The following is a 453,203-nucleotide window of genomic DNA, read 5'->3' on the forward strand; positions in this document are numbered from 1 at the left end:
CAGCAGTTCGATGAGGCTGTTGCCGCCGAGGCGGTTGGCGCCGTGCAGCCCGCTCGACGCCTCACCGATGGCGTACAGACCGCGGACGTCGGTGCTGTGGTCCTGCGGACGGACCCAGACCCCGCCCATCGAGTAGTGCGCGGTGGGCGCGACCTCGATCGGCTCCCGGGTGATGTCCAGCATCTGCAGGTCCAGCAGGGTCTGGTACACCCGGGGCAGCCGTTGCATGATCGTCTGCCGGGGCAGGTGCGAGACGTCGAGCCACACGCCGCCCTTCTGCGTGCCGCGGCCCTCCTTGATCTCCGTGTAGGAGGCCAGGGCGACCCGGTCGCGGGTGGACAGCTCCATCCGCTCGGGGTCGTAGCGGCTCATGTACCGCTCCCCGAGCGCGTTGCGCAGGATGCCGCCCTCGCCCCGCGCGGCCTCGCTGACCAGGGTGCCGGCCGCGTTCTCCGGCTCGATGATCCCGGACGGGTGGAACTGCACCAGCTCCGGGTCGCGCAGCCGGGCACCGGCCTCCACGGCGAGCCGGAACGAGTCACCGGTGTTCTCGTCCCGCCGCGACGACGTGCGCCGCCAGATGCGGGTGTGGCCGCCCGCCGCGAGGATCACGGCGTCGGCATGGATGAGGTACCGCGTGCCGTCCAGGAGACCGAAACCGTAGGCTCCGAACACGGCACCCTCGTGGGTCAGGATCCGGGTGATGTACACACCGTCGAGCACGGGGATGTTCAGCTGGTCCGCGCGCCTGATCAGCGTGCGCTGGATCTCCAGACCCGTGTAGTCCCCGGCGAAGGCGGTCTGCCGGAAGGTGTGCGCGCCGAAGAAGCGCTGCGAGATGCGGCCGTCCTCCTCCCGGGCGAACGCCATGCCGTACCGCTCCAGGTCGTCGATGCCCCGGGCGGCGCCCCGCGTGACGATTTCGGCGGTGCGGGGGTCGCCGAGCAGATAGCTCTCCTTCAGCGTGTCCGCCGCGTGCTGCTGCCAGCTGTCCCCGGGGTCCATCGTGGCCAGAGCCGCGTTGATCCCGCCCGCGGCGAGCGAGGTGTGCGCGTCCTGCCTGGGACGCTTGCCGACGGCCAGGACATCGACGCCGGCCTCGGCCAGCTCGATGGACGCCCGCAGGCCGGCGCCGCCGGTGCCGATCACCAGCACCATGGTGGAAAGACCTTGTTCGGTGGCAGCCACGATTGCTCCGATCGTCGGGGTGTTCACCGACTACGACCGGATGACCGCGTTGCCTGTGACACCCGGCGCCACGGACCTCACGTCCCAGCATGCGCCCGCACCGGCACGGCGGCGACCCGGCACCGGGGGCGCGGACGCCGCCGCGACCGCGCGTCAGCCGCCCAGCGACGCCACGAACGGCGACAGCTTGTCCGGGTTCATCACCCACATGATCCGGTGGATGCCGTCCGCCGACACATCGACGGAGAGCAGCGCCACCGCCTTGCCGTCGACCGAGACCAGAACGGCCGGCTGCCTGTTGGCCTCCACCCACCGCGTCCGGGCCGACGGCCAGAGCCGCGGCGCGAAGGCGGCCACGTACCTGGAGACGTGCGTACGTCCGACGACCGGAATCCGCGACACGCCCCGGATGCCCCCGCCGTCGGCGTAGCTGACGACGTCGGCGGCGAGGACGTTCTCCAGCACCGCCAGATCGCCCGTCTGCGCGGCGGCGAGGAACACCTCCAGCAGACGCCGGTGGTCGGCGGGACTGACCCGTTCCCTGCGCTCGGCGGCGAGACGCTTGCGCGCACGGCTCACCAGCTGCCGCGTGTTGGCCTCACTCGTCTCCAGGATCTCCGCGACCTGGCGGTAGGGGTAGTCGAAGGCCTCCCGCAGCACATAGGCCGCCCGTTCCACCGGGTTGAGTTTCTCCAGGAGCAGCAGCACCGCCATCTCCAGCGCCTCGGACCGCTCCGCGCCCAGCTGCGGATCCTGCGTGGTGTCCACCGGCTCGGGGAGCCACGGGCCGACGTACGCCTCCCGCCGCACCCGCGCGGACTGCGCGACGTTGATGGCGAGGCGGGCCGTGATCGTGGTCAGGAAGGCGGCCGGTTCGCGGATGTCGTCGCGGTCGGCGTTCTGCCACCGCAGCCACGCCTCCTGGAGGACGTCCTCGGCCTCCGCGGAACTGCCGAGCACCCGGTAGGCGATGCCGAAGAGCTGCGGGCGCGCCGCGAGGAACTCCTCCGTGGCCCGGTCGAGGGAACCGGTGTCGTCCCCAGCCTGCATGGTCGTCCCTTCCGGCTCCGGGCCAACCATGCTACGTGGCCTGCCATCCGGGTGCGTCCGGGCCCGGCCACCGGGGTGCTGTCACGGACGGGGTGGAACCGTCCCGTCCCCGGCGCGGGGACTCGGCCGCCGCGGATCCGCCGTCTGACCGCACGTCACCCGGCGTTGTGCTTCCATGCTGCGGGGCGGCCGGCACCCGGCCGCCCCGCTCTCCCGCTCGGAACCGGTCCCACCCCTACGCGACTGGAGAAGGCATGACGCCCAGATTCCGACGCCCCGTCCGCACCGGCCGTCTCGCCGCCGTGCTCGCCGCCGTGCTGTTCGTCACGGCGGCCCCGGCGACGGCCGCCGGCCACACCCCCGGCTCCCGTGCCCCGGCCGTCCCCCTGCGGGTGGTGACGTACAACATCCATGCCGGGGCGGGCCAGGACCAGGTCTTCGACCTCGACCGCACCGCCGCCGCGCTGCGCGGTCTGCACGCCGATGTGATCGGGCTCCAGGAGGTCGACGTGCACTGGGGCGCCCGGAGCGCTTTCGTCGACGAGGCCCGGGCGCTGGCCCGGACATTGCGCATGCGGGTGTTCTTCGCACCCGTCTACGACCTGGAACCGGCCGGCCAGGGCGGTGAGCGGCGGCAGTTCGGCGTCGCCGTGCTCAGCCGCCATCCGGTGCTCCACGCCGAGAACCACGAGATCACCCGGCTCTCCACGCAGACCCCCGACCCGGTGCCGGCCCCGGGGCCCGGTTTCGCCGAGGTGGTCGTCGGTGTCCGGGGTGCGCGGGTGCACGTCTACTCCACGCACCTGGACTACCGGGCCGACCCGTCGGTCCGTGCGGCCCAGGTGGCGGACATGCTCGCCGTGCTGGCCGCCGACCGGGGCCCCAGGGTCCTGGTCGGGGACTTCAACGCCGAGGCCACGGCACCGGAACTGGCGCCGCTGTGGCGGACCCTGCGGGACGCCGCCCCCGACGGCGGCGCCACCTACCCGGCGGATGTCCCGGTCAAGCGCATCGACCTGGTGACCGTCTCACCCGACATCACCGTGGCCGGCGCCCGCACGGTGGCGACGCAGGCCTCGGACCACCGGCCCGTCGTCGCGGACCTGAAGGTGCACCGGCGCGGACACTGACGGCGGGCACACCCCTCACCGCGTCAGCCGGCCCCGTTCACCCTCATCTCTCCCAGCTCCGACCAGTCGTCCTGCGGCAGCGACATATTCACGATCCGAGGGGTCTCGGCGAGGTGGGGCGGCAGCGTCCGCTGTGCGGTCCGGAAGTGTGCGGACCGCACATGGGCGGCCCCCGCCTCGTCGTCGCGGAAGGCCTCGACCAGGACGTACTCGGTCGGGTCATCCAGGCTGCGGGACCAGTCGAACCACAGGCAGCCCGGCTCCTCGCGGGTCGCCGCGGTGAAGTCCGCGACGATCCGCGGCCACAGGTCGGCGTCCTCCGGGCGGACCCGGAACTTGGCGGTGATGAAGATCATCCGACTCCTCCCTCACCCGGACCCGGCGGCGCCGCACCGCCCTGGAGCCGTTCCAGGTCGGAGGGCCGGACCTGGATGGCCACCATGGCGATCAGCGCGGCCAGCGCGGCGAAGATCGCCGCCATGATGAACGCGGCCGACACACCGGAGGTGAGGACCTCGTCGCCCCAGGGCGCCGGCAGCTCCCCGGTGCGCTGGAAGCGCAGACGTTCGGCGGTGGTCGCCTGCTGAAGGAAGCGCGGTACCTGCTTCTCCGCCTCGTTGCTGCTGACCGTGCCGTACATCGTGACCAGGATGGACAGGCCGAGCGAGCCGCCGACCTGCTGGGTGGCGTTGAGCAGGCCCGACGCGGCGCCGGTCTCCCGGACACGGACGTTGGACAGCGCCATCAGCGTCAGCGACACGAACTCCATGCCCATGCCGAGGCTGAAGACCAGCATCGGGCCCAGGACGCTGCCCGCGTAGGTGGAGTGGACGTCGGTCAGGGTCAGCCAGGCAAGCCCCGCGGCCGCGAGCACACCGCCCACCACCATGAAGGGTTTCGGCCCGTACACGGGCAGGAACCGGGAGGCCAGCCCCGCGCCGATCGCGATGACCGCGCTGACCGGCAGGAAGGCGAGCCCGGCCTGGAGCGGGCTGAAGTCCAGCACGTTCTGCACGAAGAGCGTCAGGAAGAAGAACATGCCGAACATCGCCGCCGCCAGGCACAGCATGATGCCGTAGGTGCCCGCGCGGTTGCGGTCGGCGAACATGTGCAGCGGAGTGATCGGCTGACGGGACCTTCTCTCGATCATGACGAAGCCGGTGAGGACGACGACGGCCGCGGCGAACGAGGCCAGGGTGAGGGGGTCGCGCCAGCCGTCCTGCGCGGCCCGGATGAACCCGTAGACCAGCAGCACCATGCCCACCGTGGAGGTGAGGGCGCCGACGAGGTCGAAGCGGCCGGGATGGCGTTCCGACTCCTTGATCCAGCGGGGTGTCGCCAGGGCGATCAGCAGCCCGATCGGGACGTTGACGAAGAGCACCCACCGCCAGTTCAGCCACTCGACGAGGATGCCCCCGGCGAGCAGACCGATGGCGCCGCCGCCCGCCGACACGGCGGCGAAGACTCCGAAGGCCCGGTTGCGTGCCGGTCCTTCACGGAAGGTGGTGCTGATCAGCGCCAGCGACGTGGGGGAGGCGATCGCACCGCCCATGCCCTGGAGGGCGCGGGCGGCCAGGAGTTGGCCCCCGTTCTGGGCGAGCCCGCCGAGCAGGGAGGCCAGCACGAAGAGCAGCACACCGAAGATGAAGACGCGCCGCCTGCCGAGGATGTCACCGGCCCGGCCGCCGAGCAGCAGCAGCCCGCCGAAGGTGAGGGTGTAGGCGTTGACCACCCAGGACAGGTTGGTGGTCGAGAAGTCCAGCGAACGCTGGATGTGCGGCAGCGCGATGTTCACGATGGTGATGTCCAGCACCACCATCAGCTGACACGACGCGATGACCAGCAGCGCCATCGCGTTCCCGCCGCCGGCGGCACGTTCGGTGTGCTGCCGGGCGGAGGCAGATCGCGGACCGCCGCTCATACCGGGTCGCCCTTTCGGGAATCCACCGTTCGACCGTACGTGCGCATCCGGACGCCCACCAATCGATCACGGTGGGCGCCGCCGGCCGGTCGGCCACCCCGACTCCGTGGGCCCGGGCCGGGCCGGCAGGGTCGGATCCCGTTCCATCCGTATTCCTCCCGGCGCGCGGGGAGCCGGTGCGTGCCGCGCGCCGGGAGGGACCGTCAGGAGTCCGACCGGTGTCCGGGCTTGCGGCGCTCGACGTACAGCCGGGGGTCCGCCGGCCCGGTCCACTCCAGGCGTACGACACCGGGTACCGCGGCGTCGCCGACGCGCGCCGGGTCCTTCCAGTGGCCGGCGGCCGGGTTGCGGAGGAACGTCGCCCACAGGTGGCCGGCGTGGTCCCGGAAGAAGTTGTTGTGTCCGGCGCCGACACCCGCCGTCCACCGCTCGGAGTACGGTCCTTCGAAGCGGTCGGCGACCGCGACGATCACGTCGTACTGGTACTGCACCCGTCCCGTCCCGGGCGGGTCGTAGGCGTTGCGCACGGTGCCGTAGGCATCGACCGACGTGCGGTCCCACGCGGCGTGGAGCAGGTAGTACTTGCTCTTGTGCTTGAAGACGTAGGCGCCTTCCAGATACGGCTCGGGCGAATAGGGGGTCTGCCGGAACCTCGGCAGGTTCGTCGTGGTGACGATGTCCTCCATGTCGTCCCGGAACTTGGCGTACAGGTCGTTGTGCAGGACGAGCCAGGCGTCGTCCCCCTCGCTGTAGAGGCCGCCGTCGATGTGGTGGTAGGCGCCGGGCTCGATGAAGGCGGGCCCGCCGATGAAGGAGTCGCCGAACGGCTTGTCGAGATTGCCCTCGGCCAGCCGGTACGGGCCCTCGACACCGCCCTCGCTCACCAGCATGAACGACCCGACCTTGCGGGAGTGGTCGCCCATGCACGCCACGATGTACCACTTGCCCTTGAAGTGGTGCAGCTCCGGGGCCCACACGTTGCCGCGCTTGCCGAACCGTTCGTCGACGAGTACTTCGACCTCGTCGACCCCGCCGATGTGGAACTGCCGCGCTCCATCGCGGAGACCTTCCACGACAAGCCCCCGGTGCAGCGCAACTACAGCGCCCACTGGACCTTCGACACCATGCCGATCGAGACGACCCGCAAGCTCATCGCCGTCTACTGGGGCTATGTGGCGCTGATCGACCGGCAGATCGGCCGGGTCATGGCGGCGATGGAACGGCTGGGCCTGGTGGACGACACCGCCGTCTTCTTCACCTGCGACCACGGCGAGTTCACCGGATCCCACCGGCTGCACGACAAGGGCCCGGCGATGTACGAGGACATCTACCGCACACCCGGCCTGCTCCGTGTCCCGGGCGCCCCCGCCGGCGTGGTGCGCTCCGAGTTCGTCAGCCTGCTCGACTGCACCGCCACCATCCTGGAACTGGCCGGCCTCGACCACAAGCCCGCGGTGGACTCGCGCAGCCTGCTGCCCCTAGTGAACGGCGAACCCGTGGACTGGGAGGACGACATCGTCTGCGAGTTCCACGGCCACCACTTCCCCTACCCGCAGCGCATGCTGCGCGAGGACCGGTACAAGCTCGTCGTCAACCCCGACTCGGTCAACGAGCTCTACGACCTGGTGACCGACCCGGACGAACTGCAGAACGTCTACGCCCACCCCGAACTGGCCCCGGTCCGCCGACGGATGATGCGCCGCCTGTACGACGTGCTGCGCGAGCGCGGCGACAACTTCCACCACTGGATGACATCGATGTACGAGGTGGGAGAGGTGGCCCACGACCCCACCCTGAGCGGTCTCGACGAGTCGACCTACCGGACCACCCATGACTGACGGCCACCGCCCCTGCTGCACCCCGGCGGACACACCCGTCACCACCGCCGCACACCCGGCGGTGACCGCGGTCCCCGCCGGTGCGCGCTCCACGCGGGGACAGCTCCGGCTGCCCGGCGGCGAGTTCGCCATGGGGGACGCCTTCGGCGAGGGATACTCCGCGGACGGCGAGACACCCGTGCACACGGTCCGTCTCCGGCCCTTCCACATCGACGAGACCGCCGTCACCAACGCGCGGTTCGCCGCCTTCGTCAAGGCCACCGGCTACGTCACCGACGCCGAGCGCTACGGCTCCTCGGCCGTCTTCCACCTGGTGGTCGCCGCCCCCTCCGCCGACATCCTCGGGCACGCCGCCGGCACCCCCTGGTGGATCAACGTCCGGGGCGCCCACTGGCGCCGCCCCGAAGGCGCACGTTCCGACATCACCGGACGGCAGAACCACCCGGTCGTCCACGTCTCGTGGAACGACGCGACCGCCTACGCGCGGTGGGCGGGCAAGCGCCTGCCCACCGAGGCCGAGTGGGAGTACGCGGCCCGCGGAGGACTGGCCGGCCGCCGCTACGCCTGGGGGGACGACCTCACCCCCGACGGCAGATGGCGCTGCAACATCTGGCAGGGACGCTTCCCGGACACCAACACCGCCGAGGACGGTCATCTGACCACCGCCCCGGTCAAGTCCTTCCGTCCCAACGGCTTCGGCCTGTGGAACACCGCCGGCAACGTGTGGGAGTGGTGCGCCGACTGGTTCTCGCCCACCTACTACGCCGAGTCCCCACCGCGGGACCCGCGCGGCCCGGGGAGCGGAACGGCACGGGTGATGCGCGGCGGCTCGTACCTCTGCCACGACTCCTACTGCAACCGCTACCGCGTCGCGGCCCGTTCGGCCAACACCCCGGAGTCCTCGTCGGCCAACCTCGGCTTCCGCTGCGCCAACGACGCCGGGGAACGGTAGTGCCTGCACTACCCGCACCGGGCACCTGGCTGCATGGGCGGGGGCCGCCGCGCCTTCTAGCGTCGTGGGAGTACCGCACCGAGTCACTCCCGGAAGGCGCAGCACCATGTCAGTGACCCAGGCCGACGCCGCCGTCGTCCTCGACCATCTCCACAAGACGTACGGCGGTGAACAGCCGGTCGTGGCGCTGGACGACGTCAGCGTCGCGTTCATGCGGGGCACGGCGACCGCGGTGATGGGCCCGTCCGGATCCGGCAAGAGCACCCTGCTGCACTGCGCGGCGGGACTGGACCGGCCGGACTCCGGACGGATGCGGATCGGAGCCACCGACCTGTCGTCGATGTCCGAGAAGAAGCTGACCGAACTGCGCCGCAGCCGGGTCGGTTTCGTCTTCCAGGCGTTCAACCTGGTGGGCGCGCTGGACGTGGAGCAGAACATTCTGCTGCCCTCGCGGCTCGCGGGCCACCGGCCGGACCCCGCGTGGGTCGCCGAGGTGATCGCCAGGGTCGGCCTGACCGAGCGGCTGCGGCACCGGCCCGCACAGCTCTCCGGCGGCCAGCAGCAACGGGTGGCGATCGCCCGGGCGCTCGTCACCCGCCCCGAGGTCATCTTCTGCGACGAACCGACCGGCGCGCTGGACACCCGGACCGCCGCCGAGGTCCTCGCCCTGCTGCGCTCCGCGGTCGACGAGACCGGCCAGACCGTCGTCATGGTCACCCACGACCCGGTCGCCGCCTCCTACGCCGACCGCGTCCTGGTCCTCGCCGACGGGCGGATCGTACGGGACATGGCACAGCCCGGCGCCGAGCGGATCGCCGAACACCTCGCGCAACTCGGCCGGCGCCGGCCCGCCGTGAGCCGGGAGGGCTGAACCATGCTCCGACTCGCCGCGCAGATGCTGCGCTTCCGCAAGGGAAGCTTCGTCGCCACGTTCGTCGCGCTCGCCGCGGGCGTCGCCATCCTGACGACCTGCGCCCTGCTGGCGGAGTCCGGCTGGCGGTACAAGGGCGAACCGCAGCACTACCGTGCCGCGCTCGCCGTCGTCGCCGAGCGGGACCTGAGGGTGGCCGGACCGACCGTCCTGGGCGAAACCGAGTACACCACCGTGGCCCTGCCCGAGCGCGGCAGTGTCCCCGAGGCGCTTGCCGGTGAACTGGCCTCGGTGCCCGGCGTGGCGCGCGCCGTGGGTGACCGTTCGATCGCCGTCACCGCGGCCGCCGCCCCGGACGTGCCGGCCACGGGACACGGCTGGTCGTCCGCCGCGCTCGCCCCGTACCGGCTGGCCGGCGGCCGGGCGCCGCGCTCCGAAGGGGAGATCGCCCTCGACGCCCGGCTCGCCCGCCGCGGCGGACTCGCGCCCGGCGACACCACCGACATCGTCACCGGCGGGGTCCGGCGCTCCTACCGGGTGAGCGGCGTCGTCGCGACGGACGGTCCGCCGGGACAGCGGGCGGCGCTGTTCTTCACCGACGCGCGGGCCGCCGCCCTCGACCCGCACCCGGGCCGCTTCGACGCCGTCGGCGTCCTCGCCGAACCGGACGCCGACCGCACCGTCGTGCTGGCCGAGGTGCGCCGGATCGCGGAGGACGCCGGCGCGAAGGCCTACACCGGCGACGAGCGCGGACTGGCCGGACAGCCCGATGCCGCCGCCGCACGTGCCCTCACGCTCCAGGCCGGGGGAGCGTTCGGCGGATACGCCGCGATGATCATGATCTTCGTCGTGGCCGGAACGGTCGGCCTGTCGGTACGGCACCGGCGTCGTGACCTCGCCCTGCTGCGCGCCGTCGCCGCCACCCCGGGCCAGGTGCGGCTGATGCTCGTCGCCGAGGTGGGCCTGCTCGGACTGTGCGCCGCCGTGGCGGGTGTCCCGGCCGGACTGGCCGCCGCGGGATACATCCGGGACGAACTCGTGGACCGGGGCTTCGTACCGGGCGGGTTCACCGTCCAGGGCGGACCGCTCTCCGCGGCCGCCGCGACCGTGGCCGTCGCCGTCGTCGCCCTGCTCTCCGCCTGGATCGCGGCGCTGCGCATCACGCGGATCCGGCCGACCGAGGCGCTCGGGGAAGCGGCCGTCGAGCGGCCGCCGGGCAGCAGGGCACGCGTGGTGAGCGGCCTGGCGTGCCTCGCCGCCGGGGTGTCCCTGACCGGTCTCACCGGCGCCACCGACGGCCAGACCGCGCTGGGTGCCGCGACGGGCATGCTCTACGCGTTCGTGCTGGGCGTCGCGCTGCTGGCGCCCTGGATCAACCAGGCGGCCGCCCGGCTGCTGGGGCCCGTGCTGCGGACCGTGTGGGGCAACAGCGGTCATCTCGCCGCGGCGAACCTGCGGGCCAACGCGCGCGGCACGGTCGCCGTGCTCACCGCGCTCGTGCTCTCCGTCGGCCTCGGCGGCACCGTCTGGTTCCTCCAGGACAACCTCGAGCGGCAGACCGTGGTCCAGAGCCGCGACGGAATCCTCGCCCAGCACGCGCTGACCGGCGGCGCCGGCCTGCCTGCCTCCGCCACGGCCGAGGCCCGCCGGATCCCCGGGGTGCTCGCCGCCACCGGGGTGCGCCGCACCTCCGTCGTCGTGCCCAACCGGCTCGAGGCGCAGACGGTGGTCGCGCAGGGCATCGATCCGAAGGGCGTGGAACAGACGCTGGACCTGGACGTCACCTCCGGCAGCCTGGACCGGCTGGCCGAGGGCACCATGGCCGTGTCCACCGCGCAGGCGGACGCCTCGGGCTGGCGGCTCGGCGACGAGGCCGACCTGTGGCTCGGCGACGGCACGCCCGTCACCCTGCGCGTCGTCGCCCTCTACGAACGCGGCTGGGGTTTCGGCGACGTCACCCTGCACACGCGCACCCTCATGGGGCACACCGTCACCGGACTCGACGACCAGGTGCTCATCCGCACCGCACCGGACGCCGACGTCGGCACCGCCCTCGCCGGGCTGGCCCGCGCGTATCCGGCCGCCGCGGTGGTGGACACCGACCGGCTCACCGGTGAGCTCGCCGAGGACCTGGCCGTCAGCGGATGGCTGAACCGGATGCTCATCGCCGTCCTGGTCGGATACGCCGTCCTGGCCGCCGCCAACACCCTCGTCATGGCCGCCCTGGCGCGGACCCGGGAGCTGTCCCTGCTGCGCCTGGTCGGTGTCACCCGCGGTCAGGTGAAGCGGATGGTGCACGCAGAACAGGCGGGGCTGCTCGGGGTGGCACTCGTCATCGGCGCGGCGATCGCGGCCGTCACGCTCACCACGATCGTCAACGCCGTGACCGGCACGCGCGTCCCCTACGTACCGGCCACGGGCTCGGCCGCCATCCTCGGCGGGACCATCGTGCTGGCGCTCGTCGCCACGGTGCTTCCCATCGGCCGCGTCCTGCGCACCCCGCCGGTCGAGGGGATCGGCATCCGCGAGTGACGCCCGGCCGCGGTCACGGGCCGCACGGACGCCCCGTTCCGGGCGACCGTGCGGCCCTTTCGTGCGCGGCTCAGGCGGCCAGCCGCTCGGCGAGGGTCTTGGCCCTGACGCTGGCGTCCTGGTGGGCGCGCTCGCGGGAGCTCTCGAACAGCGGGACCAGATCGGCCATCGCCGGCACCTGGGGGGCCATGGTCAGCTCCGGGACGATGAAGCCGAGGTCCAGGCCGAGCATGTCGACGAGCACCGCGCGCAGGTAGTTCTGCACGTACTCGTAGCCCTCGCGCGGCGTGCCCGGCGCGTAGGAGCCGCCGCGGCTGGCGACCACGGTGACCGGGGTGCCCTTGGCCGAGGGGGTGTCGCCCGCGGTACGGCCCATGACGATCACGTTGTCCAGCCACGCCTTGAGCGTGGAGGGGATCGTGAAGTTGTACATCGGGGCGCCGATCAGCAGCGCGTCCGCCCGCTCGAGCTCCTCGACGAGCTTCAGCCGCTCGGCGAAGGCCGCGGCCTGCTCGGGGGTGTGCGCGGCCGGGTCCGCGACGGCCGCCAGGTGGGCGTCGGCCGTGAGGTGGGGCACCGGGGCGGTGGCCAGGTCGCGGTAGATCACGGTGCCCTCGGGGTGCTGCTCCTCCCAGGTCTTGCGGAAGGCCTCCGTCACGGCGCGGGACGACGAGGCGGACGCCGGGAACACGGAGGAGTCGATGTGGAGAAGGGTGGCCATCAGGGGGTTCTCCCATGGGTGCAGGAGCGGAGGCGTGTCCGCCGCCGCTGACGTTTCGTACTCGACTATGGATAACACAGGTGCTTACTTTTTTTCATCTGCTTGCGGCGTGGATGTACCCTGGAGCCATGGCGGTCGAGCAGGTACACGAGACAGAGGCATGCAAGCGGGTGAACGGCGGGATCACCCGCGTCTTCCAACTGCTCGGCAAGCGCTGGACGGGGCCGATCGTGGCCGTCCTGGTGGAACAGCCGGCGTACTTCGCCGACCTGCGCCGGGCCATCCCCGGCATCAGCGAACGCATGCTCTCCGACCGCCTGACGGAACTCGGCGCCGCGGGACTGGTCATCCGTGAGGTCGACGAGGGCCCGCCGCTGCGGGTCGCCTACCGGCTGACGGAGTCGGGGGCGGCGCTGGAACCGGCGCTCAAGGAACTCGGCCGGTGGGCCGATACCCACCTGCCCGGGGGCGACCCCTGCAAGGAAGAGGTCCGCTGAGCCGGAGCTCGCCATCCACTACGGGCCCACGAGGTCCGTCCGCCTGGAATCCGGGTCTCGTTTCCTGCCCGCCTGGGCCCGAACGGGTCGGCCGAGGCGCTCGCACCCAGCTCTGAACGGACCGGCCCAGCCGGCCATGCCCCCACACGCACGGACCGGGCAAGGCGGGCGCGCCCCGCGCGGCACAGGTCGGGTGAGACACCTCAGGCGTCCAACTCGTCAAGCCCCCGGCTGCTCTGGCCGTGTTCGCGCAATACGCGAGCGTAGTGGCGATGCTGGCGGGGGCAGCTGGACAGCCCCAACGACCGAGCGAAGCTTCGGCAGGTCGCCGGACTCTGAGGTTTCCGCGTTCAGGCGACCTGTGCGACGGCGGGGCCTGATGTGGGGAAGGCCACGGCCTCGTCGAAGTGGTGGCCGTGCTGGAGGCAGTGGTAGAGCTGGCCGATCATGCGATTGAAGAGGTTGCGCTGGGCGGCGGCGTGCCGGTCTCCGTGGTTGTCGCGGCGGCGTCGGTAGTGGGCCTTCAGGCCGCGGGCGTCTGCGAAGCGGGCTTTGTCGTCTCCGATCTCGGCGAGCACTCGGGCGCCGAGCTGGGCTCCGAGGCCGGGGAAGCTGAGGATGATCTCAGCGTCCGGGTGCTGAGGGAAAGCCTCTTCGACCGCCTCGGTGAGGTCGTCGGCGGCGGTGCAGGCGGCCTCCAACTGGACCAGCAGGGCGAGCATTTGCTTGCCCAGCGCGTCCTCGACCAGTGGCGGCTGGTGGGCGTAGTCGTCGCGGAGGACGTCGCGGAGGACGTCGCGGAGCCGCTCGGCCTCTGCCGTGATGCCGCGCTTCCGGCCGGCCCGCTTGAGCGCGGCCTCCAACTGCGTGCGGGGCGCCGGACAGGGCAGCTGATGCCGGCGTGCCCCCGGGCGGTGCGGCGAGCGGGGGCGGGGCGGCCCGGGGGAGTCGGACCCGTACGCCCGCCCCCGGCCGGCCAGGCGTTACGTGTCGAGTGAGCGGCTGGTGACCCCGGCCAGGTGGCGGGTGAAGACCTCGCGGGCGTCGGGCGTGAGCGTGCGCAGCGCCACCAGCGCGGTGACGGCGACATCGCACAGCTCGGACCGGACGTCGTCCCACGTGTGGGTCGTACCCTTGCGCGGATTCTGGCCCGTCGCACCGATCACGGCCTCGGCGACCTCCCCCACCTCCTCGGACAGTTTCAGGATGCGCAGCAGCAGGCCGTCCGGACCGCCGACGGGACGGTTCGCGTCCAGCCAGCCGTACAGGCCGTCGATGGACTCCCACAGATCGGCGGCCGGCCCCTGGGGCGGCGGTGGGGAAGACAGGTGAGCACTCATGCGCGAGAGCCTGGCACGGCCCACCGACAGGTCCGGGGCCCGACCGCGCCCCGGCACCCCCTAGTCGAACAACGCCTCCTGCTCACCCTCCTTGGCCTTCCGCAGCCGGCGGCTGCGCGCCCCCAGCGTCACCGCCGTCGCCGCCGCAGTCGCCGCGAACGCCGCCGGAAGCATCCAACTCCGGTTGGCCGTATGGCCGAGGACGTGGTCCAGGGAGAGCCGGCCGGGCCCCGTGACGGCGAGCCCGGCGGCGGTCAGGCCCAGGGTCGCGGCGTACTCGAAGCCGCCCTCCTGGTTGAAGAAGCCGTTGGGCGCGTGCACGGCGGACGCGCCCGCCATCGCGCCGGCCGCGGCGGCACCCGCGGCCGGGGTGGCGAGGCCCAGTGCCAGCAGGATGCCGCCGCCGGTCTCGGCGAGGCCCGCCATCATGGCGTTCCTCCTGCCGGGCACGTACCCGACGGACTCCATGAACTGGCCGGTGCCCTCGACGCCGCCACCGCCGAACCAGCCGAACAGCTTCTGCGCGCCGTGCGCGGCGAGCACCCCGCCCGTCCCCAGCCGGAGCAGCAGCAGACCCCAGTCGCTTCGGTCGTCACAGGTCACGTCGTCTCCCCGGGAGCAGTGGCTTGGCCCGACCACGGTCGCACCGCCGCCGCGGGCCGGGCCCGCTGCCGGTCGCCGTTCGGGTGACGCCGGTGGCGGGACCCGGCGGCCGGTACGAGGCTGACGCCATGACCATTCAGATCACCCGCCTCAGCGACCCCGCCGTACGTGCCTTCGTCACGGCCGTCAACAACCACGACCGCGACGCCTTCATGGCCCTTCTCGCGCCCGGCGCCACCATGGCGGACGACGGTTCCGAGCGCGACCTCGCCGAGTGGACCGACCGGGAGATCTTCTCCTCCCACGGTCACATGGAGGTCGACAACGAGTCCGACGGCGGCCGCCGGCTCATCGCCCGCTACAGCAACGACACCTGGGGCGAGATGCGCACGCGCTGGAGCTTCACGGTCGACGACGACGGCCGTATCTCCCGCTTCGAGACCGGTCAGGCCTGACCCGCAACACCTCTGTCGCGCCCGGGAGTCGGCGGGGCGCGACGGCATGAAACGTGTCGGCGGTGAGAGTTGGGTGAGGGGATGGTCACAGACCTCGCCCAGCCGCTCGTTGAGGGATTCAAACACCGCCGTCAGCTCGGCTTTTGCCTCGCGGTTGGCCCGGACTTGGGCGGACGTTGTGGAGATCCGCTGTCACCGCGCGCCCGCCCCCGCGGCGTCCCATTGATCTGACCGCGACAACTGGTCACTCTTCTCGTCAGCCTCCGCGTGACACCGCGCCGGAGGCAGATCCCCCCACACCTGACGAGGAGATCCCTCTTCATGACGCAGCAGATGCGTACCGTCGCACAGAAGGTCACCGCCGCCTGCGCGGTGACGGCCGCCACCGCAACAGCCCTGCTCGGAGCGTCGTCCGCGCAGGCCGCCGAGCCCGCCCAGGGCACCGTCCTCGGCCTCGGCGCCGAAGGAACAGTGGCGGGCAGCTACATCGTCGTGCTCGACGAGCAGACGACGTCGGCCGGCAAGAAGGTCCTGGCCGAGGAGTACGGCGGCGAGCTCAGCCGGTCCTACGGCGCCGCCCTCGACGGCTTCGCCGCGGACGGCCTGAGCGAGTCCGAGGCCAAGCGCCTCGCCGCGGACCCGGCCGTCGGCGCCGTCGTGGCCAACCGCCGGTTCCACACCACGGCCACCCAGGACAACCCGCCCTCCTGGGGCCTGGACCGGGTCGACCAGGAGGACACCGCAGGCGACAGCAAGTACACCTACCCCGACCAGGCCGGTGAGGGCGTCACCGCCTACGTCATCGACACCGGCGTACGGATCACCCACCAGGACTTCGAGGGCCGGGCGAGCCACGGCTACGACGCCGTCGACAACGACGACACCGCCGACGACGGCAACGGCCACGGCACGCACGTCGCCGCGACCGTCGCCGGTGCCGCGCACGGTGTGGCCAAGAAGGCGGACATCGTGGCCGTGAGAGTCCTGGACGACAACGGCTCCGGGACGACCGAGCAGGTCATCGCCGGGATCGACTGGGTCACCGAGAACCACGAGGGACCCTCGGTGGCCAACATGAGCCTGGGCGGCGCCGCCGACCCGGCGCTCGACGCGGCGGTCCAGAAGGCCATCGCCTCCGGGGTCACCTTCGCCGTCGCGGCGGGCAACGAGTCCGCCGACGCCGGGCAGGGCTCGCCCGCCCGCGTGCCGGAGGCCCTCACCGTCGCCTCCAGCACCAAGGACGACGCCCAGTCCGACTTCTCCAACTTCGGCACCGCCGTGGACCTCTACGCACCCGGCTCCGAGATCACCTCGGCCTGGAACGACAGCGACGAGGGCATCAAGACGATATCCGGCACCTCGATGGCCTCCCCGCACGTCGCCGGAGCGGCCGCCGTGTACCTGGCCGGACATCCGGACGCCGACCCGGCGGCCGTGGCGTCGGCGCTGACCGACGGCGCCACCGCCGGCACGATCACCAACCCCGGCACCGGCACCCCGAACAAGCTGCTCAAGATCACCGAGTAGTGCGCAGCCCGGGCGCGGGCCGCTGACATGGGGGAGGGCCGCAGAGGGGAAACGTTCCTCTGTGGCCCTCACATGCCGCCCCCGCCCGGTGTGAGTGGCCCGGCTCACATGGCGTACCGGATCTGCCACCGACACGATGGTCTTCGTCAACGGCAGGCTGAAGGGATCGAGAATGTTCCGCAAGGTGCTGGTCGCCAATCGCGGTGAGATCGCGATTCGGGCGTTCCGCGCGGGCTACGAACTGGGCGCCCGAACCGTCGCCGTCTTCCCCCACGAGGACCGCAACTCGCTGCACCGCCTCAAGGCGGACGAGGCGTACGAGATCGGCGAACCGGGGCACCCGGTCCGGGCCTATCTCTCCGTGGAGGAGATCGTGCGCGCCGCGCGACGGGCGGGCGCCGACGCCGTCTACCCGGGCTACGGCTTCCTGTCCGAGAACCCGGAGCTGGCCAAGGCCTGCGAAGAGGCGGGCATCACCTTCGTCGGACCGAGCGCCCGGATCCTGGAACTGACCGGGAACAAGGCGCGTGCCGTGGCCGCCGCCCGCGAGGCCGGTGTGCCGGTCCTGGGCTCCTCCACACCCTCGACCGACGTGGACGAACTGGTCCGCGCCGCCGACGGCATCGGGTTCCCCGTGTTCGTCAAGGCGGTCGCGGGCGGCGGCGGACGCGGCATGCGCCGCGTCGAGGACCCCGCCCAGCTGCGGGAGGCCATCGAGGCGGCGTCCAGGGAGGCGGCATCCGCGTTCGGCGACCCCACGGTGTTCCTGGAGAAGGCCGTCGTCGAACCCCGTCACATCGAGGTGCAGATCCTCGCCGACGGCCAGGGCAACGTCATTCACCTGTTCGAACGGGACTGCTCGGTGCAGCGCCGCCACCAGAAGGTGATCGAACTCGCGCCCGCCCCCGGCCTCGACCCCGCCCTGCGCGACCGCATCTGCGCCGACGCCGTGCGCTTCGCCCGGCAGATCGGCTACCGCAACGCCGGCACCGTGGAGTTCCTCCTCGACCGGGACGGCAACCACGTCTTCATCGAGATGAACCCGCGCATCCAGGTCGAGCACACGGTGACCGAGGAGGTCACCGACGTCGACCTCGTCCAGGCCCAGCTGCGCATCGCCGCCGGCGAGACACTCGCCGACCTCGGTCTGGCCCAGGAGACCATCACCCTGCGCGGCGCCGCGTTGCAGTGCCGCATCACCACCGAGGACCCGGCCAACGGCTTCCGCCCCGACACGGGGCGGATCAGCGCCTACCGCTCACCCGGCGGCTCGGGCATCCGCCTGGACGGCGGCACCACCCACGCCGGTACGGAGATCAGCGCCCACTTCGACTCCATGCTCGTCAAACTCACCTGCCGGGGGCGGGACTTCGCCACCGCGGTGGGCCGGGCGCGGCGCGCCGTGGCCGAGTTCCGCATCCGCGGGGTCGCCACCAACATCCCCTTCCTGCAGGCGGTGCTCGACGACCCGGACTTCCAGGCCGGACGGATCACCACGTCGTTCATCGAGCAGCGGCCGCAGCTGCTCACCGCACGCCACTCCGCCGACCGCGGCACCAAGCTGCTCACCTACCTCGCCGACGTCACGGTGAACAAGCCGCACGGCGAACGGCCCCAGCTGGTCGACCCGCTCACCAAGCTGACATCGCCGCCCTCCGGCGAGCCGCCGGCCGGCTCCCGGCAGCGGCTCACCGAGCTCGGCCCCGACGGCTTCGCCCGCCACCTGCGTGCCACGCCGACGCTCGGCGTCACCGACACCACGTTCCGCGACGCCCACCAGTCGCTGCTCGCCACCCGGGTGCGCACCAAGGACATGCTCGCCGTCGCCCCGGTGGTGGCCCGCACCCTGCCCGAGCTGCTCTCGCTGGAGTGCTGGGGCGGCGCCACCTACGACGTCGCCCTGCGCTTCCTCGCCGAGGACCCCTGGGAGCGCCTGGCCGCCCTGCGCGAGGCCGTACCGAACATCTGCCTGCAGATGCTGCTGCGCGGCCGCAACACCGTCGGCTACACCCCGTACCCCACCGAGGTGACCGACGCCTTCGTCCAGGAGGCCGCGGCGACCGGCATCGACGTCTTCCGCATCTTCGACGCCCTGAACGACGTCTCCCAGATGCGGCCCGCCATCGACGCCGTACGCGAGACCGGCACGGCCGTCGCCGAGGTGGCCCTGTGCTACACCGCCGACCTGTCCGACCCGTCCGAGCGGCTCTACACCCTGGACTACTACCTGCGTCTGGCCGAGCAGATCGTCGAGGCGGGCGCCCACGTGCTGGCCGTCAAGGACATGGCCGGCCTGCTGCGGGCCCCGGCGGCCGCGACCCTCGTATCGGCCCTGCGCCGGGAGTTCGACCTGCCGGTGCATCTGCACACGCACGACACCGCCGGGGGGCAGCTCGCCACCTACCTCGCCGCGATCCAGGCGGGCGTGGACGCGGTCGACGGCGCCGTGGCCTCCATGGCGGGCACCACCTCGCAGCCGTCGCTGTCGGCACTCGTCGCGGCCACCGACCACTCCGAGCGGCCCACCGGCCTCGACCTCCAGGCCGTCGGCGACCTGGAGCCCTACTGGGAGAGCGTCCGCAGGGTCTACGCCCCCTTCGAGGCCGGGCTGGCCTCGCCGACGGGCCGGGTCTACCACCACGAGATCCCCGGCGGCCAGCTCTCCAACCTGCGTACCCAGGCCGTCGCGCTCGGTCTCGGCGACCGCTTCGAGGACATCGAGGCGATGTACGCCGCCGCGGACCGGATGCTGGGCCGTCTGGTGAAGGTCACCCCCTCGTCGAAGGTGGTGGGCGACCTCGCTCTGCACCTGGTCGGCGCGGGTGTCTCCCCGAAGGACTTCGAGGAGGAGCCGGACCGCTTCGACATCCCCGACTCGGTCATCGGCTTCCTGCGCGGAGAGCTCGGCACTCCGCCCGGCGGCTGGCCGGAACCCTTCCGCAGCAAGGCCCTGCGGGGACGCGCCGAGCCCAAGCCGGTCCAGGAACTGACCGCCGACGACCGGGACAGCCTGGCGAAGGACCGCAGGGCGACCCTCAACCGCCTGCTCTTCCCCGCCCCCACGCGGGAGTTCGAGGCGCACCGTCAGTCCTTCGGCGACACCAGCGTCCTGGACAGCAAGGACTTCTTCTACGGGCTGCGCCCCGGCCAGGAGTACAAGGTCGACCTCGAGCCCGGGGTGCGGCTGCTCATCGCACTCCAGGCGGTGGGTGAAGCGGACGAGCGGGGCATGCGCACGGTGATGTCCACGCTGAACGGCCAGCTGCGGCCGATCCAGGTCCGGGACCGGGCGGCGGCCTCCGACGTCCCGGTCACCGAGAAGGCCGACCGCGCCAACCCCGGCCATGTCGCGGCACCCTTCGCCGGCGTGGTGACCCTCTCGGTCGCCGAGGGCGACGAGGTGGAGGCCGGCGCCACGGTGGCCACGATCGAGGCGATGAAGATGGAGGCCGCCATCACGGCCCCGAAGTCCGGCACCGTCTCCCGCCTGGCCATCAACCGGATCCAGCAGGTGGAAGGCGGCGACCTCCTGGTCGAACTCACCTGACCCCGAACAGCAAGCACCCCCGCGCCCGAAGGGGACGCGGGGGTGCTGCGCGAGCAACGCCCCCTCACGCGCCCCGAAGGGACGCGGGGCGGTATCGATGTGCGGCTCCGGCCCGTGGGCGCGAGCAACCACCCACCCGCACGTCCGGGGGCCGAGGGGCAGCGCCCCTTGAGCACGGGGCGGGAAGGGGCGGAGGGGCGAGAAGACCCTCGGCCGCAGCACCCCCCACCCGAACAAGCCTGCGCAGCCGACCTGTGGGACCGTAGATTGTGCGTTGGCCCATACAGCCCTAAACGACTACGGACGGTACTCATGACCGACCCTTCCGCGGCGCCCGGATCAGCGCAGGAAAAGATCGACACCTCGGTCCCGCACTCGGCCCGCATCTGGAACTACTGGCTGGGAGGGAAGGACAACTACCCCGTCGACGAAGAGGCCGGCGACGCCTACACCGCCGTCTTCCCCGGCATCGTCACCATCGCCCGCAGCAGCCGCGCCTTCCTCAAGCGCAACATCACCTACCTCGCCGGCGAGCAGGGCATACGCCAGTTCCTGGACATCGGCACCGGCCTGCCCACGGCCGACAACACCCACCAGGTCGCCCAGCGGATCGCCCCCGACTCCCGGATCGTCTACGTCGACAACGACCCGATGGTCCTGGCCCACGCCCGGGCGCTGCTCTACTCCACCCCGGAGGGAGCCACGGCGTACGTCGACGCCGACATCCTCGAACCGGACCGCATCCTGGAGGCCGCGAGCCGGACGCTGGACCTCACGCGACCCACCGCTCTCATCCTGAGCAACATCCTGGGGCACATCGCCGACTACGACCAGGCCCGCTCCATCGTCACCCGGCTGATGGCCGCACTGCCCCCGGGCAGCTACCTCTCCGTCAACGACGGCTCACGCGGCATCGACCCCGTCTTCGAGCAGGCGCAGGACGCCTACAACGAGAGCGGCGCCGTCCCGTACAACCTGCGGACGGTCGAGCAGATCACGGCCTACTTCGAGGGCCTGGAGCTCGTGGAGCCGGGCGTCGTCACCGTCCCGCTGTGGCGTCCCGACCCCGCCACGGCCACGCCCGAGCCCGTCGGCGAACACGGCGGCCTCGCCCGCAAGCCCTGAGCGTCCTGAGCGCCCTGAGGTAATCCGACACGGCACCGCGTCCACCGCGGTGCCGTGCACGCATGCGTTACAACGTTGGAACCTACCCACCTGGAGGACTTTGAACTCATCGATGACAAAGTATGGACGAGTTCAGCAGAAGTCTCCTAGCGTGTCGGCCGCAACCGGTTGCCAGTTCGCCTTTCCACACCGGAGTTATCCGGCCCTCCGGTCGACTCAGCAGGAGGAAGCATGGACGCACGGCTGTACCGGCGCGCCCGAAGATGCCTGTCCGGACTCGTCGTCGGCACGTTCGTCGCAGGTGGGCTGTGGGCGTCCCCCATGGCATCGGCCCGTCCGGGCGCCGCGGCGCAGGCCGATGTGCCGCCCCAGGAGCCCGGTGTCACCCTGCGCGTCTACGACGTCCAGGTCCCGCTCGAGGAGATCTGCACCCTCAAAACCGGACAGACCCCCAACGTCGACAAGTTGATGCCGGTCGTCGACTGGGAGACGACCGAGGACTTCGGCGGTTTCAGCGACAACTTCGTCACCCAGGTCACGGGCAACATCCATGTCCCGGCCGACGGTTCGTACACCTTCCGGCTGACCAGCGACGACGGCTCGCGGCTGCTGATCGACGACCAACTGGTCATCGACCACGACGGGTTGCACGGCGCCGAGCCCAAGGACGGCGCCGTGCAGCTCACCGAGGGCATGCACGCACTGCGCATCGACCACTTCGAGCGCGGCGGTGACCAGGTGCTCAACCTCGCCTGGCAGCCGCCGGGTGCCGCCGGCTTCGAGACCGTCCCGAACGCGGCACTGAGCACCGACGCCGGAGTGGTCCGGGTGACCGCCCCGGGCCGCAAGGAGTGCGAGGGCATCAGGGACTCGCCCGGCGACGGCCTCCCGCTCAACTCCGTACGCCCCGACCACACCCTGACCGACCTGCGTCCCGAGGGCTTCGAACCGCAGGTCACCGGCATGGACTGGCTGCCCGACGGCCGTCTGGTGGTGAGCACCTGGGGCGGCAGCGACAACACCGCCGGTGAGGTCTACGTCATGGACGAGGTCACCGGCACCACCGGCCCGGACCAGGTGAAGGCCACGAAGATCGCCGAGGGCCTCAAGGAGCCGATGGGCCTCAAGGTCGTCGACGGCACCATCTTCGTCTCCCAGAAGCACGAGCTGACGGAACTGGGCGACAGCGACGGCGACGGCGTGATGGACCGGCACAAGACCATCGCCACCTGGCCCTACGGGGGCAACTTCCACGAGTTCGCCTTCGGGCTGCTCTACCGCAAGGGCCACTTCTATCTGAACCTGTCGGTCGCCATCGACTACGGCGGCGCCACCACCGATCCGCAGCCCGCACCGGGCCGGGGCGTGACCATCAAGGTCAACAGGGAGACCGGCAAGGTCAGTTACCTGGCCGGTGGCCTGCGCACCCCGAACGGCATCGCCTGGGGACCCGGCGGCGACCTCTTCGTCACCGACAACCAGGGCGGCTGGCTCCCCTCGTCCAAGCTCGTCCACATCAAGCAGGACCGCTTCTTCAACCACTACACCAACCCCGCGGGCCCCTTCGACTCCGAGCCGGTGACCCAGCCGGTGCTCTGGCTCCCGCAGAACGAGATCGCCAACTCGCCCAGCACCCCGCTGATGCTGACCAAGGGCCGGTTCAAGGGGCAGATGCTGTTCGGCGACGTCACCTACGGCGGTCTCCAGCGGGCCTATCTGGAGAAGGTCAAGGGCCAGTACCAGGGCGCGGTGTTCCGCTTCACGCAGGGACTCGAAGCGGGCGTCAACCGGATCACCATGGGCCCCGACGGGGCGATCTACGCGGGCGGTCTGGGAGCGGACGGAAACTGGGGCCAGGAGGGCAAACTCCGGTACGGCCTGCAGAAGCTGACGCCGAACGGCGGCAACACCTTCGACATCCAGGCCATGCGGGTGAAGAAGGGCGGCTTCGAGCTGGAGTACACCCAGCCGCTCTCCGAGGAAACCGCTGACAACCTTGTCAGCCGGTACGAGGCCGAGCAGTGGCGCTACACCCCGACGCGTGACTACGGCGGCCCCAAGATCGCCGAGGAGACGCTGAAGGTGACCTCGGCGAAGCTGTCGAAGGACCGCAAGAAGGTGACCCTCGCCATCGAGGGGCTCGAGCCGGGGCGCGTCGTGCACCTGCGCTCCCCGCGTCCGTTCAGCTCGGCGTCGGGCGAGACCCTGTGGAGCACCGAGGCCTGGTACACGCTCAACGCCGTGCCGGGCAAGCAGCCCGCACCGGGCCCGCTGTACGAGGCGGAGGAGGCGGCCCTCACGGGGACCGCCGGGATCAACACCGACCACAGGGGCTACTCCGGCAGCGGCTTCGTCGACCGCTACGGCACGCAGGGCGCCACCACCACCTTCGACGTCCATGCGGACCGGCGCGGCACGTACGACCTGGGGCTGCGCTACTCCAACGGCCCGAACCCCTTCCAGGGCACCAAGTCCCTCTCCCTGTACGTCAACGGCCGGAAGGTGAGACAGACCGAGCTCCGCAGCACCGGTGACTGGGACACCTGGTCGACGCAGACGGAGACCGTGCGCCTGCGGGCCGGGCGCAACACCGTCGCCTACCGGTACGACGAGGGCGACACCGGCCATGTCAACCTCGACCTGCTCAGCGTGGGCCGGCACGGCACGACGGTCAGCCTGTTCGACGGCGACGGGCTCGACAGATGGCAGCACACCGACGGACGCCCGGTCGAATGGCCGGTGGACGGCGGGGCCATGGAGGTCTGCTGCGGCGACATCCGCACCAAGGACAGCTTCGACGACTTCAAGCTGCACGTGGAGTACTGGCTGCCGAAGCTGCCCCCGGACGTGACCGGCCAGGACCGCGCGAACAGCGGCGTCTACCTGCAGGACCGCTACGAGCTGCAGATCCTGGACTCCTACGGTGACACCACACTCGACACCGACGAGGCGGGAGCGATCTATCTGAAGAAGGCTCCCGACGTGAACGCCGCCGAGGCGCCGGAGACATGGCAGTCGTACGACATCGTCTTCCGCGCGGCCCGCTACGACGCCGAGGGCAACAAGACGGCCGACGCGCGGGTCACCGTGGTGTGGAACGGAAAGAAGGTCCACGACGACGTCGCGATCGACACCCCGACGGGCGGCGGAGCACCCGAGGGCCCCGCGGCAGGGGCGATCCGGCTCCAGGATCACGGGAACGCGGTGCGTTACCGCAACATCCGTATCACGCCGCTGAGTTAGCGGGCGGCGACTGGATCCGGCGCCTTTCCGTCCGCCGCGGGCGGAAGGGCGCCGGTCTCCTGCTCCCCGGCCGTGTGCGCGCCCCGGAGGCCGATCATGCCGAAGGCCGTCAGGGCGGCGGCGACGACGGCCGCCGCACCGCACACCAGATACGCGGTGCTGAAGCCGTTGCCCAGGGCCTCCAGGGCGACGCCGTGCGCGGCGGATCCCGGGGCCCCGGGCGCCAGGCTGTTCACGGCGATGGGACCGCCGGCGGCGGCGACCTCGCGGGCTGCCGCCGCCTGGCCGCCGTTCAGGCCGGCGCCGGACAGCTTCGCCGTGAACGCCGAGCCGGCGTTGCTGAGGGCGACCGCGCTGACGACGACGGGGCCCAGGGCGAAGCCGAGGTCGCGCAGCATGTTGGTGGTGGCGCTGGCCATGCCGGCCAGATGCCCGGGCACGCTGTTCAGGGCCACCGCCGTCACGGAACTGACCGTCAGCGCGAAGCCGACGCCGATCAGCAGGGAGGGCGCGACGAAGGCTCCGAGGCCGGTGTCGGTGACGTCCATCCGGGCGAACAGCAGGCAGCCGACGGCCATCAGGACGAACCCGGAGGTCAGCAGCCAGGTCGCCGCGACGCGGTGCAGCAGGCGCGAGACCACCGGGATGAGCAGGAAGGCGGGACCCTGGAGCAGCAGGAAGGGAACCGCGACCCGGATGGGGTCCTGGTGCTGCACCGGTCCCAGCCACATGCTCGTGGCGAAGCAGGCGCCGAGGAAGGCGAGCATGCCGATGACCGCGACCACGGACGACACGGTGAAGGCCCGGTTGCGGAACAGCTTCAGATCGAAGATCGGGGAGTCGGCGCCCAGTTCCACCAGGACGAACGCGGCGAGGAAACACGCCCCGAGGGCGAAGGCGAGCATCACGGGCAGCGTGGTCCAGCCCGATTCGGGGCCCTCGACGGCGCCGTAGAGGACCAGGATGAGGCCGATGGCGAAGGTGATCTGACCGGGCATGTCGAGCCTGCGGCCCTCGGGGGCCCTGGACTCCGTGGCGCCGAGCAGGGTGAGCACCATGCTGGCCAGGGCGAGTCCGACGAGCACCCAGAAGGAACCGCGCCACGACCCGACCTTGGCGAACATCCCGCCGAGCAGCGGGGAGACGGCGGCGCCGGCGGACAGGAAGCCGCTCCACAGCGCCACCGCGTGGGCCCGCTCCCGCATGCCGCGGGTGACGGCGCTGACCGCGGTGAGCGAGCCGGGGAACATGGCGCCGGCACCCAGGCCGTTGAGTGCGGCGCCGACCCACAGCACCTGGACGGTGGGTGCCAGCGCGGCCACGGTGCTGCCGGCGGCGACCAGGGCGGTGCCGGCCACGACCAGCCTGCGCCGTCCGAACAGGTCGCCGAGGACTCCGAAGGTGAACTCGAAGCAGACCACGGCGATCATGAACGCGGCCGTGATCCACGTCAGTTGGGAGCCATGGGTCTGGAGGTCCTGCTGAAGAAGACCGTTCAGCGAGGCCGGCAGCGCGTTGGCGACCTGGGCCACGAAGACCGCACCGCAGGCCGCGGCCAGTGTTCCCGCGTAGCCCGGTGTCCGGGAGGCCCCCGCGGTCGGGCCCTGGGACGTCGTGGCCCCGTTGTTGAGCGTCATTGCTGTGTTCTCCCTGGCTGGGAAAGCGGGCGGCCCGAAAACGGGCGCCCGGAGAGCGTCGAGGCGCTCGGCTCTGCGGACGCGGTGGGGGAGAGGACACGTCGCGAGTCCGGCGTGGTGCCGTGGAGGATGACACTTCGCTTTACGTCGCGTCAATGAAATCTGCACAAGTTAAGGTCAGTGACCAATATGTAGGACCAAAGCCGGGCGGCGACGGCGAGCGGGACGGCCGGGCGGTGCCGGCCGGCGCTGCGCGCCCGGAACCAGGGTCAGTGCTGTTCCCCCAGGTCCGTCTCCAGTGCGCGGGCCGCCGCCTCCAGCGTGGCCACCAGGGTCTGGAGGCGGTGCGGGTCGTATCGCACGCCGGGCATGGACACCGACAGGCCGGCCAGGGCGGTGCCGTCCGCGTCGCGGACCGGCACACCGACGGCCACGAGACCGCGCTCGGACCGCTCCTGGTTGACGGCGAACCCGTTGCGCCGCAGACGCGCCAGTTCGGTCCGCAGCCGGTCCAGGTCGGGGCGCTCGCCGGGACGGTCCCGGTAGCGCTCGGCGGCGTACACCTCGCCCAGCTCCTCGTCGGAGAGCGCGGCGAGCAGCAGCAGTCCCGCCGTCGTGCGGTGGGCCGGGAACACCATGCCCTCGCGGGAGCCGACCCGCAGGGCCTGCCGGCACTCGACACTGGCGATGAACCGGGCCGTGTCGCCGGTGCGCACGATCAGGTTCGTGGTCTCGTCGAGCAGGTCGGCGACCCGGCGCAGATGCGGCAGGGCCGCCGCGCGCAGCCGTGACACCAGCGACTGGGAGTGCGCGGCGAGCTCCAGCACCGGTCCCGCCCGGTAGACGCGGTCCTCGCCCTGCACCGCGAAGTCGCGGTAGACGAGCATCGCCAGCAGCCGGTGCGCCGTCGACCGGGCCACCCCCAGCCGCTCCGCCATCCCGGACACGGTCGCGCCGCCCTCCATCTGGAGGATGGTCGCCGCCCGCAGCGCGTGGTCCACGCTGGCGATGGGGTAGGGCGGTGGTGTCTTGAGGGGTTTGTCCACGGTGGCGGCCTCCGGATTCTGCTCTGAAGAATCTACATGTTCTCCAGGCGGACACGCTGCACGCTGAGCCCTGTGACTGACTCCTCCATCGCCCACGACACCGCAACGGGTTCCCCGGTCCGGCTCCAGGCCGTCGCCACGGAGGGGCAACCCGAGGTCACCCCGGCGCTCGAAGAGCTGTACCGGGGCTTCGAGCGGGAACTCCTCGTCCCGCTGTGGACCGAGATCGGCGACCTGATGCCGGCCCACCCGCGCTCGCGCGCCGTGCCGCACCTGTGGCGCTGGCAGAAGCTGCGGGAGCTGGCGGCACAGGCCGGCGACCTGGTTCCGGTCGGCCGCGGCGGGGAGCGCCGCGCCATCGCGCTGGCCAACCCCTCCCTCGGCGGCCGGCCCTTCGCCTCACCGACCCTGTGGGCGGCCATCCAGTACCTGATGCCGGGTGAGGACGCCCCCGAGCACCGCCACACTCAGCACGCCTTCCGCTTCGTCGTCGAGGGCTCGGGCGTGTGGACGGTCGTCGGCGGCGACCCGGTGCCGATGAACCGCGGGGACTTCCTCCCGCAGGCGGGCTGGAACTGGCACGCCCATCACAACGCCACCGCCGAGCCCATGGCCTGGATCGACGGACTGGACATCCCCTTCCAGTACGCCACCGAGGCGCAGTTCTTCGAGTTCGGCCGCGACGAGCTCAGCGACGCCGAGCGGATCACCCCCGGGCGGTCGCGCTCCGAGCGCCTGTGGGGCCATCCGGGCCTGCGCCCGCTCTCGGCCGCGCCCGCCGCGCCCGGCAGCCCGCTGCTGTCGTACAAGTGGGAGTACACCGACGCGGCCCTGCGCGACCAGCTGCAACTGGAGAAGGAGGGCTTCGGCGGCACCGTCGAGCCCGGCCACGCCGCGGTGCGCTACTCCAACCCGCACGACGGCTCCGACGTGCTGCCCACGATCCGCGCGGAGTTCCACCGCGTCGCCCGCGGCGCCGAGACCGCCCCGGTGCGCGAGACCGGCTCGTCCGTCTACCAGGTGTTCGACGGCTCCGGCGTGGTGAGCGTCGGCGACCGGTCCTGGACGGTGACCCGCGGCGACCTGTTCGTCATCCCGTCCTGGGAGCCGTTCTGCGCGAAGTCCGAGGCCGGTGACTCCGACTCCGACTCCGGCGCCCTCGACCTCTTCCGCTTCTCCGACGCGCCCGTCTTCGAGGCGCTCAAGCTCGACCGCACCCAGAAGGACGCCTGACCATGAAGCTCGCCACCCTCCGCACCACCGACGGCACCCGGGCGGTGCGCCTCGACCGCGACACCCTCGTCGACCTCGGATACGCCGACCTGGGCGAACTGTTCGCCCAGGACGACTGGCGGAACCAGGCGTCCGCCGCGTCCGGCACCACGTACCCGGTCGACGGGGCCGACTTCGCGCCGGTCGTGCCCCGCCCCTCCAAGGTGGTGTGCGTCGGCCACAACTACACCAACCACATCAAGGAGATGGGCCGGGACCTCCCGAACCACCCCACCCTCTTCCCGAAGTTCGCCGAGACCCTCCTTGGCGCGAACGACGACATCGTCATGCCGGACGAGACCGACGCCCTCGACTGGGAGGTCGAGCTCGCCGTCGTCGTCGGCCGGCGGGTGCGCCGCGCCGACGAGCGGCAGGCCGCCGACGCCATCGCCGGCTTCACCGTCATGAACGACGTCTCCCTGCGCGACTGGCAGTTCCGCACCGTCGAGTGGACCCAGGGCAAGATCTGGGAGGCCACCACCCCGGTCGGCCCCTACGTCGTCACCCCCGACGAGGTCGGCGGCGTGCGCCCCGCGCTCCAGGTCACCACCACCGTCGACGGCGAGGTCATGCAGCAGGACGACACCGGCACCCTGCTCTTCGACCCGGTCTTCCTGGTCCAGTACATCTCGACCGTCATCACCCTCAACCCGGGCGACATCATCGCCACCGGCACCCCCGCCGGTGTGGGCAACGCCCGCGACCCGAAGGTGTTCCTGCTCCCCGGCCGGACCGTGGTCACCGAGATCACCGGGCTGGGCGCCTGCGTCAACAAGGTGGTCGCGGAATGACCACGCCCGCCCGCACCCTCGCCGACGCCCGCGCCTGGGCCCGCACCGGCACCGAGCTGCTGCTCGACGCCGTCGCGGGCCTCGACGAGGACGCCTTCTCCGCCCCCGGCGTGCTGCCGGACTGGACCCGCAGGCACCTCGTGGCGCACGTCGCCGCCAACGCCGACGCCCTCGGCAACCTGGTGCACTGGGCGGCCACCGGCGAGGAGACCCCCATGTACGCCTCCGCCGAGGAGCGGGCCGCCGGCATCGCCAAGGGCGTCACCCTGACGGCGGACGAGCTGCGCTCCTGGCTGACGGACTCGGCGCAGAAGCTCGCCGCCGGCCTGGACGGGCTCACCGAGGAGCAGTGGCAGCGGCCGGTCGTCACCGCTCAGGGCCGCACCGTCCCCGCCACCGAACTCCCCTGGATGCGGGCCCGCGAGGTGTGCGTCCACGCCGTCGACCTCGGCACCGGCGTCGTCACCTTCGCCGACCTCCCCAAGGGCTTCCTCACCGCGCTGGTCGCCGAGATCCGCGCCAAGCGCGGCTTGGACGAGCTCCCCGGCGGCCCGCTGCCCGAGGTCGCCGCCTGGCTGGCCGGCCGCCCCCACACGCTCGCCGACGCCCCCGTGCTCGGCCCCTGGCTGTAGAGATGGTGAGTCCCATGTCCCACCCTGACGTGATCGTCGTCGGCGGCGGCCTCGGCGGCCTCGGTGCCGCCTTCTCGCTGACCCGGCAGGGCCAGACCGTCCGCCTGCTGGAGAGCGCCCCCGCCTTCGGCGAGGTCGGCGCCGGTATCCAGCTCGCCCCCAACTGCACCCGGATCCTCGACGACTACGGCCTGCTCGGCGAGGCCAAGACCCTCGGCGTCGTCCCGGACGCCATGGTCATGCGCGACGCCGTCGACGGCTCCGAACTGACCCGGCTCGACCTGCGCCACCTGGAACAGCGCTACGGCTACCCGTACCTGGTCATCCACCGCAGCGACCTGCACGGCCTGCTGTTGCGCGCCTGCCGGCGCGCCGGTGTCGAGCTGATCAACGACGCCCACGTCACCTCGTACGAGAACACCGACAACGGCGCCCGCGTCACTCTCGCCTCCGGGGAGACCCACGAGGCCGGGGTCGTCATCGCCGCCGACGGCCTGCACTCCGTCGCCCGCAAGCTGCTCGTCGACGACCGGCCGGTGTCCTCGGCGTACGTCGCCTACCGCGGCACCGTGCCCGCCGAGCAGCCGCGTGTGCAGGCGGCCGACCTCGGCGAGGTCGTCGTGTACATCGGCCCCCGCTGCCACTTCGTCCACTACGGCCTGCGCGGCGGCGAGATGCTCAACCAGGTCGCCGTGTTCGAGTCCCCCAAGGCGCTGGCCGGCCGGGACGACTGGGGCACCCCCGACGAGCTGGACGCCGCCTTCGCCGGCACCTGCGACTTCGTCCGCGACGGCCTGCCCTTCATGTGGCGGGAGAAGTGGTGGCGGATGTTCGACCGCGACCCGATCATGAAGTGGGTCCACGGCCGGATCGCGCTGCTCGGTGACGCCGCGCACCCGCCGCTCCAGTACATCGCCCAGGGCGCGATCATGGCCCTCGAGGACGGCTGGGTGCTGGGCGAGCACGTCGCCCGCAGCCGCTCCGAGGACGGCACGGTCGACTGGAGCACCGCGCTCGCCGCCTACGAGGCCGTCCGCCCGGAGCACTGCCGCCGCGTGCTGACCACCTCCCGTGCATGGGGTGAGCTGTGGCACCTCGACGGTGCCGCCCGCGAGCGGCGCAACACCCTGCTGCGCGCCCGCGACACCTACGACTACTCGTTCACCGACTGGCTGTACGGCCCGACCGCGCTGACACCCGACGAGGAGCCGGAGATGTTCACGCCGATCCCGCTGGACCCGGCGCCCGCCGGAGACGCGGTGGGTGAGGCGGCATGAGCGCCGCCTACCTCTACGCCGCGGTCCGCACCCCGTTCGGCCGGTTCGACGGAGCCCTCGCCGGGGTGCGCCCCGACGACCTCGCCGCCACCGCGCTCACCGGCCTCCTGGCCAGGACGCCCGCCCTCGACCGCGCGGCCATCGGCGACGTGGTGTGGGGGAACGCCAACGGCGCGGGCGAGGACAACCGCAACGTCGGACGCATGGCGGCGCTGCTCGCCGGGCTGCCGGTCGGCGTGCCCGCCACCACCGTCAACCGGCTGTGCGGCTCCGGCCTCGACGCGGCCGTCATCGCCTCGCGCACCCTTCAGACCGGCGACGCGGACATCGTCGTCGCCGGCGGTGTGGAGTCCATGACCCGTGCGCCGTGGGTGCTTCCCAAGCCGGACCGGGCCTTCCCCGCCCGCGATGTCACGGCCGTCTCCACCACGCTCGGCTGGCGGCTGGTCAACCCCGCCATGCCGAAGGAGTGGACCGTCTCCCTGGGGGAGAGCAACGAACTCCTCCGGGAGAAGTTCTCGATCTCCCGGGAACGCCAGGACGCCTTCGCCGTGCGCTCCCACCGGCTCGCGGCCGCGGCGTGGGACGAGGGCTTCTACGACGACCTGGTCCTGCCCACCGAAAACCTCACGCGTGACGAGGGCATCCGCCCCGGCACCGACCCCGGGAAGCTGGCGGCCCTGAAGCCGGCGTTCCGCCCCGACGGGACGATCACCGCGGGCAACGCCTCCCCCCTGAGCGACGGCGCGTCGGCCGTCCTGCTGGGCACCGGGGCGGCCGCCGACCGGATCGGTACGGCGCCCCTCGGCCGCGTCGCGGGACGCGGGGTGCACGCGGTCGAACCGCAGATGTTCGGATTCGCCCCCGTGGAGGCGGCCGACAAGGCGCTGCGCCGGGCGGGCATCGGCTGGGAGGACATCGGCGCGGTCGAGCTGAACGAGGCGTTCGCCGTCCAGTCCCTCGCCTGCGTGGACGCCTGGGGCATCGACCCGGAGATCGTCAACACCCGCGGCGGCGCGATCGCCCTCGGGCACCCGCTGGGCGCCTCGGGCGGCCGGCTGCTGGGCACCCTGGCGAAGGTGCTGCGCGAGCGGCGGCAGCGCTGGGGCGTGGCGGCCATCTGCATCGGCGTGGGGCAGGCCCTAGCCGTGGTCCTGGAGAACGTGACCGACGAGGTGAGCCCGGGATGACCACGGCCATCGCCGCCACGGCCGACGAGGCCGTCGCGGGCATCGAGGACGGATCGACGGTCCTGGTGGGCGGATTCGGGCTGGCGGGCATGCCGTTCGACCTGATCGACGCGCTCATCCGGCAGGGCGCCACCGACCTCACGGTGGTGTCCAACAACGCGGGCAACGGGGACGTGGGCCTGGCCGCGCTGCTCAAGGCCGGCCGGGTGCGCAAGGTGATCTGCTCCTTTCCCCGGCAGAGCGACTCCTATGTCTTCGACGACCTGTACCGGGCCGGACGCGTCGAGCTGGAGGTCGTCCCGCAGGGCACCCTCGCCGAGCGGATGCGGGCCGCCGGAGCGGGCATCGGCGCCTTCTACAGCCCCGTGGGAGCCGGCACCCCCCTGGCCGAAGGAAAGGAGACGCGGGAGATCGACGGCCGCATCCACGTCCTGGAGTACCCCGTCAGAGGCGACGTGGCCCTGATCTCCGCACACCACGCGGACACCCTGGGCAACCTCGTCTACCGCAAGACCGCCCGGAACTTCGGCCCGGTCATGGCCACCGCGGCGACCACGGTCGTCGCCCAGGTCACCGAGATCGTGGAGCCGGGGCGGATCGACCCGGAGGCCGTGGTCACGCCGGGCATCTACGTCGACCGACTGGTACGGGCCGAGGCCCGCCGGCTGACCGTGCAAGGAGCGCGATGACGACCACCACCGTGCCGGAGCGGACGGACCGGGGCCCGCTCACCACCGACGAACTCGCCGCCCGCATCGCCCGCGACATCCCCGCCGGCTCCTATGTGAACCTCGGCATCGGCCAGCCGACCCGGATCGCCGAACACCTGTCGCCGGACGCCGGGATCGTGCTGCACACCGAGAACGGCATGCTCGGCATGGGCCCGGCGGCGACCGGCGACGACATCGACACCGACCTCACCAACGCCGGCAAGGTCCCGGTCACCGAGCTTCCCGGAGCGGCGTACTTCCACCACGCCGACTCCTTCGCCATGATGCGCGGCGGTCACCTGGACGTGTGCGTCCTCGGGGCGTTCCAGGTCTCCTTCCGCGGCGACCTGGCCAACTGGCACACCGGCGACCCCGACGCCATTCCCGCCGTGGGCGGCGCGATGGACCTGGCCGTCGGAGCACGCCGGGTCCTGGTGATGATGAGGCTGTTCACCCGCGACGGTGCCGCCAAACTCGTCCCCGCCTGCACGTACCCGCTCACCGCGCCCGGCTGCGTCGACCGCGTCTACACCGATTACGGAATCTTCGAACCCGGTCCGCAGGGCCTGCGGGTGCACGAGACGTACGGCATCACCGTGGCCGAGCTGCGGCGACGCCTCGGGGCCGGCCTGCTCTGCTGAGCCTTTACAGCCCGGCAGTGCGCCGAGCGCCCTGTACGGTCGGTGCGCGGCGGCGCGTTAGGATCCCCGGCATGGCGAACCTCCGGCAGAAGCAGAAGCAGATGACGCGCCGGCTGTTGCTGGAGTCGGGCCTGGAGCTGTTCACCACCAAGGGATACGCCGCCACCAAGGTGGACGACATCGCCTCCGCCGCGGGCACTACCCGGGTGACCTTCTACGCCTACTTCCCCTCGCGCAGCGACCTGATGAAGGCGCTCATCGACGAGCGGCTCAACGAGGTGCTGCAACGGGTGCGTTCCCCGGAGCACGGCTCCACGGCCCGGGACCTGGTCGCCACGGTGGCCGACGGGACGCGCGAGGCGGTCCTCGCATGGCTGCGCGAGACCGCCGCCAGCTGGCCGCAGGTGCGGCCCATCATCCGTGTGGGCCGGGACGCCGCCGCGGTCGATCCCGAGCTGCGCGACCTGGTGGACCGCTGGATGGAGGAGGCCATCAGCGACATCGAGGACGGCCTGGCCCGGGCCGGCCGCCTCGCACCCCACCAGCGCCGCTTCCGGGGCGTGCTGGCGATGGCGGAGCTGGACTACGTCGCCCAGCACTGGGGCGACACCGACTGGAAACTCGACCGGGAGCAGATGCTCGACGAGCTGAGCGCCAGCTGGGTGCGGCTGCTGAACTGACCAGCCGCACGGCTGTCACAGACCGGCCGCGACGTCGAGCAGCAGCCCCCGCAGCCATGTCACGAACGGCTGGTCGGCCAGGCGCGGGTTCCACACCATGTCGATCCCCAGCCCCGGCAACGGGAAAGGGAACTCCTCGATCCGCAGGTCGGACAGCTCCCGCATGGCGGTGGCGACCTGGTGCCGCAGCAGGGCGACGCCGCCGGCCCGCGCGACGAGGAACGGCACCAGCAGATAGTCCGAGCTGAGCAGCCCCACCCGGTACGGGACGTCCCGCTCCTGCAGCACCGAGTAGGGGAAGACCCGCCCCCGCGTGTCCACCACGATGTGCGGCAGGGTGGTGATCAGGGCGAGCGCGTCGGCCTCCGGCGGGCTGTCCGGGGCGGCGGCCACCACCAGCCGGTCGTCGTAGAGCCGTTCGCGCGGATGCGGCGCGTGATGTCGCTCCGACAGCAGCACCACGTCGACGCCCTGCTCCACGAAGGTCGCCTCGGTCGGCACGGTGAAGGTCCGCACGCGCAGGGTGGCGTACGGGGCGCGCTCGGACAGCAGCCGGGTGAGCCGGGGACCGACGACGAACGCCGTGCTGGTGGTCATGGCGACGGTGATCACCCGGCGGTCGGTCACCGGGTCGAAGTGCGGGAGGTTCACCACGCGCGCGGTCTGCCGGAGGGCGGCCCGCAGCGGTTCGAGGAGTTCCACGGCGCGTGGGGTGAGGGTGATGCCGCTGCCCTGCCGGACGACGAGCTCGTCACCCAGCATACGGCGCATCCGGGTCAGGGCGTGGCTCATGGCCGGCTGCGAGAGGCCGACGCGCTCGGCCGCGCGGGTCACCGAACGCTCTTCCAGCAGCGCGAGGAGGGGCACCAGCAGATTGAGGTTGACCGATGCCAGCCGGTCCAGACCCGAACCGGTGGTGCCCCGTTCCTCGCTCATGCGCCGAACCCTACGCGGCCGCCTTCGTCATCCGGCGCAGCCGGGGGATGGGGATACGGTAGTCGAGTGCCACGGCCGCCGCGGTGCCGTCCTCACGTGACCAGCGCATCAGCGCGGGTCCACCGCCCGGCTCCCCGTCGGCGAACTCGGGGCCGCCCTCCACCGGCAGATCGCCGACCGCCTTCAGGCTCAGCCCGAACTGCTCGGTCCAGAAGTACGACTGGAACTCCAGCGGCGGCGCCTCCGCGCCGCGGAGCAGCGCCCGGGCCGCGCTCTTCGCCTGCTCGACCGCGCTGCTCCACAACGGCACCCGGCGCACCCCGCGCGCCGTGGGGAACGCCGCGAGATCACCGACGGCCGCCACGTCGGGGCGGACCAGCCCGCGCGCGTCCACCCGGACGGGACCGCCGGCCGGCAGCCCGGACCCCGCGAGCCACTCCGTGTTGGGCACGTCCCCCGCGGCGGTGAGAACCACCTCCGCCTCCAGGACACCGCCCTCCGCGAGGACCACCCGCGGTGTGCCCTCGTCGCCCTCCAGCCGGGCCCCGACCGTCTCCACGATCGTCAGCCCGCGCTCCCGCGCGGCCCGCACGAACACCTCGGCGAGGTACGGGCCGAGCTGGAGGATCAGCGGCGGTCCCTGGGTGACCAGCGTGACCACGCAGCCGGAGGCCAGGCAGCCGGACGCGATCTCCATGCCGAGCGGTCCGCCGCCCACCACGACCACGGACGGCTTGTCCGCCAGCCGGGCCCGCAGCGCCAGCGCGTCGTCCAGCCCGCGCAGCGTCAGCTCCCCGGGCAGCGACGACAGCCGCCGCGCCCGGGAGCCCGTGGCCAGGACGACACGGTCGTACGGCAGGCCGGTACCGTCGTCGAGCGTGACGAGGCGCCGCTCGGGATCGAGGGCGGTTGCCCGCACCCCCAGCAGCTCGGTCGCGCCGTGCCCCGGCGGCGGCAGCTCGTGCGAGGACGGGTCGTCGGCGTCGAGCAGCAGCGCCTTGGACAGCGCGGGCCTGCTGTACGCGGGGTGCGGTTCGTCGCCGACGACGGTCAGCTCGCCGTCGAAGCCGGCCTCGCGGAGGGTGTGCGCCGCGGTGAGCCCGGCGATGCCGTTGCCGACGACGACCACGCGCCGCGGGGCCGCAGTGCTCATACGATCCTCAGCGCGGCGACCGGGCAGACCCGGGCGGCGGCGTTCGCGGCGGGGGCGTCGGAGTCGTCGATCTCCTCGCGGTGCAGGACGAGTTCGCCCTCGTCGTCGAGGTGCATCAGCTGCGGCGCGGCCTCCTCGCAGAGCCCGTGGCCCTCGCAGCGGGGGCGGTCGAGAACGATCCTCATGCGGGGATCACCTCCAGGACGGGGAGCTCCTCGATGCTCCGGGTGGTGTTTCCGGGGACGCGGACCTCGGGTCCGGTGACGAGGCGTCCGACCCGCCGGGCGAGCGCGTCGATCACGGCGTGGGCCTCCAGGCGGGCGAGTCCCTGTCCCGCGCAGCCGTGCGGGCCGTAGCCGAACGACAGATGGTCGACCGGGTTGCGTTCGACGAGGAACGCGTCCGGGTTCCCGTAGTGGCGCGGGTCGCGGTTGCCGGCACCGAACAGGACCGCGACCTGGGCGCCCGCCGGGACTCGGACTCCCTCGATCGTGACGTCCTTCGTGACCCGCCGGCCCCAGGCGTGGACGGGCGCCCAGTAGCGCAGCACCTCGTTGAAGGCGGCGGGGACCAGCGACGGGTCCTGGCGGACCAGGGCGAGCTGGTCCGGGTGGCGGGCGAACAGGGCGACGACGTTGCCGATCGCCGCGATGGTCGTATCGACGCCGGCCCCCAGGTACTGGTGGATGATGTGCCCGGCCGTGTCCGGCGGAATCGCGCCGCGTGCCTCCGCGTCGAAGATGCCCCGGCCCACGGACCCCTCCGCGAGGTCCTCGGCCGTGACCTGGGAGCACCAGGCGTAGAGCTCGCCGGCGACCGGGAAGTTCTCCGCGGTGCGCTGGTTGAGCGGGCCGAGGACCTCCATGGCGGCCCGGCCCCAGCGCAGCATGTTGGCGCGCACCTCGCCGGTGAAGCCGATCAGGTCGGCGACCACCTCCAGCGGGAAGGCGCGGGCGAGCGCGTCGATCGCCTCGAAGGAACCCTGCTCGACGAGTTCGGCGACCAGGGCGTCGGCCTTGTCCGCGATCCGCCCCTTGAGGCCGCGCAGGGCCCGGGGGGAGAGGTTCTCGGTCAGCGCGGCGCGCAGCCGGGTGTGCACGGGCGGGTCGGACGCGAGTGAGGTCCCGGTCAGCGCCTCGTTGGCGGCCGGATTGAACGCGATCGACGCCGAGGAGAACGACTCCCAGTCGGCGAGGGCGTCGCGGATGACCTCGTACCGGGTCAGCGCGTACACGTCGTTGCGCGGGAGGTGCACGACGGGGCCCAGGTCCCGCAGACCGGCGAAGAAGGGATACGGGTCGAGAACGACGTCGTCGGCGAAGAGATCGACGTCCGAGGTGGGTGGGGTGCTCATGCCCCTCAGTGAAATCTCCGCCCCGACATCCAACAAGTGAATGATTCTCATGACCTTTCATGCACGCCGTGCATGTCGCGGCCCACGAGGCGGCCGTGCAGGGGTCCGGACGCTCTGGCGCAACCCGTAGCCCATTGTTTTTTCGTGGCGTTCATTTCATTGACGTCATGTAAAGCGAATTGCTACCGTGACGGCAGCCACAGGGTGCGAGGACGCACCCCCGACATGTGAGGCATGCGCATGAGCGTCGAGAGCACCACCGTGAACACCGTCCTGGGCCCGGTGCCGGCCGACGAGCTGGGCGTCGTCTCGGTCCACGAGGCGCTGCTGTCGGTGGTGCCGGGCGCCGGGCACGCGTACGACATCACCATCGACCGCGCCGAGATCTTCGAGATCCTCGCCGCGAAGCTCACGGACTTCCGCGCCCACGGGGGCGGCACGATCGTCGACAGCACCGGCATGTTCCACGGCCGAGACGTCCGGCTGTACGAGACCCTCGCCCGCACCACGGGCGTCCACATCGTCGCCTCGACCGGTCAGGGACCGGAGGAACTGCTCGGCGGCTACTTCCTCACCCCGCAGACCAACCCGCCGACGCCGTGGCCGGCCGAGAAGTTCGCCGACCTCTTCACCAGGGAGGTCACCGAGGGCATGGTCGTCCCGCGCGTGGAGCGCCGCCGACCGGCCGGGCTGGTCACCACCGCGGTGAGCCGCGACGGCATGACCGCCACCGACGAGAGCCTGCTGCGGGGCGCCGCCCGCGCCGCGCTCGCCACCGGCACCGCCGTCTCCTTCCGCTACGGCGACGACGCCGTGGGCGAACTCGCCGTCGTCCGCGACGAGCAGCTGCCCGCCGACCGGATCGCCGTCGGGGGCCTGGACCGCACGGACGCCGTCGACGCCGGTGCCCCCGAGAAGATCGCCGCCCGCGGCTCCTACGTCGTTCTCGACCACGTCGGCACCGAGGACGACGAACACCTCACCGACACCGAGCGTGCCGCCCTGGTCGCCGACCTGGTGCGCGCCGGGCACACCGACCGGATCCTGCTCTCCGTCGGCGCTACCGGCGCAGCCAAGGGACACCCCGCCAACGACCTGCCGTACAGCCATGTGCTGACCGCCTTCGTGCCGCTGCTCGCGGCCCAGGGCGTCGGCTGGGCGGACATCGACCGCATCCTCCAGGCCAACCCGCGCGGTCTGCTCGCTGTGCGCTGAGCACGCCCGGACCCCACGGACATCAAGAACTTCCCGAAGGTGAGTGTGTTGTGTCGCGAGTGAACACCGTGCTGGGTCCCGTCCCGGCCGAGGAACTGGGCCTCGTCGCGGTCCACGAGCACATCGGGTACGGCATGCCCGGCTCCGAACTGGACACCAGGTGGTGGAAGACCCCCGAGCAGCGCTACGAGGAGACCGTTCCCAAGCTGCGCCGGTTCCACGAACTGGGCGGCGGCACCTTCGTCGACGCCACCGGCATCTGCAACGGCCGTGACGTCGATTACTACAAGTCCCTGTCCGCGAAGACCGGCGTGCACATCGTCGCCTGCACCGGCTTCGTCGGCGGCGACACCGCCCTGCCGCACTTCGCCTGCGCCGACGTCGACTACCTGACCCGGCAGTTCGTGCACGAGATCACCGTCGGCATCGGCGACACCGGGAGCCTCGCCGGCATCATCAAGGTCGGTGTCAGCCGGGGCGGCCGGATGACCGACCTGGACAAGCGGATCTACCGCGCCGCCGCCCGCGCCGCGCTCAGCACGGGCGTACCGATCCTCACCCACCTCGCGATCGACGCCGAGAACGCCGTCGCCATCTTCGAGGACGAGGGACTGCCCCTGCACCGCGTGCTGTTCGGGCACGTCGACGACGGCGTCAACGCCGAGAAGACCCGCGACGTCTGGCTCGCCGAGAAGGGCGGCCGGATCGGCTTCGACACCTTCGGCTACGAGACCGAACTGCCCGACCCGCCGTTCTGGGCCCGCTCCCGCAAGGAGCGACTGGACCACTTCCTCCGCTTCATCGACGGCGGCCGCCGGCTGGGGCAGGTCCTCGCCTCCGCCGACGCCAACTGCTCCCCGCTCGGGTGGCCCGGCGTCAAGGGCCACACCGTCAACTACATCTTCGAGGACCTCATCCCGGACCTCCGCGCCGCCGGTCTCGACGAGACCGCGATCAAGACGATCTTCGTCGACAACCCCGCCGACTTCCTGACCCTCCAGAAGTAGAGAGACCCAACGATGCAGCTCTCGGACCTCAAGAACCTCAAGATCGCCGTCGTCGGGGCCGGTTACGGCGGCGCCGCCGCGGCCAAGGCCCTCAGCCTCCTCGGCGCCCGCGTCGACGTCTATGAGCAGGCGAGCGGGATCCGCGAGGTCGGCGCCGGCATCGGCCTGCGCCCCTCCACGATGAACCGCTTCCGCGAGTGGGGCGTCTTCGACCAGATCGCCCGGGTCACCTCGCCCAGTGACTACTTCGAGATCCTCACCGCCACCGGCGACCCCCTCATGAAGGACGCGTGGCCCGCCGACGGCGAGCAGACGCAGACCCATCTCATCCACCGCGGCGACTTCATCGACGCCCTCATGGGCGTCCTCCCCGAGGGCATGGTGCACCTCGGCCACAAGCTGGAGAGAGTGCAGGACCGGGGCGACTCGGCCGCCCTCACCTTCGCGAACGGCACCACCGTCGAGGCCGACCTGGTCGTGGGCGCCGACGGCATCAAGTCCGTCGTCCGGCAGCAGCTGTTCAGCCGGAAGCCCCCGGTCTTCGCCGGCGAGCACGCCTACCGCACGGTGATCTCCGCCGACGACGCCCACGGGATGGTCGTCGACGACAACCTGCGCATGTACATCGGCCGCGGCACCAAGGTCTACCTGCTGCCGCTGCGCCACCGCGGCCAGGTCTCCTTCGACATCACCGCCCTGAACCCGGACGGCACCTGGGCGCCGCAGGTCACCAAGGAGGACCTGCTCCGCACGGTCGAGGGCTTCGACGAGCGCCTGGTGAACATCACCCGCGACCTCGACATGGACGCCGTCAACATCCGCGCCGTGTACGACATCGACCCCGTCGACACCTGGCACTCCGACGCCGTCGTCCTCGTCGGCGACGCCGCCCACTCGATGCTCCACCACCAGGGGCAGGGCGCCAACTCGGCCATCGAGGACGGCGGCGCCCTCGCCGACGCGCTCCGCGAGGCCGGCTCGGTGAAGGAGGCGCTGGCGCTGTACCAGGCCACCCGCAAGCCGGTGACCGACGAACTCCAGCGCATCTCCCGCCAGGGCTGGTCCGAGGACGAGATCAACGAGGTGTTCCCGGGCCAGAAGCCCGCCACCGCCGGACAGGAGTGACCCCGTGACGCTGCACCCCGAGATCGCGAAGTTCCTGGCGGCCCTCCCCGCCCCGCCCGAGGGGCCGCTCAACCCCGTCGCCCTGCGCGCCGCCGACGAGGCCCGCCTCCCGCCCGTCGAGGACCGCCTCCCGCTGCACTCCGTCGAGGACGTGACGGCCCGTACCGCCGACGGCGAGGTCCCCGTACGGATCTACACGCCCGCCGAGGCCGACACGTACGGCCTGCTGGTCTACTTCCACGGCGGGGCGTTCTTCCTCGGCAGCCTGGAGACGCACGACCACGTCGCGCGCTCGCTGGCCAAGGAGACCGGGCTCAAGGTCGTCTCCGTCGGCTACCGACTGGCGCCCGAAGCGGCCTTCCCGGCCGGCCTCGACGACTGCTACGCGGTCGTCCGCTGGGCCGCCGGCGAGACGTGCGGCCTGGACTGGGACGGCGCCACCCTCGCCGTCGCCGGCGACAGCTCCGGCGGCACCTTCGCCGCCGCCGTCGCCGCCAGGGCCCACGACGACGGCTTCGACCGGATCACCCACCAGATCCTCTACTACCCGTCCCTGGACCTGGACTTCGACGTCGACCGCTACCCCTCCTTGCGGGAGAACGCGACCGGCTACGGCCTGGAGACTGCCGGACTGAAGCCCTTCAACGCCTTCTACCTCGACAGCGGCGCCGACCCCGCCGACCCGCTGGTGTCGCCGGTCAAGCGGACCGACCTGAGCGGCCTGCCGCCCGCGCTCGTCGTCACCGCCGAGCACGACCCGATGCGTGACGAGGGCGAGCTGTACGGGAAGCGGCTGCGCGAGGCCGGCGTGCCCGCCACGGTCACCCGCTACGAGGGCGCCAACCACGGCTTCGTCCAGCACTTCTCCTGGATTCCCGAGTTCCACGGGGTCTTCGAGGAGACGCGCGACTTCCTGCACCGCGGCTGACCCGAGGCCGGAAAGAGGAACGGAACACCATGACGCACGACGCGGTCGCCGTCCACCCGCTGGTCTCGCCCTGGGGACGGTTCGGCCTGTACAGCTTCTACATCGACGCGCCGGAACCGGCGATCGTCGACACGGGCATCGCGTCCTCGCCCGCGGAGGGCATGGCGCCCGCCCTCGAGACGATCGGGCGCCGCATCGAGGACGTCCGCTGGATCCTGCTGACGCACGGTCACATCGACCACGTCGGCGGGGCCCACGCCCTGTGGGAGCTCACCGGCCGGCGCGCGCAGGTGGTGATCCACGAGGCCGACGCCCCCATGCTGCGCTCCCGGCGGGCGCACGTCGAGGAGTACCTCGCCGGCCGCGGCCGGTACCTGGACGACCCCGAGGGCGAGGCCAGGGTGACGGCGGCCGCGGACGCCGTCATCTCCGGCGAGATGGAACCCACCCTGCTCGTCAGGGGCGGGGAGACCCTCTCCCTCGGCGGGGACGTCACCGTGTCGGTGCACGCGATCCCGGGCCACACCCCTGGATCGGTCGCCTACGTCGTCGACGGACAGCGCGCGGTGTTCACCGGCGACGCCGTCCAGGTGCACGGCGCCGCCAACGGCTTCCCCGGCTACACCGACCCGGCCGCCTACCGCGCGAGCCTCGTCCGCCTGCGGGACGGGATCCGCCCCCGCCACCTCTACCTCGGGCACCCCTACCGTCGCGCCGACGGCACCCCGTACGGAGTGGAACTCGACGAGGCGCAGGCCCGGGAGGCCATCACTCAGAGCCTGGAGATCGAGCAGCGTGTCGCCGGCGCCGCCTGCCGCTGCCTGGAGGCCGGACTCACGCAGACGGACTCGCCGTACTCCCCGTTCGCGCCCGTCGCCGAGGAACTCGGCTACACCGGCGACCCCACGCTCGAGCCGTCGCCGTTCTTCACCTCCCTCGACGGCTACCGCAGGCACCACGAACAGCACGTGTGACAGGAGCACCCCCATGACCGACCTTCGTACGATCCGCGCGGGCGAGCGGTCCATCGCCGTCCGCAAGGATCTCCGGGTGCCGATGCGCGACGGCGTCACCCTCGCGGCCGACGCCTACAGCGGCCCCGACCACGACACCCCGCGCCCCGCCCTCGTCGCGCTCAGCCCGTACGGCAAGGAACTCCAGGCCCTCGCCCTGACCACGCCGCCGCAGCGCCGGCCCAGCCCCATGTGGGACGGCTGCATCGAGGCCGGCGACATCGCCCGGGTGGTCGACGAGGGCTACGTCCACGTCATCGGCGACCTGCGCGGCTCCGGCCACTCCGAGGGCGAGCACATCGGCAACTACAACGCCGGGGGAGTGCCCCTCGGCCGGGACGCGTACGACTTCATCGAGTGGGTGGCCGCGCAGCCGTGGTGCGACGGCAACGTCGGCATGATCGGCATCTCCTACTTTGGCACCATGCAGGTGCTGGCGGCGGCCGAGCGCCCGCCGTCCCTCAAGGCGATCTTCGTCAGCGGGGGCCACTACGACTTCTACGAGACGACCTACCACGGCGGCGTCATGTGGTTCATGCCGCGCGCGGCCCGCGAGGGGCGGGGCGGTGACTCGGGCTGGGCGTTCACCGACGGGGTCAAGTCCCGGATGCTGGAGACGTATGCGCCCGAGGAGATCAGGAAGCGGGTCGAGGAGCGGCTGAAGGACCCGGACGTCGCCGCCTGGCCCAACCTCGTCCATGTCCTGAACTACCCCAAGAACCATGAGGCCTGGTTCGACATCGTGATGAACGAGGTCGACGGCGAGTGGTACGAGGAACGCAACCCGGTCACCCTCGCTCCGAACATCGACATCCCGGTCTGGCTCCAGATCGACCAGGGCCGCGGCTGGACCATGGACGGCACCATCGAGGTGTTCAACCGACTCAAGGGCCCCAAGAAGCTGGACATCGGCCCGTATCCGCCCATGCAGTCGCGCCCCTTCGTCGAGGAGCACGACAAGATGTTCCGCTGGTACGAGTACTGGATCAAGGGCATCGACAACGGGGTCATGGACGAGCCCGCGGTCACCGTGCACGTCGAGGGCTCCCGCCAGTACGTCACCGGCGCCCAGTGGCCGCCGAAGCCGGTCGAGCACCGCCCGCTCTACCTGCGCCCACGCCACAAGCTGTCCTTCGAGCCCGAGCCGATGGCCGCCGAGCACGCCGCTCCCGACGGCTTCTACCAGGCGCCGCTCACGGTCACCGACAAGGTGGAGATCCTCAGCTGGAGCACCGAGCCGTTCACCGAGCCCACCGAGATGATCGGCCAGGGCGCGGCGCACCTCTTCGCGGAGATCGACCAGCCCGACACCAACTTCATCCTGCGCCTGTGGGACGAGGCGCCGGGCGGCGGGCGGCAGCTCGTCGCCACGGCGTACCTCAAGGCCTCGCACCGCGAGCTCGACGAGGAGCGCACCACGGAGGGCGACCCCCGCCACCCGCACACCCGGTCCGTACCCGTCGAGCCGGGAGCCATCGAGGAATACGTCCTGCGCGTCTACCCGTTCGCGGCGACCTGCCTGCCGGGCCACAGGCTGGTCGTGGAGCTCTCCAACGACGAACCCCTGACCGACGCCCACAACGCGCTGCTGCCGCCCGACGCCTTCCACCTGCCGGTGGGCCGCCCCGTCACCCACAAGATCTACCGTGACGCCGCCCACCCGTCCCGGATCGTGCTGCCCTTCACCGCACGCGAGGCGGCGGACGCACGGTAACCCCGCATCCGACGACCCGGACGGCGAAGCCGGAGGGCGAGTGTCAGTGGCCGGTGGCACGCTGAGCCCAAAGGGAATCTGCGAAAGGACATCGCGGTGATCACCACTGACTTCGCCCCCGGCTCCCCCTGCATGCTCGACCTCGGCTCTCCGGACGTCCCGGCCGCGGCCGCCTTCTACGGCGCGGTCATCGGGTGGGACTTCGAGCCGATGGGAGACGCGGAGGGCATGCAAGGGGGGATGTTCCGCAAGGACGGCAAAATGGTCGCCGGGCTCGGCAAGCTCACGGAGGAGGGCGCCCGGTCCGCCTGGATGATCTACTACACCGTCGACGACGCCGACGCCACGACCCAGGCGGTGGAGGGCGGCGGCGGCACCGTGCGGGTGCCCCCCATGGACGTCGAGAAGTGGGGCCGGATGGCCCAGTACAGCGACCCGCTGGGCGGTCAGTTCGCCGTCTGGCAGCCGGGCGAGAGCACAGGGGTCGAACTCGTGGACGAGCCGGGTTCCCTCTCCTGGACCGAGCTCTACACCAGCGACGCGGCGGGCGCCAAGGAGTTCTACGGCGACGTCCTCGGCTGGCGGTTCAGCGACATGGAGATGCCGGGCGGGGAGGGCACCTACACCCTGATCACCCCCGCCGGGCTGCCCGAGGAGCGCATGCACGGCGGCCTCCTGCAGGTCAGCAAGGAGGACCTCGCCCTGGCGGGCGGCCGCCCGTACTGGCACCCGGTTTTCCACGTCACCGACTGCGACGCCGCGGTCGCCGAGGTCACCGAGAACGGCGGACGCGTGCAGATGGGACCGGAGGACGCCGAAGGCGTCGGCCGCCTCGCCGTCTGCCTCGATCCCTTCGGCGCGGACTTCGTGGTGCTCACCCCGGCCGAGGGCTGAACGCCGGACGCCAGGCCGGCCCTCACCTTGCCGATCGCTGTGCGTACACCTCGGTCTCGATCTTCATCCGGGGGTCGGTGAGACCGCACACGAGCATGGTGGCGGCCGGCCGCACGTCCCCGGAACAGCGGCGCAGCACCGGCCAGCAGGGCTCGAAGTCGGCCCGGCCGGGCAGCATGTAGCGCACCCGCACCACATCGGCGAACGTGCACCCCGCTTCCTTCAGCGAGGCCTCGATGTTCCGCAGGCACTGCTCGGCCTGCTCCACCACGTCCTCGGGGATGGTCATGTCGGTGTAGTCGAACCCGGTCGTCCCGGACACGTGCACCGCGTCACCGTGGACCACCGCTCGGGCGTAACCGATCCGTTCCTCGAACGTCGAGCCACTGAGAATCGCACGTCGCTCCGTCATACGCCGCGCGCTGGAGCGCCCGGCACCGGCGCGTCCAACCGGGCGACGGTGCCGGACCCGGCGATCCCTAGCCGGGCGGGTGGAGTTCCCGCAGGGCGTTGCGGACCTCCTCGTCGGAGACCGGAGGGAAGCCGGCGTACCACTCGCTCACGGAGTGCACGTGCTCCGGCTGGTGCAGGGCCACGACGTCATCGGCCTCGTCCAGCAGCTCCGCCACCGTCCGCGCGGGGCACACCGGGAGCGCCAGGGTGACCCGCAGCGGGCCGCCGCGGCGCACGTGCCGCAGGGCCGCGCGGGCCGTGACCCCCGTGACCAGCCCGTCGTCCACGACGACGACGCTGTGACCGTGGACGTCCGGGGCGGGGCGCCCCTCGCGGTACACCCGCTCGCGCGCGTGCAGTTCGACGCGCGCCCGGGCCACCTCGGGCCCGAGCTTGTCCTCCGACAGGTCCAGGGCACGCAGCGCCGTACGGTCGAACACCGGCGGGTCGTCGGCCACGATCGCCCCGATGCCCACCTCGGGGGAACCGGGCAGACGGACCCTGCCGACGACGAGGACGTCCAGCGGGACGCCCAGCGCCCGGGCGATCTCCACGCCGACCGGTACGCCCCCGCGGGACAGCGCCAGCATGGTCACATTGGCGAGATCACCGCTGCTCGCCCACTCCAGCATCCTGAGGGCCAGCTCCTGCCCGGCCTGCTCACGGCTTCGGAATCGCACGGCTCGCTCCCTTCCTCGGCCTCCCGGCCCGGGTATCCGCCGCCGTCCCCGCCACTCACCTCGCGCCGCTCAGCGGTCCTGGGACAGGCGCAGCAGGTCGGCGAAGGTGCCGCCGGCGTGGACCAGGTCGTCGTAGGTTCCCCGCTCGGTGATGCGGCCACGCTCCATGACGACGATGTGATCGGCGATCCTGGTGTTCTCCAGGCGGTGTGTGACGACGATGGTGATGCGGTCGCCGGAGATCGCCTTGATCTTCTCGAAGATGCCGTGCTCACCACGCGGGTCCATCTGGGAGGTGGGCTCGTCCAGGATCAGCAGCGGCGGGCGCCGGTACAGGGCCCGGGAACAGGCCAGCCGCTGCCACTGGCCGCCCGAGAGTTCGGCTCCGCCGAAGATCTCGCGGGCCAGGAGGGTGTCGAGGCCGTCGGGCAGGTCCTCGACGGCCTCGCGCATCCCGACCGCGTCGACGGCCTCCCAGACCGCGCGGTCGTCGAGGCTCCTGGGCTGGCCCAGCGTGACGTTCTCCCGGGCCCGCAGCGGCCACTGGGCGAAGATCTGCGGCACGAGGCCGGTGTGGTTCCACACCGTGGCCGGGTCGGTGTGCGCGAGGTCGGTGCCATTCCAGGTCACGCGGCCCTTGTCCGCCAGGTAGATGCCGGTGATCAGGCGGGTCAGCGTGCTCTTGCCGGACCCGTTCACGCCGACCACGGCGAGGATCTCGCCCCGCCGCAGGGTGAGCGAGACCCCGTCGACGGCGGGCCGGTCCTTGCCGGGGTACTGGTAGGTGGCCTCCTCCAGCCGGATCTCCTCCACCGGGGCGTGGACCGCCTCCGGGCCCCGCTTCGGCGCCCGCCGGGCGGCGTCGTCGAAGAACGCCTGCATGTCACCCAGGTACAGGCTGGTGTGGAACACCGCGGCGCCGTTGACGACGACCTGGGACAGCGCCGCCAGTGTCGTCTGCACCGCGACGACGGCGGTGGCGGCGACGGCGGGTGCGATCCGGCCGGAGACGGCGAGCCAGGCGAGCATCCCCCAGGTGGCCGCCAGGAACGCGCCGCCCGCGAGGGACGACAGCAGCGCGATGCGCAGGGTGCGGGGAGCCGCAGCCAGGGACCGCCGGTCGACCCGTTCCGACAGGGCGCGGTACCAGTACAGGATGTAGTCCGTCATCCCGTTGGCGCGGACCTCGTCGCCGTACTTCGGAGTCGTCGCCCACCAGCGCGTCATCCCGCGGACGTTGCGGTCCGCGACGTTCGCGTAGTGGATCTCGTAGTCCACGCGCGCGGTGAGCACCGCTCCCACGCCGGCCGGGGCCACGGCCAGCAGGAGCAGCGGCAGCATCAGCGGGTTGAGCACGGAGAGGACACCGCCCGCCATGATCATCCGGATCAGGGCGGACATGAAGCGCTGTGCGTCCATCACCATGACGTGGGTGCGGGTCACCCCCATTTCCGCCGCCTCCTGACGGTCGGAGAAGCCGTCCACGGCGTAGGCGGCGGCCTCGACCCGGCAGACCGACTCGACCAGCGCCGAGTCGGTCTCCGTCGTCAGGCGCGGTGTGACGCGCCGCTCCGCGTACTCGGCCAGGGCCACCGACGCGCGGCCGAGGGCGCTCGCCACCGCCACGACGGCGAGCGCGGGCAGCGCCTCGCGCAGGCGGTCGGCGACCGTTCCCGTGCCGAGAACGGGACCCATGGCCCGGGCGGTGGCCGCCAGCAGCACGGCGGTCGACACACCGGAGACCACCTGGCAGACGAGCAGCAGGAGCACCGCTCCACGGTCGATGCGCCATGCCATGGCCGTGATCCGGCGCAGCACGGAGGGGAGCTGGGAACACAGGGCCCCGAAGCCGACCTGGCCGAGCGGGTTCACCGAGTAGTGCCCGGTATACGTCATCTCGGCGGGAGGCGGAGGCGGAGGCGGAGGCGGAGGCGGGACGGCGCGGTCGGTCGAGCTGGTCAACGGCACTTCTCCCTGCGGTGTGACGGGTGGCGAGGACGGCAGCAGGCTCAACGAGACCGGCAGCGATATCGAACACAGGTGTTTCGGACGAAGCGGATACCGCATGAGGGCGCGGTGGCCGGGGGCGGGCGACGCGGCGGTCCTTGGCCGCAACGGGGCCCGGCCGGAGTCCAGGGTGGCCGAAACGCCGTCGCCGATGCCCGAGTGACGGACGGGATCCGGCGCAGGACCGGACGAGCGACGTCCGCCGTCACCTTGCGGACAGAGGCTGACCGCAAGCCTTCATACGGTCGTCCCATGACACAGACACAGAAGATCCTCGTCACCGGCGCCACCGGAACCGTCGGCCGTCAGGTCGTCGCCGAACTGCTCGCCCGCGGCCACGCGGTCCGCGCCCTCACCCGGGACCCGGCGAAGGCCGGGCTCCCGGCGGAGGTGGAGGTGGTGCGGGGCGATCTGACCGAGCCCGACAGCCTGATACCGGCGCTCGAGGGGATCACCGGTCTCCACCTGATCACCTTCGGAGGGCCCTACTTCGCCCCGCTGGAGACGGGGCCGCGGATCCTGGAGGCGGCCCGCGCGGCCGGTGTACGGCGGGTCACCGTGCTGCACGGAGGAGGCCCGTCCCTGCTGGAGGACGCGGTGCGCGCCGACGACGGCGTGGACTGGACGGTGCTCATGCCCGTGGAGTTCATGGCCAACGCCCTGGAGTGGGCCGAGGGCGTCGTCGCGTCGGACGAGGTGCGCGAACCGTTCGTGTCCCGGCTCAGCGCCATGGTCCACGAGGGCGACATCGGCGCCGTCGCCGCGGTGGCGCGAGGAGGGGCACGGCGGTCAGGAGTACGTGATCACCGGTCCCGAGGTGCTGACCGTCGGTGACAAGGTGGCGGCGATCGCCGGCGCCCGGGGGCGGGCCGTCTCCCTGGTCGAGCTGACCGAGGAGGAGGCCGTGGCGCAGTGGCGGGCGGCCGGCCACTCGGAGGAGGTGATCGGCTTCCTGCTCGAGGCGTACGGCAACACGCCGGAGATCGGACGCACGGTCACCGGCACCGTGGAGAAGATCACCGGCCGACCGGCCCGCAGCTTCACGCAGTGGGCCGCGGAACACGCGGACGCGTTCAGGGCGGCGGGAGCCGCGGGCACGGCCTGACCGTCGCACGGTGCCCGGGCCGGGCACGGAGGGGGCCGCCCCATCGTCGGCGGCCGCCCGTCGCCCGGCCCGGGGCCGGGTATGACCTCCGAGGTAATCGCCACGCGGCCTCCTCGTCCGGCAGCATCAGGCGCACCGACGGGGCCCCGTCAGCGGAGGGCCCGGCCGCAGCCGTGAGGAGAGCGCCATGCCCGTCCAGTCCACCGTCGTGCAGTCCGACGCCGAGGCCACCCGGGCCGTCGTGGAGGAGTTCCTCGCCGCCCGGGCGGCCGGGGACACCGGACGCCTGGTCGAGCTCTTCGCCGACGAGGTCGACTGGCTGCTCGCCGACAATCCGGGCGTTCCCTGGATCCGCCCGCGCTCCACCGCCGCCGAATGCGCCGCCCAGTTCACGGAGTTGATGGAGCACACCGTGCCCGGGGACGCGCGTGTCCGCCTCGACGCCTTCCTCGTCGACGGCCGGGACGCGGTGCTGACGGGCCATCTGTCGGGGACGGTACGGGCGACCGGACGGTCCTTCGACGGGCCGTTCGCCCTGCGCCTGACGGTGGAGGGCGGCCGGATCGTCCGGCACCACCTCTACGAGAACAGCCGCTCCATCGCCGAGGCCTGCGCCGCACGCTGACGGGCGGCGGGGCGCCGGCCGGCGAAGGGCTGGGCCGAGGAGTCCGGCGACCACGGCGGCGTACTCGTCCGGGGTGGCGAGACGGACGCGGAGCCGCTCAGAACCGGCGCCCCCGGCGCGGCCTCCCCGGGGGGCCTCCTTGGAGACGCCGGAGGGCGAGCGCGCTACGGCCGCCCACACGGCGTCCCGGCCTCGCTGTTCTGAGGGGGGCATCGACCGAGCCCGGCGCGGTGGCGCCGGGCTCGGTCGTGTTCACGGCAGCGGCAGCGAGCCCATCGACGGGCGGCAGCGGTCTGGTGCCGTCAGTGGTTAAGAGTAGTCGGCATTTGCCTAAAGCTTGTAGGCAAATGCATACTCGTATCAGCCGGCCGCTCGGCCGGCGCTCACGGCACCCGGGACCCGCCGTTCATCCACCCGCCCCCGCAGACGGACCGAAACCATGCCCTCCTCCACCCCGTCCACCTGGACCACCACGCCCATCACCGCCGCCCTCGTGCGCGGCGCGCTCGATCTGGAGACCACCGCGCAAGGGGTGCTGCCGCACCGCCTGCCCGCGTGGGCCCGCGCCCGGAACACCGACGCGCAGCTCGCCATGGCCGAGTCCCAGCCCTCCGGCGTACGCCTGGTCTTCCGGACCCGCGCGACCGCCGTCGAGCTGGACACGGTGCCGACGAAACGGATCTACGTCGGCGCCCCGCCCCGCCCGGACGGCCAGTACGAACTGCTCGTCGACGGACGCCCGGCCGGCCGGGCCACCGCGTCCGGCGGCAACACCGTGACCATCGACATGAGCAAGGGGACGGCCGATCACGCCCCCGGTCCCGCCGACACCCTGCGCTTCACCGGACTGCCCGAGCACGACAAGACCGTCGAGATCTGGCTGCCGCACAACGAGACGGCCGTACTCGTCGCCCTGCGCACCGACGCGCCACTGGAGCTCGCCCCCGCCTCCGGCCGCAGGACCTGGCTGCACCACGGCAGCTCCATCAGCCACGGCTCCGACGCCGCGAGCCCCACCGCCACCTGGCCGGCGCTCGCCGCGGCACGCGGCGGCGTGGAGCTGGTCAACCTGGGACTGAGCGGCAGCGCCCTGCTCGACCCCTTCGTCGCGCGCACCATGCGCGACACGCCAGCCGACCTGATCAGCGTCAAGATCGGCATCAACGTCGTCAACGCCGACCTGATGCGGCTGCGCGCCTTCGCCCCCGCCGTCCACGGCTTCCTCGACACCCTCCGCGACGGCCACCCCACCGCACCGCTGCTGGTCGTCTCGCCGATCCTGTGCCCCATCCACGAGGACACACCCGGTCCCACCGCCTTCGACTTCAGTCGCCTCGGCGAGGGGAAGCTCTCGTTCACCGCGGCGGGCGACCCCGCGGAACGCGACGCGGGCAAGCTGACGCTCTCCGTCATCCGGGACGAGCTGGCGCGCATCGTGGCGCAACGCGCGGCGGACGACCCGAACCTGTACCACCTCGATGGGCGGGAGCTCTACGGCGAGGCGGACCACGCCGAACTGCCGCTGCCCGACCGGCTCCACCCCGACGCCGCCACCCATCGCCGCATGGGCGAACGGTTCGCCGCCCACACCTTCGCGGCCGGACACGGCCCGTTCGCGGAGAGCGGGAGCCGATCCGGCTGATCCGACGCCGCTGAGCCGACCCGGCCGAGCTGCCCGCGAGACGTCGGCCGGCCGGCCGGTACCGGTCGCTCCAGCGGCCGTTGAACCGGACCCGGCGGGACGGCGGCGAGGCGGGCGCGGACGTCGACGGGGCATGCCGTACGACGAAGCCGCTCCCGGAGGACCACACCCGGACGGTGGCACCGCTCGTCCGGAATACACCCTCGTGTCGGCGGCGCGCAGGGCGACCGGTCCGCCCGGGCAGCCCGCGGACGCCGAGGCCACCGACCGGCCGGCACCCGGGCGAGGAGCCCGGTGACGCCGGCCGGACGGCGGGCGATCGCCGTCCGTTCGCACGCCCGGCATCCGCTTCCGTCACCTCCCGCCGGCATTTACATCGATGTAGAGCCCATCGCAGGATCGCGACTGGTTCCAGACATGTCAATGAGCGGCCGGCCGCCGGGCCGCTCACCTGCGAGAACCCATCACTCCCCGCCGACAGGCAAGCTGATGGTGTGTCAGCTCTGTGCGAGGCCTGGACAGGCGTCGGGAGGCATGTTGTCATTCCGCTGCACGCCGGATTTCCAACGTTGGAATAAATTCCGGACGAGCCGATGGCCGCGCCTGCTGCGTCCAGGCCCCATGCCCTCTGCGCGAGGAAAGGTTCGATGACAAGACAACACCCCCACCCCAGATCGAAATGGTGGGCCGTGCTGACCGTGACGGCCCTGGCCCTGTCCACGGGTGCCCTGGCCCCCGCCGCGACGGCCGCGATGCCGACGGCCGGGGCGTCCGCCCTCGCCGCCGACGCCGACGTCCAGGTGCACGGCCTGAAGGGCGAGTACTTCCGGATGTCGGCACCGGGTGCCCGGGACTTCGCCGAACTCGGCGGCACCCTGCTGGAACCGCAGATCAACTTCGGCGGACTGACCGGTACCTTCGAGGATCTGACGGGACAGACCGAGCACACCACCGCCCGCTGGACCGGGCAGATCGAGGCTCCCGAGGACGGCGACTACACCTTCTACGCCGTCGGTGACAACGGCTTCCGGCTGTTCGTCGACGACGAGCCGGTCATCGACCACTGGGAGCCGGACTGGGACCGGGAGCAGACCAGTGAACCGGTCACGCTGAAGGCGGGGGAGAAGCACGACTTCCGTCTGGAGATGTTCCAGGACTTCGGCGGATCGAACATGTTCCTGCGCTGGTCCACCCCGACGATGCCCAAGCAGCTCGTCCCGACCACCGCCTTCACCCCGCCCGCCGGGTTCGAGGTCTTCCCGGTGGAGTTGACCGTCGGTGAGGACGGACGCAGGCTGCGCGCCCGCTTCGAGGGCCGGGTGAGCGACCTCTCGCAGGTGGCGGAGCACCTCAAGATCGAGGCCGACACGACCGCCATGCCGATCAAGTCGGTGGCGCCCGACCGCCGGGACCGCAACTCCCTCGTCGTCACCCTCTCGGCGGCGATCCAGAAGAACCAGCAGGTCCGGGTCACCTACGACGGTGAGGGCGGCCTGAAGACCGGCGACGAGACCGTGCCCCGGATCGTCCGCTACGCGGTGAACGACTCCACGCACCGGATCACCACTCCGTGGGGCGACAAGCTCGACAAGAAGAACCCGCTGCCGGAGTACCCCCGCCCGCAGCAGGTGCGCAAGGAGTGGAAGAACCTCAACGGGCCCTGGGAGTTCAGCGGGGCCGAGGCCGGCGAGCAGCCGAAGTTCGGCAAGAAGCTGGACGAGAAGATCATCGTTCCGTTCCCGGTGGAGTCGCAGCTCTCCGGACTCGAGCGGCACGAGGACCACATGTTCTACCGCAGGCTCATCGACGTGCCGAAGAACTGGAAGGTCGGCAAGAGCGGCAAGAGCAACCGGCTCAAGCTCAACTTCGGCGCGGTGGACTACCAGTCCACCGTCTGGGTCAACGGCAAGAAGGTCGCCGAACACACCGGCGGCTACAACGCCTTCAGCGCCGACATCACCGACGCGCTCACGCCCCGGGGCAAGCAGGAGATCGTCGTCGCGGTCACCGACACCGGCGGCGACAACCAGCCCAGGGGCAAGCAGTCCACGAACCCCGGCGGCATCTTCTACACCCAGTCGTCCGGCATCTGGCAGACCGTCTGGATGGAACCCGTCGCTCCGACGGCCATCGACAACGTGGTCACCACGCCCGACATCGGCCGCAGCACCCTGGCGGTCACCGTCGAGTCCGAGAACGCCTCGAAGGGGGCCCGGGTCGAGGCCGTCGCGCGTGACAAGCGCGGACGGGTCGTCGGCAAGGTCAGCGGACCGGCCAACAAGAAGCTCGACCTGCGGGTGGCCCGGCAGCACCTGTGGACCCCGGACGACCCCTACCTGTACGACCTCGACATCAAGCTGAAGGACGGCCGGTCCACCGACCGGATCGACAGCTACTTCGGCATGCGCGAGGTGGGCATCGAGGAGGTCGGCGGATACCGGAAGCTGGTGCTCAACGGCAAGCCCATCTTCTCCCTCGCCACCCTCGACCAGGGCTTCTGGCCCGACGGCCTCCACACGCCGCCCAGTGACAAGGCGCTGGCGTTCGACCTCGAGGCCCACAAGCAGCTCGGCTTCAACGCCGTGCGCAAGCACATCAAGGTGGAGTCCCCGCGGTGGTTCTACCACGCGGACCGGCTCGGCCTGCTGGTCTGGCAGGACTTCGTCTCCGGCACCCTCACCAACGACACCGGGCGCAAGGCCTTCGTGGACCAGGGCCGGGAAATGATGCGCCAGCACCACAACTCGCCCTCCGTGATCGGCTGGATCGTCTTCAACGAGGGCTGGGGCGAGTGGGACCGCGAGGAGAGCGGCCGTATCGCCGAGGCGGTCAAGGACGCCGACCCGTCCCGGGTCGTCAACGCCCACAGCGGTGTCAACTGCTGCGACTCCAAGGGTGACTCCGGCAAGGGCGACATCATCGACCACCACGACTACAACAACGAGGACCCGCCCTTCCCCGACCACCGGGCGGCCATGGACGGCGAGCACGGCGGCTTCACCCTGCGCACCCCGGGGCACATGTGGCCCGGCCCGCCCACCGTCATCTACAGCGGCGTCGACACCAAGGAGGCCCTGACCCGCAGGTACGTCGAGAACACCGAGAGGTTCTACCTCGACCAGGCCGGCGCCGAGCTCTCCGGATCGGTGTACACGCAGATCTCCGACCTGGAGAACGAACTCAACGGCCTCTACACCTACGACCGCCGGGAGCTCAAGGTCGACCCGGGCCCGGTGCGTGAGATCAACCGCAAGGTCATCGCGGCCGGAGCCGCCGCGGGCGACCGCGAGCAGCCGAAGGGCGGCGGGTCCTGGGCCCTCGACGAGGGCACCGGCACCACCGCGAAGGACGAGGGGCCCCAGAACAAGCCGCTCACCCTGAGCGAGGGGACCACCTGGACCGACGGCGTCAGCGGCAGCGCACTGCGGTTCGACGGTCAGGGCCGGTACGCCCAGACCGAGGGTCCCGTGCTCGACACCACCGGCAGCTACACGGTGTCGGCGTGGGTGACCCTGGACTCGCTGCCGGGCAACTACGCAACGGCCGTCAGCCAGGACGCGAAGCGGCAGACCAGCCCCTTCTACCTGCAGTACGGGCATGGCGCGTTCGCCTTCAGCACACCGGACGGCCGGCGGGCCCTCAAGGAGACGACGCCCGAGACCGGCCGCTGGTACCACCTGGTCGGTGTGCGTGACGACACCACAGGCGACATCACGCTCTACGTCGACGGCGAGCGGGCGGCCACCGTCGAGGGCGGACCGAACTACGTCGCCTCCGGCCCCTTCACCGTGGGCCGCGCCCAGTGGAACGGCCAGAACGTCGACTTCTGGGACGGGGCGGTGGACGAGGTCCACGCCTACGACAGGGCGCTGACCGCACAGGAGGTGAGCGCGCTGTACACGGCTGAGAAGCCGTAACCACCACGACAGCGAAGGGTGCGGACGCCGTCGGCGTCCGCACCCTCCGTCGTGCCACGGGTCACGTCACGTGGCTCACCGCCAGGTTGTCGCACGTGGCCGCCGTGTCGAAGACCCGCACCCCGTTCGCACCGCTCGAGCAGGTGGTGTCGGCGGCCGGGGAGCGGCGGCCGCCACCGCTCGGTCATGCGGTCCCGCGGACGGCTTCGCCGCGCTCACGGGGCCCAGGGAGCCGCCACGGCCCAGGTGGTGTCCTCCCTGAAGAGGGCACGGGCGTCCCAGGTGCGGGTCCCGCCCGGAATCGCCAGCCACAGCTCGGCGTTGTAGTGGCGCAGATACTGTTCGGGGAAGTTGTAGGCGGACAGCCGCACCCCGCCGTCGGCGCCCCGGACCGGGCAGAACGTGGAGTCCGCGCGGAACAGGGCGCCGCTGCCGCCCTCCTTGTACACACGGGAGTCGCGGTGCCGCAGATACTCGCCGGGGTAGTTGCGCGACTCGAAGGAGTAGCAGGAGCTCTCGGCCAGGCCGGGGACGACCCGCCATGTCGCGTCGTTCTTCAGCAGCGCGCTGCTGCCGGCGGTGACGACCTCCGTGAACACCGCGCCGTTCTGGTGCCGGACATAGCGGTCGGTGAGGCCGGGGGTGGTCACCCGGAACGAGACGAACTGCCCGGTGGGCAGCGTCACCGGGGCGGACGGCGAGCGGGAGGCGTCGATCAGCGCCCGGTTGGCGGCCCTGACCCGGGCCTCGTCGACCTTGACGACCTGGCGGTCGTAGGTGAGCAGACCATTGGCCTCGTTCTCGACATCGGTGATCTCGGTGTAGACCGATGCGGACAGCCCCTTGGGCATCCGCACCTCACGGATGCCGTCCAGCAGCCCGGTCAGCCGGTCGTCGAGATGCGCCCTGTCCGGCTGGTCCTCGTAGCTGAAACCGCCGCCCGGATACCACTCGTGACCGGCCACCTTGTAGCCGAGCCCGCCGAACTCGCCGAGCACGGCCGCGCGCGTGGCACTGGGCACCGTGGTGCCGGGACCGACGTACACATGGTGGTCGACCACATCACCGTTGCCGCCGTCCACGGCCCCGCAGCAGTTGACACCGCTCATGTTGTCCACCAGACGGGACGAGTCGTAGGCCTTGACCTCGGCGGCGATGCGCGCCTGGTCGTACTGGCCCCACCCCTCGTTCTGGTTGACCCACATCACCAGCGACGGCGCGCTGCGGTGCTGGTCGATGATCCGGTCGTACTCCGCCTCCCACTGGACGCGCGCGGCGGCGTCGGGGGTGCGCTCCATGGACGGCATGTCCTGCCAGACCAGCAGCCCGAGCCGGTCGGCCCAGTAGAACCAGCGCTGCGGCTCGACCTTGATGTGCTTGCGCACCATGTTGAAGCCGAGGTCCTTGTGCTTCTGCAGGTCGAACCGGAGAGCGGCGTCGGTCGGAGCGGTGTAGACGCCGTCCGGCCAGTACCCCTGGTCCAGGGTGCCCGTCTGGAACACGAACTCCCCGTTGAGCACCGGGCGCAGCACGCCGTCCACCCGTGCGAGCCCGATCGAGCGCATGCCGGTGTAGCTGCCGACGGAGTCGACCGTCGTGCCGCCGGAGAGCAGCTCCGCGCGAACGTCGTAGAGGAAGGGATCGTCCGGCGACCAGCGGCGCGCGTTCGGTACCGGGACGGTGAACTCGGCGCCGACCGGTCCGGTGGCCGTGCCGGCCGTGCTGCCCCCGCCGGACACGGTCACGCGGACCCGGTGACCGCTGACGCCCGAGCCCCGCACGGTGACCTTCAGCCGGTTGGCGGTCAGGTCGGGCACCATGTCGAGTCGGGTGATGTGCGCGGCGGCCGTGGGCTCCAGCCACACCGTCTGCCAGATGCCCGACGCGGCCGTGTAGAAGATGCCACCACCGGGGTGTGGCCTCACGTCGTTGATCCGCTGTTTGCCGACCGCCTGACTGCCCGTCTGGGTGGGGTCCCACACCGAGACGACGAGCGTGTTGGCACCGCCGGTCAGCAGGTCGGTGATGTCGTACGAGAAGGAGTCGAAACCGCCGCTGTGGGGGGCACCCGCCTGCCGGTCGTTGACCCAGACGGTCGTACGCCAGTCACTGGCGCCGAAGTGGAGCTGGACGCGGCGCCCGTCCCAGCCCGCCGGGACGGTGAAGGTGCGCTTGTACCAGAGCTTGTCGTTCTGGGTGATCCTGCGCTGGACGCCGGAGAGCGCCGACTCGGCGACGAACGGGACGCGGATCTGTTCGGGGAACGACCCGGGCCGGCCGGCGTCCGCCGAGGTGACGGCGAAGTCCCAGATGCCGTTGAGATTGGCCCAGTCGGGGCGGGTGAGCTGCGGACGGGGGTACTCCGGCAGCGGGTTGTCGACGGAGACCTGGTCGGTCCACGGCGTGGTCATGGGCGCGGGCTTCGGGGTCCATGCCCGGGGCGCCGCGGCCGCCGTGCCGGAACCGGTGAGGGCCGTGCCGGCGAGCAGGGCCAGCACGGCCGACAGTGCGGTGAGCCACCACCGCCGTCTGCACCGGGGGAGAAGCGGACGTGGGGCCTGTACTCGACGCATCGTCACTCCTTGGGAAGTGGGGGTGGGAGACGTGCGCGTGCGAGAAACGGCCGGTCCGCGTCGCGCGTCACCGGCCGCCTGGAACCGGACGCGGCACCGGGAGCCCTGAGCGGCCCGGTGCCGCGTCCGGAGTTCTACATCAGTTGCCGGCGGCGGCCCAGCCAGGTCTGGGCGACCACCACGACGGCCAGGAACGCGCCGCTGACGACCTGCTGGTAGGAGGAGTCGAGGGAGCCGATCTGGTTGATGACGTTCTGGATCACCTTCAGCAGCAGCACACCGACCAGGGCCCCGCTGGCGTAGCCGAGTCCGCCGGTCAGCAGGGTGCCTCCGATGACGACGGCGGCGATGGCCTCCAGCTCCATGCCGTTGCCGAGGATGGTGACGCCCGAGGCGAGCCATGCCGCGTTGAGCGCGCCGGCCAGCCCGGCCAGCACTCCGCTCAGGGTGTAGACGAGGATCTTGGTACGGGCCACCGGGGCGCCCATCAGCGCCGCCGCGTCCTCGTTGCCGCCGACCGCGTACACATGCTGGCCGAACCGGGTGCGGCGCAGGACCACCGCACCGGCGACGAACAGCGCCAGGGTGATCCACACGGGGTTGCCGAGACCGAGCGTGGTGCCCTGTCCCAGTTCCGCGAGGAAGGAACCCTTGCCGATCAGATAGGTGTTGGCACCCTCGTCGGTGAGGGCCAGCATCAGACCGCGTGCCCCCAGCATGGCCGCCAGGGTGACGATGAACGGGGCCAGCCGCGAGCGGGCCACGAGCAGGCCGTTGACGACACCGATCGCCCCGCACACCACCAGCGGCAGCAGCAGCGCCACCAGCGTTCCGTGCCGTGACCCCCAGGCCGCCAGGACCCCGCCCAGCGCGAACAGCGACCCGACCGACAGGTCGATGCCCCCGGTGATGATCACGAAGGTCATGCCCAGCGCGACGATGGCCAGGAAGGCCGAACTCGTCGCCATGTTGCTGATGTTGTCCCCGGTGGCGAAGGAGTCGAAGCTGAACGACGCCACGAGGGAGACGACCACCAGCACGGCCAGCGCACCGTGCTGCTGGACCAGCGCGCTCACCCGCTCGGAGCGGGCGGAACCCACGGGCTCGCCGGCCGGCGCCGTGCCCTTGTCGCTCGTCGTGGTCACCGGGGCGTCCGTCTTCGTGGCGGTCATCGCTTCCCCCGTCCCCGTGCCGCGTAGACCGCGCACACGATCACTATGGCCTGCGCGATCTGGGTCCAGGAGGGCGGCAGATCGTGCTTGATGAGGGTGGCGGTGAGCAACTGGATGAGGACGGCTCCCGCCACGGTGCCGGCGATGTTCACCCGGCCCCCGGTGAGCGGCGTACCGCCGACCACGACGGCGGTGATGGCGGACAGCTCCATCAGGTTCCCCAGCGAGGTGGGGTCGCTGGCCTGGAGCCGGGCCGTGGCGAGGACACCCGCCACGGCGGCGAGCAGCGCGCAGACGATGTACACCACGATCAGCACGCGGCGCACGGGAAGCCCGGCGAGCTGCGCCGCGGGACGGCTGTCACCGATGGCCAGGAGCTGCCGTCCGAAGGTGGTGCGGCGGACGACGAAGGCCACCAGGGCCGCCAGCGCGGCGGCGATCAGGATCAGATACGGAATGCCCAGCACGTCGCCGGAGCCCAGGGAGGCAAGGGCCGGGTTGCGCAGGTCCTCCAGCTGCGGCAGCAGCACCAGCGCGAGACCCCGGCCGCCGACCATGAGCGCCAGTGTCGCCACGATCGGCTGAACACCGATGAAGGCGACCAGGGCTCCGTTGGCGAAGCCGACAGCGGCGGCGAACACCGCGACCACCAGCAGCGCGGGCACCAGGCCGTAGCCGAGGTAGAGGGCCGTGACCGAGGCCGCCAGGGCCATCACCGCGCCGACCGAGAGGTCGACACCCTCGGTGCCGATCACCAGGGCCATGCCGAGCGCGACGATGATGACGGGGGCGACCTGCACGGCCTGGGTGCGGAAGTTCTCCGCGGACAGGAAGTGCGGGGTGATGACGATGTTGACGACGAGCAGCGCCGCCACGCCGGCGTAGACGCCGTACGTCTGAAGCCACTGCAGGATGCGGGCCCGGTCCAGCGGGACGGTCTTGAGGGCGGCTTCAGCCATCGGTGGCCGCCTCCTCGAGCGCGTCCCGGTCCGGGGCGTGCCCGGCGATGGTCCGCATGAGCTTGTCCTCGGTGACCTCGTCGCCGGTCAGTTCGCCGACGACGGCACCGTCCTTCAGTACGACCACGCGGTCGGACCCTTCGATCAGTTCCTCCAGGTCGGAGGAGATGAGCAGGACGCCCAGGCCGTCCGCGGCCAGTTCGTCCACGAGTTTCTGCACCTCGGCCTTGGCGCCGACGTCGATGCCCCGGGTGGGCTCGTCCAGGAGCAGCACCTTCGGGTTCATCGCCAGCCAGCGGGCGAGCAGCACCTTCTGCTGGTTGCCGCCGGACAGTTCGCCGACCTTCTGCTGCGGCGAGGACGCCTTGATGCGCAGACGCTCGATGAAGGTGTCGACGATGCTGTCGACGCGCGCCTCCGAGACCAGCCCGAACCGCGAGAGGCGGGGCAGGACGGCCAGCGAGATGTTCTCGCGGACCGACAGCCCGGGCACGATGCCCTCGCTCTTGCGGTCCTCCGGCAGCAGGCTGATGCCCGCCCTGATGGCCGCGGGTGTGGAGCCGCGGCGCAGCGGCGCCCCGGCCACCATGACGCTGCCCGACGCCGTCGGCAGCGCGCCGGAGATGGCCTTCGCCGTCTCGGTGCGGCCGGAACCGAGCAGCCCGCCCAGGCCCACGACCTCGCCGGGCCGGATGCTCACGGAGACGCCGTGCAACTGGTGGGGGACCGTCAGCTCGCGGGCTTCCAGGACGGGTTGGCCGTCCGTGGTGTGGTGGTCGCCGCTGAACTTCGTCAGGCCCTCCTTGCGGACCTCTCCCAGCTCCCGGCCGAGCATCGTGGACACCAGGGAGAGCCGGTCGAGTTCGGCGAGGCGGCCATGGTGGACGCGGCGGCCGTCGCGCAGCACGGTGACCGTGTCGCACACCGCGTACAGCTCGTCGAGGCGGTGGCTGACGTAGATGACGGCGATGCCCTCGTCGCGCAGCCGGCGGATGACCGAGAACAGGGTCTCGACCTCCCGCGGTTCGAGCGAGGAGGTCGGCTCGTCCATGATGACGATCCGCGCCTCGCTCGCCACGGCACGGGCCAGGGCGACCATCTGCTGCGCCCCGACGCCGAGACTGCGCAGCGGCCGGCGCACGTCCACCTGGACGCCGTAGGCGCGCAGCGCCTCCTCGGCCTCCCGGTTCATGCGGCCGAAGTCCAGCAGCCCGAGGCGGTTGCGCGGCTCGCGGCCCAGGAAGAGGTTGCGGGCCACGCTCAGCAGCGGGATGAGGTTGACCTCTTGGTAAATGGTCGAGATCCCGGCCCGCTGGGCGTCCAGAGGGGTGGCGAAGGAGACGTCGCGCCCCTGGAAAACGATGTCACCGGCATCGGGCCGGTGGACCCCGGTGAGGAGCTTGATGAGGGTCGACTTGCCGGCGCCGTTCTCGCCGATCAGGGCGTGGACCTCGCCGGCGTGCAGGGTCAGGTCCACGTCGTCCAGGGCCCGGACGCCCGGGAAGGTCTTGCTCAGTCCGCGGACGGCGAGGACTTCGGCGGGGGGAGCCACCTGTGCCTCCAGGAATTGAGTGGTGACGGTCGGACAGGGGGCCCGGGGAAGCCGGGCCCCCGCGGCGGACTAGTAGGCCTTGCCGAGGTCCTGCTCGGCGTTGTCGCCGTCGTAGGCGCTGTCCTGGATGATGATGTCCTGGTGGACTTCCTTGCCCTGGGTGAACTCGTCCAGCGTCTGGAACGCCAGCGGGCCGAACCTCGGGTTGGACTCGATGACGCCGCTGATCCAGCCGTCGACGACACCCTGGACGGCGTTGCGCGTACCGTCCACCGTGACGATCTTGACGTCGCCCGCCTTCTTGCCCGCGCCCTTCAGCGCGGCCACCGCGCCCAGGCCCATCTCGTCGTTCTCGGCGTAGATGCCCTTGATGCCGGGGTTGGACTGGATGAGCTGCTCGGTGACCTGCTGGCCCTTCTCGCGGGTGAAGTCACCGGTCTGCTCGAAGACCACCTTCAGGTCGGGGGCCTTCTCGGCCACGCGCTCCTTGAAGCCCTTGGTGCGCTCGGTGGTGACGTTGTTGCCGGCCGAGCCGAGCAGGATCGCGACCTCGCCCTTGCCGCCGGTGGCCTCGATCATCTGGTCGGCGGCGCGCCGGCCCTGCTCGACGAAGTCGGAGGCGATGAAGGACACGTAGTCCTTGCAGGGCGTGGCGTTGATCTTGCGGTCGATGGTGACGATCGGGACCTTCTTGGCGGCGGCCGCCTGGAGCACCGGGTCCCAGCCGTCGGAGTTGAGGGGGGCGATCACCAGCAGATCGGCGCCCTTGGCGAGCAGGTCCTGGACATCGCTGATCTGCTTGGAGAACTGCGACTGGGCGTTGGCCGTCAGCAGCTTGACGCCTCTCTTCTCCGCCTCGTCCTTGATGGACTGCGTCTCGGCGATACGGAAGGGGTTGGCCTCCTTCTCGGACTGGGAGAAGCCGACCGTGGCGTCCTTCAGATCGATCTTCTTTCCGCCGTAGGTGTCGACGGTGCAGGTCTCGCTGCCCGGCTTCGGCGTGACGACCTGCTGCTCGGCCCCGGCGGCCGCCGGGGACTTCTTGCTGTCCGCCGCGTCGTCCTCCGACTTGGCGCATGAGGTGGCGGTCAGGGCCACGGCGGCGGCCAAGGCCACGACCACGGGACGGGCGAGAAGGAGAGGACGGTGAGTGGTGCGCTGCATGGTGACCCCGATCCGGGTGACGCTGAAAAGGGAACTGGGGAGCCGAAGGACGCGCGGAAGCGGAGCTGCTCCCCCTGTGCACGGCGGCGTCCGGTGTGCCGCAAAGGAGGTTTTACATCGTTGGAAGGATGCTGTAAACCCCTTGCGCACAAGGTGGGAGGGGGAGGGGGCGGGAACCGCGCGGCGTGCGGTGGGGCGGTGGTGGGGCCGGGCGGCGTGGGAAGCGCTTGCAGGGGGGTGTGAAGCCCGGCCGGCTTCTCACCTGTGTGTGCACACGGTGCTTGGTGTTTGCGGCCGCCGCGGGCGTACGGGTCGGCGCCGGCCGGGGGTGGGTTGTGTGTCCTGCGTTGGTGCGGGCCGGGGGGTGTTCTCGCAGCCCCGCGCCGGCGGGGTGCCTCCCTCACTCTCGGCTCCTCCCCCACTCTCGGCTTCGCTCGAGCGGGAGGTACCCCCATGAGCGGGGGGACCCCCATCGCCCTGGGGGTACCTCCCAGGCCCTTAAGGCACTGGGGGAGGCACGACTGCCCGCGGTCGGGCGCTGCGGGCGCGCCCTGGGGGATGCCTCCCGCGCCCTTGAGCGCTGAGGGAGGCGCGACTGCCCGCGGTCGGCGCTTGCGGGCGCCAGCCGGGCCTGCCTGTGGCGTCCCAGGGGTGCCTCTCAGGTCCTTGAGGCGCTGGGGGAGGCGCGGCTGCCTGCGCAGGGCGGACGGTGGGGCGCACGGGGTGAGCGCGGCCGTGTGCCCCACCGCCGTGGGGAACGGGTCAGGTGGTTCCCCGGTCGGTGCCCGCCGGCCGGCCCAGCGTGCTCTCGCGCTGCACGAGTTGGTAGTCCGCCCAGATGCGACGCGGCTCCGGCGCCCGGTCGTTGAGCCGGGCGAGCACCGATTCCACCGCCAGCCGCCCGATGGCGGCCTTGTCCGGCGACACCGACGTCAGCGTCACCGCCCCGAAGCGGCCCTCGATCACGTCGTCGAAGCCGACCACGGCGATGTCCTCCGGCACCCGCAGCCCCCGCTCGTGCAGCACCCTCATCGCCCCGATCGCCATCGGGTCGTTGTAGGCGAACACCGCGTCGGGCCGCCGTCCGCTGTCCAGGATGTGGTTCATGGCCCGCGCCCCGTCGGCGTGCCCCCAGCCGTCGGTGGCCGCGACCAGGCGCTCGTCCGCGGGCAGCCCCGCCGCCGTCAGCTCCTCGCGCCAGCCGCGCACCCGGAGCTGGGCCGGCTCGCTGCGCCCGCGCCGTGCCCCGATGAACGCCACTTCCCGTCGCCCCAGGTCGATCAAGTGCCGCACGGCGGCACGGGCGGCCGCGACGTTGTCGATGGCGATGTGGTCGTACGGCAGGTCGTAGTCCCGCTCGCCGAGCAGGACCAGCGGCACGTCGTGCGCGCGGTCGCGCAGGTCCTCCGTCTCCAGCTCGATGGGGCTGAGGATGAGTCCGTCGATGACCCGGGCCCGGAACCCCTGGCTGACCAGGAGCTCCTGCTCGCGCGAACCGCCCGTGTGGTCGAGCAGCACGATGTAGTCGTGCCCGGACGCCGCGTCGATGACGGAGGCGGCCAGTTCGGCGAAGTACGGGTTCCCGAGTTCCGGCAGCGCCAGGGCGATGATGCCCGTACGCCCCTTCCTCAGGTGTCTGGCGGCGAGGTTGGGCTGGTAGCCGAGCGCGTCGATGGACCGCTGGACACGCTCGCGCATGGCCGGGGTGACGTGCTGGTAGTTGTTCACCACGTTGGAGACGGTCTTGATGCTGACCCCCGCGTGCGCGGCGACGTCCTTGAGGCTGACCCGCACGGCAATCCCTTCGTGAGCGGCCCGACTCGGGTGGCCGGTGCGGAACGTTGCCGTCACCAGGAGTCGTGCGCCGAGCCGCTGGGCTCAAATTTTTTTACAACGTTATACATGTCGTTCCGTGGCACTGACAAGGCTGCGGAAGCATGGTCCCGGGAGCCTGTCGTCGTCCACCGTCACCACCCTCGCCCCGAGGTCCCGCCGCGGCCGGGAGCGGCTCGCGCACCGTCACCCTCACGAGCGTCCCCGCACCATCGGCCGCGCGCACCGCGCCGGGGGCCGGCGAGAGCACCGACGGCCTCGCGCACCCCTGCGTCCCCGGTTCCGGGCCTGCCCATGCTCCCCTTCTCGCCCCCGTTGCCCGTTGCCCCGGATCGTAACGGCACCTCCGGGTGGTCCCGTCGCGCAGGGTCCGTCCCGTTCCGTCGAAAATCTCGCCACCGCCATGTACATCGATGTAACCGTGTGGTCGCATGATCCGTACCCGGCGCACCTGCACGGATGAGGAGCAGTATGAGCACGCCCCCGCCCCTGGACGTCCCGCGTCCGGAGTACCCCCGTCCCCAGTTCGTCCGCGAAGCCTGGCTGAACCTCAACGGCCGCTGGCAGTTCGAGACCGACCGCGGCGACAGCGGACTGGAGCGCGGACTGCGCGAGCGCGACCTGGCGGACGAGATCGTCGTGCCCTTCTGCCCCGAGTCCACGCTGTCGGGGATCGGGGACACGGACTTCATGGAAGCCGTCTGGTACCGGCGCACGGTGACGCTCCCGGACGCGTGGGCCGGCTCCGACGTCCTGCTCCACTTCGGAGCCGTGGACCACGACGCCACCGTCTGGGTCAACGGCACCGAAGTCGCCCGCCACCGGGGCGGCTTCACCCCCTTCACCGCTGAGCTGCGCGGGGTGGCCGCCCCCGGTGAGGAAGCGGTGATCGTGGTCCGTGCCCGAGACTCCCGGCACGGCCCGCAGGCGCGCGGAAAGCAGGCCACCTGGTACGCCAACAGCCACTGCCACTACACCCGGACCACCGGCATCTGGCAGACGGTGTGGCTCGAGCCGGTGCCCGCCGCGGTCCGCCTCAAGCGTCCGCGCATCACTCCCGACCTCGGCTCGCACTCCTTTCACATCGACCTGCCGGTCACCGGCAATCCGCCGGGACACCGGGTGCGGGCGGTGCTCTCGGACGAGCGCGGCGAGGTGGTCACCGCCTCCGCCCGCGCCGACCTCGACCTGTGTCCCAAACTGGTGCTGACCGTGCCGGACGACCGGGTGCGCACCTGGTCACCGGCCGACCCGCACCTCTACGACGTGCGGTTCCAGCTCCTCGACGCGGCGGGCGGGGTCGTCGACGAGGCGACGTCCTACGCGGGCCTGCGCTCGGTCGCCGTCCACGGCAAGCGGGTGCTGATCAACGGGGAGCCGGTGTTCCAGCGGCTGGTGCTGGACCAGGGGTACTACCCGGACGGTCTGATGACCGCCCCCACCGACGGCGACCTCGTGCGCGACATCGAACTCGGGCAGCGGGCCGGCTTCAACGGCGCCCGGCTGCACCAGAAGGTGTTCGAGGAGCGCTACCTCCACCACGCCGACCGGCTCGGCTACCTTGTCTGGGGCGAGTTCGGCGACTGGGGCTGCGAGACCGGTGTCCGCGACGACAACCAGCGTCCCGACGCGAGCTACGTCGCCCAGTGGCTCGAAGCGCTGGAACGCGACCACTCGCACCCGTCGATCATCGGCTGGTGCCCGCTGAACGAGACGTACCAGAACCTGCACGACCGGATCACCACACTGGACGACGTCACCCGGGCGATGTTCCTGGCCACCAAGCAGGCGGACCCGAGCCGCCCCGTGATCGACGCCTCCGGCTACGCCCACCGCGTCCCGGAGACCGACGTGTACGACGCACACTGCTACGAGCAGGACCCGCGGGCGTTCGCCGGGACCATGGCCGGGCTCGCCGAGGACCGTCCCCACGTCAACACCGGCCCCGACGGCCGTACCTGGTCGGTGCCCTACCGCGGACAGCCCTACTTCTGCAGCGAGTTCGGCGGCATCTGGTGGGACGCGGCGGCCGCCGCCACCGCGGCCGGCGACGAGACCGGGACGTCCTGGGGCTACGGCGAACGGCCGCGCACCGCCGAGGAGTTCCTGACCCGGTTCACCGGACTGGTCGACGTCCTGCTCGACGACCCGGACATGTTCGGCTACTGCTACACCCAGCTCACCGATGTCTTCCAGGAACGCAACGGGATCTACGACTTCGACCGCGGCGAGAAGTTCGACACCGCCGCACTGCGCCGCGTGCAACAGCGCACGGCCGCCGGCGAATCCGCCGGCTGACGGCTTCCCGCCCGGCGCCGGCCGACGACCTTCCGACCCCCGGCCCCGGCGGACGATCGGACCCGCCCCCGGGTCCTCGAGCCTTGCCGTGGTCGACCAGCCCGGCACACAGGCCGCCTCCGCCGGGCCGAAGCCGGCGCCGCACCGCACCTTTCGACGGGCCTGCCGCGGACGCGTCGCCGGCCTGGGCCGCCGTACTCTTCGGCGGCGGCCTCGTTCGCAACGTGCCGCGCCTCCCCCGACGAGTTCGTCGGGGGAGGCGCGGTCGGCGCCGCTGAACTGGTCCCGCGCACGCACCCTGCGCGGGACCCCGGCCCGCACGCGGAACGGACGTCGCCGTCACCCCTGTGCCGCCCCGTCCGGCAGGGACCCGCCCTGCCGTGCACCGGCCGGGCGGGTCGGCGCCGTACGCGCATCGGATCGGGGCGTGTGGCGGCCTCAGCCGCCGACGGCCGCCTTGTCGGTGCCGGACTCCTCGGCGAGGCGTTCCATTGCGCTGATCGTCTTCAGCGGCTTCTCCTTGAGGAAGACCACCGTGATCAGCGCCAGCAGCGCGCAGGGCGTGGCGACGAGGAACAGATCGGCGGTCGCGAATCCCCGTAGGCGTGCTCGACGATGCCCTGTACAGGTTCGGGCAGGGTGCTCATGTCCGGGACGGACCCCCCGCGTCCGGGCCCGCGGGGATGTCCGCCGCGTCCACGCCCCGGGTGGTTTCGGTGGCGACCCGCCCGGCGAGGATCGCGCCGAGGACGGCCCCGGCGGGACCCGCGCCGGTGGCGCGACGGAGGGCGGCGAGCCCGGGTCAGGCGTGAGCGTCGGGTTATGGCCGGTGATCGCCGCGGATGGCGGGTGAGCGTGCTCGGCGGTGCGGTGTTCGCCGTGTGCATGACCGGCACCACGCTGCCAACTCCGCTCTACCCTCTCCATCAGGAGAAGTTCCACTTCTCGGAGCTGACGGTCACCGTCGTGTACGCCGTCTACGCCTTCGCGGTCATCGGCGTGCTGCTCCTCGCGGGCAACGCCTCGGACGCGGTGGGCAGGCGCCCTGTCCTGCTGTGGGGTCTGGGCTGCGCGGCGGCGAGCGCCGTCTGCTTCCTCCGTGCCGCCGGTCCGGGCTGGCTGTACGCCGGCCGGCTGCTGTCGGGGCTCTCGGCAGGCCTGTTCACCGGGGCCGCCACGGCGTACGTCATGGAGTCCGCACCGCCCGGCGGCACCGCCCGGGCCACGTTCATCGCCACGGCCGTCAACATGGGCGGGCTCGGCTGCGGTCCGCTGCTCGCCGGGGTGCTCGCCCAGTACGCGGCCGGGCCGCTGTATCTGCCGTTCGCCGTGCACCTGGCCCTGGTCGTCTGCTCGATCGCCGTACTGCTGCGGCTTCCGGAGACGGTGGCGCCGCTGCGGCCGCTGAGCACCGTGCGGCCGCAGCGGCCCGGGGTGCCCCCGCAGGTGCGGCAGGTCTTCGGGCCCGCGGCGACGCATCGTTTCGTTGGCTTCGCCCTGTTCGGGGTGTTCACCTCCGTCAGTCCGGCGTTCCTCGCGCAGTCCCTGGACGTGACCGACCACGCGGTGAGCGGGGTCGTCGTGGCGCTGGCCTTCTTCTCCTCGACCGGCGGACAGCTGGCCGCCGGTCCGGTCGGTACGGTCCGGTCGCTGCCGCTGGGCTGCGCCGGACTCCTCGCCGGACAGGCGCTGCTCGCCGGCGCGCTGCACTGGGACCTGCTGGCTCTGGTGGTCCTGAGCGCGGTCGTCGGGGGGTTCGGTCAGGGTCTCGCGTTCCGCGCGGCGCTGTCCGCGGTGGGCGAGGCGTCCCCGGCGGACCACCGCGCGGCGGTGATCTCCTCGCTGTTCGTGGTGGCGTACGCGGGTATCTCGGTGCCGGTCATCGGTGTCGGCCTGCTGACGGAACCGATGGGACTGGAAGGCGCCGGCCCGGTGTTCATCGCCTGCATGGGCGCGCTGGTGGTGGCTGCGGCGGGCCATCTCCTGCGGTGGCCGGTGACGGTGAGCCCATGACGGACCGAGATCCCCGTGGACGGACTCCGTCGTCGCGTGCTCTCCCGCCCTGCGCCCTATCATGGTCCGTGAATGTTGAAAAGCCAACTTTTCGCACGGGAGGGCGGGCGCCATGAGCAACACAGAGACACGACCGGCCGAGGTGAGGTGCGGCGGCAGAGCGGAGGCGGCGCGCCCGGCCGATGTGGAGGTCCTCACCCCGCGCGACGTGCCGCTCGGCGGCCCGCGCGCGATGCGGGTACGGCGCACCCTGCCGCAGCGGGCCCGGACGCTCATCGGCGCCTGGTGCTTCGCCGACCACTACGGTCCCGACGACGTCGCCCGGACCGGTGGCATGGACGTCGCCCCCCACCCGCACACCGGACTGCAGACGGTGAGCTGGCTGTTCAGCGGAGAGATCGAGCACCGCGACAGCCTGGGCACCCACGCCCGGGTACGGCCCGGTGAACTGAACCTCATGACCGGCGGCCACGGCATCAGCCACTCGGAGGTGTCGATGCCGGACACCACGATCCTGCACGGGGTGCAGCTGTGGGTCGCCCTGCCCCGGGAGCACCGTGACGCCGACTCGGCCTTCCAGCACTACGTACCGGACCCGGTGCCGCTGGACGGAGGTCAGGCCCGCGTTTTCCTCGGTTCCCTCGCGGGTGACACGTCCCCCGTGCGGACCTTCACCCCGCTGCTCGGAGCCGAACTGTCCGTGGCCCCGGGTGCCCGGATGTCCCTCCCGCTCGACCCCGCCCACGAGCACGGAGTCCTCGTCGACGCGGGCGACGTCCTCGTCGAGGACACCGCCGTACAGCCGTGCGGCCTGGCCTGCACCGCCCCCGGCCGCACCACGCTCGCCCTGACCAACCGCGGCGCCGGGACGGCACGCCTGGTGCTGCTGGGCGGACCGCCGTTCGGGGAGGAGATCGTCATGTGGTGGAACTTCATCGGCCGGTCGCACGACGACATCGTCCAGGCCCGCGAGGACTGGATGGCGGGTACCCGATTCGGCGAGGTACAGGGGTACGACGGAACTCCACTGCCCGCTCCGGAGCTGCCGAACGTACCCTTGAAACCGCGGGGAAGGATGCGATGACCCGCGGAGATGTGGGTACTGGGCTGCCTGCTCGGTGCAGCCCGCCGCAGTCACGTCCGGGGAAGTGATGTGCGGGTTCTCACCTGATCCGGGCGTGTGACCTGGCGTCGGAGTGAGGGCCTACGAGGTGTTCCGCGCCGGCGGCAAGGAGCTCTTCGAAGCGGCGATGATGCCAGGTTCAGCCGGCAGTTCTCCGCGGAGACGGAAGCGCGCTTTGGAAGCGCGGGCAAGGTGGTCCGCGCGGAGGGCGCACGGCTCTGGTTCCCCGATCCCGTCGAGACGGAGATGCTGCTGCGCGTGACCGTGATGGGCGAGCACCGCAACCGCCTCGACATCGACCGCGCCACGGAGAGCATCCGCTGGGTGCACCGGGACCGGGACCGGGACCGGGAGCCCGGACCCGATGTGGGTCTGCCACGCGCCACGCGCGGTACTCGGCCCGCAGGGCGCCCGGGAACACCTTCCGATGCGGGACTTCGCCGCGCGGCGGCGCCCCGACCGGCTGCCCGCCCGGTTGTTCGAGGCGGCACCCGGATCGCCGTGCTGATCACCGAGCACGATCGGCGGGCGGACCGGTTGCGGGCCGGAGAGGCGCTCCAGCACCTGTGGCTGCCGACCACGGCGCACAGACTGCGCGTCTCGCTGCCGCACCAAGGACTGCAGTGGCCGGACCCGCGCCGTGCCCTCGGCCCGACGCAGGGCCGGACGCGGCACGTACAGATGCTCATGCACGTGGGATACGGCCCCGAGAGCCCAGCGAGCCCCAGGCGCGCGCCGGGACGCGTGAGGCTGTGACCCCGGGCCGTTCTTCCGGCACGAGCGGGACCCATGGCCCTCACCACCGACCGCTCACCCGGCTCAGGGTTGAGGGACCGCAGTGCCGCCGCAGCAGGCGAAGGAGGGGCGGGCCCATGAACTCCAACGACGGTTACCGCGAACTGCCGCGGCAGGAGTGCCTGCGGCTGATGGCCGAGGTGCCCCTCGGCCGTATCGTCTACACACGCCGAGCCCTGCCCGCCGTGCTGCCGGTCACCTTCGGCCTCGACGCCGACGGCGCCGTTCTGCTGCGCACCGCTGCCGGCTCGGACCTGGTTCGCGCGATGGACGGTGCGATCGTCGCCTTCGAGGTGGACGACGTCGACACCGTCCGGCAGTCCGGCTGGAGCGTGGTGGTCACGGGAGCGGCCACGGTGGTGACCGACCCCGTCGAACACCAGCGCCTGTCCCGCACCGGCCCGGTCTCCTGGGTGCCCGCACCGCAGGAGGTCTTCATCCGCATCGAACCCGAACTGATCACCGGCCGCGAACTCGTGGGTTGCCGCACTCTGTGCGGAGTGGACTCGACCGTCTGAGCCGCCCTGTCGCCTCCCGGGGCATGACGCGGTGCTGTCGGGCCGTCCTCCGAGACAGCGACACCGCACCCTCGAGGGGCCCTTCGCCCTGATCCCCGGACCGTCCGGCCGTCTCCCCTGTATGCGAAGAAGGGTGGTACCTGTTCGCATCTGTCGTCAGCGCAACGCGCCACAGCCGGCATCAGCACGCCGCACGCCTGGTCGGCCCACCCCGGCGGCCCCTCCTCCCATCCCTCCCGCACATGGGACGGTGGGGGTGGGGGATCGAAGCGGCGACCGTGACGAGAGGAAAGCGGCGGACATCATGACCGAACGACCCCTGGTCGTGGGCGTCGACGGCTCCGACCCCAGCCTCCTGGCGGTGGACTGGGCCGTGGACGAGGCGGTCCAGCACGGGCTGTCGCTGCGACTGGTGCACGCCTCCCTCTGGGAGCGCTACGAGGGTGCCCACCCGTCGGCAGCCCTGCTGCGCCCTTCGGCCCAGGTGAGGGCGTCGTACACCGTCGCCGCCGCCGCTCAGCGTGCCCGCCGGCGCCGCCCGGAGGCCGCCGTGTCCACCGCGGTCCTCCCGGACGACGCGGCAGGCGCCCTGCTGCGTGAAGCCGCCCACGCGTCGCTCCTGGTGACCGGATCGCGTGGTCGCGGTGCGCTGAAGGGACTGCTTCTCGGCTCGGTCGGTCTCGCCGTGGCGGCGCGGGCGCCCTGTCCGGTGGTCGTGGTCCGGGGCGACCCGGCCGCCCTGGCCGGCAGCCACGAGCGGATCCTGCTCGGCGCGGGGGACCCCTCCGCCGGCGACGGGGCGGTGCGTTTCGCATTCCGTGAGGCCGAGGCCCGTGGATGCGTCCTGGACGTCGTACGGGCCTGGCGCTGCCCGGCGTACGACACCGGCGACCACCCGGCACGGGCCGGAAAGGGCCGATGCCACCACGAGGACGAGGCCTCCGCGCTGCTCGAGGCCCTGCTGGCCGCTGCCGTCGCCGCTCACCCGAGCGTGCGGGTGCGTCGTGCGACCGTCGAGGGCTCCGCCCCGAAGGTCCTGGTGCTCCGGTCGGCCGCCGCCGACCTCGTGGTCGTCGGCGCCCGCCGCGGCAGGGGCCCTGCCGGTCTCGGTCTCCAGCTCGGACGGACGAGCCACACCCTGCTGCACCACGCCACCTGCCCGGTGGCGGTCGTGCCGTGGCGGGACGGGGCCTGATGGCCCCCTGTGAGGACCTGGCGGCCCCTTCCGGGCCGCAGCCCGCCACGCGACGCTGGTAGCAGGGGAAGGGCCATCCTGGAGGTGCGTGTCATGCTGCGTTCACCTGTCGTCGCCGGCGTCGACGGTTCCGTCGAGAGCCTCGCAGCCGCGGAGTGGGCGGCTCGCGAAGCCGTACGCGGCGGACGGTCGCTGCGGCTGCTGCACGCGCGGAACTGGCGCCCGGGTCAGGGCGAGGCGGAGAACGCCGACGCGGCCGGACGGCACCTGGCGCAGCGCGTCCTGCGGGAGGCGGAGGAACGGGTCCGCGCCGTCTGTCCCGATGTCCGGGTCCATGGCGAACAGGTCGAGGGTCCGGCCACGGCCGCCCTGGTGAAAGCGGCGGGAGACGCCGAACTGTTGGCGCTCGGCTCGCGTGGCCTGAACCGCGTCACCGGACTCCTCGCGGGTTCCGTCGCGCTCGGCGTCGTGGCGAAGACGACGCGTCCTGTCGTCCTGGTTCGCGCCGGCACCCCACCGGAGGAGGCGTCGCCCGCCGCGGCACGCCGGGACGTCGTCCTCGGCGTCGACGTCACCCAACCGTGCGACGAAGTGATCGAGTACGCCTTCGAGACGGCCCGCACGCATCACACCCGGCTCAGGGCACTGTACGCCTGGCGCGCACCGGACCCGTTCACCCTGGGTCCCGGAGAGGTCGGCCTCGTGGGCGACCCGCAGCGGGCGGAGGAGTGGCTGGGCTTTCTCACCGCGGTACTCCAGGTGTGGCGGGACAAGTACCCCGACGTGGAGGTGGTGCAGACGGTGGTGGAGGGCAAGGCCGCGGGCGCGTTGGTGAAGGCGGCGTCCGGAGCGGAGCTGGTTGTCGTCGGCCACCGGCTCGCCGGCCGCCCTCGGGTGCCGCGCACCGGCCCGGTCGCCCACGCCGTGATCCACCGCGTCACCTGCCCCGTGGTGGTCGTACCCCACGACTGACACCGCTGCCGAACCCGCCGGAGGTGATCCTCCGCCTCGGCCACACCCTTGCCCTGCCACTCACTCGACGGCCTCCTGCGCTGCCCGCGACGCGGCTTGGCGTGCAGGGGAGGGCGGGATGGCACGCAGGGTGCCCCCTCCGGTCCCTGGGGCGCGGAGGCGGGGTACCCGAGTCCTGTCACCGGAACAGGCAGCCCGAGAGGCGGCCGCAGAGCCTTCGCCCTGCTGCTCGCCGTTGTCCGTACGGAGAGGCGTGACCATGACGAAGCCGGCGACGACCGCCGACGCACAGCCGGGGGAGGGAGCACAGCCGCCCCCGTTGGGCGCGGAGGCCTGCGGATTGCCGACGGAACACGTCGTGCGACTTCTCCGCGTCGACCCGGGCGCCGGACTGACCGCGGCCGAGGCCACCGAGCGGGCCGCCGTCCACGGGCCCAACCGCATGGCGGAAGCGGCCCGGCGGCCGGAGTGGCTGAAGTTCCTCGACCAGTTCCGCAACTGGCTCATCGGCATACTGCTGATGGCGGCCGTGGTGGCGGCAGCCATCGGTGAGGTCGAGGACGCCTTGGTGATCACCGTCGTCCTGCAGATCAACGCCGTGCTCGGCTACCTCCAGGAGCGGCGCGCCGAGCGCAGTCTGGAGGCACTGCGGCGGATGCTGGTGCCGACGGCGCGCGTGCGGCGCGACGGCACGGAACAGGTCGTCGGCGCGGATGCGCTGGTACCGGGGGACGTGGTGCTGCTGGAGGCCGGTGACCGTGTACCGGCCGACGGGCGGCTGACGGTCGCGGAGTCGGTGGAGGTCGCCGAGGCGGCGCTGACCGGTGAGTCGCAGCCCGTCGCCAAGGGCACGGCCCCGGTGTGCGACGGCCACCCGGAAAGGGTCCCGCTGGCCGAGCGCACCAGCATGCTCTTCATGAACACCGCCCTGACCCGGGGCCGCGCCGAGATGATCGTCACCGCCACTGGTATGCGGACCGAACTCGGTGCCATCGCCCACGCGTTGCGCACCGGCGCAGAGCCGCCGAGCCCTCTGCAGGTCCAGCTGGACAGCCTCGGCCGCCGACTCGCGCTGCTCAGCGGCATCGCGGTCGTGGCGTACGCGCTCACCGGGCTGCTCCGCGGCGAAGGGCTCTCCGACCTCGCGCTGCGGGCCGTCGCCCTGGCGGTCGCCGCGATCCCCGAAGGGCTGCCCGCCGTACTCGCCCTCACTCTCGCGCTGGGCGTTCACCGCATGGCCCGGCGCGGGGCTGTCGTCAAACGTCTGGCGGCAGTGGAGTCGCTGGGCTCGGCCACGGTCGTGTGCAGCGACAAGACCGGCACCCTGACCCTGAACCAGATGACCGCACGGGCAGTGTGGGCAGGCGGACGGCTGTACGACGTCACCGGTGAGGGCTACGCCACCGGTGGCACTCTGCGCACCGAGGGCGCCGGCGGCGACGCCGACCTGCGGCGGGCGCTGCTTCCCTTCGCGGTCTGCAACGACGCGCACCTGACCGGCGACGGCGACGACGGGACCGGGGAAAACGGATTCGTCGGCGACCCCACCGAGGCCGCGCTCGTCGTCCTCGCCGCCAAGGGCGGGCTGGACGCCGACCGGTTGCGCACCGAACTGCCCCGCACCGGTGAGCTGCCCTTCGACGCGGCGACCAAGTACATGGCCACCTTCCACGCCGAACCGGACGGCCGTACTCGTGTTCTCGTCAAGGGCGCGGTGGATGTCCTGCTGGATCTGTGCTGCGCCGTCCTGACCGAGGACGGCGAACGGCGCCTGGACGACGAGCCGCGCCGGACGGAGGTCCTCGCGGTGACCGAGCGGATGAGCCGGGCCGGGCTACGGGTGCTGGGTGCCGCCGAAGCGCTGGTGGACGAGCCCCCGTCCGCGAACACGTTGTCCGGTCTGACGCTCCTGTCGGTCGCCGGGCTCGCCGACCCGCCCCGCCCCCAGGCGGGCGAGGCGATGGCGCTGTGCCGCACAGCCGGAGTCGGCGTGAAGATGATCACCGGCGACCATGCGGGGACGGCGGCGGCCATCGCCCGCGAACTCGGCATCGCGGGCGACGTCGTGACCGGTGCCGCGCTGGACGGGATGCCGGAGGAGGAGCTCGCGGAGCGGATCGACGGCATCGGGGTCTTCGCGCGTGTGGCACCCGAGCACAAGGTCGCCATCGTGCGGGCCCTGTCGAGCCGGGGGCACATCGTCGCGATGACCGGGGACGGGGTCAACGACGCCGCCGCGCTCAGGGCCGCCCACATCGGCGTGGCGATGGGGGTCACCGGCACGGACGTGGCCAAGGAAGCCGCCGACATGGTCCTGACCGACGACGACTTCTCCACCATCGTCCGGGCCGTCCGCGAAGGGCGGGCGATCTACGGGAACATCGTCAAGTTCGTCCGCTTCCAGCTGGCCACCAACATCGGCGCCATCCTGACCCTGCTCGGCTCGGCCCTCGCCGGACTGCCCGCACCGCTCACCGCCGCGCAATTGCTGTGGGTCAACATCATCATGGACGGACCGCCCGCCATGGCCCTTGCCGTGGATCCGGCCCGCGACGACGTCATGCGCCACCCGCCGCGCGATCCCGGCGAACGCATCCTCGACGCGAGGCGGCTGTTCGCCATTGGCCGGGCCGGAGCGGTCATGGCCCTCGGGACCGTGGTTCTCCTGGCCGTAGCCCGTTCCCACGTCGACGCGCGGACGGCCGCGACCATGGCATTCACCACGTTCGTTCTGTTCCAGCTCTTCAACGCCCTGAACGCCCGCGCGGACGACGGGCCGCTGCTCAGCCGCTACCAACTGCGCAACCGCACGCTGTGGCTGTGCCTGGTGGGTGTCCTGGCGGTCCAGGTGGCCGCCGTCCATGTGCCCTGGGCACAGAACGTCTTCGGTACCGTGCCGTTGGACGTGGCGCAATGGGCCTTGTGCCTGGGTACGGCCTCAACCGTGCTGCTCGCCGAACTGCTCTGGCGGGTCGCCGTCGGCGGGCCGCGCAGGTGGGAGATGAGCAGGCCGGGGGCGACTGGCACCTGATCCGGACGGTCGTGCTGATCGCTCTGGCCGCGACTGCCGCCCGTCGGCCGTTACCGCCCACTCCTCCGCCCCGGTACCGCACGCCCTGGCCGGGCGGAGGCTCGGTCGTCCACAGCCGTGGCATGAACCAGGCCGGCCTTCCGCCATCGGTGGGTCGCACGCCCCAACCGTCCGCCAGGATGGGACGAGGCCGAGCCCGCGGCCGGACCCCTCGTCCTCCTCGGCCCGTCGTGGTTCCGGGAGGCGCGGCCTGCCGTCAGCCACCTCGACGGTCGGTTCGGCGGACGTGCGGCACACATGGAGTACGACCGTGCCGTGCTCCCGTTGTTGAGGGGCCGGGACGCCTCACCAGCCGAGAGCGCCGGTCGGCCGAGCCGCCTCGACGGCCGAGCCGGGGTCGCACCAGTGCGGTCGTTTCCCCACAATGGGCCGTGGGGCGAGTCGTCACCGCAGGGAGACGCCCTGCTGTCATCGGGGCCGTCAACTGGAAGGGACAGGCGACATCATGCAGCACCGCACGGTCGCAGAGCTCATGAGCCGGAGCGTGGTTCGGGCACGGCGTGACCTGCCCTTCAAGGAGATCGTGGAGCTGCTGAGAGACAACGACGTCACTGCCGTGCCGGTGGTGGACGAGCTGGACCGGCCCGTGGGCGTGGTGTCCGAGGCAGACCTGCTGCGCAAATCGTCCGCTCAGCCCGACCCGTCCGGACGAACGCCGATTCCGCACCTGGAGGCCTGGGAGCGGGCCAAGGCCGAGGGCACCCGTGCCGAGGAGCTGATGTCGGCCCCCGCCGTGTGTGCGCGTCCCGAGTGGACCGTGGTCGAGGCAGCCCGCCTCATGGCCGTGCAGAACGTCAAGCGACTGCCCGTGGTCGACGAGACCGACCGGCTCCAGGGCATCGTCAGCCGCAGTGACCTCCTGCGCATCTTTCTGCGCCGCGACGACGCCATCCGGGACGAGATCACGGGAGATGTCCTGCGGCGGACGCTGGGTCCCGCAGCCGAACAGGTCACGGTCGAGGTGCACGAAGGACGGGTGACTCTCGGCGGGACCGTGGAGGTCACGATGTTGATCCCCGTCATCGAGCGGATGTGCCGGAGTGTGGACGGTGTTGTCTCGGTCTCCGAGCACATCGCCCACCCGCACGGATGATCCCGGCGCGTCCGCACGCCGCCCAGACGGGTCACTGCCCTCGGACGCGTACTTCCCCAGGGAGCGCCTGGCGTCAGTCCGTCAGCGCACGATCGGCGCGGGAGGCTCCCCTCGCCACGACCAACGAGCCGTCGGCTCGGGGGAGACGGTGCCCCGCCGTACGTCACGGATGTGAGCGGGATGCCCGTGGCGGGTGGACGTCGCAGGTCCACGAGGGCGTTCGCCCGTGGTTGAGAACGCGCGGTCTCTGTGGTGCACGTTTCCCCGTGCCATTCCGGCTCGGAGGACCCTGACTCAGGAGGCGGACACCGTCGCCGTGGCTTCGAAGGTTCGACTCGCGAGCCACGCCGCCGAGTGGACCGCCCGGGTGGCCGAGTCGCGCGGTGCGCGGCTGTTGGCCGGTGCACCTTCCGGGGCCGGCCCCGGAACCCATGGACGCCGCTCCTGGGCGGCGACACACAGGCACTGGCGCGAGCTTCGCCCCCGCGAGGCGGCTGCCGGACTCGGATCGCGGCACCCGGGACGGGCTGTGGCCTTGGAACAGATCTCCCAAAGCTCCTCCGCACCGTGACGGCGACGCCTGACCGCGGTAAGCCGATCGAAGGAGGGGACCTGCCATGGGGCTCCGTGCTCCGGGGACACGGGTCGGCTCGGCCGCGCGCGGGACGGGCGTGAGCGGACCTCGGCCCGGATTGTGGTGTCGGATCACTGCCGCCACGATGAAGACATGGCTGTCACGCGTTCCACCGGCCGCTTCGACGCTTTCCGAGCCCTTTCGGAGCGGCGCGGGAAGGCCGGTGAGCGGCTGGTCGAGCGACTGACCCAGGCCAGGGAGGACACGGCGGACGGCCCCGGGAGCTGGGCTCCGGCCGTCGCCGCCGGTCTGGACCTGCCCCCAGCCGCCGCACTCGGGCCCGCTTCCTACTACGCGGACCTCGTCGCCCCCCGCGGCCGGCGCCATGTGCGGATCTGTTCGGCGGCGGCATGCTTCGCCGCGCAGGCGGGACAGCACATCACCCGGGTGGAGCAGGAGCTGGGCGCGGCGGTGGGCACCGTCTCACCGGGCGGGGAAACCTCGCTGCAGGCCGTGCGGTGCCTGGGGTACTGCTACGCGGGCCCTGCCGCGCTCGACGGCATCACGCCCTGTACGGGACCCACGCTCGCCGAACAACTGACAGGGCGCGAGCCACCATCCGCCCCGCAAATCCCGGTGGCCGACGACACCGGCGACCCCGTGCTGCTGGCAGGCGTGGTCGCCGGTGAACCTGCGTGGAAGGTGTGGCCGCGGACCGTGACGGCCGGCGATGCCGACAGGGTCCGGCGGGAGGTGGCCGCCTCCGGGCTGCGCGGACGTGGGGGAGCGGGCTTCCGGGTGGCGGCCAAGTGGGAGGCGGCCGGCCGGGCGCCCGGCACCGTCGTGGTGGCCAACGGCGACGAGGGGGACCCCGGGTCGTACGCCGACCGGCTGCTGATGGAGGGCGACCCGCGGCGGGTGCTGGAGGGCCTGGCGTTGGCCTGTTTCGCCTGCGGCGCCCGCCGGGCGGTGGTGCTGGTCCGCTCGGAGTATCCGCAGGCGCTGGCACGCATGCGGGAAGCGGCCCGGGAAGCCTACGTCGAGGGGCACCTCGGATCCTCCGTGCACGGCACGGACACCACCCTCGACGTCGAGGTGGTGGAGGGCGCCGGATCGTACGTGGCCGGTGAGGAGACGGCGCTGATCGCCGGTCTGGAAGGGGACCGGGGCTGCGCCCGGCCGCGCCCGCCGTACCCGACCACGCGTGGGCTGTGGGATGCGCCGACGGTGGTGAACAACGTCGAGACACTCGCGGCCGTCCCCTGGATCGTGGCCCGGGGCGGCGATGCCTACGCCCGGCGCGGAACACCGGAGGAGACCGGCACGAAACTGGTCTGCCTCTCGGAGCGGTTCGCCCGGCCGGGAGTGCACGAGGTCGCCGTGGGCACCTCGCTGCGGCGCATCGTCACCGAACTGGGCGGTGGCCTGAAGGACGGCAGTGAGCTGACCGCCCTCCAGGTGGGCGGCCCCTTGGGGGGTTTCCTCGCCCCCGGCGCACTCGACGTGCCGCTCACCACGGCCGGCCTGGCGGCAGCCGGTGCCGCGCTGGGCCATGCCGGACTGGTCGCCTTCGACCAGCACGTCGCGCCGCGTGACGTACTCCGGCATGTGTGGGAGTTCGCGGCGGCGGAGAGCTGCGGTGCCTGCTCCCCCTGCCGGGTGGGCTCACGCCGTGGTCTGGAACTGGCGGACGCCCGCACCGGACCCGGCGACGAGTGGAAGCGGCTCGCGCATCTCCTGACCGAGGCGAGCCTGTGCGCGTTCGGACGACGCATCCCGCCCGCCGTGCACAGCCTCGCCCGCGTCTACGGCGACCGACTCGTGGGATGGGAGCCATGAACGAGGTCGAGATCCGCGTCGACGGCACGGACGTTATCGTGCCCGAGGGGTCCTCCCTGCTCGCGGCGGTGCGGGCGGCCGGGACCGATCTTCCCTCGCTGTGCTCCGACGACCGGGTCAGCCCGGCCGGGGCGTGCCGTACCTGCCTCGTGAGCGCCGACGGACGGACCGTGGCGGCCTGTGTGACCCCGGTCGGCCCCGGCCTCCGCGTCGAGACCGGCACCGACGAGCTCCGGCGGCTGCGCCGGGAGGCGGTGGAGGTCATCGCCTCGGCCCTGCCACCCCGGGCCCTCGCCGATGACAACCCCAGTGAACTGGCCGAGATCTGCCGGTCGTCGGGCATCGCCCCCGACACGGCGCAGGGTGCCGGAGGCCGGGGCGGCGACGACTCCCACCCTTACGTCCATCTGGACCGGGACCTGTGCATCGCCTGCGGTCGGTGCGTCCGCATGTGCGCCGAGGTGCAGGGCACGTTCGCCCTGACCCTGGCCGGCCGGGGCGCCGACACCGTGGTCGCGCCCGGCACCGGCGGGCCGTGGGCCGAGTCCGACTGCGTGGCGTGTGGCGGCTGCGTCGACACCTGTCCCACCGGTGCGCTCGCCGAACCCGGCCCGGCACGCGGGCTCACCTCCGCCAACCGGCCGCCCGCGACCCGCACCACCTGCGGATACTGCGGTGTCGGCTGCACCCTGGACGTCGTCACGAAGGACGGCGAGGTCACGGCGGTACTGCCGGCCCGCGACGGCCCGGTCAACCAGGGCCACGCCTGCGTCAAAGGCCGCTTCGCCCATGGGTACCTGACCTCCCCCGAACGGCTCACCCGCCCGCTTCTGAGGCGGGCCGGCCGCCTGGAGCCCGTCGGCTGGGACGAGGCGCTCGCCCATGTCGCCCGCGGGCTGCGCGCGGCCCTCGCGGAAGGCGGCCCGGACGCCGTGGCGGCGATCTCCTCCGCCCGTGCCACCAACGAGGAGAACTACCTCGTCCAGAAGTTCATGCGGACCGTCATCGGCACCAACAACGTCGACAACTGCTCCCGCCTGTGCCACTCCCCGTCCGCGGCCGGCCTGACCGCCTCCTTCGGCCTGTCCGGCGGCACCGACAGCTTCGACGACGTCGAACGGTCCGACTGCCTGCTGGTAGTGGGGGCCAACCCCGTCGAGGCCCATCCGGTGGTCGGAGCGCGGCTGCTGCGGAGTGTGCTGCGCGGGGCCCGGCTGGTGGTCGCAGATCCGCGCGCCGTGGGTCTCGCCGCGCACGCCGACGTGCACCTGCGACCCCGCCCCGGTACCAACGTGGCGCTGTTCCACGGGCTCGCTCACGTCCTGCTCGCCGAAGGCCTCACTGACGAGGCGTTCCTGCGTGAGCGGGCCACCGGACGGGACCGGCTCACCGAGTTGCTGGCCGACTACCCGCCGGACCGGGTCGCGGACATCACCGGGGTGCCCGCCACCGACCTGATCGCCGCCGCCCGGCTGTACGGCGAGGCCGCGCGTCCCGCGATCGTCTACGGACTGGGGGTCACCGAGCACCTGCACGGCACCGACGGGGTGCGGTCCCTGGCCAACCTGGCGATCCTGCGCGGCGCCGTCGGTACCGACCGCGGGCACGGCCTCAACCCGCTGCGTGGTCAGAACAACGTCCAGGGCGCCTCCGACATGGGTGCGCTGCCCGACCTGCTGCCCGGCTACGGCAGGGTGCTCGACCCGGCGGCGCGGGCCCGTGCCGAGGCGGTGTGGGGCGTCTCCGTGCCCCGGCGGACCGGTCTGCGCATTCCGGACATGTTCGCCGCCGCGCGGGCGGGGGAGCTGCGGGCGCTGTGGATCATCGGCGAGGACGTGTGCGCCACCGACCCGGACGCGAACCAGGTGGCCGCGGCCCTGGAGGCGTGCCCGCTCGTGGTGTGCAGCGAACTCTTCCTGTCCGAGACCGCCCGCCGCGCCGACGTGGTGCTTCCCGTCGCCTCCTGGCCGGAGAAGGACGGCACCTTCGTCAATTTCGACCGCCGGTTCCAGCGGGTCCGCCCCGCCGTGTCCCCGCCGGGAGAGGCACGCAGCGACTTCGACGTCGTACACGCCGTCGCGTCGGCCATGGGCGCCGATCTCGGCTGTCCCACCCCGGCCGCCGCGCTGGTCGAGTGCGGCCGTCTCGCCCCCGTCTTCGCCGGAGTGTCCCACGACCGGCTGGACCGGGAAGGCGCCGTCCCCTGGCCCTGCCGGGAACCCGGCCGCCCCGGCGAGGCGAAGCTCTACCGGGAACGGTTCGCCACCGCCGACGGCCGCGCCCACCTGGCCGCGCCGCCCTACCTGCCGCCGGGGGAACACCCCGACGACGACTACCCGCTCGTCCTGGTCACCGGACGGCGCTGGGCGCACTACAACTCCGGCAGCATGACCCGACGCGGCGCGAACCTCACTCTCGACCCCGTCGACTTTCTCGACCTCCACCCCGGCGACGCCCACCGGTACTCCGTGCGCGACGGCGAGCCGATCACCGTGGAGAGCCGGCACGGCAGGGCCCGGCTCATCGCCCGTGTCGGCGACCGGACCGCGCCCGGCCAGGTCTTCTGTGCCTTTCACTTCCCGGCCAGCGGGGTCAACCGCCTCACCTCCGGCCATGCGGACACCGCCACGTCCTGCCCCGAGTACAAGGTCACGGCGGTCCGCCTGGTCGCCTCGTGACGCGGAAGGACGCCGGCCGTGCCGGGACTCCCGGGCGGACACCGGTGGACGGCAATCGCGGACCGACGCTCCCCGCCGCCACGGACGCCTCCTCGATCCAGACCCTGCCGACCGACGGAGTGTTCGCGGCGCTCGGCACCTCGCCCCGAGGGCTCACCTCCGAGGAGGCGGCCGCACGGCGGGCACGCCTGGGGCCCAACGCACTGCCGTCCGCACAGCGCGCACGGCCGTGGCGGCAACTGGCCGGCCAGTTCACCGACCTGTTCGCCGTCGTCCTGCTCGTCGCCTCCGCCATCACGTTCCTGGCCTACGGGCTTGAGGACCCGAGGAACACCGGCACGCTGCAACTCGCCGTGGCCATCCTGTGCGTGGTGGTGCTGAACGCCGCCATCGGCTTCGCCCAGGAGTACTCCGCCGAGCGGACGGCCGAGTCGCTGCAGGCGATGGTCAGACACACCTGCCGCGTGCTGCGCGACGGGGAGGGACGCGACGTGCCCTCGGAGGAGGTGGTGCCCGGCGATGTGGTCGTCCTGGAGGCCGGGGACGCGGTGCCCGCGGACTGCAGGCTGGTGGAGGCGCACGAGGTCTCCGTGAACAACGCGGCGCTGACCGGTGAGAGCGACGCCGTCGGCCGGACGGCCCACCCCGTGGCCGGCGGGCCGGCCCTCCAGGCCCGCAACTGCGCGTTCATGGGCACCGACGTGGTGGCCGGCTCCGCGAAGGCGGTGGTGTTCGCCACCGCCACGGCCACCGAGTTCGGCAAGATCTTCCGGCTCACGGCCGCCGCACCCCGGCAGAGAACGCCGCTCCAGCGTCAGGTGGCCCTGATGGCCCGCAGGGTCGCGGGGACGGCCCTGGCGATCGGCGCGCTGCTGTTCCTGGTGCGGCTGCCGACCGGTCAGCCGTTCGTCGAGACGTTCGTCTTCGCCCTGGGCGTCATGGTCGCGCTCGTACCCGAGGGCCTGCCCGCGACCCTGTCCGTGTCCCTGGCGGTCGGCGTACGGCGCATGGCCCGGCGGCACGCCTTGGTCAAGCGACTGCTGGCGGTGGAGGCACTGGGGTCCACCACGACGGTGTGCACGGACAAGACCGGAACCCTCACCCGGGCGGAGATGACCGTCGCACGGGTGTGGGCGGGCGGGACGGAACACGCCGTGAACGGCGTGGGCTACGCGCCCGACGGCGAGGTCGCCCACCCGGAACCGGTACGCGGACTGCTGACGGCGGCGGCCCTGTGCTGCAACGCCCGGCTCGTTCCGCCCATGGACGACAGCGGATGGCGCGTGCTGGGCGACACCACCGAGGGGGCACTGCTCGTGGTCGCGGCGAAGGCGGGGATCGACCTGGCCGCCGAGGAGGCCGCGGCACCTCGCGTCGCGGAATACCCCTTCGACTCCGGCCGCAAGCTCATGAGCACCGTGCACCGGGACACCGACGGCTACCGCGTGTACGCCAAGGGCGCACCACAGGAGCTCCTCGACCGTTGCGTCGCCGTCGACTGGGAGGGGGAGCGGCGTGAGTTGACCGGCATGCTGCGGACCGGGATCGTCGCCGCCAACGACGCCATGGCCTCCCGGGGGCTGCGCGTGCTGGCGGTGGCCCGGCGGCCGGTGCCGGGCCCGCATCCGGGGCAGGAGACGGCCGAGTCGGAGCTGACACTGCTGGGGCTCGTCGGAATGCTCGATCCGCCGCGGCCCGAGGTCAGCGACGCGGTGACCGCCTGCCGGCGGGCCGGCATCAGGATCGTGATGGTCACCGGGGACCACCCACTGACCGCCGAGGCCGTCGCCCGGAGGGTCGGCATCGTCACGGGGCCCGCGCCCACCGTCGTCACCGGAGCCGGCTTGGAGGCCATGGACGACGACGGCCTTGACGTGCTCCTCGAGCGACCGGGGGAGCTGCTGCTGTGCCGGGTCAGCCCCGAGGACAAGATGCGGGTCGTGGGCGCCCTGCACCGGCGGGGCGAGGTGGTCGCCGTCACGGGCGACGGCGCCAACGACGCCCCGGCCCTCAAGCACGCCGACATCGGCGTGGCGATGGGCGTCTCCGGTACCGATGTCGCCCGGGAGGCGGCCGTCATGGTGCTGCTCGACGACTCCTTCGCCTCCATCGCCACCGCCGTTCGGCTCGGCCGTTCGGTCTATCAGAACATCCGAAAGTCCCTCGTCTATGTCTTCAGCAGCAACATCGGCGAGCTCGTCCCGATCGTGGCCGCCACGTTTGCCGGGTTCCCGTTGGTGCCCATCAGTGCCGTGCAGATCCTCGCCATCGACCTCGGTACGGACGTGCTGCCCGCCCTCGCGCTCGGCGCCGAGTCTCCGGAACCCGACGTCATGGACCGCCCGCCCCGTTCCCGGCGCGAGCGCCTGTTCTCCAGCGCGGTCATGGGACGCGTCCTCTTCCTCGGCGGCATCCAGGCCGTCGGAGTGACCGGCGTGTTCTTCTGGCACATCCATTCCTCCGGCGTCCCATGGGCAGACCTCACCTCGGGCGACACCGCCTACCGGGAGGCGGTCACGCTGGTGCACGCGGGCATCGTGCTCAGCCAGTTCTTCGTCGCCCTCGCGGTGCGCACCGACCGGCAGAGCCTGCTGCGCATCGGTCCGCTGTCCAATCCCTGGTTGCTGGCCGCCGGCTGCTTCGGCATCGCCGTCATGGCGGGCATCAGCTATCTGCCCCCGCTCCAGGAGCTGTTCAACACGGCCCCGCTGTACGTCGGCGACTGGGCTCTCCTCGCCGGTCTCGGCGTGCTGGTCCTGCTCGCGGAGGAACTCAGGAAGGCGTGGCTGCGCCGTCGGCACGCGGGCCCGAGAGGAGAGACACGATGAGAGTGATCGTCGTCGGCTGCGGACGTGCCGGTTCCGCACTCGCCGCCCGACTCGCCGCAGAAGGCCACGACCTACGGGTCGTGGACCGCGCGCCCAGGGCCCGCAGGTCGCTCCCCGCGGGTTTTACCGGCCGCTTCCACGAGGGCAACGGCTACAGCCGTACGGTCCTCGATGCCGCCGGTACCGGAGACGCCGACGCGTTCGTCGCCGTCACCTCGTGCGACAACAGCAACATCGTCAGCGCGAGAACGGCCAAGGAGACGTACCGGGTACCGATCGTCCTCGCCCACGTCTCCGCCTCCAGCAGCGCCGACCTCTGCCGTGACCTCGGCATTCCCACCGTCGCCAGTGTCCGGTGGACCGTGCACGAGATCCACCGGATGCTGCTGCACCGCCACCTCACCCCCGACGTCAGCTTCGGCAACGGTGAGACACTGCTGATCCGCTCGCACCTGCCCGGCCATCTGGCCGGGCGGCTCCTGACGGAACTCGACGTCGACGGCGAGATCCGCGTCGTCGAGGTGACCCGGGCGGGCCGCTCGCGCATCCCCGCGCACCACACCCCCGCCGAGCCCGGAGACCTGGTCACCTTCGCTGTCGCCGCCACTTCGCTCGGCCGGCTGCGCGGCTTTCTGGACAAGGAGCTGGGGACGTGAAGGCTCTCGTCGCCGGCGCCGGACGCCTGGGTACGCAGATCGCCCGCGTCCTCGCCGCCGCCCGCAACGACGTCACCCTCGTCGACGTCGACGACGACCTCGTCGCCGGACTCGAAGGCCGGCTGCCGGTACGCCTCCTGGCCGGAGACGCCTGCGACCCCGCCTTCCTCGAGCATGCCGGAGCCCACACCGCCGACCTCGTCCTCGCCACCACCGGCACCGACGAGAACAACCTCGTCATCAGCCTCCTCGCCAAGCGGCGGTTTGCCGTGCCGCGCGTCGTGGCCCGTGTCAACGACGCGGAGAACACCTGGCTCTTCGACCGTGCCTGGGGAGTGGACACCCCGGTGCCCGTGGCCACGCCCCTGGTTTCCCTGATCGAGGAGGCGACCGGCGCCACCGACACCGTCGCTCTGCTGCGCCTGAGCAAGGCCGGTGTCGACGTGATCGAGACGGCCATCACCCCGCAGTCCCGGGCCGCGGGGCGCACACTCGCCGAGATCGCCCTCCCGGCGGGCACGGTCGTCGCGACCGTCGTCCGGGAGGGACGGCCCACCATCCCCGCGCCCGATATGCGGTTGCGGCCGGGCGACGAAGTACTCATCGTCTCCCACGCCGCCACCGAGCAGGAGATCCACGCGGCCTTCCAGTAGCCGGGGCCCGCGGTCACGGACCGATGCCGACGACGTCGGGCAACGGGCCCGAGGTGAAGGGCGTGCTGCTGCGGGTCGGAGTGCGGCAGGACGCGGTCCGGGGACGCGCGCATCTCGAAGGAGGGCTGCCGCGGAGGCAGCGGAATCGCCTTGGCCGGACGTCGTGCAGGGACGGGGCGGAGGCCGCGTCGTGCACGGGACTCGTCGCACGTTCCTCCGACAGCGCTCGCTGGTTCACAGGAGGGCCCCCGCTCACTCTCCGGCCGCGGTGATGCGCCGTCCGGTGAGCTGTGCGGGACGGATCAGCACCCACATCTCGCGCTCGCCTCCGGCCCACGGCGTGGTGTGGGCGTGTTCGGTCAGACGCCGTACGTCGTCGGGTTCGGTGACCGCCTGTGCGGGGCCCACGGCGAGCACGCTCCACCCCCGGCTCATGGCCTCGTCCAGGTGGTCGACCTCGAAGGCGACGTTCGACCCCACGGCGGCCGCGGGCACGGAACCGGGAGCGGTCCGGAAGGCGATCGCGTCGTCGACGACCTCGTAGTTGACCGGCACCACCGCGGGGCCTTCGGCCGTGGCGACCGCGATGCGTCCCACACCGTGGGTGGAGAGCAGAGTCCGGCACTCCTCCGGTTCGAGGTCCCGGAGTCGGGGGTGCAGCAGGGCCGTGCCCTGGCCGGGCGGCAGGTCGGCACCACCACCGCGCAGTGCCTGCACGCTGGTGTTCAGTGCTGCGGCCAGTCGGATGAGGGTGGCGAGGCTGGGATCGCCGGGGTGCTCCTCGAGGTAGGCGAGATAGTCCGGCGCCATCCGGGCGCGGCGGGCCGTCTCCTCCCGGGTCAGGCCCTGCCGTTCGCGTTCGGTGGCGACGCGCCGGCCGATGTCGCCGGGGTTGGGCGACTTGTCGGGCGAGGGCGCGCCGGCCTCGGTCTCGGACTCGTGTCCGAGATGCTTGATGTGGGCGTCGGGGCCGGGAAAGACGAGCGTTACGTCGAGCGTGTCCGACCAGCGCACGTCGTAGGGGGGTGTGCCGTCCTCGTGGTGCAGCCCGACGATCTCGCCGTCGCGCCTGGTACCCCCCGTCGCCGGGCTCTCGATGATGATCTGATCGCCCAGGTGAGCTCGCATGATCGTTGCCCTTTCGTCACGTACCGGGTGCGACTTTTCCGCTGAGTCACTTCTCGAAAGACGTCGGGTGGCGGAGGCGGGTACCGGCGCGGTCGCTGCCCAGCGCGCCGGCCGGCCCCGCCTCCCCCTCAGCCGGTGATTTCGATGCGGTGCGGCTTGGCTTTCTCGGCCTTGGGGACGCGCACGGTGAGGACTCCGTTGGCCAACTCCGCGGTGATGTTCTCGGTGTCGGCGTTCGGAGGCAGATTCGTGCGGTAGTCGAACTCCCCGACGTGCCGGGCCTGCCTGCGGAGCACGCCCGTGCGTTCCTTCTCCTTGATCTCACCGTGGATGTCGAGCTCGCCGTCTGCGACCTCCACCGTGATCCGGTCCTTGTCGACGCCGGGTACCTCGAGCTCCATCAGGTAGGCGTCCTCGGTGTCCTCGACATCGGCCAGCGGTGCCCACATCCCCGCCTCGGCCTGGGGGAATCCGCTACCGGGGAAGGGGAAGGCGGAGTGCATGAGCTGTTCCATCCGGGTGCGCAGTTCATCCAGCTCCCGGAACGGGTCCCATCCGGGGACCGAACCCCTGTTGCGGTGTACGGGAAGCGTCATCAGTTGTTCCTCCTGTTCTCCTGTGCGCGGAGCACCTGGTCGCGCGGACGCATCCGCGGCTCAGCGGACCGGGTGTCCGGCGGGCCTCGGATCCGGCGGGTTCGCGGGCCGAGGCGCGGAGGGTGGTCACATCGGCCACCCGACGGGCGGACGGGGATCCGACTGTGCCGTGCCCGCCCCTTGGACATCGCGTTCGGCGATGTCCAGCAGTTGGCGGCCCAGATCATGTACGGCCCTGCCCGCAGCCAGCTCGTCGCCGATCTCCGGGACATCCGCGTCGGCCGGGTTCCGGCGTGCGGTGCCGTGTCCGGTGAGCACCGTGGTCCCGGTGTCGATCACCGCTCGGGCCTTCGTGATGCCCTCCTCCTCGAAGAGGTAGAGGCGAGTCTTCCATTCCAGGGTGTGCGACATTGCTGTCCTCCTCAGCTCGGGACGGACCTAGGACCCCGCACCGGAGCGGCCGGACGCCGCCCGCCGCGCGGCTGACGCCCACGTCCGCTCGGTGATACGCCGCCGGACCCGCTCGGTGAGCGTGCCGAGTTCCCCGGAGGCCGTCGCACGAGGGGGGACGGGGGTACGGATCCTCCGGGCGGACGGCGGCAGTGCGGCCACGTCGGCGGTGAACCTTTCCCGGCACTCGCGAAGCGTCGGCCCGCTGCTGGTGCGTTGCCCGTTCCGCATGACCGTTTCCAGCAGCGGTACGCAGTCGCTCGGTGGCCGCTCGTCGGCGAGACCGATCACGTCGGCACCACCGGTCCGACGAAACACCTGCTTCCGCCCGGGTGCCGTCACCTTCGCCGACGAGAGTTTCATGACCGGTCGCCCTTCGTACTCCACCATTTTGTACGCGGAGTCCAGGTACGGCGCGTCGGCCGAGACGCCGACCCGCGTGCCGACCGCGTAGACGTCGACCGGTGCTCCGGAGCGGACTAGGTCGTCCACGGCGTACTCGTCGAGCCCTCCGCTGGCGGTGATCCGCACGTCGGTCAGGCCCGCTTCGTCGAGCAGGTACCGGGTGCGCACCGCAAGGGCTCCCAGATCACCGCTGTCCAGGCGTACGGCACAGCCCGGTCCGCGGTTCAGGTCCTTGAGCACACGTGCCGCGACGCGGACGCCCTCCTCGGTGTCATAGGTGTCCACCAGGAAGGTCACGGGGCCTGGGTGGGTCCGGGCGAACGCGCGGAACGCCTCCTCCTCGTCTTCGAACGCCTCCACGTACGAATGGGCCATCGTGCCGACGGCGGGCAGGCCCAGGGACGTGGCCGCGGCCACGTTGCTGGTCCCCGCAAAACCGGTCATCGCACCGAGCCGGGCGGCCTGGAACCCGGCCTGTACGCCGTGGGTCCGTCGCAGGGAGAAGTCCACGACCGGGTGTCCGGCCGCCGCGAGCACACAGCGCGCGGCCTTCGAGGCGATCATCGTCTGATGACTCACCTGGTTGAGCACGTACGTCTCGACCAGCTGCGCCTGCGGAAGCGGAGCGGTCACCTCCAGCAGGGGCTCACCCGCGAGGACGATCCGTCCCTCCGGCACCGCCCGCACGCTGCCGGTGAATCGCAGTCCGAGCAGAGGCTCCAGATCCCGTGGCGGTCGGTGGAGAGCGGCGGCGAAGGCGCTGACGTCCTCCGGGCCCACATGCAGCCCGGACAGGTAGTCCAGGGCCGATTCCAGCCCCGCCGCAACCAGGAAACCCCGCTCCGCCGGCAGATCGCGGACGAAAAGGCTGAATGTCGCCGGACCGGTCATACCCTCCCGCAGATAGGACATGGCCATCGTCACTTCGTACAGATCGGTGGTCATCGCCTCGGACATCGGGCCACCTCCTCCATCGCGCTCCGCCTGCCAGGTGTCACCGGCGGAACCGGCTGGCCCACTCGGGCTCCACCAGACCCCACTCGGCGTCCCACTGCGCGTACCTCCTGCGGTTCAGCGCGATGCGCACGCCCGCCCGCGCGAGGAAGACACCGGCCGTCACACCGATGACCGTGAAGCCTCCGGCAAGCCAGCCGTTCGCCAGGGCCTGGCGCGTCGTGAGCGGCGGGCCGGTGACGGCTGCGTCCCGGTCCACCCAGATGCGCACCGTGGCCCCTTCGGACAGGCCCGGCTTCAGGCGGGCGCTCGACGTCCGCACCGCGCCGCTGTCGTCGGTCCAGCGGACCTCTGCCTCTTCCTTGGTCGCCCGGCCGACGTTCTCGGTGATCGACATGACCTGTGCGCTGACCTGCTGCCGCTCCGCCGACTGGGTCTGCGCCGTTCGCATCGACGACTCGTAGGCCGTCCTGCCGACAAGGAGCCCTGCCACCGGAAGTCCGACGACCAGGACGACCAACAGCACGCGACGCAGCCAGAACTCGACCCGGTCCGACGTGCGGATGAGGGGGTTGTGGTTCTTGGGCGTCCCGTGCCCGCGTGGCTCCAGCGGACCGGACGCGTACGGTGAACTTCGGGTACTCATGGTCGGGCCTCCAGCACAGTGCGCTGGTCGCTTCCCTTACCACCGTCGAACGGTGGCGGGCTCCGGTCACTGGGCCGAAGGTCCCTGGTGGACGTTCCTTCAGGCCTTGGCGACAGCCCTCGGCGCGGCCTCGGGCCGCGCGCTGCTCACTTCCGTGGCACGACCATGACCGGACACGGTGCGTGATGCAGTAGCGCATGGTTGATCACTCCGAGCTGCAGTCCGGGACGGCCTCGCCGTTGCCCGGCACCGACGATCAGCAGATCCGCTTCCGCCGCTGCTTCCAGCAGTGCCCGCCGCGCCGGCCCCTCAACCACCCGCCGCGACACCGTGGCGTCCGGGCACCGCTTCTCGGGGCCGCGCAGGGCGTCGTCGAGCACCTGCGCGGGCGGGCGATGGTGGGCCTCAAGGGCGTACCACGACCCGGGCGGAGGTTCGGGGGGCGCGCCGAGCGGTGAGCTCCAGGCGTGGACCGCGATGAGCTCGCACCGCCGCACATGAGCCTCACGCAGGGCGTACTCCACGGCCGTGTCGCTTTCCGCTCCGTCCTCCACACCCACCACGATTCTCCCGAACCGGCCGTTTTGGTACTCCTGCGTGCCACGCACGACGACGACCGGGCAGTCCACCCGCGCCGCCACGGCGAGTCCGACCGAGCCCAGGAGGAGTCCGGGCAGCTCCCCGCGCCCCCTGGCCCCGACCACCAGCACGAAGGCCCCGCGCCCTTCGCCGACCAGGGCCGACACCGCGTCGTCGCGCGGTACATCGCTCGACAGCCGCAGGCCGGGGGCGACCTCTGCGGCCCGCTCCGAGGCCGCGGTGAGCGGACCGGACGCGTCCTGACCCGGGGCCGCCGCGTGCACCAGGTGAAGCGGCATCGTGTGCAGGGCCGCCTCGCGGGCGGCCCAGCCGACCGCTTTCAGGTTCGGCTCGGACCCGTCGACCCCCACCACCACGGGCATCGTTGCAGCCATCTCCGGTCCTTTGTTCGACCTCTGTTCGACCTCACCCTTCGAGTCCGGCCGAGATCCGGCCCGCGTGCACGACCCGGGGGAATGCGGTAACTCTCGAAGTGAGTGGTGGCAGGCACCGTGTGGTGTACCGCGCTTCCGAGAGGCCTACCCGGTCACCACCGTTCCAGCTTCTTACGAGATGGAGGCAGGTGCCATGGAGCCAGTGATCACTGGTGCTCTCGACGGCTCACCCGAGAGTCTTTCCGCCGCTCGGTGGGCCGCGGACGAGGCCGAGCGCCGCAACGTCACGCTGCGCCTGCTGCACGCGTGGCCCATGCTGGCGCCGGAACCGGCCAGGACTCCCTCCGAGACGGACCAGAACTACTGGGCGAAGCGGCTGGTGCACAACGCGCAGTCGGAACTGCACAGGCTCCATCCGGGTCTCGCCATCGTCGGGAGTCTGGTGCCGGACGAGGCGCAGGAAGCACTGCTGCACGCGGCGTCGGAGTCCTCCATGACCGTGCTCGGCTCGCGCGGGCTGGAGCTCGTCGAGAGCTACTTCCTCGGCGGCATCAGCATGTCGGTCGCGGCACATGCCGAGCGGCCGGTCGTCCTGGTCCGTGCCGGGACCCGTACGGAAGCTCCGGGGACCGAGCCGGGGGAGACGGCCGAGGTCGTGGTCGCGCTGAAACTGCACGGCCCCTGCGACGACCTGCTCGCGTTCGCCTTCGTCACGTCAGCGGCACGGAACGTGCCGCTGCGGGCCGTACACGGACAGAGCCTGCCCGTCCACGCCTACGTGCCCTGGGGCGTGGACCACGAGGTCGCCGACGACATCAGGCAGGCCGCGCGGAAGAAACTGGACCGGGCCCTCCACTCCTGGCAGGAAAAGTACCCGCGGGTGGACGTGGCCGACGACATCGGACTGCAGAGTCCCGCCCGCGCGGTCCTGCGGTTCGCCACGAACGCCGGGCTGCTGGTCGTCGGCCGGCGCAGGCACCACCGCGTTCCGGCACCCCGACGGGGACCCGTCGCCCAGGCCGCCGTCCATCACGCATGCTGTCCCGTCGCGGTTGTCTCCCATGACTGAGCCGGACGACCGGAGGCGAGCGACGGCAGCCGCGCACCGGACCGACGCGTCCGTGCTCCGTTCGGGCATCGGATCCGGCGGCGGTGTCACGTTTCCCCGCGCGGAGTTGCACGAGACGCACACCGCGATCGTGCTTCTCTTCGGCGATCATGCCTACAAGATCAAGAAGCCGGTCGATCTGGAGTTCCTGGACTACACGGCGGTGGCGGATCGCAGGGCCGCCTGCGAACAGGAGGTCGCCCTCAACCGCCGCTTCGCCGCGGACGTCTACCTGGGCCTGGGAGAGATCCGCCTGCCGCACACGGACGAGGCCGAGCCGCTCGTCGTGATGCGCCGCATGCCGGCGGACCGCCGCCTGTCCCGGCTGGTACGGGATGGGGCCGCCGTGGACGACGTCCTGCGATCCGTGGCGCGTCAGCTCGCCGCACGCCACGCGGACGCTCCCCGGGGCCCGGACGTGGACGCGCAGGGAAGCCGCGACGCGCTGTCGTCGAGGTGGGAGGCGAGCTTCGCTCAGGTCCGTGCCCTGGCCGACGAGATCCCCCTGCCCGACGGCGTCGACGAGGTGGAGCGGCTGGTGCGCCGGTACCTCGCCGGCCGTGAGCGACTGTTCGACACGCGGATCCGGGAGGGACGCATCGTCGACGGTCACGGCGACCTGCTGGCCGAGGATGTCTTCTGCCTCGACGACGGCCCCCGCATCCTGGACTGTCTGGAGTTCGACGACCGCCTTCGACACGTCGACGGCCTGGACGACGCCGCCTTCCTCGCCATGGACCTGGAGCAGCTCGGCGCCCCGGAATCCGCCGTGTACTTCCTCACCCGGTACTGCGAGTACTCCGGGGACCCCGCGCCCCCCTCGCTGTGGCACCACTACGTGGCCTACCGGGCGTTCGTCCGCGCCAAGGTCTCCCTGATCCAGTCACGCCAGGGCGCGCCCGGTGCCGGGGCGGCGGCCCGTCGGCTCGTCACGGCGGCCCTGCGGCACCTGCGCGCCTCAGCCGTCGGTCTGACCCTGGTGGGCGGCCTGCCGGGCAGCGGGAAGTCCACGCTCGCCGGAGCCCTGGCCGACCGCCTCGGAGTGACCCTGCTCAGCAGCGACCGCCTCCGCAAGGAACTGGCCGGCATCCCCGCGGAGCAGTCCGCCGCGGCCGGCTACGGCGAGGGTCTGTACACGCAGGAGTGGACTGCCAGGACGTACGCCGAACTGCTCGACCGTGCGGCCGCCCTCCTGTCCTCGGGGGAGTCCGTCGTCCTGGACGCCACCTGGTCCCACGAGGGGCAGCGCGAAGCGGCCCTGCGCACGGCCGAACGCACCGGTGCGGATCTGGTGGCCCTGCACTGCCAGGTCCCCGGCGACGTGGCGGAGGCCCGTCTCGGCTCCCGCACCGCGGGAGCGTCGGTATCCGATGCGGACAGCGCCGTGGCCGCCGCCATGGCGGCCGAGGAGCCGCCGTGGCCCGAGGCCGTGGCGGTCGACACCGGCGGCCCTCTGGAAGCGGCGGTCGTCCAGGCGTTGGCGGCCGTGCACCCGTGGCGCACGGCCCCGGCGCCGGTCTTCCGCCGCCCTTACATGCTGCCGGACTGACACGACGGGGAGCAGTGCGGGCACCCCCGTGTTGCCCGGGAGCCTCTGGAGGGTGACGGTGGTGAGGAGACGGCGAGCGAGGGAGCGGCCATGCGCGGACTCGTCTATCACGGCCCCGGGCGGACCTCGTGGGACACGGTTTCCGATCCCGTGATCGAGGCGGACACCGACGCGATCGTACGCGTCGACGCGACCACCGTCTGCGGGAGCGATCTGCACATCCGGCGGGGCGACCTCCTCGAGGTGAAGCCGGGAACGGTCCTCGGTCACGAGGCCGTGGGCGAGGTGGTGGAGGTCGGCCGGGGGGTGCGCACCAGGCGCCCCGGACACCAGGTGATCGTCTCCTCCGTGTCGGCCTGCGGGAACTGCCCTCCCTGCCACGACGCGATGTACGGACAGTGCCGGGGCGGTGGCGGATGGATCCTGGGCCGGGAGATCAACGGGACGCAGGCCGAGTTCGTCCGTGTCCCGTTCGCCGACTCCTCCACACACCGCCGGCCCCCCTACCTCCCGCTCGACGAGGCGGTCCTGCTCGCCGAACTCCTCCCGACCGCCTATGAGGTCGGGGTGCGCAACGGACACGTGAGCCCGGGTGACACCGTCGTCGTGGTGGGTGCGGGTCCGGTGGGCCTCGCCGCGGTGGTTCTCGCCCGCCTGTACTCACCCCGGCGGGTCGTCGCGGTGGACCTGTCGCCGTCCCGGCTGGCATCCGCCACCCGTATGGGGGCCCATGCCGCCGAACTGCCCGGGACCATGGTCTCCGACCTGTCCGAGGGGCCCGGCGCCGACGTCGTCATCGAGGCCGCGGGCGATCCGGACAGCTTCGTCCTCGCGACCCGCGTGGTGCGGGCCGGCGGGCACATCGCCAACATCGGCATGCACGGCAAACCTGCCACCCTCCATCTCGAGGCGCTGTGGCGCAAGAACGTCACGATCAGCACGGGCCAGGTCGACACATCCTCCACGCCGTGGCTGCTCGACCTCCTGGCCTACGGACGGCTCACGGTCTTCCCGCTCGTCACCCACCGGTTCCCCCTCCAGCGCATGGAGGACGCCTACGAGGTCTTCGCGCACGGACCGGACACCGGTGCCCTCAAGGTCGTGCTCCACCGCGAGCTGCCGGAACCGTCGCGGTAGCCGGTCAACGTCCGCGGCCGGCGACGGGGTCACCTCTCACGGCCCATGGGAGCACTGCGTCGGTCGCACTCGAGGTCGTGGCGCGGGCGACGCGTCCGGTCGTCGTCGGGCCGACACGGCTGGTGAGACGCAGCAGGTGTTCGGCAACGCAGAGGGATGCGGTCCACGGTGCCGACGCCGCGAAACCGTGCGGTGAGTCAGCGAGTTCTCCGTCGAGGCGGCCCGCGTGAGCGGACCGGCCGGGTCACCCATGCCGGGCATCAGCGGGCGGTGCGCCCGTGGCTGTCGTACGCCACTGCTGCCCCCCTGCGCCGATCCCGTGCCGACGCCCGTGGTCGTCGATGTCCGGAACGAGGGCGGACCGTATCGCCGGATTCCGTCGGACCGGTCGATGTGGCGGTGAACGTCACCCCCGAGCCGCTTCGGCGGGTGGTCACCGGCGGGCGCGCCGGTGGGCCATGAGCAGGCCGAGGGCCACGCCCACGAGGAGCGTGACCGTGAGCACGCTCCACAGCGGGAGCGTGACGGTCGGGACCCAGAGTCTGATGGTGACCGACTCCGTGTTGGCGGCTATGAACCAGATGGCCAGGCCGGCGAGCAGCACAAAGCCGATGGTGCGCAGCCTGACATCACGTCCCTTGACCGTCACGGTAGCCGGACCGTACGCGTGTGCGGTGTTCCGCCCCATGCGCCCCATTGTCCGGCCGCCCGTCCGCATCGGCGACTCGAGAACCGTGTCCTGGGGCACGCCCTGCGATCGCCCACCGAAGCCGCACGTCGGCGGCCGGGATTCACTCCCGGCCGTCCCGGACGACCGCGACCGGACATCGCGCATGGCGCAGGACGGCCTGACTCACCGACCCCAGGAGCAGACCCGTGAACCCGCCCCGGCCCCGCGCACCGACCACGAGAAGCCCTGCGTCCTCACTCGCCCGGATGAGCGTGTGGCGTACCCGCCCGACGACGGGGCGGTGCTGCACCCTGACGTCCCGGTGCTTCTGCTCGTCCCCGGCCAGCGCCGCCTCGATCACGTGCTCCGCATGGTCCCGCAGGTGGCCCCTGTCGTACGTCACGAAAGGGGGGTCCGCCGGTCCGTCGTAGGCGTCCGGGCTGCCGGGCCCGCACACGTGCACCGCGGCGAGACCCACGCCGCGAAGACGCGCCTCGGCGAAGGCGAAGCGGACGGCCGGTGCCGACGAGGGCGCGTCGTCGACCGCCAGCAGCACCGGACCGCCCGGGGCCCGCCGTCCCCGCGCGACCAGCACCGGGCAGCGGCCGTGGGCCGCGAGATGCCCGGCGGTCGAGCCGAGCAGCAGGCCGGCGACGGCGCCTCGGCCGTGGCTGCCGACCACGGCCAGCGCGGCCGTGCGTGATGCGATCACGAGGACGGTCGTCGGCTCGCCCAGCACGACGTCCCGGTCGATCTCGACTCCGGGAACCGAGTCGCGGGCCCGCCGCTCGGCCTCCGCGACGGTGCCGTCGACCAGTTCGCGTATCCCTGTCCCGGCCGGGTTCCACGGCGGGCCGGGGTGCGGAACATGCGCGGACCGGCGTCCGAAGGCGTGCACCAGCCGCAGCCCCGTGTCCCGGAGCGCGGCCTCACGGGCAGCGGTCTCCACCGCTTCCAGACTCGACGGGGACCCGTCCACCCCCACCACCACCGGCTGATCCATGGCAACACTTCCTCGGGGACCCTGCTACCGCTCCTGCTCGTGCGGCACGATGAGGACCGGGCAGCGCGCATGGTGAAGGCAACCCTGACTCACGGACCCGAGCAGCATGCCGCGAAAGCCGCCGAGCCCCCGCGTACCCACCACAAGGCCGAGTGCGTGGGCGGAAGCCGTCGTCAGCTCCTGCACCGGGTGCCCCTTGACGACCTCATGGTGCACGTCCACCCCGGGATGAGCGGCACCGCGCCCGGCCACCGCCTGTGACAGCAGCCGACGGCACTCCTGCACCGCCGCGTCCTCGTCCAGCACCCCGAGCAACGGAGGGTGCCAGACGTACAGCGCGCGCAGGGAGGCACCCCGCAGTGAAGCCTCCTCGAACGCGAGGTCGACGGCGGCGGCCGAGTGCGGGCTGCCGTCGACGCCGACGACGAAGTACGGCGGCCGCTGGGCGGTGTGCTCCGCCTCCTGCACCACGACCACCGGACAGGCCGCGTGGGCGGTCAGCGGCAGCGCGACAGCGGCGGAGCCGAACAGCTCCTGTGCGGTGGCGAGATGCCAGGAACCGACCACGACCTGCGCGGCGTCGCGCGAGTGCTCGGCCAGGACCCATGCCGGGTGCCCCTCGGCCAGCACGGCCGAGGTGTCCACCCCGGGACGGCGCGACTCGACGAAAGAGACCACGCGCCGGAGCACGTCGTCGCCCTCCGTGTGCAGGTCGTCGCGCCACTTCTCCCACGAAGGAGGGCTGCCTTCCAGACGGAAGCCGGGAACCGGCAGGCCCTGGGTGTACACGAGCGTCAGGGGGAGACGGCGCCGGTCCGCCTCGTCGGCGGCCCAAGCGAGAGCCGCCAGTCTGTCCGGATCGGGATCGACGCCTACCACGATCGGCTTGCGTCCGTCGACCGGCATGGTGAACACCTCCAGCGGATCGGTATCGGTACCGCTCACCTTTGTCCGCGAGTGCTTCAGCCAGAGTGGGCCGTGGACGGGATTTCAAACGAGGGCCAACGGTCTCTGCCCGCCTGCGGAGGAAAGGGACCTTTGCCGCGTGGCAGGGCCTGACGGACCTGGGCAGCCAGGGCATCGCGGCGTCTACTCGAAGTGTCCGGTCTTCACACGGTGGAACAGGCCGACAAGGAGCCGAGATGAAAGTGGAAACGCGCTGCGGTCGCACCATCGGCGTCACCCGTTTCGCCCCGTCGGGACTCCCGGCATCCATGGGGCGCGTCGTCGTCGACACCTCCTGTGCACCGTACGACGAAGGCGAGATGTGGGCGTCCCTGACGGCCGAGGAAGCACGAAGCCTGGCCGGGCTGCTGCTGTACCAGGCGGCTGCCGTGGAGCGGGAGCCCGTGGGCCCGCCAGGAGCGGCCGAGGTGACGCCGATCTCGGGAGACGCCTTCGAGATACGGGTCCGCGGCCACGTCCTGACGGTCGACCAGCCGTTGACCGACGGGGGAAAGGACACCCCCCCACGCCGGTGGAGCTCTTCGTGGCAGCGGTCGCCTCCTGCGCGGCGCACTACGCGGGGCGCTTTCTCGACCGCCACGGTCTGACACGCGAGGGCCTGTCGGTGCGAGCGGAGTACCGCATGGCGGACGACCGGCCCGCCCGGGTCGCGGGTCTCGCCCTGACGGTGCAGGCGCCCTCCTTGCCACCCCGGCGGCTGGCCGCGCTGCGCGCGATGGTCTCCCACTGCACGGTCACCAACACCCTGGCGCAGGCACCGGACGTCGAGCTGGAGGTCCGGTGTTCCTCCGGCGAGGCGGTGGCTGAGACTTCGCAGAAGGTCCAGGCCTGACGTCTGCCCTGTGAGATACGGGACGGGCCGACCTCAGGGACCGGGGCGGAGTTCCCCGGCTGTGCCTGCCGCCCAGCTTTCGACGGCCTCCCAGTCCCGGAAGTCGCCGAAGCGTCCGCCCACCAGGCGGAAGAACACGCGGCCGGAGCGAGGGAGCTGGTCGCGTCCGACGACTCCGGAGAACAGTCCGTGACCGCGGAACCGCAGATCCGGCTGCAGGCCGTTCTCGACAGCCTGCAGCTCCTTGGGAGCCAGACCGCGCCACGGACCGCGCGCAATGCGGCCGGCATCCCCACGCTGAAGATCCACACGGGCCGGGAGCCCAGCACATCCAGGTTGTCCCGTACGAACTCACTGGCCGGAGGAAGCCAGCTCTGCCCGTGCACGGCGCTGCCGAGGACGAACATGCGGTACGCGTCGGCGTCCTCGACTTCCTCCAAGGGCCTGGCCTCGGCCGTCAGGCCCGCACGGCTCAGTACGGCGGCCATCCGCTCGGCGATCGTCCGGATGGAGCCGTGGGCGGTCGCGTAACCGACGAGGACGTCCATGACGAGCACCTCCTTGTGGCGTGTCCGCCGCCGAGTGACGGCTTGCTGTGGGGAGACCCACCGGCCGACCGCAGCGACGGGCGGACGAGGGCGGCCGTCACGGCGACTCCGGTGGTTCCCGTGGTTCTCGGCCACGGCGGCCGAGCCGGAAGGGCGGGTCCACGTCGGTGAGCCAAGCCGCGCGGGCGGCTCCTGCGGCCCCCGGTGGGCGCTCGTCCCGGTTCCGCCGTCGAACCCGGTGAGGCACGGGCGCCGAGCGACCGGACACCGGAGAAGGGTTCCACCGATGCCGTGGTTCCCAGTATCGGTGCGGCCGCGGCGGCATGGGCTGAGCGGTGCAGCGAGCCGTGGCGGCCGCTCCGCGGGACGCCCGCCACCGCCTGCCGCGTCTCCCCCGGCATGGCGGCGGCCACCGCCCCGTACGAAGCTGTAGGTGACGGCATGCAGCGAAGGGACCCGGACCCGGCACGAGAGGCGGTGCAGGCGGTGACCATTCCCCTGGTGGTCGGGATCGACGGGTCCGAGGCGAGCCTCGAAGCGGTGGATTGGGCGGCGCGGGAGGCGACACTGCACGCGGTGGATCTGCATCTGCTGTATGCGGCAGGGCGGGGCCAGGAGACGGCCGATGTCCTCGGCGCCGCCACGGGACGTGTCGGGGAGACCGCTCCCACCGTCCCGCTGTCCACCGAAGTGCGGCACGGGGATGCCGCCTCCGCCCTGATCGACCGGGGGCGCAACGCCTGCGCACTGGTGGTGGGTTCACGAGGGCTGGGTGGTCTGTCCGGGATGCTCCTGGGATCGGTCGGTCTGGCCGTGGCGGCACGGGCGGACTGTCCGGTGGTCGTGGTGCGCGGAACGGCCGAACACCGGGGCGCCCGGTTCCGGAGCATCGTCGTCGGGGTCGAGGAGGGGGAGGCCAGCGGCACCGCACTCCGATTCGCGCTCCGCGAGGCCCGTGTGCGGCATTGCCGGCTGGTGGCAGTGCACGCCTGGAGCGCATCGGCCGGTGCTCGTACGGAGCCCCGGACGCCTGCGTGGTACGCCCTGGAAGCCCGCCGACGTCCGCCGGCACAGGTGCTCGACGATGCCCTGCGCGACTCTGCCGCGCCGTACGACGACGCATCCGTCACCCGGCGCGTGGTCGAGGGACCGGCACGCCAGGCGCTGCTGGAGGCGGCGTCGGCGGCGGACCTCCTGGTCGTCGGCGCGCGTCGGCGCAAGGGACACATGGGGCTGCAGTTGGGGCTGACCAGTCACGCGATGCTGCACCACGCGCCCTGTCCGGTGGCGGTCGTCCCCCAGATATGAGCCGGCACTCGCCCATGGACCGGGAGGGACGGCGGGAGCCGGGTCGTGCGGCGGTCGCGGCGGGCCGCAGGCAGTGCGACGGTTGTTGCAGTGGAGTCTCGTGAGCGGCAGAAGAGGAAGGCGGGTGGTGGCCGTGGAACTACCGCTGGTGGTGGGGGTGGACGGCTCGGATTCCAGCCTCGCGGCGCTGGACTGGGCGGTGGACGAGGCGGCGCGGCACGGGGCGCCCTTGCGGCTGGTCCATGCCTCACTGTGGGAACGGTACGAAGGCCGAGTCCCGTCGTTCTCCCGGGAACGTCCCCCCGGCGAGGTCCTCGCCCAGCACATCATCGCCTCCGGAGCGGAGCGCGCCCGCTTGCGCCGTCCCGAGGTCAAGGTGTCGAGCGATGTGCTCCCCGAGGACCCGGTGTCGGCACTGCTGTCGGCCGGGCACGACGCCTGGTCGGTCGTGGTGGGTTCCCGGGGGCGGGGCGAACTGACCGGGCTGACGCTGGGGTCGGTAGGGCTCGCAGTGGCCTCCCGGGCGGCCTGCCCGGTCGTGGTGGTCCGCGGTGGGGAGCGGAACCGGCACGGAGCCTTCGGACGTGTGGTGGTCGGAGTCGGTGATCTGCCCCACTGTCTGGGGGCCGTGCGGTTCGCCCTCCGCGAGGCCGGCGTACGTGGCGCGACCCTCCACGCCGTGCGGGCCTGGCGCCGCCCGGCATCCGGGGACGCGGCCGCCCGGACCGCCGACGACGGGACGTCCGCGCATCAGGAACGCGCGTCGGCCACCCTCGACGAGGCGTTGATCCAGGCGGTGCAGGAGCAGCCGGACGTCGACGTGATCCGCACACCGGTCGAAGGCCCTCCCCGTCAGGTCCTCCTGGAGGCGTCGGCCGACGCCGACCTGATCGTCGTAGGGGCCCTGCGGCGGCACGGCCATCCCGGTCTCCAGCTCGGCAGGGTCGCCCACACCTTGCTGCATCACGCCCCCTGCCCGGTCGCCGTCGTTCCGCAACGAATCTGACCCGCGGGCTCTCGCACGATTCGGTGGGGACAAGGACAGGGGCGGCCGATGCCGGAGTGGACCTGGGAGTACGAAGGGTACGATCCCGCCGCCGAGCGTCTGCGGGAGGCGCTCTGCACGCTCGGCAACGGCTGCTTCGCCACCCGCGGCGCGTTCCCCGAGTGCAGGGCCGGTCTGGTGCACTGCCCGGGTACCTACCGGGCCGGATGCTACAACCGCCTCGAGTCGACCGTGGCCGGACGCCACGTCGTCAACGAGGACATGGTCAACCTCCCGAACTGGCTGCCGCTCCGATTCCGCGTACGGCCGCAGGGCGGGACCTGGGGCCCGTGGCTCACCCCGGACTCCACCCCCCTGCTCGACCACCGCCAGGTCCTGGACCTGCGCCGGGCCCTGCTCACCCGTACGTCGCGCTACCGGGACGGGACCGCGCGAGTGCTCCGGGTCGAACAGATCCGCCTGGTGCACATGGAGAACCCGCATCTGGCGGTGCTGCGGACGGTCCTCACCGCCGAGAACTGGTCGGGGGACGTCGAGGTCGAATCCGCCCTGGACGGCGAAGTGATGAACGCCAACGTCCACCGCTACCGGAGCCTCGACCGGCACCACCTGACACACGTACGCACCGGTGCACAGGAGCCCGGGACGGCCTGGCTGTGCTGCCGGACCAGCACGTCCGGCATCGGGATCGCCATGGCAGCCCGGACCGTCGTCGTCGGGCCGCCCCCCTCTGCTTCGCAGTTGCTCCCCAACCGACGCCGCGCGGTCCACCGCCTGGTGATCCCGCTCGCTCCGGGCCGGCCCGTCGAAGTGGAGAAGACCGTGGCGCTGCACACCTCCCGCGACGCCGCGATCGGCGACCCTCTTGGCGCGGCAGTCGACCGTGTGACCGCGGCCCCGGACTACGCCGACCTGCTGGACTCGCACACCGCCGCCTGGCGGCGGATATGGCGGCGTGCGGACATCCGCATCCCGGGCCAGGCGGGCCGCATCCTGCGGCTGCACCTTTTCCACGTACTGCAGACACTGTCCCCGCACACGGCGGACCTCGACGTGGGTGTGCCGGCCCGGGGGCTCCACGGCGAGGCGTACCGGGGGCATGTGTTCTGGGACGAGCTCTTCGTCCTCCACTGTCTGAACCTGCACTTCCCCGAGGTGTCCCGGGCTCTGCTGAACTACCGTCACCGACGCCTGGACCGGGCCTGCCGGTCCGCCGCCGCCATCGGACGGGCCGGGGCGATGTACCCGTGGCAGAGCGGCAGCGACGGCCGTGAGGAGACCCAGGCGCTGCATCTCAACCCCCGCTCGGGCCGCTGGCTTCCGGACAACTCCCGGCTCCAGCACCATGTCGGCTCGGCGGTCGCCTACAACGTGTGGCAGTACTACGAGGCCACCGGCGACACCGAGTTCCTGTACACCAAGGGTGCGGAGATGCTGGTGCAGATCGCCCGGTTCTGGACGGACAGCGCGGTCTTCGATCCCGCGACGGGCCGTTACCGCATCCGGGGGGTCGTCGGCCCCGACGAATACCACGACGGCTATCCGGACGCCGACCGGCCGGGCCTGAACGACAACACCTACACCAACGTCACCGCCGCCTGGGTCGTCGCCCGCGCCCTGGAACTCCTGCGCCGTCTTCCCGCCTGGCGCCGACAGGAACTGTTCGAGCGCGTCCGGCTGGACGAAGACGAACTACCGGAGTGGGAGGAGGTCTCCCGGCGGCTGTACGTGCCGTACCACCAGGGTGTCATCAGCCAGTTCGAAGGGTACGACGACCTGGCCGAGCTGGACTGGGACGCCTACCGGGCGCGCTACGACAGCATCCGGCGGCTGGACCGGATCTTGGAGGCCGAAGGCGACACGGTCAACCGCTACAAGGCGTCCAAGCAGGCGGATGTCCTCATGCTCGGCTACCTCTTTCCGCCGACAGAGCTGCAGAGCCTCTTCCGCCGCCTCGGACACCACCTGGACGAGGAGATCTGGAGCAGAACCGTCGACTACTACCTGCGCCGCACCAGCCACGGCTCCACCCTCAGTGAACTGGTGCACGGCTGGGTTCTTGCCCGGGTGAGGCGGGCCGAGGCGTGGCAGTACTTCCACGAGGCCCTGGAGGCGGACGTCGCCGACGTCCAGGGCGGTACGACGGGGGAGGGCATCCATCTGGGGGCCATGGCCGGCACGCTCGATCTGGTCCAACGGGGCCTGACGGGACTGACGCCCCGCCCAGACGGCCTGTCGCTGGATCCGGTGCCGCTGCCGGCCCTGTCGGAGTACGGGTTCGCCCTGAGCTACCGCGGCCACTGGGGCATCGGCCTGCGCCTGCACAGCGGGCGCTTGGAACTCGCGGTACCGGATTCGGAGGAGTCGCCGGTCCGCGTGGTCCTGGCCGACCGGGCCGTCACCGTCGCTCCCGGAGAGACCTGCATGCTCCAGCTGCCGACGGACTGACCGCCCGCCATGATGAGAACGTCGACGTGGACCCCACGCCGACCGACCCGGCGCCCGAAGACAGCCGAACGCCCTCGTGTCGCGGGGGCCGTGAGAGGAGGCGGACCGTCGTGGCGAAGAACGTGCTGGTCGCCTACGGGACGACGAACGGATCGACGGCGGAGATCGCCGAGGCGGTCGCCGGAGTCCTGCGCGAGGAAGGGCTTGCCGCCGAGGCGCGGGCTGCCGGGTCCGTCGCGAGTGCCGCGTCCTACGACGCGGTCGTGGTCGGCGGCGGACTGTACGCCGGCCGCTGGCACCGGGACGCCCGCCGTTTCGTCCGCCGCCACGGCAAGGAGCTGGCCGGACGTCCGCTGTGGCTCTTCAGCAGCGGGCCGCTCGACGCCTCCGCGGCGGAGCGGGACATACCCCCCGTGCCCTGGGTGCAGAAGGCCGTGGTCCGCCTCGACGCGCGGGACCACGTCACCTTCGGTGGCTGCCTGCGCGAGGGCGCGAAGGGCTGGGGCGCCCGGATGATCCTGCGCGGCGGAAAGGGCGGGGACTTCCGCGACTTCGGCCGGATCGAGGCATGGGCCGCGGGAATCGGCCGCGAGCTGAAGAGCGGCTGACGGCGCGGTCAGGGAGCAAGGGAGAAGTAGCTCTCCTCCTCCTGCGTGAAGTGCAGCCGCAGCACGGTGTGCAGACCGTAGAGACTGGCACGCAGGTCCTCGATCTGCTCGGGCTCCAGCGCGCCCTGTGCGTCGGCGAGCGCCAGGTGGGCGGCCACCCGCCCGGAGAGCCGCTCGATCTCGGCGTGGGCGCGGCTCATGGTCGCCGTCGCCTCCGGCCCGCCGAGCACCGGTTCGAGAGCCGGATAGAGCTGATGTTCCTCAGCGGCCTCGTGCGGCAGCAGCCGCTCGGTGAGCAGCCGGTCCACCTCGCGCACCGACTCCAGGGCCTGCCCGTCCCCGCCGGGACCCGAGAGCCGGGCCGCGGCGTCACGCACGGCCTGCAGCACGTCCTGCAGATCCTCGTGCTCGGCCGCGAAGCGGCGGATCAGGGCCTCGGCGGCGGGTTCGAGGGCCGGCCGGGCGCCCTGGTCCACGCGCAGGGCGCGCAGTGCGTTGAGGATGACCGCCACGTCGATGCCCTCCTGCAGCAGCGCGCCGACGGCCGGGGGCAGCAGCCCCACGGCGGCCGCGCCCATGGCCACCAGCGACAGGACCATGCCGCCCAGGGCGCTCTGCACGGCGATACGGCGCGACCGTACGGCGATCGACGTGGCGTCCGCCAGCCGGTCCACGCGGTCGGTGGTCAGGACGATGTCCGCGGCCTCGGAGGAAGCGGTGGAACCCCGCGCGCCCATCGCCACGCCGACGTCCGCGGCGGCGAGCGCGGGCGCGTCGTTCACCCCGTCGCCGACCATGACGGTGACGGCGCGCCCGCGTTCCGCGCGGACCGCGGCCACCTTGTCGGCCGGGGTCAGTTCGGCCCGCACGCCGTCGAGGCCCAGGACGGCGCCGATCTCGCGGGCGGGTTCGGGCCGGTCGCCGGTGAGCATCACGATCCGGTCGATGCCGGCCGTGCGCAGCCGCCGCAGGGCGCGTGGCGCGTCGTGGCGCAGAGGATCCCGCAGCATGACGGCTCCCGCGGGAACACCGTCGACGGTGAGCCAGGCGACGGCGGCACCGTCCAGCACCGCCCGGTTCTCCGCGGCCCGCGCCCATTCCGGGACCACCGCCGTGGGCTCCAGACGGCCCACGGCCGTCCTGCGGCCGTCGACCACGCCGTACGCGCCCCGGCCGGCCTCCTCCGACACATCCGTCGCCATCGACGGCTCCAGCCCACGCGCACGGGCCGCGTCGACGATGGCGTGGGCCAGGACGTGCGGCGAGTACTGGTCCACCGTGGCCGCCAGCCGCAGCACCTCGGCGGGTTTCCAGCCGGGGGCCGCGGTCACGTCGACCACGCGCGGACGGCCGCCGGTGAGCGTGCCGGTCTTGTCGAGCAGCAGCGTGCGGGCCCGCCCCAGGCGCTCCAGCGCGCCGCCGTCCCGGACCACGACACCCAGCCGGGAGGCCCGGGACAGACCGGAGACGATCGCCACGGGAGCGGCGAGCAGCAGCGGGCAGGGGGTGGCGACCACCAGCACCGCCACGGCCCGCACCGCGGAACCGCTCAGCAGCCAGGCCAGCCCGGCGACCGCCACCGAGAGGGGCAGGAACCAGGCCGCGTAGCGGTCGGCCAGGCGGACGACGGGGGCCGCTTCCGCGCCCGCCTGCCGGGCGAGGCGCACGACCCCGGCGTAGGTGCTGTCCTGCTCGGTCGCCGTGGCCCGCAGGTCGAAGGCTCCGCCTGCATTCACGACTCCGCTGCGCACCGTCTGCCCGGGCTTGCGTTCCACGGGTGCCGACTCGCCCGTGAGCACCGACTCGTCCAGGACGGCTGCCGGGCCCGCCACCTGACCGTCGACGGGGACGACCTCGCCCGCGCCGACGACGAGAAGATCCCCCACGGCGACCTCGGAGACGGGAACGGGGCGGACCTCATTGCCGGTGCGCCGACGGGCGGTGCGGGGCGTGTGCGCCAGCAGCGCACGCAGGTCGTGGGAGGCGCGCCGCTGTGCGGCGGCCTCCAGTGCGCGCCCGGTGGCCAGCATCAGACCGATCAGGGCACCGGCGAGATACTCCCCGACGGCCAGGGTGCCGCCGAGGGCCAGGACCGCGATGAGGTCCACCCCCGCGTGGCCGCGCCGCAGCGCGGCCACCACCCAGCCGATCGCGGGCGCGACAGCGAAGGCCGTGCCCAGCGCCCAGCACACGTCGGCGGCATCGCTGTGGCCCAGCAGCCGGAGGACACCCCCCGCGATGAGCGACGAGGCCGTGACTGCCAGGAGGACGAGTTCCAGCCAGGACGTCCCCTCCGGCGCCGTGGCGGGCCCCGGCACCGGCTTCTGTGAGCCGGCCCGGCGGGTGTCGTCGGCGGGATGGGCGTGGATCATGGCATTCCTCACTGGTCAGCGGTTCCCGACGAGGCAGCTGGGGACGGTCACTCGACCGGTTGCATCTCCTCACCTCGTGTCCAGGGTCCGACGGTCGACGGGGCGTATCCAGGGACGTAGGGGGCCCCGCTTCCTCGTTCGGCCCCGCCCTCGCCGAGGCGGGTGGACGGACGGCGCGGAGCGCGACGAGGAGGGGCCGCCACCCGGTCGGGGCCGCCGGCGTCAGTGACGGGCGGCTGTTCCCCGCACCACGGCGACCGGACAGTGGGCGTGATGCAGCAGCGCCTGGCTGACCGATCCCAGCAGCAGCCCGGCGAAGCCGCCGCGCCCCCGTGCCCCGACCACCACCAGCCGGGCGGTCCGGCTCGCCTCGATCAGTGCCTCGCGGGTGGGACCGCGCACCGTCTCGTGCTCGACGGTGACATCCGGGTGCCGTTCCCGGTGCCCGGCCAGTGCCTCCGACAACAGACGTTCCTCCTCCTGGCCGAGCGCTTCGGCCGGGTTCGCGTACGGCTCGGTCGGATTTTGCGGGGCGGGCAGCGGTGCGTTCCACGTGGTCCAGGCGTGCAGCGCGATCAGGGTGGTCCCGTGCAACTCGGCCTCTTGGAAGGCGAATTCCACCGCCTTGTCGCCGGCAGGGGAACCATCGACGCCCACCACGACCGGACCCTCCACGCGGGCCCCTTCGCGCACGACGAGCACGGGGCAGCGTGCGTGCGCCGCGAGATGCACCGCCGTCGAACCCACCATGAGCCCGACGAACCCGCCCATCCCTCGGGATCCGACGACCACCAGATCGGCGGCACGCGACTGCGCCTCCAGCACCGTCAACGGCTCTCCCGTCACCACCGCGTGCGACACCGCCACCTCCGGCGCCGCGGCCCGGGCACGCTCCACCGCCTCCGCCACCAGACGATCGACCATGTTCTGCATCCCGCCCTCCGGCGGCCCCAGAGGCGACGGGCCCAGGGGAACATGCATGGTGGGCCAGAGGAAGGCGTGCACCACCCTCAGGGCGGCCGTCCGCAGCCGGGCCTCCCGCGCGGCCGCCTCCACCGCGGCGAGACTCGACGCCGACCCGTCCACGCCGACGATCACCAAACCACCCACTGTGCCTCCCGTGTCCAAAGCGTTCTCGCTCCCTCCAGACTCACCCCGGCGACCGCCTGGTGCCATGGGGCGTACGACCCGCCCCACAGGGCCATGCGGGTACACGCATGGCCCTGTGGGCGCCATCCGGTGTCCGCGTCCGGTGTGCGAGAAGAGGCGGGTGGCCGTCGGAGCGTGAGCCGGTGCGGCAGACGGACTCCAAGGTCCTGCTGCTCCGGGCACAGCGGGACGCGGAGACGCCGGATCGGGCCGAGGCCCCGGCACTACGGGGTCATGTCTCCGTGCCGACCCGGGTGCGCAGGTTGTGGAACTGGCGGGTCTGCATGATGAAGTGTGCGGGTTCGCCGAGCGTCACGTCGAAAGGCCGAGTGAGCCACCGGGGGTGGCCCCGACCGCGCGTGCGGACCACCAGACGCGTCTCACCGAAGGGCGCGGGTCGCAGGTGGAAGCCCCAGATCCCGTCCAGCCGCCCCCGTGGCAGAGGATCGGTCCGCGGGTCGAATGACCGCCCTCCGGAGAGGTCCAGGCCCGAGCGAAGCACCAGAGTCCGGTTCGGCTCCAGCAGCGCCACGGTGAACCAGTACTTTGCGTCCCGGGATGCCTTGAGCCGTTGGCCCTCGTCCAGCTTCTGCCACTCGGGCGCGATGCGGTCCGCGCTGGGGTGTCCGTAGTGGTCCAGCCAGTCCCAGCTGTACCAGCCTCCGCGGTCGTACCCCATCTGCGCCAGCCAGGGCCAGACCTGCTCCGGCGGTGCCGGAAGGTCGGTGGCCATCGTCGAGGTGCCATCGGGGTCGGGCACCAGTTCGTCGCCGGGGTACGCGCGAGCGGTTTCGTCCTGCGTCGCACCCCAGGTGAGCAGCCTCGGCCGGCACCGGAGCGTGTAGAACGCCAGCGTTGCGGAAGCTGTCACCAAGGGGAGCAGGCCGGCTCCCGTTCGCCGGTGTGGTTGCTTCTCGGACATCCTGTCCTCCCTGGTCGCCTGCCTTGCCCGGGTTGACCGGGCCCGTGGCCGAGGGGGAGATGCACCCCCTCGCCTCATTCCGGCATAGCCGCTGAGCGGCCTCCGCGCGAGGGCTGGTCGGTCCTCCGTGAGGTCCGACGGGCCTGGTGTTCGGTTCGCCCGCTGTGACGGGTGCGGGCGAGGCGATGTCTCCTTCGTGGCGCGTTCCTTGCGATCGTGGTCGCGTCCCCCTCGGCCTGGGAAGAGGAGCAGAAGCTGCCGAAGCCATGGGTGGGCAGGACCGGCACCTCGTCGTCCAGCTCGTCGGCCAGGCGGTGCGCGGAGGCGTGCTGGGCGCGGGCGAGCTCCTCCGTCAGCCGGGGCTCCACCAGGTCCGGGCGGCCCACCGTGCCGATCAGCAGCGACCCTCCGGTGAACGCCGCCACCCCGCGTCCGTCCCGCTCCAGGACGTAGGTGGTGTGGTGCGGGGTGTGGCCGGGGGTGGCGACCGCGCGCAGGGCGAGGCGCTCGTCCACCTCGACGGTGTCGCCGTCGGCGACCGGGGTGCGGGCGAAGGACACGTCGGCCGCGGCCGGCACCAGGTAGGAGGCGCCGGTGACGCGGGCCAGTTCCAGGCCGCCGCTGACGTAGTCGTTGTGCACGTGGGTCTCGGCGACGTACGCGATGCGCACCCCGCGCTTCACCGCGGCGGCGATCACCTGGTCGATGTCGCGCGGCGGGTCGACGACGACCGCGCCGCGGGGGCCGCCCGCCAGATAGCTGCGGTTGCCCAGACCCTCGAACTCCAGGGTGTCGACGAAGAACACCGGCTACGGCTCCTCCACAAGAGACTGTGTACCTCGGGGGTCTCCGGTCCGTTCACCCTGGCAGGAATACCGAGGGGGTATTTCACGGCCTGCCCGGGTGGCCTGTCCGGCATCGCGTCCCCCACGACGGGTACCCGGCGGGGTATCAAGGGAACCAGGTATTCCGCACCGAAGGAGCAGCGCACCGTGTCCTACGACCGCACCGTCCGCCTGGCCACCACCGACTTCGGCGCCGCCGTCGCCGCCGTCCGTCGGGCCCTGGCCGACCAGGGATTCGGCGTCGTCACCGAGATCGACGTGACGGCCACCCTGAAGACCAAGCTCGACCACGACATGGAGGACTACCTGATCCTGGGCGCCTGCAACCCGCCCCTCGCACACCGGGCCCTGGAGACCGAGCGCTCCATCGGCCTCCTCCTGCCGTGCAACGTCGTCGTGCGCCGCGACGGGGATCATACGCTCGTCCAGGCCCTCGACCCGGGCACCATGGTCACCCTGACCGGCCTCGACGCCCTCCGGCCCGTCGCCGAGGAGGCCACCGCCCGCCTGGACGCCGCCCTCGCCGCGCTGTCCGCCCCCTGACCCATCCGGGCCGGAGGGTCAGGAGAGGGAGAGGAAGAGCTTCTCCATCTTCTGGGTGTCGAGGCTGTCGGCGCCGCCCTCCTGGCTCAGGCACTCCTTGAGGCCACTGGCGACGATGGCGAAGCCGGCCCGGTCCAGTGCGCGGTTGACCGCGGCGAGCTGCGTGACGACCTCCTCGCAGTCACGTCCTTCCTCCAGCATGCGCACGACGCCGGTGAGCTGGCCCTGTGCGCGCTTGAGCCGATTGGCGGCCGACCGCACCTGGTCGGCGGGGAGCTGGGTCATGGGTTCTTCCTTTCACGGGACCGGTCCGGGACCGGCCGCGGTCACTGACCGGGGCTCTGGGCGGCGAGAGAGGCGCGGACCTCGGCCATGTCGAGCCCGCGGACGGCGGTGGTCAACTGGTCCAGCGCCTGCGGCGGCAGGGCGCCGGGCTGGGAGAAGACCAGGATGCCTTCACGGAAGGCCATCAGTGTGGGGATCGAGGTGATGTCCGCCGCTGCGGCGAGGGCCTGCTCGGCCTCGGTGTCGACCTTGCCGAAGACGATGTCGGGGTGGGCCTCGGAGGCCTTCTCGTAGACGGGGGCGAACATCCGGCACGGTCCGCACCAGGCGGCCCAGAAGTCGACGAGGACGATGTCGTTGCCGGTGACCGTGCTCTCGAAGTCGGTGGCGGTGAGTGCGACGGTGCTCATGATGTGATTCCTTCCGTTTCATCGGACTGGCGGCGTTTGATACCCCCTGGGGTAAAGAACACCGGACCGGGGCGGGGCATTCCGGGGGCGCTCAAGGCCGGGTCAGGTGAAGTCGTCGGGGGTTGATCGGTTCTCGGATCGGATCGCGTTGGGGGTGCTGACGCGGGCGTTTCCGCCGGAGCTGGTCGACGAGGTGGTTGCCGAGTGCGGCAGGGTCGAGCAGTGGACGCGGCTGTTGCCGGCACGGGTGGTGGTCTACTTCGTCCTGGCGATGTGTCTGTTTTTCGGGCAGGGCCATGAAGAGGTGGCTCGGCTTCTGGTCCAGGGGCTGGAGCGCGAAGGCCGGTGGGTGAAGGCCTGGCGGGTGCCCACGACGGCGGCGATCGGCCGGGCCCGTCTGCGGCCTGGTCCGGAGCCGTTGCGGGCCCTGTTCACGCGGGTGTGCCGGCCGGTGGCAGTCGCGCGGACGCAGGGGGCCTGGTATCGGCGGTGGCGGCTGGTCGCGGTGGACGGCACGGTTTTCGACGTTCCGGACACCACGGCGAATGCCCAGTTCTTCGGGCGTCCCGGTACCAGTCGCGGGCAGGGTCGCCGTGCGTATCCGCAGGTGAGGGTGGCGGCCCTGGCCGAGTGCGGCACTCATGCCGTGTTCGCGGCCGAGGTCGGACCGCTCAAGGTCCACGAGAGCGTCCTGGCCCAGCGGCTGTTTCCCGTGCTGACGAAGGGCATGCTGGTGCTCGCCGACCGGGGCTTTTGCGGTCTCGACCTGTGGCGTGCTGCGAAGGCGGGCGGCGCGGACCTACTGTGGAGGGTCCGCAGCGTCGTGGTGCTGCCGGTCCTCGAAGCCCTCCCCGACGGGTCCTACCTGTCGGAGATCGTTGCCAAGCGGGACCGTTATCGGCGCGCGGACCCCGAGCGGGTGCGGGTGATCGAGTGCACCCTCGGCCCACGCGGTGGTGACGGCACCGTCTACCGGCTGATCACCACCCTCCTCGACCCCGCCCAGGCACCGGCCGAGGAGCTTGCCGTCCTCCTATGCCCAGCGGTGGGAGATCGAGAACACCCTGGACGAGATCAAGAACCACCAGGGCGTCCCGGGGATGGTGCTGCGTTCCCGGTACCCACGCGGCGTCGAACAGGAGATCTTCGCATTCCTGCTGGTCCAGCATGCGCTGCGCGACCTGATGCACCAGGCCGCTCTCAAGGCCGGGCACGATCCCGACCGGATCTCCTTCACCCGCACCCTTCGCGTCGTCCGCCGCCGCGTGACCGGGCAGGCGGCGCTTTCCCCCCTCGCGACTGGCCCGGTCCACCGCCCAGAGCCTGCGTGAGATCACCGAACGGCTGCTGCCCGCACGGCGGTTACGCTCGAACCCCCGCGTGATCAAACGCAAAATGTCCAACTGGGCCCTCAAACGAGCCGAGCACCACGGCCCACCACGGCCAGACACCCCGACGGTCCGGCTGGTCGAGCCAACCAGAGCCACTTCAACCAGCCGGAAAACAACCTAAATCACCGGTATTGCCCCTAGGCCCGGTGGACGGCGCGTCGCAGGGGACAGCGGGCGACGAAGCCGTAGCAGACGCCCGCACCGGCGCCGAGCGAGGCGACGGCCACCACAATCGGGACTGCTATGTGGGCGGGGGTCTGCTGGACCAGGACGAAGGTGCCCATGGCCAGCACGAACCAGGCGAAGAGCCGGGAGAGGACGTGGGCCGGGACGCGCCCGGCCAGCCGGGCTCCGGCCAGACTTCCGACGACCGCGAACCCGGTGACGGCCAGGGTGAGGGTCCAGTCGATCTGGACGCTCGACAGGTAGCCGGCGAAGCCCGCGGCGGACTTCATCGCGATGACCAGCAGTGAGGTGCCGATGGCCACGGGCATCGGCAGGCCGCCCAGCAGGGCAAGGGCGGGGACGACGAGGAAGCCGCCGCCCGCGCCGACCAGACCGGTGGCCAGGCCGACGGCCGCGCCGTCCAGCAGGACCCGCCCCACCGGAAGCTGCTTGTGAGCCCGGTCGGGGTCGACGTTCTTACGGCCCCGGAGCATGGCGGCGGCGGTGACGATCATCATGACCGCGAAGGCGATCAGCAGCACGACGTCGGGAATGTGGCCGCCGATGAGCCCGCCGGTGTAGGCGCCGGCCATGCCGGCCGCTCCGAACAGGACGCCCGTGCGCCAGCGGACCCGTCCGCCGCGGGCATGGTTGATCAGGCCCACGGCGGAGGTGACGCCGACGACGAACAGGGAGGTGGCGATGGCCTCCTTGGCGTCCATGCCCGCGACGTAGACCAGCAGCGGCACGGTCAGGATCGACCCGCCTCCCCCGAGCAGCCCGAGGGAGACACCGACCAGCAGCGCGAGACCCAGGACGAGCGTCAGCGTCATGACGGTCACCTACCGTCGGCGAGTTGGGCGACGGCCTTGCGCGGGTCGAAGGACCGGGTGCGGTTCCACGGCATCTTCGACAGCATCACGCCCATGGCGCAGGTGTTGCTGATGGCTGCGAAGGCCAGCCCGCCGCCGACGAACGCGGACAGCGCCTGCAGACCGGGGACGAGGAAGCTGCCCAGGGCGCCGACCAGCACCAGGGAGCCGGCGACCAGGCGGACCTGGCGCTCCATGTCCCAGCGCTCCTGACCGTAGTTGGTCGGGGCGCCGGACTTCTCCCAGGCCGTCATACCGCCCGACAGGACCGCCAGACCGGGGAGCCCGGCCTCGGCGAGGGCGCGTTCGGCCTGGCCGGCGCGCTGGCCGGAGCGGCAGACCAGCACCACGTCGGTGTCCAGGTGCTGCGTCAGCTCCTCACGGTGTTCGCGCAGGGTGTCGAGCGGGACGTTGTAGGAACCGGGGATGTGCGCTCCCTCGTACTCGGCGGGGGTGCGGACGTCGAGCAGCCGGGGAGGGCTGGCCGAGTCGAGCCGGGTGCGCAGTTCGTCGATGGTCAGGCTGCGGGGACTGGTGGGGGTGGTCACGCGTTGATCTCCTGTCGGTTGTCGTGAGTGTCGGGGGTGTCGGAGACGAGGGGGCACAGCCCCAGGTCGAGGGCGTTGTCGAAGCTGTCGTCGACGGCGACGACGTCACGGCCGCGGGCGTGGAGCAGCGCGGCGACGACTCCGGCGCGGTAGCCGCCCGCGCAGTGCACCCAGACGCGGCCCGCGGGGATCTCCTCGAGGCGGCCCGGCACCTCGTGGATGGGGATGTGCACCGAGCCCGGGATGTGCGCCTCGGCGCGTTCCTGGTCGCGGCGCACGTCCAGCACGACGAGGTCGTCACCGCCGAGGGCGGACTTCAGGTCGGCGAAGCCGGCGCGCTCGTAGGAGGCCAGGGGCTCACCGCCGGCCCAGTCCCCGGGCCCGCCGATGGCCATGCCGGCCGGGCGGTCGATACCGATGCGCACCAGTTCGCGCTGGGCCTCGGCCACGTCCTCGGCGGTCTCGCCGAGCAGGGTGAGCGGGGTCCCCCACGGGATCAGCCAGCCCAGGTAGGTGACGAACTGGCCGTCCAGGCCGAAGTTGAGGCTGCCGGCGAGGTGCCCGGCGGCGAAGGCGGTGCGGTCGCGCAGGTCCACTACCCACTCTCCGGCCTCGATCCGGCGCCGCAGCTCGGCCGGGTCCGCCACGGACGGCGCGGACAGGTCCGGCCTGCCGGGCCCGCCGGAGTTGGCCGCGCCCATGTGGGCGTAGTAGGCCGGGTAGGCGTCCAGACCGGCCAGGAGCTGCTGGACGTAGGCCTCCTCGTCGGCGGTGAGCGCGGTGTTGGTGTGCTTCTCCTCGCCGATGGTGCTGGACAGACCGGAGGCCTGGGTCGCGGAGCAGAAGGAGCCGAACCCGTGGGTGGGGTAGACGGCCGTCTCGTCCGGCAGTTCCTCGGCCAGCCGGTGGGCGGAGCGCCACTGGGCCCGCACCAGGGTGTCGGTGTGGTCCGGGCCGAGCAGGTCGGGCCGCCCGGTGGTGCCGTACAGCAGGGAGCCGCCGGTGAACACCGCGACCTGCTCGCCGCCCGCCTCCAGCGCGTAGGACAGGTGGGTGTGGGTGTGGCCGGGCGTGTGGATCGCCCGCACCCGCATGGTGTCGCCGACCTCGATCACCTGGTCGTCGCGGACGGGGGTCCGCTCGTAGGAGACCTCGTCGTCGGCGTTGACCAGGTACTGCCCGCCCACCTCGCGGGCGAGGGCCAGTCCGCCGGTGACGTAGTCGTTGTGGATGTGCGTCTCGAACACGTGGGTGATCCGCACTCCGGCGGCGTCGGCCAGCGCGGTGACGCGGTCGTAGTCGCGCTGGGGGTCGACCACCAGCGCCACCGAACCGTCGTGGGCGAGGTAGGTGCGGTCCCCCAGGCCGGGGGTCTCGACGGGCAGAACGGTGATCATCGCGTCTCCTCGGAGGTGGCGGGGGCGGTGAGGGTGCCGGGCTCGTCGCCGGTGGCGACAATGCGGCCGGCGTCGATCCACGCGGCGGTGCCGCCGCTGACGCTGTGGGCGTCGTAGCCCAGGTCGCGGAGCAGGGAGGTGGCTTGCGCGCTGCGGCCGCCGCTCTGGCAGATCACGTGGACCGGACGGTCCTTGGGCAGCTCGCTGAGGATCAGGGGGAGGTTGGGAAGCGGGGCCGAGCGGGCGCCGGGGACGTGTCCGGCCCGGTACTCGCCGCTGTTACGGACGTCGACGACGAGGGCGCCTGCCGCCTGCGCCTCGGCGAACCGCTGCTGGTCGATCTCGGGAACCATGCGGCGAACTCCTGTTCACTTGCCTTCAGAAATACCCGGGGGGGTATGCCTGAGTCCAACCGTAACAGGGTCGGGTTTATGCCCCGGGGGGTATCTGAATGTGATGCGCCTCGCGTACTCCTTCACCAGCCGCACCCGGCTCCTGGGCCGCACGGCACTGTTCTACGCCGGACTCTGCCTCACTCTGGTGCCGCTGGGAGTGGCCGGCTCCTTCGCCGGGCGGCTCTTCTACGGACACCGGGACACCCTGGTCACGGCAGGCGGCTGGCTGGTCATCGCGCTCGGTGTCGCCCAGGTGCTGGGCCGGGGATTCGGCTCGCGCCGCCTGCAGCAGACAGCCGGCAGGCGCCGCTCGGGATCCGCGGCCTCCGTGCTGGCGCTGAGCTCGGTCTACGGCCTGGCGGTCTTCTGCGCGGGGCCGATCCTCGGCGCCGTCCTGACCGTCGCGGCCATGGGCGGCAACCCCTGGCGGGGCGGCGCGCTGCTGGCCGTCTACGCCCTGGGCATGGCGGTACCGATGTTCGTCCTCGCCGCCCTGTGGGACCGTTACGACCTCGGACGCCGGCAGTGGCTGCGCGGCAGGGTGATCCACCTCGGGAAGGTACCGCTGCACACCACCTCACTGGCCGGCGGCACGATGTTCATCCTGCTCGGTGTCCTCTTCCTGGCGTTCGACGGCACCTCCGCCCTGCCGTCCCTGATGGGAGTGGACGCGGAGTTCGCTTGGGAGGAACGGCTGTCCCGGTGGGCGGGCGCGATCCCCGACCGCACCCTGCTGCTCGGCCTGGCCGCGGTCGCGGCCGCCGCCCTCGCCGTCCTGCTGCGCACCCGACCCGGGCGGGAGGAGGAGCGGCACCCGCCGGCGGAGCACGTCCGCGTGGACGGCACCGCGAAGGTACGCCGCTGACCTCACGCGTGTCCTGGGGAGGACCCGCCCCCAATCCCTCCCCAGGACCCGCCCCCGCCGACAGCCACGAAGCCGAAGCCCAGCCCAGTGCTGCGGCGTCTTCGAGGGACCGACGGACCTCGACGCTGCGCCGACGCCACGGACGCGTCTGTGCACGACCTACCCGAACAGGCGCCCCGTTGTATGCGGATGACGCGGAGGGCGGCGACCCGCCTCACCACTGCCCGCGCCGGAGCTGCCGAGCGTCCACTCGGAGCCGCGCGGAACGGGACCGCAACCCGCGACCGCGGGAATCGAGCCGAGCCGTCGTACCACCGTCGCAGGGTCCATCGGCCCCACACCGGGGACCTGCGGTCGCTGCACCGTGACGTGGCCCCGCCGTCATCCTGGTATCAGACATCCGATTCAGGAGGTGGACGTCATGTCCCGCACCGTCACTGTGGGCCTCGACGGTTCGATCGAGAGCCGTGCTGCCGCCGAGTGGGCGGCCGAAGAGGCGGAACTGCGCGGTTCGCAGTTGCGGCTGGTACACGTCTGGGAGCCCGTCCCCGAGCCCGTGGCGGAATCAGTGCATCTGGCACCCGCGAAGCAGAAGCACTGGAGCGAGCGGATCCCCCGTGAGGCGGCTGCGAAGATCCGACCCCGCCACCCCGGCCTGGATGTGATCCTGGAGCCCGTCCCCGGACGCCCGTGGGAGGTGCTGCCGGAGGTGGCGAAGGACACCGAGTTGCTGGTCCTCGGCTCGCGTGGACTGAGCGGGTTCAGAGGGTTCCTCGTCGGGTCCGTGGGCATGCCGGTGATCGCCCACATCAGGACACCCGTCGTCCTCGTGCGCGCCGCACGGGCGGCAGGCGAGAACGAGAAGGAGTCCTCCGGCACACCGCCGGCCGCCGGCCCGTATCCGCCCGTCGTGCTCGGACTCGACACCGCCCACCCCCACGACACGGTGATCGCGTTCGCGTTCGAGGAGGCGGCCCGCCGCGGCACCGCGCTGAAGGCGGTCCACGGCTGGAGTCTGCCGGCGTACTACGCCTACGCCCTGCCGGCCGACCCAGAGCTGGGTAGCGAACTGGAGGAACAGGAGGCCGCCGCCCTGGCGAAGGTCCTGCGCCCCTGGCGGGAGAAGTACCCGCACGTCGAGGTCATCGAGGAATCCCGCTCCGGCAGTGCCGCCAACCGTGTCATCGACGCCGCCCGTGAGGCATCGCTGGTCGTCGTCGGCCGCCGGATCCGGCGCAGCCCGTTCGGCGCCCGCATCGGGCCCGTCACGCACGCGGTGATGCACCACGCCGCTGCCCCTGTCGCCGTCGTCGCGCACGATTGAACGCACCCGACCCAGGGAGGCAACCATGGACGCCAAGGCCGGACGAAAGGACGGTGAGCCCCTCGTCGTGGGCGTGGACGGCTCCGAGCCGAGCCTGCGCGCCGTCGACTGGGCAGCCGACCAGGCGGTGCTGCGCGGAGTCCCGCTGCGGCTGGTGTACGCCTGTCTGTGGGACCGGTACGAGGGCGAAGCCGTCGCTCCGGGCGTCGGCCGGCCGACGGCGCTTCCGTCGCCCCGGGACGTCGTCGACGCCGCCGCCGGGCGCGCCCGTACCCGGCATCCCGACCTCTGGGTGACCACCGACGTCGTGCCCGAGGAGCCGGAGTACGCCCTGGTGCGCGAGGGCCGCGAGGCATCCGTGCTCGTCGTCGGCAGCCGTGGCCGCAGCGGCGTCGCCGAGCTGCTGCTCGGCTCCGTCAGTCTGGCCGTCGCCGCTCATGCCGACTGTCCGGTGGTCGTGCTGCGCGGCAGCCACGACAACCAGGCGACGCCGCCTGTGCACGGGCGGATCGTGGTGGGAGTCGGCGAGGACCCGAAGGCGTCGGCGGCCGTGCGCTTCGCCGCCGACGAGGCGCGGCGACGTCGGGTGATCCTGGAGGCCGTGCGCGCCTGGCGGTGCCCCGTGCACGAAACCGTCGACCATCCCCTGCTCGCGGGACGGCCCGAGCGTGTGTATGAGGAGCGGGCGGCCGAGATACTGGAGACCGCGCTGCATGACGTCCCCGAGGACATCGAGGTCCGCCGGCGCACCGTCGAAGGCCACGCCCGTCGCGTGCTCCTGGACGCCTCGCACCAGGCGGATCTGCTGGTCGTCGGGGCCCGGCGCAGGGAGGGACACCTCGGCCTCCAGCTCGGCCGGGTCGCTCACGGACTGCTGCACCACTCGGCCTGCCCGGTCGTCGTCGTCCCGCAGCACACCGATGGCGAGGCCTGACCGCAGGGCCCGGTACGAGCCTGGGCCGACAGGGCCCCCTCCCAGCCCCGGAACGACCCTCGGGCCACGGCCCGGTCGGATGCCCGAAGTGACCCACGCGGGAGCAGCCCCCGCGGAGCGAGGTCGCAGCGATCGGTTGCCCGTGGAGACGTCCCCGGCGAACCTGCGGCTACGGTTCTTCGCCGTCGGCCGGCGCTCCGTGCGGCCGGCGACCGACCGCGTCTGCGCTCCCGCCCGGCCCTGGTACCGGGCGCCGGTGGCCGAGGCCAAGGGCCAGGTGATCGGTCTCGCCGAGTACGACGCGGCGGAGACTGCCGTCGCCGTCGCCGACAGACTGCGTGCGGCGACTGCCCGGAGGAGGGTGCGAAGGGAGGGCCGCTCGGATGATCCTCCGCGACGGAAAGGGCGGTGACGTCCGCGACGTCCCCGCGATCGAGACGTGGGCGGCTCGGGTCGCCGACGAGTTGACGCCGGCCCGGCGCGGGCCCGACCGTCCGCCGTGGTCCTGATGCGTCCGGCACCGGAACCTCTGGCGGGTGTGACGCACTTCCCTTTCGTCCTGAACAACTCCCGCCGTGCGATGGGCCATCAGGTCGCGCAATGGTGCCGGCGAGGCACGCCCGCGGACGCCGAACCGCCCTGGCACGAGGGGACGTTCGTCCCCCCTGTCTGGGTCTTGCAGCCTCTCTGACGGGCGTTGCCGGCGCGAGACATTGAAGGGGCAACGAGAGTCCCTCAGATACAGCGGCACCCCTGGGAAGGGATGAGCATCATGGCAGTTCACGATCACCCGCACCGGCGTCCGGGACTCCGTTTCCCGTCCGTCCACCGGACCGGGACGGCTCCCGAGTCCGCCGACTCGGCGACCGCTGCGACTACCGCGACCAGCGCGCACGTGTTCGCCGGCCTCCGTCTCCTCACCGGGTTCGTCTTTCTCTGGGCGTTCCTGGACAAGACGTTCGGCTTCGGCTACGCGACCCCGTCGGGAAAGGGCTGGATCGACGGCGGATCGCCGACCATGGGCTTTCTCAGCGGTGTCGCCGTCGGACCGATGGAGTCCACGTTCCACGACTGGGCCGGTGCCGCATGGGCCGACTGGCTGTTCATGCTCGGCCTGTTCGGCGTCGGCCTCGCCCTGCTCGCGGGTATCGGCCTGCGGCTCGCCGCGGTTGCCGGCACGCTGATGATGGCGCTCATGTGGATCGCGGAATGGCCGCCGGCCAAGCACCTGTCGGACGGGTCGCCGAGCATGTCGACGAACCCGTTCGCCGACTACCACCTGATCTACGCCGTCGTCCTCATCGCCCTTGCCACCGCCGGCGCCGGCGCCACCTGGGGACTCGGCCGGATGTGGGCGCGGCTGCCCTTCGTCAGCCGGAACCGCTGGCTCCTCTGACGGGCCGCAGGACATCGCACCGGGGCACCTCCGCTCAAGGGCGGGGGTGCCCCCTCGACCGTGCCGCACCAACGCGCCGACCCGGCCCGACTCCCGGCAACCCGGGACCGATGGCGGACCCGGCGTACGCCGACAGGACTCCGTCCCGGCACCGCGAGCACGACGCGCTGGACATCCCCCCCTTCCCCTGCGCGACAACCCCACCCCGGCCCCCGACCTGGCCGAGCGGTGCGCGCATTTCGGGGAGCACGGCCTGCGGGCGCTGTGAGGTCACCGGCCACCTGCGGGGCCCGGAGCCGGGCCCCGCAGGGCGTGCGGGTTCCCGGCGGACGGGGCACGATGGTACGAGGGGCGCGACACCCGCTTGCCGAGGGGTGCGACTGCGACACCGCGCAGGACCCGGCCGCACGACAGAAGGGGTGTAGGACGCCGTGGTGAACCCGGACGACGATCCAGCCCGGTCACAGCGGCCGATGGAGCGCTTGCTCAACGCCGTCCTCGCGGTCAGCCGCGAACTGGAACTGCCCGTCGTGCTGCGGCGCATCGTCAGTACGGCCATGGAACTGGTCGACGCCCGCTACGGTGCTCTGGGCGTGCTGAACGACGACGGATCCGCGCTCGAGGAGTTCATTCCCCTCGGTCTGAGCGAGCAGGAGTACCAGGATCTGGCGGGCTCCGAGTTCCCGCACGGCCGGGGTCTGCTCGGCCACCTCATCCACCATCCCGAGCCCCTGCGCGTGCGGGACCTGACCCGCCACCCCGACTCGGTCGGTTTCCCGCCGGGCCACCCTCCGATGCGCGGACTGCTGGGGGTCGCCATCAGTGTGCGCGGGCGGATCTACGGCAACCTCTACCTGTGCGACCGGCGCGACGGCGAACCGTTCGACGGCCACGACGAGGCCGTGGTGACCGCGCTCGCCGGTGCGGCCGGCATCGCGATAGAGAACGCCCGCCTCTTCGAGCAGACGCGTTCCTCCGCCGAGCACTTCCAGCGGCTGCTGCTGCCCACCCTGCCCGAGTTGGCGCCGTTCGGCGCCGCCGCCGTCTACCGGCCGGCCACCGCGCCCGGCCACCATCTCGGGGGCGACTGGTACGACGCCCTGCTGCTGCCGGACGAGAGCTGCGCGGCCATCATCGGCGACGTGGTCGGACACGATCTGACCGCGGCGGCGGCCATGGCGCAGATCCGCAACATGCTGCGCGCCCTTCTGTACGACCGTCGCACACCGCCCAGCTTGGTCCTGCACCGGCTCGACCACACCTTGAACGCCATCACGGAGGCGCAGGTCACCACCGCCTGTCTGGCCCGCATCGAGCGGGACGGGGACGGCTGGCATCTGCTCTGGTCGACCGCAGGCCATCTGCCGCCCCTCGTCGTGACGGCGGACGGGCACGCGGATTACCTGGAGGCCGAACCCGGTGTACCTCTCGGCGTGGACGAGGCACGGCCCCGTCCCGACCACACGCATCGGCTGGCGGCCGACGACACGGTCCTGATGTTCACCGACGGCCTGGTCGAGCATCCCCGGCGGCCCCTGGACGCATGCCTGGCGGAGCTCGCCGACCTGGCCCGCGCGCACAGCACCCTGCCACTCGACGCCCTGTGCCGCCTGCTGTCCGACCGGCACCCCAGTGACGGGCACGACGACCTCGCCGTTCTCGCCGTGCGCCCGCCGTCCCGGTGAGGTGCCCCGGCGCGTCCGGCCGGGGCACGACACGGCCGTCCGGACCTACCGTTCGACGGGTCCGAAGTAGGCGTTCCGCATGATCTCCTGCATGTCGTCCAGCGTCGGCATCCGCGGATGCGGGTGCGCCCTGGTCCTCGTAGGCGTTGAGGGCCTGCCGGGGCAGGGCGTCGAGGAAGGAGCACTGGTCGACGCCGAGGGCCCGGAACGAGGGCCTCGATGCCCACGGCGTCGCCCAGACGCTCCACGGCCGGGCCGGTCTGCCCGGTGGCGGGTCAGGTCGGTCTCGGAGACCCCGCACGACCTTGTCGTCGTGATCCACCACCGGTACACCGCTGACGCGGTTCCGGGTCCAGCAGCCCGGCCAGCTCGTCGAACGAGGTGCCCGGGCGGGCCGCGGCCACCTCGCTGGTCGTCATCTCGCCTACGGAGCGGGTCATCTCGCCTGCCTCCTCCTGCTGCCGTGTCCACCGCCCCGCGATGCGGCGCGAGGCTGCGCCCTTCCCTCTCACCTGGTGTCGCTGACCTCCGTCCCGGAGAGTGCTGCCCGCCCCGCCTCGAGGCGGGCGACCGGGACGCGGAAGGGAGAGCAGGAGACGTAGTCGAGCCCGGCGGCGTGGAAGAAGCGCACCGACTCAGGATCGCCGCCGTGTTCGCCACAGACGCCGATCTTGAGGCCGGGCCGGGCGGCGCGGCCCTCGGAGACCGCGATCTCCACCAGGCGCCCCACGCCCTCGCGGTCGATCGTCTCGAACGGGGACACCTTGAAGATGCCCTTGTCGAGGTAGGCGGAGAAGAACGCCGCCTCGACATCGTCGCGGGAGAAACCCCACGTGGTCTGGGTCAGGTCGTTGGTGCCGAAGGAGAAGAACTGCGCCTCCTGCGCGATACGGCCGGCAGTGAGCGCGGCCCTGGGCAGCTCGATCATCGTTCCGATCGGGCAGTCGACGGGCACCCCGGACTCGGTGGAGACGTCGGCCAGTACCTGCTCGGCCTCCTGGCGCACCAGGCGCAGCTCCTCGACGGTGTCGATCAGGGGCACCATGATCTCCGCCCGCGGGTCTCCGCCGGCCCGCCTGCGCTCCACAACCGCTTCGGCGATCGCCCGCACCTGCATGGCCACCAGCCCCGGCGCCACCAGGCCGAGGCGTACACCGCGCAGGCCCAGCATCGGGTTCTCCTCGTGCATGCGGTTGACGGCGTCGAGCAGTTCGGCGTCGTGCTCGCTGGGCGGGCTGCCGTGTGCCTCGGCGGCGGCCAGACGCACGGCGAGTTCGGTGCGGTCGGGCAGGAACTCGTGCAGCGGCGGGTCGAGGAGACGGATGGTGACCGGCAGGCCGTCCATCGGCTCCAGAATCCCTGCGAAATCCTGCCGTTGCAGCGGCAGCAGTGCGTCCAGGGCACGTTCCCGCTCCGCGTCGGTGCGGGCGAGGATCATCGCCTCGACCAGCTGCCGCCGGTCGCCGAGGAACATGTGCTCCGTACGGCACAGGCCGATGCCCTCTGCCCCGAACCGGCGGGCCCGGGCGGCATCCTCGGGAGTGTCGGCGTTCGCCCTGACTCCCAGCCGGCGCACCCGGTCGGCGTGCTCCATGGCCCGGGCCACGGCGTCCACCAGCGCGTCCCCGTGTTCGCCGGTCTCGAAGTACCGCATGACGGCCGAGTCGATCAGCGGTGCCGCGCCGGGATACACGGCTCCTTCCGTGCCGTCCACGGAGATGACCGTGCCTTCTTCCACGGCGGTGCCGCCCGCCGTGAAGCGTCGTCGCCGCAGGTCGACGGTGATCAGCCCGGCGCCGCACACGCACACCTTGCCCATGCCGCGGGCCACCACGGCCGCATGACTGGTCTTGCCGCCGCGGCTGGTGAGCACGGCCTTGGCGGCGACCATGCCGGGAAGGTCGTCCGGGTTGGTTTCCTCGCGCACGAGGACCACCTCCTCTCCGGCAGCGGCCCGCCGGGCCGCCTCGGCCGAGTCGAACACCGCGGCGCCCACGGCGGCTCCGGGGGAGGCGGGGATGCCGCGCGCGAGCGGGTCACCGACGGCGGAGGTGTCGAACCGGGGGAACATCAGCCGGGCCAGCCCGTCCCCGCCGACTCGGGCCAGCCCTTCGTCGGCGGTGATGAGCCCCTCGTCGGCCAACTCGGCGGCGATGGTGAAGGCGGCCTCGGCGGTGCGCTTGCCGACCCGGGTCTGCAGCATCCACAGGCGGCCGCGCTCGATGGTGAACTCGATGTCGCACAGGTCGCGGTAGTGGGCTTCCAACGTCGCCATGTGGTCACTCAGTTGACCGAAGGCCTCGGGGTTCAGCCGGCCGAGCTCGTCCAGCGGCAGTGTGTTGCGGATGCCGGCGACGACGTCCTCGCCCTGCGCGTTGGCCAGGTAGTCGCCGTACACACCGGTCCGGCCGGTGGCCGGGTCGCGGGTGAAGGCGACGCCGCTGCCGGAGTCGGGGCCGAGATTGCCGAACACCATGGTCTGCACGTTGACCGCGGTGCCGAGGTCGTCCGGGATGTGCTCACGCCGGCGGTACAGCCGTGCCCGCTCGGCGTTCCACGACTGGAAGACGGCCAGCACCGCGCGCTGCAGCTGCTCGGCCGGTGACTGCGGAAAGGCCTCGCCGGTCTGCTGGCGGATCAGCGCCTTGAAGGTCTCGACCAGCCCGGCCAGATCGGCTGCGTCCAGACCCAGGTCGTCGGCCGCGCCGCGGGCCTGTTTGAGGCTTGCCATGGCCTCCTCGAACAGGGTGCCGTCGACGCCCATGACGGTGCTTCCGAACATCTGTAGCAGTCGACGGTAGGAGTCCCAGGCGAAGCGCTCGTTGCCGGAGGACTTCGCCAGGCCCCGCACCGAGTCGTCGTTGAGGCCGATGTCGAGGATCGTCTCCATCATGCCGGGCATGGAGAAGCGGGCGCCGGAGCGGACCGAGAGCAGCAGCGGGTCGTCCGGCTGCCCCAGGCGCCGCCCCGCGGCCTCCTCCAGCCAGGCCAGATGATCGGAGATCTCGCGAGCCAGGCCGGCCGGCTCGCCTCCGGTGGTGAGGAAGGCCCGGCATGCCTCGGTGGTGACGGTGAAGCCTGGTGGCACCGGCAGGCCCAGGCGGGTCATCTCGGCCAGGTTGGCGCCCTTGCCGCCGAGCAGGCCGGCCATGTCCCGGCCGCCCTCGGTGAACGCGTACACGTAACGGACCATGGCCGTGCTTCCTTCCGCTGCGTTGTCGGTCACATCTCGAAGACGGTGTGGGCCTTAATCTGCCCGTTCAGGACCTCGGCGACGGACTCGTTGACGGTGTGCAGGGGCCCTGTCTCGTAGATCACCCCGGTACGCCCGGCGGCGTGCAGCTGGAACACCTCGCGCGGATCCTGGCGGGTGCCCACGATCGAACCGATGATGCAGGTGCCGTTCAGCACGGTGCGGCCGATCGGCACCTGGATCGTGCCGTCGGCCGGCAGAGCGACCACGGCCAGCTTGCCGCCGCGCCGCAGGGCGTCGTGGACTGCGGCGAACGCCTGTGGGTGCGCGGCCGGCGCCACCGCCGCGTGGGCGCCGCCGTGTCGCTTGAGTACCTCGGCGGGGCCCGCCTCGCGCGCGTCGATGGCGCCCAGTTCGCGGGCGAGTGCGAGCTTGTCGTCGGTGACGTCGATCGCGGCGACGGTGGCTCCGGCGATCTTTGCATACTGCACGGCCGGATGACCGAGACCGGTCACTCCGTCCCCGAGCGACTCGACGCTGCCGACGCCCTCGTGACCGGGCACGAACGGTGGGCTGGGCTTGACCGGCCAGTCACCGTGCGCGGCGTGGATATCGGTGTGGCACAGGCCGGACGCCTTCAGTCGGACACGGACCTGGCCGGGGCCGGGCTCGGGGTCCGGACGGTCCTCGAGCACCAGCGGCTCGCCGAAGGACCGGACGGCTGCTGCTTGCATCGGATGCTCCTCACCCTCCGTGCGCCGTCTGTACTGGGCATCACCAGCGTCGGCCGCCGGGCGGCGCGGCGGCAGGTGCTGTACGTCCTGCGAGGTAAGGCCCATCGGCCCAACCACCGGGGCGTGTGGAGCACGACGTCGGGAGAGCGGACCCGGCGGCCCTGGCCCTTCGGCCCGGAATGACAGAAGATCTGCGGTGGACAGGCAGCGAATGAGGACAGCGCGGACGAGGAGCATCACATGGTGGACGGCGAGCAGCACGGGACCGGCGGCCCGATCCGGGTCTTCCTGCTGGACGACCACGAGGTGGTCCGGCGCGGGGTGCGCGACCTGCTGAACGACGAGCCGGACATCACAGTGGTCGGCGAGGGCGCCACCGCCGAACAGGCTCTGGTCCGCGTCCCCGCCCTGCGCCCGCAGGTGGCCGTGCTCGATGTACGGCTCCCCGACGGAGACGGTGTGAGCGTATGCCGGGAACTGCGCTCGGGCATGCCCGACCTGGCCTGTCTCATGCTGACCTCGTTCGACGACGAGGAGGCCCTGCTGGACTCCATCATGGCCGGGGCCTCCGGGTACGTGCTGAAACAGATCCGGGGCTCGGACCTGGTGTCCGCCGTGCGTACGGTGGCCCGCGGACAGTCGCTGCTCGACCCGAGCGCCACGGCCCGCGTGATGGCCCGCCTGCGGCAGGGACAGCAGCCGGAACCCGAGCCGGAGGCCTTCCCGGGGCTGACCGGACGGGAACAGGAGATCCTGACCCTGATCGGTGAGGGACTCACCAACCGCCAGATCGGCCAGCGGCTCTACCTCGCCGAGAAGACGGTGAAGAACCACATCTCCCGGCTGCTGGCCAAGCTCGGTGTGGAACGCCGCATCCAGGCAGCCGTGATCGCCACGGAGGCGAAGGACAGGCTGAAGCACGAAGGCCACTGAAACGGTGCGGGGCGAGGCTGCACCAACCGGCTCATGGACCTCACCGAGTACGCGACGGCCCGGCTCTCGTAGCGGCACCGGCACAACACACCGTGGAGGTCCATGACACGGGGAGCGCGTTCTCCCGACGAGGGCGCTCGCAGCGGAGAAGGACGGCCGGTCCGGCGGCGACCGCCACCGGTCCTGGCGGGCCGAGGGCCCTGCCCGCTTCTTGCGGGCCCTCATTGCACGGTGCGCGGTCTCGCTCCACTTCCCCGTGCCCTATACGACCCTCGGTCCATTTCCATGACACCGCTTCCCGCCCGTTCGGGTACAGGGCCGCAGGTCCCTGCCCGAGGGGACGGTCGGCCCCTCGGGCAACGTGAAGGGCCGAACGGCGGCGGACAGGGACCGGCGGCGCTTCCTGGGGCGTCCCCCGGGGGATACGAGAGTGGAACCACGTTCGGACAAGGGGTCTGTGTCCCCCCTCGCCACTGTCGGCCCGGACGGCTCCGGCGAAACCCTCGCCGCCGCCGGCTGGGCCGCCCGGGAAGCCGTAGTGCGTACCGCACACGGCCGCTCTGCGTCTCGTGCCCTCCGGCTACGTGCCGTTCGCCGGGAGGCCGTCGCGCTGCCCGGCGACGACCGCTCGGCACACATGCTGCACGAGGAGCGGGCCCGGCTCGCCCACCGTCATCCGGGACGCCGGTCACCGCCGACCGGCTGGACGGCTACGCCGTGACAGCGCTCCTGGCCGCGGCGGAGGAGTCCGAGCTGCTGGTACGCGGCTCCAGGGGGCTCGGCCGCGCGGCCTGCGTGGCGTCGGCCGTCGTGGCCAGGAGCGGGCGGCCCGTTGTCCTGGTGGATGAGGCGAGTCGACACGCGCCGACACCGCCCCGCGAACGGGTCCGTGAGCCACGGTGCCCTGACGTCGTGCTCGGCCTGGGCCCGCACGAGCCCCACGGCTCCGTCGTCGGCTTCGCCCTGGACCCCGCCTCCCGGCGCACCCGCCGTCCTCCGCGTGATTGTGACGGGCACACCTCACCGGAGCACCTGTCAGGCACCCTTCGTCCCTGGCGTGAGAAGTTACCCGACGTCGAAGTCTTCGACGCGTGTGTCATCGGCCGGCCGGGCACTCATCTGCGGGACGCCAGTCGTCAGGCCTCACTGTCCGTCGTCGGCCGCCGCCTCCGCGGCGCCGCACCCGGGCCGCACATCGGCCCGGGTGACCCGGACGGTGCTCCGTCAGGCCCTCGCACCTGTCTCCGTCGTCCCCCACGCAGGAATGGCGTAGAGGGGCTGACCGGATGGAAACGCCGGTCCGGCAAAGGCCTCATGGCGTCGCGCGGAGGCCCTCAGACCCAAGCGCGCGGCGCGCCGGTGACCGAACCTGGAAGTGTCCGCTCGACGGTACGCGAAGCACGGGAGGACACCATGTACGGCTCCCCGAAAACAGTGCACGACGTCATGACCCGCACCGTCGCGGCCCTGGCGGGCGGGGCGGCGTTCAAGGACATCGCCAGGACCATGCGGCAGTGGGATGTCAGTGCCCTTCCCGTACTCGACGGTGAGGGAAGGGTGATCGGTGTGGTCTCCGAGGCCGACCTGCTGCACAAGGAGGAGGTCCGCGACAGCGACCTGCCGCCGGCCGCGCAGCTGCACCGTCCCGGACCGGACAAGGCCGCCGCGGTGACCGCGACGGAGCTGATGACCGCACCGGCCGTCACCGTCCACGCCGGCGACCCGCTCGCCCGTGCCGCGCGCATCATGGCCCGGCACCGCGTCAAGCGTCTGCCCGTGGTCGACGGCGCCGGAGTGCTGAAAGGCATCGTCAGCCGCTCCGACCTGCTCAAGGTGTTCCTGCGGGACGATGACGACATGGCCGAGGAGATCCGGCGCGATGTGATCGGCTGCCGGTTCCCGGTCTCCTTGGAGTCCGTCCGGGTCGACGTGCGCGACGGGGTGGCCACCCTGACCGGCCATGTCCCGGACACCTCCCTCGTCCCGCTCGCGGTGCGACTGGTCCGGTCCGTGGAAGGAGTCGTGGACGTGCACTGTGAGGTGTCGGGACCGCACCGCCGCCCGGCCCTCGACCCGGATTTCCTGGACGATCTGCGGAGGCAGTGACCCCTGTCCCAGTCAGGACACGAGTCGGAACTCAACGTCGACGACGCCCTCGACCGCGCGCACCGCACGGGCGGCGACGGGAACCAGCGAGGTGTCCGTGATGCGGCCGGTGACGGTGACCACTCCCTCGGCAACCTCCACCCGTACGACGTTTCGCCGGGCGGGGAAGAGGGGCTCCACGACGTGTCGGCGGACCTCGTCGGCGAGTTCCTCGTCCCTTCGCAGGAAGACCTTCAACAGGTCGACCCGGCTGACGACACCCACGAGCAGCCCTTTGTCGTCGACGACGGGAAGCCGCTTCACCCTGCGCTGGGCCATGATGCGGGCGGCCTGCGCGACGGTGGCCTCGGCGTGGACGGTGACGACCGGGGTGCTCATCAGCTCTCCGGCGGTGAGCGCCCCCGCCTTGGCCAGGTCGGGCAGGCGGCTCAGCTGGGTGAACCGGTCGGGGTCGCTGTCGCGGAACTCCTCCTTGGGGAGCAGATCCGCCTCGGAGACCAGGCCGACGACACGGCCCTCGCCCTCCAGCACGGGCAGGGCGCTCACCTTCCACTGCTGGAGGAGCTCGACGATCTGCTTGAACGGGGCGTCACGGCCGACGGCCACGACGGTGTGTGTCATCACATCGCTCACGGTGTGCGGGCTGCCGTTGCCGGGCCTGCCCTCGGTCGACTCGGTCATCAGGTGCTCCCACTGCCGTAGGGGGCGTACAGGTCCAGCAGCCGGACGCGGGTCTCGTGGAGCCGGTGGGCGACCACGCGGCCGATCCACACGGCGATCGCCCGGCCGAACTCGGCATCCTCGTCGCACAGCGCCCGCACCGCTTCGGCGTCGAACTCCCACGCCCGTACCGGGGTCGTGGTCACGGCGCCCAGGTGCCATACGTAGGGCGGGAAGTGCCAGGACCAGCCGACCAGTTCGCCGTGGCCCAGTGTTTCGATCACGGCGGGGCGCCGCCCGGGGACGTGCAGGTCGAGGGCGACGGTACCGGTCCGGATGATCCAGAAGCGGTCGGCTCGGTGTCCCTCCACGAACAGGCGGACGCTCACGTCGAAGGAGACCTCGCGGGCGTACCGCATCAGTCGTTCACGATGTCCGGCGGGGAGGGAAGCGGCCAGAGTTGTCGTGGAGGTCATCGCTGTCTCCTCTCTCCTCCCGCCGCGCCGCGTCTCACGGCGCCACGGGCTCATCTACAGCGTGGGCCCGCCCGCGGCGGGACACCACGGGCCGGCCGAACCTTTCCAAGGGCCTGTCGGCCCCACGACAGGTGACCCCGTTCGTCCCCGGCCCGGTGTGCGGCGGTGCGTCCAGCTCCGCCGTCAGCCGGGCCGGGTCGCCCATCGAGGTCACGGGAGGCCGGCGGCATGGCCGGTGTGGAGAAGTGTGTACTCATGGTGACCGGTCCCTTCCAAATCCGGTGACGGTCACGAGCCGTGGTGCGTGGTCATCGTTCTCCTGCTCCCAGCGTCTGTGAAGCGGCTGGAGGGCGCATATGCCGAGCGGTGCACAGAACCGGAACGCGTGGCCCCGGCATGCACGAGCGGCAGAGGGAGGTCGCCCAGCAGGCCGGCCCTTGTGACCCGTGGACCGGCGTGCGGCGAGCGCGGTGGTCCCGGCCCGCTACGGAGGGCTCGCTGCAGAAAGCTCGGTCCCGTAGCGGGGACGGGTGTCCTTCAGTGGGGCCGTTGGGGCATTCCGAGTCACATGGCCGGCATGGGGATGAAGGTGCCGTGGTCGGCGAGAGGCGTTCATGGCCGGCCGGGTGGGTACGGCGCCGCGTCGAGCAGGGAGAGCCGGCCGGTCAGACCGGCGGGGTCGGCGGCCCCGCAGCTGAAGCCGACGTGCCCGTCGGGGCGGACGGCCACCAGACCACGTCCGGGGCTGTTCAACAGCCGCAGAACCCGGCGCTTGACCGATGGCCACGAGCTGGGGACTTTCCGCAGCTCGTGGACTTCCATGCCGCTGCCCGGGCGCGTCTGCGGCGGGGCGCGGTGGTTCTGCCCTAACCGTCGCGGTCAGCGATCCATGCGGACGGACGAGCCCGTACCCGCGCCGGCTGCGTTGTCCGTCCGCTGGAGCGCTGAGCCGTCGCCCTACGACAATCTGTGGGACCCGGTCCCCGGTCCCGGGAACCACCGCACGTCATGCTGCCGCGTCAGTCCGCTCGCGTATCCTGCCCGCCACTGTTCACCGACCGGGAGGATCACGAGAGTTGACCGGCATGTCCGCGTTCCCGCTGCCCTTTCAAGCTGCCCGTTCCACACCGTTCGCGACACCCCGGACGCTGCGGGAACTGGAGATGATGCGGTGCAGCGCGCACATCCGGGCGAAGCCCGGATGGTCCGAGAAGATGAACGATGCCGAGATCGTCGCCAGGTGGACGCGGGAAGCGCGTGCCCAGGGACTCACCGAGGCGCAGGTCCGCCATGTGCTCGCCGAACTGGGGCACTACGCCGCGCTGCGGGACGCACGGACCGGCGCCGAGGTGTCCGCCGTCGACGGGGTGTGGCAGTCGGACACGCTGATCGACGACGCGCTCCGGGACCGGCTGCGTGCGGCGGTCCGGGTCCTCGAAGAGGTTCCCGAGGAGGAACGGGACTGGCACCCCGGATCCGACGGCCAGGTGCTGGACCTGGTGCACCCGTCGCTGTTCTGCCTGGTGCGGGACGTGAGCGGCGCGCCCGAGCGGGCTTGGCGGAACCCGGCCGACCACTACGCGAAGTACGAGTTCTCCGAGCGGTTCCAGTGGCTGCCCACGGACGTGGACGTCAGCGCCGACGGGGGTGTCACCTTCCGTTCGTACGTCAACAACGTGCACCCCGAGAGACATCGGGACCTGGCCGGCGTCCTGCCGGAGGTGTTCGCGCGCTTCCGCCCGCTGCTGGAGAACGTGCTCACCGATCTGCGCCATCCGCGGCCGCCGCGCATCGAGGCCGATCCCTACGGATGGTACGACTCGGAGCCCGAGTACCCGGACGAGGACTCCTACAGCGACGACGAGGCCTACCAGGAGGCCCTGCACGCCTGGGAAGAGGCCCAGGACGACTGGTGGGAGAACCGCCGCCCCGTGGTCCCGGACGCCCCGGAGTTCACCCCTCCCGAGCCGCCCGGTCCCTCCGCCCGGGTCGACCTGCGCGGCCGCGGCCTCCAGGTCATCGTCAAGCTCGCCACCATCCGGCTCACCCCGGACAAGCCCGAATACAGCGGCGGTTCCTGGCATGTCGAGGGGATGCTGAACGAGCGGATCGTCTCGACCGGCATCCACTACTGGGACAGCGAGAACATCACCGGGAGCCGGCTCGGTTTCCGCGTGGCGCTCGACGATCCGGAGTACGAGCAGAACGACGACAACGGGCTCCGCGAGGTCTACGGGTTGGAGAACGAGGACGCGCTGAACCAGTACCTGGGTGCGGCGGCGACCCCGGCCGGCCGCTGCCTGGCGTTCCCCAACATCCTGCAGCACCGCGTCGACTCGTTCCGCCTCCAGGACCCCACCCGTCCGGGACACCGCAAGAAACTCGTGTTCTTCCTGGTCGACCCGTCGGAGAACATCGTCTCGACCTCGGACGTGCCTCCGCAGCAGCCCTGGGCCGAGACCTCCACCATGACGCTGGAGCAGGCCAAGGCCTATCGCGAAGAGCTCATGCGAGAACGCAAGTTCTTCGTCGACGAACACAACGAGCAGCTCTACGAACGGGAATTCTCCCTCTGCGAGCACTGACTCTCCGCAGCACCGGCACCGGGCGGGCCGCCGGCCCGTCCGGTGCGCCGGCGGAACGGAGCGAGCGTGGCGCGAACGAGGTCGGCGGCGCCCCAGTCCGGGTCGAACTGGGCGATCACCGCCAGATGCTGGCGCAGCTGGAGGATCGGCATCCGCTCCCGCCAGTCGCGGTCGAGCCCGGTCAGCTCGGCGTACAGGTCGAACAGCCGGTGCGCCTCGGGCGGCGGTGCCGTGGTCCACAGGTGGGCCAGGTCGACCTCGGCCCACGTGTACGACACGACCGGGTCGATCAGCGCGGGCCGCCCGTCGGCGGTGGCCATGACGTTGGACGCCCACAGGTCGCCGTGCGTCAGGCATGCGGGCCGGACCGGCAGCAGCTCGGGCAGCCGGTCGCACAGCCGCTCCAGCGCCGCCCGGTCCGCGGGCTCCAGCGCCTCCTGGACGCGGGGCTCGTCCAGCCACCGCAGCAGCCGGTGCCGGGCGAAGAACTCGAACCCGTCGTCGTTCCAGGTGTTGATCTGGGGAAGGCGCCCCAGCCAGTTGTCCTGGTGCCATCCGAAGCGCGGGTGACGGGTGCTGGTGTGCAGGTGCGCGAGCACGTGCGCGCACTGCTCCCAGAAGGCCTCGGTGCGCGGCCGGGGCTCCAGCAGGGACAGCACGAGCAGGTCGCGCCCCGCGAGGACGACGTCGGGCGTGGCGACGCCACCCGCTTCGCGCAGCACGGTGAGCCCTTCGGCCTCCGTGGCGAAGGCGCTGTCCGGCGCCGGCTCGCCGAATGCCTTGGCGAACACCGACGTGCCGTTGCCTCTGCGGGCCACCCCCGCGGTCGCGGCGAGCCCTCCGGAGGCCGGCTCCACCGCGACGACGTCACGCAGGCCGGCCGCGTGCAGGCGGGAGAGCAGGAAGGACGTCGGTTCTGTCATGCGTGTGCTCCTCCGTGCGGGGACGGCTCGGGCGCAGGGCTCATGCGCCGGTGTCCGGCCGCGTCGAGCCGGTGGCCGGGTCGGCCAGGACCTTGCGGCTGATCCGTTCGGCGATGGCGGTGACCAGGGTGCGGGGCCGCCGGGGCGTCAGATGGGCGAGAAGGGCGTTGTCGAGGCCGGGGGCGAGGTAGCCGCGGTCGCGCTCCAGCGCGCGCAGCGTGGCGCGTACGACGCGCTCCGGAGTGGTCATGGCGCCGGTGACGGCCGCCCGGCGGGTGCCGATGGTGTCGAAGAAGGCGGTCTCGACCGGGCCCGGGCACACCGTGAGCACGCGGATGCCGCGCCGGCGGTACTCCTGGCGCAGGGCGAGGCCGAAGTTCAGCACGAAGGCCTTGCTCGCCCCGTACACGGCGAAGTACGGCGCGGGTGCGAAGGCCGCGTTGGAGGCGACGTTGACGACGGAACCCCGGCCGCGCTCCAGCATGCCGGGCAGCAGCGCGTGGGTGAGGTCCACGAGCGCGACGACATTGACCATCACCTGGTCGTGGTCCCGGGCCGCGGAGATCTCCTCGAAGCGGCCGCAGGTACCGAAACCCGCGTTGTTGACCAGTAAGCCGACGGTCAGGCCGAGGTCGTTGAGCCGTTCGGCGACGCGACGGGCCGCGTCCGGCTCGGCCAGGTCCTGCACGAGCACATGGGCGTTGATCCTGTGCTCGGCGGTCAGGCGTTCGGCGAGGGCGGCGAGCCGGGCCTCGGAACGCGCCAGAAGGACCACATCGTGTCCGCGGGCCGCCAGCTGCGCGGCGAACTCCGCGCCGAGGCCGGACGACGCGCCGGTGATCAGGGCAGTGCTGTGCACGGTTTCTCCGTCGGTCGGGAAGCACCTGGGAGTTGAACCGTATCCGGCACGCCGTCCGCCGGGCGCGGGCCGTCAGAGCAGACCGCTCCAGTACGTCCAGAAGCGGGTCAGGACCAGCAGCGCGATCACCCCGTACCAGGCGGTGAGCAGCATCCAGTGGGTGTCCTCGACCACCGTCAGCACACCGCGGGGCACGGGGAGGAACCCCCGCCCCGCGCAGTACAGGCTCACGTACCAGAACAGCGCGATGGTGACGGCCCAGACGAGCGCGCAGTACGGGCAGAGCGTGTTCAGCTCGTAGAGCGACTGGCCGATCAGCCAGTGCACGAACACCACGCCCGCCAGCGCCCCGGCGTTCAGCGCGAGCCACAGCCGCCGGGGCAGGCGCGCCCCGCCCAGCACGGCGACGCCCAGCGTCGCCACCGCGGCGAAACCCGCCAGTCCGAGCAGCATGTTGGGGAAGCCGAACAGGCTGCCCTGAGCGCTCGACATCACGTCGCCGCAGCTGACGACGGGGCTGATGTCGCAGGACGGCCGGTAGTCGGGGTCGCTGAGCAGCCGCCGGTCGTCCACGGCGAGCCGGAAGGAGGCGTACCAGCCCACCGTCCCGGTCAGGAGCAGCAGCCATCCGGTGCGCCGGTCCGCACCCCGCGCGGCCACCGGTGCGTGGCTCACGAGGCCCGCCGGGCCGCGGAGGCCGCCCCGGCGCGCCCCGCCGTCGGGGCGGTGCGCCGCCGGTAGACCAGGTACGGCCGGACCAGATAACCGATCGGCGCGCTCCACACGTGCACCAGCCGGGTGAACGGCCAGGCCGCGAAGAGCAGGCAGGCGCTGAGGGCGTGCAGCTGGAACAGCAGCGGCGCCTCCGCGACGGCCTCGGGCCGGGGCTGCAGGACGAACAGGCCGCGGAACCACACGGAGACGGTGGAGCGGTAGTCGTAGCCGGCGCCGAAGACGTTGTGGGCGGCGGTCGCGGTGATGCCGAGGACGACTGTGGCCGACAGCAGCGGGAAGAGCAGCTTGTCGCTGCGGTCGGTACGGAGCCGGATCCGGCGGGTCAGCAGACGGCGGGCGCACAGCATGCCGAGGCCCGCCACCATGGCGACGCCCGCCACCGACCCCGCCCAGACCGCGGTGGTGTGGTACGTGTGCTCACCGATCCCCACCGCCTCGGTCCACGAACTCGGCACGGCGAGCCCCACCACATGCCCGGCGATCACCATGAACGCGCCGAGGTGGAACAGCGGGCTGCCCCAGCGCAGCCAGCGGTGTTCGAGGAGCTGGCTGGTGCGGGAGGTCCAGCCGAACTGGTCCTGCCGGTACCGCCACACATGGCCGACGGCGAACACCGCGAGGCAGACGTACGGAACGGCGACCCACAGCAGCAGGTCGGCTGTCGAGGCGTTCATGCGCGGCCTTCCTCGGGGGACGGAATGCGGGTGGTCGGTGCCGGCGGGGGAGGGGTGAAGGTGCCGGGCGGGGCGAACGCGCCCTCACCGTAGGGATCGAGGCCCACGTCCTCGGTGGGCGGCCCCTGAGCGGCGAGTTCGGCCACCGCCCGCAGGTCGGCCTCGGTGGCCGGCGGCAGCAGGCTGAGCAGCGCGGCCAGGACGTGGCGGTAGGGCGAGCCGGAGTCGTCCAGCGCGCGGTGGATCAGTTCCAGGCCGCGCCGGTGCTGCCGCAGGGGGGCCTCCCCCTTGCCGGGGCCCGCCAGCGCGGCGAACTCCAGCACGACCGGGAGATGGTCGGGCAGTTCGCCGCCGTCGGTGTCCCAGCCGGCCGCACGGTACCGCTGCGCCAGAGTGAGCAGGGCCATGCCCCGGCGACGGGTGTCGCCGTGCAGGTAGTAGGTGAGGTAGAGGCTGCTGCGGCGGCGCAGATCGAAGGTCTCGACGTAGTGCCGCTCCAGCGCGTCCGCCTCCTGGCCGGCGAACCAGTCGGTGAAGGCCGCCAGCTGCCCGGCGGCGGGCGAGTGCGGCAGCGCCGCGACACCGGCCGTCAACACCTCCCTGGCGGCGACGAGTTCGTGGTCTGGGTACTGCAGCAGGAGTGAGCACAGCCGCAGCAGCAGGGCCCGCTGCTCGCTCTCCTCGGGAGTCGGCGGTGCGGCACGGCGGCGGGTGGAGGGACGGAGCAGGGTCTTCAACGGGGTCACGGCCGGCCTCCTGCGGGGGTCTCGGGGGAGCGGCGGCGCAGGGTGGGGATGCCGAGCATCACGCGGCGGCCGTCGGAGGGCGCCGGGTCGCCGGAGGACTCGACGGGGCAGCGGTTCTCCATGGCGGTCAGCGCCGCCGCGTCCTCCTTGTGCGCGGCGGGCACGACGTACCGGTCCTCGTACTTGGCGACGGCCAGCAGCCGGTGCAGGTCCTCCGCCTCCCGCGCGGTGAGCCCGACCGCCTTGACGACGGCCTCGTCGCCCTCCTCGCCGAGGGTGATGCCGCGCATGTACGAGCGCAGCGCCGTCAGCTTCATCAGGACCCCGCCGACGACGTCGGTGTCCCCGGCGGTGAACAGCTCCGCCAGATACTCCAGGGGAATGCGCAGCCGGGTGACGGCGGCGAACACGTGGTCCGGGTCGTCCTGGTTGCCGCCGGCCGCGTCGACGGCGTCGAGGACGGGGGAGAGCGGCGGCACGTACCAGACCATCGGCAGCGTGCGGTACTCGGGATGCAGCGGCAGCGCCACCTTGTACTTCGCCACCAGCGCGTACACCGGGGAGCGGCGGGCCGCGTCCAGCCAGTCCTCGGGAATGCCCGACTCCCGCGCGGCCGCGACGACGTCGGGATCGAAGGGGTCGAGGAAGACGCCGCGCTGGGCGTCCAGCAGGTCCTGCTCGTCGGGCGTGGCCGCGGCCTCACCGACCCGGTCGGCGTCGTAGAGCAGCAGACCGAGGTAGCGCAGCCGGCCGACGCAGGTCTCGGAGCAGACGGTGGGCTGACCGGCCTCGATGCGCGGGAAGCAGAAGGTGCACTTCTCGGCCTTGCCGGTGGCGTGGTTGACGTACACCTTCTTGTACGGGCACGCCGTCACGCACATCCGCCAGCCGCGGCACTTGTCCTGGTCGACCAGGACGATGCCGTCCTCGACGCGCTTGTACATGGCGCCGGACGGACAGGCCGACACACAGGCCGGGTTGAGGCAGTGCTCGCACAGGCGGGGCAGGTGGAAGAGGAAGGTCTGCTCGAACTCGAACTTCACCTTCTCCGCCCAGGCGCCGCTGAGGTTGGGGTCGCCGCCCGCGTTCTCGGGGGCCCCGCCGAGGCCGTCCTCCCAGTTGGCGCCCCACGTGATGTCGGCGGGTTTGCCGGTGAGCACCGAACGGGGCCGTGCGACGGGCATGTCGGGCCCGGCGGGGGCGCTGACGAGGTTGTCGTAGTCGTAGGTGACCGGCTCGTAGTAGTCCTCGAGGGACGGCAGGTCCGGGTTGGAGAACAGCGACAGCAGCCGCCTGACCCGGCCTCCGGAGCGCAGGACCAGACGCCCGCGCCGGTCGAGCATCCAGCCGCCCTTCCACTGCTCCTGGTCCTCGTAGCGGCGGGGGTAGCCGACGCCGGGTTTCGTCTCGACGTTGTTGAACCAGGCGTACTCGACTCCGGTGCGGTTGGTCCACGTCTGCTTGCAGGTGACCGAGCAGGTGTGGCAGCCGATGCACTTGTCGAGGTTCATCACCATGGCGATCTGGGCCATGACGCGTCCGACAGTGGCTTCTCCACGGGGCATGTCAGTACTCCACTTGCCGGCTGCGGCGCCGGATGACGGTGACTTCGTCACGCTGGTTGCCGGTCGGGCCGTAGTAGTTGAAGCCGTAGGTGAACTGCGCGTAGCCGCCCGCGAGGTGGGTGGGCTTGAGCAGCAGGCGGGTCAGCGAGTTGTGCATGCCGCCGCGCTTGCCGCCGACCTCGGTCTTCGGCACGTTCACCGTGCGGTCCTGGGCGTGGTACATGTACACGGTCCCCTCGGGCATCCGGTGGGTGACCACGGCCCGGCAGGCGACGACGCCGTTGCGGTTGTACGCCTCGATCCACTCGTTGTCCTCGACGCCGATCTTCTCGGCGTCCTCCCGTGACATCCAGATGACCGGGCCGCCGCGGGACAGGTCGAGCATGTACTTGTTGTCCTGGTAGTTGGAGTGGATGGACCACTTCGAGTGCGGGGTCAGATAGCGGACCGTGACCTCGGCGCGGTCCTGTTCGTGCAGCCGCTCGTCGCCGTAGTGGCGCGGCGCGTTCAACGGCGGCCGGTAGACGGGCAGCTGCTCGCCCAGCTCGGTGGTCCAGTCGTGCTGGACGAAGAAGTGCTGCCGCCCGGTGAGGGTGTGCCACGGTTTGAGGTGCTCGGTGTTGATGACGAACGGCGAGTAGCGGCGCCCGCCCGTCTCCGAACCCGACCACTCGTAGGAGGTCATCACCGAACGGGGCTGGGTGCGGGTGTCGGCGAAGGTGATCCGCTCGGCCTCGCGTTCGGCGGCGAGCTCCACCAGACCCGTGCTGCCGGTCTGCCGCTCGAGTTCGCGGAATCCCTCGGTGGCCAGGCGGCCGTTGGTGGTGCCGGACAGGGCGAGGATCGCCTCGCACATGTCGGACGCGGTGGCCAGCGACGGCCGGCCGGCGCCGGCGCCGTCGCGGACCGTTCCGCAGCGGCGCCGCAGGTCCTCGATCTCCCGGTCGGGACGGACGGTGACGCCCTTGGTGGTGGTGCCGAGGGTGTCCAGCAGCGGTCCCACGGCCCGCATCTTCTGCGCCACGGCCGCGTAGTCGCGCTCGATCGCCACGAGTTTCGGCATGGTCCTGCCGGGGACCGGCTCGCACTCGCCGGTCTTCCAGTCCCGGACCACCCCGCCGGGCTGGGCGAGTTCGTCGGGGGTGTCGTGCAGCAGGGGAACCGGCAGGACGTCGGTACGCGTCCCCAGGTGCTCGGCGGCCAGCTCGCTGAACCGGTCGGCGATGGCGAGGAAGGTGTCGTAGTCGGTGCGGGCCTGCCAGGGCGGGGCGATGGCCGGGGTGAAGGCGTGCACGAAGGGGTGCATGTCCGTGCTGGACAGGTCGTCCTTCTCGTACCAGGTCGCGGCCGGCAGGACCACGTCGGAGAGCAGACCGGTGGAGGTCATCCGGAAGTCCATGGAGACCAGCAGGTCGAGCTTGCCCTCGGGCGCCTCCTCCCGCCAGACCACCTCCCGCGGACGTCCCTCGGGCGGCGTCTCACCGGAGCGGACGGCCGCGTCCGCGCCCAGCAGGTGCCGCAGGAAGTACTCGTTGCCCTTGCCGGAGGAACCCAGCAGGTTCGCCCGCCACACCGTCAGCACCCGCGGGAAGTTCTCCGGCGCGTCGGGGTCCTCGGCGGCGAACCGCAGCCGGCCCGCCTTCAGTTCGTCCACGATGTGATCGGCCACCGGGCGGCCCCGCGCCGCGGCCTCGTCCGCCAGATCGAGGGGGTTGCGGTCGAAGCCGGGGTGCCCGGGCGTCCAGCCCAGCCGCACGGCCTGCGCCAGACAGTCGGCGAACGTCCTGCCCTTGAGCGCGCCCTTGCCCAGCGGGGAGGCCAGCTCGTCCGCCCCGAAGGCCTCGTAGCGCCACTGGTCGGAGTTGAGATACCAGTAGGAGGTGCCGGCCATGTGCCGGGTGGGCCGCTGCCAGTCGAACGCGAAGGCGAGATGCTGGAAGCCGGTGAGGGGGCGTACCTTTTCCTGGCCCACGTAGTGCGCCCAGCCGCCGCCGTTGACGCCCTGGCAGCCGGTCATGGTGGTCAGCGCCAGGAACGCCCGGTAGATGGTGTCGGAGTGGAACCAGTGGTTGGTGCCGGCCCCCAGCGCGATCATGGAACGGCCCTTGGTGCGCTCCGCGTTGCGGGCGAACTCCCGCGCGATCCGGGCCGCCTGCTCCGCGGGGACCGAGGTGACCGTCTCCTGCCAGGCCGGGGTGCACGGCTCTTCGGCGTCGTCGTACGAGGACGGCCACCGGCCGGGCAGTCCCGGCCGGCCGACGCCGTACTGCGCCAGCATCAGGTCGAACACCGTGGTGACCCGGCGCCCGCCGACGCGGAGCACCGGCACCCCCCGCACCATCGTCGTACCGCCCTCGGTGGGGCCCTCGTCGAAGCGGGGCAGCAGGACCTCGGCCGTCTCCCCGGCCCGTGCCAGAAGGCTCAGTTCGGGTGTCACACCGGCGGTGTCGAGGTTCCAGCGGCCCTGCTCCCGCGCCCAGCGGAAGCCGAGCGAGCCGTTCGGCACGACCGGCTCGCCCGTGGCCGAGTCCAGCAGGACCGTCTTGGAATCGGCGTGCTCCTCCTCGTGCCCGAGGTCCGCCGCGGTCAGGAAGCCGTCCGGGACCAGACCGCCCTCCGCGTGCTCGCGCAGCGTGATCAGGAACGGGGCGTCGGTGAACTTCCGTAGATAGTCCCGGAAGTAGGGCACCTCCCGGTCCACCAGGAACTCGCGCAGGATGACATGCCCCATCGCCATGGCCAGCGCGCCGTCGGTCCCCGGGTGCGGGGACAGCCACTCGTCGGCGTGCTTGACGTTGTCGGCGTAGTCCGGGCTGACCGCGACGACCTTGGTGCCGTTGTAGCGGGTCTCGGTCAGGAAGTGCGCGTCGGGCGTGCGGGTCACGGGGATGTTGGAGCCCCACATGATCAGATAGCCCGCGTTCCACCAGTCCGCGGCCTCCGGCACGTCCGTCTGGTCGCCGAAGACCTGCGGCGAGGCGACCGGCAGGTCGGCGTACCAGTCGTAGAACGACAGCAGCGTGCCGCCGATCAGCGACAGGAAGCGGGAGCCGGCCGCGAACGAGGCCATCGACATCGCCGGGATCGGCGAGAAGCCCACCACACGGTCCGGACCGTAGCGCTTGACGGTGTGCACATGGGCGGCCGCGATCAGCTCGGCGACCTCGTCCCAGTCGGCGCGCACCAGGCCGCCCTTGCCCCGCGCCCGCTTGTAGGCGCGGGCCCGGGCCGGGTCACCGGTGATCTCCGCCCAGGCCGCCACGGGGTCGCCCAGCCGCCCCCGCGCCTCGCGCCACAGCTTCAGCAGCTCGCCCCGCACATAGGGGTGGCGGACCCGGCTCGGTGAGTACGTGTACCAGGAGAACGACGCACCGCGCGGGCAGCCGCGCGGCTCGTACTCGGGGCAGTCGGTGCCGATCGACGGATAGTCGGTGGCCTGGTGCTCCCAGGTGATGAGGCCGTCCTTGACGTACACCATCCAGGAGCACGAACCGGTGCAGTTCACACCGTGGGTGGAGCGCACCACCTTGTCGTGCGACCAGCGGTCCCGGTAGAACCCCTCCCACTTCGGGTCGCCCCCACCGAACACCGCACGCCCGTCCGACGACACCTCACGGCGGTTCAGCAGTCTGCGCGCGGCCAGCGGCCAGCCGGAGCCGTCGGACGGCGCCCGACGCGGTGCTTTCTGATCGTTCTCCATGGTCACGAACGCTAGGCGGCGCGACCTGCGGGAACCCGGGGCCGGCGGTCCCCATCACGCGACCTTCCGGCCCCATTCGGCCGCGGGCACCGGGGCCAATGGTCCCGGCGGGGTCGCCTCCCCGGCGCGGCCACACAGGGGGCGCTCGCCAGGGACTGTCGGCCCCGCTGCGGAGGACCAACGGCCGTCGCACCGGCCCCCGCCACCGGCGGATGCTGTCCGCGAGCGACCGGAGGTACCCGTGCACGACCATGCCGATCACCACACCCGAGGCCGACGCCACCGCTGCCGCCCTGAGGGGGCCGCCCGCCGGCGGGGGGCGGCGTGAGCGGTACCTCCGACGAGGCAGCCGGGGTGTCACGGCGTCCCGCCCTGTGGGGCACGGTCATGGGCGTCGTCGTGACCGTGCTGGCCGTCCTCGTCGCCAACAGCGGCGGTGACACCGGGGGCGGGACCGGCGCGGGCACCGGCGCCACCCGCACCGTCGCCGTGGCCCTGGCCGACATGCGCATCAGCCCTGCGCGGATCGAGGTCGCGGCGGGCACCACGGTGCGCCTGAAGGTCACCAACACCGATGCCCGGCGCCACGATCTCAAGGTGGAGGACGGCCCCGCCACACCGGTGCTCTCCGAAGGAGAGACCCGCGTCCTCGACCTCGGCCCGGTCACCCGGAGCCGCGACGCATGGTGCACCCTGCCGGGCCACCGGGCGGCGGGGATGTCGATGGAGATCGTCGTGACGGACGATCCGGCCACCGGCCACGGCATGCACGACGGACACGCCACGGCCGACGGCGACCCGGCCCCCTCCGCCGGTTTCACCGCCGGCTGGCGGGCCCGTGACGCCCGTCTGGCCCCCGCTCCCGCCGGCACCGTCCACAAGGCCGAACTGCGCGCCGTGCGCGAGACGGTGGAGGTCGCTCCCGGTGTGAAGCAGCAGAGGTGGACCTTCGGCGGCACCGCACCCGGACCCACGCTGCGCGGCAAGGTCGGCGACGTCTTCGAGATCACCCTCGTCAACGACGACCCGGACATGGGACACGGCATCGACTTCCACGCCGGATCCCTCGCCCCCGACCGCCCCATGCGCACCATCGAGCCGGGCGAACGCCTGGTGTACCGCTTCCGCGCCGAGCGGGCCGGGGCCTGGCTGTACCACTGCAGCACACCGCCCATGCTCCAGCACATCGGCAACGGCATGTACGGCGCGGTCGTCATCGACCCACCGGATCTGCCCGAGGTCGACCACGAGTACCTCCTGGTCGCCTCTCAGCTCTACCTCGGCACGCCCGGCAGCGAGGCCCAGGTGGAGAAGATGCGCCAGAACACCCCGGACGCCTGGGCGTTCAACGGAGTGGCGCACCAGTACACGGAGCGTCCCCTGAAGCTGAAGGCCGGCGAACGGGCCCGGTTCTGGGTGGTCGCCGCCGGACCGGGCGACGGTGTCTCCTTCCACATCGTGGGCACGGTCTTCGACACCGTCTACAAGGAGGGCGCCCGCCTGCTGACACCGGACGGCCCGGGTGGCGCACAGGTCCTCGATCTCGCGGTGGCGCAGGGCGGTTTCGTCGAGACGACGTTCCCGGAGGCCGGCCACTACGCGTTCGTCGACCACGACATGCGCCGTGCCGAGTCCGGAGCGCGCGGCGTGGTGGACGTGACCGGCTGAGTCCTCGGAACGTCACCGCACGCGGCGTTGTCGCCGACCGGCCGGACGGATAGCCTGGGTGATGTCATGTGACATTGCACTGAGGGGGTCGGTGGCCCTGAAGGTCGTCGTCGTGGGCGCGGGCGTCGTCGGGGCCGCATGTGCCTTCCACGCGGCCTCCGCGGGCCTGGACGTCACGGTCGTCGACCGCGGCCCCGTAGGCGCCGGCACGACGAGCCGCGGCGAAGGCAACGTGCTCCTCTCCGACAAGGAACCCGGCCCCGAACTCGCCCTGGCACGGCTGAGCCGCACCCTGTGGGACGAGGCCGGCCGGGAACTCGGACCGGACACCTTCGAGCTCGAACACAAGGGCGGCCTGGTCGTCGCGAACACCGCCGAGGACCTCGCGGCACTCCGCGCGTTCGCCGCACGCCAGGAAGCGGCCGGTGTCCGCGTCGAACCGGTCGGCCGGGTCCGGGACATCGAACCCCACCTCGCCCCCGGCATCCCGGGCGGTGTCCACTATCCGGAGGACGCCCAGGTGCAGCCGGTGCTGGCGGCGGCCGCGCTGCTGCGGGCCGCGCTACGACGCGGCGCGCGCCTGCACACGGGCGAGGCCGTCGGGGCGGTGACCGGCCGCGCGGGCCGGATCACCGGCGTGCGCACGGCCACCGGCGACGTCCTGCCCGCCGACGCCGTCGTCAACGCCGCCGGAACCTGGGGCGGGGACGTCGGCAGGCGGCTCGGCGCGCCCGTCGAGGTGCTGCCACGGCGCGGCTTCGTCCTCGTGACCGAGCCGCTGCCGCCGATGGTCCGGCACAAGGTCTACTCGGCCGACTACGTCGCGGGCGTCGCCTCCTCCGCGGCGGGACTGGAGACCTCCTGCGTCGTCGAGGGGACACGCGGCGGCACCATCCTCAACGGCGCCAGCCGCGAACGCGTCGGCTTCGACACGACGATGAACACCGCCGTGGTCACCCGGCTCGCGGCACAGGCGTGCCGGCTGTTCCCGTTCCTGCGCGGCGTCCACCTGATCCGCGCCTACCGGGGCTTCCGGCCGTACTGCCCGGACCATCTGCCCGTCGTCGGCCCCGACCCCCGGGTCCCGGGGGTCGTCCACGCCTGCGGCCACGAGGGAGCGGGCATCGGGCTCGCCCCCGCGACCGGCGCGCTCGTGACGGCCCATCTGCTCGGCCGCCCCTGGCGCGGCGCCGATCCGGCCGTGCACACCGGGCTGCTCCCCGACCGCTTCCTCACCCCCGGAGGTGCCCCGCCGTGAGCGAGATCGTCGTCGACGGTGAGCCCGTGCCGTTCACCGAGGGCCAGAGCGTCGCCGCGGCCCTCGTGGCAGCGGGCCGGGTGGCCTGGCGTACCACGCGTTCCGGCCGCCGCCCGCGCGGCGTCTTCTGCGGGATCGGCGTCTGCTTCGACTGCCTCCTGACCGTCGACGGGGCCGCCGGGCAGCGCGCCTGCCTCGTCCCGGCACGCGCGGGGATGACCGTCACCACCGGGGAGGACGACGATGGGTGAGCCGGACCTCCTGGTCGTGGGCGCGGGCCCGGCCGGCCTGGCCGCGACGGCCACGGCCCTGGCCGGCGGGCTGCGGGTCGTCCTGGTGGACTCCGGCACCGCCGTCGGCGGCCAGTACTGGCGCCATCCGCCGGAGCGCGCGCGGGCCGCCCTTCCGACCGACGACCTGCACCACCGCCTGCGCGAGTACCGCGCCCTGAACGAGGCGCTGACGGCGGGCCGGGCGGCGGGCCGGCTCGAACTGCTCCTGGAGCACCACGTATGGTCCGCCGTCCGCGAAGGCGACGGGTTCGCGGTCCACGCGGCCGACCGCCGGCAGGCGCCCCGGGAGACCGCCGGGGTCCTGCGCGCGCCGCGGCTCCTCGTGGCGACCGGGGCCTACGACCGGCACCTGCCCTTCCCCGGATGGGACCTGCCCGGTGTGCTCTCCGTCGGCGGTCTCCAGGCGCTGCTCAAGGGAGGCGGCGTCACGGCCGGCAGCCGTGTGGCGCTGGGCGGCACCGGCCCGTTCCTGCTGCCGGTGGCCGCCGCCCTTGCGGCGCGTGGGGCGAAGGTGGTCGCCATGTGCGAGGCGGCCCGCCCGTCGGCGTGGCTGCGCCACCCCGGCCCGCTGCTGCGCACCCCCCGCACCTGGGCCGAGGCGGCCGGGTACGCCACCGCCCTCGCCCGCCGTCGCGTCCCGTTCCACCCGCGCACGGCGATCACCGAGGCCCGGGGAGACGGCCGGGTCACCTCGGTCCGGATCTCCTCGCTGCGTCCGGACGGCGGCCCGCGGCCGGGCACGGAACGGCACCTCGAGGTCGACACCGTCGGTGTCGGCTGGGGTTTCGCACCGCAGCTCGACCTGCTCGTGCCCCTCGGCTGCGCCCTCACGGGCTCGGCGGACGGCAACGCGGTCGTCGCGGTCGACCGGGGGCAGCGCACCACCGTCCCCGGTGTGTACGCCGCCGGGGAGACGTGCGGAGTGGGCGGAGCGGCGCTCGCGGCGAACGAGGGCCGCTTGGCCGCCGCGTCGGTCCTCGCCGACTCCGGCGCCGCACCCGTACCGGGCAGGCGGCGCCTCGCCGCGCTGCGCTCCGCCGTGGCCCGGCACCGTGCCTTCGCCCGGGCGCTGGCCCGGGTCCACCCGCTCCCCGCGGCCTGGCCCGCGTGGCTGACCGACGAGACCGTCGTGTGCCGCTGCGAGGAGGTGACCGCGAGGGCGATCCGGACCGCCTGCGCCGAGGACGCGGCCCCCGACCACCGGCAGGTCAAACAGCTGACCCGGGCCGGCATGGGCTGGTGCCAGGGCCGGATGTGCGGACCGGCCGTGCACTGCCTCACGGCGGCCCGGCGGGCCTACGAGCCGGCCGAGCGGCTCGTCGCGACGCCCGTCACCCTCGGCGCGCTCGCCGACATCGACCCCTGACCACCACCGCCGACGGTCATTGACGCAGCACGGACAAGGAGTGTTCATGAGCGGGACCAGCAAGCCCTGGCACGGCGTCATCGTCGCGACCAGCCTGCCGTTCCACGACGATCTCACCATCGACTTCGACGCCTACGGCGAGAGCGTCGCGTGGCTCGCCGAGCAGGGCATGCACGGTGTCGCGCCGAACGGGTCCCTGGGCGAGTACCAGACCCTGACGTACGAGGAGCGTGACCGTGTCGTCGAGACCGCCGTCGCGCACGCCCCCGAAGGGTTCACCGTCATGCCCGGTGTCGGGGCCTACGGCGCCGAAGAGGCCCGGCGGCACGCCCGGTTCGCCAAGGACGCGGGCTGTCACGCCGTCATGTGCCTGCCGCCCAACACCTACCGCGCCGACGACCGTGCGGTCCTCGAGCACTTCGAGCGGGTGGCCTCGGCCGGCCTGCCCGTCACCGCGTACAACAACCCCATCGACACCAAGGTGGACCTGCGCCCGGACCTGCTGGCCAAGCTGCACGCCGAAGGGTTCGTCGTCGGCGTCAAGGAGTTCTCCGGCGATGTGCGGCGCTGCTACGAGATCGCCGAGCTGGCACCCGGCCTCGACCTCATGATCGGCACCGACGACACCGTGCTGGAGTCCGCCGTCGCCGGCGCGAAGGGCTGGGTCGCAGGCTACCCGCAGGTCTTCCCCCGCGCCTGTGTCGCCCTCTACGAGGCGTCCGTCGCCGGTGACCTGAAGACGGCGCTGCCGCTCTACCGCCAACTGCACCCGGTGCTGCGGTGGGACAGCAGGACGGAGTTCGTCCAGGCCATCAAGCTCGGCCAGGAGATGACCGGCCGCCGCGGTGGCCCCTGCCGCCCGCCGCGCCGGCCGCTCGGCCCGGAGACGGAGGCCGTCGTGCGCGCCGCCACCCAGGCCCTCATCGACGCCGGGGTGAACTGACGATGCGCTCGACCGTCTGCTACCACGCCGTCGATTCGCACACCGAGGGCATGCCCACCCGGGTGATCACCGGGGGAGTGGGCGTCCTGCCCGGCGCGACGATGTCCGAGAAGCGGCAGCGCTTCATCGCGGAACGCGACCACCTGCGCACGCTGCTCATGTGCGAGCCGCGCGGCCACGCGTCGATGTCCGGGGCGATCCTCCAGCCCCCGACCCGCCCGGACACCGACTACGGCGTGCTGTTCATCGAGGTCTCCGGCTGCCTGCCGATGTGCGGACACGGGACGATCGGCGTGGCGACGGTCCTCGTCGAGACGGCCATGGTCGAGGTGACCGAGCCGGAGACCCTGGTACGGCTCGACACCCCGGCGGGACCGGTCACGGCCCGGGTGCGGGTGCGCGACGGCCGTGCCGAGTCGGTGACCCTCGAGAACGTGGCGTCGTACTGCCACGCGCTCGACCAGGTCGTCGACGTACCGGGATACGGATCGGTGCGCTACGACATCGCCTACGGCGGCAACTTCTACGCCTTCGTGCGGACCGAGGACCTCGGCATCCCGTTCGACCGGGCACAGAAGCAGCGGCTGCTCGACGCCGGACTGGCCGTCATGGACGCGATCAACAAGCAGAATCCGGTCTCCCACCCCGAGCACCCGGACATCGACGTGTGCCACCACGTCTACCTCGAGGCCCCCGGCTCGACCGCGCGGCACTCACGGCACGCCATGGCGATCCACCCGGGCTGGTTCGACCGGTCGCCCTGCGGCACCGGCACCAGCGCCCGGATGGCGCAGCTGCACGCCCGCGGGCTGCTGCCGGCCGGTCAGGACTTCGTCAACGAGTCGTTCATCGGCTCCCGGTTCACCGGCCGCATCCTCGGCGGGACGACGGTCGGGGGCCGCCCCGCCGTCCTGCCCTCCGTCACCGGCCGCGCCTGGATCACCGGCACCGCGCAGTACCTGCTCGACCCGTCGGACCCCTACCCGGCGGGCTTCACCCTCTGAGGGCCGGTTCCTGCCCCTCGGCGTCCGCCCGGCCGTCGGCCCACAGGGTGCGCACATGCGCGAGATGGCGGCGCATGCACTCCTCGGCCTCACCGGTCCGGCCGGCCACCATCAGGTCCAGCAGGTCGACGTGCTCCTGGGCGGACGCCACCAGCCGGCCCGTCTCGTTGAGACTGTGCAGCCCGAACAGGCGCGAACGTTTGCGCAGGTCGGACACCACCTTGACGAGATGATGGTTTCCGGCCAGGGCGAGCAGCTCGAGATGGAAGTGGTGGTCGGCTTCGAGGTACGTGAGCACGTCGTGCTCCTGCGCCGCCGTGACGATCCGCCGGGCCAGCGGGCGCAGCAGCTCCAACTGCTCGGCGGACGCCGTCGCGGCCACGCGCCCCACTGTGGGAACCTCGATCAGGGTACGGATCTCGGTGAACTCGTCGAGGTCCTGCTCGGTCATCTCCGTGACCCGGAACCCCTTGTTGCGCACCGCCTCGACCAGGCCCTCCCTGGCCAGGTCCAGCATCGCCTCGCGCACCGGGGTGGCGGAGACGCCGAGTTCCGCCGCCAGGGTGGGCGCGGAGTAGACGACGCCCGGACGGAGCTCGCCGGCGATCAGGGCGGCCCTGAGGGCGTCGGCCACCTGGTCGCGCAGCGGGGTCTGGACGGGGATCATCCGCGGCGTGAGATGAGGCATCCCCGCTCCTTCGTCCGCCCGGCCGATGATCCGCAACTATACAATGTCACGTTGTCCCGGACGGCCCGGCGGTTGCAGGGCCCCCTCCGTGGAAGGGGCCCGACTGCCGCAGGGGAACTACGACTTCACGAACTCCAGGATGTCCCGGTTGAGGACATCCGGATGCGTGGACAGCATGCCGTGCGGATATCCCTCGTACGTCGTGAGGGTGGCCTGCTTCAGCAGGTCCGCCGACAGCGGCGCCGAGTCCTCGTACGGCACGATCTGGTCGTCGGTTCCGTGCGCCACGAGCACCGGGACGTCGATCTTCTTGAGGTCCTCGGTGAAGTCGGTCTCGGAAAAGGCCTTGATGCACTCGTAGTGCGCGTTGGCCGCCCCCATCATCCCCTGCCGCCACCAGTTGTCGATCAGCCCCTGGGACACCTCCGCGCCGGGCCGGTTGAAACCGTAGAACGGGCCCGACGGCAGCTCGATGTAGAACTGCGCGCGGTTGGCGGCGAGGGACGCCCGGAGCTCGTCGAAGACCTCGACCGGCAGCCCGCCCGGGTTGCTCTCCGACTTGACCATGACCGGCGGAACCGCGCCCACGAGCACGGCCTTCGCGACCCGGCCGGGCTTGGCCCGCGCCACGTAGCGGGTGACCTCCCCACCGCCCGTGGAGTGTCCGATGTGGATGGCGTCCCGCAGATCGAGCGCGTCCGTCAGCGCCGTGACGTCGGCGGCGTAGGTGTCCATCTCATGGCCGGCCGGGGACTGGCTGGAGCGGCCGTGGCCGCGCCGGTCGTGGGCGATCACCCGGTATCCCTGGGCGAGGAAGAACAACATCTGGCTGTCCCAGTCGTCGGCACTGAGCGGCCAGCCGTGGTGGAAGACGATCGGCCGGGCGTCCCGCGGACCCCAGTCCTTGTAGAAGATGGTCGTGCCGTCGGAAGTGGTGACGGTGCCCATGGGCAAATCCTTCCGCTCGGAGGGCTGAAGGCTCTGTCACGCCCGCGGCTCGCGAGCCGTGCCTGAACGCACGGACATCACCATACGCGTCGGTATCCAGAGGCTCATCTTCTGATATGTCCTGCTTGTGGACGTATGCGAAGGGTGCGGGCGAATCATGCGATTTATGATCGTCCGATGGTGCTCGTGCCCCGATGGCTCCTGATCTCGTCCGGGTGTGCGCCCGTGCTGCTCATCGCGGGCTGGGTGATCGCGGCGTCGCTGGAGGGGCCCGGCTACGACCCCGCCGCACAGACGATCAGCGTGCTGGCGGCCTACGGGGCATCGGGATCGTGGGTGATGACCGGGGCGCTGTTCGCTCTGGGCGTCTGTCACCTGCTCACCGCCTGGGGATTACGGGCAGCGGCGGCCGCCGGGCGTCTTGCGCTGGCCGGCGGGGGAGTGGCGGCCCTGGTGGTGGCGATGGTCCCGGCACCGAGCAGCGGAGGCTCCCTGCGCCACGGTTCGGTCGCCGCGGCAGGCTTCGCCCTCCTGGCCCTGTGGCCGCTGCTCGCCGCCCGCGGCGACGGCGCCGCCCCGTGGGCCCTGCGGCCCGTGCCCTCCTTCGCGGCGACGGCGGTGATGGTCGCGGGCGCGCTCTGGTTCCTGGTCGAGATGCACCGTCATGGGGCGGCCGGCGTCGCCGAACGCGTGGTGACGGCCTTTCAGTCCCTCTGGCCCTTCGTGGTCGTCACCTCGTGCGTCCGCCGCCGCACACCGGCCATGCGTCCCTGACCCGGCCGGACGGGCCGTCCGCCGACGGGGCCCCTCAGAGGAACCGGGAACTGGCCACCGGGCCCGGGGACCGCAGGCCGGCCCGGTCGCCGCGCAGCCACGTGCCGCGTACCGCCGACACGAAGTCCGTGAGCCGCTCGACCGGATCCGCGGGCGTCCCTCCGTCGCCCTCGTCCGGCGCCGGGTCGGCGCCCGCGATCTCCGCGGCGATCCGTTCCGCCGGCCGCTCGTCGGGCTCCCCCGGCTCCACACCCCCGTCGGCGCCCTGCCGCAGGCCCGCCTCCCACGGGGCCACGGCCGACTGGTGCAGCAGCGTGACGCTGTCCGCCGCGACACCGGGCGGATCGGTCCAGCAACTGGCGTGCTCGTGCAGTACCTGTCCCGGCACCCGGTCCCGGAGCTGCTCCAGTGTCCGCGGGCCCTGCGGGTCGTCGGCGGTCGTGCCGAGGTCGTAGGCGACGACCACGGTGTCCCGCCGTGCGGCCTCGAAGGGTTCCGCCGGGAGATCCAGCACCTCGGCGGCGGCGAGTCCCAGGATCCGGCTGCCGCGGTCGGGCAGCAGCGACACCGAGCGCGGCCGGACCCCGGCAGCGTCCAGCACCGACCGCAGCCGCAGCAGACCCAGCAGACACCGGTCGTGGGTGTCCTGGGTCCAGGCGTACCGGCCGGCCATCCCGGCGTCGTACCCGTACGGGGACAGCGTGCCGAGCACGGTGCCGCCCATCACGTACTGCCAGCCCCGCAGGTCCGCGCGGTCCAGCGGGCCGGCCTCGCCTGCGCTCGCCGCGCGCGCGAGGACGAGGTTCTGCCGGTCCCGCGCACCCAGCCAGGCGGCGTCGTCCGGATCGGGCAGCAGCGCGTGATGACGCCGGGCCGTCCCCAGGTCACCCGCGAGGACGGCGTTGTACACCAGCAGATAGCGGTCGGGCCAGTCGGTGAGACCGTCCTCGTGTGCCAGCAGCACATCGGCGGCCTCACGGTGCCGGCCCTCGTCCTCGTACGCCGAGACCAGTTCCCGCAGCACCGCGGGCGAGCCCTGCGACAGGCGCAGCGCCTCGCGCAGGGCGGGGACCGCCAGATGCGGCACGCCGCGTTCCACACACGCGTACCCGTAGTCGTACAGCGCGCGGGCCCGATCGGGGTGCGCGGCCAGCTCGGCGGCCGCCGCACGAAGGTCGTCGAACCCGGACATCCCGGCGGCCCGTCCGACCACGAGGGCCACCTCGGCCAGGGGCGCCGCGTCGGCCTGCCGCAGTCGGCGCAGGGCGCCCGGGACGTCGTCGGCGTCGAGGCACTCCCATGCCTGGGCCAGATCCGCAGAGGCGGGACGGGGCTTTCCGCGCGAGAACATGGGCGGCATCCTCCCCGCCTCCCACCGGCGCGATCAACCGCTTTACCGGCGGCGCCTCAGGGGCCGGGCGTGCCCGCCGCGCCCAGGGGGAACTCCTCGCTGCCGAGCACCCGGAGCAACTCCAGCCGCTCGCGGGTCTCGGCGTCCGCCGGGGTGAGCACCAGCAGCTGCTGCCCCTGGTCGGGGGTGACCAGGGTCTCGCAGTCCATCAGCAGCGGGCCCACCCGCGGATGCAGCACGGTCTTGCGGTCCGCGCGGCGCACCGCCACCTCGTGCTCGGTCCAGAGCCGGCGGAAGTCGGCGCTCGCGGCCTGCAGCCGCTCGACCAGACCGGCGACCTCCGGGTCGCCCGTCCGGCGCCCGGCTGCCGCCCGCAGGTCGGCGACGAGCGCCCGGGCGTAGTGCTCCCGCTCCCCTTCCGGGCAGACGGCGCGGGCCGCCGGTTCGGTGAACCAGCGGTGGACGATGTACCGGCGGTCACCCGAGAAGCGGGTGTGATCCCCCATGAGCAGCAAGGACGCGCGGTTCTGCGCGAGGACCTCGCCCAGGTCGGACATCACCACCGCCGGGGTGTCGCCGAGCAGGTCGAGCATGCGCACCAGACCGGCCCGGGCGAGGCGGGCCACACCGTCGGCGGGCGGGGGCCGGTGACCGGCCAGATGGAACAGGTGGGTGCGCTCGTCGTCCGAGAGGCGCAGCGCGCGGGCCAGCGCGGCGAGCAGCTGGGCCGAGGGCTGACTGCTGCGGCCCTGCTCCAGGCGGACCACGTAGTCGACCGACATGCCGGCGAGCATCGCCACCTCTTCCCGGCGCAGTCCGCTGGTGCGGCGCCGGGGGCCGTCGGTGATGCCGACCTCGGCGGGACGGATCGCCTCGCGGCGGCGGCGCAGGAAGTCGGCGAGCTGCTCACGTTCCATGCCCCCATGCTCCCTCGCGGCGCGGCGCCGATCCAGGGAGCGGCTCTCCCATGATGAACGCTCCGCTCCCGCCGCCCGCGCCACCGGCCCAGGGTGGGTGGCAGTACGACGACAAAGGAGCACACCATGCAGACACGCACTCTGGGCAGCACCGGTCCGGCCGTCTCCGCGCTGGGCCTGGGCGGGATGAGCATGTCCGGCGCCTACGGCGCGGCCGACCGCACGGAGAGCATCGCCACTGTGCACGCCGCCCTGGACGCGGGCGTCACACTGATCGACACGGCCGACTTCTACGGCATGGGCCACAACGAGCTCCTGCTCGCCGAGGCGCTGCGCGGCCGGGACCGGGACAGCTACCGGCTGAGCGTCAAGTTCGGCATGCTCAGCGGGCCCCGTCCCGTCCCGGGCGGGCACGACGGCCGGCCGGCGGCGGTGAAGAACTTCCTCGCCTACTCACTGACCCGGCTGGGCACCGACCACATCGACATCTACCGCCCCGCGCGGCTGGACCCGGCGGTGCCCATCGAGGAGACCGTGGGGGCGATCAAGGAGCTGATCGACGCCGGGTACGTACGGCACCTCGGCCTCTCGGAGGTCGACGCGGCTACCGTCCGCCGGGCGCACGCCGTGCACCCCGTCGCCGACCTGCAGATCGAGTACTCGCTGATCTCCCGCGCGGTCGAGGCGGAGGTCCTGCCGACGCTGCGGGAGCTCGGCATCGGCCTGACGGCGTACGGCGTCCTGGGCCGCGGCCTGATCTCCGGGCACTGGTCCGCCGACCGCGCGGGCCGTCCCGGTGACCACCGCGGGGCCAGTCCCCGGTTCGCGGACGGCAACGTGGAGCACAACCTCGCCCTCGTGGAGGCGCTGCGGCGGGTCGCCGAGGCGAAGGGGTGCACCGTGGCGCAGCTGGTCATCGCGTGGGTGGCGGCGCAGGGGGAGGACATCGTGCCCCTGGTGGGTGCCCGCACCCGCGAGCGGCTGGCCGAGGCGCTGCCCGCGCTCGACCTGACGCTGACCGCCGACGACCTGGCCGAGATCGAGAAGGCGGTGCCGCCCGGCGCGGCGCGAGGCGACCGCTACCCGGCCGCCTTCATGGCCAACCTCGGCGTGGGCAACTGAGCCAGCAGCCGCGTGGGGCCGTCCGACCGGACGGCCCCACGCCTTGACCCCTTCTATTCCTGCTCACGTCCGAGGACGCGGCGGGCCGCCTCGGCCTCGGCCGCCGCGGGGGACAGCTCGTCGAGGGAGTCGAGCTCGTCGTCGGTGTCCAGCTCGCGCTCCCAGGCGGCCGCGAGACGCTCCTGTTCCTCGCGCGGCCGGGAACCGACGGCCTCGCGGTGATCCGGGTCCAACGCCGTCAGGAATCGTCCGACCGGGTCCGTGGCCATGCCGTACTCCTCGTCGCTCGGAAAGCTGCCTGCCCGACCCAGCATGGCGAGCAGGCCCGGCCACGACGTCCCGACACGGCACGCGACCACCCCGATGGCCCCGCCGCCCCACGGAACAACAGCTCCGCACCCGGTGTCCCCAGGGCCCGAGCCCGTTGTCAGACTCCTGCCCTACAGTTCCCGTCACTTGATCAATGTTCTGCGGGAGGCACGCATGGGGTGGGTATCGGCCGGCGGCTACGAAGTCGCCCTCGACGACGGCAAGGTGGTGTGCCGCAACGCGGCCGGACGGCGGCTGAAATCCGTACCGTCCAAAATCGCCGACGATCCGGCGGTGGTGGGGCTGCGTCAGCTCGTCGAGTGGCTGGAGCGGCACGAACGGCAGTGTCTGGCCGATGTGGAGCGGTGGATGGTGCGCTCGCTGCCGGTGCCGTTCGAGGTCCTGGCGCGGGTGTGGCCCGACCCGGCCTGGCAGTCCGCGCTGCGCGACATGGTCGTCACGGGGGCGGACGGCGTCGTCGCCGGGTTCCTGCGGGACGCCGACCCCGACCGCGGCCTCGGCCTGGTCGACCTCGACGGCGACACCGTCCGGCTCACCCCGGCACTGGTCCGGCTGCCGCACCCGGTGCTCCTCGACGACCTGGAGGACCTGCGCGAGTTCGCCGTCGAGCTGGGCATCGAGCAGCGCGCCCAGCAGCTCTTCCGCGAGGTGTGGCACCGGCCCGCGGCCCTCGACGCCGAGGCCGCCTCCGTCGACGACTACGCGGGCGGTGTCTTCAAGGAACTGAGGTTCCTGCACGGCCGCGCGGCCCAACTGGGCTACCGCGTCCGCGGCGGCCACGCCGTGTGCTCCGTCCTGGAGGACGGCCGCGGCGTCGAGGCCCGCGTGTGGGTCGGCGACTACGACGGCTGGGCCGAGACGGAGACCGGACCGCTGGTCTTCACCGACCCTGCGGGCCGCACACTGAAGCTCGGTCAGGCCGGGCCCGTGGCCTGGTCGGAGGGCATGCGCATGGCGGCCGCACTGTACGCCGGACGCGACATCGAGGACGAGGAGCGTGCGGCGTGACGACGTACGAGTACGACGGTTTCACCTACGACGAGAACACCGCGGCCACGCTGCTCGACGCCGGCGCCGTGCTGCCCCCGGGCGTCACGGACGGGGAGGACGCCGACGTCCTCACCGTCCGCACCTACACGCACACCGCGCTGGACGGGCGGAAGGTCGTCCGGCTGGTGCCCGGCACCCTCGGCGAGGCGGAGGACCTCGCCCTGGACTTCCTCGGACTGGCCCGCGAGCCCGAGACCCGCGAGGTCGGCCAGGTCCGCCGGGAGACCCTCGGCTTCCCCGCCTGGGCGCTGGTCAACGACCCGGCGAACGGCCACCACGCGCTGGCCCTGGTCCGGGACATCGAGCGGCTCGCCCGGCAGGCCAAGTCCCGCCCCGGCACCGCCAAGGAGGGCTTCGAGGCACTCGGCGAGCAACTCGGCCGCGCCGTGCCGCACTTCCTGCCCACCTTCTACGAGCAGGCCGCCCGCGTCTTCCTGCAGCACGAGAACACCACCTACGCGGCGGCCTTCTTCGGCAAGGCCCGCGACGCGGAGCGGGTGCACGCCCTGGCCGTGGACGAGGAGCGGCAGCGGGCCGTCTTCCTGGAGTTCGCCTTCGCCGGCGCGCTGACGGTCAAGGCGCTCAAGGAACACGTCAAGGCCCTCACGGCGCGTCTCACCCCGGCCGAGGCATGGGCGCAGTTCCGGCAGCTCACCGTGGAGCGCTGCGCCGCCGGCATGCCGCCGTACGCGTCCCTGCCGCAGGACGCGCGCACGCTGATCAAGGCGGCGGGGCTGGACCGGGGCCGCGAGGAGTGTGCCTTCGTCGCCGACCTCCTCGCCTCGCCCGCGGCGGTGCGCGCCCCCGCCTCCTTCTGGAACTTCTACCGGGCCACGCTCGTCGTCCTCACCGAGCAGCGACCCGAACTGCGCGGCCGGCTGCTGGAGATCATGCCCGCCGGGCTGGGCCGCTCCACGGACGACGACGAGTTCTGGCTCGCCCTGCTCGCGGAGACCGGCACCGACCGGCTGCTCACCGGCGAGTCCGAGGCCGCCGACGGCGTCGACGCGGCGGACTGGCTCAGCCGGTGGGCCCTGCACCGCAAGCACGGCGGTTCGGCCGGCGACCGCTCACCGGCCACCCTCGCGCTCGTCGAGCGCATGGCCGCGCGCCTGCGCGCCGACGGCCGCCCCGTGGACCTCTTCACCGGACGGTGGCACGAGAGCGCCGACCTCGATCTGCTGGACCTGTGCCGGGCACAGGACATCCCGCTGCGGATGCCCGCCCCGGACGCCCACCTCGCCGTCCGCCAGTGGCTGAACGACACCCGGCCCGCACGCCGGGACCTCGCCGCCGTCGCCGCGGACCCGCGCCTGAGACGCCTGCTGTACAACGCCGTCGGGAACATCAAGAACCACCACTCGGGCCGGGACGCGCTGGAGGAGCTGGCCGGGCATCCCGTACTCGCCGACATCCTGCGCGAGTGGCTGGAGGACGCGGCGGACGAACTGACCACCGCGACCGGTCTGCCCGCCGCGCGCGCCGCGCTCGGACGGCTGCGCCCCTTCGGCGAGATCGCCGCCCGGATCGGCCCGGAGGCCGTCGCCCGGGCCTCCGAGCTCGACATCGCCTCGCTGCTGCGCCGTACCCTGAGCACGGGCATCCTCGACGAGCTGGGGTGGCCCGCCCTCGACGAGGCGCTGCGGCGCCTGGACGCCGAGACCCGGCGGGACCGCGAGGACAAGCTCGCCGTCGACGAGGCGTGGCCGGCGCTGATCCTCTCCCGCGGGCACAAGGCGATCGTCGTGGGGCCCGAGGGCATCCTGCTGGAGCACGACCTGCGGCTGCCGGTGCAACTGGACCGCTGGCAGCGCCCGTCGTTCCGCTACACGGACGGCGAACTGCTGGTGATGTGGCGGCACGAGAACAAGCAGTACGGCTACTGGTCGGCCCGCCCGTCCGAGGTGTTCGCGCTGGGCGGGGAGCACCTCCCCGCGTGGTACGGCGGCTACACGGGCGAGCCCTCGATCCCCCTGCCCGGCGGCGGCCGCGCCACCGGCGGCCGCGTCCTGCACGCCGGCGACACGGTCCTGCAGCCCACCCGCCGCATCCTGGGCGACGGCACCTCGTTCTGGCGCCAGGGCCGCCAGGGCCCCCGGCAGGTGTGGCTCGAGTACGACCCGGTCACCGGCACCCACTCACGCGCCTCGCTGCCCGCCTTCCTGCGCTCCGGGATCAGCGAGGGCGCCACCCTGGAGCAGCAGTACTGCTCGGTGCTGCCCCTCCAGCCCGGACTGGAGCACAGCCCGTTCGGCACCGACGGCACGGTCCTCGGCCGGTGGGTGCGCACCGAGGGCGAGGGGGACGGGGCGCGCACCGTCGCGGGCACCCCGGACGGCCGGACCGTCACCCTGCCCGCCGTGCGGATGCGGCGCGTTCCTCTCGGAGGGCTGCGGCTGCCCGGGGGCACCGAACTCGTCGCCGCCACCCAGTTCCGCCAGGTCGTCCTGTACACGCCCGGCGGCGACGAGATGGGCCAGGTGACGCCGCTGGAGCGGGGCGGCGAGTTCGCCGCCGGCACACGGCTCGTCCCGCCGGCGGACTTCTGGCACGCCTTGCGGCCACGCGACGAGGCCGCGTCCGCGCTGCTGCGGGCGCTGACCGACGAGCAGGCGGGCGACCTCCTGCGCGCCGGCGCCGAGGCCATGGCCGAATGGCACGAGCAGACCGCCGCCGCCCGGGCGAAGACGGACGCCGAACCGGGGAACACCGCGAACACCGCACCCGCCGGGAACGCTGCCTCCGCCGTCCCGGCCGCCGAGGAGTTCCTCCGCGAGGCCGTCTCCCGCACCCTCCCCGGCCTCACCGAGCCGCACCTGCTCGCCGGCGTGACAGCGCACGTCGGCGCGGTGCTGCGCCTCGCGGTGTCCGTCGACCGATTCGCGGCACCTCCCGAGCAGCGTCCCGCGACCGAGCGCCCGCGCGCCGAGGACATGTTCGCCGACTACGAGCCGGAGGACGGCGACGACGAGACCCTGCGCGAGGCGACCACCGGGCTCGCTGTGCAGCACGGCTGGTGGGGCAGCGCGCAGCGCTGGACCGCCCTGCGCCAGATCCGGGCCGTCAACCACGTCCTGTCGGGCAAGCCCGCCGAAGGCAAGCCCCTGCCCGCCTCCGCCCGGCTCACCGGGGACGCCGACGGATGGCGCAGCGAGGACCACACCATCCCCGGAGCCGGCGTGCCGTGGCTGTCCCTCCTGGACGTCCTGCGCCCGCTCGCCCACCGCGCCGCCTCACCCGCGCTGCCCGCCGCCCACCGCACCGCGCTGCTGCTGCTCTTCGACGCGGTCGCGGAGGGTCCGCTCGCCGCACCCGGGACCGCGCCGCGCGAGATCGTGCTGAGCGAACCCCACACCAAGCAGGAGCGCGTGGGACAGGTGCTGCGCCGGGAGGGCCGCACCGTCGTCGTCCTCGGCTGCCAGCGGGCCGACCACCAGGCCAAGCGCGTGCACTGGCTCGCCCTGGACCACGATCCGGCCGGCACCTTCGGCGCCGTCGCCCACTTCACGCTGGAGCGGGAGACCGCGCACCCGCCGCTGTTCCCGGCCACCGAACTGGCCGCGGTGACGGCGCTGATCCGGGACAAGGGCGCCGCGGAGTGGCAGCCGGACGCGCCCGCCGCCCTGGCCGCCGCCACCGGCGACGGCCTGGGACCGATACAGGCCGCCCTGCTGCTCGCGGGCCGGCCGGCGCAGCTCACCGACGAGGTGATCGCCGCGACCGGGCTCAAGCCGCGTCAGAAGCAGCTCGGCGACGGCCTGCTGGGCTCGCTCGAGCCCGCCGACCGGGCCGCCCTCATCGGGGCGCTGCTGCCCGACAACCCCGGTGACCTGTGGACGGCCGGACCGGACATCACAGCGGCGGCCCGGGTGTGGGCGGAACGCCTCGACGGGGTCGTCCGCCTGCCCGAGGACGTCGCCGGGGACCTCGCCGTGACGGGACTGTCCACCGGGTACGTCGACGAGGTGCTCAACCCCGGCCGCACCCCCTGGCTCAGCCGTACTACGGTGCAACGCCCCGACCCGGAGGGCAGACTCGTGGCCGAGGACCCCGGGGCCGTGCCCGGACGGAACGCCCTGACGGGCGCCGTGTCCGCGCTCGCCGCCCTCGCCTACTCCCTGCCGTACGGGCACCCCCTGCGCGCCGCCCTGCCCGGCGGGCTGGCCGCGCTGCGCCGCCGCCTCGCCGACCCGGGACTGCTGCTCGACCTCGACCTGGACTGGACGGAGAAGGGCTCCTCCACCGCCGTCGACCTGCGCAAGGCCTACGGACTGCCCGCCACCGGCGGCGCGGACGCCGACGGCTCCACCCCCGCCGGCGACGCCCTGGTGCTGCGCCCGATGTTCCGCGACCAGGAGACCGTCCTGGTCCGCACCGGCGCGCTCACCGACGCGGACGACCCTGTGTTCGGACTGCTCGAGGGACTCCTCGGACCCGGACGGGGCGAGGGCATGCGGGCACTGCGGACGATCCTCGACGAGGATCTCGCCCGCGCCGTCGCGGCCGGGACCGACCCCGAGGGACCCACCGGATACGCCCAGGACCCGGCCCTCGGCGCACCCGACCTGGTCGCCGAGGCCGCCGGGACCCTCGGTCTGAGCCCGGACGCGGCCGCGCTCTATCTGCAACTGCTGGCCCTGCCCGACCCGACCGACCGCAACTGCGCCCGCTGGACGGGATGGAAGCCCGCCCGCATGAAGAAGGCCCGCGCCGAACTGGCCGCCACCGGCCTGGTCGTCGAGGCGAAGCGGGCCCGCGCCGGGCGCACCCTCTTCCTGCCGTGCGGCTGGCTGGACCTGAAGTCCCCCGCGCTGCCGCTGGAGATCTGGAAGCAGGGCCTCTACCCGGTCCCCGGCCACACCCGCGCGGTGCCGCTGCTGCCGCTGCCCGAACTGTTCCGGCGCGCGTGGGACCGCGTCCGCGCCGGCGACGCGCCCGCCTACGAGGAACTCACCACCCGCGCCACCCGCAAGGGCCGCCGCCGGTGACCGCCGTCCACCCGCACCCGGAAGAAAACCCGTTCATGACCACCACCCTGTCCCCCTCCCCGGCCCGCCAGATCGTCCCGCCCGAGGACCGCTACGCGACCGAACTGGCCTTCCTCGCCGCCCATGACGCCGGACCCCGCCCGCCCGCCTGGCGGCTCACGCCCCGCGCGGTCGTCACCTTCGTCATGGGCAGCGCCGGCAGCGCCCTGAAGCTGCCCGACGACGCCGAGGTGCCCGACGGCGTGCCGCGCCGCCTGGTCATCGAGGACAAGTTCGTCGGCGACCGGGCCCTGGTCGAGCGGTGCGTGGTCACCCTTGCCGGGGAGCGCGGCCTGCTGCTCGTCGGCGAGCCCGGCACCGCCAAGTCGATGCTGTCGGAGCTGCTGTCGGCCGCCGTGTGCGGCACCAGCGGCCTGGTCGTGCAGGGCACCGCCGGCACCACCGAGGACCAGCTCAAGTACGGCTGGAACTACGCCCTGCTCCTGGCGCAGGGCCCCACCCGGCAGGCCCTCGTGCCCTCGCCCGTGCTCACCGCGATGTCCCGCGGCGCGGTCGCCCGCGTCGAGGAGGTCACCCGCTGCCTGCCCGAGGTGCAGGACGCCCTGGTGTCCCTGCTCTCCGAACGGCGGATCGCCGTCCCCGAACTCTCCGGCAGCGAGGACGCCCTGGCCCACGCGGCCCCCGGCTTCAACCTCATCGCCACCGCCAACCTCCGCGACAAGGGCGTCTCCGAGATGTCCGCCGCCCTCAAGCGCCGCTTCAACTTCGAGACGGTCGGCCCCATCGGGGACATCGAGGCGGAGACCGCACTGGTGCGCAGCCAGGCGCGGGCCTCCGTCGAGCGGGCCGGCGCGCCCTTCCAGGTCGACGACGCGGTCCTGGAGACCCTCGTCACCGCCTTCCGGGACCTGCGCGAGGGCCGGTCGGCGGAGGGCTGGGAGGTGGAGCGCCCCTCCACGGTGATGAGCACCGCCGAGGCCGTGTCCGTCGCCGGCGCGCTCGCCCTCGCGGCCGCCTACTTCCCGGGCGACCGCGATGTGCTCGGCCTGCTCCCCGGCCATCTGCTCGGCGTGGTCCGCAAGGACGACCCCACCGACGCCGCCCGGCTGCGCGGCTACTGGGACGGCCCCGTCCGGCGCCGCGCCGAGCAGGGCTCCGCCACCTGGCGCACCCTGTGGGACCTGCGTACGGTCCTGGAGGGCTGACGGCCGTGTCCCCCTCCCACAGGGCGGCCCCGGCGAGCGCGGCGCCCCTCCCGCCCGACGAGGCGCTCGCCCTCCTCACCGCCCCGGCCGCGCCCTACCTCATCGGCGTACGGCACCACGCGCCCTCCCTCGCCGCGGCCGTGCCCGCGCTGCTGGACGAGGCGGAACCGGAGGTGCTGCTCGTCGAACTGCCCGCCGAGATGCAGCAGTGGATGCCCTGGCTCGGCCACGAGGGGACGCGGGCCCCGGTCGCGCTCGCCGCCGCTCCCGCGGACGGGATCGGCGCCGGGCCGGCGTTCTACCCGTTCGCCGACTTCTCACCCGAACTGGCGGCCGTGCGCTGGGCCGCCGGACACGGGGTGCCGGTCGTCGCCTGCGACCTGCCGCTCGCCGACCGCGCCTGGGCCGGGGACCGGCGGGCCGCCGGCCCGGGCGCCGGCCGCCCCGGACTCGCCACCGCCGTGCGGTCCCGGCTCACGGGCCGCCCGGGCGACGACCTGTGGGACCGGCTCGTCGAGGCGACCGCCCCCGGCTCCCCGCCCGAGGCCCTGCGCCGGGCCGCCCTGCTCACCGGCTGGGCCCTGCGCGAGGACGCGGCCGCCGCGGGCGGCGTACCGGAGCTGGACCTGCGGCGCGAGCGCTGGATGCGGGCCCGGCTCGCCGAGGCCACCGCACGCGGCGAGCGGGCCGCCGTGCTGGTCGGCGCCTTCCACGCCCCGGCGCTGCTGGGTCCGCAGGCGGGGGAGACCGAGAACGGGACCGGGGACAAGGCCGGGGAGGAGTCCGCACCGGCCGCCGGTGGACGGCCCGGCTGGACCACGTCCCTGATCCCGTACACCTATGCCCTGCTGGACGAGCGGTCCGGCTACCCGGCGGGCATCCGGGACCCCGAGTGGCAGGACATGGTCCTGCGCGCGGCGGGGGACCCGGCGGCACTGGAGGAGGCGCTGGCCCGGGCCGCCGTCCGCGTCTGCGCCGAACTGCGCGACCTCGGCCACCCCTCGGGGCCCGCCGACGCACGCGAGATCACCCGGCTCGCCTCGGACCTCGCCCGGCTGCGCGGCCTGCCCGCGGCCGGGCGCGGCGAACTGGTCGAGGCCGTACAGACGGTGCTCGCGCAGGGCGAGCCCTACGGACGGGGCAGGGCGGTGGCGCGGGCGATGGAACGCGCCCTCGTCGGCACCCGCAGCGGACGCCCCGCGCCCCGCGCACCGCGCAGCGGCCTCGCCCCCGCGGTCGAAGCCGAGGTGGCACGGCTGGGCCTGCCCGGCCCCGACACCGCCGGCCCCGCCCGGGACCTGCGCCTCGACCCGCTCAGGTCCGACCTCGACCGGCGCCGCGACCTGCTGCTGCGCAGGCTTACGGTGTGCGGCGTCCCCTACGGCGAGGCCAAGGAGGTCGTCGGCGCGGGCGGCGCCGAGGCCCTCACCACCCGTTGGGAGGTGCGCTGGACCCCCGCCACGGCGGCCATGCTGACCGCGGCCGGCGTCCGGGGCGTCACTCCCGGGCAGGCCGCCGAAGGCGTCCTGCGGGAACGGCGGCGCCTGGAGCGCGACGAGGGCGGACCGACGGCCGCCCAGGCCGTCCAGGGGCTCGGACAGGCGGCGGAATGCGGCCTGCCCGGCCTGGCCGGCGAACGCCTCGGCGACGTCGCCGACGTCCTGCCGCAGGCGGGTACGCTGCCGGAACTCCTCGCCGCCCTGAACCTGCTGGACCGGCTGCGGGCCGGTCATGTCCCCGGGCTCGGCACCGACCCGGACCGTGAGCACCGGGCGGCCGCCGTCGCGGAACTGCTCACCGCGGCGGCGGTGCGCCAGGTGGACGGCCTGACCGGGTCCGAGGACCTGGCCGACGCCCATGCCCTGCTGGAACTCTCCCACCGTGCCGACCGCCTCGGCGGCCTCCGGCTCGCCGACAGCCTCGACCGGCTGGCGGCCGAGGGCTCGCCGCTGATGCGGGGCGCAGCCGGTGCCGTACGCGTCCTGCTCGGACAGGAGGACGCACGCGTCTTCGGCGACCGGGTGGCCTCCTGGGTCGACGGCGCCACCGACCCCGACTCCCGGGCCGCGCTCACCGCCCGGCTCGGCGGACTGCTCACCGCCGCGGGCCCCCTGCTGGAGGCGGCGGAGCCCGCGCTCGAACCGCTGCTCACCCGGGTGTCCGAGCTCCCCGACCGGGCGTTCCTCGACCGGCTGCCCGCGCTGCGCGGAGGTTTCGACACGCTGAGCCCCGCGGCGCGCGACCGGCTCTTCGCCGCCGTCGAGGAGCGGCTCGGGACCCCCCGCGTCGCCGATACGGACGGCATCGACCCGGCCTCCCTCGCCGCCTGGACCGGCGCCGACCTCGCGGCCCGCGAGCGGCTGCGGACCCTGGGACTCCTGCCGGCCGCCCGCCCTGCCCCGGACGGGGACACCTCCCGGCCGGCACCGGCGGTGCGTACCGGCATTGGCGGCCCGGACGCCGGCACCTCCCGCGCCCAGGACCGCCTTCTCGCGCCCGCCGACCGCTGGCGCCTCCTCCTCGGCCGCCGCACCGACGCCCTGCCGTCCTCCGCCGCGCCGCTCGCGACCGCGCTGGACGAGCTGTACGGCAGCGGACGCGGCGAGGGCAGCCGCGGCGGCCTGCCAGGGCCGGGCACCGGAGCCGGAGGGGGACGCGAGGCGCCGTACCCCGGTGTGCGGGAGTGGTCCGAGGACCTGGCCGCGCTCTTCGGCCCGGGCATCCGGGAGGAAGTGCTGGCTGCGGCCGCCGCGTCGGGCCGCAGCGACGTCCTCGCCGAACTGGACCCGGACAGCGCCCGCCCCTCGGTCGGCCTGCTGCGCACCGTGCTGCGGCACGCGGGCGGACTGCCCGAGGCCCGGCTGGCCGCACTGCGCCCGCTCGTCCGGCGCCTGGTCGACGAGCTGACCCGGCAACTGGCCACCCGGCTGCGCCCCGCCCTGCACGGCACGGCGCTGCCCCGCCCCAGCCGGCGCCCCGGCGGGGGCCTGGACCTGCCCCGCACCCTGCGCGCCAACCTGGCGACCGCGCGCCGCGGCCCGGACGGCACCGTCCAGGTGATCCCCGAGCACCCGGTCTTCCGCTCCCGGGGGCGCCGGGCCGCCGACTGGCGGCTGATCCTGGTCACGGACGTGTCGGGGTCCATGGAGGCGTCCACGGTGTGGGCCGCGCTGACCGCGTCGGTGCTGGCGGGGGTGCCCGCGCTGTCCACCCACTTCCTTGCCTTCTCCACGGAGGTCATCGACCTCACCGGGCACGTGGACGACCCGCTGTCGCTGCTGCTGGAGGTCAGCGTCGGCGGCGGCACCCACATCGCCGCGGGGCTGCGGCACGCGCGCGAGCTGGTCACCGTGCCGTCGCGCACCCTCGTCGTGGTCGTCAGCGACTTCGAGGAGGGCTATCCGGTCGGCGGTCTGCTCGCGGAGGTCCGTGCGCTGGTGTCGGCCGGCTGCCACGTCCTGGGCTGCGCGAGCCTCGACGACTCGGGCCGGCCGCGCTACTCCACCGGGATCGCCGGACAGCTCGTCGCGGCGGGCATGCCCGTCGCCGCCCTCAGCCCGCTCGAACTCGCCCGCTGGGTAGGGGAGAAGATCGCATGAGCCCGGACCTGCCTCCGGTCGTCCCGTCCGTCACCGCCGAACTCGTCGCGGCGCTCTCGCCCCGGCTGCGCAAGCGGCTGGACGCGGGTGTCACCAAGCTCCTGGCCCGGCCGGTCACCCGTGACGGTGACACGGTGCGGATCGCCGTCGACGACGCGACGGATCTCGTCCTGCGCGCTCCCGGCGGAGCGGTCACCGGCGCGGACGCGATCCACTGCGGATGCCTCCTGGCCCCCGACTGCCTGCACCGCGCGGCCGCGGCGTCGGCCGCCCCGGTCGCGGACGAAGCACCCCCCGAGACGCGGGAGGCCCGGGAAACCGCGTCGTCGGAGCGGCCGGGCGCGACGAGTGACGGCACAGCGGCCAGGACCGAGGCCGGGGCCGAGGTTGCCACGCCTGCCCAACACGCCGCCGCCCGGGAGGTGTTCGACGCGGCCGCCGCCGTCCTCGAAGCCGGTACGGACGGCGCCGGCGCCGTGCTCCAGGCACAACTGCTGCACGCGGCGCACACCGCACGCCTGGCCGGCCTGCCGAGGGCGTCCGCCGCTGCCGTCTCCGTGGTCACCGCCGTCAGGGCGGCCCGCACCGCGGACCCGGCGTACCGGCTCCCGGACCTCGCCGCCGCGCTCGCCGACGTGCTGGGCGTCGCCCACCGCCTCCCGCACGCCACCGGAGCGGACCTGGCCGCCCTGCGCGGAACGGTCCGGCAGCCCTACCGGCCCGACGGCTCCCTGCGCCTGTACGGGCTGTTCTCCGAGCCCGTCCTCACGGACACCGGCTACGCGGGCGCCGTCACCTGGACCGCCGACGCCGACGGACGCCTGTACACGGTGTCGGACGTGGCCCCGGGCGGCCCCGCCCGGGCGACCGGGGCCGCCGACCGGACCGTGCGCATCGGCGACACCGCCCTGACCCACCGTGAACTCTCGCGGGCCGGGCTGGCGGTGTCCGGCGCCACCGTCTCCCCGACGGGCCGCCTCGGCGCGGGCGCCGGGGTGCGGGCGGTCCGCGCCTCGGGTGCCGCCTGGCGCTCCGAGCCACTCGACCGGCTGTGGACCGTGCCCGCGGCCGAACAAGTGGCCCGGGCTCTCGGCGGCGGACAGGACCTGTTGTTCCTCGAGGTGACCCTCGTGGGCACGGTGCGGGAGACCACGGGCGACTGCCTGCTGGCCGACTGCGGGGGAGTGTCCCTGCGGCTGGCCGCCGCCCACGACGATCCCGCCCTGCCCTACCGTGACAACCTCCGCCTGCTGGCCGCCGCGGGCGGCAGCAGGCTGCGGATCGTCGCGCGCCTGGCGCCGGGACCGTATCCCCGCGCGCTGCTGCTCGCCGCGGAACACCCCACCGACTCCGGTGCCCGCGTGGACCTGGGCCTGGATCGCATGCAGCGCGCCGATCTGGCCGCCGGGGCGGTCGCGTCGCCGTCCGCGGCCGTCTCCGCCGGGGACGAGGCGCCGCTGCACGTACTGCGCCGCCGGGTCCACCAGACGGTGTCCGGCGGCCGCCGCGTCCTCTCCTTCAACGGTGACGCGCGGGGCGACGCCGCCCGGCTGCGCCGCCATGGCCTCGCCACGGCGGCCGACCTCCTCGACGATCTCCTCGCCGCGGCGGCGGACCGCTCCCGCGATCCCTTCGGCCGCCTGCTCCCCACCGACCCCGACCGCTTCGCCCGCTCCTGGCTCGCCGCTGCCGTCTACACCGACACGGTGGAACGCACCCTGTGCGCGCACGCGTGGAGCGCGCCCATGCCCGAGGCACCAGCCCTCCCCACAACCTGACCACGTCCGGGGCCCTCCACCGACCCTCTCCCGGGCCGAACTCCGGACCACCACCCACGCCGGGTGGAGCCCGCGTGGGGAGCGCCCTCGCCCGGACGCGCGCTGCGGCTGGGTCGAGGGCGGGGCGGCGTCCGCCGGGGAGGGCCCTCGGCCGCGCGCGGCGCACCGGCCGGGCGGCGAGCAGCATCGCCGGCCACGCCTGGGCGTCCCGGTGGGGCGCGTGGGATGCGTGCCGGGTTGCGGCCTGCGTCGCGAGCGGGCTCGGCGTGGCGTGGCGCGTTGTTGGGCCGGGGGTCGTCGGGGTGGCGTCCGCACGGGCGACCATGCGGCTCGCCTCCCGGCCCCTGCGCACCGCGCCCAGCCAAAGACACTCCCCACGCGCCGCGCACGGGGGCGCGGCCCGGCGTGAACGCTCTCCGCCGGGTGCGTACGGCCCGGCGGCAGCTGTCATGGATGCATGCCGGTCGCCGCGTCCGGCGGTGGTCGCGGGCCGTTCCGGAGGTGAGCCCTGAGCCCGGGTGGCCGCCCCGAGTCGGGTTCGGGGCTCAGGGCGGCCGGCCAGTCGGAGTACCGGGAGTGCGCCGTGTGCTAGGTCGGGGTCCCGGGCCGGGCGACCCGTAGGAGCGGCCAGTGCGCGAGGTCCCGTAGGAGTTGGCGGTCGTGGGTTGCGACGACCACCGCCGCGCTCGTCTCTTGGAGCGCGTCGGTCAGTTCGTCGACCAGCCGTGCCGAGAGATGGTTGGTCGGCTCGTCGAGCAGGAGCAGCGTGGGCCGGGACGACAGGGCCAGCGCCAGGTCGAGGCGCCGCCGCTGTCCCTGCGACATCCGTTCCACCGGCGTCCGCGCCGTCTCGGCGTCGAGCAGCCCGAGGGCAGCGAGCGGGACCGGCTCCGCGCCGTTGAGCCGCCCGACATGGCGCTCGTACACCTCGCGGGCGGTGAGTCCGGGCTCCAGCTCGGCCGTCTCCTGGGTCACCCGGACGACCCGTGCCCCGTCCGCCGTCCGTACCCAGCCGTCCGTGGGCCGGAGCGAGCCCGCCAGCACCGCGAGCAGCGTCGACTTTCCGGCGCCGTTCGGCCCGGTGACGAGCAGCCGGTCGCCGCCGTCGAGGCTGAGGTCGACCGGACCGGCCAGCCGCCCGGCCACGGCGACCCCGTGCGCCCGCACCTGCGGCGCGCCCGGCCGCACATGCGGCTTGGGCCACCGCAACGCCGGCGGCGGCTCCGGCACGTCGATGCGGTGGGCCCGCAGTGCCTCCTGCTGCCGGTTGAGGGCCTGCACGACACCGGGTGCGCGGGACTGGCGCTGGTGCTTGCCCGTTCCCTTGTCCGGCCGCCATCCGGTGGAGAGCCGCTCACGGGCCCGGGACACCGCGTCCCGCAGCCGCGCATGCTCGGTCTGCTGCTGTGCGTAGTCCTGCTCCCAGCGTTCGCGTTCCCGGCGCCGGGCCTCCTGCCAGGCGTCGTATCCGCCGGCGTAGAGGCGGGGTTTTCCGTCGCGGGAGGGGTCGAGGTCGAGGAACCGGTCCGCGATGTCGCGCAGCAGCGCCCGGTCGTGGCTGACGACGGCGAGCCCGCCGTCGTGCTCGCGCAGCCGGCCGGTGAGGAAGCCGAGTCCGGCCGCGTCGAGGTGATTGGTGGGCTCGTCGAGCAGCAGGACGTCGTGGTGGGCGCCGAGCAGGCACGCCAGGCGGACGCGGTAGCGCTGTCCGACCGACAGCGTCGACAACGGGCGCTCCCGGTCGGTGCACGCGCCGAGCGCCTCGAGGGCGACGTCGACCCGGCGTTCGGCGTCCCAGGCGTCCAGGCGGGTGGCCGCGTCCAGGGCGACGGCGTAGCGCTCGTCGGCGCCGGGAGCGCCCTCGGCGAGGGCGAGGGCCGCCTCGTCCAGTGCGTCGAGGGCCGTGAGCGAGGCGGCCAGCGCGGCGGACGTCAGCGTGCCGACGGTCTCACCGTCACGCGCTGACAGTTCCTGGCGGGCCAGCCCGATCGTGCCGGCCCGCCGCACCGTCCCCTCGTCGGGGGCGATCAGTCCGGCGAGGACGTGCAACAGGGTCGTCTTGCCCCGGCCGTTCTCGCCGACGACGGCGATCCGTGACCGGGCGGAGACGGTGACCGAGAGGTCGTCGAGGACGCGCCGGGACCCACGGGTCACCGTGACGCCCTCGGCGCGGACGTGTGCGTCATCGCCCGTGCCGACGGGCAGCGGGGAGACGTGGGGATGGGGATCGAGGTTCAACGGATGCTCCGCAGCTCGCAGTGGAGCCGGGCAGCACAGGAAAGCCGCCCGGCAGGAACCGGAACGGCGTGCGCGGATTCAGCAGAAGGGCGCCGCCGTCAGCGGGCGGCTCGGACCTTCTGCGACCAGATACCTCGTGCCATGCGGCCAGGTTAACAACACCGGCGCCCCGGCCTCACCTGGTTTTACGGCCCGCGGCCGAGCGGGCACGGGGACGGGCGACAGCATGACGGCCGACACAATGACGGCCGACACAATGACGTCATGATCCTCACCTCACGGATGTCCGCCGGCCTGAGAAGAGACGCGGTACGCGGGCGCCTCGCGGCGGGCGCCGCCGCGCTGGTCGTCACCGGCGCGGGACTGGCGCTCAGGTCGACGGCGGCCGGTGACGTGGCCGAGTACGGCGGGGACGCGCTGTACACGCTGCTCGTGCTCGCCCTCGTCCTGCTGGCGGCGCCGCGGACGGCCCGGCTGTGGGCCTGTGCCGTGGCGCTGGCGCTGAGCTGGGGAGTCGAGTTCCTGCAACTCACCGGGCTGCCGGCGGAACTCTCCCGGCGCAGCACGGCCGCCCGTTGGGTGCTCGGCTCCACCTTCGACGCGCCGGACCTGCTCTGGTACACCGTCGGCGCGGCCTGCGGCCGGCTTGTCCTGATGGTGCTCGAGGCGGCCCGCCGACGTGCCGCCTCGCTTGCCGTACCTATCGAATTTCGATAGCTTCCCATCGAGATTCGATCGAAGGTCTCGGCCTTCGGTGACCGCGAGGAGCACAGCCATGCCCGCAACACCCCCCACCACCCCCTGCCGCCCCGGGGCCACGGCCGCCACCGACGTGCTGGTGGTCGGGGCCGGGCTGGCCGGCCTGAACGTCGCCACGCTGCTCGCCCGGCAGGGCCACGACGTACTGCTCGTCGACCGGCGGACGACCCTGTCCGGGGCGATCCGCACCACGGGGATCTTCGTCCGGAAGACACTCGACGACTTCCCGCTGCCCGACGAGCACCTCGGACCCCCGATCCGGCGCGTGCTGCTCTATCCCCCCGCGCTGGACCGCCCCGTCACCCTGGTGAGCGACCGCGACGAGTACCGGGTGGGCGACATGGCACGCCTCTACGAGGCGGCGGCCGCCGTCGCGGTCGGCGCCGGTGTGCGGATGGCGCTGGGCACGCGGTACGCCGGCCGGCGGGACGGCGCGTTTCACCTGATCGGCCGAGACGGGCCGACCGCGGTCCGGGCCCGGTTCGTCGTCGGCGCCGACGGGGCCCGCTCCGGCGTCGCACGCGACCTCGGCCTCGACCGCAACCGCCATCTGCTGGTCGGCGCCGAAGAGGTCTTCGCGGTGCCCCCGAACGGCGAACCGCCCACCTTCCACTGCGTCCTCGACCCCTCCGTCGCGCCCGGATACCTGGCCTGGGTGGTCAACGACGGACAGCACGCCCACGTCGGCGTCGCCGGATACGCCGACCGCTTCCCGGACGGTCTGCGCCGGGCCGCGGAACGCTTCAGCGCCTCCGCGCCCGGACTGGCCGGCATCGACCGTCCCGAGGCCGTGGAGCGACGCGGGGGCCCGATACCCGTCGGCGGCGTGCTGCGCCGCATCGCCTGCGCCGACGGCCTGCTCGTGGGGGACGCCGCCGGAGCCGTCTCCCCCCTCACCGCCGGCGGCCTCGACCCCTGCCTGCGGCTGTCCGAACTGGCCGCCTCCGTCCTCGACGACGCACTGCGCTCCGGGACGCCGGAGCCCCTGGCGCACTACAGCGGAGCCGGTCTGCGGGCGAGTTTCCGGGGACGGCTCTCGCTGCGCCGTGCGCTGGCCCGCGTACGGACACCGGCGGCGACGACAGCGGCGTTCACTCTGCTGCGCACACCGCCGGGCCGGGCCGTGGCCGGCCGGATCCTCTTCGGCGACCGGTCCTTTCCCGACCGGCCCGCCCCGCGTGCCGTCGCCGTCCGGCACTGACACCACGGGAGTGGCCCGGTATGCGCGTGGGTGCCACCCGTAGCAGGCTGGGACCATGTCCGCCGACCAGCCGCCCCTCGTCGTGATCTACCCGCCCGGTGAGGACGGCGGCCGCCGGGTCCGCGCGGGCGCGCGGTTCCTGGGGATGGCGTACGGGCTCCTGGACGTCGTGGAATTCCTGCGCCTGGCCGGGCTGGACGAGGTCGACGACGACTGGATGCGCCGGTCCACCCTGGTCGAGTGGCGCGGCGGCGGACCGGACGTGTGGACGGCCCACAGCTGACCGGCGACCAGCCCCGGCTGTCAGTGCCGTCCGGCACGATGGGGCACATGGGTGAACTGGTCGAACGGGTCGACGAGCACGACGAGGTCGTCTCCGTCGTCCGCAGGAGCGACGCCATCAGCCGGAGGTGGCTGCACCGCATCGCGACGGTCGTGTGCCGCGACGCCGCCGGTCGGTTCCTCGTGCACCGCCGTCCGCATGACGCCGAACGATTCCCCGGCGGGTTCAACTGGATGCTCGGCGGTGCCGCGGAGGCCGGTGAGTCCTACGAGGAGGCCGCGGCGCGCGAGTTGGCGGAGGAACTCGGAGTCCGGGCCCGCCCGGAGTTCGTGTTCAACTTCAGGTGCGCCGGTGTGATCAGCCCCTACTGGCTCGGACTGCACGAGGCCGTCGTCACCGTGCCCATCAGGCCCGACCCGGAGGAGATCGCCTGGCACGACTGGCTGACGGAGCCCGAACTCCGGGAGCTGGTCCGGCACGAGGCGTTCGTCCCCGACGCCCGCGAGGCGTTCGAGCGGTACCGCGCCCTCGGGTGAGCGTTCGCGCGCAGGGGGCGGGGCGGGTCACCATGGCAGGGAGTGGGGGCGGGCCGTCTCGTCGTTCCGGAGGACGCACACGGTGTACATCCTGCTGCCCGTCCTGTTCGCGCTGGGTGCCGCGTTCAGCAACGCTCTCGCGACCGTTCTCCAGCGCAAGGCCGCCCTGAGCGTGCCGCGCTCCGACAAGCTGCGGGCCGGGCTGATGCTCGATCTGCTCCGGCGCCCCGTCTGGCTCCTGGGCATCGCCGCCGTCATCGCCGCGGCGGTCTGCCAGGCCGTGGCCCTCGCCACGGGACCGCTGACGGTCGTTCAGCCGCTCTTCGTGCTGGAGCTGCCGCTCGCCCTGGTCATCGCCTCGGTCCTGCTCCGGGGCCGGCTGTCCGCCGCGGGCTGGGCGGCGGTCTGCGCGGTGGTGGGAGGGCTCGCCGTTGCCCTGGTCGCCGCATCGCCCACCGGGAACCGCACGCACGTACCGATGGACCACTGGATCCCGGCACTCGCCGTGTGCACCGCAGCGATCGCCGGTCTCGTGCTCGCCGCCCTGCGCAGACCCGAGGGCCGGGCACGCGCCGCGTGCTTCGGACTGGCCACCGCGGTCTCGTACGCGGTGACGGCGGCGCTGATGAAGACGTCGATGCACACGCTCGACGACGGCGGCATCACCGCGTTCTTCTCCACCTGGCAGACCTACGGCTTCGCCGTGTTCGGCGCGTGCGCGCTGTTCTTCCTGGAGAACGCGATGCAGTCCGGCCCCCTCGTCGCCTCACAGCCGGCCATCACCCTCGGTGACGCGAGCGTGAGCCTGGCCCTCGGCATCACGGTCTACGCCGAGTACGTGCGCGGAGGCTGGTGGCTCCTGCTGCAACTGCTGGGCGTCGCGCTGATCGTCTCCGGTGTGCTCGCCCTCTCGAAGGCACCGCTCGCCCGGTCCCTGGCCGGTGAGGAGGCCGACGCCCCCGCCGAGGCCCCGTGAGACCGCCCGCGCCACTGTGTAACGTCCGGCCGTATGGACCCACTGCCTCACCCCCACCCCGCACCGGGCGCCCGACGCCGGGCCCGTGACCTCGGCATCGTCATCGGAGACATCCCGGCCGGACCGCTCGGCGCGATCACCGATGTACCGGGCGTGTGCGTGGGGCACACCAGCGTCCGCGAGCACCCGGATGTGCACAGCGGGGTCACCGCCGTCGTGCCCGACACCGTGGGGCCCGCCACGCCCCTGCCCGCGGGCGTGTTCACCGGCAACGGCTACGGCAAAATCATCGGGACGACCCAGCTCACCGAACTCGGCGCGCTGGAGACGCCCGTGCTGCTGACCTCCACGCTGTCGGCGTTCCGCGTCGCCGACGCCCTCGTCGGCTGGATGCTCGAGCGCCCCGGCTGCGAGGAGACCCTGAGTCTCAACCCCGTCGTGGGGGAGTGCAACGACGGGTTCCTGTCCGACATCCGCTCCCGGCCGGTCCGCGAGGAGCACGTCAGGGCCGCCCTCGACGGGGCGTCCGGCGGACCGGTGACCGAGGGCTGCGTGGGCGCCGGATGCGGCACCGTCGCCCTGGGCTACAAGGCCGGCATCGGCACGGCTTCGCGCGTCCCCGGTCTCGGGGACCGGCGCCACACCGTGGGCGTGCTGGTCCAGGCGAACTTCGGCGGAACCCTGCGGGTGCTCGGCCGTACGGTCACCCCGGGGTCACCGGGGCGGGCGCCCGTCGCGGACACGGGATCCTGCATGATCGTGGTGGCCACGGACGCACCGCTCGACGCCCGTCAGCTGACCCGCATCGCGCGGCGGGCGGTGTTCGCCCTCGCGCGCACGGGCGCGTCCTACAGCCACGGCAGCGGCGACTACGCCATCGCCTTCAGCACCCGCCCGGCCGCCGGCCCCACCGTGGCCGACGCCGCACTGGGTCCGCTGTTCGAAGCGGTCCTCGACGGGGTGGAGGAGGCGGTCCTCAACTCCCTGCTCGCCGCGACAACGACCACGGGCCACCGCGGCAGAACCGCCGAGGCCCTCCCGACAGACCTGCTCCTCACCACCCTGGCCACACCTCCGGTGGACCGGAGGTAAGAGGCCACTCCCCGCGGGCGCCGGCGCAACCGGGACCGGGACCGGGACCGGTGAACTTCACGGGCCCGCCGGTCGCTCGGACCCCGTGCGCCCGGCGAGCTCGCGGAGCCACCGGGCCCTGTCGGCCGCGTGAACCCACGGGCTCGCCGGCGGCGGGGGTACCCACGGGCCCGCTGCCCGTGCGGACCCCGGCCGGTCGCGCGGACACCGGGTCCGTCCGCCGCCAGGACGCCCCGCCCCTCATGGCCGCGCCCCCTCACCCCCGCCGCCCCCACGCCATCGCCATCCCCGGCCCCAGTTCGGCGAGGTGCGGTGAGGACAGGTAGGTCAGGGCCTCGTCCACCACGTCGGCGTCGACCAGGCCCGTCGCCTCCAGTTGCGGTCTCATGCGGCTCCAGGTCTCGGACCAGACGAGGGCGGCCGGGCCGCCGGGCACCAGCGGCGGGCAGAAGACCTCCGCGGCGACATCCCGCAGGCCCTCCTCCCTGAGGAAGCGCGGATAGGAGGGCACGGCCGCGATGTCCGTGCCGATCGTCGCCCTGAGCGCCCGCCACATGGCGTCCATGGTGCGCCGGTAGGGGGAGGACGGGCCGAGGACGTCCGGCAGTTCCACCGCGTCGCCGAGCACCAATAGCCCGCCGGGGTTCAGCCGGCCCGCCAGCCGTGAGACGAGCCGCCGGCGGTCCGGCAGATGCATCAGAACGAACCGGGCGCGTGGATCAGATCGAACGTGCCGGGCAGCGGACGCCCGTCGGTGAGATCCGCCGTGAGCACCCGCAGCCGCCGGTCGTCGAGCGGTGCGAGCGCCTCGGTGTCCCGGTCCACGGCGACCACCTCGTCGACGTCCGCCGTCTCCAGCAGCCACCGCACGATCGTTCCCGTCCCGGCGCCCACCTCCAGACAGCGCAGGCCCGGCCCGGCCCCCAGTGCCCGCAGACGACGCGTCGTGAACGGGTCGTACACGAGCGCCGCCGCGTCGATCCGTTCGGCCTCGCGCGGGTGCTCCGGTGCGAACAGGCTCTCCCCGTACCCGCCGCCGGCCGGCACCTCGCCCCGAGGGTGGGCACCGGTCACGGCCGCGCGCCGCCCCCCGCCTCGGCCTTGCTCCAGAAGGCGTCGGCACGGGCGTTGAACACGTCGGGGATCTCCTGGAAGAACTGATGCGCCTCCTCGGGCAGCACTTCGAACTCCGCGCCGGGAATCCGCTTTGCGACCACGCGGCCGACGCGCGGCGGGGTGGGGAGATCGGCTCCGCCGGCCAGGACGAGCGTCGGCACGGCGATGCGCGGGAGCCGGTCGAAGGTGTCGTGCCCGGTGAACGCCGACAGCTGACGCCGGAACGCCTCGGCGGACTGGGGGTGGGGGAAGGCCAGCGCCTCGTCGATGAACCGATCGACGGTCCCGTCCTCGTGCGCACGCGCCGTGTAGACCCACAGGTAGAACGCCTCCAGCATGGCGCGCTCGTTCGGGGCCCGCTCGATCATCCAGTCCCAGAACTCCGCCATCCGGCGGAAGTAGGCGTCGGTGCGGGCACAGGTGCTCACCAGGATGAGGCTGCGGACGAGTCCGGGATGCCGCAGGGCGAGCTCCTGGGAGATGAAGCTGCCTCCCGAGAAGCCGACGACATGGGCGGCCGGGACCGTCAGCGCGCGCAGCACCGCGGCGGCGTCGTCGGCCATCCCGGCCACCGTGAGAGGTCCGTCCGGCAGAGGTGTGCGTCCGACTCCCCGGTTGTCGAAGGCGGTGAGCCGGCGACGGTCCGAGAGCCCGTCGAGCTGTGCCTCCCATGCCTCCGCGGGATCACCGAGCCCGGAGACGAACAGGACGTCCGGTCCCTCACCCCGGCGCTCGACCCAGAACCGCGTGCCGCCGGCGTCGATCATCTCGCCCATGGTCCGGCCTCCTGAACGCGTGCGGAACCAAACAGGAGCCTTCCTGCCCACCGTCTCACAACGGGCCCGGGGCGGCGCGTGGACGGCCGGTCCCACGGCGGCGGTCCGCCCCGCACTACTGTCGGCACATGAGCGAAGACTCCCGGCGTTCCGTCGTCGTCGAGCGCACCGCCTCCGGTCAGTACGTCGCCACCAACGCGCGTGGCGGCACGCTCCGCTTCGGCACCGCCTCCGGCGCCGGCGACAGCACCGAATTCACCCCGGTCGAACTGCTGCTCGCCGCGATCGGCGGCTGCACGGCGGCGGACGTCGACGTGGCCACCGGCCGGCACGCCGAGCCCGCGCGGTTCTCGGTCTCGGTGACCGGAGACAAGATCAGCGACGAGCTGGGCAACCGCATGACCGACCTCGTGGTGACCTTCGACGTCGCCTTCGAGGACGGGGACGGCGCGGACCGGGCCCGCGCGATCCTGCCCCGCGCGGTGCGGGCCTCGCACGACCGCCTCTGCACGGTCAGCCGCACGATCGAGACCGGCACGCCCGTCACCGCGGTGATCAAGGACGCCTGACGGGCCGCACCGCTCACCGTCGGCGCCGGAAGCCCGGAACACCGCCCGGAGCCCAGGGCCCTCCCCGGAGACCCGGTCCACCCTCTTGTCTTTCTGTCATGTCACCGACATTCTCGAGCGGGGGCGGTCTACTCGCATAGACCCGCGCCCGGCACAGAGGCACAGACCCGCTCCACGGCTCCACCTGGCAGTCCGACCCGACCACTCGACCCAGGAGGATCGATCCACGTGAGACCTCGTCACCCCCGCCGGCACGGCCTCGGCGCCCTCGCCGCATGCCTCATCACACTCACCGCCGGCCACACCCTCGCCGCACCCCCCGCCACGGCCGCCCCGGCGCCCCCCGCCACCGCCGACGCCGTCCTCGCCGCCGAGGACACCGCCGCGCGAGCGCTGGCCGCCTCCCTCACCGACCCCGCCTGGCGTGCCACCGTGCGCAGCGCGGCGCTCACCTCCGACGAGGTGACCGTCACCGACCTGGCGCGGAAGGCCGGCAGCCCCCTCACGCCCGCCCTGTCCGCCGCCGACCGCCGCATAGCCGCCGCCAAGGGCCTGGACCCCGGTGCCGGCCCGCTGCTCCGGCTGCGCCTCGGGGACGCCTCCATGCGCGCGGCACTCTCCGCGGGAGCCACGCCCTGGGTCGCCGTGGCGACGTCCGACGACGACGTCATGAGCGTCACCGCCTACGACCCCCGGGGCCGGGCGCACACGCTCGACGCGCACACGGCGCCCGACCGCCCCGTGTACGTCCTCGACATCGACGGGTCCCGGGCGCTGACCGCCGGGCTGGACGTACTGAACCGGGAACTCGCGGGGTACGGCCTGCACTCCGCCGCACCGCGCCCCGGCACGGCCTCCGACCGCCGGGCGCGGACCCCGGCGGCCGCCGAGGGCTTCTGGACCACGCGCATCTCCGAGGTCCGCCTCTCGGACGACGAGGAACCCTGGATCAAGGGCGACGCCGAGATCTACACTCTGGTCACCGGCTTCGGCCACGACGGCAAGGTGAGGGTCGACCCCGTCGACATGCCGTACCTGGACGAGGACGGAACCGTCTACCGGCCCCAGCAGATCCTGGTCGACTGGTCCCACTACAAGTACGACCTGGCCGACGCGGTCATGATGGAGGAGGACGGCAGCACCAACTACCGGGACCTCGCCAAGGCGATCGCCGCCGTGCTGCTCACGATCACCGACCAGGGCGCCTACATCCCCTTGGTGAACGCCGTCCTGGACGCCGTCCCCGACGACTGGTGGACCGACGACCCGGACTACGTCGACTCCTGGTACACCCTCGCCCGGGACTTCACCGGCACCCGTTACGGCGCCCGCGGAAACGGGTGGATGACCGTGGAGCCGTACTTCGTCCGGGAGTTGTGACCCGCTCGCTCACTCGACGCCGCTGGGTGTGGGCGACGGCGTACGCCCGGCGAGCACCTCCTGGAGCCGCTGCGTCCCCTGTTCCACCGCCGCCGTGGTGGTGTCGTGGTCGGCGCCCTCGAGTCCGCCGTTGGTGACCGTGATGGCGCTCGTCCCGACCCGCACGGCGGCGACGTCCAGGCTCAGCGTCACGGGGTTGCCGTCGCTCGTGCCCTTGACCGTCACCGTCAGCCCCTGGCGGTCATCGCCGCTGTCCGGCAGCGACAGGTCGATGACCTGGACGGTGCGGTCGCCGTCGTCACCGCCGGTCAGGGTGAACTGGTCGCAGGTGTCCGGCAGCGAGTGCAGCCACTTCATGGAGTCGTCGAGACCGGCCTGGTCGTACGCGGCGACCTGGTAGAGCAGCCGCGCGTCACCCTCCTGGAACCCGGTGAGCGCCGACGCCCCGGACGGGCGGCCCAGCAGGGTCTCGTCGTACAGCGCGTCGACGAGACCCTGGCAGTCGCCGGCGTCGCTCCTGCCCTCGAGGAACGCGGCCACGTCCACGTTCCCCACCAGCAGGGAGTTCCGCCACTCCTGCGGGTTGTCGACCTGGGTCCAGTCGCCCTCGATGTCCGCCGGGGTGATCAGCGCGTAGCGTGCGCCGGTCTCGCTGAGGTCCGTGCCGGGTGACGGGGAGGCGGGCGTCGACTCGGGCGACGTGGTCTGCGCGGCGAGACCCCGCTCGGCCACCGTGGCGGAGACCTCCGACGCGGACGGTGCGCTGTCGTCCGAGCCGGAACAGGCCGCCGTGGCGAGCAGCGTCCCGGCGGCCAGCGCGGCGGCCAGGACGCGAAGCGAACGGACGTACGGGCGAGGGGTGGTCACAAGTGCCTCCTGAGGACGGGACGGCCGCCCGGTGCCGGCTGCCCCGGGCGTTTTCCCCCGTCCCCCACCGCACCATCGCTCCGCCCGGGTGACCAGCGCAGCGGAGGCATACAGGTGAGGCGCTCTTCCAGGCGTTTCCGTATGAGTCCTGATACATTCCGTTTGTTGCCTTGTGTCCTGGAAGGAACGCAGCCACGTCCCCCACCGGCAACGGGCCGCACGATCCCGCGGCGGCCAAGCGTCACCCGCACCTGTTCCGTGCCCTCCGGCGCCGCCAGAACCTGCGGCTGCGCCGGTCCGACATCACGGTGACGGATGAACGGGCGGTCAAGCGCGCGGTCAAGGCCGCCTCGCTCGGCAATGCCATGGAGTGGTTCGACTTCGGCATCTACGCCTATCTCGCCGGCACCATCGGCCGCGTCTTCTTCCTCTCCGGGAGCGAGACCGCGCAACTGCTGTCCTCCTTCGCCACCTTCGCCGTCGCCTTCCTCGTGCGCCCGCTCGGCGGCATGGTCTTCGGGCCGATGGGGGACAAGATCGGCCGCAAGAAGGTGCTCGCGCTGACCATGATCCTCATGGCGATCGGCACCGCCGCGATCGGCATGCTGCCGACCTACGCGGCCGTGGGCTTCTGGTCCCCGCTGCTGCTGATCGCCTTCCGGCTGCTCCAGGGCTTCTCCACCGGCGGCGAGTACGGCGGCGCCTCCACCTTCATCGCGGAGTACGCCCCCGACCGCCGGCGCGGCTACTTCGGCAGCTTCCTGGAACTGGGCACGCTCGCGGGCTACACCGACCCGCACCGTTCCCGCGGCCGAACGGCACCGGGCCGAAACGTTCTGGACCGCCGACCGGATGCGCGGCGCCGCACCCCTCGACCTCGAACTGAGCCCGACGGCCGCCGCCACCCTGAAGGCACCCGCGCCGTCCGACGCGGGCGGGACGACCGTCGTGCCCGGCGCCGCACCCACCGCCTTCCCCGAGCCCGGCGGGCCCTGGACCGGCGACGGAGCCGTGGTGTCCACCTCGGGCAAGGTGTTCTTCACCTTCCAGGGACGCACCGCCTCCTGCTCCGGCAACGCCGTCACCAGCCAGAACGCCAGCACCGTCATCACGGCCGGGCACTGCGTGAAGTACCAGGGAAGCTGGCACACCAACTGGGTCTTCGTGCCCGCGTACGACAACGGCGAGGCCCCGTACGGCCAGTGGAGCGCCACCAGCACGCTGACCACCCCGCAGTGGGAGGCGAGCGAGGACATCAACTACGACGTCGGGGCGGCGGTCGTGGCACCCCTGGACGGACAGCGGCTCACCTCGGTCGTCGGCGCGCAGGGCCTGGAGTTCAACGGCGGCTACAACAAGCGGATGTACGCCTTCGGCTTTCCCGCCGCCGACCCGTACGACGGCTCCGAGCTCATCCACTGCAGCGGCAACAGCTCGAGGGACTTCCTCTTCTCGCAGGACCACAGCCTCGGCTGCGACATGACGGGAGGCTCCAGCGGAGGCCCCTGGTTCACCGGCTTCGACGAGACGACGGGCACCGGCCTCCAGGTCTCGGTGAACAGCTTCGGCTACACGTTCCTGCCGAACAGGATGTTCGGGCCCTACTTCGGCAACGAGGCGAAGGCCCTGTACGACCGGGCCCAGACCTCCTAGTGCCGCGGCAGGCAACGTTTGCCCGTCAAGGAGCGGCGTCCGGTGCGTGCTCTCGGCGTGCCGGCCGGAAGTCCTCGTACTGGACGTACTTGGGCTTTCGGCCGGTGCGGCGAGAGTGCGTGCCGGGCGTCGCGACGGGGCGAACGTTGCCTGTCGGGGCACTAGAACCCGCTGTCCGCGTCCCGCCGGCCGGCGCTTCGCGCGCCGGCCGGCGGGCGCGCCCTCTTGCGTCTCCGGCAGCCCGGCCGGCCATCGCCTCGCGCATCGCGGGAGCCGGCCGACCGGCCGCCACCGGCCCGCCTGGCGTGGGCACATGAGCCACCCCACCACGCACGACACGCCCCACCACCGGCACAAGCCCGGCCGCGACCAGGGCGACCAGGCGGAGATCCTCGACCTGGACGCGGACGTACTCGCCGGCCACACCGCGTCCATCACCGCCTGGCTCCCTCTGGAGGCCGCCCCTCGTCACATCGTCGACCTGGGCAGCGGGACCGGAGCCGGCACCCTCGCCCTGCTCGAACGCTTCCCCGAGGCCGAGGTCACCGCCGTCGACTCCTCGGACGCCCATCTGCGCCGGCTCCGGCAGAACGCGGCCGCGGCCGGGGTGGCGGACCGGGTGCGCCCGGTGCGGGCGGACGTCGACGCGGCGCGCCGGCCCGCCCTCGGCGCACCGGAGCTCGTCTGGGCATCGGCCTCCCTGCACCACATGGCCGACCCCGGCGCCGCGCTGCGCAAGGTGCGCGAGATGCTCGCCCCCGGCCGACTGTTCGCCGTCGTCGAACTGGCCGGTTTCCCCCGTTTCCTGCCGGCGGACGCCCCGGAGACCGCCCCGGGTCTCGAGGAGCGCTGCCACGCCGCGCTCGGCCACCACCATGCCGCGCACGTGCCGCACCGGGGAGCCGACTGGGGGAGCATGCCGGCCGCGGCCGGCATCACCATCGGGGGCGAACGCACCCTCTCCGTCAGCGTCGGCCCGTCCCGCACCGACGCCGTGGGCCGCTATGCCCTCAGCAGTCTGCGCCGTCTCCGGGCCGGTGCCGCCTCCGCACTGACCGCCGAGGACCTCACCGCCCTGGACCGGCTGCTCGACCCCGACGGCCCGCACAGCATCCTGCGCCGCGGCGACCCGGCCGCTCGGACCGAGCGCACGGTCTGGGCGGCCCGCCGTAGCCACCGGGCCCGGTAGTACGCTGAAACCTCACGTCCATGTGAGAGACCGGTCGTGTGCCACGGGGCACGGAAGGGACGTCATGCGCATCGGGGAGCTCGCCGCACGCACGGGGGTCAGCGTCCGGTCGCTGCGCTACTACGAGGAACAGGGACTGCTCACCAGCACCCGCAGCGCCGGCGGACAGCGGCACTACACGGAGCACGAGGTGGAACGGGTCCGGTTCATCCAGCGCATGTACGCCGGTGGTCTGTCCAGCCGGACCATCCTCGACCTGCTGCCGTGTGTCGACGCACCCAGCGAGGAACACTCCGACGTCGCCATGGAGCGGATGGCCGAGGAGCGCGAACGGCTCTCCGCGCACATCGACGAACTCATCCGCACCAGGGAGACGCTCGACGCCCTGATGGCCGCGGGCCGTGCCTTCCGGGAGACCCTGGACCCGAAGGTGGCCTGCTGACCGGCCATGCGCCGTGCGGCCGCCTCCCCTTGCGGGCTCAGAGGCCGCTGACCTTGCCGCTCGCCGAGATCTCGTAGACGAGAGTGACCGTGCGCCGGGCGCCCGGGGACAGCGGGAGGTTCCAGCGGACGATGCCGTCGGCGTCGACCGCGTCGGGCACAGGCGAGCACGCCTCCCGGCGCAGCCGGACCTCCACCGCCGACACCTCGGAGACCGGGATGCGCTCCCGGAGCACGATCACCCGTTCGTCCCGCTCGCCGGGGGCCGAGAAGCGGGAGACGTGCAGCCGCACCGTGCGGGTGAGGACGGTGCGCTGGGTGATCCCGGTGGTCTCGCGGGTCTCCTCGGTGTGCCGCAGCACCCGGTGGTCGTTGCGGCTGCCGAAGGCGAGGTCCACGGGCGCGCCGGGCGCGGTGAAGTCCAGTGTGCCGCGGCCGGTGAACCCGCTGCCGCCGATCAGGTCGACGGGTCCGGCCAGCAGGGCGTGCCCCGACCCGTTGTCGAACCGCACCACCTGGTCGACCAGCGGTGACAGTTCGGGCGAGCAGGCGTACTCGGTCCGTGCGGACGAGGTGAACGAGGAGAGCGGCACCCGGTGGGCGCGTCCGTCCGCCGGTACGGAGACCGGCGCGGGGGCGTGCAGGACCCGCACCTCGCCGCCGTCGTCCACTCCCGGCAGCCCCGGCACGGGGGCGGGGCCGAGCTCCGCGACCTCCTCCTCGCGCAGGTCCACGTGCACGGTACGGCGCTCGGCGGGGGAGCGGTCCGTCAGCGTCAGCCAATCCTCACCCAGCCGGGGCGGCTCCGTGGCCGCGGCCGAACGGGCGGTCGACAGCGTCAGCCGTACGTCCGACCAGTCCTCGCCGGTGCGCTGCCACACGATGGCGTCCGTGTCCAGGGTGAGCTTCGGCCCGTCGAGCACGGCCCGATAGGCAGGGCGCCACAGGGCGCACGGGGTGAGGTGGCCCAGGCGCAGCTCGGTCCGCCCCGCGGCCTCGGCGTGCACGGTCAGCTCGACGTGGCCGGTCAGCTCCGCGGGCTCACGCTCGGTCAGGCCCCATGCCTGCTGGGCCTCGGAGAGTTCGACGGCGATGCGGGCCAGCCTCGCCTCGACGGCCCGCAGTTCCTCCCCGTAGACGTCGCGTTCGCCGTCCACCCGGTCCAGCTCCCGCGTCCAGCGGTCGCTCTCCGCTTCGCCGTGGCCGGCGCCCTCGGAGATCTCCCGCAGCAGATCGGCGGCCAGCCGGGCGAGCAGATCGAGCCGGGCGGCCAGCCGGTCCCGCTGCTGCTCCAGCTCCGACCGCTCCCCTTCGAGCGCCGTCACCCGGCGGCGCAGCGCGGAGTCGTCGTCGCCGGGCCCCGGCTCGCGAGGCGTCCAGGCGCGCACGATCCGCACGTCGAGGACGGTCGCCGCGGGGCCGCCGGACAGTGCGGCGTGCAGGGTGCGGTCGACGGCCAGGGCGGTGACCGGCCCCAGGCGCAGCCGCTGGGTACCGGCCGCCAGTTCGAGCACGGCGGTCCGTTCGATGTGCGCGCGGTCCTCCGTACAGGTGACGGCGGTGACGGGCAGGGGGATCAGGGCGGCCGGCTCCGGCGACGGGGACGACATGGATGACGTGGGCGACGTGGACATGACTGTGTCAGCTCCTGCGGTTGCCGCCCGTGAGGGCCTTGCCGGCGGGGATGCGGATTTCGTAGCCGCCGTCCAGTGCGACGGTGCCACCGGCGGGCAGCTCGACCCGCCACAGACGGGTGCCCGGAGCGTGGTGCTCGGGGCTCTCGTCGTCCTCGGGCGCCACCCAGTCACCCCGTTCCTCGATGCGGACGTCCGCCTCCGAGGTGACGGGCACGCGCTCGCGCACCTCGACGGAGACCGGCAGGGGGAGCCGGTTGGCCAGCTCCACGTGCACACGGTGGTCGAGCACGGTGACGTTGTTGCGCAGACCGGCGGTCGACTCGTGCAGGTTGGTCCGGCGGGTGACCCCGATCGCCTCGGCCGGTCCGAGGCCCATCCGGCACACCCCGCCCGGGGCGAGCGTCGGCAGGGCGGCGGTCAGCAGGAAGTCCCCGTCGACGGTGACCTCCACCGGACCGGCCAGCAGGGCCTGGTCGGTCGCGTTCGAGAGCACCAGGGTCGCGTAGACGGTCTGCTCCACGGAGGGTACGCAGACGTACGAGGTGCGCAGACCCACCGGCACCTCACCGATGGCGACGCTGTGCCACGTGCCGTCCGAGGGGATGTCGGCGCGCGCGGCGGCGTCGTAGCGGTGGTCGAAGGAACCCGCCGACTCGCGCGGGCGCTCGGTGCGCCCCGGGAGCGGCAGCGCGGCCACCGTCTCGGCGCGCCGCCGGTACTCGGCGGTCACCGGGTCGAATCCGGTACCGGGGAACAGCCGCCCCCTGCGGCTCTCGGGGTCGTCCGGGCCGCACAGGACGAGTGCGCTGTAGTCGAGCTCCGCGGCGTCCGGCTGCGGCGGCCCCGGCACGGGCGCCGGTGGTGCGGCGAGGGGTGGGGCGGCGGACATCGCTGGCGGCGGGGCCGCTCCCGGAGCCGCGGGAGCCAGGGCGGGAGCCAGGGCGGGGGCCGGGGCGGGGGCCGGGGCGGGCCCCGCGCCGGTGCGCGGCCTGGCGCCGGGGCGGGGCCTGGACCGCGTCACGGTGCCGGCGGCGGCGCTGCCGAACCCTTGCGTGAGCCCCTCCGCGTCACCCGGACCCCCCGGGCCGCCGTAGCCTCCCGGTGCGGGCGGAGGCGCGGCGCCGACCATCGCGGCCCCGGCTGTCGAGTCGGCGGCGGTCGCGCCGGGCCGCGGGCCGGCGGCGTCGTACCCGGCGAAGAGACCGGCCAGGCCCGCCGGGGGCTCCCGCCAGCCCGGAGCGGAGGGCGTCGGCTGACTGCGTCCGATGCGCACGGAGCGCAGCCGGGGCAGGCCGGTGCGACGGCGCAGATCGGCGGTGGCCAGCGCGATGCGCACCCCGGTCCAGTCCTCGCCGGTGCGCTGAGCGACCGACGCCCGCAGCGACAGGCGCCCGACGTCCTCGCCCTGACGGTGGGTGAGACGGTAGGTCGGCACCCACACGGCGCCGGGCACGCCGTACTCCACCTCCACCTCGGTCTCCGCCTCACCGGCGCCGTCGAGCGTCAGGACCGCACAGAACGAGGTGGCCACATGCGCCGACGGCGCGTCGGAGCCGGCACGGGAGAGCCGGTCCAACGCGACGGACAGGTCGTGCTCGGCCCGGCGCAGTTCCTCCTCCAGCGCGCGCAGCCCGCTGTGCAGCGCGGTCAGCCGGTCGTCGACGAAGGCGGAGAGGTTCAGCCACGCGTCGACCGGGGTACGGCGATGCGGGTCGTCCTTCCTGCGGGCGGGCGGCACCGGACGCAGCGCGCCGATCTCCTCGATCAGGGTCAGCTGCCGGTCCCGGCGGCCCTGCGCGGCAGCCCGGGCGTCGCGCAGGCGTTCCACCTCGCGCAGCAACTCGCCCGCCCGGTCCGCGTCCTGGGGTTCGGCCTCGACTTCGACCCGCGCCTCTGTGACGCGCGTCCCCGAGGCGTCGACGACGCGGGCCCGCAACGAGTCCGGGTCCAGCGAGCGGGGCAGTCCTGTCACCCGCACCCGTCCGCCCGCCGGCACCGGGCCCCGGGCCAGCCGTCGGCAGAGCGCGCCCTGCGCGTACACCACCACCGAATCGAGAACCGACGTCCACTCAGGAGCCGCCCCAGCCGTCATGTACCCCCCACTCCAGCCGCGCCCGTGCCGAGGGCAGCTTACGCCGCGCGCCACCGGGCCTCGTAGTAGCCTCTCCGGCGGACGACGAGGCGGTGGGCGCACATGAGGACAGCGGTGGTGGGAGCCGGCGGGGTCGGCGGCTACTTCGGGGCGCGGCTGGCCGCGGCCGGCCACGAGGTCACGTTCGTGGCCCGGGGCCGCCACCTGGAGGCCGCGCGCAGCGAGGGCCTGCTCGTCCGCAGCCCGCTGGGCGACGTCCGCACCTCACCCGACGCCTTCGTCGACAGCGTCGCCCGGCTCGGTCCCGTGGACCTGGTCGTCGTCGCGGTGAAGCTCTGGGACACGGAGGACGTGGCAGGACAGCTGGCCTCCTCGAACGCGGGGAAGGCGCCGGTGCTCTCGCTGCAGAACGGCGTGGACAAGGACCCCGTCCTGCGCCGTCATCTGCCCGAGGAATCCGTCCTCGGCGGAGCCTGCTTCATCTCCGCCTTCATCGAGGAACCCGGTGTCGTCCGGCACAACGGCACCCTGCAGAGAATGGTCTTCGGCGCACGTCACCCGAGCCAGGAACCGGTGGTCGCCGACCTGCTGGCCGCCTGCCGCGACGCGGGCATCGACGCGGAGACCAGCGACGGGATCGACAAGGTGATCTGGGAGAAGTTCGTCTTCCTCGTCGGTCTGTCCGCCACCACGGCGGCCGTCCGCCGGCCCATCGGAGTCGTCCGCTCCAACGAGCGTTCCCGGGCGCTGCTGCGCGAGATCATGGAGGAGACCGTGGCCGTCGCGCAGGCGTCCGGGGTCCCCGTGGACGACGCGTTCGCCGAGAGCCGGCTGGCCTTCTGCGACACGCTGCCCGCGGACATGACCTCCTCCATGCACAACGACCTGGAGAACGGCAACCGTCTCGAGCTGCCCTGGCTCAGCGGGGCAGTGGCCGACCTGGCCGCCCGGCTGGGCGTCCCCGCCCCGCGCAACCGGACGGTGGCCGACATCCTCGCCCCGTACGTGCTCGGAACACCGTCAGAGGCATGACGCGGCGGTGCACTCGTTCACCGTGCGCCGTCCCCCTTGATCAGACACCAGTAATCACCGTGGCGCCCGATGCCGATGCGGTCGCCTCGCGGCACCAGCGCGGGGTCCGGGTGGCCGACGGCCGCCATGGAGCAGGCACGGTCGCCGACCTTGCCCCGCTCGGCCATGCGCCGGGCGGCGGCGACCGCCGTCGGTGAGGTGTGCCAGGTGGTGGTCACCGCCCGGTCCGGTCCGGCTGTCGGGGTGGCGGGCGGTGTGCGCGTCGCACTCGGCGCGGCGGGCTTCGGCGGGCGGGTCGGGACGGGCGTCAGGGCGGAGGACGACGGCGCGGGCTCCGAGTGCTGCGGCACGGGTGCCGGGGACTTGGACGCGGGCTTCGAGGAACGTTGCTCGGACGTCGACGGCTTGGGCGCGTGCTTCGACGGGCGCTGGATGGGTGCCGAGGGCTTGGGCGTGGGCTTCGAGGGCCGCTGGACGGGCGTCGAGGGCTTGGGCGTGGGCTTCGACGGCCGCTGGACGGGCGTCGAGGGTTTCGGCGCGTGCTTCGAGGGTGTCGGCGCGGGTGCCGAAGTCTGCGGACGCTTCGTCGCAGGCCGCGCCGGTTCGGGACGCGCGGGGGAGCCGGAGGGCGCGGGCACGGTGGAACGTGCCGAGGTTCCGGGCCCCGGGGGCCGCGCCGGCACGGGTGTCGGTGCCGCTCCCGTGCCGGGCGGGCGTACGCCCGTGCCGTCCGTCGCGGGCGGGCGGGGCCCCGGCTCCCTGCCCGGCGCCGCCGAGCCGGTGGCCGGCCGCTCACCCGGCACCGCCGGCTCGGTGGCGGGCCCCGGGATCCCCGGCCCCGTGCGGGTCGCGGCTCCCCCGCTCGGCGGGGCCGGCTGACGAGACCGGGATGTCGCCCCGGGGGACCGGGTGAGCGAGGGCGTCCCCGGGGCGGTGCCGGAGGGCTCCGTCTCGAACGTCCAGGACGGCAGCGGGTTCAGCGTGGGCAGGGACAGATCCGTCCCCGAGGGCCTGGGGGTGGGATCGCCGCCGTCCCGCCCGACCAACGCCCACACGCCGAGTCCCCCGAGGACGAGCAGGGCGGCGCCGCCCGCGATCCACGGGGCACGTCGGGGTGGGCGTCGGTGACGGTTCATGGTCCCACTGTGCTATGCGACCCGGTGGGGCGCCTGCCGCATCGGCCGGACGTTGTGCCGTGCGCCCGGTTGTACCGTCCGTCCGGGTGACGTGACCGATCCCGTGGCCGTAGGCGGGTACCTTCCCCGGTCAGTCGTTGACGTCCCGGTTGAAGTCCTCGGCACATGCGTCACGTTCGCTCTGGGTGTCGGCCTGCCGGACACAGTCGTCGAAGTCCTTGAACTCGTCCGAGTTGAGGATCGACGCGCCGATCGCGATGATCACCACGGACGCGGCCAGCCCCAGCGCGCCGAGTACCGCCCCGACGATGGACATCGCACCGTGCGGGGCCCGGCCTCCCCGTGCCTTGCGGGCACCGATGACGCCGAAAACCACAGCCAGGAGTCCGAGCAGGGCACCACCGACGACGGTCCAGAAGAGGACGACCGCGAGGATGCCGAGGACGAGTGCGGCGACGGCCATTCCGTTGCCCCGCCGCACGCCCGTGTCATGCTGTGCGTTCATGGCGTCCGTGCGCGCCGGGGGGCGTTCCGGGTAGGACATGTCATCACACTCATCTCTGCATCGGTCCACGTGATTTGCCGTACGTGCCGATTGCCCCCGTACCGGCGGCGAATGCCTCCGGCCCCTCGTGCACCGTGCGTCGCCTTCCGCGCCGTGGACCCTCCCTGACCGTGCCGAGGTCAGCCCGCCTGGCCCGGCGAGGTGGACCGGGCGGCGTGCGGGCCGGACGGTGCGGGATGCGTGGCGTCGCGGCGCAGCAGGCCCGACAGGGACAGGGCACCGGGGCCGAAGAACACCAGGAGGAGGAAGCCCCAGCAGAACAGTGCCGGGGACAGACCGCCGTTCTGCAGCGGGAAGAGCCCGTCCTTCTGGTGCTCGGTGAAGTAGGCGAAGGCCATGGCGCCCGAACTGAGGAACGCCGCGCTGCGGGTCGCGATGCCGAGGAGGATGAGGGCACCGCAGACGAGCTCGATCACTCCCGCGTACCAGAAGGGCCAGTCGCCCGTGGGGGTGGCCTCCCGGTCGAGCACACCGAAGAGCGTGGCGGCGCCCTCGCTGGTGAACAGCACGCCGAGGACGATACGGAACAGGCCCAGAACGAGAGGCTGGTGGCTGGAGAGCCGATCGCTCAGGGGTGCGGTGCTCATTGCTGCGTACTCCTTGGATGAACGTGGCGCGACGGGTGCGGGCGACCGTGCGAGGAGCCGCCCGTTCTCCTCTTACGTGCGGGGGACGCCAAGAGTTCATCCCCGCGCTGTGCGGATTGTCTGGACCACCTGCCGTCCGTGCCGCATTATGACGCTGTCATGACATTCCGTGCGACGACGACTGGGACGGTGACCGTGCGCGGCTCCTTGGTCAGGACAGTTCTCGGCGCCCTCCTCCTGCTGGCGCCCTCGATGCCCGGCGTCGCGGCGGCGGCCGCCCCACCGGCGGCCCCGGACCGCACGGAGGCCGCCTCCGTCACCTCTGTCGACTCCTGGACGCCGCCGCTCAGTACGCGGGGCCGCTGGATCGTGGACGCGAACGGAGACCGGTTCAAACTCCGGTCCGGCAACTGGCACGGCGCCAGCGGCACATGGAAGGGCAGCGGCAGCACGGAGGATGACGCCAACCACCACGCCGGAGAGAACTCCCACCGGATCCCGCTCGGCCTCGACCGCGCGCCCATGGCGGAGATCATCGCCGGGTTCCACGAGATCGGGATCAACAGCATCCGGCTGCCCTTCTCCAACGAGATGATCCACGACACCCGCCCCGTCCGGGACGAAGCCGTCGCGGCCAACCCCGGCCTGAGGGAAAGGACTCCGCTCCAGGTCTATGACGCCGTGATCCGCGAACTCACCGGCTCCGGCCTCGCGGTCATCCTCAACAACCACACCAACACGACCCGTTGGTGCTGCGGAGTCGACGGCAACGAACGCTGGAACGCGAGCCGGTCCACACAGCAGTGGGAGGAGGACTGGCTGTTCATGGCCCGCCGCTACCGGGACAACGACCGTGTCGTGGGCGCGGACCTCTACAACGAGGTCCGCCGCTCCGTGTGGGACGACCCCAACTGGGGCCTCGGCGACAACCACGACTGGTTCACCGCCTCCCAGCGCGTCGGCGACCGCATCCTGACGGAGGCCGACCCCGACCTCCTCATCGTCGTCGAGGGCATCAACTGGACCGGCATTCCCGTCGACGGGTTCGCGCACGGCCGCCCCACCCTCGAACCCGCCCGCCATCTCTCCCACACCCTCGTCGACTCCGGCAAGCTCGTGTACTCCGCCCACTTCTACGGCTACACCGGCCCGAACCACACGGGAGCCACCGGAATCGGCGAGACCACCGACCCCCGCTACCGCGACCTGTCACCCGGCGAGCTGATCGAGGTCCTGAACCGCCAGGCCTTCTTCGTCGGCGCCGAGCAGGACCGGCACTTCACCGCGCCCGTGTGGATCAGCGAGTTCGGCGTCGGAGGCCGGGAGGAGAACAGCGCCGCCGACCGGGCCTGGTTCGAGAACTTCGTCGACCATCTGATCCGCACCGACGCCGACTTCGCGTACTGGCCGCTCGTCGGCTGGCACGAGAACCGCAGGGGCAACGGATGGGCCCTGCTGCACTGGGACGCCGCGGGCAACCGCATGGGCATCCACGACGGCGACGACTGGCGGGAGGGCGCGTGGACCCGGCTCGTCCGTGCCGCCGGCCGCACCGGCCCCGTCGCCCCGGTGGACCACTGGTCGATGCTCAGCCCCGACCACGCCGACTTCGTGGCCTCACGCCGTATGCGCGCGCTGCCCGACTGGGACTCCGGGGCCCGCAAGGCGGTGTGTCCCGACGGGCAGCGCCTGCTCGGCCTCGCCCACACGGGCAACCGGGGCCTGTGCTCCGACGTGACCGCCGGGCCGCTGTGGGACCCGGCCGGCGGCCACCAGGTCGTCAAGGACGAGCGGTACGTCCCGCCCGGCGGCGACTGGGCCTCCGGCTACACCAAGCTCCAGTGCCCCGCGGGCCACTTCCTCACCGGCTACAGCGTCCGCGGCGCCGCCGTCTCCGCCGCCCTGTGCGCGAAGGCCCCGGACGGCGCGCTCACCGGTACGAGCGGCCGCACCGTCTGGTTCGACCGGGGCGACAACCGGGGCGAGCGGCCCAAGGGCGGCGACTTCGCGCACGGCCACTACAAGGGCCAGTGCGCGGACGGCGAGTACGCCGCCGGCATCGCCTACACGGGCCGCTTCCTGTCCGCACGCACCCCGGACGCCCTCTACTGCCGCCCGCTCTCCGGCGGCACACCCTGACGACAGGGAGGCCATGGGCACGCGGGCTCACGGGGGCTGATCACCGTCCGGTCGCCCCGTCGATGAGCTCGCGGAGGATGTCCGCGTGGCCGGCGTGGCGGCCGGTCTCCTCGATCATGTGGGTGAGCGCCCAGCGGACACTGGGCGCGGGCCGGCCGGAGCGCGGGCGGGGCACGGGCGAGCCGAGGTCCGCGCACCCGTCCAGGACGTCGTTCGCCAGGGCCACCGCCTCCCGGTAGCGGGCGACGACCTCCGCCACGCCGTCCGAGGGTGCGGCGTGGAAGGTCGCCTGCCAGTCGGCCACCCGGTCCCCGAGGAACGTCGCCCGTTCGACGTGGGTGAGGTGGTTGAGCAGGCCGAGCAGGTTGGTTCCCGAAGGCACTCCGGCGGTACGCACCTGCGGTTCGGGTGCGTCCTCGACCTTCGCGGCGATCGAGGCGCGCAGGTAGTCGAGAAACCCGCGCAGGACCTCCGCCTCGCCGCTCCCGGTGCGGGGCGGCGGGGTGTCGTGGCGGACTCCGCGACGTGGTGCGGCGGACATGCTGCCTCCCGGCGGTGCCGTGTCGTTCACGCGGTGCGGCGGACGACGAGGATGTGGTCGGTGACTTCGGCGGTCGCTCCGCCCGGCCCGGTCGCGGTCCTGCGCGGCGAGTCGGCGTGTTCGACCGTCCACACCGCCGGGTCCAGGGCCAGGCCCTCGGCGACCTCCAGCGGGCCCGGGTACCGGACATCGGGGTCCTGATTCCACGACCAGGGGGCGGTCGAACCGTGATCGACGACCAGCAGCCGCCCGCCCGGGCGCAGGGCGTGCGCCGCGGTGCGCAGCACGGCCGCCCGGTCCAGTTCCAGGGGGGTGTGCAGGTAGTGGGCGGACACGAGGTCGAACCGGCCGTCCGGGAAGGACTCGCGCAGATCGTGCCGCTGGGCGCGGATGCGCGCGTCCAGACCGTGGGCGGCGGCCAGCGCGGTGAGACGCTCGACCGCCACGGACGAGACGTCGACGGCGGTGACCCGCCACCCCCGGCGCGCGAGCCACACGGCGTCTCCGCCGGGCCCGCAGCCGAGGTCCAGTGCGTCACCGGGCGGCAGGTCCGTGACGAACTCGGTCAGCCGTACGTTCGGCCGCGGTTCGGCCGCTGCCGGACGCGCGGCGTGGACGCCGTCCCAGAACGTGAGTGCGTCGGTGTCTGACATGTCGAGAGCTCCTTCGGTGGAAGGTGTCCGAGTGTCGCCCGGGCCGCCCCTGTACGGCACGGAAAGTTGCCGGAACGGCAAGCGCCCTGTGTCGCCCGGCACGGTGCCGTACCGGAGACTTCTGTCCGAGGGCCCGCGTCGGCGCGGGCCGCGGAGAAGGTGAGCGGCGTGCTGGAGGTCCCGCCCTGGCTGTGGATGCTGTTCGCCGCGACGGTGGTGGTGGCACTGACGGTGGACCTGCTCGCCCACCGCGCCGTGCACGTCATCGGATTCAAGGAGGGGGCCGCCTGGAGCGCCCTGTGGGTGGGGCTGGCCCTGGCCTTCGGCGCGGTCGTCTTCGTCGTCCTCGGCGCCACGGCCGGCACCGAGTACCTCACCGCGTGGCTGCTGGAGAAGAGCCTGTCCGTCGACAACCTCTTCTTCTTCGCCGTGATCTTCGCCCATTTCCGGGTGCCGCGTGTCCACCAGCACCGTGTCCTGTTCTTCGGGGTGATGGGCGCGCTCGTCCTCCGGGGTGTCTTCCTGTCACTCGGTGTCGCCGTGGTCAGCCGCTTCACGGCGGTGCTGTTCGTCTTCGCGGCGGTGCTCTTCTACAGCGCCTACAAGCTCCTCAAGGGCGAGGAACACGGTTTCGACCCCGACAGGAGCGTCGCCCTGCGGCTGCTCCGCAAGGTCGTTCCGGTGCGGGACGAGTACGCAGGCGCGCTTCTTCGTCAAGGAGGCCGGAAAGCGCGCGGCGACCCCGCTGCTCGCGGTGGTCGCCGCGATCGAAGCGGCCGACCTGGTCCTCGCCGTCAGTGACGGTCTCTTCGTCGTCTACACCAGCAACGCCTTCGCGATCCTGGGGCTGCGTGCCCTGTACTTCCTCCTCGCCGGACTGCTCCACCGGTTCCGCCATCTGGACGTGGGCCTCGCGGTCGGCCTGGGCTTCGTCGGCGTCAAGCTGATCCTCCAGGCCGTCCACGAGACGATCAGTGCCGACGTTCCGGAGATCCCCCCCGCCGGTCGGTCTCGCGGTCATCGCCGTCGTCCTGGCGGCCTCGGTAATGTTCAGCCTGCGGCGACCACGGAGAGAGCGGCGGGAGGGTGCCAAGGGGCCCGCCGACCGCCCCGGCGACGACTGAGCTTCCCGGCTCGACGCAGCCCGCGGGACGACGTCCGCACTTTGTCCCACTCGAGGAAAAAGGCGAGGGTCCGTGCGCGAAAGGGGTTACGCGTCCGGGCGACTCCCGCTAACTTCCTTGAAATGAACCGGTCATAACCCTGGTCACGGTGACGACCGGAGCCCGACGGCGCGACGGCGCGCGCCCGTACTCCTCACGGCAGGCCCCCGGGCCTGCCGCCACCCCCACATGCCTGGAGACTTCCGTGCGCACGAGACCGCTCGGACACAGACGTGTCCGCACGCTGCTGACGGCCGTGGCCTGCGCCATGAGCCTGGCACTTCCCCTGGGCCCGGCCGCCGCGGCCACCGCCCCGGCTACCGCCCCACCGGCCGCACGGGACGCCGCCGATGCCGCGGCGCCCGAGGACTTCCAACAGGTCACCCTCGCCAAGGGCGTCGCCGACATGGGCGAGCCCATGACCCTCGCCGTGCTGCCGGACCGCTCGGTGCTGCACACCTCGCGCGACGGCACGCTCCGTCTGACGGACGCGGCCGGTACCACCACCGTGGCGGGCAGACTGGATGTGTACAGCCACGACGAGGAGGGCCTGCAGGGCGTCGCCGCCGATCCCGGCTTCTCCTCCAACCGCTTCGTCTACCTGTACTACGCCCCCAGGCTGGACACCCCGGCCGGTGACGCCCCCGCGGACGGAACAGCGGCCGACTTCGCCCGGTTCGACGGCGTCAACCGGCTGTCCCGGTTCGTCCTCAGGACCGACGGCACCCTGGACCCGGGCAGCGAGAGGAAGATCCTCGACGTGCCCGCCTCCCGCGGCCTGTGCTGTCACGTCGGCGGCGACATCGACTTCGACGCCCAGGGCAACCTGTACCTGTCGACGGGCGACGACACCAACCCCTTCGCCTCGGACGGCTACACCCCCATCGACGAGCGTGCCTCGCGCAACCCCGCCTACGACGCGCAGCGTTCGTCGGGCAACACCAACGACCTGCGGGGCAAGATCCTGCGCATCAAGGTCAACGCGGACGCGACGTACAGCATCCCCGAGGGCAACCTCTTCGCACCCGGCACCGCGAGGACCCGCCCCGAGATCTACGCGATGGGCTTCCGCAACCCCTTCCGGATGAGCGTCGACAAGGCCACCGGCACCGTCCACGTCGGCGACTACGGCCCCGACGCCGGTACCGCCAGCCCTTCCCGTGGCCCCGGCGGACAGGTCGAGTTCAACCGGATCACCGAGGCGGGCAACTTCGGCTGGCCCTACTGCACCGGAAAGAACGACGCCTACACCGATTACGACTTCGGCTCCGGCAGCTCGGGCGCGCGCTTCGACTGCGCCGCGCCGAAGAACACCTCGCCGCGCAACACCGGCCTGACCGACCTGCCGCCCGCCCAGCCCGCCTGGATCCCCTACGACGGCGCCTCCGTCCCCGAGTTCGGCAACGGATCAGAGTCGCCCATGGGCGGTCCCGTCTACCGCTACGACGCCGACTCCGCCTCCGACGTGAAGTTCCCCGCCGAGTTCGACGGCGACTTCTTCGCCGGTGAGTTCGGCCGCCGCTGGATCAAGCGGATCGACACCGGCGGCGACGGCACCGTGCAGTCCATCAACGCCTTCCCCTGGAACGGCACCCAGGTGATGGACCTGGCCTTCGGCCCCGACGGCGCCCTCTACGTCCTCGACTACGGCACCGGCTACTTCAACGGCGACGCCAACTCGGCCCTGTACCGCATCGAGCACGTCACCGGCGGACGCGCCCCCGTGGCCCAGGCCGCGGCGGACACCACCTCCGGCACGGCCCCCCTCACCGTCGGCTTCTCCTCGGCCGGCACCTCCGACCCCGACGGCGACGCACTCGGCTACGCCTGGACCTTCGGCGACGGAGCCACCTCCACCGCGGCCCACCCGTCCCACACCTACACCGACAACGGCCAGTACACCGCGACGCTCGAGGTCACCGACGCCACCGGCAAGAGCGCCACGGCGTCCGTGCGGATCACCGTGGGCAACACCGCGCCGACCGTACGGCTCGACACCCCGGCCGACGGACGCGTGCACGACTTCGGCGACGCCATCCCGTTCAAGGTGACGGTCACCGACCCGGAGGACGGCACGATCGACTGCTCCAGGGTGAAGGTCACCTTCATCATCGGCCACGACAGCCACGGACACCCGCAGACCTCGGCCACCGGCTGCACCGGCACCCTGCAGACCCTGGCGGACGGGGAGCACGACCCCAACGCCAACATCTTCGGCGTCGTCGACGCCGAGTACACCGACCGGGGAGCGAACGGCCAGCCCGCGCTCACCACCCACGACCAGCACATCACCCAGCCCAGCCACCGGCAGGCCGAACACTACGGCGACTCCGCCGGAGTGACCGTCATCAACCACACCCCCGCGCACGGCGGCAGGACCGTCGGCGACATCCACGACGGCGACTGGATCTCCTTCACCCCCTACAGCCTCGACAACGTCACCGGGTTCACCGCCCGCGTCTCCTCCGGAGGCAGCGGCGGCACCCTGGAGGTCCGCGCGGGCTCCCCGGCCGGCACCCTGCTCGGTACGGCCGCCGTGCCGGTCACCGGCGGCTGGGAGACCTTCCAGAACGTCACGGCGCCCGTGACCGGCGGGCCGGCCGGCACCACGACCCTGTACCTCGTCTTCAAGGGCGGCGCGGGCGCGCTGTTCGACGTGGACGAGTTCTCCTTCACCACCTCCCCGGGCGGCACCCGCACGGGTGAGGTGAGGGGGGTGAACGGCAAGTGTCTGGATGTGGACAACGCGGGCACGGCGGACGGTACGGAGATTCAGATCTGGACGTGCAACGGGACGGGGGCGCAGCGCTGGACGGTGGCGGACGACGGCTCGCTGCGGGCGTTGGGCAAGTGTCTGGACGTGTCCGGTGGCGGGAGTGCGGACGGTACGCGGATCCAGTTGTGGACGTGCAACGGGACGGGGGCGCAGACGTGGGCGGCCCGGTCGGACGGCACGGTGGTCAATCCGCAGTCGGGCAAGTGCCTGGACGCCTCGGGCGGTACGTGGAACGACGGGACGCCGGTCCATCTGTGGACCTGCCACACCGGACCCAACCAGAAGTGGACCCTGCCGTAGAAAGGAGGCGAGCAACGATGCGCACCCTGTTCACCCGAGCGCTCAGCCTGTGCGCCGGCGCCCTGCTCTGCCTGACCCCTCAGGCCACCGCCGTACCCGGTCCCGCCCCCGGCGCGCAGACGCAGGCCGGTACGACCGCCGCGGCGGCCGACCCGGCGTACCGCGTCCTCGTCTTCTCCCGGACGGCGGGCTTCCGCCACTCCTCGATCGACGAGGGCATCGCGGCCCTGCGTGACCTCGGAGCGGCGAACAACTTCACCGTCACCGCCACCGAGGACCCCACGGCCTTCACCACCGCCCACCTCGCCCAGTACCGGGCCGTGGTCTTCCTCTCGACCACGGGCGACGTCCTGGGCCCGGCCCAGCAGACCGCCTTCGAACAGTACCTGGGGGCGGGCGGCGGCTACGTCGGCATCCACGCCGCCGCCGACACCGAGTACGACTGGCCCTTCTACGAGGGACTGGCCGGCGCCCTCTTCCAGTCCCACCCCGCCATCCAGCCCGCCACCGTCCGGATCGAGGACCGGGCCCACGACGCCACCGCCCACCTGGCCCGCACCTGGCAGCGCACGGACGAGTGGTACAACTACCGCACCAACCCCCGCACCACCGCCCACGTCCTGGCGTCGCTGGACGAGTCCAGCTACTCCGGCGGCACCATGTCCGGCGACCACCCGATCGCCTGGTGCAAGGACTACGCCGGCGGCCGGGCCTTCTACACCGGCGGCGGCCACACGGAGGAGTCCTACGCGGACCCCGCGTTCCGACGGCATCTGCTGGGCGGCATCCGCTGGGCCGCCGGCACCACGCAGGCCGACTGCCGCCCGGAGACCGGCTACACCTCCCTGTTCGACGGCACCGGCACCACCGGCTGGAGGCAGGCGGGCCCCGGCGGCTTCACCCTGGCCGACGGCACCCTCACCTCGCACGGCGGAATGGGCCTGTTCTGGTACGACGCCGAGGAGTTCACCGGCGACTACTCGCTCAAGCTCGACTGGAAGCTGAGCGGTGACGACAACTCCGGTGTCTTCGTGGGCTTCCCCGCCTCCGACGACCCGTGGTCGGCGGTGGACAACGGCTACGAGATCCAGATCGACGCCACCGACGCGGCCGACCGCACCACGGGCGCCGTGTACGGCTTCCAGTCGGCCGACCTCACCGCACGCGACGCCGCGCTGAATCCGCCGGGGGAGTGGAACACGTACGAGCTCCGCGTCACGGGGGAGTGGCTGGAGATCTTCCTGAACGGCCGGAAGATCAACGACTTCACCAACACCGACCCGGCGCGCAGCCTGCGGCAGGGCCACATCGGCCTGCAGAACCACGGCGACGGCGACGAGGCGGCCTTCCGCAACATCCGGATCAAGCAGACCGGGTCCCCCACCGAGCCCCGCACGGGTGAGGTGAGGGGGGTGAACGGCAAGTGTCTGGATGTGGACAACGCGGGCACGGCGGACGGTACGGAGATTCAGATCTGGACGTGCAACGGGACGGGGGCGCAGCGCTGGACGGTGGCGGACGACGGCTCGCTGCGGGCGTTGGGCAAGTGTCTGGACGTGTCCGGTGGCGGGAGTGCGGACGGTACGCGGATCCAGTTGTGGACGTGCAACGGGACGGGGGCGCAGACGTGGGCGGCCCGGTCGGACGGCACGGTGGTCAATCCGCAGTCGGGCAAGTGCCTGGACGCCTCGGGCGGTACGTGGAACGACGGGACGCCGGTCCATCTGTGGACCTGCCACACCGGACCCAACCAGAAGTGGACCCTGCCGTGAGGTGAAACGGGTCCGGCGGGCACGGAGCCCCGGTGCCCGCCGGACCGTTCCCCTCGCGCGGCGGCCTCGTGTGCCACTCTCGCCTCGAACGTGTGATGATCTGAAGGGAATGTCCCGCCTTCAGTAGCCATGACACAGAAACCATGACGCAGGCGAACCCTGAGTCATGGAATCCGCGGAGAGTCCGGTGACCGGCCGGCCGGGAGGAGGGGAAATGGCGGCTGCGGACCAGGAGCACACCCCCGGCACCGCGCTGGCCGGCATGCTCGCCACGCTCGGCACGGCCGCCTACGTCGTGGACATGCAGGGACACATCGTGGCCGTCAACGCCCTGGCCGAGCGGCTGCTGCGGCGGACGGCCGCGGAGCTCGTCTCGGGCGACGCCCACGACCTGCTGCACCGTGACGCCCGCGGCGGGCCGATCCCGAGGGCGCAGTGCCGCATGCGGCCGGCCTTCATGGCGGGCCGTCCCGCCCAGGCGGATCTGGAGTGGTTCGAACGCGGAGACGGCTCTCTGCTCCCCGTCTCGTGGATGCTGACCCCCGTCGACCTCGACGGCGACGACATGTCCATGCTTCTGCTGTTCCATCCCCGGGACGACGACGCCGAGCCCGCGGCGCGGCCCGGCCACAGCGGCGGAACCCTGCAGGAAATCGAGAAGCTCGCGCTGCTCGCGGAGATGACCACCCAGCTGACCTCCACCCTCTCCGCGGACGAGGCCCTGCGCCGTCTCGTCTCCCTGGTGCTGCCGCGCCTCGCGGACTGGGCGGTGATCGACCTGATCAGCGAACGCGACGAGGTGTGGCGCAGCAAGGTGGTCCACCTGGAGAACGGCACCCTGGTGTCCCGCCGGGAACTGGAGGGGCCGATGGCGCCCGTGCCCGCCGAGTCCGTGATGCCGTTGTCCCGGGCCCTGCGGGGCGTGGCCTCGGCCCTCACCGCACCGGAGGACTACGACCGTTCCCCCGACACGGGCATCGCGGTCGAGCAGCGCCGGCTCTTCGAGGTCACGGGCATGCACTCGGCGGCCATCGCACCGATCCGGGGCTTGCGCGAGGTGCTCGGGGCGCTGACCCTGGGGCGCTCGGAGCACCCCGAGAAATTCACCGCCGCGGATCTGGCCCTGCTGGAGGACATCACCCGGCGGGCCGGCCTGGCCCTGGACAACGCACGCCTCTACCAGCGGCAGCGCAAGGTCGCCGAAACCATGCAGCGGTACCTGCTGCCGCAGCTTCCGCGCGTGCCCGGACTGGAGATGACCTCTCGCTACCTGCCCGCCCCTGACGCCTCCCACGTGGGCGGCGACTGGTACGACGCCTTCGCCCTGGCGGAGAACGCCACCGCCCTGGTGATCGGCGACGTCGCCGGACACGATCTGGACGCCGCGGCGGGCATGTCCCAGCTGCGCAACGTGCTCCGCGCCTACGCCTGGGCCCAGAAGGAACCGCCCAGCCGGGTGGTGGAACGCCTGGACCGGGCGGTGCTCAGCATCACGGACGTCTCCATGGCCACGCTCGTGTTCGCCACCCTGACGGCGGGGGAGGACGGGCAGTGGGAGCTGCAGTGGACCATCGGGGGCCATCCACCCCCGCTGCTGGTCACACGCGGGGGCGTCGCCCGGTATCTCACGGAGGGCGGCGGCATCCTCCTGGGCACCGGCACGGACCGGCCGCGGTCCGACGGCGCGGAGGTCCTGCCGCTGGGGTCCACCCTCGTGCTGTACACGGACGGACTCGTCGAATCCCCGAGTCACTCCATCGACGACGGCCTGGAGCGGCTGCGGCGCAATGCCGCGGCCCTGGCCCACCGGCCGGTGGAGACCTTCACCGACGAACTGCTCAGCCGGGCGCGGTCGGCCGACAACGACGACGACGTCGCCCTCCTGGCCCTGCGCATCGGCACCCGCTCCACGACCCGGTGACGTCAGAACGGCAGCCGTCCGCGCGCCCGCCGGCCCGCGGAACCGCTGCGGCCCACCGCGCGGGAGCTGGAGCGGAAGGGCTTGCTGAAGAGCCGCCCGAGCGGACCCGGTGCCTTTGACCCGGCCCGGGAACCCGCGCCGAGCACGCGTTGCGTCCCGTTCTGCGGGTGCCGGGAGAGACGTGGGACGAGAAAGGCGAGCACAGCGATGACCACACAGACGACGACGATGCCGACGACCATCACGAAGCCTCCGATCGAGGAAATCGAGGAAGGGGACACCGGACCGGTCGGCCCGTGTGTGAAGCGATTGCCCCGATCCCGCGTTCACACGCGCCTGGACCCGGCCCCCGGCAGTGACCGCGTGGCGTCACCCTGAAGGTCAGGACGTCACCTCGGGCATGCGGCCGGGTGCGCTCTCGCTCCTCGCGGCCGCACGCGCGATGTTGCGGGCCATGCCGCCGAAGACGAGGGCGTGGAAGGGAGAGACGGCCCACCAGTAGAGGTGACCCGGAAGGCCCCGCGGGTGGAAGAAGGCGCGCTGCCGGTAGCGCGTACGGCCCTGGGCGTCCGTCTCGGCACGCAGCTCCAGCCACGCCAGGCCGGGCAGGCGCATCTCCGCCCGCAGCCGCAGCAGCCGTCCGCGTTCGATCTCCTCGACACGCCAGAAGTCCAGCGAGTCCCCCACCCGCAGACGCTCGGCGTCGCGCCGCCCGCGACGCAGGCCCACCCCGCCGGCGAACCGGTCCAGCCGGCCGCGTACCGCCCAGGCGAGCGGGAACGAGTACCAGCCGGTGTCACCGCCGATGCCCTCGATCACCTTCCACAGCGCCTGCCGCGAGGCGTCGACCGGCCGCTGCCGCTCGTCCCGGTAGAGGCTGCCGCCCGCCCAGCCGGGGTCGGTGGGCAGCGGATCGCTGGGCGCACCGGGCACGGAGGCGGACGACCAGCGGGTGGCGACCTGCGCCTCCCGGACCCGCCGCAGGGCCAGTGCCAGCGCGGTGTCGAACGGGAGCGGCAGACCGGGGGAGTCGGGCACGTACCGGGCGATGTCGTGCTCGTGGCACACGACCTCGTGACGCAGTGACTCCGTCAGAGGGCGGGCGATGGACGCCGGCACCGGCGTCACGAGCCCCACCCAGTGGCTGGACAGCCCCGGGGTGAGCACCGGGACCGGCAGGACCACCCGCCGGCGCAGACCGGCGACCGCGGCGTAGCGGGCCATCATGTCGCGGTAGGTCAGCACGTCCGGCCCGCCGATGTCGAAGGCGCGGTCGACATCGGCGGGCATGGTGGCGGACCCGACGAGGTAGCGCAGCACGTCGCGGACCGCGATGGGCTGTGTCCGGGTGTGCACCCAACGGGGTGTCACCATCACGGGCAGCCGCTCCGTCAGATAGCGCAGCATCTCGAACGACGCCGACCCCGATCCGATGACGACGGCCGCGCGCAGCACGGTGGCGGGCACCGGTGCGTCGAGGAAGATGTGCCCGACCTCGGCCCGGGAACGCAGATGCGGCGACAGGGACCGCTCGGGCACGCCCCGCGGTGTCAGCCCGCCGAGATAGACGATCCGGCCCACCCCCGCGGCGTGCGCCTGCGCGGCGAACACCTCCGCCGCCCGGCGGTCCGTCTCCTCGAAGCGCGCGCCGGTGCCGAGGGCGTGCACGAGGTAGTAGGCGACGTCGACGCCTTCCATGGCCTCGGCGACGGAGGCGGGGTCCGTGACATCGCCGCGCACGGTCTCGACGTCCGGGGCCCAGGGGTGGTCGCGGAGCTTGCCGGGGGAGCGGGCCAGACACCGGACCCGGTGGCCGGCCGCGAGGAGTTCCGGAACCAGCCGCCCGCCGATGTACCCCGACGCGCCGGTGACCAGGCAGCGCAACCGCGCGGTGCGCCCTTGCCCCTGCCCGTCCACGGTCCCTCCCTGGGGTCTCGCGATGCTTCCTTCCCGCCCGTCCGCGACGGGGGGTCCGCGACCCATCCTGGAGGAGGTACGCGCCGTGCGCGCCCCGAAGCGGGTGCGGGGGTGGCGGTCGTTCCGCGGCGAGCCGGCACACGTGAGCGCTCCCGTTCGCGGAACGGGAGCGCTCACGTGTGCCGGCCGTGCCGCTGTCAGGCGTGGGCGTGTCCGCGGCGATGGCCGCGCCCGGTGAACATGCGGTACAGCGCCAGGAGAATGACCGAGCCGACGATGGCCGCGATCCAGGTGGAGAGGTCGAAGAATCCGTCGATGGAATCGACCCCGAAGATCACCTTGCCGAGGAACCCGCCCAGGAGCCCTCCCGCGATGCCGATGAGCATGGTGATGATGAGGCCGCCCGGGTCCTTGCCCGGCATGAGTGCTTTGGCAATGGCCCCGGCGAGCAAGCCGATGACTATCCACGCGATGATGCCCATCTCACACTCTCCTTGTTGCCGTCGGTACGACACCCGTGTTTCCCGGGATCCCGACTCCTAACAGGAAAGGCGACGGCAAAGAGCGGAGCACGCGCGGAAGTGACGGACCGTCAGTGAGCACCCCGCTCCGGCCGGCGCGGCGACAATGATCGTTGTGACCTCTCTCCACACCAACCCGCTCTTCACCCGGCTCGCCGGCTCCCGGCGGATCCTCGTCGCGGGCGCGGGCGGCGGTTTCGACATCTACTCCGGCCTGCCGCTGGCCCTGTCCCTCCTGCACCAGGGCAAGGAGGTGTTCCTCGCCAACCTGTCCTTCAGCGCGCTCGCCGGACTGCCGGCCCACCACTGGGCGGCCGACGACCTGGCCGTCGTCACCAAGGACACCGCCCCGCACCAGAGCTACTTCCCGGAGCGCACCCTGGCCCAGTGGCTGAACCGGCACGGATACCCGGACACGGTCTACGCCTTCCCCCAGACCGGCGTACGCCCGCTGCGTGACGCCTACCGGGCTCTGATCGGCCTGCACGGTATCGACACCGTGGTGCTGGTCGACGGCGGCACGGACATCCTGCTGCGCGGTGACGAGTCCGGCCTCGGTACCCCGGAGGAGGACATGGCCAGTGTCGCCGCGCTCGCCGCGCTGGACGCCGTACCCCGACGGCTCGTGGTGTCGGTCGGGTTCGGCGTGGACGCCTACCACGGTGTCAACCACGTCCAGGTCCTGGAGAACATCGCCGCCCTGGAGCGCGCGGGGGCCTACCTCGGCGCGTTCTCGATACCCCGGGCCACCCGTGAGGGAGCGCTGTACCTGGACGCGGTGGAGCACGCCCAGCAGCACACCCCCGAGCACCCCAGCATCGTCAACGGTTCCGTCGCTGCGGCCGTGCGCGGCTCCTTCGGCGACGTCCGCTTCACCGACCGCACCCGCGGCAGCGAGTTGTTCGTGAACCCGCTGATGTCCCTGTACTTCGCCTTCGAACTGCCGGGCCTGGCAGCCCGGTGCCTCTATCTGGACCGCATCGAGGACACCTACCTGATGCGCCAAGTGCAGTCACGCATCGCGGAGTTCCGCGAGTCCGCCGTGACCCGCCCGCCCCGCACCTTCCCCCACTGACGCCGGGCGCCGGACGCCGCCGTCAGCCGGCGGCGGCGAGCCGTCGCCGGAGCTCCGCCTCCGAGACGTCCTCCAGGTGGGTCAGAAAGACCCACATGTGACCGGAGGGGTCCTTGAGGATGACGGTCCGGTCGCCGTGGAACATGTCCGTCGGCGGCTGGAGGACCTCGGCACCGGCGGCCTGTGCGCGCTCGGCCAGGGCGTCGACGTCCGGCACGAACACATGCAGCGTGACGGAGGTGCCCCCGCCGAGGGCGGCGGGCGAGGCGAAGGCGCCGGCCTCCGCCTCCTGCGTACTCGCGTCCCCCAGCATGAGCACCGAGGACCCGACGGTGATCTCGGCGTGCAGGACCCCGCCGCCCGGGGCGTCGATCCGGAAGTCCTCGCGGGCGCCGAACGCCCGTCGGTAGAAGTCGATCGCCGCCCGGGCGTCGTCGACCATGATGTGCGGGATCACGGCGAAGCGGTAGCGGTCGGGAATCCCGACGCCCGTAGTGTGCTCGGCCACGGCAGACCTCCTCGAAGCAGCGCGCCGGCCGTTCCGGCGGCTGTGTCACGAACGTAAGAGCTCAAGTCCGCTTGAGGTCAATCGCGGTCCGCCCGTGCGGCGCGCCCGCGGTCGGGCAAATGGACCACGCCGCGCCACCGGGCGTTGCCTCCGCGCGTCCCGGGAGTTGAGCCGGACGGTCCCGTTCCAGCTCCTTTCACCGAAGGCCGTCGCGATGCACCATCCCGCCCACCCTTCTCCCCGGCCCGCGCCGGAGTCATGGCTGATCAGCGGTGTCTACGGACTCGTCCTCGCCAGTGCGCTGGCAGCCGCCCTCGACTCGCCGGACGAGCAGACCGATCCCGGATCGGACGCGCTCTGGGTGCTGTTCACCGCCCTGGCCGCCGCGGCGGCCCACGGCTACGCCCACGTTCTCGCGCACCGGATGTCAGCGGAGCGGAGTGGCGTCGGGGTCGGCCTGCGCGCCATGTTCGCCGAGTGGCCCCTCGTCGCCGCGGCCGTTCCCACCCTCGTGTTCCTGCTGTTCGCGGTGCCCTCCTGGTGGACCGAGAGCGACGCGGTGGACACGGCACTGCTGGTCAATACCGCGCTTCTCGCGGTCGGCGGGGCCTGGACGGCGCGTCGCGCGGGCCGCGGATGGCCGGCGTCGCTCCGGGCGGCGGCCGGTGACATGGTCATCGGCCTGGTGATCATCGGAGCCAACGCCCTGATCCACTGACCGCCGACGGCAGCCATTGACGCCCCCGCACACCGTCCCTACCATGACGCGGCGTCATTACATCGATGTAATCAGGGCCGTTCCTGCCTCGCCGAGCCCTGCCCCAGCCTTCCGGCCCCCCACGCACGACCGGAAAGGACCTCCCCCCATGCATGCGATGCGTTCCAGATCTCTCCGACGCCCCCGAGGACACACCGGCCTGCTCCTCGCCGCCCTGCTCGGGCTCCTCCTCGGGCTGCTGCCGGCCGTCGCCTCCCCGGCGGCCGCGACCGCACCGGCCTCCGCACCCAGGACCGCCGCCGCGGCGGCGGCCGGCACCTTCCGCAACCCGCTCAACAGCGGACCTGACCCGTTCATGACGCACTGGAACGGCACCTACTACCTCACCACCACCCAGGGCGACCGCATCACCATGTGGCGCTCCCCGTCCCTGGGCACCCTGCTGACGGCCGACCCGATCACCGTGTGGAGGGACAGCGACCCGTCGCGCGACCGCAACCTGTGGGCTCCCGAGTTCTACCGCTTCGGCAACCGCTGGTACCTGTACTACACCGCCGACGACGGCGTGGACGAGCACCACCGCCTCTACGTCCTGGAGTCGCAGCGCGACGACCCGGCCGGCCCCTACCGCTTCAAGGCGAAGCTGGCCCCGCCCAACCACGCCGACGACTTCGCCATCGACGCGGGCATCCTCCAACTCGGCGGGCGCCTCTACCTCGCGTACAGCGGCGTCAACCAGTACCAGCACAACGGGCTCAACATCGCCCCGATGTCCGACCCGTACATCGTGTCGGGGGACGCCGTCGCCATCGACGCGGCCGGCGGCTGCCCCGAGGTGCGGGAGGGGCCCGAGTTCCTGTACCGCAACGGCCGGGTGTGGATGACCTACTCCACCTGCGACACCGGCAAGCCGGACTACCAGGTCTGGATGATGTCGATGCCGCTCGGCGCGGATCCGCTGGTGCCGGGAAACTGGCGGCAGCACGACGGACCGGTGTTCGCCCGGGCGGACGACCGGGGTGTGTTCGGGCCCGGGCACCATGCCTTCTTCCGCTCCCCGGACGGCACCGAGGACTGGATCGTCCACCACGCCAAGACCACGTCCCAGTACACGTACGGCGACCGCACGACCCGGGCGCGGAAGTTCACCTGGCGCGCCGACGGCAGCCCCGACTTCGGCCGTCCGCCGGCCCTGGGGGCCACCCAGGACCTCCCGTCCGGCGACCCGGGATCCGGTAACTACTGGATCAACGACGACGGCCGCTCCAGCGGTCCCGGGGGCGTCACCTACAGCGGAGCGTGGAACTCCGGAACGGGCTGTGCGGCGCAGTGTTTCTGGAGCGACGACCACTGGAGCGACCGGGCCGGCGCCACGGCGACGTTCTCCTTCACCGGAACCCGCATCGTGCTGCTGTCCGTCAAGGACACCGGCAACGGCTACGCGGCCCTGAGCATCGACGGCGGCCCCGAACGGCGGGTGGACTTCCATGCCCCGATCCGCGTCGGCGAGGCGGTGCAGTACACCAGCCCGCGTCTCGCCCACGGCAGGCACACCCTGCGGGTCCGGGTCACGGGCGAGCACAACGCGCAGTCCCGGGCGGCCTTCGTGAGCATCGACCGCGCCGAGATCTACGTGAACTGACGCCCTTCCACCCGCCTGGCACGCGGCACGGGCCGGCGGTCAGCGCACCACGCGGTACGTCAGGTGCGTGACCCGGGTGGCGGAGCGCGACGCCACCTGCTCCAGTTCGAGCGGCGGGACCCCCTCGAACAGCCGCGTGCCCGCGCCGAGGGTGAACGGCACCACGTGCAACCGCAGTTCGTCGATCAGGCCGGCGGCGAGATACTGGTTGACGGTGGTCGCGCCGCCGTGGACGGCGACATCGCCGTCCCCGGCCGCGGCGCGGGCGCGCTCCAGGGCCGACGCGATCCCGTCGGTGACGAAGTGGTACGTGGTGCCGCCCTTCATGAGCTGCGGCTCGCGCGCATGGTGGGTGAGCACGAACACCGGCGCGTGGAACGGCGGATCCTCGCCCCACCAGCCGTTCCACGCCCGGTCCCACGCGCCGCGCACCGGCCCGAACATGTTGCGTCCCATGATGAACGCCTTGGCGGCGGCCATCCGGTCGAGCTCGGCCCGGTTCTCCTCGGCCGTGTCGAACATCCAGGCGTGCAGCCGGTCGCCCGTGCCGTCGCCGCCGTCGTCGCCGAACGGGCGGTCCTCGCTCTGGTGGTGCCCGGCCGAGTACCCGTCGACCGTGACCGTGAGGTCGCAGGTCACCTTGCTCATGCGCGCGGTCCTTTCGCGGTGGGGTGTGCCGTCCACTGTCCACTGCGGGCGGCCGGCCCGCCACGGAATCCCGGTCGACCGCCGGATGCGGCGGGGTCAGTCGAAGGTGACGTCCGCCGAGCGGGAGGGCACGGCGTCCAGGGCGGCGAGCGTCGCCTCGTCGAGGGCGACCCCGCCGACGGCCACGTTGGCCTCCAGATGCGCGGGGTCGGCGGTGCCGGGGATCAGCAGGACGTTGGGGGCGTGGTGCAGCAGCCAGGCGAGACCCACCTGGGCGGGCGTGGCCCCCAGTTCGTCCGCCGCCGCGCGCACGGCGGTCTCGTCGGTCACCTTCGGCATGCCCGCGAAGGCGCTGCCGAGCGGGAAGTACGGAACCCACGCGACGCCCTCCTCCCGGCAGAGGCCGAGCAGGTCCTCGTCGCCCCTGACGAGGAGGCTGTAGGCGTTCTGCACGCAGGCGATCCCCGCGGGCAGCGCGCGGCGCAGGACGTCGAGGGAGACGCTGCTCAGTCCGATCCCGCCGATCTTGCCCTGGTCGCGCAGTTCGGTGAGGACGGCGAGCTGGTCGTCGAGGGGCACGATCTGGTCCCCCTGGGCGCGCAGCCCGGGACCGGAATCCGTACGGCGGAGATTGACCAGCGGTATCCGCTCCATGCCGAGGGTCCTGAGGTTGTCCTCCACGGCCGCCCGCAGCTGCTCGGGGCGCTGCGCCAGGCGGAGGGGGAGCGGGCCGCCGGGGTCGGGCTCGGCGCCGACCTTGCTGACCACCACGACGTCGTCCTCGGGACGGACGGCTTCGCGGATGAGGTCGTTGACGAATCCGTTGCCGTAGAACTGCGCGGTGTCGATGTGATCGATTCCCAGCTCGACGCAGCGGCGCAGCAGAGCGACGGCCGCCTTGCGGTCGCCGTGCAGGCGCTCGAGTTGCATCGCGCCGTAGCCGATGCGGGAGACGGTGCGGTCCCCGAGTCGCCCGGGGCCGCCGGGACGCGGGGCGCCGGATGCGGTGACCTGAGGAGAACGCGCTGGAGAAGCCATGGGTGTGCCCTTCGTGTGGGACCATGGGACAGGAAACGGAGTGGCTCCGCTTCCGTCACCGTAACACTAAACGGAGGTCCTCCGCTTTGACTGAATCCGAGTCCCGAGACCCCGGCCGCGGCCCGGCCCCGCAGCGGCCGGTACGGGCCGACGCCCGGCGCAACCGGGACAAGCTCCTCGCCGCCGCCCGGGAGGCCTTCGCCGCGACGCCGGACGCCGTTCCGCTGGACGCGGTCGCCCGCGCGGCCGGCGTGGGGATCGGCACGCTGTACCGGCACTTCCCGACCAGGGAGGCGCTGGTCGAAGCCCTCTACGCCGCCGAACTCGACGAGGTCGTCGCCAGCGCGCGCGTTCTCCTCGAGCGGCTCGAACCCGAGGCCGCCCTGCGGGCGTGGATGACCCGGTACGCGGACTTCTTCAAGATCAAGCGCGGCATGTCCGAGACCCTGCGGGCGGGGTGGGCCTCCGGCAGCATCGCCACGCCCGCGACACGGGAGCGCGTCACGGCCAGCATCGCCGAGATGCTCCGCCGCGGCGCGGAATCCGGCTCGCTGCGCTCCGATGTCGACCCCGACGACGTCACGATGATGCTGCTCGGCGTCTTCCTCTCCACCACGGCGATCGACGCGCCGGAGAGGGTCGCCCCGCTCCTCGACCTGCTGGTCGACGCGCTGCGACCCGCCCCGGGACCGGGCGACCACTGACGTCCGAGCGCGCACGGAAGGCCGGGACCGCGCAAGATGGACAGTGCGTACCGGTGAACCGGGAGGTGCGGTGATGCACGACGACACCGAGAACGGCGAGGCTGCCCTCGAAGCGGGTGAGCCGTACGACGAGGACGCCGTCGCCGCCGACGTGAATCCGGACGTCCATCTGGACGTCCCCGTCCTGAAGGTCGACGAGATCGACCTGGACGTCGAGAACCTCCGGGCGCATGTCTCGCTTCAGGCCGAGGTGCTGGATCTGCTGCGGCTCAACGTGGGCGCCGACGTGGCCCTCGGCCGGGTCCATCTGGGCATCCACGGGGTGGAGGCACAGGCGCGGCTCGACGTGCGGCTCGACAACGTCGCCGCGATCATCGACCGGGTGCTGACCACGCTCGACCGCAATCCGGAGATCCTGCACGAACTGGCCCGGGGCGTGGGATCCGCCGTCCAGGACGTCGGCGGCGGGGCCCGCGAGGCGGTGGGCGAGCTGGGCACCGGAGCGGGCCGCGCAGTCCAGGACGTCGGCCGGGGCGCCGGGGCCGCGGTCGAGGATGTCGGCAGTGGCGCCGGACGCGCCGTCGAGGATGTCGGCAGCGGTGCGGGGCGGGCCGTCGAGGACGTGGGGGGCGGTGCCGGGCGGGCCGTCGAGGACGTGGGGGGCGGTGCCGGGCGGGCCGTCGAGGACGTCGGCGCCGGAGCCGGGAAGACGGTCGAGGACGTGGGGAGCGGCGTGGGCTCGGCCGCGGCGGACGTCGGCCGGGGCGCCGGTGAGGCCGTCCAGGACGTGGGCGGCGGCGCCGGACGCGCGGTGGAGGACGTCGGCGAGGCGGCCCCGGAGGTCGCCGGTGAGGCCGGTGGTGCGGTGGGCGACGCGGCCGGGAGTGCGGCGGAATCGGCCGGACGCGCGGCGGAGGACGTCGGCGAGGCGGCCCCGGAGGTCGCCGGTGAGGCCGGTGGTGCGGTGGGCGACGCGGCCGGGAGTGCGGCGGAATCGGCCGGACGCGCGGTGGAGACGGCGCAGGGCACACTTCCGGAGGGCGACCGCGCGGCCGAGGACGCCGACGCCGCCACGGAGGGCACCACCCGCCGCGCGAGGGCGGCCAAACGCAGCGCCTCACGAGCCCCCCGCGGCGAGGCCGCCACCGGCAGGCGCCGAGTACGCACGGAGAACGGCAAGCCGCCTCCGCGCCCCCGTCGCCGCCGTGCTCCCGAAGGGGAACAGGAGCCGCCCTGAACGCCGGACGGCACCCCGGCACCGCCGGACATCTCGTTCCGGGCGACGGTCCGCGCCGAGCGGCTGCGCTTCGCCGAGGAGCCCCGCACGGCCGTGCGCTTCCCCGGTACCGGTGAGCGCGAGTCGTTGAGCCACAGCCACCGCGACCACCTCCCGGAGAAGGTCGCCCCCGGCCGCGACTACCACGACGTCACCGTCGACTACCGCCTGCGGACCCGTCTGCTCGGCCCACCGGACCGTACCCCCTGACATCCGAGCGGCGGAGAACCATGTGCGAGTCCTCCGGCGCCGCCACCATGGCGAAGCCGAACCGGTCGAGTTCGAGACAGAGCGGAACGTCATCGGGATGAGTGCCTCGTCGCACGCCTTCCGCCAGCTCGGCGGCGGCCCGCGAGGCGGCGGCCCGCCGGAGGAACGGAGCCGCGTCCGCCGAGGCTCCGCCGGCCCTGCGGGCGATGTACTCGGCGCACGCCAGATCCTCTTCGGCGCGCCCGTCCTCCCCGGTCACGACGAAGGTGACGCTGTCGCACGCGCGGGACCACAGGTACCGGGCCGTCGCCTCCGCCACCACGAAGGAGGCGCACAGCACCAGCGAGGACTCCTTGACCGCGAGGGCGCCGACCGTTCCCGCCGTGGTCTTCTGTACGACCGTCCGTCCGGCGAGGTCGACGGACCGCAGCTGGCCGGGGGAGTTGACGGCATCGAATCCGGGCGCCGGCGGGCCGTCCTTGAGCGCCACCCGATCCGGGTGGCGCTGCTTGAGCTCCAGCGCCTCGTCCAGTGACTCGGCGAGGACGATCTTCTCCGCTCCCCGGGCGAACGCCCAGGCGGCCACGGTGAAGGCGCGCATCACATCGACCACGACCGCCACGGGCGGGGCTTCGGCCAGTTCGGTGATGCCGGCACAGTGGGTGTCCATCACGTCATGATCGCGCACACCGGGCGAAGGCTTTCACGGACGGACGGGATCGGGAACCAGGCCCTCCTCGACGAGCCCTGCGAGGACGGCCTCGCCGAGGGCGTGCACGGCGGACCGTGGGCGGACCATCACGGTGAACTCCTTGATCCGGCCGTCGTCGTCGAAGTGCAGCAGGTCGACACCGTGGATCTCCTTGCCGCCCGCCCGCGCGCGGAACAGGAGCACCGCGGAGGGAGCGGCGGTGTCGTCGGCGCTGGTGCGGGCCGTGCCGGTGTGGTCGCCGATGTAGCGGAAGTCCTCGAAGGTGCGCAGCAGGACCCCGAAGAGCCCCATGACCGTCGGCTTGCCCTCGAACGGCGTGAACTTCACGGGGCTGTAGAAGCGGATGTCGTCGGTGAACAGGTCCTCCAGGGCGGCCAGGTCCCGGTTGTCGACGGCTGCGCGGAAACGGTCTGCGGTGTTCACGGGACCACCTTCCCCAGTCATGAATCAGAGTAGTCATTTTTATGACTATCATGGGTGTCCTGCGGAGCGACAGAGGCAGGCAAGGAGCGGATCCCATGGCACTACGGCACGCCGTGCTGGCCGCGCTGCTCGACGGCGAGCTCAGCGGCTACCAGCTGGCGAAGGCGTTCGACGTCGGTGTGGCCAACTTCTGGTACGCCCAGCCGCAACAGCTCTACGCGGAGCTGACCCGGCTGGAGAAGGAGGGGCTGGTCGCGGGCCGGGAGGTGGTGCAGGAGTCACGGCCGAACAAGAGGCTGTTCCACGTCACCGACGCCGGGGTTGCGGAGCTGGAGGCCTTCACCGCCGCCACCGCCAAGCCGGCCTTCATCCGGGACGACCTGCTCGTCAAGGTCCAGGCGGCCGACCGGGTCGACACCGACGCCCTCATCGCTCAGCTCACCGACCGCGCCCGCATCGCCCAGGCCAAGATCGACCTGTTCGGGACGCTGCTGCACCGCCTGCGAGGCGACCGTACGGAGGAGGAGTTCCTCCGCCACGGCGACCGCATCGGCCCCTACCTGACCTGTCTGCGCGGCGTGGCCTTCGAGCGGGAGAACCGCGACTGGTGCCTGCGCACCGTCGACGTCCTGAAGGAGAGGCGGCAGCTTCATGCCCGGCACTGACACGGCGTACCTGCGCTACGTCGCCCTCGGCGACAGCCAGACCGAGGGACTCGGCGACGGCGACGACCTCACCGGCCCGCGCGGCTTCGCCGACCGTCTCGCCGAACACCTCTCCCGCCACGAGCCGGCCGTCCGGTACGCCAACCTGGCCGTCCGGGGGCGCCTCGCCGCACAGATCCACGCCGGACAGCTCGCCCCCGCCCTCGCCCTGCGCCCCGACCTGGCCACCGTCGTCGCAGGCGTCAACGACCTGCTGAGGCCCCGCTTCGACGCCGACGAGGTCGCCGGGCATCTGGAGGCCATGTTCGCCGCGCTCACGGCGCAGGGTGCCCACGTGGCCACGATCACCATCCCGGATCCCGCGCGCATCAGCCCGCTCGCACGCCCCCTCGTGCCACGCGTCACGGCGCTGAACCAGCGCATACGCCAGGCCGCCCGCAGACACGGGGTCACCGTCGCCGAGACCGCCCTCCACCCCGTGGCGAGCGACGTCCGGCTGTGGAGCACCGACCGTCTGCACGCCAGTTCCCTCGGCCACGAGCGCATCGCCGCGGCCCTCGCCCACGCCCTGCACCTGCCCGGCAGTGACGACAGCTGGACCCGTCCTCTCCCGGCGGCGCCCCTGCCCACCCGCCGGCATGCCGCGGCCACCGAACTCCGCTGGCTGGCGGGCTTTCTGGGCCCCTGGTTCCTCCGCCGCCTCAAGGGCACGTCATCCGGGGACGGCCGCAGCGCGAAACGCCCCCTCCTCCTTCCCGTGCGCACGGACGACAGCGCCCCGCCACGGACCGGCGCCCCCGCACCGGACACCCTCTGAGCGCGGCCCTCAGCAGCGTTCCAGCGCGGCACGGACCAGGCGCAGGCCCTCGGCCCTCCAGTGCTCCCGCTCAGGCATCCGATCGTTCCGCCGCCACCGCCAGGCCGCGAACAACGCCCAGGTCAGGGCGCGGCATCGGCGGAGCAGAGCCTGGTCGGCGCCCGCATAGCGCCGTCCCACCTCTTCGGGCGCATGGGCGAGGTCGAACTCGACCGGCCCGCGGCAGCACGTGGCGAGATCCACGAGCAGGGGGCCTCCGACGGAGTTCAGGACGTTGCCGGGATGCGGCTCGCCGTGCAGCAGCTGCTCGCCGGCCGCCGCCTCGCGGATCGCGGCGCTCAGCCCCTCGAGCGTGCCGACGAGCAGGTCCCGGTCGGGATCGGGCAGTTCGGGGCTGCGCTCCGGGTCCCGCACCTCTGTGAGGGCGACAGCCACGCGGTCGGTGAAGTGCGGCGCTTCCCAGTCGACCCGGCGCAGGGCGGCATGGTGGCGCAGGAGTACGTCCGCGTAGTCGGCCGGTGTGATCTCGGCCCCCACGGGCTCGTAGTACGTCCAGAGCGTGACGGCGAAGGTGTCCCACAGATGGACCCGGCCCTCCACGCGGGGATCGAGTCCGGCCACCGGGGCGTCGACGCGGGCGAGACGGTGGGCGACCTCCACCTCGAACTCCGCTTCGCCCAGCTGCGCCAAGGGCGCCACCCGGGCCAGCACACCGCACGGCTCCAGACGCAGCGCCACCCGGTCCGAGTCGTGGATCACGCTCACATCGTCGGCCCGGAGCCCCAGTTCGGCGGCGGTCGCCCGTCCTGCCGCGACGGCGTGGCGCAGTTGCAGTGGTTCCATACGGGGCTTCCTCCTGGGGCCGGTCAGGGCTGCGCGGTCGTGTGCCGCTGGGGCGTGGCGGCGGGGCGCGCGTCGAGGATGCCCTCGACGCCCCGCAGGAAGGTCTCACAGATCAGTTGCGGGTCGAAGAGGCAGCCGGCAGCCATCGCGCCGTCCCGCAGCATGACCAGGTGACGGCCGGCCGCGTCGGCGGGCGAGTGACCGGCCCGCTCCAGCAGCCCGGTGACGGTCTGAAGGAACCATTGCCGGTGGGCCAGCACCGCCCGGTGGACGGGGTGCGCCGGATCGGGGTACTCGGCCACCGCGTTGAGGAAGGCGCAGCCGCGGAAGCCGGGGGAGCGGATGCCCTCCACGATGGAACGGCCGACGGCCCGTACCTGCTCCGCCGGCGACCCGGCGCTCGCCCGGGCAGCCTCCACCTGCGCCCGGATTCCCCGGTCGGCCTGGTCGAGGTAGGCGAGGACGAGCTCCTCCTTACCCGTGAAGTGCCGGTACAGCGTCGCCCGGGTCACCTGCGCCTCCGCGATGATGCGGTCGACGCCGACGGAGTGAATCCCCTCCGCGTAGAAGATCCGGGTCGCCGTGGTGAGCAGCCTGGCCCGCGCCTCCGAGGGACGGCCTTCTGTGCCTCGACTCATGGCCACACGCTACCAAACCACCGAGGGAGAACGTTCGGTCTTGACAGCGCGGGCACTGCCCGCGTTGGATGCGGATGAGACCGAACGTTCTCCCTCGTGGCCGATCCGGCCCGTTACCCGCACGCATGCACCGATCCGCGTGCACCGACACCGAAAGGCACCTACGTGGACACCCTCGTCGGCACCGCCCCCGCCAGCGCTCCCACGGCCCTGCGGAAGCTGTACCTCTCTCGCTTCGCGTTCGCCGCGGTATGGGCCGCCCTGCTCTTCACGGCCGCCGGCACACTGGGCCCGCTGAGCGTGACGCTCCTGGTGATCTACCCCTTGTTCGACGTGGCGTGCGCCGTCGTCGACCTCCGGTCCGCCAGGACGCACGACGGCCCGGTGCGCGGCCTGCACCTGAACATCGCCCTCAGCTCCCTCACCGGCCTCGGCCTCGCCGTCGCCGCCGCATCCGGTGTCCCGGCGGTCCTGCGCGTCTGGGGCGCCTGGGCCGTCACCGCCGGCCTCGTCCAGCTCGCCGTCGGTGCCCTCCGGCGCCGGCTCGGAGGCCAGTGGGCGATGATCGCCGGCGGCGCCCTCTCCACCGTCGCCGGCGCCTCCTTCGCCGTACAGGCGGGCAAGGAGGACCCCTCCCTCACTCCTCTGGCCGGTTACGCCCTCCTCGGAGGCTTCTTCTTCCTCGTCTCCGCCCTCCGCCTGAACCGCACGGCGCGCCACACCTGACATGACACGGGACCGCGCCACCCCAAGCCCTCACGCGTCGTGATCGAGGCGATGCGGCTGATGGACCCGGGTCCGCAGGGCGAAGGCGACCAGGGCCGTGGTGGTCATGGCCGTCAGCCAGGCCGTGCTGTGGAGCAGGGGGCTCAGCGTGACGTCCCGTGTGAAGCCCGAGGCCAGGCTCGTCTGGAGGGAGCCGTAGCTCGGCAGGAACTCGACCAGGGGCTTGTCGGCGGTGGTGCTGGCGACGGGATTCTGCGGTGCGAGGTCGATGATGCTGGCCATGATGATCGTGACCAGGCCCTCGACCTCGCCGCGCAGGAAGAGGGCCAGGAACATGCCCATCGCCCCGTAGACCAGGCAGTCCGCCAGAACGGCGACACCCAGCAGGACCGGTTGCAGGGGAGTCCAGAACAGCAGCATCCAGGCCGTGGCGTAGGCGCTGACCAGCACGGAAGCGACCACGAGCGTGGTGAGCTTGGCGCCGATCAGGGCGGTGCGGGGATATCCCGCCGCCGTGAGACGACGGTCGAAGGCCCGGGTGCGGCGCGCGGCGCTGAACATCAGGAAACCCAGGAGCAGGGACACGGCGTTGAGGGAGCCGCTGATCATCGTGATCTCGTCGCCGCCCGCACGCAGCCAGATTCCGGTGGCACGCAGCCGGAAGGGAAACGTCTTCGGCGTGGTGAGGGTCTTCGCCACGGTGATCCACATCGGGATGAAGACGATCAGGAGCATGGCGGCCAGCCGGTTCTTCGCCACGGCCAGCAGGGCGTAACGGCTGGCGAGCAGGTAGGCGCTCATGCGGTGTCCGTCGTCGGTGAGGGCCCGAGGACGCCGTCGTGCAGGTGGTACAGGACGTCGAGGCGTTCGGTGTCGTGGGCGAGGTGGGAGATGATGATCACGGTGCGGCCGCGGCTCTTCAGCTCGTGGGCGAGGTCCCAGAAGCGCAGATAGGTTTCCCAGTCGAAGCCCTGGTACGGCTCGTCGAGCAGTACGACGTCCGGGTCGTGCATCAACGCCAGTACCAGGTTCAGCTTCTGCAGGGTGCCCCCGCTGAGGGTCTTCACCTGCGAGTCCAGGTAGGAGGAAGCGGCCAGCCGGTCGATCAGCCGCAGCGCACCGCCAAGGCCCGGGAGGCGGTAGGCGACCTGGAAGAGCCGCAGATGCTGGCGCACGGTCAGTTCCTCGTCCAGGACGGGGTGCTGGGGGCAGTACCCCCGGGTGCCCACCAGGGCGACGCGTCCCCCGTCCGGACGCAGGTCGCCGCTGAGGATGCGCAGCAGGGTCGTCTTCCCGGCGCCGTTCTCCCCGACGATGCCCAGCAGCTGCCCCGCCCGCGCCTCGAAGCCGACCCCGCGCAGCACCTGCCGGGAGCCGAACCCCTTGCGGACGCCCGTCACGTGCAGCACCACCGGCTGTCGCGGGCTCACCGCCGGACCGCCACGGCCGGGCCCGCGCCCCACCGGGCCCGCCGGCGTCCCCTCTCCCGGCTGGGCGCGCGTTCCACGCGGGAACGCCACCGGGCCGGCGTTCCTGCGTCCTGGGCGACGGGCGGCGGGCTCGAACTGACCACGGGGCTCCTCGGGAGCGGCGGAGTGCGCTGGCTTCCACCGGCCAACGAGGCACGAGCCCGTCGGGACACGTCACGCACCCCCGCAAACACGAGCGGGGCGCCGGATCAGCCGACGGCCAGCAGCTCGAGCGTGTCGATCACACGGTTCGAGAAGCCCCACTCGTTGTCGTACCAGGCGACGACCTTGATGTGCCGCCCGTCGACCCGGGTGAGGGCCGAGTCGAAGACCGACGACGCCGGATTGCCGGTGATGTCGGACGACACCAGCGGGTCCTCCGAGTACTCGAGAATGCCGGCGAGCGGCCCCTGCGCCGCGGCGCGGTACGCCGCCAGCACCTCGTCGCGCGTCACGTCACGCGCGACCGTGGTGTTGAGCTCGACGATCGACCCGACGGGCACCGGGACACGGATCGAGTCGCCGGAGAGCTTGCCGTCGAGGTTCGGCAGCACGAGACCGATCGCCTTGGCGGCGCCCGTGGTGGTCGGCACGATGTTGACGGCGGCCGCGCGGGCGCGGCGGGCGTCGCGGTGCGGACCGTCCTGGAGGTTCTGCTCCTGCGTGTAGGCGTGCACCGTCGTCATGAATCCGTGCTCGATGCCCGCGAGTTCGTCGAGCACCTTGGCCAGCGGCGCGAGCGCGTTGGTCGTGCACGAGGCGTTCGACACGATCGTGTGCCCGGACGGATCGTAGGCATCGGTGTTGACCCCGAAGGCCAGCGTGACGTCGGCACCCTGCGACGGGGCGCTCACGAGAACCTTCCGCGCGCCGGCCACAAGGTGGCCGCGGGCGGCCTCGGCCGAGGTGAAACGGCCGGTCGCCTCGAGCACGATGTCCACCCCGAGATCCGCCCACGGCAGCTTCTCCGGTTCGCGTTCGGCGAGCACCGCGATGCGCCGCCCGTCGACGACCAGGGCGTCCTCGTCGGCACTGACCGGACGGCCGAGCCGGCCCGCCGTCGTGTCGTAGGCGAGCAGCCGGGCGAGGATGCGGGGTTCGGTGAGGTCGTTGACGGCGACGACGTCCAGGTCGCTGTCGCGTTCGAGCAGCGCACGCAGCACATTGCGTCCGATGCGGCCGAATCCGTTGATCGCGATGCGGGTCATGAGTGGTCTCCCTTCGGTCCGCCACCAGCGTCGCGCGCGCCTCCCCGCCGGGACAGCGGCGTGATTGCCATGGTTCACAAGGATCACGCCACGAGGTACCGGGGGATGCGGGGGACTACTCGCCGTGGGTGAACGTGCGCCGGTACTCGCTCGGAGTGGTGCCGAGGATGCGCTGGAAGTGCAGCCGAAGATTGGCACCGGTTCCCAGGCCCGTGTCGGCGGCGATCTGCTCGATGGTCCGCTGCGAACGCTCCAGCAGCTCACGGGCCAGGTCCACGCGGGCGCGCATGACCCACTGCATCGGTGTGTAGCCCGTGTCCTCGACGAAGCGCCGGGAGAACGTACGCGGCGAGACCGCCGCGTGCCGGGCGAGCACCTCCAGTGTGAGCGGTTCGCCGAGCCGGCGCAGCGCCCACTCCCGCGTGGCGGCGAACCGCTCGCCGAGCGGCTCGGGCACGCTGCGCGGCACGTACTGCGCTTGACCACCGCTGCGGTAGGGGGCCGCGACCAGGCGCCGGGCCGCGTGGTTGGACGCGGCCACCCCGAGGTCGCCGCGCAGAACGTGCAGGCACAGGTCGATGCCCGACGCGGCGCCCGCCGACGTCAGCACGCTGCCCTCGTCGACGAACAGCACGTTCGCGTCGACCCGGACCAGCGGGTACTTCGCCGCCAGCGCCCGCGTGTAGTGCCAGTGCGTGGTGGCCCGTCTGCCGTCCAGCAGGCCCGTGGCGGCGAGCGCGAAGGCGCCCGTCGAGATGGCGGCGAGCCGCGTGCCCCGGGCGTGGGCGGCCCTCAGCGCCTCGACGACGGCTCCCGGCGGGTCCTCGCGGTCCGGGAACCGATAGCCGGGGATGAAGACGATGTCGGCCCACGCGACCGCGTCCAGACCATCGGCGACGTCGTACGCCAGACCGTCGCCGCCCGCCACCCGGCCCGGCTCCGCCCCGCACACCCGCACCTCGTACGGCATGCTGGACCGGGTCGTGAACACCTGCGCGGGGATGCCGACATCGAGCGGCTTGGCACCCTCCAGGACCAGGACGGCGACACGGCGCAGGCGGGAAGTCGGCACAGCGCCAGGCTACGGGTCACGCGCCTTTACCTCCGTGCAATCCGGTGCCTGATTCCATGACGCCCATGAGGGTTCTGGTAGCCGAAGACCACCATGTGCTGGCACGCACCGTCGCCACCGGACTGCGCCGCGCCTCCATGGCCGTGGACGTCGTGGGAGCGGGGGACGAGGTGGAGCAGCGCTGCCTGCTCACCGACTACGACGTACTGGTCCTGGACCGCGATCTGCCGGTGCTGAGCGGCGACGAGGTCTGCCGGCGCCTGCGCGAACTCGAGGACCCGCCGCGCATCCTCATGCTGACCGCGGCCGGCTCGATCGAGGACAAGGTGTACGGCCTCGACCGGCTGGGCGCCGACGACTACCTCGCCAAGCCGTTCGACTTCGCCGAACTGCTGGCGCGGATCCGCGCGCTCGCCCGGCGCACCCCCAAGCCGCCGTCGGTCGTCCTGCACCACGAGGGGATCTCGCTGGACCGGGCCAGGCGCGAAACCCGGGTGAACGGACGTCCGGTGGACCTCACGCCGAAGGAGTTCGCCGTGCTGCAGGTGCTCATGGAGGCCCGCGGCCGTGCGGTGCCGCACCGCGAACTGGTCCGCACCATATGGGACGAGAACCTCGACCCGCGCACCAGCGCCGTCCGGGCCACGGTCAGCAGGCTGCGCGCCAAGCTCGGCGGCCCGGACACCATCCTCGCCGACACGGGGCAGGGCTACCGGCTGTGCGACTGAACCCGCTCCGGCCGGCCCCGCGCACCGTCCTCGCCCGGTGGGGCTCGCGCGTCCGTGCCCGCCTGCCGTTCCGCGCCCGGCTGGCGGCCGCCATCGGCGGGCTCTTCCTGCTCGCCGGCACCGGTCTGCTCGCCTTCGTGGTGCTGCTCGCCCGCTACGGGACGACGCAGGAGGTCGAGGGCATGCGCATCACCCCGCTGCCATCGGCCCCGGGCGCGTACGAGGAGGTCGGGCCGGCGCCCCCGGCCGGACGCGCCGCAGACGTCCCCGCAAGCGGCGAGGGCATCGCGATCCAGCAACTCGACTGGACCGTCCGGGCCGTCCAGGACACCGCGCTGCGGCAGATGCTGCTCTGGTCGGGCGTCGGACTGGTCGTCATGGCCCTGCTCGCCGCCGCCACCGGCTGGTGGCTGGCCGGACGCGCCCTGAGACCGATCTCCGCGATGACCGACACCGCCCGCCGCATCAGCGACCTCAACCTCCACGAACGCCTGGCCCTCACCGGCCCCGACGACGAACTGCACCGCCTCGCCGACACCTTCGACGGCATGCTCGACCGGCTGCAGAAGGCCTTCGACAGCCAGCGCCGCTTCGTCGCCAACGCCTCGCACGAACTGCGCACACCGCTCGCCGTCCAGCGCAGCAGCCTGGAGGTGGGGCTGGCCGACCCCCTCCCCGAGGGCCTGGCCGAGGTGCGCGAGGACCTGCTGGCCGCCAACCGCGACGCGGAGAAGCTCATCGCCGCGTTGCTGCTGCTGGCCCGCAGCGACCGGGGCCTGGCCGGGACGGAGCGGGTGGACCTGGCGGCCCTCGCCCGGCAGTCGGCGGCCGAACAGTCCGCACAGGCCGTGACGGAGGACGTGACGGTGGACGTGGCAGTGCACGGACCGCCCGCGGCCGTCGACGGCGACCCCGTCCTGCTGCGCCACCTCATCGGCAACCTGCTCGGCAACGCCCTGGGCTACAACCACCCGGGCGGCCGGGTCCAGCTGGCCCTGGACCGCCGTACCCTCACCGTCACCAACACCGGCCCCGAGGTGCCCGCCGACCGCCTCGACGACCTCTTCGAACCCTTCCGCCGGGTGGCCCGGGACCGGACCGGCCAGCAGGCCGGCCACGGACTCGGCCTGTCCATCGTGCGCTCCATCGCCGAGGCCCACGGTGCGGCCCTGACCGCGGCACCGGGCCCGCAGGGCGGCCTGCGTATCGAGGTGCGCTTCCCCTGACGCGCCGGACCCGCCCGGCCGGGGCCGAACGGGTCAGCCCCGCATGCACCCCGAGGGCCCCGGTTCGAGTCTGTGGTCATGAGCTTCCGTCCCTGGGTCGTCGTGGAGCCGCCGGACAGCCGCGGCCTGCGCCGTGTCACCGTCGGCGGTGAGAGGGCCGGCAGCGCCTGGTCACTGCGCGAGCTGCGCCGCGTACTGAGCCGCCTCGGCCTCCCGGAGGACATGGATCTGGAGGATCCGGCGACCGTCCGCTGGAATGGGGGCGACAGCGGCACCTGGCCCGACCGCCCCTGGCGCAGGCGCTCGGTCGTGGCGCTCATGACGGCCGGGCTCCTCGTGTCCATGGTGTACAACGTCCTCATCGGATGGCCGGACGCCTCGGGAGCACTGACCTTCGCACAGCGCATCACGGGCGTGCTGTTCGTCCTGTCGGGCGTGGTGGTGGGCGTCGCGGCGATCGCCGCGGCCGACTACTGGGGGAGGAGGCAGTTCCGGGTCTCCGGAGCGATCACCCTGCTCGGCGTCGTCATCGTGCTGGCCACCGACGGCCTCCTGCTCAGCCTCTGGCTGGAGGAGAGGGAGTACACGGGCCATCTGCTCGTCCACCTGCCCGGGCTGTGCTGGTCCCTGTGGGCCCTGTTCCTGCTGCTGCGGGACAAGTCATGGAAAGGGATACCGCAGCCCAGGACCTTCGCCGCCGGAGTCGTCGCCACGGCGCTCCTGACGGCGGTCAGTCTCGCCTACTCCACCATGTACCAGCCCGCGGCCGCCCCGATGCATTTCGCCCTGAAGGCGGAGTTCGGCAAGGCGTGGGAGGACAGGAACCTCCCCTACGTGCATGTCCCCCTGACGCTCCACATGAAGAACACCGGGGGAATCCCGGTGTACATCATCAACGACATCTACACGGTCCGCGGCAGGATCGCTGCCTACTCCCGGGGCGAGGAGGACCTGGCGGCGGAGTGGCAGGACAGCGTGGAACGGCGCGGAGCGCGCGAGGGGGAGGCGGAGCTCTACGTCGACCAGCTCGAATACACCACGATCAGCAGCGGACGGTTCTACGACCTGGGAAACTCGCTCGACGTCGGGCAGGAGTACACCCAGCAGCGGGTCTTTCAGCTCCCCAAGGACGCCGGCTACGACACCGTGAGTGTCGAACTGCAGATCGCGTACATGAGGAAGGACCGCGGGAAACTCGACGTCGCCGCGTTCAGGACCCCTCATCGCTCCTGGAGCGCACACGAGAAGACCTACCACTGCGAGCCGTACATCTGCGGGGCCCAGCTCATCCATCGCGGCAGGGTGCGGCACAACAACAATCTCATCAACGTGACGCGCAGACCGCGTTACGTGACGGCCGTATGGTCCCCGGGAGGGGATTTCATCTCCTCGATCTCGTCCGTTCCCTTCAATTTCTTCGGGCTGGGCGACTACGGGGAGGAGCGGAGAGAACTGGAACGGTACGGGGCGGCCAGGGCCCGGGCGGACACGGAGGTGTCGCTGGCGGAACTGCTGGAATCCGCCGGGACCTGATCCGGTCACTCACCGCCCCGCGCGAGCCAGTTGCTCACGGTCACGCCCGCGTCGTCGAGATACTGGGCGGTCTGCCGGCAGTAGAGGGCGGCCCCTCCCATGCTTCCGTACAGTTCGTCGCGCGGTACGACCTCGGCGAGTGCGGTGATGAGCGGCACCACCTCGAACGGGCCATGGGCCTGCTCGTTGCTCCGGAGCTGGGCGATGACGTCGAGCGTCTCGTCGCTCTTCTCCTCCGCCTTCCAGAAGTCCTTGACCCCTTCGTCCTCCCACTGTGCGGGAACCAGCTCCGCGAGACCGTCCATGAGCTCGGCCTCGCCGGCGGTTTCGAAGACGGCGCTGGTGCAGAGGGCGGCGGCCTTGCCGAGTGATTCCTTCGCCCGCTTCTGGGCGTCGGCGGCATCCTCCTGCTGGTCCTTCATCCGGGAGGTCTTCTCATCGAGCTCCTTCTCCGCCTCGGACCGGTCCTGTTGTGACGTCGCCGGGTCGCTGATCTTCTTCAGCAGGGCGCTGACCTGCTCCGTGGTCTCGGCGAGCTGTTCTCGTGCGTCGTCCGGCGTCCTTTGGTCGTGCATGATGTCGGAGGAGGAGCTCACCCACACCAGGGTTCGTTGGGTTTTCCGCTGCGTGCCCGGACTCTGTGAGGGACGGTCGCTCGCGGGTGTGTTGCCGTTGGCCCTCGCGTGGTGGAAATGCGACGCGGCCTCGTTCGTGTTCCTCAGTGACGCGATCAGCGCGTCCCGGACGTCCGGCGGTGTCTCAGGATCGCAGATGACATCCAGCAAGGATGTCGTCCGTTTGGTCACCAGAATGAGCGTGGACCGTTCTTCGGGCGGTACCTCGGGGTCACTGAAGGCTTCGAGTGACGACGTGACCTCCTTGACGACGGCGGTCAGCTCTTCGCGCAACTCGGCAGGGGTGTCCGGGTCACTGATGACGTTCAGCGCGGTGGACAGATGTTCCGCGCTCTCGATGACGCCCTGCCGGTCCTGGGGCAGTGTCTCCGCACTGTCGGTTGCGGCGACGATGTCGATCAGCGCGTCCACGGTCCCCACGAGCTCCTCCGGGACGCGTTCCTTCATCTCGGAGAGGGCCGCCGTCGTCCGGTCGGCGGCCGCACCCTGCTCCTGAGTGGGTTCGGGTGTTCGGCCCCCAGTGGTGTCGGAGTCCGTCGGCCGCGTGGTGCCGGAGGTCTCGTCCGCCGGCGAGGAGGGCGAAGTCGTGGGGTCCGTCGGTTCGTCCGAACCGGGCGCTGGGGAGTCCTCCGAGGGGGAGGGGGAAGGCGTGTCCGGTTCCGTCGGCCCGGTCGGTTCCGTGGGCGGGGGAGACGGCGGGGCGTCCGTGGTCCGAGCCGGCACGCCCGACGTCCCCGCGTCGGCACCGGAGGTGTCCGCCGCCGCGACGGACAGACCGGCCGGCAGCGCCAGCGCCGCGGCGAGCAGTGAAGCGCCTGCCGCGCGGAGGGCACGCAGCCGGGACACGCGGGTGCCCGAACTCACCGCCCTCATCACCGCGGACCCCCGCCGCTTTCGGTTTTCGGCCATCGTCCTCTCCTCTTCCTCCGGCACGACGGCGGCATACCGCCGACCGGGCAGGGGGCTCGAGCGAACCGCGCGGGGGCAGAGAACACGAAGGGCGAGAGAAGGGCGGTGGCCACGAACCACGCTGACACCAGGCCCTCTTCACACCACGCTACGACGCTGGGGAGGGGGCGGCAAACGCTACGACGTGCGGAAACGAGGCACCGGACGCATCGTGGGAAGAGGGGGTGCCCGTCGGGGGTGCGACCAGCGAAGGGGGCCGTCATGCCCCAGCCATGGATGCCTCGAGCGCTCAGGGCGGACGTCGGCGACCACGCCCCGTGCGACACCGCGTTTCCGGCGAAGGCGATCGCGCACATCACGGCGGACCGGGAGGCCACAGCCCAAGCGCCCCTGGATCTGGTTCCGTTCGCCAACCTCAAGGGATTCTTCACCGGCAGCGGCAAGGGCCGGGCCCCGCACGTCCTCTGGGACCCCTTCACCGGGGCGTTCGCGCAGTTCTTCCCGGCCACCTCACGCAGCAAAGCCCTGGCCGACGCACCCGGTGGCACGCGTACCAACCGGGCCGGCAAGGCCGTCATCCAGATCGAGGCCCTGTTATTCCCACACTGCCGCGTCGGCGGCCATGTGTTCGCGAGGCTGGTCGACACCCCTTGCAGGGGGTGGGACGACCTCCACGCATGGATCAGCTCCTGGGACGTACCGGACGTGTGGCCCATGGGCCGCCCGACGTCCCTGTCCCGCAACACATGTCCGGCAGACCGGTGGAAGGCCGAGGGCGGGTGGTACGCCCACGCCCATGTCCCGGAGAACGACCACGTCGACCCCGGCTCCTGGCCGGCGTTCGCCTCCGTGCCCCCCGAACCCCCTTCCGCGGAGCCCCGGTTCGAGCCGTTCCCCGGCACGTCGTTCTTCCGGAGCGGGCGCAGGTCGCCGGTCATCGCGCACATGCACGGGCGGCTCGTCGCCGAGGACTGCGACCGGTACACGTCCCACACCGGCATCGACGTGTGGGGAGCGGGCGACGTGCGGTCGTATGCGGCCTGGCAGCAGAAGCTCGGCTTCGAGGGGCCCGCCGCCGACGGCGTCCCCGGCCGTCTCAGCTGGGACAGGCTGAAGGTCCCCGACGTCTGAGTCCTGCCAGGACAGCCATCGTGGGCGGCGCTCAGCGTGCCGTTGTCCCCTGGAGGTCCAGGGTCCAGGTCTGGCTGGTGAGATCGTGGCCGAAGCTGTGGTGGGGTGCTTCGTCGACGAGGACGAACCCGAAGCCCTCGTAGATCCTGCGCGCGGACACCAGGTTGTCGTTGGTCCACAGCGTCACCCGCCGGTAGCCGGCCTCGCGGGCGAAGGAGAGGGACTGCCGGACGAGCCGGGTGCCGAGTCCGAGGCCCCGGGCGTCCGGGGTGACGAGCAGGACCCGCAGCCTGGCCTCCTCGGGCCGGTCGCCGGCGACGAGGAGGACGCAGCCCGCGCGTTCGCCGTCGACCTCCGCGATCCACGCGGCTTCCGTGGCCGGGGAGTGCGCCGTGGCGTAGTCGGCGACGATCCTGGCGACCAGGGCCTCGAAGTCGGTGTTCCAGCCGAACTGCCGCTCGTAGAGCTCGCCGTGGGCCATGACGACCCAGCCCAGGTCGCCGGCCCGGTCCGCACGGCGGATCCGGATCCGCCGCTCATCGGCTTCCTCGCACATCGAGCACTCTCCGCAGTGATGTGTCGCAATCGGTTACTGACACGGTCGTGTCAGTCCCTTTAGGCTAGGCGCGTGTCCCCGAGAACCGCAAACCCCTCCGCCCGCCGGACCGAACTCCTCGAGGCCTCCTACCGGTATGTGCTCACGCACGGACTGGCCGATCTGTCGCTGCGTCCCCTGGCCGAGGCCGTCGGCTCCAGCACGCGCGTGCTGATGTTCCTGTTCGGCAACAAGGACGGACTCGTACGGGCGCTCCTGGAGCGGGCCCGCGCCGACGAGCTCACGCTCCTGGCGCGGCTGCGGCGGGCCGGCCGCCCCGTGGGGCTGCGCGCGGCAGCGGAGCAGGTGTGGCAGTGGCTCGCGGCCGCAGAGCACCGCCCGCTGCTGCGCCTGTGGGCCGAGGCATACGCCCGCTCCCTCGTCGAGCCGGACGGCCCCTGGGCGGGTTTCGCCCGGGCCACCGTCACCGACTGGCTCGACGTTCTGGCGGCCTGCCAGCCGCCCCCCGAACGGGGGACCGCGGACGGCGCCGTCCGCCGCACGCTGACCCTCGCGGTCCTGCGCGGCGCCCTGCTCGACCTGCTCGCCACCGACGACGAGCCCAGGGTGACCGCCGCCGTCCACCGCCAACTGGTCCTCCTCGGCGAGGACCCCGGCACCGGATGACTAGTCGCCGACCGTCCCCGCGTCGGTGCGCCGGCCACGCACCACGTCCACCACGACGGGGACGCCGTCCGGGACCTGTCCCTCGAGCCGGTCGAGCAGCAGCGGAAGCGGAGGGATCTCGCCCGGTGTGCGGATGTGGATGTGCAGGGTCCGGGATGCCGCGTCCACACGGGTGACGGACGCGCCCGGCTCGTCGGCGAGCCACTGCTGTGCCGCATGCTTCGCCCGGTGGGTCCAGGAGTTGAGCAGCAGCGTCACCACGGTGTTGGCCGTCAGCGGGATGACCACCGCGGCGAACAGCACGGCCATGGCGACATAGCTCCGCCGGGCGGGCCGTCCGGCCGTCGCGCCGTCCTCGGCGCCGTAGCCGAGGGCGGCGAAGACCACCATCCCGCCGAAGACCAGCGCGAAGAGGTTGGAGACGAAGAGCACCAGCGCGCCGAGCGCGAGCCAGCCCGACAGCCGGCCCAGACACACCCCGGTCACCACCAGCGGCGGAACCAGCGAAATGGCGATCGCCACCCCGGGAAGGACGGCGGCGACGTCCCGCCGGGCCAGAGCCACCGCGCCGGCGAGACCGGTCGCCAGCGCGGCCACCAGGTCCATCAGCCCCGGCGACGTCCGTGAGGCGATCTGGCTGTTGGACAGCAGATCGTAGCCGCTCGGGAGGACCGTCGAGAACGCCATGCCGATCGCGATCACCAGGGCGGCACCGAAGAGGACGACCCGGGCCGATCCGGTGCGTCGGCGCTGCACGGAGCCCAGCGCGACGCCCATGATCGGCGTCGACAGCGGCGCGATGATCATCGCGCCGATCACGGTGGCCGTCGAGTCCGTCAGCACCCCGGCGGCCGCGATGGCCGAGGACAGCGTCAGCATGGTCCAGAAGGCCGAACGCTTGGAGGTGGTGTCCCCGGACGACAGGTCCAGGTCCTCGGCCAGTTCGTCCAGTGAGCGACGCTGGGAGGCCGGCAGAACACGGGCGCGAACCTTGCTGATCACGAGCCCAAATCAACCACGGCCACCACGGCATCGGCGGGCATGACACGGGCGTGCGCCCCGTCAGCGGGTGCGTGGAGTGGCCAAACCGGTTGCGTAGGCGCGGACGACGAGTTGGGCGCGGCCGCGGGTGCCGAAAATCGCTGGGCGCACCACGGCCGCCCCTGCTACCTTCCCGGTGGCCGTGCACGACGACGAGGAGGTGGTACCCGTGAACGTTTCGACATGGGTGCTCCCCTCCGGGGTCACGGTCGGACGGTAAGCCCTGAGCCGTCCGGGAGCGCCGTTCCAGAGCACTCCCGGAAGGCACGATCATGCGCTTCACCTCCGGACACCGCCTCGACGGCGACGTCCTCGAACGCGAATTCACCCTCGGCGAGATCCCCGGCACCCTGTGGACGCCCGCAACCGCGCCCGCGCCGCTGATCCTCACGGCCCACAACAACGGCCTGCCCAAGCGGGACCCCCGCCTGGTGGCCCGGGCCCGCCGGTCCGCGGCGCACGGCTACGCGGTGGCCGCCATCGACAGCGCCGGGTGCGGCGACCGGCCCCGCTCGGCCGCCGACGAACGGGCCCGCGCGGCACTCCGCCGGGCGCTGCAAGCCGGCGAGCCGGCCGACGACCTCTTCGAGTCCCTCGTCGGCCCGCTGGTCGACAGGGCGGTCCCGGAATGGCGGACCACGCTGGACGCCCTCCTCACGCTGCCGGAGATCGACGGCCCGGTCGGGTACTCCGGGTGGACCGCCGTCGGTATCCGGCTGGCGGCGGTCGAGCCGCGGATCGCGGCCGCCGGCTTCTTCGCCGGGGGCTATGTGCCCCGCGCCCAGCGCGAGGAGGCCCGGCACGTGACCGTCCCGCTGCTGTTCCTGCTCCAGTGGGACGACGAGGGCAACCCCCGGCAGCGGGCCCTGGACCTGTTCGACGCCTTCGGCACAGAAGAGAAGACGCTGCACGCCAACCTCGGCGGACACACCGGCACCCCGTGGTTCGAGGTCGAGGACGGCAACCGGTTCTTCGACCGCCACCTCAAGTAGGACCGGGGCCGGGCCACCCACTCCCACCGCCCGTACCGCGGGCCTCCCCCCACCAGGGCGGAGGCCCGCCTCCGCCCGGGCCCCGGCCTGTTCCAGTGGGTCACCCGGCATCAGGGATCAGGGATCATGAAGCATGCTCCCGGACGACTGGCACTTCACCCACGACATCGACGGCTTTCTCGATCGGGCCGGGCACTTCCTCCGCTCGCGCCCCGCCCTGCACAACACGGTCCTCACGGACATCGAGAAGCTGCGCACCGGCACGGCACACCCGCTCGGCCCCGAAGCAACCCTCCTCGGCAGGCTCGAGCAGGACGGCGAGGTCCGCGCGGTCTGCTACGCGACGCTCGGGGGCCGCCTGGGCCTCACCCCTCTCTCCGCGCCCCGGGCCGACACCCTCGCGGCCCACCTGGTGCGCCTCGGGCAGCGCCCCTCCCACGTCATAGCGGACCACGGCACCGCCGGCGCCTTCGCCGAGTCCTGGCAGCGGCACACCGGCGCGGCGCAGGCCGCCTTCTGGCGGACCCACCTGTACCGCCTCGGTACCCTCACTCCGCCGCGGCCACGACCGGAGGGCCGGGGCCGTCGTACCGGCGCAGAGGACCGTGAGCACGTCATCCGCTGGTGCCGGGAGTTCTGCGTCGAGGTCGGGGAACAGCGCTCGATCGACCTGATCGACGCCGGTGCCTGGGACGACTCGCGCTTCGGCGACCGGCACTTCACCTTCTGGGAGACCCCGGACGGCACCCCCGTCTCCATGGGGGCCATGACGTCGAACACCGGCGGCATGGTCCGCGTGGACCCCGTCTACACCCCGGTCCGCTTCCGGGGCCACGGCTATGCGGGCGCCGTCACGGCCGAGGTGAGCAGAGCGGCGCTGGCCGCGGGAGCGGCGGACGTCGTCCTGTTCACCGACCCTGCCAACCCCACCAGCAACGCCCTCTACCAACGCCTCGGGTACGTGCGCATGGCGGACTTCGCCGGACACAGGTTCTCCTACGCTCCGCTCGCCGATGCCGGCCGGGCCGACGCCGCGCATCAGTCGGGTGAGGGATAGGTCAGCGTGCCGTCGCCGACCCGGGCGTGGGGATTGAGTTCGGCAGGCTTCGACGACGTGGGCGACATGATGTGGACGACCTCCACACCGGAGACGATCAACGCGTCCGTGATCAGCCGCCGGTGACACCGCCACGGCACCGCCTCGCTGCACATGATCGCGGGCCGTTCGTGCCGGGCCAGTGCCCGCAGTTCCGCCAGCCCTTTCGCGAACTCCTCGGTGGACATGTGGTCGGCGTAGTCACGGAAGGCCTTGACCCGCCACGCCCGGTTCACGCTCGGCACGTCCTTGGGCGTATGACGACGGCCCCCCAGCTCGCGGATCCAGCGGTACGAGATGTCGGGGGGCAGGTTCTCGGCGATGGCCGACCGGTTCCACTGCGGGTACTTCCTGGACGAAGGGAAGGACCGGACGTCGACCAGACAGGTGACCCCGTTCCCGCGCAGCATGCCGAGCACCTCGTCGAAATCGCGTGTCGAGTGCCCGATGGTGAAGACCCGGTCCGCCACGTAACCTCCTCACGGCAGTCGGTCGATCGCGATCATGGCCACATCGTCCGTCAGGATCCCCTCCATGGTGCGCTCCAGCGGGAAGAAGCGGTTCTCGCGGTCGCGGGCCTCGCTCACTTCGTGCTCAGTCTGCGCGCCTGCACCGCGCCGCCGGTGAGGTAGCCGGCCGCGGTGACCAGGGCGAGGGCCGCGCGCGGCACCGGGTGGCAGCGCGTGCAGGGCCAGTGTCAGGGGACGCGCGAGGACGAGCAGCAGCGGGGCCGTCATGCCGACGGTCAGGTGCCGCACCATGTGGGCGGTGAACGGACCGCCCGGCGGCGATCCCACCGCCGCCCAGGCCAGGCACACACTTCCGGCGGTGAACGACGCGTCGCGCCACCGGGGCCAGACGTCCCCGCGGCGCCGCAAGCGCACCGCCGCCGCGAGATAGGGGACGGCCGCCAGCAGTGCGGCCACCGCCGTGACCACCCCGGCCGGCCCGGGGCCGTGGTGCGCGTGGGCCGCGGTCACGACACCGCGCCGGACCGGCCGGCACGGAGGGCGAGCGCCACCCCGGTCACCAGCAGCACCAGGCCCCCGAGGTTCCACGCCCAGTCATAGGGGGCGAGATCCACGCCGTACCGGATCTGGTGGACGCGCAGCAGTTTGTGGTCCACGACCCCGTCGAACAGCCGGAAGAGCCCCGTGCCCAGGAAGAACCCGGCCCAGGCATGAGCCGGGGCCAGGGCACGGCGCCGCCGCAGATCCGCGAAGAGGAAGAACCCGGCCACCAGGGCCAGTAGTTCGGCGGTGTGCAGCAGTCCGTCCGACAGCAGGCCCACACCGGGGGTGGAGCGGTCGTAGAAGTGGTGCCAGCCCAGGAGCTGATGGAACACGATCTCGTCCACCGCGGCCATGACCGCGGCACCGATGACCGCGCACACCACCAGCGACCCGCGCCGCTCGGGCCGCTCGGCGGCGGCCGGAACCCGCGCGGCGCCCCCGCCCCCCGCGGTCAGCGCGCCACCGCGACGGACAAGGAGCCGACACCGGCCGCGCAGCCCAGCAGGCAGCACGCCCACACGGCGTGGCGCCTGAGCAGTCTGCGCCGCAACTGCTCGTACCGTTCCTCGTACTCACTGCGCAGTTCGTCGGCCCGCTGCACCGTCGCGGCGAGCATGCGGCGCGATACGGCGATGCGGGCGGCGATGTAGTGACGCGTCAGTTCCTCCGTCTGCGCGGCGGTCAGCCAGGGCAGCGCGGCGCACAGGTTCTGCGCCTCCCGGCCCGCCTCCGTCCAGTGCGTCCGCGCCATCAGGTAGCCCTCCGCCTCGGCCCCCAGCCGCGCGGCGGTGTCGGCGGGCGGACGGCGGGCGTCACCCCTGGTCATCTCCGGTCGCCCTTGTGGCCGCCGGTGTCCAGTGCGTCGCGCTGCCCGGTGGTCTCCGCCTGGTCCAGGCCGGAGACCCAGGGGTGGTGAAGATCGAAGGCGGGCGACTCGGACCGGACCTTGGGCAGGGTGACGAAGTTGTGCCGGGGCGGTGGGCAGGAGGTCGCCCACTCCAGGGAACGTCCGTACCCCCAGGGGTCGTCGACCTCGACGCGCTGTCCGGTCTTCGCGGTCTTCCAGACGTTGTAGAGGAAGGGCAGGGTCGACAGACCGAGCAGGAACGCGCCGATGGAGGACACGGTGTTGAGGGCCGTGAAGCCGTCCGCCCGGAGGTAGTCGGCGTAGCGGCGGGGCATGCCCTCGGCGCCGAGCCAGTGCTGGATGAGGAACGTGGTGTGGAAGCCCACGAAGAGGGTCCAGAAGTGGATGTACTCGAGACGGGTGCCGAGCATGGTGCCGGTCATCTTCGGCCACCAGAAGCTGAATCCGCCGAACATCGCGAACACGATCGTGCCGAACAGCACGTAGTGGAAGTGGGCGACGATGAAGTAGCTGTCGTGGACGTGGAAGTCCAACGGGGGTGAGGCGATCAGCACGCCGGTCAGCCCGCCGAAGAGGAAGGTGACCAGGAATCCGATCGCCCACAGCATGGGAGGTTCGAAGGACAGGGAGCCCTTCCACATGGTGCCGATCCAGTTGAAGAACTTCACGCCGGTCGGGACGGCGATGAGGAAACTCATGAAGGAGAAGAACGGCAGCAGCACGGCGCCGGTGGCGAACATGTGATGCGCCCAGACGGTGGAGGACAGACCGGTGATGGCGATCGTGGCACCGACGAGACCCATGTAGCCGAAGATCGGCTTGCGGGAGAACACCGGGATGATCTCGCTGATCACACCGAAGAACGGCAGGGCGAGAATGTAGACCTCGGGGTGGCCGAAGAACCAGAACAGGTGCTGCCACAGGACCGGCCCGCCGTTCGCCGCGTCGAAGATGTGCGCGCCGAACTTCCGGTCGGCCTCCAGCGCGAGCAGGGCGGCGGCCAGCACGGGGAAGGCCAGCAGCACGAGAACCGAGGTGAGCAGCACGTTCCAGGTGAAGATCGGCATCCGGAACATCGTCATGCCGGGGGCGCGCATGCAGATGATGGTGGTGATGAAGTTGACCGAGCCGAGGATCGTGCCGAATCCCGCCAGCGCCAGCCCCATGATCCACAGGTCGCCGCCGATCTGAGGGGTGCGGTCGATGCCGCTGAGCGGCGTATAGGCGGTCCACCCGTAGTCGGCCGAGCCGTCCGGGGTGAGGAAACTGCCCATCACGATCAGCCCGCCGAGGGCGAACAGCCAGTACGAGAGCATGTTCAGCCGGGGGAACGCCACGTCGGGGGACCCGATCTGCAGGGGCATGATCGCGTTGGCGAACCCGGCGAACGTCGGCGTCGCGAACAACAGCAGCATGATCGTGCCGTGCATCGTGAACGCCTGGTTGTACTGCTCGTTGGACAGGATCTGAAGGCCCGGTCGCGCCAGCTCCGCACGGATCGCCATGGCGAGAATGCCGCCGATCAGGAAGAAGCCGAACGACGTGATGAGGTAGAGGTGGCCGATCTTCTTGTGATCGGTGGTGGTCAGCCAGGAGACCACCACGTGGCCCCGTCCCCGGCGCTCGGCCACGGGTACCGGAGCCACCGGCTCGGTGTGGGTCGCCATCACAGTCCTCACTCACTAGCGGCACAGCGTTCATCCGGCTGGGTGGACGGTATGCCGACCCACCAGCGGCCACGCGCATACGGAGCGCCTTTGTGGGCCGAGCGGCCGCATGCTCCAGTCGTCCGGGTGACAACCCATCCGTGACCGGGGTCACATCCGGGTGCTGTCAGGAATCGCGTGGCGGTCTCGTTCAAGGGGCACGCGAACGAGACAGGAGCAGTGTCATGAAGCACCGCATCGTCGTCCTGGGTGCCGGATACGCCGGAGCCTTCGCCGCCGGGAACCTGGCCCGTCGGCTCTCGCCGGCCGACACCGACATCACCGTCGTCAACGCCGTGCCCGACTTCGTCGAGCGGATGCGCCTCCACCAGCTCGCGACCGGACAGGCCGTCCCCTCCCGCAGGCTCGCCGACGTGTTCGCGGGCACCGGGGTGCGGCTGCGCGTGGCACGGGTGACCGGCATCGACCCCGGCCGCAGGACCGTCGCCGTCACCGACGAGGCGGGCGACGGCGAGCTCACCTACGACACCCTTCTCTACGCGCTCGGCAGCTCCGTCGCCCACCACGGAGTCCCCGGCGTGGCCGATCACGCCTTCGACGTGACGGGCCGGCCCTCCGCGCTGCGGCTGCGCGAGCACCTCGCCGGGCTGAAGGAGGGCGGCACCGTCCTGGTCGTCGGCGAGGGGCTGACCGGCATCGAGACCGCCACCGAGTTCGCCGAATCCCGGCCCGACCTCTCGGTCGCGCTCGCCGCCCGTGAGGAGCCGGGTGCCTGGCTCTCCCCGAAGGCACGCCTGCACCTGCGGCAGGCGTTCGAGCGGCTCGGCATCACCGTCCACGAACACACCCGCATCACCGCCGTCGAGCCGGGCCGGGCGGTCGCGGCCGACGGCACCTCCGTCCCGGCCGACGCGACCGTGTGGGCGGCGGGGTTCGCCGTGCACCCCATCGCCGCCGCCGCCGGACTGGAGGTCGCGGAGAACGGCCAAATCGTGGTCGACGGCTCGATGCGCTCGGTCTCCCACCCGGACATCTACGCCGCCGGTGACAGCGCCTACGCCATCGGAGAGAACGGCCGGCCCCTGCCCATGTCCTGCGCCTCGGCCGGCTTCACCAACATGCAGGCGACCGCCGCGATCATCGCCCGCCTGACGGGCCGAGAGGCCCCGGTGACCGGGCTGAAGTACTACGGCAACCACATCAGCCTCGGACGACGGGACGCGATCTTCCAGATGGTGGACGGCGACGCCCGGTCGAAGAGCTGGTTCCTACGCGGCCGGACCGCCGCCCGGCTCAAGTCGGGCGTGCTCACGGGGGCGGGGTGGGGCATCGCCCACCCGACCTTCGGGATGCCGAAGCGCAGGCGCCGACTGGCGGCCGCCGACGAGCGCGCCGGTGTGAGGGCCGCCGCCTAGGCTGTCCCGCATGGACGTCGCAGCCATCGATCGCTTCGAGGCCGGCCGGCCACGGCTGGCCTCGCTGGCGTACCGCCTGCTCGGTTCCGCTGCGGACGCGGAGGACGCCGTGCAGGACGCGTTCCTGCGCTGGCAGGCCGCCGACCGGGAGCGGATCGAGGTGCCGGAGGCATGGCTGACCAAGGTGGTCACCAACCTCTGCCTCGACCGGCTCCGCTCGGCGCAGGCACGCCACGAGCGCGCGGCGGGTGCCTGGCTGCCCGAACCGCTGCTGGACGGCGACCCGATGCTCGGCCCCGCCGACACCGCCGAGCGGCGCGAGTCGGTGTCCCTGGCCGTACTGATTCTGCTGGAGCGTCTCTCACCGGTCGAGCGTGCCGTCTACGTCCTGCGCGAGGCGTTCTCGTACAGCCACGCCGAGATCGCCCGGATCCTCGACCTCAGCGAGTCCGCGAGCCAGCAGCACCTGCACCGGGCCCGGACCCGGGTCACCGCCGAGCGCCACCGCGGAGGCGAAGCCGACCCCGCGTCCGCGCGCCGGGTCGTCGAGGAGTTCCTGGCCGCTGCCACGTCGGGGCGCACCGAACGGCTGGTGGCGCTGCTCACCGACGACGTGACGGCGGTCTCGGACGGCGCCGGACTGAGCACGCGGATCCTGCGGTACCGGACACGCGAACGGGTCGCTTCCCTCGTGCAGGGCGGCTTCAAGCCCACGCAGGCCAAGCGGCGGCTGGCGGGCGGCACCCTCGCGATGCACATCGCATGGGTGAACGGCAGCCCGGCCGTCGTCGCCGTGGTCGACGAGAAGGTCGTGGGTGTCGTGGCGTTCGAAGTGAGCGAGGGCAGGGTTTCCTCCGTGCACGGCATCGCCGCCGCGGCCCGGCTCTCGCGCGTCAACGAGTTCTGGCACCGGTACGAACCGGATGCGCCGGTCATCAGCGCATGGTGACCGGGCGGCGCCGTACGGTCGGGGCCACTACCGAGGAGGACGGCCGATGCGCAGCGTGACCTATTCCATGAACATCTCACTCGACGGCTACATCGTCGGGCCGGACGGCTCCTTCGACTGGTCCGAGCCAGCCCCGGAGGTGTTCCGCCACTGGATCGACGAGATCCGGCGGGTCGACGTCCACCTGCTGGGACGACGGCTGTACGAGACGATGCTCTACTGGGAGACCGCCGAGCAGGAGGGCTCGCTCGACGACGCGGAGCGCGAGTGGGCCGCGCTGTGGAATCCGCTTCCGAAGGTGGTGTTCTCCACCACCTTGTCCGAGGTGCGGGGCAAGGCCGCCCGTCTGGCCTCCGGCGGGGTGGCGCAGGAGATCGAGCGGCTGCGGGCCGAGCCGGGGGAGGGCGAGATCGCGATCGGTGGTGCGACGCTCGCCGCCCAGGCGGCCGCGGCGGGGCTGATCGACGAGTACCGGGCCGTCGTGTACCCCGTGCTGGTCGGCGGTGGTATTCCGTTCTTCCCCCGGGACGAACGCCGGGTGGACCTCGAACTCGTCGAGACCCGCACCTTCGCTTCGCGGTTCGTCCTCCTGCGCTACCGCACCGCTCAGAGTTCGGAGACGACGAGCCGGTAACCCACGTCGATGGTGTCGCGCGTCCGCAGGCCGGCGTAGCGGGAGTGCCAGCGGCCGCTCGCCAGGTCGGCGTCGAGCCGGGCCAGTCCCGGCGCGAGTGCGGTGTCACCGGTCTGGGCCAGCATCGAGATGCCGGCGAGCACCTGGGGGTCGAGGTAGCAGTGCGGGCGGCGCCAGTAGGCGGCGGCGAACCCGTCGACGCAGTCGTGGGGGATACGGACCGGCTCCTGGCGGCCGCCCCCGAGCAGGCCGAGCAACCGGTCGACCGGGACGGCGCGGGTGTCGTCGAAGGCGGCGGCCTCCGGGAGATAGTCGCGGACCAGCCAGAATCGCTCCCGGAACACGTGCTGGTCCCATGTCAGGACGACGATGCGGCGGCGGGCGACCCTGCGCAGTTCCCGCAGCCCGGCCGCCAGGTCGCTCCAGTGGTGGATGGTGAGCAGTGCCATGACGGCATCGGCCGCGGCGGAGGGAAGCGGGAGACGTTCCGCGACCGCCTGCACGGCCGGTGCCGCGCCCTGCGGCCGCTGGGCGATCATGACCCGGCTGGCCTCGACGGCGAGGACCGTACCCGGCGGCTCGTAGGAACCCGCCCCCGCGCCGACGTTGATCACATCTGCGGCGTCTCCCAGCGCGCCGTGGATCTGTGCGGCGATCCGTGGATCCGGCAGGCGTGTCCTGGCGTAGGTCGTGCCGAGCGTGTCATAGGTGGCCACGGCAGCCAGTATGCGGGGCCCGCCGGGTCACGGGCCCGGCTGTCGCAGAAGTCGTACCGGTGACGTCGTATCGGTGAAGGGGCACGCCCTCGCGGGCTCAGGGCGTGTCCGTCTCGTACTCCGGGCGACCGGTGGTGCGGTAGGTCTGGATCGTCAGCCCTTTCGGCGTGGACCGCAGATCGACCAGTTCGAGTCCCAGGTCCGGGCCGGTGGCGGGGAAGAGCCGCGTGCCCTGCCCGACGACCACGGGATAGGTGAGCAGCACCAGTTCGTCCACCAGTCGGTGGCCGAGCAGCCAGCGGATCAGGGTGCCGCTGCCCCAGACCTGCGTCTCGCCGCCCGGCGCGGCCCTCAGCTCCTCGACGGCGCCGGCGATGTCACCGGACAATACGACGGTCCCCGGCCATCGCGTATCGGTGAGCGTGTTCGAAACGACGTACTTCGGCCGCCTGTTCAACGCCTCGCCGACGGGGTTCCCCGGATCCATGCCCGCACCCCAGGAGCCGGCGAAGATCTCATAGGTCCGCCGGCCGAACAGGAACGCGTCGGCGCGCTGGAAGGTCCCGGAGATGAGGGCCGAGGCCGCGTCGTCGAGGAGCGGCGGGGCCCATCCGAAACGCTCGAATCCGCCGCCGCCCTCCGCGTCCGGCGCCCCTGTTCCGATGTCGATCCGCCGATGCCCCTCTGTCACTCCGTCGAGGGAGACGTTCGTGACGGTCGTCAGTTTCATGATCCAGTCCTCTTTCCGCTGCCGGCGTCGTAGGTACGACCGGACGCGGGCGCCGATCTCATCGGTCGCGGTGACCGGCTTCTGCGTCGGCTCGTCGGCACGACGTGCTCCTGCGGCCCGGACCGGTCCTTGTCCGGCCAACTTTTCCCAGGAGTACGATCACGGCATGCGAGAACACGCCACGGAGCGGGCCGCGCCCCTCAGGGCACGGCCGGTCAGCCACGCGATCCTCCGGGTGGCCCGGCTGCACAAGGCGCTCGCGGGCCGGCTGCTGCGGGAGAGCGGGCTGCGTCCGGGGCAGGAACTCGTGCTGATGGTGCTGTGGGACCAGGGGCCGCAGCGGCAGGTCGACCTCGTGACGGCCGTCGATTCGGACGCCCCGACGATGACGCGCAGCATCTCCCGGATGGAGAAGGCCGGCCTCGTGCGGCGCCGCCCCTCACCCACGGACGGGCGCGCGGTGATCGTCGAGGCGACCGAGGCGAGCCTGGCGCTGCGGGACAAGGTGGACGACGCGTGGGCGGAGCTGGAGCGCCTGACCACCACGAGCCTCAGCGCCGCCCGGCAGCGCGAGATCCTGGCCGATCTCGCCCTGCTGGAATCCGTACTGACCCGAGCGGACAGCTGAGCCCGGCTCGCACCACGGAGGGCACGAGGACCTCCTCTCTGCGGTCGAGGGAGCGGAGCGTCCTCGACGAAGCCGTCGGCACCGGGGGCGGGGGCACCGACCGGGTGACCGCGGAGGGCTCCGCCCACGGCACTTGCGGTTGTTTGTCACCGAAGTCGTGGTCAACAAGCCAAAGCGCAGGGAAGAATGACGCCATGAAGGAAGACGGCTCGTCCATCGATTCCACCAAACCGAGTATCGCCCGCGTGTACGACTATCTGCTGGGCGGCAAGGACAACTACGCGGTGGACCGCCAGGTCGGTGACGTCTTCAAACGCGACCTTCCCGGTTCGGTGGCGATCGCCTTCGCGAATCGCGCGGCCCTGATCCGGGCGATCCGGACGATCGCGACGACCACCGACGTGCGGCAGTTCATCGATCTGGGCAGCGGTCTCCCGACCGCCGACAACGTCCACCAGGTCGCGCAGCAGCACGACCCGGCGTCCCGGGTCGTCTACGTCGACACCGACCCCCAGGTGCTGGTCCACGGCCGCGCGCTGCTCGAGGAGAACGAGGGCACCCGCATCGTCCCCGTCGACGTCCGCGAACCCGAGCGGATCCGTACGCACCCCGACACGCAGAAGCTCATCGAGTTCGACCGCCCGGTGGCCGTCATATTCAGCGCCATCCTGCACCATGTGAACGACGACGAGGACCCGGCCGGAATCGTCCGGTACTGGCGCGACCACGTGCCGTCCGGCAGCTACTTCTTCATCAGCCACTTCCGTTCGGGCAACAACCCGGAGACCGCGGAGGCCGAGAAGGTCCTCCAGGAGACCTTCGGCCGCGGCCGGTGGCGCTCGGACGAGGAGATCGCGGCCCTGCTGGACGGCCTGGAACTGCTCGACCCGGGCATAGTTCCCGCACCCCTGTGGCGTCCTGACGCGGTGGACAGCCCTTTCACCGGAGACGGCGGGCGCGAACTCACCGTCTGGGAGCGCCTCATCGCCGCCGGTCTGGCGCGCAAACCCTGAACTGCTGACGACCAGGGCCTCAGGGCCCGCCGTCCGGATCGCGCCGCCCCGCCCGCCGGCCCTCGGCCAGGGCGCGTACCGCCCGCTCCAGCCGCGTCCGCCGGGTCTGCGGCGTGGTGGCCTGGAGCAGCGGGAGCATCACGAGGTAGCGGGTGGTCCGGTCGAGCGCGTCGAACGCCGCACGGGCCGCCGGGTCCGCGGCGAGCGCCGCGGCCAGGTCGTCCGGGACGACGGCCGTCGCCTGCGACGCGTACGCGCGGTCCCAGCGGCCGTCCTCCTGCGCCCGCCGGACCTCGGCGAGGCCGGGCTCGCGCATCCGGCCCGCCGCCGCCAGCGCCGCGACCTTCTCGACGTTCACCCGCGACCACAGGCTCCTGGGCCGTCGCGGTCCGTACTTCTGCAGGTAGTGCCGGTCGTCCGAGCCGCGGCGCTGTCCCGAGATCCACCCCCAGCACAACCCCACGTCGACCAGTTCGTCACCCGTGACCGACGGGATTCCCGACCCCTTCTTCGCCACCTTGACCCACACGCCCTCGCGGCGGGTGTGGTGCTCGGCGAGCCATGCGTCAAAGGCCGCCGCATCAGGGAACGAGACGACTTCCACCCCGTTGATCTCTTCCATGGACGTCAGGCTAGGGGAGCCAGGCCCTCTTTGTCCGGACCAATTTTGTCTAGACCTCTTGTCGCGCCTGTCATGTGCAGGTTAGTTTCGCGCTGTACTGAGTACTGCGCTCTTCCTTCGACTTCCTTGATGAGCAAGGCTGGAAGGAGCATGTCCGCATGCAGGACCGGAGTCTGTCCAGGCGCACCGTTCTCGCCACCGCGACCGGAGTCGCCGCGGGCGCGACGGGCGTCGTGGGCGTCACGGCCACCCCCGCGGTCGCACACCGGCGGGACCGGCGACTCAAGAGGATCATCTCGCGCATGAGCGTCGAGGCGAAGATCGGCCAGCTGTTCGTGCCGTACTTCTACGGAGCTTCGGCGACTTCTCCCAGCCAGTACGACCAGGAACGCAACCTCAGGGAACTCGGCGTCCGCACCGTGGCCGAACTCATCGCCAAGTACCACATCGGCGGTGTCATCTACTTCCACGGCTGGACGAACAACATCCACGATCCCCGGCAGATCGCCGACCTGACCAACGGCGTGCAGCGGGCCTCGCTCGGCCTGCCCACCCCCATCCCGTCGCTGATCTCCATCGACCAGGAACACGGGGTCAACGTCCGCATCGGCAGCGGCGCCACCCAGCTGCCCGCCGCCATGGCGCTCGGCGCGGGCCGTTCGCTGTCCGACGCACACACCGCGGGATGGATATCGGGCACCGAACTCGCCGCCCTGGGCATCCATCAGAACTTCGCCCCGGTCGCCGACGTGAACGTCAACCCGGCCAACCCCGTCATCAACGTCCGCTCCTTCGGCGCCGACCCCCGCGCCGTGGCGCGCATGGTGGCGGCCCAGGTGAGCGGCTACCAGCGGTCCGGCGTCGTGGCCTGCGCCAAGCACTTCCCGGGCCACGGGGACACCGGGGAGGACAGCCACACCGGACTGCCCGTGATCACCCACAGCCGTGAGGAGTGGGAGCGCATCGACGCCCCGCCCTTCCGCGCCGCGATCGCCGCGGGCGTCGACTCGATCATGACGGCCCACCTCCAGGTCCCCGCGCTCGACCCCAGCAACGACCCGGCCACCCTGTCGCCCGCGATCCTCCAGGGCGTGCTGCGCGGCGAACTCGGCTTCGACGGCGTGATCGTCACCGATGCCCTCAACATGACCGGCGTGCGCACCAAGTACGGCGACGACCGCGTGCCCGTCCTCGCCCTCAAGGCCGGTGCCGACCAACTGCTGTTCCCGCCGGACATCGCCGTCGCCTACAACGGCGTCCTGGCCGCCGTGCGCAGCGGGGAGATCACCGAGTCCCGGCTCGAGGAGTCGGTCCTGCGCATCCTCCGGATCAAGGACAAGGCGGGCCTACTCGACGGCAGCCCCTACGTCTCCCGCAGGGAGGCCGACCGGGTCGTCGGCGCCCGCGGACACCGGCGCGCCGCCGCCCGGATCGCCGAGCGCACCACCACCCTCCTGGTCAACGAGGACGAGACGCTCCCGCTGCGCCGCAGGCAGCGCAAGCTGCTCGTGGTCGGCGCCGCCCCGGCCTTCCCGACCGACGAGACCCGAACCACCGTGCCCGAACTGGCCCGGGCCTTCGACGAACTGGGCTACCGCACCACCCACCTCGCCACCGGCCGGGCCCCCGACGCGGCGGCGATCGACGCGGCCGTGGCCGCGGCACGGGGACGCGATGCCGTGGTGGTCACCACCGAGAACGTCGACGCGACCAGCACTCAGCGCACCCTGGTCTCCCGGCTGCTCGCCACGGGCGTCCCGGTCGTCCACCTCGCGGTGCGCAACCCCTACGACATCGCCCACCTCGACGGCGTCCCGGCCTCCCTGGCCTGCTACTGCTGGACCGAGGCCGAACTGCGCGCCGCCGCGCGGGTGATCGCCGGCCGGGTCGACCCGCGCGGCCGACTGCCCGTGCCCGTCCAGCGGGCCGACGACCCGGCCAAGGTCCTCTTCCGCACCGGGCACGGCCTGTCGTACGACGGCTGACGAGCGGGCCGGGGCGTGCGCGGGGGCGGCCGATCAGGCCACGCGCCGCTCGTCCTGCTCCGGCTCCTCCTCGTCCGGCAGGTGGACATCGTTCACCGCGATGTTCACCTCCACGACTTCCAGACCGGTCATCCGCTCCACGGCCTCGACGACATTGGCCCGGACGTCCCCGGCGGTGTCCGTGATCGACGCGCCGTACTCGATGACCACCTGCAGGTCGACGGCCGCCTGGCGTTCGCCGACCTCCACGCCGACTCCCTGGGTGACGCTGGTTCCGCGACCGGGCACGCGTTCACGTACCGCGCCCAGCGCCCGTGCCGCTCCGCCGCCGAGGTTGTGGACCTCGGGGATCTCGCGGGCGGCCATGCCCGCGATCTTCGCGACGACGGCGTCGGCCACGGTGGTGGTCCCGCGCTGACCCGGCGGGGTCGCGGCCCCCTTGCGCCCCCGCTGAGATGTTTCGTTCTCGGACCGGGATTTCGCCTCCGTGTCGAAGCGGTGCGCGGTTTCGGCCATGACGGTCACCTCCGCGGTCGTCGGGGCGTCTGTACTGGGTCTCGTCCCTCTACCCACCCTAAGCGGAAGTGGCACAAGGGACTAACGCTGACGAAAGGGTGCAGCGGAAACGAGCCGGGCGCGGTGTCCTGCGGGGTCGGCCGTCATCGACCGGCCGGCCCCGCGGGTGGCGCGGCCGGCTGGATGCCCAGAAGGGTCCGGAAGGACTGTTCCACCTTGCGGACCAGTGCGCCCGCGTCGTCTCCGGCGAGGCGCCAGGCCGTTTGGTAGCAGCCGAGAGCGGTCTCGGCCGCGAGCACGGCGGTGGCCCGCGGCGCGCCGAGGGCAGCGAGGTGCTCCTCCAGCAGGCCGGCGTAGTGCCGGATCTTGCGGGCGTGACGGTCGGTGAGTGCCCGCACGGGACTGGACCCCGCAGGCGGCATGTGTTCCCTGTACACGGGGACAGCCGACGACCCGCAACAGCCCGACACCACGAAGGAGCAGAGCCCCACGATGGACCAGCCCGCACGACGTCCCGGTGCCCGCTACCACGGCCGTACGGCGGTGGTGACCGGAGCGGCCTCAGGCATCGGAGCCGCCACGGCGGAGCGCCTCGCGCAGGAAGGAGCCGCCGTGGTACTCGCCGACGTCGCCTCGGCGGCCGGCGAGGCCGTCGCCGCCCGGATCACCGGCGCCGGCGGCCGGGCGGCGTTCGTCCCCGCCGACGTCTCCGCCGAGGCCTACTGGGATCGCGTGGTGACTGCCGCCCACCGTTTCGGCCCGGTGGACCTCCTGGTCGGCAACGCCTGCGCCGTGGAGGTCGCGCCCGCCCACGAGCTGACCGCCGCCTCCTGGCAGCGGCAGTTCGACGTCAATGTCACCGGCAGCTTCCTCAGGTTTCCGCGCCGTCCTGCCCGACCTGCGCGAACGACGCGGCGCGGTGGTGCTGACCTCCTCCGTCCAGGCGCACGCCGGTATTCCCGGCCACCCCGCCTACGCCGCCTCCAAGGGGGCGCTGCTCTCCCTGTGCGGACAACTCGCCGTGGAGTACGGGCCGGAGGTGCGCGTCAACGCCGTCCTGCCGGGACCGGTCCGCACACCGGCGTGGGACAGTGTCCCGCCCGACGAACGCGACCGCAGAGCCGCCGCGACCGCGGCCCGCCACTTCGGCACGCCCGGGGAGGTGGCCTCAGCCATCGCCTTCCTCGGCAGCGACGACGCCTCGTTCATCACCGGCTCGCACCTCCTGGTCGACGGCGGCTGGAGCGTCGTCACGGCCTCCGCATGACGACCACCGTCCGCCCTCCGCAGCAGAGAGGCTCACCGCCCCTGCCCGACACGGCGGAGCGGGAACGCCTGTCCGGCCTGCCGGACGGCGCCTGGGCGGCCCTCACCACGGCGTGAGGGCCCCCACCGACAGGGCCGGCTGTCAGCCCTCGTCCTCCTCGTCCCCTTCGAAGAAGTCCCCGATCTCGTCGACGACTTCGGCGGCGACCATGCCGCCGGCGACACCGACCGCCAGTCCGGCCGCGCCCGCGGCGAGGGCGGCGCCCGCCCCGGGGCCGGAACCGTGGTGGTGCGCGTGCGAGGCCCGCTGCTCGGTCAGCCGGTGCATCCACTCGTCGATCTCGGCGTTCCAGTCACGGGAGTCGTCGTGGCCGACGGTGATCGTCGTCAGCGCGTCGTGGCCGCCGCTGAAGGGGCCGCCGCGCTTGTCGGCCTCCAGGACGATCTCCATGCCGCCCGGGTGCGCGAGGAAGGTCACCTCGATCTCCCGCATCCGGTCCGCGTACCGCGGCGGCGGGGTCAGCTCGATCTCCTGGTAGAAGGGCAGCTGCTGCCCGGTGCCGCCGATGCGCCCATACTCCAGATCGGCCGACGCGAAGCCGAAGCCGAGCTGACCGAACGCCTCCAGGATCGCCTCCTGCACGGGCAGCGGGCCCACGGCCAGCGGGTCGAGGTCGCCCTTGTCCCGGGCGCCGGCCACCGACAGCTCGGTGCGCACACCGAGGACGATGCCCAGCTGCTGGCCGTACAGCTCGGTCATCGGCGTCTCCCAGGGCAGCACCACGCTGAACGGCACGCTGTGCCGCTCGCCCTCGGCAAGGCGGAAGCCGCCCCCGACGGTGAACCGCTCGAAGGCGAGACCCCCCTGGCTCTCGCCCTCCTCGTGCTCGACCTCCACCCGGGCGACGAGTTCCAGGGTGATGTGCTCGATGTCGAAGGCGGTGCTGCCGCCCTCGAGATGGACCTGGCCGGTGAGCGCCGCGCCGGGCCGGACCGGGCCCGGGTCGAGGACCGTGTCGACGGTGGGGCCGCCCACACCGAGCGAGCCGAGCAGTCGTTTGAACACCATGGTGGCGTCCACTCCTTGAAGGTGCGTGTGTTCTACAAGCCAGTAGAAGCATAGAGGGACCGGGGCCGCCCGGGAGCACTGTCCGAACGGGCAGCGAAGCGGTCATATGACCCTGAAATCACGGGAGTTCGGTAGCGTGCGCTGCCATGGCGATCCTGCAGATGCACAACGTGGGCGTCGTCGTCGAGGACCTGGATGCGGCCATCGCGTTCTTCGTGGAACTCGGCATGGAGCTGGAGGCCAGGATGGAGGTGCGGGACGCCTTCGCCGACCGGGTCACCGGACTCGACGGCGTCCACTGCGACACCGCCGTGCGGCGGCGGTGAGGGCGGCGACGGAACACAGTGGTACGCACATGACCTCCAAGCCCGGGAATCCGTCAGGAGGTTGACCGCCCCTCTCGCCGCTCCTCAAGCGGCTATGGGGTTCGGACGTGTGCGAGACCGTGTACGTCCAGGTCAACAGGGGGAACCGCGATGACCACAGCACCGCCCGCACCGCCGGACACCGACGCGGCCGCCTTCGTGGCGGCGCTCCGACGCCTGAAGGCGTGGTCGGGTCTCAGCTACCGCCAACTGGAACGCCGCGCGGCGCGGGCGGGTCACCACCTGCCCTACTCCACGGCGGCGACCATGCTCGGCCGGGACCGGCTGCCCCGCGAGGAGCTGGTCGCCGCGTTCGTCGCCGCCTGCGGGGTGGGGGAGGAGGAGGCGGAGGCGTGGCTGGACGCGCGGCTGACCCTCGCCGGGGGAGGGCCGCCGCCCGCCGAGCCCCCGGCCGTGACACGGAACTCCGGCCGCCGGCGGACTCGTTGGGTGCTCGCGGTGGCCGCGGTGCTCGTCACGGCGCTCCTCGGCGGGGCGTCGGCGGCCGGCGTCCTCACCGACGACACCGAGGTGGAGCGGACGGACACGTCGCTGCATCTGCCGCGTTCGTGAGGACGTCCGCCGGTACGGCGGGCTTCAGTTCCCCGAGCCGACCACGGCGGTGACGCGTATCTCCACACGCATGTCGGCGAGGCCGAGGACCGTGACTCCGGTCTCGGTCCAGATCGGCGCGCGTCCGCCCAGGCGACGGCGGAACTGCTCGGCCATGACCCGGTTGTGGTTCTCGCCGATGGCGTCGTCCCCCGGAGCGACCTTGTGGTAGGAGTTCACGTGGATCACGTCCTTCCACGTCGCGCCGACCGTGGCGAGGGTGCGCTCGACGTTGTCGAAGGCGAGGACGATCTCGTCCTCGAGGGAGTCGGGGACGACCAGGTCGTCGTCCACCCCGGCCTGGCCGGAGGTCTCGACCCGGTCGCCGACCCGGACGGCCCCGCTGTAGCCGAGGGCCTGGTGCAGCTTCTCGCCGGAGCCCGGGGCGATACCGAAAGTGACCGTGCTCATGATGTTCCTCTTCCCGTGCATGGGGGTGCGTGTCGCCCTTGAATGACTTCACGCGTAAAGTGAGGCTAACAAGCGATCACTTCAAGCGCAAAGTCATGGCGGGTTTCCGCGGAAGCGACGGGGACGATCCATGAGCAGCACGGGTGAGGTCATGAGCAGCAAGGGAGAGGCCATGAACGGCAAGGGTGAACACGAGGGCGACGAGGAGGTGCAGTGGCTCGACGAACAGGAGAAGGCCGCGTGGACGGGGCTGATCTCCCTCGTCCTGCTGCTGCCCGGCAAGCTGGAGTCGCCGCTGCGCCAGGAACACGGCCTCACCCTGTTCGAGTACCTCGTGCTCAGCCACCTCTCCGAGGCGCCGCGGCGCACCCTGCGGATGGGGGAGCTCGCCTTCCTCGCCAGTGGTTCGCTCTCCCGCCTGTCCAACGTCGTCAAACGCTGTGAACAGCGGGGCTGGATCAAGCGGTCACCCGACCCGGCCGACGGCCGCTACACGCTCGCCGCGCTCACCGACACCGGCTTCGATGTCGTCGACCGGGCGGCGCCCACGCATCTGCGCGCGGTACGGCAGATCGTGCTCGACGCGCTCAGCACCACCGACCAGAAGGCCCTCACCCGTATCGCGGACAAGCTCCGCATCGTCCCCGACGACTTCCGCTGACCGCCCCCCGGCCCGGTCAGGGCTGGTCGCGCGCCTGGTCGGCGGCCCGCTCGGCGGCGTCGCTCTCCGAGGTGGCGCCCCGGGTGCTGAGCCTGCCTCCGGTGGACTCCAGGTGCGCGCGCACGAACCACTGGAACAGCTCCAGCCCCCGCAGCTGCTCGATGAGCATGTCCTGGGTGACCGGGTCGGACGCCTCGGTGGCCTGCATGGCCTCGCGGTGATCCTTGATCACGCCCGTGTAGACGAGGTCCAGGGCCCCGAGATGCTCGATGGCCTCGGCCAGGCCGATGGAGTAGTCGTCCCACGAGCGCTCGGCGACCAGCGCACCGGGCGTTCCCTTGGGCTCGCCGCCCAGGGTGGAGATCCGCTCGGCGAGGTCGTCGGTCATCGACCGCACCTGATCGACCTGCGGGTCGAGCATCTCGTGGACCGCGATGAAGTGCGGGCCGACGACGTTCCAGTGGATGTGCTTCAACGTCAGATGAAGATCGTTGAGCGCGTGCAGGCGGGTCTGCAGCAACTCCACGATCCGGCTGCTGTCCTGCCTGCTCAGTCCCGGCACGGTGTACGAGAGGTCGGAACCCTGTGAGGGCACGGCGTCACTCCTCAGATCGTCATACGCGGTCCTGAGACACCCCAGCAGGCCCCGGGCCGTCCGTCGTGGGGCCGCGCCCGACCGCCCCGCGACTGTCACCGGAGCGGAGCACCGGGCCCCCGTCCGGGGGTGCGCAGGCCGGTTCCCGCGCCGCCCGGCCGTGCCCTGCGGCTCCGGCAGCCGTACGGTTCGGGATGATTTATGGTGACTCAAGGAGTGTGTCCCTACCGGAGGTGCAATGATGCGCGCCGCGGCAGCCATCGTCTCCACGGCTGTCAGCATGGCGCTCGTCCTCGTCGCCTCGGCCTGCGACCAGGGGGATTCGCAGTCGTCGGACGTCAAGTACGGTGACTGCCCGGTCTCCGGGACCTACGGGGAGTTCGACCTGTCGCCCGAGACACCGGGCACCCTTACGGTCAAGACGACCCTGCCCGCGCCCGGCTGGTGGAACGGTGACACACCGGACTCCGTCAGGAGCGGCTACGAGTACTGCATGGCGGCCAACATCGCCTACCGGTCCGGTCTCGACCGGGTGGCGGTGAAGAACGCCCCCTTCCCGGACGTCGTGTCCGGCCGCACCGACGACTTCGACCTGGCCCTGGCGCAGATCACGATCACCCCGGAACGGAAGAAGGTCGCCGACTTCTCCCCGCCCTACCTCTCCTCCACCCTGGGACTGCTGATCAGGGACGGCGAGGACATCGACGAGAACAACATCCGCGGCGCCCGCATCGGAGTGGCCGAGGGCACCACGGGCGAGGAGTTCGTCGAGAACCGCATCAGGCCGTTCCGGCCCGTGACCGCGTTCGCCAATGACCCGGACATGGTCGAGGCGCTGGAGGAGGGGCGGATCGACGCGGTCATCCACGACACGACGATCCTGCTGGCGTATCCGCAGAAGATGGAGGACAAGGTGCGCCTCGTGGGCCAGTACCGGACCGGCCAGAGCTACGGCGCCCTGTATCCGAAGGGTTCGGCCGAGAGGGAGGAGCTGGACCGCGTCATCCGGCAGCTGATCGACGACGGGACGCTCACCAAACTGTCGGCCGTCTACCTCGGGGCGGCCTTCGGTCAGGACCCCGTCAAGATTCCGTACCTCGAGGTCGACGACGGCTCCTGACCGCGCACACGACTCCCCGGGGCCCGCACCGCCTCACAGGTCCGCCATCAGCAGTTCGCCCAGGTCCTCGGGGTCGCCGGAGTCGAGCGACTGCTCGGCCCAGATGATCTTGCCTCGGTCGGTGTACCGGGTGCCCCAGCGGCGTGACAGCTGCGCCACGAGGAACAGGCCGCGGCCCCCTTCGTCGGTGGTGGCCGCGCGGCGCAGGTGCGGAGAGGTACTCGTGCCGTCGCTGACCTCGCAGATCAGACTGTCGCCGTCGCGCAGCAGCCGCAGGCCGATGGGGCTCGCTCCGTAGCGGATGGCGTTCGTGACCAGTTCGCTGAGGATCAGCTCCGTCGTGAAGGCCACCTCGCCGAGCCCCCACGACTCCAGCATCTCGCTGGCCTCGGCGCGGATCCGGGACACGGCGGCGGGGTCCTCCGGCACCTCCCACTCACCGACCTGCCCCGGGTCGAGCAGCCGGGTGCGGGCGACGAGCAGGGCGATGTCGTCGCTGGCCCCGACGCGCAGCATCGCGTCCAGCACCGCCCGGCAGGTCTCGTCCGGGGTGGCGCCGTCCGTACGGGCCAGCGCCTCCCTCAGCATGCCGAGCCCGACGTCGATGTCCCGGCCCCGGGCCTCGACCAGCCCGTCGGTGTAGAGCACCAGCCGGCTGCCGGCGGCCAGCCGCAGTTCGGCGGTCTCCACCGGCAGCCCTCCTCCCACGCCGAGCGGCGGGGCCACGGGGATGTCGGGGAAGGTCACCGTGCCGTCCGGGGTCACCAGCGCCGGCCCCGGATGGCCCGCCCGGGCCAGCACACACCGCCCGGACACCGGGTCGTAGACGGCGTACAGGCAGGTGGCGCCGGTGACGGTCTCGGTGTTCCCCTCGGCCGCCGCGTCCTGGTCGATCCGGGCGATCAGGTCGTCCAGATGCGCGAGGAGTTCGTCCGGCGACAGGTCCAGGGAGGCGAAGTTGTGCACCGCGGTCCTCAGCCGGCCCATCGTCGCCGCGGCGTGCAGCCCGTGCCCGACGACGTCGCCGACCACCAGGGCCGCCCGGGCCCCCGGCAGCGCGATGACGTCGTACCAGTCGCCGCCCACGCCCGCCTGAGCGGGAAGGTACCGGTGCCCGACCTCCAGGGCGGACAGTTCGGGGAGCGTGCCGGGCAGCAGGCTGCGCTGGAGGGTGACCGCCGTGGTGTGCTCGCGGGTGTAGCGGCGCGCGTTGTCGATGCACACCGCCGCCCGGGCGGCGAGTTCCTCGGCGGGGGAGAGGTCGTCCGTCTCGAAGGGGTCCTGCTCCGAGCGCCAGAACTCCACCACGCCCAGCAACTGGCCGCGCGCCTGGAGCGGCACCGAGATCATGGAGTGGATCCCGTACTCGATGACCTTCCGTGTCTGCTCCGGGTCCTGGGCGCGCCACTCGTCGGCCATGGCCAGGTGCGGCACCAGGACCGGCCGGCCGGTGGTCATCCCCACGGACACGGGACTGTCGGGCACGTAGTGCAGCGTCGTCCCGACGGGGTTGAGGGGCGCCTCGTCCCGGATCCCTCCGGAGGCGATGCGGCGCATCTCCATGCGCGCCCCCGTCGGTTCCCCGCCCTCCAGTACCGGCTCGACCAGTTCGACCGTGGCGAAGTCGGCGAAGCGCGGCACCGCCACCTCGGTCAGCTCCTCGGCGGTGCGCTTCATGTCCAGGGTGGTGCCGATCCGCGTGCTGGCCTCGTACAGCAGTTGCAGGCGCCCGCCCGCCACCTCCGCCCGGCCCGCGAGGGCGCGCAGCTCCGTGGTGTCCCGCAGGGTGGCCACGACGCCTCCCTTCGGGCCCACCGGCCGCAGACTGACCGCGAGCAGGAGGTCCCCGGCGAGGAACACCTTGTCCGTGACCGCCCGGCCCGACGTCAGCAGCCCGACCAGGGCCGGGCTCAGCCCGAGCGCGGTGACCGGCCCGCCCTCGGCCTGCTCCGGCAGGACGAGCAGCCGGCGTGCCTCGTCGTTGGCCAGCAGCAGCCTTCCGTCCCCGTCCAGGATGAGCACGCCCTCGCGGACCGCGTGCAGCACCGCGTCGTGATGCTCGTACATCCGGGTCATCTCCACCGGCAGCAACCCCCGGGTCTGCCGCCGCAGACGCCCGCTGACCAGGGCCGACCCGCCCGCGGCCAGCAGCAGTGCGACACCGCCGGCGGCGAAGATCACCGGTAGCTGGTGGTCCACCACACTGGTCACCTTGTCCACCGTGACCCCCACCGTGACCAGGCCGACCGCGGTCCCCTCCCGGTCGAAGACCGCCACCGTCGAGTCGACGGCCTTCCCCAGGCTGCTGTCGAACGTGGTCTGGTAGGGCTCACCCTCGAGCGCCTCGCCGTACGAGGCGGAGACGTGCTTCCCGATCTGCTCCGGGTCGGGGTGGGTCCAGCGGAAGCCGTACGGACTCAGCGCCACGACGTAGTCGACACCGGTCTCCTTGCGTACCTCCTCGGCATGGGGCTGGAGCGCCGCGGTCGGGTCGTCGCTGCGCATCGCCTCCGCGGTGCCCGGTGCTCTCGCGAAGGACTCGGCCACCACCAGCGACCGGTCGCCGGCCTCCTGGAGCACGGTGTTGCGGTCCTGGATCACGAGTGCCACCACCGCCGTCGCGATGAGCAGCAGTACGACCGCCAGTTGCAGCAGGAAGACCTGACCGGCGACGCTGCGCGGCCTCAGCAGGGACGACAGATGCCGGTCGGCGGAACGGCGACGTGCCTGAGGGCCGGCTTGCGCCGTCCCGGCCTTCGGCGGTACCCGTTCGCCCCGTCGACGCTTCGGGGCGTATTGCCGAAGTTTGCCCATTTGTCCAGTATCAGCGACCGGCGCGCCGACCTCAGGTGCGGCGCGGACACGGCGGGGCGTAGTCGAGGCGGGGGAAGTGGCGGGACCATGCGTCGCGGTCGATGGCGGTCCGGACGCGGTCGCAGGCGTCGGCGAGCGCCCGGTCCAGGTCGGTGTACCAGATCTGGACGCTGTAGTGGGCCGTCACGGTGAGGAACGTCCCGTCCGCCGCGAGGGGGCGCACCTCCTTCACCGTCCCGCGCGGGTTGGTGAGGTGGGCCAGGTGGGCGGGGCGCGCGCGGTCGGTCACGTCCCAGACGTGCACCGAGCTGTCCACGCCGACGGTCACCGCCGTGCGGCCGTGCGGGGCGAAGGCCACGCCGGTGACGATGTCGGTGTGTGCGGCCAGCTCGCCCAGTTCCCGGTGCCGGGGAAGGGCGCTGATGTCCCACAGCTTCGCCGTACGGTCGTCGCTGCCGCTCAGCAGCGTACGGCCGTCCGGGCTGAAGGCGAGCGCGTCCACGAAGTGGCGATGGCCCTCGAGGACGGTGACGGGGGAGGCGTGGCGCGGGTCGGTCACGTCCCAGACGCGGACGTCGCCGTCGTCGGCGCCCGAGGCCAGGGTCCTCCCGTCGGGACTGAAGGCCACGGGTTTGACGTTGCCCTCGTGCCCGGTGAGCGTGTCCAGGAGCCGGGGGCGGGCCGGGTCGGCGATGTCCCACAGACGGACGGTGTCGTCGTAGCTGCTGGTGGCGGCGATGTGGCCGTCGCGGCGCACGGCGATCGAGTAGAGCGGGCCGGTGTGACCCGTGGGCCGTTCCGCCAGCAGGACCGGACTGCGCGGATCCGTCACGTCCCACAGCCGCAGCACGCGGTCGACGCCCGTCCCGGCCAGCTTGGCACCGTCCCCGGTGAACTCGATCGCGTTGAGGGTGACGCCGTCCGCGTCGAGGGAGCCGAGCCGGCGGGGCAGCAGCGGATCGCTCATGTCCCACAGGACGACGCGCGAACCGTCGGCCATGGCCAGGGTGCGGCCGTCGGCCGTCAGCGCCGGTGCGTGCCCGGCAGGGGTGTGCTCGGCGGGTGCCTGCCCGGCCGGCCGGGACCCGAGCGTCCCGGAACCCGCCGACGCCACGGACAGCGTGCTGAGCAGGGCGTCCCGGGTACGGCCCTGCGGGGACTGCTGATACGCGGCGAGGGCGATCTGCACCGCCAGGGACGGACTGTGCTGACTGAGCCGCACGGACTCGGCGGCGGCCCGCAGCGCCACGGCCTCGTTGCGCTGCCGCGTGACGGTCTCCTGCGCCCGTACGGCGAAACCGGCGGCGGTCACCGCGCAGACCAGCAGCACGACCAGCGCCCCGGCCAGACGGCGCAGACGGCGCAGCCGGTCGCGGTCCCGCTGCTGTTCCTGCCGGGCGGCCGCTTCACCGGCGTCGAGGAAGGCACGCTCCCGGGCGGTCAGCACCTGCGGCGGAAGCTCCCTCGCGGCGGCGAGGCGCGCCCCGCGGTAGACGGTGTCCGGGTCGTGGTCCATCGACTCCCAGAGCGCCGTCGCCTCGGTGAGGGCACGGTGCAGGCGCTCCTGGCCGCGGTCCTCCTCCAGCCAGCCGGCGAGCCGGGGCCAGCACCGGATCAGCGCCTCGTGGGCGATCTCCACATGGTCCCCGTCGGCGGTCAGCAGCCTCGCCCTGGTCGCCTGTTCGAGTACGAACCGGGTGTCGGGGCCGTTGTCGAGTTCCCGGCGCGGCACACGGCGCTTGGTGTCCTCGGTGCCCTCGCCCAGCGCGACGAGCCGCACGAACAGCCGCCGCGCGACCTCCTTCCCGGACTCGCCCAAGGCTGCGTACAGCTCTTCGGCGGTCTGGGTGAGCGCGCCCTCGAAGCCGCCCGCCGTGCGGTAACCGGTCAGCGTGAGCGCGTTGCCCCGCCGCCGCTTCCAGGTCTCCAGCAGGGCGTGCGACAGCAGGGGCAGCGCCCCGGGCCTGCCGTGGGCGTCGGCCGTGAGGGCGGTCAGCAGCGCACTCTCCACGGTGAGCCGGCAGCGGGCGGCGGGGCGCACGATCACGGCCCGCAGCTCCTCGGCGGTCATCGGACCGACGGAGTGGTGGGCACGGGGCAGGGCTTCGGCGAGCTGGGGCAGCCGGGTGCAGTGCGTGTAGAAGTCGGACCGTACGGCGAGGGCGACGCGCGCGCGGCTGTCGGGCGCCTGCGCGGCGTGCACGAGAGCCGCGACGAACCGCTCCCGCTCCCGCACGTCGCGGCAGAGGGTGAACACTTCCTCGAACTGATCGACGACCACGAGCAGTTCCTCGGGCCCGGGGCCGGGGTCCTGCCGCCCGGCGAGGACCCGCCGCACCATCCGGTGGAAGGCGTCCGGCTCCGCCGCGAGTCCGGCGTGTACCGGGGCGGGCGCACAGCCGGCGCGGGCCGCCAGCCGTGACCCGCATTCCTCCAGCGGGTGCGCACCCGGTGTGAAAACCAGAGCGGAACCCTCGGGAAAGGCGGGAATCACCCCGGCGCGCAGCACCGACGACTTACCGGACCCGGACGCCCCGAACAAGACGAGAAGCCGCTTTTCCTTCAGATGTTCGACAAGGGCCCCGGTGAGTTTCTCGCGCCCGAAGAAGAATCCGGCATCGGCCTCCCCGAAGGCGAACAGACCGGCATAAGGAGGCTTGGCGCCGCCCTTGTTCCCCTGCTCCGTTCCGTCCCCGGCCGACGCGTCCGCACCGCTGCACGCATCGGCCGTCCGCTGCCAGATCACCTTCCATTCCCGCTCGTCACCCCCGCACGCGCGCACATAGGCGAGAGTGACGGCCAGGCTGGGGAGCTGACGTCCCGCCGCGGCCGAGGACAGCGTCGCGATCCCGTAGTGCGCCCGCTGTGCGAGGTCCCGGTAGGTGGGACGGCCGGCCTCCTCCCGCAGTTTCCGTAAACGCGCCGCGAATTCGAACAGAGGACCGCCGTCCGGGTCCAGAGGAATCTCTCCCCGTGGCACGCACCGCCCCTTTCCCCACGGCCCGCCGGATTGTTCGGCATCCGTTTGTTCACCGTCGGCCGACCGGACCTGAACAACAGATTAGCGGCTACAAACGGTGCATCAGGTCCGGCCATCAGGACCGGACAACGAACGGAAATGAGGAATCCCATGAGGAACCCCGTGTCGATGCGCAAGCGCGCGATCGGGGCGCTGCTCGCCTCGGTCGCCCTGACCACCGTCACCCTGGCCGCGGCCGGCTCCACGCACGCGGAGACGCCGGCGGCCCGGCACCGGGCGACGACGGTCGAATCGGCCACGGGCACCGCCGAGGCGGCCGCCCTGCCGTACTGCGCGCCCAACAGGATCTGCGTGTGGTCGGAGCCCCACTACCAGGGCACGCGCTACGACTGGAGCCCGGACCAGGGCAATGTCTTCCTCGGCCCGCACGGGCTCGCCGACAAGGTCGCCTCGTTCGTCTCCACGGCCAGGGGCTGCTTCGAGGACGCGCCGCCGCCGCAGCCGGGTGAGAGGCGCGAGGTCAACCCGGGCGACCACAGCTCGGACTACCTCTTCGGCCGCAAGGTGGACCGGATCAAGCCGGCCTGCTGAAGTCCGGCCTGCTGACAGCGGCAGGCACCACACGGGCACCGACGTGCGCGGCCCGGTCCGCGCACGTCGCCGCCCGCAGCACCGGGTGCCCGTCCTCACCCGACCCGTGGGGACGGGCCCCGGCAACTCGGCTGACCGGGCCCGGCGCCGACGACCCGTGGGGACGGAGCCCGACGGCCGTTCGGCCTGGGACGACGACCCCCACGCGCTGCCGTCCCGTCAGAAGTCCTCTCCCGCACGAAAGGAACACCACCATGTCCACGTCCGCCTTCACCCACCACACCTCCCGGCGCTCCACGACACTGCGCCGACTGCTGCCGGCGCTCGCCCTGACCTGCCTCGCCGCGGGCGGAGTCGCGGCGCCCGACCGCGCGGCGGCCGCGGCACCGGCGCCCAGCGGCGCCACGCCCGGGCAGGCCGCCGCGTCCTTCCCCACCTGGGGGACACGCTGGGTCGTCCACGCCACGCCCGACATCGGCTCGCCCTCCGTCGGCCTGATCAACCGCACCGCCGCCGGCCAGGACCGGATCACGGCCGACTACCAGGTCGACACCGGCCGCCGGGTCTGCGAGGGCAGCGCCTGCTCCGCCTTCATGGCCCACATCACCCGGCCCGTCACCGGCTTCCTCACCGTCGTCGCGGTGGACATCCCCGAGGACCGGCTGCCGGGCGTCCCCGTGCAGGCCTGGAACCCCGATCCCCAGCCCGCCTCACGGCAGCGGACCCTGGAGCGCGCCGCGATCTGGCTCACGGCGAACAACGGGCGCCCGGTGCCCTACTCCCAGGGGGACCACTGGAGCGACGGCTACCGGCAGGACTGCTCCGGGTACGCCTCCATGGCGCTGGGCCTGCCCGCCCCCGGCACCAACACCAAGGGGCTGGCGGACCGCAGGCACACCCGCCCCATCGCCATGAACGAGCTGAAGCCCGGCGACCTCGTCATCGACGCCATCGGCGACAGGAACACCCGGCACGTCGTCATCTTCGAGAAGTGGAACGACGCCGCCCACCGCTCCTACACGGCCTACGAACAGCGCAGCACGTACGGCACCAGCCACCGCACGGTGACGTACGGCCTGAAGGCGGGCAGCGAGTACAAGGCCTACCGCCCACTCCAGTACGGCGACTGACACCGGACCCGCCCGCAGGCCGCGTGGTACTCGCGGTCCTCAGGTCCGGGAAGGTTCTGGGCCGTCGCTGTCTGCGTTCCTAGCGTCGTCGGCGAGTCGAGCGGGGCACCGGCCCCGCTGCTCCCCTCGGTCCCCGCACGGGGACCGTTGACCATAAGGAGATCCCGATGACCGACTCCGGCCTCAAGGACTGGTACCTGCGCTATGTGGCGGCGCTCAACGCCCATGAGTTCGACGGCATGGACGAGTTCATCGCCGATGACGTGGTGCTGAACGGCGATCCGGGCACCCGCGACGACGTGATCGCGGTCCAGAAGCACGACATCGACGCCGTGCCGGACCTCCACTGGGAGGTCAAGGAGCTGCTGTTCGACCGGGACCGGATCGCCGTGCGGGCGGTCAACACCGGCACCCCGGTCAAGGAGTGGCTCGGCGTTCCTCCCTCCGGCGTCTCTTTCGAGATCACCGAGTACGCCATCTACAAGGTCAAGGGCGGCCGCTTCGTACAGATGACGGCGCTGCACGACTCGTCCGACCTGTTGCGGCAGCTGGCCGCCTGACGCCGCAGCCGACACCATGCCTAACCCCTTTCCTTGGCTTGACAGGTTACAGGAAATGCTGTCGACTTACCCCTGTAGGTAACCACTCAATGTCAAGTAAGGGGTTAGGTATGAGGGAGACTCGGCACCAGTACGCCACCGTGCAGGGGCATCGCATCTTCTACCGGGAGGCCGGCCCCCGGGACGCTCCGGCCGTCGTGCTCCTGCACGGATTCCCCACCAGTTCGCGCATGTTCCGCCGGCTGATCCCCGCGCTCGCCGACCGGTTCCGCGTCATCGCTCCCGACCACCTGGGCTTCGGTCGCTCCGACACTCCGGCGGCGGACCGGTTCCCGTACACGTTCGACGCGCTCACGGACATCACGGAGGCGTTCCTGGCCGGGCTGGGAGTCACCGACTACGCCCTCTACGTCCAGGACTACGGCGCCCCCATCGGCTGGCGGCTCGCGCTGCGCAACCCCCGGGCCGTCACGGCCGTGATCACCCAGAACGGCAACGCCTACGAGGACGGCTTCGTGCCGGAGTTCTGGGAACCCGTCTGGGCCTACGCGAAGGATCCCGGACCCGGGACGGAGCCGGCCGCACGCCACGGGCTCAGCCTGGAAGCCATCCGCTGGCAGTACCTCCACGGCGTGGACCACCCCGAACTGGTCGACCCCGACCTCTGGACCGCCGATCACCGCGACGTCAGCCGCCCCGGCAACGACCTCGCGCAACTGTCCCTCTTCCGGGACTACGCCACCAACCGGCCCCTCTACCCGCAGGTGCACGCGTACTTCCGTGAGCGCCGGGTGCCGCTCCTGGCGGTCTGGGGCGCCGAGGACCCCATCTTCGGCCCGGACGGAGCGCGGGCCTTCGCGCGGGACCTGCCGGACGCCGAGATCCATCTGGTGTCCGGAGGCGGCCACTTCCTCCTGGAGACTCACCTGGAGACGGTGTCCGACCGCATGCGGGACTTCCTGCCCCGTACGTTGTCGAGTTCGCTGTAGAACGCGAGGAGGATGTCGGCGAGGCGGTCCGGCGCCTCCATGGCCGCGTAGTGCCCGATACCGTCGAGTGACACGGCGCGCACGTCCGTGGCGACCTGTTGCATGGTCGCGGAGGTGAACGCTCCCGAGCCGCCTCCGACGGCGAGCACGGGCACCTTGAGCCCTCTCCCCGCCAGTTCGCGGATCTCCTCGGCTTCCGTGAGTAGTGAGCGGTACAGCCCGGAGGCTCCGGCGAAGCCGTCCGGTCGCGCGTAGCAGCGGGTGATCTCGTCGATGTCACCCGTTTCGAAGGCGTCGCCGGTCGCGTTGAGGGAGGGGATCGCGTACTCGGCGATGAAGGCGCGCTCGCGGCCCGCCAGCAGCATGTCCGGGATTCCGGGCGCGGCGAGGACGCCGATGTGCCAGGCCCCGCCATGGGTGACATCGGCGAGCGCCTCGAGGCCGAAGCCGGGCAGGCCGGTTTCGATCGCCGTGTAGCTGCGGACGAGTCCGGGGTGCGTGGCGGCGACCCGGAAGGTCGTGGGGCCGCTGAGGTCCTGTCCCGTCAGATGGACCGGGCCGAGGGCCAAGTGCTCGACGAGCGCGCGCACGTCGTCCGCCGCGGTCGCGCTGTCGTGCTCCGCCGTGGCGGTGGCGGAGTCGCCGAAACCTCGCAGGTCGACGGCGAAGACACGGTGCCGACCGCTCAGCAGGGGGATCAGCTTGTGGAACACCCACCAGGTTTCCGGGAAACCGTGCACCAACAGCACGGGCGACCCGGTCGCTCCCGCGGAGACGTAGTGAAGCTCGGTGCCGTTCACGCGGACGCGGTGGTGATCGAGGCCGGGAAGGGTGGCGCCGCCGGGGCTGACGTTCATGGTTCTTCTCCACACAGTTGGACAACCAGGTTGCCCACCTTAATAGTGGACAACCTGGTTGTCCATATGTGCTCCCGTTATGATCCGCCCCATGGCCGCATCCCCGGGCGCTGAACTGGCACTGCTCCTGCTCACCGGTTTCCACTCGATGACCGACGAGGTGATCGCCGAACTGGCGAAGCGGGGTCATGACAGCGTCCGGCCCGTCCACGAGTTCGCCCTCCGGGCCATCGACGCGGGGGCGGAAACCGCATCCGACCTGGGCCGTCGGATGGACGTCTCCAAGCAGGCGGCCGCGAAGACGATCGCCGCGCTGCAGCGGCTGGAGTACGTGGTCCGGGAGACCGACCCGGACGACGCACGCCGCAAGAGGCTTCGGGTGACACCCCGTGGCCACGAGATGATGGCGCTCGGCGGAGAACTCTTCGACCGGGTGCGCGACCGCTGGGCGGCGCAGATCGGGGCCCGCCGGCTCAAGGACCTGGAATCCGACCTGGCCCGGCTGACCGGGCGCCCGCCCGCCGGCACCGACGCACTGGCCCGGCTCGACGACGGTCGGCCCCCGGAACCCGAGTGACCCCGCGCGACCCGAGCCACCGGGGCGCGACGTCACCGGCCGCTACAGCAGGTTCTCCACAGCGATGTTCCACCAGTGCCTGAACTCGCCCCCGACGCGATCCTGCATGCCGGCCGGGGTCTCTCCGGGCCGGATGTTGATCTGCAGGGAGAAGAACACGCAGGGTCCTTGAAGGCTCGCGTTCGTGTGGATCTCCGAACACCACAATTCAGTACCCCAGTACCGATCCAGGGCTCGAAGGGCGGGTTCCTTCGTCGCTCGGACCAACTGGTCCATGACCTCGCGGGACACCGTTGCGTCGCTCTCCGAGTCGCCCAGTTGAAGGATGAACAGGAACCCCTTCGGAGTCGAAGCGCCTTCGGCGCCGCGCCCTGACCCCGGCTTCTTCCTCGAGAACCATCGCACTGCGCCAAGCCTCCTCGAATCCCCAGTTCCCCGCGCCGTGCCCAGCCGGAAAGGTCCGGGCGGGAAGGCACCCGGAGCCACACCGGGAGCGTACGGATCGTGCCGGGGTCCCCTCCCGCGCCGCATGTGCATGAAACCGGCGAAGACGGGCAGACGGTCGACCTGCGACCGGGAGGGTGTCATGACGATGACGGAAGAGCCGGCCACGTTGACCAAGGAGGAAACCGCGCGTTGCGCACACCACGACGGCCACGGACCGATGGCCGGTGCCGATGAGCCCGAGTCCCCGCGTGAGCGGGTCAACCGCCGCTGGAACGAGGTGCTGCAGGAGACGCGGGTCACCCAGACCGGCGTGCAGATCCTCTTCGGCTTCCTGCTGAGCGTGGCCTTCACCCCGCTGTTCCGCCAACTCGGCACCGTGGACCACGTCATCTACGTCATCACCGTGGTCCTCGGGGCCTCGGCCACCGGAGCCCTCATCGCGCCCGTCTCCATCCACCGCTTCCTGTCCGGCCAGCGGATGAAGGACGAAGTCGTGGAGGCCGCCTGCCGTCTGATGATGTGCGGCATGGTCCTGCTCGCGCTGACCATCGGCTGCACACTGCTCCTCATCCTGCGCTTCGTGATACCCGGCGTCCTCGCCGAAGTACTCGTCGGCGGGGTCATGCTGTGGTTCGGCCTCTGCTGGTACGTGCTGCCCCTGCGCATACGGCGTCGCGCGGCCTCCCCCTCCGGCGTCGACAAGCGCTAGCTCAGTAGGCTGGTGGCGTGCGCACGGTCGAGCTTCTCCTGGACGAGGCGGCGGAGCTTGCCGTCCAGGAAGCCTGGCGGCGCCTCGCGGACGCCGGGCTGCCGAGTCAGGCGCGTCACCGCTCGCCGACCAACCGGCCGCATCTGACCCTGGCCGCCTGCCCCGAGCTGACCGCCCCGATCCGCTGGGAGCTCGCCGAGGTGGCGGACGCCCTGCCGCTGCCGGTGCGCTTCACCGGCCTGATCCGCTTCGAGCGGCCCACCTCGGTGCTCGCCTGGTCGCTGGACCGCGATCCCGCGATGGCCGGGTTGCACCGCAAGGTATGGGACGCGGTGGCCTCGGACAGCCCGCCCGGGGGCCTCAGCCCGTTCCACGACCCCGAGCGCTGGACCCCGCACATCACCCTCGGCCGCACCCGGCGGGCGGGCGCCTTCGCCGGCCGGCGCATCCCCGAACTGCTGCCGGCGCCGCCGCTCTCCGCCCGACTCGTCACGCTGCGCAGCTTCGACACGGAGACCGGTGCCTTGGAGGTACTGGAACCCCGCTCCTGACGGGCCCTCAGCCGGCCGCCCTGGCCTGGACGGACCCTCCCGTTCCGGCCCACCATGACGCCACGAGCCCGCGCAGAGGCGGCCGTTCGGCCTTGAGGGGGCCCCGGTGCCCGATGAACGGACCACACCCGGATCCCGACGTGCCGTGCTGTCGCGGGTGGTGGCGGTGTTCGCCGCCGCCGTGCTGCTGTGGTGGTTCGTCTTCCACGGAGCCCCGCTGAGAGCGACACCTACGACCGTCGTACGCACACCGTGCGGGCCGTGCTGACGACCCTGCTCGTCGTGCCCATGGTGCTGGCCGCCCGGCGGGTGATGGACCGCCGGTCCTGGACCGATCTGAAACCGGCCTCGCCGGGCAGGACCGGAGGACACCTGTTGCTCGGTATGGCGTGCTGGGCCGTACCCGCGGGTGTCGCCCTCGGACTGTGCCTGTTCCTGGGGTGGGTCGACATCGTCGCGCGGACCACCACCGCGGACACCGCGCGAGTCGCCGTACTGCTCGTCGTCCTGGTCCTCCTCTACGAGGCGCTGCCGGAGGAACTCGTCTTCCGCGGCTATCTCCAGAGCAATCTCGGCATCCTGCTGCGCCCCTGGCAGGCGGTCGGGGCGCAGGCCGCGCTCTTCGCCCTCTTCGGCCTCCTGCTCGGCATGGCCCCCACCGCCGGCCGGCTGTCGGTCTTCTTCGCCTTCGCTCTCGTGCTGGGCGTCATCCGAACCGCGACCGGCGACATCGCCGCCGGGATCGGCTACCACCTGGCGTTCCAGACCACGGCCCAGCTGTTCTGGGCGAGGGCGCGGTCTTCGACGTGAGCGGGAGCACCGTCCTGGAGGTGTTCGTGCTGGGCGGTGTGCCGTTCACGGTGGGCTGGACGGTCATGGTCCACATTCACCGCGACCGCACCGACCGGCGTACGGCCGGGTGATGGACCGGAGCGTCCCGCGTACCGGTCACGCCCGGACCTTGATGCCGTCCAAGGCCATGGCGAGCACCCGGTCCCGTTGCGCCTCCTGCACGAAGTTCGCTCCGCTGACGCCGTTCACCAGGAAGAGCACGTCGTCGAAGCTGACGTCCGTCCGGGCGGTGCCGGCGGCCTGGGCGCGTTCGAGGAGCGGCCTGCCCGCCGCGTGGATCATGTCGCGGCCGGTCGTGAACATCTCCGCGCGGTGCGCGATGGAGTCGTGGATGGCCTTCTTGGTGGTCGCGTAGCTGACGAACTGGCGCAGCCAGGTCTCCAGGGCGTCCCACGGTTCCCGGTCGCCGAGCTCGTCCGCCATGCGGGCCAGGGCCTGGACCTCGTCCAGGTAGACCGTCTCGAACAGATGCTGACGCGTGGGGAAGTTGCGGTAGAGCGTCGCGATGTTGACCCCCGCCCGCCGGGCGATCCCCTCCAGCGAGGCATCGGCGCCCTCGGTGGCGAACACCTCGCGCGCGGCGTCCAGCAGCGCGTCGAAGTTGCGGCGCGCGTCGGCGCGGGTCGGCCGGCGCACGGTGAAACCGGCATCGGCCCGTCCACCGGACTCGGGCGTGGCCATCGCACGTTCCTCCTGATCTCCCCTTGCGAAGCGAAGGGGGGTCTGCGCTAAAGTCAAGGCATGCCTTCATTTATTCGCAGGCATGCCTTAGCTTAAGTGAACCCAGAGGGAGACCATGACCACCATCGGCTTCATCGGCAGCGGCAACATCGGCGGCACGCTGGCCCGCCTCCTGGTCGACGCCGGCCACGACGTCGTCCTCAGCAACAGCCGCGGCCCGCACACCCTGCACGACCTGGTCACGCGCCTCGGCCCGCGCGCCCGCGCGGCGACCCCCGCCGAGGCCGCGGCCGCCGGCGACCTCGTCGTCGTGACCATCCCGGTCAGGGCCTACCGGCAGGTCCCCGCGGAACCCCTGCGCGGCAAGGTCGTCATCGACACCCTCAACTACGATCCCGCCCGCCAGGGCCACGTCCCCGAGATAGACGCAGGGAACACCCCGCCCCACCTGCTGCTCCAGACCCATCTGCCCGGCTCGCACGTCGTCAAGGCGTTCAGCAGCATCTTCCACAGGCACCTGGCCACCCTGGGCCGTCCCGAAGGATCACCGGACCGCAGCACACTGCCCATCGCCGGTGACAGCGACGACGCCAAACGGGCGGTCGCGATACTGATCGATTCCCTCGGCTACGACACGTACGACGTCGGCCCCCTCGCGGAGAGCCGCCGGTTCGCGCCGGGCACGCCGGCCCAGCTCGCCCATCTCGACCCGGACGGCATGTTCGCCGCCCCCGGCCGGCCCGTGACAGCGGCCCAGCTCATCACCCTCCTCACCGCACAAGGAACGTCATGACCAGCCTGGCCGGCCTGAAGCCGCACATCGTGGCCTTCCACGAAGCGTTCGCCGGCCTCGTCGCCTCCTCCGGCCTCGTGGCCGTACGAGGCGCCCTCGCCGGCACGCTCCGCGGCGAGTTCCTCGGCGTACCCCCGAACGGCGCGTACGACGAGATCACCATCCACGAGTTCCACGAGATCGCCGACGGCCGCATCCGGCGCAGCCGGCACCTCGAAGACCTCCACGGGTGGATGTCCCGCATGCAGCCCTGACGGCAGGCCGGGTGGGCGGAACGGGGCGGCACATCCCCCCTGAGAGCTACACGTGCTGTCCATCGGCGGGTGACTCGCGGACGTCGGCACATTCCTAGCGTGGTCGTCAGGTCGCGACAGGCGCGACCACCACCGCCAAGGAGGCCACCACCATGGGTACGACGTCCGCCACACGCCACGACACGGGCTCCGGCCCGGACAAGGGCCACGAAGGGCGTGACGGGCACGGCGGACGCGGCCGTGCGGCCCGGATCGTGCGCCACCCGCTCGGCTGGATGGCGGCGGGGATGGTCGGCGTCGGCGTCGTGTCGGCCTTGACGGCGACGGGACCCGGCCCGGTGCCGATGCTCGGGGCGGCCGCCGCGGTGGCCGTTTACTGGTGGGTCATGCGCCGCTGCGCCGGACGCCCCACGCCGGAGATCGCCCGGCGCGGAGCCGGCCGGGAGGCCCTGCTGGGCGGCGCCATCGGCCTGGGCTTCATCCTCGTCTCCGCCCTCCTGATCACGGCGATGGGAGGCTACTCGTTCTCCTGGGCGGGGGACGGCTTTGTGTCGGTCGTCTGGACGGCGGTCATGGTGCAGATCGGCGCGGCGGTCACCGAGGAGTTGCTGTTCCGCGGTCTTGCGCTGCAGGCACTGGAGCGACTCTGGGGCAGCTGGGCAGCCATCGTGATCACATCGCTGTTCTTCGGTGTCGCCCACCTGGGGGCTCCGGGTGCGAACGCCTGGAGCGCACTCGCGATCGCCCTGGAAGCGGGCGCCCTGCTCGGGGCCGCGTTCCTGTGGCGGCGTAACATCTGGTTCGCCGTGGGGCTGCACTTCGCCTGGAACACAACGGAGGAACTGCTCGGCGTCCCGGTCTCCGGACACACCCCCGAGGGTCTGTTCACCGTGGATGCCGACGGCTCCGCTCTCCTGACCGGCGGCGACTTCGGCCTCGAGGCGTCGGTGGTGCCGGTCCTCATCGGGGTGGCCCTCGCCGTCACGATGCTCGTCCTCGCCCGGCGGAACGGCGAGGTCAAGTCCCGGCACGGCGCGCGGCGTTGAAACGGGCCGACTGGAGGAGAACGAACGTGATGTCCCGGCAGGCACCCTGGAGTGTCCCGCTGCTCCGGGCGCCCCTCGACTGGTGGCGCGAGCGCAATGCTCCCTTCAAGGACGGCGTCCTCGCCCTGACGCTCACATTGCTGGCCGCCGTCCCGACCCTGTCCAACCTCGGTGCACAGATCGGCGATCTGCCCGAGCGGCCTGCCAACCTGCTGAGCGTCGGGCTGATCCTGGCCCAGACCCTGCCGCTGGCGGTCCGCCGCAGGTGGCCCGCGGGGTGTCTGGTCGTCGTCGCGGGAGCGTTCGCCGTGTACCAGGCGTGGAGCTTCCCCACGACCTTCGCGAGCGTGGGCCTGTATCTGGCCCTGTACTCCGCCGGGGCTCACCAGATCCGTATCCGCGCCGGTCTTGCCGCCGTCGCGAGCGGGGCTTACGTCGTGCTGGCCGTCGTCCTGAACCGTCTCGGCTCACCGCTGGCGGTACCGGACTATCTCGCGTTCTACCTGTTCCTGGCCGCCGTCTGGCTGGTGGGGAGCATGGTGCGCACGCGGCGTGCGGAAGAGGCCGAGCGGCGGCGGCTGACCGCCGAAGTGGCCACGGCAGCCGAGCGGGCGCGGATCGCCCGCGAGCTCCACGACGTGGTCACCCACCATGTGACGGCCATGGTCGTCCAGGCCGACGCGGCGCAGTTCGTGCTCACGACCGCGCCGGACCGCGCCGGCGAGGGACTGTCGGCCGTCAGTGACACCGGCCGTCGCGCCCTGACGGAACTGCGGTACCTGCTCGGTGTCCTGGAGGCCACCGGCGAGGCCGCGTCCGCGGATCTGGAACGTGCGGGCCGGGCACCCGTCGCGGGACGCATGGAGGACCTGGTCGACCAGGCCCGCCAGTCGGGGCAGCCGGTCGAGTTCCGTGAGCAGGGTGAGCGCCGGCCGCGGAGCATGGATGCCGAACTGGCCGCCTACCGCGTGGTGCAGGAGGCCCTCACCAACGCCATGAAGTACGCGGCCGGGCAGCCGACCCGGGTCGTGCTCCGGCACGCCGCCGAGCGCATGGAGGTCGAGGTGACCACCGACGGACCTGTCGTCACACACGTCAAGCGGAAACCGGACGCCGCCGGAGGACGCGGACTGACGGGGCTGCGTGCACGCGTGCGGCTGCTCGATGGTGAACTGAAGGCCGGTCCCCGGCCCGAGGGCGGGTTCGGGGTCCGTGCCACCATTCCGTCCCAGCCCATTCAGGAGTGACCCCGTGAGCGATGCGCAACCACCGATCCGTGTGCTGGTCTGCGACGACCAGGCGCTGGTGCGCACCGGCTATGTCACCATCGTCTCCTCACAGCCCGACATGGAGGTCGTGGGGGAGGCCGAGAACGGACACGAGGCGGTGCAGACCGCGAAGCGGCTGCGCCCCGATGTGATCGTGATGGACATCCGGATGCCGCTGCTCGACGGCATCCAGGCGACGCAGCAACTGGCCGGTCCCGACGTCGAAGGCGCGCCGAAGGTCCTGGTCGTCACCACGTTCAACGTCGACGCCTACGTCTATGACGCGCTGCGGGCCGGGGCGAGCGGCTTCCTCCTCAAGGACTCACAGCCGACGGAACTGGTCAACGGCATCCGGACCGTCGCCCGGGGAGAGGCGTTGCTGGCGCCCGCCGTCACCCGCCACCTCATCGGCCACTTCGCCCAGCATCTGCGGCCGGCGGACACCTCCCGTCCGGCCAGGGAGGACGTCGTACGCGCACTCGCCCCCCGCGAGCTGGAAGTGCTCCAACTGATCGCCGAAGGGCTCTCGAACGCGGAGATCGCCAAGGCGATGCACATCACGCCCGAGACCGTGAAGACGTATGTGTCGCGGATCCTGGCCAAGCTCGGCCTGCGCGACCGGGTCCAGGCCGTCGTCCTCGCCTACCGCGTCGGACTGGCGTCCCCGTGACCACACGGCGCACCGGGGGTCAGTAGTTCTCCCACTCGTCCAGGACGTACTCCAGCACGGCCGGCTCCATCAGCGTGCTCGCCCGTACGTCCTGGCGGCGGCGGTCCACGGGGAACACCGAGGCGGCCTTCAGGACCGCGTCGTCCAGGTAGCGCAGGGGCGGTGCGTCCGACGCCAGCCGCAGCGGCGGGGGAGCGCCGTCGCCCGGGACGGCCAGGACGAAGCCCCAGTTGCCGAAGCTCGGCACGTCCACCTGGAAGTGGCTGGTCGAGTAGCCCGCCGTCTCGATCGTCTTGCCGATGGACCAGTACGTCTTCGGCGCGAAGAACGGCGACCCGCTCTGCACCATCACCCTGCTCTGCGGCGTCAGGACCTGCCCGAGCAGATGGTAGAACTCCACCGAGTACAGCTTCGCCAGCGCCGCCGTGTCCGGGTCGGGGAAGTCGATGACGACCGCGTCGTACGACTGCCGGGCACCGCGCAGCCAGTTGAAGGCGTCGGCGTTGACGACCTCGACCCTCGGGTCGCTCAGCGCCTCGTCGTTGAGGTCGCGCAGCGGCTCGTACTGCCGGGCTAGCCGGGTCATCGCCGGGTCCAGCTCCACGAGAGTGACGTGCCGTACGTCGTCGTAGCGCAGCACCTCGCGCAGGGCGAGACCGTCGCCGCCGCCCATGATCAGCACGTTGGCGCGGGAGCCCGCGAGCGCGGGGTGGACCAGGGACTCGTGGTAGCGGTACTCGTCGACGGAGCTGAACTGCAGATCGCCGTTGAGGAAGAGCCGGATGTCCGGTTTTCCGGTGAAGGCCGTGGAGCGGGTGACCACGATCTCCTGGTACGGCGTCGTCTCCGCGTGGACGATCGGATCCCGGTACATCTGCTGGCGCGCGGTCACCTCGAGGTCGTCCGCGAACGCGTACGCCGTACCGAGGACGACCAGCACCGCCGTCACCCCGGCCAGCAGGGCGTTGCGCACCCAGCGCCGGATCTGCCGGCGGAAGATGAACACCACCACGATGACCCCGGCCACCGCGTTCACACCGCCGACCACCAGCGCGCCCTTGAGCTGCCCGAACGTCGGCAGCAGCCACAGCGGGAAACACAGGCCGCCGACCAGCGCCCCGATGTAGTCGACGGCGAACATGTCGGCGACCGCACTGCCCGCCTCCTGTCGCCGGATCCGCTGGAGCAGGGTCATCAGCAGCGGGATCTCGGCGCCGATCAGCAGGCCGACGGCCATCGCCACCACGATCATCGCCGGGGTGTACAACTGCAGCCAGGCGAACGCCGAGTACAGCACCAGCACCGACAGACCGCCGGCCAGCGCGAGCACGCCCTCCACGAGCGCGAACGCGCCCACCGCGCGGCGGCGCAGGGGTTTGGCGGCGAGCGAGCCCAGCCCCATGGCGAACACCATCACGGAGATCACCACGGAGGTCTGGAGCACCGAGTTGCCGATGAGGTAACTGCCCAGCGCCGTCAGCGCCAGCTCGTACACCAGACCGCAGGCCGCGCAGAGGAAGACGGAGAACAGCAGCAGGAAACGAGCCCCCCGGGTGGGCCGCACGACCGGGGGGCGGGAGGGTGTCGCGGTGGTGTCGCGACCTTGCACGGTGGGAGCGCTCATCGAGGGGGCGCTACGAGATCGCCGCGCCGACCATGAACCCGGTGCCCAGGTACATGCCGGCCTGCACCCAGGCGGCGGGATGCGGACGGCTGTCCTGGTCGTCGAGGACGACCGCGCCCATCTGGCCCGGCGTGACCACGCCGATCACGACGCCGACCACGGTCATCACCAGCACGCCGGCCAGTCCGTACAGCAGCGTGCTCACCAGGCCGTAGCCGAGGCCCTGTTCGGACTCGCTCGCCTCGATGGCCTTCATGATGACGAGGCCCACGGCGACGGACTGGCTGCCGAGCAGGACGGCCGCGCCGCGGTTCCGGTCGGTCCATACCACGTGGTACAGCTTGCCCGGCGTGACGAGGTCGAGCGCGATGAAGCCGACGGCCATCACGACGAGGCCCACGAGTCCGTAGAGCAGGGCCTGGCCGGTCGACTCGAAGATGTCGGTCACTGCGTTGCCTTTCTTGGGGCGGGGTCGGGGCGTGGTCCAGGGGTGGTGCGGGAGGAACAGGGATGCGCCGGCGGGCGGGCCCGGCCGGTCACCGGGTGCTACTTGCCCTCACCGGGGCCGCCGCCGCGGAAGCTCGCGCTGTCCGGGTCCGGCCAGTAGGTGAGGTGCCGCCGGTGGCGGTGGTAGCCGTTGCGGTAGTCCTCGATCTCGATCAGGCTGCCGCTCCGGTACGGCGAGACGGTGACCATGTCGTCTCCGTACCGCAGGAATTCCATGTTGTCGCCGGAGGCGCGGTCCAGTTCCTCCCGCTCGTCGTGGATCGCCTGGGCGACCGCGCGCGGACTGCTGTCCGGGTCGAGGTAGTCCCCTCCGTTGGAGGTGTACGTCTTCCTGATCCAGTCGCGCGGGACCGCGTTGCCGTTCCCGTCGCTGGAACAGGCGGCGAGCAGGGGCGCGGCCAGCACGGCCGCCACCGCTGCGCGGACGAGTCGGGCGCTGTTCATCGGGCCTCCAGCCGGCTGTGCGTCGATACGATCTGGCCGTTCTGCGGATATGTGTGCCAGGTGCGCCAGACGAGCCCGGCGCCGTGCGGTCCCGTGGCCGGCTCGACGACCACGGCCGTGACCGCCTCCGGTGAGCCGGGAAAGACCCCGCACAGGCTGTGCTCGGCGTCCGTGGCCCGGTCCAGAATCTGCGCCACCTCGGTGCTGAACTCCCCGCGCGGGAGACGCCGGGTGATGGCTCCGAAGTCGTAGACCCAGCCGGGCAGTTGACGGGAGCAGGCCTCGGGCAGCCCTCGCTCCGCGCCCTGCAGACAGGCCACGGTCTCCCGCACGGGACCGGCGAACACCTGGTGCGAGGCTCCGAGCAGCCGCAGTCGCACATCCAGCGCGCCGAGCGAGACCGCACGTTCTGCCAGCGCCGGACGCTCCTTCAGGCCCAGCGAGAAGCAGAGTTGATCCGCGTCCGTGTCCAGGTAAGGAGCGTCCAGAGAAACGGTGTACACACGGCCCCCCGGTCGTTTCCTGCCATGATCGGCGCTCGAGTATGACACACACGTTCACGGACGTTGAGGGGAGGGGCGAAGGCATCACGGAAGGGGCTGTTGAACGTCCTCCCCGGCGTCGTACGCCCGTTGGCAGTCCTGAATCTCCGCGCTGTGCTCGACGGTCCAGTCGTAGAGCCGGCCGAACGGCTCCCGCAGGGACTCGCCCAGGGGTGTCAGCGCGTACTCGACACCGACCGGCCGGGTCGGCAGCACGGTGCGCCGGATCATGCCGTTGCGTTCGAGACGGCGCAGGGTCTGGGTGAGGACGCGCTGCGTGATGCCCTCCAGCCCGCGCTTCAGTTCGTTGAACCGCATGGGCCGCTCCAGCAGCGCCATCACCATCATCGACCACTTGTCCGCGATCTGGTCGAGGATCGGCCGGCTCGGGCAGTCCGCCCGGAAGACCGGGCCCGTCTCCGCGTCGATGCTGTGCGGGTCGGTTTCCTTCATGATCCCAGGTGCTCCCAAAGTGCGTTCTTGACCGGCGGGCCGGCACTGCCGACGGTAGGTATGCATCGCAAACCTACGTGCCCTTCGGTAATCTACGGAGAAAAACTCATGACGAACGATGTCCACTCGACCCTGCGCGTGAGCGGTGAGCACGGCGTCACCCGGATCGTCCTCGACCACCCCCCGGTGAACGCGCTCGGAACGACCATGATGCGGGAACTGCGGACCGTGCTGACCGCCCTCAGGGACGATCCGTCCGTGCGCGTGATCGTCTTCTCGAGTGCCGACCCGGAGTTCTTCATCGCCCATGTGGACATGCGCATCGGCGAGGAGACGGACGTTCTCCAGGACCTGGCGGCCTCCGGGCCGCCGGACGTCAACGTGTTCCAGTCGATCGGTGAGTTGATCCGTCACCAGCCCCAGGTGACCATCGTGAAACTCGCCGGGAAGGCACGCGGAGGCGGTGCCGAGTTCGTCGCCGCGGCGGACATGACGTTCGCCGCCGCCGAGACCGCCGGCCTCGGCCAGATCGAGGCGCTGATGGGCATCGTGCCCGGCGGAGGCGGAACGCAGTACCTCCGCGACCGTGTGGGCCGCAACCGCGCACTGGAGGTCGTCCTCACCGCCGACCTGTTCGACGCGGAGACCGCCGCGTCCTACGGCTGGATCAACCGGGCCCTGCCGGCCGCTGAACTCGACGCGTACGTCGACCGTGTCGCCCACGACATCGCCGCCTTGCCGGAAGGCGTCATCGAGGCGGTCAAACACGCGCTGCCCGCTGACGACTTCAAGGAAGGTCTCCTCCGCGAGAACGCGGCCTGGACATCCACCATCGGCCGTCCCGCCGCGCAGCATCTGATCGCGGAGGGCCTGCGCGGCGGGGCACAGACACCGGCCGGCGAACGGGACCTCGAGGACCTGATGCGCGGCGCGCGTCGCACCCTGAGCAACTGAAGGCACGCCCGCGCCGCGAGCCCCGTCCTCACCGCGCCCGACCGCCCTGCGGTCTTCCCGTGCGTGCCGCCCTGGCGTAACGGGCGGCGAGGTCCGCGCAGGCGGTGGCGAGTTCGGGCGGGCCGATGATGTCGACATCGGCGTCGAAGCGGCCGAGGGCCGCCGCGAGCCCGGTCCACGACCAGGAGCCCGTCGTGAGGCGGCAGCGACGGGAACCGAGTTCCTCGACGATGCCGTCCTCCACGAAAGGCGCGACATCGGCGGCGGGCAGGTGCAGGACGACCTCGCCCACGCAGGGCCACTCGCCGGTGGTGCCGTCGTTGCCCCGGAACCGGCCGGTGATGAAGGCAGCGACATCGCCGCCGGGCAGTTCGCGAGGGGTGAAGCGGGGGCCCGTGGGAGTGTGGGGCCGGATGCGGTCGACACGGAAGGTCCGCCAGTCCTCGCGGTCGAGATCCCAGCCGAGGAGATACCAGCGATGACGCCGGGCGACCACATGGTGGGGCTGCACCCGACGGGGGAGAGGGACTGAGGTCTCCGAACCCGCGACGTAATCGAATCGCAGTTCCTCGCGTGCGTCGATGACACGGCTCAGCTCCGTCAGCACTCGGGTGTCCACATGAGCCGTGTCGTCGGCTGCGGGCGGTCCGACGGCAGTGACGCGCACCTGGTCGACGCGGTGACGCAGGCGCGGCGGCAGCACCTGCCTGAGGGTGCCCAGAGCGCGGGCCGCGTCCTCGGCGATCGTCGTCCCGGCGGCCACGGTCTGAAGCGCGACGGCCAGGGCGACGGCCTGGCCGTCGTCGAACAGCAGGGGCGGCATCCGAGTGCCCGCCTCCAGCCGGTAGCCCCCGGCGGGCCCTTTGAGGGTCCTGACCGGGTAACCCAGTGCGCGCAGGCGGTCTATGTCACGACGCACGGTGCGTGCGGTGATGTCGAGACGCTCGGCGAGATCGTTTCCGGACCAGTCACGGTGCGTCTGCAGCAGGGACAGCAGCGCGAGCAGCCGGGAGGACGTCTTCTGCATGAATCCCATCCTCCCTCCGGTACAGGACACACCCTGTCCTCTACCTCTGTGACCGTGGCACACGTGCCGTTCGAAGGCACCGAGGTATCGAGTTGTCGAGGTAAGGAACAACATGTCCATCACAACCACGACTCATCTGAACTTCCGGGGCGCCGCGCGTGAGGCCCTGGACTTCTACCGGTCCGTCTTCGGCGGACGGGTCACCGCGGTCACCTACAAGGACGCGTACGCGGTACAGAACGAGAGCGAGGCGGACTGGGTGATGTGGGGCGAGGTGGCCGCCGACAACGGCTTCCACGTCATGGCCTATGACGTGCCCTCACAGCTGCCCTGGAGCCAGGGCGAGAACCCGTTCTTCGTCTCGGTACGCGGTGACGAGGCGGAGGAGATCAGCGCCCTGTGGGCCAGGCTCGCCGAGGGCTCGACCGTCATACGTGCGCTGGAGCCCGCACCGTGGTCGCCGCTGTACGGCATGCTCACCGACCGGTTCGGCGTGACCTGGGTCCTGGACGTCGTGGCCCCCTACAACGGCTGATCCATCCGGCCTGCGCGGGACGATCGGCGCCCCGCCCGTGTTGAGACCTTTCACCAACTCGGCGGTGAGAGCAGGGGAGGCGATGACGGCCTTCACACCTGTGATGCCGAGGTCGTGCTCGGGGGAGACGTGGTCGCGGGCAAGGGGGAGGTCGGAAAGCTTGGCGGTGAGCCGGGCATCGACGAGCAAATGCGCGCGGTGGAGCTCTCCCCAGCCGCCGTGGCCTCCGTCGAAAACATGCAGAAACGTCTCTTTGGGCGAGGGTCCGGGCGGCGATGCGCCGGAAGAGGTGAATCCCGGATACGTGATCACCGGTCGTCCGAACGAGGCCGACCCGAGCAGAAGTCAATGGACAACGCGTGCCGGAGCGGGAGAATGACGGGACACCGGACGTCCCTGACAACTGCTGGAGCTGGGGAGCATGAGCGGCAGGCGCATGGTGGGACACGCGTGCCGGAGCTACGGCCGCCCCGAGGCGTACAGCCTGCACCCGTGGCGCGAACGGTATGCCGGACTGTCCGAGTACCGGCAGCGGCCCGGCTGGGAGCACTCGCTGGGCAGATATGAGTACGGCAAGGGCTGGTGCTGCCCGGTGTGCGGCGACGCGTGGTCGCTGCGGGTCGCGCTGGGCGGACTGCTGAGGTGGTGGTCGCCCGCGCGTGACGCGGAGTCGGGGAAGCAGTTCAACTCCGGGCCGGACAGCACATGGTGGTCCCGCGGCTACCGCGCCGAAGCCGAGGCGGCGGGCACCCGGTGCGCGCACACCCGGGTCAGGGAAACAGAGGCGGTCCAGCGAGCGGACGCGTCCAGCAAGAACGTGCGGCTGTATCGCTGCCGCCGCTGCGGACGGGTCGTCCGCTGGGAGCGGATACCGCGGTAGGACACGATCCCGTCCGTCATCGCCTCGGCGCCGGGCCGTTCGTCGGGCGGGCCACCGGTTCCGAACACCGGTGGCCCGCCCACAACGCTCGAGGTTCAGGCGTTGTATCCCCCGTGGGCGTCCAGTACCGCGCCCGTGACGTATGACGCGTCGGGGCTCGCCAGGAAGGCGATCGCCGCGGCGATTTCCTCGGGGCGGCCCGTGCGCCGCAGGGAGAGCGAGCCGAGCAGGGCCTCGAGGGCCTCGGGGCCCGGCCCCTCCATGCCGCCCTCCATCATTCCGGCCTCCACGACGTTGGCCGTGATGTCGCGGGCGCCGAGGTCCCGTGCGGCCCCCATCGTGTACATCTGCACCCCGGACTTGGTCGCCGCATAGTCGGCGACCCCCGGGATACCGGCCCGGGAACCCAGTCCGGAACTCACCGTGATGATCCGGCCGCCCGTGCGCAGCACCCGGGAGGCCGCCCTGATGACGGCGATCACCCCGAGGTAGTTGGTGGCGTGCATCCGGTCCAGTGCGGCGGTGTCGGCGTCGGGGTCGTCCACGGCCCCGTTCACCGAGATCGCCGCGTTGTTGACGAGAATGTCCAGGCCGCCGAAGTGCGCGACCACGTCGTCGATCAGAGCCGGCGCCCGGCTCGTGTCCGCCTGGTCGGACTTGAAGGCGACGACCTTCGCCCCCTTCCCGCGCACCTCGTCGACGACGGTCTGCGCCCGCTCCTCGGAGCTGACATAGGTGAACGCGACATCGGCGCCCTGCTCGGCCAGCAGACGTACGGTCGCTGCTCCCAGTCCCCGTGACCCTCCGGTGACCAGGGCGACCTTGCCCGTGAGCGGCTTGCTCATGCTTCTCACCTCATTGATTGACCTTGTTACGGCTGTCGCAACGCTAATGGTTACGACAGACAGTCGCAACCTTCACTGTTACGACTGCGCTGTCGTAACATGAAGTGTTCGGGCAGGGAGGAGGGCCATGAGCGCCAACAGCAGGCTGACCATCGCCGCTCACGCGCTGGCCTGGATCGGCCTCTATCAGCGCCAGGGCCACGAGGTCGCCACCTCCGAGCAGATCGCGAGCAGCGCGAACACCAACCCCGTGGTGATCAGGCGGCTGCTCGGCGAGCTGCGCAAGGCCGGGCTCGTGGAGTCCCGGCGGGGCGTGGGGGCGGGCTGGACGCTGGCGCGGGAGCTGGGGTCGATGACCCTGCTCGACGTCTACGAGGCTGTGGAGGCGGGACCGCTGTTCGCGATGCACCGGGCCACTCCGGACCAGGGATGCGTCGTGGGCCACGGCATCCAGCCGGCGATGCGGGGCATCTACGACGGCATCGAGGAGACCCTGAGGGGCGAGCTGGCTCGTGTCACGCTCGAGGACGTACTCCGGGACGTACTCGCGGTGCCTCGCTAGCCTCCCCGGCGCACCCGGCGCACCCGGCGCACCCGGCGCACCCGGCGCACCCCGCCATCACCAGAAGCCCCGCGGTCACCGACCCTCCGAAGTCCCCTCCCGCGGCGGTGCCGTCGAGGCGCGTACCACGAGTTCGGTGGCGAGTTCGATGTGGTGGGACTCGACCTTCTCGCCGTTGGCCAGTCGCAGGGCGGTGCGCAGGGCGGCGGCGCCCATCTCCCGGAGCGGCTGACGCACGGTGGTCAGGGGCGGGGAGACCATCTGCGCGAGGCTCGTGTCGTCGAACCCGACCACGCTCAGGTCTTCGGGAACGCGCAGGCCCCGGGCGCGAGCGGACTCGATGACACCGAGCGCGATCTCGTCGTTGCCCGCGAAGACGGCCGTAGGAGGCTCCTCCAGATCCAGTAGCGCCTCGGCGCCGGTCCGGCCGGTCTCGAACGTGAACTCGCCGGTCCGGACATGGGTGTCCGGGATGCACGCTCCCTCGGCCTCCATGGCGGCGCGGTAGCCGTGCATGCGTGCCTGGTTGCAGACGGCCATGGCCGGCCCGCCGAGATACGCGACGCGGCGGTGGCCGAGGGAGAGCAGGTGCCGGGTCGCGGCCAGACCGCCGGCGAAGTTGGTCGCCCCCACACTGTTGACCTGACTGTCCGGCAGATGCAGCGGGTCCAGCACGACGAGCGGCAGTCCGACCCTGGCCAGCTCGTCCAGGTGGGCCGCGGTGTACACGCTGGTGACCGCGATGACGGCACGGCGTCCGGCCGAGACCAGGCCGCGGGCCCAGTGCGGGGGGCCGGACGCCTTGCTGACCACCACCGAGGCCCCGACCTCGGCGGCCGTGTCGATGATGCCCTCCAGGGTGTCGGCCACGTACGACTTGAGGCCGCCCTTGAACTGCACCTCGATGGTCGGATTCTCGACGGCCTCGGTGTGACGGAACACGGGCGCGAGGTAGTCGTGCTGATGCAACAGCTCCTGCACCCGGACGCGGGTGTGCGGTGCCACGTCACCGCGGCCGTTGACCACCTTGGACACGGTCGCGACGGAGACTCCAGCCGCTTGGGCGATGTCCGCCAACGTGGTGCGCCTGGCGTTCGGTCGCATCGGTTCCTCTCAGCTCTGGGCCGCACCTCGGTCGTGGCGAGAGCGGCACCGGACCCCCGTGGCCCGGCATGACCTGCATCGACAGTGTGTCAGCCCGCAGCCGCGGCGTCACCCCCACTCCGGAGGGACCGTTTCGAAAGAGTTTCGATCCCGCTCCAGGCCCTTCGCATGCCGTTGTGGTGCTGATATTGCAGGGGAGACATCCGTTCACGGATCCGTTGCACGCATCTTGACACGGCATCCGATCGAAACCTAGCTTGCACGAACAGAGCTTGAAACCGAAAGTTTCGAAAACCTTTCACCATGACTCACGAGAGCCTGTCGCTCTCGAGTGCGGAGAAAATCATGGCGCTCTCTCGACGTACCCTCCTCGGCCTGGCGGCCGCCGTTCCGGTCTCCGCCGCGCTGTCGGCCTGCGGCGGCTCGTCAGGACCCGGCAAGAGCGGTGGTGCCACGTACTGGTATCTGAACGGACAGCCGCAGGAAGGCGTCAGGGCCGGCGCCGTGGACGCGTTCAACAAGGCCCACCCCGACGAGCAGATCGACGACACGACGTACCAGAACGACGCGTACAAGACGAAGATCAAGACCGCCATCGGTGCAGGACAGGCGCCGACCATCATCTGGGGCTGGGGCGGCGGCACGCTGCGCTCCTACGCGGATGCGGGCCAGGTCGAGGACCTCACCTCGTGGTTCGACGAGAACCCCGACGTCAAGAAGGGGCTGTTCCCGTCCTCGTTCGGCGCGGCGACCGTCGACGGCAAGATCTACGCGATGCCGTGCGAGACCGTGCAGCCGATCATCCTCTACTACAACAAGAAGGTCTTCGACCAGGTCGGTGTGAAGCCACCGGAGTCCTGGGACGACATCATGGCGCTGGTGCCCAAGTTCAACGCCAAGGGCATAGCCCCGTTCGCCCTCGGCGGCCAGTCCCGGTGGACCAACATGATGTGGCTGGAGTTCCTGTTCGACCGCATCGGCGGTCCCGACGTCTTCCAGGCCGCCATCGAAGGCGAGAAGAACGCCTGGTCCCACCCGGACGCCATCAAGGCGCTGACCGCACTGCAGGACCTCGTCAAGGCCGACGGGTTCATCAAGGGCTTCTCCTCGATCACCGCGGACTCCAACGCCGACCAGGCCCTGCTGTACACCGGCCGGGCCGCCATGATGCTGCACGGCGCCTGGTCCTACGGCATCCAGCAGACCGACGGCGGGGACTTCGTCTCCAGCGGCTCCCTGGGCTACATGACCTTCCCGCCAGTCGAGGGCGGCAAGGGCGACCAGAGCAACACCGTCGGCAACCCCGCCCAGTACCTGTCCATCTCCGCCAAGGCGAGCGCCGACGAGAAGAAGATCGCGAAGGAGTTCTTCGCCAAGGGCGTCCTCCAGGAGGAGGAGGTGAAGGCCTGGATCGGCAACGGGTCGGTCCCGATCCGGCTCGGCACGGAGAAGCTGCTGGCCGCGTCCGACAACGCCGAATTCCTCCAGTTCACCTACGACATCGCCAGCAAGGCCAAGGTGTTCGTCCAGTCCTGGGACCAGGCGCTCAGCCCGACGGCCGCCGAGACCCTGCTGGACAACATCGTCAAGTTGTTCCAACTGTCCATCTCACCGAAGCAGTTCGCGAGCAACCTCAACGCGGTCACCGCCGCATGAGTGCGCTCACCAATCGGCCGTCCCTCCGCGAGCCACGCAGCGGCGTCCTGCCGTGGCTCGCGGTGCCGGCCCTGCTGTTCTTCATCGGTTTCGCCGTCATCCCGCTCATCGGTGTCTTCGTGCTGAGCTTCACCACCTGGGACGGCATCGGCACCATCCGCATGACGGGACTGACCAGTTGGCGTGAGGTACTCACCGACCCCGGGCTGCCCCACGCCCTCTGGGTGACGTTCCTCGTGATGGCCGTGTCCTGGCTCGTGCAGACGCCGCTGAGCATCCTGCTCGGCACGTTCCTGGCCGGCAACCAGCGCTACCGCGCGGTGCTGGGCGTGGTGTACTTCATCCCGCTGATGCTCAGCTCCGCGGCCATCGCGATCGCCTACAAGGCCCTGCTGGACCCCAACTTCGGCCTCGGCGCCGGGCTGGACGTCGCGGCGCTCAGCAAGGACTGGCTCGGCCGGCCCTGGCTCGCCTTCGGAGTCGTCATCTTCGTCGTCTCCTGGCAGTTCATCCCGTTCCACTCCCTGATCTACCAGGGCGGCGTCCAGCAGATCCCGAAGTCCCTCTACGAAGCGGCACAGCTCGACGGGGCCGGACGGATACGGCAGTTCTTCAGCATCACGCTGCCGCAGCTCAAGTACACCATCATCACCTCGTCCACCCTGATGGTCATCGGTTCGCTGACCTTCTTCGACCTCATCTTCGTCCTGACCGAGGGCGGCCCCGGCGATGCCACCCGGGTTCTCGCACTCGACATGTACAAGCGGGGATTCCAGGCCAGTCTGATGGGACCCGCCAGCGCCATCGCGGTCATCCTGGTCCTCGTGGGCCTCGCCCTCGCCCTGCTGCTGCGCCGCCTCGGAGGCAAGGACGCCGGCGCGAGTCAACTCGAGGGGGCCTGACATGACCACCACGCTCACCAAGACCCCACGACCGCAGAAGGTCACCCACAGCGAGGGACAGCGCCCCTCCCGCCCGGCGGCCCGCCGGCGCAACTGGGCGGGCGGCCTGGCCGGCTGGTTCTGGCTCGTCATCGTCGCCGTACCCCTGTACTGGACCCTCATCACCAGCTTCAAGGAGCGCAGCCGCTACTACGCCAGCAACCCGCTGCTGCCGTCGGGCGACCCGACACTCGAGAACTACCGGCTGGTCATCGAGTCCGACTTCCTGCGCTACTTCATGAACAGCGTCGTGGTGACCGTCGGCGCCGTGGTGCCGGCGGTCGTGGTCTCCTTCATGGCGGCCTACGCCATCGTCCGCGGCTGGCGCATGCGGGTCCTGCGCGCCATGAACGGGCTGTTCCTCATGGGCCTGGCCATTCCGCTGCAGGCGACGGTGATCCCCGTCTACCTGATCATCATCAAGATGCAGCTCTACGACAGCCTGATGGCGCTGATCCTCCCCTCGATCGCCTTCGCCATCCCGCTGTCGGTGCTGATCCTCGCCAACTTCATCCGCGACGTGCCCAAGGAACTGTTCGACTCGATGCGGGTCGACGGCGCCACCGAATGGACGACCCTGTGGCGGCTCGCGGCACCGCTCACCCGGCCGGCCATCCTCACCGTGAGCATCTTCAACGCCCTGACCATCTGGAACGGGTTCCTGCTGCCGCTGGTCCTCACCCAGAGTCCCGACCGCCGGACGCTGCCGCTCGCCCTGTGGACCTTCCAGGGGCAGTACGGGGTCAATGTCCCCGCCGTGCTCGCCGCCGTCGTCCTGACCACCATGCCCGTCCTGGTGCTGTACGCCTTCGCCCGCCGCCAGCTGCTGAGCGGTCTGACCGCGGGATTCAGCCGTTGACCGACGCACCACACACGAACGCGACCACCCACAACACAGACGCAGACACGGGAGGCGCCACGCGGTCCGCCTCGCCCCAAGCCCCACTCGTACACCGGTTCGCCCGTCCCGCCCTGTGCAAGGGCCCGGCGGGCGCGGGAGGAAAGTGAACGCCGACGTGGCCGTAGAGAACACCACCGCAATCCCTCTCTGGAACGACCCCACCGCCTCCGTCACCGACAGAGTCGACGCCCTGATCGCCGCGATGACCGTCGAGGAGAAGATCGCCCAGCTGTACGGAGTGTGGGTGGGCGCCTCCGACGAGGGCGGCGAAGTGGCCCCCCACCAGCACGAGATGGAGGAGGCCGTCGACCTCGACGCGCTGCTTCCCAACGGTCTGGGCCAGCTCACCCGCCCCTTCGGCACGGTTCCCGTCGACGCCGCCGTGGGCGCCCTCTCCCTGGCCCGCACCCAGCGCCGGATCGCCGCCACCAACCGGTTCGGCATCCCCGCCGTCGCCCACGACGAATGCCTGGCCGGCTTCGCGGCCTGGGGCGCCACCGCCTACCCCGTCCCGCTGTCCTGGGGCGCCACCTTCGACCCGGACGTGGTGCGCCGCATGGCCGCCGCCATCGGCCGCGACATGCGCTCCGTCGGCGTCCACCAGGGCCTCGCGCCCGTCCTGGACGTCGTGCGCGACGCCCGCTGGGGCCGGGTCGAGGAGACCATAGGCGAGGATCCGTACCTCGTCGGCACCATCGGCAGCGCCTATGTGCAGGGGCTGGAGTCCGCCGGGATCGTCGCCACCCTCAAGCACTTCGTCGGCTACTCCGCCTCCCGCGCCGGACGCAACCTCGCCCCCACCTCCATGGGGCCGCGCGAGCGCGCCGACGTGCTGCTGCCGCCGTTCGAGATGGCGATCCGCGAGGGCGGCGCCCGCTCCGTGATGAACGCCTACACCGACACCGACGGCATGCCCTCCGCCGCCGACGAGGAACTGCTCACCGGACTGCTCCGCGACACCTGGGGCTTCGACGGCACCGTCGTCGCCGACTACTTCGCCATCGCCTTCCTGAAGACCCTGCACGGCCTCGCCGGCGACTGGGCGGGCGCCGCCGGCACGGCGCTGCGCGCGGGCATCGACGTCGAACTGCCCAACGTCAAGACGTACGGCGCACCGCTGACCGAGGCCGTCACCGACGGCCGCATACCGGAGGAACTGGTCGACCGCGCCGTACGGCGGGTGCTCACCCAGAAGGCCGCGCTCGGGCTGCTCGACCCGGACTGGGAGCCCCTGCCGGCGGCGCTCGACGGGGCGAACCCCGACGATCCGGACGTCCTGCGCGGCCGGATCGACCTGGACAGCCCGGAGAACCGGGCCCTGGCCCGCACGCTCGCCGAGGAAGCGGTGGTGCTGCTGACCAACGACGGCACCCTGCCGCTCGCCACCCCGCGCCGCATCGCCCTCATCGGCCCCAACGCCGACGAAGCCACCGCCGTCCTGGGCTGCTACTCCTTCCCCCAGCACATCGGGGTCCGCCACCCGGGAACCCCCCTCGGCATCGGTCTGCCCACCCTGCGCGAGACGCTCGCAGCCGAGTTCCCCGACGCCGAGATCACCTACGCCCGCGGCACCGGCGTCGACGACGGGGACCTCTCCGGCCTCGACGAGGCCGCCCGGGTCGCCCGCGAGGCCGACGTCGCCCTGGTGGTCCTCGGCGACCGCGCCGGACTCTTCGGGCGGGGCACCAGCGGCGAGGGCTGCGACGTCGACACGCTCGCCCTGCCCGGCGCACAGCAGCAACTGCTCGACGCCCTGCTCGGCCTCGGCACACCCGTGGTCACCGTGCTGCTGGCCGGACGCCCCTACACCCTCGGCCGCGCCGTGGAGGAGTCCGCGGCGATCGTGCAGTCCTTCTTCCCGGGGGAGGAGGGCACGCACGCCATCGCCGGGGTGCTCAGCGGCCGGGTCAACCCCTCGGGACGCCTCCCGGTCGGCGTGCCGCGCGGCCCGGGCTCGCAGCCGGGCACCTACCTCGGGGCGCGGCTCGCACAGGCCAGCGGGGTGTCCAACATCGACCCGACGGCCGCGTTCGCCTTCGGCCACGGCCTGTCCTACACGCGGTTCGACTGGACCGACCTCACGGTGCACGGCCAGGAGGCCCCGACGGACGGCGAGTTCGCCCTCTCCTTCACCGTCCGCAACACCGGTGACCGCGCCGGCGCCGAAGTCGTCCAGCTCTATCTGCACGACCCCGTCGCGTCCGTCGTCCAGCCGGTGCAGCGCCTCGTCGGCTACACCCGGGTCGCGCTGGAGCCGGGGGAGTCCCGGCGCCTGAGCGTCACCGTCCCGGCCGACGTCGCCTCCTTCACCGGACGCGACGGACGCCGCGTCGTCGAACCGGGCGAGCTCGAACTGCGGCTGTCCGCCTCCAGCGCGGACCCGCGGCTCACCGCCACGGTCGAGCTGACCGGGGCCCCGCGTCACGTGGACCACACACGGCGCCTGCACGCCACCCTCGTGGAGGAGTCGCCCACCACCTGAACCGGCGGTGCGCGGCGCACGTCAGGGGTGCCGCGCACCTCTCACAACAGGCCGCGCCGGGCGAGGCTGCGCATCAGCGCCCCCACGCCGAACGTCCACGGCGCGGCCTCCTCGCTGGGCACGACAGTGTTGACCAGGGCGCCCAGGCGCGGGCTGGAGATCCGTACGACGTCGCCGTACTCGTGGGTGAAGCCCGCCCCGGGCGCGTGCCGGTCCTCGGTCGGAGCGAACAGCGTCCCCGTGAACAGCACGAAACCGTCGGGGTATTGATGGTGCGCGCCGTACGTGGCGGCCACCAGGTCCAGCACGTCGCGGCTGATCTCCCGCAGGGAACTGCTGCCCCGCAGCACGTAGCCGTCCGCGCCGTCGATCCGCAGCGCGATGTCGAGCCCGCGTACGGCGTCGAGGCCGAAGCCGTCGTCGAGCACGCGGACGAACGGGCCGAGCGCACAGGAGGCGTTGTTGTCCTTCGCGCGGCCCAGCAGCAGGGCGCTGCGCCCCTCGATGTCACGGAGGTTGACGTCGTTGCCGAGCGTCGCGCCCCGCACCCGGCCGCGCGAGTCCACGACGAGGACGGCCTCGGGCTCGGGGTTGTTCCACACCGAGGCCGCGAGCACGCCGATGTCCGCGCCCGTGCCGACCGCGGACAGCACCGGGGCCTTGGTGAACACCTCCGGATCCGGCCCGATGCCGACCTCCAGGTACTGCGACCACAGCCCCTCGGCGACGAGCAGCTCCTTGGCCTTGACCGCTTCCGGGGAACCGGGCCGGATGCCGTCGAGCCTGCCGCCCACCACCTGCCCGACGCGGGCCCGCACCCTCTCGGCCTGCGCCGGATCGCCGCCCGTGCGCTCCTCGATGACGCGCTCCAGCAGACTCCGGGCGAAGGTGACGCCGGCCGCCTTGATCACCTGGAGGTCGACGGGGGCGAGCAGATGCGGCACGTCACGGCGGCCGGGCGGCGCCTGGAGCAGGTCGTCCAGGCGCCAGGTGCGTCCGCCCCCGGCCTCGCGCACGACGGCCGCCGCGTCGTCGCGCTCCATGAGGTCCGACACGGTGGGGGCGAGCGCCGTCAGGTCGACGACGTGCTCCCCGCGGACCGCGGCCACACACGGTCCGTCCCCGTCCGGGTCGTGAACGCGCGCGACCAGGGCGGCCCGGCCGGCGTCCTCCGGAAGGACGGAGCCGGCGGTGAGGACCGGACGGGGGCGCGCTGCTGCCGATTCCACGATCGATGCACTCCTGGATACGAGAGGGGGCGGGGCGGGCTCAGTGGGAGTCGCGGGGGACCTCGTGCCCGCGGCTGCCGCGCAGGAACCCGAAGTCGGCGCCCCGGTCGGCCTGTTCCACATGTTCGGTGTAGAGCCACGTGTAGCCGCCGGAGTACTGCTCGGCGGGCGGCGTCCACTCCTGCCGGCGGCGCGCGAGTTCGGCGTCGTCCACGTCCAGGCGCAGGCTGCGGTTCGGGACGTCCAGGACGACGGGGTCACCGTCGCGCACCAGGGCGAGCGGCCCGCCGACGGCGGCCTCGGGCGTCACGTGCAGGACCACCGTCCCGTAGCCGGTGCCGCTCATCCGGCCGTCGCACACACGCACCATGTCGGTGACGCCGGCCTTCAGCAGCTTGGCGGGCAACGGGACGTTGGAGACCTCGGGCATACCGGGGTACCCCTTCGGGCCGGCGTTGCGGATGACGATGACGGTGTTCTCGTCGATGTCGAGGTCCGGGTCGTCGGCGACCTCGTGGTACGCCTCCGGGGAGTCGAAGACGCGCGCGGGTCCGCGATGGGTGAGCAGGTGCGGTGAGGCGGCGGACTGCTTGATCACGGCGCCGTCGGGGCACAGGTTGCCGCGCAGGACGGCGATTCCGGTGCCGGCCGGCTGGAAGGGTTCGCCGAGAGGGGTGATGACGTCGGAGCCGAACCGCTCGGCCGACTCGGTGTTCTCGCCGACGGTGCGCCCGGTGACCGTGACAGGACTCTCGTGCAGCAGCTTGCCGGCGAGCAGTTCGGCCATGACGGCGGGCAGCCCGCCCGCATAGCAGAAGTCCTCCATGAGGTACCTGCCGCTGGGCATCAGGTTGACCAGGGTCGGCACCGCGCGGACCAGGTCGTCGAAGTCGTCCGGGCCCAGCTCGACACCGACGCGTCCGGCGAGGGCCGTGAGGTGGATGATGGCATTGGTGGAGCCGCCGATGGCCGCGTTGACCCGGATGGCGTTCTCGAACGCCTCCCGCGTCAGGATCCGCGAGGGCCGCAACTCCTCCTCCACCATCGCGACGATGCGCTGCCCGGCCGCCTGCGCGGTCTCCATCCGCCGGGAGTCGACCGCGGGCCACGCCGCCGAACCCGGCAGCTGCATGCCGAGCGCCTCGGCCATGCAGGCCATCGTCGACGCCGTCCCCATGGTCATGCAGTGCCCGTTGGAGCGGGCCATGCAGCCCTCCGCGAAGAAGCACTCCTCCTCGGTCATCCGGCCGGTCTTGAGGTCTTCTTCGAACTTCCACACATGGGTGCCGGATCCCACGTCCTGGCCGCGGTACTTGCCGTTCAGCATGGGACCGCCGGTGACCATGACGGCCGGCAGATCGACGCTGGCGGCGCCCATGAGCATGGCGGGGGTCGTCTTGTCGCAACCGGACAGCAGCACCACACCGTCGAGGGGGTTGGCCCGGATCAGCTCCTCGACCTCCATGGCCATGAGATTGCGGTACAGCATGGCGGTGGGCCGCATCAGGGTCTCGCCGGTGGCCATGGTGGGGAACTGCAGCGGGAAGCCGCCCGCCTGCCACACCCCGCGCTTGACGGCTTCGGCGACACGGGTCAGATGGGCGTTGCACGGGGCGAGTTCGGAGGCGCTGGTGGCGATGCCGATGACGGGACGCCCGTCGAACACCTCGTGCCCGAATCCCTGGTTGCGCATCCACGAGCGGTACAGCATGCCGCTGCGGCCCTGAGCGCCGAACCATGCCTGGCTGCGGCGGTTCGTCCTTTTACCGTCGGTCATGTGAACACTCCCGTGGCTCCGGCGTCGACCGCTGGTGTTGCGGTGATGGCGGGCGGAGCCGACAGACGCCCCCACCCGATGGCGGACAGGGGTTTGAGGCCCTACCCTGTACTCCAATCATTAAATGATTCGATGAATGACGTCCAGAGGGTGAGCGGAGATCGTGGTGCACTTCCTGACCCTGCACCAGCGCGTGGTCGACGAGCTCGGCCGGCGCATCGTGGACGGCGCCTGGCAGCCGGGGGACCCGCTGCCCGTCGAGGACGTCCTCGCGGCCGGGACCGGCGTCAGCCGCGGGGTGCTGCGGGAGGCGGTCAAGTCCCTGGTGGCCAAGGGGATGCTGCACGTACGGCCGCGCACCGGTACGCGCGTGCTGCCCCCGGAGCACTGGAACCACCTGGACCCCGACGTCCTGCGCTGGAAACAGGCCGGGGACGCCGCGGCCCTGCTGCGCGACACGGGCGAACTGCGGCGGATCGTCGAGCCCGAGGCGGCCCGGCTGGCCGCCGAGCGGGCCGCTCCCGACGCCGTGCGCGCGCTGTACGACGCCCTGGCCGCCATGGAGGCCGCGGCGACGGAACCCGGACACGGCGGCTATGTCGAGGCCGACATCGCCTTCCACCGGGCCCTGCTCGACGCCGGCGGCAACCGTCTCCTCGGCTCACTGGGCCGTGCCGTCGAGATCGCGCTGGAGCACAGCTTCGCCATCAGCACCCAGACCCCGGGCGCCGCGGAAGCCTCCCTGCCGGGTCACCGCGCGATCGTGGAGGCCGTCGAGGCCCGCGATCCCGCGGCCGCCGCGGCCGCCGTACTGGCCATCATCGAAGCCGCCGAACGAGAGATCGCCCAGTCGCCGGCCATGCCCGGCGACGCGGGATGACCTGACACTCCGGCACGGCGTGCTCCGTCACCCCTCGTCCCGCAGGACCGCCGGCTCGGTCACGGCGTGCGCCAGGGCCATGATGGTGATCTGGGGGTTCACCCCGGGGGACGACGGAAGCAGACACGCGTCGGCGACGACCACGCCCTCCGCCCCGCGCAGCCTCCCGTCGGGGCGTACGGGGGAACGCTCGCCGTCCGCCCCCAGGGCGGCGGTCCCCGTGGGGTGGAACGCCGAGAGGTGGAGACGGCGGTGACCGGTGCGCCGGACGACGTCGTCGAGCGCGTCCGGCGAGGTGACCGAGGGATGCGCGGGTATGCCGGTGAGGACTTCGCGGGCGCCGGCGGCGAAGAGGATGCGGCCCATGCGGGAGAGGGACCGCAGGAGGCGGCGGCCGTCCTCGGCGTGGAGCGCGTAGGAGGCGACGGGCCGGTGCGAGCCGCGCACCCGCCCGGAGGCCGGTCGGAGACCATGGCACCGAGGAGGCCGAGTTCCCGGCGTCGTCCGGCTCGCGCTTCAGCTCCCGTCCGAGGTGCGGGAGGACGAAGGAGGTCATGCCGGGCGCAGAGAACCAGCCCACTCCCGTCAGGTCAAGTCCTCCGGCCCGTCCGTGACTTCGCCGGCCCTCGAGGGGCCGGTCTCAGCTCCGCCGCTCGTGCCTCATGAGATCCGCGGTCATCTCCTCGGCGGTGACCCGCAGGTAGCCCTCCGCGGCGCGCCCGGCTTCCTGCGCCCTGCCTTTGACCACCGGCTCCACGACCTGCCGCACACGGTCCGCGGCGACCGCGGGATCGGCGAACGGGGAGCTCATGTGGTGACGGACCGGCAGGTACGCGTTGAGCAGCGTGTTGGTGAGCAGCAGGTAGACGCGGTTGCCCGTGGCGCGGGCCAGTTCCGGTGGACCTCGGCCTCGGCGAGCTGCGCGCCGGCCGGGCCCGACGCCTTGGCCACGGCGTCCACCGCGGCGCGAAGCCGCGCGCCCTGTGCGGCCGTACGACGGGAGGCGGCCCTGCGCGCGATGATCCCCCCGATGGCCAGGCGCGCCTCGAACACGTCCGACAGCCACCGCCCGTCCTGCCGCACCAGCAGAGGGAGCAGATCGGCGCCCCCGGACCGCAAGAAGTCCAGCACACGTGTGCCCACGCCGTGCCGCGTGCGCAGCAGGCCCGCCTGCTCCAGCCGGGACAGAGCGTGCTTGAGAGTGGTACGCGTGAGCCGTACGGAGCGGCGAGCTCACGCTCCGACGGAAGCAGCGAGCCCGCCTCGTGCGTGCCGTCCAGGATGTCGGTACGCAGGCGCTCCACCAGCACGTCGACAACGGAGTGGCGCACGATCGGCTCGGCTGGCATGGCCGCACTCCTTCGGTTGGTCCCGCTCCCGCCGGTGCCGTGGGGGACCGCGTGTCGACATCTTCGCAGGAAGTGGATCAGCGCGGAGTTCCGACCGTCAAGCCGCGACAGCGCTGGGACGGGACCGCCGTCGCAGCGCTGTCGCCTTGGGACGCGGGATGCCCGTCGTGGCGGGCGGTCCACTCACGCGGCGCCGTCGAGAACCTCGCGCAGTCGCCGGGCGAACTCGTCCGGCTTCCCCGGATATCCGTACGCCCCGTCGCAGAAGCCGCCGTGATGGCTCGGGAACACGGTGACTCGCTGCCCGAGCAGTTCGGCGGTCGCCACCGAGGTGCGCGCGGTCAGCAGGTCCTGGGACTCCTCGCCCACGGCGATCACCACACGGGTCGGCGCGGCGGCGATCGCCTCGGCGTCCGGCCGGTGGCTGCTGACCGCCCAGGACCGGTCGGACAGCAGCGGATCGTCACGCGAACCGTCATCCTCGGTGGGCAGCCCGAAGGCGGCGGGATCGGCCTCCGGCCGTGCGAAGTAGGCGTCGGTGAACTCGCCTTTCCACGACGTCATCGCCACGAACGCGGCCATCCCGGCACCCCACCCCCGCTGCTCGTACGCCTCCTGGACCCCGGCCCGCGCCCGCACGGCCGCGGGGACGTCCGGTACCAGACTGATGAGCGGCGGCTCGTGCGCGACCAACGTGGTCACGTCTCCCGGATACCGCGCCACGACCGCGAGCCCGATGATCGCTCCGCCACTGCTGGCGAACATCTCGACCGGCCCGGCCCCGAGTGCCTCGATGACGGCGTGCACGTCATCGGCCTGGGTCTGCGGCGTGTGGTCGACCCGCCCGTCCCTGCGGGTGCTGCGGCCGAGCCCGCGCGGGTCATAGGTGACCACGGTCCGCTCGGGAAAGCGCGCGGCGAGCGCGGCGAAGCCGGCGGCGTCCATGGGATGCCCGATCATGAGCAACGGCGGGCGTCCGTCCACGGTCGGCAGCGGTCCGCGAATGTCGTACACGAGGTCCGCGCCGTCCGTCTTGAGCGTGTGAGTCTTCATACCTGTGCGGACCGGCCCCGCACCGGAAACTCATCGGCGAGGCAGGCATCGTTTTCCCCGGCCGGTGGGGGACACCCCGGAGCCGGCTGGACGACGGCAGCCCCGATCCGTATCGACGGCGCCCGCACGGCCGACGACGGCCGCTCCCTTGTCGTCGACGCCGAGGTGTCCGACGGCGCCGGCGAGTGCGTCCGCGGCCTGCGCGGTGAGCTCGACACCGTCGAGAACGGCACTGTGTACGTGATGGTCACCTACGAGACCCGTCCCCTCGACCGTGCCTCGGGTTGCACGCAGACGCAGCAGGTCGCGGCGACGGTCCGGCTGCGCGAGCCCCTCGGCTCGCGCCAGGTCATGGTGAACAGCATGGAGGTGTACACCCCCGACGGCGCCACGACGCCCCCCGCCCTGCGGCAGTGCGGGGAGGAACGGCTGCGACCCCACGCCCCCGCGATGCACCTCGGCCTCCTACCGGCAGGCGGTCAACGACACCGACATCCCCGAGCACACGAGCTCGGAGGAACGCGGCTGCGACGCCACGTTGCTGGTGCTGGACCTGTCGACCCGGATGGGCCCGGCATGCGGCGGCCCCGGCGACGGATGCACCCCCTCCGGCGTCGCGCAACGCTGGTTCTACCGCGCCGCATCCTCGGGCCCCGGCCGGCCGCCACGAACGGCGATGCGGGCTGAGCGGGCATCCACAGGATCCTGCCGAAACTGCCCGAGCGCCTCGCTGCCCCGGCTCGCCCGCCGCTGATCCCCCGATCGAGGCCCACCGCCACGCGACGCCGACTAATCTGACCGAGGCGGTTCACAGGCTTGGGGGGCGTCGGATGGATCCCGCAGTCATCGGCACACGCCTGGCGTCGAGCGCGGTAGCTCCGCTGGTGAAGAAGCTGCTCGTGAGGGAAGGACCGGGGGCCGGACTGGTCGACAGGCCGGTCAGACTGTCGGCCCTCGTCTCCTTCCGCGGCGAGAAACGCACCCTGACCGAGAAGGACGTACGGTCGCTCGCCGCCCGCCTGGTCCGGCAGGCGGCGGAGTCACCGGGGGAGGCGCCCTTCCCCCGGGACGAGGAGACGGCGGTCACCGACGCGCTGACGGCCAGGCTGCTCGTCCTGGGCGACCTCGACATGGACGACGTGCAGGCGGTCCGGCTCGGCTACCGGGAGCTGGCCCGCACACTGCACCTCCTTGCCGCCACCCGGCATCTGTCCGCGGATGCCGCGCTGTTCCTGGACTCCGTCACCGAGTGGGCCTGCCTCCACATCGTCGACTTCTTCACCCAGCGCTCGACCTTCGTGGCCCGCACCCTCGTGGAGCAGAGCCGGGACCACGCCGAACTCATCGCCAAACTGGACGAACTGATCACCCGCACGCCACGGCCGGACGGCCGTGACGCCGCCTTCGAGCGACGCTTCCTGTCGTACATCACCAAGAAGCACGGGCGGCTGCAGATCTACGGCATCGACCTGATCAACTCACCCGGCAGGTGGCCGCTGGACGTGGCGTATCTGCGTCTGGAAGCCACCTCGCCCGTGGACGCGTACGAGGACTTCCTGCGCCGCAACCCCCGGTTCCGGCAGGGGCGCCAACCGGTGGACGTGGCTCTCGCCGGTCACGACCGGGTGCTGCTGCGCGGCGAGGCCGGATCCGGAAAGACCACACTCATCCAGTGGCTGGCCGTCTCCGCCGCGCGCCAGGAGCCCGACGACCGGATGGCGTATCTGACCGGCCTGATCCCCTTCGTCCTGCCCCTGCGCACCCTGACCCGCCGCGGCGGTCACCTCCCCGCACCCAAGGACTTCCTGACCGCCGTGGGCTCACCCCTGGCCGGTGAGGAGCCGCCCGGCTGGCCCTCCCGTGTCCTCACGGCGGGCCGCGGACTCCTCCTCGTCGATGGCGTCGACGAAGTCCCCGAGAGCGAACGGGCCCACGCGCACAGCTGGCTCACCGACCTGGCCGAGGCATACCCGAACAACCGGTGGCTGGTCACGTCCCGCCCGTCCGCCGTGGCGGAGGCGTGGCTGGCGGCCCAGGACTTCGGCGAACTGAGGCTGTCGCCGATGCGCCCCGCGGACGTCCGGTCGTTCATCGGACGGTGGCACGAGGCCGCGCGCACGGGTGTGCCCGAGGACGACGAGGCCCTGGCCTCCTACGAACGCCAGCTCCTCGACGCCGTTGGGACCAAACCCGACCTGGGGCGACTCGCCACCAACCCGCTGATGTGCGGCCTGATCTGCGCCCTGCACCGGGACCGGCACGGATTCCTGCCGATCGGCCGCAAGGAGCTGTACCAGGCGGCGCTCGGCATGCTCCTCACCCGCCGTGACCGCGAACGCGGGGTGACGGGTCCCGAACTGAGGGAGGAGCCACAGCTCCAGATCCTCCAGCGGCTCGCCTACTGGCTGATCAAGGACGGCCGGACGGAGATGACCCGGGACCGTGCGCTCACCGAGATCGGCAAGGCCCTGCCCGCCCTGCCCGAGATGCAGGCCCTGGGCGATCCCGAGACGGTCCTGTCCCACCTCCTCAACCGCAGCGGCCTGCTGCGCGCCCCCACCGCCGAGACCATCGACTTCTGCCACCGCACCTTCCAGGACTTCCTGGGGGCGCGTGCCCTCCTGGACGAAGGCACTTTCGGGATGGTCCGCAAACACGCCGCCGACGACCAGTGGGAGGATGTCATCCGCATGGCGGTGGCGCAGGGGCGCCCGCGCGACCGGGCGGACATCCTGCGCGAACTCCTGCACGACGGATCGGCCCGGGCCGTGGTCCTCGCCGCGTCCTGCCTCGAACAGGCCACGGAACTGGACCCGGCGGTACGGTCCGAACTCGAACGCAGCATGTCCGAGCTGCTCCCGCCACGCACCCCCGAAGCGGTGACCACCCTCGCCTCGGTGGGCCCCCTCGCCCTCGGCTTCCTGCCGGGCCCCGAAGAACTGGCCGCCACCCGGCCTGCCCCGGAAGCCGCCGACCACGCCCAGCTGTGCGTCCGAACGGCTTCCCTGATCGGAACCGACGAGGCGATCCCCTACCTGGCCCGCTTCACCAGCCACCCGTCCCCGAAGGTGCGCAGCCAACTCGCCCTTTTCTGGCACCGGTTCGCCATCGAGGTCTACGGCAGAGAGGTCATCGCCCGCCTCCCGTACGACGACCTCCATTTGATAGCCCACTCCGCGGCGGAACTGCGCGCCCTGCGGCAACTGGGCGGCCGCCCATGGATGCGACTGGTCGGCGACTTCACCGCCCGCAGCCTCCGCGTCCACCTGGACCCGGCCCGACTCACCCGCCTGGACCTGCGCGGCACCATCGACGACACGTCAGTACTGGCCGAATTCCCCCGCCTGGAAGCGGTCTCGGTCTCCGAGTGCCCCGAGACCATGCCACTGACGAGTCTGCAACAACTCCCCAAACTACGGGAGTTGACCCTGACGCTTCCCCACGCGGCCCACGCCGCCCAATCAGGCCTGCGCATCCCCCAGCTCCGCCACCTCACCCTCCACGGCCCCCGGACGACCGAGCCGACGCTGACCCTCCTTCCGCAGGCATTCCCCTCAGTGACCACCGTGCACGCGCCCCACACCCCGAACCCCACCCGCCTCCGCACCCTCTTCCCCCACGCATCGATCACCGTGACCGACCAGGAGCGTGCATGACCATGACCACGACGCCGGACGGACGTCCCGTCCCACCTCCGCACGCCGACGAGCGCACCATGCTGACAGCGTGGCTGGACTTCCACCGAGCGACGCTCGCCCTGAAATGCGCAGACCTCACCGACGACCAATTGCGCCTCGCCGCCGTACCTCCCTCCTCGATGACCCTGCTCGGTCTCGTCCAGCACATGGCCGAGGTGGAGCGCAACTGGTTCCAGCGGGTGTTCGCGGGCCAGGACATGCCACCGGTCTTCGACATGACCAACACCGACGGCTACGCGCTCCGGCCCGGACGAGGACTCGACGAGGCAACCGCAGCCTGGCAGGCGGAGATTGCCCGAGGCCGTGAACTGACGGCAGACGCCTCACTGGACGACTCCGGCCACCTCACCGACCACCAATCAGGCCACGTCGGCGATCAATCGGTTTCCCTGCGCTGGATCCTGGTGCACATGATCGAGGAATATGCCCGCCACAACGGCCACGCCGACCTCCTCCGCGAACGCATCGACGGAACAACCGGCGCGTGAGACGGGGGCGCCCACTGAAGGGATGTGACGTGCACCGTGGAGATGAGCCGTGCGGAAGCGGTCGCGCTCGTACAGCGGATCATGGACGCTGAGTACGCCTCGGACGACGAGGTGGCGGAGAGCCTGGAGAGCCTGGAGAGGCTGGACAGAGCCCTGTCATGCCCATCCGGCCACGTCGGCAACCTGATCCACTGGCCGCCGGAGCGGGAACTTTCGGCCGATGAGGTGGTCGACCAGGCTCTGGCGTACCGGCCCCATGTCATGTGAGCGAACTTCAGGAGCGCGGCGGAGCAGTTCACTCCTTCGGATGGTGGGCGTGACACCGCAATTACCGTGGGTTGACTCCCGCCCGCACGGTGCGTTATCCATCGAGTTGCCCAAGAAATCAGCCGGTGGGTGCGCGGGGGGAGAAAGCCGGTGTCGTCTTCGTACCGTCCACCGCCCCCGTATGCGAGCGAAGCCTCCAGGCTGCTGTGTGCCGGCGCCTACCTCGATGACAGCTTCCGCGATGCGGTGATCAACGAGCTCTACCTCCATGAGGAGCGCGTGGTCGCGCCGTCCTTCGGTTTCGATGCCGCCCGCGTGCTGGCGCACGCCCTGCGCGCTCGGCGCATCGCGGTGCTCTGGGCGGCGTCGGTGATGATGCTCTGGGTGATGGGAACCGCGCTCAGCGCCAGTCTCCTCTTGGCCTTCGCGCCGTCTTTCGCTCTCCTCACCGCTGCCTCCCGACTGAGCAGAGCGTCGGTACGGCGCCCCGAGCCGAGCAGAGCAAGGGGGGTTGTGGCCGCCGTGCTGCGCTGGTGGGGGCGGATCTGGCTCAGTACTGTCGCGCTGTGGCTGTGGTTGATCGTGTCCGAACCGGACCGTCTCCACACCTCCGTGGAGGACTCCGTCGGCGAGGGCCCGTTCTGGGCTCCTGACCCCTGGATGGATATCGGCTACCAGCCGTTGCACGTATGGGTGGTGATCGGTTGTCTCCTGTCGATGACGCTTCTGGAGGCAGCGCGGCGTGCATGGTGGGCCGCGCTGCTGGAGCAGGAACTCTCCCAGGACCGCTTCCCCGATGTGGCAGGTGACCCGGCCGAGCAGGCGATCGGTATCCGGTTCCAGCGGCTGAGCGGACGGATTCGCGAGGAGCAGCACGCCCCGCTGTTCCTGTACGACATCGCTGCGCCGTTCCGGGGAGCCGGCGTCCCGTATCCGGCCCAGACGTACGCCGTGAGTCTCCGTCCGGCGCACGAATCGGACTTCGAGACACGGCAACTCCAACCGCTGCTCAACGGGCGGATTTTGCAGCATGTCAAGGACCGGTTACTCCACTTGCGCGTCACGTCCGAGCACGTGGTACCGCATGAGGTGCGGGACAGGCTGAGGCAACTGACCGTCGACGAATGCGTGTTTCTTCCCGTGGAGGGGCTGCCCAGCCGGTCCGTCGTCCCTCGGAGTGCTGTCGAGTACGAGATGCACCGTACGTCGGCGGTGGAGGAGGGTGGCGAGAAGCGCCGTCATTTCCTGCGGGTCCAGGTGAGCGGCTGGGACGACGAAGTGGTGGTCACCGTCTTCGTGCGCGCGCACACTCAGGGCGGACTGGTGACGTTGGAAATCGCACCCTACGTCCTGTGGCCGGTGCGGTCCGCCTTCCGGGAGGCGGACCGGATCGCGCACCGGACGCGCCATGCTGGAATCGTCGCCAAGGCGGCGAAGGCTGTGGTGCACACCCCTGAGTCGGCCGGGTACGCCCCGGTGATGGTCTGGCGTGCCATGAGGGCCGTCTGGCGGCAGGCCGTCGGAGGGTACGCGGACAGCTTGCCGGAGGGCCCCGCGGTGTCCGTGCGGGAACTGGCCTCCGAGCGGCACATGAGTGGCTTCCAGGAGATGGACGTCCAGCGCTATCTGGAATCGGTCCGTGCAGGCATCGTTCAAGGTATGGCGGATGCCCTGCGGGAAGCCGGCTGGCGGGCAGACGAGTTCGAGGCCAGGGCCATGCATCCGGGCGCCCTCACCGAGCCGGCGGGCCGACATCCGGCGCAGCCGGATGTGTCATGGGCGGAGGGCGGTGCGGTATGAGTATCACCCAGCCGCTCTGGGACGCGGAGATCCAGGGCTGGCGGGGCGAGCCGTCCGGAGGCACGTACCGCGTCGGCCCGCGCAGCCCATGGTTGCGCCGGTTGGTGCAGCGCAGACGAGCGCGTCCGAAGCGGCCGTGGTCGCGCCGCAGCCGCTTCACGGAGCAGCCGGCGGTCGGCTGGAACCAGTCGTCGCAGGGCTGGGAGACCAAGACCTCCAGTGCCGCAGCCTTCTGGTCCACGACGCGGCTCCGTCATGGGTGGGCCCTCCTGCTCCTCCTGGCCGCGAGCACGGTCGCGCTGCTCGCAGGCTGGTGGTCCGGGGCGTTGTTCCTCGTCTGGACGTCGCTGGTGACGACCGGAGTCGTCACGGTCCGCAGACAGGCTGCCGTGGAGGCGGGTGTCCGCGGCGGGCGCGGCGAACCCGTCCGAGACCCTGCTCCGGTGACACCCGAACGCGCCTTCGCCGAGGGAGCGCTCACGGTGCTGCTGCCCTCCCGCCTCATCACACCGGCACGAGAGCCGTCCCGCCCACTCGACGCGCCGCCACCGCGCGAGAGCAGCGAGGCGCACGTAGCGGCCGCCGTGCAGGATGTCTGCGCCCGGCTCGCGGCCGCCGCCCGGACCGGCGAGGACATCTCGTGACCGCGCCCGTGCCCCAGCAGCCGTCCCCACCGGGACCCGACAGCGGAAACGGCCAGAACACGCCGGTCCCTCAGCCTGCCTCCCCCTACCGCGCGCTGCCGTTGGGCGAGGACATGGAGGTATGGAAGCGGGTCGTCGAGGGAGCACCCGAGCGGGTGCTGCGCATCGTGGAGCAGGAGTCGGCGGCGCAGATCGAGATCCAACGGGCGGAGAGCCTGCGACGGCTCCAGCTCGACCAGCACCGGATGCGTATGGACGTGATCAACTTTCGGTTCCGCCTGGCCGGTGCCGTCTTCGCCGCCACCGCGTTCTCCGCGGTTCTCCTCCTCGCCAAGTACTTCATCGACCACGGCGCCGTTGCCCCGGCGACGGGTGTCCTGAGCGCGGCAGTGGCGGCGGTCGGCGCCCTGGCTTTCGGAACCCGGAAGGGGAAATAGTCCGACCGATGGCGGCGCGTCGGCCCGGTTGCGTCGCGCGGCGCTGTGCCGGCGCCGTCACCCGCTCACCAGGTCGGCTTGCGGCACTGGGCGTAGACGAATGAGCCCGACGGGTGGTCCTCGAAGTGGAGGTGCGGGCCGGTGACGTTGCCGGTGCTGCCGACGTTGCCGATCTTCTGGCCCGCCTTGACCGACGCCCCGGCGCTCACGCCTCGCGTCGACAGGTGGCAGTAGACGTAGACCCGGCCGTTGTCGGCGCGCAGGCCGATCCAGTTGCCGTAGGCGCCGCCGTTGCCGTTCGACCACTGAATCGTGCCCTTGCGGACGGCGACCACGGTGGTCCCACCCTTCACGGCATAGTCGTCACCGGTGTGGAAACCGGCTTTGTATCGCTTGTCCTTGACACCGAAACGGTGGGTGACGTGATGTTCGGGCACCGGCGAGGCAACTCGGCCGCCCGGCGTGCCCGACGGCCTGCGGCTGTCGGCCGTGACCTTGAAGCCGAAGCGGTCGCCGAGCTTCTTCAGTGACACCTCTCCCGGAATTCCGTCCGCTTGCGCGCCCGAAAAGCCGAGTGTGCGCTGCCACTTGGCGTACGCCTCCCGGGTGAGAGGACCGAACACGCCGGGGCCCGAGCTGAAGTCGAGTCCCACGGCCTTCGCCAAGGCCTTCTGGACGGTCAGGACACTGTCGTTCTTCGCCCCAGGTTTGACGTGGGACAGGTTGACGGACGAGGCCATGATGAGCATTCCCTCCGCGAGGGGAGTGGTCCGACGCGGCGGCGGGCGGACAGGTTTCCGGAGTGGAACACGGCCATTCGCAGGGTCGTCACGTGGGCCGCCTCCTGAGTACCTCAGATGGATATCGGTCGCAGCAGCAAAAACAATCTGCGCCGTGAGGCAGCAGCGAAGGACGAACGTCGGTGTGCGCACCAGCCCCCTTGGTCCGTCAACTCGCACCATTCCAGTTTCCCGCCGTTCACGACGAGTGGCAAACGCAGTAAGCGCACTTCAAACCCCTGGCGCATGACGTGAGTCCGCCCTGAAAGCAGACATTGACACGGTCCGCGCACCGCGTGAACCTGGAAAATGAATCGGTGCGTCTGCAACGGCGGCCCTCACGGGAACGCAGTGCCACGAGCCGTGCGTTCGTCGGTGCCGGCAGCCCTCCGCACCTCCGCGCCGACCACCCCGGCCGCGGTCGAGAGGAGACTCTCATGCACGGGCATGTGCGAACCATCACCGGTCACGAGCCGATCGCCATGATCAAGGTCAGCGTCTACGGCCCCTTCCTCACCCTCATCGACCGTGCCTATACCAACGACGAGGGCTCGTACAGCGTGGACGTGCCCGCCGGCGAGACGGTCAGCGTGCGGTTCGACACCCACCCCTCGCTCGACAACGCGGACGACTGGCAGCCGTCGCTGGTCACCGACGTGGTCGCCGACGACGCCGTCCCGCTCGACCGGCATCTGGTCCCCGTGGGCGGGTCCGCGGACACGGCGCGCGGCATCGACGTGATCGCCGCCTTCCTCATGGCCTCGGCCGTGGAGGGACCGGAGTACGCCGCCCACGCCACGACCCGGCTGTCCCGGATCAAGCAGAACACCGTGTTCCTCCAGCGCACTCAGGCGACCCTGCTCGAGCACTTCACCGAGCTGACCCACGCCTGACGGGCCGCGCCCGGCGCGGACGGCAGGGTCCTCCCCGACCCGGCGGGTACCCGCACGCCAGGCGCATCCGTGCGGAGGAGACCCCACCTCCGGAATACCCCCCTGGGTATCCCTGTTAGGGTAGGCGTCAGATACCCCCCGGGGTACACAGTCGGAAGGAGTCAGCAACCGTGTTCTTCGTCGACACCCTGGAGCTCAAGGGCCTGGGCAACCACAGCTACCTGGCCGGCGGGTCCCGTGCCGCCGTGGCCATCGACCCGCCGCGTGACATCGACCAGGTCATGGCCGCGGCGGCCCGCCGTGGGGTGCGCATCGCCTATGTGGCCGAGACCCATGTGCACAACGACTACGTCAGCGGCGGCCTGGAGCTGGCGCGCGTCACCGGCGCCCGGTACCTGGTGCCGGCCGGGGCGCACGTGTCCTTCGCCCGCACCCCGGTGGCCGACGGCGACACGGTGACGGTGGACGAAGGGCTGGTGCTGCGCGCGATCGCCACGCCCGGACACACCCCGCACCACACCTCCTACGCCCTCACCGAGGACGGCCGCGGTGTGGCGGCGTTCACCGGCGGATCCCTGCTCATCGGCACCGTCGGCCGCCCCGACCTGGTCGAGCCGCGGCTGACCGAGCAACTGGCACGCGCCCAGCACGCCTCCGTCAACCGCCTGGCCGAGGAGCTGGACGACGAGGTGGCGGTGCTCCCCACCCACGGGTTCGGCAGCTTCTGTTCCTCCTCCCAGGCCGAGGGCGACGCGACCACGATCGGCAAGGAACGCAGCGCCAACGACGCGCTGAACCTGGACGCGGACACCTTCGTCGCCCGCATGCTCGCCGGACTGGACGACGTGCCCGCCTACTACGCGCACATGGGCCCGGCCAACGCCGAGGGCCCCGCGCCCGTCGACCTCACGCCTCCCGGGCACGCGGACGCCGAGGAACTCGCCTCCCGGCTGGCCGCGGGGGAGTGGGTGGTCGACCTGCGCAACCGCGTGGCCTTCGCCCAAGGGCATGTCGCCGGGTCGTTCAACTTCGAGGGCGACGGCAAGCTCGCCACCTACCTGGCCTGGCTGATCCCGTGGGGCAAGCCCGTCACGCTGCTCGCCGACAGCCCTCAGCAGATCGCCGACGCGCAGCGGGAACTGGCTCGGGTGGGCATCGACCGCCCGGCCGCAGCCGCCACCGGCGGCCCGTCCGGCTGGATCCGCGAGGGCGAGCAGCTCGTCTCCTTCCCCCGCGCCCGCTTCGCCGACCTCGCCGATGTCCGCGGACGCGGCGGCGACGTGGTCGTGCTGGACGTGCGCCGGGCCTCGGAGCGTGCGGGCGGCTGGATCGACGGCTCCGTGCACATCCCGATCCACGCACTGCACGGCCGCATCGGCGACGTACCGCCGGGGACGGTGTGGGTGCACTGCGCCGGCGGCATGCGCGCCGCGATCGCGGCCTCCCTGCTCGACGCAGCCGGGCGCGACGTGGTCGCCGTCGACGACGGCTTCGACGCCGCCGCCCGGGCGGGACTGCCGCTGACGCGTCCCGACGGCACCGCCTGACGCACCCCACCACCTGTACGAAAGTGATCCACCGATGTCACCGTTCCCCTGTCGCCGCCCCGGCCGCCGCCCCGTCAGGCCGGCCCACGAGCAGAGCCGCGACGGAACCGCCGTCCCGCCGGACGCCCGCGAGCAACCGAAGCGGAACGACGGACGCGGCGTACGCGTACGTGCCACGGACGTCACCGTCGGCATGACCACCCGCGTGCCCGAGCGCCTCCCGGTCACCGGCCCGGGCGGCAGTGACGGAGTCACGGCGTGAGTGCTCTCGTCCTGGCCCTGATCGCGGGGGCGGTGGTCGGCATCGCGCTCGGCGCGCTCGGCGGGGGCGGCAGCGTCCTGGCCGTACCGGCGCTGATCTACCTGCTCGGCTTCACCCCGGCCGCCGCGACCACCGCCGGCCTGCTCATCGTCACGGCCACCTCGCTCACCGCCCTGTACGCCCACGCCCGCACCGGCAACGTCCGCTGGAGGACCGGCGCCCTGTTCGCCGCGGCCGGACTCCTGCCCGCGGCGGCGGCAGGGGCCGCGGCATCCCGCCTGCCCCAGTCGGTTCTCACCGGCGCGTTCGCCGTCGTCGCCGCACTCGTCGCCGTCAGGATGCTGCGTCCCGGCCGCGCCGTCACCGGCCCGGCGCCCGGCGAGCCACGGCCCGTCCGGGCCGCCGGGGCCGGCGCGGGACTGGGCGCGCTGACCGGTCTGCTCGGGGTCGGCGGAGGATTCCTCGCCGTCCCGTCCCTGGTCACCGTGCTGGCGTTCGAGATGCAGGCCGCCGTCGGCACCAGTCTGCTCGTCATCTCGGCGAACTCGCTGGCCTCCCTGGCCGCCCGCGGACCGACCGCCGCCGGTGCCGACTGGGCGGTGATCGGCCCCTTCACCGGGGCGGCGATCCTGGGTGCCTGGGACGGCAGGCGCCTGGCCGCCAAGGTCACCGGCGCCCTGCTCCGGCGCCTCTTCGCCCTGGTGCTGCTCGCCACGGCCGCGGTCATGCTCGTCGACGCCCTCGCCTGAAGGGCCGACGGATGTTCACACGCCGCGCCGCCGCGGCTCATGCCAGCGACAGGAACAGCTTCTCCAGCCGGGCACGCATCTCCTCCCGGTCACCGGAGGCGGCCATGTCCGCGTCGGTCAGGCAGTGCTGCAGACCGGTGGCGATGATCGCGAAACCGGCCTTGTCCAGAGCCCGCGACGCCGCGGCGAGCTGGGTGACCACGTCCTCGCAGTCCCGCCCCTCCTCGATCATCTTGATCACACCCGCGATCTGGCCCTGAGCCCGGCGCAGCCGGTTGACCACGGTCTTCAGTTCCTCGGCCGCCATCGCCAGTTCCACAGCCCACGCTCCCTTCGAGATACCCCCTTGGGTATCCTACCGAAGGGGTAGCCCCAACCGAGCAAAGGAAAATCCCCCCGTGGCATCCACCACCGCACTCACCGCAGGCCAGGCCTACGCCCGTCTGCACGAACTGACCGTCATCGACGTGCGCACCCCCGGCGAATACGCCTCCGGCCATGTGCCCGGCGCCCACAACATCCCCCTGGACCACCTCGACGCCGCCTTCCCCGCCCTGAAGACCGCCGCCGACCGCGGCGACCTCCTCATCGTGTGCGCCTCCGGCGCCCGCTCCGCCGAGGCCTGCCGGCGCCTGGCCGACGAGGGCATCACCGCCGCCACCCTCACCGGCGGCACCACGGCCTGGACGCAATTCGGCCACGACACGCACCGGCCCGCGGGCATCCGCACACCCTGGGCCATGGACCGCCAGGTCCGCCTCGCCGCCGGATCCCTCGTCCTGACCGGCCTGATCGCCGGACGGCGCTGGAACGCGGCCCGCTGGCTCTCCGCGGGCGTCGCCGGCGGCCTGGTGTTCTCCGCCCTCACCAACACCTGCGGCATGGCCAGGATCCTTGCCAGGCTCCCGCACAACCGGCCCAGGGGCACGGACCTGGACGACACCCTCGCGGCCCTGTCCGGCTGACCTCCCCGCAGCGGCGAACCGCCGGCCACGATGCCTCGGAGGCGGCCGGCGGCAACCGGGCATGATCGTTCAGCTCAGCGTCGCGGTCGCCGCTCGCAACTCCTCAAGGGCTGCCAGCGCGTAGGGCGCGAGCCCGTGGGCGTCATCGTCGTCGCGATCGCTCTCGGACCACTGGGCGTAGCCCCGCTTGAACGCGAGGACGCCCAGTTCACCCGCGAGGTGCGCGGTCGGCTCGGGAACGCCGCGCGCGATGAGCGCCTCGGTCATCGCGGCCGCGAGACCGACACTCTTCAGGGCGTCGCGCTCCTGCAATTCGGTGCTGGCCGCCACGGCCGCCTTGAGGCGGGGGCCGAGTTCGCGGTTGGCCGGCCCCATGGCGCCCGAGGCGCGCTCGAGACCGGCCGCCACCGCCTGGAGCGGGCCGGCGCCCGCCGGAGCCTCCGTGATGCCCTCGGCGAGCAGCCTGCTGAGTGTCTCCTGTCCTGCGACCAGGAGCTCACGCTTGTCGGAGAAGTGCCGGAAGAAGGTGCTCTTGGTGACTCCGGCCCGCTCGGTGATCTGCGCCACCGTCGTGGCGTCGTAGCCCTGCTCCGTGAACAAGTCGACGGCCGCCGCGACAAGTCGCTCGGTCGCCCCCGGTTGCCATCTAGCCATGGGGCAAGGATAGGTGATGGGACTCTTGTCCCATCGCGGTGTAGGGTCAGTGATGGGACAAGAGTCCCATCACTTCTGAGGGAGAGCTCATGCATGTCTTCGTCACCGGCGGCACCGGCACCATCGGCTCCGCCGTGGTCGCCGAACTGCTCGCCACGGGCCACACCGTCCTCGCACTGGCCCGCTCGGACGGCTCCGCGAAGACACTGGAGAGCGCGGGCGCCGAGGTGCTGCGCGGAGACCTGGCGGACCTCGACGTCCTGCGCTCCGGCGCGGCGCGGTGCGACGGCGTGATCAGCCTGGCGTTCGGACGCGATTACGACAGCGCGGACGGGCTGGCCCGGGCCATCGCCGAGGAAAGCGCCGCTCTGACCGCGCTGGCGCGCGAACTCGAGGGCAGCGACCGCCCGATCGTCACGGTCGCCAGTACGCCCCAGGTGCCCGGACGCGCCGCTGTCGAGGCCGATCCGCTGCCGACCGACGGACCGGTGGGCGGCCGGGCCCGTTCGTACAACGCGCTGCTCGGCCTCGCCTCGCGCGGTGTGCGCAGTGCGGCCGTGCGCGTGCCGCGCACGGTCCACAACGAGGGCAAGGGCGGATTCGCGGGTCTGCTGACCGACCTCGCGCGCCGCACCGGGGTGGCCGGCTACCCCGGAGCCGGCACCCAGCGCTGGCCCGCCGTACACGCGCTCGACGCGGCGGTTCTGTTCCGCCTGGCCCTGGAGCGCGCGCCGGCGGGTACGTCCTGGCACGCCGTCGCCGACGAGGGAGTCACGGCGCGGGACATCGCGACGGCCGTCGGCCGGCGACTGGGCCTGCCGGTCGAGCAGGTTCCGCAGGAGAGCTTCGGCCCGTTCGGCCCGATCTTCGCAAGGGACCAGCCGGCGTCCAGCGCCCACACCCGCGCCGCCCTCGGCTGGCAGCCGACCCGCCCCGGCCTGCTCCAGGATCTGGAGACCCTCGAGCCCTGACCCGGACAGGGGCGAACCCTGCCCGGAAGCGACCTCTACGACCCCTCGGCCAGTCCCTCCCAGCGATCCGCGAGCTCCCGCAGCGTGGCCACGAACGATTCGTGTGCGTCCTCCTCGACGGAGGCCAGGAGGATCTTGTCGAGCGTACGGGCACGGTGGTTCGCGTCACGCAGGGTCGCCAGGCCCGCATCGGTGAGGTAGAGCAGCTTGCGGCGGCCGTCCGCGGCCGCGGTACGGCGAGCCAGCAGTCCGCGCTTCTCCAGCCTTCGGGCCACGTCGGCCATGGTGGACGTGTCCAGCGACACGGCCGCTGCCATCGAGCGCTGATCGCGGCCCGGATTGTCCTCCACTGCCTGGAGCACCGCGAACTGAGGGCCCGTCAGCACCGGGTCGACCTCGCGCGCCCACGCCGCGAGATACGCCTGGTAGAGACGGCGGATCTGAAAGCCGGGCGCGGCCGTCAGGGCAGCGGGAGTCTCCGGGCTGGTATCGGCTGGCGGGGTCTGATCGGCCATGCGTCTTACTTAAGCACGCACAGCTGCCGCGGGCGACAGTGGGGTGACCGCGCAGTAGCCGCGGGACGCGGCAGGACGGCCCGGCCGTACCGCCGGCGCTCTCACCGTGCCGCCGGGCTCGCCGCACCGGCGCCGAGCAGACTCCCGGCGCCCGGCACCACAGGGGGCAGACCGAGTTCCGTCAGGATGCGGTACGCCGTCGAGGTGGCCGCCGACAGCACGGGAAGCCCCGCTTCGTCCTCCACCGGCTGGATCGAGGCGAGCGACGGCATCTGCACGCACGCCGACAGCACCAAGGCGTCCGCCCGTCGCAGGTCGAGCCGCTTCCAGTGTGCACGCAGACCGGCCGGATCCAGGCGGGCCACCGCCAGATTGTCGGGCACTTCCAGGCTGAGCGCGTCGACCACCTCCACTCCCGCGCTCTCGATGTACTCGACGACGCGGGCGGTGAGTTCCTTCATGTACGGCGTGATGATGGCGACCCGCCCGGCGCCCAGGGCCTGGAGGCCGCTGAGCAGCGCCCCGGCGCTGGAGACCACCGGGGCCCCGGCGCCCTCGGCCCGCAGCGCGGAGGCGATCTCGGCCTCCGCCACGCAATGGTGCCCCGGCCCCTGGGCCATGATGGCGACCAGACAGGCGGTGGCGACGACATCGGGCCGGGCGTCGGCCAGCTCGAGGGCGGCCCGCTCGGTCTGCGCGTTCATGCCGCGCAGCTCCTCGGCGGTGACGTGCTTCATCCGCATCCTGCTGCTGTGGAACACGAAACGGTCGTCGGGTTCGACGGCCTCGCGGGCCTTCATCATCCGCGGCAGTTCCGTCTCCATCGTCAGATTGGAGCTGGGCACGATCAGGCCGATGTGGTGGTCCGTCATGGGTGAGTCCTCCGGGTTGCGGCGCGGCGCGGTGCCAGTGCTGTCGCCTCAGGCATGACCACGCCCGGCCACGCCGTGAGAGTCGGTCGGGGGCAGGGAGAGAAGGGTGCTCAGGGCCGTGCGCAGAGCGGCGAGGGCGAGGGCCGGAGCGTCCCAGAAGATCATGTGCCCGGCACCGGGTACGCGGTACAGGGCGGCCGACGGATGTGTGCGGGCCGCCTCCTCGGCACCGGCAGCGGTGACCACCGGGCTGTCGGCCCCGTACAGCATCGCCACGGGCGCCGGCACCGCAGGCCACCAGTCGAAGAAGTCCTCGTGCTCGAAACCGTGGTGTGTGGCCACGACGGCCTCCTCGGCGCAGCTGGACAGCCAGCGCGCCCGCAGTTCCTGCTCACGCCGCGGCCAGGCCGGCCAGGAGAGGGCCACCTCGTCGGCGTCCGTGCCGTGCCTGGCCTCGGACAGCTGCCGCAGGAAGGCGTCCGCAGCGGTGGGGTACGGACCCCGGCCCGGGCCGCTCATCGGCGGATCGGCCAGGACGGCCCCCCGCAGGGACACCTCGGCCCGCACCGCGACGACCGCCGCGATCCGCGCCCCCATGGAGTGACCGAACAGCAGCGGGCGGTCGAGTCCCAGGCCCGTGACCAGGGCCTCGGTGTCCTCGGCGTACTCCTGGAGCCCATAGCCCGCACCGTCGTCGGACAGCCCCCGGCCGCGGACGTCCAGCACCACCGGCCTGACCAGACCGGTCAGTTCACGGGCCACGAAGTCCATGGTGATCGCCGGGCTGGTGATGCCGGGCAGGACGACCAGCGGCGGCAGATCACCCCCGTAGTCGAGGGCGTGCAGCCGGACGCCGCCGGACCGTACCCACCGGCTGGTGGCGGGCACGTCGGCCAGATCGGCGAGGGCCGGCTGGCGGAGCGAACGCGGCGACACGGCGGACCTCCTCATGAGCGGGCACGCCGCGCGGTTTCGCGGGCGGCCGGGGCGGACAGGGAGACGAGGTAGTCGACGGCATCCGCGAGACTGATGACGTCGCCGTACTTGGCCTGGATGTCGAAGAGCGCGGCCTCCGCCGGTCCCGTGGCCCGGTCGCCCACGCAGGAGCGGGGCACCAGCACCGGGAAGCCCGACTGCACGGCGTCGACGGTGGTGGCCCGCACACAGCCGCTGGTGGTGGCACCGCACACCAGGACCGTGTCGCAGCCGAGTCCGGTCAGGGTGGCGGCGAGGCCCGTGCCGAAGAAGGCGGAGGCGCCCTTCTTCACCACGAGCAGGTCGTCGGGGGCCATGGGCAGCCGCGGGTCGATGGCGACCGCGTCGCTGCCCTCCACCAGCCGGCGCAGCCCCGGTGCCTTGCCGAGCCAGGTGACCGAGTGGCCAGCGGCCTCGGCCTCGGTGTAGGCGATGGCGGTGAAGATGACCGGCACGCCGGCCTGGTGTCCCGCCTCGACCAGGCACGTCGTCGCGATGACGGTGTCGGTCAGGTCCGCACCCGAAGGGAACGAGTCCTCGGTGAAGCCCCGTGTCAGGTCCACCACGACGATGGCCGGACGGCTGCCGCGCCGGACCCTGGCGCCGAAGCCGGCCCGCTCGTAGACGTGGTCGGTGCGGGCACCGTGGAGTCCGCCCCTCATCGCCGCCTGCCCAGAAGCCGGCCCTGCGCTACCCCGAGCAGGAAGGCGGCGACCACCGGCCCGTACTTCTTCAGCAGCGGCACGGCGACCAGCGCCAGCCCGTTGAGCTCGGCGGACGCCGCGGCCGGCACGGCGGCCCGCGGCGCGAAGACGGCACCGGAGGACGGTGTCGCCGCCGCTGCGTCCTGGGCTTGCAGGAGGTCTCCCAGGTTCTGGGCGAACTGCTGGAGGATCCGGTCGGACACGGCGGCGACGGCGCCCTTGCCGAACTGTGCGATCTTGCCGCGGATCACCAGGTCCGTCGTGAGGTGCAACTCCGCGCCGTCCCCGGCCGTACGCACCTCGAGGAACACCTCGGCCTCGGCGTCGCCGCTGCCGTGCGTGTCGGCGCCGCGGGCGTGCAGCCGCAACTGCCGCTTGACGGCGTCGACCTCCAGGAAGCGCACGGTGCCGGCGTAGGCGGCCGTGATCGGGCCCACCTTGACCTTCACGGTGCCGCTCCAGGCGTCGCCGTCACGGCCCTCGAGCGCGGCCCCCGGCATACAGGACGCCACGCGCGCCACGTCGCTGATGAGGCCGAAGACCTCCTCGGGAGCGGCTTTGACAGGAACGGTGTTGATCAGTTGCATGGTGGTGTTCCCTCCGTGCCCGCGGCCCGCTGGGCGCGCCGGGTCCTCGCGCAGCTGTCGATCGCCTCGACGATGCTCTGGTAGCCGGTGCACCGGCACAGGTTCGAGGCGACGATCTCCTTGATCTCCTCCCTGTCCGCCTCCGGCTGCCGCGCGAGGAACCCTTGGGCGAGCATGAGGAAGCCGGGGGTGCAGAAACCGCACTGCAGGGCGTGGTGTTCGGTGAACGCCCGCTGCAGGTCGTTGAGTTCGCCGGTGTCGGGATCGGCGAGGGACTCGACGGTGGTGATCGCCGCTCCCTCCGCCTGCGCGGCGAACATCAGGCAGGCCCGGGCCGGGAGCCCGTCGACGAGTACCGTGCAGGCCCCGCAGACGCCGTGCTCGCAACCGACGTGGGCACCGGTCAGCCGCAAGTCGTGCCGGAGCACGTCCACCAGGGTGCGGCGCGGCTCGGTGATCACTTCGTGCTGCGTGCCGTTGACGTGGAGGGTGAGCAACTGGATGTCGTCGCTGCGGCCGTCGGTGTCGTTCATGGTGTCTCCTGCGGCGCCGACGCGGTGAGGGCGCGGTGGACGGTCTGCGGTGTGATGGGTGTGTCGTCCATTTCGACGCCGGTGGGGCGCAGCGCGTCGTTGACGGCGTTGAGTACGGCGGCGGGGGCGCCGATGGTGCCGCCTTCGCCGGCGCCCTTGGCCCCGGTCTCCGTGAACGCGGACGGCGTCTGCAGGTGGTGGAGGCGGACCTCGGGCATCTCATGGGCGGTGGGCACCTTGTAGTCCATGAAACTGGTGGCTGACGGCTCGCCCTGGGCGTCGTAGGTCACCTGCTCGAAGAGCGTTCCGGCGATGCCCTGGGCTATGCCGCCGACGCACTGGCCCTCCACGATCTGCGGGTTGATCGCCACACCGCAGTCCTCCACGCACACGTAGTCGAGGATCTCCACCTGCCCGGTGCCCTCGTGCAGTTCCACCACGGCCCCGTGGGTGGCGTTGGAGAAGGTGCCGTCGTTGAAGGCGTCGAAGACGGCGGTGGCGGTGAGCCCGGGGCAGATGTCCTTGGGCAGCAGGTGCGACTTGAGATAGGCGGTGTCGGCCAGGTGCGTGTGCGTGAGGACCGCCTCCGGGTCGTCGCGGCGGCGTACTCCGCCCCGGACCAGTTCGGTGCCGTCCGGCGAGATGCCCCACTCGGCGGCGGCGATGGCGCGGAGTTTGTCGCCCAGTTCGGCCGCCGCCAGGCGTACGGCACTTCCGCCGATCGCGATCGAACGGCTGGCGAACGTTCCCCAGCCGTAGGTGATGCGGTCGGTGTCGCCCTGATGGAGTTTGACCTTGGCGATGTCGACGCCGAGCGCGTCGGCGACGATCTGGGCCATGGTCGTCTCGTGGCTCTGCCCGTGGCTCACGGTGCCGGTGGTGACGGTGACGGCACCGCTCGTGTCCATGCGGACCTCGGACAGGTCGAACCCGGGGACGACCTCCATCTTGCGCTGGGCGAAGGCCGTCGAGCCGTAGCCGGTGCGTTCGCTGAAGCAGCTGTACCCGATCCCCAGGTGCCGTCCCTCGGCCCGCGCGGCCGCCTGCCGCTCGTACCAGCCGGCCTCCTTCAGCGCCAGCTCGCACAGGTTGAGCGATTCCAGGTACGAGCCCGGGTCGTACGTCATGTTGTTGACGCCGGTGTACGGGAACTCGGTGATGACGTTGCGGCGCCGGATCTCCACCGGGTCCAGGTCCAGCTCACGGGCGGCGCGTTCCATGAGCCGCTCGACGACCATCACGTACTGCGGGCGGCTCACCCCCCGGTAGGGGGCGGTGGGCGCCTTGTTGGTGGTGACGGCCCGGCCGCGCACCCGGTAGGCCGGGACCTTGTAGACACCGGGCATCTCGGCGGAGGCCATCAGCGGCTCGATGCCGGCGGTGAACGGGTAGCAGGAGTAGGCGCCCATGTCGCAGACCACGTCGGCGTCGAGGCCGAGGATCCGGCCGTCGGCGTCGAAGGCGGCACGGGCGGTGTAGTGCTGCTCACGGGCCAGGAAGGAGGCGGACAGGGCGTCCTTGCGGTCCTCGATCCACTTCACGGGCCTGCCGAGCCGCAGCGCGGCCGCGGCGGCGGCGATCTCCTCCCGCCCGACCACGCACTTCAGCCCGAAACCGCCGCCCATGTCCGGGACGACCACCCGCACCGCGCGCTCGTCGAGCCGCAGACAGCGCGAGGCCACGGTCCGCACCTGGTGCGGGACCTGGGTGCAGGTGTGCAGGACGAGCTGTTCCTCCCGGGCGTCCCAGTGCGCCACCGCGCCGCGGGTCTCCAGCGGCAGCGCGTTCTGCCGTCCGGTCCGCGTCTCCACATGAACCACACACGCGGCCCTGTCGAAGATCTCGTCGATGTCCTCGGTCGCGAACAGCGAGACGTCGACGAGGGTGTTGTGCGCGGCCTCGTCGTGCACCAGCGGCGCGCCGGGGGCGAGGGCCTGTTCCTCGCAGGTGACGGGCGCGAGGACGTCGTACGTCACCTTGGCGGCCTCCAGGCCGTCCTCCGCGCTGTAGGGGTCACGGGCGACGACCACGGCGAGGGGCTCGCCGACGTAACGCACCCGGTCGCGGGCGAGCACCGGCATGGCGGTGGGGACGAACTCGGCCGGCGGGCGGTCGAGCCGGGCCGTGATGTCGCCGAGCTCCAGTTCCCCGGCGGTGAACGCGGCGACGACGCCCGGTACCCGGCGCACCTGGGTGAGATCGACGCCGGTGATCACACCGTGGGCGACGGTGCTGCGGACGAACTGCGCGTGGAGCATGCCCGGCAGCTCCAGGTCGTCGACGAAACGGCTGCGTCCGGTCAGCAGCCGGGGATCCTCCCGGCGCGCCGTGGACCTGCCGACCATCCGGTCGTCGTGGGCGGGCTTCATCGGGACATCGCCTCCTCACAGGCGCGTTCCACCAGGGTGCGGACGAGATGCTTGCGGTAGGGGGCGCTGCCGGCCGCGTCGCCGGCCGGGGCCACGAGGGACGCCGCCTCCGCGCAGTCGCGGAACGAGCCGCCCCCGGCCAGCACCGCCTCCGCCCCTGGAACCCGTACGGGTGTCGGGGCCACGCCGCCGACGGCCACCCGGCCGCCGCGGACGGCCCCGCCGTCCACGTCCAGATCGACGGCGGCGGACACCAGGGCGAAGTCCCCGCGGCGCTCGGCGAACTCGGTCAGCGCCGCGTGGGGCGCGGGGCGCGGAAAGACGATCTCCTCGAGGATCTCGTCGTGCCGCAGCGCGGTGGTGTAGTAGCCGAAGAAGAACTCGTCGGCCCGGACACGGCGCCGGCCGAGAGGACCGCGGGCCACGAACTCGGCGTCCAGCAGCACGGCGAGCAGACACCATTCGGCGGTCGGGTCGCCGTGTGCGATGCTGCCGCCGACCGTGCCCCGGGTGCGGATCGGCAGATGGCCGATCCACGCCATGGCGTCACGGATGACGTCGAAGCCTGCCCCCAGCGTGTGCGCCGGGGCGGTCTCCACCGTGTGGTGGGTGGTGAGTGCCCCGATGCGCAAGCCGCCGTCGGCGCCGACGCCGAGGCGGTCCAGCTCACGCAGACCGGCGATGTCGACCAGGTGCGCGGGCCGGGCCAGCCGGAAGTTCATCATCGCGACCAGGCTCTGGCCGCCGGCGACGACCTTGGCATCGTCGCCCAGCTCGGCCAGGAGCGCCGTGGCGCCCTCCAGGTCACGCGCCCGGTGATAGCGGAAGGGAGCAGGCTTCACGTTTTTCCCCTGTCGTACGGTGCCTGACACCGACGGACGTCCGTGTCAGGCGGGACGAACCCTCAGAGCGCGGCCTGATCGGCCGCCAGTGGCTTCGCACCGGGCGCCGCGGCCTCTTCGGCATCCTCGTCGAGGGCGCGACCCTTGGTCTCGGGAGCCGCGACCGCCATCCACACGACCGCCGCCACCACGGCCAAGGCCAGCATCCCGAAGGTCAGTTTCAGCCCCAGCACGGGCCACATCACGGAGCCGAACAGCAGCGGTGCGAAGCCGGTCAGCACCCGGCTGAAGGACGACGCGTAGCCGAATCCGCTGGCCCGCAGCAGTGTCGGGTAGAGCTCCGGCACGTAGGCGTACAGGGCCGGGATGGTCAGCTGCATCAGGAAGCCGAAGACGGCGATGGCCACGAGCGCCCCGGTGGGCATGTGCATCATGTAGGCGAACGCCACCAGCGCGAGCCCGCTGAGCGGCGCCGTGACACCGATGAGCCACTTCCTGCCGACCAGGTCCACCAGCGCGGTCGACACCAGCACGGCGGTGATGCCGACGCCACTCATCAGCGTCGTGGTCATGAAGGCGGCCGTGTCACCGAGGCCCTCCTCCTTCAGGATGGACGGCATCCAGCTCAGGGCCGCGTAATACACCAGCAGGACCGTGCCGAACAACAGCCAGGAGGCGGAGGTGATGCGAGCGCTGAACTTCCACAGGTCACGCAGCTGCTCCACGGCGGCCCGCGGCCCCTTCGCTCCGCTGCTCTCCACCGGAGCGGGGATGACGTACGGCACCACGGGCGCACCGGTGCGGGCCACCAGGTCGTCGATGACGGCCCTCGCCTCGGCCTCCCTGCCCTTCTTGGTCAGGTAGACCGGCGATTCCGGGACGCCCCGCCGCACCCAGAACAGCAGCAGCGCCGGCAGGGTCATCGTGGCGAGCATCCACCGCCAGTTGTGGTCGAGGGTCAGCATGGCCGTCGACACCAGGCCGCACAGCGTGACACCCACCGGCCACCACACGTCCAGCGCGGTGAGCACGCGCCCCCGGTACTTCTTCGGGGAGAACTCCGCGACCAGGGCGTAGTCCACCGGGATGCAGCCGCCGAGCCCCACGCCGGCCAGGAAGCGCAGGAGCAGGAAGACCGGGTAGGTGGGGGAGAGTGCGCCGAGCACCGAGAACAGCGCGAAGATCAGCAGCGTGACACTGAAGGCCTTCTTGCGGCCGATGCGGTCCGCGATCGAGCCCCAGGCGATCGCGCCGATGGCCATGCCGATCAGGTTGGCGGTGGCCACGAAGCCGCGCTGGGAGAGGGTCAGCTCGAAGTGCGCTCCCAGCAGCGGCATCAGGAAGCCGTTGAGGGCGATGTCATAGGCATCGAACAAGTAGCCGAGGCCGCCGATGATGAAAATCTTGCCCTGGACTCCCCATCTCCATGGGAGGTCCTGGACGATCTGATCGCCTGTTCGCATGTTCGCTCCAAGGTGCTGCTTCACGGGGGACTGCGTCCGCACAGGGCGGACCCGGGGGGTGGCGGGGCAGGGCGGGCCGAAGGGCGCAGCCGGGGGAGGGGAAGGAAGGGGGAGCCAGGGGTGCGGGCTCGGTCAGCGGGCGAAGCGGTACTCGTAGGCGCCCAGATCGGGGTCGTTGAGCGGGGTGCCGCTCCACAACCAGTGGTAGGAGACGTCGGACTCTCCGTCGAAGCCCTGTCGGAGCAGCTCGTCACGCGCCTGCTGCTGAGGGCCGTCCGGGTAGTGGTAGAAGGCCTTGTTCTGCAGGGACGCGTCCTGCACCATGCCGCGTGCTTGGCGCGCCGGTCGACATAGCGGCGCAGCGCGATGTCGATGACGTCGTCGGTGGCACCGCCCAGCTCCTCGGCCAGGACCGCGGCGTCCTCCATGGCCTGGGAGGCGCCCTGGGCCTGGTAGGGCAGCATCGCGTGGCAGGCATCGCCCACGAGGGCCACGCGGCCGTCCACCCAGACGGGGTCACGACGCCGGTGGTAGAGGGCGAAGCTCAGGATGTCGCCCTTGGCCTTGGACAGGATGGCGGCGACACGGTCGTCCCAGCCGGAGTAGGCCTCGACGAGCTCGTCGGTGCCGGCGGGAAGCATCCACTTCTCGGCGACCTCGTCGGTGCACGGAACACAGCCGACGACATTGAGGTATTCACCGCCACGGATCATGTAGTGCACCAGGTGCCGGCCGGGGCCGTACCAGATGGTGCTCTGGAAACGGTCCACCAGGAAACGGGTCGCCGGGTCGGCGGCGATGAGATCGCCCGGGATCAGGGCCCGGAAGGCCATCTCCCCGGAGTACAGCAGGGTGTCGGGCAGGCCCATCAGGTCGCGCACGCGGGAACGGATGCCGTCGGCCCCGATGAGCACGTCGGCCTCGAAACGCCGGCCGTCCTCGGTCACCGCGGCCGGACGGCGCGGGCGGCGGCGGTCCAGATCGACGACCCGGCTGCCGGTGCGCAGTTCGACGACCGGCCCGGGGCCGGCCGGATCGACGCAGGCGTCCACGAGGACGCGATGCAGGTCGGCACGGTGGTAGTGCCAGTACGGTGCGTTGTAGCGCTGTTTGCAGACGTCACCGAGCTGGGTCAGCCCGATGACGCTGCCGTCCTTCCACCTGCGCCGCACCTGGTCCAGGGGCTCGGTGCGGATCGCCTCCAACTGCTTGCGCAGCCCCAGCCCCATCAGGACGCGGCTCGCGTTGGGCGCCGTCTGGATGCCCGCACCGATCTCGCCGAACTCGGGCGCCTGCTCGAGCACGGTGACACGCATGCCCCGCTGTCGCAGCGCCAGCGCGGTGGTCATCCCGCCGAGCCCGCCTCCGACAACGGTGACTTCGAACGATTGGGTGCTTGCCATGTGTGGATCTCCGTGTGTATCTCCGGGCGCGGGCGCGGGCGCGGGTGCGGCAGGCGGGGTCAGGGGCCGGTGAGCCGGCCCGCGCTGACGACGTCCCGGCCGTCGACGGAGACGGTGCAGCCGCGCATGGCGATGTCGATGTGCGCGTACGACTCACGGCCGAGGACGGGATGCGGCCCGGTGGACCACAGGAAGTTGCCGGCGAACGCCCGGGCGTCCATGCCCATCAGCTCGTTCTTGCCGTACAGGGCGGTGGCGAACCAGTCGGCGGTCTTCATCAGACCCCAGCCCATGTGGGACAGGCTGCGTGCCCATCGGTCGTCCGCGTCGTCGAAGAACGTGTTCAGCAGCTGGGCCTCGGCGCCTCCTGACACCTTCTCGATGTCTCCGCCCGCGATCTCCAGCGTGACCGGCTGGCGCACGTACTCCTTGAACGGCAGCAGGATGTCGCCCTCGGCCAGCACGATCCTGCCGTCGGAGAACCGCGGCCAGCACAGCACCATGGTGCTCGGCCAGTGGTCCCAGCGACCCGGATCGTCGGCGAAACCCACCTGGAACTCCGGCTTGGAGCCCGGGAGTTCGACGGTCAGGTCGGTGCCGGCCTCGGAGGTCACCCGCATCACGGACGCGTTCTTCAGCAGCTCCACGCCCTTGCCGACCTCGGCCTTGTCCTCCGCCCTGGGAAGGTTGCGGATGAGGACGTCGGGGGCGTCACAGACGAAGAGGATGCGGGTGCCCGTCCGGAGGATCTCCTGCTGCAGCGGGGCGTGGATGAAACCCTCCCTGGTGAGGTCCACGACCAGGTCGGCCGCCTTGAGCAGTTCCTGTGCGGTCGTGTCGTCCAGCACGGAACTCAGGCCGGGCCCGGCTCCGGTGCGGGTGCTGTCCGAGGGGGACGGGTTCCCGCCGGGCACGGTGGCGGCGATGACGTGTGCGCCGCAGGCCTTCGCCGCGCCGAATGCGGCCGCCACGTAGTCACCGCGGCTGGCCGGCTCGGCCAGGACGACGACATGTTCGTCGGGCGTGAGCTTGCACAGCTTCAGCTCCTGGGTGAACGCATCGAGAAGATCGACGGAGGTGAGGTCGAGCATGTCTCGCTCCTGGGAATCGGAGGAAGGGAGAGACGAGGGCCACGCGATCCGGCGCGTGAAGGGTGATGATCCGGCCAAGCGGCAGCTGTCGGCCTTCCACCTGGGCAAGGCGGTCGAGCGCCGCTGACGGAATTAATCCGAGCACGTACTATCTCGGTCTGGCAAGAGGGCGGGAGTGAATTTCCTCGCCGCTTCCCCGGCACTCCATCGCCAGTCAGGCGCCACGTCGGCTTGACTCCTGACGTCTGCCCCGCGCCCGGCGCGAAGTGCTTGAACGGGCAATGAATGCAGTGGGCAGGGAAACTTGCGCCCCGAGTTCATCCGTGCTCGGATCTCTTCCCGTCCACTCCGGACTGTGGCGCTCCGGTGCCTCTCGGTGTCCTGTTCCCACCCGTGCGCGCTGCCTCAAGAGGGCTACGCCGCCGGCCGGGAAACCGCGGCAGGACGGCGCCGGAAGCCCCGTATCGACGTGTCCCCCGCCCACCCGGCGCTGCCCTGGCCTTCCCTCTCCTTCCCCCTGCTCATCCTTTGGACATGCCATGCGACACACCCTCCTGCCCACCCCCCGGTCCCGCCCTCCCATCACCCCACCTCCGCGCCGGTACGACGGTGAGCCGTACGCCGGCGACGCCCCCACACGACGGCCGGGTGCGGCATGAGCCAGGCGACCCCGCCGCCCGGGTGGGATGCCGATCCCGGACGCAGGTGGGAGCCAGGGGAGCCCTGGGCCCCCGCCGCCCGCCCGGTGTCCCTCGAACAACTCCGTTACCACCCCACCCTCTTGCGACTGCGCGCAGCCCGCAGGGGCCCCGTCTTCACGGGCGCCGCCATCCTTGTCGTGCTCTACGTCTCGGAGATCCTGCTGGCGAACGAGGCCGGGGGCTTCATGTCCCTACGCCTGGCGGGACCGCTCAACGTCGGCCTGGCGCTGAGCCTCCTCCAGTGCGTCACCGCGGCCTGTGCGATCGGGTGGTACGCCCGCCACGCACGCCGCGTCCTGGACCCGGAGGCCGCGCAGGTCAGAGCACTGCTGAGAGAAGAGGGAGAGGTGTGATGACCGCTGCGCAGACGCTCGCGGCCGGTGCCGGCTTCCCGGTGTTCGTGATCTTCGTGACCTTCGTGTGCTGTGCCCTGTTCCTAGCCATCCTGGTCACGACGCACCGGGTCACGCCCGGCGACTTCTACATCGGCGACGGACGCCTCACACCGCTGCAGAACGGCATCGCCATCTTCGGTGTCTACCTGTCCGCCGCGACCCTGTTCGGCTCTCCCGGCAGAATCGCGCTGACGGGGTTCGACGGCATCGGCTACCTGCTGGGCCCGATCGTCGGCATGGTCCTGGTGCTGCTCCTGATCGCGGAGCCGTATCACAGCACCGGCCGCTACACCATCGGCGACAACCTGGGGCGACGACTGCGCACCCGGTCCGTGCATGTGGCCGCGGGACTGACCACCCTCGTGATCTGCGTGGTGTACGTGATCGCCCAGCTGGTCGGTGCCGGCGCGCTGGCCGCACCGATCACGGGACTGCGGGGAGACGGCGCGCGGGCGCTCATGGTCTGCTCACTCGGTCTCCTGGTGATCCTCTACGCGGCGATCGGGGGCATGCGGGCGACGACGCTGATCCAGGTCTTCAAAGGCGTCATCATGCTGGGCGGGGGCGCCGCGCTGACCGTGCTGGTCATGTCAAGGGTGGGCTGGGATCCCGCGGCCCTGCTGAGCCGTGCCGCGAACCACAGCGGACTCGGGGACGGCTTCCTCCGGCCCGGAGTGAGTCACGGCAACCAACTCGTGGGCGAACTCGACTCGCTGAGCGTGCAGTTGTCGGTGTGCATCGGAGCGGTCGGCATGCCTCACGTACTGATGAGGCTCAGGACCGTTCCCACGGCGCGGTCGGCCCGCCGTTCCGTGGAGATCACGGCCTGGCTGTCGCTGGCGTTCTGCCTGATGGTCGGCGTCATCGGGTTCGGCGCCGCGGCGCTGCTCGGCCGGAACGCCATCGTCGCCGACAACGACACGGGGAACACCGCCGTGCTGATGCTGGCCGAGTCCCTCGGCGCGGTCTTCGTGACGATGATCTCGTGCATCGCCTTCACCACCATTCTGGCCGTGGTGTCAGGACTCGTGCTGACCGCGTCCGCCGCGCTGGCCCACGACATCTACCAAGTCGGGATCATGAACGGGAAGGCGTCGGAGAAGAGTGAACTCCTGGTCGCCAGAGGCACGGTCGTGCTGGTGGGCCTCACGGCCACGGTCCTGTCGCTGTACGCACAGGCCGAGGGCATTTCGTTCCTGGTGGGCCTGGCCCTGGCGGTCGCGGGTTCCGCCGTCCTGCCGGCCCTGCTCTACACCATGTTCTGGAGCCGCTTCACCACCCGGGGCGCGCTGTGGAGCACCTACGGAGGCCTGATCTTCTCCGTACTCCTCGTGGTCTTCTCACCCGCGGTCTCGGGCACCCCGGCCGCCCTTCTGCCCGACCAGGACTTCGCCTGCTTCCCCCTCAGCAACCCCGCGGTGGTCTCCATCCCGCTCGGCTTCCTGCTGGGCTGGCTCGGCTCGGTCCTCGATCCGCGGCGACCCGACGAGGCGCGGTACGCCGCAACGGAGATCAGGGTCCTCGCTGACGTCTGAACGGGCGAGGCCCCGGACCGACCCGGTCCAGGGCCCGCTCGCGCGCCGGTGACGTCAGGTCATGAACTTGCCGCCGTCGACATTGATGGTCTGTCCGGTGATGAAGCCCGCGTCGGGGGAGGCCAGGAAGAACACCGGCCCGACGAGGTCCTCCGGCACCTGGTCCCGCTTCAGTGCCCGGCCGGCACGCTGCGCCTCGAGCACCTCCTGCGGGAACGTCCTGCGAACCGGTTCGGTGACGGTCAGGCCCGGAGCGATCACGTTGACCGTGATGCCCCAGTCGCCGACCTCGCGGGACAGGGACCGCGTGAACCCGATGACGCCGGCCTTCGCGGCGACGTAGTGGGCCTGGAACCGGGTTCCGTCGAAGAAGGAACCGGAGCCGAAGTTGACGATGCGGCCCCAGCCGTTCTCCTTCATCAGGGGGAGCAGCGCACGGGTGGTGAGGTAGGTACCGGTGAGGTTCACATCGATGACCCGGCGCCACTCCTGCGGTTCGATGTCCTCGAAGCCCGTGATGGGGAACCAGCCGGCGCAGTTGATCAGTACGTCGACCCGGTCCGCGTGCTCGCGGATGGCAGCGGCGAGTGCTGCGTTACCGTCCTCGCCGGAGAGGTCCGCGGCGACGGTGACGAGTGCTGCGTCGCTGCCGAAGCCGTCGCGGAGCCGCTCGAGCGCCTGCTCGCTGAGATCGGTGGCGATGACCGTGTCACCGTTGGCGACGAAACGCGCGACCAGCACTGCTCCGATGCCGCCGGCGGCCCCGGTGATGACCACGACTCGGTTGCTTTGCATGATCGGTACCTCACTTCTGTTCAGGCCGTGCTCTCGGCCAGTGTCGGGTAGTCGGTGTAGCCGCGCTCGTCGCCGCCGTAGAAGGTGGCCCGGTCGGGCTCGTTGAGGGGTGCGCCCGCCCTGACCCTGGCCACCAGGTCGGGGTTGGCCAGGGCCATGGAACCGACGGTGATCACATCGGCGAGGCCGTTCTCCAGGTCCGACACACGGGTCTGGATGTCCGTGCCGGGCCGGTTGAGGAGCAGGGCCCCCGGCCAGTCGCCGCGGATGCTCTTCAGCAGCGTCTCGTCGCCTCCGTGCGCCACGTGGAGGTAGGCCAGGCCGAGGCCCGCCAGAGCGGGCACCAGGGCGCCGTAGAGCTGCGGGAGGTCGTCCTCGACGATGTCGTTGAAGGGGTTGCCGGGCGAGATGCGGAACCCGGTCCGGCCCGGTCCGATCTCGTCGGCGACCGCGGTGGCGACCTCGACGGCGAAGCGGATGCGGTTCTCGACGGAACCGCCGTACTCGTCGGTGCGCTGGTTGGCGTTGCTGGACAGGAACTGGTGCAGCAGGTAGCCGTTGGCACCGTGGATCTCCACGCCGTCGGCACCGGCTTCGATCGCCGCGGCCGCCGCGCGCCGGAAGTCCTGGACCGTCTGCGCGATGTCGCTCTTCGACAGTTCGCGCGGCTCGGGGATCGGCTGCATGCCGCCGGCCGTGAACATGCTGGCCTCGGGCCGCACCGCCGACGGGGCCACCGGCTGACGCCCGTGCGGAGTGTTGTCCGGGTGGGAGACACGCCCCACGTGCATCAGCTGGATGACGATACGACCCCCCTCCGCGTGGACCGCGTCGCTCACCTGACGCCATCCGGCGATCTGCTCGGCGGTGTGGATCCCGGGCGTCAGCAGATACCCCTGACCGTCTTCGGACGGCTGCGTGCCCTCCGTGACGATGAGGGCCAGTGACGCGCGCTGGGCGTAGTAGACGGCGTTGAGCCGGGTCGGCACGCCCTCGGGAGTGGAGCGGTCCCGGGTCATCGGCGCCATGGCGAGACGGTGCGGGAGGGCGATGTCACCCAGCTGGACGGGGTTCCAAAGCGTGGACATGAGGTCTCCGATCGATTAGGTGACTGACCACTGATTCCCTAGCAACGTAGACTTACTTGCTCGAACATGCAACTCCCTTGCTCGTGACCCCAGGCCTCATTGATGGACGCGCGCCAGACAGACACCATGCCGCCTCACCCCGCCGCACACCTTGAATGGCGACCCTGAACTGGGATTTTGTTCCTCACGGCAGGAGGATGGGCCGGGGCGAACCTGGTCGGCCGCAACCACACATGTGACGCCGGTCACCACAACGTCAAGCGAAATGACCTCGGAACCAGCAATGCATGCTCAAGCAGATAAATGATCCACATCGACCGGACCGAAGCCCTCACGCCGCATACCCCGCCGGTCGGCCCGGCGCCCAGGGGCTGGCCGCTGCGTGAGCCTGTCTGCCGCTGGTGGGGTCACACCGGCGACCGTCGGCCACGTCTGCCGCCGGGCGCCCCACCGGCTATTTGTCCAATCAGGTAGTGCATCGCCCGGCTACCCCCGTGTCGCCCGTGCGGCGCGATGAGAGGAGGGAGCCGCCTGCCGCTGGCACTTTATTGCTCGGACATGTTTCTCTTGTACGATGGCAAGACTCGACCCGCCAAGGGCTCGCCGTCGATGCAAGGGAGACGTTTTCCGTGACCGAAGCCGCCAGTCAGAAGGTCGTCCAGCCATCCACCGCGGCGAGGGGTCCGATCAGCCACACGATCTTCCGTGTCTCGCGCCTGCACCGCATGCTCGCCGGTGCCCTGCTGCGCGATGTGGGCCTGTATCCAGGACAGGAACTGGTCATGATGCAGCTGTGGGAGACCGGAGCGCAGCGCCAGTCGGACCTCGCCAAGGTGCTCGATTCCGACGCCGCCACGATGACCCGGACGATCCAGCGTCTGGAGAGGTCCGGATTCGTACGGCGCAGCCCCGACCCCACCGACAAGCGCGCCTCCCTCGTCGAGCCGACCGCGGCCAGCCAGGTGCTGCGTCGGCAGGTGGAGGATGTGTGGGCTCGCCTGGAAGAGCTGACGATCAGGGACATGCCCTCCGAGAACCGGGCTCAGGTCCTCGACGGCATGCTCGCTCTGGAGGCCAACCTCCTCGCCGCCGCGGAGGACCTCCGTTCAAAGAGCTGACCCGGCTGCCGCCCCGCCCTCATGAACAGGGGACGCCGGCTTGGTGTCTCTCCCGGCGGCGAGCGCTGTATCGCGCACCCGACAAGCGGGGGACCTGACCCGGCTCGCAGACCGTGGTCACCGCTGAAGGACTCGAACGCCTCCCGGCGCAGCGCCCGGCCGTCGCCGGTGGCGGCCACCTGGTGATTGCCTTCCTCACTGGCTAGGTTGCCCTCGTCTCGTCCGATTCTCACGGGGGAGTGGCAGCCGTGCGGCAACAGCACAAGACCTTCCGGGCGATCGAGGTCGGCGACGGCAGCGACGGGCGGTGGGCTGCCTACGCCCGGTCCCTGTGGCAGGAGATGGAGGGCCTGCTGACCGGGGAGGGCCGCACTGCGCAAGGCGCGGATCGTGTCCGGGCGCTGTTCCGTGCGCACATGCCGGAATTGGTCCCGGTTCTGAACCGTCTGGCCGGCCAACTCCACCGGCCCGAGGCGGAAGCGTTCCTCACCCACGGGGCACTGCGGCCGTTCTCCCCTGCCTGCACCCAGATCGGCCACAACGGCACTCTGCTGCTTCACACCCGGATCCCGCGCGATGACCCTGGGCCGGGCCATCTGAGAGCTTGGCCGATGCGCCGCAGGTCATGGGTCTGGTGTGAGCGATGGCTCGTGTACTCGCGCTGGTCGGTGGCCGATGTCCCTGGTGTAGATCATCGGGCGGGTCCGGTTCCGGTGGGATGCCGGGTTCGGCTGCGCTCGCGACCGACCCCCGCCTACGATCCGTCAGCAGGTCGGCACGTTATGAGATCGCGGGGGCTGCGGGATGCAGGAGCGGCAGTGGATCACCGCTCGCCGGAGCGAGCTGGACGCTCTCGCCGAGCAGTTGACCAAGCAGCTTCAGGAAGTCCGGGTCGAGCGGGACGAACTGGCGATCGCGGAGCGGGTGCTGAACCGCCTGGCCGAGCAGGTCCAAGCCGACGCCGACGCCGACGCCGACGCCGAGGCTGTCGCTCCAGCGAAGGCGCAGGTGGCGGACGGGCGGTCCTGCTCATTCCGCACCGCAGCGACGCGACCGACGAGGCCGCCCTGCCCGGCGACTACCGCAGGATCCTGGCGATCGTGCGGGCAGCGGACGGCCCGGTGCAGGTCAGGGCGGTGGGCGAGGAGCTGGGACTTGAGGTGGCGGTGCGCGGGAAGCTGGAGCGGCTGCGGGCGGAGATGACCAAGCTCGCTGACCGTGGCTGGCTGCACAAGCGGCCCGACGGACGGTTCACCGCACGCCGGTAGCCACACCAAGGCGGGGTGTCGGGGCGTAACCGGCGGGCCCCCGACGGCAGTTGACGTGTTTTGTGAAGAACAGCACCAGCCCCGTCGAGGGCCCTGACGGCCTTGTCTGCACCGCCCGCCTGCCGCTGTCGAGCGCCACCCTGAACTACCCCGCCACCTTGATACGCGGCCACTTGAAGAAGCTCGGCTCGCGCTGGAGGGCCCTGCCCGCTGGGAAGATCGCCGGCATCGTGCTGGCGGTGCTGCGCTGTGACCAGCGGCCCGGCGACCTCGCCGGCGGCAACGGAGTGCACCGCACCACGGTCACCCGGTGGGTGCGCGAGGCCGTTGGCCTGCTCGCCGCCCGCGCCCCACGCCTGGACCGCGCACTCAAGAAGATCGCCCGAACGGATGGCGGGGTGGTCCTGCTCGACGGCACCCTGATACGGACCCGGCGGCGCACCGGCACGGCGAACCGGAAGAACTACTCCGGCAAGCACAAGTGTCGTGGCCTGCTGGTGATCGGGCTCACCGACGACCGGGGCCGCCTGCTGTGGGCCTCGGCGGCCCGCCCCGGACGATCCTCGGAGATCACCGCCTGCCGTCATGACCAGCTCACCGCGAAACTGCGGGCGGCCGGGCTCGGCGCCATCGCCGACCTGGGCTTCACCGGCCTCGACGACAGCGGCCCGGACGCCGACCCGGCCGTGATCACCGGCTACAGGGCCGCCCGCAACCGGCCCCTGACCCGAGGGCAGAAACTGTCCAACAAGGCGCTGGCCGCCGTCCGGGCGCCGGTCGAGCACGGCTTCGCCCACCTGAAGAACTGGCGGGTCCTCGGCAAGGTCCGCACCGACCCGAAGTGGGCGACCGCCCTGGTGAGGGCTCTGCTGGTTCTGACGAACCGCGAAGTCTCCCGCTGACCGACGATCTACACCGAAGTCATCCGCCCGCGACCAGCGCGAGCATCGCGAACCCCGCACACACCAGACCCGTGACCTGCAACTTCACGATGCACACCCCAGTGAATTCACCCGCGAAGCGTTCAGCCGCGCGGATGGACCCGCTGGCTAGGGGGTCTGGGTGATAGAAGGGCAGGCTGCCACTCAATACCGGTTCCCGATCTGCGCCCTGGTGGCGATGCCTACTGATCTCATGGAGAGCAGTCTGTCCGCGAGCAGGTCTCCGATCCAGCTCGGCGTCCAACTCCTCCTGACCTAACCGATTGAGACAGCTTGCAAGGTGCCGGGGACCAAGCTGCAGAAGACCGCAGCCCAGGCACCACGGAGTTCTGACGGCCTCGGAAGGCCAGACGCTCCCGTCGCACTCAAGCCGACACGGCGCATGCAACGTCTCGCAGATGTCCCCACGCCATCCGGACCGCCACCGGGCATCGGCGAAGCCCACCTCGGCTGACAGGCTGGCCAGCCGGTCCTGGGCGGGAGGAGGCTCCTGCGGGGCGAACCGGACGCGTAACTCGGCGCCTTGCCGGGTCGGGGACGGGCGGAGGTGGGACCTCGTCGATGCTCTCCTGATCGCCCCGGTCGGCTACGACGGCTCGGCGCCGTCGGTCGCAGGCTGAGCCGGGTCCGCTGTTCGAGGCAGCAAGAGCGCATGCTCCGCGGCGCGGGTCGCCCAGGCCTCGGCCCGGTCGAAGGTCCAGCCGCGCTGCCCGACCAGGGTCGTCCAGGCGTGCGGTCCGAAGTAGAACCAGAGGACGTCCAGCGCGTACGCCGTGTCCACTTCGGGGCGCAGGGAGCCCAGCGTCACCAGGCGTTCGGCCACGCGCGTCAGGGCCTGGACGAAGTCGTCCTTGCCCCGGTCTAGCACCGCCTTCACCGTGGCCTCCCCGGGCGGGTCGCGGTAGAAGATCCCGTAGACCAGGTCCCAGTGGCGCTCGTGGGTGCGGCGAGTGCCGTCCGCGGTGAGCCGGACCACCTCGTACGGGTCCCCGCTTGCCTCGACCGCGGCCAGGCACTCGGCCACGGCGGGGTCGGTGAGCGCCGGCTCCAGCAGGGTCAGCAGGATGCCCGATTTGCTCCCCGCGCTGCTGTAGACGGTCGGCACGGCCACGTTCGCCGCTTTGGCGATGTCGCCGATGGTCACGCCGCTGTATCCGCGATCGAGGAACAGCGAGTAGGCGCTGCCCAGGATCGCTTCACGGGTCCGGGCGGCCGAGTCGAGGCGGCTGGGCGAGTGGTACTTCCGGCTGTTCACCGCACCATGATATGCGCGCCCGTAGGGGTCTTTATTGACAATAAAGCTCTCTAATGAAAATGATGCCCTATGGAACGCAACACCACCACAGAGCCCAAGGCCCTCATGGAGACCCGGCTCACCCACCAGACCCACCGCCTGATGACCGCCCTGCTCGCCGACGCGGCGCCGCGGCCCTCCGTACCCCTGGCGGCCCTCGCGCAGCTGCGCGACTTCCTGGTTGCCGCCATCCGCCACCACCACGAGACCGAGGACGACCTGCTGTGGCCGCGGCTCGCCGAGGCGGCGCCGGCCGCCGCACAAGCCCTTGAGGAACTGACCGACGAGCACGAACGACTGGACGCCGCTCTGGACCGACTTGCTGCGGTCGCCGTCCACGCTGAGGACGCACGGCACGCCCTGCACGAGGCGGCCGTGGCCGTACGCGACAGCGTGCTCGGGCACTTGGAGAACGAGGAACCAATACTTCTCCCCGCGTTGCGCGACCACATGAGCCCGGCCGCGTGGGACGACTTCGCGCGGCAGGTGATCGCCAGCACCCCGCCCGTCGCCCTTCACCTGATGATCGGCTTCCTCGACGAGGCAGGCACCCCCGAGGAGGTCGAGCTGCTGCTCGGAGGGCTGCCCGAGCCCGCGCGGCTGCTCGTGCCCGCGATGCGGCAGCAGGCGCACGAGGAACTGCGCGTCCTGCGGGGCAGCGCCGCATGACCACCGAACCCCTCACCTGGCCGGACGAGGTGGACGACGTCATCAGGGGCGACCTGACCGTGGCCGTCGCCTACAACACCCCGGCGGGCAGCACCGTCGTCGCCAGTGTGTCCCCCGTGGGCCTGGCCGACCGCGAGGCAGGCGTGGTCGGCTTCACCACCTCGCTGGGCTTTCCCAGGAAACTCGAACGCATCCTGCGGGACCCACGTGTCTCGCTCGCCTACCACACACGCCTGCACGGGTACGCCGACCATCCGTCGTACGTCCTCGCCCAGGGCCGCGCCACGCTGGACATGCAGCCCTCACCGGAACGGCTGGCCGTCCTCGCGGCCGCCGCCGAACGGTTCCTGGGGCCGGTCAAGCAGGGCCGGGTGTGGGACTGGGTGCTGCGCGAGTACCTCCAGGAGCGGGTGTTCGTCGACGTCACGGTGGAACGGATCGCCGTGTGGCCCGACCTGACGACCCACGGCAGCCCGGACGTGAACGGCCCGGCGCTTCCGCCCGCGCCGGACCCGCAGCGGCCGCCGAAGAACGGCACGGCGCCGCGCGTCCCGGTCGGCACGCAGCTGCGCAAGATCGCTGACATGCCGCACCGTCTGCTGGGGTACCAGGGGGCGGACGGCTTCCCCGTGATCGTCCCCGTGCGGGTGACCGGGCACGACGAAACCGGACTGCAACTTGAGGCCGCCTCTGGGCTGTTGCCGCCGGGCGGCCGACGGGCCGGACTCCTCGCGCACGCCTTCAACGCGCAATGCGCCGGCCTGAGCATGCGGACCTTCACCGGATGGCTGACGGTCACCGGCGAGCGTGGCCTCTACGCACCCCACACGGCCAAGGCGCTGGCCGCGCCGGCAAACAAGACACTGATCGCCCTCGGCAACGGCCTGATGGCCAAACACGGCCTGCGCCGCGCCCGCCGCGACGGCACGGCCGACCGCCTGCGGGCCCTGGCGACGGGGGGTGCGGCCACGGCACGGTAAGTCGACGGAGCAGGGTGAGCGGTCTGGGCACACCAGGCGCGCCGCTGGCCCGGCCGTCGAAGACCGCCCCGGCGGTGGTGAGCCACCGCCGGGGCGTCGGTCCCACCCGCCAGAGGCGGCGGCCGCCCGCCCGCGGCACCCTGCGCCGGTCGGTCACGGCCACCCCGACCGGCACCAGCGCGCCGCGCTGGCAATACCGCTGTCCGGGGCGGACTGACGGAACTCCGCGTCCGCCCTTGCCTGCAGCCGGGTCCTATTGATCCGAAACGGTTCGGATTCTGGGTCGTTGCGGTGGTGTGAGCGATCTGGTGGGGGACGCGCGGCATCTGTCGCCGTCGGCGCAGAAGGCCTTGCGGCTCCGGGCGGTGGCCGCGTTGGCGGCGGGGCGGGACCGTGAGGACGTGGCGGCGGTGTTCGGTGTGTCGCTGAAGGCGGTCGACATCTGGTGGGCGAAGTGGCAGGCCGGCGGCCGGGAGGCACTGGTCATGCAGCCGCGGGGCAAGCCGGTCGGGGTGCACCAGGTGCTCGGGGAGGCCGAGCAGGCCGCTGTGCGGCAGGCAGTCCTCGATCACTGGCCCTGCGACGTGGTCGTGTCCCTTGACGTGGTGTAGGCGATCAGTCGTCGGTTGTGGTGGTGGTGTTCGGGAGCACGGGGGCGCTTTCGCCGGGCTCGGTGGGGTAGATCTGGTCCATGCTGCCTTCGGGTAGGTAACGGCGGGGGAAGGCGATCCACTCGTCGTGCATCTCGAAGAGCACGGCGGTCACCAGCCGCAGGAGGGCGTCGTCGTTGGGGAAGACCTGGACGACATCGACGCGGCGTTTGATCTCGCGGTTGATCCGCTCCAGCGGGTTCGTGGACTGAATCTTCTTCCAGTGCCGTTCCGGGAAGGCGGCGAAGGCGGTGAGGTCGTCCTTGGCGTCCAGGAGCATCTGTTTGACCTGGGGAAACTGAGCGCCCAGCATGTCGGCGACCGTGTCGAGCTGGTTGCGGACGGCGTCCTGGTCGGGCTGGGCGAAGATGGTGCGGATGGTTGCGGCGACCATTTCCGCGGCGTCCTTGGGTATCACGCCGAAGACATTGCGCAGGAAATGAACCCGGCAGCGCTGGTAGGCCGCGCCGATCATGACCTTGCGGATCGCCTTGACCAGGCCCGAGTGGTGATCGCCGAGCACGAGACGGACACCGCCCAGGCCGCGTTCACGCAAGGAGCGCAGGAACTGGGTCCAGAACACCTCGGTCTCGCTGTCGCCGACCATCACTCCCAGGACCTCGCGGCCGCCGTCCTCGGTGATGCCGGTGGCGATCACCACGGCCCGGGAGACGATCTGGTGCGCGACCCGTGCCTTGCAGTAGGTCGCATCGAGGTAGATGTAGGGGAAGCGGGTGTGGTCCAGGGGCCGGCCCCGGAACGCGGCCAGCTGGGTGTCCAGGTCCTGGCAGATCCGTGAGACCTCGCTCTTGGAGATCCCGCTGTCCGCTCCCAGTGCCTTGACCAGGTCGTCGACCGAGCGGGTGGACACCCCGTGGACGTACGCCTCCATGATGACGGCGAACAGGGCCTGGTCGATGCGGCGGCGACGCTCCAACAGACTGGGGAAGAAGCTGCCGGCGCGCAGCTTGGGTATGGCCAGGTCCAGGTCACCGGCCTGCGTGGTCAGCGTCTTGTCGCGGTGCCCGTTGCGCAGTGCAGTGCGTGTCTCGGTGTGCTCGTTCCACTCCGCGCCGATCCTCGACGTTGCCTCGGCCTCGATCAGCTCCTGCAGCATCCGCTCGGCCACGGACCGGACAAGTTCGAGTCCGTCCGCCGAACGCAGTGACTCCAGCAGCCGAAGTAAGTCATGCTGGGACAGGGCCATCATGCACCTCCTGGTTGAACTGGCCGTTCACCAGGGAGAGTTGCATGGTGGCCCGCCTGTCGGGCAGAGAGCGGAACCCCTGTCGGCACACGCCCCGGGGCGTACGCCCCAACGTTGATCGGCTACACCACGAAGCGGGACGCCATCTGCGACGTGGGTTTGAGCGGGCAGTTGTGGACGCGGCGGATGGTTGGCGAGCTGATCGCAAAGCTGTATCGGGTGCGACTGACCGAGCCCGGGTGGGCAAGTACCTGAGGCGTTGGGGGCTGTCCTTCCAGCGTCCGGACAAGCGGGTCGTGGAGCAGGACCCGCAGGCCGTGCGCCGCTGGCACGAGGAGACCTGGCCCGCGATCCGGGCGAAGGCGAAGAAGGACGGCGGCGAGGTCCTGTTCGCCCACCAGGTCGGCATCCAATCCGACCAGGTCACCGGCCGCACCTGGGGCGAGAAGGGGAAGAAACCCGTGGTGCGGCGGAGCGGGAACCGGTTCTCCCCCGCCTGCGGACTACTACCAGCCCTCCGCCCCACCCCGGGCCATCGGCGGACGTCGCGCCTTCCCGCCGGACGCGCCTGGAAGGCGCGCCAAGGCGAGAGCTTCGGGGTGGTTCCCACGTTCACTGTGATCCGCTCGTCGGGTGAGGCGGCCAGCTTTGCCCCTGCGGCATCGCCACGGTTACGCCGCAGTCCTTCTCCGTGGCCTCCGGACCGGCAAGATCAATCCGATCCAGGAGTTCCTGCCCGTATGGGCAGTGCGCACCGCGATCCAGCCCAGATCCACCGGGTTTTGAGCTGGCGGAGGTCTTGAGGGGCTTTACACCGCTGGTTCCTCGCGTCCACCTTCCCGTCTCGCTTGCCGGACCCGCACCGTCCGGTAGTTCCGGTGCGTCCCGTCGTTGTCGGGGCTGCTCTCCACCAGATCCGGCCGACTCGCCGGGCCCAACTGCCCCCTGCTTCTGCCGTCCCGCTGCGACGGGACGACGGTGCTGGTCTCACACCCGCACGCGGATCACACGCCTCGTGGCGCACGGTCTCTCACCCCCACACGAACCACAGCGCCTCACGGCGCAACTCGAAGCAGAGCCACGCGCCCAGGAGCTGGACCGTCCTCTTACCCGTGACCACTGCTCCGTCCGCCACCGTTCTACGGCCTGTTCGTCCCGCTCGACCGCCCAGTGCGCGGGCACCTGCGGTGACCAGCCCAGCCGGTGCAGCAGATACGACACCCCACGCGGGGTGTACCGGTAGCCGAACAGGCGATGGATCACCTCCGCGACCCTCGCCAGGGTCCACCGCTGGTCCTCCGTCCAGCCGTGCGCCGCCGGCCCCGCCTCCAGCTCGGCCTGCAACCGCTCCGCCTGGACATCGCCCAGTCGGCACGGAAAGCCGCCGGCTCCCTTGGGCACCACCCCGGACCCGACGTCCGGTGGGCACGCCTGGACGCCTACGGCCCCCAGCGCCGCATCGCCTGAAGGCCCCCGCGTCGCGCCGGCCGGCACCCAGTAGCCCCCCGGCGCGGCGCCATGCGGGGCCCCACCCGGCCACCGAGGCAACTGCTGCCTGCAGAACGGCATTCGGGTTCGTTGTCAGCGGGCTCTGGCAGGATCGCGGTCATGACTACAGCGATCGTTCAGGAGCGTGTCCTACGAACGGCCAAGACGCACGGCATTCCCGGTCCGGTTGCCCGCGAGATGCTCGCCCGTTCCCGGCCGTGCCTCCACTTGGTCCCCTTCGAGGACCTCACTCCCGCCCAGCGGGAAGAGGCCCGGCCCGCCGCGCGCACGGGAGGCCTGCCCTGGCTGCCGGACGGTGTCGACTGGCCCGACGGAGACTCACCACTGATCGTGACCGTCGACTGCGCGGCACTGCCTCGTGAAGCTCTGGACATCGAACTGCCCTCCGAGGGGCACCTGTTGTTCTTCGTCGAGATCGAATACGAGCCGGAGTCGTCGGTGGTGCTGCACGTCCCCGCCAGTGTACGAACCACCCAGCGCCAGGCGGCCTACGAACCCGACGGGGAGGCGGTCACGGTCTACCCGCCGGGCGCCCTGTACCCCGTTCCGGGACTGACCTTCGCGCCCGGCTGGCGTGACGCTCCCGCGACCCGCGCGTTCTTGAACGGCGGCGGCGCAGACCTGGACGCCTTCGAGGAGGCCGTACAGGACACGGTGGCGGGCGGTGCCTCGTACGGAGTCTCCGTCCAACTGGGCGGCTACTCGAGCCCTTGGCAGGTGGCGCCGGACGGGGGCGATCTCGTTCTCCTGGCGCAGATACACGGCCAGTCGATCGACCTCGACGTCTACACCCAAACACTGATCACCGGCACCCGTGAGGACATCGCAGCGCGCCGGTACCACGCCCTGCAGTTCGAACAGCAGGTCTGAACAGGCATCTCGTTGCTTTCCCCTCACCTGCGGGAGCGGACCCTGCCACGCTCCAACCCGGATGAGAACGGCCGGCCTGCCCCTCCCTGCGGTGCAGCTCTATGGCAGCGACGTGGAACACGGGAAACCCGCACCGGACTGTTTCTCCCTGGCTGCCGCCCGGCTGGATGGCGCCCGTTGCGTGCCTGGTCGTTGAGGACGCACCGACTGGCGTAAGCGCGGTGTGGCCTCCGGCTGCAATGTGATCGGCTGGGTCACTGTGCTTCTGCCTCCCGGTGGTCACCGCCGCTGACGGGACGACGTCGGAGGATCTTGTCACAGGGGGGCACCGAGGGCAGCGGCCTGGTGTCCGGCGGGACATGAGACGGCTTCCCCTCGAGCAGGGAGTGGACGTTCGCCGGCGGCTTGCCGGGCAACGGTTGGCCCGCAGGGCCGCCCAGGCCGCCGACAATGCGTTTGTGTGGCAGGTGCCGGCCCAGCAGCAGGATTTCGATCAGGGCAGTCCCGCTCGCCGTGCATTCCAGAGGGGCACCTGCTCTGCTAGCGGCAGAGCGGCGGCTGGATTGTGTTTGATGAAGATTACGGTCCGGTCTTATGGCGGAGGTTGCGACGCGTGCGGTCGAGTATTGGGCCGATGGTTTGACGATGATTGGGTATCTCGCGCTTCCGGCGGGTGGTGACGACTGCCGGCCGGGGGTGCTGTTCGGGCCGGAGGGTTTGGGCCTCAGTGATGTCGAGCGTCGCCGGGCCGATGTCCTCGCCGGGATGGGGTATGTGGTGTTGGCCTTCGACCTTCACGGCGGGCGTTATCTGGCTGATCCCGGGGAGATGCTGGCCCGCTGCATGCCGCTGCTCGGTGATCCTGACCGGATGCGGGGTATCGGGCGCGCGGCGCTCGGCGTGTTGTGCGGTGAACCGCGGACCGACCCCGTCCGGATTGCCGTCATCGGTTATGGCACCGGGGGTGCCGTCGGGCTGGAACTGGGGCGTGATGGTGTCGGTCTGTGCGCGATCGGGACAGTCAACGCGATCACCACGGGCCGGCCGGGTGAGGCGGCGCGCATTCGCTGCCCGGTGTGGGCCGGGGTCGGGTCGGAGGACCCGATCATGCCGCCCGGGCAGCGGGATGCGTTCATCGCCGAGATGCAGGCCGCGGGCGTCGACTGGCGCCTTACGGTCTACGGCGGCGCCTTGCACGCCTTCCACCATCCGCCGGTCGGCCACCCCACAGTCGATGGCACCGGCTACCACCCACGGCACGCGCGGCGCGCCTGGCGTGACGTCCTTGATCTGCTCGCCGAGTGCTTGCCTGTCACGGGGGGCCCAGGGGAATGATCCGGGCGGGCAGGCCGGTGCCGGCCTGATCGGCACCGGACACTGACCGGTTGTCACAGTGCGCACCGCGCAACGGCATGCGGGTGGCCGCCTGCCCTCGTCGGCTGCTTCCAGCGTACCGGGAAGGCCCTGGCGTTGGGCGCGGTCGGGATGAGCGAAGACGGCTCGGCTGCTCGCTTGCGGCGGCCGGACCCGAGGTGTTCCGGTCGCCGTTCGGCTGGGTGGGGCGCCTCCTTGGCAGAGGGGCACGGCCAGGAGGCAGAGGTGTCGGTGTGCAAACGGCGCCTGTCGCGACGTCAGCCGGCGTGGTCCTGGCGCTTGTTGGCGAGGAAACGCGCCTTCTTCTCGCGGTTCCCGCAGGTGTTCATCTCGCACCATCTGCGCGTGGCGCCCCGACTGGTGTCGAAGAAGGCGGCCCGGCACGTCGGGGACGCGCACAACGCCATCCTCCCCTCGCGCGCGCCCGAGACGATGTCGACCGCGTCGGCGGCGATCACGCTGAGGGCGTCCTCGACGGAGGCGGAACCCAGGTGCCACTCGTGCTCGCCCCGGGGCGAGAGGACCGCTGAGGCATGGCCCCCCGTACTGCGGTCGTTGATGACCTGGATGGCTGCGGCGGGAGGGGGAGCCTGCGTCGCCACGGCGGTAGCGGCCTTGTGGATCGCTTCACGTAGTTGCCGGGCGTGTTCCAGCTGGGAATCGCTGCACGAATCGACCTTGAGCCCGTTGACCGCCAGCCAGTCGACCAGCCGCTCCGGGACGGGGATGCGCTCGACGGGCTCACCGCAGCGTTCCGTGAGGGTCGCCGTGAAGCTGGTCGCCAGCACCTTGCCGAGACGGAACTCGGGGAATCGCTTGACGGGCATGGAACCACCCTAGCCGGTTGCCCTGCCGAGAACAAGCAAGCGAACTGCTCCAGACGGTTCGCGCTGCACGTCGCGGCCCTGACGGGGTCGAAGGCGATTCGGAGGCCTGGCAGCCGCTGGTCCCTCGTCGGGCCGGCCTCCGGTGTGCTGCCGGCGCGGCACCCCAGGGGCGTGGAACCGGCTAGGCCGGTTGCCTCAGGAGTCACCGGCTGATAGAACCGTCTCAGGTGGTTCACCCCTGGACTTCGTGACGCCCTCGGGAGCCGGTCCTGAGTGCCCTGCGGCCCCCCCCCCCCGTGCGGCGCACGCACGTCGCGCCGGGCTCGCGGACAGAAAGACCGGCAGCGGTTCGGCAGTCCTGCCGGGCGTCGTCGCAAGGGTCCTCCTCCTGCTGCGCTCACCGATGAAGGCCAACTGAGACGAGGTCTGCCATGACCGGAAGTGTCCTTGCCCCGCCACGGTCCACCGCCGTGTCGAAGAAGGTCCTCTTCCCGCTGCTGCTGGTCCCCATGTTCCTGGGCGGTGTGGACTCCACACTGTTCAACTCCGTGGCCTACGACCTGCCGGTCCTGACCGACTCATGGCGCCTGTGGTTCATCGACGGGTACACGATCGCCCTCGCTTCCTGCGTCGTCCTCGGCTCGCGTCTGGGCGCACGCCTGGGCCCCGGCGTCACCCTGGCGGCCGGCCTCTTCGTCTTCGCCCTCGCGGGGGCGAGTCCCGCACTGCTGGACACGGCAACGATGTGGACGGCGAGCCGGTTCATCCAGGGATTCGGCTACGCGCTGATCGTCTCCAGCGTCGCCTCGGTCATCGGCGGACTGCCCGGGACCTCGGAACGCACCCTCGGCTACTCCCTGTGGATCACCACGTACGCCATCGGAGCCGGGGCAGGGCCCCTGACCGGCCGGGTCTTCGTCGGCATGGACGCCTGCACGGTGCTCTTCTGGCTGCCCGCCGCCGTTGCTCTGGTGTGCGCGGCGCTCGCCATCGCGCTGCTGCACGGCATCACGCTCGGACAGGCCTCATCGACCAACGCCGACGTCACCTCCTCCGCCCTCGCCTTCGTGGGCTTCGGACTCTTCGTGGCCGGACTGCAGAGCCAGGGCGCCGCGTTCGAGCGCCTCCTCGCCACGGCCGCGGGCTGCCTGATCCTGGCAGTCTTCTGCACGCGGCAACTCCGCTCGCGCGACCCGCTGATCGACGTAGGAATGCTCAGCTTCTCCCGGCTCGGCGCACCCTCCGTCGCGCTCGTCGTGAGTTCCGCCTGTTACACGGGATCGGTCCTTCTGTTCAGCGCGGAGGCCGACTCGCTCCTGTCGGTCCTGCCGATTTCGGTCCTGGCCCTGTGGGTCTCCCTCGGCGGGTTCGCGTTCCACAAGGTCCAGGCCCGCTGCACCGCGGTGCACATGCTCCAGGCCGGCCTGGCCACCTGCGCCGTCGGCCTCATCGTGGCCGCCTTTGCCGGCCTGTGGTCCGCCAGTTTCCTTCTCGGCCTCGGTGTCGGTGTCTCCATGGCCTCCGGCGACGCCTACCTGCTGGGCAGCGTCCCGCCGAAGGACGTCGCGCGCGCCGCGGCGCTCCAGGAGACGGCCCTCGCGGTGGGTGCGGCGCTGGGCGTGGCCTGCTTCGGCGGCCTCTTCGCCGCCACCGGCTCGGTCGTAGGGACGGCCGTCATCGCGGCCGTCGTCATCGCCGTCGTCGCGGCGACGCTGCGCTGCAACCGGGGCATCCTCACGGCGTGACTCAAGCGCCTCGACGGTCACAGGGGCGGCCACCGGCGTTCCGCGATCCGGAACCGCACCACCGCGGTGGACAGCTGAGGGTGTACGGACTGAGCCTGCCGCGGAGCAGCCTCACAACAGTGTCACGGCAGCTTCGCCGGGGCGTTCTCCACAGCAGTGACCCCCATGGTGGCCGGCTCCATGTCCGCCGACGAGACCAGGACTGCGTCATGGATTCTGTGGATGAGTGTGTCCGACGGGTTGGTGATGACTTCTTCCAGCAGGCGGGCGGTGGCCTGGCCGAATTCGTACGGTCGCAGGTTCAGTACCGCATCGTAGGTGTGAGAGAAGTGGTCCATCGAGCTGACCATTGTGGCAATGCCGACCCTGCGCCCGGTTTCCTTGCGGAGATGCTCAAGCTGTATTTCCGCCCGGGTGGCGATGTCCTGCCATGCGAAGAAGATCGCGTCGACCTCCGGGTCGCGCAGGATCTCATCCAGGGTTGCCGCGAGCTCGGCGTTGTCCGGGAAGGGGACCGCGGCGGCCGCGCGCTCACGCAGGCCCCGTCGTTTGCACCATTTCCTGTATCCGGCGTGCAGCTGGTGCGACCACGACAGTGGATCGCCGGGGACGGGACTCACCAACGCGGGGTTGGAGAAGCCAAGCCCTTCCAGTTCGTCGAGCACGACCCCGCACATGCGTTCGTGCTCGATCTCGACGAAGCCGGCCAGACGGTCCTCCGGGATGTCGGAGATCCGGCCGGCGGTGACGATCGGCACCGGCAGGTCCATGAGGCTGCTGACCACAGGGTCCCCGGGCAGCGCATCGACGATCATCACGCCGTCGAGCTGCTGGGCCGGCGCCACTGCGCCGTCTCTCGGCGTGATCAGGGTGAGGTCGTTCTCGTACTGCGACGCCTCCTGGGCAACGCCGAAGGTGAACGGCATGTAGAACCACATGCTGCGAACCTGCGGGGGGATGTAGAGCCCTATGGCACCGCTGGACCGGGTCCTGAGCTGCCGGGCCGCCCGGTTCGACACGTAGCCGTACTCGCGCGCGGCTTCCCTCACACGCCGGCGCGTCGTCGCTGCGACCCGTCCGGAACCTCTCAGTGCATCTGCAACCGTGGTCTTGGAGAGCCCGAGACTCTCCGCAAGATCGACGATGGTCACCGGACGGGACTTCATGACCGCACGATACCAATCGTCATCGCTTGTTGATGAGCGTGAGCGACCCTTGACACCTGGAGGCTGGATAGCGCAGCCTGAACCGCGTCGGAACGTTCCGGCAACAGGGTTCGCTTCCACCCCTCCGCGACTTCGCCGAGGAGCGTTTCGGATGTCCGATCGCCGGAGGCCAGAACCCCTCAAGACCCCTGAGGTGAGCGAGGGGTCATTCACTTCTGGCAGGTGCCGGAACGTTCCGGCATATGGGGACTGGAGTCACGCATGAACATGCTGCTGGCCTACGGAGGCGTCGCCGCCTTCATAGCCCTGATCATCTGGGTGATGGAGCGGACACGCCATCCCGACGCCACCTTCAGTGAGTACGCCACGGCGGGGCGTTCCTTCAACGCCACCTACGGAACGATGGCGTTCGTCAACACCTGGTTGCCGGGGACGGTGTTCATCTCCTTCGCAGGACTCGCCGCCAGCGGCGGAGTGATCGGTTTCTACCTCGTCGTGTACTCCATGGCGGCCATCGCGCTGATGTACGCGCTGGCGCGGCCGGTGCACGACTGGGGCCGGAAGTTCGACCTGCGCACCCAGGCCGACCTGCTGGGCATGCGCTACGGCTCCCGAGCCGTCCGGGTGGTGGCCTCACTGATCGGCATCGTGGCGACTCTCCCGTGGATCGTCCTGGGCATGCAGTCCCTCGGGCTCGTCTTCTCCTACCTGTCCTTCGGGCGCGTAGGGCCGATCTGGGCAGTGATCATCAGCGTCGGCGTCATCGGATTCCGGCAGATCTGGACCGTCAAGTACGGCATGCGCGGTGTGATGATCAGCGATCTCGTACAGGGAATCTTCGCCTACCTCATCGGCACCGTCATCGCACTCGGCATGCTCACCTGGCTGCTGACGAACGGGCACGGCTTCGGCGCCGTCCCGTCCGGACGCTACTCCCTGCCCGGCCCGGGCAGTGAACTCGGACCGCTGTACGCGCTGTCGATCGTCCTCACCGGCGCCGCGGGCAGCTGGTGCTGGCCCGACATCTTCGTCCGGCTGTTCACCGCAGACAGCGTGAGAACGATTCGACGGACGGCCCTTCAGGCCACACCCATCATCTTCGTCTTCAGCACTGCGGTGTGCATGGTCGCCTTCCTCGCCGGCAGCGTGAAGGAGGTGGCCGCCGCACCCGATGATGTCTGGTTCATCCTTGCTGAACGAGGCGGCCTGGTGGTGCTGACGGCCGCAGCGATCTGCGTGGTCGGCGCGACTCTGGGCAACGTCGGAGCGAACCTGCAAGCCCTGGGCGCGCAGAGCGCCAACGACTTCATCGGCGTGATCCAGCACCGCCGCATCGAGAACCCCGCCGTGGGACGCTGGTCGGTAGCGATCATCACGGCCATCTGCGCGGTCGCCGCGTTCTTCACCGCCTCGGCGACCACCGGCCTGATCACCTGGGCCCTTGTCGCCTACCAGGGGATTGTTCAGCTTGCTCCGACCCTGTTCTTCGGCATCTTCTGGAAGCGCGGAACCGCGCCGGCGGCTGTTGCAGCCATGACCAGCGGTTTCATCACCGCAGCGGTATTGCAGGGGATATACCCCCTCTCGATCCCGTGGCTGGCCGGTCTGACCTCCGGAGTCGCAGCCCTGGCGGTGAACATCGCCGTCTACGTCCTCATCTCCTTGGTCAAGCCCCAGTCACTCGGTGAGCGTGAGCGGATCGAGCAGCTCTGGAAGGTTCACCGAGGCGAGACCGAGGGGACGCCCGAGCGTGTGTGAGCCCAGCGCCTTCGAGGGCTGTGCGACCCCAACCGATCGGTATCAGAACTCGATCAGTGCCTGTCGCGACTTCGGTAACCACACCGAGACCTCCCCGGACACCATCGCCGAGCTCCTCCAGCCGGCGGAAGCACTTGGCGCGCTCACCGCACGGGCGACCATGCGGCCGGGGGAGGCGCGTGGCCCACTCGCCGGCGTACCGTTCGTGGTCAAGGACAACATCGACGTCGCGGGACTTCCCACGACGGCCGGCACCCCTTCCCTCGACCGCAACCTGCCAGTCCAGAGCGCATCAGTGGTACGGCGCCTGGTGGACGCCGGCGCCCTTGCCGTGGCCAAGACGAACATGCATGAGCTGGCCCTGGGCGTCACCAGCAACAACCCCACGTTCGGGCCCGTGCGCAATCCTGCCGACAGGGTCCGGACCGCCGGAGGATCCAGCGGTGGCAGCGCCGCCGCAGTGGCCGCCGGTTCCGTACCGTTCGCCCTCGGTACGGATACCGGCGGTTCGGTCCGCATCCCGGCTGCCTTCTGCGGCATCGTGGGCTTCCGCCCCTCGACCGACCGCTACCCGAGCGACGGGGCCGTCAGCGTTTCATGGACCCGGGACACCGTCGGGATCCTCGCCAACACGGTCCGCGACATCATCGCCGTCGACCATGTGATCCACGGAGACACCTACAGCGACGCCCCCATGGCATCACCACGCCGCCTGGGCATGCCACTGGACCTGTGGCGAGACCTCGACCCAGTGGTCGAACAGAAAGCCCATGCAGCGCTCGACACCTTGTCCCACCACGGCGTAGAAGTAGTGCCCATTGTCCTCGGAGCACTCCGGGACGCGGTATTCGAGGCCGGCATCGCCATCCTGAACTACGAGAAGGCCCGCCTCCTGCCCGCCTACTTCAACCGCGTGCTGGACACGGGCGGCAGACAACTCGACCTCGCGGGAGTGGCCGGCCTGATTGCCTCGCCGGACGTGCGTGACCTCGTGTCCGAGGCAGCACAGTCACCCGTGTCCCACACCGAATACGAGCACATGCAGAGCCTGTGCGACACGCTGCGCTCAAGCCTCCGTCGCGTCTTCGCGGCCACAGGTGTCGAAGCCTTGGCCTATCCCACGGTCGTGACCACCGCTCCGGTCACCGGCGAGGACCGAGTACTCACCCACAACGGCCGTACAACGGATCTCCTCCGCACGATCGTTGCGAACACCACCCAGTCCACGGTCCTCGGCACACCGTCCATTTCACTGCCGGTCGGTGGCTTCACGGCCGGACTGCCGGTCGGCATCTCGTTGGAGGGCCTGCCAGGACAGGACGCCGAACTGCTCCACACCGCTTGGTCGGTGGAGGCGCTGCTGGCTGCGGATCCGGAAGGCCGGGGGTGAGCCCCGCAAGGCTCTCCTGAAGGCGGTGCAGCCCAGCAGACTCGACGTCCTGGGCGGCACCCGTGAAAACCCTCCGCACGGCAGCTGTTCCACCCGCCGCATCGCCCAGGGGCGGAGACCTTGGGCTCAGGCACCGTCGAAGACGGTGCCTGAGAAGCTGTTGTCTTTCCGAGTGTGATCAGTGGGTTTCCGCAGGTCGTGGATGGGTGCGGTAGGTCCGTGAAAGTAGTGGCCTGTCACGTTGTCGTTCCGTGGGAGGCCGTGAATGCCCTCGATCATCGGACTGCTGGAACAACAGGAACATGCTGCTCGACGCCGGGTCGACGGGCTTCGTGAGGAAGCCGACCGCGTCCAGGCCGAGTTGGCCGCGGCCGAGGAGGAATTGCGGGAGTGGTTGATCGCCCGGCGGCGAGTCGACACGGTTCTGGCTCCCGACGGAGCCGCCGGTGCCGGCGTTCAGGACGCTGCCGGTCCGCGGGAAGCGGGCGGGTGGCCGACATCCCGTGATGCGGCCCGGCCGAAATCGCAGGTGCCGGTGTGGCGTGCGGGGATGGCCTCGTCGGTGCTGTCGGTCGACTACCAGCGGATCGTTCAAGCAGTCGCGGACCGGGCCCGTCTGGAGCAGGGGCCTGTGACGTGCCAGGAAATGGCCGCGGGGTTCGGCATGGACGTGGTGCCGGCACGGGTGGAGGCATTGCGGTCGAAGGCGAAACGCCTGGTCGCCCGGGGCTGGCTGGCCGAGCCCACTCCCGGACAGTTCACCCTCGCTCCCGGTGCGGCCGGGCCAGGCGACGGATCATGAGGGCGGTCATCGACCAGTAGATCATCACCTCGGCACTGGTGACACGGCGCTCGAAATCGCGGGCCAGGCGGCGGCTGCGCATCAGGTGCGCGAACAGACGCTCGACGATCCACCGCTTGGGCAGCACCACGAACCCCTTCACGTTGTCGCTGCGCTTGACGATCGCCACCACCAGGGCGAACGTGGCCAGGCAGTGCTCGACGAGGCTGCCGGTGTAGCCGCCGTCGGCCCAGACGAGGGCCAGGCGGTGGTGGGCAGCGGCAACCTGTTCCAGCAGGACGCGGGCAGCGGCCCGGTCGCCGGCATCCGCGCCGGTGACCATGACGCCGAGCAGCAGGCCGAGGGTGTCGACCACGACGTGCCGTTTGCGGCCGTTGACCAGCTTCCCGCCGTCGAAGCCACGACTGTCGGCGCCGACCACGGCGTCCGCCTTGACCGACTGCGAATCGATCATCCCGGCCGTCGGCCGGGGATCCCGCCCCGCCTTCTCGCGGACCTGCCCGCGCAGCCGGTCGTGGAACTCCCGGACCAGGCCGTGGTCGCGCCAGCGGCGGAAGAACGCGTAGACCCGGTCCCACGGCGGGAAGTCGACCGGCATCGCCCGCCACTTGATCCCGTTGTCCACGAGATAGGCGATGGCGTCCAGCATCGCCCGGTGGCAGTACGCCTCCGGCTGCCCGCCCCGGCCGCGCATCCAGCCAGGCTCCGGCAGCAGCGGCCGCACCACCGCCCACTCCGCGTCCGTCATGTCACTCGGGTAACGGCGCTCGTGCAGCGCATGGTCGGCAGCGTTTCCGAACCGGTGAGCCAGACAGTCACACTCCCGGGTGCCCGCGGTGGACTGCACAGGCATCGGCACGCAAGACTGCGACACCAGGGCCTCCTGATGCTCGGTGATTCGACACCAGCGAGCTGTTCAGGAGGCCCTCCTCTCATGCGCCGAGCACACCACGACCACCCGATCGGGACGACCGTTCGATCACCAAGTCCCGAGAACGGTACGACAACGGCTTCTGAGCCATGGACACATACGCCGTTCACGAAGGTGGCCAGGACGTCGATGGCGCCGATGCGGGCGCTCTCCACCTCGACGGGATCCTCCGAGAGAAGTACGAGATCCGCGTACTTGCCCGGGGTGATGCTGCCGCGAGTGTTCTCGTCGTGACTGGCCCACGCTGCGTCGAGGGTGTACGCGCGCAACGCCTGCTCAGCGGTTACCCGCTCGTCGGCACCGAGTACGGCGCCTTCCGAACTGAGGCGTTCCACCATCGACTGCATACCGAGCAGAGGGGCTCCCGGCGCGACCGGTCGGTCGGAGCTGCCGGGCACCCGTATACCCCGCTCCAGGAATGACCTTTGGCGGTACATCCACCGAGTGCGTTCGGGACCGAGCGTCGCAGCCATGGCGTCGCCGACCGCGTGGAGGAAGCGCGCCTGTGGCACCGGGACGACGCCGAGTTCGGCGTAGCGGTCGAGCTGGTCGGGCCGGACAACGCCGGAGTGCTCGATACGGTGCCGTATGCCGGGCCGGGGCGCGGAGGACTGGGCGTCGGCAAATGCGTCGAGGGCGAGATCCACGGCGCTGTCGCCGATGGCATGGGCGGCGACTCGCCAGCCGGCCCGGTGGGCGGCCACGATCCGGCGGCGCAGTTCGTCGGGGCTGTCCTGGTAAACGCCGCTCGTGTGGTGCTGGCCGCAGAAGGGCTCCGACACAGCGGCGGTGCGGCCTATGAGTGATCCGTCGAGCCAGATCTTCATCGGCCCGAGCCGCAGCCAGTCGTCACCGAACCCACTGTGCAGTCCCAGGTCGATTCCCGTGGTGATGCCGTCGTCGGCGTGCGCGTGCAGCGCATGCAGGTTGTCGGCGGCCACCATGAGCTCCGCCCGGAGAGGCAGGACGCCGCGGTCGCGGGCCAGCTGGTAGGCAGCTGCCTCGACCGGGCTCCGGCCGATGAGACCGAGGCCGATCCCGGCCTCGACGACGTGGGTGATTCCCTCCGCCACGTAGACGGCGCCGGCGCGGGAGACGGCATCCACGAGATCGGCCACCGGACAGGGCAGGACGAGCGCCGACACGAGGCTCTGGGCGCGTTCCTGCAGCACCCCGGTCGGCGAGCCGTTTTTGTCCCGCACGACGACGCCGCCGTCGGGCTCTTCGGCCGAGCCGTCGAGGACGTTGGCCAGCCGCAGGACCTCGCTGCTGACAGCGCACATGTGTCCGGAGCGGTGCTTCAGCCACACCGGCCGCCCGCCGGAGGCCCGGTCCAGCCCCAGGCGGTGGGGATGGCGGCCCATGACGGTGTCGTCGTAGCCGGATCCGACGATCCACGCGTGGGCGGGCAGCGCCGCCGCTTGGCGGGCGACAGCGTCGTACACCTGCTCCACCGTGGAGTAATTGTCAAGAGTTGTGGATCAGCGGGGTTGTTCAGGCCGCGGCGGCCTCGGGGCGTTCGATGAGGTGACCGTTCTCGAAGCGGGCGCCGGCGCGGACGAGGGCGACGAGTTGGGGTGCGGTGATCGCACGCCATCGGGCCTGGGCGGACTCGGCGAGTTTGAACACCATCGCCAGGGCGGCGGCCGCGCTGCCTGCTCCGCGGGTGACCTTGGTCCGGAGCTTCACCGTGCTGAAGGTTGACTCGATCGGATTTGTTGTGCGCAGGTGCACCCAGTGTTCCGCCGGGAAGTCGTAGAACGCGAGGAGTTCGTCGACGTCGTCGGTGATCTTCTTGACGGCCTTGGGCCACTTCGCGACGTAGGACCGCTCGAAGTCCTTGACCGCCTTCATGGCATGGCCGCGGTCCTCGGCGTTGTAGATCTCCTGCAGGGCCTTCTTGGCGCCGGGCTGAGCCGACTTCGGCAGGGCGTTGATCACGTTGCGGGTTTTGTGAACCCAGCACCTCTGCTGTCTGGCCTGCGGAAACACCTCTGCCAGCGCCCGCCACAGGCCCATCGCACCGTCGCCGACCACGAGCTCGGGGTCGCGCATGCCACGCCGCCGGCAGTCGCGCAGCAGGTCCGCCCACGACTCGGTCGACTCGCGCAGGCCCTCGGCGAGCGCGATGAGTTCCTTGGTGCCGTCCAGGCGGACGCCCATGAGGACCAGGACGCAGGAGTGCACCTGGCCGAGGCGGACCTTGGGGTGGACACCGTCGGCCCACACGTAGACATAGTCGGATCCGGACAGGTCACGGGCCTGGAAGGCGGCGTGGTCGTCCTGCCACTGCTTCGTCAGCCGGGTCACCGTGGCCGGCGAGAGCCCGGCCGCTGAGCCGAGGAACTGCTCCATCGCGGGCACGAAGTCGCCCGAGGACAGTCCGTGCAGGTAGAGCAGGGGCAGGACCTCGCTGACCTTCGGGGATTTCCGACACCACGGCGCCAGGATCTTCGACGAGAACCGCTTGCGCTCGCCCGTCTCCGTGTCGACACGCTTGTCGTTGACCCGGGGCGCCCGCACCTGGACCGGGCCGGCGGCAGTGGTCACGGTCCGTTCGCGGTGGTGGCCGTTGCGGACCACCAGGCGGCGGCCGTTCTCGTCGCGTTGACCGACCAACTCGGCTATGTACTGGTTGACTTCGGCTTCCAGGGCGGCGGCGAGCATCCGCCGGGCGCCCTCACGGACGATGTCGTCCATCAAGGAGCCGGTCTCGGTGGATCCCTCGTCGTTGACTACGCTGAGCACGGGCGTGCCTTCCCGACCCGCGCTGCAACGCGGGCCTACTCGATGACCATCAGTCGATCACTCGGGAAGGTACGCCCTCCGCATTCCGCGAGGCACCCCTCCCGAGGCCGATCCACAGGTCTTGAACATTGCTCCAGGTAAGCGGTGGTGTTCCTCTCGGTGGGCGGGGTCGTTGCCGGGGTCGGGGGTGAAGGGAAGCTGGAGGTAGGCGCACAGAACGTCGATGCAGGTCTGGCGCAGACTGTCGTCGGGGGCGTCGTCGGCGAGGCCAGCAAGGGCGTGGACTCCGCCGAGCTGGACGGCTGGCGAGTCTGAGCCGAGTTGCTCGACGGCCTGGGAGAAGCGTTCGGTGTGGAGCTTGGTGGCTTCGCGGTGAGCACCGGCTTCGTCGACGCGCTGGCGACGGTAGGCCACGACCAGGGCGACGAGCGCACCGGCCCCAGCGACCACCCCGAAGGAGAGCTTCACCAGGTCGAAGAGCGTCTTGGCGTCGAGCTTCGCGGTGCTGTCGATCTCCTTGAAGTCCAGCAGGTACACCAGGCTGTAGAAGACGCAGCCTGCCACCAGGACTGCGGCAACAAAGGTGACGGCCAGAGCCCGGCCCACCCTCCAGAGCCGCAGCTCCCGATCATCCGAGGTCGGTAGCGGCCGTCGGTTCGCTGTCATGAAAAAGAAGATAGGGCTCGCAGACCTGCGGTTGCGGTGCTTGCGGGATCAGGGCTCACCGACCGCTTTCGCCCCCGCGGCCCACTGGATCGCGTATGTGGCGGTGCGACTGTTCCACTGCCACCTGGGGCAGGGTCCACCGGTCGCCGGATGGTCCGGCGCGGGGAGGGAGAACCCTGATGAGCCAAGATCTGAACGCCGAGCTGTCCCGCATCTACGAGCGCTGCATCGAGCAGGTACGCACGATCGCCGCGCTTGACCCGACCAAGCCCGTCGAGGACTGGAACCGGTATACCTGCACGTCCGCCAACGAGTTCGCGTCGGACGTCGAGATGGCGTGGATCAGGGCTCACCCCGGGCACGAGGCGCGTGACACGTACCGGGCGATCATGGGCGGCGTTCCCATCGAGCGTGAAAGCGTGCTCGGGGACTCACCTACGCGATACATCACGTACGGGCTGACGTCCTTCGGCCGCGTCCTGCAATGCATCGAAGCTATGCGCGCCGGCCGGTTCGACCCGCACGTGCCGGGTGGCATCACGGACGCTCGGGAGCAGCCCACGGAGTGATGTGACCGGGGTCTGAGGAACATCCGTGTCAGATCGTGCGCTAAAGGTTCGCTGGGCGGTTTGGTGCTTTGACCTGGGGTGATTGAGCGTCGGAGCCTTCGTGGGTCGTTGTTGTCGATCTTCGGAGAGCTGTTGTGGCGGTCGAGTTCCTGACGGATGAGCAGGCGGCCCGGTACGGGGCGTTCCACGAGGTGCCCTCGCGGGCGGAGCTGGAGCGGTACTTCTTCCTGGACGACGCGGACCGGGAGGCGGTGCAGGCCAAGCGCCGTTCACACAACCGGCTCGGGTTCGCAGTCCAGCTGACGAGCGTGCGGTTCCTGGGCCGGTTCCTGTCAGACCCGCGGCAGGTGCCGGCGGAGGTGGCCGAGTACCTGGCCGGGCAGTTGGAGATCGCGGACGCCTCGTGCCTGAAGCTGTACGGCGAGCGGGACGGTACGGCCCGTACCCACGCTGGGGAGATCCAGGAGGCCGGGGGCTGGCGGGACTTCGCCGAGGTCCGCGAGGAGCTGGCGGGCTGGCTGGACGCGCGGGCATGGACGACGGGGGACGGTCCGAAGGCGCTGTTCGACGCGGCGGCGGGCTGGCTGCGCGAGGGTCGGGTGCTGCTGCCGGGGGCAAGCCGTCTGGCCCGGCTGGTGGGGGCGGTGCGGGAGGCGGCGAACCAGCGGTTGTGGGACACCCTGTACGGGATGCTGAGCGTCGGGCAGCGGGCGGTGCTGGACTCCCTGCTGACGGTGCCGCCCGGCGAGCGGGTCTCGGAGCTGGACCGGCTGCGGCGCGGTCCGGTGCGGATCTCGGGCCCCCAGATGAAGCGGGCCCTGGAGCGGGCGGAGGAGATCGCCGCGCTCGGGATGGGCGCCCTGGACGTGTCGGGGATACCGCCGCGGCGCCTGGCGGAGTTGTCGCGATACGGGGTGGACGGCAAGGCGTCGCTGCTGCGTCGGCACTCGGATGCTCGGCGGCTGGCGACGCTGCTGGCCACCACGGTGTACCTCACGTCGCGGGCGGTGGATGACGCGCTGGACCTGCTGGAGGTCCTGATCGCGACGAAGCTGCTGGCCAGGGCGGAGCGCGAGAGCGCGAAGGAGAAACTGAAGACCTTGCCGCGCGTGGAGCGGGCGTCGGCGAAGCTGGCGACCGCGTTCCAGGTCGTGTTCGACACCACCTCCGAGCAGGTCGACACAGACACGGGGGAGATCGCGCCGCCGAAGGTGGCGAGCCTGGACGCGATGTGGGCGGAGATCGAGCAGGTGGTGCCCCGCCACGAGCTGGCCGCGGCGATCGCCGCGCTGTTCGAGCTGACTCCGCCGCTGGACTCCGACGCCGACGAGGCATGGCGGGCGATGCTGGTGGGCCGGTTCGGGACCGTCCGGCCGTTCCTGCGGCTGCTGGTTACCGTGGTGGACTTCGACGCCACCCCCGAGGGCGAGGCCGTGCTGAACGCGCTGCGGTCGCTGCCGGAGCTGATGGGCCGCAAGAAGGTGGGCCCGGCCGAGATCGACACCGGTCTGCTGACCGGGTCGTGGCGGCGCCTGGTGCTCTCGGCCCCGCACCTGGAGCCGGGCACGGTGGATTGGAAGGCGTACACGTTCTGCGTCCTGGAGCAGCTGCACCGGATGCTGCGGAGCAAGCAGGTGTTCGCGAAGAACTCGTCCAAGTGGGGTGACCCCAGGGCGAAGCTGCTGGCTGGTGAGGCGTGGGAGCAGGCCCGGCCGACCGTGCTGGCCTCGCTGAACCTGCCCGGTGAGGCGGGCGGGCACCTGGCGGCGCGGGCCGCGCTGCTGGACGGCACCTACCGGGAGGTCGCCGGCCGGGTCCCGGACAACGCGCAGATCGTCTTCGACGACGACGGGCGGCTGCACTTCGCCGCCCTGGAGCCGGAGCCCGAACCGGCCTCCCTGCTGGATCTGCGGGTGGCCGTGAACGCGATGCTGCCGCGTGTGGACCTGCCCGAGGTGCTGCTGGAGGTGTTCTCCTGGACCGGCGCTGACCAGGCGTTCACCTCGGTCACCGGTGGCGAGGCGAGGCTGAAGGACCTGCACGTCACGATCGCCGCGCTGCTGGTCGCCCACGGCTGCAACGTCGGCTACACCCCGGTCCTGGGCGGCGTGGACGCGCTGAAGTACGGGCGGCTGTCCCACGTCGACCAGACGTACCTGCGGCTGGCGACCTACCGGGCCGCGAACGCCGCCCTCATTGGGCACCAGGCGTCCATCGGCCTCGCGCAGGGGTGGGGCGGGGGTCTGGTCGCCTCGGTGGACGGGATGCGGTTCGTCGTCCCCGTCCCCAGCGTGTACGCCCGGCCGAACCCGAAGTACTTCGGGCGCCGAGGCGGCGCGACCTGGCTCAACATGATTAACGACCAGGCCGCCGGACTCGGCGGGAAGGTCGTGGCCGGCACCCCGCGCGACTCGCTGTACGTGTTGGACGTCCTCTACGACCGCGACGGCGGCAAGCGCCCGGAGATGATTGTCACCGACACCGCGAGCTACAGCGACATCGTGTTCGGACAGCTCACCCTGGCCGGGTTCGCCTACGCCCCGCAGCTCGCCGACCTGCCCGACCAGAAGATGTGGCGCATCGACCGCACCGCCGACTACGGCGCCTTCCAGGACGCCGCCCGCGGCCGGATCGACCTCGCCCGCATCGAACGGCACTGGGAGGACATCCTGCGGATCATCGGCTCGATCCACACCGGAGCCGTCCGCGCCTACGACGTCATCCGGATGCTCTCCCGCGATGGCCGCCCCACCCCACTCGGCGACGCGATCGCCCACTACGGGCGGATCGCGAAGACCCTGCACATCCTGCGCCTGGCCGACGAACCCGGCTACCGCCGACAGATCAAGGTGCAGGCCAATCTCCAGGAAGGCCGCCACGCGCTCGCGCGGAAGATCTTCCATGGGCGGGCCGGGCAGCTCTACCAGCGCTACCAGGACGGCATGGAGGACCAGATCGGCGCGCTGGGCCTGGTCCTCAACGCCCTCGTGCTGTTCAACACGAGGTACATGGACGCTGCCGTCACGCAGCTCCGCAGCGACGGCTTCGAGGTCCGCGACGAGGACGTTGCCCGGCTGTCGCCGTTCGTGCGCCACCACATCAACGTGCTCGGCCGGTACTCCTTCCAGCTCCCCGAGTTGCCCGGAGGGCTGCGGCCCCTGCGCGACAAGCACGCCACCGACGACGATTGAGCGCCGGGAGCCAGCAGGCCACGGGACTCAGCCTCTGGACACACCAGAGGCTGAGTCGTTGACCAGAACGCATGACGGCCGTGCCCTGACCGGTGTGAGCCTGGGGGCGACCCCAGCAGCGCAGGTACACCGCCTGTTTGTTGCGCTATACGGGCTGGGCCGTGGGCAGGATGGTCAGTTCGCTGATGTTGACGTGTCGGGGAAGAGCGGCAATGAAGGCAACGGTCTCTGCGATGTCGGTGCTGCGCAGGCACTCGATGTCGTGGAGCAGGCCGGCCATCAGGGCGCTGGCGTCGGGGTCGGTGACGTGGTCGGGTAGTTCGGTGTCGACCATGCCGGGCTCGATGGCGCTCACCCGCACGTTCTTCCGGCCCAGTTCGACTCGGATGAGACGGGTGAGGTGGCTGATGTACGCCTTGGTCCCCGAGTAGATCGAGAACTTCTCCAGAATGCGTGTCGCTGCGATGGAGGAGGTGTTGATCAGGTCCGCGGACTTTCCACGCTCAGCGCTGGCAGTCAGGTGCGGGAGGAAGGCAGCGATCACGTTCATCACTCCCGTGATGTTGAGATCGATCTGCCGCTGCCAGTCCTCGACCTTGAGCTCGTCGATGGCAGAGATCAACTGGACGCCCGCGTTGTTGAACACCAGGTCCGCCGGTCCCAGCGTGCCCGCCACCTGGTCGGCGGCTGTGCGGACGGCTGCCCGGTCGGTGACATCGACGGACAGGGGTATGGCCTTTCCGCCGACCGCGGTGATGTCGGCGGCGAGGGAGGTGAGCTTTTCCTGGCGGCGTGCGATGACGGCGACAGAGGCTCCAAGTTCGGCGAGTCGGCGGGCGGTGGCCGCCCCCATGCCGCTGGAGGCTCCGGTGACCACGGCCACACGGCCGTCCAACGGCCGGCTGGTAAGCAGGTACGTCATGATGAGAAATTTCCTATTGCCCGGGATTGGTTTGGGGTGGTCAGGCAGCGTCGTCGCAGGCCGTGGCGGCGGACTTGTCCTGCCAGGCCGCGAGGTCGTCCTGAAGGCTGCGGATCTTGACCAGCTGGCGTTCGATCGCGTCGCGCCCCAGGGCCAGGTGCCCAGGCAGCTTGTCCTGGCAGGTCACCTCATAGATCAGGGCGGCGCCCTTGACGGGGTCGCCGAGCTGGGTGTGGTTGGCGGTGTCGATCCAGTCCAGGGTGGCGTGGGCCGGCGTGCCGACGTAGGCGGGGATGCGCTCGGCCGCGGTCGACAGGGAGCTGGCGTCGAGGAAGTCGGTGCGGAAGACCCCGGGCTCCACGACCATGCTCTGGATCCCGAACGGCTCCAATTCCACCGCGAGCGCCTCGCTGATACCGGCCACCGCGAACTTCGACGCGCTGTACATGCTCACCCCGGGCTCGCCCTCGAAGCCGGAGCGGGAGCCGATGTTCACGATCTTTCCGGCTCCGGCCGCCCTCATCGCGGGCAGGACCGCGCGGGTGACGTTGATCAGCCCGAAGACGTTGAGATCGAACAGGGACCGCGCCTCGGCGTCCGTGATCTCCTCCAGCGCCCCGAGCAGACCGCGCCCCGCGTTGTTGACGAGGACGTCGATCGTGCCGAAGCGCTCCACAGCCGTCTCGACCGCGGCGGTGATGTCCTCGCCGCGGGTGACGTCGAGGGCGACACCGAGGACGCGGTCGTGCTGGCACAGCTCGTCCGGCAACTTCCGCGGGTCACGGGCGGCGACCACGACGTTGTCGCCGCCGTTCAGTGCCGCCCGCGCGATCTCCAGCCCCAGCCCGCGGGAGCCGCCGGTGATGAACCACGTTGCCATGAAGGTATCTCCATCCGTTCGCTTCGCCCGGACACCCCTTGCGGTGGCGGGCTCCGGCATCCACTGAACCAACTCTGAGCAGGCAAAAGAGGCATCAAAAGGGCCCGCCTGATCGGGGGACAAAATGGGCCACCCTCCCGCCGCCGAATCCTCAGTGAACGCGCGACCCTGGATGTATGGACCGTGAGCACCCCACCAGCGCACCCATGGCGGAATTTCTCCGCTCTGCCCGCACCCGCCTCACCCCGCGGGAAGCCGGGCTCGACGACCCGGGCCTGGGCCGACGCCGGGTATCCGGACTGCGTCGGGAGGAACTCGCCCGGCTGGCCGGGGTGAGCGTGGACTACTACACCCGCTTCGAACAAGGTCGCAGCCGCAGCGCCTCCGCAGAGGTCCTCGACGCGCTCGCCACCGCCCTGCACCTGGACGACGCTGAGCGCAGCCACCTGCACACCCTCGCCCGGCCACGGCCCCGGCCAGCCCGCCGGCGCCCCCGCCCCCAGCGCGTCCACCCCGCCACCTGGGACTTGCTGGACACCCTCCAGCAGACCGGCCGCCCCGGTTTCATCCTCGGACGACGCCTCGACGTGCTGGCCCACAACCCACTCGCCGGACGCCTGATCACCGACTTCCGCGCCCTCCCCGCGGCCGAGCGGAACCAGGCCCGCTTCGTATTCCTCAACCCGCACGCGCGCGAGCTGTACCGGGACTGGCCCCGCGTCGCCGCCGACACCGCCGCCATGCTCCGCCTCGACGCGGGCCGCCACCCCGACGACCCAGCCCTCAGTGCCCTGGTCGGTGACCTGTCCATACACAGCGAGGAATTCCGCCGCTTCTGGTCCGACAACAAAGTCCACCAGCGCACGACCGGCACCAAGGACTACCACCACCCGCTCGTCGGCGACCTCACCGTCACCTACCAGGCCCTCACCCCCGCAGACGACCCCGACCAGATCCTCTTCGTCTACGGCACCGAACCCGGCAGCCCGTCCGAGACCTCCCTGCGCCTGCTGGCCCAATGGAGCAGGACGGCAGCCGATACCGGCAGCGTCACAGCGCAAGCGCCAAGAGCGCACGACTGACACAAGCCCGCTCCGGTCGTCAAAAGGTACGAGACGCATCCGACGCAGAGCGGTCTCTCCCCCACGCCCCGGCGCTTCGCACTCCGGGACGGTGAGCAATCAGCGGCTGGTGCCGCCCGGGGCAAGCAGACTGGTCAGCTCGGAGATCGCCTCCGAGGAGGGCTTGAAGTAGCGGCGGACATTCTCGGGCTTCTTGTGCCGGGACTTCGCCATCAGCATCAGCAGAGAGGCGCCCTGCTCCCCGAGGTGGGTCAGGGCGGAATGGCGGTACTCGTGCAGGTCCCAGCCGGTCCCCGGCCCGCGCACCGCGGTGTGCTCATCCAGCAGGGCGCGGGCCTGGCCGTAGGAGAGGCGGGCAAGGCCGGTGTCCGGGCACACGTCGCGCGGGCTGACGACTTTCCCCGGGCCGGGACGGCGGTGGGTGACGAACACTGGCCCCCGGGTACGGCCACGCAGCAGCCGGGGCAGCAGGCGGGCGGTGCCGGCGTCCCAGTAGACGGTCTCCAGCACGAAGTCCTCGCGCGCCTGCCCACGGCGGCGGACCTTGCTCCGGGCGCCCTTGGCCTTCACCGGGCAGCGGCGGCCGGCGAGGTCCAGGTCCTCGATGTTCACGCCGAGGATCTCCTCGGACCGCCCGGCGGTCTCGTAGAGCATCCGCCACAGCGTCTTCTCCCGCAGATGGACCTCGCGCCGGGCGATGAGCCGGTCCACGGCCATCTTCGAGCGGGCCGGGGTCTCGGAGTCCGGCACCGCCAGCCGCTTCGTCCAGGCCGGAACCTGCGGGCTGTCGTAGCCGTACTCCGCACACCAGCCCAGCCAGGACAGCACCGCCGCCCGGCGGGCGTTCCAGGCGTTGACCGCCGCGGTGCCCCACAGCAGTTCCAGGGCCTCGCCGATCTCGTCGTCCGCGACCGACCCCAGCGGACGGCCCTCCCCTATCCGCTCGGCGGTCTTGCCGACACCCGTCGAGTAGCTGCGGACCGTGTTCGGGTTGCAGAGCGAGTCGAGGAAGGCGTCGGCCGCCGCACGGACGGTCAACGCCTTCCCGGTCGGCAGTTGCACGACGGTGGGCACCGCTCCCCCTTGCCACAGATAACAGGGCCGCTTCACGTACGGCCCGGAGAACGTCACCGCAGGTGACGAACCAAGCTCCCGCAGATAATAGGGCGTTATCCGTGGGAAGACTTCAGACGGGTCCGGTCGCCGACGCTCCGTCAGCCACCTACCAGGGTCGACGTCGGCTTAGCGCACGATCTGACATGGATGTTCCTCAACCCCCGATACGGGCTCGGAAGTTCTCGACAGGAGACACATCGGCGGACGGGGCGGTATTTGTCGTACACGTAAGCGAGGACGTGGCTAGATAGGGGGTAGGCAGGTCAGGCCGACAGCCGAAGAGAGCGCAGCCGCTCGGCGATCGTGAACGAGTCGAGCCGCAGAGTGGTGATGTCGGCGATCAGTTCGCGCCATGCTTCGAACTTCGTGTTGACGCGCTCACCGTGCATTCCCAGATACGCCACGGCCAAGCCGAAGCCGTACAGCTCGTTTCGCGCCGGCAGAGGCCGGAGCACGATGCATTCCTCCAGCATCACCGCCGCCCGCCAGAAGGCATCCGGGTGGTGCTGGTCATGGCGGGGCGGGTCGACCTTGTGCCGGGCGGCCAGGCCGACGAAGACGGAGTAGTCGTTGACCGCAAGGTCGTCCAAGAGCTCAGCCTGACGCTCCAGGAACCATCGGTAGTCGACGTAGTACTCGGCAGGCACCGGTCAGGCCGCCCGCGGGGCGGTGTGGGCCGCAGCGGGGGCACCGTATTCGGCATCGAACGCGGCGACCGTCTCCGGGTCGCCGGTGACCTGCCGGAAGAGCTCCGCACCCTCGTCCAGGGCACGCTCGCGCCGCTTCTCCTCGGCCACCTGCGCCAGGTAGGCGTCCAGCGGCAGCCCCGCTGCCTCGGCCAAGGCCTGCAGCGTGTCCGCTGTAGTGTCGTCGATCTCGATGCCTGCCATGCATCGAGTATGCCGCCTGAGACCACACTGCGGCCACCCACCTGAGAACATTGCCCTGACCTGCACGTTTATGGAATTGTCGGGCACGGCCCAGCCTGCGAACCTGCTCCCTGGTGGGACAGCGTCCACCGCCTCGTTCCTGCGGTGCGGATAGCCGCAGTCGGGGTCGGCTGCGGCTATCAGTGCTCCTGGGCCAACCGTTGCTTGCGTCACTGACGAGGGAGAAGCGCGTACGGGCGCAGGGGGACGCCGACCGTTTGAATGACGAGGTTGCGGTGCGCGGCGTGCAGGGTGCGTACGGCGGCCCGGGTCAAGCCGGGCTTCGGTGGTGGGACGCCGGCGCGCTCGCGTCCGGGCTTGGTCGGGATCCACAGGTAGCCCGGGTCACTGCCTTCCAGGGCTTTCGTGATGCCGGCGCGGACGTCGAGCCAGCGGCGCAGGATCTCCACCGTGTGCTTGTCGAGCAGGTGGTCGACATCGGCGACGGTCACGACGGGGACCGGGCGGCGTTCCAGGTCGACGTCGGTGACGTTGAGCTGGTGGAGCTGAGGTACGGAGTGGCCGGTGGCTGCGACAAGGGCGGCCACAGCCGCGGTACGGATGGCGGTGGCGGCATTGGAGCCGGTGGGCCGTCGTACGGCGAGGATGCGCAGCAGCTTGTAGGCCTGCTCGGGATCCAGGCGGTCGCTGTGCCCGGATGCCGGGTAGGGCCGGTGCAGGCCGGGGAGGGAGAGGTAGTCGACGAAGGCGTTGTACGTCTGGATACGGGCGCGCTGGGAGTCGTGCGCTGCGGCGGCGTCAGGGCCGGTGAGTGTATTGCGGCGCCGGGTCTCGCCGGCGCCGGCCGCGTCGAGCCAGGAGTCTGCGCGCTTCGGATCGACGAGTTCCTCGGCGGTGAGCGAGGGAGTCTTCTCCTCGTTGAGGGCGTGCTCCAGGAACTCGGTGAGCAGCGTGCCGCGCAGCCGGACGGTCTCGATGGCGTACCCGGCTTCCTGCTGGGTCTTCATGAAGCTGCCGATCGAGGCGAGGGCGTTGGCGGTGCGCGGGTTCGGCATGCCGACAGGGTACGGAATCCAGTTGCGTCGTGCTAGATAACAGCAAGAAGCGAACCCCCATCCCCGGCAAGCTTCAGGTCTCGTCTCGGTCCGTGTCGGACCAAATTGGACCCTAAAGTTCCTATACGGTCCCTGTACGACCCCTAGCCACCCAGGCAGGGCAGCTGCCTCGCGGAGCGTCTGCCTTCCCTGCTTCTTGCTGTTATCGTCTTCTTCGACGGCGCGCGAGCGCGCAGGAATGCGACGGCCCAGGGCGAGTCCAGAGTCCAACGGGCCGAGCCGAGCGTCTGGGCGGTCGCGCGCAGTACGGGAGCATGTCCCCCATGCCCAACACCCTGTGGCCCCTTCTGGTGGCCGCCGTCACCGCCGTGGTGACCGCCCTTGCGGTCGGCCTGCTCATCACCCCGCGCATGGAGGCCCGCAAGAAACGGCTGGGTGAGGTCCATGCCGCGCGTGACACCTTCGGCGCGAACATGCTGCGCGTTGTCTCCGCTTGCTCACTGCTGCAGAGGTTCGAGCTGCCGCCGGCCGACGATCCCAACTGGACGCCCGTCATGCGCGAACGGCTGACAGGCGAGCGGAACCGCTGGCTGCAGCAGCTCGACGAGGCCACCGTGTGGCTGCTCGACAACGCCGCGACGTACGCCGGCAGCTGGCCCAACGCCCGCATCATCCAGTTCGCCATCGACTACGCGGGTCACGCGCGTGCCGTCGTGCTCTCCGAACGAGAGGAGGCCACCAAGGTGGAGTTGCTGCTCGCCCTGACCGTCCCGGTCCAGCGGCAGTTCTTCGGGTGGCCATGGTCGCGTGCCTGGCACGCCGTCGCCGATCATCGAGCTTTCGCCGAGACCGTCTCCCGCATCAGTGGTGAGCCCAGCACTCCATAGCCGGGCAGACCACCGGGCCGATCGACCAGGTGCAGGCGTTGCCGCCGGGTGAACGTCCTGTGGGCACTCCTGCGCGACGGACGGTGCTACAGCCCCACACCACCCGTCACTCTGGCCGCTTGACAACGTCATTAGGAATCCTTGTGGGGGCAGACCTGCTCTCTCCAACTCCGCGGCCGCGGGGCCGTCATGAGGCAGTACCGCCGCTGGCCCTCGACCGGCAGAGGGAGCGTCGGGGGGCCTGAGTACCGCGTCGCGTGAGGACAGACAATCGCTCTGAAGGCACTCCGGCTGTTCAGTCGCGTTGCAGCTTGGCGCGAGCCTGTTCCAACTGCCCCACCGAGATGGCCCCGGTGTCCGGCAGGCCTGCGTCCGCCCACGCTGCCTGGGCGCGAGCCACGGCGCCGTCGGCGTCGTCGAGAAGGATTTTCTTGGCCAGGTTCACGGCGATGGCGCCGTCGCCCAGGTCCATGAGGTGAGCGAGCATGCGGACCTGCTTGGTGGCAGAGGCTTTCTCGTTGTACCGGAAAACCAGAACCCATCGGCCTTGCAGGGCTCGGGCTCGCGCGATGAGGTCGCGGCCGCGGTCGGTTTCCTGCTGCTCCGTACGGATGTGCTCGGTTTCCCCTGCAGGATTGCGCAGCGTCAGCAGGCCCCGCCGACTGGACTCCTCGATTTCCACGTTCTCCAAGAAGGCGACGAACCTCGAAGCGCTGTCCAGACGGCTGATGTCCTGCGCAGCCTGGCTCGCGATCAGGTGCAGGTCAACGGTGAGAGCATGCACGCGGCGGCCCCATGCGGGTTCCTCACCGGGCGGGCAGGGCCCGGCGGCGTGCGCGGCGGCGATGACGAGGCTGTAGTCCACACGACTATCATCGCGCTGCACCGTGCCCTCGACATCGTCGACGCTTGTGAAGTCCCTGCTGCCCCCGAGAGATGAAGAGGCACGTTCTGATATTCCGGCAAGCAGGAGGCAGACGGCTCCGTGCCTCTCCAGCCGCTTCGGTAAGGGTTCGGGTCAGCACCCTCTACCCGACATCGCTCAGCCCGTCTACTCAAGGTCGATCGCGTTCTGCACTCTGGTGCCACCGGCGCACAGGGTCGGTAGCTCCTCAGCCCTGGCGGGCTTGCGGTGCCCCGCCGGGGTGGTGATTCGCCGTTGGCGGCGAACGGATTCGTCGGGGCCTTCAAGACAGGAAGCGTGGCTGAGACCGGGAGAGAGTTGCTGCAACATACGCGCGCCTGATCCGTCCACGCACCGCATCATCGTGGCGGACTGTCGGTGGTGCAGGTCGAACGGGTGGGAGTGAGTACGGCTCCGGCTCGAAGCAACAGCACTGTCTGGCGGAGCTCTAGTACTACTGGCCCTCGCGGGCGACGTTGTTGCCGAGAACGTCGAACAGATGACGTCGGGCATCAGCCCCGGGGAGCTCCGGCAGACGAGGACCTGCACTTATAGATAATAGAGACGCTGACGTTTATGCAGGTCAGACGGGCTGACAAGGCCTCAGAACATGACTCCCACGTCAATTTGAGCATGCGAAACTTGCGTGTGAAGTCAAGTTGCCCCGTGGTCATTGCGACATAGATGCGCAATCCCGCGATGGGGGTCGGAACCGTTGCCAACATGACTCCGAAGTCATGTTCGACGCGCCCAACGCGCAGATAGGTCGCGTCGTTGCTATCCATATGCGCAATCACTACTGTGCTCTGCGTCTAGGTTTCGATCTTGAGGAGCGCGTAGCGTCATGACTGCCCAGCCTCAAGGGGACCCTCGTCGGGTCCCTGGCTCGTCCCCCCCTCGTGCGCCGAGCCCGAGCAGCCCGTACGCGGGCACGCTTGGTCCACGGCGAAACCTTGTCGAGTTGCCCGTCGGCCACACGGCAGAGGTCAAACCACCGGTCACCGCAGGCGACTTCGTCGGTAAATACTTCGCCCAGGACAGCCTGGAGTTCCTGCGCTGGGCCGCCAGGTACTTCAGAGACGACAACGTGACCCTGTGCGTACTGCTCTACATGATGGGAAGTCAGGAAGTGGGAGGGGCTGTCGAGCTCAAGCAGACCCAGATTGCCGCCGAGCTGGACATGGACCCTGCGCAGGTGTCACGGGCCCAGTCCAAGCTGAAGAGGCTGGGGCTCGCTTACTCGCCGAAGAAGGGGTCGATCCAGCTCCAGCCCGCAGTGACCCTTCGTGGAGGCTACCGACAAATCAACAAGCCCGTACGAGGATCAGGGGCCAAGAGCGTCAAGGTCCAGGTGGAACAGCTGAGCCTTCTGAATGAGCTCGTGCTCGATCCCAACGTTCCAGACGAGTTCAGGGGTATGGCCCTTCCAGGTGCGAAGCTACCTAAACCATTGTCGAGGACACGCAAGCGGAAGCGTACGGAGAAGAAGCCGGAGGCGTGAGGATGAGGACTGCAGCGTCTGCGAACCCGGAGCCGCCGGAGCTGACATACGGCACCTTCAACGGCTTCGCCTACATGCCTGCGATGCCGGGAATCGCCTATCGGGTGCTTTTCCGACTTCTGGGCACCCAGGAGCCGGGAGGGCGTTGCCTGGTCACTGAAGAGGAACTGGCCGAAGCCCTGGACGTGCACCGCTCCATGGTGGGACGGGGACTGCAGGCCCTGATCCTCGCCAAGCTGGTGTTCCGCCAGGCCAAGGGCATCTACGTGCTCAACCCGATGATCAGTGGCGCCCGCAGTGTTACTGAGCACTTGGAGGCCATCGGGACACTCGATCCTGCGGACCGTCTCGATGTCGACGACTACCAGGAGCGCTACGAAGCCTCCGTCGCTCAGGCCGAGCAGGAGAAGAAGGAGAAGCGCCTGGGCCGCAGGAGTTCGCCCGGTCGCTCGAAGCCAGCCAAGGCTGCCGCTTCCGAGGGAACCGCGGACGTACTGAGCCTTTCGACGGCCCGTGACCGTTCGCGACGGCGGCCATCCCGTTCGTGACACAACCCGCTCAACATTGAGGCCCCCGCCGGAGCGGGGGCCTCAATGCGTCTAGGTTTCGAGATACAGCTTACCCTTCCACTCGCCTGGGCACCACAGAAGATCTTGACGTCGACGTCAAGCCAGAGCCTCCCAGCGGACGAGGAGGCTCAGTACTTATCACGCCGTGATAATCCGGCGGCCCGCATCAGCTCTGCTTGGTGCGGCAGAGGCGGGTCGTTGCGCAGGAAGCCGTCGGACATGAGACCCGCCGCAGAGGTCGGCAGGTGGGGCTCGGGGAAGACCAGCCACAACCACACCCCGAACGGCAGCGGCACCAGACATGCAGAGTGGTTTCGGCCGGGTCCGGGCCGCTGCCGTCTGCGTTTGGAACCGCACCAGAATGATGTCGGAGCCGGCGTCAGGTGGAGGCAGCCCCCGGCCCGGCCGGAGTGACCCGCCGTGCAGACGAACCTGTGGCAGTAGGACGTCGAGGGCGCGTTGCTGGCCGGGCTACCGCGCCCACAGAGCGACGCCGGGCCTCTCCGTGGGCTGCTGGACAGGGTTGCTGGCCAGGGCTTTTGCGGCAGGGCGAAAAGGCCTTTCCCATCGCGCCGATCCTGAGCAGGCTGTAGCTGATCGTGCGTAAGGAGAACTCGGCACCCGTGTACCCGCCGGGGGCAATCATAGAAGCCGGGCGATGCTGCAATGATCGCCCCTGATCGACGGGAGGCGTCCGCATGCGCGGCGCGATACGAACCGCAGTAGGCATGGCAGCCACCGGTCTGCTGGTCCTGACGATGGGCAACCCGGCATCCGCCGTCACGATGGAATACAACACCGCGGTACGTGACACATCGAACGCCGGAGACGGCTGCATCACCATGGGCAACCTCTCAGCTACAGCCTGCTTCAAGCCGTACGGCGATGTCGTCTTCGCCGCGGACATGTTGCCCGACGGGTACTCCGTCTACGCCCTGTGGCAGAACCAGCTGCGCAACAGCGCTGGGAACTGGGGGCTCTACCGCAACGGCAAGTGCACCTACACGGGGGGATCCATCAGCAAGGGGTCCTGCAACAAGGACATGTACGAAGACAGCAGCTCAAATGCCCGGGGCGGCAAGGGGAGCCGGGTGCGCGTCAAGGCATGCACCAACGATCTCGGAAACGACACGTGCAGCGGCTGGAGCCGTTGGATCTACAACAGGTGAGAGCTGTGTAGCCACGTGGCGTACACAGCCCACCCCACACAGCGCCCACGGCAGGCAAGCCGGTGAGCCCACGACACAGCTGATGATCCAGGCCGCGGCCACATCTGGCCGCGGCCTGAAGGCTCTTGTGCCGCGGACGGGCCCGGCGCAGAGTAATTGTCAAGAGTTGTGGATCAGCGGGGTTGTTCAGGCCGCGGCGGCCTCGGGGCGTTCGATGAGGTGACCGTTCTCGAAGCGGGCGCCGGCGCGGACGAGGGCGACGAGTTGGGGTGCGGTGATCGCACGCCATCGGGCCTGGGCGGACTCGGCGAGTTTGAACACCATCGCCAGGGCGGCGGCCGCGCTGCCTGCTCCGCGGGTGACCTTGGTCCGGAGCTTCACCGTGCTGAAGGTTGACTCGATCGGATTTGTTGTGCGCAGGTGCACCCAGTGTTCCGCCGGGAAGTCGTAGAACGCGAGGAGTTCGTCGACGTCGTCGGTGATCTTCTTGACGGCCTTGGGCCACTTCGCGACGTAGGACCGCTCGAAGTCCTTGACCGCCTTCATGGCATGGCCGCGGTCCTCGGCGTTGTAGATCTCCTGCAGGGCCTTCTTGGCGCCGGGCTGAGCCGACTTCGGCAGGGCGTTGATCACGTTGCGGGTTTTGTGAACCCAGCACCTCTGCTGTCTGGCCTGCGGAAACACCTCTGCCAGCGCCCGCCACAGGCCCATCGCACCGTCGCCGACCACGAGCTCGGGGTCGCGCATGCCACGCCGCCGGCAGTCGCGCAGCAGGTCCGCCCACGACTCGGTCGACTCGCGCAGGCCCTCGGCGAGCGCGATGAGTTCCTTGGTGCCGTGAGGTTCCCCCGAGATGCGGCGGATGGTGACAGAGGGTCGGATGGGTCTCATGAGAGGAGCCCATACGATGCCCGCACCGAGGAAATACCCGCTGGAGTTGCGTGAGCGTGCGGTGCGGATGTACCGCGCTTCCGAGCCGAAGCCGGTGATCCGCCGTCTGGCCGAGGAGCTCGGCGTGCACCACGAGGCCCTGCGGGGCTGGATCCGGCAGGCCGAGGCCGATGCCGGTGAGCGGGGCGACCTGCTCACCACTGCCGAGCGGGAAGAGCTGACGGCGCTGCGTAAGGAGAACGCCCAGCTCAAGCGGTCGAACGAGATCCTGAAAGCTGCCTCGGCTTTTTTCGCCCAGGAACTCGACACGACCCGGCGCAGGTACTGACGTTCGTCGACGAACACAGTGACCTCGGTGTCGAGCCCGTCATCCGGGAACTCTCCATCCCCTCGTCCACCTACTACCGCTGGCGCCGCGCGCAGAAGGAGCCGTGCGAGCGCAAACGCCAGGACGCAGAACTGACCGAGAAGATCCGCAAGGTCCACGCCGACTCCGGCGGGATCTACGGATCCCCACGCGTGCATGCCGTCCTCGCACGCGGAGGCGTACGCATCGGCCGCAAACGCGTCGAGCGGCTGATGCGCGAGGCCGATCTGGCCGGCATCAGCCCACGCCGTCCCGGCAAGGGGTTCACCCGCCGCGATCCGGACGCCGCCCTCGCCCCGGACCTGGTGCAGCGCGACTTCACCGCGAGCGAGCCGAACCGGCTGTGGGTCACCGACCTCACCATGATCCCCACACTGGAAGGGCCGCTGTGGCTGTCGGCGATCCGGGACGCCTTCTCCCGCCGGGTGGTGGCCTGGGAGACCTCCGCCCGCGCCGACGCGGACCTGGTCCTCACCACGCTGGAGTACGCCCTCGCGTCCCGCGAGGTCGAACCCGGCACGCTCATTCATCATGCGGACCACGGCTGCCAGTACACGTCCATCAAACTCACCACTCGCTTACTCCGGGCGGGAGTTGAGGCATCCATGGGGTCGGTCGGGGACTCGTTCGACAATGCCCTGGCGGAGAACCTGTGGATGCTGGTGAAGACCGAGTGCATCCGCGGCCGGGTATTCACCACCCGGGCCGAGGCGAACCTCGCGCTCTTCGAGTACCTCGACGGGTTCTACAACCCCCGCCGCATCCAGAAACGACTCGGTTACCTCAGTCCCATCGAGTTCGAGGAAAAGCACTACGCCGATCAGGCAGCGGCCGAACCAGTGAACCTGAAACCCCGCCAACCCCTCCTGACCAGCTAGTCAGCACCTCCCGCACAACGGGGGAAGCTCACCGTCCAGGCGGACGCCCATGAGGACCAGGACGCAGGAGTGCACCTGGCCGAGGCGGACCTTGGGGTGGACACCGTCGGCCCACACGTAGACATAGTCGGATCCGGACAGGTCACGGGCCTGGAAGGCGGCGTGGTCGTCCTGCCACTGCTTCGTCAGCCGGGTCACCGTGGCCGGCGAGAGCCCGGCCGCTGAGCCGAGGAACTGCTCCATCGCGGGCACGAAGTCGCCCGAGGACAGTCCGTGCAGGTAGAGCAGGGGCAGGACCTCGCTGACCTTCGGGGATTTCCGACACCACGGCGCCAGGATCTTCGACGAGAACCGCTTGCGCTCGCCCGTCTCCGTGTCGACACGCTTGTCGTTGACCCGGGGCGCCCGCACCTGGACCGGGCCGGCGGCAGTGGTCACGGTCCGTTCGCGGTGGTGGCCGTTGCGGACCACCAGGCGGCGGCCGTTCTCGTCGCGTTGACCGGCCAACTCGGCTATGTACTGGTTGACTTCGGCTTCCAGGGCGGCGGCGAGCATCCGCCGGGCGCCCTCACGGACGATGTCGTCCATCAAGGAGCCGGTCTCGGTGGATCCCTCGTCGTTGACTACGCTGAGCACGGGCGTGCCTTCCCGACCCGCGCTGCAACGCGGGCCTACTCGATGACCATCAGTCGATCACTCGGGAAGGTACGCCCTCCGCATTCCGCGAGGCACCCCTCCCGAGGCCGATCCACAGGTCTTGAACATTGCTCCCCGGCGCATCCAGACTCTGCCTGGTTGGCAACGATGGCGGCACTGGCCTGCAGGTACTGCTTGACGAGCCAGACGTGAGCCAGTTGGACGGAGATCCGGGGCGCTTCGATGGAGCGGTGGCTCGCCTGGGGCTGACTGCTTCCAGAGCCATGCCAGGCTCCCTCAGCCGGGTCGGTAGGCGTGGCGTAGCTGAGGGCAAGTCCACTTTGGCAGTCCGGCCCGTTCCCGGGGCGTCGTCGGAAATCTCGTCCAAGCCGTCGGCAGACAGCGGCCGGCCGCGGGTCGACTCGCGCAACACCAACGAACAGCCGGTCATGCTCGACCGGTCCAGGCCGACAGTTCCGCTCCACCGTCTTCGAGCCGGACGACCTCCGGACCCCTCGCCGTGGCTTCTTCTATGCGGTTATGACCGCGAAGCGTCAGCGGTGGCGACGTCGGCCAGCTTCCTGGCACCACCGCAAGAAGCCCCTCAGGTCATAGGCAGTGGCCAGCAGGGTGTTCAGCCGACAGCGTGCCGCATCGAACTCCAGGTAGTCGTGAACCAGAGCATGGCCGAGCGATGCTGCGGGATGCCCATGGCACCAACGCGTCGCACAACTGAGCTTCCAAGCCATCCGAGTTCCTCGACGTGACCTGACCGGGGACCACGAGCTCGCGGAAGAGTCGTCACCCACATAACCGCCCAGCACCCGATGCACGCGCACGTGGCCCTCGCAAGGCCCACCACGGAAGGCGGTGCTGGAGTCCGTTCCCTTAGCGCGGTGACGTCGGACGGGATTATCACGGCGTGATAATCCCGTTTGGGCGTGCCCATCGGGTGAAACGGCGTCAGAACTTGCAAATGGGGTGCCGCTACGCCGCCAGAGGTCAGTATGCTGACGTCATGGCTTCCCCTTACTCCGATGGAGACCGGGAAAAGGTAGCGTCCAAGCTGCCCTCGGCGCTCCAGCAAGCACTCAAGGTTCGCGCCGCCGAACTCAGCCTGGACATCCAGGACGCCGTCGAGGCCGCCATCAACGACTGGCGCGGCAGCACGAGCAGCGGCGTAGAAGTGGACACCGCCGGTGCGAAGTCGTTTTCCACATGGCTGCCGCCAGGGCTGTACGAGCAGTTCAAGGAGACCTGCACCGACCGCGGCGTTTCCTACACCCAGGGCCTCGCCCAGTCGATCCGGGACTGGCTCGACGCGAACCCCTCGCCCCGGCACGGCGCCCGCGGAACCGACCCGGAACGGAAGATCGTCGGCAACCAGAAGGGCGGGGTCGGCAAGACAGCCATCTCCGCCGGGATCGGCGAGGCCTACGCCGAGGCGGGCAAGCGCGTCCTCGTCGTCGACTTCGACCCACAGGGACACCTCAGCGAACAGCTCGGAGTCCCCCAGATCGAACCCAACCACGACAGCCTCGTCTCCCATATGTGCGGGGAAGGAAGAGGAGACCTGCGCGACCTGGTCGTGGAGATAGACGATCCGCGGTACGAGAAGCGCCTGCACGTCCTGCCTGCCTGCTTCGACGGGTTCCTCCTCGACGCGAAGATCGCCGTCGTGGCGACGCAGAAGCGTGGCTTCCAGAAGGAAGCAGCCCTCGAGTTGGCCCTGCGCCCCCTCGAAGCCGAGTACGACATCATCATCGTCGACTGCCCGCCCAGCCTGGGTATCGCGATGGACGCCGCCCTCTACTACGGGCGCCGGCGCCGCGGCGAGCCCGCCGGCGTCTCCGGCGTCATCATCCCCGTACTCGCCGAGGACTCTTCCGCCACCGCCTACGGCATGCTCGCCCAGCAGATCGAGGACCTCTGCGACGACCTCTCCCTGGACATGGATTACCTCGGCCTGGTCGTCAACCTGTACGACTCCCGCCGCGGGTACGTCGCCACCTCGTCCCTGGACAACTGGAAGTCCCTCGGAGACCCGAAGGTCCTTGCCATCATCGGCGACCTGAAGGAACAGCGCGAAGCGGTCCGCAAACGGATGCCGTTGCTGACCTACGCGCCTCACAGTGATCAGGCGGAAGCCATGCGGCAGGTAGCGAGGGGAGCAACACGTTGAGCAAAGCGGACACCCTGGGATCGGCTCCCGCGTTCGGCGCGGCCCGTGGCGCCCGATCCTCCCGGCGCAACCTCATCGACCAGACCATCGCCGGAGAGGAGTCGACCGCAGCGGCCATCACCGAGCTGCCGGTCACCCTCATCAGCGACAACCCCGACAACCCGCGCAACCACCTGCGCAACCTCGACGAGACGGTCCAGAGCGTCCGCGAGGTCGGCATCATCATCCCCATCGCCGTGGCCACGACCGACGCCTACTTGCGCAGCCGGCCGGACCGCGCCGACGACCTCGACGACGGGTCGCAGTACATCGTCGTCGACGGCCACCGCCGCCTCGAGGCCGCTCGCCGCGTCGGGATGGCCACCATCCCGGTCCGCGTCGACAACGGACGGGTCGCCACCGACGAGGCTCTCCTCGAGGCGGCGTTCGTCGCGAACTACCACCGCGACGACATGACCGACCTCGAGGAGGCCCACGCTCTCAAGGCCCTCGTCGACTACTACGGTTCCCAGACCAAGGCGGCCAAGCGGCTGGGCATCCCGCAGAACACCATCTCCAGCAAGCTGTCCTTGCTGAAGCTCGCTCCCGAGCTCCAGAAGGATCTGGTGACCGGGGCGCGGAAGGTGGAGCACGTACGCAACCTCGGCAAGCTGTCGCCCGAAGAGCAGAAGGCCAAGGCTGACGAACGGGCGGAAGCAGCTCGCCGGAAGGCGGAGAGCCAGACGCAGGAGGTCGTTGAGCGTTCAGCGGGCCCTGCCGATTATCACGGCGTGATAATCCCGGAGACGCCTCCCGCTCCAGCTGCTTCGCCGTCTCCGCCATCCCAGCCGAGCACGACCACGCCGCCTCCCGAGCGTGAGCAGACCTCCGAGTCCATCCCGGAACCGCGCACCAGCACGGGAAACCGTGAGACAGCGGTCGCAGGGGCAACGCAGCCGAGGCGACTCCCTTACGACGACGCCTTCTACTGTGTGCACCATCTCCACCAGAAGATGACGCCCGAGACGTTCGCACGAGGAGCCCGGGTGTGGATGGATGTCCTGCGGGAGAAGCATCCGGACGAGTACAAGGCCCTGCTGGACGAGCTGGGAGCTCAGTAGCAGAGGCGCCCGACAGCCCCGCTCGCCTTCTGAGCTGCGAGCGGGGCTGTCGTGGTTCTGGCCTCGAGGCGTCAGTCGGCACGCGACCCCAGACACGCATCCTGATGCATGCCTGTCCCTAAGGCCGGCCGATCGTATCCTGACAGATCGAAAGAAATGGACAAAGGTACGTCCCCTGCCGGTCGGTCATGGAAGATTGAAGGGAAGGGCCAGCTGATGGCCTGGGTCACCGGGATCGTGGATGACGGGCAGGTCGAGTACCGCCTCACCGGTCATGCCGGCTGCTACGTCCCGAACGTTGACGAAGGCCTCGTTGAGCAGGCTCGACCGACCGTCGGTGACCAAGTCGGGTACGGCATGGGAGGCATCGAGGACAGCACGCTCCTGTGGGTCGGCGAAGGCCTCACCGAAGTCGGCCAGACCCCTGGCACGCCGCTGGGCGAGGCGGGCCGGCAAGCCGCACGAGTCCTGACCAGGGGCGTCCATCCCCTCACCGGCGAGCGACTGATGCGTGCCGAGCTGCGTGCGCACCCGCGCGCCAAGCTGGCCGGCGCCCGGCTCGTGGAGGCGGTCGAGGCTGCTGCCGAGGCCGCCGGGTGCGAGCCCGCCGACCTGTTCACCGGCAAGCCCAAGCAAGCGAAGAAATGGGCGACGCTCGCGCGGATGGTGCGTCAGAAGGGTGAGCGGCACCAGCTGCAGATCGACTCCCTGCACCGCCTCGCCCGTGCGGCCGGACTCGTCCTGGAAGACATCTACGACGCCGGACGGATCGCCGAGGCGCGAGCCCACCAAGGGGAGCGGGTCAGCGTCCGTATCCGTGCCTTGAGGTTCCCCCGAGATGCGGCGGATGGTGACAGAGGGTCGGATGGGTCTCATGAGAGGAGCCCATACGATGCCCGCACCGAGGAAATACCCGCTGGAGTTGCGTGAGCGTGCGGTGCGGATGTACCGCGCTTCCGAGCCGAAGCCGGTGATCCGCCGTCTGGCCGAGGAGCTCGGCGTGCACCACGAGGCCCTGCGGGGCTGGATCCGGCAGGCCGAGGCCGATGCCGGTGAGCGGGGCGACCTGCTCACCACTGCCGAGCGGGAAGAGCTGACGGCGCTGCGTAAGGAGAACGCCCAGCTCAAGCGGTCGAACGAGATCCTGAAAGCTGCCTCGGCTTTTTTCGCCCAGGAACTCGACACGACCCGGCGCAGGTACTGACGTTCGTCGACGAACACAGTGACCTCGGTGTCGAGCCCGTCATCCGGGAACTCTCCATCCCCTCGTCCACCTACTACCGCTGGCGCCGCGCGCAGAAGGAGCCGTGCGAGCGCAAACGCCAGGACGCAGAACTGACCGAGAAGATCCGCAAGGTCCACGCCGACTCCGGCGGGATCTACGGATCCCCACGCGTGCATGCCGTCCTCGCACGCGGAGGCGTACGCATCGGCCGCAAACGCGTCGAGCGGCTGATGCGCGAGGCCGATCTGGCCGGCATCAGCCCACGCCGTCCCGGCAAGGGGTTCACCCGCCGCGATCCGGACGCCGCCCTCGCCCCGGACCTGGTGCAGCGCGACTTCACCGCGAGCGAGCCGAACCGGCTGTGGGTCACCGACCTCACCATGATCCCCACACTGGAAGGGCCGCTGTGGCTGTCGGCGATCCGGGACGCCTTCTCCCGCCGGGTGGTGGCCTGGGAGACCTCCGCCCGCGCCGACGCGGACCTGGTCCTCACCACGCTGGAGTACGCCCTCGCGTCCCGCGAGGTCGAACCCGGCACGCTCATTCATCATGCGGACCACGGCTGCCAGTACACGTCCATCAAACTCACCACTCGCTTACTCCGGGCGGGAGTTGAGGCATCCATGGGGTCGGTCGGGGACTCGTTCGACAATGCCCTGGCGGAGAACCTGTGGATGCTGGTGAAGACCGAGTGCATCCGCGGCCGGGTATTCACCACCCGGGCCGAGGCGAACCTCGCGCTCTTCGAGTACCTCGACGGGTTCTACAACCCCCGCCGCATCCAGAAACGACTCGGTTACCTCAGTCCCATCGAGTTCGAGGAAAAGCACTACGCCGATCAGGCAGCGGCCGAACCAGTGAACCTGAAACCCCGCCAACCCCTCCTGACCAGCTAGTCAGCACCTCCCGCACAACGGGGGAAGCTCACCTACGATCTCGTCGCCGATCTGCCGAAGAGCGACTCCACCTTGTGGGCGCTGCTCGCCGAGCGGCCCGAGAAGGAGTTCCGAGATCTGGTCCACCAGGCCAAGCGGGAGGCTTTCGCTGAGCTGGAGCAGTGGATCGGCTACGGCCTGGTGGGCGAGGCCGGGGAGCTGCGCCGCATTGCGACTGGCGGACTGCTCGGCTGGAGCGTCGAGCACCAGTCCGCCCGCCCGGTCGACGACACTCCCGGCGACCCTCACCTGCACGTGCACATCGTGATCGTCAACATGGCCCGCTGCGAGGATGGCCGGTGGCGGGCCGTCGCCAACGGCGGTATGGACCTGCACCGGCACGCCAAGGTGTTCGACGCCCTGTTCAAGGCGCGGGTGCGGGCCCTGACGCACGAGCGGTTCGGTGTGGTCCGATCGCGTTCGCCGCGTACTGGTGCATGGGAGATCGAGGGGATCCCCGAGTCTCTGCGCGACCACTACTCCCGGCGTGCGGCCCAGGTCGACGCCATCGCCGGCGCCGACGCGGGCCGCGAGGAGAAGCTGCGGGTGTCGACCGAGACCCGGCATGCCCGGCATGACACCGGCATCATCGATCTACGCGTTGCCTGGCGGCGGCGTGCCGAGGGTCTCGGTTACGACGTGGATGCGATGGTCGCGGCGGCCGCGCCGGGGCCGCCGGGTCCCGACGGTCCGCTCGCTGTGGACGGGCCTGACGGTCCTCGCACACCTCCCCCCGAGCTGATCGCCGCTCAGGTGTTCGACCCGCACATCGGCCTGACCGCTTCCGGCAAGGAGTTCAGCAAGGCCCAGTTGCTCGCCCGGGTCGCGGATGCCTGTCCGTTCGGCCTGGAGACGGACGAGCTCGAGATCCTGGCGGAGCGGGTGCTCGCGGTGCAGGGCTACGCTCAGGCGCTGCCGTCGCGCGGCTCACAGCTCATGGCACACACCGACCGCTACACCACCCGCGACATCCTCCAGGCTGAACAGACCATCGTGGACCAGGCACGGGCCCGGTACGCCGACGGTTCCGCCCGCCTGAGCATCGATCAGGCGGGCGCGGTCATTTCCGTGTTCGAGGTGGCCGCCGGGTTCGCTCTGACCGACCAGCAGCGACGCGTGGTGGAACGGCTGTTGACGGCCGGACACGGCGTGGAGGCCGTCGTCGGCGGGGCCGGATCGGGCAAGACCAGCCTGTTGGAGGCCTGCCGGATCGGCTGGGACGCAGCCGGGCTGACCTACGCCGGCGCCTCCCCGTCGGCCTTCGCCGCGCAGAATCTGTACGACGGATCGGGCATCCCCTCCCGCACCGTTGCCGCCTGGCTGCAGCGCATCCGCGACGGCGGCGGACTCGCCGGCGTCGACGTCCTGGTCCTGGACGAGGCGGCCATGACCGACTACCGGTCCATGGCCGCGCTGCTCACCGAAGCCGCCCGCACCCACACCAAGATCATCGCGGTCGGTGACCCGCAGCAACTGCAGGCCATCGGTCCGGGCGGCGGCTTCGCCGAGGTGCACCGCCTGGTCGGCGGCGAAGCTCTCAGCGGCAACCGGCTCCAGAAGGACGCCGGCGAGCGGGCCGCCTTGGAGGTCTGGCGTACCGGCGCCCGCGATCAGGCCCTGAACCTGCCGACCGACCGCGGCCGCATCCACGCCACCGACAGCGCCGACGACGCCGTGCGCGGCATCCTCACTGCCTGGAACGAGGCCCGCGCACGCTACGGCGATGTGCACGACCTGCTCGAGAACGTGTTGGTGTTGGCGGCCCGCAACCACGATGCCGGTCTGCTGAACGCCGGTGCGCAGGCCCTGCGCCGGGCGGCCGGCGAACTGGGCCGCACCCACCGCTACGCCCTGCCCGGCGGCGACCACCTCACTCTGGCCGTCGGCGACATCGTCCGGGTACGCACCAACGACAACCGCTCCCGCCGCGACGCCGGCCCCGCCGTCCTCAACGGCGACCGCGCCGTCGTCACCCACATCGCCGACGATCACCGGGTGCAGATCACCTGGCGGCGCACGAACGCCGACGGCACCACCCGTGCCGACCAGGCCTGGCTGACCATCGGCCAGATCACCGCCGGGGCGCTCTCCCTGGGCTATGCGATGACCATCGCCGCATCCCAGGGCCTGACCACCGACACCGCCCTTGTCTACGGCCTGGGCGCCAACGCCTACGTCCTCTACCCGGGCATCACCCGCGCCCGCACGGCCAACCACGTGTGGCTGCCCGCCGCCGCCCTGGAGACGCCGGACACCCGTGCCCGGCTCGGCGACCCCTGTGACGAAACAGAGCTCCTGAAACGCGCCTTGCGCGCCTACACCGTGCTGCTGCGCCAGGACCGCGCCGACACCATGGTCAGCCTCCGGCCGCGCGCCGCTCCGGAACCGTCCGCTGCGCCGACGCCCGCGGCCGACGAACCCGCCTTCCCGGCCTGGGACGACCGCGCCGAGCGCCCGTACGGAACACTGCGCACCGACCAGCTGGAGACCTGGCTGGCGAAGGCACTGCGGGCTGCGGCAGCCGCCGAGCACGCCGCCGAGGAACAGACCCGCCAGGCCCGGCACCTGGCGGCCGCCGCCGCGCAGGAGCCCAGCGCCGGCCGACGCACCGCACATGCAGCGGCCGCCATCCTCGCAACGGCCGACCGACTCGCCGCGCAGGCCCAGCAGGAGGACGACAAAGCGCACCGCGCTGCGGCCGCCGCCGAGCAGAGCGAGGGCTTCAAGCAGAGGATCGAAGCGTCCTTCGACCGCAGCCGGATTGCCCTGCGCCTGGCCGGCACCTCTCGTGCGGAACAGCAGGCCATGCTCGCCCAGTACACGCGACAGCTGACTCAGGCACGCGAGGAACAGCAGCGCGCCGAACGCGCCACCGCCGCGGCCCGCCGACAGGCCTGGCAGACGCTGCACACCTCCCCGTACGCCGAGGCTTTCCGCGCCCACGGCGCGCTCGGCGAGGCTCCCGATGACCCGGCGGCCATGCGGCAGCTGTTCGCCGCGATGCACGCCCACTTGCCCACGCTGGCCACGCAGATCGACACGGCACGCACGGAAGCCGCCCAGCAAGCCCGTCGCGAGGCCGCCGCGCTGCGCACCAGGGCGAGTGAACTGCGCTTGGTCGTCGGGCAGCTACAAACCGAGCAGCAGTTGAGGCGGCACATCATTGCCCAGGCTCCGCAACGGCACGCGTCCGACGAGACTGCCCGCGCCGCGCTACAACGGGAGCGGCAGCACATCCCGCAGGACACCCAGCAGACTCGCCGACGGCACCCACGACCGAGCGACGGCGTCCTCACCAACATGTGACCGATGGCTGGACGAGTACCGGCTTCGACTCGTACATCACTGAGATATGCCACAAAGAGCAACCCCGGCCGCGGGACGACGGTGATGGAGGCGACGTGGCGTAGGGGCAGGATGAGCAACCCCCGCGGGCGCGGGGACGACGGCCTGAAGCAGGACACGGCCGCCGCAGTGCGGGAGCAACCCCCGCGGGCACGGGGACGACGAGGCCCTGGACCGGCCCAAGCCCCCGTTCCGGGAGCAACCCCCGCGGGCGCGGGGACGACGGGCCTGGTCGGAGTCGAACCGACGACCGGCGGGAGCAACCCCCGCGAGCGCGGGGACGACGTGACGACGAGGCCGAGCACCGCGGACAGGGTGGAGCAACCCCCGCGGGCGCGGGGACGACCTGTGCGGCGCCCCGGGTGGGGCGTCTTCGATAGAGCAACCCCCGCGGCGCGGGGACGACTCCTCGAAGCTGCACAGGTTGTGCCCGGCGGGCGAGTAACCCCCGCGGGCGCGGGGACGACCGGCCGGCCGGTGTCATCCGGTGCGGGCGGCAGGAGCAACCCCCGCGGGCGCGGGGACGACCCTCTCCGTCACCACCCTCACCGTCGCCCTCACCGAGCAACCCCCGCGGGCGCGGGGACGACTACAGGGAGGCGGGCGACGAAGTGCAGCAACGGGAGCAACCCCCGCGGGCGCGGGGACGACGCCGGGCGGTCCTCCCGGTACCGCGGGCCCAGGGAGCAACCCCCGCGGGCGCGGGGACGACACGGCCTTCTCCTGGTCGGACATCTGGGAGGCCGAGCAACCCCCGCGGGCGCGGGGACGACCGCGGCGCAGCCGAGGGCCCCCTCGGGACCGCAGAGCAACCCCCGCGGGCGCGGGGACGACGCCAGGGCGAACTGGACCTGCCGCGTGTAGTGGGAGCAACCCCCGCGGGCGCGGGGACGACATCAGCCACTTCCGGTAGGACCCGGACGGGCCTGAGCAACCCCCGCGGGCGCGGGGACGACGCGACCATCTCCAGCACGATCAGCACGAGCAGAGAGCAACCCCCGCGGGCGCGGGGACGACTTGATCAGGTTCTGGATGTCCTCGACATTCAGCGAGCAACCCCCGCGGGCGCGGGGACGACATCTCCCTCAGGGTGATGACCGCCCCGCTCTCGGAGCAACCCCCGCGGGCGCGGGGACGACGCGACCGGCACCTCCAGCCGGGCCCGCGCGCTCGAGCAACCCCCGCGGGCGCGGGGACGACCTCCACGATCGCGTCGTGGATCTCCGTCATGGCGAGCAACCCCCGCGGGCGCGGGGACGACGCCCACCCGAACCAACACCCAGGGGGGATCGTGGAGCAACCCCCGCGGGCGCGGGGACGACAGCGAGCGTGTGACTGTCCGTGTCCTGCTGCTGGAGCAACCCCCGGGGGCGCGGGGACGACAGAACCAGCGGACGCGGCCGGGCGCCGCCGGGGGAGCAACCCCCGCGGGCGCGGGGACGACCAGGCAGGAGTGCCCGAGCGAGTCGGGGCCCGGGAGCAACCCCCGCGGGCGCGGGGACGACGACATCACGCCGACCCAGGCTCAGCTGGACGGCGAGCAACCCCCGCGGGCGCGGGGACGACCCGGGCTCCGCCGGCAGCCCGCCCGGCCCCACGGAGCAACCCCCGCGGGCGCGGGGACGACCATGTGGAGTCTCTCGTAGGGGGCGAGGGGGAGGAGCAACCCCCGCGGGCGCGGGGACGACGGCCGACCGGCACGCAGCCCACCCGCGACTCGGGAGCAACCCCCGCGGGCGCGGGGACGACCTGTCCATCGGGACCGGTGGCGGTAAGTCCGTGGAGCAACCCCCGCGGGCGCGGGGACGACGGTCGACGTCGTCAGCCGGCCCGGGAGAACCCGGAGCAACCCCCGCGGGCGCGGGGACGACTCTGTGTGCAACCAAATGCCTGGCTCGAATGTCGAGCAACCCCCGCGGGCGCGGGGACGACATGAACATCCAGGACTGCCCGAACAGCCGGTCGGAGCAACCCCCGCGGGCGCGGGGACGACGACTGCGGGCATCAGCTCGTGCAGGCCGATCGGGAGCAACCCCCGCGGGCGCGGGGACGACCGCATCAGATCGTCCTCGTTGCCGCCGTTCACCGAGCAACCCCCGCGGGCGCGGGGACGACCGGCTCCCCCTCCGCCGCCCCCCGCAGCGCCTTGAGCAACCCCCGCGGGCGCGGGGACGACGCCAGCAGGTGGCCCCGATCGGCGCGGTGGGCAGAGCAACCCCCGCGGGCGCGGGGACGACGGTGACCGTGCCGGAGCGTTCGAGGGTGCCCTCGAGCAACCCCCGCGGGCGCGGGGACGACGACCTTGGTGGCGAACCTGGCGGCTGCGGTGGGGAGCAACCCCCGCGGGCGCGGGGACGACATGGTGTCGGTGCTCTCCCACACCACCGACCGGGAGCAACCCCCGCGGGCGCGGGGACGACGCCTTCGACGCCACCCACGACGGGTTCGCCGTGGAGCAACCCCCGCGGGCGCGGGGACGACCGCCCGGGTCGTGGACCCACCACGCGGTGAGGGGAGCAACCCCCGCGGGCGCGGGGACGACCTGATCCATCACCCGGGGCTGTCCACGAACGACGAGCAACCCCCGCGGGCGCGGGGACGACTACAGCCACTCTGAGCCGGGCCGGCCGAGGACGGAGCAACCCCCGCGGGCGCGGGGACGACATCCAGGCGGACTGCATGGCCGCCAGCGACAGGGAGCAACCCCCGCGGGCGCGGGGACGACAAGGCCCCCCCGGGGTTGTACTCCGGGGGGGTCGAGCAACCCCCGCGGGCGCGGGGACGACCCTGGAGGACCGGCGGGTTCTTCTTCCGCTGCCGAGCAACCCCCGCGGGCGCGGGGACGACCGGACTGACCCGCGCCGGGAGCGCGATCGGAGAGAGCAACCCCCGCGGGCGCGGGGACGACCTGGAGCAGCTGCCGGCGACCGCGCAGACCATGGAGCAACCCCCGCGGGCGCGGGGACGACTGGGAGATCCGGGACGCCTACGGCTACCACCAGGAGCAACCCCCGCGGGCGCGGGGACGACCTGTGCGACCAAACCCCCGACGAGTGCGTGCCGGAGCAACCCCCGCGGGCGCGGGGACGACCGCTCCTCGTAGGATTTTCTGATAGCCGCTGGTGAGCAACCCCCGCGGGCGCGGGGACGACGCACCCAACCCCTCTCCGGGCCCCTCTCCGGTGGAGCAACCCCCGCGGGCGCGGGGACGACCTCCTTCGCCCGGTCGAAAGCGCCGGAGAACCAGAGCAACCCCCGCGGGCGCGGGGACGACAGAGCGATGGTCTGGCGCCGGGCGATAGCCGAGGAGCAACCCCCGCGGGCGCGGGGACGACACTTCGTGGCCTGCGGTGATGCTAGCGAGGGGGTCGGTTTTCCTTTGCCTGCATTCCACTCCTGTGCCATGGCCGAGGGCGTTGTCAGTGGCTTGGCCTAGTGTGCCAGGGCGTCTGAGTGAGGGGGTGATTTCTGTGGTGGATCGTGGTGGTTCTGTCGTCCAGCTGATGAAGACAATGGGGCTGACGCCGGAGGCTGTCGAACGGGTGTCGCGGCTTTGGGGGAAGTCGGCGGCGAAGAACGGCGGCCGCCGGCATTTGCTGCTTGGGCATCTGCTGGACACGGCAGCAGTGGCAGGGCTGATGTGGGATCAGTATCTGTCGCGGGCGTTTCGGCAGAGGCTGGATGAGATCAGCGGAGGCCGGGGCCGGCTGTGGTTCATGTGGGTGTGCGGGATCCACGACTGTGGGAAGGCGTGCCCTGCGTTCCAGGCCGTGGACGCGGTTGAGGCCGCCCCGGTGCTGGCGGCGGGGCTGAAGTGGGGGCAATTGCCGACCGACCGGCGAAAGATGTGGCGTCATGATGTCGCCGGCGCCGCATTGCTGAAGCCGCGGCTGGTTGCCGAATGGGGGAGCGAGGAAGCAGCCGGATGGGTATGGCCGCTCGTGGCTGGCCATCACGGCGCGTTTCCGTCCGCCCGTGGCATCAAGCCGCCACACCGAGAGGTACAGGGCCGGGGGCCTGCTTGGGCTGAGGCACAGCGTGCGGTGGTGGACGTGTTCACCCGTGCTGTCGGGTTCGAGGACTTGGCGGACGTACGGCCGGTGGGCGCTCTGAGGAAGGCTGAGCAGCTCGCGTTGTCGGGTCTGATCGTGATGGCGGACTGGATCGCGAGTGGCGGGCGTATGGGCCGAGGGCTGGCGGATGCCGGACTGGTCTCGTTCGACGACGCCCAGCGCTGCATGGAGGAGTGGTGGGTAGGGCTGCGGCTGCGTGGTGGCTGGCGGGATCTTCCGCTGCCACAGAGCCAACTGGCTCCACTGACAGACCGGCTGGGAGTGACTCCCCGCGCGTCGCAGCGGGAGCTGGTGGAGCGGGCGTGGTCGATGCCGGCGCCGGGACTTCTGGTCGCGGAGGCGCCCATGGGGGAGGGCAAGACGAAGGCGGCGCTTGCGGCCGCTGAGGTTCTGGCGGCGCGGTTCGGCCTCGACGGCGTATTCGTGGCGATGCCGACCCAGGCGACGAGCGACCCGATGTACGAGCAGGTGCTGCAATGGGTGCGCACGTTCAACCCGGAGCTTGAGTCGCAGGTCGCGCTCCTGCACGGACGCCGGCGCTTCAGCAGCTTGTGGCGAGCGATCTGGGAGGGCAAGCGGCCGGACAGCGGTAGTGACGGATGCGGGTGCGAGCGCGGAGAGGCTGATCTCGAGACCGAGGGCGGGTACGACGACTTCGGAGCCATCGACGAGGACGCCCACTACGGCATGGCTCCGGCCGCGCCGCCGGCAGGAGGCGGCTCACCCTCCGGGGCGGACGGTCCCGCGCACTGGTTCCTCGACAACAAGCGAGGGCTGCTCACCGCGTTCGCCGTCGGTACCGTCGACCATCTGCTGCATGCGGCGACCCGTACCCGTCACGTCATGCTCCGGTTCGCCGGGCTGGCCGGAAAGGTCGTGATCGTCGACGAGGTGCATGCCGCGGACGTCTACATGCGGCAGTTCCTCGTGGAGGCGCTGCGCTGGCTGGGGCAGGCAGGGGTTCCGGTGGTGCTGCTCTCGGCGACGTTGCCGCCCGCTCAGCGGCAGTTGTTCGTGGACGCCTATCTGTCCGGCGTACTGGGGACGGCGGACGTTCACCAGCCGGTACCGGAGCCGGCCGGGTACCCGTGTGTCACGGTCGCCTACGGCGTGGGCGGTCGGGCGGTCGCCGAGACGTCGCGTGAGGTGGTGCAGTCCTGGCGGCCATCGATGCCGGTGAAGCTCGCTTGGCTGCCCGACACTGAGATCTCGGGCGCGCGGGTGGCGAAGGCAGTGCGTGAGTCCGTCGCCGACGGCGGAGTGATCCTGGTGGTGGTCAATCAGGTCGCCCGTGCACAGGCGATCTACCAGGAGCTGCGTGAGGCCGGTTTCGACGGAGACTTGCATCTGCTGCACGCACGACTATGCGCCGCGCACCGTGCCGACCGGACGGCGGAGTGCCTGCGTCTGATGGGCCCGCAGGCCGGCGAGAACCGTCCGGAGCGCATGGTGGTGATCGCCACGCAGCTCGCGGAGCAGTCCTTCGACGTGGATGCCGACGTGCTGATCACCGACCTGGCCCCCACCGACCTGCTCCTGCAGCGCATCGGCCGGCTGCACCGCCACAGCGGCACTCGCCGCCCGGACGCCCACAGCGTGCCGCGGGTTCTGGTCACTGGTGTGGCGGCAGGACGGGACGGCGCCCCGCGTTTCCTCAGGGCCTCGGAGGCGATTTACGGGACGTGGTCTCTGTTGCGGGCGACGGCCCTCGTCGCGGAGAGTGCAGGTTCTCTTCCGGCCGCTGCCGATGCGCAGAGAGCGGTTCCGCGGCCGGGAGAGGGGGCGGGGTGGAGCATTCCCGCCGACGTGCCTGATCTGGTGGCCCGGGCCTATGGCAGTGATGAGATCTGCCCGGCCGACTGGCACGAGGCCGAGGCCCTGGAGCAGTGGCAGGCGAAGGAGCTGAAGCGGCAGGAGAAGGCCGAAGAGTTCCTCCTCTGCCGTCAGCGGGAGTGGGCCTTTCCCACACTCGAGGGACTCCACTACGCAGGCAGCCGGGCCACGTCCGAGGAGCAGCTCGACGCCGTCGTCCGGGATGGCGACCCCACCGTAGAGGCGGTGATCGTGCGACGGACCTCCGGCGGCTACCGGGCCATCGACGGAACCTGGCTCGGTGTGCACGGCGAGGTGGACGACGACAGGGTCACCGACCGGTTAATCGGCGGTACCGTCCGGCTCCCTCCGCGCCTCACGGACGCCGCCCAGGCCGAGCTGCGCCCGCTGCCGGGATGGGACGGCCGGCCCTGGCTCCGATACCGGTTGGCGCTGGTACTGGAGGAGGACGGAACGAGGCTGCTGGGCGTGGACCGAGTCTCGTACCACGAAGTGCTCGGTTTGGTCATCGAGCGGGAGACGAGGTGAATGGCAGTGGAGCCGGGCCAGGATCACCCCACCCCGCATTGCGGGGACGACTTCTCGTGCTGACCGAAGTATCGAGCGGGAACACCCCCGTATCCGGGGAGGGCTCCGGCTCCACGAGCCGTGCGAAGGATACCCGTTCTTTGTTGGTACCTCTGTGGCCGGTTAGTCCGCTGCTTCAGCTTTGTCCAATCCGCTTGAAGTACCGAGCGTTCGGTGCAACTCTGTCGGAGACCGGTCGGGGCCAACTCCACCACGGGTCCGGGGAGTTGGCCCATCCGTCGCCGTGTTCGCGGGACACGACGCGGCACATTCAGCACATGGAGGGGGGACCGCCATGGCCAGCGAGGGAGACCTCGTCCACGAGGCATGGCTTACTGTCGTCGTTTGTGACGGCTTCCAGAAGGCTGTCGGCCTGCTGGAAGCATTATCCGAAGCGCACAGGATCCGGCGCCTGGAACTGCCGGTGCACTCGATGCTGCCGGTGGTGCTCCGCCAGTTGCTGCTGCCGATCACGTTCGACACCCTCGGGGTGCCGCGGAGCCGGCAGGAGTGGGGGGAACGGTTCCGCCGGGGGAAGTTCTCCGAGGAGGAACTCACGCGCCTCAGGGAGTACCTGGGCCCCAGCCGTTACGGGAACCGGTTCCGGCTTTTCGACACGGAGCGCCCGTTCGGGCAGGTCGCAGAGCTGAAAGCGCTGAACGGGGACACGAAGTCCGCCGCGCAGTTGGTGCCGTCGGTGGCGTCGGGCAACAACGTGCCCCTGTTCAGTGCGCTGTGTGAGGCGGACGAGCTGCTGCTGACGCCGGGCGACGCCTTGCTGTGGCTGCTGCATGTGCACTGCTGGGACACGGCGTCGATCAAGACCGGCGCCGAGGGCGACCCGCAGGCGAAGAACGGCAAGACGACCGGCAACCCGACCGGGCCTCTGGGCCAGCTCGGTGTCGTCGTCCCCACCGGAGCGACGCTGTACGAGACGCTGCTGCTGAACACGCCGGTGCTGCCCGACGGCCTCGAGGCCGGTGACCGGCCGCAGTGGGCCTGGGACGAGCGTCCGGCGAGCCTCGGCTGCAAGTCGCCGGCCGCCCCCACCTGGTCGGAGCGCCCGACGAGTGGGCTGTTGGATCTGCTGACCTTCCAGGCGCGCAGGGTGCGGCTGTTCACCTGCGAAACGGAGCAGGGGTTGCGGGTGAACCGGGTGATCGTGTCCGCCGGTGACCGGCTGGCGCGGACTCCCCAGTACGAACCACACACCGCGTGGCAGCACACGGCCAAACCGAAGAAGGGCCAGCCGCACCAGCGGCCTCGTCGGCATACCTCGGGCCGGGCGGCCTGGCAGGGACTGAGCACCCTCCTGGCGATGTCCCTGCCCGAGCAGGGCGACGGGCCCTACACGTCGCTGCTGCTGCGGCAGATCGGCGATCTCCAAGCCGACCAGGTACTTTCCCAGCGGTACCCGCTCGGTGTGGAGACTTCGGGCCTCGAGTACGGCACGCAGTCCGCCGTGGTGGAGAACGCGATCGGCGACGACCTGCCCCTGCCCGTCAACGCACTGCTCGCCCAGGACGAGTGGCTGCGTGAAGCCCTGTTGGAGTGCGTCGACCAGGCCGACCGGGTGGCCAGGGCGCTCGACGGTCTCAACAACGACCTGCGGCGCGCCTCGGGCGGTGATCCGCTGCCCAGGGACAAGGGCAGCCGGCCGTCCGCCCAGTTTCTGCACTCCCTCGACCGGACCATGCGCCGCTTTCTCGTCGGGCTGCGGACCGTCGGGGAGGACGACGGTGATCTCCTTGAGCGCGCCCGGCTGGCCTGGGAACAGTCCGTGCAGATTGCCGCGAACCGGGAGGCCGGCCTGCTGCTTGCGGCCGCCCCGCCGCGTGCCGTCGTGGGCCGCACCGTCAGGAACGGTGACAAGGAGTTCGTGTACCGCAGCGGCAAGGCCATCGGCGTCTTCCGGGCGAAGATCGCCGAGATTCTGGAGCGGGCCACGAAGGAACGCCGCGCCACGACGAAGGAGGCGGCTGCATGACGTCTCTCCACAGCACCAGCACTGGCAATACGCGTCCCTGGGCGGGCCGCGCACGGCAGTTCTTCTGGGAGGAGGCTGTCAGGGACTGGCAGTCGAACCGGAGTGAAGGACGACGTCCGCAATTCTCCGAGTACGTCGTACGCAGCCTCAGGGCCGTGCGTGACGGCGTGGGCCGAGAGGCCGGAACCGTCGCGCCCATGCGGGCCGTCCACCGCATCTCCCTCCCGGGCGAGGGCGTGGACCGTCTTCCCGACTCGTACGTCGCTGAGCACTACGCACTGACGTTGTTCGGTCTGCACCAGCACGCCGCGTCCGAACCCGTCCACCAGCCCGGCATTGGGCTGGGCACCGCGTGCCTGAGACTGCGGCGAAGCGAAGCGCTGACGCAAACCGCTCTGGAACGGCGGCTGACCGCGGCCGCCACTGCCCAGGACCTTCACGAACTGGCACAGCACCTGCAGCGGCTCGTGCCGCTGCTGCTGCAGGCGAGCATCGGCCTGGACTACACCCGCCTGTTCCATGAGCTGGCCCGGTGGGACGGGCCGGGCAGGAACCGCACGCTGCGGGCCTGGGGCCTGCAGTACACCGACCCCGGTACCCCCGTCCCACGCAGCGACGAGGACGAGCAAGGCGCCGGGGCCGACCGCGAGCCCGCACCGTACTGGGCGACATTCGAACCCGGCAGCGGGGCCGCCGGTGCGGAACTGGCCGCGCTGCGCTCGGGTATCGGGCGCGAGGCGGGGACCGTGGCCGCCATGTGGGCGTTCCACCGCACCCGCATGGAGTTCGCGTGGCGCGACAAGGGAGCCCTCACGCGGGACCTGGCGGCCGAGCACGCGGCCCTCACCCTCTTCGCCCGTCACCAGCAGACGCACGTCGTCCGTCGGATGCACATCGCGGGCAACAGCCCGGGCACCGCTGCCGGCCTGCTCGCCAAGAAGGCGGCCACCGACGGCGAAGGCAAGAGCGCCACCACGGCGCTGGAGCGGCGCTTCGGCGTCCTGCTCACCTCCGCCGACGCCGACGAACTCGTCATGCATCTGAGATCCTTCGTACCGCTGCTGAACCAGGCCTGCGTCGGACTCGACTACGACCTGCTCCGCGACGCCCTGCGTGCCTGGGACGACCCTCGCCGTCCGGACGCCGCCGCGTCCTTCCGGCAGAACTGGGACCGCGACTTCCACGCCATGGCGACCTCCTGACGTCACCGCCACCCGGCCCGCCTTGGCGCGCGGCATTCCCGGCACATCGGGAACCTGCGTACGCCACCACTTCGACCCTCATCCCTGCGTGCCGCCTCAGCGGTGCCCCATGCCTTAAAGGAGCCATGCCATGAGCCAGCCCACCCTCTTCGTCGAGGTCCACATCCTGCAGAGCCTGCCGCCGTCCAATGTGAACCGGGACGACTCCGGAACTCCCAAGCAGGCCGTCTACGGCGGTGCACGCCGCGCCCGTGTCTCCTCTCAGGCATGGAAGCGGGCCACCCGCACCGAGTACGCCAAGCACGTGCCGGAGACCGACCGGGCCACCCGCACCAAGCGGATTGCCACCCTTCTCGCCCAGCGCCTTGCCTGTTCCGTCGACAAGGGCGGAGCCGGTCTCGCGAAGGAGCCGGCCGACCGCCTGGCCGCCGCCCTGCTTGAGCCGCTCGGCATCACCAAGTCCGCCAAGAAGGACGACCAGTCCGCCTACCTGCTGTTCTTCGGGAAGAAGCAGCTCGACGACCTGGTCCGGCTGCTCGAGGGCCGAGCCGCCGAGCTCGCAGCTCTGCCCGACGACGACCTCAACAACGAGGTGAAGAAGCTCTCCGTCGTCAAGACGCTGTCCACCGGGCACCCGGCGGAGGTCGCCCTGTTCGGCCGCATGGTCGCCGACCTGCCCGCCCTGAACGTGGACGCCTCCGTCCAGGTCGCGCACGCCCTGTCCACCCACGCCGTGCGCACCGAGTTCGACTACTACACCGCGGTCGACGACGAGAACACGGATGACCACGGCGCCGGCATGATCGGCACCGTCGAGTTCAACTCCTCCACCCTGTACCGCTACGCCGTCCTGGGCGTGCACCAGCTGCGTGACAACCTCACCGATGCCGAGGAGACCCGCAGGACGGCGGTCGGGTTTGTCGACGCGTTCGCCCGGTCCATGCCGACCGGACACCAGAACTCCTTCGCCCACCGCACCCTGCCCCACCTCGTGCTGCTCACCGTCCGCGCCGACCAGCCTGTGAACCTGGTCTCCGCCTACGAGGAGCCCGTCACCGGCGTTACCGGCCTGGCCTCGGAATCCGTGGTGCGGCTCGCTGACGAGCTCAAGGCGGTCGGCGAGACCTGGGGCGACAAGCCGCTGCGGACCCTGGCCACCTACACCGCCGAAGGCGACAAGATCACCGAAGTCTTCGGCTCCTCCCTGCCCTTCCCCGCCTTGCTCGACGCCGTCGACGACCTGGTCGGAAAGTGGCTCGCCGGTGGCGAGAACGCGCTTGCCGAGACCGCGGAGGGCGGCGCCCGATGACCGGCACCGACCAGGCCGTCCTCGTGCTGCGGCTGGCCGCCCCGCTCCAGTCCTGGGGCGGACCCTCCCGCTACAACCGGCGCGAAACGCGTCCCCAGCCCACCAAGTCCGGCATCCTGGGACTCCTGTCCGCGGCCGAGGGCCGCGACCGCGAGGCCTCCCTCACCGACCTGCTCGGCCTGCAGCTCGGCGTCCGGGTCGACCAGCCCGGCACGCTGCTGCGGGACTACCACACCTACAGCGACTACCGCGGGCTGCCGCTGCTGTCGGCCAAGGCCAACGCCAAGGGACAGCAGACCAGGACCACCCCGCCCAAGTACACCGGCGTCACCCAGCGTTTTTACCTCCAGGACGCCGTCTTCGTCGCCGCCCTCCGCGGCCCGGAAACCCTGATGCAGAGCCTGGGAGAGGCCGTCCGCAACCCTGTCTTCCCACTCTCCCTCGGCCGCCGCTCCTGCCCGCCCACCGGCCCCGTCAGCCTCGGGCTGCGGCCCGATACAGGGCTGAAGGACGTGCTGAAGCAGGTGCCGTGGCAGGCGGGCAGCCACCGCCGCAGCCAGGTCCAGGACGCCACCGTGTCCCTGGAGGCCACCGTCGAGGACCCGGCCGGCGACCACCTCGCCGTCGACGTCCCCGACACCTACGACCTCAAGACCGGAACCACCTTCGGCCGCCGTGCCGTGCGCCACCTCTGGGTCACCGTGCCCACCGGCCACGCGCAGCCCGCCGAACCCGCACCGGACACCGGCGGCGCCGGACAGTCCGGCCACGATCCGTTCGCCCTCCTGGGCTGGTGACCACATGTCCTACCTGTCGAAGATCGCCCTCAACCCGCGCCGCCGCGCCGCCGTGGCCCTGCTCTCCAGCCCGCACCGCCTGCACGCCGCAGTCCTGTCCGGACTGGCTGTGCAACCTGTCACCGAACGCGTCCTGTGGCGCCTGGAGAACAACACCCCGCACCGGGCCGACATCCTCGTCCTCACCGAGAGCCGCCCTTCCTGGGCTCACCTCGTCGACGAAGCAGGCTGGCCCGGAGCCGACGGCGGCAACCCGCTTGTCGCCGACTACACGCCGCTGCTCGAACGCCTCGCCCGCGGCCGCGAATTCGGCTTCCGCCTCACCGCCAACCCCGTCCAGAACGTCGCCAGGCCCAGCCGGCCGAGCGAACAGCAGGCTGCCCGCATGAAGGAAGGAGCCGATGACGGCAGCCGGCACCGCGGCTTCCGCGTCGCCCACCGCACCGCCGCCCAGCAACTCGAGTGGCTCCTCAAACGGTGCGAACGCCACGGCTTCGCCATCCCCGACGCCACCGCCGCACCTCCCGCCCCAGGCCTGCAGACCCAGAACCAAGACCTGTCCGCCGGACCCGCCGTGACCGTCGTCAGCCGCGACATCCTCCGCTTCCGCAAGCGCCCCGACGGGCCCCGCGTCACCCTGTCCACCGCCACCTTCGAAGGCCGCCTCCGCGTCACCGACCCCGACACCTTGCGTGCCACCCTCCTCAGCGGTATCGGCCCCGCCAAGGGCTACGGACAAGGCCTGCTCACCCTCGCCCCGCTCCGCACCAACGAGGCAGACCATGGCTGAGCCCTGGTGGCGGACCGGGCCACAGGACGTCCACCGGCTCGAGGACCGCATCACCAGCCTCTACGCCGAACGCTGCCACATCGACCGAGACGACAACGCCATCGTTCTGGTCAACAAGGCACGCACCGTCCACGTCCCGGCCGCCTGGCTCGCAGTCCTCCTCATCGGACCCGGCAGCCGCATCACCCACCCCGCCGTCACCCTGCTCGCCGACTCCGGCACTGCCGTGTGCTGGGTCGGCGAGCAGGGCGTGCGCCTGTACGCCACCGGCACCAGCACCGCGCGAGGCTGCCAACTCCAACTGCGTCAGGCCTGGCTGGTCACCCGCCCCAAGGAACGCGTCGCCGTCGCCCGCCGCATGTACGACATGCGCTTCCCAGGCGAAGACACCACCGGCCTGACCCTTCAACAACTCCGCGGCAGAGAGGGCACCCGCATCCGCAGGCTCTACGCCCAGCACGCCGAACGGACCGGAGTGCCCTGGACCAAACGCGACTACAAACCAGGTGACGCGTTCGCCGCCGGTGACGACGTCAACCGGCTCCTGTCCGCTGCCAACTCGGCCCTTTACGGCATCTGCCACGCAGCCATCACCGGGCTGGGCGCCAGCCCGGCCCTCGGCTTCGTCCACACCGGCAACGCCCTCTCCTTCGTCCTGGACATCGCCGACCTCTACAAAGCCGAGTTCACCATCCCCCTCGCCTTCGACCTCACCGCAAAGGGCCTTACCTCGGAACGCGACGCGCGTACTGCCCTGAGGGACGCCGCCGTCCACGGCAAACTCCTGCCCCGCATCGTCACCGACATCAAGCGACTCCTCGTCCCTGACGGCGGCGACCTGCCGGACGAGGATTTCGGCGCCCTCTGGGACGACGGCGAAACCGTCGTCAGCAGCGGCCGCAACTGGAGCGCCACGCACCACCTCGACATCATCCCCGAACCGGCCGAGCCCACCTCCGCAGGTACAGCCCCGTGAGCGCCGGAACGACCGTGGTCGTGCTCATCGCGGCCCCACCCGGGCTCCGGGGACACCTCACCCGCTGGTTCGTAGAAGTGGCCGCCGGCGTCTACGTCGGCAACCCCAACCCTCGCATCCGAGACCGTCTTTGGAACCTCCTCGCCGAGCGCATCCACGACGGCCAGGCCGTCATGATCGAACCCGCTGCCACGGAACAGGGCTGGACCGCCCGCACCGCCGGCCGCAACCGCTGGACTCCCGTCGACTTCGACGGCCTGACCCTCATGGCTCGCCCACGCCAGAACGGACAGCCCTGGCGACCCGCGAACGAGGTAAAGCAAAATAACCTGCCCACCTGACAACACCGCAGGTCAGAAAGTGTCGTCCCCGCGCCCGCGGGGGTAGCTCGGTACGCTCCTCTCGGTGATGCGTTGACAGCACGTCGTCCCCGCGCCCGCGGGGGTAGCTCCCACACCCGGGACCCCTCTACGGGGTCCGCGATGTCGTCCCCGCGCCCGCGGGGGTAGCTCGGGCTCACCGCGGGCGGTGGCAGCCTGGTGATCGTCGTCCCCGCGCCCGCGGGGGTAGCTCCTCCGCGATCGCCCGCCGCCAGACCATCGCTCTGTCGTCCCCGCGCCCGCGGGGGTAGCTCCGCGGCCTTGAGCGTCATGTTGACGCCGGAGTCGTCGTCCCCGCGCCCGCGGGGGTAGCTCCGTCCCCACGAACGCCCAGCCGCCGCTGGACAAGTCGTCCCCGCGCCCGCGGGGGTAGCTCCGGGAGGCAGGTGGCCGTGCTGGTGCCCGCGTCGTCGTCCCCGCGCCCGCGGGGGTAGCTCGGTCGCCGAGGTCTCGGTCAGCTACGACGGCCCGTCGTCCCCGCGCCCGCGGGGGGTAGCTCGTGGAACACCCGGCCCTCGGCCTCCGGGAGCGAGTCGTCCCCGCGCCCGCGGGGGTAGCTCGCAAGCGCGGCACCGCCGACGTCTACGCGGCGGGTCGTCCCCGCGCCCGCGGGGGTAGCTCCAGCCACTCACCGGGGTTCTCGGGGTCGGTCTGGTCGTCCCCGCGCCCGCGGGGGTAGCTCCTTCTCCACCAACTTCGAGTGGATCGCCTATGTGTCGTCCCCGCGCCCGCGGGGGTAGCTCCGGCGGCGGGTACCTGATGTGCCGGGCGGTCCGGTCGTCCCCGCGCCCGCGGGGGTAGCTCCCGAGGGTGGGGAACTCGCCCTCGAACTCGGGGGTCGTCCCCGCGCCCGCGGGGGTAGCTCCACGGTCGACGTCGCCGGCGCGATGCTCGTGCAGTCGTCCCCGCGCCCGCGGGGGTAGCTCGCCCTTGGTGACGGTCACCTGGCCGCCCGTGCCGTCGTCCCCGCGCCCGCGGGGGTAGCTCAACGCCGGCGATACGGGATCCCAGGGAGGAGAGGTCGTCCCCGCGCCCGCGGGGTTGGCCCCTCGGCGTTGGCGCGGGTCTCGGCGACGTCCTTCTGCTCCCCGCACCCGCAAGGACGAGCCCACGCCTCCGCCATCTGCAACCGGCCCACGCGGATGGGCTGCAGCCTGCTTTCCGCGCTGAGACCGCGTCGTTGACCGGAAGTTCGAGTTCCGGGGTCCGGGGTCCGGGAGGAGGATCAGGCCCTCTTCAGCGGCTCGGGCATGGTGGTGGACGGCAGAGCGACGGCGTACAGCCGTTCCCGGATGCGGTGCACGATCGGGGAGCCGGTGCCGTGGATGTCGCTGGCGATCGTCAGCAGGTCGGTGCCCAGGCGCTGCCGGTCGGCCTGCGGCGGCATCGCCTGCCACAGGCTGTAGGCGCGGCGGGTGGCCGCCTCGACGTCGGGGTGTCCGGGACCCTGAACGGTGACGCGCAGTTGTGCAGCGTGCAGGTACCAGGCAAGGCCCGAGCAATGGTCGCCGGCGAGGGCGGCGAGGTAGCCCCGTACTTCGCGGACCTGGACCGTGTGCAGGTGAAGGTCGCCGTGCTCGGCGGTGACGTCCTGGTCGAGCCGGGAGGCAAGGGCGGTGGCGTCAGCCAGGTTCCCGGTGCGGGCGACCTCGGCCACCTGCACGAGCCGGGCGCGCAGCGTCTCGGGAGCGAGCCCGGGTGCGGGTGCGGTCCAGAACTCCGGTGTCACCGTCCCCCAAGGGCGGTAGAGCGGTTCGGACATGGTCGCACCCTCCTGCGGGGGATCGGGAATCACCAGTCCACCACCCGGCGGACCTCGGTGATGCGGGTCAGGTAGCTGGTGCTGTTGCGCCAGCTTTCGTACGTGACGATCCGGGTCCTCACCCCGGTACGCGGCGCCTCGATGATCAGGCCGTTGCCGATGTACATGCCGACATGCCCGGGCCTCGCGTCCGAACCGTCGGATCCGGGGTTGAACACCAGGTCGCCCGGTTTGGGCTTGTCGATGTCGACCTGCCTGCCGGCGTCCACCTGCGCGTACGTGGTCCGCGGGATGCTCACTCCGGCTGCCCGGTAGGCCTGCTGCATCAACGAGGAGCAGTCGCACCAGCGGGCCGGGTCCTGGCCCAGGGCGTCGGTGCAGTCGCCGCCCAGCCGGTACCAGCCTCCTCGCTGCTTCAGCGCCCACGAGACGGCCACGCGTACCTCCTGCGGTGTTCCCTCGGCCAGTTCGTACCCGACGGGCAGACTGCCGTCCTCGCTCGACGCCGGGGCGGCGAAGTCGGCCGACATCCGCAGGATGCGCTGCACGTAGTGATACGTCTGGCCGCCGGCGAACGAGGACGGCGGTACGCCCCTGTACTGGTCGACCCGGCCCCATCCCGCGTTGTACGCGGCGAGGGCGAGCTCGATCGGGGAGCCGTTGTACTGCGGGTGTGCCTTGCCCTTCTTCAGCAGGGAACACATCAGCCGGCCCTGTGCCGGGATGGCGTCCTCGGGGTCCCACACGTCCTTCCTGCCGTCGCCGTTGCCGTCCACCCCCCATGTCTTCCAGGTGCCGGGGATGAACTGGGCGATGCCGCTCGCGAGGGGATCGCCGTTCTCGTCCTTGGACTGCGCGTGAGGGTTGAAGTCGCTCTCCTGTTTGAGCTGCGCGGCGAGCACCGCGGGTGACAACCCTTCCTTGCAATCGGCGGCTGCCTGAAGGATGAGCGGCGCGTACTGAGCGGGCACTCCGTTCTTGCCGATCCGCAGCCCGCCGACCAGGTTGCCGAAATCGCCGCCCTCGTCCTCGTCGAACGTGGTGACCAGCAGAACCACACTCAGCCCCAGCGTGACCGGCGTCATCACGAATCCCAGTCCGAGGGTCAGCAGACCCCGCCTGACCGCCTTGCCTGCCACGGAGCCCCCTCTTGACCTGTGCTCAGATTTGCTCCCTCAAATCTGAAATTCAGACTCCGGGATGAGAGTCGGACGGTGAATCGTAGCGTGACGACGCGTGACGATGTGTCATTATTCCTCGCCAGGGTGACGCAAGTTCCTTGATGGTCGATGGTGTCGGTTGCGCGTGTAGGGTTCGCTGCGAGGGTGGTGAAAGTGGGCCACCGTGCGGGAAATTAGCATGTGCGAATGTTTTGTGGAGGGTGTGGGGGATGGTGCGTGAACAGGCTGAAGCCGTCCCTGAGCTGCCCCTGAACGCGCGGTTGTCGGTGCCGGTGATGGCCGCCACCGGCGGAAGTGGCCGCACCACGGTCGCAGGGTTCCTGGCTGCCGGGCTGGCCGCGAGCGGCTCGACGGTGGTCCTGGACCTCGCTCCTCGGCTGACGTCTGCCTGGCCCGCCCGGTTCGCCGAGCAGCAGGCGGGCGGGCTCGCAGCGCTGCCCCCGGACCGGCCGCTGACCCGGTCCGCAGTCCAGCAGGCGTGTGCCGTCGGCGCCGGCGCGGGCGGCTCCTCCTGGCACGTTCTGTCCGACGGGCGGGAGTGGCACGCTCAGCCTCTGGCTCTGCCCGAAGTCCCCGCTGCCTGGTACCAGTTGGCCGCTCTCGGCGGCTGGCAGGTCGTTGTCGCGGACACCGCCCATCCACTTGCCCACGACGTCCTCACCGCACGCAGCACTGGCGGGACCGGGCACACCCGCGGCTGGTACGACCTGCCGTACGCGGTGCCCGTCCTGTGCGCGAACGCCACCGCCCAGGGTGTGCGAAGCCTGCAGCAGGCGGTCATGGTTCTGCACGCCGAAGGCCTGCCGCTCCGACGCACCGTCGTCGCCCTGGTCGCGACAGGCCACGGCCGCCCGCCGGTTGCCGTACGAGCCGCGGCGACCATGCTCACCTCCCTCACCGCTGCGGTGGTGCACGTGCCCTACGACCCGCAGATCCGCGCCCGCTCCCTGGCTGCCGCCCGCTTGCGCTCACGCACCCTGCAGGCCGCCGCTCAACTCACCGGAGCCGTCCTGGCCGCGGCACGTGTCGCCTGGGGCGATCCGCTGCCGGACGCGCCGCAGCCCGCTCCGGTCACCCCCGCCGTCACTGCTTCTTGACGAGGAATCGGATATGAGTCAGATCCTGGCCGGCCTGAGTGCCGTCGCCGCCGACCCGCAGTGGCACACCCTTGCCGACGCGGTCCCCGACGTCGTCCCGGAGATGCCCAAGGACGTCGACAAGCCGGTGCAGTCCCTTCTGAACTGGACCGCGGGACTCGGTCTGGCGGCGGCCGTCCTGGGCGGCCTGCTCGGCTGGGCCGCGGTCGCCGTCGGACACAACAGTGAACGAGCTGCCCTGGCCGCACGCGGTAAGCAGGCCATCCTCTGGAGCCTGTTCGGAGCCGGCGGCATCGGGGTCACCGCTGCGCTGGTGACCACCTTCTACACCATGGGCAAGTGAGGAAGGGCCCGTGAGCGACGGCAAGACCCGCAGGGCCCGGCTCACGCTCGCCGGGCTGGGCATTCTGGTGGTGGGTGCGCTGGCCGGCGGGGGAGTGACCGCGGCCACCGTGCTGGGAGGGGACGACCACCGCCCGAGCACATCGGTGCCCGCGTCCACCGCGGCCGAGTCGGCGGCCCCCTCCGGGAGCCGGCAAACGGCGATGACCCCGGAGAAGGCCCGCACACTCGTCCTGGAGGAACCGACCGGCCAGAAGGACGGGCTGTCCACCGGATTCTCCAAGGGCCCCGTCGGGGCGATCTCCACCGCCGTCCACTTCTGGGAGGAGTACGCCTTCCTCGACGATCAGAAGGCCCGTCAGCAACTCGAGGCCATCACCTCCCCGGATGCCGATGGATATGCCGACGAGCAGGTCTCCGAGGTGCGCAGGCTGCGCGAGGAGGTCGGCCTTCCCCCGTCCGGCGGCACACCTGCCGGGATCACCTTCAGCACCACGGTCAACGCCGTCCGGGCGACATCCTTGGCCGGGACCGGCGGGAAGGTCGTACAGATCTGGATGAACTACGACCGGTACGCCACGAAGGCCGATGGCAGCCCGGACGACGAACCGCTCAAGGACGAGGACACCGACCTGCTGCTGAAGTGGCAGAACGGCGCCTGGAAGATCACGGACGAACCCGAGTACCGGGAGAAGCGCTCCTTCCCTCGTGCCTACTTCCCCGACTCCCACGTCTCCTGGTCCGACGGCTGGCAGCAGGTGAGGCATGCGGACTGAGCGATCATCCCGCTTCCTGTCCCGTTCCGTCCTCGTGCTGACCGCCCTTCTGATCTGCTTGGGCACCGGCTTGAGCACCGCTCCGGCGGCGCCGGCCAAGGACGACCCGAAGTACCACCTCGACTTCGGACCCGACAGCGGCAAGCAGTGTCCGGTCGACTGGAGTGGCGGCGCACCCTGCGGCATCGACAAGCAGGGCAGCTACTGCCGCTACGACGAGATCAACGACGACAGCGTCTGTCGCATGCCGGAAGCCGGCGAGATGCCGGGCACCGTCGGACTGTGTGAGAACGCGGGCGGCGAGAAGTCGCCGGAATGCAGTGACGAGGAATGGAAGGCGGTCGAGAAGAAGAAGCTGGAGAAGTGGCGCAGGACCAACCTCGCGCTGGTGCAGAAGGGCGAGCTCGACCGGGCCGACTTCGACAAGCGGTTCACGTTTCTCGACAAGTGCGTCGACAAGGGTTCGTCGCTCGCTTCCTGCAAGGACGAGGCCAACGAGAAGCACGGCCCGGTGGGCGGGCGGACACTGGGCGACTGGGTCGGCGAGAAGGTCTCCGGGCTGGCCCGCGACGCCCTGGAAGAAGCGGCGCAGTACATCGGCAACGCCGTCGTCTGGCTGCTCGAGCAGTTCGCCGACATCTTCAACGATGCCTCCAGCATCGACCTCGGCAGCACCGGCATCAGTGACCCGATGGGCATCGCCACCGCGCTGTCCGCGGTACTGGCCGTATTCCTCCTGCTGCTGCAGTTCGGGAAGGTGTCCGTCAGCCACCGCGGTGAGCACGCGGCGACGGCGGTCTTCGGCCTGGCGAAGTGGGCGCTGATCACCGCCGCGTACTGGACGGTGACCACCACGGCGCTGCAGCTGTCCGACGCGATCTCGACCTGGATCATCGACTACTCCTTCGCCGGCGGTGAAGGCGCCGGCGCGGACGAGGCCATGAAGACCCAGTTCGGCAAGCTGTTCGGCGGCCTGATCATCGGTGGCGGAGGCACTGCCACCGTGGGCGGGGCACTGGTCACCGGCCAGGGCGTCGCAGCGGCCGCCGTCGCCGTGGTGATCATCATCGGCATCGTGTGCATCCTGGCCATCGGTGCGCTGTGGATCGAGATGATCCTGAGGCAGGCCGGAATCATGATCCTGGTCGCCACCATGCCGATCGTGCTGGTCGGCCAGATGTCCGACGCCACGAAGGACTGGTGGCCCAAGGCCCGCGACGCGCTGCTGGCGCTCATCCTGATGAAGCCGGTGATCGTCTTCTGCTTCTCGATCGGCTTCTTCGCCCTCGCCGAGGGCGAAGGCATGCAGAACGTGATCGTGGGCCTGGTCATCTTCCTGATGGCGTGCTTGTGCTGGCCCGTCCTGGCGAAGTTCATGACCTTCTCCGCGCTCGGTGCCGGCGCCTCCATGGCAGGCGGACTGATCAGTTCCCTGGGCTCATCCGCCGCATCGATGGGCGGCGGCTACCGGCCGGAACTCGGCGGCGCGGGTGCCGTCGGCGGTGGCCCCGCCTACACACGTGCTCTGGAGCGGGACAACACGCAGATCCAGGCGAGCGGCTCCAACGCGCACACCAGCGGGGGCTTTTGGACCAATGAGTCGCTCAAGGCCCGTACCAAGGGGCCCGGAGGGCGCCTCGGTACCCGGGTGACCGGACCACTCGGCCTGGGACTGCAGGTCCTGTCCGTGGGCAAGGACACCCTCGAGTCGGGCGTGGCCAACACCGCCGCGCACGCCGGACTGGACTCCGCCCTGCCCGGCGGCCGTCACGTCGTCATCCCGCCTCGCGGCCCCGACACGGCGGGCCTCCTTCCGGCCGTCCAGGAGCAGGCACCACAGCCGCGGCCGGACACCGCGCCCCTGATCACCGGCCCGCCGAACACCGACATCCCGTCACCGAGGGAGGGATAGCCGATGTCCCGCTCCACCCCCGTCACCTACGGCGGATGGCAGTCCGAGCGCAGCGGGTTCATGGGGCGGCTCTCCGGAGCCGGATTCGCCCTGGTCGTCGGCGGATGCGTCCTCCTGCTCACACCGGTCAACCTGGGCAGCTGGACGGCCGCGTTCGTCTGCGTGCCGTCGGCCGCCGTGCTCTTCGCGCTCGCCTTCGGGCGGGTGCTGGGCCTGAGCGCCGACGAATGGATCCTTCTCGCAGTGAGGCATCAGATCAACGTGGCCACCAGGCGCAACATCTTCCGGTCCGGAGCGTTCGCACCTCGCTCGAGGACGACCGGGCAGCAGCCGATGGACCTGCCCGGTGTGCTGGCCCGGCTCCGCTTCCTGGAAGCCCCCGACGGCCTCGGCGGCACCCTCGGCGTCTCCCACGATCCCGTCGCGGGCACGTACACGGCCGTGGCCCGGATCACTTTCCCCGGCCTGGCGCTCATCGACAGCGACCGGCAGACCGCCCGGGTCGCGGCGTGGGCGGGCTTCCTGCGCGGCTTCTGCACAGAGGACTCTCCGATCGTCCGGATCGCCGTGCACCAGCGGTGCCTGCCCGGCGACGGGGCGGCGTTGCGTTCCTGGACCGACCGGCACGTCGCAGCGGACGCCCCCAAGGAGGCCGTCGCCGCCCTCACGGAGCTGATGGAAGGCGCCGGCCCGGCCGCCACCACCCGCGAGACCTACCTCTCGGTCACCCTGTCCGCGCCCAGGGCCCGGCTGGCCGTCAAGGGCGCGGGCGGCGGCCAGGTCGGCGCAGCCGCGGTCCTGGTGCGCGAACTGCACGCGATGCACAGCTCCCTGTCCTCGGCGAGCCTGCAGGTCGTCGAGTGGCTCGCCCCGCGCACCCTGGCCCAGGTGGTGCGCACGGCGTACGACCCGGAGGCGCAGTTGATGCTCGCCACCCGCAACGCCGCCGCCCAGGCGCCGGGCTGGCAGGGCCTCGAGCCGGGCGTGGCCACCGCGCTGGCGGGACCCGCGCATGCCGAGACCGACTGGGGCACCTACCGACACGACGGGGCGTGGACCGTCTCCTACCAGATCCGGACCTGGCCGCAGGCGGACGTGTACGCCACCTTCCTGCAGCCGCTTCTGCGGCCACGGCAGAACGCCCGCCGCAGTCTGAGCATCGTCTACGAGCCTGTCGGACCGCGCCGGGCCCGCCAGGACCTCGCCCGCGAGAAGGCCAAGCGGGAATCCGCCCGCAAACTGCGCTCCAAGACCGGTCAGGACGAGTCCGCCGACGAGCTGCTCGAGTCCCAGAAGGCCAGGGCGCAGGACGTCGCCCGTGCCTCCGGACAGGGTGTGGTGCGGCTGACCGCGGTGCTCGCCGTCACCGTCACCGACCCGGGCGAGCTGGAGACCGCCTGCGCCGAACTGCAGGCGGACGCGGCCGCTTCCGGGCTGGAGCTGCGCCGCATGTGGGGTGCCCAGGACGTCGGCTTCGCAGCCGCCGCGCTGCCGCTGGGACAGGGACTACCGGACCGGAGGATCGGGTTCTGATGCCGCTGCCGTTGTCGTTCAAGCGTCGCGACGCCGGCGCGACCGTGCTGAAGGAGTCCGCGTTCGGCAGGAACGCGGGCCTGGAACAGCGGTCCGCGCAGGCGTCGCCGACGGTGCCGAGCGCCCGCGACCGACGCCGCGCGCGACTGCTGGAGGACTCCGCGACGGTGATGAGGATCGCGCCGAGAAGAGGCTGGGCGCAGGCGTACGCGGGGCGTGCCGCCGCGCTGCCCCGTGTCGAGGCTGTCCGCGCCGACACCGCCAACGCCGCGGGCGCCTACCCGTTCCTGCACGCCGCCTCCCTCCCGCCCGTGGGCGCGTACATCGGGCAGAACACCCTGACCACCGAGGCGTTCAGCGCGCACCCGGCGGTGTGGGTGAAGGAGGGGCTGTGCACCAACCCCAACGTGATGATCACCGGCATCCCCGGCAGCGGGAAGAGCGCGCACATCAAGGCCCTGTGCTTCAGGCTGATGGCGTTCGGCCACCGGACCCTCATCGCCGGTGACGTCAAGGGCGAGTACGCCGCTCTCTGCCGCCACCTGGGCGTGGAACCGGTCCGGCTCGGCCCCGGCCTGCCCGGCCGCGTCAACCCGCTGGACGCCGGGCCGCTCGGCCAGGGTCTGGAAAGGATCAAGGACCCGGGCGAGCTGAACAACCGGCTCAGGGAGATCCACCGCCGGCGGCTCACCTTGCTCAAAGCCCTGCTGGAGCTGCAGCTGCGCCGCAACCTGCTGCCGCAGGAGGAGGAGGCCCTCGACATCGCCGTACGCGAGGTCTCCGGTGAACTGCACGGACGGACCCGGCTCGAGACGCCGACGCTGCCACTCGTCTACGACAGACTGCGCGACCCCACGGACGCCATGGCCGCGGAGCTGCGCGTGCGTGACGGCGAGGTGCAGCGGGCCCGCGAACAGATGGAATCCATCCGCTCCGCTCTCGGCGCCATGGTCAACGGTCACGTCGCCGGACTCTTCGACGACCGGACCAGCATCGGCCTGGACTGGGACGCCCCGGTCCAGAGCGTCGACATCTCCGCCCTCGAGCAGTACGGCGACGAAACCGTGGCCATGGTCCTCACCTGCGTCTCGTCCTGGGCGCAGGCCGCCATCGACCGGCCCGGCAACCGGCCGTGGATCGTGGTGCGCGACGAGCTGTGGCGGCAGATGCGCTCCGGCGGGGCCTCCCAGGTCAAGAAGATCGACGCCGACCTGCGGCTGAGCCGCGCGAGCGGCACCATCCAGATCCTCGCCACCCACCGCCTGAGCGACTTCGAAGGGGTCGGCGCCGCCGGATCCGAGGCCGTCAACATCGCCAAGGACCTCATCAGTTCGTGCGAGACCCGCATCCAGCTCGCCCAGGACACCCGCCCGCTGGCCATCACTCGCGAGGCGATCGGCCTGACTGACGCCGAATGCGACCTGATCGGCTCCTGGGGCGCGGGACAACGCGGCCGTGCCCTGTGGAAGGTCGGCCGCGGCGGAGGCTCGCACGCCGTGCAGCTGATGCTCTCCCACACCGAGGAACAGCTCTTCGAGACCGACGAGAAGATGGTGCTCTAGACGTGGCCGGCAAGCCCGCAGGCAACGGGCTCGACGACAGCACACTGTTCGCCGCGTACGGCGCGGGCCTCGCCGTCGCTCTCGGCGGGGCGGTGCTGCTGGCCGGACCGCTGGCCGCGCTGCTGGCCGGGCGGGGCTGGGCGCGCTCCGGCGTGAGCCTGCCGGAAACCGTACTGCGCGCCGTGGTCGACGGGCCCGGTTCGGTTTTCACCCCGGCCCCGCCCGGCTGGCTGTTCTACCTGCTGGTCGCGGTGCTGCTGCTGACGTTCTTCCTGCTCCTGCTCAAGGCCGTCACCAAGCTGAACCTCGGCGGCGGGTCCACCGGCGGCGCGCAGTGGGGTGGCGCGAAGGTCGAGCGCAGGCTCAAGGCCCCGCAGGACCCCGTCCGGCGGGCCAACCGCATCACCGCCGGGCGCGGCACGCACACGGGCGCGGTCGTGGCCGCGCAGCCCAACATCTCGGCGACCGTGTTCGGCGTGCCCGGAAGCAGCAAGACCACCGGCCTGGTCCTGCCCAACGCCGCCGAATGGCAGGGCCCTCTGGTGGTGACCACCACCAAGGCCGCCGACCTCGACATCATCCACGCCCGCCGCCGTGCCCTCGGCCCGGTCTGGGTGATCGCTCCCGCGGGCATCCCGGGCCGGGAGACGAACAGGTGGTCGCCGGTGGAGTACTGCACCGACGCCAAGGCCGCCGACCGCATGGCAGCCTGGATGGCCGAATCGTCGGCGTCCGGGGACAGCAAGCGGGCCGCGCCCTGGATCGACCAGGCCAAGAGCGTCCTCAAGGGCGTGCTCCTCGCCGCGAACCTCTCCGGCGGCGGCATCAACGCCATGCGCCGCTGGCTCTCCCTGGGCAAGGACGCCGTCGACCACGTCCGCTCCGTGCTCCAGCAGCACGGCTTCACCGAGGTCGCCGACGACTACGCCTCCCCCTGGCTGCGCCTGCACGAGGACGGCATCGGCTCCATCCAGTTCAGCCTCAACGTCCTCGCCCGCGTCTACGCCGACGAGGAGGTCCGCGAGACCTGCGCCGGCACCGACTTCACCGTCGAGGACCTGCTGAACAGGAACGGCACCGTGTGCCTGATCGCGTCCGAGGCCGACGCGGAACGCTTCGCCCCGCTGCTGACCTCGATCATCGCCTCGATCATCCACGGCGCCGAGGCCGCCTACAACGCCACCGGCAAGCCCCTCGCCCCCGGACTCGGCGTGCTGGTCGACGAGGCGGGCAACATGCTCCGCTATCCGCGCCTGCCCAACATCCTCACCACCGGCCGCGGTATGGGCATCGTCGTGCTGACGGTGTGGCACGACCTGTCCCAGCTGCGCGACCGGCTCGGCGTGCAGAAGGCCAACACCGTGCTGTCCGCGAGCGGCCTGCGCATGCTGCTGCCCGGCTGCGGCGACCTGGAGACCCTGCGGTACTTCTCCGGCCTGTACGGCCGCACCGAGACCCTGCGCACCTCGCACGGCCGCTCCCGCGGCGAGTTCACGACCAACACCTCACCCACCGAGACCGACCTCGCGCCGGTCCACTCCCTGCAGCAGCTGAAGGAGTTCACCGCGATCGCGCAGTACTCCAACCAGCCTCCGATCAAGGTGAGGATGCGGCTGACCTTCCGCGACCGCGACCTCAAGCGGCTGCTGTCAGCACCCCGCCCAGCCACCGGGAAGAGGCCGACGACCTCGGACAAGGAAGCGGCCCCCGCGACGGGGGAGGTGGGTGGCCGTGGCTGACTTCCCGGACAACCCGGCGGCTCTGTGGCCCGCCGTGCCGCCGGCACAGACCGAAGCGCCCCCGCCGAGGCGCTGGGTGTGGTCGGCCATGGAACCCCCCGAACGCCGTACGCGGCTGCGCGAACTGCGGACCTGGGTGGAATGGCTGCGCCACACCGCCGAGCTGCACAACGAGATCCCTCCCTGCTGGTACCGGCACCGCTGGGTACGGGAGATGCTCACCGCCCTCTACGTGGGCTGGCTGCGCACCTACGAGGGCGAGAAGACACCGGGACGCGAGCTCGCCGAGGCAGATTGGATCAACACGCTGCACGCCTTCAAGCCGCACATGAAGCTCCCCGCCTGCGTCGGCGGCCACCAGGAACCTCCGCTGCCTCCGCCGCCGGACCCGAACGCCGACGAGGAGTGGGAGCTGTACCTGGCCACCTCCACCGACACCACGGATCCGGCACGGCACCCGGCCGAGGCGGAGGTGCGGCGGATGACTGCCGCGCTGGATCCACCGATGTAGCCGTGAGTGATCGTTGCAGCGGTTTCCAGAGGGAGCCGCTGGAGGCGGTGATCTGCTCATCCTTCCTTGGCCGCGACGGGCTCTGCCGTATACCACCTGGTCCGTTCGTCTCCACCGATGACGTGCTGCTCGGCTGGGAGGAGAACGGCACCGCCACCGTGCTCAAGGTCGCCCACTTTGCCCACGCCGCCGTTGCCGGCAACACCCGCTCCGGAAGATCGACCGCTGTCAACACCACTCTGCTCGCGTAAGCATTGACCTGCCCGGCGCTTCGGCCGACTCCTCAGCCGGGCAGGGCTTCGCCGCATCCGCTTGTTGAGTCGGCCCGGGGCGCGGTGCTGGGATTGCTCCCGGTCCGTTTCCCCGGACCGCTCGCCGAACCCGCCGTACCGATCTCTCGGTAACGGGCTCTCCACGGTGTCTGCCGTCAGGCAGTGGCGGGCCAGGGGCTTGGGATCTTGTTGCCCCGGTAGGTGTAGCGGGAGACCGTTACACCTTGCAGCCGGTAGTACTCGATCTCGTCGGCCGCGATCACCCACCGCCCGGAGGCGGTTTTCAGGTGGCGGCGCAGTTGACCCCAGTTCCAGCCGTGGCGGGCCCGCAGCATGTGGACGAGTCTCCACCAGGTGAAGGAATCCAGCTTGCTGTGCTGAAGGTCCACTTCGCCACGGCATGACGGAAGTAGTTGGCCCAGCCCCGCATGATCTGGCCCAGCCGGGTCAGGGTCGAGGCGAGGTCCCACTGCGATGTCTTGTGCGTCAGGGCACGGATCTTCGCCTTCAAGGTCCGGACGGGCCGGGGATCGATGAAGGTGTAGACGTACCACTTGTTCGTCCCCCTCTCGCGCTTCCACCGGATGCGGAAGCCGAGGAAGGCAAACCCGTCGCTGAGGTGGATCACTTGGGTTTTGGCTGGTGACAGCCGTAGCCCCATGGTGGCCAGCACACCGGCGACGTCTTCGCGCAGCGCTTCGGTGTCCTCGCGCGAACCATGCACCAAGATCACCAGGTCGTCGGCTTAACGGATGATCCGCCATGTCGGCCGGCCCCGGGAGTGCCGGTAGGTTCGCTTCCCCCGGGTGGACATCGCCCCGCCGTCCTTCCACGGCGCCATCACGTGCTCGTCGAGCGCGGACAGCGCGATGTTGAAGATCAGCGGTGACACAGAAGCCTCGCCAGAAACACCTGGCGAGGCTTCTCGCTTTTCTCCTGATTTTCAGCTTCAGTCGGACTCTCGCCAGCGCGTTACAGCGCGCTGGCACAGCGCGAACGCGAAGGACCCGAAATCATCCCCGAGCCTCTCCATGCTCTCGCGGTCCACAACTCCGGGATTCCAGACGAGGACGGGATACTCGCCTTCCTGATTCACTTGAGAAGAATCGAGGACAACCAGTCCACCCATTCCGTCAAACATCGCAACAATCAGATCGGATGGCATTCCGTACTGACTGCGAGCATCCAGGGTTTCCGCTACGGAGCCCAATAGTTTCTCCCCCATGGCGGGCGTCTGATATACGCCAAGAAATTCTTCACCAGCGATATCCCAGGTTCCGAACTCTTCGATCAGACGGCGGTACGAGGGAGGGAAAGTCAAACCCAGATCATTCTCGGCGGCGGCCATCCTACCTGCGTCACAGCCGTCGGAGTGGTTCGCGATGTCATCATTCCCGCAAACCAGCTCGATCAGTCGCTCACTCGCCTCGACAGCGTTCATCATCCACCAAATCCTGCCGCTCGGTCCTTCCAGTACTGGGATTTCCAGGCGTTGAAGGCATCTCGATCGATTCCGCTGGGGATCTTGGTGCCCGCCTTCCAGTGCAGCTGATTATAGTTCCCGAAGTGCATCGAGTGTGTCACCTCGGCAATCGGCCCATCCTGCGTTTGGAGCATGTGATGGAGGTTCATCGGGTTTCCGTCCGGGCCCATCGGGGCGAGGCCCTGCTTCATTCTCTTGAGATTGCTTCGACCGTACTTGTCCGCAGGCGAAACAAAGCTCGGATTCACCAGATCATCCCGCTGATAAATGCGCTGGCCATTGTAGTCGGTCCGCGACCAGAACTGGCAGTTTGAGTTGTGAACGAGTACCGGCGTGTCACCCGCCAGCACATAGTACGTGTGAAGGTCGTCGATGGTGAGGTTGTAGGTGCGGGCGTGCTTGGTGTACTTGCGGTTTGCGGTGACGATGACGGTGCTGCCGTCGTCGGTGAGCAGGGTCATACCGGGTGTGAGTGCGCCGGCTTCGACCCAGTCGTCTTCGGAGGGTGACCAGAAGGGGTGTTCGTAGGTTGCTGTGAGCTGTTCGATCCCGTCTTCGGTAGCGATGGACAGCTCGTTGAAGTGCTTGTCGTCTTCCGTGCGGATGAGGCGGGTGACTTCTCGCGGTTCTGACTCGCCGGTTGCCGGGTCGGTCGCGATTACTTCATCACCAAGGCTGACGTCCTCGATGTTCTTGGTACTTCCATCCGCCATGAGGACGTCGGTGCCAGCGAGGAAGCACTTGCAGCCGCTTGGGGACCGGCCTTTGTTTCCGGACCGTCCCGCATATTCCTGTGCCGCTATCAGGAAAGACGCCGCCATCTCCCGGCCGACGCTGTAGCCGTCGGGGCAACCCTTGCCATAGACCTCGCGGCATGCGAAGTTCTTTGCTTTGTAAAGGTACGAATTGACCACCGACTGCGACAAGTCGCTGTAACAGCCGAAGTTGCCCATGTAGCAGCCGTCGACCAGATGCTGCTTGAACACCTTCGCCAGCTTCGGAAGGTCGTCCCAAGACGCCGGTACGGACAATCCTGGATTGAGCGCAACCCTTCCGTCGCCATTCTTGTCGTAACCGGAGGATTCGGGAGGCGTCCAGCCGGAGGTATTCCGGTAGTGCTTTGTGAAGGCCTTCGTGAGGCTCTTCTTCTCCTCCTTGGTTCCCCAGTCCAGCTCGGGACAGACGATGGGATCACAGCTCCCGCCGCGCGGCAGAGCGTTGATCAGTCCTGTGGGGTCGCTGATCGTGAGCGGGTTGTTGTTGCCGTAGCTGTACCCGTTGAGCGACAGAACGTCTGCCGTGTTGAGGATGGGGTCGACGCTGAGGAATTGGCCGATGGTGGGGTCGTATTCGCGGGCGCCGATGTGGGTGAGGCCGGTGCCTTCGTCACGGGTTTTGCCGAGGAATCCCTTGTCGTCGGGCCAGGGGCCGTACTGGGTTTTGCCGCGGTCAGCGCCGAAGGGGGTGGTGTAGCGCTTGGTGAAGGTGAGGGTGCTGTCGCGGTTGATGGCCAGGTGGGAGGTGCCGTGGTGGTCGCTGACGAGGTAGGTGACCTTGGTGGTGCCGGTCTGGTTGGAGCGCATGGCGGCGGTGATGCCGCCTGCGGCGTAGTAGCGCTGGGCCCAGGTGGTGCCGTCGGTGCGGAGGTGGAGTTCGGTGGCGCCGGCGTAGAGGACTCGTTCGCCGTTCTCGGTGGTGCGGATCAGGAGGGTTCCGTCGGCGCCGTAGAGGTAGTCGGTGGACTGGTCGTCCTGGGTGAGGCGGGTGAGTTTTCCTTCTTCGGACCAGGTCAGGTTCTGGGTGGTGTCAGTGGCTGTGCCGGGACGCTGGGTGGTGTTGCCGGTGGTGTCGTAGGTGTAGGTGCGTTCCGGGGTGGTGCAGTCGGTGCCGGTGGTGGTGCCGGTAAGGGTGTGGGGCTGGTTGCTGTTGGTGTAGCAGTAGGTGGTTTCGACAGTGTTGCTGCTGGTGTGCTGGGTTTCGGTGGTGCGCTGGCCTGCGGTGTTGTAGGTGTAGCTGGTCCAGTAGGGGGCCGGGCCCGACAGCGCCGTGGCGGTGGGGGCGTCGGTGCACTTCTGGGAGGTGGGTGTCCATGCTTCGGTCAGGCGCTGGTGGGCGTCGTAGGTGAAGCACTGAGCATCGGCGCTGCTGGTGCCGCCGAGGGTGGTGGCGTCGCGGATCCCGGTGACGTTGCCGGTCTGGTCGTAGGTGTAGGTGAGGTCCTGGGGCCGATAAGGGTGGATCTCGTCCTGGACGTAGCTGTGGGTCAGGCGGCCGGTGCCGGTTTCGAACTTGTTGGCGATGTAGACGCTGGTGTCGCCGGTGCCCAGGGTCAGGGTTTGCGGTTCGGCCAGGGCGGAGTAGTCGATGTCGGTGAGGTAGCTGCCGATCGAGGTCAAATTGCCCAGGCGGTCGTACTTGTACGAGGTCTGCTCGTCGGACAGGCCGCCGAGCGCGGGCTCCCGGGTGCTCTGCACCGCGCCGGGGATGTTGTAGGCCGTCTCGAACTCGAGCACGGCGGGCTGTCCGGCCTTGACGAACGGGTCGGAGTCGGGCAGGCGCAGTTCGGTTCGGGTGGCGCGGCCGAGGGTGTCGTGGGCGGTGACGGCCTGGGTGTAGGCGTCGCCGTTCTTGCCGCCGATGTAGCGGGTGGAGGTGGCGGGCCGGCCCTTGAGGAGGGTGTCGTAGGTGTAGCCGGTGAGCTGGTTGGCGTCGGTCTTGGCGCCGGCCCAGGTGCCGGTGGGGCGGCCGAGTTCGTCGTAGGCGCTCAGGACCGACTTGCCGCGGGAGTCGGTGGTCTTGATGACCTGGTCGAGGGCGTTGTACTGGGTGGTGGCTGTGCCCTTGTCGGGGTCGTCGGCGCTGGTCTGTCGGCCGAACAGGTCGTAGCCGTAGGACCAGGTGGCCCCGTCGGGGCCGGTGATGGTGCGCTGTCGGCCGTCGAGGGCGTAGGTGAACTTGGTGGAGGTGTAGGCGGCTCCGGGGCCGGTGCCGAAGTCGGCGTCAGCCGGGTTCACGGCCGCGTAGGAGCGGGTTTCGGTGGTGCGGCCGCGGATGTCGGTGATGGTGCGCTGTGCGGAGCCTCCGTCGAGGGCGGTGGTGGCGGTGGAGTCGCCGGTGTAGCTGGTGGTGGTGGCCCACTTCTTGATGCCGTTGATGTACAGGGTGCTGGTGGTGGGCCGGCCGGCACCGTCGAAGACGGTTTCCGTCTGCTGGGGCGCGCGGCCGTATTCGGCGCGGGTGTAGGTGCCGTCGGGTGTACTGGTGGTGTCGAAGATGTCCGCGTAGGTCTCGTAGGCCAGGCCGCGGGTGTCGTACCGGGTGTCGGTCAGCAGCCGCCCGCCCTCGGGTGTCGGCGACTGGGTCTGCAGCGGCCGCAGGAGCGAGTCGTAGAGGCTGTAGCTGGTGTTGTAGGTCTCGCCGTCGTTGGTGACCGTGGAGGACGACACCCAGGACGGCTTGCTGTTGTCCAGGTGGTAGGCGAACTTGGCGCTCGGGCCCTGGCTGCCGCTGGAGCGGTTGGGCAGCCACACACCGGTGAGCCGGCCGAGCGCGTCGTAGTGCTGCTCGGTCTTCTTGGAGTTGATGTCGTAGCTGCGCAGTGGCAGGCCGCGGCGGGGGTCGAGGAAGCTGACTGAGCGGTAGCCCTTGGGGTCGGTCGTGAGCGTTCGGGTGAGGGGGCCTGCGTCGGCGGGAGTGTAGGCGGTGGAGGTGGTGTGGCCGGCGGTGTCGGTGACGGTGAGGGGGCGGCCGAGGGTGTCGTACGTGGTGGTGGCGGTGGTCTGCCAGCCGGAGGGCAGGCGCTGGCCGTCGCTTGCGGGGCCGGTGGCGTAGCCGGTGGCGCGGCCGGTCCAGGTGACCTGGCCCTTGGTGGGTTTCTGGGTGGCCAGCCAGGTGGTGGCGTTGGCCGTGTCGTAGACGGCGGCGGTGTCGGCCAGGACGTCGCCGGTGGTGCTGCTGTCGGTGGGCAGGTTCAGGCTTGCGTCGGTTACCGAGCACTGCTTGGCGACGGTGCGGGTGCGGGAGACGAGGCTGGTGATGCCTGCGTCGGGGTTGCGGGCGTACCAGGTGCGGGTACAGGTTTCGTCGCCGCCCAGGCCTCTTTGGCCGTAGTCGTCGACGCTGCTGACCATGCCGAGGTCGTCGTGGTGCCGGGTGGTGACGTGGGTGCGCCAGGTCTTGGAGCCGGTGAGGTAGGTGCTGGTGTAGGTCGTGGTGCCGCGGGCCCACAGAGCGGTGTGGTCGGCGGCGTCCGGGACCGTCTGTGTGGCGGTGTTCTTGTAGGTGTAGTTGTGGACGGTGCTGCTGATGGGCTGGCTGCCGTTGTACGTGACCTGCTGGCGCAGCATTCCCTTGTACTGATTGCTGTCGGTGACGGCGGGGACGTCGGCGTCGGTGTCGAGGAGCGGCTCGATGCTGACGGACTTGGTGCCGTTCTTGTTCTTGTCGCCGTGCATGCCCTGGAGGTAGAGCGAGACGGTCTTGGAGCGAGTGGTGCCGGCGGCGCCGGTGTAGGCGGTGACCTGGCGGTAGCCGCGCCAGTCCGACCAGGTCCGCTCGTCCTTCGGGGTGAAGGGATCGTCGTTGTGGTGCCAGGCCGCGCCGCTGTAGGAGTAGGCGTGTTCGACGGCGGGGTTGGCGGCGGTCGGGTCGTGTACGCCGACGGCGGTGACGCGGTACTTGTGGAACCAGTCGATCGCCGCGTTCTCGGCGCCGTTGATGTGCCAGTACTGCGGGTAGCAGGAGCGGGTGTTGGTGTCCGGCGCCGCGTCCAGGACCTCGCTGCGCACGCATTCCGGCGAGGAGAGCGTGACCTCGGTGATCGCGCCGGTCTCGGAGGTGACGGTGGAGATGCGGGGGCGGGTCAGGGGGAGAATGTCGTCGGTGGCGTCGACCCGGTTGGGCCGCATCTGATAGGTGAAGGTGATGGGGTCGACCGTGATGGCTGTGGCGCCGGCTTTCGCGGTCCGCTTCAGTGACGTGAGGGTGAGGACCTGGTCGGAGCTGTCGCCGATGTCACCGCCGTCCAGGTACTTCTGACTCAGGGCCCAGGAGTCCACCGGGTCGTAGACGCTGCTGGTGGCGTTGTAGGTGAAGGTGTTGATGCCGGTCAGCCGCTTGCGGGTGAAGAACGAGGTGCCGGCCGCATTGCATTCGTCGTCGTCCTTGGAACAGATCGCGTCGAACGGCACGTCGGGCCAGTTCTCCGCGGTGTCCTTGGTCAGGCTGTCGCAGTCGGAGGCGGTGCAGCGCTCGGCGTAGGCGAAGGTGACTTTGGCGTCGGCCTTGTCGGTGAACAGGGAGTCCTTGCGCAGGCCGTACTCGATGCGGTTGAGGTAGCCGCCGCGAATGTAGGATGTGCCGGCTTTGGTGGCCTTGTTCTTCTTGTAGTAGTTCGATTCCTTGGTGTACCAGTACGTGGACGCGTTGCCGCGGGTGTCTTCGACGTAGTCGAGGTTCCAGCGCCAGGCCTGGGTCAGGGCGCGGTCGGCGAAAGTGTCACCGGCGCTGTGGCCGGGTTCGCCGGAGTCGTCGCCGAAGACGGGGACGGTCCAGGTGGAGTTGGTGCGCTGGGTGCCGGCGCCGTCGAGCTTGTTCAGGCCGAAGACGTACGTGGTGCCGTCGCCGGTGATGACGGTCCAGTACTCGCCGTTGTCGTCACCGTTGTCCGCGCCGGTGGAGCGCGTCACCGTGGAGGCGTCATCGTCCTCCAGGTGCCACGTGCCGCTGTCGTCGTCCTTGACCAGACGGGTCGACCTGCCGTTGAGGACCAGGCTGGCGTTGTCGTACCTCCAGCACTGGTCGAACACGTCGTCGTGACCGTCCTCGTCACAGGAGCCGTACGTGCGGGTGATGTAGGACTCGGTGAGAGTGAAGCCCTCGCCGACCGTGGTGGTCTGGTTGTTGGTCGTGGCGGTGCGGCCGTCGACGCTGCCCGAGTCGTAGGACAGGGACAGCGGCGGCACGGGGCCGGCCGCGGCGGGCGGCAGGGTGAAGTCGTGGGACCAGGAGAAGGAGCCGGAGCTGCCGCCGGCCTGCCAGGACGAGGACTCCGACAGCTTCGTCGCCGAATAGTCGCCCGCGCCCTTGGGGGACTGACCCGACCCCGCGGAGGCCGCGGTCACCGCCAGCACCGTTGCCTCCGGCGCGGCACTGCCTGCCTCGCCCAGCAACTGGGTGGACGCGCCGCCCTGGGCCGCCTGCGGGAGAGCGACCTGCGCCGAGACGGTCTGATGCTCGAGGTCGTTCTCCGACGGCAGCGGCGTCTGCTCACGGCACTCCGCCTTGTGCGGGGTCGTCAGCGCACAGGTCGGCAGCTGGACAAGGCGCAGGCGCTGGGACCAGCCGCCGCCGACGGCCGAGGCGAACGAGGAGTAGTCGACGCTCAGGGCGGCCGAACCCGGCGACTGGGCCGCCGCCGTCAGCAGGATGCCGGTGACGCCTGCCTTGAGGGCTGCCTCCTGGTCCAGGACGGTGACCCGCGCGTCACCGGCTGCCGCCGCAGAGGCGGCCGAGGAACGCTGTTCGGTGGCGGACGTTGTCGGCCTCAGGGTGACGGGGACACCGGCCGGTTCGGCGGTGCGCTGCGTGCCGGGCTCGAGGGTGAGAGACGCCGTGCCGTTCTTGGGCCAGTCGGCTTTCCGCTCCTTACTCGCCTGCTCGGCCTGGGCGGTGTTGGCCTTGCGGTCCTTGGCGACCTTGGCACGGGCCCGTTTCGCGCCGGGCCCGTCGAACTCCTTGACCTTGGTCACCGATGTCCCGGGCACATCGGGGCGTCCCAGGCCGTCTGCCTCGACGGCCTGCGCCGCCTGGGCCAGGCCGGTGGGCGCGACGAGTGCCAGAGCCAGCGACTGCGCCAGCAGCCGGCCCACTCTGCGCCGAGCCCCCTCCCCACGTCGCCTTGAGGTGCCTATGCCAAAGACCATGGTTCCCGCCCCACCCAGTTCCTGAATCTCGAGAGTTCTGCACATTGGTCGCAGCCCGCCGCCGGGTCTGCCACGTTTCCCGTCCGGTGAGGACACCCGCGCCAGTGGCTGTCCTCACCGGACGCCTTGTCAGTCGCCCACGGTTTCGCCGAGCTGCTCCTCGGTGGCCATCGCGCCCGCCCAGACACGTGCCTCGGCCACGCTGACCGGCAGATAGTGCTGCCAGGTGTCCTTCGAGAAGCTCTTGCCGAGGGTGAACTCCCCCGTTCCTGCCTTTGCCGTGAAGGCCTGCGGATCCCCGTTGACGTTGCGGCTCAGGTAGAGACTGATCTCGTCCGTCCGGGCGTCGAAGACACCGGTCAGCCGGACCATGCCGTCCATCACCGCTGCCTCACTGGACGCAACCGCGCTGAAGCTGCCATCGGCATTGAGACGGCCGAAGCGCCAAAACCCCTCCGGAACGGTCTTCTCCTCGAGAGTCTCCTCATCGAGCACAGTCGTGCTGCCGGTCCGCTCGTACCAGATGCCCCAGGCCGAGCCATCCACGGCACGCTGGCCGAGAATCTGGCCGGTGTAGCCGACCGGCTTGGCCAGAAGCCTGCCCGAGTCGAGCGCGGCTAGCGTGGTGACGGTGAACGATCCGGTGCCGTCGACCACCGGTCCCGCGGTCGCGGCCGAGTCGTCCGTGCCGTCGAACACCATCGCCTCGCCGTTGAGGACCGCACCGCCGGACAGGGACAGCGACCGGCCGTAGCCGGACGTGGTGTCCGGGACGGTGCTGCCGCTGCCGCGGTCGGCCGACCAGTCGGCGACCAGTTCCACCGCCGCACGGTCCGGTGAGTTCATCAGCCGGGCCTCGTCGGCGATCAGGTCGCCGGTCAGGGCCTGCTGCCAGACGGTGACCTCGTCGATGGAGCCGGCGAAGTAGTCGGTGTAAGCGTCCCGCCACAGAACGCGGCCGATCTGCAGCGGGCCCTCGGCCGCCCAGGCCGCGGACACCGTGTCAGTGCCCTGCAGGCTGCCGTTCACATACAGGCGGAGCTGCTTCGCGGAGGCGTCGTAGACGGCCGCGAGGTGAGTCCACACGCCGCGTGCTGCCGGCTGTGTGGCCGTCACCCTCTGCTCAGTGATGTTGCCGCCCGCATCATCAGTGGGTGAGGTGCTCAGCGTCCACGTCTTCTCCGCCTCCCGGTAGGTGAGGTAGAAGCCGCTGTAGAAGCCGCCGTTCTGGCCCAGGACGGTCTGGTTCTGCGCCACGCCCGGTTTGAGCATCGCCCAGGCGGAGACCGTGTAGGAAGCTCGGGTGTCCACTACCGAGGCGCTGGTGGCGGCGTAGCCGGTGGTGCCGTCCAGGACAAGACCCTTGTCCGTGACCGGGGCCTGGAGCGGGTTGTCGTCGGCGTCGTGGGTGATCACACCGCGGCGGCCGCGGTCATCCCGGGCTGCTTGTCCGTTCAGGGCCGCATCGTCACGGCCGTCCACGGTGGCCGAATCGACCGCCGCCCCGGAGGCTTCGTCGAAGTGGTAGCGGCCGACCGGGGCCTCACCGGAGTCCACGAGGAAGTCGGTGACGGACTGCTCGCCCCAGCCGAGGCTGTCCTTGGCCCGCACGTACACGCGGTACAGGCCACCTCGGGTCGGTGTGACCTTCGCCGTGGCGGTGGCGCCCACCAGGTCGGGCGACCACGCCGCAGACGAGGACAGCTTGTACTGGTAGGCGGTGTTCGTATCGCCCGTGGCGGGCTGGAACGTGAACGATGCCGGCACGCCCGGGCCGCCGCCTGCCACGCAGGCGGCGCTGGTGCACTTGGTGTAGGGGCTTGCGACGGTGACCTGCGGGGCCTTGGGCGGCTTGGAGTCGACCCGGAAGTAGCAGTAGCCGTCGGAAGCGGCGCTGCTGAGGTGGTCGGCCCCGTAGTAGGACCAGGTCCACGCGTGGTAGCGGTAGAGCTTTCCGTCGGCCAGTTTCGACCACGTCAGCGACAGGGCCCGCCCGTCGCCGGCATAACCGGTCGAGGGGCGCAGGGAGCCGTTGCCCGGGCTGACGTCCGTCCACGTCTTGTCGGCGTTCTGCACATCGACGTCGAAGTAGACCCGCAGCTGGGCGTCGCTCTCCCCGCCCCGCTTCGTCTGGGCGGTCGCCTTCAGCAGAGGGGTGGGGTCGGACACGATTGCCGGGTCACTCTGACTGCGTTCGCACACCGGAGTCGCGCTCGTCCCGCCGCCCTGCAGGCCGACACCGGTGGGCTTGTCCGGTAGGCCCACGAAGTCCACCGCCAGCACCGCGTCGTTCTTGAACCGCTTCCAGGCGGACGTGTCCGACTCGTCGTGCGCGCGGACCTCGAGGGTCAGACGGGAGAACTTGCCGGCCGCGAAGTTGCTCACCGTGGCAGTGAGGTTCTCGTTCGACTCCTCAGGATTGTCGTTGAACTCGATCGGCGCATCCGGCGAGTCGGGGTCACACAGGGAACCGCGACCGGCCGAGACGTACCGGTCGCCCATCCAGTCCAGTTCCTTCGGACGCGAGGACCACGTGGTGGACGACGAGATGTTGTTGGTGCGGACCAGATCCACCCAGCGCGGATCGCACTGGAATGCCCACGGTTCCGTGATACGGAAGGTGGCGTCCAAAACCTTCTTGCCCTTGAGGCTGGCCGGGGAGAACTCGAAGTAGAGCCTCTGCACATAGCCCGGACCGCAGTAATAGCCGTTCCACGTACCACACTTGCCGGCGCCCTTGCCCCGGCCGTCGTCGCCGTTGCCCCAGCCGTAGGACTCATAACCGTCGCTGCGCAGCAGCGTGCGTTCCGACTCGCCCCAGGTCACGGTGGGGTCGATGAACAGGGGGAACGCCGAGTCGTCGGTGGCGTTCAGCATCTGCTCATCCGGGATGACGGACAGGGTTTCGGCGCCGACCTCGACGTCCATCCGGGCCACTGTGTCTCCCTGGCCCGGCTCCAGGCCCGATCCCGACGGAGCAGTCTCCGAGGGGTCCGCGGGCTCGCCCGACTGGGCGCCGTCCGGGGTGCTGGAGTCGTTCGCGGTACCGGGCCCGTTCAGCAGCTGCGGCTGCGTCCCGCCCGCGGTGTTCCGGCCCGCGGAGTCCCACATCCGCGCCGGAGGCGCCTTGAACACGGTGGTGCCGTTGCCGTCGACCGCGGCCAGGTTGCCGGCCGCACCCTCACGGACGGTCAGATTGCTGGTATCCAGGCCGAAGGTGAGCTTCTTCAGCTCCTCACCGGCTGCCGCCTCGGGCGTTTTCACCACCAGCACGTGCTGGAAGCTTTCCGAGGTTGCTGTGACCTGCAGGTCGACGTCCGGCAGCACCTCCGGATAGACGGCACTGGCTCCCTCCAGGCGCGGGGCGGGCAGGGCACCGGGCCAGTCCAGGGTGAGAGACCGGCCCGCGTCCTCGATCCGCGCCAGCGGGCCGGTGTCACCACCGCCGGAAAACGTCATCCGGACTGCGGCCCCCTTCGGGCCCACGGTGCCGTCCGACCGCTTCTCCAGCGTCGGGTCCGGCGCCCCCCAGCCGCCGCCGGTTACCGGAACACGCACCGGTACCACCGACTCCTCGAGCGTGAACGTGGCACCGTCCGGGTTCGCGAACACCGTGGTCCGCTCCGTACGCTCCCCTGTCACCTCCACCCGCTGACCGGAGGCAAGCGCCTGCTCAAGAGCCCGCTGCCCCTCGGGCAACGCCGGGGCGGCAGGGCCGTCATCAGCCGCATGTGCCACCGGGCCAGGGACGACAGAAACGATCACGGCCGCACACACCGCTGCCGTCATACCCGCGGAGATGCGGGGCCCGCGTCTTCCGCCCGATCCTCCCGCACGGCCCAGCGACCCGGGCAGCGCCCCTTGCCCACCCCGAAACCGGGTCCACATCTTCGCCCCACCCCACCCACAAGATTCACAAAATCGCCAGGAGTAACTAACGCCCCGACGGAACGTCAGGTCAACGGGCAGTAAACGGACATCAGCACGTCAAGCTCCGGAAGAGCCGCGTGAGGAAGGCAACGTTTAGGCAGGGTTGTACGTCACAAGATCACAGTCTGATATCTGAAGCAGCACGCCAGGATCAACTACGGCGTCCACTGCACGGCGGGCGCGTGATGCCGTCATGCCGCGGAGTGAACCCAGTTGGAACCTCATCTGCCGCCAAACGCAGGTGCGTGCCAGGCTGGGCGGCCATTGGCCCCAGCGGGCCCTGCCGAATGGCCGGCCGCCGAAGTATGAGTGGCCGGCGGTCAGGACCATGCCTCCGGCGGGGGATCGGCCGGCACCGGGATGGCGGGAGCGCCGTCGCCGGCCGCGGGTACGTAGGGGTGCGCGGGGGACTCCCATCCCGTCCGCCGCCGACCCAGGCAGAGCCGAGCAGACGCGGCCCCTGGCGTCCAGGTCGTTCGTACAGTGGCGCGCTCCACCTGGACGCCAGGAACCACGCCTGCTCCACGGTGTGTGGGTCGACGGCGGACGGGATGGGAGCCGGGGGCAGTGGTGGCGAAGGGAGGGAAGGACGGTGACGGGTGCGGTGCCGGCCATGAAAAGCAGCGGTGCCGCCGAGGCGCGCGGAACGGCAGTCCGGGACAGCAACCGGTCGTGCGCCCGCACCCCTCATCCGCGTGGTTTCGCGCTCCGCCGGTGATCCACAGTCCGCGGCCGTCGTTGACGTGAAGTGGGACCCTCGCGGGAAGCCGCGCCGCCGTACCGGCGGTGCAGGGCGAGGCCGACAGGAGGAATCACAGCGATGACGCAGCCGACCATCACCGACCTCGACACCGCTCTGGACACCGACGAAGCCGACGCCGTGTGCTCCGCCGCCTGGGACGCATTCGACATCGTGGGCCGGCTGGCGGACGCCCTTGCCCTCGAGGAGGGCAGCGACGAGATGCAGGCCATGCTCACCGGCATCAAATGCGCGGAAGGACGCCGTCTGCTGCCGCCACCTGAGAACGGCCGGCCTCGGGAGACTCCGACTCCCTGCTCCGGACGAGCCGGGCTCGAGCCGTTCGAGGCGCTTCTGCGCCACGTCGGCGTGGCCCTTCGCCGACTGGCTTCCGCATCCGAAGCCGCCGGCGACGCGGAGCAGCTCAACCTCGTGGCCGATCACGCGTCGACCGCAGCTGACCTCCTCATCAGCGTGCGACAGGACGGTGACGGAGCCTCATGACCGTCACGCTCGGAGAGCTCTACGAGGTCGTGCACCACCGCCTTGAACAGGTCACGTCCGTGAGTCTGCCCCGGGACGATCCCTTCGCGCACGCTCTCGCGCTCAAGCAGCTCGACACACTGATCGGGCATGTGCATCACCTGCTTCGCCGGCCGGAAGACCGGATCGACGCCGCGGCCGACGACACCTTCCGTCACCTCCACCACGCTCGGAGGGCGCTGGAGGGCGCATCCCGCTGGCTGCCGCCGGTCGCCTCGGGCAGTACGGCGAACGACGGCCCTTTGGGTGCCGCGGTGGTGGCCAGTGGGGCGGTCATCGACCTGATCCGCGGTCACCGCGACGGTACGGGCGCTCCCGTCACCCCGTACGCGCTCGCTTTCACCACACGCTCCGCACAGGCGTACCACCTGCGCCACGCCTCCCTAACCCTCCACTCCGTGAGCCGGATCGTCCACGTCGTGAGTCAGAACCTCGGCAACTGGCAGGCGTCGGTCAGGCTCCAGACCGCCCAGGCTTCCCTGCAGTACGCGTCGGTCCAGGCTCGGCATTCCAGCGCCGATGCGGACACGGCGCTGGCGGTCTTTCCTCAGGCCTTGCCACTCACCCCGGTCCCTGCCCTCCCCGGCGATCCGCTCGCCCAGGCCGCCGGCCGGATCCGGGACGACTGCGAGCAGCTCTCCCGCGTCGCCTACGAGACTCTGCACGGCCGTTCCGCGCAGCCTCTCAGCGGATCCGACCTGCAGTTGATCACCCGTTGGCGGTCCCTGGGCACCATGCTCGCCGGGCGGCTCCTGCTGCAGGTGGCCACCGAGGCACCGACCGGGGCGGGCACCTCACTCAGAAGCTGCGCGGACCGCCTCCGGAGCGCCGCCCGCGTGTGGAGAGACGTCCAGGAGCGGTGGGACCGCGTCGTCGACGTGGACGATCCGCGGATCCGTCCTCGGCTTCCCCGGCCGAGCTACGACATGGTGAGACGGGGCGAGATCTCCCGCATGCCGCAGGCCACGGGCCTGCATCCGGGCGTGGAGATCGCGCGTGCGTCAGTCCTTCGCGCGGGACGGCTGCTGTTCGGCGGGGACTGGGACCCCGACTCAGGAGGAGGCCCTCCCCGCGCAAGGCCCGCGGCGGACATCCTGGCCGACTCGGGCGGCGTCGCCGAACTGGCCCAGACCGTGTACAGCCTCACCGTCGCCGACTGGCGGATCGCGGTGTCCGCCCCCCGGGCCGTGACGACCATCGAGCACCGCCTCCTCACCGACGTTCCCGAACACCGCCCAGCCGGCCACCCGTACCGCTTCTACCCACTGCTCAACCATCAGTTCGAGCGCCTCCGCACCTCGTTCCACCAGGTCTGCGCTGCTCAGCAGGCCGTGGCGCAGATGCTGCTGGTCACGGCTCCCGCCATCGGCATGGACACCAGCCGTGCCGTCCTGGACGCTGCGGCCCACCGGCACATCACTGCCCAGGCCTGGGCCCCGCTTCCTGCCCCAAGCCCCGCGGTCCGCGGACCCGTCACATCCCCGTCGGCCACGTGGGGGAGGGGCGCCCGGGTCTGAACCGAGCTCCGACTCGCGAGCTGCGGTACCGACCGGGTGCGTTGCTGCTTCAGCGGCGGCAACCTGTCACGCCGCCAAGGCTCTGCTGACCAACGGCCCATCAAAATGCGCTGGGTGGACCTTTCCCCGCCCGACCTGGCGTTGGTATATCTGGACCGCAGGAGGGGGTGGCCGGCCACTTCCGTCGTGCCGGAAGGTCAGGCATTTTGAATACCGCGCCCCTATGCGGTTACTGCCGCCAGATCGTCGAACTCCGGAGCGGAATCATCGTTCCGCATTGGCGAGAGGATTTCTCTTCCTCCCTGTGCCCCGCGTCCTACCGAGATTCCACTCGTGTCCGCTGGCTGAGGGGTGAAGAGCTCGAGCGTCACGAGCTCCGGCAGGCAGGGATGGTCACCCGTCGCCGTCAGCAGCTTCGCGCCACTCACGATGCTGCCCGCCGCGCCCTGAACCCCTACGACGACGACCCGGTCCCGGCTCCGGCAGTGCTGCCCCTGCACGAAGGCCGCCGCTACGTGGCCGTCATGCTTCCCGGCTCGGGGCCGGCGGACGTGTGGCTTCCGGACAAGACCCGAGGGGAGCAGCGGCGTTTCATCGGCCGTTTCCTGCCGAGCACGCACGGCCTCAAGTGGAACGAGAAGCGTGGGTGCTGGAGTGTGCCTACTCGTCACTTCCTCGAGCTTGCCCGGCACCTGCTGCGCTACAACCAGGTGATCATGCTGGGGCGCGAATTCAACCCGCACGAGAGATGCAACGGGGCTTGCCGCCACGCGACAGGCCCCGACTGCCAGTGCTCATGCCGGGCGAAGTATCACGGTCGTGGGAAGTGGAAGGCAGGGTGGATCGAGGTGAACGAGTTCGACACCGAATACCGCGGTGACTCCTGGCACTGGACCATCTTCACCCGCGATTCCCGCAGGCGGTGACCCGCGGCATCCTTGCCCGGTCTGGACGACACCCTGGAGACCCTGGGCTGGAAGACCGGCACCGAGATGAACCGCGCCATCCGCCCCCTCCGGGGAGGGACCGCCCGTCACGCCGATGGCCAGCTGACCGCCACCCTGCCCGGCGGCACCAGGTACGCAGGCCCCCTGCCGCCCCTGGCCGACGTCCCCGACCGGTTCCGCCTGGCCCGCTCCCGTGGCTTCATCATGAACGTGGCTGGTACAGGCGTGATGCCTGCCGGACACGGCTTCTTCATGAATGCCGAACGCGTCCGCTACACCGCCGTCCCCTTTGCCGGCTGACCGGTCTCCGGTTTGCCGGCTGACCGGTCTCCGGCGCCCACGACCGCGACCCGGCCCACCAGCAAGGCCAGAAGGCTGGGCGGTCGAGGACGCGTCGGCCCGGTCAGCGGTGGTGGTCGATGAAGACGCGGGCGCGCTCGTCGAGCTCAGCTGCGGCCCGAACGCCCCGGGCCCGGTACGGGCGCAGGTCGGAGCGGAGGGAGCGGACGGCCTTGAGGGTACGGGTGGACTTCACCCCGGCCATGGTGTCGATCGCGCGGCCCCAGGTGGTGCACGCCTGCTCGATACTGCCCTGTTTGGCCTGCTGCTCGGCCTGCGCGACCTGGTCGAGGGCGATGATCCGCGCGTACGTCGCCCCGGGCCGGCTGGCCGCTGCCGTCGCGTACTGGTGGGCGGCGTTCGGGCGGTCGCCGAGCGTCTCGAAGACCTTCGCCGTACGGGAGTGGACGGTGGCCGCCGGCGGGCCCCACACCAGCGCCCAGAACGGCACCTCGTCCCCGGCGCCGGCCGCCAGCGCGGTCTCGGCGAGCTGGACGTCGTCGAGGGCATGCCGGGTCTGGCCGGTCTTGGCGAGCGCGTGCGCGTGTGTGACGGCGAACAGGGCCTCGACCTGCCGGCCGACGCGGCCCCTGGCGCGGTCCCAGCCGGTCTCGGCGAGGGCCAGGCAGTGCTCGGGCCGGTGCAGCTTCATGCCCTGCTGGGACATCGTGCGCATCACGAAGCCGTCCTGTCCGGCGACGCCGGAGGCCCGCGCGAGGGCGAGGGACTGGAGGTAGTACCGCTGGGCGAGGCCCTGTTCGCCGCTGTCGTACGCCTTCCAGCCGCACAGGTGGGCCGCTGCAGAGGCGACCGAGAGCGCCTCGGCGCGTACGTCGTCGCCGGCGAACCTGCCCCGGCACAGACCGGCGACATCGGTAACGAGGTATTGCACGAAGGCGGAGCGACCGTGCTGTCCGCCGTGGCGTTCGTCCATGTCCATGAAGAGCTTCACCATGTCGCGGACCGAGGCCACGTCTGCGTGGCCGACGACTCCGCCGCCGATGACCGTGCGGGTGCGGGCGGCGGCTTCCTGGACGGTCTGGAGCGGGAGGGCCGCCGCGGCCATGGAGTAGGCGGAGGCGGCCAGGAATCGGCGGCGGTTCACGTCGGCCTCCCCGATGGCGGTGAGCGTTTCGATGGGATCGAAGTCCAGCGTCAGCCCGATGCTGTCATCTGCACCACCACGGGGGGAACCGAGTCCGAGGTCTTCGCGCGTGATCCGGCGCCCCAGGCGGCGGGACAGCGCCTCGGCCAGGTACCCCGGTGTCGCCCCGGACGGTTCGGCGCCCTGCACCCAGTGGTGGACGGCCGACTTGTTGGTGCCCAGTCGTTGGCCGCTCTCCGACGCCACCGCCTTCACGGCGCGGGCGACGCCGTCGTACGGCAGCCCGGACTCGTCGATGAGTGCTTTGAGCTGGTGGTTCGCAGTGCGCTGGGTCATGGCGTCCTGCCCTCGTATACCCGATATACGGTTCCGCGCGCTCGACACGGTACCCGCCAACCCCCCTGCCCTGTTCACTGATTGATGAAGCTCGATGACGCTCCGTCAACGGGTTCGGTCGAGGAAGAAGCTGAGAAGAAGAAGGGGTTCGCCATGAAGGACCAGACGCGTCCGTGGGAGTCCGTGTTCGCCGGACCGGAGATCACCGCCGCGCCGGGTGACACCGCCCGCTACGACGACAAGGCCGCCGAGACCTCGGACCAGGGCCGCTTCGAGGACTGACCCGGCACCGCCCGTCCAGCACCACCAGTGTCACCGGGGCCCGCGCCCGGCCGAGAGCCGCGCGGGCCCCGTCGTATGTCCGGCGAGAAGGGAGAACCCAGAAATGTTGACGTGCTCGGTGAACTTACGGACCGACGGCTCAGGGCCGTGGGAATGGCGAGGCGAGGAAGTGGGATGGGGGCGCGGCGCGGACCGCATCCGGCCGCTGGACCACCCGGCGCTTCAGGCGCGGGCGGTCACGGACGGCACCCGCACGCTGCTCGTTGTACGGGAGCGCGCCGCCGGCCGCCCCTCGCTGCTGCGCTCGGTCTCCCCGGCCCGCGTGGACACCGCGGTGTACGGCCGCGCGCTGAAGGAGTGCCAGGACTGGCCGCTCCAGGGCATCTGGATCGAGGCCGGCCCGGAAGGGCTCCGGGTCCGGACGGGGCTCGGCGGGGTGTGCCCGCTGTACCTCACCCACGACGCCGGGCGCCTGACCGGCTCGTGGCAGCTGGTGGACCTGCGTGCCCGCCTCGGCGCGGACCGGCTGGAGGAGCGGGAGGTGATGCGGCTGCTGACCGGCTTCCCCCGCTACGGGCACGACACGCTGTTCACCACGGTCAAGCGGCTCTCCGAGCGCTCCATCGCGTACGCGGACGCCGAGGGCCTGCGCCTGGTGTACCCGTCCTCGGCCGAGCACGCCCAGACCTCCGAGCTCGCCGACCACGTCGGTGAGGCCGAACTCGTCGGCGCGTTCGAGGCCCTGACGGACCACGTGTTCGCCAAGCGGCCCGTCGCGGCGGGGCAGACGGCGGCCCAGCTGTCCGGAGGCATGGACTCCACCAATCTCGCCATCTCCCTCGCCCTCGCACACCCCGGGGCGATCACGCCGTGCGCGATGCTCATCGGCGGCGAGGCAGGTCCCCAGCAGGAGGCGCGGCGCCGGGCGGTCATCGAGCAGACCGGCTTCGCCGCCGACGTCACGGTACGGGCGGCCGACCATCCGGTGCTGTCCCCGGGCGGGCTGCGGCGCTCCCGGGCGGATGCGGTCAGTCCGCTGGACGAGCCGCACCTGGAGGCCGCCGACGCGCTCGCCCAGGCCCTGCGCGCCCGCGGCATCCATACGGTTGCGGCAGGGTTCGGCGGTGATGAGGTCGCCCGCACCCGCCGCATCGCCGGCACACCCGCACGGACGCCGGTCGCGCCGTCCTGGTGCGGCGAGCGGGTACGGGACCTGCTGGGCGAGGTGGACAGCGGGATCTCCCCGGCGACCGTGGCACCGGAGACCGCGCTGATCGCCCTGGAGGTCGCCACCCCGCTCATGGCCCGGCGCGGCCTGTGGACGGTCGCCCCGTTCACCGACGTGGACATGGTCCGCTTCGGCCACCGCCTGCCCGTTCAGTGGAAGACGGACAAGCACCTGCTGCGCCGGCGCCTCGCCGCCCGTGGCCTGCCCGAGGACGTGGTGAACCCGCCGCTGCGGGAGAACTTCGGCCATCTGATGAACACCGCTGTGCACCGTCACGCGACCGGGCTGCTCCGCGGCTGGGGCAAGGAGCTCCACCTCATCGAGCAGGGCTTCGTGGACGCCGCGGTGCTGACCGAGGCCGTCGAGCGGGCCGCCCTCTCGCCCGAGGACGCGGCGCCGTTCCGTACGGGCCTGTACCTCATCACCGCCGTCGAGCTGGCCCTGCGGGCGTTGTAGACGGCTCCTCCACCGGCTGGGCGACTTCGGCGCGATCGGCCCCGTACGCCCCGCCGGCCCCGCGAGGATGGGGCGGGTGACCGACTCCTCACCCGCCCCGAAATCCTCCACCGCCCCGCAACAGCAGGTCGGTTACCGCGCCGACCCGCACGCCGAGGACATCGCCACCGCGACCTGGTGGCGGATGGCCTCACGCCTCCCGCACACCCTCGCCGCCGCTGTCCGGCTCGGCTGGGCCGCCGACCGCCCGGCGATGCTGTGGCTGGGCTTCACCCAGCTCGTCGTCGCCGCCTCCGCTGCCGTCGCCCTCGCGGTGCTTCCCGGCGCGATGAACCACCTCTTCAGCGGCGGGGACGTCGCCGAGCGGGTCCAAGCGGCCACGCCCGCGCTCGTGGTCGCCGCCGTGGCCACCGCCGTACGGGCCGGGGCGGACGCGCTCGCCGTCTACGCCGCCGCCCGCCTGGCCCCCGAGGTCGCCACCGAGGCCGACCTCCAGATCCTCGCCGCGGCCCCGCAGGTGGAGCTCGAGGCGTACGACCGGCCCGGGTTCACCGACCGCCTCCAGGCCGCCGGCAAGGGCGCCGAGGCGACCGAGGACCTGATCGGCGACGCACAGGCCATGGTCTCCGCGCTCGCCCAGCTCGTCGCCGCCGCCTCGGTCCTCACCGTGCTGCACCCGCTGCTGCTGCCCCTGCTCCTGCTGGCCGTGGTGCCCAAGGGCGCCGCCGCGGTGACCACCGCGCGCATCAGGCACCGCGCGGACTTCCAGAACATCTCCGACAACCACCTGCGCTACCTGCTGCGGTACTACTCCACCGACCGCCGCACCGCCGCCGAGGTCCGCGCTGCCACCATGTCCGGCTTCCTGACGACCTGGTACCGCCAGATCACCGACCGGATCAAGGCCACCCACCGCGCGGCCGCCCCCCGCGTGCTGCGGGTGACCCTGGCCGGCTCCGCCGCCGGCGGGCTCATGCTCGCCACGACCTGGGCGGCGCTCGGCTGGCTCGCCGCGACCGGGCGGATGGACCTCGCCGTCGCCGCGACCGCCGTCGTCGCCGTACGGACCTCCACCGGGGCGCTGACCTCGCTGGTGATGGCCGCCGCCCGCACCTTCCGCACCTCGCTGTACCTGGAGGACTGGCAGAGTTTCCTGCGCCGCGCGGAGGCCCTGCGCGCCGAGCGCGGTACCCGGGCGATCCCGGCCGGGGCGCCCGCCGAGATCGAGGCGAAGGACATCACGTACGCCTACCCGGGCACCGACATCCCCGCAGTCGACGGCGTCAGCCTCACCCTGCGACGCGGCGAACTGATCGCCCTGGTCGGCGAGAACGGCTCTGGCAAGACCACCCTCTCCCGCCTCCTGACCGGCCTGTACCTGCCCACCACCGGCACGGTGGCCTGGGACGGCACCGATCTCGCCGAGGCCGACCCGACGGGCGTGTGGTCGAAGGTCGGTCTCGTGCCGCAGGACTACACCCGCTGGCCCATGGACCTGCGCGCCAACATCCACCTCGGCCAGCCCCGCGCCGACGACGACACCCTCCTGCTCCAGGCCGCGTGCGCGGCCGGCGCGGACAGCGTCATCGACAAGGCCCCGTACGGGCTCGACACCCTGGTCGCCGGCTCCAACTGGGGCGGCACCGATCTCTCGGGCGGGCAGTGGCAGAGGATCGCGGTCGCTCGCGCGTTCTACCGCGACGCCGCCGTGCTGATGCTCGACGAGCCCACCTCCGCGATGGACCCGCGCGCCGAGCACCTGGTGATCCGCCGGTTCAAGGAGCTCGCCTCGGGCAAGGCAGCCGTGTTCGTCACCCACAACCTCGACAACGCCCGCATCGCGGACCGCATCGTCGTCCTCGACCGCGGCCGGATCGTGGAGACGGGGACGTTCGAGTCCCTGCTGGATGCGGCCGGATTGTTCGCGGAACTCTACAAACTCGCGCAAGACCGGTGAGAGTCCCTGGTCAGCCCGCTAAAGTGTCCGTACTGTCGGCCCCGGCCGCCGCCCTTCCCCGTGGGACGTCGGCCGGGGCCGACTCGTACGCTCCGAAAGCCCGGGCGGAGAGCGCGACGGCCCCCGGGATACCAAGTACACGGCGAACCGGCTGGTGTACGAGCCGCCGGAGAGCTGGTGGAGCCGGTACCGCGCCAACCACTGCCGATGCGGGCAGGACTGGCGGACTGCCCACGCCATCCCCGCAGGCTTCGAGGGGCCGGACCGGCTGCTAGCAGGCCGAGGCCGCGGAAGGCCGAGAACGAGCGCGTCTAAGCTTGTTTTTTAACGACATTGCTGCGCAACCGAGTTGATCGCCTGCTGCTTGGTGAGAGCTGGTGCGACAGCGGTGCGGCCTTGGTGTGATCATGTGCGTTGTCGAGACGCTGTTGATCATGCCAAGGCCGCGAGGGTGAGTCTGCTGCACGATGCTGTTCGCGTCGAGTCCCTGACCGTGTTGTCCCGGTTCCGGACCGACTTCTACGACTGCCTGACCGCTCGCGCGGACGCGTTGTTCGAGCTGACGGATGCGGTGCTGTGCACCGACGGGCCGGTGCGGTCGCTGGTCGACCTCGCGCTGGCGCCCGAGCACCGCCGGGGTCACGGCGCCCTCTATGCCGGTCTCAACTGCGGACGGGTGGATGTCGCCCGGCTGCGGCGTGTCCTGTCCGGGGTGCCGCTGCCGAGGGCGGCGGACGGTCGGCTGGTCCTGGCGGTGGACGTCTCGCCGTGGCTTCGGCCGGACGCCGGGACCGTGCCGGACCGATCGTTCTGCCACACCTACGGCCGCGGCAACGCCAAGCACCAGATGATGCCCGGCTGGCCGTACTCGGTCATCGTCGCGCTGGAGAGCGGCCGCACCTCCTGGTCCGCGTTCCTGGACGCGGTCCGCCTGGCCCCCGGCGCGGACCTGGCCGCGGTCACCGCCGACCAGGTCCGTGAGGTGGCCGAACGGCTCATCACCGCAGGTCAGTGGTCCACCGGTGACCCGGAGATCCTTGTTGTGCTGGACGCCGGCTACGACGCCCCGCGCATCGCCTACCTCCTGTCCGGCCTGCCCGTCGAGATCCTGGGCCGTACCCGATCGGACCGGGTGATGCGACGCCCGGCACCCTCCTGGGAGGAGTTCTACAGGGCCCACCCGAAGGGCGGCCGGATGCCCAAGCACGGAGGGGAGTTCGTCTTCGGCGACCCCGCCACCTGGGGCACCGAGCAGGCCGTCACGGTCACCGGCACCCGCCTCTACGGCAAGGCCACCGCCCAGGCATGGGACCGCCTGCACCCCCGGTTGACCCAGCGGGCCGCGTGGCTGGAGCACGACGGCCCGCTGCCCGTCATCGAGGGCACCGTCATCCGCCTGGCCGTCGAACACCTACCGTCCGGCGGGGTCAACAAGCCCGTCTGGCTGTGGTGGTCGCGCACCGGCGCCACCGAAGCCGACGTCGACCGCTGCTGGCAGGCGTTCCTCCGCCGCTTCGACATCGAGCGCACCTTCCGCATGCTCAAGCAGACCCTCGGCTGGACCCGGCCCCGCCTGCGCGACTCGGCCGCAGCCGACCGCTGGACCCGGCTGCTCATCGCCGCCCATACCCAACTCCGCCTCGCCCGGCCTCTCGCGACCGACCTGCGCCGGCCGTGGGAGAAACCGGCGCCACCGCACAAACTCACCCCCGCCCGGGTCCGGCGCGGGTTCCGGAACCTCCGCACGACGACGGGCACTCCAGCCGGTGCACCGAAACCCACCACACCCGGCCCCGGCCGCCCACCCGGCTCTAAGAACCGCCGACCCGCAACCCGCCACGACGTGGGACGCGTACTCACCGGCAGCGAGGCATACCAACGACCGGCCCACCACAAGGTCGGAACCAAACCCCGACGAACCAGTTCAAAGCTAGGCCGGACCAAATGTTCAGACGAGGTCACGCCAGCGTCTGATGAACGCCCAGGTGAGCGGACGAGTTCGAGCGACCTCAGACCATGAAGAACAAGCTCACCCTGCGAGCAGGGCGTGCACCCACTGGTCTTCGCGTTGCTCGATGTATTCGGCGTCGTTTCGCCAGGCGACACCGTGACCTTCAGCCCACAGCCTTTCCCAGGGATGGACACCTTGGGCTGCCTGGTCTCGCAGGAAGTCGTGCATGGAACGCGTACGGCGCCCCAACATAGGGACCAAACGACGGCGTTCGGACTCATCGAGACCGTAGGCGTCGGCGAAGACTCGCAGCCGGCTCGCCGCGTCCGGGCGCTGCCAGTCCGGATGCGCGGACAGCGGGATGAACCCGTGAACGGCGTAGGCGACATCCCACAGGCGCGAGCCGGGACCTGCACCGTCCCAGTCGATGAAGGCCCACCGCGTCTCGTCCGCGACCACGAGGTTCCAGGGAGCCAGGTCGTTATGGGCGATGATGTCATCGCCCTCAGCGGGGATCGGCGTCTGCCACCGGGCATCGGAAGGCGGCGTGAAGTCCTGCACGGCATCGTGGAAGTCCCGGATCAGCCGTGCAACGCGAGCCAGTTGTCGAGCGGGGCCGACCAGCGAGAACCGGTCGGGCCAGACTACGTCCCCCGGCATGAAGGTCAGGACCTCACGCCCCTGATCGTCAATGCCGAGCGGACGAGGTGCCGCGCCGAATCCCACTTCGTGCAGGTGGGCAAGCAGGGCGTGCACAGCGGGAGTCCATGGTCCGGCCGGACGGCGAACGGTGTCCCCGACGCGAACGACACCCTCACTGACGTTGCCACCGGACAAAGGCTGCTCATCATCGCGCCGCATCGAACCAGTGTGTCGGACCAGCTCGCCATGGTCACCCCAATTTGGGGAGCGTCAGAGTAGGGACGGAGGTTAAAGAACAAGCTAAGTGCCCCGGCGCGAGCGGGCGGAGAAGGCCTTGAGCCGCTCGAGGTGGACACCGGCCAGGGGCCCCTCCTGACAGCCCTCGTCGTGCCCGGCCCCGAGCTTCGGTCAGCGGCCTCTACGGTGCGGGTTGTCCGTACCGGACGGGGCGGCCGCCGCGGACGCGGGCTCGGTGGCGGCCTCGCGGTCCATCTCCCGGCCGACCGACCACGGGGGCACGTCGATGGCGACGGTCCCCGGAGGCGAGTGCCAGTACAAGGCCCCGCGCTACAGTTACGGATTCACAGCACCCATGCCCCATTTGTCGGAGTCTGTAAAAGTCACTGAAAACGCGCCTCTGCGAGCATAGACTCCCAGGTCAAACAGTCTGCTCCCCGCACCCGCGGGGATGGTCCCGTGGCCCGCTTCCACGACATGATCGCCCAGATCTGCTCCCCGCACCCGCGGGGATGGTCCCGGGGGCTGGGACGGGGCGAGCAGCGTCATCGTCTGCTCCCCGCACCCGCGGGGATGGTCCCTCGCCGACTACAACCAGCGCGTCGAGCAGCTCCTGCTCCCCGCACCCGCGGGGATGGTCCCTCCAGGTAACGGCGCTTGATCCGCATGGTGAGCTGCTCCCCGCACCCGCGGGGATGGTCCCCCCCGGGCCGCCCACCACGGGCGGGCGGCTCGCTGCTCCCCGCACCCGCGGGGATGGTCCTGAGTCAGTGGCCACACCCGCTGTGACGGCACTCTGCTCCCCGCACCCGCGGGGATGGTCCCGGGTCGTCTCCACGTCGGTACAGAACAGCGCACTGCTCCCCGCACCCGCGGGGATGGTCCCAGCGCCGTGGCGGTCGCCCAGAAGTTCGTGATCTGCTCCCCGCACCCGCGGGGATGGTCCCGAGCCCCTATACCACACTGGAGTGACCATGGCCTGCTCCCCGCACCCGCGGGGATGGTCCCGTGGTGAACGGCACGCTTTGGCCAGGCAACTACTGCTCCCCGCACCCGCGGGGATGGTCCCGCCGGTCTCCCGGCGGAGCACCACTATGGCACCTGCTCCCCGCACCCGCGGGGATGGTCCCCTGCGAGAGGTCGGGGACGCGGAGACGACGGCCTGCTCCCCGCACCCGCGGGGATGGTCCCCGGTGGGCGGACGTCTGCCACACCTGTCCGAACTGCTCCCCGCACCCGCGGGGATGGTCCCGTCCACATACGCCGGCATCCCCACTGATCCCCGCTGCTCCCCGCACCCGCGGGGATGGTCCCCCGACCTGATCTGAGAAAATATCCCGTATGGAACTGCTCCCCGCACCCGCGGGGATGGTCCCGCGGCATGACCCGCGAGGAGCGGCAGGCATACCTGCTCCCCGCACCCGCGGGGATGGTCCCAGGGCCGCATCACCCAGCAGCCCCCGGTCGAACTGCTCCCCGCACCCGCGGGGATGGTCCCATCGAGCGGGCCCTCACCGCGGCGATCTCGGTCTGCTCCCCGCACCCGCGGGGATGGTCCCAAGCGGTACAGCGTCGTCAACTCCATCGGGGCCTGCTCCCCGCACCCGCGGGGATGGTCCCGTCTCGTCGATGATCTGTCCCGGGTCCCGGTTCTGCTCCCCGCACCCGCGGGGATGGTCCCTTGATTGAATTAGCAGTGTCGAAAGGGGGCGGCTGCTCCCCGCACCCGCGGGGATGGTCCGGTTCCAGCGATCTCTTCTGTGCGGACTGCGAGCTGCTCCCCGCACCCGCGGGGATGGTCCCTCCCAACGAACGGAGCGATCATGTTGGAGCATCTGCTCCCCGCACCCGCGGGGATGGTCCCGCCTCAGCCCGGTACGCATCACCGCCCGCGTCCTGCTCCCCGCACCCGCGGGGATGGTCCCAGGTCGAGCAGGCTGCCCTGCATGGCGCTGACCTGCTCCCCGCACCCGCGGGGATGGTCCCCGCTCGTGCTCATCCCTCGCCCGCGCCGCCGGCTGCTCCCCGCACCCGCGGGGATGGTCCCCCCGACCACCTCGCAGGCGCCTGCGCTCAGCTCTGCTCCCCGCACCCGCGGGGATGGTCCCCCCGACCACCTCGCAGGCGCCTGCGCTCAGCTCTGCTCCCCGCACCCGCGGGGATGGTCCCCCCCGAGGGCCGCGCGCTACCCAGCGTGCACGCTGCTCCCCGCACCCGCGGGGATGGTCCCGACGCGAACGGCATCTGGGTGGCAGGAGCGATCTGCTCCCCGCACCCGCGGGGATGGTCCCTCCTCGAACCAGGCAACACAGTTGGACACGAGCTGCTCCCCGCACCCGCGGGGATGGTCCCGTCACGACCACTCCGGCGCCGACGCCCCACTGCTGCTCCCCGCACCCGCGGGGATGGCCCCCGCAGCTCCCTCGGAGGTGTCCCCGTTCTAGGCCTTGGCCGCCGCGACTTCGCGCACCCGGCCGGACAGCGCCCGCACCGCGCGCGTTTTGGCGTACGGCGTGAGCTCCTTGCGCATCGAGGTGAAGTGGTCGTCGCCACGGACGGACGAGACGTGCTCGTACTCGTCCAGGAACCGACCCCACGACTCGCACGACGCCTCGACGTGCCCGTACCGAAGCTGCCGCTGTGCCAGCAGGGCGTATGCGTGGACCCGGCCCTGCCGTTCGTTGGCCGGCTGCACCTTGATGGACTGCCGCAGAGCGCCGATGCTGCCGGGCAGGTCGTTCTCCTCCAGCAGAACGTGAGAGACGTGGAAGAGGTAAGCGGTCTGGTCGTAGCCGCCGATCGCGTCGCGCCGGCTGTCGGCCTTCGCGAGGGCCGTCTCGGCTTCGCGGAGCCGGGTGTGGGCCTGGCGGCGGTCCCCGACCATGCTTGCCGCGTGCGCCTGCTGCCCGCGGAGGAATGCCACCAGACGCGGGCCGGCCGACGGTGCGGCCTCGGCTGCGGAGTCCGCCAACTGCAGCGACATCCGCCCGTGTCGCAGGTTCGACGCCTGGAGAGACATGCCGCGCAGCGTGCGGCAGTAGGTGACGTGGTCGCTCGCCTCATCAGCGAGTTTGAGCGCCTGAAGGTAGTACTTCTGTCCCAGGCCGTGAGCCTTCTCGTACATCGCCATCCACCCGGTCAGATACGTCAGATCTGACGCGGCGGCGAGCATGTCCCGCTTCACCGGCTCGGAGGCCTGCGCCTTGAGCCACGGGCCGACGGTGTTGACGAGGAAAGCGGCCGCCATGGGCCGGGCGTGGCCGGCGCCGAACTCGTCGAGGATGTCGGCGATGCGTTCCGTCATGGACCGCACCGACGCCACTTGAGATGCACCGATGCGGGTGGTGGCCTTACCGGGGGTGACCGGGTCACTCGCCGCTCGCGCCGTGTGCTGGAACGCGGGCACGGACAGCGCGGCGGAGAACAGAGTCGCGGCCAGGACACCGCGACGGGATGGGTCCATGTCCGCCCTTCCTAGGTCGATCAACTCCTCCACAGTGTCGACCGGTTGGGAGCCGCCGGCGGACGCGGCAGGTTGCAGGCCGGCCTCCGCATGAGTGACCGGCCGCCCTAAGCGAGCGGACAGCGCCTCCAGGATCAGCGGCCTGACCTCGGGTTTCGGCGGCGTACCGGCAATCCAGTGGGCAACGGCTGTTCGGTCGTACGAAAGTGTCAGCCCGGCCTGCGGGCCGAGCCTGTTCACCTGCTGCGCCAGCTGAGTGCGCGTCCATCGTGCCTGCTCAAGCAGCCTGTCCAAGGCAGGGTTGGGCGTGCGGTCTCTCGTGGCCATGTCCTCAACTCCCGACAGCTCCACGGCGTTCACGGCGTTCACGGTCCCACCTGTTGCCAACGGTACCCGCAGACAGTGACCGCACGGTTACCTCTTACGAGTCAAGTACCGATCTCGGCCCTTGGGAGCAGAGGTGACCAGCGCACCACCATGGAGAAGAGGCGCCGTCGAGGCAGCCGGCGACCTCTGCCGCGAGCGGCGGCCGGAACGCCCTCGTCCGACCGACGACCAGGGGAGCGTGTGCTTCGAGGTCTGCCCGCCAGGGACCGGAGACGCCATCCCCGACCAGCACACACGCCGTGTGGGGATGGCGCGGCGGCTGACCGCGGCCCGGCTGCGGTTCTGCGGCTTGGAACCGCTGGTCGACGACGCCGAGCTCATCGTCTCGGAGCTGGTCACCAACGCCATTCGGCACGGGACTGGCGCACAGGTCACCTTCACCATGACGGTCCGGAACGGTTTCCTGCGCCTGGCCGTCCATGGCGAGACAACCGGCCTGCCGGTCGTTCGCCACGCCGACGACGACGCCGAACGCGGTCGCGGCCTGTTCCTCGTCGACCGCCTCGCCTCCGCTCACGGCGGCACCTGGGGGACCAGCGACGCCGGAACCACCACCTGGTGCACCCTCGCCGTACCGGACAGCCGAGCGTGACCGCGCCCGGCACCGCGAGCCCGACACGTCCGTGGACCCCGCCCTTGTCCGGCGGAGAGCTCGCCACCGTCCTGAACAGACTTCACGACTGGAACCCGTTCGACGGTGGCGCCCTCCTCGACGACGTCGCCGTGGTCCTGGACGACGTCCCGCCGGCCGAAGAGGCGACCGAGGAGATCGCCGAGCGGCTCCGCGGACACCTCATCCGGCTGTCGGACATCGCCGTCGCCACCGGAGCCGAACGGGACCCCGTCGCGGCGCGGCTCATCGAGCAGGCGCGCACGCTGCGCGGCGAAGACCCGCCAGGCGACCACTGGACGGCCGTCGGGCACCTGCGCCGGCTGGGCTGGACCGCCAACGAACTCCTCGAGCGGCTCGTCGCCGTCCGCTGTCTAAAGGAAGCACAATGACCCACACCGCCTCACCGCGTACGAGCGAGAACACCGTGCGCACCGAGCCGCTCCTCGTCCCGTTCGTCATTCAGCGCGAGGGGGAGGATGCGGCCCCTGACAATCTGCTGCTGACCCCCATCGGAGGGCCGGGGAGCCGCTACCGGCTGCGCTACGCCGACGAGGACCCCCGCGACCGCGACCTGCGCGGCGTGCTGTGGGCCCGCTGCTCCTTCGGCGCGGTCGACGACTTCGGCGAGCCCAGGGGCAAACCGCAGTGGCGCATGATGCATCCTCTGCGGCAGCGGGGAACGATGCAGGCGATGCGCTGCCAGGTCTGCGCCGAACGCGCACGGACCCCCCTCGGGTTCATCTTCCTCGCAGGCCCGAACACAGTGGACCCCGACGACCCCGGGATCCTCACCAACCAGCCACCGGTGTGTGCCCGGCACGCGCGCACCGCCGCCGACCTGTGCCCGCACCTCACGCGCGACCCGATGGTGCTCCTGGCACAGGGCGCGCCCCTGTACGGAGTGAACGGCGTCGGCTACGGCTACGGCTCCCAGGGCGTGCAGGTCGTGGAGCGGCCGGCCGGACCGATCCCGTACGGCCACCCGCTCCTGCCGACCGTCCTGGCCTCCCAGATGGTGCGCCGGCTCAATTCCTTCCGGCTCATGGGTCTGGACGAACTGTTCTGGGAGTTGGAGCGCGCCGGATAAGACCCCTGCTTGGCGGCCCGGTTGTCCCCCGGCCGGGCCGCCGGGCAGGCTCGGCGGAGTTGCACAACTGTTGCAAGAACGATCTTGGTCAGTTCAGTGCCGCCTTGCGTTCCTGTTCTCGGAGCGGGGCGCCGGGCAGGAGTTTCCTCTTCGGGCCGAACAGCATGGGCCGGAGCATGTCGGGGGAGAACGGGCGGGTCGGGGGCTCGAGCAGGCTCATGACGTCGAGGAGGGTGTTGAGGGCGCGGGGGTTGGCGGCGCCGGTCTCTACGCAGCGGTCGACGTAGCGGGCGAGGAGCCTTTCCACGGCGGTGGGCGGGGGTGTCGGAGGCGCCCGGGTAGAGGGCGTCCTGACCGACTGCCAGGTTCCATGCGGCGCCGACGGGACGGGCTGCCGCGCGCTGTATGCGCCGGGCGGTGCCGGGTTCGGTGAGGGGGCGGGAGCGTAGTACGTCACGGACGGCGAGCGCGCACTGGACGGCGACGGACAGGCCGTGGCGGGCGGAGACTTCGGGCTTCGAGTTCGACGATTAGGAGCTCCAGCGGGCAGGAACACCAGTTCGTTCAGGCTGCTGGGGCGAGTGGGCGTCCGCCCCAGCGGATGCCCTTCTCGCTGCGAATGCGGGCGCGTTCCTTGCGCTGTGCGGCGAGTACGTCGGGGTGGCGGGCGTTGGCGTTGCGCCAGCGCAGGTAGCGGTGCAGGGCCCGGGTCTGCGCGGGGTGGCTGCGATGTTGGGAGTTGGCCAGGGTGAACTGCCGCAGTGGGCCGAAGTGCGCCTCGATCGGATTGGCCCAGGACGCATAGGTCGGGGTGAAGCACAGCTCGACCTTGTTCCTCTTCGCCCAGCGGCGGATGTCGGCGCCGGTGTGGGCGGAGAGGTTGTCCAGGATGATGTAGATCGGGGCGCCGTCGGATCGGGCGGCGCGGATCGGCTTGAGCGCGGCCAGCGTGTTGGCGGTGCCCTTGCGGCGGCGGTTGACTCCCCACAACCGGTCGTCGCCGACGGAGTAGCAGCCGTGGAAGTAGGTCACACCATGGGTGCGGCGGTAGGTCGCCGGCAGACGGTCGGGCTTGCCCTGCTTCGCCCAGCAGGAGCCTGCGGTGGGCCGGATCCCCAGGGGCCCGAACTCGTCGAAGGCGAAGACCCGGTCCGGGAAGTGCTCCAGGACGTGCTCGATGCGGTCGAGTTTGGCGTCGCGCTCGGGGTCGGGCGACTCCTTCCAGGTCTTGGTGCGCTGGAAGGTGATGCCGCGGCGCAGGAGCAGGCACCGTAACGCTTCGCGGCCGATGCGGATGACATGTCCGTGCACGCGGCGCAGGTAGGCGGCGAGTTTGCGGATCGACCAGCGGGTGAAGGGCTGGCCGAGCTTGGTGGGACGGGGGGCCTTGACCCTTGATCCTGGACACACGAGACACTGGATCCTGAGGATCTGAGAACGGACATCTCGTGGTCATGAAGAACTATCCGCCGCAGTTCAAGGCGGACGCGGTCGCGCTGTACCGGTCGCGGCCCGAAGCCACGATCAGGCAGGTCGCTGCCGATCTGGGGATCAATCCCGAGACCCTGCGTAACTGGGTCCGGGCCGCTGGTGCGAGCCGGCCCCGGGGACGCCGGGCCGAGGTGCCGGCCGAGCCGCCCACGCCGTTGGAGGCGGAGAACGCCGCTCTGCGCAGGAAGGTCCGCGAGCTGGAGGAGGAACGCGAGATCCTGCGCAAGGCGGCGAAGTATTTCGCCGGGGAGACGCGCTGGTGAACCGCTTCCAGTTCGTCGCCGACCACCACCGCCGCTACGGCGCGAAGCGGCTGTGCACCATCCTCGGCATCGCCCGCTCCAGCTTTTACTACTGGCGCCGCACCGCTGCGGACCGGGCCGCCCGGCAGGCGGCCGACGCTCGCCTTGCCGCCCGGATCCGGGCCGTGCACCGCGAGTCGGACGGCACCTACGGCGTCCCAAGGATCACTGCCGAGCTCCGCGAGGCGGGCGAGCGCGTCAACCACAAGCGGATCGCGCGCGTCATGCGGGGTGCCGGTCTGGCGGGCGTGCGTCTGCGCCGCAGACACCGCACCACTGTTGCGGACCAGGCCGCAGCGAAGGCCCCGGACCTCATCGGCCGCGACTTCACCGCAAGCAAGCCGAACACGAAGTACGTCGGCGACATTACCTATCTCCCGCTGGACGGCGGGAGGTTCCTCTATCTGGCCACCGTCATCGACCTCGCCTCACGGCGCCTTGCCGGCTGGGCGATCGCGGATCACATGCGCACCGATCTCGTCACCGACGCCCTGGCCGCCGCCGAACAAACCCGCGGCAGCCTCGCCGGGGCGGTCCTGCACACCGATCACGGCGCCCAGTACACCAGCCGGGCCTTCGCCGACGCCTGCCGCAAGGCCGGCGTCCGCCAGTCCATGAGCACGATCGGCTCCAGCGCGGACAACGCGCTCGCCGAGTCCTTCAACGCGACGTTCAAACGCGAGACGCTTCAGGGTCGAAAGCACTGGTCCACCGAGAGCGAGGCCCGCCTCGACGCCTTCCGCTGGCTGCACCGCTACAACACCCGACGCCGTCACTCCCGCCTCGGACACCGCAGTCCGATCGCCTACGAGAACACCATCCGAACGACATCAACTACGCTGGCGCAAGCCGCATAACCCGTGTCCAGGAACCGGGGTCAAGGCCCCGGTGGTGGCCGTCTGGACGACGAAGTCCTCGTCGTCACGACTGAGCAGGCGGGGACGGCCTCCCGCCCATCGAGGGTCCAGGCAGGCCAGACCGATCTCGTTGAACCGGTGGATCACGTCGCGCACTGTGTCCTCGTCGGCCTGGACCAACTGGGCGATCACCGGGACACGGTTCCCGCCGGCGGACGCGAGCAGCATCATCGCCCGCCGGTAGCGCACCGAGCTTGTACTTCCCCGGCGCACGATCTGCTGCAGCTTCTGCCCCTCCTGGTCGGTCAGTCTGCGCACCCGCACAGGCTCGGCCACCACACCTCCAGCGATCAGAACGGACGTCACCGCCCATCCAACCGCTCCGAACGCCAACCCGGCGAACCTTCCCGGTCAGAGCACTAGGAGGTCCCGGGTGAAGCTCTCGGCGCGATAGCAGGCGCCGTTGTCTGTCACGATCCGTTCAATGCGTGTGATCCCGTGTGCGGCCAGCCAGGCGCGCGCACGGTGCAGGAAGGCGATCGCGGTGGTGGCCTTCTCGTCAGGCAGTGCTTCGGTGTAGGCGAGACGGCTGTACCCGTCTATGGCCGAGTGCAGATAGACGTAGCCGCCGCGCTCGGTCTTCTTTCTCCGGCTGACGGCTTTGGCTTGGTCGCTGCCGCGTCCGTGTGCGCGCCAGCCTCCGCCGTCGGGGATGCGGCCCACCTTTTTCACATCGACGTGGACCATGTGGCCTGGCCGTCGGGCTTGGATTTTTCGCGGTTGTCGGTTGACCTCACCATTCGGGTCGATGAATCGACGTCGGCTGATGCCAAGCTCAGCCAAGTGCCTGCTGACGGTCCGTCGGCTGATTGGCGATCCGGCCTGGGCCAACTCGAAGGCAATCCGGGACGCGGACCACTTGTGGGTCCGGCGCAACTGTTCTATGAGTATGAGGACCTCGGACGGTGTAGTGGTCGGCTGGTGGTGGGGCGCAGAAGAGCGGTCCTCCAGCCCGAGTTCGCCGTGGCTCCGATATCGATTGACCCACTTCGATGCGCATGCCCGGGACACCCCCATCTCGGCCGTGACGTGCCCAATCGGCCTTGTCCGGCAACGCTCGACCAGCCGACGGCGCCCCTCGACGGTGAGGGGCGCGTTCCGGTGCGTCATGCAGTGGGACCGGGCACGGAGGGCCGCTTGGCGGTGTCTCGCTGGGAAATGGCCTCTGCCACCTCGTCAAGGGCCGTGCGCAGGAAGGCACCGTATGCGTCCTGGGGAAGGTTGGGGGCGTGCTCCTTGGCCGTGTTGATGTGCTCGGTGGCAGCGTCGAAGGAACCGAGTCGGCGGTAGTTGTCGGCCAGGTTGAGGTGAAGGGAAGGGTAGAACCCGGAGATGTGGAGGCTGGCGTGGTGCTCTTGGACGCGCTGTTCGGTCGCGGCGTCGGCAGCGTCCAGGGCGCGAACGTCCCAGGCGAGGGCCTGGGCGGGATCTTCGTAGAGGTCCGCCAGGTAGTGGGCGAGTGAGCAACGGTGCAGCGGGTCGCCGGTGACGCCGATCGCCGACCACAGGTTCAGGAGCTTGTGGCGGGCGGAAATGATGTCGCCCGTTCGGCCTTCGATGACGGCTTGGCCGATGGCTTCCATGGTCGGGTCGGGGCTGGCAGGTGTGGTGGTCATGGGGTTCCTCGTTGTCGTTCTCAGGCTGAGTGGTCGAACTTGATGGGCATGGCCAGGGTGGTGAGATCTCCGCGGTCGGCGGAGCGGATCGTGAGGGGCCGATCGTGTCCCCTCAGGTCGAACATCACGTCGGGGCCGATCGCCGTGCTCACGGCGGGATAGAGCGTGGTCATCTCGAACCGGATCTGGAGGTCTTCGCCCGTCACGGTGGCGGGGAGCGGGATGCCGGGGTGCTCGTCGTCTGCTGACCGGACGTTCACTACGTGATCGCCGATGTGCAGTGCGATGCGTTCGCCAGGGTGTTCTTCCAGGGCGCGCAGCAGCAGGTCCTTCGAGACCGTCGCGCGAGTAGTGGCTTCTCCCAGGGACGCGAGCATCAGCCGGTGGTCGGGGAATTCCTCGGACAGCAACCGGCAGTGCCGGTCCTCCCGCTCGGGCATGCGTAGCCAGATCCCATGCGGCACCGCTTCGATGCGGACCCGCGCACTGCGCCGGACCTCGGCGACTGCGGCCCGCAGATCGTCGCCGTTTACCGTGCCGACCCACACCTGTGCCGGTGGTTCTGGCGGCACCAGGGTCCGGGTGGCGAGCCGGTATCGGTTGGTCGCCGTAAGGGCGATCGCCTCATGACTCGCCTCGATGTGCAGGCCGGCGAGCACCGCCATCCCCGGCTCCTGCGCGGTCGCGGTCAGGACCTGCTCGACCGCATCCGCCAGGACAGGGCCCTTCAGCGTGGCGATCAGCAGACCAGACACGTTGGCACCAAGCGCGGACTTGATGACACCAGCCTTCTGCAGTGCCGCAGCCGCATCTCCCACGATCTTGGCGACATGCTCGTCGAGCAGCCGTGCCGCCTCCTCGGTCTCGGCGTCGAGGACCGACTCGACCGCAGCGAGGGGCATGGCGATCTCGCGGAGCTGACGCAGTGCGGTCGCCCGCGCCAGCTGGTCGGCGTCGTAGTAGCGGTAGCCCGTGACCGGGTCCACTTCGGCAGGAGGCAGCAGCCCGGAGTCGGCGTAGAACCGCAACGCGCTGGAGGTCAGGCCACTGCGCTGGGCAAAGACCCCGATCGGCATCAGCTCGGAATTTGGCACCTCGCCATCATTGAGCTTCAACCAACTCGAAGGTCAACATCGGCAAGGGGCGTCACCAACGTCATGGCCAGCAACAGCTAATCGGCGTCGCGGGGGCCCTTCCACCACCTTCTTGGCAACGCTCGACCTCATAGGCGCAGGAGGTCGGTGGTACCCGCTGCTCGGAGCTTCCTCCGTCCTGCCCCTGCAGGAGGAGCACGAGAAGTGTCACGACGACGGCCCCCACGGTGAGGGGAGTTGCCAGATCCTTCCACTTGTACGCCGCGTAAGCGGTCAGCAGACCGACCAGGAGCAAGACAACGAGGTCTAGGTCGACGTGCCAGGTATCCATCTCCGCGCCTCTCGGCTCGGGCCTGCTCACAGCACTGTTCAGGCGGGGAGCGAGCAGGCTCTGCTCGTAAGCCCCTGGGCGGAAGTGCCAGGAGCCCTGCGCTAAGAAGCTGTTGTCTTTCCGAGTGTGATCAGTGGGTTTCCGCAGGTCGTGGATGGGTGCGGTAGGTCCGTGAAAGTAGTGGCCTGTCACGTTGTCGTTCCGTGGGAGGCCGTGAATGCCCTCGATCATCGGACTGCTGGAACAACAGGAACATGCTGCTCGACGCCGGGTCGACGGGCTTCGTGAGGAAGCCGACCGCGTCCAGGCCGAGTTGGCCGCGGCCGAGGAGGAATTGCGGGAGTGGTTGATCGCCCGGCGGCGAGTCGACACGGTTCTGGCTCCCGACGGAGCCGCCGGTGCCGGCGTTCAGGACGCTGCCGGTCCGCGGGAAGCGGGCGGGTGGCCGACATCCCGTGATGCGGCCCGGCCGAAATCGCAGGTGCCGGTGTGGCGTGCGGGGATGGCCTCGTCGGTGCTGTCGGTCGACTACCAGCGGATCGTTCAAGCAGTCGCGGACCGGGCCCGTCTGGAGCAGGGGCCTGTGACGTGCCAGGAAATGGCCGCGGGGTTCGGCATGGACGTGGTGCCGGCACGGGTGGAGGCATTGCGGTCGAAGGCGAAACGCCTGGTCGCCCGGGGCTGGCTGGCCGAGCCCACTCCCGGACAGTTCACCCTCGCTCCCGGTGCGGCCGGGCCAGGCGACGGATCATGAGGGCGGTCATCGACCAGTAGATCATCACCTCGGCACTGGTGACACGGCGCTCGAAATCGCGGGCCAGGCGGCGGCTGCGCATCAGGTGCGCGAACAGACGCTCGACGATCCACCGCTTGGGCAGCACCACGAACCCCTTCACGTTGTCGCTGCGCTTGACGATCGCCACCACCAGGGCGAACGTGGCCAGGCAGTGCTCGACGAGGCTGCCGGTGTAGCCGCCGTCGGCCCAGACGAGGGCCAGGCGGTGGTGGGCAGCGGCAACCTGTTCCAGCAGGACGCGGGCAGCGGCCCGGTCGCCGGCATCCGCGCCGGTGACCATGACGCCGAGCAGCAGGCCGAGGGTGTCGACCACGACGTGCCGTTTGCGGCCGTTGACCAGCTTCCCGCCGTCGAAGCCACGACTGTCGGCGCCGACCACGGCGTCCGCCTTGACCGACTGCGAATCGATCATCCCGGCCGTCGGCCGGGGATCCCGCCCCGCCTTCTCGCGGACCTGCCCGCGCAGCCGGTCGTGGAACTCCCGGACCAGGCCGTGGTCGCGCCAGCGGCGGAAGAACGCGTAGACCCGGTCCCACGGCGGGAAGTCGACCGGCATCGCCCGCCACTTGATCCCGTTGTCCACGAGATAGGCGATGGCGTCCAGCATCGCCCGGTGGCAGTACGCCTCCGGCTGCCCGCCCCGGCCGCGCATCCAGCCAGGCTCCGGCAGCAGCGGCCGCACCACCGCCCACTCCGCGTCCGTCATGTCACTCGGGTAACGGCGCTCGTGCAGCGCATGGTCGGCAGCGTTTCCGAACCGGTGAGCCAGACAGTCACACTCCCGGGTGCCCGCGGTGGACTGCACAGGCATCGGCACGCAAGACTGCGACACCAGGGCCTCCTGATGCTCGGTGATTCGACACCAGCGAGCTGTTCAGGAGGCCCTCCTCTCATGCGCCGAGCACACCACGACCACCCGATCGGGACGACCGTTCGATCACCAAGTCCCGAGAACGGTACGACAACGGCTTCTAAGGCTCGCGACGATCACCGCCACATCCTGGCCGACAAAATCGGGGGTTTTCTGCAGGGCGACGGAAGGCCATCGAACATGGGGCACTTGCGATAGTGGACACGTGGCGTCGGGAGCATTGACCAACCAAGGCCTCGTCCTGCGAGACCTCTACGGGTGGCCGGGGTGGGTAATCGAGGTCGATATCAGCTGGCGGACCTGGAGCGCCGGGGAGGTTCGGGACATCTCTCCACCACGCACCAGGCGCAACGCCCGGCGGCCATGCGACGACCCTGAGCTGGTACAGCGGATCAAGAAGGCTGCCGAGGCCTCCCGTGAGGTGCCCCGCAGCTCGATCTGGCTTGTCTCACTGGGCCTCCCTTCGCCCCACGGGAAGAAGCAGAACGGGGTACAACTGCGCGCGGAGACCATCGCAACCCTGTACAGGTACGCGCTGCAGCTCGGGCTCTCTCCCAAACGCGCCATCTCCGAGGTCTACGGGCTCCCCGTCATAGAAGCACCCGGTGAACGTGCGCAATACTCCCGCAAGTTGGAGCGGTGGATCGAACAGGCCCGCAAGACGATCAACCCGGTCACCGGCCGACCGTACCTGTCGGCCTACGACTCCGAACGGCACGCCCCGCGATTGTGGCCTATCGGCCGCGGGCACCCACTTGAGCCCCGCCGCGCCCAGCCAGCGCTGCCGGAGCCAGTCCGAAAGGGACCATATGTCGGGCGTACGCTGACCTTGCGAGTAATACGGACGCCCCCGCCCGCGCGGCAGGCCCAGGAGGCTCACGAGCAGGGGTGGCGACTGATCGGGCCGGACCTGGTCATCGAGGGGCAATGGTCGAACGGCGAGGAACCGCCACCCCTCCCCCTGCTGCGGGGAGTCAGCCCTGCTGAGACGCCTCTCCGGGTGCAGTCTCTGGTCAAGGAACTGGAAGAGCGCTACCCCGGAGCCAAGGTCCTGGCAACCGTCACCGCGCAGGCGATGGGCAACCCGGCAACGTGAACTGACTTTGGCGAGCGCCTGTCGTTGACAACCTCTCACCCCGGCGGATTGACGCACGAGGAGACGGCTCTGTCCCGCTACCCGCGGGGAGCGGGGAGCGGGGAGCGGGGACAAGATTTCCACGCCCTGCGGACCCCAATCACCCTGGGTGAGCGCACTGAAATCTTTCGTGCGCTACTGAAATCTCCACTGAAATGAATCTTGCGCTACTGGCATCTTCAGAGCCATCCGACATCGGTGAACTGATGGCTTGCTGCATCTAGCCTCGTATAATTTCCCTTATACGAGGCTAGTCTGACGGAGGGGCACGTGGCCGACTTCAGCGCAGGGGAAGTGGTCGACGCAGAGCTGGTCGACGAGGGCGAGAACCGAGCCCTTCCCACCCTCGCGGACGCGCGAGCACACCGACCCCTCATCGACCGGCACACGCTGCTGCGGCCGGACGCCCCGGTCCCGACGACGGCCGGCCTGCCGACGTACACCGAGGCGGACTTCCGGGTCTCGCAGGAGACGGCCGACCTGATCGATGGGGCCCCGCCCGCGAACACCTCCCGCACGTACGGCTCGGCCCTCGGGCAGTTCAGGACCTGGTGCGTGGAGAACGGCCGGGTACCGATGCCCTGCACCACGGCGACGTTCGTGGAGTACGTCGGGCACCTGGTGCAAAGGGACTTGGCGCCCTCGTCCGTCCAGGTGCACATGTCGGCCATCCGCTCCGCCCACCCCGACGGCCAGCAGCCCGGGACCAAGGAGGCGCGGCAGATCCTCCGCAAACACGCCCGGGACTGGGCCCGGCGCCGCGCGCCGAGGAAGGCGCCGCCGATTCGCACTGCGGCTCTGTCCGCCATGGTGGCCACCTGCGTCACGGCCGACGACCGCGAGCGGCCGAAGGCCCTCCGGGACGCCGCGCTGCTCACCCTCGGATGGGGAATGCTGTCCCGCCGCAGCGAGCTCGCGAACCTCCTGGTCGAGCACCTGGTCGTGGAGGACGACGGCGTGACCGTGCGCGTGGCGTTCTCCAAGACCGACCAGGCCGCCCACGGCGAGGACACCTTCGTGCCGGCCGACCCGGACGACCCTTCTCTCTGCCCCGTTGTCCGCGTGCGGGCGTGGCTGGAGGAACTGCGCCGACAGGGCTTCAGTTCAGGCCCGGTGTTCCGTCACATCACCCGCGGCGGGACCGTTCGCCTACGCTCCGGGCCGCGCGGCGACTTCCTCAGTCCCGACGCGATCGGAAACATCGTCAAGGCTCGCGCTCGGCTCGCCGGTGTCAGTGCCCCCGGTGGGCGCGCGGTGACTGCGCACGGCCTGCGCCGGGGGCCGGCACAGGAGATCTCCGAAGCAGGAGGGGACCCGACCGCGCAGGGCCGGTGGAAGCCCGGCTCTCCCACGGTCCGCAAGCACTACCTCGAGCCCGCCCGTGGCAAGACTGACAACCCGCTGCACGCCGCCCGGGCCAAGGCACGGGCGAGGGCCTGCTGACCACCCATACCGCAATCGTCACGTGACGATTGAACGGTGAGCCGATACTGTGTCTTCTTAATCATCACGTGACGATTGGATGAGGGGGACCATGACGACGTGCCAGGTGTGCGGCGGGGCACTGCCCGCGCAGCGTGGTCCCCGGGCCCGCCGCTACTGCTCACGGGCCTGCCAGGCCAAGGCATATCGTGCTCGTCAGCAACAGGAACAGACCCAGCGGCTCGCTCCCGGTAAGGAGGGGGAGCTGCTGAAGGAGTACGCGGGTGTGCCCGCGACGGAACTCGCCGGCAGGCTGGCCGCTGCCGCCCGACGTCTGGCAGAGGCACTGAGCGCCGAACGGCTTCCGGACGCCTCCGACCTTGGCGTTGTGGCGCAGATCCCGGTCGTGCTGACGGCTCGTGCTCGGAAGGCAGTCCCACCTGTTGCCGTAGTCGACCAAGCCACCGCTGCCGCCCCATCGCCTTCTGAAGTGCAGGCTCCGCCTACTGAACCGTCACGTGATGATTCAGCGCCAGCCTTTCCACCGGACAGGCAAGCTCCGAAGAGGACGAGACCTGCCCTGCGCAAGCGGTTCTCGCAGAAGGCCGCCCGCGCCGTCGCGGACAGTGCTCGTCTGGTCAAGGACGCGGACCACCGCGATACCCACCGGTGGAACCTGATCGCCGAGGACGGCACGGTCCTGGGTCACGTTGAACCGTCGTACGGCGGTACCGGTCGGGCCGGGCGCAACGGCTGGAACTACCGCATCACTGAGTCCTTCGCGGTCAGCGGTCCGTACAAGACGCGCAAGGAGGCCGCACTGCAGTGCGCCATGGCCTGGGTCCGCGTCGTCACTGCTCCGGTACGGCGCACCCTGACCGTCGACTGATTTACGGACCCTGCGAACGGACGGCTGCCCGGTACCCGGGAGGAGCCGAACCGGAGCGTTCCCAGTGTCCCGAAGTCAAGCTCGCATCACTCCTGGGACACAGCGCCAACGGCTCCTACATCATTGAGGTATGCAGCAACTTGAGGCGCAGGAAGTGTCCCTGCACAAGGTGTTCAGCAGCGACTACGACTTCAAGATCCCGGACTACCAGCGGCCCTACGCCTGGGACACCGAGCAGGCCGTCCAGTTGCTGACCGACCTGGAGGAGTCGCTGGACAGGGGGACGGAAGAGCCGTACTTCCTCGGATCCATCGTGCTCGTCAAGGCCAAGGGCAATGCGCCCGCCGAGGTCATCGACGGCCAGCAGCGTCTCACCACCCTGACCATCCTGCTCGCCCTCCTTCGTGATCTGACGGAGGACCCCGAGCTGGGCAACGATCTCGACAAACTGGTCACGGAGCCCGGCAACAAGGTACGCAGGCTCGCCCCCAAGCCCAGGGTCACCCTGCGGCTGCGTGACGCCGGCTTCTTCCAGCAGTACGTCCAAACGAAGGGAGCGACCGAGGCACTGCGGTCCCTCAAGGAGGAGGTGCTGCCGACGGATGCTCAGAAGGCCGTCCTGCGCAACGCGAAGGCGCTGCACGCGATACTCGCCGACTGGTCGGAGGAGCGACGGCTGGATCTCGTGCAGATGCTCGGCGAGCGCACCTTCCTGGTGATCGTCAGCACCCCTGACCTGGCCAGCGCGCACCGCATCTTCAGCGTCATGAACTCCCGGGGCATGGATCTGTCGCCCACGGACATCTTCAAGTCGCACATCATCGGCCCTCTGGACGAGAAGGCCTCGGAGGAGTGCGCTCGTAAGTGGGAGGACGCGGAGGAGGCCCTGGGGAGAGACGACTTCGCCGACCTCTTCCTCCACCTGCGCATGGTGTTCGCCATGAAGCGGGCCGAGCGGGAACTGCTCAAGGAGTTCCCCGAGCAGGTGCTCAGCCACTACCTGCCCGGCAAGGCCGAGTCGTTCGTCAACGACGTCGTCGTGCCGTACGCGGACGCCTACGTGCAGATCCGTGACGCCGGCTACTCAGCGTCCTCGGGAGCAGAGCAGGTCAACGCTTGGTTCAAACGACTCCAGCAGTTCGACAACAACGACTGGCGGCCGGCGGCCCTGTGGGCGCTGCGTAACCATGGTGACGACTCCGCCTGGCTCGACGAGTTCTTCCGCGCACTGGAGCGGCTGGCGGCCAGCATGTTCATCCGCCGCGTCTACACCACCCCCCGCGTCACGCGATACGCGGACCTCCTGCGCGAACTCGACGCGGGGAAGGGGCTGGACGCTGCCTCCTTCACTCTGACGGATGCGGAGAAGGCCGAGACGCTCGCGCGCCTGGACGGCGACATCTATCTCGTCACCAGGACCCGCAAGTACATCTTGCTGCGGCTGGACGAGATGCTGGCCGGAAAGCCCGGGGTCTCGTACGACCACACCCTCATCACCGTCGAGCACGTGCTGCCGCAGAACCCGAAGCAGGGGTCGCAGTGGCTGCGGCACTTCACCGACGAGCAGCGAGGGGAATGGACACACCGGCTGGGCAACCTCGTCCTGCTCAACCGTACGAAAAACTCCTACGCCCAGAACTACGACTTCTCCGAGAAGAAGACCAAGTACTTCACCGGCAGGCACGGCGTGTCCACGTTCGCCCTGACCAGCCAGGTGCTGCAGCACCAGGAGTGGGTGCCGGCCCTGCTGCAGAAGCGGCAGCGGCGGCTTCTGGGGCTGCTGGCCGACGAGTGGGATCTGTAGGGGTTCTTCTGTCGCGAGTGCCATCGGAGGGGGCGTTGCGGAAGCCGAATCCAGGGTGGGAGGAGACCGACGACTGCTGGTAACGCACAGCGGTCCCGCTGGCTCACCCGACAGTTGTAGCGTGGTTCGGCGCACCTTAAATCCGGAGCAACGGGTATGTGCCTTTTGTCGAAATCGGAGAAAGTAACCGAAACCCCACTTGGCCCGGGATAAACTCGCAGGTCAGCAAGTCTGCTCCCCGCACCCGCGGGGATGGTCCCCGCTGCCAGGACTCGGGGAGGAGTACCAGTGACTGCTCCCCGCACCCGCGGGGATGGTCCCGACTACACGGCGCTCTTTGCCGAGGAGTGCATCTGCTCCCCGCACCCGCGGGGATGGTCCCTTCGGCACCCGGGTCATGATGTACCGCTGGCCCTGCTCCCCGCACCCGCGGGGATGGTCCCGGGGACCGGGCCTTGCGCGGGTGCAGGGACCGGCTGCTCCCCGCACCCGCGGGGATGGTCCCGACGTGATGTGGGGCGACGACGACTCCGTGATCTGTTCCCCGCACCCGCGGGGATGATCTCGTTCAGGCGGTGAAGGAGGGTGGGGATACGGGTGTCGGGAGGGTGCGGGCGAGTTGCTGGGCCGCGGTGATCAGGGTGCGGTCGGACAGGTACGGGCCGATGATCTGGAGGGCGAGCGGCAGTCCGGTGTTCGTGCTGCCGGCGGGGAGCACGATCGAGGGCAGGCCGACGGGGCCGGCGAGGTTGATCCAAGTTGTCTGGTCGTAGAAGGACCGGCGTTCGCCGTCGACGGTGATGTGGCGCTGGGGCGGCGGGACGGAGGTCTGGTCGTCGACGGCCGCGGTCGGTGCTGCCGGCGTGATGAGGATGTCGTGTTGGGTGAAGTAGTCGGCCCACTGGCCGCGGAGCTTCTGGCGGTCCTCGTCGGCGCGCGCCCAGTCGCGGTGCCGCATGGTGCGTGATTTGAGGTGGAGGGCGTTGGGGTCGTCGTCGGGGAGCGCGTCGGCGGCTTCGCAGTCGGCGGCGAAGGCCTTGTCGTCGGCGGACGCGGCGGCGGTGGCGTACATCAGCCGTTGGAACAGGTGGTCGCTGGTGGCGAGGTCGACGGGCCGGGTGTTGTCGTCGACGGTGGCGCCGGCGGTGCGGACGAGTCGGGTGACCCGGTCGAGGAGGCCGCGGGGCGCGGAGCCGACGCGGCAGTGGTCATCGTCCGCCCACAGGCCGATGCGGTACTGGCGCAGGCTGGTGAACTTCGGGGCCGGGAGGTCGATGCGCCAGGCGGCGGCGTCGGCGGGGGCCGGAGCGGCGATCACGTCCAGGAGGACGTCCAGGTCTGCGGCCGTGCGGGCGATCGGGCCGAGGGCGAGCATGTCGGAGCTGGTGAGCCATCCCGGCGGGCGCGGGATGTGGCCGCGGGTCGGCACGACGGGTGCGGCGCCGCGGGAGGTGCGCAGGGCGTAGACGCCGCAGTACGCGTCCGGGAGGCGCAGGGAGCCGGCGAGGTCGGAGCCGACCTCCAGTGCGGTGAGGCCGGCGGCGACGGCCACGGCCGGGCCGCCGGAGGAGCCGCCCGCGGTCCTGGTCTCGTCGAACGGGTTCTTCGTCCTGCCGAAGACCGGGTTCGACGTCTGGATGTCCTGGCACATGGCCGGCACGTTCGTCTTGCCGACGATGATGGCGCCGGCCGCGCGGAGTAAGTTCCGCCAGAGTCGTGGATCAGTGCACTCGACACCCTGGCGGTGGCAAGCTCCAAGCGGACCTTCGGGACGTCGCAGCGATCCCGTTGCCAGCTGACCGTTCATGCCGCTGCCGCCGGGCCGGTATGCCGGACAGGTGGACACGACCGCCCACCGCACCTGTCGCCCCACGAGCCGCGCTGGCGAGAAGGACTTGCGGCCGCCACCCGCTACTACGGCTTCGGGGATCAATCAGGACGTGGTTAGCGGTAAGCCTCTGATGATCAGGTCGCGGCCGTGATGCGGGTGGCGTAGACCCGGTGGGCCTTGCGCTCGGCGGAGCTGGCGGATTCGGTGGCGAGGGCGGCGGCCTGCTGCAGCGCGGTGCGGTGGAGTTCGAGCGGTGCGGTGATCCGGAGGGAGTGGCCCTGGCCGCGGCGGATGGTCCGGCCGGAGGCGAGCGCGGTGCGGACGGTCTCGTCGCCGCCGGCGAGCAGGTGGTCGGCGAGCAGGCCGGGCAGGTCGAGGGTGATCACCGGGTCCGGCTCCGGCTGCTGTTCGGTGGCCGGGGCCGGGAGGACGTCGAGCTGCTCGGGCAGTTCGCGGGCTCCGGCGGCGTCCAGGACGCGGCGGATCGTCTTCGGGTCGACCTGGTGCTGCCGGGCGAGGGCCTTGACGGCGGTGCCTTCGCCGAACGCCTCGACCACCTTCGCCGCCTGGTCGGGGTCGAGCGCGGCGGGGCGGCCGAGCGTCTTGCCGGCGGCTTCGGCGGCGGCGACGCCTTCGCGGGTGTTCTCCGAGATCATGTCGCGCTGGAACTCCAGCACGGCGGCGAGCACGTTCACCATCATCTTGGTGCCGGGGTCGTCGGAGGCGAGGTCGATGCCGGACAGCAGCCCGGACTCGACCCGCAGGTGCAGGCCGCGGCGGATCAGCACCGGCCGCAGGGCGAGGATGTCCGCCACCGAGCGGAAGAGCCGGGCTGCGTCGGCGATGCGGATGGTGTCGCCGACGGCGGCCTCGTTCAGCAGCCGGGTGAAGCCGGCGCGGTCGAGCGAGAGCTGCCGGGTGGAGGTGGCGGGGTCCTCGTAGACGGGGGCGCCGGCGGCCAGCAGCGGGGCCAGGGCGTGGCGCTGGCGGGCGTCGGTCTGCTTGTCGGTGGAGTGCCGCAGGTAGAGCCGGTCGGCCATGTGCTCTTCGCCTTCCCCGGGTGGGCCGAGCGGGGCCCGGCGGTGTCCGCGGACCACCCTAGCGGAGGCGGAATGGGGAGGCGGAACGGGGGGCCGGATTCGATTGGATCGGCGGCCGGTTCCGGCAGGTCGACGGGCCGAGCCGATTGGATCTGCGAGAGGGGGTGGAATCGACCGTTTCCGCCCCCTGAGGTTTTATGGATTCGGAGACAGCCAAGCCGGGGGCAGCTCGACTGCGGCAGGAACAGGAGTACCGACAGCGTCGAGGAGCCCATGCGGGGCTGGCCCCGTCGCACCATGAAAGGACACCGCGCCGCCGGAGAACGTCGCGCTGAGGAAGGACACTATGCCGCCGGAGAGCGTCGCGTGCTTGATAGCCACCGCGCCGGCAGAGAACGTCGCGCCGTCGAAGGACACTCTGGCGCCGGAAAACATCGCGCCGTTGATGAACACTCTGCCGCCGGAGAACCCCGCGCCGTCGAAGTCCAGGTTGCCGCCGGAGAGCGTCGCGACGTTCAAGTCCAGCTTGCCGCCGGAGAACGTCGCGCCGTGGAAGGAAACTCTGCCGCCGGACACCATCGTGAGATGGAAGGACACTATGCCGCCGGAGAACGTCGCGCCGTGGAAGGTCACCTTGGCGCCGGAGAACGTCGCGCGGAAGAAGGACATCACGCAGGCGGAGAACGTCGCGTCGTCGAAGGACACAGCGCCGCCGGAGAACGACGCGCCCGCAAAGGTCACTTTGGCGCCGGAGAACGTCGCACCGTCGAAGGTCACCTTGGCGCCGGAGAACGTTGCGCCGTCGAAGTCCAGGTTGCCGTCGATGATGACGCCGGTGAGGTCGAGGTCGCAGCCCTGCCAGGAGCGGTGGGTTCCCTGGGGACGGCGGTAGTGGTCGCCGATGAGGCGCAGGATCGTGTGTCGGACCTTGCGGAGGGCCAGGTAGCGGAGTAATTGTCAAGAGTTGTGGATCAGCGGGGTTGTTCAGGCCGCGGCGGCCTCGGGGCGTTCGATGAGGTGACCGTTCTCGAAGCGGGCGCCGGCGCGGACGAGGGCGACGAGTTGGGGTGCGGTGATCGCACGCCATCGGGCCTGGGCGGACTCGGCGAGTTTGAACACCATCGCCAGGGCGGCGGCCGCGCTGCCTGCTCCGCGGGTGACCTTGGTCCGGAGCTTCACCGTGCTGAAGGTTGACTCGATCGGATTTGTTGTGCGCAGGTGCACCCAGTGTTCCGCCGGGAAGTCGTAGAACGCGAGGAGTTCGTCGACGTCGTCGGTGATCTTCTTGACGGCCTTGGGCCACTTCGCGACGTAGGACCGCTCGAAGTCCTTGACCGCCTTCATGGCATGGCCGCGGTCCTCGGCGTTGTAGATCTCCTGCAGGGCCTTCTTGGCGCCGGGCTGAGCCGACTTCGGCAGGGCGTTGATCACGTTGCGGGTTTTGTGAACCCAGCACCTCTGCTGTCTGGCCTGCGGAAACACCTCTGCCAGCGCCCGCCACAGGCCCATCGCACCGTCGCCGACCACGAGCTCGGGGTCGCGCATGCCACGCCGCCGGCAGTCGCGCAGCAGGTCCGCCCACGACTCGGTCGACTCGCGCAGGCCCTCGGCGAGCGCGATGAGTTCCTTGGTGCCGTCCAGGCGGACGCCCATGAGGACCAGGACGCAGGAGTGCACCTGGCCGAGGCGGACCTTGGGGTGGACACCGTCGGCCCACACGTAGACATAGTCGGATCCGGACAGGTCACGGGCCTGGAAGGCGGCGTGGTCGTCCTGCCACTGCTTCGTCAGCCGGGTCACCGTGGCCGGCGAGAGCCCGGCCGCTGAGCCGAGGAACTGCTCCATCGCGGGCACGAAGTCGCCCGAGGACAGTCCGTGCAGGTAGAGCAGGGGCAGGACCTCGCTGACCTTCGGGGATTTCCGACACCACGGCGCCAGGATCTTCGACGAGAACCGCTTGCGCTCGCCCGTCTCCGTGTCGACACGCTTGTCGTTGACCCGGGGCGCCCGCACCTGGACCGGGCCGGCGGCAGTGGTCACGGTCCGTTCGCGGTGGTGGCCGTTGCGGACCACCAGGCGGCGGCCGTTCTCGTCGCGTTGACCGACCAACTCGGCTATGTACTGGTTGACTTCGGCTTCCAGGGCGGCGGCGAGCATCCGCCGGGCGCCCTCACGGACGATGTCGTCCATCAAGGAGCCGGTCTCGGTGGATCCCTCGTCGTTGACTACGCTGAGCACGGGCGTGCCTTCCCGACCCGCGCTGCAACGCGGGCCTACTCGATGACCATCAGTCGATCACTCGGGAAGGTACGCCCTCCGCATTCCGCGAGGCACCCCTCCCGAGGCCGATCCACAGGTCTTGAACATTGCTCCAGGTAAGCGGTGGTGTTCCTCTCGGTGGGCGGGGTCGTTGCCGGGGTCGGGGGTGAAGGGAAGCTGGAGGTAGGCGCACAGAACGTCGATGCAGGTCTGGCGCAGACTGTCGTCGGGGGCGTCGTCGGCGAGGCCAGCAAGGGCGTGGACTCCGCCGAGCTGGACGGCTGGCGAGTCTGAGCCGAGTTGCTCGACGGCCTGGGAGAAGCGTTCGGTGTGGAGCTTGGTGGCTTCGCGGTGAGCACCGGCTTCGTCGACGCGCTGGCGACGGTAGGCCACGACCAGGGCGACGAGCGCACCGGCCCCAGCGACCACCCCGAAGGAGAGCTTCACCAGGTCGAAGAGCGTCTTGGCGTCGAGCTTCGCGGTGCTGTCGATCTCCTTGAAGTCCAGCAGGTACACCAGGCTGTAGAAGACGCAGCCTGCCACCAGGACTGCGGCAACAAAGGTGACGGCCAGAGCCCGGCCCACCCTCCAGAGCCGCAGCTCCCGATCATCCGAGGTCGGTAGCGGCCGTCGGTTCGCTGTCATGAAAAAGAAGATAGGGCTCGCAGACCTGCGGTTGCGGTGCTTGCGGGATCAGGGCTCACCGACCGCTTTCGCCCCCGCGGCCCACTGGATCGCGTATGTGGCGGTGCGACTGTTCCACTGCCACCTGGGGCAGGGTCCACCGGTCGCCGGATGGTCCGGCGCGGGGAGGGAGAACCCTGATGAGCCAAGATCTGAACGCCGAGCTGTCCCGCATCTACGAGCGCTGCATCGAGCAGGTACGCACGATCGCCGCGCTTGACCCGACCAAGCCCGTCGAGGACTGGAACCGGTATACCTGCACGTCCGCCAACGAGTTCGCGTCGGACGTCGAGATGGCGTGGATCAGGGCTCACCCCGGGCACGAGGCGCGTGACACGTACCGGGCGATCATGGGCGGCGTTCCCATCGAGCGTGAAAGCGTGCTCGGGGACTCACCTACGCGATACATCACGTACGGGCTGACGTCCTTCGGCCGCGTCCTGCAATGCATCGAAGCTATGCGCGCCGGCCGGTTCGACCCGCACGTGCCGGGTGGCATCACGGACGCTCGGGAGCAGCCCACGGAGTGATGTGACCGGGGTCTGAGGAACATCCGTGTCAGATCGTGCGCTAAAGGTTCGCTGGGCGGTTTGGTGCTTTGACCTGGGGTGATTGAGCGTCGGAGCCTTCGTGGGTCGTTGTTGTCGATCTTCGGAGAGCTGTTGTGGCGGTCGAGTTCCTGACGGATGAGCAGGCGGCCCGGTACGGGGCGTTCCACGAGGTGCCCTCGCGGGCGGAGCTGGAGCGGTACTTCTTCCTGGACGACGCGGACCGGGAGGCGGTGCAGGCCAAGCGCCGTTCACACAACCGGCTCGGGTTCGCAGTCCAGCTGACGAGCGTGCGGTTCCTGGGCCGGTTCCTGTCAGACCCGCGGCAGGTGCCGGCGGAGGTGGCCGAGTACCTGGCCGGGCAGTTGGAGATCGCGGACGCCTCGTGCCTGAAGCTGTACGGCGAGCGGGACGGTACGGCCCGTACCCACGCTGGGGAGATCCAGGAGGCCGGGGGCTGGCGGGACTTCGCCGAGGTCCGCGAGGAGCTGGCGGGCTGGCTGGACGCGCGGGCATGGACGACGGGGGACGGTCCGAAGGCGCTGTTCGACGCGGCGGCGGGCTGGCTGCGCGAGGGTCGGGTGCTGCTGCCGGGGGCAAGCCGTCTGGCCCGGCTGGTGGGGGCGGTGCGGGAGGCGGCGAACCAGCGGTTGTGGGACACCCTGTACGGGATGCTGAGCGTCGGGCAGCGGGCGGTGCTGGACTCCCTGCTGACGGTGCCGCCCGGCGAGCGGGTCTCGGAGCTGGACCGGCTGCGGCGCGGTCCGGTGCGGATCTCGGGCCCCCAGATGAAGCGGGCCCTGGAGCGGGCGGAGGAGATCGCCGCGCTCGGGATGGGCGCCCTGGACGTGTCGGGGATACCGCCGCGGCGCCTGGCGGAGTTGTCGCGATACGGGGTGGACGGCAAGGCGTCGCTGCTGCGTCGGCACTCGGATGCTCGGCGGCTGGCGACGCTGCTGGCCACCACGGTGTACCTCACGTCGCGGGCGGTGGATGACGCGCTGGACCTGCTGGAGGTCCTGATCGCGACGAAGCTGCTGGCCAGGGCGGAGCGCGAGAGCGCGAAGGAGAAACTGAAGACCTTGCCGCGCGTGGAGCGGGCGTCGGCGAAGCTGGCGACCGCGTTCCAGGTCGTGTTCGACACCACCTCCGAGCAGGTCGACACAGACACGGGGGAGATCGCGCCGCCGAAGGTGGCGAGCCTGGACGCGATGTGGGCGGAGATCGAGCAGGTGGTGCCCCGCCACGAGCTGGCCGCGGCGATCGCCGCGCTGTTCGAGCTGACTCCGCCGCTGGACTCCGACGCCGACGAGGCATGGCGGGCGATGCTGGTGGGCCGGTTCGGGACCGTCCGGCCGTTCCTGCGGCTGCTGGTTACCGTGGTGGACTTCGACGCCACCCCCGAGGGCGAGGCCGTGCTGAACGCGCTGCGGTCGCTGCCGGAGCTGATGGGCCGCAAGAAGGTGGGCCCGGCCGAGATCGACACCGGTCTGCTGACCGGGTCGTGGCGGCGCCTGGTGCTCTCGGCCCCGCACCTGGAGCCGGGCACGGTGGATTGGAAGGCGTACACGTTCTGCGTCCTGGAGCAGCTGCACCGGATGCTGCGGAGCAAGCAGGTGTTCGCGAAGAACTCGTCCAAGTGGGGTGACCCCAGGGCGAAGCTGCTGGCTGGTGAGGCGTGGGAGCAGGCCCGGCCGACCGTGCTGGCCTCGCTGAACCTGCCCGGTGAGGCGGGCGGGCACCTGGCGGCGCGGGCCGCGCTGCTGGACGGCACCTACCGGGAGGTCGCCGGCCGGGTCCCGGACAACGCGCAGATCGTCTTCGACGACGACGGGCGGCTGCACTTCGCCGCCCTGGAGCCGGAGCCCGAACCGGCCTCCCTGCTGGATCTGCGGGTGGCCGTGAACGCGATGCTGCCGCGTGTGGACCTGCCCGAGGTGCTGCTGGAGGTGTTCTCCTGGACCGGCGCTGACCAGGCGTTCACCTCGGTCACCGGTGGCGAGGCGAGGCTGAAGGACCTGCACGTCACGATCGCCGCGCTGCTGGTCGCCCACGGCTGCAACGTCGGCTACACCCCGGTCCTGGGCGGCGTGGACGCGCTGAAGTACGGGCGGCTGTCCCACGTCGACCAGACGTACCTGCGGCTGGCGACCTACCGGGCCGCGAACGCCGCCCTCATTGGGCACCAGGCGTCCATCGGCCTCGCGCAGGGGTGGGGCGGGGGTCTGGTCGCCTCGGTGGACGGGATGCGGTTCGTCGTCCCCGTCCCCAGCGTGTACGCCCGGCCGAACCCGAAGTACTTCGGGCGCCGAGGCGGCGCGACCTGGCTCAACATGATTAACGACCAGGCCGCCGGACTCGGCGGGAAGGTCGTGGCCGGCACCCCGCGCGACTCGCTGTACGTGTTGGACGTCCTCTACGACCGCGACGGCGGCAAGCGCCCGGAGATGATTGTCACCGACACCGCGAGCTACAGCGACATCGTGTTCGGACAGCTCACCCTGGCCGGGTTCGCCTACGCCCCGCAGCTCGCCGACCTGCCCGACCAGAAGATGTGGCGCATCGACCGCACCGCCGACTACGGCGCCTTCCAGGACGCCGCCCGCGGCCGGATCGACCTCGCCCGCATCGAACGGCACTGGGAGGACATCCTGCGGATCATCGGCTCGATCCACACCGGAGCCGTCCGCGCCTACGACGTCATCCGGATGCTCTCCCGCGATGGCCGCCCCACCCCACTCGGCGACGCGATCGCCCACTACGGGCGGATCGCGAAGACCCTGCACATCCTGCGCCTGGCCGACGAACCCGGCTACCGCCGACAGATCAAGGTGCAGGCCAATCTCCAGGAAGGCCGCCACGCGCTCGCGCGGAAGATCTTCCATGGGCGGGCCGGGCAGCTCTACCAGCGCTACCAGGACGGCATGGAGGACCAGATCGGCGCGCTGGGCCTGGTCCTCAACGCCCTCGTGCTGTTCAACACGAGGTACATGGACGCTGCCGTCACGCAGCTCCGCAGCGACGGCTTCGAGGTCCGCGACGAGGACGTTGCCCGGCTGTCGCCGTTCGTGCGCCACCACATCAACGTGCTCGGCCGGTACTCCTTCCAGCTCCCCGAGTTGCCCGGAGGGCTGCGGCCCCTGCGCGACAAGCACGCCACCGACGACGATTGAGCGCCGGGAGCCAGCAGGCCACGGGACTCAGCCTCTGGACACACCAGAGGCTGAGTCGTTGACCAGAACGCATGACGGCCGTGCCCTGACCGGTGTGAGCCTGGGGGCGACCCCAGCAGCGCAGGTACACCGCCTGTTTGTTGCGCTATACGGGCTGGGCCGTGGGCAGGATGGTCAGTTCGCTGATGTTGACGTGTCGGGGAAGAGCGGCAATGAAGGCAACGGTCTCTGCGATGTCGGTGCTGCGCAGGCACTCGATGTCGTGGAGCAGGCCGGCCATCAGGGCGCTGGCGTCGGGGTCGGTGACGTGGTCGGGTAGTTCGGTGTCGACCATGCCGGGCTCGATGGCGCTCACCCGCACGTTCTTCCGGCCCAGTTCGACTCGGATGAGACGGGTGAGGTGGCTGATGTACGCCTTGGTCCCCGAGTAGATCGAGAACTTCTCCAGAATGCGTGTCGCTGCGATGGAGGAGGTGTTGATCAGGTCCGCGGACTTTCCACGCTCAGCGCTGGCAGTCAGGTGCGGGAGGAAGGCAGCGATCACGTTCATCACTCCCGTGATGTTGAGATCGATCTGCCGCTGCCAGTCCTCGACCTTGAGCTCGTCGATGGCAGAGATCAACTGGACGCCCGCGTTGTTGAACACCAGGTCCGCCGGTCCCAGCGTGCCCGCCACCTGGTCGGCGGCTGTGCGGACGGCTGCCCGGTCGGTGACATCGACGGACAGGGGTATGGCCTTTCCGCCGACCGCGGTGATGTCGGCGGCGAGGGAGGTGAGCTTTTCCTGGCGGCGTGCGATGACGGCGACAGAGGCTCCAAGTTCGGCGAGTCGGCGGGCGGTGGCCGCCCCCATGCCGCTGGAGGCTCCGGTGACCACGGCCACACGGCCGTCCAACGGCCGGCTGGTAAGCAGGTACGTCATGATGAGAAATTTCCTATTGCCCGGGATTGGTTTGGGGTGGTCAGGCAGCGTCGTCGCAGGCCGTGGCGGCGGACTTGTCCTGCCAGGCCGCGAGGTCGTCCTGAAGGCTGCGGATCTTGACCAGCTGGCGTTCGATCGCGTCGCGCCCCAGGGCCAGGTGCCCAGGCAGCTTGTCCTGGCAGGTCACCTCATAGATCAGGGCGGCGCCCTTGACGGGGTCGCCGAGCTGGGTGTGGTTGGCGGTGTCGATCCAGTCCAGGGTGGCGTGGGCCGGCGTGCCGACGTAGGCGGGGATGCGCTCGGCCGCGGTCGACAGGGAGCTGGCGTCGAGGAAGTCGGTGCGGAAGACCCCGGGCTCCACGACCATGCTCTGGATCCCGAACGGCTCCAATTCCACCGCGAGCGCCTCGCTGATACCGGCCACCGCGAACTTCGACGCGCTGTACATGCTCACCCCGGGCTCGCCCTCGAAGCCGGAGCGGGAGCCGATGTTCACGATCTTTCCGGCTCCGGCCGCCCTCATCGCGGGCAGGACCGCGCGGGTGACGTTGATCAGCCCGAAGACGTTGAGATCGAACAGGGACCGCGCCTCGGCGTCCGTGATCTCCTCCAGCGCCCCGAGCAGACCGCGCCCCGCGTTGTTGACGAGGACGTCGATCGTGCCGAAGCGCTCCACAGCCGTCTCGACCGCGGCGGTGATGTCCTCGCCGCGGGTGACGTCGAGGGCGACACCGAGGACGCGGTCGTGCTGGCACAGCTCGTCCGGCAACTTCCGCGGGTCACGGGCGGCGACCACGACGTTGTCGCCGCCGTTCAGTGCCGCCCGCGCGATCTCCAGCCCCAGCCCGCGGGAGCCGCCGGTGATGAACCACGTTGCCATGAAGGTATCTCCATCCGTTCGCTTCGCCCGGACACCCCTTGCGGTGGCGGGCTCCGGCATCCACTGAACCAACTCTGAGCAGGCAAAAGAGGCATCAAAAGGGCCCGCCTGATCGGGGGACAAAATGGGCCACCCTCCCGCCGCCGAATCCTCAGTGAACGCGCGACCCTGGATGTATGGACCGTGAGCACCCCACCAGCGCACCCATGGCGGAATTTCTCCGCTCTGCCCGCACCCGCCTCACCCCGCGGGAAGCCGGGCTCGACGACCCGGGCCTGGGCCGACGCCGGGTATCCGGACTGCGTCGGGAGGAACTCGCCCGGCTGGCCGGGGTGAGCGTGGACTACTACACCCGCTTCGAACAAGGTCGCAGCCGCAGCGCCTCCGCAGAGGTCCTCGACGCGCTCGCCACCGCCCTGCACCTGGACGACGCTGAGCGCAGCCACCTGCACACCCTCGCCCGGCCACGGCCCCGGCCAGCCCGCCGGCGCCCCCGCCCCCAGCGCGTCCACCCCGCCACCTGGGACTTGCTGGACACCCTCCAGCAGACCGGCCGCCCCGGTTTCATCCTCGGACGACGCCTCGACGTGCTGGCCCACAACCCACTCGCCGGACGCCTGATCACCGACTTCCGCGCCCTCCCCGCGGCCGAGCGGAACCAGGCCCGCTTCGTATTCCTCAACCCGCACGCGCGCGAGCTGTACCGGGACTGGCCCCGCGTCGCCGCCGACACCGCCGCCATGCTCCGCCTCGACGCGGGCCGCCACCCCGACGACCCAGCCCTCAGTGCCCTGGTCGGTGACCTGTCCATACACAGCGAGGAATTCCGCCGCTTCTGGTCCGACAACAAAGTCCACCAGCGCACGACCGGCACCAAGGACTACCACCACCCGCTCGTCGGCGACCTCACCGTCACCTACCAGGCCCTCACCCCCGCAGACGACCCCGACCAGATCCTCTTCGTCTACGGCACCGAACCCGGCAGCCCGTCCGAGACCTCCCTGCGCCTGCTGGCCCAATGGAGCAGGACGGCAGCCGATACCGGCAGCGTCACAGCGCAAGCGCCAAGAGCGCACGACTGACACAAGCCCGCTCCGGTCGTCAAAAGGTACGAGACGCATCCGACGCAGAGCGGTCTCTCCCCCACGCCCCGGCGCTTCGCACTCCGGGACGGTGAGCAATCAGCGGCTGGTGCCGCCCGGGGCAAGCAGACTGGTCAGCTCGGAGATCGCCTCCGAGGAGGGCTTGAAGTAGCGGCGGACATTCTCGGGCTTCTTGTGCCGGGACTTCGCCATCAGCATCAGCAGAGAGGCGCCCTGCTCCCCGAGGTGGGTCAGGGCGGAATGGCGGTACTCGTGCAGGTCCCAGCCGGTCCCCGGCCCGCGCACCGCGGTGTGCTCATCCAGCAGGGCGCGGGCCTGGCCGTAGGAGAGGCGGGCAAGGCCGGTGTCCGGGCACACGTCGCGCGGGCTGACGACTTTCCCCGGGCCGGGACGGCGGTGGGTGACGAACACTGGCCCCCGGGTACGGCCACGCAGCAGCCGGGGCAGCAGGCGGGCGGTGCCGGCGTCCCAGTAGACGGTCTCCAGCACGAAGTCCTCGCGCGCCTGCCCACGGCGGCGGACCTTGCTCCGGGCGCCCTTGGCCTTCACCGGGCAGCGGCGGCCGGCGAGGTCCAGGTCCTCGATGTTCACGCCGAGGATCTCCTCGGACCGCCCGGCGGTCTCGTAGAGCATCCGCCACAGCGTCTTCTCCCGCAGATGGACCTCGCGCCGGGCGATGAGCCGGTCCACGGCCATCTTCGAGCGGGCCGGGGTCTCGGAGTCCGGCACCGCCAGCCGCTTCGTCCAGGCCGGAACCTGCGGGCTGTCGTAGCCGTACTCCGCACACCAGCCCAGCCAGGACAGCACCGCCGCCCGGCGGGCGTTCCAGGCGTTGACCGCCGCGGTGCCCCACAGCAGTTCCAGGGCCTCGCCGATCTCGTCGTCCGCGACCGACCCCAGCGGACGGCCCTCCCCTATCCGCTCGGCGGTCTTGCCGACACCCGTCGAGTAGCTGCGGACCGTGTTCGGGTTGCAGAGCGAGTCGAGGAAGGCGTCGGCCGCCGCACGGACGGTCAACGCCTTCCCGGTCGGCAGTTGCACGACGGTGGGCACCGCTCCCCCTTGCCACAGATAACAGGGCCGCTTCACGTACGGCCCGGAGAACGTCACCGCAGGTGACGAACCAAGCTCCCGCAGATAATAGGGCGTTATCCGTGGGAAGACTTCAGACGGGTCCGGTCGCCGACGCTCCGTCAGCCACCTACCAGGGTCGACGTCGGCTTAGCGCAC

Annotated in this window: 384 protein-coding genes, 21 pseudogenes and 5 CRISPR repeat arrays (1 of these 410 cut by a window edge); of the genes and pseudogenes, 224 read left to right on the forward strand and 181 right to left on the reverse strand. The window is 71.3% G+C overall.

What is annotated here, in order from left to right; all coding sequences use genetic code 11:
• Positions 1-1,158, reverse strand: partial view of an L-aspartate oxidase gene (locus AC5L3C_RS35705; protein ID WP_493654169.1) — the 5' portion only. It extends 543 nt beyond the left edge of the window; 1,158 of the gene's 1,701 nt are visible here — the first part of the coding sequence; the start codon lies at positions 1,156-1,158; its stop codon lies beyond the left edge, outside the window.
• 183 nt (positions 1,159-1,341) lie between these two features.
• Positions 1,342-2,238 (reverse strand): RNA polymerase sigma-70 factor, encoded by an 897-nt coding sequence (locus AC5L3C_RS35710; protein ID WP_493653225.1) that lies wholly within the window; start codon positions 2,236-2,238, stop codon positions 1,342-1,344.
• A 254-nt stretch (positions 2,239-2,492) separates the two neighbouring features.
• Between AC5L3C_RS35710 and AC5L3C_RS35715 the strand changes: the two genes are divergently transcribed.
• Complete coding sequence (locus AC5L3C_RS35715; protein WP_493653226.1) at positions 2,493-3,368, forward strand: endonuclease/exonuclease/phosphatase family protein; 876 nt, start codon at positions 2,493-2,495, stop codon at positions 3,366-3,368.
• 23 nt (positions 3,369-3,391) lie between these two features.
• Here AC5L3C_RS35715 and AC5L3C_RS35720 read toward each other — a convergent pair whose 3' ends face one another.
• The 3 genes and pseudogenes from AC5L3C_RS35720 to AC5L3C_RS35730 all read right to left on the reverse strand — a co-directional run.
• Positions 3,392-3,724, reverse strand: a complete 333-nt coding sequence (locus tag AC5L3C_RS35720) for a putative quinol monooxygenase (protein ID WP_493653227.1) — start codon at positions 3,722-3,724, stop codon at positions 3,392-3,394.
• Positions 3,721-5,220, reverse strand: a complete 1,500-nt coding sequence (locus tag AC5L3C_RS35725) for an MFS transporter (RefSeq protein WP_493654170.1) — start codon at positions 5,218-5,220, stop codon at positions 3,721-3,723. The genes AC5L3C_RS35720 and AC5L3C_RS35725 overlap by 4 nt, the downstream gene beginning before the upstream one ends.
• Positions 5,221-5,492: 272 nt before the next feature.
• Positions 5,493-6,293 (reverse strand): annotated as a pseudogene (locus tag AC5L3C_RS35730) (family 43 glycosylhydrolase); the annotation flags it as partial.
• A gap of 33 nt (positions 6,294-6,326) precedes the next feature.
• On the opposite strand from AC5L3C_RS35730, the gene AC5L3C_RS35735 reads away from it, so the two are divergent.
• The 4 genes from AC5L3C_RS35735 (at position 6,327) to AC5L3C_RS35750 (ending at position 11,482) form a co-directional block, all read left to right on the forward strand.
• Entirely contained in the window at positions 6,327-7,127 is an 801-nt protein-coding gene (locus AC5L3C_RS35735) for a sulfatase/phosphatase domain-containing protein (RefSeq protein ID WP_493653228.1), read from the forward strand.
• A complete protein-coding gene (locus AC5L3C_RS35740; RefSeq protein WP_493653229.1) occupies positions 7,120-8,079 on the forward strand; it encodes a formylglycine-generating enzyme family protein in 960 nt (319 codons plus the stop codon). Before AC5L3C_RS35735 ends, AC5L3C_RS35740 begins: the two co-directional genes overlap by 8 nt.
• Positions 8,080-8,185: 106 nt before the next feature.
• The gene (locus tag AC5L3C_RS35745) at positions 8,186-8,950 is read left to right on the forward strand and encodes an ABC transporter ATP-binding protein (RefSeq protein WP_493653231.1); all 765 of its coding nucleotides are present in this window, start codon (positions 8,186-8,188) and stop codon (positions 8,948-8,950) included.
• Positions 8,951-8,953: 3 nt separating this feature from the next.
• On the forward strand, positions 8,954-11,482 hold the full coding sequence (locus tag AC5L3C_RS35750) for an FtsX-like permease family protein (RefSeq protein ID WP_493653233.1): 2,529 nt from the start codon (positions 8,954-8,956) through the stop codon (positions 11,480-11,482).
• Positions 11,483-11,552: 70 nt separating this feature from the next.
• Here AC5L3C_RS35750 and AC5L3C_RS35755 read toward each other — a convergent pair whose 3' ends face one another.
• Positions 11,553-12,203, reverse strand: coding sequence for an FMN-dependent NADH-azoreductase (locus AC5L3C_RS35755; RefSeq protein WP_493653235.1), 651 nt, complete (start codon positions 12,201-12,203; stop codon positions 11,553-11,555).
• Between the two features lie 128 nt (positions 12,204-12,331).
• Here AC5L3C_RS35755 and AC5L3C_RS35760 point away from each other — a divergent pair, with 128 nt between their 5' ends.
• Positions 12,332-12,700: a winged helix-turn-helix transcriptional regulator gene (locus tag AC5L3C_RS35760; protein WP_125509664.1), complete on the forward strand. Its 369-nt coding sequence runs from the start codon at positions 12,332-12,334 to the stop codon at positions 12,698-12,700.
• 350 nt (positions 12,701-13,050) lie between these two features.
• Here the strand turns inward: AC5L3C_RS35760 and AC5L3C_RS35765 are convergent.
• From AC5L3C_RS35765 to AC5L3C_RS35775, 3 genes and pseudogenes are all read right to left on the reverse strand, one after another.
• Positions 13,051-13,614 (reverse strand): annotated as a pseudogene (locus AC5L3C_RS35765) (IS110 family transposase); the annotation flags it as partial.
• Between the two features lie 69 nt (positions 13,615-13,683).
• Positions 13,684-14,040, reverse strand: coding sequence for a MazG-like family protein (locus tag AC5L3C_RS35770; protein WP_493653236.1), 357 nt, complete (start codon positions 14,038-14,040; stop codon positions 13,684-13,686).
• Positions 14,041-14,100: 60 nt separating this feature from the next.
• Entirely contained in the window at positions 14,101-14,643 is a 543-nt protein-coding gene (locus AC5L3C_RS35775) for a DoxX family protein (protein ID WP_493653238.1), read from the reverse strand.
• A 128-nt stretch (positions 14,644-14,771) separates the two neighbouring features.
• On the opposite strand from AC5L3C_RS35775, the gene AC5L3C_RS35780 reads away from it, so the two are divergent.
• From AC5L3C_RS35780 to AC5L3C_RS35800, 5 genes are all read left to right on the forward strand, one after another.
• Positions 14,772-15,098, forward strand: coding sequence for a nuclear transport factor 2 family protein (locus AC5L3C_RS35780; RefSeq protein WP_493653240.1), 327 nt, complete (start codon positions 14,772-14,774; stop codon positions 15,096-15,098).
• Positions 15,099-15,419: 321 nt separating this feature from the next.
• The gene (locus AC5L3C_RS35785) at positions 15,420-16,625 is read left to right on the forward strand and encodes a S8 family peptidase (RefSeq protein ID WP_493653242.1); all 1,206 of its coding nucleotides are present in this window, start codon (positions 15,420-15,422) and stop codon (positions 16,623-16,625) included.
• Between the two features lie 172 nt (positions 16,626-16,797).
• Entirely contained in the window at positions 16,798-20,172 is a 3,375-nt protein-coding gene (locus AC5L3C_RS35790) for a pyruvate carboxylase (protein WP_493653243.1), read from the forward strand.
• Positions 20,173-20,484: 312 nt separating this feature from the next.
• Positions 20,485-21,297: an SAM-dependent methyltransferase gene (locus AC5L3C_RS35795; RefSeq protein WP_493653244.1), complete on the forward strand. Its 813-nt coding sequence runs from the start codon at positions 20,485-20,487 to the stop codon at positions 21,295-21,297.
• Positions 21,298-21,528: 231 nt separating this feature from the next.
• Positions 21,529-24,540 carry a 3-keto-alpha-glucoside-1,2-lyase-like domain-containing protein gene (locus tag AC5L3C_RS35800; protein WP_493653245.1) on the forward strand — a complete coding sequence of 1,004 codons (3,012 nt, stop codon included), beginning with the start codon at positions 21,529-21,531 and terminating at the stop codon, positions 24,538-24,540.
• Here the strand turns inward: AC5L3C_RS35800 and AC5L3C_RS35805 are convergent.
• Together AC5L3C_RS35805 and AC5L3C_RS35810 are read right to left on the reverse strand one after the other, a co-directional pair.
• A complete protein-coding gene (locus tag AC5L3C_RS35805; RefSeq protein WP_493653246.1) occupies positions 24,537-26,177 on the reverse strand; it encodes an MFS transporter in 1,641 nt (546 codons plus the stop codon). The two genes, AC5L3C_RS35800 and AC5L3C_RS35805, sit on opposite strands and share 4 nt — an antisense overlap.
• A gap of 269 nt (positions 26,178-26,446) precedes the next feature.
• Positions 26,447-27,223, reverse strand: coding sequence for an IclR family transcriptional regulator (locus AC5L3C_RS35810; protein ID WP_493653247.1), 777 nt, complete (start codon positions 27,221-27,223; stop codon positions 26,447-26,449).
• Positions 27,224-27,295: 72 nt separating this feature from the next.
• Here AC5L3C_RS35810 and AC5L3C_RS35815 point away from each other — a divergent pair, with 72 nt between their 5' ends.
• From AC5L3C_RS35815 to AC5L3C_RS35850, 8 genes are all read left to right on the forward strand, one after another.
• Complete coding sequence (locus tag AC5L3C_RS35815; RefSeq protein ID WP_493653248.1) at positions 27,296-28,456, forward strand: cupin domain-containing protein; 1,161 nt, start codon at positions 27,296-27,298, stop codon at positions 28,454-28,456.
• A gap of 2 nt (positions 28,457-28,458) precedes the next feature.
• Positions 28,459-29,286 (forward strand): fumarylacetoacetate hydrolase family protein, encoded by an 828-nt coding sequence (locus AC5L3C_RS35820; protein WP_493653249.1) that lies wholly within the window; start codon positions 28,459-28,461, stop codon positions 29,284-29,286.
• Positions 29,283-29,918, forward strand: coding sequence for a maleylpyruvate isomerase family mycothiol-dependent enzyme (locus AC5L3C_RS35825; RefSeq protein ID WP_493653250.1), 636 nt, complete (start codon positions 29,283-29,285; stop codon positions 29,916-29,918). Before AC5L3C_RS35820 ends, AC5L3C_RS35825 begins: the two co-directional genes overlap by 4 nt.
• A gap of 29 nt (positions 29,919-29,947) precedes the next feature.
• Positions 29,948-31,195 (forward strand): FAD-dependent oxidoreductase, encoded by a 1,248-nt coding sequence (locus AC5L3C_RS35830; protein ID WP_493654171.1) that lies wholly within the window; start codon positions 29,948-29,950, stop codon positions 31,193-31,195.
• On the forward strand, positions 31,192-32,385 hold the full coding sequence (locus tag AC5L3C_RS35835) for a thiolase family protein (protein WP_493653252.1): 1,194 nt from the start codon (positions 31,192-31,194) through the stop codon (positions 32,383-32,385). The genes AC5L3C_RS35830 and AC5L3C_RS35835 overlap by 4 nt, the downstream gene beginning before the upstream one ends.
• Complete coding sequence (locus AC5L3C_RS35840; RefSeq protein ID WP_493653253.1) at positions 32,382-33,074, forward strand: 3-oxoacid CoA-transferase subunit A; 693 nt, start codon at positions 32,382-32,384, stop codon at positions 33,072-33,074. Before AC5L3C_RS35835 ends, AC5L3C_RS35840 begins: the two co-directional genes overlap by 4 nt.
• Complete coding sequence (locus AC5L3C_RS35845; protein ID WP_493653254.1) at positions 33,071-33,736, forward strand: 3-oxoacid CoA-transferase subunit B; 666 nt, start codon at positions 33,071-33,073, stop codon at positions 33,734-33,736. The genes AC5L3C_RS35840 and AC5L3C_RS35845 overlap by 4 nt, the downstream gene beginning before the upstream one ends.
• Before the next feature lie 71 nt (positions 33,737-33,807).
• Positions 33,808-34,416 (forward strand): TetR/AcrR family transcriptional regulator, encoded by a 609-nt coding sequence (locus tag AC5L3C_RS35850; RefSeq protein ID WP_493653255.1) that lies wholly within the window; start codon positions 33,808-33,810, stop codon positions 34,414-34,416.
• 15 nt (positions 34,417-34,431) lie between these two features.
• Here the strand turns inward: AC5L3C_RS35850 and AC5L3C_RS35855 are convergent, their stop codons facing one another.
• The 4 genes from AC5L3C_RS35855 to AC5L3C_RS35870 are packed head-to-tail and all read right to left on the reverse strand — an operon-like array spanning position 34,432 to position 37,859.
• Positions 34,432-35,352, reverse strand: coding sequence for a LysR family transcriptional regulator (locus AC5L3C_RS35855; protein WP_493653257.1), 921 nt, complete (start codon positions 35,350-35,352; stop codon positions 34,432-34,434).
• A gap of 10 nt (positions 35,353-35,362) precedes the next feature.
• The gene (locus AC5L3C_RS35860; protein ID WP_493653259.1) at positions 35,363-36,505 is read right to left on the reverse strand and encodes an NAD(P)/FAD-dependent oxidoreductase; all 1,143 of its coding nucleotides are present in this window, start codon (positions 36,503-36,505) and stop codon (positions 35,363-35,365) included.
• The gene (locus AC5L3C_RS35865; RefSeq protein ID WP_493653260.1) at positions 36,502-36,690 is read right to left on the reverse strand and encodes a ferredoxin; all 189 of its coding nucleotides are present in this window, start codon (positions 36,688-36,690) and stop codon (positions 36,502-36,504) included. The genes AC5L3C_RS35860 and AC5L3C_RS35865 overlap by 4 nt, the downstream gene beginning before the upstream one ends.
• Positions 36,687-37,859, reverse strand: a complete 1,173-nt coding sequence (locus AC5L3C_RS35870; protein WP_493653261.1) for a cytochrome P450 — start codon at positions 37,857-37,859, stop codon at positions 36,687-36,689. Before AC5L3C_RS35870 ends, AC5L3C_RS35865 begins: the two co-directional genes overlap by 4 nt.
• Before the next feature lie 240 nt (positions 37,860-38,099).
• Between AC5L3C_RS35870 and AC5L3C_RS35875 the strand changes: the two genes are divergently transcribed.
• The 7 genes from AC5L3C_RS35875 (at position 38,100) to AC5L3C_RS35905 (ending at position 45,755) form a co-directional block, all read left to right on the forward strand.
• Positions 38,100-39,074 (forward strand): phosphotriesterase family protein, encoded by a 975-nt coding sequence (locus tag AC5L3C_RS35875; protein ID WP_493653262.1) that lies wholly within the window; start codon positions 38,100-38,102, stop codon positions 39,072-39,074.
• Positions 39,075-39,124: 50 nt separating this feature from the next.
• Positions 39,125-40,081: a phosphotriesterase family protein gene (locus AC5L3C_RS35880; RefSeq protein ID WP_493653263.1), complete on the forward strand. Its 957-nt coding sequence runs from the start codon at positions 39,125-39,127 to the stop codon at positions 40,079-40,081.
• Positions 40,082-40,093: 12 nt separating this feature from the next.
• Entirely contained in the window at positions 40,094-41,206 is a 1,113-nt protein-coding gene (locus tag AC5L3C_RS35885; RefSeq protein ID WP_493653265.1) for an FAD-dependent oxidoreductase, read from the forward strand.
• A 4-nt stretch (positions 41,207-41,210) separates the two neighbouring features.
• The gene (locus AC5L3C_RS35890; RefSeq protein WP_493653266.1) at positions 41,211-42,134 is read left to right on the forward strand and encodes an alpha/beta hydrolase; all 924 of its coding nucleotides are present in this window, start codon (positions 41,211-41,213) and stop codon (positions 42,132-42,134) included.
• A gap of 29 nt (positions 42,135-42,163) precedes the next feature.
• Positions 42,164-43,108, forward strand: a complete 945-nt coding sequence (locus AC5L3C_RS35895; RefSeq protein WP_493653268.1) for an MBL fold metallo-hydrolase — start codon at positions 42,164-42,166, stop codon at positions 43,106-43,108.
• Between the two features lie 13 nt (positions 43,109-43,121).
• On the forward strand, positions 43,122-44,861 hold the full coding sequence (locus AC5L3C_RS35900; protein ID WP_493653270.1) for a CocE/NonD family hydrolase: 1,740 nt from the start codon (positions 43,122-43,124) through the stop codon (positions 44,859-44,861).
• Positions 44,862-44,957: 96 nt separating this feature from the next.
• Positions 44,958-45,755, forward strand: a complete 798-nt coding sequence (locus AC5L3C_RS35905) for a VOC family protein (RefSeq protein ID WP_493653271.1) — start codon at positions 44,958-44,960, stop codon at positions 45,753-45,755.
• A gap of 22 nt (positions 45,756-45,777) precedes the next feature.
• Here the strand turns inward: AC5L3C_RS35905 and AC5L3C_RS35910 are convergent, their stop codons facing one another.
• From AC5L3C_RS35910 to AC5L3C_RS35920, 3 genes are all read right to left on the reverse strand, one after another.
• On the reverse strand, positions 45,778-46,167 hold the full coding sequence (locus AC5L3C_RS35910; protein WP_493653273.1) for a RidA family protein: 390 nt from the start codon (positions 46,165-46,167) through the stop codon (positions 45,778-45,780).
• Between the two features lie 67 nt (positions 46,168-46,234).
• Positions 46,235-46,888, reverse strand: a complete 654-nt coding sequence (locus AC5L3C_RS35915; RefSeq protein ID WP_493653275.1) for a phosphoribosyltransferase — start codon at positions 46,886-46,888, stop codon at positions 46,235-46,237.
• A 69-nt stretch (positions 46,889-46,957) separates the two neighbouring features.
• Positions 46,958-48,784, reverse strand: a complete 1,827-nt coding sequence (locus AC5L3C_RS35920) for an ATP-binding cassette domain-containing protein (RefSeq protein WP_493654173.1) — start codon at positions 48,782-48,784, stop codon at positions 46,958-46,960.
• Between the two features lie 363 nt (positions 48,785-49,147).
• Between AC5L3C_RS35920 and AC5L3C_RS35925 the strand changes: the two are divergent.
• The 4 genes and pseudogenes from AC5L3C_RS35925 to AC5L3C_RS35940 all read left to right on the forward strand — a co-directional run bounded on the left by AC5L3C_RS35925 (position 49,148) and on the right by AC5L3C_RS35940 (position 56,184).
• Positions 49,148-50,000, forward strand: a pseudogene (locus AC5L3C_RS35925) (SDR family oxidoreductase).
• Between the two features lie 187 nt (positions 50,001-50,187).
• On the forward strand, positions 50,188-50,625 hold the full coding sequence (locus AC5L3C_RS35930; RefSeq protein ID WP_493653277.1) for a nuclear transport factor 2 family protein: 438 nt from the start codon (positions 50,188-50,190) through the stop codon (positions 50,623-50,625).
• Between the two features lie 439 nt (positions 50,626-51,064).
• Complete coding sequence (locus AC5L3C_RS35935) at positions 51,065-52,267, forward strand: GDSL-type esterase/lipase family protein (RefSeq protein WP_493653279.1); 1,203 nt, start codon at positions 51,065-51,067, stop codon at positions 52,265-52,267.
• A gap of 647 nt (positions 52,268-52,914) precedes the next feature.
• Positions 52,915-56,184: a LamG-like jellyroll fold domain-containing protein gene (locus AC5L3C_RS35940; RefSeq protein WP_493653280.1), complete on the forward strand. Its 3,270-nt coding sequence runs from the start codon at positions 52,915-52,917 to the stop codon at positions 56,182-56,184.
• Positions 56,185-56,399: 215 nt separating this feature from the next.
• On the opposite strand, the gene AC5L3C_RS35945 is transcribed toward AC5L3C_RS35940, so the two are convergent.
• The 6 genes from AC5L3C_RS35945 to AC5L3C_RS35970 form a co-directional block, all read right to left on the reverse strand.
• Positions 56,400-58,757, reverse strand: coding sequence for an AbfB domain-containing protein (locus AC5L3C_RS35945; protein WP_493653282.1), 2,358 nt, complete (start codon positions 58,755-58,757; stop codon positions 56,400-56,402).
• A gap of 134 nt (positions 58,758-58,891) precedes the next feature.
• Positions 58,892-59,929 carry an ABC transporter permease gene (locus AC5L3C_RS35950; protein ID WP_493653284.1) on the reverse strand — a complete coding sequence of 346 codons (1,038 nt, stop codon included), beginning with the start codon at positions 59,927-59,929 and terminating at the stop codon, positions 58,892-58,894.
• Positions 59,926-60,888 (reverse strand): ABC transporter permease, encoded by a 963-nt coding sequence (locus tag AC5L3C_RS35955; RefSeq protein ID WP_493653285.1) that lies wholly within the window; start codon positions 60,886-60,888, stop codon positions 59,926-59,928. Before AC5L3C_RS35955 ends, AC5L3C_RS35950 begins: the two co-directional genes overlap by 4 nt.
• Positions 60,881-62,440, reverse strand: coding sequence for a sugar ABC transporter ATP-binding protein (locus AC5L3C_RS35960; RefSeq protein ID WP_493653287.1), 1,560 nt, complete (start codon positions 62,438-62,440; stop codon positions 60,881-60,883). The genes AC5L3C_RS35955 and AC5L3C_RS35960 overlap by 8 nt, the downstream gene beginning before the upstream one ends.
• A gap of 69 nt (positions 62,441-62,509) precedes the next feature.
• The gene (locus tag AC5L3C_RS35965) at positions 62,510-63,604 is read right to left on the reverse strand and encodes an ABC transporter substrate-binding protein (protein ID WP_493653289.1); all 1,095 of its coding nucleotides are present in this window, start codon (positions 63,602-63,604) and stop codon (positions 62,510-62,512) included.
• 762 nt (positions 63,605-64,366) lie between these two features.
• Entirely contained in the window at positions 64,367-65,398 is a 1,032-nt protein-coding gene (locus AC5L3C_RS35970) for a LacI family DNA-binding transcriptional regulator (RefSeq protein WP_493653290.1), read from the reverse strand.
• A 510-nt stretch (positions 65,399-65,908) separates the two neighbouring features.
• On the opposite strand from AC5L3C_RS35970, the gene AC5L3C_RS35975 reads away from it, so the two are divergent.
• The 14 genes from AC5L3C_RS35975 to AC5L3C_RS36040 all read left to right on the forward strand — a co-directional run bounded on the left by AC5L3C_RS35975 (position 65,909) and on the right by AC5L3C_RS36040 (position 87,763).
• Positions 65,909-67,735 carry a glycoside hydrolase family 2 protein gene (locus tag AC5L3C_RS35975; protein ID WP_493653291.1) on the forward strand — a complete coding sequence of 609 codons (1,827 nt, stop codon included), beginning with the start codon at positions 65,909-65,911 and terminating at the stop codon, positions 67,733-67,735.
• 822 nt (positions 67,736-68,557) lie between these two features.
• Positions 68,558-69,748 (forward strand): MFS transporter, encoded by a 1,191-nt coding sequence (locus AC5L3C_RS35980; protein WP_493653292.1) that lies wholly within the window; start codon positions 68,558-68,560, stop codon positions 69,746-69,748.
• 112 nt (positions 69,749-69,860) lie between these two features.
• On the forward strand, positions 69,861-70,832 hold the full coding sequence (locus tag AC5L3C_RS35985; RefSeq protein ID WP_493653294.1) for a pirin family protein: 972 nt from the start codon (positions 69,861-69,863) through the stop codon (positions 70,830-70,832).
• 231 nt (positions 70,833-71,063) lie between these two features.
• Complete coding sequence (locus AC5L3C_RS35990; protein WP_493653296.1) at positions 71,064-71,627, forward strand: hypothetical protein; 564 nt, start codon at positions 71,064-71,066, stop codon at positions 71,625-71,627.
• A gap of 116 nt (positions 71,628-71,743) precedes the next feature.
• The gene (locus AC5L3C_RS35995; protein WP_493653298.1) at positions 71,744-72,184 is read left to right on the forward strand and encodes a pyridoxamine 5'-phosphate oxidase family protein; all 441 of its coding nucleotides are present in this window, start codon (positions 71,744-71,746) and stop codon (positions 72,182-72,184) included.
• 304 nt (positions 72,185-72,488) lie between these two features.
• Positions 72,489-73,379 carry a universal stress protein gene (locus tag AC5L3C_RS36000; protein WP_493653300.1) on the forward strand — a complete coding sequence of 297 codons (891 nt, stop codon included), beginning with the start codon at positions 72,489-72,491 and terminating at the stop codon, positions 73,377-73,379.
• Between the two features lie 96 nt (positions 73,380-73,475).
• On the forward strand, positions 73,476-74,351 hold the full coding sequence (locus AC5L3C_RS36005; RefSeq protein ID WP_493654175.1) for a universal stress protein: 876 nt from the start codon (positions 73,476-73,478) through the stop codon (positions 74,349-74,351).
• Between the two features lie 259 nt (positions 74,352-74,610).
• Positions 74,611-77,382: a cation-translocating P-type ATPase gene (locus AC5L3C_RS36010; protein WP_493654177.1), complete on the forward strand. Its 2,772-nt coding sequence runs from the start codon at positions 74,611-74,613 to the stop codon at positions 77,380-77,382.
• Positions 77,383-77,887: 505 nt separating this feature from the next.
• Complete coding sequence (locus tag AC5L3C_RS36015) at positions 77,888-78,535, forward strand: CBS domain-containing protein (protein WP_493653301.1); 648 nt, start codon at positions 77,888-77,890, stop codon at positions 78,533-78,535.
• A gap of 727 nt (positions 78,536-79,262) precedes the next feature.
• Positions 79,263-80,948, forward strand: a complete 1,686-nt coding sequence (locus AC5L3C_RS36020) for an NAD(P)H-dependent oxidoreductase subunit E (protein ID WP_493653303.1) — start codon at positions 79,263-79,265, stop codon at positions 80,946-80,948.
• On the forward strand, positions 80,945-83,626 hold the full coding sequence (gene fdhF / locus AC5L3C_RS36025; protein ID WP_493653305.1) for a formate dehydrogenase subunit alpha: 2,682 nt from the start codon (positions 80,945-80,947) through the stop codon (positions 83,624-83,626). The genes AC5L3C_RS36020 and fdhF overlap by 4 nt, the downstream gene beginning before the upstream one ends.
• Positions 83,623-86,454, forward strand: a complete 2,832-nt coding sequence (locus AC5L3C_RS36030; protein WP_493653307.1) for a cation-translocating P-type ATPase — start codon at positions 83,623-83,625, stop codon at positions 86,452-86,454. The genes fdhF and AC5L3C_RS36030 overlap by 4 nt, the downstream gene beginning before the upstream one ends.
• Positions 86,451-87,110, forward strand: a complete 660-nt coding sequence (locus AC5L3C_RS36035) for a potassium channel family protein (RefSeq protein WP_493653309.1) — start codon at positions 86,451-86,453, stop codon at positions 87,108-87,110. Before AC5L3C_RS36030 ends, AC5L3C_RS36035 begins: the two co-directional genes overlap by 4 nt.
• The gene (locus AC5L3C_RS36040) at positions 87,107-87,763 is read left to right on the forward strand and encodes a potassium channel family protein (protein WP_493653311.1); all 657 of its coding nucleotides are present in this window, start codon (positions 87,107-87,109) and stop codon (positions 87,761-87,763) included. The genes AC5L3C_RS36035 and AC5L3C_RS36040 overlap by 4 nt, the downstream gene beginning before the upstream one ends.
• A 252-nt stretch (positions 87,764-88,015) precedes the next feature.
• Here AC5L3C_RS36040 and AC5L3C_RS36045 read toward each other — a convergent pair whose 3' ends face one another.
• From AC5L3C_RS36045 to AC5L3C_RS36070, 6 genes are all read right to left on the reverse strand, one after another.
• Positions 88,016-88,891: a pyridoxamine 5'-phosphate oxidase family protein gene (locus AC5L3C_RS36045; RefSeq protein ID WP_493653312.1), complete on the reverse strand. Its 876-nt coding sequence runs from the start codon at positions 88,889-88,891 to the stop codon at positions 88,016-88,018.
• Positions 88,892-89,019: 128 nt separating this feature from the next.
• Positions 89,020-89,487: an Hsp20/alpha crystallin family protein gene (locus AC5L3C_RS36050; RefSeq protein ID WP_493653314.1), complete on the reverse strand. Its 468-nt coding sequence runs from the start codon at positions 89,485-89,487 to the stop codon at positions 89,020-89,022.
• 126 nt (positions 89,488-89,613) lie between these two features.
• Complete coding sequence (locus AC5L3C_RS36055) at positions 89,614-89,898, reverse strand: DUF1876 domain-containing protein (RefSeq protein WP_493653316.1); 285 nt, start codon at positions 89,896-89,898, stop codon at positions 89,614-89,616.
• 27 nt (positions 89,899-89,925) lie between these two features.
• Positions 89,926-91,299, reverse strand: a complete 1,374-nt coding sequence (locus AC5L3C_RS36060) for a nicotinate phosphoribosyltransferase (RefSeq protein ID WP_493653317.1) — start codon at positions 91,297-91,299, stop codon at positions 89,926-89,928.
• Positions 91,300-91,336: 37 nt separating this feature from the next.
• Positions 91,337-91,942: an Rv1733c family protein gene (locus AC5L3C_RS36065; RefSeq protein WP_493653319.1), complete on the reverse strand. Its 606-nt coding sequence runs from the start codon at positions 91,940-91,942 to the stop codon at positions 91,337-91,339.
• 146 nt (positions 91,943-92,088) lie between these two features.
• On the reverse strand, positions 92,089-92,916 hold the full coding sequence (locus AC5L3C_RS36070; protein WP_493653320.1) for a universal stress protein: 828 nt from the start codon (positions 92,914-92,916) through the stop codon (positions 92,089-92,091).
• Positions 92,917-93,109: 193 nt separating this feature from the next.
• On the opposite strand from AC5L3C_RS36070, the gene AC5L3C_RS36075 reads away from it, so the two are divergent.
• The 3 genes from AC5L3C_RS36075 to AC5L3C_RS36085 all read left to right on the forward strand — a co-directional run bounded on the left by AC5L3C_RS36075 (position 93,110) and on the right by AC5L3C_RS36085 (position 96,710).
• Entirely contained in the window at positions 93,110-93,985 is an 876-nt protein-coding gene (locus tag AC5L3C_RS36075; RefSeq protein WP_493653321.1) for a universal stress protein, read from the forward strand.
• 106 nt (positions 93,986-94,091) lie between these two features.
• Positions 94,092-95,573 (forward strand): bifunctional aminoglycoside phosphotransferase/ATP-binding protein, encoded by a 1,482-nt coding sequence (locus AC5L3C_RS36080; RefSeq protein ID WP_493654178.1) that lies wholly within the window; start codon positions 94,092-94,094, stop codon positions 95,571-95,573.
• Between the two features lie 90 nt (positions 95,574-95,663).
• A complete protein-coding gene (locus tag AC5L3C_RS36085; RefSeq protein WP_493653322.1) occupies positions 95,664-96,710 on the forward strand; it encodes an alcohol dehydrogenase catalytic domain-containing protein in 1,047 nt (348 codons plus the stop codon).
• Positions 96,711-97,143: 433 nt separating this feature from the next.
• Here the strand turns inward: AC5L3C_RS36085 and AC5L3C_RS36090 are convergent, their stop codons facing one another.
• The 3 genes from AC5L3C_RS36090 to AC5L3C_RS36100 all read right to left on the reverse strand — a co-directional run bounded on the left by AC5L3C_RS36090 (position 97,144) and on the right by AC5L3C_RS36100 (position 99,289).
• Positions 97,144-97,359 carry a lipopolysaccharide assembly protein LapA domain-containing protein gene (locus tag AC5L3C_RS36090; protein WP_493653323.1) on the reverse strand — a complete coding sequence of 72 codons (216 nt, stop codon included), beginning with the start codon at positions 97,357-97,359 and terminating at the stop codon, positions 97,144-97,146.
• 142 nt (positions 97,360-97,501) lie between these two features.
• Positions 97,502-98,383, reverse strand: a complete 882-nt coding sequence (locus AC5L3C_RS36095) for a universal stress protein (protein ID WP_493653324.1) — start codon at positions 98,381-98,383, stop codon at positions 97,502-97,504.
• Positions 98,384-98,407: 24 nt separating this feature from the next.
• Positions 98,408-99,289, reverse strand: coding sequence for a universal stress protein (locus AC5L3C_RS36100; protein WP_493654179.1), 882 nt, complete (start codon positions 99,287-99,289; stop codon positions 98,408-98,410).
• A 583-nt stretch (positions 99,290-99,872) separates the two neighbouring features.
• On the opposite strand from AC5L3C_RS36100, the gene AC5L3C_RS36105 reads away from it, so the two are divergent.
• Complete coding sequence (locus tag AC5L3C_RS36105) at positions 99,873-100,181, forward strand: OsmC family protein (RefSeq protein ID WP_493653325.1); 309 nt, start codon at positions 99,873-99,875, stop codon at positions 100,179-100,181.
• A gap of 338 nt (positions 100,182-100,519) precedes the next feature.
• On the opposite strand, the pseudogene AC5L3C_RS36110 reads toward AC5L3C_RS36105, so the two are convergent.
• Positions 100,520-101,317: pseudogene (locus tag AC5L3C_RS36110) on the reverse strand (flavodoxin domain-containing protein); the annotation flags it as partial.
• On the opposite strand from AC5L3C_RS36110, the gene AC5L3C_RS36115 reads away from it, so the two are divergent.
• The 4 genes from AC5L3C_RS36115 (at position 101,216) to AC5L3C_RS36130 (ending at position 106,099) form a co-directional block, all read left to right on the forward strand.
• A complete protein-coding gene (locus AC5L3C_RS36115) occupies positions 101,216-102,037 on the forward strand; it encodes a universal stress protein (protein WP_493654180.1) in 822 nt (273 codons plus the stop codon). The pseudogene AC5L3C_RS36110 and the gene AC5L3C_RS36115 overlap by 102 nt on opposite strands.
• Positions 102,038-102,170: 133 nt before the next feature.
• Positions 102,171-103,043, forward strand: a complete 873-nt coding sequence (locus AC5L3C_RS36120) for a universal stress protein (protein ID WP_493654181.1) — start codon at positions 102,171-102,173, stop codon at positions 103,041-103,043.
• 48 nt (positions 103,044-103,091) lie between these two features.
• Positions 103,092-105,491, forward strand: coding sequence for a glycoside hydrolase family 65 protein (locus AC5L3C_RS36125; protein WP_493653326.1), 2,400 nt, complete (start codon positions 103,092-103,094; stop codon positions 105,489-105,491).
• A gap of 110 nt (positions 105,492-105,601) precedes the next feature.
• Positions 105,602-106,099 (forward strand): flavodoxin domain-containing protein, encoded by a 498-nt coding sequence (locus AC5L3C_RS36130; RefSeq protein ID WP_493653327.1) that lies wholly within the window; start codon positions 105,602-105,604, stop codon positions 106,097-106,099.
• An 8-nt stretch (positions 106,100-106,107) separates the two neighbouring features.
• On the opposite strand, the gene AC5L3C_RS36135 is transcribed toward AC5L3C_RS36130, so the two are convergent.
• From AC5L3C_RS36135 to AC5L3C_RS36150, 4 genes and pseudogenes are all read right to left on the reverse strand, one after another.
• Entirely contained in the window at positions 106,108-108,471 is a 2,364-nt protein-coding gene (locus AC5L3C_RS36135) for a heavy metal translocating P-type ATPase (RefSeq protein WP_493653328.1), read from the reverse strand.
• Between the two features lie 222 nt (positions 108,472-108,693).
• Positions 108,694-109,581, reverse strand: a complete 888-nt coding sequence (locus AC5L3C_RS36140) for a universal stress protein (RefSeq protein WP_493653330.1) — start codon at positions 109,579-109,581, stop codon at positions 108,694-108,696.
• A 271-nt stretch (positions 109,582-109,852) separates the two neighbouring features.
• Positions 109,853-110,491 carry a hypothetical protein gene (locus AC5L3C_RS36145; protein ID WP_493653331.1) on the reverse strand — a complete coding sequence of 213 codons (639 nt, stop codon included), beginning with the start codon at positions 110,489-110,491 and terminating at the stop codon, positions 109,853-109,855.
• Between the two features lie 257 nt (positions 110,492-110,748).
• Positions 110,749-111,348, reverse strand: a pseudogene (locus tag AC5L3C_RS36150) (MBL fold metallo-hydrolase); the annotation flags it as partial.
• 186 nt (positions 111,349-111,534) lie between these two features.
• Here AC5L3C_RS36150 and AC5L3C_RS36155 point away from each other — a divergent pair.
• Complete coding sequence (locus tag AC5L3C_RS36155) at positions 111,535-111,930, forward strand: DUF302 domain-containing protein (RefSeq protein ID WP_493653333.1); 396 nt, start codon at positions 111,535-111,537, stop codon at positions 111,928-111,930.
• 18 nt (positions 111,931-111,948) lie between these two features.
• Here the strand turns inward: AC5L3C_RS36155 and AC5L3C_RS36160 are convergent, their stop codons facing one another.
• A complete protein-coding gene (locus AC5L3C_RS36160) occupies positions 111,949-112,215 on the reverse strand; it encodes a metal-sensitive transcriptional regulator (RefSeq protein ID WP_493653335.1) in 267 nt (88 codons plus the stop codon).
• A 41-nt stretch (positions 112,216-112,256) separates the two neighbouring features.
• On the reverse strand, positions 112,257-112,625 hold the full coding sequence (trxA, locus tag AC5L3C_RS36165; RefSeq protein WP_493653337.1) for a thioredoxin: 369 nt from the start codon (positions 112,623-112,625) through the stop codon (positions 112,257-112,259).
• A 106-nt stretch (positions 112,626-112,731) separates the two neighbouring features.
• On the opposite strand from trxA, the pseudogene AC5L3C_RS36170 reads away from it, so the two are divergent.
• A pseudogene (locus tag AC5L3C_RS36170) lies at positions 112,732-113,956 on the forward strand (IS4 family transposase).
• A 197-nt stretch (positions 113,957-114,153) separates the two neighbouring features.
• On the opposite strand, the gene AC5L3C_RS36175 reads toward AC5L3C_RS36170, so the two are convergent.
• The 4 genes from AC5L3C_RS36175 to AC5L3C_RS36190 are packed head-to-tail and all read right to left on the reverse strand — an operon-like array spanning position 114,154 to position 117,351.
• Positions 114,154-115,014, reverse strand: a complete 861-nt coding sequence (locus tag AC5L3C_RS36175) for a sulfite exporter TauE/SafE family protein (RefSeq protein ID WP_493653338.1) — start codon at positions 115,012-115,014, stop codon at positions 114,154-114,156.
• Positions 115,015-115,019: 5 nt separating this feature from the next.
• Positions 115,020-115,601, reverse strand: a complete 582-nt coding sequence (locus tag AC5L3C_RS36180; protein ID WP_493653340.1) for a rhodanese-like domain-containing protein — start codon at positions 115,599-115,601, stop codon at positions 115,020-115,022.
• On the reverse strand, positions 115,598-116,998 hold the full coding sequence (locus AC5L3C_RS36185; protein ID WP_493653341.1) for an MBL fold metallo-hydrolase: 1,401 nt from the start codon (positions 116,996-116,998) through the stop codon (positions 115,598-115,600). The genes AC5L3C_RS36180 and AC5L3C_RS36185 overlap by 4 nt, the downstream gene beginning before the upstream one ends.
• Positions 116,995-117,351 (reverse strand): rhodanese-like domain-containing protein, encoded by a 357-nt coding sequence (locus AC5L3C_RS36190; RefSeq protein ID WP_493653343.1) that lies wholly within the window; start codon positions 117,349-117,351, stop codon positions 116,995-116,997. The genes AC5L3C_RS36185 and AC5L3C_RS36190 overlap by 4 nt, the downstream gene beginning before the upstream one ends.
• A gap of 103 nt (positions 117,352-117,454) precedes the next feature.
• On the opposite strand from AC5L3C_RS36190, the gene AC5L3C_RS36195 reads away from it, so the two are divergent.
• The 6 genes from AC5L3C_RS36195 (at position 117,455) to AC5L3C_RS36220 (ending at position 123,597) form a co-directional block, all read left to right on the forward strand.
• Positions 117,455-118,258, forward strand: coding sequence for a cytochrome c biogenesis CcdA family protein (locus AC5L3C_RS36195; protein ID WP_493653345.1), 804 nt, complete (start codon positions 117,455-117,457; stop codon positions 118,256-118,258).
• A gap of 421 nt (positions 118,259-118,679) precedes the next feature.
• Entirely contained in the window at positions 118,680-119,582 is a 903-nt protein-coding gene (locus AC5L3C_RS36200) for a universal stress protein (RefSeq protein ID WP_493653347.1), read from the forward strand.
• Positions 119,583-119,607: 25 nt separating this feature from the next.
• Positions 119,608-120,516, forward strand: coding sequence for a universal stress protein (locus AC5L3C_RS36205; RefSeq protein ID WP_493653348.1), 909 nt, complete (start codon positions 119,608-119,610; stop codon positions 120,514-120,516).
• A 383-nt stretch (positions 120,517-120,899) separates the two neighbouring features.
• Positions 120,900-121,025, forward strand: a complete 126-nt coding sequence (locus AC5L3C_RS36210; RefSeq protein ID WP_493653349.1) for a hypothetical protein — start codon at positions 120,900-120,902, stop codon at positions 121,023-121,025.
• Positions 121,026-121,288: 263 nt separating this feature from the next.
• Positions 121,289-121,912: a hypothetical protein gene (locus AC5L3C_RS36215; RefSeq protein WP_493653350.1), complete on the forward strand. Its 624-nt coding sequence runs from the start codon at positions 121,289-121,291 to the stop codon at positions 121,910-121,912.
• A gap of 473 nt (positions 121,913-122,385) precedes the next feature.
• Entirely contained in the window at positions 122,386-123,597 is a 1,212-nt protein-coding gene (locus tag AC5L3C_RS36220; RefSeq protein ID WP_493653351.1) for a PP2C family protein-serine/threonine phosphatase, read from the forward strand.
• A 45-nt stretch (positions 123,598-123,642) separates the two neighbouring features.
• Here AC5L3C_RS36220 and AC5L3C_RS36225 read toward each other — a convergent pair.
• The 3 genes and pseudogenes from AC5L3C_RS36225 to AC5L3C_RS36235 form a co-directional block, all read right to left on the reverse strand.
• Positions 123,643-123,848 (reverse strand): annotated as a pseudogene (locus AC5L3C_RS36225) (hypothetical protein); the annotation flags it as partial.
• A gap of 257 nt (positions 123,849-124,105) precedes the next feature.
• A complete protein-coding gene (ppdK, locus tag AC5L3C_RS36230) occupies positions 124,106-126,790 on the reverse strand; it encodes a pyruvate, phosphate dikinase (protein WP_493653353.1) in 2,685 nt (894 codons plus the stop codon).
• Between the two features lie 29 nt (positions 126,791-126,819).
• Positions 126,820-127,524, reverse strand: coding sequence for a zinc-binding dehydrogenase (locus AC5L3C_RS36235; protein ID WP_493653355.1), 705 nt, complete (start codon positions 127,522-127,524; stop codon positions 126,820-126,822).
• Positions 127,525-127,764: 240 nt separating this feature from the next.
• Here AC5L3C_RS36235 and AC5L3C_RS36240 point away from each other — a divergent pair, with 240 nt between their 5' ends.
• Positions 127,765-128,457 (forward strand): response regulator, encoded by a 693-nt coding sequence (locus AC5L3C_RS36240; RefSeq protein WP_493653356.1) that lies wholly within the window; start codon positions 127,765-127,767, stop codon positions 128,455-128,457.
• A gap of 1,413 nt (positions 128,458-129,870) precedes the next feature.
• Positions 129,871-130,563, forward strand: a complete 693-nt coding sequence (locus AC5L3C_RS36245; protein WP_493653358.1) for a CBS domain-containing protein — start codon at positions 129,871-129,873, stop codon at positions 130,561-130,563.
• A 12-nt stretch (positions 130,564-130,575) separates the two neighbouring features.
• On the opposite strand, the gene AC5L3C_RS36250 is transcribed toward AC5L3C_RS36245, so the two are convergent.
• From AC5L3C_RS36250 to AC5L3C_RS36260, 3 genes are all read right to left on the reverse strand, one after another.
• A complete protein-coding gene (locus AC5L3C_RS36250) occupies positions 130,576-131,244 on the reverse strand; it encodes a CBS domain-containing protein (protein WP_493653359.1) in 669 nt (222 codons plus the stop codon).
• The gene (locus AC5L3C_RS36255) at positions 131,244-131,699 is read right to left on the reverse strand and encodes a cyclic nucleotide-binding domain-containing protein (RefSeq protein ID WP_493653360.1); all 456 of its coding nucleotides are present in this window, start codon (positions 131,697-131,699) and stop codon (positions 131,244-131,246) included. The genes AC5L3C_RS36250 and AC5L3C_RS36255 overlap by 1 nt, the downstream gene beginning before the upstream one ends.
• A gap of 612 nt (positions 131,700-132,311) precedes the next feature.
• A complete protein-coding gene (locus AC5L3C_RS36260) occupies positions 132,312-132,452 on the reverse strand; it encodes a hypothetical protein (RefSeq protein ID WP_493653361.1) in 141 nt (46 codons plus the stop codon).
• 26 nt (positions 132,453-132,478) lie between these two features.
• On the opposite strand from AC5L3C_RS36260, the gene AC5L3C_RS36265 reads away from it, so the two are divergent.
• The gene (locus AC5L3C_RS36265) at positions 132,479-134,284 is read left to right on the forward strand and encodes a DUF4246 domain-containing protein (protein WP_493653362.1); all 1,806 of its coding nucleotides are present in this window, start codon (positions 132,479-132,481) and stop codon (positions 134,282-134,284) included.
• Here AC5L3C_RS36265 and AC5L3C_RS36270 read toward each other — a convergent pair.
• The 7 genes from AC5L3C_RS36270 to AC5L3C_RS36300 all read right to left on the reverse strand — a co-directional run bounded on the left by AC5L3C_RS36270 (position 134,251) and on the right by AC5L3C_RS36300 (position 143,486).
• Complete coding sequence (locus tag AC5L3C_RS36270) at positions 134,251-135,207, reverse strand: fructosamine kinase family protein (RefSeq protein ID WP_493653363.1); 957 nt, start codon at positions 135,205-135,207, stop codon at positions 134,251-134,253. The genes AC5L3C_RS36265 and AC5L3C_RS36270 overlap by 34 nt on opposite strands.
• Before the next feature lie 40 nt (positions 135,208-135,247).
• A complete protein-coding gene (locus AC5L3C_RS36275) occupies positions 135,248-136,066 on the reverse strand; it encodes an SDR family NAD(P)-dependent oxidoreductase (protein WP_493653364.1) in 819 nt (272 codons plus the stop codon).
• Between the two features lie 72 nt (positions 136,067-136,138).
• Entirely contained in the window at positions 136,139-136,741 is a 603-nt protein-coding gene (locus AC5L3C_RS36280; RefSeq protein ID WP_493653365.1) for a vitamin K epoxide reductase family protein, read from the reverse strand.
• Positions 136,738-137,475 carry a respiratory nitrate reductase subunit gamma gene (narI, locus tag AC5L3C_RS36285; protein ID WP_493653366.1) on the reverse strand — a complete coding sequence of 246 codons (738 nt, stop codon included), beginning with the start codon at positions 137,473-137,475 and terminating at the stop codon, positions 136,738-136,740. The genes AC5L3C_RS36280 and narI overlap by 4 nt, the downstream gene beginning before the upstream one ends.
• Positions 137,472-138,221 carry a nitrate reductase molybdenum cofactor assembly chaperone gene (gene narJ, locus AC5L3C_RS36290; protein WP_493653367.1) on the reverse strand — a complete coding sequence of 250 codons (750 nt, stop codon included), beginning with the start codon at positions 138,219-138,221 and terminating at the stop codon, positions 137,472-137,474. Before narJ ends, narI begins: the two co-directional genes overlap by 4 nt.
• Positions 138,218-139,786, reverse strand: a complete 1,569-nt coding sequence (gene narH, locus AC5L3C_RS36295; protein WP_493653369.1) for a nitrate reductase subunit beta — start codon at positions 139,784-139,786, stop codon at positions 138,218-138,220. Before narH ends, narJ begins: the two co-directional genes overlap by 4 nt.
• Position 139,787: 1 nt before the next feature.
• Positions 139,788-143,486, reverse strand: coding sequence for a nitrate reductase subunit alpha (locus AC5L3C_RS36300; protein ID WP_493653371.1), 3,699 nt, complete (start codon positions 143,484-143,486; stop codon positions 139,788-139,790).
• Positions 143,487-143,810: 324 nt separating this feature from the next.
• Here AC5L3C_RS36300 and AC5L3C_RS36305 point away from each other — a divergent pair, with 324 nt between their 5' ends.
• The 6 genes from AC5L3C_RS36305 to AC5L3C_RS36330 all read left to right on the forward strand — a co-directional run bounded on the left by AC5L3C_RS36305 (position 143,811) and on the right by AC5L3C_RS36330 (position 150,018).
• Positions 143,811-145,154 (forward strand): multicopper oxidase domain-containing protein, encoded by a 1,344-nt coding sequence (locus tag AC5L3C_RS36305; RefSeq protein ID WP_493653373.1) that lies wholly within the window; start codon positions 143,811-143,813, stop codon positions 145,152-145,154.
• Between the two features lie 97 nt (positions 145,155-145,251).
• On the forward strand, positions 145,252-146,412 hold the full coding sequence (locus tag AC5L3C_RS36310; RefSeq protein WP_493654183.1) for an NAD(P)/FAD-dependent oxidoreductase: 1,161 nt from the start codon (positions 145,252-145,254) through the stop codon (positions 146,410-146,412).
• Complete coding sequence (locus AC5L3C_RS36315; protein ID WP_493653374.1) at positions 146,409-146,663, forward strand: (2Fe-2S)-binding protein; 255 nt, start codon at positions 146,409-146,411, stop codon at positions 146,661-146,663. Before AC5L3C_RS36310 ends, AC5L3C_RS36315 begins: the two co-directional genes overlap by 4 nt.
• Positions 146,656-148,071, forward strand: coding sequence for an FAD-dependent oxidoreductase (locus AC5L3C_RS36320; protein ID WP_493653376.1), 1,416 nt, complete (start codon positions 146,656-146,658; stop codon positions 148,069-148,071). The genes AC5L3C_RS36315 and AC5L3C_RS36320 overlap by 8 nt, the downstream gene beginning before the upstream one ends.
• A 46-nt stretch (positions 148,072-148,117) precedes the next feature.
• Positions 148,118-149,014, forward strand: a complete 897-nt coding sequence (locus tag AC5L3C_RS36325; protein ID WP_493653378.1) for a dihydrodipicolinate synthase family protein — start codon at positions 148,118-148,120, stop codon at positions 149,012-149,014.
• A 2-nt stretch (positions 149,015-149,016) separates the two neighbouring features.
• Positions 149,017-150,018: a proline racemase family protein gene (locus AC5L3C_RS36330; RefSeq protein WP_493653379.1), complete on the forward strand. Its 1,002-nt coding sequence runs from the start codon at positions 149,017-149,019 to the stop codon at positions 150,016-150,018.
• Here the strand turns inward: AC5L3C_RS36330 and AC5L3C_RS36335 are convergent.
• Together AC5L3C_RS36335 and AC5L3C_RS36340 are read right to left on the reverse strand one after the other, a co-directional pair.
• On the reverse strand, positions 150,008-150,706 hold the full coding sequence (locus AC5L3C_RS36335; protein WP_493653380.1) for a GntR family transcriptional regulator: 699 nt from the start codon (positions 150,704-150,706) through the stop codon (positions 150,008-150,010). The two genes, AC5L3C_RS36330 and AC5L3C_RS36335, sit on opposite strands and share 11 nt — an antisense overlap.
• A gap of 117 nt (positions 150,707-150,823) precedes the next feature.
• On the reverse strand, positions 150,824-151,654 hold the full coding sequence (locus AC5L3C_RS36340) for an alpha/beta fold hydrolase (RefSeq protein ID WP_493653382.1): 831 nt from the start codon (positions 151,652-151,654) through the stop codon (positions 150,824-150,826).
• Between the two features lie 177 nt (positions 151,655-151,831).
• Here AC5L3C_RS36340 and AC5L3C_RS36345 point away from each other — a divergent pair, with 177 nt between their 5' ends.
• A complete protein-coding gene (locus AC5L3C_RS36345) occupies positions 151,832-152,428 on the forward strand; it encodes a DUF998 domain-containing protein (RefSeq protein ID WP_493653383.1) in 597 nt (198 codons plus the stop codon).
• Between the two features lie 34 nt (positions 152,429-152,462).
• Here the strand turns inward: AC5L3C_RS36345 and AC5L3C_RS36350 are convergent, their stop codons facing one another.
• Complete coding sequence (locus AC5L3C_RS36350; protein WP_493653384.1) at positions 152,463-153,779, reverse strand: tetratricopeptide repeat protein; 1,317 nt, start codon at positions 153,777-153,779, stop codon at positions 152,463-152,465.
• Positions 153,780-153,835: 56 nt separating this feature from the next.
• Positions 153,836-154,696, reverse strand: a complete 861-nt coding sequence (locus AC5L3C_RS36355) for a helix-turn-helix transcriptional regulator (protein WP_493653385.1) — start codon at positions 154,694-154,696, stop codon at positions 153,836-153,838.
• Positions 154,697-154,822: 126 nt separating this feature from the next.
• On the opposite strand from AC5L3C_RS36355, the gene AC5L3C_RS36360 reads away from it, so the two are divergent.
• Positions 154,823-155,818, forward strand: a complete 996-nt coding sequence (locus AC5L3C_RS36360; RefSeq protein ID WP_493653386.1) for an aldo/keto reductase — start codon at positions 154,823-154,825, stop codon at positions 155,816-155,818.
• Positions 155,819-155,871: 53 nt separating this feature from the next.
• Here AC5L3C_RS36360 and AC5L3C_RS36365 read toward each other — a convergent pair whose 3' ends face one another.
• Positions 155,872-156,087: a hypothetical protein gene (locus tag AC5L3C_RS36365; protein WP_493653388.1), complete on the reverse strand. Its 216-nt coding sequence runs from the start codon at positions 156,085-156,087 to the stop codon at positions 155,872-155,874.
• 214 nt (positions 156,088-156,301) lie between these two features.
• Between AC5L3C_RS36365 and AC5L3C_RS36370 the strand changes: the two genes are divergently transcribed.
• The 5 genes from AC5L3C_RS36370 to AC5L3C_RS36390 are packed head-to-tail and all read left to right on the forward strand — an operon-like array spanning position 156,302 to position 168,768.
• Positions 156,302-157,156 (forward strand): DUF4132 domain-containing protein, encoded by an 855-nt coding sequence (locus tag AC5L3C_RS36370; protein ID WP_493653390.1) that lies wholly within the window; start codon positions 156,302-156,304, stop codon positions 157,154-157,156.
• A complete protein-coding gene (locus tag AC5L3C_RS36375) occupies positions 157,153-162,186 on the forward strand; it encodes a hypothetical protein (RefSeq protein WP_493653392.1) in 5,034 nt (1,677 codons plus the stop codon). The genes AC5L3C_RS36370 and AC5L3C_RS36375 overlap by 4 nt, the downstream gene beginning before the upstream one ends.
• Before the next feature lie 35 nt (positions 162,187-162,221).
• A complete protein-coding gene (locus AC5L3C_RS36380) occupies positions 162,222-163,391 on the forward strand; it encodes an ATP-binding protein (protein WP_493653393.1) in 1,170 nt (389 codons plus the stop codon).
• A 5-nt stretch (positions 163,392-163,396) separates the two neighbouring features.
• Positions 163,397-166,990 (forward strand): DUF5682 family protein, encoded by a 3,594-nt coding sequence (locus tag AC5L3C_RS36385; RefSeq protein ID WP_493653395.1) that lies wholly within the window; start codon positions 163,397-163,399, stop codon positions 166,988-166,990.
• A complete protein-coding gene (locus AC5L3C_RS36390; protein WP_493653397.1) occupies positions 166,987-168,768 on the forward strand; it encodes a hypothetical protein in 1,782 nt (593 codons plus the stop codon). Before AC5L3C_RS36385 ends, AC5L3C_RS36390 begins: the two co-directional genes overlap by 4 nt.
• A 588-nt stretch (positions 168,769-169,356) precedes the next feature.
• Here the strand turns inward: AC5L3C_RS36390 and AC5L3C_RS36395 are convergent.
• Positions 169,357-171,006: an ABC-F family ATP-binding cassette domain-containing protein gene (locus AC5L3C_RS36395; protein ID WP_493653398.1), complete on the reverse strand. Its 1,650-nt coding sequence runs from the start codon at positions 171,004-171,006 to the stop codon at positions 169,357-169,359.
• A gap of 264 nt (positions 171,007-171,270) precedes the next feature.
• On the opposite strand from AC5L3C_RS36395, the gene AC5L3C_RS36400 reads away from it, so the two are divergent.
• The 6 genes from AC5L3C_RS36400 to AC5L3C_RS36425 all read left to right on the forward strand — a co-directional run bounded on the left by AC5L3C_RS36400 (position 171,271) and on the right by AC5L3C_RS36425 (position 175,853).
• A complete protein-coding gene (locus AC5L3C_RS36400; protein WP_493653399.1) occupies positions 171,271-171,723 on the forward strand; it encodes a ribosomal maturation YjgA family protein in 453 nt (150 codons plus the stop codon).
• A 58-nt stretch (positions 171,724-171,781) separates the two neighbouring features.
• Entirely contained in the window at positions 171,782-172,966 is a 1,185-nt protein-coding gene (locus AC5L3C_RS36405; protein ID WP_493653400.1) for an FAD-dependent oxidoreductase, read from the forward strand.
• Positions 172,967-173,021: 55 nt separating this feature from the next.
• Positions 173,022-173,249: a hypothetical protein gene (locus AC5L3C_RS36410; protein WP_493653402.1), complete on the forward strand. Its 228-nt coding sequence runs from the start codon at positions 173,022-173,024 to the stop codon at positions 173,247-173,249.
• Between the two features lie 47 nt (positions 173,250-173,296).
• Entirely contained in the window at positions 173,297-173,785 is a 489-nt protein-coding gene (locus AC5L3C_RS36415) for an NUDIX hydrolase (RefSeq protein ID WP_493653404.1), read from the forward strand.
• A gap of 82 nt (positions 173,786-173,867) precedes the next feature.
• Complete coding sequence (locus tag AC5L3C_RS36420; protein ID WP_493653405.1) at positions 173,868-174,761, forward strand: DMT family transporter; 894 nt, start codon at positions 173,868-173,870, stop codon at positions 174,759-174,761.
• A gap of 33 nt (positions 174,762-174,794) precedes the next feature.
• Positions 174,795-175,853 (forward strand): P1 family peptidase, encoded by a 1,059-nt coding sequence (locus tag AC5L3C_RS36425; RefSeq protein WP_493653406.1) that lies wholly within the window; start codon positions 174,795-174,797, stop codon positions 175,851-175,853.
• 256 nt (positions 175,854-176,109) lie between these two features.
• Here the strand turns inward: AC5L3C_RS36425 and AC5L3C_RS36430 are convergent, their stop codons facing one another.
• From AC5L3C_RS36430 to AC5L3C_RS36440, 3 genes are read right to left on the reverse strand one after another with little or no spacing between them, the layout of a single operon-like run.
• A complete protein-coding gene (locus AC5L3C_RS36430; RefSeq protein WP_493653407.1) occupies positions 176,110-176,550 on the reverse strand; it encodes a hypothetical protein in 441 nt (146 codons plus the stop codon).
• Positions 176,550-176,927: a class I SAM-dependent methyltransferase gene (locus AC5L3C_RS36435; protein WP_493653408.1), complete on the reverse strand. Its 378-nt coding sequence runs from the start codon at positions 176,925-176,927 to the stop codon at positions 176,550-176,552. Before AC5L3C_RS36435 ends, AC5L3C_RS36430 begins: the two co-directional genes overlap by 1 nt.
• Entirely contained in the window at positions 176,924-177,745 is an 822-nt protein-coding gene (locus AC5L3C_RS36440; RefSeq protein ID WP_493653410.1) for an alpha/beta fold hydrolase, read from the reverse strand. The genes AC5L3C_RS36435 and AC5L3C_RS36440 overlap by 4 nt, the downstream gene beginning before the upstream one ends.
• A 128-nt stretch (positions 177,746-177,873) precedes the next feature.
• Between AC5L3C_RS36440 and AC5L3C_RS36445 the strand changes: the two genes are divergently transcribed.
• Complete coding sequence (locus AC5L3C_RS36445) at positions 177,874-178,314, forward strand: OsmC family protein (protein ID WP_493653411.1); 441 nt, start codon at positions 177,874-177,876, stop codon at positions 178,312-178,314.
• Positions 178,315-178,542: 228 nt separating this feature from the next.
• Positions 178,543-179,694, forward strand: coding sequence for a DUF3103 family protein (locus AC5L3C_RS36450; protein ID WP_493653413.1), 1,152 nt, complete (start codon positions 178,543-178,545; stop codon positions 179,692-179,694).
• A gap of 9 nt (positions 179,695-179,703) precedes the next feature.
• On the opposite strand, the gene AC5L3C_RS36455 is transcribed toward AC5L3C_RS36450, so the two are convergent.
• Positions 179,704-180,561 carry a hypothetical protein gene (locus AC5L3C_RS36455; protein WP_493653414.1) on the reverse strand — a complete coding sequence of 286 codons (858 nt, stop codon included), beginning with the start codon at positions 180,559-180,561 and terminating at the stop codon, positions 179,704-179,706.
• 170 nt (positions 180,562-180,731) lie between these two features.
• Here AC5L3C_RS36455 and AC5L3C_RS36460 point away from each other — a divergent pair.
• From AC5L3C_RS36460 to AC5L3C_RS36475, 4 genes and pseudogenes are all read left to right on the forward strand, one after another.
• Positions 180,732-181,352: pseudogene (locus tag AC5L3C_RS36460) on the forward strand (MFS transporter); the annotation flags it as partial.
• A pseudogene (locus AC5L3C_RS36465) lies at positions 181,249-182,214 on the forward strand (trypsin-like serine peptidase); the annotation flags it as partial. The pseudogenes AC5L3C_RS36460 and AC5L3C_RS36465, both read left to right, overlap by 104 nt.
• 313 nt (positions 182,215-182,527) lie before the next feature.
• Positions 182,528-183,403, forward strand: coding sequence for a class I SAM-dependent methyltransferase (locus AC5L3C_RS36470; RefSeq protein ID WP_493653415.1), 876 nt, complete (start codon positions 182,528-182,530; stop codon positions 183,401-183,403).
• A 64-nt stretch (positions 183,404-183,467) separates the two neighbouring features.
• Complete coding sequence (locus tag AC5L3C_RS36475) at positions 183,468-183,845, forward strand: MerR family transcriptional regulator (RefSeq protein WP_493653417.1); 378 nt, start codon at positions 183,468-183,470, stop codon at positions 183,843-183,845.
• A 37-nt stretch (positions 183,846-183,882) separates the two neighbouring features.
• Here the strand turns inward: AC5L3C_RS36475 and AC5L3C_RS36480 are convergent, their stop codons facing one another.
• Positions 183,883-185,478 carry a mucoidy inhibitor MuiA family protein gene (locus AC5L3C_RS36480; RefSeq protein ID WP_493653419.1) on the reverse strand — a complete coding sequence of 532 codons (1,596 nt, stop codon included), beginning with the start codon at positions 185,476-185,478 and terminating at the stop codon, positions 183,883-183,885.
• A 7-nt stretch (positions 185,479-185,485) separates the two neighbouring features.
• Entirely contained in the window at positions 185,486-187,573 is a 2,088-nt protein-coding gene (locus AC5L3C_RS36485; RefSeq protein WP_493653420.1) for a DUF4139 domain-containing protein, read from the reverse strand.
• A gap of 102 nt (positions 187,574-187,675) precedes the next feature.
• On the opposite strand from AC5L3C_RS36485, the gene AC5L3C_RS36490 reads away from it, so the two are divergent.
• The gene (locus AC5L3C_RS36490) at positions 187,676-188,605 is read left to right on the forward strand and encodes a ketopantoate reductase family protein (protein WP_493653421.1); all 930 of its coding nucleotides are present in this window, start codon (positions 187,676-187,678) and stop codon (positions 188,603-188,605) included.
• 17 nt (positions 188,606-188,622) lie between these two features.
• Here the strand turns inward: AC5L3C_RS36490 and AC5L3C_RS36495 are convergent, their stop codons facing one another.
• Positions 188,623-188,823 carry a hypothetical protein gene (locus AC5L3C_RS36495; protein WP_493653423.1) on the reverse strand — a complete coding sequence of 67 codons (201 nt, stop codon included), beginning with the start codon at positions 188,821-188,823 and terminating at the stop codon, positions 188,623-188,625.
• Here AC5L3C_RS36495 and AC5L3C_RS36500 point away from each other — a divergent pair.
• Entirely contained in the window at positions 188,813-189,484 is a 672-nt protein-coding gene (locus AC5L3C_RS36500) for a hypothetical protein (RefSeq protein WP_493653425.1), read from the forward strand. The two genes, AC5L3C_RS36495 and AC5L3C_RS36500, sit on opposite strands and share 11 nt — an antisense overlap.
• A gap of 387 nt (positions 189,485-189,871) precedes the next feature.
• On the opposite strand, the gene AC5L3C_RS36505 is transcribed toward AC5L3C_RS36500, so the two are convergent.
• Positions 189,872-190,285: a DUF4190 domain-containing protein gene (locus tag AC5L3C_RS36505; RefSeq protein ID WP_493653427.1), complete on the reverse strand. Its 414-nt coding sequence runs from the start codon at positions 190,283-190,285 to the stop codon at positions 189,872-189,874.
• 140 nt (positions 190,286-190,425) lie between these two features.
• Positions 190,426-190,893, reverse strand: a complete 468-nt coding sequence (locus AC5L3C_RS36510; protein WP_493653429.1) for a DoxX family protein — start codon at positions 190,891-190,893, stop codon at positions 190,426-190,428.
• 159 nt (positions 190,894-191,052) lie between these two features.
• On the opposite strand from AC5L3C_RS36510, the gene AC5L3C_RS36515 reads away from it, so the two are divergent.
• Positions 191,053-193,032, forward strand: coding sequence for a glycoside hydrolase family 5 protein (locus AC5L3C_RS36515; RefSeq protein WP_493653430.1), 1,980 nt, complete (start codon positions 191,053-191,055; stop codon positions 193,030-193,032).
• Positions 193,033-193,072: 40 nt separating this feature from the next.
• Here AC5L3C_RS36515 and AC5L3C_RS36520 read toward each other — a convergent pair whose 3' ends face one another.
• Both AC5L3C_RS36520 and AC5L3C_RS36525 read right to left on the reverse strand, forming a co-directional pair.
• Positions 193,073-193,573, reverse strand: a complete 501-nt coding sequence (locus tag AC5L3C_RS36520) for a DinB family protein (RefSeq protein WP_493653432.1) — start codon at positions 193,571-193,573, stop codon at positions 193,073-193,075.
• A gap of 26 nt (positions 193,574-193,599) precedes the next feature.
• Positions 193,600-194,226: a class I SAM-dependent methyltransferase gene (locus tag AC5L3C_RS36525; protein WP_125509739.1), complete on the reverse strand. Its 627-nt coding sequence runs from the start codon at positions 194,224-194,226 to the stop codon at positions 193,600-193,602.
• Between the two features lie 168 nt (positions 194,227-194,394).
• Between AC5L3C_RS36525 and AC5L3C_RS36530 the strand changes: the two are divergent.
• The 4 genes and pseudogenes from AC5L3C_RS36530 to AC5L3C_RS36545 all read left to right on the forward strand — a co-directional run bounded on the left by AC5L3C_RS36530 (position 194,395) and on the right by AC5L3C_RS36545 (position 202,158).
• A pseudogene (locus AC5L3C_RS36530) lies at positions 194,395-195,350 on the forward strand (TerC/Alx family metal homeostasis membrane protein).
• 244 nt (positions 195,351-195,594) lie between these two features.
• Positions 195,595-198,465 carry a lectin gene (locus AC5L3C_RS36535; RefSeq protein ID WP_493653433.1) on the forward strand — a complete coding sequence of 957 codons (2,871 nt, stop codon included), beginning with the start codon at positions 195,595-195,597 and terminating at the stop codon, positions 198,463-198,465.
• A 17-nt stretch (positions 198,466-198,482) separates the two neighbouring features.
• A complete protein-coding gene (locus AC5L3C_RS36540) occupies positions 198,483-200,237 on the forward strand; it encodes a lectin (RefSeq protein ID WP_493653434.1) in 1,755 nt (584 codons plus the stop codon).
• A gap of 214 nt (positions 200,238-200,451) precedes the next feature.
• Positions 200,452-202,158 (forward strand): PP2C family protein-serine/threonine phosphatase, encoded by a 1,707-nt coding sequence (locus tag AC5L3C_RS36545; RefSeq protein WP_493653436.1) that lies wholly within the window; start codon positions 200,452-200,454, stop codon positions 202,156-202,158.
• 2 nt (positions 202,159-202,160) lie between these two features.
• On the opposite strand, the gene AC5L3C_RS36550 is transcribed toward AC5L3C_RS36545, so the two are convergent.
• The 3 genes from AC5L3C_RS36550 to AC5L3C_RS36560 all read right to left on the reverse strand — a co-directional run bounded on the left by AC5L3C_RS36550 (position 202,161) and on the right by AC5L3C_RS36560 (position 204,557).
• Complete coding sequence (locus AC5L3C_RS36550; RefSeq protein ID WP_125509743.1) at positions 202,161-202,403, reverse strand: DUF6411 family protein; 243 nt, start codon at positions 202,401-202,403, stop codon at positions 202,161-202,163.
• 136 nt (positions 202,404-202,539) lie between these two features.
• Entirely contained in the window at positions 202,540-204,141 is a 1,602-nt protein-coding gene (locus AC5L3C_RS36555; protein ID WP_493653438.1) for an SDR family oxidoreductase, read from the reverse strand.
• A 131-nt stretch (positions 204,142-204,272) separates the two neighbouring features.
• Positions 204,273-204,557, reverse strand: coding sequence for a GlsB/YeaQ/YmgE family stress response membrane protein (locus AC5L3C_RS36560; RefSeq protein ID WP_493653439.1), 285 nt, complete (start codon positions 204,555-204,557; stop codon positions 204,273-204,275).
• Positions 204,558-204,711: 154 nt separating this feature from the next.
• Here AC5L3C_RS36560 and AC5L3C_RS36565 point away from each other — a divergent pair, with 154 nt between their 5' ends.
• Positions 204,712-205,671, forward strand: a complete 960-nt coding sequence (locus AC5L3C_RS36565) for a DUF1152 domain-containing protein (RefSeq protein ID WP_493653440.1) — start codon at positions 204,712-204,714, stop codon at positions 205,669-205,671.
• Positions 205,672-205,693: 22 nt separating this feature from the next.
• Here AC5L3C_RS36565 and AC5L3C_RS36570 read toward each other — a convergent pair whose 3' ends face one another.
• Entirely contained in the window at positions 205,694-206,113 is a 420-nt protein-coding gene (locus AC5L3C_RS36570) for a VOC family protein (RefSeq protein WP_493654184.1), read from the reverse strand.
• Positions 206,114-206,393: 280 nt separating this feature from the next.
• Here AC5L3C_RS36570 and AC5L3C_RS36575 point away from each other — a divergent pair, with 280 nt between their 5' ends.
• Positions 206,394-206,897, forward strand: coding sequence for a hypothetical protein (locus AC5L3C_RS36575; RefSeq protein WP_493653441.1), 504 nt, complete (start codon positions 206,394-206,396; stop codon positions 206,895-206,897).
• A gap of 157 nt (positions 206,898-207,054) precedes the next feature.
• Positions 207,055-208,539 carry a family 43 glycosylhydrolase gene (locus AC5L3C_RS36580; RefSeq protein ID WP_493653442.1) on the forward strand — a complete coding sequence of 495 codons (1,485 nt, stop codon included), beginning with the start codon at positions 207,055-207,057 and terminating at the stop codon, positions 208,537-208,539.
• Between the two features lie 39 nt (positions 208,540-208,578).
• Here AC5L3C_RS36580 and AC5L3C_RS36585 read toward each other — a convergent pair whose 3' ends face one another.
• Positions 208,579-209,187 carry a dihydrofolate reductase family protein gene (locus tag AC5L3C_RS36585; protein WP_493653443.1) on the reverse strand — a complete coding sequence of 203 codons (609 nt, stop codon included), beginning with the start codon at positions 209,185-209,187 and terminating at the stop codon, positions 208,579-208,581.
• A 96-nt stretch (positions 209,188-209,283) separates the two neighbouring features.
• On the reverse strand, positions 209,284-210,225 hold the full coding sequence (locus AC5L3C_RS36590; protein WP_493653444.1) for an aldo/keto reductase: 942 nt from the start codon (positions 210,223-210,225) through the stop codon (positions 209,284-209,286).
• A gap of 86 nt (positions 210,226-210,311) precedes the next feature.
• Between AC5L3C_RS36590 and AC5L3C_RS36595 the strand changes: the two genes are divergently transcribed.
• Both AC5L3C_RS36595 and AC5L3C_RS36600 read left to right on the forward strand, forming a co-directional pair.
• Positions 210,312-210,929, forward strand: coding sequence for a TetR/AcrR family transcriptional regulator (locus AC5L3C_RS36595; RefSeq protein ID WP_493653445.1), 618 nt, complete (start codon positions 210,312-210,314; stop codon positions 210,927-210,929).
• Between the two features lie 73 nt (positions 210,930-211,002).
• Complete coding sequence (locus tag AC5L3C_RS36600; protein ID WP_493653446.1) at positions 211,003-212,166, forward strand: hypothetical protein; 1,164 nt, start codon at positions 211,003-211,005, stop codon at positions 212,164-212,166.
• Between the two features lie 190 nt (positions 212,167-212,356).
• On the opposite strand, the gene AC5L3C_RS36605 is transcribed toward AC5L3C_RS36600, so the two are convergent.
• Both AC5L3C_RS36605 and AC5L3C_RS36610 read right to left on the reverse strand, forming a co-directional pair.
• On the reverse strand, positions 212,357-213,085 hold the full coding sequence (locus AC5L3C_RS36605; protein WP_125509752.1) for a 2-phosphosulfolactate phosphatase: 729 nt from the start codon (positions 213,083-213,085) through the stop codon (positions 212,357-212,359).
• Positions 213,086-213,118: 33 nt separating this feature from the next.
• Positions 213,119-213,550, reverse strand: a complete 432-nt coding sequence (locus AC5L3C_RS36610; RefSeq protein ID WP_125509753.1) for a nuclear transport factor 2 family protein — start codon at positions 213,548-213,550, stop codon at positions 213,119-213,121.
• A gap of 95 nt (positions 213,551-213,645) precedes the next feature.
• Here AC5L3C_RS36610 and AC5L3C_RS36615 point away from each other — a divergent pair, with 95 nt between their 5' ends.
• The gene (locus tag AC5L3C_RS36615) at positions 213,646-214,215 is read left to right on the forward strand and encodes a PadR family transcriptional regulator (protein WP_493653447.1); all 570 of its coding nucleotides are present in this window, start codon (positions 213,646-213,648) and stop codon (positions 214,213-214,215) included.
• Entirely contained in the window at positions 214,202-215,032 is an 831-nt protein-coding gene (locus tag AC5L3C_RS36620; RefSeq protein WP_493653448.1) for an SGNH/GDSL hydrolase family protein, read from the forward strand. The genes AC5L3C_RS36615 and AC5L3C_RS36620 overlap by 14 nt, the downstream gene beginning before the upstream one ends.
• Positions 215,033-215,041: 9 nt before the next feature.
• Here the strand turns inward: AC5L3C_RS36620 and AC5L3C_RS36625 are convergent, their stop codons facing one another.
• Together AC5L3C_RS36625 and AC5L3C_RS36630 are read right to left on the reverse strand one after the other, a co-directional pair.
• Positions 215,042-215,875 (reverse strand): aminoglycoside phosphotransferase/kinase family protein, encoded by an 834-nt coding sequence (locus tag AC5L3C_RS36625; protein ID WP_493653450.1) that lies wholly within the window; start codon positions 215,873-215,875, stop codon positions 215,042-215,044.
• 23 nt (positions 215,876-215,898) lie between these two features.
• Positions 215,899-216,513, reverse strand: a complete 615-nt coding sequence (locus AC5L3C_RS36630) for a TetR/AcrR family transcriptional regulator (RefSeq protein ID WP_493653451.1) — start codon at positions 216,511-216,513, stop codon at positions 215,899-215,901.
• Between the two features lie 165 nt (positions 216,514-216,678).
• On the opposite strand from AC5L3C_RS36630, the gene AC5L3C_RS36635 reads away from it, so the two are divergent.
• Positions 216,679-217,239: a hypothetical protein gene (locus AC5L3C_RS36635; RefSeq protein ID WP_493653453.1), complete on the forward strand. Its 561-nt coding sequence runs from the start codon at positions 216,679-216,681 to the stop codon at positions 217,237-217,239.
• Positions 217,240-217,269: 30 nt separating this feature from the next.
• Here the strand turns inward: AC5L3C_RS36635 and AC5L3C_RS36640 are convergent, their stop codons facing one another.
• The 4 genes from AC5L3C_RS36640 to AC5L3C_RS36655 all read right to left on the reverse strand — a co-directional run bounded on the left by AC5L3C_RS36640 (position 217,270) and on the right by AC5L3C_RS36655 (position 220,988).
• Positions 217,270-218,040 (reverse strand): hypothetical protein, encoded by a 771-nt coding sequence (locus AC5L3C_RS36640; RefSeq protein WP_493653454.1) that lies wholly within the window; start codon positions 218,038-218,040, stop codon positions 217,270-217,272.
• Entirely contained in the window at positions 218,037-218,669 is a 633-nt protein-coding gene (locus AC5L3C_RS36645; RefSeq protein WP_493653455.1) for an ABC transporter ATP-binding protein, read from the reverse strand. Before AC5L3C_RS36645 ends, AC5L3C_RS36640 begins: the two co-directional genes overlap by 4 nt.
• Before the next feature lie 248 nt (positions 218,670-218,917).
• Positions 218,918-219,916, reverse strand: coding sequence for a type I glyceraldehyde-3-phosphate dehydrogenase (gap, locus tag AC5L3C_RS36650; RefSeq protein WP_493653457.1), 999 nt, complete (start codon positions 219,914-219,916; stop codon positions 218,918-218,920).
• Positions 219,917-220,031: 115 nt separating this feature from the next.
• Complete coding sequence (locus AC5L3C_RS36655) at positions 220,032-220,988, reverse strand: GlxA family transcriptional regulator (RefSeq protein ID WP_493653459.1); 957 nt, start codon at positions 220,986-220,988, stop codon at positions 220,032-220,034.
• Between the two features lie 65 nt (positions 220,989-221,053).
• On the opposite strand from AC5L3C_RS36655, the gene AC5L3C_RS36660 reads away from it, so the two are divergent.
• From AC5L3C_RS36660 to AC5L3C_RS36670, 3 genes are all read left to right on the forward strand, one after another.
• A complete protein-coding gene (locus AC5L3C_RS36660) occupies positions 221,054-221,716 on the forward strand; it encodes a response regulator transcription factor (protein WP_125509762.1) in 663 nt (220 codons plus the stop codon).
• Positions 221,707-222,942 carry a sensor histidine kinase gene (locus tag AC5L3C_RS36665; RefSeq protein WP_493653460.1) on the forward strand — a complete coding sequence of 412 codons (1,236 nt, stop codon included), beginning with the start codon at positions 221,707-221,709 and terminating at the stop codon, positions 222,940-222,942. Before AC5L3C_RS36660 ends, AC5L3C_RS36665 begins: the two co-directional genes overlap by 10 nt.
• A gap of 78 nt (positions 222,943-223,020) precedes the next feature.
• Positions 223,021-224,475: a hypothetical protein gene (locus tag AC5L3C_RS36670; protein WP_493653462.1), complete on the forward strand. Its 1,455-nt coding sequence runs from the start codon at positions 223,021-223,023 to the stop codon at positions 224,473-224,475.
• Positions 224,476-224,480: 5 nt separating this feature from the next.
• Here the strand turns inward: AC5L3C_RS36670 and AC5L3C_RS36675 are convergent, their stop codons facing one another.
• A complete protein-coding gene (locus AC5L3C_RS36675; RefSeq protein ID WP_493653464.1) occupies positions 224,481-226,019 on the reverse strand; it encodes a hypothetical protein in 1,539 nt (512 codons plus the stop codon).
• Between the two features lie 261 nt (positions 226,020-226,280).
• Between AC5L3C_RS36675 and AC5L3C_RS36680 the strand changes: the two genes are divergently transcribed.
• Complete coding sequence (locus tag AC5L3C_RS36680; protein WP_493653465.1) at positions 226,281-227,150, forward strand: peptidoglycan-binding protein; 870 nt, start codon at positions 226,281-226,283, stop codon at positions 227,148-227,150.
• 31 nt (positions 227,151-227,181) lie between these two features.
• Here AC5L3C_RS36680 and AC5L3C_RS36685 read toward each other — a convergent pair whose 3' ends face one another.
• Positions 227,182-227,706, reverse strand: a complete 525-nt coding sequence (locus tag AC5L3C_RS36685) for a GNAT family N-acetyltransferase (protein ID WP_493653467.1) — start codon at positions 227,704-227,706, stop codon at positions 227,182-227,184.
• A gap of 72 nt (positions 227,707-227,778) precedes the next feature.
• Here AC5L3C_RS36685 and AC5L3C_RS36690 point away from each other — a divergent pair, with 72 nt between their 5' ends.
• On the forward strand, positions 227,779-228,372 hold the full coding sequence (locus AC5L3C_RS36690) for a TetR/AcrR family transcriptional regulator (RefSeq protein WP_493653468.1): 594 nt from the start codon (positions 227,779-227,781) through the stop codon (positions 228,370-228,372).
• Here the strand turns inward: AC5L3C_RS36690 and AC5L3C_RS36695 are convergent, their stop codons facing one another.
• Positions 228,373-229,374 carry a DUF389 domain-containing protein gene (locus tag AC5L3C_RS36695; RefSeq protein WP_493653469.1) on the reverse strand — a complete coding sequence of 334 codons (1,002 nt, stop codon included), beginning with the start codon at positions 229,372-229,374 and terminating at the stop codon, positions 228,373-228,375.
• A gap of 311 nt (positions 229,375-229,685) precedes the next feature.
• On the opposite strand from AC5L3C_RS36695, the gene AC5L3C_RS36700 reads away from it, so the two are divergent.
• Positions 229,686-230,405: a dienelactone hydrolase family protein gene (locus tag AC5L3C_RS36700; protein WP_493653470.1), complete on the forward strand. Its 720-nt coding sequence runs from the start codon at positions 229,686-229,688 to the stop codon at positions 230,403-230,405.
• A gap of 133 nt (positions 230,406-230,538) precedes the next feature.
• A complete protein-coding gene (locus tag AC5L3C_RS36705) occupies positions 230,539-231,462 on the forward strand; it encodes a GNAT family N-acetyltransferase (RefSeq protein ID WP_493653472.1) in 924 nt (307 codons plus the stop codon).
• Here AC5L3C_RS36705 and AC5L3C_RS36710 read toward each other — a convergent pair.
• The 5 genes from AC5L3C_RS36710 to ctaD form a co-directional block, all read right to left on the reverse strand.
• Positions 231,444-231,971 carry a DUF488 domain-containing protein gene (locus AC5L3C_RS36710; protein ID WP_493653473.1) on the reverse strand — a complete coding sequence of 176 codons (528 nt, stop codon included), beginning with the start codon at positions 231,969-231,971 and terminating at the stop codon, positions 231,444-231,446. The genes AC5L3C_RS36705 and AC5L3C_RS36710 overlap by 19 nt on opposite strands.
• A gap of 9 nt (positions 231,972-231,980) precedes the next feature.
• On the reverse strand, positions 231,981-232,481 hold the full coding sequence (locus tag AC5L3C_RS36715; RefSeq protein WP_493653475.1) for a cytochrome c oxidase assembly protein: 501 nt from the start codon (positions 232,479-232,481) through the stop codon (positions 231,981-231,983).
• Positions 232,478-232,900: a DUF2243 domain-containing protein gene (locus AC5L3C_RS36720; protein ID WP_493654186.1), complete on the reverse strand. Its 423-nt coding sequence runs from the start codon at positions 232,898-232,900 to the stop codon at positions 232,478-232,480. Before AC5L3C_RS36720 ends, AC5L3C_RS36715 begins: the two co-directional genes overlap by 4 nt.
• Before the next feature lie 65 nt (positions 232,901-232,965).
• Positions 232,966-233,340, reverse strand: a complete 375-nt coding sequence (locus tag AC5L3C_RS36725) for a hypothetical protein (protein WP_493653476.1) — start codon at positions 233,338-233,340, stop codon at positions 232,966-232,968.
• Positions 233,337-235,049: an aa3-type cytochrome oxidase subunit I gene (ctaD, locus tag AC5L3C_RS36730; RefSeq protein ID WP_493653478.1), complete on the reverse strand. Its 1,713-nt coding sequence runs from the start codon at positions 235,047-235,049 to the stop codon at positions 233,337-233,339. Before ctaD ends, AC5L3C_RS36725 begins: the two co-directional genes overlap by 4 nt.
• A 224-nt stretch (positions 235,050-235,273) precedes the next feature.
• On the opposite strand from ctaD, the gene AC5L3C_RS36735 reads away from it, so the two are divergent.
• Genes AC5L3C_RS36735 through AC5L3C_RS36745 form a run of 3 tightly spaced genes read left to right on the forward strand, consistent with a single transcriptional unit; the run spans position 235,274 to position 238,047 of the window.
• Positions 235,274-236,464, forward strand: a complete 1,191-nt coding sequence (locus tag AC5L3C_RS36735; protein WP_493653479.1) for an NAD(P)/FAD-dependent oxidoreductase — start codon at positions 235,274-235,276, stop codon at positions 236,462-236,464.
• 10 nt (positions 236,465-236,474) lie between these two features.
• Entirely contained in the window at positions 236,475-237,413 is a 939-nt protein-coding gene (locus AC5L3C_RS36740; RefSeq protein WP_493653481.1) for a sigma-70 family RNA polymerase sigma factor, read from the forward strand.
• A 46-nt stretch (positions 237,414-237,459) separates the two neighbouring features.
• On the forward strand, positions 237,460-238,047 hold the full coding sequence (locus AC5L3C_RS36745) for a dihydrofolate reductase family protein (RefSeq protein WP_493653483.1): 588 nt from the start codon (positions 237,460-237,462) through the stop codon (positions 238,045-238,047).
• Here AC5L3C_RS36745 and AC5L3C_RS36750 read toward each other — a convergent pair.
• Both AC5L3C_RS36750 and AC5L3C_RS36755 read right to left on the reverse strand, forming a co-directional pair.
• Positions 238,020-238,763: a methyltransferase domain-containing protein gene (locus AC5L3C_RS36750; protein ID WP_493653485.1), complete on the reverse strand. Its 744-nt coding sequence runs from the start codon at positions 238,761-238,763 to the stop codon at positions 238,020-238,022. The two genes, AC5L3C_RS36745 and AC5L3C_RS36750, sit on opposite strands and share 28 nt — an antisense overlap.
• A 97-nt stretch (positions 238,764-238,860) precedes the next feature.
• Entirely contained in the window at positions 238,861-239,493 is a 633-nt protein-coding gene (locus AC5L3C_RS36755; protein WP_493653486.1) for a dihydrofolate reductase family protein, read from the reverse strand.
• Positions 239,494-239,659: 166 nt separating this feature from the next.
• Between AC5L3C_RS36755 and AC5L3C_RS36760 the strand changes: the two genes are divergently transcribed.
• On the forward strand, positions 239,660-240,121 hold the full coding sequence (locus AC5L3C_RS36760) for a MarR family winged helix-turn-helix transcriptional regulator (RefSeq protein WP_493653487.1): 462 nt from the start codon (positions 239,660-239,662) through the stop codon (positions 240,119-240,121).
• Positions 240,122-240,315: 194 nt separating this feature from the next.
• A complete protein-coding gene (locus tag AC5L3C_RS36765) occupies positions 240,316-241,134 on the forward strand; it encodes an SAM-dependent methyltransferase (RefSeq protein ID WP_493653489.1) in 819 nt (272 codons plus the stop codon).
• 19 nt (positions 241,135-241,153) lie between these two features.
• On the opposite strand, the gene AC5L3C_RS36770 is transcribed toward AC5L3C_RS36765, so the two are convergent.
• On the reverse strand, positions 241,154-241,756 hold the full coding sequence (locus AC5L3C_RS36770) for a YdeI/OmpD-associated family protein (protein WP_493653491.1): 603 nt from the start codon (positions 241,754-241,756) through the stop codon (positions 241,154-241,156).
• Between the two features lie 158 nt (positions 241,757-241,914).
• On the opposite strand from AC5L3C_RS36770, the gene AC5L3C_RS36775 reads away from it, so the two are divergent.
• Positions 241,915-243,741 carry a glycoside hydrolase family 3 protein gene (locus tag AC5L3C_RS36775; protein WP_493653492.1) on the forward strand — a complete coding sequence of 609 codons (1,827 nt, stop codon included), beginning with the start codon at positions 241,915-241,917 and terminating at the stop codon, positions 243,739-243,741.
• A 33-nt stretch (positions 243,742-243,774) separates the two neighbouring features.
• Here AC5L3C_RS36775 and AC5L3C_RS36780 read toward each other — a convergent pair whose 3' ends face one another.
• Together AC5L3C_RS36780 and AC5L3C_RS36785 are read right to left on the reverse strand one after the other, a co-directional pair.
• Positions 243,775-244,257, reverse strand: coding sequence for an Asp23/Gls24 family envelope stress response protein (locus AC5L3C_RS36780; protein WP_493653494.1), 483 nt, complete (start codon positions 244,255-244,257; stop codon positions 243,775-243,777).
• Positions 244,258-244,400: 143 nt separating this feature from the next.
• On the reverse strand, positions 244,401-244,655 hold the full coding sequence (locus AC5L3C_RS36785) for a hypothetical protein (protein ID WP_493653495.1): 255 nt from the start codon (positions 244,653-244,655) through the stop codon (positions 244,401-244,403).
• Between the two features lie 94 nt (positions 244,656-244,749).
• Between AC5L3C_RS36785 and AC5L3C_RS36790 the strand changes: the two are divergent.
• Positions 244,750-245,524: pseudogene (locus tag AC5L3C_RS36790) on the forward strand (SDR family NAD(P)-dependent oxidoreductase).
• Between the two features lie 141 nt (positions 245,525-245,665).
• Here the strand turns inward: AC5L3C_RS36790 and AC5L3C_RS36795 are convergent.
• On the reverse strand, positions 245,666-246,592 hold the full coding sequence (locus tag AC5L3C_RS36795) for a sporulation protein (protein ID WP_493653496.1): 927 nt from the start codon (positions 246,590-246,592) through the stop codon (positions 245,666-245,668).
• Positions 246,593-246,738: 146 nt separating this feature from the next.
• On the opposite strand from AC5L3C_RS36795, the pseudogene AC5L3C_RS36800 reads away from it, so the two are divergent.
• Positions 246,739-246,912: pseudogene (locus tag AC5L3C_RS36800) on the forward strand (VOC family protein); the annotation flags it as partial.
• A 156-nt stretch (positions 246,913-247,068) separates the two neighbouring features.
• On the forward strand, positions 247,069-247,530 hold the full coding sequence (locus AC5L3C_RS36805; protein ID WP_493653497.1) for a hypothetical protein: 462 nt from the start codon (positions 247,069-247,071) through the stop codon (positions 247,528-247,530).
• Positions 247,531-247,554: 24 nt separating this feature from the next.
• On the opposite strand, the gene AC5L3C_RS36810 is transcribed toward AC5L3C_RS36805, so the two are convergent.
• Positions 247,555-247,980 carry a Rid family hydrolase gene (locus AC5L3C_RS36810; protein WP_493653498.1) on the reverse strand — a complete coding sequence of 142 codons (426 nt, stop codon included), beginning with the start codon at positions 247,978-247,980 and terminating at the stop codon, positions 247,555-247,557.
• A 151-nt stretch (positions 247,981-248,131) separates the two neighbouring features.
• Between AC5L3C_RS36810 and AC5L3C_RS36815 the strand changes: the two genes are divergently transcribed.
• Positions 248,132-248,641, forward strand: coding sequence for a MarR family winged helix-turn-helix transcriptional regulator (locus AC5L3C_RS36815; RefSeq protein WP_493654188.1), 510 nt, complete (start codon positions 248,132-248,134; stop codon positions 248,639-248,641).
• 16 nt (positions 248,642-248,657) lie between these two features.
• On the opposite strand, the gene AC5L3C_RS36820 is transcribed toward AC5L3C_RS36815, so the two are convergent.
• A complete protein-coding gene (locus AC5L3C_RS36820) occupies positions 248,658-249,236 on the reverse strand; it encodes a Dps family protein (protein WP_493653499.1) in 579 nt (192 codons plus the stop codon).
• 241 nt (positions 249,237-249,477) lie between these two features.
• Here AC5L3C_RS36820 and AC5L3C_RS36825 point away from each other — a divergent pair, with 241 nt between their 5' ends.
• Complete coding sequence (locus AC5L3C_RS36825) at positions 249,478-250,356, forward strand: ABC transporter substrate-binding protein (protein WP_493653500.1); 879 nt, start codon at positions 249,478-249,480, stop codon at positions 250,354-250,356.
• Positions 250,357-250,389: 33 nt separating this feature from the next.
• Here the strand turns inward: AC5L3C_RS36825 and AC5L3C_RS36830 are convergent, their stop codons facing one another.
• Positions 250,390-253,170 carry a SpoIIE family protein phosphatase gene (locus tag AC5L3C_RS36830; RefSeq protein ID WP_493653501.1) on the reverse strand — a complete coding sequence of 927 codons (2,781 nt, stop codon included), beginning with the start codon at positions 253,168-253,170 and terminating at the stop codon, positions 250,390-250,392.
• Between the two features lie 31 nt (positions 253,171-253,201).
• Entirely contained in the window at positions 253,202-256,150 is a 2,949-nt protein-coding gene (locus AC5L3C_RS36835) for an nSTAND1 domain-containing NTPase (protein WP_493653502.1), read from the reverse strand.
• 150 nt (positions 256,151-256,300) lie between these two features.
• Here AC5L3C_RS36835 and AC5L3C_RS36840 point away from each other — a divergent pair, with 150 nt between their 5' ends.
• The 4 genes from AC5L3C_RS36840 to AC5L3C_RS36855 all read left to right on the forward strand — a co-directional run bounded on the left by AC5L3C_RS36840 (position 256,301) and on the right by AC5L3C_RS36855 (position 259,420).
• A complete protein-coding gene (locus AC5L3C_RS36840; RefSeq protein ID WP_493653503.1) occupies positions 256,301-256,741 on the forward strand; it encodes a peptidase inhibitor family I36 protein in 441 nt (146 codons plus the stop codon).
• Between the two features lie 254 nt (positions 256,742-256,995).
• The gene (locus AC5L3C_RS36845; RefSeq protein ID WP_493653504.1) at positions 256,996-257,871 is read left to right on the forward strand and encodes a hypothetical protein; all 876 of its coding nucleotides are present in this window, start codon (positions 256,996-256,998) and stop codon (positions 257,869-257,871) included.
• Between the two features lie 167 nt (positions 257,872-258,038).
• A complete protein-coding gene (locus AC5L3C_RS36850) occupies positions 258,039-258,431 on the forward strand; it encodes an ester cyclase (RefSeq protein ID WP_125509796.1) in 393 nt (130 codons plus the stop codon).
• A 110-nt stretch (positions 258,432-258,541) separates the two neighbouring features.
• Entirely contained in the window at positions 258,542-259,420 is an 879-nt protein-coding gene (locus AC5L3C_RS36855) for an alpha/beta fold hydrolase (protein WP_493653505.1), read from the forward strand.
• Here the strand turns inward: AC5L3C_RS36855 and AC5L3C_RS36860 are convergent.
• Positions 259,354-260,277: an alpha/beta fold hydrolase gene (locus tag AC5L3C_RS36860; RefSeq protein WP_493653507.1), complete on the reverse strand. Its 924-nt coding sequence runs from the start codon at positions 260,275-260,277 to the stop codon at positions 259,354-259,356. The genes AC5L3C_RS36855 and AC5L3C_RS36860 overlap by 67 nt on opposite strands.
• A 91-nt stretch (positions 260,278-260,368) precedes the next feature.
• On the opposite strand from AC5L3C_RS36860, the gene AC5L3C_RS36865 reads away from it, so the two are divergent.
• From AC5L3C_RS36865 to AC5L3C_RS36885, 5 genes are all read left to right on the forward strand, one after another.
• A complete protein-coding gene (locus tag AC5L3C_RS36865) occupies positions 260,369-260,854 on the forward strand; it encodes a MarR family winged helix-turn-helix transcriptional regulator (RefSeq protein WP_493653509.1) in 486 nt (161 codons plus the stop codon).
• A gap of 586 nt (positions 260,855-261,440) precedes the next feature.
• Positions 261,441-262,010, forward strand: coding sequence for a DUF6328 family protein (locus AC5L3C_RS36870; protein WP_493653510.1), 570 nt, complete (start codon positions 261,441-261,443; stop codon positions 262,008-262,010).
• A gap of 17 nt (positions 262,011-262,027) precedes the next feature.
• Positions 262,028-262,561: a 2'-5' RNA ligase family protein gene (locus tag AC5L3C_RS36875; protein WP_493653511.1), complete on the forward strand. Its 534-nt coding sequence runs from the start codon at positions 262,028-262,030 to the stop codon at positions 262,559-262,561.
• A gap of 106 nt (positions 262,562-262,667) precedes the next feature.
• Positions 262,668-262,829 (forward strand): hypothetical protein, encoded by a 162-nt coding sequence (locus tag AC5L3C_RS36880; protein WP_493653512.1) that lies wholly within the window; start codon positions 262,668-262,670, stop codon positions 262,827-262,829.
• Positions 262,823-263,371, forward strand: coding sequence for a CPBP family glutamic-type intramembrane protease (locus AC5L3C_RS36885; protein WP_493653514.1), 549 nt, complete (start codon positions 262,823-262,825; stop codon positions 263,369-263,371). The genes AC5L3C_RS36880 and AC5L3C_RS36885 overlap by 7 nt, the downstream gene beginning before the upstream one ends.
• A gap of 138 nt (positions 263,372-263,509) precedes the next feature.
• Here AC5L3C_RS36885 and AC5L3C_RS36890 read toward each other — a convergent pair whose 3' ends face one another.
• Positions 263,510-264,094 carry a TetR/AcrR family transcriptional regulator gene (locus AC5L3C_RS36890; RefSeq protein ID WP_493653515.1) on the reverse strand — a complete coding sequence of 195 codons (585 nt, stop codon included), beginning with the start codon at positions 264,092-264,094 and terminating at the stop codon, positions 263,510-263,512.
• A 115-nt stretch (positions 264,095-264,209) separates the two neighbouring features.
• Between AC5L3C_RS36890 and AC5L3C_RS36895 the strand changes: the two genes are divergently transcribed.
• The 5 genes from AC5L3C_RS36895 (at position 264,210) to AC5L3C_RS36915 (ending at position 268,125) form a co-directional block, all read left to right on the forward strand.
• On the forward strand, positions 264,210-264,887 hold the full coding sequence (locus tag AC5L3C_RS36895) for an NADPH-dependent F420 reductase (RefSeq protein ID WP_493653517.1): 678 nt from the start codon (positions 264,210-264,212) through the stop codon (positions 264,885-264,887).
• Entirely contained in the window at positions 264,884-265,141 is a 258-nt protein-coding gene (locus AC5L3C_RS36900) for an ester cyclase (RefSeq protein WP_125509805.1), read from the forward strand. Before AC5L3C_RS36895 ends, AC5L3C_RS36900 begins: the two co-directional genes overlap by 4 nt.
• A 152-nt stretch (positions 265,142-265,293) precedes the next feature.
• Positions 265,294-266,187 (forward strand): CPBP family intramembrane glutamic endopeptidase, encoded by an 894-nt coding sequence (locus tag AC5L3C_RS36905; protein WP_493653519.1) that lies wholly within the window; start codon positions 265,294-265,296, stop codon positions 266,185-266,187.
• 29 nt (positions 266,188-266,216) lie between these two features.
• The gene (locus AC5L3C_RS36910) at positions 266,217-267,434 is read left to right on the forward strand and encodes a sensor histidine kinase (RefSeq protein WP_493653520.1); all 1,218 of its coding nucleotides are present in this window, start codon (positions 266,217-266,219) and stop codon (positions 267,432-267,434) included.
• Between the two features lie 4 nt (positions 267,435-267,438).
• The gene (locus AC5L3C_RS36915; protein ID WP_493653521.1) at positions 267,439-268,125 is read left to right on the forward strand and encodes a response regulator; all 687 of its coding nucleotides are present in this window, start codon (positions 267,439-267,441) and stop codon (positions 268,123-268,125) included.
• 19 nt (positions 268,126-268,144) lie between these two features.
• Here the strand turns inward: AC5L3C_RS36915 and AC5L3C_RS36920 are convergent, their stop codons facing one another.
• From AC5L3C_RS36920 to AC5L3C_RS36940, 5 genes are all read right to left on the reverse strand, one after another.
• Positions 268,145-269,749 carry a polyamine aminopropyltransferase gene (locus tag AC5L3C_RS36920; protein ID WP_493653523.1) on the reverse strand — a complete coding sequence of 535 codons (1,605 nt, stop codon included), beginning with the start codon at positions 269,747-269,749 and terminating at the stop codon, positions 268,145-268,147.
• Positions 269,750-269,759: 10 nt separating this feature from the next.
• Positions 269,760-270,197: a DUF350 domain-containing protein gene (locus AC5L3C_RS36925; RefSeq protein ID WP_125509810.1), complete on the reverse strand. Its 438-nt coding sequence runs from the start codon at positions 270,195-270,197 to the stop codon at positions 269,760-269,762.
• A 98-nt stretch (positions 270,198-270,295) separates the two neighbouring features.
• Positions 270,296-270,700 carry a DUF4247 domain-containing protein gene (locus AC5L3C_RS36930; protein WP_493653525.1) on the reverse strand — a complete coding sequence of 135 codons (405 nt, stop codon included), beginning with the start codon at positions 270,698-270,700 and terminating at the stop codon, positions 270,296-270,298.
• Entirely contained in the window at positions 270,697-271,203 is a 507-nt protein-coding gene (locus AC5L3C_RS36935) for a DUF2617 family protein (protein WP_493653527.1), read from the reverse strand. Before AC5L3C_RS36935 ends, AC5L3C_RS36930 begins: the two co-directional genes overlap by 4 nt.
• Before the next feature lie 84 nt (positions 271,204-271,287).
• A complete protein-coding gene (locus tag AC5L3C_RS36940) occupies positions 271,288-271,695 on the reverse strand; it encodes a winged helix-turn-helix transcriptional regulator (protein WP_493653529.1) in 408 nt (135 codons plus the stop codon).
• Between the two features lie 108 nt (positions 271,696-271,803).
• Between AC5L3C_RS36940 and AC5L3C_RS36945 the strand changes: the two genes are divergently transcribed.
• Positions 271,804-272,649 (forward strand): enoyl-CoA hydratase/isomerase family protein, encoded by an 846-nt coding sequence (locus AC5L3C_RS36945; protein WP_493653530.1) that lies wholly within the window; start codon positions 271,804-271,806, stop codon positions 272,647-272,649.
• Between the two features lie 28 nt (positions 272,650-272,677).
• Here AC5L3C_RS36945 and AC5L3C_RS36950 read toward each other — a convergent pair whose 3' ends face one another.
• Positions 272,678-273,676: a helix-turn-helix transcriptional regulator gene (locus AC5L3C_RS36950; RefSeq protein WP_493653531.1), complete on the reverse strand. Its 999-nt coding sequence runs from the start codon at positions 273,674-273,676 to the stop codon at positions 272,678-272,680.
• A 112-nt stretch (positions 273,677-273,788) separates the two neighbouring features.
• Here AC5L3C_RS36950 and AC5L3C_RS36955 point away from each other — a divergent pair, with 112 nt between their 5' ends.
• Positions 273,789-274,211 carry a VOC family protein gene (locus tag AC5L3C_RS36955; RefSeq protein ID WP_493653533.1) on the forward strand — a complete coding sequence of 141 codons (423 nt, stop codon included), beginning with the start codon at positions 273,789-273,791 and terminating at the stop codon, positions 274,209-274,211.
• A gap of 421 nt (positions 274,212-274,632) precedes the next feature.
• Complete coding sequence (locus AC5L3C_RS36960; protein WP_493653535.1) at positions 274,633-275,091, forward strand: hypothetical protein; 459 nt, start codon at positions 274,633-274,635, stop codon at positions 275,089-275,091.
• A 95-nt stretch (positions 275,092-275,186) separates the two neighbouring features.
• On the opposite strand, the gene AC5L3C_RS36965 is transcribed toward AC5L3C_RS36960, so the two are convergent.
• The gene (locus AC5L3C_RS36965) at positions 275,187-275,936 is read right to left on the reverse strand and encodes an SDR family NAD(P)-dependent oxidoreductase (RefSeq protein WP_493653536.1); all 750 of its coding nucleotides are present in this window, start codon (positions 275,934-275,936) and stop codon (positions 275,187-275,189) included.
• A 127-nt stretch (positions 275,937-276,063) separates the two neighbouring features.
• Here AC5L3C_RS36965 and AC5L3C_RS36970 point away from each other — a divergent pair, with 127 nt between their 5' ends.
• Positions 276,064-276,498 (forward strand): Rrf2 family transcriptional regulator, encoded by a 435-nt coding sequence (locus AC5L3C_RS36970; protein ID WP_493653538.1) that lies wholly within the window; start codon positions 276,064-276,066, stop codon positions 276,496-276,498.
• Between the two features lie 75 nt (positions 276,499-276,573).
• Here AC5L3C_RS36970 and AC5L3C_RS36975 read toward each other — a convergent pair whose 3' ends face one another.
• A complete protein-coding gene (locus AC5L3C_RS36975; RefSeq protein ID WP_125509821.1) occupies positions 276,574-277,602 on the reverse strand; it encodes a LacI family DNA-binding transcriptional regulator in 1,029 nt (342 codons plus the stop codon).
• A 345-nt stretch (positions 277,603-277,947) separates the two neighbouring features.
• Between AC5L3C_RS36975 and AC5L3C_RS36980 the strand changes: the two genes are divergently transcribed.
• The 4 genes from AC5L3C_RS36980 (at position 277,948) to AC5L3C_RS36995 (ending at position 283,582) form a co-directional block, all read left to right on the forward strand.
• Complete coding sequence (locus AC5L3C_RS36980; protein ID WP_493653540.1) at positions 277,948-279,258, forward strand: extracellular solute-binding protein; 1,311 nt, start codon at positions 277,948-277,950, stop codon at positions 279,256-279,258.
• A complete protein-coding gene (locus tag AC5L3C_RS36985) occupies positions 279,255-280,160 on the forward strand; it encodes a carbohydrate ABC transporter permease (RefSeq protein WP_493653541.1) in 906 nt (301 codons plus the stop codon). The genes AC5L3C_RS36980 and AC5L3C_RS36985 overlap by 4 nt, the downstream gene beginning before the upstream one ends.
• Before the next feature lies 1 nt (position 280,161).
• Positions 280,162-281,058, forward strand: a complete 897-nt coding sequence (locus AC5L3C_RS36990; protein ID WP_493653543.1) for a carbohydrate ABC transporter permease — start codon at positions 280,162-280,164, stop codon at positions 281,056-281,058.
• A 145-nt stretch (positions 281,059-281,203) separates the two neighbouring features.
• Positions 281,204-283,582, forward strand: a complete 2,379-nt coding sequence (locus AC5L3C_RS36995; RefSeq protein ID WP_493653545.1) for a beta-xylosidase/alpha-l-arabinosidase — start codon at positions 281,204-281,206, stop codon at positions 283,580-283,582.
• Positions 283,583-283,623: 41 nt separating this feature from the next.
• Here AC5L3C_RS36995 and AC5L3C_RS37000 read toward each other — a convergent pair whose 3' ends face one another.
• Both AC5L3C_RS37000 and AC5L3C_RS37005 read right to left on the reverse strand, forming a co-directional pair.
• On the reverse strand, positions 283,624-284,811 hold the full coding sequence (locus AC5L3C_RS37000) for a fumarylacetoacetate hydrolase family protein (RefSeq protein ID WP_493653546.1): 1,188 nt from the start codon (positions 284,809-284,811) through the stop codon (positions 283,624-283,626).
• 40 nt (positions 284,812-284,851) lie between these two features.
• Complete coding sequence (locus tag AC5L3C_RS37005) at positions 284,852-286,588, reverse strand: IlvD/Edd family dehydratase (RefSeq protein ID WP_493653548.1); 1,737 nt, start codon at positions 286,586-286,588, stop codon at positions 284,852-284,854.
• Positions 286,589-286,748: 160 nt separating this feature from the next.
• On the opposite strand from AC5L3C_RS37005, the gene AC5L3C_RS37010 reads away from it, so the two are divergent.
• Positions 286,749-287,468, forward strand: coding sequence for a FadR/GntR family transcriptional regulator (locus AC5L3C_RS37010; protein WP_493654189.1), 720 nt, complete (start codon positions 286,749-286,751; stop codon positions 287,466-287,468).
• 27 nt (positions 287,469-287,495) lie between these two features.
• On the opposite strand, the gene AC5L3C_RS37015 is transcribed toward AC5L3C_RS37010, so the two are convergent.
• The 3 genes from AC5L3C_RS37015 to AC5L3C_RS37025 all read right to left on the reverse strand — a co-directional run bounded on the left by AC5L3C_RS37015 (position 287,496) and on the right by AC5L3C_RS37025 (position 289,870).
• Positions 287,496-287,915, reverse strand: coding sequence for a GMC family oxidoreductase (locus tag AC5L3C_RS37015; protein WP_493653550.1), 420 nt, complete (start codon positions 287,913-287,915; stop codon positions 287,496-287,498).
• A gap of 193 nt (positions 287,916-288,108) precedes the next feature.
• A complete protein-coding gene (locus AC5L3C_RS37020; RefSeq protein ID WP_493653551.1) occupies positions 288,109-288,279 on the reverse strand; it encodes a hypothetical protein in 171 nt (56 codons plus the stop codon).
• Between the two features lie 721 nt (positions 288,280-289,000).
• Positions 289,001-289,870 (reverse strand): alpha/beta fold hydrolase, encoded by an 870-nt coding sequence (locus tag AC5L3C_RS37025; RefSeq protein WP_493653553.1) that lies wholly within the window; start codon positions 289,868-289,870, stop codon positions 289,001-289,003.
• An 830-nt stretch (positions 289,871-290,700) separates the two neighbouring features.
• Between AC5L3C_RS37025 and AC5L3C_RS37030 the strand changes: the two genes are divergently transcribed.
• The 6 genes from AC5L3C_RS37030 (at position 290,701) to AC5L3C_RS37055 (ending at position 297,204) form a co-directional block, all read left to right on the forward strand.
• Positions 290,701-293,526, forward strand: coding sequence for an NACHT domain-containing protein (locus tag AC5L3C_RS37030; protein WP_493653555.1), 2,826 nt, complete (start codon positions 290,701-290,703; stop codon positions 293,524-293,526).
• Between the two features lie 2 nt (positions 293,527-293,528).
• Positions 293,529-294,056, forward strand: a complete 528-nt coding sequence (locus AC5L3C_RS37035) for a DinB family protein (protein WP_493654191.1) — start codon at positions 293,529-293,531, stop codon at positions 294,054-294,056.
• 42 nt (positions 294,057-294,098) lie between these two features.
• The gene (locus AC5L3C_RS37040) at positions 294,099-294,323 is read left to right on the forward strand and encodes a bacteriocin immunity protein (RefSeq protein WP_493653557.1); all 225 of its coding nucleotides are present in this window, start codon (positions 294,099-294,101) and stop codon (positions 294,321-294,323) included.
• Between the two features lie 150 nt (positions 294,324-294,473).
• Positions 294,474-296,123 (forward strand): AbeC-like domain-containing protein, encoded by a 1,650-nt coding sequence (locus AC5L3C_RS37045; protein ID WP_493653559.1) that lies wholly within the window; start codon positions 294,474-294,476, stop codon positions 296,121-296,123.
• Positions 296,120-296,767, forward strand: coding sequence for a hypothetical protein (locus tag AC5L3C_RS37050; protein ID WP_493653560.1), 648 nt, complete (start codon positions 296,120-296,122; stop codon positions 296,765-296,767). The genes AC5L3C_RS37045 and AC5L3C_RS37050 overlap by 4 nt, the downstream gene beginning before the upstream one ends.
• Positions 296,764-297,204 (forward strand): hypothetical protein, encoded by a 441-nt coding sequence (locus AC5L3C_RS37055; RefSeq protein WP_493653561.1) that lies wholly within the window; start codon positions 296,764-296,766, stop codon positions 297,202-297,204. The genes AC5L3C_RS37050 and AC5L3C_RS37055 overlap by 4 nt, the downstream gene beginning before the upstream one ends.
• A 65-nt stretch (positions 297,205-297,269) precedes the next feature.
• On the opposite strand, the gene AC5L3C_RS37060 is transcribed toward AC5L3C_RS37055, so the two are convergent.
• Entirely contained in the window at positions 297,270-297,944 is a 675-nt protein-coding gene (locus AC5L3C_RS37060) for a peptidoglycan DD-metalloendopeptidase family protein (RefSeq protein ID WP_493653562.1), read from the reverse strand.
• Positions 297,945-298,420: 476 nt separating this feature from the next.
• Between AC5L3C_RS37060 and AC5L3C_RS37065 the strand changes: the two genes are divergently transcribed.
• The 3 genes from AC5L3C_RS37065 to AC5L3C_RS37075 all read left to right on the forward strand — a co-directional run bounded on the left by AC5L3C_RS37065 (position 298,421) and on the right by AC5L3C_RS37075 (position 301,434).
• Positions 298,421-298,876 carry a carboxypeptidase regulatory-like domain-containing protein gene (locus tag AC5L3C_RS37065; protein WP_493653563.1) on the forward strand — a complete coding sequence of 152 codons (456 nt, stop codon included), beginning with the start codon at positions 298,421-298,423 and terminating at the stop codon, positions 298,874-298,876.
• A gap of 170 nt (positions 298,877-299,046) precedes the next feature.
• A complete protein-coding gene (locus tag AC5L3C_RS37070) occupies positions 299,047-300,423 on the forward strand; it encodes an MBL fold metallo-hydrolase (protein ID WP_493653564.1) in 1,377 nt (458 codons plus the stop codon).
• Between the two features lie 258 nt (positions 300,424-300,681).
• Positions 300,682-301,434, forward strand: a complete 753-nt coding sequence (locus AC5L3C_RS37075) for a sulfite exporter TauE/SafE family protein (RefSeq protein WP_493653565.1) — start codon at positions 300,682-300,684, stop codon at positions 301,432-301,434.
• Positions 301,435-301,471: 37 nt separating this feature from the next.
• Here the strand turns inward: AC5L3C_RS37075 and AC5L3C_RS37080 are convergent, their stop codons facing one another.
• Positions 301,472-301,753: a metal-sensitive transcriptional regulator gene (locus AC5L3C_RS37080; protein WP_125509839.1), complete on the reverse strand. Its 282-nt coding sequence runs from the start codon at positions 301,751-301,753 to the stop codon at positions 301,472-301,474.
• 79 nt (positions 301,754-301,832) lie between these two features.
• Here AC5L3C_RS37080 and AC5L3C_RS37085 point away from each other — a divergent pair, with 79 nt between their 5' ends.
• Positions 301,833-302,399: a rhodanese-like domain-containing protein gene (locus tag AC5L3C_RS37085; protein ID WP_493653566.1), complete on the forward strand. Its 567-nt coding sequence runs from the start codon at positions 301,833-301,835 to the stop codon at positions 302,397-302,399.
• Between the two features lie 69 nt (positions 302,400-302,468).
• Here AC5L3C_RS37085 and AC5L3C_RS37090 read toward each other — a convergent pair whose 3' ends face one another.
• Positions 302,469-303,053 (reverse strand): TetR/AcrR family transcriptional regulator, encoded by a 585-nt coding sequence (locus AC5L3C_RS37090; protein ID WP_125509841.1) that lies wholly within the window; start codon positions 303,051-303,053, stop codon positions 302,469-302,471.
• Between the two features lie 89 nt (positions 303,054-303,142).
• Here AC5L3C_RS37090 and AC5L3C_RS37095 point away from each other — a divergent pair, with 89 nt between their 5' ends.
• Entirely contained in the window at positions 303,143-304,024 is an 882-nt protein-coding gene (locus AC5L3C_RS37095; protein WP_493653567.1) for an SDR family oxidoreductase, read from the forward strand.
• 35 nt (positions 304,025-304,059) lie between these two features.
• Here the strand turns inward: AC5L3C_RS37095 and AC5L3C_RS37100 are convergent, their stop codons facing one another.
• The 11 genes from AC5L3C_RS37100 to AC5L3C_RS37150 form a co-directional block, all read right to left on the reverse strand.
• Positions 304,060-304,539, reverse strand: a complete 480-nt coding sequence (locus tag AC5L3C_RS37100; RefSeq protein WP_493653568.1) for a MarR family winged helix-turn-helix transcriptional regulator — start codon at positions 304,537-304,539, stop codon at positions 304,060-304,062.
• Positions 304,540-304,640: 101 nt separating this feature from the next.
• A complete protein-coding gene (locus AC5L3C_RS37105) occupies positions 304,641-305,411 on the reverse strand; it encodes a maleate cis-trans isomerase family protein (RefSeq protein ID WP_493653570.1) in 771 nt (256 codons plus the stop codon).
• Positions 305,412-305,459: 48 nt separating this feature from the next.
• Entirely contained in the window at positions 305,460-306,362 is a 903-nt protein-coding gene (locus AC5L3C_RS37110) for an alpha/beta fold hydrolase (RefSeq protein WP_493653572.1), read from the reverse strand.
• Positions 306,359-307,048 carry an isochorismatase family protein gene (locus AC5L3C_RS37115; RefSeq protein ID WP_493653574.1) on the reverse strand — a complete coding sequence of 230 codons (690 nt, stop codon included), beginning with the start codon at positions 307,046-307,048 and terminating at the stop codon, positions 306,359-306,361. The genes AC5L3C_RS37110 and AC5L3C_RS37115 overlap by 4 nt, the downstream gene beginning before the upstream one ends.
• Positions 307,045-307,677 (reverse strand): SRPBCC family protein, encoded by a 633-nt coding sequence (locus AC5L3C_RS37120; RefSeq protein WP_493653576.1) that lies wholly within the window; start codon positions 307,675-307,677, stop codon positions 307,045-307,047. The genes AC5L3C_RS37115 and AC5L3C_RS37120 overlap by 4 nt, the downstream gene beginning before the upstream one ends.
• Positions 307,668-308,210 (reverse strand): (2Fe-2S)-binding protein, encoded by a 543-nt coding sequence (locus AC5L3C_RS37125; protein WP_493653578.1) that lies wholly within the window; start codon positions 308,208-308,210, stop codon positions 307,668-307,670. The genes AC5L3C_RS37120 and AC5L3C_RS37125 overlap by 10 nt, the downstream gene beginning before the upstream one ends.
• Positions 308,207-310,579: a xanthine dehydrogenase family protein molybdopterin-binding subunit gene (locus tag AC5L3C_RS37130; RefSeq protein ID WP_493653580.1), complete on the reverse strand. Its 2,373-nt coding sequence runs from the start codon at positions 310,577-310,579 to the stop codon at positions 308,207-308,209. Before AC5L3C_RS37130 ends, AC5L3C_RS37125 begins: the two co-directional genes overlap by 4 nt.
• Positions 310,576-311,421, reverse strand: coding sequence for an FAD binding domain-containing protein (locus tag AC5L3C_RS37135; protein WP_493653582.1), 846 nt, complete (start codon positions 311,419-311,421; stop codon positions 310,576-310,578). The genes AC5L3C_RS37130 and AC5L3C_RS37135 overlap by 4 nt, the downstream gene beginning before the upstream one ends.
• 62 nt (positions 311,422-311,483) lie before the next feature.
• Positions 311,484-312,884: an MFS transporter gene (locus AC5L3C_RS37140; RefSeq protein WP_493653583.1), complete on the reverse strand. Its 1,401-nt coding sequence runs from the start codon at positions 312,882-312,884 to the stop codon at positions 311,484-311,486.
• 20 nt (positions 312,885-312,904) lie between these two features.
• Positions 312,905-314,287, reverse strand: a complete 1,383-nt coding sequence (locus AC5L3C_RS37145; protein ID WP_493653584.1) for an FAD-dependent oxidoreductase — start codon at positions 314,285-314,287, stop codon at positions 312,905-312,907.
• Between the two features lie 59 nt (positions 314,288-314,346).
• Positions 314,347-315,378: a 2,5-dihydroxypyridine 5,6-dioxygenase NicX family protein gene (locus AC5L3C_RS37150; protein WP_493653586.1), complete on the reverse strand. Its 1,032-nt coding sequence runs from the start codon at positions 315,376-315,378 to the stop codon at positions 314,347-314,349.
• Between AC5L3C_RS37150 and AC5L3C_RS37155 the strand changes: the two genes are divergently transcribed.
• The 3 genes from AC5L3C_RS37155 (at position 315,377) to AC5L3C_RS37165 (ending at position 318,009) form a co-directional block, all read left to right on the forward strand.
• Entirely contained in the window at positions 315,377-315,505 is a 129-nt protein-coding gene (locus AC5L3C_RS37155; protein WP_493653588.1) for a hypothetical protein, read from the forward strand. The genes AC5L3C_RS37150 and AC5L3C_RS37155 overlap by 2 nt on opposite strands.
• Positions 315,506-316,159: 654 nt before the next feature.
• On the forward strand, positions 316,160-316,432 hold the full coding sequence (locus tag AC5L3C_RS37160) for a DUF485 domain-containing protein (RefSeq protein WP_493653589.1): 273 nt from the start codon (positions 316,160-316,162) through the stop codon (positions 316,430-316,432).
• A complete protein-coding gene (locus AC5L3C_RS37165) occupies positions 316,432-318,009 on the forward strand; it encodes a solute symporter family protein (RefSeq protein ID WP_493653591.1) in 1,578 nt (525 codons plus the stop codon). Before AC5L3C_RS37160 ends, AC5L3C_RS37165 begins: the two co-directional genes overlap by 1 nt.
• A gap of 54 nt (positions 318,010-318,063) precedes the next feature.
• On the opposite strand, the gene AC5L3C_RS37170 is transcribed toward AC5L3C_RS37165, so the two are convergent.
• Positions 318,064-318,804 carry an SDR family NAD(P)-dependent oxidoreductase gene (locus tag AC5L3C_RS37170; protein WP_493653593.1) on the reverse strand — a complete coding sequence of 247 codons (741 nt, stop codon included), beginning with the start codon at positions 318,802-318,804 and terminating at the stop codon, positions 318,064-318,066.
• Positions 318,805-318,824: 20 nt separating this feature from the next.
• A complete protein-coding gene (locus AC5L3C_RS37175; RefSeq protein ID WP_493653594.1) occupies positions 318,825-319,892 on the reverse strand; it encodes an alkene reductase in 1,068 nt (355 codons plus the stop codon).
• Between the two features lie 629 nt (positions 319,893-320,521).
• On the opposite strand from AC5L3C_RS37175, the gene AC5L3C_RS37180 reads away from it, so the two are divergent.
• The 3 genes from AC5L3C_RS37180 (at position 320,522) to AC5L3C_RS37190 (ending at position 323,180) form a co-directional block, all read left to right on the forward strand.
• The gene (locus AC5L3C_RS37180; protein WP_493653596.1) at positions 320,522-321,010 is read left to right on the forward strand and encodes a MarR family winged helix-turn-helix transcriptional regulator; all 489 of its coding nucleotides are present in this window, start codon (positions 320,522-320,524) and stop codon (positions 321,008-321,010) included.
• A 1,100-nt stretch (positions 321,011-322,110) separates the two neighbouring features.
• Positions 322,111-322,278, forward strand: a complete 168-nt coding sequence (locus AC5L3C_RS37185; RefSeq protein WP_493653597.1) for a hypothetical protein — start codon at positions 322,111-322,113, stop codon at positions 322,276-322,278.
• A gap of 62 nt (positions 322,279-322,340) precedes the next feature.
• Complete coding sequence (locus tag AC5L3C_RS37190) at positions 322,341-323,180, forward strand: transposase family protein (RefSeq protein WP_493653599.1); 840 nt, start codon at positions 322,341-322,343, stop codon at positions 323,178-323,180.
• A gap of 625 nt (positions 323,181-323,805) precedes the next feature.
• Here AC5L3C_RS37190 and AC5L3C_RS37195 read toward each other — a convergent pair.
• Positions 323,806-324,474 carry a TetR/AcrR family transcriptional regulator gene (locus tag AC5L3C_RS37195; protein ID WP_493653601.1) on the reverse strand — a complete coding sequence of 223 codons (669 nt, stop codon included), beginning with the start codon at positions 324,472-324,474 and terminating at the stop codon, positions 323,806-323,808.
• 69 nt (positions 324,475-324,543) lie between these two features.
• Here AC5L3C_RS37195 and AC5L3C_RS37200 point away from each other — a divergent pair, with 69 nt between their 5' ends.
• The 3 genes from AC5L3C_RS37200 to AC5L3C_RS37210 all read left to right on the forward strand — a co-directional run bounded on the left by AC5L3C_RS37200 (position 324,544) and on the right by AC5L3C_RS37210 (position 326,773).
• The gene (locus tag AC5L3C_RS37200; protein ID WP_493653603.1) at positions 324,544-325,182 is read left to right on the forward strand and encodes a hemerythrin domain-containing protein; all 639 of its coding nucleotides are present in this window, start codon (positions 324,544-324,546) and stop codon (positions 325,180-325,182) included.
• On the forward strand, positions 325,179-326,162 hold the full coding sequence (locus tag AC5L3C_RS37205; RefSeq protein WP_493653604.1) for a pyridoxamine 5'-phosphate oxidase family protein: 984 nt from the start codon (positions 325,179-325,181) through the stop codon (positions 326,160-326,162). The genes AC5L3C_RS37200 and AC5L3C_RS37205 overlap by 4 nt, the downstream gene beginning before the upstream one ends.
• A gap of 296 nt (positions 326,163-326,458) precedes the next feature.
• The gene (locus AC5L3C_RS37210) at positions 326,459-326,773 is read left to right on the forward strand and encodes a helix-turn-helix domain-containing protein (RefSeq protein WP_493653606.1); all 315 of its coding nucleotides are present in this window, start codon (positions 326,459-326,461) and stop codon (positions 326,771-326,773) included.
• Positions 326,774-326,777: 4 nt separating this feature from the next.
• Here the strand turns inward: AC5L3C_RS37210 and AC5L3C_RS37215 are convergent, their stop codons facing one another.
• Positions 326,778-328,019, reverse strand: coding sequence for an IS256 family transposase (locus tag AC5L3C_RS37215; RefSeq protein WP_493653911.1), 1,242 nt, complete (start codon positions 328,017-328,019; stop codon positions 326,778-326,780).
• Between the two features lie 44 nt (positions 328,020-328,063).
• On the opposite strand from AC5L3C_RS37215, the gene AC5L3C_RS37220 reads away from it, so the two are divergent.
• A complete protein-coding gene (locus AC5L3C_RS37220; RefSeq protein ID WP_493653607.1) occupies positions 328,064-328,822 on the forward strand; it encodes a winged helix-turn-helix domain-containing protein in 759 nt (252 codons plus the stop codon).
• 184 nt (positions 328,823-329,006) lie between these two features.
• On the opposite strand, the gene AC5L3C_RS37225 is transcribed toward AC5L3C_RS37220, so the two are convergent.
• The gene (locus AC5L3C_RS37225) at positions 329,007-329,363 is read right to left on the reverse strand and encodes a helix-turn-helix domain-containing protein (protein ID WP_493654193.1); all 357 of its coding nucleotides are present in this window, start codon (positions 329,361-329,363) and stop codon (positions 329,007-329,009) included.
• Between AC5L3C_RS37225 and AC5L3C_RS37230 the strand changes: the two genes are divergently transcribed.
• The 3 genes from AC5L3C_RS37230 to AC5L3C_RS37240 all read left to right on the forward strand — a co-directional run bounded on the left by AC5L3C_RS37230 (position 329,328) and on the right by AC5L3C_RS37240 (position 331,733).
• On the forward strand, positions 329,328-329,486 hold the full coding sequence (locus AC5L3C_RS37230; protein WP_493654208.1) for a hypothetical protein: 159 nt from the start codon (positions 329,328-329,330) through the stop codon (positions 329,484-329,486). The two genes, AC5L3C_RS37225 and AC5L3C_RS37230, sit on opposite strands and share 36 nt — an antisense overlap.
• A 141-nt stretch (positions 329,487-329,627) precedes the next feature.
• Positions 329,628-330,398, forward strand: a complete 771-nt coding sequence (locus AC5L3C_RS37235) for a DUF1963 domain-containing protein (protein ID WP_493653609.1) — start codon at positions 329,628-329,630, stop codon at positions 330,396-330,398.
• Positions 330,399-330,992: 594 nt separating this feature from the next.
• On the forward strand, positions 330,993-331,733 hold the full coding sequence (locus tag AC5L3C_RS37240) for a dienelactone hydrolase family protein (RefSeq protein ID WP_493646223.1): 741 nt from the start codon (positions 330,993-330,995) through the stop codon (positions 331,731-331,733).
• Positions 331,734-332,029: 296 nt separating this feature from the next.
• On the opposite strand, the gene AC5L3C_RS37245 is transcribed toward AC5L3C_RS37240, so the two are convergent.
• Complete coding sequence (locus AC5L3C_RS37245; RefSeq protein ID WP_493646222.1) at positions 332,030-332,599, reverse strand: CGNR zinc finger domain-containing protein; 570 nt, start codon at positions 332,597-332,599, stop codon at positions 332,030-332,032.
• Positions 332,600-333,030: 431 nt separating this feature from the next.
• Between AC5L3C_RS37245 and AC5L3C_RS37250 the strand changes: the two genes are divergently transcribed.
• Positions 333,031-334,344, forward strand: a complete 1,314-nt coding sequence (locus AC5L3C_RS37250) for an MFS transporter (RefSeq protein ID WP_493646221.1) — start codon at positions 333,031-333,033, stop codon at positions 334,342-334,344.
• Positions 334,345-334,466: 122 nt separating this feature from the next.
• Here AC5L3C_RS37250 and AC5L3C_RS37255 read toward each other — a convergent pair whose 3' ends face one another.
• Positions 334,467-335,510 carry a LacI family DNA-binding transcriptional regulator gene (locus AC5L3C_RS37255; protein ID WP_493646220.1) on the reverse strand — a complete coding sequence of 348 codons (1,044 nt, stop codon included), beginning with the start codon at positions 335,508-335,510 and terminating at the stop codon, positions 334,467-334,469.
• Positions 335,511-335,771: 261 nt separating this feature from the next.
• Here AC5L3C_RS37255 and AC5L3C_RS37260 point away from each other — a divergent pair, with 261 nt between their 5' ends.
• The 3 genes from AC5L3C_RS37260 to AC5L3C_RS37270 all read left to right on the forward strand — a co-directional run bounded on the left by AC5L3C_RS37260 (position 335,772) and on the right by AC5L3C_RS37270 (position 339,460).
• The gene (locus tag AC5L3C_RS37260) at positions 335,772-337,268 is read left to right on the forward strand and encodes a sodium:solute symporter family protein (RefSeq protein WP_493646219.1); all 1,497 of its coding nucleotides are present in this window, start codon (positions 335,772-335,774) and stop codon (positions 337,266-337,268) included.
• 160 nt (positions 337,269-337,428) lie between these two features.
• The gene (locus tag AC5L3C_RS37265; protein WP_493653700.1) at positions 337,429-338,658 is read left to right on the forward strand and encodes an amidase family protein; all 1,230 of its coding nucleotides are present in this window, start codon (positions 337,429-337,431) and stop codon (positions 338,656-338,658) included.
• 265 nt (positions 338,659-338,923) lie between these two features.
• Positions 338,924-339,460 carry a hypothetical protein gene (locus AC5L3C_RS37270; protein WP_472094515.1) on the forward strand — a complete coding sequence of 179 codons (537 nt, stop codon included), beginning with the start codon at positions 338,924-338,926 and terminating at the stop codon, positions 339,458-339,460.
• On the opposite strand, the gene AC5L3C_RS37275 is transcribed toward AC5L3C_RS37270, so the two are convergent.
• From AC5L3C_RS37275 to AC5L3C_RS37290, 4 genes and pseudogenes are all read right to left on the reverse strand, one after another.
• Positions 339,417-340,208, reverse strand: a complete 792-nt coding sequence (locus tag AC5L3C_RS37275) for an IS5 family transposase (protein ID WP_472094517.1) — start codon at positions 340,206-340,208, stop codon at positions 339,417-339,419. The two genes, AC5L3C_RS37270 and AC5L3C_RS37275, sit on opposite strands and share 44 nt — an antisense overlap.
• Positions 340,205-341,845: an amidohydrolase gene (locus AC5L3C_RS37280; protein ID WP_493646218.1), complete on the reverse strand. Its 1,641-nt coding sequence runs from the start codon at positions 341,843-341,845 to the stop codon at positions 340,205-340,207. Before AC5L3C_RS37280 ends, AC5L3C_RS37275 begins: the two co-directional genes overlap by 4 nt.
• A 40-nt stretch (positions 341,846-341,885) precedes the next feature.
• Entirely contained in the window at positions 341,886-343,139 is a 1,254-nt protein-coding gene (locus AC5L3C_RS37285; protein WP_493649863.1) for an IS256 family transposase, read from the reverse strand.
• A gap of 141 nt (positions 343,140-343,280) precedes the next feature.
• Positions 343,281-343,805: pseudogene (locus AC5L3C_RS37290) on the reverse strand (pentapeptide repeat-containing protein); the annotation flags it as partial.
• 179 nt (positions 343,806-343,984) lie between these two features.
• Between AC5L3C_RS37290 and AC5L3C_RS37295 the strand changes: the two are divergent.
• Together AC5L3C_RS37295 and AC5L3C_RS37300 are read left to right on the forward strand one after the other, a co-directional pair.
• Positions 343,985-344,374: a hypothetical protein gene (locus AC5L3C_RS37295; RefSeq protein WP_493653611.1), complete on the forward strand. Its 390-nt coding sequence runs from the start codon at positions 343,985-343,987 to the stop codon at positions 344,372-344,374.
• 134 nt (positions 344,375-344,508) lie between these two features.
• Positions 344,509-347,565, forward strand: a complete 3,057-nt coding sequence (locus tag AC5L3C_RS37300; protein ID WP_493653612.1) for a Tn3 family transposase — start codon at positions 344,509-344,511, stop codon at positions 347,563-347,565.
• Between the two features lie 145 nt (positions 347,566-347,710).
• Here AC5L3C_RS37300 and AC5L3C_RS37305 read toward each other — a convergent pair whose 3' ends face one another.
• The gene (locus AC5L3C_RS37305) at positions 347,711-348,487 is read right to left on the reverse strand and encodes an SDR family oxidoreductase (protein WP_493653613.1); all 777 of its coding nucleotides are present in this window, start codon (positions 348,485-348,487) and stop codon (positions 347,711-347,713) included.
• A 40-nt stretch (positions 348,488-348,527) separates the two neighbouring features.
• Positions 348,528-349,367: an SDR family NAD(P)-dependent oxidoreductase gene (locus tag AC5L3C_RS37310; RefSeq protein ID WP_493653614.1), complete on the reverse strand. Its 840-nt coding sequence runs from the start codon at positions 349,365-349,367 to the stop codon at positions 348,528-348,530.
• A gap of 206 nt (positions 349,368-349,573) precedes the next feature.
• On the opposite strand from AC5L3C_RS37310, the gene AC5L3C_RS37315 reads away from it, so the two are divergent.
• A complete protein-coding gene (locus AC5L3C_RS37315) occupies positions 349,574-350,449 on the forward strand; it encodes a helix-turn-helix transcriptional regulator (RefSeq protein WP_493653615.1) in 876 nt (291 codons plus the stop codon).
• A gap of 99 nt (positions 350,450-350,548) precedes the next feature.
• On the opposite strand, the gene AC5L3C_RS37320 is transcribed toward AC5L3C_RS37315, so the two are convergent.
• From AC5L3C_RS37320 to AC5L3C_RS37335, 4 genes are all read right to left on the reverse strand, one after another.
• Positions 350,549-351,523: a tyrosine-type recombinase/integrase gene (locus AC5L3C_RS37320; RefSeq protein ID WP_493653616.1), complete on the reverse strand. Its 975-nt coding sequence runs from the start codon at positions 351,521-351,523 to the stop codon at positions 350,549-350,551.
• A gap of 305 nt (positions 351,524-351,828) precedes the next feature.
• Positions 351,829-352,212, reverse strand: a complete 384-nt coding sequence (locus tag AC5L3C_RS37325) for a toxin Doc (RefSeq protein WP_493653617.1) — start codon at positions 352,210-352,212, stop codon at positions 351,829-351,831.
• A gap of 3 nt (positions 352,213-352,215) precedes the next feature.
• Complete coding sequence (locus AC5L3C_RS37330) at positions 352,216-352,455, reverse strand: antitoxin MazE7 (RefSeq protein ID WP_493653618.1); 240 nt, start codon at positions 352,453-352,455, stop codon at positions 352,216-352,218.
• Between the two features lie 209 nt (positions 352,456-352,664).
• Entirely contained in the window at positions 352,665-353,510 is an 846-nt protein-coding gene (locus tag AC5L3C_RS37335) for a hypothetical protein (RefSeq protein WP_493653620.1), read from the reverse strand.
• Positions 353,511-353,833: 323 nt separating this feature from the next.
• On the opposite strand from AC5L3C_RS37335, the gene AC5L3C_RS37340 reads away from it, so the two are divergent.
• Positions 353,834-354,397, forward strand: a complete 564-nt coding sequence (locus tag AC5L3C_RS37340; RefSeq protein WP_493653621.1) for a hypothetical protein — start codon at positions 353,834-353,836, stop codon at positions 354,395-354,397.
• A 295-nt stretch (positions 354,398-354,692) separates the two neighbouring features.
• Here AC5L3C_RS37340 and AC5L3C_RS37345 read toward each other — a convergent pair whose 3' ends face one another.
• Positions 354,693-355,262, reverse strand: a complete 570-nt coding sequence (locus tag AC5L3C_RS37345; RefSeq protein WP_493653623.1) for a hypothetical protein — start codon at positions 355,260-355,262, stop codon at positions 354,693-354,695.
• 1,000 nt (positions 355,263-356,262) lie between these two features.
• Here AC5L3C_RS37345 and AC5L3C_RS37350 point away from each other — a divergent pair.
• The 3 genes from AC5L3C_RS37350 (at position 356,263) to AC5L3C_RS37360 (ending at position 358,540) form a co-directional block, all read left to right on the forward strand.
• Complete coding sequence (locus tag AC5L3C_RS37350; protein WP_493653624.1) at positions 356,263-356,802, forward strand: hypothetical protein; 540 nt, start codon at positions 356,263-356,265, stop codon at positions 356,800-356,802.
• A 2-nt stretch (positions 356,803-356,804) separates the two neighbouring features.
• The gene (locus tag AC5L3C_RS37355; RefSeq protein WP_493653626.1) at positions 356,805-357,350 is read left to right on the forward strand and encodes a hypothetical protein; all 546 of its coding nucleotides are present in this window, start codon (positions 356,805-356,807) and stop codon (positions 357,348-357,350) included.
• A gap of 749 nt (positions 357,351-358,099) precedes the next feature.
• Positions 358,100-358,540: a hypothetical protein gene (locus AC5L3C_RS37360; protein WP_493653628.1), complete on the forward strand. Its 441-nt coding sequence runs from the start codon at positions 358,100-358,102 to the stop codon at positions 358,538-358,540.
• 186 nt (positions 358,541-358,726) lie between these two features.
• Here the strand turns inward: AC5L3C_RS37360 and AC5L3C_RS37365 are convergent, their stop codons facing one another.
• On the reverse strand, positions 358,727-359,431 hold the full coding sequence (locus AC5L3C_RS37365; protein ID WP_493653630.1) for an IS256 family transposase: 705 nt from the start codon (positions 359,429-359,431) through the stop codon (positions 358,727-358,729).
• Positions 359,432-359,447: 16 nt separating this feature from the next.
• Here AC5L3C_RS37365 and AC5L3C_RS37370 point away from each other — a divergent pair, with 16 nt between their 5' ends.
• Together AC5L3C_RS37370 and AC5L3C_RS37375 are read left to right on the forward strand one after the other, a co-directional pair.
• Complete coding sequence (locus AC5L3C_RS37370) at positions 359,448-359,759, forward strand: transposase (protein ID WP_493647480.1); 312 nt, start codon at positions 359,448-359,450, stop codon at positions 359,757-359,759.
• 41 nt (positions 359,760-359,800) lie between these two features.
• Positions 359,801-360,676, forward strand: a complete 876-nt coding sequence (locus tag AC5L3C_RS37375) for an IS3 family transposase (protein ID WP_493653755.1) — start codon at positions 359,801-359,803, stop codon at positions 360,674-360,676.
• A 30-nt stretch (positions 360,677-360,706) separates the two neighbouring features.
• Here AC5L3C_RS37375 and AC5L3C_RS37380 read toward each other — a convergent pair.
• Positions 360,707-361,312: pseudogene (locus AC5L3C_RS37380) on the reverse strand (transposase); the annotation flags it as partial.
• Positions 361,313-362,330: 1,018 nt separating this feature from the next.
• Between AC5L3C_RS37380 and AC5L3C_RS37385 the strand changes: the two are divergent.
• Both AC5L3C_RS37385 and AC5L3C_RS37390 read left to right on the forward strand, forming a co-directional pair.
• Entirely contained in the window at positions 362,331-363,494 is a 1,164-nt protein-coding gene (locus AC5L3C_RS37385; RefSeq protein ID WP_493653632.1) for a ParA family protein, read from the forward strand.
• Positions 363,491-364,594: a ParB/RepB/Spo0J family partition protein gene (locus AC5L3C_RS37390; RefSeq protein WP_493653633.1), complete on the forward strand. Its 1,104-nt coding sequence runs from the start codon at positions 363,491-363,493 to the stop codon at positions 364,592-364,594. The genes AC5L3C_RS37385 and AC5L3C_RS37390 overlap by 4 nt, the downstream gene beginning before the upstream one ends.
• 186 nt (positions 364,595-364,780) lie before the next feature.
• Here the strand turns inward: AC5L3C_RS37390 and AC5L3C_RS37395 are convergent, their stop codons facing one another.
• On the reverse strand, positions 364,781-365,383 hold the full coding sequence (locus AC5L3C_RS37395; RefSeq protein WP_493653635.1) for a hypothetical protein: 603 nt from the start codon (positions 365,381-365,383) through the stop codon (positions 364,781-364,783).
• Positions 365,384-365,486: 103 nt separating this feature from the next.
• Between AC5L3C_RS37395 and AC5L3C_RS37400 the strand changes: the two genes are divergently transcribed.
• From AC5L3C_RS37400 to cas2e, 12 genes and pseudogenes are all read left to right on the forward strand, one after another.
• The gene (locus AC5L3C_RS37400) at positions 365,487-365,798 is read left to right on the forward strand and encodes a transposase (protein WP_493647480.1); all 312 of its coding nucleotides are present in this window, start codon (positions 365,487-365,489) and stop codon (positions 365,796-365,798) included.
• 41 nt (positions 365,799-365,839) lie between these two features.
• Positions 365,840-366,715, forward strand: a complete 876-nt coding sequence (locus AC5L3C_RS37405) for an IS3 family transposase (protein WP_493653755.1) — start codon at positions 365,840-365,842, stop codon at positions 366,713-366,715.
• A 33-nt stretch (positions 366,716-366,748) separates the two neighbouring features.
• Positions 366,749-367,372, forward strand: a pseudogene (gene mobF, locus AC5L3C_RS37410) (MobF family relaxase); the annotation flags it as partial.
• Between the two features lie 318 nt (positions 367,373-367,690).
• Complete coding sequence (locus AC5L3C_RS37415) at positions 367,691-370,060, forward strand: ATP-dependent DNA helicase (protein ID WP_493654194.1); 2,370 nt, start codon at positions 367,691-367,693, stop codon at positions 370,058-370,060.
• A 478-nt stretch (positions 370,061-370,538) separates the two neighbouring features.
• Positions 370,539-373,434: direct repeats of the CRISPR family, unit length 28 nt; unit sequence GAGCAACCCCCGCGGGCGCGGGGACGAC.
• A 126-nt stretch (positions 373,435-373,560) separates the two neighbouring features.
• Positions 373,561-376,533: a CRISPR-associated helicase Cas3' gene (gene cas3 / locus AC5L3C_RS37420; protein WP_493653636.1), complete on the forward strand. Its 2,973-nt coding sequence runs from the start codon at positions 373,561-373,563 to the stop codon at positions 376,531-376,533.
• Positions 376,534-376,867: 334 nt separating this feature from the next.
• Positions 376,868-378,559, forward strand: coding sequence for a type I-E CRISPR-associated protein Cse1/CasA (casA, locus tag AC5L3C_RS37425; protein WP_493653638.1), 1,692 nt, complete (start codon positions 376,868-376,870; stop codon positions 378,557-378,559).
• Positions 378,556-379,761 (forward strand): type I-E CRISPR-associated protein Cse2/CasB, encoded by a 1,206-nt coding sequence (gene casB, locus AC5L3C_RS37430; protein ID WP_493653639.1) that lies wholly within the window; start codon positions 378,556-378,558, stop codon positions 379,759-379,761. The genes casA and casB overlap by 4 nt, the downstream gene beginning before the upstream one ends.
• A 130-nt stretch (positions 379,762-379,891) precedes the next feature.
• Positions 379,892-381,070 (forward strand): type I-E CRISPR-associated protein Cas7/Cse4/CasC, encoded by a 1,179-nt coding sequence (gene cas7e / locus AC5L3C_RS37435; protein WP_493653641.1) that lies wholly within the window; start codon positions 379,892-379,894, stop codon positions 381,068-381,070.
• Positions 381,067-381,867, forward strand: a complete 801-nt coding sequence (gene cas5e, locus AC5L3C_RS37440; RefSeq protein ID WP_493653643.1) for a type I-E CRISPR-associated protein Cas5/CasD — start codon at positions 381,067-381,069, stop codon at positions 381,865-381,867. Before cas7e ends, cas5e begins: the two co-directional genes overlap by 4 nt.
• Positions 381,868-381,871: 4 nt before the next feature.
• Positions 381,872-382,657, forward strand: a complete 786-nt coding sequence (gene cas6e, locus AC5L3C_RS37445; RefSeq protein ID WP_493653644.1) for a type I-E CRISPR-associated protein Cas6/Cse3/CasE — start codon at positions 381,872-381,874, stop codon at positions 382,655-382,657.
• On the forward strand, positions 382,650-383,633 hold the full coding sequence (cas1e, locus tag AC5L3C_RS37450; RefSeq protein WP_493653646.1) for a type I-E CRISPR-associated endonuclease Cas1e: 984 nt from the start codon (positions 382,650-382,652) through the stop codon (positions 383,631-383,633). The genes cas6e and cas1e overlap by 8 nt, the downstream gene beginning before the upstream one ends.
• Positions 383,630-383,974, forward strand: coding sequence for a type I-E CRISPR-associated endoribonuclease Cas2e (gene cas2e / locus AC5L3C_RS37455; RefSeq protein ID WP_493653647.1), 345 nt, complete (start codon positions 383,630-383,632; stop codon positions 383,972-383,974). The genes cas1e and cas2e overlap by 4 nt, the downstream gene beginning before the upstream one ends.
• A 21-nt stretch (positions 383,975-383,995) precedes the next feature.
• A CRISPR array of direct repeats spans positions 383,996-384,451; the repeat unit is 28 nt; unit sequence GTCGTCCCCGCGCCCGCGGGGGTAGCTC.
• Between the two features lie 94 nt (positions 384,452-384,545).
• A CRISPR array of direct repeats spans positions 384,546-385,061; the repeat unit is 28 nt; unit sequence GTCGTCCCCGCGCCCGCGGGGGTAGCTC.
• Positions 385,062-385,238: 177 nt separating this feature from the next.
• Here the strand turns inward: cas2e and AC5L3C_RS37460 are convergent.
• A complete protein-coding gene (locus tag AC5L3C_RS37460; protein ID WP_493653649.1) occupies positions 385,239-385,775 on the reverse strand; it encodes a hypothetical protein in 537 nt (178 codons plus the stop codon).
• A gap of 29 nt (positions 385,776-385,804) precedes the next feature.
• Positions 385,805-386,914: a C40 family peptidase gene (locus tag AC5L3C_RS37465; RefSeq protein ID WP_493653650.1), complete on the reverse strand. Its 1,110-nt coding sequence runs from the start codon at positions 386,912-386,914 to the stop codon at positions 385,805-385,807.
• 251 nt (positions 386,915-387,165) lie between these two features.
• Between AC5L3C_RS37465 and AC5L3C_RS37470 the strand changes: the two genes are divergently transcribed.
• From AC5L3C_RS37470 to AC5L3C_RS37510, 9 genes are read left to right on the forward strand one after another with little or no spacing between them, the layout of a single operon-like run.
• Positions 387,166-388,053, forward strand: a complete 888-nt coding sequence (locus AC5L3C_RS37470; RefSeq protein WP_493653651.1) for a hypothetical protein — start codon at positions 387,166-387,168, stop codon at positions 388,051-388,053.
• 13 nt (positions 388,054-388,066) lie between these two features.
• The gene (locus tag AC5L3C_RS37475; protein WP_493653653.1) at positions 388,067-388,396 is read left to right on the forward strand and encodes a hypothetical protein; all 330 of its coding nucleotides are present in this window, start codon (positions 388,067-388,069) and stop codon (positions 388,394-388,396) included.
• A 10-nt stretch (positions 388,397-388,406) separates the two neighbouring features.
• Positions 388,407-389,171, forward strand: a complete 765-nt coding sequence (locus AC5L3C_RS37480) for a hypothetical protein (protein WP_493653655.1) — start codon at positions 388,407-388,409, stop codon at positions 389,169-389,171.
• Positions 389,161-391,083 carry a TrbL/VirB6 family protein gene (locus AC5L3C_RS37485; RefSeq protein ID WP_493653657.1) on the forward strand — a complete coding sequence of 641 codons (1,923 nt, stop codon included), beginning with the start codon at positions 389,161-389,163 and terminating at the stop codon, positions 391,081-391,083. The genes AC5L3C_RS37480 and AC5L3C_RS37485 overlap by 11 nt, the downstream gene beginning before the upstream one ends.
• A gap of 3 nt (positions 391,084-391,086) precedes the next feature.
• Positions 391,087-392,616, forward strand: coding sequence for an SCO6880 family protein (locus tag AC5L3C_RS37490; RefSeq protein ID WP_493653658.1), 1,530 nt, complete (start codon positions 391,087-391,089; stop codon positions 392,614-392,616).
• On the forward strand, positions 392,616-394,178 hold the full coding sequence (locus tag AC5L3C_RS37495; RefSeq protein ID WP_493653660.1) for a putative type IV secretion/conjugal transfer ATPase: 1,563 nt from the start codon (positions 392,616-392,618) through the stop codon (positions 394,176-394,178). Before AC5L3C_RS37490 ends, AC5L3C_RS37495 begins: the two co-directional genes overlap by 1 nt.
• 2 nt (positions 394,179-394,180) lie before the next feature.
• Positions 394,181-395,917, forward strand: a complete 1,737-nt coding sequence (locus tag AC5L3C_RS37500) for a type IV secretory system conjugative DNA transfer family protein (RefSeq protein WP_493653661.1) — start codon at positions 394,181-394,183, stop codon at positions 395,915-395,917.
• Positions 395,910-396,428, forward strand: coding sequence for a hypothetical protein (locus AC5L3C_RS37505; protein ID WP_493653663.1), 519 nt, complete (start codon positions 395,910-395,912; stop codon positions 396,426-396,428). Before AC5L3C_RS37500 ends, AC5L3C_RS37505 begins: the two co-directional genes overlap by 8 nt.
• Before the next feature lie 2 nt (positions 396,429-396,430).
• On the forward strand, positions 396,431-396,679 hold the full coding sequence (locus AC5L3C_RS37510; protein ID WP_493653664.1) for a hypothetical protein: 249 nt from the start codon (positions 396,431-396,433) through the stop codon (positions 396,677-396,679).
• Between the two features lie 304 nt (positions 396,680-396,983).
• On the opposite strand, the gene AC5L3C_RS37515 is transcribed toward AC5L3C_RS37510, so the two are convergent.
• The 5 genes from AC5L3C_RS37515 to AC5L3C_RS37535 form a co-directional block, all read right to left on the reverse strand.
• Positions 396,984-397,433: a group II intron maturase-specific domain-containing protein gene (locus AC5L3C_RS37515; RefSeq protein WP_493653665.1), complete on the reverse strand. Its 450-nt coding sequence runs from the start codon at positions 397,431-397,433 to the stop codon at positions 396,984-396,986.
• Positions 397,434-397,445: 12 nt separating this feature from the next.
• Complete coding sequence (locus tag AC5L3C_RS37520) at positions 397,446-397,592, reverse strand: hypothetical protein (protein WP_493653666.1); 147 nt, start codon at positions 397,590-397,592, stop codon at positions 397,446-397,448.
• Between the two features lie 57 nt (positions 397,593-397,649).
• The gene (locus tag AC5L3C_RS37525) at positions 397,650-398,144 is read right to left on the reverse strand and encodes an SMI1/KNR4 family protein (RefSeq protein ID WP_493653668.1); all 495 of its coding nucleotides are present in this window, start codon (positions 398,142-398,144) and stop codon (positions 397,650-397,652) included.
• Positions 398,141-405,106, reverse strand: a complete 6,966-nt coding sequence (locus AC5L3C_RS37530) for an HNH/ENDO VII family nuclease (RefSeq protein WP_493653670.1) — start codon at positions 405,104-405,106, stop codon at positions 398,141-398,143. Before AC5L3C_RS37530 ends, AC5L3C_RS37525 begins: the two co-directional genes overlap by 4 nt.
• Positions 405,107-405,235: 129 nt before the next feature.
• Positions 405,236-408,895 (reverse strand): LamG domain-containing protein, encoded by a 3,660-nt coding sequence (locus tag AC5L3C_RS37535; protein ID WP_493653672.1) that lies wholly within the window; start codon positions 408,893-408,895, stop codon positions 405,236-405,238.
• Between the two features lie 961 nt (positions 408,896-409,856).
• Here AC5L3C_RS37535 and AC5L3C_RS37540 point away from each other — a divergent pair.
• The 4 genes from AC5L3C_RS37540 (at position 409,857) to AC5L3C_RS37555 (ending at position 413,082) form a co-directional block, all read left to right on the forward strand.
• On the forward strand, positions 409,857-410,279 hold the full coding sequence (locus tag AC5L3C_RS37540) for a hypothetical protein (protein ID WP_493653673.1): 423 nt from the start codon (positions 409,857-409,859) through the stop codon (positions 410,277-410,279).
• Positions 410,276-411,835, forward strand: a complete 1,560-nt coding sequence (locus AC5L3C_RS37545) for a hypothetical protein (RefSeq protein WP_493653674.1) — start codon at positions 410,276-410,278, stop codon at positions 411,833-411,835. Before AC5L3C_RS37540 ends, AC5L3C_RS37545 begins: the two co-directional genes overlap by 4 nt.
• Positions 411,836-412,002: 167 nt before the next feature.
• The gene (locus AC5L3C_RS37550; protein ID WP_493653675.1) at positions 412,003-412,761 is read left to right on the forward strand and encodes a hypothetical protein; all 759 of its coding nucleotides are present in this window, start codon (positions 412,003-412,005) and stop codon (positions 412,759-412,761) included.
• 12 nt (positions 412,762-412,773) lie between these two features.
• Positions 412,774-413,082 (forward strand): hypothetical protein, encoded by a 309-nt coding sequence (locus AC5L3C_RS37555; protein WP_493653677.1) that lies wholly within the window; start codon positions 412,774-412,776, stop codon positions 413,080-413,082.
• A 103-nt stretch (positions 413,083-413,185) separates the two neighbouring features.
• On the opposite strand, the gene AC5L3C_RS37560 is transcribed toward AC5L3C_RS37555, so the two are convergent.
• Entirely contained in the window at positions 413,186-414,562 is a 1,377-nt protein-coding gene (locus AC5L3C_RS37560) for an NsdA family TPR-like regulatory protein (RefSeq protein WP_493653678.1), read from the reverse strand.
• A gap of 153 nt (positions 414,563-414,715) precedes the next feature.
• On the opposite strand from AC5L3C_RS37560, the gene AC5L3C_RS37565 reads away from it, so the two are divergent.
• The 4 genes and pseudogenes from AC5L3C_RS37565 to AC5L3C_RS37580 all read left to right on the forward strand — a co-directional run.
• Positions 414,716-414,844, forward strand: coding sequence for a hypothetical protein (locus AC5L3C_RS37565; RefSeq protein ID WP_281404299.1), 129 nt, complete (start codon positions 414,716-414,718; stop codon positions 414,842-414,844).
• 169 nt (positions 414,845-415,013) lie between these two features.
• On the forward strand, positions 415,014-416,528 hold the full coding sequence (locus tag AC5L3C_RS37570; protein ID WP_493653679.1) for an asparagine synthase-related protein: 1,515 nt from the start codon (positions 415,014-415,016) through the stop codon (positions 416,526-416,528).
• Between the two features lie 67 nt (positions 416,529-416,595).
• A complete protein-coding gene (locus AC5L3C_RS37575) occupies positions 416,596-418,485 on the forward strand; it encodes an ABC transporter ATP-binding protein (RefSeq protein ID WP_493653681.1) in 1,890 nt (629 codons plus the stop codon).
• A gap of 451 nt (positions 418,486-418,936) precedes the next feature.
• Positions 418,937-420,406 (forward strand): annotated as a pseudogene (locus AC5L3C_RS37580) (NF041680 family putative transposase); the annotation flags it as partial.
• A 108-nt stretch (positions 420,407-420,514) separates the two neighbouring features.
• On the opposite strand, the gene AC5L3C_RS37585 reads toward AC5L3C_RS37580, so the two are convergent.
• A complete protein-coding gene (locus AC5L3C_RS37585; protein WP_493653682.1) occupies positions 420,515-421,297 on the reverse strand; it encodes a phosphotransferase enzyme family protein in 783 nt (260 codons plus the stop codon).
• A gap of 448 nt (positions 421,298-421,745) precedes the next feature.
• Positions 421,746-423,728: direct repeats of the CRISPR family, unit length 29 nt; unit sequence CTGCTCCCCGCACCCGCGGGGATGGTCCC.
• Between the two features lie 27 nt (positions 423,729-423,755).
• The gene (locus tag AC5L3C_RS37590) at positions 423,756-425,105 is read right to left on the reverse strand and encodes an NsdA family TPR-like regulatory protein (RefSeq protein ID WP_493654196.1); all 1,350 of its coding nucleotides are present in this window, start codon (positions 425,103-425,105) and stop codon (positions 423,756-423,758) included.
• A 133-nt stretch (positions 425,106-425,238) separates the two neighbouring features.
• Between AC5L3C_RS37590 and AC5L3C_RS37595 the strand changes: the two genes are divergently transcribed.
• The 3 genes from AC5L3C_RS37595 to AC5L3C_RS37605 are packed head-to-tail and all read left to right on the forward strand — an operon-like array spanning position 425,239 to position 426,865.
• Positions 425,239-425,757, forward strand: coding sequence for an ATP-binding protein (locus tag AC5L3C_RS37595; RefSeq protein ID WP_493653683.1), 519 nt, complete (start codon positions 425,239-425,241; stop codon positions 425,755-425,757).
• A 44-nt stretch (positions 425,758-425,801) separates the two neighbouring features.
• The gene (locus AC5L3C_RS37600; protein WP_493653685.1) at positions 425,802-426,167 is read left to right on the forward strand and encodes a DUF6415 family natural product biosynthesis protein; all 366 of its coding nucleotides are present in this window, start codon (positions 425,802-425,804) and stop codon (positions 426,165-426,167) included.
• On the forward strand, positions 426,164-426,865 hold the full coding sequence (locus AC5L3C_RS37605) for a hypothetical protein (protein ID WP_493653687.1): 702 nt from the start codon (positions 426,164-426,166) through the stop codon (positions 426,863-426,865). The genes AC5L3C_RS37600 and AC5L3C_RS37605 overlap by 4 nt, the downstream gene beginning before the upstream one ends.
• Positions 426,866-426,953: 88 nt before the next feature.
• Here AC5L3C_RS37605 and AC5L3C_RS37610 read toward each other — a convergent pair.
• Both AC5L3C_RS37610 and AC5L3C_RS37615 read right to left on the reverse strand, forming a co-directional pair.
• A pseudogene (locus tag AC5L3C_RS37610) lies at positions 426,954-427,362 on the reverse strand (pyridine nucleotide-disulfide oxidoreductase); the annotation flags it as partial.
• 67 nt (positions 427,363-427,429) lie between these two features.
• A pseudogene (locus AC5L3C_RS37615) lies at positions 427,430-428,245 on the reverse strand (IS630 family transposase); the annotation flags it as partial.
• Positions 428,246-428,313: 68 nt separating this feature from the next.
• Between AC5L3C_RS37615 and AC5L3C_RS37620 the strand changes: the two are divergent.
• A protein-coding gene (locus AC5L3C_RS37620; protein ID WP_106963209.1) for an IS3 family transposase occupies positions 428,314-429,515 on the forward strand; the annotation gives its coding sequence in 2 pieces (ribosomal slippage) (positions 428,314-428,605 and positions 428,605-429,515; 1,203 coding nt in all).
• Positions 429,516-429,545: 30 nt separating this feature from the next.
• Here the strand turns inward: AC5L3C_RS37620 and AC5L3C_RS37625 are convergent.
• The 4 genes and pseudogenes from AC5L3C_RS37625 to AC5L3C_RS37640 form a co-directional block, all read right to left on the reverse strand.
• A pseudogene (locus AC5L3C_RS37625) lies at positions 429,546-429,851 on the reverse strand (helix-turn-helix domain-containing protein); the annotation flags it as partial.
• 99 nt (positions 429,852-429,950) lie between these two features.
• A pseudogene (locus tag AC5L3C_RS37630) lies at positions 429,951-430,685 on the reverse strand (helix-turn-helix domain-containing protein); the annotation flags it as partial.
• Positions 430,682-431,191, reverse strand: coding sequence for a hypothetical protein (locus tag AC5L3C_RS37635; RefSeq protein WP_493653688.1), 510 nt, complete (start codon positions 431,189-431,191; stop codon positions 430,682-430,684). The gene AC5L3C_RS37635 and the pseudogene AC5L3C_RS37630, both read right to left, overlap by 4 nt.
• Positions 431,192-431,211: 20 nt before the next feature.
• Positions 431,212-432,285, reverse strand: a complete 1,074-nt coding sequence (locus AC5L3C_RS37640; RefSeq protein ID WP_493654198.1) for a DNA polymerase III subunit beta family protein — start codon at positions 432,283-432,285, stop codon at positions 431,212-431,214.
• Positions 432,286-432,833: 548 nt separating this feature from the next.
• Here AC5L3C_RS37640 and AC5L3C_RS37645 point away from each other — a divergent pair.
• Positions 432,834-433,370, forward strand: a complete 537-nt coding sequence (locus tag AC5L3C_RS37645) for a hypothetical protein (RefSeq protein WP_472094515.1) — start codon at positions 432,834-432,836, stop codon at positions 433,368-433,370.
• On the opposite strand, the gene AC5L3C_RS37650 is transcribed toward AC5L3C_RS37645, so the two are convergent.
• Positions 433,327-434,118: an IS5 family transposase gene (locus tag AC5L3C_RS37650; protein ID WP_472094517.1), complete on the reverse strand. Its 792-nt coding sequence runs from the start codon at positions 434,116-434,118 to the stop codon at positions 433,327-433,329. The two genes, AC5L3C_RS37645 and AC5L3C_RS37650, sit on opposite strands and share 44 nt — an antisense overlap.
• A 370-nt stretch (positions 434,119-434,488) precedes the next feature.
• Between AC5L3C_RS37650 and AC5L3C_RS37655 the strand changes: the two genes are divergently transcribed.
• The 4 genes from AC5L3C_RS37655 (at position 434,489) to AC5L3C_RS37670 (ending at position 439,533) form a co-directional block, all read left to right on the forward strand.
• Entirely contained in the window at positions 434,489-435,379 is an 891-nt protein-coding gene (locus AC5L3C_RS37655) for a hypothetical protein (RefSeq protein WP_493653690.1), read from the forward strand.
• Between the two features lie 309 nt (positions 435,380-435,688).
• Complete coding sequence (locus AC5L3C_RS37660) at positions 435,689-436,861, forward strand: site-specific integrase (protein WP_493653692.1); 1,173 nt, start codon at positions 435,689-435,691, stop codon at positions 436,859-436,861.
• Positions 436,862-437,126: 265 nt separating this feature from the next.
• Entirely contained in the window at positions 437,127-437,729 is a 603-nt protein-coding gene (locus tag AC5L3C_RS37665) for a hypothetical protein (RefSeq protein WP_493653693.1), read from the forward strand.
• Positions 437,730-437,859: 130 nt separating this feature from the next.
• Positions 437,860-439,533, forward strand: coding sequence for a DUF262 domain-containing protein (locus AC5L3C_RS37670; protein WP_493653695.1), 1,674 nt, complete (start codon positions 437,860-437,862; stop codon positions 439,531-439,533).
• Positions 439,534-439,764: 231 nt separating this feature from the next.
• Positions 439,765-440,099: direct repeats of the CRISPR family, unit length 29 nt; unit sequence CTGCTCCCCGCACCCGCGGGGATGGTCCC.
• A gap of 2 nt (positions 440,100-440,101) precedes the next feature.
• On the opposite strand, the gene AC5L3C_RS37675 is transcribed toward AC5L3C_RS37670, so the two are convergent.
• The 5 genes and pseudogenes from AC5L3C_RS37675 to AC5L3C_RS37695 all read right to left on the reverse strand — a co-directional run.
• Positions 440,102-441,340: an amidase family protein gene (locus AC5L3C_RS37675; protein WP_493654199.1), complete on the reverse strand. Its 1,239-nt coding sequence runs from the start codon at positions 441,338-441,340 to the stop codon at positions 440,102-440,104.
• Between the two features lie 158 nt (positions 441,341-441,498).
• A complete protein-coding gene (locus AC5L3C_RS37680) occupies positions 441,499-442,404 on the reverse strand; it encodes a recombinase family protein (RefSeq protein ID WP_493653696.1) in 906 nt (301 codons plus the stop codon).
• A 195-nt stretch (positions 442,405-442,599) separates the two neighbouring features.
• On the reverse strand, positions 442,600-443,181 hold the full coding sequence (locus AC5L3C_RS37685; protein WP_493653698.1) for a pentapeptide repeat-containing protein: 582 nt from the start codon (positions 443,179-443,181) through the stop codon (positions 442,600-442,602).
• Between the two features lie 207 nt (positions 443,182-443,388).
• The gene (locus AC5L3C_RS37690) at positions 443,389-444,642 is read right to left on the reverse strand and encodes an IS256 family transposase (RefSeq protein ID WP_493649863.1); all 1,254 of its coding nucleotides are present in this window, start codon (positions 444,640-444,642) and stop codon (positions 443,389-443,391) included.
• 141 nt (positions 444,643-444,783) lie between these two features.
• Positions 444,784-445,308: pseudogene (locus AC5L3C_RS37695) on the reverse strand (pentapeptide repeat-containing protein); the annotation flags it as partial.
• A gap of 179 nt (positions 445,309-445,487) precedes the next feature.
• Between AC5L3C_RS37695 and AC5L3C_RS37700 the strand changes: the two are divergent.
• Positions 445,488-445,877, forward strand: coding sequence for a hypothetical protein (locus AC5L3C_RS37700; protein WP_493653611.1), 390 nt, complete (start codon positions 445,488-445,490; stop codon positions 445,875-445,877).
• 134 nt (positions 445,878-446,011) lie between these two features.
• The gene (locus AC5L3C_RS37705; RefSeq protein ID WP_493653612.1) at positions 446,012-449,068 is read left to right on the forward strand and encodes a Tn3 family transposase; all 3,057 of its coding nucleotides are present in this window, start codon (positions 446,012-446,014) and stop codon (positions 449,066-449,068) included.
• A gap of 145 nt (positions 449,069-449,213) precedes the next feature.
• On the opposite strand, the gene AC5L3C_RS37710 is transcribed toward AC5L3C_RS37705, so the two are convergent.
• Positions 449,214-449,990, reverse strand: a complete 777-nt coding sequence (locus AC5L3C_RS37710; protein WP_493653613.1) for an SDR family oxidoreductase — start codon at positions 449,988-449,990, stop codon at positions 449,214-449,216.
• A 40-nt stretch (positions 449,991-450,030) separates the two neighbouring features.
• Positions 450,031-450,870 (reverse strand): SDR family NAD(P)-dependent oxidoreductase, encoded by an 840-nt coding sequence (locus tag AC5L3C_RS37715; RefSeq protein ID WP_493653614.1) that lies wholly within the window; start codon positions 450,868-450,870, stop codon positions 450,031-450,033.
• A 206-nt stretch (positions 450,871-451,076) separates the two neighbouring features.
• Between AC5L3C_RS37715 and AC5L3C_RS37720 the strand changes: the two genes are divergently transcribed.
• Positions 451,077-451,952: a helix-turn-helix transcriptional regulator gene (locus tag AC5L3C_RS37720; protein WP_493653615.1), complete on the forward strand. Its 876-nt coding sequence runs from the start codon at positions 451,077-451,079 to the stop codon at positions 451,950-451,952.
• A 99-nt stretch (positions 451,953-452,051) separates the two neighbouring features.
• On the opposite strand, the gene AC5L3C_RS37725 is transcribed toward AC5L3C_RS37720, so the two are convergent.
• Positions 452,052-453,026, reverse strand: a complete 975-nt coding sequence (locus tag AC5L3C_RS37725) for a tyrosine-type recombinase/integrase (RefSeq protein WP_493653616.1) — start codon at positions 453,024-453,026, stop codon at positions 452,052-452,054.
• Positions 453,027-453,203 lie beyond the last annotated feature (177 nt).

Source organism: Streptomyces speibonae (genome assembly GCF_984686075.1).

What these genes read in the sequence shown, in the direction of transcription:
- AC5L3C_RS35710 (WP_493653225.1), bottom strand. Translation starts at nt 2,238, where the DNA reads ATGCAGGCTGGGGACGACACCGGTTCCCTCGACCGGGCCACGGAGGAG.
- AC5L3C_RS35715 (WP_493653226.1), top strand. Translation starts at nt 2,493, where the DNA reads ATGACGCCCAGATTCCGACGCCCCGTCCGCACCGGCCGTCTCGCCGCC.
- AC5L3C_RS35720 (WP_493653227.1), bottom strand. Translation starts at nt 3,724, where the DNA reads ATGATCTTCATCACCGCCAAGTTCCGGGTCCGCCCGGAGGACGCCGAC.
- AC5L3C_RS35725 (WP_493654170.1), bottom strand. Translation starts at nt 5,220, where the DNA reads ATGGCGCTGCTGGTCATCGCGTCGTGTCAGCTGATGGTGGTGCTGGAC.
- AC5L3C_RS35740 (WP_493653229.1), top strand. Translation starts at nt 7,120, where the DNA reads ATGACTGACGGCCACCGCCCCTGCTGCACCCCGGCGGACACACCCGTC.
- AC5L3C_RS35745 (WP_493653231.1), top strand. Translation starts at nt 8,186, where the DNA reads ATGTCAGTGACCCAGGCCGACGCCGCCGTCGTCCTCGACCATCTCCAC.
- AC5L3C_RS35750 (WP_493653233.1), top strand. Translation starts at nt 8,954, where the DNA reads ATGCTCCGACTCGCCGCGCAGATGCTGCGCTTCCGCAAGGGAAGCTTC.
- AC5L3C_RS35755 (WP_493653235.1), bottom strand. Translation starts at nt 12,203, where the DNA reads ATGGCCACCCTTCTCCACATCGACTCCTCCGTGTTCCCGGCGTCCGCC.
- AC5L3C_RS35760 (WP_125509664.1), top strand. Translation starts at nt 12,332, where the DNA reads ATGGCGGTCGAGCAGGTACACGAGACAGAGGCATGCAAGCGGGTGAAC.
- AC5L3C_RS35770 (WP_493653236.1), bottom strand. Translation starts at nt 14,040, where the DNA reads ATGAGTGCTCACCTGTCTTCCCCACCGCCGCCCCAGGGGCCGGCCGCC.
- AC5L3C_RS35780 (WP_493653240.1), top strand. Translation starts at nt 14,772, where the DNA reads ATGACCATTCAGATCACCCGCCTCAGCGACCCCGCCGTACGTGCCTTC.
- AC5L3C_RS35785 (WP_493653242.1), top strand. Translation starts at nt 15,420, where the DNA reads ATGACGCAGCAGATGCGTACCGTCGCACAGAAGGTCACCGCCGCCTGC.
- AC5L3C_RS35790 (WP_493653243.1), top strand. Translation starts at nt 16,798, where the DNA reads ATGTTCCGCAAGGTGCTGGTCGCCAATCGCGGTGAGATCGCGATTCGG.
- AC5L3C_RS35795 (WP_493653244.1), top strand. Translation starts at nt 20,485, where the DNA reads ATGACCGACCCTTCCGCGGCGCCCGGATCAGCGCAGGAAAAGATCGAC.
- AC5L3C_RS35800 (WP_493653245.1), top strand. Translation starts at nt 21,529, where the DNA reads ATGGACGCACGGCTGTACCGGCGCGCCCGAAGATGCCTGTCCGGACTC.
- AC5L3C_RS35805 (WP_493653246.1), bottom strand. Translation starts at nt 26,177, where the DNA reads ATGACGCTCAACAACGGGGCCACGACGTCCCAGGGCCCGACCGCGGGG.
- AC5L3C_RS35820 (WP_493653249.1), top strand. Translation starts at nt 28,459, where the DNA reads ATGAAGCTCGCCACCCTCCGCACCACCGACGGCACCCGGGCGGTGCGC.
- AC5L3C_RS35825 (WP_493653250.1), top strand. Translation starts at nt 29,283, where the DNA reads ATGACCACGCCCGCCCGCACCCTCGCCGACGCCCGCGCCTGGGCCCGC.
- AC5L3C_RS35835 (WP_493653252.1), top strand. Translation starts at nt 31,192, where the DNA reads ATGAGCGCCGCCTACCTCTACGCCGCGGTCCGCACCCCGTTCGGCCGG.
- AC5L3C_RS35840 (WP_493653253.1), top strand. Translation starts at nt 32,382, where the DNA reads ATGACCACGGCCATCGCCGCCACGGCCGACGAGGCCGTCGCGGGCATC.
- AC5L3C_RS35845 (WP_493653254.1), top strand. Translation starts at nt 33,071, where the DNA reads ATGACGACCACCACCGTGCCGGAGCGGACGGACCGGGGCCCGCTCACC.
- AC5L3C_RS35850 (WP_493653255.1), top strand. Translation starts at nt 33,808, where the DNA reads ATGGCGAACCTCCGGCAGAAGCAGAAGCAGATGACGCGCCGGCTGTTG.
- AC5L3C_RS35855 (WP_493653257.1), bottom strand. Translation starts at nt 35,352, where the DNA reads ATGAGCGAGGAACGGGGCACCACCGGTTCGGGTCTGGACCGGCTGGCA.
- AC5L3C_RS35860 (WP_493653259.1), bottom strand. Translation starts at nt 36,505, where the DNA reads ATGAGCACTGCGGCCCCGCGGCGCGTGGTCGTCGTCGGCAACGGCATC.
- AC5L3C_RS35865 (WP_493653260.1), bottom strand. Translation starts at nt 36,690, where the DNA reads ATGAGGATCGTTCTCGACCGCCCCCGCTGCGAGGGCCACGGGCTCTGC.
- AC5L3C_RS35870 (WP_493653261.1), bottom strand. Translation starts at nt 37,859, where the DNA reads ATGAGCACCCCACCCACCTCGGACGTCGATCTCTTCGCCGACGACGTC.
- AC5L3C_RS35875 (WP_493653262.1), top strand. Translation starts at nt 38,100, where the DNA reads ATGAGCGTCGAGAGCACCACCGTGAACACCGTCCTGGGCCCGGTGCCG.
- AC5L3C_RS35885 (WP_493653265.1), top strand. Translation starts at nt 40,094, where the DNA reads ATGCAGCTCTCGGACCTCAAGAACCTCAAGATCGCCGTCGTCGGGGCC.
- AC5L3C_RS35895 (WP_493653268.1), top strand. Translation starts at nt 42,164, where the DNA reads ATGACGCACGACGCGGTCGCCGTCCACCCGCTGGTCTCGCCCTGGGGA.
- AC5L3C_RS35900 (WP_493653270.1), top strand. Translation starts at nt 43,122, where the DNA reads ATGACCGACCTTCGTACGATCCGCGCGGGCGAGCGGTCCATCGCCGTC.
- AC5L3C_RS35910 (WP_493653273.1), bottom strand. Translation starts at nt 46,167, where the DNA reads ATGACGGAGCGACGTGCGATTCTCAGTGGCTCGACGTTCGAGGAACGG.
- AC5L3C_RS35920 (WP_493654173.1), bottom strand. Translation starts at nt 48,784, where the DNA reads ATGACGTATACCGGGCACTACTCGGTGAACCCGCTCGGCCAGGTCGGC.
- AC5L3C_RS35930 (WP_493653277.1), top strand. Translation starts at nt 50,188, where the DNA reads ATGCCCGTCCAGTCCACCGTCGTGCAGTCCGACGCCGAGGCCACCCGG.
- AC5L3C_RS35935 (WP_493653279.1), top strand. Translation starts at nt 51,065, where the DNA reads ATGCCCTCCTCCACCCCGTCCACCTGGACCACCACGCCCATCACCGCC.
- AC5L3C_RS35940 (WP_493653280.1), top strand. Translation starts at nt 52,915, where the DNA reads ATGACAAGACAACACCCCCACCCCAGATCGAAATGGTGGGCCGTGCTG.
- AC5L3C_RS35945 (WP_493653282.1), bottom strand. Translation starts at nt 58,757, where the DNA reads ATGCGTCGAGTACAGGCCCCACGTCCGCTTCTCCCCCGGTGCAGACGG.
- AC5L3C_RS35950 (WP_493653284.1), bottom strand. Translation starts at nt 59,929, where the DNA reads ATGACCGCCACGAAGACGGACGCCCCGGTGACCACGACGAGCGACAAG.
- AC5L3C_RS35955 (WP_493653285.1), bottom strand. Translation starts at nt 60,888, where the DNA reads ATGGCTGAAGCCGCCCTCAAGACCGTCCCGCTGGACCGGGCCCGCATC.
- AC5L3C_RS35965 (WP_493653289.1), bottom strand. Translation starts at nt 63,604, where the DNA reads ATGCAGCGCACCACTCACCGTCCTCTCCTTCTCGCCCGTCCCGTGGTC.
- AC5L3C_RS35975 (WP_493653291.1), top strand. Translation starts at nt 65,909, where the DNA reads ATGAGCACGCCCCCGCCCCTGGACGTCCCGCGTCCGGAGTACCCCCGT.
- AC5L3C_RS35980 (WP_493653292.1), top strand. Translation starts at nt 68,558, where the DNA reads ATGGCCGGTGATCGCCGCGGATGGCGGGTGAGCGTGCTCGGCGGTGCG.
- AC5L3C_RS35985 (WP_493653294.1), top strand. Translation starts at nt 69,861, where the DNA reads ATGAGCAACACAGAGACACGACCGGCCGAGGTGAGGTGCGGCGGCAGA.
- AC5L3C_RS35995 (WP_493653298.1), top strand. Translation starts at nt 71,744, where the DNA reads ATGAACTCCAACGACGGTTACCGCGAACTGCCGCGGCAGGAGTGCCTG.
- AC5L3C_RS36000 (WP_493653300.1), top strand. Translation starts at nt 72,489, where the DNA reads ATGACCGAACGACCCCTGGTCGTGGGCGTCGACGGCTCCGACCCCAGC.
- AC5L3C_RS36010 (WP_493654177.1), top strand. Translation starts at nt 74,611, where the DNA reads ATGACGAAGCCGGCGACGACCGCCGACGCACAGCCGGGGGAGGGAGCA.
- AC5L3C_RS36015 (WP_493653301.1), top strand. Translation starts at nt 77,888, where the DNA reads ATGCAGCACCGCACGGTCGCAGAGCTCATGAGCCGGAGCGTGGTTCGG.
- AC5L3C_RS36020 (WP_493653303.1), top strand. Translation starts at nt 79,263, where the DNA reads ATGGCTGTCACGCGTTCCACCGGCCGCTTCGACGCTTTCCGAGCCCTT.
- fdhF (WP_493653305.1), top strand. Translation starts at nt 80,945, where the DNA reads ATGAACGAGGTCGAGATCCGCGTCGACGGCACGGACGTTATCGTGCCC.
- AC5L3C_RS36035 (WP_493653309.1), top strand. Translation starts at nt 86,451, where the DNA reads ATGAGAGTGATCGTCGTCGGCTGCGGACGTGCCGGTTCCGCACTCGCC.
- AC5L3C_RS36045 (WP_493653312.1), bottom strand. Translation starts at nt 88,891, where the DNA reads ATGCGAGCTCACCTGGGCGATCAGATCATCATCGAGAGCCCGGCGACG.
- AC5L3C_RS36050 (WP_493653314.1), bottom strand. Translation starts at nt 89,487, where the DNA reads ATGACGCTTCCCGTACACCGCAACAGGGGTTCGGTCCCCGGATGGGAC.
- AC5L3C_RS36055 (WP_493653316.1), bottom strand. Translation starts at nt 89,898, where the DNA reads ATGTCGCACACCCTGGAATGGAAGACTCGCCTCTACCTCTTCGAGGAG.
- AC5L3C_RS36060 (WP_493653317.1), bottom strand. Translation starts at nt 91,299, where the DNA reads ATGTCCGAGGCGATGACCACCGATCTGTACGAAGTGACGATGGCCATG.
- AC5L3C_RS36065 (WP_493653319.1), bottom strand. Translation starts at nt 91,942, where the DNA reads ATGAGTACCCGAAGTTCACCGTACGCGTCCGGTCCGCTGGAGCCACGC.
- AC5L3C_RS36070 (WP_493653320.1), bottom strand. Translation starts at nt 92,916, where the DNA reads ATGGCTGCAACGATGCCCGTGGTGGTGGGGGTCGACGGGTCCGAGCCG.
- AC5L3C_RS36075 (WP_493653321.1), top strand. Translation starts at nt 93,110, where the DNA reads ATGGAGCCAGTGATCACTGGTGCTCTCGACGGCTCACCCGAGAGTCTT.
- AC5L3C_RS36085 (WP_493653322.1), top strand. Translation starts at nt 95,664, where the DNA reads ATGCGCGGACTCGTCTATCACGGCCCCGGGCGGACCTCGTGGGACACG.
- AC5L3C_RS36095 (WP_493653324.1), bottom strand. Translation starts at nt 98,383, where the DNA reads ATGGATCAGCCGGTGGTGGTGGGGGTGGACGGGTCCCCGTCGAGTCTG.
- AC5L3C_RS36100 (WP_493654179.1), bottom strand. Translation starts at nt 99,289, where the DNA reads ATGCCGGTCGACGGACGCAAGCCGATCGTGGTAGGCGTCGATCCCGAT.
- AC5L3C_RS36125 (WP_493653326.1), top strand. Translation starts at nt 103,092, where the DNA reads ATGCCGGAGTGGACCTGGGAGTACGAAGGGTACGATCCCGCCGCCGAG.
- AC5L3C_RS36135 (WP_493653328.1), bottom strand. Translation starts at nt 108,471, where the DNA reads ATGATCCACGCCCATCCCGCCGACGACACCCGCCGGGCCGGCTCACAG.
- AC5L3C_RS36160 (WP_493653335.1), bottom strand. Translation starts at nt 112,215, where the DNA reads ATGACCCAGCTCCCCGCCGACCAGGTGCGGTCGGCCGCCAATCGGCTC.
- trxA (WP_493653337.1), bottom strand. Translation starts at nt 112,625, where the DNA reads ATGAGCACCGTCGCACTCACCGCCACCGACTTCGAGAGCACGGTCACC.
- AC5L3C_RS36175 (WP_493653338.1), bottom strand. Translation starts at nt 115,014, where the DNA reads ATGACGCTGACGCTCGTCCTGGGTCTCGCGCTGCTGGTCGGTGTCTCC.
- AC5L3C_RS36185 (WP_493653341.1), bottom strand. Translation starts at nt 116,998, where the DNA reads ATGATCACCGTTCTGCCCGTCGAGACCCCCGGCCTGGGGGACCGCACC.
- AC5L3C_RS36190 (WP_493653343.1), bottom strand. Translation starts at nt 117,351, where the DNA reads ATGGTTCCCGAGATCGACCAGCAGCGGTTCGCCGAGGCGCAGGCGGCA.
- AC5L3C_RS36195 (WP_493653345.1), top strand. Translation starts at nt 117,455, where the DNA reads ATGCGCCTCGCGTACTCCTTCACCAGCCGCACCCGGCTCCTGGGCCGC.
- AC5L3C_RS36200 (WP_493653347.1), top strand. Translation starts at nt 118,680, where the DNA reads ATGTCCCGCACCGTCACTGTGGGCCTCGACGGTTCGATCGAGAGCCGT.
- AC5L3C_RS36205 (WP_493653348.1), top strand. Translation starts at nt 119,608, where the DNA reads ATGGACGCCAAGGCCGGACGAAAGGACGGTGAGCCCCTCGTCGTGGGC.
- AC5L3C_RS36210 (WP_493653349.1), top strand. Translation starts at nt 120,900, where the DNA reads ATGATCCTCCGCGACGGAAAGGGCGGTGACGTCCGCGACGTCCCCGCG.
- AC5L3C_RS36215 (WP_493653350.1), top strand. Translation starts at nt 121,289, where the DNA reads ATGGCAGTTCACGATCACCCGCACCGGCGTCCGGGACTCCGTTTCCCG.
- AC5L3C_RS36220 (WP_493653351.1), top strand. Translation starts at nt 122,386, where the DNA reads ATGGAGCGCTTGCTCAACGCCGTCCTCGCGGTCAGCCGCGAACTGGAA.
- ppdK (WP_493653353.1), bottom strand. Translation starts at nt 126,790, where the DNA reads ATGGTCCGTTACGTGTACGCGTTCACCGAGGGCGGCCGGGACATGGCC.
- AC5L3C_RS36235 (WP_493653355.1), bottom strand. Translation starts at nt 127,524, where the DNA reads ATGCAAGCAGCAGCCGTCCGGTCCTTCGGCGAGCCGCTGGTGCTCGAG.
- AC5L3C_RS36240 (WP_493653356.1), top strand. Translation starts at nt 127,765, where the DNA reads ATGGTGGACGGCGAGCAGCACGGGACCGGCGGCCCGATCCGGGTCTTC.
- AC5L3C_RS36245 (WP_493653358.1), top strand. Translation starts at nt 129,871, where the DNA reads ATGTACGGCTCCCCGAAAACAGTGCACGACGTCATGACCCGCACCGTC.
- AC5L3C_RS36250 (WP_493653359.1), bottom strand. Translation starts at nt 131,244, where the DNA reads ATGACCGAGTCGACCGAGGGCAGGCCCGGCAACGGCAGCCCGCACACC.
- AC5L3C_RS36255 (WP_493653360.1), bottom strand. Translation starts at nt 131,699, where the DNA reads ATGACCTCCACGACAACTCTGGCCGCTTCCCTCCCCGCCGGACATCGT.
- AC5L3C_RS36265 (WP_493653362.1), top strand. Translation starts at nt 132,479, where the DNA reads ATGGCCACGAGCTGGGGACTTTCCGCAGCTCGTGGACTTCCATGCCGC.
- AC5L3C_RS36270 (WP_493653363.1), bottom strand. Translation starts at nt 135,207, where the DNA reads ATGACAGAACCGACGTCCTTCCTGCTCTCCCGCCTGCACGCGGCCGGC.
- narI (WP_493653366.1), bottom strand. Translation starts at nt 137,475, where the DNA reads ATGAACGCCTCGACAGCCGACCTGCTGCTGTGGGTCGCCGTTCCGTAC.
- narH (WP_493653369.1), bottom strand. Translation starts at nt 139,786, where the DNA reads ATGCCCCGTGGAGAAGCCACTGTCGGACGCGTCATGGCCCAGATCGCC.
- AC5L3C_RS36300 (WP_493653371.1), bottom strand. Translation starts at nt 143,486, where the DNA reads ATGGAGAACGATCAGAAAGCACCGCGTCGGGCGCCGTCCGACGGCTCC.
- AC5L3C_RS36320 (WP_493653376.1), top strand. Translation starts at nt 146,656, where the DNA reads ATGGGTGAGCCGGACCTCCTGGTCGTGGGCGCGGGCCCGGCCGGCCTG.
- AC5L3C_RS36325 (WP_493653378.1), top strand. Translation starts at nt 148,118, where the DNA reads ATGAGCGGGACCAGCAAGCCCTGGCACGGCGTCATCGTCGCGACCAGC.
- AC5L3C_RS36330 (WP_493653379.1), top strand. Translation starts at nt 149,017, where the DNA reads ATGCGCTCGACCGTCTGCTACCACGCCGTCGATTCGCACACCGAGGGC.
- AC5L3C_RS36335 (WP_493653380.1), bottom strand. Translation starts at nt 150,706, where the DNA reads ATGCCTCATCTCACGCCGCGGATGATCCCCGTCCAGACCCCGCTGCGC.
- AC5L3C_RS36340 (WP_493653382.1), bottom strand. Translation starts at nt 151,654, where the DNA reads ATGGGCACCGTCACCACTTCCGACGGCACGACCATCTTCTACAAGGAC.
- AC5L3C_RS36345 (WP_493653383.1), top strand. Translation starts at nt 151,832, where the DNA reads ATGGTGCTCGTGCCCCGATGGCTCCTGATCTCGTCCGGGTGTGCGCCC.
- AC5L3C_RS36350 (WP_493653384.1), bottom strand. Translation starts at nt 153,779, where the DNA reads ATGTTCTCGCGCGGAAAGCCCCGTCCCGCCTCTGCGGATCTGGCCCAG.
- AC5L3C_RS36355 (WP_493653385.1), bottom strand. Translation starts at nt 154,696, where the DNA reads ATGGAACGTGAGCAGCTCGCCGACTTCCTGCGCCGCCGCCGCGAGGCG.
- AC5L3C_RS36360 (WP_493653386.1), top strand. Translation starts at nt 154,823, where the DNA reads ATGCAGACACGCACTCTGGGCAGCACCGGTCCGGCCGTCTCCGCGCTG.
- AC5L3C_RS36365 (WP_493653388.1), bottom strand. Translation starts at nt 156,087, where the DNA reads ATGGCCACGGACCCGGTCGGACGATTCCTGACGGCGTTGGACCCGGAT.
- AC5L3C_RS36370 (WP_493653390.1), top strand. Translation starts at nt 156,302, where the DNA reads ATGGGGTGGGTATCGGCCGGCGGCTACGAAGTCGCCCTCGACGACGGC.
- AC5L3C_RS36380 (WP_493653393.1), top strand. Translation starts at nt 162,222, where the DNA reads ATGACCACCACCCTGTCCCCCTCCCCGGCCCGCCAGATCGTCCCGCCC.
- AC5L3C_RS36390 (WP_493653397.1), top strand. Translation starts at nt 166,987, where the DNA reads ATGAGCCCGGACCTGCCTCCGGTCGTCCCGTCCGTCACCGCCGAACTC.
- AC5L3C_RS36400 (WP_493653399.1), top strand. Translation starts at nt 171,271, where the DNA reads ATGATCCTCACCTCACGGATGTCCGCCGGCCTGAGAAGAGACGCGGTA.
- AC5L3C_RS36405 (WP_493653400.1), top strand. Translation starts at nt 171,782, where the DNA reads ATGCCCGCAACACCCCCCACCACCCCCTGCCGCCCCGGGGCCACGGCC.
- AC5L3C_RS36410 (WP_493653402.1), top strand. Translation starts at nt 173,022, where the DNA reads ATGTCCGCCGACCAGCCGCCCCTCGTCGTGATCTACCCGCCCGGTGAG.
- AC5L3C_RS36415 (WP_493653404.1), top strand. Translation starts at nt 173,297, where the DNA reads ATGGGTGAACTGGTCGAACGGGTCGACGAGCACGACGAGGTCGTCTCC.
- AC5L3C_RS36425 (WP_493653406.1), top strand. Translation starts at nt 174,795, where the DNA reads ATGGACCCACTGCCTCACCCCCACCCCGCACCGGGCGCCCGACGCCGG.
- AC5L3C_RS36430 (WP_493653407.1), bottom strand. Translation starts at nt 176,550, where the DNA reads ATGCATCTGCCGGACCGCCGGCGGCTCGTCTCACGGCTGGCGGGCCGG.
- AC5L3C_RS36440 (WP_493653410.1), bottom strand. Translation starts at nt 177,745, where the DNA reads ATGGGCGAGATGATCGACGCCGGCGGCACGCGGTTCTGGGTCGAGCGC.
- AC5L3C_RS36445 (WP_493653411.1), top strand. Translation starts at nt 177,874, where the DNA reads ATGAGCGAAGACTCCCGGCGTTCCGTCGTCGTCGAGCGCACCGCCTCC.
- AC5L3C_RS36470 (WP_493653415.1), top strand. Translation starts at nt 182,528, where the DNA reads ATGAGCCACCCCACCACGCACGACACGCCCCACCACCGGCACAAGCCC.
- AC5L3C_RS36475 (WP_493653417.1), top strand. Translation starts at nt 183,468, where the DNA reads ATGCGCATCGGGGAGCTCGCCGCACGCACGGGGGTCAGCGTCCGGTCG.
- AC5L3C_RS36480 (WP_493653419.1), bottom strand. Translation starts at nt 185,478, where the DNA reads ATGTCCACGTCGCCCACGTCATCCATGTCGTCCCCGTCGCCGGAGCCG.
- AC5L3C_RS36485 (WP_493653420.1), bottom strand. Translation starts at nt 187,573, where the DNA reads ATGACGGCTGGGGCGGCTCCTGAGTGGACGTCGGTTCTCGATTCGGTG.
- AC5L3C_RS36490 (WP_493653421.1), top strand. Translation starts at nt 187,676, where the DNA reads ATGAGGACAGCGGTGGTGGGAGCCGGCGGGGTCGGCGGCTACTTCGGG.
- AC5L3C_RS36505 (WP_493653427.1), bottom strand. Translation starts at nt 190,285, where the DNA reads ATGTCCTACCCGGAACGCCCCCCGGCGCGCACGGACGCCATGAACGCA.
- AC5L3C_RS36510 (WP_493653429.1), bottom strand. Translation starts at nt 190,893, where the DNA reads ATGAGCACCGCACCCCTGAGCGATCGGCTCTCCAGCCACCAGCCTCTC.
- AC5L3C_RS36515 (WP_493653430.1), top strand. Translation starts at nt 191,053, where the DNA reads ATGACATTCCGTGCGACGACGACTGGGACGGTGACCGTGCGCGGCTCC.
- AC5L3C_RS36520 (WP_493653432.1), bottom strand. Translation starts at nt 193,573, where the DNA reads ATGTCCGCCGCACCACGTCGCGGAGTCCGCCACGACACCCCGCCGCCC.
- AC5L3C_RS36525 (WP_125509739.1), bottom strand. Translation starts at nt 194,226, where the DNA reads ATGTCAGACACCGACGCACTCACGTTCTGGGACGGCGTCCACGCCGCG.
- AC5L3C_RS36540 (WP_493653434.1), top strand. Translation starts at nt 198,483, where the DNA reads ATGCGCACCCTGTTCACCCGAGCGCTCAGCCTGTGCGCCGGCGCCCTG.
- AC5L3C_RS36545 (WP_493653436.1), top strand. Translation starts at nt 200,452, where the DNA reads ATGGCGGCTGCGGACCAGGAGCACACCCCCGGCACCGCGCTGGCCGGC.
- AC5L3C_RS36555 (WP_493653438.1), bottom strand. Translation starts at nt 204,141, where the DNA reads ATGGGTCGCGGACCCCCCGTCGCGGACGGGCGGGAAGGAAGCATCGCG.
- AC5L3C_RS36560 (WP_493653439.1), bottom strand. Translation starts at nt 204,557, where the DNA reads ATGGGCATCATCGCGTGGATAGTCATCGGCTTGCTCGCCGGGGCCATT.
- AC5L3C_RS36570 (WP_493654184.1), bottom strand. Translation starts at nt 206,113, where the DNA reads ATGGTCGACGACGCCCGGGCGGCGATCGACTTCTACCGACGGGCGTTC.
- AC5L3C_RS36575 (WP_493653441.1), top strand. Translation starts at nt 206,394, where the DNA reads ATGCACCATCCCGCCCACCCTTCTCCCCGGCCCGCGCCGGAGTCATGG.
- AC5L3C_RS36580 (WP_493653442.1), top strand. Translation starts at nt 207,055, where the DNA reads ATGCGTTCCAGATCTCTCCGACGCCCCCGAGGACACACCGGCCTGCTC.
- AC5L3C_RS36585 (WP_493653443.1), bottom strand. Translation starts at nt 209,187, where the DNA reads ATGAGCAAGGTGACCTGCGACCTCACGGTCACGGTCGACGGGTACTCG.
- AC5L3C_RS36590 (WP_493653444.1), bottom strand. Translation starts at nt 210,225, where the DNA reads ATGGCTTCTCCAGCGCGTTCTCCTCAGGTCACCGCATCCGGCGCCCCG.
- AC5L3C_RS36600 (WP_493653446.1), top strand. Translation starts at nt 211,003, where the DNA reads ATGCACGACGACACCGAGAACGGCGAGGCTGCCCTCGAAGCGGGTGAG.
- AC5L3C_RS36605 (WP_125509752.1), bottom strand. Translation starts at nt 213,085, where the DNA reads ATGGACACCCACTGTGCCGGCATCACCGAACTGGCCGAAGCCCCGCCC.
- AC5L3C_RS36615 (WP_493653447.1), top strand. Translation starts at nt 213,646, where the DNA reads ATGGCACTACGGCACGCCGTGCTGGCCGCGCTGCTCGACGGCGAGCTC.
- AC5L3C_RS36620 (WP_493653448.1), top strand. Translation starts at nt 214,202, where the DNA reads ATGCCCGGCACTGACACGGCGTACCTGCGCTACGTCGCCCTCGGCGAC.
- AC5L3C_RS36625 (WP_493653450.1), bottom strand. Translation starts at nt 215,875, where the DNA reads ATGGAACCACTGCAACTGCGCCACGCCGTCGCGGCAGGACGGGCGACC.
- AC5L3C_RS36630 (WP_493653451.1), bottom strand. Translation starts at nt 216,513, where the DNA reads ATGAGTCGAGGCACAGAAGGCCGTCCCTCGGAGGCGCGGGCCAGGCTG.
- AC5L3C_RS36640 (WP_493653454.1), bottom strand. Translation starts at nt 218,040, where the DNA reads ATGAGCGCCTACCTGCTCGCCAGCCGTTACGCCCTGCTGGCCGTGGCG.
- gap (WP_493653457.1), bottom strand. Translation starts at nt 219,916, where the DNA reads ATGACCCGCATCGCGATCAACGGATTCGGCCGCATCGGACGCAATGTG.
- AC5L3C_RS36660 (WP_125509762.1), top strand. Translation starts at nt 221,054, where the DNA reads ATGAGGGTTCTGGTAGCCGAAGACCACCATGTGCTGGCACGCACCGTC.
- AC5L3C_RS36670 (WP_493653462.1), top strand. Translation starts at nt 223,021, where the DNA reads ATGAGCTTCCGTCCCTGGGTCGTCGTGGAGCCGCCGGACAGCCGCGGC.
- AC5L3C_RS36675 (WP_493653464.1), bottom strand. Translation starts at nt 226,019, where the DNA reads ATGGCCGAAAACCGAAAGCGGCGGGGGTCCGCGGTGATGAGGGCGGTG.
- AC5L3C_RS36680 (WP_493653465.1), top strand. Translation starts at nt 226,281, where the DNA reads ATGCCCCAGCCATGGATGCCTCGAGCGCTCAGGGCGGACGTCGGCGAC.
- AC5L3C_RS36685 (WP_493653467.1), bottom strand. Translation starts at nt 227,706, where the DNA reads ATGTGCGAGGAAGCCGATGAGCGGCGGATCCGGATCCGCCGTGCGGAC.
- AC5L3C_RS36700 (WP_493653470.1), top strand. Translation starts at nt 229,686, where the DNA reads ATGCGCTTCACCTCCGGACACCGCCTCGACGGCGACGTCCTCGAACGC.
- AC5L3C_RS36705 (WP_493653472.1), top strand. Translation starts at nt 230,539, where the DNA reads ATGCTCCCGGACGACTGGCACTTCACCCACGACATCGACGGCTTTCTC.
- AC5L3C_RS36725 (WP_493653476.1), bottom strand. Translation starts at nt 233,340, where the DNA reads ATGACCAGGGGTGACGCCCGCCGTCCGCCCGCCGACACCGCCGCGCGG.
- ctaD (WP_493653478.1), bottom strand. Translation starts at nt 235,049, where the DNA reads ATGGCGACCCACACCGAGCCGGTGGCTCCGGTACCCGTGGCCGAGCGC.
- AC5L3C_RS36735 (WP_493653479.1), top strand. Translation starts at nt 235,274, where the DNA reads ATGAAGCACCGCATCGTCGTCCTGGGTGCCGGATACGCCGGAGCCTTC.
- AC5L3C_RS36740 (WP_493653481.1), top strand. Translation starts at nt 236,475, where the DNA reads ATGGACGTCGCAGCCATCGATCGCTTCGAGGCCGGCCGGCCACGGCTG.
- AC5L3C_RS36745 (WP_493653483.1), top strand. Translation starts at nt 237,460, where the DNA reads ATGCGCAGCGTGACCTATTCCATGAACATCTCACTCGACGGCTACATC.
- AC5L3C_RS36755 (WP_493653486.1), bottom strand. Translation starts at nt 239,493, where the DNA reads ATGAAACTGACGACCGTCACGAACGTCTCCCTCGACGGAGTGACAGAG.
- AC5L3C_RS36760 (WP_493653487.1), top strand. Translation starts at nt 239,660, where the DNA reads ATGCGAGAACACGCCACGGAGCGGGCCGCGCCCCTCAGGGCACGGCCG.
- AC5L3C_RS36765 (WP_493653489.1), top strand. Translation starts at nt 240,316, where the DNA reads ATGAAGGAAGACGGCTCGTCCATCGATTCCACCAAACCGAGTATCGCC.
- AC5L3C_RS36770 (WP_493653491.1), bottom strand. Translation starts at nt 241,756, where the DNA reads ATGGAAGAGATCAACGGGGTGGAAGTCGTCTCGTTCCCTGATGCGGCG.
- AC5L3C_RS36775 (WP_493653492.1), top strand. Translation starts at nt 241,915, where the DNA reads ATGCAGGACCGGAGTCTGTCCAGGCGCACCGTTCTCGCCACCGCGACC.
- AC5L3C_RS36780 (WP_493653494.1), bottom strand. Translation starts at nt 244,257, where the DNA reads ATGGCCGAAACCGCGCACCGCTTCGACACGGAGGCGAAATCCCGGTCC.
- AC5L3C_RS36795 (WP_493653496.1), bottom strand. Translation starts at nt 246,592, where the DNA reads ATGGTGTTCAAACGACTGCTCGGCTCGCTCGGTGTGGGCGGCCCCACC.
- AC5L3C_RS36805 (WP_493653497.1), top strand. Translation starts at nt 247,069, where the DNA reads ATGACCACAGCACCGCCCGCACCGCCGGACACCGACGCGGCCGCCTTC.
- AC5L3C_RS36810 (WP_493653498.1), bottom strand. Translation starts at nt 247,980, where the DNA reads ATGAGCACGGTCACTTTCGGTATCGCCCCGGGCTCCGGCGAGAAGCTG.
- AC5L3C_RS36815 (WP_493654188.1), top strand. Translation starts at nt 248,132, where the DNA reads ATGAGCAGCAAGGGAGAGGCCATGAACGGCAAGGGTGAACACGAGGGC.
- AC5L3C_RS36825 (WP_493653500.1), top strand. Translation starts at nt 249,478, where the DNA reads ATGCGCGCCGCGGCAGCCATCGTCTCCACGGCTGTCAGCATGGCGCTC.
- AC5L3C_RS36830 (WP_493653501.1), bottom strand. Translation starts at nt 253,170, where the DNA reads ATGGGCAAACTTCGGCAATACGCCCCGAAGCGTCGACGGGGCGAACGG.
- AC5L3C_RS36840 (WP_493653503.1), top strand. Translation starts at nt 256,301, where the DNA reads ATGAGGAACCCCGTGTCGATGCGCAAGCGCGCGATCGGGGCGCTGCTC.
- AC5L3C_RS36845 (WP_493653504.1), top strand. Translation starts at nt 256,996, where the DNA reads ATGTCCACGTCCGCCTTCACCCACCACACCTCCCGGCGCTCCACGACA.
- AC5L3C_RS36850 (WP_125509796.1), top strand. Translation starts at nt 258,039, where the DNA reads ATGACCGACTCCGGCCTCAAGGACTGGTACCTGCGCTATGTGGCGGCG.
- AC5L3C_RS36855 (WP_493653505.1), top strand. Translation starts at nt 258,542, where the DNA reads ATGAGGGAGACTCGGCACCAGTACGCCACCGTGCAGGGGCATCGCATC.
- AC5L3C_RS36860 (WP_493653507.1), bottom strand. Translation starts at nt 260,277, where the DNA reads ATGAACGTCAGCCCCGGCGGCGCCACCCTTCCCGGCCTCGATCACCAC.
- AC5L3C_RS36865 (WP_493653509.1), top strand. Translation starts at nt 260,369, where the DNA reads ATGGCCGCATCCCCGGGCGCTGAACTGGCACTGCTCCTGCTCACCGGT.
- AC5L3C_RS36870 (WP_493653510.1), top strand. Translation starts at nt 261,441, where the DNA reads ATGACGATGACGGAAGAGCCGGCCACGTTGACCAAGGAGGAAACCGCG.
- AC5L3C_RS36890 (WP_493653515.1), bottom strand. Translation starts at nt 264,094, where the DNA reads ATGGCCACGCCCGAGTCCGGTGGACGGGCCGATGCCGGTTTCACCGTG.
- AC5L3C_RS36895 (WP_493653517.1), top strand. Translation starts at nt 264,210, where the DNA reads ATGACCACCATCGGCTTCATCGGCAGCGGCAACATCGGCGGCACGCTG.
- AC5L3C_RS36900 (WP_125509805.1), top strand. Translation starts at nt 264,884, where the DNA reads ATGACCAGCCTGGCCGGCCTGAAGCCGCACATCGTGGCCTTCCACGAA.
- AC5L3C_RS36905 (WP_493653519.1), top strand. Translation starts at nt 265,294, where the DNA reads ATGGGTACGACGTCCGCCACACGCCACGACACGGGCTCCGGCCCGGAC.
- AC5L3C_RS36910 (WP_493653520.1), top strand. Translation starts at nt 266,217, where the DNA reads ATGTCCCGGCAGGCACCCTGGAGTGTCCCGCTGCTCCGGGCGCCCCTC.
- AC5L3C_RS36920 (WP_493653523.1), bottom strand. Translation starts at nt 269,749, where the DNA reads ATGAGCGCTCCCACCGTGCAAGGTCGCGACACCACCGCGACACCCTCC.
- AC5L3C_RS36930 (WP_493653525.1), bottom strand. Translation starts at nt 270,700, where the DNA reads ATGAACAGCGCCCGACTCGTCCGCGCAGCGGTGGCGGCCGTGCTGGCC.
- AC5L3C_RS36940 (WP_493653529.1), bottom strand. Translation starts at nt 271,695, where the DNA reads ATGAAGGAAACCGACCCGCACAGCATCGACGCGGAGACGGGCCCGGTC.
- AC5L3C_RS36945 (WP_493653530.1), top strand. Translation starts at nt 271,804, where the DNA reads ATGACGAACGATGTCCACTCGACCCTGCGCGTGAGCGGTGAGCACGGC.
- AC5L3C_RS36950 (WP_493653531.1), bottom strand. Translation starts at nt 273,676, where the DNA reads ATGCAGAAGACGTCCTCCCGGCTGCTCGCGCTGCTGTCCCTGCTGCAG.
- AC5L3C_RS36955 (WP_493653533.1), top strand. Translation starts at nt 273,789, where the DNA reads ATGTCCATCACAACCACGACTCATCTGAACTTCCGGGGCGCCGCGCGT.
- AC5L3C_RS36960 (WP_493653535.1), top strand. Translation starts at nt 274,633, where the DNA reads ATGAGCGGCAGGCGCATGGTGGGACACGCGTGCCGGAGCTACGGCCGC.
- AC5L3C_RS36965 (WP_493653536.1), bottom strand. Translation starts at nt 275,936, where the DNA reads ATGAGCAAGCCGCTCACGGGCAAGGTCGCCCTGGTCACCGGAGGGTCA.
- AC5L3C_RS36970 (WP_493653538.1), top strand. Translation starts at nt 276,064, where the DNA reads ATGAGCGCCAACAGCAGGCTGACCATCGCCGCTCACGCGCTGGCCTGG.
- AC5L3C_RS36975 (WP_125509821.1), bottom strand. Translation starts at nt 277,602, where the DNA reads ATGCGACCGAACGCCAGGCGCACCACGTTGGCGGACATCGCCCAAGCG.
- AC5L3C_RS36980 (WP_493653540.1), top strand. Translation starts at nt 277,948, where the DNA reads ATGGCGCTCTCTCGACGTACCCTCCTCGGCCTGGCGGCCGCCGTTCCG.
- AC5L3C_RS36985 (WP_493653541.1), top strand. Translation starts at nt 279,255, where the DNA reads ATGAGTGCGCTCACCAATCGGCCGTCCCTCCGCGAGCCACGCAGCGGC.
- AC5L3C_RS36990 (WP_493653543.1), top strand. Translation starts at nt 280,162, where the DNA reads ATGACCACCACGCTCACCAAGACCCCACGACCGCAGAAGGTCACCCAC.
- AC5L3C_RS37005 (WP_493653548.1), bottom strand. Translation starts at nt 286,588, where the DNA reads ATGACCGACGGTAAAAGGACGAACCGCCGCAGCCAGGCATGGTTCGGC.
- AC5L3C_RS37020 (WP_493653551.1), bottom strand. Translation starts at nt 288,279, where the DNA reads ATGAGCTCCCCGTTCGCCGATCCCGCGGTCGCCGCGGACCGTGTGCGG.
- AC5L3C_RS37025 (WP_493653553.1), bottom strand. Translation starts at nt 289,870, where the DNA reads ATGAAGACTCACACGCTCAAGACGGACGGCGCGGACCTCGTGTACGAC.
- AC5L3C_RS37030 (WP_493653555.1), top strand. Translation starts at nt 290,701, where the DNA reads ATGGATCCCGCAGTCATCGGCACACGCCTGGCGTCGAGCGCGGTAGCT.
- AC5L3C_RS37035 (WP_493654191.1), top strand. Translation starts at nt 293,529, where the DNA reads ATGACCACGACGCCGGACGGACGTCCCGTCCCACCTCCGCACGCCGAC.
- AC5L3C_RS37040 (WP_493653557.1), top strand. Translation starts at nt 294,099, where the DNA reads ATGAGCCGTGCGGAAGCGGTCGCGCTCGTACAGCGGATCATGGACGCT.
- AC5L3C_RS37050 (WP_493653560.1), top strand. Translation starts at nt 296,120, where the DNA reads ATGAGTATCACCCAGCCGCTCTGGGACGCGGAGATCCAGGGCTGGCGG.
- AC5L3C_RS37060 (WP_493653562.1), bottom strand. Translation starts at nt 297,944, where the DNA reads ATGGCCTCGTCCGTCAACCTGTCCCACGTCAAACCTGGGGCGAAGAAC.
- AC5L3C_RS37065 (WP_493653563.1), top strand. Translation starts at nt 298,421, where the DNA reads ATGCACGGGCATGTGCGAACCATCACCGGTCACGAGCCGATCGCCATG.
- AC5L3C_RS37090 (WP_125509841.1), bottom strand. Translation starts at nt 303,053, where the DNA reads ATGGCTAGATGGCAACCGGGGGCGACCGAGCGACTTGTCGCGGCGGCC.
- AC5L3C_RS37095 (WP_493653567.1), top strand. Translation starts at nt 303,143, where the DNA reads ATGCATGTCTTCGTCACCGGCGGCACCGGCACCATCGGCTCCGCCGTG.
- AC5L3C_RS37100 (WP_493653568.1), bottom strand. Translation starts at nt 304,539, where the DNA reads ATGGCCGATCAGACCCCGCCAGCCGATACCAGCCCGGAGACTCCCGCT.
- AC5L3C_RS37105 (WP_493653570.1), bottom strand. Translation starts at nt 305,411, where the DNA reads ATGACGGACCACCACATCGGCCTGATCGTGCCCAGCTCCAATCTGACG.
- AC5L3C_RS37110 (WP_493653572.1), bottom strand. Translation starts at nt 306,362, where the DNA reads ATGAGGAGGTCCGCCGTGTCGCCGCGTTCGCTCCGCCAGCCGGCCCTC.
- AC5L3C_RS37115 (WP_493653574.1), bottom strand. Translation starts at nt 307,048, where the DNA reads ATGAGGGGCGGACTCCACGGTGCCCGCACCGACCACGTCTACGAGCGG.
- AC5L3C_RS37120 (WP_493653576.1), bottom strand. Translation starts at nt 307,677, where the DNA reads ATGCAACTGATCAACACCGTTCCTGTCAAAGCCGCTCCCGAGGAGGTC.
- AC5L3C_RS37125 (WP_493653578.1), bottom strand. Translation starts at nt 308,210, where the DNA reads ATGAACGACACCGACGGCCGCAGCGACGACATCCAGTTGCTCACCCTC.
- AC5L3C_RS37130 (WP_493653580.1), bottom strand. Translation starts at nt 310,579, where the DNA reads ATGAAGCCCGCCCACGACGACCGGATGGTCGGCAGGTCCACGGCGCGC.
- AC5L3C_RS37140 (WP_493653583.1), bottom strand. Translation starts at nt 312,884, where the DNA reads ATGCGAACAGGCGATCAGATCGTCCAGGACCTCCCATGGAGATGGGGA.
- AC5L3C_RS37145 (WP_493653584.1), bottom strand. Translation starts at nt 314,287, where the DNA reads ATGGCAAGCACCCAATCGTTCGAAGTCACCGTTGTCGGAGGCGGGCTC.
- AC5L3C_RS37155 (WP_493653588.1), top strand. Translation starts at nt 315,377, where the DNA reads ATGTCTCGCTCCTGGGAATCGGAGGAAGGGAGAGACGAGGGCCACGCG.
- AC5L3C_RS37150 (WP_493653586.1), bottom strand. Translation starts at nt 315,378, where the DNA reads ATGCTCGACCTCACCTCCGTCGATCTTCTCGATGCGTTCACCCAGGAG.
- AC5L3C_RS37165 (WP_493653591.1), top strand. Translation starts at nt 316,432, where the DNA reads ATGACCGCTGCGCAGACGCTCGCGGCCGGTGCCGGCTTCCCGGTGTTC.
- AC5L3C_RS37170 (WP_493653593.1), bottom strand. Translation starts at nt 318,804, where the DNA reads ATGCAAAGCAACCGAGTCGTGGTCATCACCGGGGCCGCCGGCGGCATC.
- AC5L3C_RS37175 (WP_493653594.1), bottom strand. Translation starts at nt 319,892, where the DNA reads ATGTCCACGCTTTGGAACCCCGTCCAGCTGGGTGACATCGCCCTCCCG.
- AC5L3C_RS37200 (WP_493653603.1), top strand. Translation starts at nt 324,544, where the DNA reads ATGGAACGCAACACCACCACAGAGCCCAAGGCCCTCATGGAGACCCGG.
- AC5L3C_RS37205 (WP_493653604.1), top strand. Translation starts at nt 325,179, where the DNA reads ATGACCACCGAACCCCTCACCTGGCCGGACGAGGTGGACGACGTCATC.
- AC5L3C_RS37215 (WP_493653911.1), bottom strand. Translation starts at nt 328,019, where the DNA reads ATGGCCCTGTCCCAGCATGACTTACTTCGGCTGCTGGAGTCACTGCGT.
- AC5L3C_RS37220 (WP_493653607.1), top strand. Translation starts at nt 328,064, where the DNA reads ATGGTGGCCCGCCTGTCGGGCAGAGAGCGGAACCCCTGTCGGCACACG.
- AC5L3C_RS37235 (WP_493653609.1), top strand. Translation starts at nt 329,628, where the DNA reads ATGACTACAGCGATCGTTCAGGAGCGTGTCCTACGAACGGCCAAGACG.
- AC5L3C_RS37240 (WP_493646223.1), top strand. Translation starts at nt 330,993, where the DNA reads ATGGCGGAGGTTGCGACGCGTGCGGTCGAGTATTGGGCCGATGGTTTG.
- AC5L3C_RS37245 (WP_493646222.1), bottom strand. Translation starts at nt 332,599, where the DNA reads ATGCCCGTCAAGCGATTCCCCGAGTTCCGTCTCGGCAAGGTGCTGGCG.
- AC5L3C_RS37250 (WP_493646221.1), top strand. Translation starts at nt 333,031, where the DNA reads ATGACCGGAAGTGTCCTTGCCCCGCCACGGTCCACCGCCGTGTCGAAG.
- AC5L3C_RS37255 (WP_493646220.1), bottom strand. Translation starts at nt 335,510, where the DNA reads ATGAAGTCCCGTCCGGTGACCATCGTCGATCTTGCGGAGAGTCTCGGG.
- AC5L3C_RS37260 (WP_493646219.1), top strand. Translation starts at nt 335,772, where the DNA reads ATGAACATGCTGCTGGCCTACGGAGGCGTCGCCGCCTTCATAGCCCTG.
- AC5L3C_RS37265 (WP_493653700.1), top strand. Translation starts at nt 337,429, where the DNA reads ATGCGGCCGGGGGAGGCGCGTGGCCCACTCGCCGGCGTACCGTTCGTG.
- AC5L3C_RS37270 (WP_472094515.1), top strand. Translation starts at nt 338,924, where the DNA reads ATGCCCTCGATCATCGGACTGCTGGAACAACAGGAACATGCTGCTCGA.
- AC5L3C_RS37275 (WP_472094517.1), bottom strand. Translation starts at nt 340,208, where the DNA reads ATGACGGACGCGGAGTGGGCGGTGGTGCGGCCGCTGCTGCCGGAGCCT.
- AC5L3C_RS37295 (WP_493653611.1), top strand. Translation starts at nt 343,985, where the DNA reads ATGAGCCAAGATCTGAACGCCGAGCTGTCCCGCATCTACGAGCGCTGC.
- AC5L3C_RS37305 (WP_493653613.1), bottom strand. Translation starts at nt 348,487, where the DNA reads ATGACGTACCTGCTTACCAGCCGGCCGTTGGACGGCCGTGTGGCCGTG.
- AC5L3C_RS37310 (WP_493653614.1), bottom strand. Translation starts at nt 349,367, where the DNA reads ATGGCAACGTGGTTCATCACCGGCGGCTCCCGCGGGCTGGGGCTGGAG.
- AC5L3C_RS37315 (WP_493653615.1), top strand. Translation starts at nt 349,574, where the DNA reads ATGGCGGAATTTCTCCGCTCTGCCCGCACCCGCCTCACCCCGCGGGAA.
- AC5L3C_RS37330 (WP_493653618.1), bottom strand. Translation starts at nt 352,455, where the DNA reads ATGGCAGGCATCGAGATCGACGACACTACAGCGGACACGCTGCAGGCC.
- AC5L3C_RS37335 (WP_493653620.1), bottom strand. Translation starts at nt 353,510, where the DNA reads ATGCCGAACCCGCGCACCGCCAACGCCCTCGCCTCGATCGGCAGCTTC.
- AC5L3C_RS37340 (WP_493653621.1), top strand. Translation starts at nt 353,834, where the DNA reads ATGCCCAACACCCTGTGGCCCCTTCTGGTGGCCGCCGTCACCGCCGTG.
- AC5L3C_RS37355 (WP_493653626.1), top strand. Translation starts at nt 356,805, where the DNA reads ATGAGGACTGCAGCGTCTGCGAACCCGGAGCCGCCGGAGCTGACATAC.
- AC5L3C_RS37360 (WP_493653628.1), top strand. Translation starts at nt 358,100, where the DNA reads ATGGCAGCCACCGGTCTGCTGGTCCTGACGATGGGCAACCCGGCATCC.
- AC5L3C_RS37365 (WP_493653630.1), bottom strand. Translation starts at nt 359,431, where the DNA reads ATGAGACCCATCCGACCCTCTGTCACCATCCGCCGCATCTCGGGGGAA.
- AC5L3C_RS37370 (WP_493647480.1), top strand. Translation starts at nt 359,448, where the DNA reads ATGCCCGCACCGAGGAAATACCCGCTGGAGTTGCGTGAGCGTGCGGTG.
- AC5L3C_RS37385 (WP_493653632.1), top strand. Translation starts at nt 362,331, where the DNA reads ATGGCTTCCCCTTACTCCGATGGAGACCGGGAAAAGGTAGCGTCCAAG.
- AC5L3C_RS37400 (WP_493647480.1), top strand. Translation starts at nt 365,487, where the DNA reads ATGCCCGCACCGAGGAAATACCCGCTGGAGTTGCGTGAGCGTGCGGTG.
- AC5L3C_RS37415 (WP_493654194.1), top strand. Translation starts at nt 367,691, where the DNA reads ATGGCACACACCGACCGCTACACCACCCGCGACATCCTCCAGGCTGAA.
- casA (WP_493653638.1), top strand. Translation starts at nt 376,868, where the DNA reads ATGGCCAGCGAGGGAGACCTCGTCCACGAGGCATGGCTTACTGTCGTC.
- casB (WP_493653639.1), top strand. Translation starts at nt 378,556, where the DNA reads ATGACGTCTCTCCACAGCACCAGCACTGGCAATACGCGTCCCTGGGCG.
- cas7e (WP_493653641.1), top strand. Translation starts at nt 379,892, where the DNA reads ATGAGCCAGCCCACCCTCTTCGTCGAGGTCCACATCCTGCAGAGCCTG.
- cas5e (WP_493653643.1), top strand. Translation starts at nt 381,067, where the DNA reads ATGACCGGCACCGACCAGGCCGTCCTCGTGCTGCGGCTGGCCGCCCCG.
- cas6e (WP_493653644.1), top strand. Translation starts at nt 381,872, where the DNA reads ATGTCCTACCTGTCGAAGATCGCCCTCAACCCGCGCCGCCGCGCCGCC.
- cas1e (WP_493653646.1), top strand. Translation starts at nt 382,650, where the DNA reads ATGGCTGAGCCCTGGTGGCGGACCGGGCCACAGGACGTCCACCGGCTC.
- AC5L3C_RS37460 (WP_493653649.1), bottom strand. Translation starts at nt 385,775, where the DNA reads ATGTCCGAACCGCTCTACCGCCCTTGGGGGACGGTGACACCGGAGTTC.
- AC5L3C_RS37470 (WP_493653651.1), top strand. Translation starts at nt 387,166, where the DNA reads ATGGTGCGTGAACAGGCTGAAGCCGTCCCTGAGCTGCCCCTGAACGCG.
- AC5L3C_RS37475 (WP_493653653.1), top strand. Translation starts at nt 388,067, where the DNA reads ATGAGTCAGATCCTGGCCGGCCTGAGTGCCGTCGCCGCCGACCCGCAG.
- AC5L3C_RS37485 (WP_493653657.1), top strand. Translation starts at nt 389,161, where the DNA reads ATGCGGACTGAGCGATCATCCCGCTTCCTGTCCCGTTCCGTCCTCGTG.
- AC5L3C_RS37490 (WP_493653658.1), top strand. Translation starts at nt 391,087, where the DNA reads ATGTCCCGCTCCACCCCCGTCACCTACGGCGGATGGCAGTCCGAGCGC.
- AC5L3C_RS37495 (WP_493653660.1), top strand. Translation starts at nt 392,616, where the DNA reads ATGCCGCTGCCGTTGTCGTTCAAGCGTCGCGACGCCGGCGCGACCGTG.
- AC5L3C_RS37525 (WP_493653668.1), bottom strand. Translation starts at nt 398,144, where the DNA reads ATGATGAACGCTGTCGAGGCGAGTGAGCGACTGATCGAGCTGGTTTGC.
- AC5L3C_RS37530 (WP_493653670.1), bottom strand. Translation starts at nt 405,106, where the DNA reads ATGGTCTTTGGCATAGGCACCTCAAGGCGACGTGGGGAGGGGGCTCGG.
- AC5L3C_RS37535 (WP_493653672.1), bottom strand. Translation starts at nt 408,895, where the DNA reads ATGACGGCAGCGGTGTGTGCGGCCGTGATCGTTTCTGTCGTCCCTGGC.
- AC5L3C_RS37540 (WP_493653673.1), top strand. Translation starts at nt 409,857, where the DNA reads ATGACGCAGCCGACCATCACCGACCTCGACACCGCTCTGGACACCGAC.
- AC5L3C_RS37545 (WP_493653674.1), top strand. Translation starts at nt 410,276, where the DNA reads ATGACCGTCACGCTCGGAGAGCTCTACGAGGTCGTGCACCACCGCCTT.
- AC5L3C_RS37560 (WP_493653678.1), bottom strand. Translation starts at nt 414,562, where the DNA reads ATGACCCAGCGCACTGCGAACCACCAGCTCAAAGCACTCATCGACGAG.
- AC5L3C_RS37565 (WP_281404299.1), top strand. Translation starts at nt 414,716, where the DNA reads ATGAAGGACCAGACGCGTCCGTGGGAGTCCGTGTTCGCCGGACCGGAG.
- AC5L3C_RS37575 (WP_493653681.1), top strand. Translation starts at nt 416,596, where the DNA reads ATGGGGCGGGTGACCGACTCCTCACCCGCCCCGAAATCCTCCACCGCC.
- AC5L3C_RS37585 (WP_493653682.1), bottom strand. Translation starts at nt 421,297, where the DNA reads ATGCGGCGCGATGATGAGCAGCCTTTGTCCGGTGGCAACGTCAGTGAG.
- AC5L3C_RS37590 (WP_493654196.1), bottom strand. Translation starts at nt 425,105, where the DNA reads ATGGCCACGAGAGACCGCACGCCCAACCCTGCCTTGGACAGGCTGCTT.
- AC5L3C_RS37605 (WP_493653687.1), top strand. Translation starts at nt 426,164, where the DNA reads ATGACCCACACCGCCTCACCGCGTACGAGCGAGAACACCGTGCGCACC.
- AC5L3C_RS37635 (WP_493653688.1), bottom strand. Translation starts at nt 431,191, where the DNA reads ATGACCACCACACCTGCCAGCCCCGACCCGACCATGGAAGCCATCGGC.
- AC5L3C_RS37645 (WP_472094515.1), top strand. Translation starts at nt 432,834, where the DNA reads ATGCCCTCGATCATCGGACTGCTGGAACAACAGGAACATGCTGCTCGA.
- AC5L3C_RS37650 (WP_472094517.1), bottom strand. Translation starts at nt 434,118, where the DNA reads ATGACGGACGCGGAGTGGGCGGTGGTGCGGCCGCTGCTGCCGGAGCCT.
- AC5L3C_RS37670 (WP_493653695.1), top strand. Translation starts at nt 437,860, where the DNA reads ATGCAGCAACTTGAGGCGCAGGAAGTGTCCCTGCACAAGGTGTTCAGC.
- AC5L3C_RS37675 (WP_493654199.1), bottom strand. Translation starts at nt 441,340, where the DNA reads ATGAACGGTCAGCTGGCAACGGGATCGCTGCGACGTCCCGAAGGTCCG.
- AC5L3C_RS37680 (WP_493653696.1), bottom strand. Translation starts at nt 442,404, where the DNA reads ATGGCCGACCGGCTCTACCTGCGGCACTCCACCGACAAGCAGACCGAC.
- AC5L3C_RS37700 (WP_493653611.1), top strand. Translation starts at nt 445,488, where the DNA reads ATGAGCCAAGATCTGAACGCCGAGCTGTCCCGCATCTACGAGCGCTGC.
- AC5L3C_RS37710 (WP_493653613.1), bottom strand. Translation starts at nt 449,990, where the DNA reads ATGACGTACCTGCTTACCAGCCGGCCGTTGGACGGCCGTGTGGCCGTG.
- AC5L3C_RS37715 (WP_493653614.1), bottom strand. Translation starts at nt 450,870, where the DNA reads ATGGCAACGTGGTTCATCACCGGCGGCTCCCGCGGGCTGGGGCTGGAG.
- AC5L3C_RS37720 (WP_493653615.1), top strand. Translation starts at nt 451,077, where the DNA reads ATGGCGGAATTTCTCCGCTCTGCCCGCACCCGCCTCACCCCGCGGGAA.